A 359,270-nucleotide genomic window follows, 5' to 3' on the forward strand; every position below is an offset into this window, starting at 1 on the left:
GCGGATGACCGTCCCCGCCCCGACGCGGGAAGGTGCGCGGATGACCGTCCCCGCCCCGGCCCGAGGGGCACGCCGATGACCGGCATCGCCCTCGCCGCCGCGGGCGCCGCCGGGGCGGTGCTGCTCGCGGTCGGCTTCGTCCTCGGGCGGTTCACCGCCCGCCGCGGGGGGCGCTCCGCCGATCCCGGGCTCGGCACGCCGGTCGAGCGGGCCACCTTCCACACCCTGCACACGGCCTCGCTCGCCGCCCCGCCGCTGCGCGCCGGGCTCACCGAGGAGACCGCCCGCAAGGCGGCGAGCACGCTGCGCTCGCTGCTCGGTACCGAGGCGCTCTGCCTCACCGACCGGGGCGCGGTCCTCGCCTGGGACGGGCCGGGCGGTGACCACCACCGGGCGCACGTCCCGGCGCTGGCGGCCGACACCCTGGACACCGGCCGCAGCCGGTCCGCGCCCACCGACTGCGACGACCCGGGCTGCCCTCTGCGCTGGGCGGTGACCGCCCCCCTCACCGGTGAGGACGGGGTCCTCGGCGCGCTCGTGGCCTACGGGTCACGGGAGTCGGCCGTCCTGGTGCGGGCCGCGACCGAGGTGGCCCGCTGGGTCTCCGTCCAGCTGGAGCTGGCCGAGCTCGACCGCTCGCGGACCAGGATCGTGGAGGCGGAGATCAGGGCGCTGCGCGCGCAGATCTCGCCGCACTTCATCTTCAACTCCCTCGCCGCCATCGCCTCGTTCGTCCGCACCGACCCCGAGCGGGCCAGGGAACTCCTCCTGGAGTTCGCCGACTTCACCCGGTATTCCTTCCGCCGGCACGGCGACTTCGCCCAGCTCGCCGACGAACTGCGTTCGATCGAGCAGTACTTGGCCCTCGCGGGGGCGCGCTTCGGGAGCCGTCTGAAGGTGACGCTCCAGATCGCCCCCGAGGTGCTGCCGGTGACGCTGCCCTTCCTCTGCCTGCAGCCCCTCGTGGAGAACGCGGTGAAGCACGGTCTCCAGGAGCGCGAGCGGGGCTGCCGGGTGACGATCGCCGCCCGGGACGCGGGCGCCGAGGCCGTGGTGACCGTCGAGGACGACGGGGTCGGCATGGATCCGGAGCTGCTGCGGGCCGTCCTGCGCGGGGAGCACCCGGCGGGATCCGGCATCGGTCTCTCCAATGTGGACGAGCGGCTGCGCCAGGTCTACGGGGCGGAGCACGGTCTCGTCATCGAGACGGGGGTCGGCGCGGGGATGAAGGTGACGGTACGCATCCCCAAGTACCGCCCGGGTGTGCACCGTTCAGCATAGGTAGAGCGACAGGTGGGCGAGGGGCAGGCCCAGCTTCCAGGCGGGGAGCCAGACCTGGTCCTGCTCGTCGACCGTGACGGGAACCTCCGGAACCGCCCCGGAACCGCCGGTGGACGGGCCGTCCAGGTCGGCGGCGCGCACCCAGGTGTCGCGCAGCCGCTGCCACGCGGTCAGCGCGAGGGCCAGGTCGGGGCCCTCGCCCTCCGCCCTGCGGCGCTCTTCGAGCCGTTCCTCGACCCAGGACGTCCAGGGCCGGTCGTGCGCGGTACGGTGCAGCAGGGCCTCGATCCGTACGGGGGCGTCGCGGCCGCCGCCGGACCCCCCGGCCCCGTACGGCCTCCCGGCCCCGGCCCCGGCGCTGTCGGTGTGCTCCGACAGGTGGACCGTAAGGGCGAGGGCCTGGAGGCCGGCCCGGTACTCCAGCGAGCCGGGCGCCACCAGCGCGGCGGTCCTCAGCACCTCGTCGGCCAGGTACTCGGCGCACAGCCAGGCCATCGGGACGGCGAGTCCGCCGCCGCTCGTGCCGCCGGTGCCGTTCGTGCTCTCGGGCAGCAACGCTCCCACCTTCTTCTCCCGGACGTCGGGCCCCGGACGTCGGGGGCCCGGGGGAGAGCCTCCACCGTGAAGGGCCCCCGCGGGTCCCGCTTTGCTCAACTCGCCGGTGTGGATTCGGATACGTTTCCCGGCCGGATAGGTGCCGTTGGGATTCCTGTTGCCACAGGTGGCGAACGGGGGAGAAGTGGTGGGGGTGGGGCGGCCGGCTCAGCCGAGCAGCGCGTACACGGCGGTGGCGTGGGCGGCGATCTCCTCCGTGCCGTCGGCCGTCATCGTGATGTCGGCGAAGGCCATCCGCTTGCCCGACTTGGTCAGCCGGGCGCGGACGAGGACGTCGCTGCCGAGGACCGCCCGCTGGAAGGTGATGGACTGCTGGACGGTGGTCATCGGGACGAAGCCGCCGCGGGTCGCGGCGACGGCGATGACCGTCGCCGTGTCGGCCGCGGCCATCAGGGCCTGGCCCGAGAGGCCGCCGCCCTCCCGGGCGAGCCGGTCGGACCAGGGGAGCCGGAGCACGGCTTCGGAGCCGTCGACGGAGGCGACCGAGAGCCCCAGGTCGAGCACCCAGGGCGCGAAGTTGTCGGCGAGGATCTTTTCGGCGGCGGCGGGAGTGAGGGCCGCGGCGTCGGGAGTCAGCGTCACGGCGTCATTGTGGGGCCGCCGCGCGCGGCCGGGCAACGCCCGTGCGGTGCGGGCGGTAGCCGGGCAGGGACCTGCCGAGCTGCCGCAGGGCGTAGTGGGAGCGGGACTTGACGGTCCCGGCGGGGATGCCGAGGTCGACGGCGGCCTCGTTGACGGTCAGGCCGTGGAAGTAGATCCGGACGAGCACCTCCCGGTGCTCGGGGCTCAGTCCGCGGACGGCGGCCCGTACGTCGAGCGCGGCCTCGGCGGAGGCGGTGGCGTCGGCGGGGTCGGGCGTCACCGCGAGGACGCCGTCGCCGATCTCGGCGGGCCGGGCGAGGCGTGAGCGGCGGGCGTCGATGGCCAGCCGGCGGGCCACGGTGAAGAGCCAGGGCCGCATCGACTCGTAGGGCCCCTCGAAGGCCTCGGGGTGGAGCCAGGCGCGCACCAGGGTCTCCTGGGCGAGGTCCTCGGCGCGCTGCCGGTCCCCGTGGGTCAGCCCGAGCAGGAAGGAGAGCAGCGCCGGGCCGTGGTCCCGCTGCAGCTCCGCCAGGTTCCGTTCGTCGGTCGTCGCCGTCCTCATGCTCCGTGCCTCTCCCTCGGCTCCTCGTCCCGGCGGTATCCGAACGCATCCGGAAGAGCAGGGACAGGGAAGGGGCATCGGTGTGCGGCGAACGGTCGCACGGAGCGGTGAATGGTACGGCGAACGGTCAGGCGGAGCGCTTGCGTCCGTTTCGGTGCGGTTCATGCGCTTGTGCGGCCTTGACCCTTGACTGCGGCTTTCCGGCGCGATCAATTCTTCAGAACAGATGTTCATAACAAGAGTTGAGCGGAGTGCCGCAGATGACCTCACGCACCACACCGGCGGCAGTGGCCGTCGCCGCCCTTCTCGTCGCGGCGGCCACGGGCTGCGCCGGAGGCGGCGTCCCGGGCGGCGGCACCCCGACCCCCGGCACCCCGGCCGGGAACCCCGCCGCCGGGCGGAGCGCCGCACCGCCGTCCGCCGCCCCGGGCGGAGCCTCCGCACCGACCGGATTCACCCTCGTCGCCTCCGGCGACGTCCTCCCGCACGACTCGATCATCCGCCGAGCGGCCCAGGACGCCGGCGGCGACGGCTACGACTTCGGCCCCATGCTCGCCGGGGCCAAGAGCGTCGTCGCCCCGGCCGACCTGGCCATCTGCCACATGGAGACCGTGTACGGGAAGGAGGGTGGACCCTACACCGGCTACCCCGCCTTCAAGTCGCCGCCCGAGGTCGCCACCGCCCTCAGGGCCACCGGGTACGACTCCTGCTCCACCGCCTCCAACCACACCCTCGACGACGGCGCGGCCGGGCTCCGCCGCACCCTCGACGCCCTGGACGCGGCCGGCGTCCGGCACGCCGGCTCCGCCCGTACCGCCGAGGAGGCGGCGCGCCCCACGCTGATGAAGGCGGGCGGCGCCACGGTCGCCCAGCTCGCCTACACCTACGACACCAACGGCTACCCGCTCCCCGAGGGGCAGCCCTGGGCGGTCAACCTGCTCGACGAGTCCAAGGTCGTCGCCGACGCTCGCGCCGCCCGCGCGGCCGGCGCCGACGTCGTCGTGGTCAGCGTCCACTGGGGCACCGAGTGGCAGACCGGCGCCGACGCACGCCAGCTCTCCCTGGGCCGCGCGCTCACCGCCTCCACGAGCGGCGGCCGCCCCGACATCGACCTGATCATCGGCACGCACGCCCATGTCCCGCAGGCCTACGAGAAGGTCAACGGCACCTGGATCGTCTACGGGATGGGCGACCAGATCGCCGGAGACATGATCAACCACGAGGGGGCCTACGACCCCCGGGGCAACCAGGGCACCCTCGGCCGCTTCACCTTCGCCCCGCCCAAGGCGCCCGGGGCGCGCTGGGAGGTCACCAAGGCGGAGTTCGTCCCGCAGTGGTTCGACACCGGCCGGGGCCGGGTCGTCAACCTCGGCGCCGCGGACGACGGGGATCCGCGCCACACCTCGATCCGCGAGACGATCCGGCAGGTCGTGCTCGGCAGGGGAGCCGACAAGGACGGCCTGACCATGGGGAAGTAGGGAGGCCGGCTATCGGCTCATCGGGTGTTTTCGGCCGGGGTGCCGGTGTCGATGAGCCGGGTGGCCCTTCGCCCGGACGAACCATTGGTCATGAAAAAGGATCAGATGCCTCAAGGGCGTCGGGCGGTACTGCGTCTGGCCGCGGCGCTCGGCGCCACGGCCACCGTCGGGTACCTCGCGGCGGACCTGTTCGGCGAGCCCGCGCGGTCCACGGGCGCGGCCCCCGCACCCCAGGGGCCACCGGGCGCGGTGCCGCCCGGAACGGCCCCGGCCGCCGGTCCGCAGGCGGCGCGCACCGCCCGGCTGCGCCCCTCCGCGTACCGGCTCCAGCCGATGACCGCGTACGCGCCCCCGGCCTTCCGGCGCGCGGTGCCGCCCGTCCGGCAGCGGCCCTTCCTCAGCATGTCCGGGGTCGGCCGCTCGATGGTGCTGTCCTTCGACGACGGGCCCGACCCCCGCTACACCCCCGCCGTCCTGGAGACCCTGCGCCGGTACGAGTGCCGGGCGATGTTCTTCGTCTGCGGCGAGATGGCCGTCGAGCACCCGGACCTGCTGCGGGAGATGGCCGCCGACGGACACGTCGTCGGCAACCACTCGTGGTCCCACCCCCTCATCCCCAAGCTGCGGCCCTCCCTGATCCGCGACGAGCTCGGCTCCACCAGCGAGGTCGTCGAGCGGACCCTCGGCGCGGCGCCGCTCTGGTACCGCGCGCCCTACGGGGCCTGGAACCGGCACTCCTTCGAGATCGGCGCCGAGCTCGGCATGGAGCCGCTCGCCTGGACCGTCGACACCCTCGACTGGAAGGAGCCCGGCACGGGCACGATCGTCCGCCGCGTGCTCGACGGCGCCGCCCCCGGCGCCGTCGTCCTCTCCCACGACGCGGGCGGCGACCGCACCCAGAGCGTGGCCGCGCTCCGCCGCTATCTGCCCGAACTCCTCGACGCGGGCTACCACATCACCGTCCCGAGACGCTGACGAGGCCGTACGCGAAGGGCCCCGGCACCTGAGGGTGCCGGGGCCCTTCACGCGCCGCGAAGCTCAGCGGGAGCCCACCATGTGGGCGTACACGACGACGTTCCCGTCGTAGCCGTGCGCCCGTGTGTAGCCGCCTCCGCAGGTGATCACCCGGAGCTCGGGCTGCCCGGTGTCCGCGTAGACCTGGACGCCGGGGAAGTCGTTCTTGGAGTAGACCTCGACCCCGTAGATCTCGAAGACGGCGACCCGGCCGTCGTACCGCTCGACCTCGATGTGCTGTCCCTTCTCCAGCGAGCCGAGGCCGTAGAAGACCGCCGGGCCCTGCGCGTTGTCGACATGGCCGACGACGACCGAAGTCCCGCGCTGGCCGGGGGAGATGCCGTTCTGGTACCAGCCGGCGAGGTTGGCGTCCTGCGGGGGCGGAGCCGCCACCCAGCCGTCCGCGTCCAGGCCCACGTCCATGATCGGCGCGGCGACCCGGATCGCGGGGATCTTGATCCGTGAGGCCGGAGCGAAGGGCAGCGGCTCCAGACCGGCGGTCTCCTCCGCCGACGGCGGGACGACCGGTCGCGCCACGGGGCGTGCGGCCGCGGCGGGTTGGGGCGGTCCGAGGGCGACATCGACCCCGTTGCGCATCATGGCGAGCCCGGACAGCATGGCGAGGGCCAGGACGCCCCAGGGTTGGCGTCTCCTGCGGTTGAAGACGCGGAAGTCCTTCGGGGGCATGGTTCTCCCTTCGTGGCGTCGTCAGAACGGTAAGGGCGGCAGCGCGGTCCGTCGCCCCGGACGCGGCGAACGGGTGGGGGGCGCCGCCGGACGGGTGCCGGGGCGCGGGGAGCGGCCGGAGAACCGGCGGGCGCGGACCGCCGGGCGAGCTCCGGCGGCGGGCTTCCCAGGGGGACAGCCGGGTGACAAGGGGATGACCCATCCGAGTATTCGTCAGATAAGCACCCCGGAAAGCTGTGACCTGCGGTTCCATCCCGTGCGCGGGGTCGATTCCGGGCGTGTCGCCTCACTGGGGTGGACCAGTGCCGACGTGCACGGATCGCCCCGACTTGTGATGGTTCGTCATGGAAGCCGTACTCGTCGAATTTCCCGGAGCACCGCTTTGGGGCGTCTTCCACTGGAGGTTCAACCATGCGTGCTGCACGCACTCTGGCGGTGGCCGCCACCGCGTTCGCGGCGGTCGGGCTCGCCGCCCCTCTCGCCGCCGCCACCAACGAGCCGGCCAACGTCGTCACCGGTGGCTCCAACAACACCCCGAGGGACGTCACCGTCAGCCCCTTCGAGGTCCACCAGGGGTCGACGCTCACGATCACCGCCAGGGGCTGCAACCGTGGCGGCACGGTCACGTCCAACGCCTTCCCGGACGCCACCCTCTCGGGCGGCAACAACCTCAACACCGCCGTCGCCCGCGTCCACAACAACGCCACGCCCGGCAACTACAACCTGGCTGTCAGGTGCAACGGCGGCTCCAACGTGGTCACGGAGTCGTTCCGCGTCCTCCCGGGCCGCGGCGCGCAGGGCGGTATCGGCGGTTCCCTGGCACCCAGCTCCACCGAGATGGCCATCGGCGGCAGCCTGGTCGCCGCAGCCGCACTCGGCGGCGGACTCTTCATCATCCGTCGTCGCCGTATGACCGGCGCGGGAGTCTGACCGGCCGAACCTCCCGGTCCGGCCCGCTGTGCCCGTCGCCCCCGAGTCCTCGCCAGGACCCGGGGGCGACGGGCGTCCGGGGCCGCCGGTCCGCGCCGCACCCGGCCGCTCCCGTTCAGTGACGGCGGGAGGTGCCGGAGCGGCGCCGGACCACGTACACGACGCCGCCGGCGGCGGCGAGCACCAGGGCCGAACCGGTCGCGAGCATGACCGTGTCCACCTCGTCCACCGAGCCGCCGAGACCGCCCCGCACCCCGCGCGGGGGAGTGAGCAGCGTGGCGCTGATGGTCGGGGTGGCCGTGGGCGTACCGCTGATCGTCAGATCCACGGTGTCCTGCACGCCGCCGGTGCAGTTGAACGACACCGTGTACACCGCGCCGGGCCGGGCGTCGAAGTCCACGGTGGCGGTCGCCGCCGAGTTCGGGGCGATGACGACGGTGTCGAAGATGCCGGCCGAGGCCGTCGCCGTGCTGGCGCAGCCGGGGGCGCTCAGCGTCACCCGGCCGCCCGGGGCGACGAGCGAGGGCGACACGACGAAATCGCCCGGTGCCTTCGCTCCCGGTGCCCGCGGGTTGGTGGCGGGGGCACCCTCCGCCGCGAGGGCGACGGTGGCGGGGGCGGCCAGGGCGAGGGCGGCCGCCCCCAGCAGGGCAGTGGACGCGGCACGTATCGCGCGCATGGTGAATCCTCCGGGTCCCGAGGGGCAGCCGCGGAACGGGATTTCCGCGAGGGCTGCGTGCACCTCGATGCCCGAAACGCTAGGAGCGCACTATCACAGCCGCGATCCCAGACGTGCGAATGGGGCACGCTTGTCCCCCGTGCGGCCCATTGGCACGCCCTGACTCAGCCGGTGACCTGCGGGAACAGATCGGTGAACGGCGCGGCGGTGGCGGAGATGCCCCGGCCGAACGGCGCGTCGAAGTCCCAGATGAGGAAGAGCAGGAACGCGATCAGCACGCTGAACAGCCCGGCGAGCAGCAACTCCCGTCCCGTCCTGCGGATCTGGAGCGTGAAGATCAGGCCGACGGTCACCAGGGCGCCGATGATCAGGCCGAACCAGACCACCCCCGGCATCGTCGCCCCCGCGTTCTGCCCGCGCGCGCCCCGGGCGTCGTCGGCGGCGGCCACCTGGTCGACCAGCGGCTGGTAGGCCTGCCCCTCGAAGTCGTTGGCGGGCTGGTAGTCCGTGACGCTGCGGCGCACCTTCTCCAGGAGGGCGGTGCCCTCCTCGCTCAGTTCGCCGTTCTCGGACATGTACGTCCACTCCTCGTCGACCACGTACGAGACGTACGCGTCGACGTCGGCGCGGATCCTGGTGCGCACGTCCAGCGGGTAGACCTCGGCGCGGGCCGAGATCTCGTGCATCGCCTGGGCCTCCTGCCGCACGGTCTCCTGGGCGGACCCGCGCGCCTCCCAGACGCCGGCGATGGCGAGGCCGAGGACGATCGCGTAGATCACGCCGATCATCATCGTCATGTACTCGATGACGTCCGGGGTCTCGCTGGGGTCGTCGTCCTCCGGGATACGACGGTGGTTGATGACGACGATGGTCAGGACGACGGCGCAGGCGGCGGCCATCGCGAGGGTGAGCACGAGCCATTCGGACATGGAAGGACCTCAGGGGGAGTTCAGCGGGAGCGGGGGCGCAGGATCGCGGTCGCGAGCACTGCGGGGGCGATGATCACCAGCGTCATCGTGACGACGGACGTGCCGCCCTTCGGCTGCGGGCGCGCGGCCCGGCGGTAGTGGGGCAGCGCGACGGGCCCGGGGGCCGCGGGCCGGGGCCGCGCGGCGGGCGGGGGCGCCGGCGCGGGCGCCGGGGCGGCGGACGACGCCGGGGGCGCGGGCGCCGGGGCGCGCTCCGGCGGGACCGGGGTGGCCGGTGCCGGGGAGGCGGGCTCGGGGCGCGGTGCGGGGGTGGTCACCGGGGGAGGCGGCGGCGTCGTCCGTACGGGAGGCGGGGGTGGCGCCGGGACGGTCGGGGGCTGCGGCTGGGGCTGCGGCTTCGGCGTCGTGGGCCTCGGCGCCGGCTTCGTGGGCGGCGGAGGCGGAGCGGGGGTGGGTGAGCACGCGCCCGGCCCGATGACCGCCACCGAGGTGTGCGAACCGTCGGGGCCGGCCGTGGCGTAGGCGCAGGAGTCGGCGGCGGCGGGGACCGGTGCGGCGAGCAGCCACACCAGTCCGAGGGCCGCCACCGACCGCGCGAGGAGTGATCCGTACAGAGACACGCCGTCGAGCTTGATCACAGACGCGGCGAGCCGGGGCCGAATCGGCGGGGATTCGCCGGATGGTGGGGTTCTAGGGACGCGTGGTTTGACGTTTCGGCGCCCGGAGGTGGATTCGGCGCAATGACCGGGTGTCGCCGAGCCGATCGATTCGCCGGCCGCGCCGCTCTCCGCTTCGGTCGGACCTCGACCTGACTTAGTCGTGGTCCCGTCAGGACTCCGACGGCACTTCGGAGGACTCCCAGGGGGCCCGTGCGGCAGAAGTGTCCGGTTGTCGCCCTGCCGGGGGCGCCGGCCGGCCAGGCGTCCCGGGGCGTCGTCCGGGCCCCGCCGAAGGCAACGACCGAGGTGCGCCAAGGGCCTGGGCCCCCGTAAGGTGCGGCTGACACCGGCCGGGAAGTCGACGCACACTCATATGCACGTGAATTTGCACGGGCTGAAGGCGTGAACTCTGCGCTTCACGAGCATGTGCCAATGTCGTGTGACCAAGAACGGACCGCTAATTTCCGTTTCTACTCGCTCTCCCGGCGGGCGATCAGTAGCCTCACCTCGAACACCGGCCGCGAACACATGGCCGCATCCCCCATGGCGACTTGTTGGAGACATTGATGGAGCGTCCCGCCTGGGCTCCGCCGGGTATCGACATTTCGGTGCCGAGCGTGTCCCGTATGTACGACTTCTATCTGGGCGGCTCGCACAATTTCGAAGTGGACCGGGAAGCGGCGCGCAAGGCCATGGAGTTCATGCCGGGCCTCCCCAAGATCATGCAGGCGAACCGTGCCTTCATGCGCCGCGCCGTCCGCCATGCCGTCGACAACGACGTCACCCAGTTCCTCGACATCGGCTCCGGCATACCCACCTTCGGCAACGTGCACGAGGTCGCCCGGGCCGCCGACCCCGCCGCGCGGGTCGTCTACGTCGACCACGACCCGGTCGCCGTCGCCCACAGCCGGGCCGTCCTGGAGGGGGACGAGGCCGCCGCGGTCGTCGCCGCCGACCTGCGCAAGCCGGCCGACATCCTGCACAGCGCCGAGGTGACCCGGCTCCTCGACCTGGACCGGCCGGTGGCCCTGCTCCTCGTCGCCGTCCTCCACTTCCTGGAGGACGAGGACCGGCCCTACGAGGCCGTCGCCCAGCTCCTCGACGCCCTCGCGCCCGGCAGCCTCCTCGTCGTCACCCACGCCTCGTACGAGGGCATCCCGCTCTCGCAGGAGCTGGCGGGCGGCACCGTCGGCGTCTACCGGAACATCCGCAACCCCCTGGTGATGCGGTCCGGCGCCGAGATCACCCGCTTCTTCGACGGCACCGAGATGGTCGAGCCCGGCCTCGTCCCGATGCCCGCCTGGCGACCGGACAGTCCGGTCGAGGAGGAGGATCCCTACGCCTTCTCCGGCTTCGCAGGGGTGGGGCGCAAGGCGTGAAGGTCCCGTCGCAGCCCACCGCCGTCGCGGAGGCGGACGGTCCGGAGGACAGACTCAGGCGGTTCGTCACCATCTGGAGCCGCGCGATCTTCCCGGTGACGGCCACCTCGCTGACCCGCGCCGAGTTCGAGGGGCACCTGCTGCCGCTGGCCCGCACCCTGTGCGACGCGCTGCACGCCCGGCCCTTCGACACGGCCCCGGCCCAGGGAGCCGGCGCGGCCCTCGTCGCCGCCCACTGCACCGACCCCGACGCCCTCGGCCGCAGCCTCGGCGTCGTCGACTCGTACCTGGTCCTCTACTGCGGTACGGAGTCCGACCTCCCGGCCGAGGAGCTGCGCGCCCGCTGCGCCCGGCTCCAGCACGCCATGGCCACCGGCTACGCCCAGGCCCTGCGCGAGCGGACCCGCGCCGAGCAGGAGGCGATCGCCCGCTCCGCGCTCTCCGCGCGCAGCGCCGCCGAGATCGCCCTGCACGCCACCGAGAGCCGCTTCCGCGCGGTCTTCGACGGCGCGGCCATCGGCATCGGCATCGCCGACCTCGACGGCAACGTCCTGGAGGTGAACGAGACCCTCACCCGCATGTTCGGCGGGATGGAGGGCCCGCTGCGCAGCCGGAAGGTCAGCGAGTGGGTCCACCCGGAGGACGGCCCGCACGTCTGGAAGCTGTACGAGGAGCTCGTCCGCGGCGAACGCGAGTCCTACCGCGTGGAGAAGCCGTACTACCGGGGCGACGGAACGGTTCTGTGGACCAACCTCACCGTCTCGCTCCTCCGTGACGCCGACGGACGGCCCCAGTACCAGCTCGCCCTGATGGAGGACACCACCGAACGGCGGCTGCTCCACCTCCGCCTGCGGTACGAGGCCACCCACGACGCGCTCACCGGGCTGCCGAACCGGACCCTGTTCTTCGAACGCCTGGAGAAGGCGCTCGTCTCCGGCGACAACGCCCGCTTCGGCCTCTGCTACCTCGACCTCGACGGCTTCAAGGTCATCAACGACAGCCTCGGCCACTCCGCCGGCGACCGGCTGCTCGTCGAGGTCGCCGACCGGCTGCAGAGCTGCGTCACCGGCCCGGGCGAGATGGTCGCCCGGCTCGGCGGCGACGAGTTCGTCGCCCTCACCACCGGATGCGCCGGCGAGCGCGACGTCACCGCACTCGCCGACCGCATCCTGGGCGCCCTCGCCACGCCCCTGCGCATCGACGGCCGCGAACTCACCGTCCGCGGCAGCCTCGGTGTCGTCGAGGGCCCGGCGGGGGAGCGGACCCCGGCCGAGGTGCTGCGCAGCGCCGACATCACCATGTACCGGGCCAAGTCCGCCGGCGGCAACCGCTTCGAGCTCGCCGACCCCGAGGCCGACGCCCGCGCCATCACCCGGCACGGACTGACGACGGCGCTGCCCACGGCCCTGGAGCGCGGCGAGTTCTTCATCGAGTACCAGCCGCTCGTCCACCTCGGCGACGGCAGCGTGCACGGCGCGGAGGCGCTGGTCCGCTGGTGCCACCCGCAGCACGGCGTCCTCGGCCCCGACCGGTTCATCCCGCTCGCCGAGGACACCGGCCTCATCGTGCCGCTCGGCCGCTGGGTGCTCCAGGAGGCCGTGCGCCAGGCCCGCTTCTGGCAGGCGCGGCACTCGGACGGCGGCCCGCTGCGGATCAACGTCAACCTCTCCCCGACCCAGCTGCACCACCCGCGGCTGGTCGCCGACACCGTCGACGTCCTGGAGCGGTCGGGGCTCGAACCGGGCGCGCTCTGCCTGGAGGTGACCGAGTCGGCGCTGATCGGCGCCGATGAGGACCTGCTCAAGCCGCTGCGGCAACTCGCCGAGATGGGCGTGGACATCGCGCTCGACGACTTCGGCACCGGCTACTCCAACCTCGCCAACCTGCGCCGCCTGCCGGTGAGCGTCCTGAAGCTCGACCGCTCCTTCACCCGGGGCATGCAGCAGCACCCCGTGGACCCGGTCGACCTCAAGATCGTCGAGGGGATCGTCTCCCTGGCGCACAGCCTGGAGCTCGCCGTCACGGTCGAGGGCGTCGAGACCGGAGCCCAGGCCCGCCGGCTCCGCGACCTCGGCTGCGACACGGCGCAGGGCTGGTACTACGCCCGCCCCGGCGCCCCGGACCGCATCCACTCGCTGCTCCTGGCCGACGCGGTCTGAGACCCGGCGCGTACGAAACCGGCCTCCCCGCGCGGAGCGGGGAGGCCGGGAAGAGGTACGGGGGAGGAAAGCGGAGAGGCTATTTCAAGGAGTGAGTAGAAGGAAGCCTCTCCATGGCCTCGCCCCGGAACGACCGTAGCACTCAGCCGGGCAGCAGGTCGCGCAGATTTTCGGGGGTGAGTACGCGCGAGCCGGGAGCGAGTCCTTCGGGCCGCTCAAGGCCGATGTACGTGACCGGGCCCTCCGGCACCGACCGGCCGTCCCACACCGTGACCCGCGTCCCCGACTGCTCCATCAGGTCCACGAGATGGCGAACCGTCAGGTACGTGCGGCCGAGCAGACCCCGCAGCATGCCCGAGATCGTCACCCGGTGCCCCTCGACCTGGTTCGCCGAGGGCGCTCCCTTCAGGTACAGGTGCAGCCAGTGCGCGTGCCAGCGCCCCTCGTCGTCCCGCCGGAAGGCGAGCGGCAGCGACACCTTGCCGGTGCCCCGCAGGTCCGACTTCATCCGCACGGTACGCGGCTCGAACGGCCGGCCGCCCTGCTCGCCCTCGCGGAGCATGAAGCCGAAGAAGCCCTCCGCCACCTCGTCGAAGCGCTCGCCCGAGAAGACGTACACCTGCGGGACGACGAACGTGCCCCGCACCGCGCCGAGGCGCAGTTCGATGAACTCCGAGGCCCCGTCCGGGGCTTCGGTGACGTCGCCCGAGTGCCGGCCCTCGACGTCGGCCAGGGCCGTGAACGCGAGCCACGTCACCGTCGCGAAGTTCTCGTCCAGGACCAGCGCCGACAGGTCGAAGTCCGTCGTGCGCCGCGCCTGCCGCCAGTACGTGAAGAAGCGCAGCAGCTCTCCCTCGACCGGCGAGACCGAGCCGCGCGGCAGCACGCCGAGCCCCGCCGAGGCGGCCCGGCCGCTGAGCGGCAGCGCCACGTCCAGCATGTCCGGGTCGATCAACAGCCGCTCGGGGGAGGGGAGTCGGCGCCGGGTCTCGGCGTCGAGGACCGCGACGAGCCGCTCGCGGTCGGCGTCCTCCAGCGGCGGACGGGCGTCGTCGGTGATCCAGGCGGAGGCCTCCCGGTTCACGAACACCCGGCGCACGGCGCCGCTCCCGCCCGTGCGGTTCTCGATGTGCTCGCGCATCGACAGGACGACCCGGCCCGACACCTCCGGCGCGGCGCGCTCGACGGCCGCGAGGACCGCCTCCCGCTCCTTGCCCTCCGACGCGAGGCGCAGGAGCCGGTCCAGGGCGCGGAACAGGCGGCCCGGAGCGTGCGAGGCCAGCAGCTCCGCCGTGCCCGCGACGTCACCCCGGGCCAGCATCTCCTCCACACGGCTGTCGAAGGACCGGGCCTTCCGCTCGCCCCGCGCGACGGCGAACACGTCGGCGGCGTGCGGCCAGTGCGGGTACTCGTGGGGGTGCAGCCGCTCCCCGAGGCGCTTCCACGCCTCCGTGTGCGCGTTCACGTCCGACAGCTTGGCCGGCGACGCGGCCACGACGGCGTCGAGCCCCGCGAGCAGCGCGCGGCGGTACGGGCGGGACAGCGCGCGGAAGCGCGTGGGCTCGCGCAGCGTGACGTCGCCGTCCGCGAGGGCGCAGGCCAGCCGCAGGACGTCGGTCACCGTGTCGAGGAGCGGGGCCGCGCCGGCCCGCAGCCGGGCGCGGTTGACGACGGCGCGGCTCTCCCGGACCGGGATCTCCCCGGGCTGGGGGCCGTCGGCGGCGTGCTCGGCGAGCACGGCCAAGTCGTGCAGGTGCTCCTCGCCGAGCGGGGTCGTGCTCCCGGCCAGGGCCAGGTAGAGCGCGGTGACCTCGGTCTCCGCGTCCGCGCCGAGGTGCAGCACGGTCAGCCGGTCCCCGGCGGCCGCGATCAGCTCGTCGTGCGCGGCGATCATCTCCTCGTAGGTGTGCCGGTACCGGCCGTACGACGGGAGGGTCAGCAGGTCGAGGACGCCCGCGCTCAGCTGGTCGAGCGTCGCGTCGCGGGTGTCGGCGTCGGCGAGCGCCTCGGCGACGCAGGCCGCCCAGAAGTCCGGCGTGTCCGGCACGTTGGCCGGGAAGTCGACGAAGTAGACGTTGTGCCGGACGTGGTCGCCGACGAGCTCGCGGACCGTTACGAGGGTGCGGACGGCGGTCTCCACGACCGTCGGCTCGGCGAGCCCCGAGAGCCGCTCGATCACCTCGGCCGAGAGCTTGAACCCGACGGTCATCAGGGCCGCGTCGAACCGGTGCGCGGCGGCGGCCCCGTCCCCGGCCGGGCCGGTGGGGGAGGGGAGACGGCGGGTGTGCCGGACGACCAGGTGTTCGAGATCGTGGACCATACGCGCATGCTCGCAGCCGCCGCCCGCCACCCGCACGCGGATTTACGGGGCCGCGGCGGCCGTCACCCGGCCGCGCTCTCCCTCACGCGGCCGAGGTCTCCTCGGACGGGGCCGCGGTCAGACGGTCTCCGCCGTCCGGGCGGGGCCGCCCCGGCGGGAGGCGAGCAGCATGCGCTGGAGTTCCCGCGCCGCCCTCGGCGGTGCCACGTCGCTGCGGTGGGCCAGGGCGATCGTCCTGCGCAGCCCCGGCCGGGCGAGCGCGGTGACGCGGACGTCCCGGCCCGCGCGCGCCGCCACCATCGCGGGCACGACCGCCAGACCGAGCCCGGCCCGGACGAAGCCGAGGACCGCGTCCAGCTCGCCGCCCTCGACGGTGAACGTGGGCTCGAAGCCCTCCGCCCGGCAGGCCGCCACGGTCAGTTCCCGCAGGTCGTAGCCGTGCCGGAACATCACGAGGGGCTGGTCCTTGAGGTCCGTGATCCGCACCGGCCGGCGGGGGGCGGGCGCCGACGCCGAGGAGACCACGACCAGGTCCTCCCGGAGCAGCTCGACCGTCGTCAGGGCCGGCGACGGGGTCGGCAGCGGGAGCACCACGAGCGCCAGGTCGAGCGCACCGCGCGCCAGCTCCCGTACGAGATCGTGCGAGCCGCCCTCCTCGATGAGGAGCTCGATCCCCGGGTGCAGGTCGTGGAAGGCGCGCAGCACGTCCGGCAGGAGCCCCGTGCACAGGCTCGGGGTCGCGCCGAGCCGCACCCGGCCCCGCTTGAGCTGCGCCAGCTCCTGCACCTCCAGCCGGGCCGTCTCGGTGTCGGCGAGGATCCGGCGCGCGAGCGGCAGCAGTGCCTCGCCGGCGTCGGTGAGGGTGATGTTCCCCCTGGCCCGGCTGAACAGCTCCGCGCCCAGCTCCTGCTCCAGGGCCTTGATCTGCTGGGAGAGCGAGGGCTGCGAGACGTGGACGCGCTCGGCGGCCCGCGTGAAGTGGCGGGTCTCGGCGACGGCGACGAAGTAGAGGAGCTGCTGGAACTGCATGGCCCCAGCGTAGGCGACATGGATAGGTGATGCCTATCGAGATCAGCCGGACCATGTCTTGGACCTCTGGGGTCCTTCGGCCCTAGCGTCGTGGGCATGGCTCTGGCACCCACGAGGGACCGGACGACGGGCCGCCCGCCGTCCCCCACACCGTCACGCGGATTCCTGTCATCGACCCTCGGCAAGAAGACGGTCATGGCCGTCAGCGGGCTGCTCATGCTCGGTTATCTCGTCGCCCATGTCGCCGGAAACCTGAAGGTCTTCTTCGGCCCCGAGGAGTTCAACGCCTACGGCCACTGGCTGCGGGTGATGGGCGCCCCCGTCCTGCACCACGAGTGGGCCCTCTGGCTCGTCCGGATCGTGCTCCTCGCCGCCGTCGGCGCCCACGCCGTCTCCGCGTACCAGCTCAGCCGGCGCGATGTGAAGGCCCGCCCCACCGCGTACGTCCACCGCCGCAGGCGGGCCTCGTACGCCACCCGCACCATGCGCTGGGGCGGGGTCATCCTCGCCCTCTTCATCGTCTGGCACATCCTCGACCTCACCACCGGCACCGTCCACCCCGGCGGCTTCGAGGAGGGCAAGCCCTACCAGAACGTCGTCGACACCTTCTCCACCTGGTACGGCAACGTCATCTACATCGTCGCCATGCTCGCCGTCGGCCTCCACGTCCGCCACGGCTTCTGGAGCGCCGCCCAGACCCTGGGCGTCGGCAACGCCCGCCGCGAGCGCCTCCTCAGGGCCCTCGCCAACACCCTCGCGCTCGTCCTGACCGCGGGCTTCGTCTCCGTCCCCGTCGCCGTCATGACCGGAGTGGTGAGCTGACATGAACCCCACCGACTACGCGGACTACGCCACCGGTGCCCCGCTCACCGACACCACGGCCCCGGAGGGTCCGATCGCCGAGCGCTGGGACACCCGCCGCTTCCGGGCGAAGCTGGTCAACCCCGCCAACCGCCGCAAGCACCGCATCATCGTCGTCGGCACCGGCCTCGCCGGCGGCTCCGCCGGCGCCACCCTCGCCGAACAGGGCTACCAGGTCGTCCAGTTCTGCTTCCAGGACTCCCCGCGCCGCGCCCACTCGATCGCCGCCCAGGGCGGCATCAACGCCGCCAAGAACTACCGCAACGACGGCGATTCCGTCCACCGCCTCTTCTACGACACCGTCAAGGGCGGCGACTTCCGGGCCCGCGAGTCCAACGTCCACCGCCTCGCCCAGATCTCCGTCGAGATCATCGACCAGTGCGTCGCCCAGGGCGTGCCCTTCGCCCGCGAGTACGGCGGACTCCTCGACACCCGCTCCTTCGGCGGCGTCCAGGTCTCCCGTACCTTCTACGCCCGCGGCCAGACCGGTCAGCAGCTCCTCCTCGGCGCCTACCAGGCGCTGTCCCGGCAGATCGCCGCCGGGAACGTCGAGATGCACGCCCGTACGGAGATGCTCGACCTGATCGTGGTCGACGGGCGGGCCCGCGGCATCGTCGCCCGTGACCTGATCACCGGCGAGATCTCCACCCACTACGCGGACGCGGTCGTCCTCGCCAGCGGCGGCTACGGCAACGTCTTCTACCTGTCGACGAACGCGATGAACTCCAACGCCACCGCCGTCTGGCGGGCCCACCGGCGCGGCGCGTACTTCGCCAACCCCTGCTTCACCCAGATCCACCCCACCTGCATCCCGCGCACCGGCGACCACCAGTCCAAGCTGACCCTGATGAGCGAGTCGCTGCGCAACGACGGCCGCATCTGGGTCCCGAAGGCCAAGGGCGACACCCGTCCCGCCGCCGACATCCCCGAGGACGAGCGCGACTACTACCTGGAGCGGATCTACCCCTCCTTCGGCAACCTCGTCCCCCGCGACATCGCCTCCCGCGCCGCGAAGAACGTCTGTGACGAGGGCCGCGGCGTCGGCCCCGGCGGCCAGGGCGTCTACCTCGACTTCGCCGACGCCGTCCGCCGCATGGGCAGGGAGGCCGTCGAGGAGAAGTACGGCAACCTCTTCGACATGTACGAGCGGATCACCGCCGAGAACCCGTACGAGGTCCCCATGCGGATCTACCCGGCCGTGCACTACACGATGGGCGGCCTCTGGGTCGACTACGACCTGCAGACGACCGTCCCCGGCCTCTTCGCGATCGGCGAGGCGAACTTCTCCGACCACGGTGCCAACCGGCTCGGCGCCTCCGCCCTCATGCAGGGCCTCGCAGACGGCTACTTCGTCCTCCCCGCCACGATCAACGACTACCTCGCCCGCCACCCCCACGCCGAGCCCGTCACCGACGACCACCCGGCGGTGCGCGAGGTCCTCGCCGAGACCGAGGACCGGCTGAACCTCCTCCTCGCCGTCGACGGCGACCGCACCCCCGACTCCTTCCACCGTGAACTCGGCGAACTCATGTGGGAGTTCTGCGGCATGGCTCGCACGGAGACGGGCCTGCGCAAGGCCCTCGCCCGCATCCCCCGGATCCGGGAGGAGTTCTGGCGGCGCATCAAGGTCCCTGGCACGGGCCAGGAGTTCAACCAGTCCCTGGAGAAGGCCAACCGCATCGTCGACTACCTGGAGCTCGCCGAGCTCATGTGCCTCGACGCACTCCACCGGGCGGAGTCCTGCGGCGGCCACTTCCGCGAGGAGTCCCAGACGCCGGACGGCGAGGCCGCGCGCCACGACGAGGAGTTCGCGTACGTGGCGGCCTGGGAGTTCCGGGGGGCCGGAAGCCGTCCCCCGGGAGAACACGGCGCGGCGCTCGGTGCCTCACCCGTCCTCCACAAGGAGGACCTCACCTTCGAGTACGTCCACCCCACCCAGCGGAGCTACGCATGAAGCTCACCCTGCGCGTCTGGCGCCAGCGCAACGCCGACACCCCGGGCGCCATGTCCACCTACGACGTCGACGGCATCTCCGCCGACATGTCGTTCCTGGAGATGCTCGACACCCTCAACGAGGCCCTCATCCTGCGCGGCGAGGACCCCGTAGCCTTCGACCACGACTGCCGCGAGGGCATCTGCGGCGCGTGCAGCCTCGTCATCAACGGCGACGCGCACGGACCCGAGCGCACCACCACCTGCCAGCTCCACATGCGCTCCTTCCGCGACGGCGACACGATCGACATCGAGCCCTGGCGCGCGGCCGCCTTCCCCGTGGTCAAGGACCTCGTGGTCGACCGCTCCGCCTTCGACCGGGTCATCCGGTCCGGCGGCTACATCAGCGCCCCCACGGGCTCCGCGCCCGAGGCCCACGCGACCCCGGTCCCGAAGGCCGACGCCGACTCGGCCTTCGAGCACGCGGAGTGCATCGGCTGCGGGGCCTGCGTGGCGGCCTGCCCCAACGGCTCGGCGATGCTCTTCACCTCGGCGAAGATCAACCACCTCAACGTCCTGCCGCAGGGCTCGCCCGAGCGCGAGACCCGCGTCCTCGACATGGTGGCCCAGATGGACGCGGAGGGCTTCGGCGGCTGCACGCTGACGGGGGAGTGCGCGACGGCCTGCCCGAAGGGGATCCCGCTGCCGTCGATCGCGGCGATGAACAGGGAGTGGCTGCGGGCGCGGAGGAAGGTGAAGGGGTAGGGCCCGTCCGGCGGAGTCCGGATCCGGACAGCCTCGCGGCGTGGGCTCCGCCACACGGTGTGCCCCTGAGCGAAAGATCATTCACATAATGATCACTTTCTCCGTAAGATCTTTGCTCGGGGGCTCCGTCCGCCGGGTGGGCAGCAAGATCAACTCCGTTCAATTCTGTACATTTTGCGACGAGTTGTCCATTTCGAAGCCAACCGGTGTCCGGCGATTTCCGCCCCACGCCCACCCCCGGGTAGTCATGAGCACTGCCGGGGGCATATGACCAAACCCCCGGTCGCACAGACCATTTGGGGGTTTCATGTCCAGCATCACCCGACGCCGGGTTCTCGGCGTCGCGGCCGGGGCCGCAGGGGCCGCCGCGGGCCTCGCCCTGGCCGGCGCCGCCGTCGCCGACGCTCCCCGGGCCGCCGCTGCCGCGGCCGGCCCGGCCCCGGCGTCCTTCGACGAGGTGTACCAGGGCCGCCGCATCAAGGGCGGGCCCGCACACGCCGGAGGCCACCACGGGGGGCACCACGGAGGCGGCTACTCCGTGACGATCGACGGCGAGGAGCTGCACGTCATGCAGAACGCCGACGGCACCTGGATCAGCGTCATCAACCACTACGAGCCCGTCGCCACGCCCAGGTCGCTGGCCCGCGCGGCCGTCCGTGAACTCCAGGGCGCCCCGCTCGTACCCCTCACCCTCGGCTGATCGATCCAGGAACGGCACCCGTCATGACCGTACGCAAGAACCAGGCCTCCCTCACCGCCGACGAGAAGCGGCGTTTCGTCGCCGCCCTCCTGGAGCTCAAGCGCTCCGGGCGGTACGACACCTTCGTCACCACGCACAACGCCTTCATCATGAGCGACACCGACAACGGCGACCGCGTCGGCCACCGCTCGCCGTCGTTCCTGCCCTGGCACCGGCGCTTCCTCATCGAGTTCGAACAGGCGCTGCAGTCCGTCGACCCGACCGTCAACCTCCCCTACTGGGACTGGACGGCCGACCGCACCCCCCGCTCCTCGCTGTGGGCGCCCGACTTCCTCGGCGGCACCGGGCGGGCCCGCGACGGCCAGGTGACCGACGGCCCGTTCGCCCGCAGCGGCAACCGGTGGACGATCAACGTCCGCGTCGACGGCCGCGACTACCTCCGGCGCGACCTCGGCGCGGGCGGCCGCCAGCTCCCCACCCGCGCCGAGGTGGACTCCGTCCTCGCCATGGAGACCTACGACACGGCCCCGTGGAACAGCTCCTCGGACGGCTTCCGCAACCACCTCGAAGGGTGGCGCGGGGTGAACCTCCACAACCGCGTCCACGTCTGGGTCGGCGGCCAGATGGGCACCGGGGTCTCCCCGAACGACCCCGTGTTCTGGATGCACCACGCCTTCATCGACAAGCTGTGGGCCGACTGGCAGGCCCGCCACCCCAAGTCCCCGTACCTGCCGGCCGCGGGCACCGCGAACGTCGTCGACCTCCGCGACACCATGCGCCCGTGGAACGACGTCACCCCGGCGGACATGCTGGACCACACCCGCCACTACACCTTCGACACGGCGGCCTGACCCCGCCGGGCGGACATCCGGTCCGTCCGGCGGCTCCCCCGTCCCGGGGCCGGACCTCAGGTCCGTCCGGTCGGCCCCAGGGCCCGGAGGAGATACGGCGCGGTGCGGCTCTCCGCCGCCCGCGCCACCCGCTCCGGAGGGCCCGCGGCCACGATCCGGCCGCCCTCGTCGCCGCCGCCCGGGCCCAGGTCGAGGACCCAGTCGGCGGTGGCGACCACGTCCATGTCGTGCTCGACCACGACCACGGAGTGGCCCGCGTCCACGAGACCGTGGAGCTGACGCATGAGGACCTCGACGTCCGCAGGGTGCAGCCCCGTCGTCGGCTCGTCCAGCACGTACAGCGTCGCGGAGCGGCGCGGGCGCTGGAGCTCCGAGGCGAGCTTGATGCGCTGCGCCTCGCCGCCGGACAGCTCCGTCGCCGGCTGCCCGAGCCGGAGGTAGCCGAGGCCCACGTCCAGCAGGGTCCGCAGGCTGCGGGCGGCGGCGGGGGTGTCGTCGAAGAGCTCCGCGGCCGACTCGACGGTGAGGTCCAGGACCTCGCCGATGGTCAGACCGCGCCACCGCACTTGGAGCGTCTCCGGGTTGTACCGGGCGCCGTGGCAGTCGGGACAGGGCGCGTACGTGCTCGGCAGGAAGAGGAGCTCCACCGAGACGAAGCCCTCGCCCTGGCAGGTCTCACAGCGTCCGCCGGGGACGTTGAAGGAGAAGCGGCCCGCCTTGTAGCCCCGCTCCCTCGCCTCCGCCGTCTCGGTGAAGAGCTTCCGCACGACGTCGAACAGCCCCGTGTACGTCGCGAGGTTGGAGCGCGGGGTCCGGCCGATCGGACGCTGGTCCACCGTCACCATCCGCTCCACACCGGGGATTTCCTCGGACAGCGCGCCGACGAGCGTCGACTTCCCCGAACCCGACACACCCGTCACGGCGGTGAGGACCCCGAGGGGGAAGGCCGCCTCGACCGCCCGCAGGTTGTGCCGGGTCACCGGCCCCGTCCGCAGCCAGTCCACCGGGGTCCGTACCGACCGGGCGCGCGCCGGGTCCCGGTCGAAGAGGAAACGCCGGGTGGCCGAGGCCTCGACGTCCGCCAGCCCCTCCGGCGGGCCGCTGTGCAGGACGTGCCCGCCGTGCACCCCCGCACGCGGCCCGACGTCGACGAGCCAGTCCGCGTGGCGGACGACGTCGAGGTGGTGCTCGACGACGAAGACCGAGTTCCCGGCCGCCTTCAGCCGGTCCAAGACCACGAGGAGTGCCTCGGTGTCGGCCGGGTGCAGACCGGCGGACGGCTCGTCGAGCACGTACACGACCCCGAAGAGCCCCGAGCGCAGCTGGGTCGCGAGCCTCAGCCGCTGGAGCTCGCCGTTGGAGAGGGTGGGGGTCGCGCGGTCCAGGCTGAGGTAGCCCAGGCCGAGTTCGGTGACGGTCGCGATCCGGGCCACGAGATCCTCGGTGAGGACCCGGGCCGTCTCCGCGCCCTCCGCCGGCGTCGCCGAGAGCAGCCCGGCCAGGACCGTCAGCGGGAGCGCGGCCAGCTCGGCGATCGTCCGCCCCGCGAAGGTCACCGCGAGCGCCTCCGGGCGCAGCCGGCTGCCGCCGCACGCCGAACAGGGCGCACTCGTCAGGAACCGCTCCGCCTTCGCCCGCAGCGTCGCGCTCTTCGAGTCCGCGAAGGTGCGCAGCACGTACCGCCGGGCGCTCATGTACGTCCCCTGGTAAGGGCGTTGGATGCGGTCCGCCTCCCGCACCGGATGCACGGTGACGACCGGCTGCTCCTCGGTGAACAGGATCCACTCGCGGTCCTCCGCGGCCAGCTCGCGCCACGGCCGGTCGACGTCGTACCCGAGGGCGTCCAGGACGTCCCGCAGGTTCTTCCCCTGCCAGGCCCCCGGCCAGGCGGCGACAGCACCCTGACGGATGGACAGGTTCCGGTCGGGGACGAGGAGTTCCTCGCTCGTCTCGTGGATCCGGCCGATGCCGTGGCACGAAGGGCAGGCACCCGCGGCCGTGTTGGGGGAGAAGGCGTCGGAGTCGAGGCGCTCCGCGCCCTCCGGATGGCGGCCGGCCCGGGAGAACAGCATCCGCAGGGAGTTGGAGAGCGTCGTCACCGTCCCGACGGAGGAGCGGGCGTTCGGCGAGGACCGGCGCTGCTCCAGGGAGACCGCCGGGGGCAGCCCGCTGATCTCGCCGACCGCGGGCGCCCCCACCTGGTGGATCAGCCGCCGCGCGTACGGCGCGACCGACGCGAAGTAGCGCCGCTGCGCCTCCGCGTAGATCGTCCCGAAGGCGAGCGAGGACTTGCCCGAACCGGAGACCCCGGTGAAGGCGACGAGCGCGTCGCGCGGGATGTCGACGTCGACCCCGGCGAGGTTGTGCTCGCGGGCGCCGCGGACACGGACGTACGGATCCTGGGGGCTGTCGTGCATGCGACGATTTTAGCCACCGATTCCCGTTTGCCCCGGTCGGGTGGCCGGGCCGTGCGCGCCCCGCCGCGGACCGCTCCCGCGGGTCCCGTGGGGCGCGCGAAGCGTCCGCATGTCGGAGATCGAATGGCGAAATGTGGAGGGCGCCCACCACTTGACGGGTACGGGCACCGTCCGTCCCGCCCCCGCGCGGGCGGTTCCGCCGGACCGGGCCGCGCGGGCCCGGCACCGTCACCCACCTCGGCTCGCGCTCCGGCGCACCGCGCGGCGGACACCCGGACCGCACGGCCTCGGCGACTCCCGGACGGAGCCGGACGCGCCGCAGCGCACGGTCGAAGTTTGACCGGTTCTGGCAGGTCTCGGACGGACATCCTCCGGTGGATTCTGTAGCTCCCGCAATCCAGGCTCGTAGGAGGAAACGCATGCCCGTCATCTCCGCCACCCGCACCGACGCGATCGTCACCGCCTGGCTCCAGGGCGCCGAGACGGCCTTCGGCGCCGACAACCCGGCCGGACCGCTCTACGTGGGCGGGGCGGCCGGCGAGGCCGCGCTGACCGACGCCACCGAGGCGCTGCTCACCGGGTGCAGCAGCTGTACCGGTTCGTGGCACAGCTACTGCTGCTGACGCACCGGGGTACGGCACACAGCACCGCACGCGACACCCGGGGAGCCCGCACGGGCTCCCCGGCCCGCGTCACCACCGCAGACCGGAGCACGTGGACGAGGCGTCAGGAGAGGATGCAGCATGGGGGTACCGGTGGCAGCGGCCCGGCCGTCCGACGGAGCACCGCCCGAAGGATGGTTCGCGGCACCGGTGAACACCTTCGCGGGACCGCTGCTCGCGGAGCTGGCCGACCGGATCCCCGAGCTCGCCGGGCTGACCCCCGACGAACGGACGGTCCTGCACGAGGCGACGCGCGAGGCCCTCGGTCGCACCCTCCAGCTCCGCCTCAACCGGGTGCTCCTGCTGGAGCTGCGCGCCGCCGCCCTGACCGGCGCACTGCCCGGCGCCGACCCGGCCGCCCGCTGGGACGCCTTCCTCCGGCACGCCTCCGCCCCCGCCTTCACCGAGACCCTGCACCGGCGGTACCCGGCACTGCTCGACCGCGCCTTCGCCTCCGGGCGCCTCCTGATCGAGGGCGCACTCGAACTGGGCACCCGGCTCGCCACGGACCGGGAGGCCGTCGCCGGTCTGCTCGGCGACGACCCGGGCCCCCTGCGCGGCCTGGAGCTCGCCCGGGGGGACACCCACCACGGCGGGCGCGCCGTGGCCCGGGTGCTCTTCGACGCCGGCAGCGTCATGTACAAGCCCCGGCCGACGGAGGTGGACGCGGCGCTCCGCTCCTTCCTCGCCGCCGTCCCCGGCGCCGAGGACCTGGGCGTGCCGAGGGTTGCCGTCCGGGACGGCTACGGCTGGACCGAGCACCTCGGGCACCGGTACTGCCGGGACGAGGCGGAACTCGCCCGCTTCTACCGCGCCCTGGGCGGCTGGCTGGCCGTGATGCGGCTCCTCGGCGGGACGGACCTGCACGCCGAGAACCTGGTGGCCCACGGCCCGGTGCCCGCCGTCGTCGACGCCGAGGCCCTGTTCACACCCGACGTCGACGTCCCGCCGAGCGGCCGCGGCGACGCCGTCGACCGGGCCGCCCGGACCATCCGCAACACGGTCCTGCGCACCGGCATCCTGCCGCTCCGCACCGACGGCTACGCCCTCGCCGGGGTCGACCTCTCGGCCGCGGGCGGCCTGCCCGGCCAGCAGCCGCAGATCCGTGTCCCGCTCATCGTGGACGGCGGACTGGACACCGCCCGCATGGAGGTCGGCGTGGTCGACCTCCCGCCCGCCGGCAACCACCCCAGCCCCGAACCCGTCCTGATCCGCCACTGGGACCAGGTGCTCACCGGATTCGACACGCTCACCGCGGCACTCGCCGAACTCGACACCGCCGGTGAACTCGCCACGCTGATGCAGGTCTTCGACGGCTGCCAGGTCCGCAGGATCCGCCGGCCCACGCAGACGTACACGGACATCGGCCGGATGCTCTGGCACCCGGCCTCGCTCCACGACCCCGAGGCCGCCCTGGCCCGGGCCCGGGACATCCTCCACCGCAACGCCCTCGCCGCCCCCGGCGCGCCCCGCGAACCCGCCGTGATCGACGGGGAGATCGCGGACCTGCTGATCGGTGACGTCCCCGTGTTCGGCGAGCGGGTCGACGGACGCCGACTGGCCGCCTCCCTGACCGGATGGCGGCAGGCGGACCTCGCACGCGAGCGCGACACCATCCGCAGCGCTCTGGTCGGCGCCTATCTGAACGAACGTCAACTCCCCGACCGCGTCCGGACACCCGCCCTGTCCCCGAACGCCGAGGACCTGGACCGGCGCCGTCGCGCCCTGGCGGCCGCGGCCGTCGAGACGATCGGCGCGGCGGCCGTGCGCGGCACCGACGCCACCGCGACCTGGATCAGCCCGGTGCTCACGGACTACGGCTGGGCCGTCCGCCCGCTCGGCGCGGACCTCTACACCGGCCAGGGCGGCGTCGCCCTCGCCCTCGCGGAGTACCAGCGGGAGCAACGGGCGGGCCGGGCCGACCCGGTGGCCGGGCTGGGGTCCGTGCTGAACGGCACCCTGGAGGTGCTGGCCGCCACCGAGGACACCACGCCCACCCGCCAGCTCGGCGGGTTCACCGGGATCGCCTCCCAGGTGTGGACCTGGGCTGCCCTCCACCGGATCCTCGGGACCCCCGGACTCCTCGACCGCGCCCGCGCCAGGGCCGCGCTGCTGACCCCGGAGCTCATCGCCGAGGACCGGGCGCTCGACGTGCTCAGCGGCGCGGCCGGCGTGATCGTCCCCCTGCTCGGCCTCGCCGAACTCACCGGCGAGGACCGGTGGACGGCCGTCGCCGCCGAAGCCGGACGCCGCCTGGAACACACCGCCGTCGTCGACGACCGTGGAGCCCGCTGGTCCACCGCGATGTTCCCGGAGGGCATCGGCGGCTTCGCCCACGGCGCCACCGGCGCCGGCTGGGCGCTGACCAGGCTCGCCCTCTCCACCGCCGGAAACGCCGCCGACCGCCGCCGCTGGTACGAACTGGGCTCCCTGGCACTCGACTTCGAGGAGACCCTGTACGCGCCGGACGTACGGGCCTGGGCCGACGCGCGCGTCGGCGGAGTGGTGGACCACCCCACCGCCTGGTGCCACGGCAGCACCGGCATAGGCCTGGCCGCCGTCGACCTCCACGGGCGCACCGGCGACCCGCGCCACCTGGACACCGCGCTCCGCTCGGGACCGGCGGGCCTGCGCGAGGGCTTCGGCTGGAGCCACACCCTCTGCCACGGCGACCTCGGACTCCGGGAACTCCTCGGCCGCCTGAGCGGGCTGGAGGGGTACGAGGGACCGTCCGGCACGGAGGCCGACGCCGAACTGCTCACCGGCATCGAACAGCGCGGCCCGGTCGGCGGCCTCGCCAAGGAGGCGTTCGCACCGGGGCTGCTCCCGGGGCTGTCCGGGGTGGTCCACCAGCTGCTGCGGATGCACCCGGACGCCCGGTTGAGCTCTCCGCTCCTCCTGGCTCTCCCCGACGCCCGGGAGGGCGGGGCTCCTACGCTGGGTCCGTGACACGAGACAACCGGCCGCTGGCCGTCTTCGACCTGGACAACACCCTCGCCGCTACCGCCCATCGCCAGCACTTCCTGGAAGGGCGGCCCAAGGACTGGGACGGCTTCTTCAAGGCGGCCCCCGACGACCCGCCGCTGGAGGAGGGCGTCGCGCTGTGCCGGAAGGCGGCGGAGGAGTGCGAGGTGGTCTACCTGACGGGGCGGCCGGAGCGGTGCCGCCGGGCCACCGTGGCCTGGCTGGCCGCGCAGGGCCTGCCGGAGGGGCGGATCCACATGCGGAGCAACCGGGACTTCCGGCCGGCCCGCGTGACCAAGGTCGAGGTCCTGCGGCGGCTTTCGGCCGACCGGGAGGTCCGGATGCTCGTCGACGACGACGTGCTGGTGTGCGACGCGGCGCGGGCGGCCGGGTTCCGCGTCGTACGCGCCGACTGGGCCGTCCCGTCGGAGGCACTGACGGAGGCCCAGGAGAAGGAGGGCCGGACCTGATACCGCGCCGGACCCGGGCCTGACGCCACGCCGGACCCGGGTCTGATGCCGCGCCGGGCCCGGGCCTGAAGTCGCGCCGGGCCCGGCCGCCTGATCCCGGCCCGGGTCTGATGCCGCGCCGGGCCCGGACCTGATGGCGCACGGGGGCCGGGTCCGATGCCGCGCCGGGATCAGGCGCCTGATCCCGTGCCGGGTCCAGGCGCCTGATTCGGGTCCGGCCCTCGGTCAGGTCTCGTCCTCCAGGCGGAATCCGACCTTCAGCCCGACCTGGTAGTGCTCGATGGCGCCGTCGACGATGTGGCCGCGGACCTGGGTGACCTCGAACCAGTCGAGGCCCCGCAGCGTCTGGGAGGCGCGGTTGATGCCGTTGCGGATGGCTTCGTCGACGCCTTCGGTGGAGGTCCCGACGATCTCGGTGACGCGGTACGTGTGATTCGACATGGGGGCCGAACTCCTCTCGGTGCGTCCCTCCACCGTGCCCCAGGCCGCGTCGGCGCGCGACAGGACGACCGCCGTACGACTCCCCTCCGATTACCGAAGGTAAGAGCCGAGGCGGGGCCGAGGCGGGGCCGAGGCGGGATCGAGGCGGCGGGCCGGGCCTCCCGTCCGACGGTCGGAACGAGATGGTCCAGGACTTGACCACTCCGTTGGTCCAGACCAGAATCCAGGCCACATACCCGCGCGAACACCCCGTTCGGTCCCCCCACGTCGGGTCAGCCCACAATTCCGCACGAACCTGTGCAGAACCGCAGAAGGTGACCTACGTGAAGAACCGCCATCTCGCCTGCCCCTTGGCAGCCGCCACCGCGCTCGCGCTCGCCGGGTGCGGGATGCTGCCGGGCGGGGGCCAGACGAAGACCGTCAACATCTGGCTCATGCGGGACAGCGCCAGCGAGGACTTCCTCACACGTTTCACCGAGGCGTACGAGGAGGAGCACGAGGGGGTCGAGCTCAACATCACGATCCAGGACTGGACCGGCATCGGGAAGAAGGTCACCGAGGCCATCGAGGGCTCCGGCGGCCCCGACGTGATCGAGGTCGGCAACACCCAGGTCGCCCAGTACGCCGACACCGACAAGCTCTACGACCTCACCCTGGAGTCCGTCCGCGACCTCGGCAGCGAGGACTGGCTCCCCGGTCTCGCCCAGCCGGGCAGCATCGGCGGATCCCAGTACGGCATCCCCTGGTACGCGGCCAACCGCATCGTCATCTACAACAAGGACCTGTTCCGGGACGCCGGCATCGACAAGCCCCCGACCACCCAGGCCGAATGGCTCGAGGACACCGAGAAGCTCAACCGCGACGGCGCCCAGGGCATCTACCTCGCGGGCCAGGACTGGTACACCCTCTCCGGATTCATCTGGGAGGAGGGCGGCGAGCTCGCCGTCGACAAGGGCGGCGAGTGGACCGGCGCCCTCGGCAGTCCCGCGGCCCTGCGCGGCATGGACTTCTACAAGAAGCTCCAGTCCCTCGGCACCGGCCCCAAGAACGCCGACGAGCAGAACCCGCCGCAGGCCGAGGTCTTCGCCAAGGGCGACGTCGCCCAGATCATCGCCACGACCAGCGCCGTCGCGCCGATCCTCAAGGCCAACCCGGACCTCAAGGACAAGCTCGGCTACTTCGCGATACCCGGCAAGAAGGCCGAACAGCCCTGCGTCGTCTTCACCGGCGGCTCCGACCTCATCATCCCGGAGAACGCCCCCCGGCGCGGCGCCGCCCTCGAAGTCGTCAAGGCGCTCGCCGGCGAGAAGTGGCAGACCGAACTCGCCCGCGCCATGGGGTACGTGCCCAACAAGAAGGGGCTCGCCTCCGTCGTCTCCGGCCAGGAGGCGACCGCCGTCATGGCGGCGGCCGCCGCACGCGGCCGGGCCACCCCCAACTCCCCGCAGTGGGCGAACGTCGAGGGCGACAACCCCATCAAGCCGTACATGACGGCCGTCCTCCAGGGCGAGGACCCCAAGACGGCCGCCGAGAAGGCCTCGGCGGACATCTCGGACACGCTCGCCGAATAGCATTCAGCGTTCGCACATCCGCGAGCCCCCGGACGGTCATGTCGAATCCAGCCGGTGACGGAAGAAGTAAGGAGCCGGGCCACCGCGCACGCGGCCCGGTCCCGCCCCTTCCCCTTCCGTCCGCCGGAGGAGCCCGACATGACCGCACCGTCGCCCACGCTCGCCGCCCTCACCGGGACCGGGACCCTCACCGCGGGGTCCCGTACCGCCGCGCCCGTCCCCGCCGGGACGGTATCCGTCCCCGCCCAGCCACAGCCACAGGCCCAGCCGCAGCCACAGGCCCAGGCCCGGGCCGCGGAGCCCACGCCCCGGTACGTCGTCGGACTCGCCCGTGACCAGGAGGACGTACGGGCCGCCCAGAGGCTGCGCCACCAGGTCTTCGCCGGCGAACTGGGCGCCCGGCTCGACGGCCCGGAGCCCGGCCTCGACTCCGACGCCTTCGACGCGTACTGCGACCACCTGCTCGTACGGGACGAGGCCACCGGCGACGTCGTCGGCACCTACCGGATCCTGCCGCCCGAGCGGGCCGCCGTCGCGGGACGCCTCTACTCCGAGAGCGAGTTCGACCTCACCCGGCTCGCCCCCGTCCGCCACGACCTCGTGGAGGTCGGCCGGTCCTGCGTCCACCCCGCCCACCGCAACGGCGCCGTCATCTCCCTCATCTGGGCCGGACTCGCCCGCTACATGACCCGGACCGGCCACAACTGGCTCGCCGGCTGCTGCTCGATCCCCCTCGCCGACGGAGGCACCCTGGCCGCCTCCACCTGGGACACCGTCAAGGCGAAGCACCTCGCCCCCGAGGAGTACTGGGTCACCCCGCACCGGCTCTGGAACGCCGACGGCATCACCCGCCCCGAAGGACGCACCGAACTCCCGCCCCTGCTGCGCGGGTACCTCCGCCTCGGCGCCTGGGTCTGCGGCGCCCCCGCCCACGACCCCGACTTCGGCACCGCCGACCTGTACGTCCTGCTCTCCCTGCGCCGCACCAACCCGCGCTACCTCAACCACTTCCTGTCGCTCGCCCCCGCCCCGTGACCGGGACCACGGCACCCTCGCCGTGGCTCCCCACGGCGCCCTGTACCCCGGGCCGCTGCGCCGCCCACCCGGACCCGGCCGCCGGCCCCTCGGCGCACGCGGCGAGCACCGCCCTGGCCGTGGTGCGCCTGGCCGCCGGGATCGGCGCGGTCCTCCTCGGCGTCCTGTGCGTGCCGTCCGCCCGGCTCCTGCCGACGCCTGCGCGGCTGGCCCTCGTCCGGTACTGGGTCCGGGCCGTGGTCCGCGCCTTCGGCGTGCGGGTCCGCTTCACGGGCGGGCCCGCCCCGGCCGGCAGGCCGCTCCTCGTCGTCGCCAACCACGTCTCCTGGCTGGACATCCCGCTCCTCGCGGCCGTCCTCCCCGGCCGGATGGTCGCCAAGAGCGAGGTCCGGCGGTGGCCCGTCCTCGGCGCTCTCGCCGTGCTCGGCGGCACCCTCTTCATCGACCGGGACCGGCTCAGGGCGCTGCCCGGCACCGTGCGGGCGATGGCCGCGGTCCTCTCGGGCGGCGGCCGGGTGGTCGTCTTCCCCGAAGGGTCGACCTGGTGCGGACGGGCCGGCGGGCGCTTCCGGCCGGCCGCGTTCCAGGCGGCGCTGGACGGCGGGGCTGACGTCCAGCCCGTACGCATCGACTACCGGCCCACCGATGCCGCCGCCTACGTCGGGGACGACCCGCTGGGCTCCTCCCTGTGGCGGCTCGTCACCACCCGCGGGGTCACCGCCGACGTACGGACCCTCGAAACGCTCCCGCGCGCCCGCTACCCGGACCGCCGCTCCCTGGCCGCCGCGGCCGAGCGCGCCGTCGCTCGGCGTCCGGTCGCCCCGTGCGCGGTCGCCCCGTGCGCGGTCGTTCAGCGCGCGGTCGTTCAGCGCGCGGTCGCGAGCGACAGCGCGAACCTGCCCTTGTCGTCCGTCCACCAGCGGGACAGGTCGAGCCCCGCCTCCGCCAGCTCGTCCCGTACCCCCGCCTGACGGAACTTCGCCGACACCTCCGTCCGTACCTCCTCGCCCGCCGCGAAGGGCACCACGAGATCCAGTTCCGGGATCTTCACCGAGAGCGCGTGCCGCGCGCGCAGCCGCATCTCGATCCACTCGTGGTCCCGGTCCCAGACCGCCACGTGGTCGAAGTCGCCCGGATCCGCGTCGGCTCCGAGCTCCCGGTCGATCACGGACAGCACGTTCTTGTTGAACGCCGCCGTCACCCCGGCCGCGTCGTCGTACGCGGCGACGAGCGTCTCCTCGTCCTTCACCAGGTCCGTGCCGAGCAGCAGCGCGTCACCCGGGGTGAGCATCGCCCGCACCGAACGCAGGAAGGTCCGCCGCTCGGCGGGGAGCAGATTGCCGATCGTGCCGCCGAGGAAGGCCACCAGCCGCGGGCCGGGCGTCCCCGGAAGCGCGAGCCCCCGGGTGAAGTCGGCGAGCAGGGCGTGCACCCGCAGCTCCGGCCGGTCCGCGAGCAGGGACTCGGCCGCCCCGGTCAGCGCGGACTCGCTGACGTCCACGGGTACGTAGCTGTCCAGAGCGGGCAGGAGCGCGTCGATCAGGAACCGGGTCTTCTCGGAGGAGCCGGAGCCCAGCTCGACCAGGGTCCTGGCCCCGGTGGCCGCGGCGATCTCCGGCGCCCGGGCGATCAGGATCTCCCGCTCGGCGCGCGTCGGGTAGTACTCGGGCAGCCGGGTGATCTCCTCGAACAGATCGCTGCCCCGGGCGTCGTAGAACCACTTCGGCGGCAGCGTCTTGGGGGAGCGGGTCAGTCCCTGGAGGACGTCGGCGCGCAGATCGGCGCCCGCGGCGTCCGGGGCGAGGGTACGGGTCAGCTGGAACGGGCTCACGCGGACGGCTCCTTGAGCGGGGTGAGGGTGACGTCGCCGCGGCCGGCGGTCACGAGCGTGTGCTCGGGGACCTCGCGCCACCGCGGATCGTCGTCGTACGGTTCGGAGGCCACGACCACGCGGTCGGGGCCAGGCAGGTACCAGTGGCTGTTCCCCCAGGTCGTCGCCGTGACGGTGGTGCCGTCGGTGAGCAGCAGGTTCAGCGAGGAGCCGGGAGCCGCGGCGGCGACCTCCCGCACGGTGTCGGCCAGGGCCGTCCCCGGCGCGTCCCCGGCCCGCAGCCGGTGCAGCACGAACGCCCACAGGAGCGCCGAGTCGGTGCGCGCCTCAAGACGCAACAGCGCCTCGGCCGGCAGCGCCCCGGCCATGGCGGCGAGGGACCCGGGCCAGCCGGTGACGGCGCCGTTGTGGCTGAACAGCCAGGGGCCGGCGGTGAACGGGGCCGCCGCGGCCTCCCCGTCGGCGCCGGGCAGCGTGGCACCCCGCACCGCCGCGAGCAGCGCACGGGTGCGGACCACCCGGGCGAGGTCCGCGAACGAGAGGTCGCTCCAGATGGGCCCCGCCCGCCGGTACCGTGCGGGCACCGGATCGTCCTCCGCGTACCAGCCCACCCCGAAGCCGTCGGCGTTCACGACACCGCTCGTCTGGCGCCGCGGCTCCCAGGACTGGCGCAGCAGGGCGTGCTCCGGCCGGACCAGCAGTTCTGCCGGAGCCACCGGGCCGCCCACGTAAGCGAGGTGACGGCACATCAGTCGAGCTCCGCGGTCCGCGCCGTGCGGAAGCCCGAGAAGATCTGGCGCCGGACCGGCAGGTCCCAGTTGCGGAAGGTGCCCCGGCAGGCGACGGGGTCCACCGCGAACGAGCCGCCCCGCAGCACCTTGTGCTCGGGCCCGAAGAACACCTCCGAGTACTCCTTGTACGGGAAGGCCGTGAAACCCGGGTACGGCAGGAAGTCGCTCGCCGTCCACTCCCACACGTCACCGATCAGCTGCCTTACCCCGAGAGGGGAAGCGCCCTCCGGGTAGCTGCCCGCGGCCGCCGGGGCCAGGTGTCGCTGCCCGAGGTTCGCGTGCTCGGGACCGGGTCCGGCGTCGCCCCACGGATAGCGGCGCGAGCGCCCCGAGACCGGGTCGTGGCGGGCGGCCTTCTCCCACTCGGCCTCGGTGGGGAGCCGGCGCCCGGCCCAGCGCGCGTACGCGTCCGCCTCGTACCAGCTCACGTGCAGGACCGGCTCCTCGAGGGGTACGGGCTCGGTCACCCCGAAGCGGCGGCGCAGCCACTGCCCGCCGTCCCGGCGCCAGAACAGCGGTGCCCCGATGCCGTGCTCCCGGATCTGCGCCCAGCCCTCGGGCCGCCACCAGCGCCGGTCCGTGTAGCCGCCGTCCGCCATGAAGGCCAGATAGGCGCCGTTCGTGACGGGGGCCGTGTCGACGAAGAAGGCCGGGACGACCCGGACGTGGGCCGGGCGTTCGTTGTCGAGGGCCCACGGCTCGTCCGAGGTGCCCATGGTGAACGGGCCCTCCGGGACGAGGACTTCGGGAGGCAGCGGCCCGGACCGCAGGACCGGTGGCGGGGGCGCGGTGAGTGCGGCGGGACCCCGGCGCAGCTGATGGGTGATCAGCATGGTCTCGTCGTGCTGCTGTTCGTGCTGGGCGATCATGCCGAACGCGAAGCCGTCGTCGAGCAGCGGCCGGCCCTCCAGCGGGGCGCTCTCCAGCACGTCGAGGATGCGCAGGCGTACGTCAGCCGCGTAGGCGCGGGCCTCGGCCGGCGGGAGCAGCGGGAGCGACGGGCGGGCGGCGCGGGGGTGCTCGAAGGCGTCGTAGAGGGAGTCGATCTCCGGGCGCAGCGCGTCCCGTCCCGCGACGGCCCGCCACAGCCACTGCTCCTCCTGGTTGCCGATGTGCGCCAGGTCCCAGACCAGCGGCGACATCAAGGGCGAGTGCTGGGCGGTGAGTTCCTCGTCGTCGACGCAGGAGGTGAGGAGCGCCGTGCGCTCACGCGCGACGGTCAGGGCGTCCACGGCCCGCGCGCGCAGCGCCTCCGGATCGACGGTGCCGAGGGGATCGACCGGAGCGACGGTGCCGGCCCGATCGACGGTGCCGACCGGATCGACCGGATCGACGGGATCGGTTCCGCCGACGGTCTGCTCGCTCCCGCCGGCGGTCTGCTCGGTCCCGGTCATGACGTCACCACCTGAAGCTCGTCGGCCGGGCAGCCCCCGGGGATCACGTACCGCTCCTGGAAGGCGACGACCGCCCGCCGTACCCTCTCGCTCGCCCCGATCCGGGGCAGGGCGTCGAGCGCTGCGGAGAAGACCGCCCGGGCGGCGGTGTGCAGCCCGGGATCGGTGAGGCCGTCACGCGCCGCCGCGAGCCACAGCGGATTGCGCGGCGCGGGCCCGGGACCGGCCCGCTCCGCGAGCGGTTCGACCGCCCGGTACACGGCCTCCGCCGCCTCCGGGTCCTCGAAGACGGCCGTCGTCACCGCCACCGGCACCATCCAGCCGTCGGGGCCGGGCTGCGCGTCGATCATCCGCAGCTCCAGATGGCCGCGCGGCCGGACAGGCGGGAAGAGCGTCGTCACGTGGTAGCTCAGGTCGTCGAGGCCTGCGGGCCGGGGGAGACCGGTGCGCAGCCACTCGCGGAAGGTCAGCCCCTCCGGCACCGCCCACGGCCCCTCGTCGGCCCGTACGCACATCACCGGGGTGTCCAGCACGTGCGCGGTCCACTCGTCTCGGGGCTTCCCGTCCGCCAGGGGCGCGAGGGCCCGCCGGGGATCGAGGTCCGTCCACAGCGCCTGGCGCGTCGAGCGCCAGCCGGTCCGACGGCCGCCGTGCTGCGGGGAGTTGGCGAAGGCCGCCACGAGCACCGCGCCGAGGACGTGGGACAGCCGCCAGCGCCGTTGGTAGCCGAGCGGACCCGGCTCGTCGAGCCCGGCGTCGAGGCAGACCTGCACGGAGGCCGAGTCGCACATCATGGCCCGCCCGGCGGGACCCGTGCGGTCGAGCGCGATCTCCATGGCGTCGTACCGCGGCTCGTGGAGCACCCGCCCGCGCGGCGCGTGCCAGGGGTCCACCCCGTAACCGTTCAGGGTGAGGCCGAGCGGCCCGAGGGCCTCCCGCACCGCGCGCAGATCGGCGGCGAGCGAGTCGAGGCACTCCATGAGCGACCCGGCGGGACGCGAACTGAGCTCCAGCTGCCCGCCCGGTTCGAAGGTCAGCGACGAGACCAGCGGCAGGGACCGTACGGTGTCGAGCGCGGCGGCCAGTCTCGGCGGCCGTACGGGCAGACGCGGGTCGCGCAGATCATGGACGAGCCATTCCAGCTCGGCCCCGACCGTGCGGGGCGGACCTGTCTTGAAACAGATGCCGCGCAGCAGTTCCTCCGCCTCCGCCTCGGTGAGTGGGGGGCCGCCACGCGCTGTGCCGCTCGCTGCCATCCGTGCACCTCCTGATCCATCGGACAACGCCCGGAAGGGCCGGCCCCGGATGTCGCTGCTTCCACCTAAAGCCACTGCCGACCCGCGTGCAAGAGCGCCCCGCACCCACCGCACGCGCCCCCTGTGCCCCCATTGGCCCGAAACCTCCACCAGCGGCGGAAACCTGGGAAAATCCGTTGTCCCCACCCAGGGGAAACGATCATGCTGACGGTCATGAGTGCACGACTGCGCGAGATCGCGCGGCGGACCGAGGAGATCGTGGCCGCGGGCGGGTACGTGGCCCCCGACGGCCGGACCGTCTCCCTCGCGGAAGCCCTGGCCGCAGCCCTGGCCGGAACCCGCCTCCACGGCCCCGAACCCGTCCCCGTCACCCCCGGCACCGACCGCACCGCCACCCTGGACGTCACGGGGGAGAGCAGCCTGGCCGCCGCGCGCCGGATGGTCCGGGCCGACCCCGCACGCCCGGTCGCCGTCCTGAACTTCGCCTCCGCCCGCAACCCCGGCGGCGGCTACCTCAACGGCGCCCAGGCCCAGGAGGAGGCGCTCTGCCGGGCCTCCGCCCTCCACGCCACGCTGCTGCGCGCCCCCGACTACTACGCCCACCACCGCGCGGACCCGGACGTCTTCTACACCGACCGGGTCATCCACTCGCCCGGGGTCCCGGTCTTCCGCGACGAGCGCGGCGCGCTGCTCGACGAGCCGTTCGCGGTCGGCTTCCTCACCTCACCCGCACCCAACGCCGGCGTCGTCCGCCGCCGCACCCCCGAGCGGGCCGCCGAGCTCCCCTCGGCCCTCGCCGCCCGCGCCGAACGGGTCCTGGAGACGGCCGCCGCGGCCGGCTACCGACGGCTCGTGCTCGGGGCCTGGGGCTGCGGGGTCTTCCAGAACGACCCGGCCGTGGTCGCCGCCGCATTCAAGGCGCTGCTCACGGGCGACGGCCGGTTCGCCGGCCACTTCGAGGAGATCGTCTTCGCCGTCCTGGACCGCTCCTCGGGCGCCCGCACCCGAGCCGCCTTCGCCCGAATCCTCGGCAGCCCTGCCTGACATGCGGCTTTCGTCCCCCCGTGCAAGGCTGAGGGCATACGGACCAAGTCCGACACCCCTTCACGGGAGGCACGATCGTGGGCAAGAAACAGACCCGGACCAACCGAGGCGCCCGAACCGGCGGCCACGAACACCGCACCGAGGCGGCGGCGAAGGAGAAGACCGCGTCGACCCCCACGAGAGAGCCCCAGATGCCCCTCGTGGAACACGCGTCCCACCGCAAGGAACGCAAGTTCGGCCACAACTGAGGCCCGCACGGACCCGGCGCGCGCACCCGCAGCCGACGGACAAACGCGGCTGACGCCACGACGCGACCGAGCCCGGAACACGAGGCCGGGCCGGACACCGACCCGACGAGGCCGACGCCCGCCAGAGGCACGTCCCGCCCGAGAATCCAGACCTCCACCCGAGCCGACGGACCGCACGACCGGGCCCGGCGCCGTGACGGCGCCGGGCCCGGTCGTGCGGGTCGGCCCGATTTCTGTCGGCTACTCCGTGTCGCCGACCGTGATCTCCACGCTTTCCTCCGAACGCGGAGCCGCGGGGACGCCGCCGAGCTGTTCCGGGGCGCCCGGGTTCATCGTGGCGAGGAGCTGGCGGGCCAGGCCGAGGCCCGTTCCGCCCATGGTCAGGGCCTTGGCGAAGACGTCCGCCATTCCGTCGGCGCCGTTCAGCAGCACCATCTGGTCGACGTTCCCGAAGGCGGACGCTCCGGCCGACACGATCTCCGGCCACTTCTCCGCCAGCTGCTGGGCGACGACGGCCTCCTGGTTCTCGGCGAGCGCCGCCGCTCGGGCCTTGATCGACTCGGCCTCCGCCAGACCCTTCGCCCGCGTCGCCTCGGCGACGGCAAGCCCCTTCGCGTGCTGCGCCGCCGCCTCACCGGTGAGCCGGGTCGCCGTCGCCTTGGCCGCACTCGCCAGCTCGGTCTCCTTCGCGTCGGCCTCGGCCGCCGAGATCCGGGCGTCACGCTCGGCCGCGGCCAGCGTCCGGGTCTCGTACGCCATGGCGTCGGCCGGCTTGCGGACCTCCGCCTGGAGCTGCTGCTCCTTGCGGTGGCCCTCCAGCTCGGCCACCCGGGTCTCCTGGACGACGACCTCCTGGCGCGAGGCCGCCTCGGCGAGCGGGCCGGCCTGCCGGGCCCGGGCCGAGGCCTGGTCCCGTTCCGCCTGGTAGCCCGCCTGGAGGATCTCGCTGTCCCGGGTCGCCTCCGACATCCGCGCAGCGGCCTGCTGCTCGGCCTCGGTCGCCCGCCGGTTCGCCTCCGCCTGCGCGATCCGCGCGTCCCGCTGGACGGCGGCGGCGTGCGGGGCGGCCAGGTTCTTGATGTACCCGGTCGGGTCCTCGATCTCGTGGATCTGCAGCGAGTCGACGATCAGGCCGAGCTTCTCCATCTCCGTGCCACAGGCCGAACGCGCCTGCCCGGTCAGCTTCTCCCGGTCACGGATCATGTCCTCCACGGTCAACCCGCCGACGATGGCGCGGAGATGGCCGGCGAAGACGATGTGCACCCGCTCCGACATGAGCTTCTGCTGGTCGAGGAAGCGGCGGGCCGCGTTGGCGATCGACACGAAGTCGTCACCGACCTTGAAGATCACCACACCGCGGACCTTGAGCGGAATGCCCTGGTGGGTGACGCACTCGACGGACAGCTGCGTCTCGTTGAGGTCGAGCGAGAGTTTGCGCACGGCCTGGACGCCGGGCAGGACGAGGGTGCCGCGACCGGTGACGATCCGGAACCCCATCCCCGCGCCGAGACCCTCGTTCTTGTGGTTGGAACCGGAGATGATCAGCGCCTCGTTGGGTTCCGCGACGCGCCACATCATCTTGAAGACGATGACCAGAAGGACGAAGGCGCCGACGACGACGCCCGCCAGAATGCCGATGCCCATGGGCAGTTCCCCCTTCACCGGAGCCGTGCGGATCCGGTGAAGGGAGTGTGCGCCCCCGCCGGGCGGCACTCAACGGTCCGGTCAACTGTCGTACGCGGCTGTGACATAGACGGTGCGTGGAGGGAGATGTTCCATGACCATCACCACCGTCCCGGTCTCGATCCGCTCCTTCGGCGACGCGGGATAGGCGAGGAAGTGCTCGGCACCGCCCCGGATCCGGACGATCACCTCACCGACGAGGCCGGGCCCGATCACGCCGGTCACCCGGCCCAGCAGGCCCACCATCGAGGAGTCCATCGACGCTTCGTCCATGGATCAACGGTACGTCAGATCCCGTCGTGCGGCTCCAAGTGGGGCGACGCGTGCGGGGGTTGCCCGGCGGACCGGAGGCATCGGCGTCCCCCTGGTCCGACCGGACACCCCCGGACGGTACCGGCCGCAGGTCAGTGCACGCCGCGGATGGGGCGCACGGCCAGCGCACCGAGCACCGACAGCAGGGCCGCCACCAGGAACAGGACCGTGTATCCGCCGCCGCTCAGCGAGACGACGAGCGAGGCCACGAACGGGGCGATGATCTGGGGTCCGGCGTTCGCGACGTTGAGGACGCCCATGTCACGGGCCGCGTCCTCCGCCTTGGGCAGCACCATGGTCACCAGCGCGGTGTCGACGGCCATGTAGCAGCCGAAGCCGAGACCGTTGACGACCGAGAAGGCGAGCATCGCGGTCCAGCTGGTCGAGACGGCCGGGATGACCAGGGAGACGGCGGCGAGCACGGCCGAGGCGCCCACGAAGAGCTTGCGGCGGTCGAAGCGGTCGGAGAGCCAGCCGCCGAGGACGGTGGAGACCACCATGGCGACCGCGTTCAGCGGGGTGAGGACGGCCACGGCCTCCTCGGCGGAGAGCCCGGCGGGCAGCTCCGTGTGGTCCTTGAGGATGTACAGCTGGAATCCGGCCACCGCGAAGTACCCGAGGACCAGCAGGGCCCGGCCGATGAACGCCCAGCGGAAGTCGTGGTGCGTGAGGGCGCTGCCGAAGGCCGCGATCTGCTGCTTGACCGGCAGCGGGGCCTTCGGGGGCATGCGCTCCTCGCGGGCGCAGGCGGTGAACAGCACGGCCGTGGCGGCGACGATCGCGCCGAGGACGAGGTAGCCGGTGCGGTAGTCCTCGGAGAAGGCCGCACCGATGAGGGCGCCGATCGTCGAGCCGATCGGCAGGCCGAGCCCCACCGCCGCCGAGGCCTTGCCGCGCGCGTCCATCGGGACCCGGTCGGGGACCACGGAGGTGATGGCCGCCTGGTAGATGTTCATGACGGCCTGGCCGAGACACCACGCGATCGTGACCAGCAGGATCGTGTCGACGCTGCCGAGCAGCAGCATCACCGGGACGGCGAGCAGACCGCCGCCCAGGATCCAGGGGTTCCGCCGTCCGGACCGGTCGGAGAGCGCGCCCGCGACCGGGTTGAAGACGGTCGCGAAGATCGCGGATATACCGGCGACGAGACCGAAGTTCGCCACCTTGTTCACGGGGTCGATCTCCTCGATCTGGAGAGCGAGGAGCATCCCGGCGACGCCGATGTACAAGGCGTACATCGCCGAGTTCCCGGCGAGGAGCAGCGGCAGCAGGCCCCGCGTCGGCCGGCCGGTCTCGGGGGAGTCGGGGCCGGCGGTGCCGGATGCGGAGCCGGTGGGGCCGGTGCCGGGTGCGGAGCCGGTTCCGGAGGAGGAAAGGGCCACGGTGCCCTCCTGGGAGAGATCGCCCGATGAGGGGGCGAGGAGCGGAATGAGCGATACAGTTACACGTGTCAGTGACACGTGTGAGCACTGTGTAGCACTCAATTCCGGCCATCCGCCAGACCTCGTGCCGGATTGTTCTGGAAAGATGCCGGAGCGATGAGCCACTCAACCGAACAGACCCCCGAACGCCCCACCGGCCAAGCGGTCCCGACCAGTGCCGACGTCGCGCGCCTCGCGGGCGTCTCCCGGGCCACCGTCTCGTACGTGCTGAACAACACCTCGGCCGTCCGGATCAGCGAGCCCACCCGTCGCCGGGTGCGCGAGGCGGCCGAGGAGCTGGGGTACGTCCCCCACGCGGCGGCCCGCAGCCTGCGCGCCGGCCACAGCCGGATGGTGCTGCTGCCCAGCGCGCACATCCCGGTCGGACCGCTCTACAGCCAGTTCTTCAACGAACTCCAGTGGGAGCTGCGGCGCCTCGACTACACGGTGGTGCAGTACGGCTCCGTGGGCCTGAAGCCCGACGAGGCGGCCCGCGCCTGGGCCGAGCTGCGGCCGGTCGCCGTGGTCTCGCTCGGCGAGGTCGAGCTCACGGAGCAGTCGGTCGAGCTCCTCAAGCGCTCCGGTGCCCGCGCCGTGATCACGCTCGGCACGCAGGAGGTCCCGGGGACCCACTCGCTCGCCATGGACCAGGGGCGGATCGGCGAGGTCGCCGTCGCCCACCTCGTCGAGAGCGGCCGACGCCGGATCGGGGTCGTCGTCCCGGAGGAACCCGGCCTCGGGATGTTCTCGGGACCCCGCCTGGAAGGCGCCCGGCGCGCGGCCGGGAACGCCGGCGCCGGTGCCGGCGCCGCCGGCGTCACCGTCGTACCCCTGCCGCTGCGGTACGACGAGGGGTCCGCGGACGAACTGGCCGGGCGGTGGCGCGAGCTCGGGCTCGACGCCGTGTTCGCCTACAACGACGAGTACGCGATGCTCCTCATGCGGGCGCTCCAGGACGCCGGGATCTCCGTACCGGACGAGACCGCGGTCGTCGGCGCCGACGACCTGCTCCTCGGCCGGCTGCTGCGACCGCGGCTGAGCACCGTCCACATCGACATGGTCCTCGGCCGCGAGCTGGCCGAGCTGGTCGACCAGGCCGTGCGGGACGCGGACGCCCCGCCCCGCTCCCGGCGGCTCCTCGACTCGCGGGTCGTCCGGCGGGAGTCCAGCTGAGCGCTTAGCGTCGGGGCATGAGCACAGTTCCGAAGCGCTACGAGATCCTGCTGGTGCCCGCGCACGTCGAGGACCGCGGCGGCGCCTCCGTGGTGGACAGCGCCGTCCGGACGGCCGTCGTCGAGGCCACCGGGCGGCACGGCGCCTCCGGCTATCCGATCTACGAGGGACACGGCATCGTCGCCGACATCGACCCCGAGACGCGGACGGTCGAGGCCCTGCTCGTCGACGGCCGCGAACTCGACTACGGCCTCACGGCCCTCGTCCGCCCGGCGGCCCGCGGCTGACCCGCCGCCCCCGCACGCGACTACCCACCGTCCGCACGGCGCGCGGCCGACTCACGGCCCGCACGGCGCGCGGCCGACTCACGGCCCGCACGGCGCGCGGCCAACTCGCCGCCCCGCGCGGCGCACGGCCGACCCGCCGCCCCGCACGGCGCGCGCCTGACCGGAACCCGCCCACGGCCAGCCGCGCCCGCCGTCCACCCTCGCGGCCGACCTGACCTGGCACTCTCCCCGGCGGGCCGGTTCCGGTGCGGCGCGAAGAGGCCCGTTGACACCGTGCGGCGACGGGCACAGACTCGGCGGCGCACTCCGGAGACGAGAAGTCTCCGCACCAGGCGAACAGAGTCGTTCCGAAGGTCACGTGGGAGAGAACCGATGAGCATCCGCGACGTCTACATCGTCGACGCCGTCCGCACACCGATCGGGAAGTTCGGGGGCGCGCTCGCCGGCGTGCGCCCGGACGACCTCGCCGCCCACGTGGTGCGCGCCCTCGTCGACCGCTCGCCCGCGCTCGACCCGGCCCGCGTCGACGACGTCTACTTCGGCGACGCCAACGGCGCGGGCGAGGACAACCGCGACGTGGCCAGGATGGCCGTCCTCCTCGCCGGACTCCCCGTCAGCGTCCCCGGCGTCACCGTCAACCGCCTCTGCGGCTCCGGCATGGAGGCCGTCATCCAGGCGGCCCGCGCCGTCGCGCTGGGCGACGCGTCCGTCGCCATCGCCGGCGGCGTCGAGTCCATGTCCCGTGCCCCGTGGGTCCTGCAGAAGCCCGAGCGGGCCTTCCCCGCCGGCCACCAGCAGCTCCACTCCACGACCCTCGGCTGGCGCATGACGAACCCGAGGATGCCGGCCGAGTGGACGGTCTCCCTCGGCGAGGGCGCGGAACTCGTCGCCGACAAGCACGGCCTCACGCGCGAGCAGCAGGACGCCTTCGCGCTCGCCAGCCACCGCAAGGCCGCCGAGGCGTGGGCGAAGGGGCTGTACGACGACGAGGTCGTCCCGTACGCGGGCGTCGACCTGACCCGTGACGAGTGCATCCGCGACACCACCTCCATGGAGGCGCTCGCCAAGCTCAAGCCCTCCTTCCGCCCCACGGGCGGCACGGTCACGGCGGGCAACTCCTCGCCCCTCAACGACGGAGCGGCGGCCCTGCTCCTCGTGGACGAGGAAGGACTGCGCGAGACGGGCCGCGAGCCGCTCGCCCGCATCCGCACGTCGGCCGTGACGGGGATCGAGCCCCAGCTCTTCGGCCTCGGCCCGGTGGCGGCCGTCCGGCGGGCCCTGGAGAAGGCGGGTCGTTCCTTCGCCGACCTGACCACCTTCGAGCTCAACGAGGCCTTCGCGGCCCAGGCCCTCGGCTGCCTCGCCGAATGGCCGGAACTCGACCCCGAGATCGTGAACCCGCGCGGCGGCGCCGTCGCCATCGGCCACCCGCTGGGCGCCTCGGGCGCCCGGCTCGCCGGATCCGTGGCGCACCAGCTCGCCGCGGCCGGCTCGGGCACGGGCCTCGCGGCGCTCTGCATCGGGGTGGGCCAGGGCCTGGCGCTGGTCCTGGAGCGCTGACCCACGACCAGGGCCCGGCGCTGGTCCTGGAGCGCTGACCGACGACCAGGGCCCGGCGCTGGTCCTGGAACGCTGACCCGACGCACGTACGCGAGAGGGGTACGGGAGGTTCTCCCGCACCCCTCTCGCCCCGCCGTCACGGGGTCACTGCTGAGCCTGGGCGGCCTCCACGGACTTGCGGACCTCGTCCATGTCCAGCTTGCGGGCCTGCCCGATGACGTCCTCCAGGGCGGCCTCCGGCAGGGCGCCCGGCTGCGCGAAGACGGCCACGTTGTCGCGGACGATCATCAGCGTCGGGATCGAGCGGATCTCGAAGGCGGCGGCCAGCTCCTGCTGCGCCTCGGTGTCCACCTTCGCGAAGACCAGGTCCTGGTGCCGCTCGGACGCGGCCTCGAAGACCGGGGCGAACTGACGGCAGGGACCGCACCACGAAGCCCAGAAGTCGATCAGGACGAATTCGTTCCCGCTGACGATCTCGTCGAAGTTGTCCTTGGTGAGCTCTACGGTGCTCATGGTGCCTACCTTTCGGGGTCTCCTGGCGGTGTCCTCACGGTCCCCTGGGGACTCGCCCGGCACAACGGCGTATCGAGCCGCGCTATTCCGGACCCCTGCCAGCAGACTGGGATCATGACGCGAACGGTGGAAGAGAGCACGTACGACGTGGTGGTCCTGGGGGCCGGACCGGTGGGCGAGAACGTCGCCGACCGGGTGCGGGCGGCCGGGCTCACCGCCGCGATCGTCGAGGGCGAGCTGATCGGCGGCGAGTGCTCGTACTGGGCGTGCATGCCCAGCAAGGCGCTCCTGCGCCCCGCGATCGCCCGCTCCGACGCCCGCAAGGTCGCCGGGCTCCGCGAGTCGGTCTACGGTCCGCTCGACGCCCTGGAGGTCCTCCGGCACCGGGACACCGTCGTCGGCCACTGGAAGGACGACGGCCAGGTCGACTGGCTGGATTCGATCGGCGTACGGCTCTTCCGAGGCCACGGCCGCCTCGCCGGGCCCCGCCGGGTCGCCGTCACGGGGCCCGAGGGGGACGAGCACGTCCTGACCGCCCGGCAGGCGGTCGCCGTCTGCACCGGCAGCCGCGCCGTCCTCCCCGAACTCCCCGGCCTGCCGGGGGCCAGGCCCTGGACCAGCCGCGAGGCGACCAGCTCCGGGCGGGTGCCCGCGCGGCTGACCGTGGTCGGCGGGGGAGTCGTCGGCGTCGAGATGGCCACCGCCTGGCAGGCGCTCGGCGCGCAGGTCACCCTGCTGGTACGGGGCGGGGGCCTGCTGCCCCGGATGGAGCCGTTCGTCGGCGAGCGGGTCGCCGCGGCGCTCGCGATGCGCGGGGCGGACATCCGCACGTGTGTCGACGTCGCCGCGGTGGTGCGGGACGGGGGTACGGGACCGGTGACCGTGGTCCTGGAGGGCGGCGACCACGTCGAGGGCGACGAGGTGCTCTTCGCGACCGGCCGGGCCCCGCGCACCGAGGACATCGGCCTGGAGACGGTCGGTCTCGCGCCGGGCTCCTGGCTCGACGTCGACGACAGCCTCCGGGTCACCGGCAGCGACTGGCTCTACGCGGTCGGGGACGTCAACCACCGCGCGCTCCTGACCCACCAGGGCAAGTACCAGGCCCGGATCGCCGGCGCCGCCATCGCCGCCCGCGCGGAGGGCACCGAGCCGCCGGCCGACGCGAGCTGGAGCGCGCACACGGCCACCGCCGACCACGCGGCCGTGCCGCAGGTGGTGTTCTGCGACCCCGAGGCGGCGGCCGTCGGGCTCACCCTGGCCGAGGCCGAGCGGGCCGGCCGCCGGGTCCGGGCCGTCGACGTCGACCTGCGGCAGGTCGCCGGGGCCGGGCTCTACGCCCAGGGCTACCAGGGCCAGGCCCGGATGGTCGTCGACCTCGAACGGGAGGTCGTCCTCGGGGCCTCGTTCGTCGGCCCGGGGATCGGCGAGTTGCTCCACTCGGCGACGGTCGCCGTCGTCGGCGAGGTCCCCATCGCCCGGCTCTGGCACGCCGTACCGTCGTACCCGACCCTGAGCGAGGCGTGGCTGCGGCTCCTGGAGGCCTACCGGGGCTGAGGATCCGGGGACGACGTGTACTGACGCGTCGTCATGGTCCTTCCGTGCGGGGCGCTCAGGGTGCGTACGGGGTGATGAGCAGCCGTGCCGCCGAGCGCGCCGCCTCCAGGGCCGGGCGTGCGTCCCGGCCGGACTCCTGCCCCAGGACGACGCGGGTGCTCAACCCGTCGAGCAGGGCCAGGAGTTCGGAGGCCCGGGCGGTGGCGTCGAGCGGGGCGAAGCGCCGGCGGGCGACCCCCGCCGCGAGGAGCGCCTCCAGGTCCTCGTGCCAGCCCCGGTCCAGTGCGTCCTGGGCCTCGCGCAGCGCGGTGTTGCCGGGGGTGCGGGCCCAGAGCTCGATCCACAGGGTCCAGCGGGGGTCGCGGGGGCCGCGCGGGAGGTAGAGCCGCAGGAAGAGGTCGAGCTTGCGCTCGGCCGGGACGCGCCGGGCCAGCAGGGCCGCGCGCTCCCCGGCGAGCGCGGCCTCGCTCCAGCGGAGGGCGGCGAGCAGCAGCAGGTCCTTGCTGCCGAAGTAGTACAGGATGTGGCCGCCGCTCGTGCCGAGCCGCTCCGCGAGGGCCGACATGGTGAGCGAGGCGAGACCCTCCTCGGCGATCACCGCCATGGCCTCCTCCAGCATCCGCTCCTGGGTGACGTTCCCGTCCCGCCGTCGAGCCGCCCCTGCCACCGCCGCCGCCCCCGATCCCTGTCCCGATCGGCGTCCCGATCCGACCCGATCCGTGTCCCGTAGTCCCGCTCTCCGTCGTGTCGACCTTAACCGCATCGTGCGAAGCCCTTGACGTGGCCGGAATCCATCGCCCATCTTGAATGCCATTCAAAGACTTAGAACGACATTCAAGACAGGAGTGTGGTCGTGATCGGACACGAGAAGGCGCCCGTGACCACGGGGACCACGGCGACCACGGGCCGGGACGAGGTGTTCCAGGTCGAGGAGCACGGGATCGACCCCATCCCCGACGCCGAACGCCACGGCAGCGCCAAGGACGTCTTCTGGCTGTGGTTCGGCTCGAACCTCACCTTCACCTACGTCATCAACGGCGCCCTCGCCGTCGCCTTCGGGCTCTCCTTCTGGCAGGCCACCGCCGTCGTCGTGATCGGCGGCCTGTCCTTCCTCGCGATCGGCGCGGCCGGCCTCAGCGGCGTGCGCACCGGCACCGCGACCCTCGTGATCTCCCGGGCCGCCTTCGGCGTCCGCGGCAACTGGCCGGCCGGTCTGCTCAACTGGATCGTCAGCATCGGCTACACCGTCGTGAACACCGTGGTCGGCACCCTCGCCCTCGAAGCCTTCCTCGCCGACCTCGGCTGGCACGGCGGGCACCTCCCCAGGGCCTTCGCCCTCGCCGTCACCCTCACCCTGACCTTCGCCGTCGCCCTCTGGGGCCACGCCACCGTCCAGTTCGCCGAACGCTGGATGGCATACGTCCTCGCCGTCGGCTTCGCGGTGCTCCTCGCGCTCGTCCTGCCAGGCGCCGACACCTCCGCCCCCTCCGCCGCGCCCGGCGCCGCCGGCTGGAGCATCGCCTTCGTCGTCATGCTCGCCGGCCCCTTCTCGTACGTCCCCATGCCCGCCGACTACACCCGCTACCTGCCCCGCACCACCTCCCTCAAGGCCGTCACCCTCAGCGGCGCGCTCGGCGGCTTCCTCTCCTCCGTCGCCCTCGGCGTCGCCGGGGTGGCCGCCGCCACGCAGGCCGACATGACCGACGCGGTGGCGGGCACCGAGAGCCTGCTCCCCGGCTGGTTCCAGCCCCTGTTCCTGGCCCTCGTCCTCGGAGGCTCGGTCACCAACTCGATCATCACGCTCTACTCGTCGAGCCTGAACCTCCAGGTCCTCGGCATACCGTGGAGCCGCGCCCGCGCCATCGTCATCAGCGCCGTCGTGACCGCCGCCGGCTCGCTCGGCGCCCTCTTCCTCACCGACTTCACCACCTCGCTCCTCTCCTTCCTCTCCCTCCTGATCATCGTCTTCGCCCCCTGGGGAGGGGTCTTCCTCGCCGACATGGTGCTCCGCCGCTGCGCGTACGACTCCGAGGCCCTGCACCAGCGCGAGGGCGGCGCGTACTGGTACCGCTCCGGCTGGCACCCGGCCGGCACGACCGCGCTCCTCGCGGGTCTCCTCTTCTCCGCGCTCACCTGCGACTCGGAGCTCTGGACCGGCCCGCTCGTCGAGCCCCTCGGCGGCGCGGACCTCACGCTGCTCGGCGCGGTGGTCTCGGCCCTCGTGTACGTGCTCCTCGCCGGCAGGTCCGTCAGGCCGGCACGCGCCGTCTGAACCGCCGCCTGAGCCCCCGGCCGCACGCCCGCAGCCCCCCTCGGCACCCTTCCGCACCCCCAGCCCCCTTCCGCACCCCCGCAGACCCCTTCCGCGCACCCAGCGGTACGTACGTCACGGAGCCACCCCGCATGCCCGACACCACGCCCCTCCCCGCCGACCTCGTCCTCACCGGCGCCCGGATCCACACCGTCGACCCGGCGCTCCCCGAGGCGCAGGCCCTCGCCGTCCGCGCCGGCCGCATCGTCTGGATCGGCTCCGACGCCGGAGCGGGCGCCTGGACGGGCCCCGGCACCCGGGTCCTCGACGCCGGTGGCCGGCTCGTCCTGCCCGGCTTCGTCGACGCCCACAACCACGTCCGCCTCGGCTCCGACGACGCCTGCGTCCAACTCGCCGGCGCCCGCACCCTCGACGACGTCCACGCGCGCATCCGCACCTGGCGCGAGGCGCACCCCGACGCCGAGTGGATCGAGGCCGAGGCCTTCGACTACTCGGCCGTCCCCGACGGGCGCATGCCCACCGCGGCCGACCTCGACCCGGCCACCGGCGACACCCCCGCCCTCGTCCTCAGCTACGACGTGCACACCGCCTGGCTCAACACCGCCGCGCTGCGGAGGCTCGGTGTCGACCGCGACCACACCGACCTGCCCTTCGGCCGCGCCGTGACCGACCCCGGCACCGGCGAGCCCACCGGATTCGTCAAGGACTTCGCGATCAAGGGCCTCTCCCGCGAAGGCCACCGGGCGCTGCGCGAGCTCGGCCTGCCCTGGGCCTCGCCCGACCGCCAGTACGGCCGGCTCGCCAAGAGCCTGGACGATGCCATCGGCTACGGCATCACCACCGTCGTCGAGCCCCAGAACTCCCTCGACGACCTCGCGCTCTTCCAGCGCGCCCGCGCCGAGGGCCGGCTGCGCTCGCGGATCGTCGCCGCGCTCTTCCACCCGCGCGGCACGACCGAAGACGACCTGGACGACTTCGAGGCGGCGGCGAAGGAGTTCGCGGACGACCGGCTGAGGGTCGGCCCGCTGAAGCTGTACATCGACGACGTCGTCGAACCCCGCACGGCCGCCCTCCTGGAGCCGTACGCGGGCTGCTCCCACCACCGCGGCGACACCTTCTACCCGCCCGAGGAGTTCGCCGAGCTCCTCACCCGCCTGGACGCGCGCGGCTTCCAGTGCTTCGTCCACGCCACCGGGGACCGGGGCATCCGCACCGTCCTCGACGCCGTCGCCCGGGCCCGCGCCGTGAACGGTCCGCGCGACGCGCGCCACCAGATCGTCCACGTCGAGTGCCTCGACCCGGCCGACACCCCGCGCTTCGCCGAGCTCGGTGTCGTCGCCTGCATGCAGCCCCGGCACGCTGCCCCCGACATCGCGGGCCCCGGCAAGGACTGGGCCGATAACGTCGGCCCGGACCGCTGGCACAAGGCCTGGCCGCTCCGCAGCCTGCGCGACGCCCAGGCCGTCCTCGCGCTCTCCAGCGACTGGAACGTCGCCGAGATGGACCCCATGGTGGGCATCCACGCGGCCGTCACCCGCCGCCCGCCCGGCGGCGGGGAGAGCTGGACGGCGGGGGAGACGATCGACGTCGCCGCCGCCGTCGAGGGCTACACGATGGGCTCGGCCTACGCCAACTTCCTCGAGGAGGAGCGGGGCTCGCTGACGGTGGGCAAGCTCGCCGACTTCGTCGTCCTCTCCCGGGACATCCTCCGCGTCGTACCCGAGGAGATCCCGGGCACGGTGGCGGAGACGGTCGTCGTCGGCGGCGAGGTGGTCGTGGAGCGGCGCGCGGGCTGATGCCCGCGCGGGGTCAGTGGCCTTCCTTCCCGGAGGTCACCGTGACCCGCCGCTCGAAGGTCCGCCCGCCGTCGCGCGACTCGTACACCCCGTCCTGGGTGGCGACGAGCACCCGGCGGGCGTCCACGACGGTGAGCGCCTGAGGTGCCCCGCCGGGCACGGTGGCGACCCGGTCCCAGCGGAGACCGGAACCCTGAGCCGTCCCCGTCCCCGTCCCCGTCCCCGTGTCCGTACCGCGGAAGAGGACCCCGTTCCCGTCGATGCCGAAGAGGGCGTCGGGATCGCCCCAGGAGACGTACGAGAGGACCTGGCCCGAGCCGGGGGCGAAGGTCCTGCCGCCGTCCGTGCTGCGGGCCACGCCGGTCTCGGTGGTGGCGAGGACGGTGCCGGGGGCGGCGGGGGAGACGGCGAGGTCGAGCGCGCGCAGCGCGGCCCGGTCCTCCCAGGTGACGCCGTCGGGGCTGACCCGCAGGAGCCCGTTCGTGGCGTCGTACCCGTAGACCGTCGCGTCGGAGGCGGTGTCGAGGGAGTGGAAGTCCACCTCGCCGGCGAGGGACTTCTCGTGCCAGGTCCGTCCCGAGTCCGTCGACTCGACGAGGCCGAGGTCGGCGGGCCCGCCGGAGCCGGGGGCGGGGTGACCGCTCGCGAGGAAGACCCCCGAGGCGGTGACGGTGAACCCCATGAAGTCGTCCCTGCGGTCGCCGACGCGTGTCGGGCGGCCGTCGGCGTCCGGGCTGTGGACGCCGTCGTGGGTGGCGACGTAGAGCGTGTCGCCGCGGACGCCGAGTCCGTGGATGTGGCTGAGGGCGCCGCCGGGGGAGTCGTCGGCGGCCGGCTCCTGCGAGCAGGCGGTCAGGGTGAGGGTGAGGGTGAGCGTGAGGGCGAGGGCGGCGGTGGCAGCGGCCGAGGGCCCGGGGAAGTACTTCTTCATCGTTCTTTCGCCGGAGGAGAGGAAGGAATCAGGGCGCGGGCGCGGTGCGGCCGGCCCCGGTGGGAGACCGGCCGCGCCGTGCGGACCGGGGTCAGAGCCGGTCGAGGATCTTCCGCAGTTCGGCGATCTCGGCGGACTGGGTCCGGACGACGTCGTCGGCGAGCTTCTTCGCCGAGGCGTTCCGGCCGTTCTTCCGCTCGTCCTCCGCCATGGCGACGGCACCGTCGTGATGGGCGATCATCAGCTCGGCGAACTTGCGGTCGAAGGCCTCGCCCTCGACGGCCGCCAGGTCCTTCATGTCCTGCGCGGACATCATCCCGGCCATGCCGTGGCCGGCCCCGGCGGACTCGGGCTTGCCCCAGCCCTTCAGCCAGGCCTTCATCTTCTGGATCTCGGGGTCCTGCGCCCGCTCGATCGCGGCGACGAGCTTCTTGACCTCGGGGTCCTGGGCGCGGCCGTCGGCGAGCTTCGCCATCTCCAGGGCCTGCTCGTGGTGCGGGATCATCATCTGCGCGAACATGACGTCCGCGTCGTTGAACGCCCCGGGGGCGGCGGCGGAACCGGGGGCGGTCGCAGGGGCCGAAGGCGCGGCGGAGGCGGAGGCCGTGGCCGGCTTCGCCCCGTGATCCATCCCGCTCATGCCGTTGGTCCCGCCGTCCTCCGTCCCGCAGGCGGCGAGCAGGAGCGCGGTGGCGGTGACGGCGCCGGCGAGGGCGAGCTTCTTGGCGGTGGGACGCGTGAAGGTGCGCATGGGAGTGATACCTCGTGTGCTGTCTGTCCGTACGGAACGCAGGCCCGTACAGGTGGAAAAAGGCAGGGGGCGTACGCGGGCAGCGCGAGGCGCCCGCGGCGACAGGGCCTAGATCCGCAGGATCGACAGCTGGGCGAGGTCGGGAGGTCTGCGCGGCGGCGCGTGGGGTCCGAGGGCGGGGACGAGCCGCGCGAGGACGACGGCGAGCCAGTCGGGACGTCGGGCCAGGGCGGCCCGGACGAGCCCGGCGAGGAGCCAGGCACCGAGGACGGCCACGCACAGCGTGGTCATGTCCATCCCCGTACCGGAGTCGTGGCGCGCGTCGGAACCGCCGGCACCGTGCTCGGCGGCGGGCGCGCCGGCCCCGGGGGAGCCGTGGTGGGCGGAGGCGGAGGCCCCCGTACCGCCGGAGCCCTCGGGATGGCCGACGGCGTGCATCAGGAACACCCCGAGCGCGAGCACGACGACGAGCAGGAGGTGCGCGAGGGCACCTCCTGCTCGCATGCCGCGTGTCGCCCGACGTGTACGCAAGACCAGGACCTCCTGGTCCGACCATACCGTGCCGGGGTATCAGAACCGCGTCAGTACCGCGTCGGCGCGGGAGCCGTCCGGGGCGGCCGTCCCGAAGGCCGGTCCGGCCGTCCCCGAAGATCAGGCGGGGGTCTCGCCGGCCATCGCGGCGGCCATCCGCAGGTGCGGCGCGGCCTCGGCCGTACGCCCCTGGCGCTCCAGGGTGCGCCCGAGCATCAGCCGGGCGTAGTGCTCGACGGGGTCGCGGTCCAGGACGGCCCGCAGCTCGGTCTCGGCCCGGGAGAGCTGTGCGGAGTGGTAGTAGGCGCGGGCGAGGAGCAGCCGCTGGGCCGTCTGGTCCGGGTGCTCGGCGACGAGGCCGCGCAGGATCCGAACGGCGGTCGGGTACTCCTTCGCGTCGAAGAACAGCCGCGCGCGGTCCCAGCGTTCCCCGGCCGTTCCGAACTCGTAGTACGTGTCGCTCACTTGCTCTTCCCTTCCGGCTTGCCGGATCTGCCACCCTGTGTGACGGTCGACCAGGTCAACAAGCCTGGATGGTTGAACATTCCACTACGATTGGTTGTGCGTCATGAGCAATCTTGATCGTCAGGCCGCGTTGACGGTGTGCGGTGGCCGGGGCTTCGTCGTCGCCGAGCCCGTACGGGAGCTGCTCAGCCCCCGCCGCGTCCAGCTCGGGGAGTCGACCGAGGTTCGCCGCCTCCTGCCCAACCTGGGCCGGCGCATGGTCGGGGCCTGGGCCTTCGTCGACCACTACGGCCCCGACGACATCGCCGACGAGCCGGGCATGCAGGTCCCGCCCCACCCGCACATGGGGCTCCAGACGGTGAGCTGGCTCCACGAGGGCGAGGTCCTGCACCGCGACTCCACCGGCAGCCTCCAGACGGTCCGCCCGCGCGAGCTGGGCCTGATGACCTCGGGCCGGGCGATCTCCCACTCCGAGGAGAGCCCCAGGCCGCACGCCCGCCTCCTCCACGGCGCACAGCTCTGGGTCGCGCTCCCCGACGCCCACCGCCACGTGGAACCCCACTTCCAGCACCACGCCGACCTGCCCGTGGTCACGGCCCCCGGGCTCACGGCCACGGTCGTCCTCGGCGCCCTCGACGGCGCCGTCTCGCCCGGCACCACGTACTCCCCGCTCGTCGGCGCCGACCTCGCGCTGGCGGCGGGCACCGAGACGAACCTCCCGCTCGACCCCGACTTCGAGTACGCGGTCCTGTCCATGTCGGGCGAGGCCGACGTCGACGGCGTACCGGTCCTGCCCGGCTCCATGCTCTACCTGGGCTGCGGCCGCACCGAGCTCCCCCTCCGCGCGGTCTCGGACGCCGGCCTCATGCTCCTCGGCGGAGAGCCGTTCGAGGAGGAGATCGTCATGTGGTGGAACTTCGTGGGCCGCACGGACGACGAGATCCGCCAGGCCCGCGAGGACTGGATGACCACCGGCCGCTTCGGCGACGTCAAGGGCTACGACGGCGACCGCCTGGACGCCCCCGAACTCCCGGCGACCCAGCTGAAGGCCCGGGGCCGGGTGCGCTGACCCGGGGTGTTCATTCCCCCCGCCCGCTCGGGGCGGGGGTGTGTCCGGCCCTGCGGGCGGCCGTCGTCGACGGTCCCGGCGGGGCCGGGACGGCGGCGGCCAGGTGGTCGCGGAACCAGCGGTGCCCCGGGTCGGCCGAGTTGCGGGAGCACCGTGAGCCGCGTCTCAGCGGGCCCCGTCCGTCTTGCTATGCAACTCGTTGCATAGCAAGATCGGGCGCATGGCGCTCGATCACGCGATCCTCGTGTCCCTGCTCGAGAAGCCCGGGTCCGGCTACGAGCTGGCCCGGCGCTTCGAGCGGTCGATCGGATACTTCTGGACCGCCACCCACCAGCAGATCTACCGCGTGCTCAAGCGCATGGAGGGCGACGGCTGGGTGGACGTCCGGGACGTGCCGCAGCAGGGGCGCCCGGACAAGAAGGAGTACTCCGTCGCCAGGCCCGGACGGGTCGCGCTCTCCACGTGGCTGCACGAACCCATCGAGCCCGAGAGCGTGCGGCACGACCTCGCGGTGAAGATCCGGGGTGCCGCCTTCGACGATCCGGCCGCGCTGATCAGCGAGGTCCGGCGGCACCGGCAGGCCCACACGGAGCGCCTCGCCCACTACCTCGCTGGCGAGGCGCGGGACTTCGGGGAGCCGCCGGAGAGCGGACCGCTCGACGCCGAGCGGGAGCTCCAGCACGTCGTACTGCGCGGCGGCATCGCGTACGAGCGGATGATGATCGCCTGGCTCGACGACGTCCTCGCCACGCTCGGCCGGTTCCCCGCAGGACGGTGAACCGAGCCGTCCGGCCAGGTCCGTACGACCTCCCTCGCCCGACCGGGTCCGCGCGACCTCCCTCGCCTGACCGGGTCCGCGCGACCTCCTTCGTCCGACCGGGTCCGCGCGACCTCCCTCGTCCGACGGGGCCCGCATGACCTCGTACGACCGAATCCGCGCGACTTCCCTCGTGCGAGCGCCCCCAGTACGCACCACCACATCCAGCACCACCACCCTCATCCCGAGCCGGAAAGGCGCCGTCATGGCCGACCCGCTGCTGTTCAACCCGCACACCTACGACCCCGCGCACTTCGACCCGGAGACCCGCCGGCTCCTGCGCGCCACCGTCGACTGGTTCGAGGCGCGCGGCAAGCGCCGGATCATCGAGGACTACCGGACCCGGGCCTGGCTCGGCGACTTCCTCGCCTTCGCCGCCGAGGAAGGGCTCTTCGCGACCTTCCTGACGCCGTCCTCCTCCGCCGGCGAGCACGAGGCCGACAAGCGCTGGGACACCGCCCGCATCGCGGCCCTCAACGAGATCCTCGGTTTCTACGGCCTCGACTACTGGTACGCCTGGCAGGTCACCATCCTCGGTCTCGGCCCGGTCTGGCAGAGCGACAACGCCGCCGCCCGGGAGCGTGCCGCCGAACTCCTCTCCCAGGGCGAGGTGTTCGCCTTCGGGCTCTCCGAGAAGTCCCACGGCGCCGACATCTACTCCACCGACATGCTCCTGGAGCCGGACGGCCGGGGCGGCTTCCGCGCCACCGGCTCCAAGTACTACATCGGCAACGGCAACAAGGCCGGGCTCGTCTCCGTCTTCGGCCGCCGCACCGACGTCGAGGGCCCCGACGCCTACGTCTTCTTCGCCGCCGACAGCCGCCACCCGGCGTACCACCTCGTCAAGAACGTCGTCGACTCCTCGAAGTACGTCAGCGAGTTCCGCCTGGAGGAGTACCCGGTCGCCGCCGAGGACGTCCTGCACACCGGTCGCGCCGCCTTCGACGCGGCCCTCAACACCGTCAACGTCGGCAAGTTCAACCTGTGCACCGCCTCGATCGGCATCTGCGAGCACGCGATGTACGAGGCCGTCACCCACGCGCAGAACCGCATCCTGTACGGCCGGCCGGTCACCGCGTTCCCGCACGTGCGGCGCGAGTTGACCGACGCGTACGTCCGGCTCGTCGGCATGAAGCTGTTCAGCGACCGCGCCGTCGACTACTTCCGCACCGCGGGTCCCGACGACCGTCGCTACCTCCTCTTCAACCCGATGACGAAGATGAAGGTGACCACGGAGGGCGAGAAGGTCATCGACCTCATGTGGGACGTCATCGCCGCCAAGGGCTTCGAGAAGGACAACTACTTCGCCCAGGCCGCCGTGGAGATCCGCGGTCTGCCGAAGCTGGAGGGCACGGTCCACGTCAACCTGGCGCTGATCCTGAAGTTCATGCGCAACCACCTCCTCGACCCGGTCGCGTACGAGCCCGTCCCGACCCGTGTCGACGCGGCCGACGACACGTTCCTCTTCCGCCAGGGGCCGGCCCGCGGCCTCGGCTCGGTCCGCTTCCACGACTGGCGCGCGGCCTACGACGCGTACGCCCACCTGCCCAACGTGGCCCGCTTCCGCGAACAGGCCGACGCCCTCTGCGAGTTCGTTCTCAAGGCCGCCCCCGACGAGAAGCAGAGCCGCGACCTCGACCTCCTCCTCGCCGTCGGCCAGCTCTTCGCCCTCGTCGTCCACGGGCAGCTGGTCCTGGAGCAGGCCGCCCTCACCGGTCTCGACGAGGACGTGCTGGACGAGCTGCTCGCCGTCCTCGTCCGCGACTTCTCCGCGCACGCGGTCGAGCTGCACGGCAAGGACTCGGCGACCGAGCCGCAGCAGCTCTGGGCGCTCGGCGCCGTCCGGCGCCCCGTCGTCGACGAGGCGCGGTCGGAGCGTGTCTGGCAGCGCGTCGAGGCCCTGTCGGGCGCGTACGAGATGACGCCCTGAGTCCCCAGGCCCTGAAGGCCGTCTCCCGGGGCAGGTCCCTGCCCCGGGAGACGTGCCTTTTTGAACGGCCGGGCACGCGGACCGCGTGCTCACGGCCGGGTGAAGAATCCGGGAATGAGGTGTGAGGGGTTCGGGTCACCCTTCTTCATTTCCGTCGGGAATTTCCTCATGAGCCTGTGGAAAACGGCTCGACCTCTCGCTCGAACTCGCCGGTAACTCGTCACAGGGCCCGGTTTTCTCGCCCGTGCACCGTTTTGACCTGCTCAAACGCCGTGGCGCCGGGGCGCGGTGGCGGCTCGCGGGACGATTCATGTGGGGCGCGCGGGCGGGGGTATGGTCGACCCCGCTCGAATGCTCGGGCGCCGTCAGCGGATTTCCCGGCCGGGAGAAGCGGCGGGAATTCCGATACGGAGAGGGATACGGGGACACACTCGGACCCCGCGTACGCAGACGATCGAAAGCTGTTCGAGGCGAGGCGAACCGATGGATGCTCCGACCCCTACGTCCGCCGGTGGCGACGGCTGGTTCGGCGCGAGCCCGCAGCACCCCCACGACGGCCGGCACGAAGGGCACGAGGCCCCGGAGGACACGTCCGGCACAGGTCTCCTGCGGCGCACCATGGCCGAGATCGAGCCGATCGCCGACAAGGTCACCTCACACTTCTACTCCCTTCTCTTCCTCCGGCACCCCGACCTGCGGGAGCTCTTCCCCGCCGCGATGGACACCCAGCGCGACCGCCTCTTCAAGGCGCTGCTCACCGCCGCGACCCACGCGGACGACACCGCCACCCTGACCGCGTACCTCTCCGGTCTGGGCCGTGGACACCGGAAGTACGGCACCCTTCCCGAGCACTATCCTGCCGTCGGCGAATGCCTCATCGGCGCACTCGCCCGCTACGCCCCGCGGAGCTGGGGGCCCAGGACCGAGGCCGCCTGGGTGGCCGCCTACACCACGATCTCCCAGATCATGATCGACGCGGCGGCCGCGGACGCACTGCGCGCCCCCGCCTCCTGGCGGGCGGAGGTGGTCGCCCATGACATGCGTAGGCCCGACGTCGCGGTCGTGACGGTCCGGCCCGACCAGCCGTACCCCTTTCTCGCCGGGCAGTACACCACCCTGGAGACCCCCTGGTGGCCGCGCATCTGGCGGCACTACTCCTTCGCGGGCGCCCCCCGCTCCGACGGCCTGCTCTCCTTCCACGTCAAGGCCGTGCCGGCGGGCTGGGTCTCCAACGCCCTCGTGCACCGCGCCCGCCCCGGGCACGTCATCCGGCTCGGTCCCCCCGCGGGATCCATGACCGTGGACCACAGCACCGACAACGGGCTGCTGTGCCTCGGCGGCGGCACCGGCATCGCACCCATCAAGGCCCTGGTCGAGGACGTGGCCCAGCACGGCCGCCGACGCTCCGTCCAGGTGTTCTACGGAGCCCGCCGGGACCACGACCTGTACGACATCGAGACCATGCTCCGGATGCAGCAGTCGCACCCCTGGCTCTCCGTCCGGCCGGTCGTCGACGACGGCCCCGGCGGCGGCCTGGGCGCCCGGCTCCCGGAGGCCGTGTACGAGTACGGCCCGTGGCACACCTACGACGCGTACCTCTCGGGACCGCCCGGCATGATCCGCCGCGGTGTCGACACCCTGGTGGACGTCGGGATACCCGCCCACCGCATTCGGCACGACTCCATCGAGGAACTGGTCGGGGCGAGGAATTGAGCACATTCGAACGCGAACAGGCGGGGCTCCGGCAGGCGGCGCCGGTACGCACCACTCGCCCGGGGAGCGACGGCGAGCACCGGGTCCAGCAGCGCATGGGCACCACCGAGCGCGCCGACAGGTTCTACGCCGACCAGGTCCTCGACCGGCTCAACACCCGGATGCGGGAGTTCGCGGCACGGCAGGAGATGTTCTTCCTGGCGACCGCCGACCGGCACGGCGAGTGCGACAACACCTTCCGGGCCGGGCCGCCCGGTTTCCTCCACGTCCTGGGCGACCGGACCCTCGCCTACCCCGAGTACCGGGGCAACGGCGTCCAGGCCAGCCTCGGCAACATCGAGGAGAACCCCCACGTCGGCATCCTGATGATGGACTTCCTCCAGGACCGCATCGGACTCCATGTCAACGGCACGGCACGGGTCGTGGCCGACGACGAGATGCGGCGTGCGCACTTCGGTCTCGCGTACGACCCCGTGCCCGGCCGCCGCGCCACGGTCTGGGTGGAGGTCGCCGTCGAGGAGGCGTACATCCACTGCGCCAAGCACGTCCCCCACCTGCGGAAGACGCCCCCGCGCGAGGCCGGCCGCGCGTGGGGGACGGACGACTTCAGACGCAAGGGCGGCGACTTCTTCGGAGCCGCCGCCGAAGCGGTCGAGCGCGGCGCGTTCCTGCCGCCGCCCCGTGCGGACGCCGCCGGGTGGCGAGCGGAGGCCGAGAGGGTGCTGTCACGGGCCGAGCGGCGTGCGCCCGCGGCGGAGGAGGAGACGTTCAGCGGCTGGTTCAGCAGAGGCGCCTCCGCCTGAACGCATGCCCCGGCCGCCCCCCCCGTGCTCAGCCCCTCAGCGTCAGCGCCGCATCGTCCTCCCCGCCAGCCAGTTGCCCAGGAACTGGGCCACCTGCACCAGGACCACGATGGTGAGGACGGCGATCCAGGTGACCGTCCAGTTGAAGCGCTGGTAGCCGTAGGCGATGGCGAAGTTGCCGAGGCCTCCGCCGCCGACCGCGCCGGCGATCGCCGTCGCGTCGACGACCGAGACGAAGACGAAGGTGTAGCCGAGGATCAGGGGGCCCAGGGCTTCGGGGATGAGGAGCGTCGTGATGATGCGGGCCGGGCCGGCTCCCATGGACCGGGCCGCCTCGATCACCCCCGTGTCGACGGTGACCAGGTTCTGTTCGACGATGCGGGAGATGCCGAAAGTGGCGGCGACGATCAGGGGGAAGGTCGCGGCGGCGGTGCCGATGGTGGTGCCGACCACCTTCAGGGTCAGCGGACCCACGGCGGTGATGAAGATGATGAAGGGGATCGGCCTGACGAAATTGACCACCAGGTTGAGGGCCGTGTGGAGCGGGGTGTTCTCCAGCAGTCCGCCGCGGCGCGTCGTGTACAGCAGGATGCCGAGGAGCAGGCCGAGGAGCCCACCGACGAGAATGGTCGCGGCGACCATCCACAGGGTCTGCCCGATGGAGGCCGTGAACACCGGCCAGAGCGTGTTCCAGTCCGTGTTCACGCGAGCACCTCCACCGTGGCCACCGCGCGGAGCCGGGCCACCGTCGCCTCGATGTCCCGCTCCGCTCCGGACAGCGCGAACGTGACGTTGCCGAACGAGCGGCCCTGCAGCGTGTCGATCCCGCCGTGCACGATCTCCAAACCGAGGTCGTGGCCGCGCACGGCCTCCGTCAGTACCTGGCCGACGGCGGCCTCGCCGTCGACGGAGACGGAGACGAGCGCGCCTTCGTGCTGTTTCCGCAGCCGCGCGACGGTGTCCGCGTCGGGGCGGTCCCTCCGTACCGTTTCCACGAAACGGCGGCTGGTCTCGGTCCGGGGCGCGGAGAAGACGTCGAAGACCGTGCCGACCTCGACGAGCCTGCCCGCGTCCAGTACGGCGACCCGGTCGGCGATGCTCCGCACCACGTCCATCTCGTGGGTGACGACCACGACGGTCACGCCGAGTTCGGAGTTGACGCGTCGGAGCAGGCGCAGGACGTCCTGGGTGGTCTCGGGATCGAGCGCGCTCGTCGACTCGTCGGCCAGCAGGATCGCCGGGTTGCCGGCCAGCGCCCGTGCGATGCCGACCCGTTGCTTCTGCCCGCCGCTGAGCTGGTCGGGATAGGCCCACGCCTTGTCGGTCAGGCCGACGAAGGCGAGGAGCTCCGCGACCCGGGCCCGCTGCCGCTCCTTGGACCAGCCCGCGAGCTTCAGCGGGTAGGCGATGTTCCCGAACACCGTCCGGGAGCGGAAGAGGTTGAACTGCTGGAAGATCATGCCGATCCGCGCGCGGATCCGTCGGACGTCCTTCTCGCGCTGTCCGGTGATCACCACGCCGTCGACCGTCACCGTGCCCGAGGTGGCGTGTTCGAGCGCGTTGATCAGCCGCACCAGGGTGCTCTTCCCCGCCCCCGAGTGTCCGATGATCGCGAAGATCTCCCCGGCTTCGATCTCCAGGTCGATCGAGTCGAGAGCGGGGACGGCCGTAGCCGACCGCGAACTGAACGTCTTGCTGACGTTGTCGAGCGTTATCAGTGGTGGTGCCATGAGTCCCTGTCTCGGATCGGGCCTGGGGCGAAGGGTCGACGGGGTCGACGGGGCGATGGATCGACGGGGCGACGGGGCGTCCGTGGGGGACGCCCCGTCACGTGCTGCGGTCAGTGCGCCGCGCGCACCGTCTTCTCCAGGGAGGCGAGGATGCGTTCGAGGTCGGCACGCGGTCGCTCCACGGCCACCGCCGTTCCCTTCGAGGCGTCGATCGCCGCCTTCTTCACCGCCTCCTCGTGGTACAGCCCGGCGATCTTCAGGTAGGTGGGGTTGTCCTTGTCGGCCGCGCGGGCGGCGAAGACGTTGATGTACGGTTCGGCATCGGGCTTCGACGGGTCGTCGCCGTACAGGGCCTTCGAGGGATCGAGCCGGGCGTCCAGGGCGAAGTTGTTGTTGATCACCGCCGCGTCGACGGACGGCAGCGAGGCGACGGTCTGCGCGGCGTCCACGGGCGTGACCGTGACCTTCGACGCCGCGGTGTCCACGTCCGCGGGCGTCGCGAGCACGGACCCGCCGCCCTTCAGCTCCAGCAGGCCGGCCTGCTGGAGCACGAGCAGCGCCCGGGCCTGGTTGGTCGGGTCGTTGGGGATCGCCACCCGGCCGTGCTCCGGGATGTCCTGAAGCGCCTTGTGCTTCTTCGAGTAGAGGCTCAGGGGCACGACGACGGTCGATCCGACGGGCGTCAGGGTGTCCTTGTCGGCGACGTTGTGGTTCGCCAGGAACAGCAGGTGCTGGAAGAGGTTCAGGTCGATCTGCTTCTGCGACAGCGCGGGGTTGGCCTGCGTGTAGTCGGTGAAGTTGACCAGCTCGATGTCGATGCCCTCCTCGGCGGCGCGCCGGGTCAGGACGGGCCAGAAGTCCGAACTCTGGTCGGTCGTACCGATCTTCACGGTGACGCGTCCGGACGCGTCCGCCCGCGAGGAGCCACCCGTCAGCTGGGAGATCAGCAGGCCGACCGCCACGAGCACCGCCACGGCGGCGAGGGCGAGTCCGGTGATCAGACCGGCTCTCCTCTTCGCCGGCTTCTCGGGCAGCTCGGGGACGGCGTCGGGCTCGTTCGGCGTGTTCGTCATGAGGGTTCCTCTATTTCCGTGGGACGGGATCAGGCAGGTTGCGGAGGGCGGACGTCGGCGGGTGGATGGTGGTGGCGCGGGAACGCGCCCCGCAGTTCCCTGGTGTACGGCGCTGCGGGCGAGTCGAATCCATCAGGAGGTTCAGGACCAGTGCCTGGACCGGGACGTCCAGCGCAGACACCGGCTCGTCGGCGATGACCGGACGTGGCCGGAGGGCCAACGCCCGTGCGATGCAGATGCGTTGACGCTGGCCGCCGGAGAACTCGTGCGGGTCGCGGGGGAGGTGGTGCGCGGACAGACCCACCTGCTCCAGGAGCTCCGCCGCCCGCTTCCCGTGTGCGGCCCTGTTCAGGCCCGTGTGGATGCGCAGGGGCGCGCCGGGGTCCTCAGGAGGTGCTCGGTCGGGCCTTCTTCGGGTGCCTCGCCGTCGCGCATCACCAGCATGCGGCCGCAGAACGCGACGACGCAGAACGAGACGATCCCGACCCGGTCACGCCGGAACGCGTCCACCACCGATACCGCTGCCACGCGCCGTACTCCTGACTCGTTCGGGGCGCGCCGACTGTGGGGGAACGCCCTGGATCACCTCGGAGGCGGGGTCGCCGCTCCGGACATCATGCATTAGATCGAAAGATCGACGAGGGAGCAATCCATCAGATTCAAAGGTGAAGGCGCTGTATTGCCTTGGATGTCTGAAGTGTTGCGCTGTTCATGTCGCCGCAACAGGGATGAGGACGAATCGCCGCGAAACGCCCGGCGTACGAGATGGGCATCACAGTCCCCGTCCCGTCCCCGAGGACTCCCTCATCGCATTCCCAACGACCCGGCTCCCGGGCCGGGCATCGGAGGCGTGCCTGCCGCCGGCAGTGGCGGCCTGCTGTGATGCGGGCACGCGTCGGAACCGCCGGCTGTGAAGGTGGCGGCCCGGTTTGCTATCGCGGATTACCCGTCAGTCGAGCCGCGTGGTAGACCTGTTCGGGCTCATCGGTCTATGTCGACGGGGGATAGGAATCGTGGCTGTCACGGTGCCGGACTGGGCGGACACCCTGCTGGATCTGGTGGGGGTGAACTGGCCGAACGTCGACGAGGACGCGTACCGCGACATGGCGGACGCGTTGCGGGAGTTCGCGGACGACCTCGCCGACGACGGTCAGCTCGCCAACAATCACATGGAACGTCTGCTGTCGTCGGGTCACGGCGAGGCGATGGACGCGCTGAACGAGCACTGGACCAAGGTCAAGGGCAAGCACCTCAAGGACCTGGTGTCCGCCGCCCGTACGATCGCGGACGCACTCGACCTCGCGGCGGGCGCGATCGAGGGCATGAAGTGGAAGGCCGTCGCGGAGCTGGGGATCCTGGCCGGCCAGACCGGTCTCGCCATGGCCCTCATCCCCGTGACGGGCGGTCTGTCCGCCCTGCTCGGCGCCGGTGCGATCGCGTTCACGAAGAAGCAGCTGCTGAAGCTGATCACGAGCGCGATGGAGGAGGCGGTCGGCCACATCGTCTCGGTGATGACCGAGCCGGTCGTGGCGGCGCTGGAGAACATGGCGGCCGATCTGGTCGTGCAGGTGAGCATGGACGCGCTGGGCGTCCAGAACGGGGTGAACCTCGACCAGACGAAGCAGGCGGGCAAGGAGGGCTTCGACGAGGGTGTCCAGGGCGCGAAGGACGGTCTGAAGCTCGCCTCCGCCGGAGCCGGCGGCGGAGGCCGTGCGGGGGGCCCGGGCTTCCACATCGAGCACGACGAGCACGACCAGGCCGGGACCCGGCTGAACGGTGTCAGCGCCGGCATCCACGGCAAGACGGCCGGGAAGCTGACCCGGGCCAAGGGGCACCAGGGCCGCAACAAGGGCCGCGACGACATCGCCAACGCCCTCGACCCGGTCATCGAGAAGGCCATGGGCGCCCTCGTGAAGTCGGCCAAGACCATGGGCGACCACATCGGCGACACGCTCCCCAAGGCCGTCAAGCAGATCTCCAAGGACCACAAGAACAACGACGACGAGACCGCGCTCCGCATCGCCCGCCAGCGCAAGGGCGACCACGACGGCGGCGGCCCTTCCGGCCGCGACGGCGGCAAGGGCGGGCGCAGGACGCCCGACTCGTCCCGGGACGCCCTCGACGACCCGCGCGGCAAGGGCGTCAGCCTCGACAAGCGCCGCTGCAAGACCGACCCCGTCGACCTCGCCAGCGGCGAGATGGTGCTCCCGCAGACCGACCTGCGACTCCCCGGCACCCTGCCGCTCGTCCTGCGCCGCACCCATGTGTCGGGATACCACTACGGGCGCTGCTTCGGCGCCGAGTGGGCCTCCACGCTCGACGAGCGGCTGGAGATATCCGTCGACGCCTCGGGCACCGTGGCATGGGTGCGCGAGGACGGCTCCCTCCTCCTCTACCCCCGGCTCCCGGACGCCGACGAGACCTCGCTGCCCGTCACCGGGAACCGCACGGCCTCCCTGCGCCTCCGCTCCCGGGACGGCCTCGGGACCGTCACCTTCGCCGTCGACGAGCCGCACTCCGGCCGGACCCGCCTCTTCACGGGGAACCCCTACCACGGCGACCGCTTCTACTGGCTGACCCGTGTCGAGGACCGCAACGGCAACAGCGTCGGCATCCAGCGCGACGTCACCGGAACGCCCGTCGGCGTCGTCCACAGCGGCGGCTATCAGGTCGCCGTCGGCACCGACGAGCAGGGCCGCGTCACGGGACTCGCCCTGCGCACCGCCGAAGGCCCCAGGACCGTCAGCGAGTTCGCGTACGACTCCGAGGACCGGCTCGCCACCGTCTCCGACGCACGGGGCAGCGACGGAGAGCCCGCCGTCCTGCGCTTCACCTACGACGACGCGGGCCGGGTCACGTCGTGGACCGACCGGCTGGACTCCACCTACCGCTACGTCTACGACGCGGACGGCCGGGTCGTGGAGACCGTGGGCCCCGACGGCTTCCTCTCCTCCCGCTTCTCCTACGACGCCGCCGAGCGGGTCACCCGCTTCACCGACGCCACCGGAGCGGTCACCACCTCCCGCCTCAACGAACTCGGCCAGGTCGTCGCGGAGACCGACCCGCTCGGACACACCGTGTACCGCCGGTGGGACGCCCACGACAACCTGCTCTCGCGGACCGACCAGCTGGGCCGCACCGCGACGTTCACCTGGGACGAGCACGACAACCTGACCTCCGTCACCCGCCCCGACGGCACCAGGACCCTCACCACGTACAACGAGTTCCACCTGCCCGTCACCGTCACCGGCCCCGACGGCAGCGTCTGGCGGCGGGAGTACGACACCCGGGGCAACCTCACCGCCGTCATCGCCCCCGACGGCGCCACCACCCGCTCCACCTACGGCGAGCGGGGTGCCCTCACCTCGCGCACGGACGCGTCGGGTGCCACCCACCGCATGACCCACGACGCGGCGGGCCTCACGCTCAGCCACGCTGATCCGCTGGGCCACACCTACCACCTCACGCGTGACTCCTTCGGCCGCCCCGTCCGGGGCACCGACCCGCTGGGCGCGGAACACACGACGGAGTGGAGCACGGAGGGCTGGGCCACCCGCGCCACGCGTCCGGACGGCGGCGGCGAGTCCTGGACCTGGGACGCCGAGGGCAACCGCACCTCCCACACGGACCCGACGGGTGCGACCACGCGCTTCGAGTACACCCACTTCGGGAAGCTCGCCGCCCGGACGGGAGCGGACGGCGCGCGCTACGAGTTCCGCTACGACAAGGAGCTCAGGCTCACCGAGGTCACCGGCCCGCAGGGGCTGACCTGGACCTACACGTACGACGGGGCCGGCCGCCTGGTCGCGGAGAAGGACTTCGACGGCCGCACCGTGACGTACGAACTCGACGCCGCCGGGCGCACGACCGCCCGGACGACCCCGCTCGGCGAGCGCCTCACCACGGCCTACGACGCCATGGACCGCGTCGTCGAGCACCACAGCGCCGCGGGGACCACCCGGTACGCCTACGACCGGGCGGGCCGCCCGGTCTCGCTCACCTCCCCGACGTCGACCGTCGTCCTCGAACGGGACGTGACGGGGCTGCTCCTGGCCGAGACCGTCGACGGCCGCACCACCCGGTACGAGTACGACGCGGCCGGGGCCCTCACGGCCCGGACCACCCCCGGCGGAGCACGCTCCCGCTACGCGAACGACGCGGCAGGACGCCGCGCCCTGCTGTCCGCGGACGGCCACGACATGCTCGTCACCCGCGACGAACGCGGCCGCGAGGTGGCCCGCACCCTGGGCGAAGGCCCGGAGTCCGTCACCCTCGCCTCGGCCTGGGACCGCATGGGCCGGCTCTCCGCCCGCAGCGTCACCGCCGGGGACCGGGCCGTGCGTTCCCGGGGCTACGGCTACCGCGCGGACGGCCACCTCGAACGGATCACGGACCACCTCGCCGGCACCGACGTCACCTTCGAACTCGACCCGGTGGGACGGCCCCTGAGGGTCGCCGCCGAGGGCTGGAGCGAGACGTACGCGTACGACGCGGCCGGCAACCAGGCCCAGGCCGACTGGCCGGACCGCGCGCTCCGGGACGAGGCCCGCGGCGAACGCGCCTACGCGGGGAACCGGCTGCTCCGGGCCGGCCGGATCCGCTACGAGTACGACGAGGCCGGCCGCATGGTGCTCCGCCAGAAGACCCGTCTCTCCCGCAAGCCCGACACCTGGCACTACACCTGGGACGCGGAGAACCGGCTCGTCGCCTGCCGGACGCCCGACGGCGTCACCTGGCGCTACGCCTACGACCCCCTCGGCCGCCGCACCGCCAAGCACCGCATGGCGCCCGACGGCACGACCGTCGAGCAGTCCACGTACTTCACCTGGGACGGCACGCGGCTCGCCGAACAGACCGACACGGCCACCGCCACCACCCTCACCTGGGAGTACGACGCCCACGACCACCGCCCGCTGAGCCAGCTCGAACGACGCCCGCGGAACTCCGGTCAGGACGCGTACGACACACGGTTCTTCGCCATCGTCACCGACCTCGTCGGCGCGCCCACCGAACTCGTCGACGAGGACGGCGACGTGGCCTGGGAGTCCCGGAGGACGACCTGGGGAAGCACCCGCTGGAACCGTACGGCCACGGCGTACACCCCCCTCCGCCTCCCCGGTCAGTACGAGGACCCCGAGACCGGCCTGCACTACAACTACCTGCGCCACTACGACCCGGAGACGGCCCGGTACGCGAGCCCCGACCCGCTCGGCCTGGCACCCGCGGCCAACGCGGTCGCCTACGTGACCAACCCCTGGACCCTCACCGACCCCCTGGGCCTCATCGCCAAGGGCTGCACCGAGGACGGCGGCTGGTACGGCGGCATGACCCCGGCCAACCTCAAGGACGAGGACGGCGAGCCGAAGTACCCGGTCAAGATGGAGATCAACCACATACCGGCCAAGGCCTCCTACGCGCACCTCGACGAGGAGGGCTTCATCAACGACGCCGGCATGGGCCCGGCGATCCGCATGGAGAAGGCCGACCACCGGGACATGTCCTCGACCGGCTCCTGGGCGCACTCCGTGCAGTGGCGCGCCGACCAGCGTGCCCACATCGACGCCGGGCGCTGGGACCTGGCCATGAAGATGGACATCGACGAGGTGCGCGCCAAGTACGGCGACAAGTACGACCAGCACATCGCCGACATGATCACGAGCCTCAAGGAGAACAGAAAGTTCCAGGCGATGCTGGAGCGCCGGGGCTGGACGATCGACTACGACATACTGAAATGATCCCAACCGACCAGAAGGGCCCCCTCATGCAGTTCGTCCTCGACCCGCCGCGCGGCGTGGCTCCCGTTCACCTGGGGATGACGCTCGACGAAACGGTCGCCGCGGTGTCGGCCTGGGGCGCTCCGCGCGTGTACCCGGCCGACGCCGTGCGCGACTTCGACCTGGTCTCCGCCGAGTACGACGGCATCGGCTTCCAGGCCGCCCTCGAACGCGACCACCGGGTCACCGCGGTCACCGTCTGGGGACCCGACGAGGACGAGGACCCGGACGTGCAGGTGCTGCTCGACGGGATCGACGTCTTCCGCACCCCGGCCGAGGAGGTCTTCGCCCACGCGGCCCGGAAGGGCTGGCACGTCAACAACGACGACCCGCGGGCCCCGTACATCCCCGGTGTCACCCTGGCCTTCACCCGCGACACCTCCCAGGAGGTGCCGCGCGACGCGAACGGCCTGCCGGTCCACCTCACGTCGGTGCTCGTGGCCGACGCGAAGTACCGGGAGAAGTGACCGGCTGAAGCGGAGGGGCTGCCCGTTCCCCCGATGCGGGCACCCCCTCCGCTCGTCCCCGGACGGTTACGGCTTCTGGAAGCCGGCGTCCTGGAGGATCTTCTGGCCCTCGGGCGAGGACAGCCAGGCGACGAACGCGGCCGCGGCCTCCACGTTCTTCGAGTCCTTCAGGGTGGCCGCCGGGTACTGCGCGATCGCGTTCTGCCCGTCGGGGATCTCGACGGCGTCGACCTTGTCGGCCGCGCTCTCGGCGTCCGTCCTGTAGACGAGGCCGGCGTCGGCCTCGCCCAGCTCGACCTTGCTCAGCACGGCGCGGACGTTGGGCTCCTGGGAGACCGGCTTCACCGTGATCTTCTGGGCGTCCAGGATCTTCTTGCTGTACTTGCCCGCGGGCACCTCGGGGGCCGCGAGGACGACCTTCAGCTTGGTGTCGGCCAGGTCCTTCAGCTCGTCGACCTTGAAGGGGTTGCCCTCGCCGGTCGCGATCACCAGCCGGTTCTTCGCGATGACCGTCGGCGCGCCGGTTTCGGCCTTCACCTTGTCCATGCTCTTGGTGTCGGCCGTGACCAGGACATCGGCGGGCGAACCCTGCGACACCTGGGCGACGAGCTCCTGCGAGCCGGCGAACGAGAAGGTGATCTTCGTGCCCGGGTGGGACTTCTCGTACGCGGCCCCCGCCGTCTTGAAGACGTTGGTGAGCGAGGCGGCGGCGAGGACCGTCAGCTTCGCCTGAGGCGCCGCGCTCGCGGAGCCGGAGCCGGAGGCGTCGGACTTGCCGCTGTCCTTCTCGGAGTCGTCGCCCGGCGAGCAGGCCGCGAGGGGCACGAGCAGGGCGGCGGTCAGCACCGCGGCGGCAGCGCGACGTCCGGTGAGGGTGAGGGACATGAGGTCGGAACTCCTTGGGGGCGAGCGGAAAGGCGGGAGCGGGCCGGTCGCGCCGACGGCCGAGGCGTCCCGGTGCCACATGCGGGGTGGCATATGCGACACCGTAGGCCGCATTCATGCTCATCTGCAATAACGTCGTGGGAGTCTCCATGGCGGATGTGAGGCGCCTCGGATGAAGGGACGAGCGGAGCGCCCGGCGGTCTCAGCCCTCGGACGGCGGGGTTCCGGGCAGCCGGTGGGCACCGATCCAGATCCCGGTGACGGCGCTGACGTAGCGGGCGCCGCAGCGGTCGGACGGGACGACGAGCTGGGTACCGGCCGCGTCGAGGTCCTCGTCGTCCATGCGGGTCGCGAGCAGCACGGGGGTGTTGCCGAAGTCCGCGTCGATCTCCGCCCACGACAGGACGGCGTGGTGCCCGTCGCCGCCGCTCACGGAGACCAGGAAGCGGGAGCGCTCCTTGCGGCGGGCGGGGTCGAAGCCGGGGCGGGCCACGGCCATGACCTCGCGCAGCAGGGGCCCGGCGAACGTGTGGTGCTGCGGCCCCGCCGAGGCGCAGTCGAAGACGACCTCGGCCCGGTGCTGCCGCCACCCCTCGCGCAGGTCGGCGACGGTGAGGGTGGCCGGCCCGGCCACCTCCCCCCAGAGTGCGAAGGCCCCGGGGGGAACGGGCGCGGTGGCGGGTGTGGCGTGCGGTGCGGCGATCGGTCGGCTCATCGTCGGTCCCTTCGGGCAGGTCGGTACGGCGGCTGCGCGCAGTGATACCCGACCCGGGGAGCGGAGAACCATGTCTGCCACTCGCATTCGGCCCTCAGGCCTGTATTCGTGAGCTTGATACGAGACGAGAGCTCCTATCCTCCCGGTCTATCGACCGACCTCCCGTGCCCTCCGCCGGGGGAGACCGGGTCGAAGGGCTCGCGTTCGTGGAGCGGTCAGGGCAGGTCGACGTGCACGCTCGTCGACTTCACCCGGGCGGTCACGGTGACCCCGACGTCGAGCCCCAGCTCCTCGACGGCCTCACGGGTCACGAGCGACACCAGCCGGTGCGGACCCGACTGGACCTCCACCTGCGCGGCCACGTCGTCCACCCGCACGCCCGTGACGATCCCGACGAAGGAGTTCCGCACGGAGGTGGGCACATCGTCCTCGGGCACGGCATGGAATCCGGCTCCCCGCTCCCGCGCGAAGCGGGCCAGGGCCGCCCCCTCGATCACCCGCTTGCCGGAGCCGTCCCGCTCCATGCCCAGCCTGCCGCCGTCCGCCCACCGGCGAACGGTCTCCGAACTCACTCCGAGCAGCCGCGCTGCCTGCCCAATGCTGTATGACGGCACCACCGCACTCTAGGGCGTGTTGCGAAAGTCCCGCCTGCCCGACGGCGCCTGGCACGCACGCTCGCCGCGTTGTCGGGATCACCCCGATACATCCAGTATCGGGGCGACCCTCCGCCTTGCGATCGCACGCACCAGACGCCGTCGGGCCCGCCCTTCGGGCGGCCGGCGCTACTTTCGCAACACGCCCTAGGCCACGCCCGGAGACCCACGGCATTGGCCCGACCGGGTCCTCCGCAGGCCCGCCCCCGGTGTCGGCCGCCCGGGCGGCGGCGGGCCCGGTGAGGATCGGGCCATGGGCGTCGTCCTGCCGGTCCTCTTCTCGCTGTTCGCCGCGCTGAGCAACGCGCTGGCCACGGTGCTCCAGCGGCGTGCCGCCCTCACCGTCCCGCAGTCCGACTCCTTCCGGCCCGGACTGATCCTCGACCTGCTCCACCGGCCCCTGTGGCTGGCCGGCATCCTCGCCGTCATCGCCGCCGGCGTCGGACAGGCGGCGGCCCTCGCGACCGGCCCGCTGGCCCTCGTACAGCCCCTGTTCGTCCTCGAACTGCCCCTCGCCCTGCTGATCGCCACCCTCCTGACGCGCGAGCGGCTGCCCGCCCGGCTCTGGGCGGCCGTCGCGGGGGTCGTGGCCGGACTGGGGGTCGCGCTCGTGGCCGCCTCGCCCACCGGCAACCGCACCCGGGTGGAACTGGACCGCTGGGTGCCCGTCCTGGTGGTCTGCGCCGTCGCCGTGACGGTGCTCGCCGCCACCGGCCTGCGCCGGCCTCCGGGGCGCGCGAGGGCAGGTTGTCTCGGCGCGGCGACGGCGATCTGCTACGCCCTCACCGCCGCCCTGATGAAGACGTCCATGCACATCCTCGGCGACGACGGCGTCGGCGCGTTCCTGACGGCCTGGCAGACCTACGCCTTCTGCGCGGCGGGCATCGCGGCCGTCCTCCTCCTCGAACACGCCATGCAGGGCGGTCCGCTCGTCGCCTCGCAGCCCGCCCTGACCCTCGGCGACGCCACCGTCAGCCTGAGCCTGGGCGTCCTGCTGTACGAGGAGCACGTCCGGACCGGCTGGTGGCTGCTGCCCCAGCTGGCGGGCGTCGCCCTGATCGTCCTCGGGGTGTTCGCGCTGGCCCGCGGCGGTCAGCGGACCGGGTAGCCGTAGACGTGGCCCTGCTCCTTCAGCCGGGGAAGGAGCCGGCGCAGGGCCTCGACCGTCTGGGACCGGTCGCCGCCGGCGTCGTGGAAGAGGAGCGTCGGACCGTTGGGGAGCTCGCGCTCGACCGTGGCGACGATCGCGGCGGCGCCGGGGCGCTCGAAGTCCTTCGTGTCGACGTTCCAGCCGAGCGGGCGCATCCCGCGCGAGGCGGCGAGCTTGCGGCTGTAGGGGGTGAAGGCTCCGCCGGGCGCACGGTAGTAGACGGGGCGTACGCCTCCGGACGCCTTGGTGATCATGCGTTCGGCGTCGAGGATCTGCTGCTTCTGGTAGGCCTCGGAGGCCTTGTCCATGGCGGTGTCGTGCGAGACGGAGTGGTTGCACAGCCGGTGCCCGGCCGCCACGACCTTCTTGACGAGGTCGGGATGGGCCTCCGCCTGTGTCCCCACCATGCAGAACGTGGCCTTCACCCCGTACTCCCGCAGCACGTCCAGGACCTGCGGGGTCCACACCGGGTCGGGGCCGTCGTCGATGGTGATGTTGACGCCCCGCGCCCCGGCCTCCGAGGCGTGGGCGATGGATATCGCGACCGGCTTGACGGCCCGCGGCGCGGCCGGCTTGCTCGCCTTCGGCGGCACGTCGTTCGCCGGGCCCGCCTGCGCGGTCCAGACCGAGGCGCCGGCGGCCAGGACCGTCACCCCCAGTGCCGCCCCGACCAGCTTGCCGTACCAGTTCCGCCCAGCACCGTGCCGCGCCATGTCCGCCCCACCTCTCCCGCAGTCCCTCACCGGCTCCCGGTCGCGTGGCGACCACGTGTCAGGACGGTGGCGGGCGGCCGGGGGATGCGTCCGTTACCGAACGCGGACACTTCCGGGAGAGTTCACGGACAACTCCGCCTCGGGCGGACCTGCCGGAGGGGGACCGGGAGGTCCGATCGGCGCCGACGGGCAGGTTGGGGCGCCCGAACCTAGCGTGGAGGGTGGGAAACAGATCAGCCGGAGGGGCACGGACGGAGGGACCGCGGTCATGGGTGACGCGATGGACAAGGCCAAAGGCAGGATCAAGGAGATCACCGGAAAGATCACCGGTCACGAGCGCCTTGAGGCCGAGGGCAGGACGGACCAGATGAAGGCCAAGATCCACGAGAAGGTGACGAACGTACGGCACCGGGCCGAAGGCATCAGGGACTCCCTCAAACGCGACCGCTCGTAACGCGTCCTGGAGAACCGCTCAGGTGCACCGCCGCGAGTCGGACGGCGTCGAGCGGCCCGGCCGGGAGCGCCGCCAGGGCCCCGGCCGGGAGCGTCGCCAGGAGCACGGGCGGGAGCACGCCCGGGAGCGCGGCCGGTGGCGTGGGCCGATCGGGACCTGGACGGCCGTCGTCCTCGTGGTCGTCGTCCTCGTCGCGGCGAACCTGCTGCTGAACCGCTGGACCGGCCCGCTCCGCCTGCTGGCGGCCGTCGCCGTCAGCGCCCTGCTGCTCGGTGTGCTCCGCCGTGCGGGCGGCACCCTGGCGGACGCGGGGCTCGCGCCCGGGACACTGGGCCGCGGGGCGAGGTGGGCGCTGGTCCTGATGGGCCTGGTCGCGCTCGTGTTCGCCGCGGGCGCGCTGCTTCCGGACACCCGCTCGCTGTTCGAGGACCGGCGGTACGACGGGATGACGGCGGGCGAACTCGCGGTGCGCGTGCTCGTGGTGGTCCCCGTCGGCACCGTCCTGGTGGAGGAGATCGCCTTCCGCGGTGTGCTCTACGGGCTCGTGCGCCGGGCCCGGGGGACCGTCTGGGCGACCGCCGTGTCGAGCGTGCTGTTCGGCCTCTGGCACGTACTGCCGTCTCTGCACCTGGCGTCCGCGAAGCCCGCGCTGACCTCCGTCCTGGGGGACTCCGTGCTCGGCTCCGTCCTCGCGGTCGCGGGCGCCGTGCTGTTCACGGCGGCCTCGGGCGTCCTCTTCTGCGAACTGCGACGCCGCAGCGGCAGCCTGCTGGCCCCCATGGGACTGCACTGGGCGGTCAACGCCTTCGGGTACGTCACCGGATTCCTGCTGCGCTGAGCCCGCGGGGGTTCACTTCTCCGGCGGCTGGATGACGTCCCGCAGCCGGTCCAGGTCCTGCGGCGTGAAGCCCGAAGGCCGCATGACCGCGTTCCAGCCGTCGACGTACGCGGCCTTGTACGTGTGACCGTGGCCGTCCGGCACACCCGTGGAGAACGGCAGGTCCGCCGTGACCTGCCAGAAGGTCACGAACGGGATCCAGAACATGCCCTCCAGCACGTCGCCGCCGGGCGCCTCGCCGATCCAGTCGGGCTCGGACAGCGCCAGCGACGGGCTCCACCAGACGATCGGGTCGGACGGGTGCATCAGGTAGAGCACCCGGGTGCCGTCCCAGGGCGCGCCCTCCGGGGTGATCCCGGCGGTCGGGTCGTCGGTGAACCGCACGGTCCGCCCCTGCCGGTAGACGGGCTCGATCTCGGGACTCCCCGGGTCGCGGTGGTCGCTGAACTCGCGGAACAGGGTGTTGAAGTTCGGCGGACCGGCGAACAGGGTGCCGGCGGTGCGGTTGCGGAGGTCGTACTCGCCGCTGAAGGCCGCCTCGCCGCCGAACGACCCCAGGCTCTCGCCGGCGACGAAAAGCCGCGGGCGCTGGTCCTGGGGCAGCTTGGACCAGACGTCGTAGACCGCGTCGAAGAGCTCACGGCCGGCCTCGCGCGCCTTGGACTGGTCCACCAGGTAGGAGAGCCACGACGGCAGGTACGAGTACTGCAGGGCCACCGTGGCGACGTCGCCGTCGCCGAGGTACTCGAACGAGTCCACGGCGGCGGGGTCGACCCAGCCGCTGCCCGTGGTCGTCATGACGAGCAGGTTCGCCCGCTCGAAGCCACCGGCCCGCCGGAGGTCCGCGACGGCCCGCTCGGCGCGCGCCTCCGTGTCGTCGGCGGTCTCCAGCCCCGCGTACGCCCGGACGGGTTCCTGCGCCGGGCGGTGGGTGAAGGCACCGATGTCCCGGGCCGTCGGACCGGTGCCGGTGAAGGCCCGGCCCTGGTAGCCGAGCGTGTCCCACGGCACCAGTGAACCGGGTCCGCCCGAGCGCAGGGACGAGGTGGGCTGGTGCACGCCTTCCGGCGTCTCCGTGTCGCGCAGCGAGAACGCCTCGTTGGTCGCGTTCACGAAGCCGGCCAGCAGGACGCCGCTGATGACGGACCACGCCAGGGCCGCCACCACGACCCAGCCGACCACCCCGGCCGCGCGCGGCCCGATCCAGCGCCGGAGGTGACGGGCGAGCCACCGGTACAGGCGCCGCAGCCCGCGGCCCGCGAGCAGCAGGAGCCAGAAGACGAGCGCGGCCACGAACGGGCAGGCGACGGTGGTGAGGACGTCGTAGTCGGTGACCCCCATGAGCCAGCGGATCTCGTGCTGCCAGTACTGGCCGAACCCGAAGGCCAGGCCGAACAGCGCGACCGCGCAGATCCCGAAGACGCGCCACGAACGGCCCGAGGGGTCCCGCGGGTCCCGGTCGGCGAACGCGCGCCACACGTAGGCCGCGATCACACCGAGTCCGTAGCCGATGGCCGCGCTGATGCCGCAGATCAGTCCCTGGAGCACGCCGCCGCGGGGCAGCAGGGAGGGGGTGAAGGAGAGACAGGCGAGGAGGATCGCCCCCCAGCAGCCGGGGAGCGTGAGCCGGACCGACCGACGGACCCTGGTCGAGCCGCTCGCGTGCTCGGGCGCGAGGGCCTCGGCCTTGTCGGGGTCCTCGGTCTTCCCGGCGCCCCCGGCCTTCTCGGCACGCCCGGCATTCTCGTGACCCTCGGCTTTCCCGGGGTCCTCGGTCTTCTCGTCGTCCGTTGGGTCGTCCGGTGAGTCGTCGGGCGGGGACGGGTGCGCGTCAGGAGCCATGGCTGACCTCCGGGGAAAATGATCCCAAGGCCCGACCCGACGTGCCACCTGTGTCGGACCGGGCCCCGTCGGTCCTAGGCGGTCGCGGCCGTGCCCAGGGGTGCGCCCGCGGGCGGCTCCTCCGCCGACGGCACGTCGGGGTCCGGCTCCGGGTGGGGCACTTCGAGCTGGGTGCGTACGTAGTTCCAGACCACCGCGATCAGCGCGGCCACGGGGACGGCGAGCAGGCTGCCCACGATGCCCGCCACGCTGCCGCCGAACGTCACGGCCAGCAGGATGACCGCCGCGTGCAGACCCAGGCCGCGGCTCTGGATCATCGGCTGGAAGACGTTGCCCTCCAGCTGCTGGACGACCACGATCAGCGCGAGCACGATCAGCGCGTCGGTCGGGCCGTTCGACACGAGGGCGATGAGGACCGCGACCAGACCCGCGAACAGCGCGCCGATGATCGGCACGAACGCGGAGACGAACGTCAGCACGGCCAGCGGCAGCACCAGCGGCACGTCGAGGAACCACAGCCCGAGGCCGATGAGGACGGCGTCGATCAGGCCGACGAACGCCTGGGAGCGCACGAACGCGCCGAGGGTGTCCCAGGCGCGCTCGGCGACGACCGGGATGTCGGTGGCGAGCCGGCCGGGCAGCTGGCGCGTGAGCCACGGCAGGAACCGCGGCCCGTCCTTGAGGAAGAAGAACATCAGGAAGAGCGCGAGGAACGCGGTGACCACGCCGTTGAAGACGGTGCCGAGCCCGGTCGCCAGGGCGGTCACCATGCTGCCGATGCTGTCCTGGAGGCGGGCGACCGCGGTGTCGAGCGCTCCGGTGATCTGGGTGTCGTTGATGTTCAGCGGCGGGCCGGACGCCCACTCGCGCAGCCACCCGATCCCGTCGACCACACCGTCGGCGAGCTCACCGGACTGGGACGCCATCGGCACGGCGATCAGCGCGACGATACCGGCGACGGTCAGGAGGAACAGCACGGTCACCGTGACCGCGGCGAGGGCCGGCGGCCAGCCGTGCCGCCGCAGGAACCGGGCCGGCGGCCAGGTGAGCGTGGTGAGGAACAGGGCCGCGATCAACGGCCACACTATGGACCACATGCGGCCCACGAGCCACAGCGTCACCGCGGCCATCAACAGCACGAGGAGCGATTCGGCGGAGACACGTGCGGCCGTCCGGAGCGCGGCAGCGGATTTCGCGGAACTCAACATGGGGGACATCCAAGCACCTTCGCGTCGGCCCCTACGCGTCAGCGCCTCCCCGCCGCAGCCTCGGCCGCCTCCGCCGCCGACAGGTCGCACAGCGCCTCCCGGTCCTGGCGCGCGGTCTTGGTCAGCAGCGCCGCCACGTGCTTCTCCACCGTCCGGGGCGAGATGTAGAGACGCCCCGCGATCGCCTTGTTGCTCAAACGTTCCGCCAGCAGCTGGAAGACCTCGTACTCACGGACCGTCACCCCCAGCGTCCGCAGCGGCGCCGGAATGCGGTCCGCGCCGCTGCGCCGCTGCCGGACCGAGACCCCGAACTGGCGCAGCAGCGCCCGGCAGGCACCCGCCACGTGCGGAACCGAGGCGGCGTGGAAGTGCTCCTCCGCCCGCCGCAGCCATGTGGCCGGATCGCCCCAGCCGTTCTCCAGCGCCGCCTCCGCCGTCAGGCGCAGCCCGAGATGGAGCGCGGTCGGATACGGGGCGGCCAGCAGCTCCGCCTCGGCGACCGCCGACGCCGCCGACTCCGCCTCGCCCGACCGGCCCAGCAGCACCGCGTGGGCCAGCAGCACGAACTGCCGGTTCCAGCGCATCCGGCTCGCCGACGTGGCCGCCGTACGGTGGTAGTGGTCCCAGTCCGCCTCGCCGGCCAGCACGTCGAGCAGCAGCCGCAGCCCGTGCAGACCGCTCAGATGGAACGTCGTCGGACTGTCCGACTCCTGCGCGCGCGCCCGGTCCAGCTCACGGAGCGCCAGCGGCCGGTTCTCCTCCAGGAGCGCGCAGAAGGCCCGTGCCAGACCGATGCACAGCGGCTCCTCCTGAGAGCCCGCCCCGTCCCAGCCGGTGAACTCCCGCAGCGCCCCCTCCATCGCCGCCCGGTCGCCCTGGTGCGCCGCCAGCGTCGCCCGGGTCATCAGCGCGTACCGCGCCACCGGCGCGAGCCGCAGCCGGGCCGCCGTCGTCGATATCTCCTCGCCGAGCCGCGCGGCCTCCTCGAACCGGCCGCGGAGCACCGCCTGGAGGACGAGGATCGCGTCGATCGAGTAGGCGATGGTGACCGCGCCCAGCCGTAACGCCTCCTCGCGCGCCAGCTCCAGGGAGCGCGTCTCCCCGTCCGCCAGCCACTCGTTCCCGCCGACCCGCACCAGCGCGTACGCCCGCGGTATCGGCAGCCGGTGCTGCTCGGCGATCCGCCGCGCCCGCTCGAAGCACAGCCGCGCCTCGTCCAGATCGCGCTCCCGGGCCAGCACCCCGAGCAGCTCCCAGGCCTGACACGCCACCGCCGGCTGCGGCCCGGCCTCGGCCGCCGACACCGCGGCTCGGGCCAGCTTCTCGGCCGTCTCGGTACGGTCGGGGCCCGGTGTGTCCAGCGCCAGGTACGCGGCCACCACGTCGACGGCGGCCGACTGCGCCGGGTCCCGCACGGTCGTGAGCAATGCCCGGGCCTCGGCGATCTGCGCGTTGCCGTCGGCCCAACGGCCCGCCAGGTGGGCCACCTTGGCGAGCCGGGTGTGGAGCGCGGCGAGCCGGCCGGCCTCCACTCCCGCGCCGACCAGCTCGTGCAGGTCCTCCGCCAGCTCGAAGGCCCGGTCGAACTCCCCGCTCTCCGCGAGCGCCGGCAGCAGCGACTCCAGCACCTCGGCCCGTACCGACCAGTCCTGACGGTGCGCCAGCAGCTCGTCGGCGCCCAGCAGCAGCGACACCCCCGAACCCACGGCACCGTCCGCCAGCGCCCGCCGGCCGGCCTCCGTGAGCAGCCGCGCCGCCCCCACCCGGTCGCCGGCGTCCCGGCGCAGCGCCGCCACCAGCGGGCACCACTCGCCCGGCAGGCCGGGGTGGAGCTCCTCCACCACCTCGGCCGCCCGGCCGGACAGCTTCGCCCGGTCGGTGGGGGTGAGCTGGGCCAGGAGGGCCTCGGCGGTCAGCGGATGCCGGAACGCGTACCAGTCGGGAGCCGGCTCGTCCGGTACGACCAACTGGGCCGCCACGCCCGCGTGCAGATGGCTCAGCAGGCCGTGGTCGTCGATGCCGGACATCCGCTGGAGCACCGGCAGCGGGAAGCGGCGGCCGAGCACGGCGGCGGCCGACAGCAGCATCCGGCCCTGCGGCCCCAGCCGGTCGGTCCGGTGCGCGATGCCCCGCACCAGCGTGCTCGGCACCTCGGTGCGCAGCGAGCCGACGACCTCCCAGGAGACGCCCCGGTGGACCACCGAGCCGTTGCCGATCATGCCGTGGAGCAGCTCCTCGACGACGAACGGATTGCCGACGCTGGTGTCCCAGAGCCGCTCCACGACCTCCTGGGGCACCCGGTCCGCCTCGGTGTCCAGGCAGGAGGCGATCATCCGGGCGACCTCGGAGCGGTCCAGCGGCCCGAGGCCGAGCAGGACTCCGGACCGCCGCTGCGTCACCGAGTGCGCCAGGTCCAGGGCCGCGCACGGCTCCGCGCGGGTGGTGGCGAGCAGGACCACCGGCAGGTGCTCCAGGTTGTCCACCAGGTATTCGAGCACCACCAGCGTCTCGGTGTCGGCGTCGTGCAGGTCCTCCAGGACCACCAGGGCGCCGTGCTCCCTGGACACCACGGAGAGCAGCCGCAGCACGGCCTCGGCGAGCACCACCAGCGAGCCGCCGTTCTGCGCCTCGCCCGCCCAGTCGGGGACCAGCCGGCCCAGGACCGGCCGGTACGGGCCCAGTTCGGCCTCCTCCCACGGCTCGCCGCCGCGGAAGAGCGACATCAGGGCCTCGGTGAGCGGGCGGAACGGCACCATGGGGCCGATCGTGCTGCCCCGGCCGCGCAGCACCCGCATCCCGGCGGAGAACGCCAGGCCCGTCGCCTCGGCCGCGAGCCGTGATTTGCCGATGCCTCCGTCGCCGACCAGGAACACCGTGCTGCCGCGCCGCCCGCGAGCGGTGTCGAGGGCGCGGTCCAACTGGGCGATTTCCGCGTCACGTCCGACGAGGAGAGGGGCTCGGGGATGCATACCCGAGAATTTACCCGTTCATGCCAGGGCATAAGTGACGCTTCGATCAGGTGCCCGAACGCACGGCCCCGGCGGCCGCCTCCGCGGGGTTCGGAGGGCGGCCGCCGGGGACGGGAATGTCAGGTCGGGCCTGTCAGACCGGCAGGATCGGGAAGCTCACGGTGGTGTCGATGTCGTTGAGGATCGCCACGAGTCCGGTGCCGAGGGCGAGACCCGCGAGGGCCCGGGCGCGGGCCGTGGCCCGGTCGCGCCCGGAGAGCGCGATCCGCCCGGCCGGCTCCACCGCGCCGGTGGCGCCGGTTCCCTCGACGGTCGTGTCGGTGAGGGCGGTGGCGGTCTCGCGGGACGGCGTCTGCGGGTTCATGGGGATCCTTTCGAGGTGCGGTCGGATGGACGTGCCTGCGGTGCGTGTCGTGCGTGCGGTGCGAGTGGTCTGTCCCGTGCGTGTGGTGCGTGGAGTGCGTGCGGTGCGTTTCGTACGGGCCTCACGTAGGGGGCGGGTCACCGCTCCCCGGGAGTGGGGTCGAGGAGGAGCACGGAGGGTACGGTCTCGGCGAAGCCCAGCCGGAGCAGGGCGTAGCCGATACCGGACGATCCGGTGAGGAGCCCGGGGGAGGGCACCGTGTCGGGAGTGGCGCACCGGGGTCCGTACCCGTCCAGCGCCCCGAGTACCAGCCCGGCCCGATGGGTGAGCCGGCCCGCGGCCCCGGGGAGCCCGTGCGCGGCGGCGACGGCCAGGGCCTCCAGCGTGCCCGACTCCCCGTGACAGAGGCTGAGATCGCTCAGGGGCGGGCGGTCCCCGGCCAGTCGGTCCCACGCGGCCTCGGGCACTCCGGCGGCACCGGCCCCGGCCGCTCCGGCCACGGCGGCCAGGAGGGAGCCGGACAGCCCCGAGCACCAGCCGATGTCCGTGCCCGTGCCCGTGCCCGTTGCCGTGGGCGAGCCCGCGCCCGGCGACGCGGGGTCGAGCAGGACCCGGCCGGCGGACGCGGTCGCCCCCTCGGCCGAGGGGACGGCCGCGTCGTAGCGGCCCAGCGCCCAGTCCGCCCCCGCCCGCCCCCGCAGGAACCCGTCCGGGAGAGCGCCGGCCGCCGGGAGGAGCCGGCCGGCGAACTCCGCGGCGAGCGCGGCGGCTTCGGGCATCCCGGTCTCCCGGTGCACCGCGAGCAGCGCCGCGAGACCTCCCGCGAGCCCGGTGCCGACGTCCGCCGGGGGACCGGCCGGGTCGTGCGTACGGGCCGAGGCGGCCAGCGCCCGCAGCGCGAGCGGCAGGCAGTCGCCGAGCCGCTCGTCGCCGAGCAGGGTGGTCAGCCGGGCGAGCGCGTAGCAGAGCCCGCCCAGGCCGTGGAACCCGCCGGGCCCCACCGCACGGCTCAGCTCAGGGTCGGAGGCGAGCGCGTGGATGAGCCGGGGCAGCGGACGGACGGCCCGCGACGCCAGGTCCGTGTAGCGGCCGACACCGGTCAGCCGGCCCAACTGGGCGAGGAACAGGGCCACTCCGGTGTATCCGTCGGCGAGACCGGCGCCCATCGGGGTCACCGTCCAGTGCCTGCCGTCGACGAGTTCCAGGCCGATCCAGTTGGCCCGGGAGTCGTCGCGGACCGCACGCCCCACGATCTCGTCGGCGATGCCGCAGGCCGCGGCGAGGAGACGGCGCGGCTCCGGCACCGCGGCCGGCGCCGTGGGCAGGGCCGGCGCGTCGGCGCGGTGCGTGACAGGGCGGGCCCGGCGGGTGGACAGCGCGGCGGAGATGAGCCATTCCTGGTGGTGCCGGTCCACCTCGTCCAGGGCGGAGATCTTCTCCTCGGTGGCGACGAGCGCGGGCCCGGCCAGCAGGCCGGGCAGCCGGGCCCCGCGGGACGACCAGACGTCGGCGCTCCCGGGCCGGTGGGCGAAGACCGGGACGTCGCCGTCCCAGAGGTCCGCGATCTCGTGCTCCACCAGCCGCCGCCGCACCGGGTCGCCCGCGGACTCGGCGTACAGCAGGGAGAACAGCACGTCCCGGTCGACGGCGTCGCCGAGCACGTCGGGATGGGCCGACTCGTCCAGGAGCGTCCCGTACAGCCGGGTCGCCCGGGCCACGAAACGGGCCTGTGCGGATCCGAAGAGGGCCAACGGGCCATCGGGCGCGAGGAGTTCCGTCCGGTGCGCGACCAAGGTGTCGTAGCCCAGCCTGAATCCGGTGAGCAGCGCCGCCCCGTACGCCCCCGGGTCGATGTCCCGGCCGTCCAGCGAAGGACGGTTGGGGGTTCCGGAGTAGGGGACCCGCCGCCGCACCAGGTGCATCGTGTCGGTTCCGGCGTCCGCCCAGTCGACGGCGTCGGCGGGGGACAGTGCTGCCTGGCCGCCGCCGAGGGCCGAGATGTCCAGTGCCCCGTGCTCGCCGATCAGCAACTGGGGCAGCAGACAGGTGCGGTGCACGGAGGCGGCCAGGGCCAGTGCGGCCGGGTCGGGGCCCGCCGTGGTGGCCGCGGGCACCGAGGGGTGCAGCAGCGTCTCCACGTCGACCAGCACCGGCTGGTCCCCGCAGGCGATGAGGTTCTCGCAGTGCATGTCCGCGCCGTCCAGCGCGTACACCAGGGCGAGGAGCGCGCCCTGCCGGCGGTAGAACAGATCGGCCTCACCGACCGAACCGCAGGGGCGGTGGCCGACGAACTCCAGCCAGCCGTAGCCCTCGCGGCGCAGGAACGCCACCGTGCGCAGCCCCAGGCCGGGCAGCCGCTCGTCGAGCCAGGCCACCAGCCGGTCGAAGCCGGCGTGCTGGTCGAGCGGGCGGGGCTTGTACACGACCGTGCGGCCGTCGGCGAAGCGGAGCAGGGCCACCGAGCGGCCCTGCTGGTGGGTGTCCCCGTGACCGAGCTCCACGCCCGTCAGCGCGCCGGGGTCGACACCCCCGAGGAGCTCCGCCACGATCGCCGCCCGGTCGGCGACGAACCGGGCCAGCAGCTCGGCGGTGGCGGCGGTGGCGTGGACGCACTCGGTGCCCAGTAATCGGGCGAGCACCGGATAGCGGGCGAACAGCCCGGACAGCGGGTGGCGGGTGCCGAGCTCCTCGGCGAAGCCGGCGAACCGGCGCTCGGGCGTGGCCCCTTCGAGCCGTCCCTCGACGCGCGCGCGGTTCAGTTCCAGGACGAGGGTGCGCGCCGCCGGAGCCACCAGCCGGTGGCCGAGCTGCCGCTCGAACCCCGCCCGTACGGAGGCCTCGTCGATCCGGCCGGGCAGTGCGCCCGGCAGCGCCCGGAGCCGCTCGGCCAGCGTGCGGCCGGCCGCACGTGTCAGGGGCGCCAGTGAACCGGCGAACGCCCGCCGCCATGCGTCGCGCGGCGCGCCGGGGCCCTGCTCGTCGTCCGTCTGCGCCCACAGGGGCGCCGCGGCCACCGCGCGCTCCACGAACTCCGCCCACGCCGGCCGCGCCGTCCTGGCCGCCAGCCGCGCCGAGGGCTCCGCCGCCAGCGCGGCGACCGTCGGCACGTCGACGCCGAGCTCGGCCAGCCGCGCCAGGAACGCCTCGTCCTGGCCCAGGGCCGTCACCCGGTCCGCCAGCCGCTCCGCCGCCCGGCGGGAGAGCGCCCCGGTGGGAGACCCGGGGGCCGCGAGCCGCTCCCGCAGATGGAGGGCCGGAGCCCACCAGCCCGGGGCCAGGCCCGTCGTGGTGTCGTCCTGTGTGGAGGTGGTGATGGTCACGTGCGCAACGTTCGCAGGACATCCCCCGGTCCCACATGGGGGCATCGCCCCCATGTTTGCCCCACACCCCCCGCACCACCCCCGCACTCCTCCCCGGGGACCCGCCGCACCCGCCCCGTACCCGGCGCCGATTCCCGTACCCCCGCACGGCCGGGCACCACCCCGTACCGCCCCGATCGACCCCTCGCCGCACCGTGGACACACCCGCGAAACACTCGCGCGGAACCCCGGCCGGTCCGGCTCCCAAATCTGGGGGCGGCCGACCCATGCGGTGCGCGGCCGACCGTTCCGACCATGGGTGGCGCCAGGACACACCAAGGGAGGGGACCCATGACCACAGCCATCGGGACGGACCAGTTCGGCGGGCTGCTGCGCGACCACCGCCGGCGCAGCGGCATGACCCAGCAGCAGATGGCCGATCTGGCCACACTCAGCGTCAGGGCCATACGGGACCTGGAGAGCGGCCGCGCCCGCCGCCCCCGGCAGGAGACCGCCCGGCTGCTCGCCGACGTCCTCCGGCTCACCGGCGCGTCCCGCGAAGCGTTCCACGAGGCGGCGCGCAGCCGGCTCGCGCCCGAGACGCCCCGCACCGCGGGGCCCGAGACCTGCCCGCCGCCCGCACTGCTCGGCACGACCTTCGGGCGCCGGCACGAGATCCACTCCCTCGTCGAGCTCCTGACGGTGGATCACCAGAGGCTCGTGAGCGTCGTCGGCCTGGGCGGCGTCGGCAAGACCCGCATCGTCCGGGAGGCGGCAGGCGTCCTCCGGGACGGTCACGGCTGGCAGGTCCTGTGGGTCCAGGCCGCCGGACTCTCCTACGACCTCGGGGAGTTGCGCCACCTCGAAGCGGCCGTGAGCGGTACCCGGGGCGGTCGGGGGCAGGACGTGCTGCTCGTCCTGGACGGCCTCGCGCACCGCGCCGAAGGAACCCTGGTCCACCACCTCCTCGCCCGCGGGCCGGGCCTGCGCGTCGTCGTCACCGCACCCACCCCGGCGCGCCTGGCCGGCGAACAGGTCATGCCGATCGCGCCGTTACCCGTCCCCGGACGGGCGCTCGACCGCGACGCCGCCGCGCTCGACGAGTTCCCCTCCGTCCGGCTGTTCCTGTCCCACCTGCGGCGGCTGCGCCCCTACGCCCCACGCCCCGCCGCGACCCCCGCCGTCGCCGAGCTGTGCCGCGCGCTGGACGGCGTCCCGGGCGCGCTGGAGACCACGGCCGCCTGGGGACTCGTACACGCCCCGGAAGAGCTGCTGCACTCGCTCGCCCGGGACCCCGAGCACTTCTCGGCGCCGCCCGCCGCCTGGGGCCCCGGCCCCGCCTCGGCCGGCGGCCCCGGAGCCGTCGCCCGCAGTCTCGCCGTACTGGAACCAGCCCTGCGGGACAGGCTGTCCGCGCTGAGCGCGCTGCCCGGGAGCTGGACCCTGGACGAGGCGGCACCCCTCACCGGCACCTCCCTCGCCGACACCGCCGCCACCGTGTACGGCCTGCTCATCCACGGCCTGGTCCGCACCGCCGACGAGGACGGCCGGGACCGCTTCCGCGTCCTGCACCGGGTCCGGTCGGTCCTCGCCTGCCGTCACGCCCGGCATCCCGCCGGACACGCAACCCCCACCGGGCGCGCCGCCGGGGCGCCGTCCGTCTGCGCGGTGGCCTGAAGCCCTCCCCGCCGACACCCGTCCCACGGCCGATTCTGCCGGACACCTGCCGCTCGGACTTCCTTCCGGCCCCCGAAGCGGCCCCTACGGTGAAACCGCGCCCCGACCGGACATTCCCGCCGCCACCAGAAACAGGTGAGGAATACGGCGGGAATCGGAGACGACCACGAATTCGGTCACGTCCGGAGATTCGGTGACGACCGGAGATCCGGAGACGGGCAGGAATTCGGCGACGACCGGGAATCGCGGGCGAGAAGACGCCATCCGTCATGTCGAACGAAGGCAGGCTATGAAAGTGGGCACCCCGGTCACCCCGGTACAGACCCCGATTACGGAGGTACGGTCCGCATCCGGACTCAAGGTGATCGTCTCCAGCGTCGCGTCGGACGCGCACACCTGGAACCTCGTGTTTCTGCAACTGCTGCTGGAGGAGCTGGGCCACCGGGTCGCGAACCTCGGGGCCTGCGTGCCCGACGAGCTCCTCGTCGAGGAGTGCCGGCGCCGCCGCCCCGACCTCGTGGTGATCAGCAGCGTCAACGGCCACGGCGCCAACGACGGACGGCGGGTCATCCGGGAACTCCGCGGCCATCCCGAAACCGCCGCCATCCCCGTCGTGATCGGCGGCAAGCTCGGCATCGACGGCGCCGACAGCACCGACCACGCCGCTCTCCTCGAAGCCGGCTTCGACGCCGTCTTCGAAGAAGGCGCGGGCCTCGCGTCGTTCGGATCGTTCCTCAGATCCATCCCGGCGGGCGTGACGACATGACCGTACCCACCCGCCGCCCCGCACCCGCCACCCCCGCGGCCCTGCCCCGGCCCCTGCCCCCGGGCTCCTTCGGGGCCTTCGTCTCCGCCGCGCGGGCGGCCGGCCGCCTGGTCGTCCAGCCCCGCATGGGCATGAGCGACCCGCGGGCCATGCGGGCCGGACTCGCCGCCACCAGAGCCGCGGACGCCACCACCGTCGGCACCGTCACCATCGACAGCTACACCCGCGTCGGCGACCAGACCGCCGCCCGCCGCGCCCTCGCCGACGGCGTCCCCCTCAACGGCTACCCCCTCGTCACCTACGACACCGCCGTCACCCGCTCGGTCCTCGACGGCATCCAGGACCCCACCTTCCCCGTGCAGGTCCGCCACGGCTCCGCCGCCCCGCAGGACATCGTCGCCGCGCTCCTCCGCGCCGGACTCGACGCCACCGAGGGCGGCCCCGTCTCCTACTGCCTGCCCTACGGCCGTACGCCGCTGACCACCTCCGTCGACAACTGGGCCCGCACCTGCGAACTGCTCGCCCGCACCCGCGACCACGGGGCCGAACCCCACCTGGAGACCTTCGGCGGCTGCATGATGGGCCAGCTGTGCCCGCCGAGCCTGCTCGTCGCGCTCAGCGTCCTGGAAGCCCTCTTCTTCGCCCAGCACGGACTGCGCAGCGTCTCCCTCAGCTACGCCCAGGGCACCGACCCCGCCCAGGACGAGGAGGCCCTGCACGCCCTGCGGCGACTCGCGGACGTGCTCCTGCCCGACCTCGACCGGCACGTCGTCGTCTACACGTACATGGGCGTCTACCCGCGCACCCCCGACGGCGCCCGGCTCCTCCTGGAGGAGTCGGCCCGGCTCGCGGTCCGCACCGGCGCGGCCCGCCTCATCGTGAAGACCGCCGCCGAGGCCCACCGCATCCCGACCGTACGGGAGAACGCCGCCGCCCTGGAGGCCGCGGCGCGCGCCGCCGAGGCCGAGGCGGCCTCGCTGAGGGGCCTCGGCACGGGCACGGCCCCCGGCAGCGCCGTCGAGCCGGACACGGCCCCGGGGCGGACCTCCGCCGGGCGGGTCCCCGACACGGGCATCCACGCCGAGGCCTCCGCCCTCGTCCAGGCCGTCCTGGAGATCTCGCCCGACCTCGGCCGCGCCCTGCCGGTGGCCTTCGAACGCGGCTACCTCGACGTCCCCTACTGCCTCCACCCCGACAACGCCCAACGCACCCGCAGCTACCTCGACAGCGACGGACGGCTGCGCTGGTCGGCCATCGGCTCCATGCCGCTCGGCGGCATCGTCGAACTAGGCCACGAGCCCCGCCTCACCTCCAGCGGCCTCCTCAGCGCCCTCCGCCACGTGGAACAGCGCTTCGACGCCACGGCCCTCGACCCCTCGCCCGCCCACCGGCCCCTCGACGACGGGCACCGCCCGCCGACGAACCGCACGGCCCTCACCGAAGAAGGACGGTAGACACCCCATGCTGCACACCACGGACCCGGCGACCGGCCCCACCGCCACGGACCGCCTGCCCGAGGCGCCCGCACGGCACCTGACCGACCCGACGACCCGCGCCGTCGTCCGGCTCCAGAACGGCGTGCTCACGGCGGCCCGCGACTTCCTGCGCGGCCACGGGTTCACCGAGATGCTGCTGCCGATGATCGGCCCCGTCACCGACCCCGGCACCCGCGGCTCCAAGCAGGTCGACATCGACTACTACGGACACCGCTACAAGCTCATGACCAGCGCCATCCTCTACAAGCAGGCCTCGCTGCTCGCCTTCGACAAGATCTTCTCCATCGCGCCCTGCGTCCGCCTGGAACCGCTGGAGACCGCGAACACCAGCCGCCACCTGGCCGAGTTCCACCAGATCGACGTCGAGGTCGCCGGCGCCTCCCGCGAGGAGATCACCCGCCTCGGCGAGGACCTCGTGCGGCACATCGTCCGCGAGGTCAGCGAGCACCAGGCGGAGGAGTTCGAGATCCTCGGCCGCGACACCGGCGCCTTCGCCGAGCTCCTCGGTCAGTCCTTCGGGCACCGCACCCACGCCGAGGCCGTCGCCGAACTCCGCGACCTGGGACACGACCAGAGCGCCGACGCCGAGATCGACTGGGAGGGCGAGGCCCTGCTCTCCGCCAAGTCCGGCCGCCCCTTCTTCGTCACCGACTACCCCAAGGGCTCCCGCGGCTTCTACGACCGCGAGAGCCGCGACGAGCCCGGCACCCTCCGCAACTTCGACATCATCGCGCCCGAGGGCTACGGCGAACTGTGCAGCGGCAGCGAGCGCGAGTTCGAGTACGCCCGGATCGTCGCCCGCATGCGGGAGACCGGCGAGAACCCCGCCAAGTACGGCTGGTACCTCCAGATGGTCCGCGAGGGCATACCGGACAGCGCCGGGTTCGGCATCGGCCTGGAGCGCTTCACCCGCTACCTCGCCGGACTCGACGCGGTGTGGCAGGCCAGCGCCTACCCGAAGGTGCCGGGAGTGATCGCCCCGTGAACGGACGACTCACGGACGGGAGTCCCGGCACGGGCCTCGGAGCGGGCCACGAGGCGAGCGGCGCAAGGAACCAAGGGGCGAGCGGCGCCGCGGACCCCGGGACGGGCACCGAGGCTCGCCCCGGAGCGGGTCACGACGGCCCCGGCCTCAGGGCCGACACCTTCCCCGCCGACGCCGTGCGCGACCGGGCCCGTCGCGGCACCGCCGCCCTCTTCCCGCCCGTCGAGACCTACGGGGGGACCCTGTTCGGCGCCGCGAGGCCCCCGGCGCACGCCGTCGCGGACGCCGACCTCCTGGACGCGCTCCGCCTCGTGCCGCCGGTCTTCATGCCGCGGCGCCTGGAGAAGCTCATCGACCTCGCCCGCGAACCGATGCACCACGACGTGGACCTCACCACCGTCGTCGGCGCGCTCCGCTCCCCGCTCCCCGCCTACCTCTCCGCCTTCGGATCGACCCAGGTGGCCAGCGCCGACCTCGGCACGGCCGCCAGCCGGCAGGCCGGACGGCTCGGCCTCCCCATGGTGATCGGCGAGAACGTCGTCCCCGTCAACGGCTACGGCCGGCTCGGCGGCACCGCCCCCGCCGGGGAAGCCGAACGCTCCCTGCTCGGCCGCATCCGCGCCTACCTCGACGAACTCCCCGACGGCAGCGGCGGCGTCGCCGTGCAGCAGAGCACCGAGGACGCCGACGCCGAGGTGTGGAACCTCGTCTACAGCGATCCCTCCGCCCGCCCGCTGCTGGAATCCGGGCGACTCGCCTTCGAGCTGAAGGTGGGCCAGGGAGCCAAGCCCGGGCTCGGCGGCATGACCGTCCTGGACCGCGCGGCCGCCGCCCGCGTGGCGGAGCAGTACGCCGTCGACGACGTCCTCGGCGGCGAGGAGCGCGTCCTGCGGTGCAGCAGCCCCGGCACCTTCACCGAGGAGATCCTGCGCCAGCAGATCCGCCTGATGCGCAACAACTTCCCGCGCGCCCGCGTCTGGGTGAAGCTCCACCCCGGGCGGGACGTCCGGGAGGCCGCCGCGGTCGCCTGGTCGGCCGGCGCCGACGCGGTCACCGTCGACGGCGCGGAGGGCGGCACCGGCTGGGCCCCGCTCGGCTTCCTCGACGGGGTCGGACTGCCGCTCGGCGAGTGCCTTCGCCGCATCGGCCGCCCCGACGGCGGACTGCTCGTGTCCGGCCGGATGTGGGAGGGCACCCGCGCGGCCAAGGCGCTCGCCCTCGGCGCCACTGCCGTCGGGCTCGGCCGCGCGGCGCTCCTCGCGGTCGAGGAGGACCCCGAGCGGGGCCTCGAACGTCTCGTGGAGGCCCTGTCCCTGGAACTGCGCCTGCTGATCAGCGCGTTGGGCAAGTACGAGGCGGGCGCGCTGGCGTACGAGGACGTGTGGGCGGCCGGCACCGGCCTCCCGCACCAGGACCCCTCGCTCGCCGCACCCCTGGGCACCCAGCCGTGACCGGCTCCACGGCCACGGGCGCCGCGCCCGCCGGCACCCGGACCGGAGGCCCCGGTCTCACGGACGGCGGCTACCTCGGATTCGCCCTCGCCATGGGCCTGTCCGCGCTCGGCGACGCCGCCTGGTACGTGACGCTCGCCTGGTCGGTCACCTCCGACACCGGCCCGGCACGGGCGGGCGCCGTCCTCGCGCTCGCCTCCCTGCCGAGGCTGGTGACGCTCCTCGGCGCGGGTGCCGTCGTCGACAGCGTCGGCCCGCGCCGCGTCATGGTGGGCGCCGACCTGGCCCGCTGCGCGGTCATGGTCCTCGCGACGGCCGGGGCTCTCGCCCTGGGCCCCGGGGTACCGCTGCTCGTGGTGGCGGCGGCCGGACTCTCGCTGTTCGGCGCGTTCTTCATCCCGGCCTCCGGTGCGCTGCGGGCCGGGCTGCTGCCCCACAGCCACCTGGTCCGCGGCAACGCCCTCTACCTGGGCGCCCTCCGCGGCGGCCAGGCGGCGGGCGGTCCCCTCGGCGGGGTGCTGATGGCCCTCGGCGGCATCCCGCTCGTCGCGGCCGTCAACGCCGTGACGTTCGCGATCTCGGCCCTGGCCGTTCTCCGCGTACGGGCACGGGGCACGGTGGCGCCGAAGACGGCGACGCCGGCGAAGCCCGACGGTGCGGACGCGGACGCGGGTGCGGGTGCGGAGGTGGAGGCCGGCGCGTCGGCCTCGCCGGACGAGGGGAAGGGGCAAGCCGGTGCCGGTGCCGGTACCGGTGCCGTCGAGCCGCGGGCGTCCCTGGCCGCGCGCATCGGCGAAGGGCTCCGAGCCGTGGCCGCCACGCCACGGCTGCGGGCCGTCATCACCGTGATCGGACTGACCGAGTTCGCCGGCGCGGGACCCATCAACATCGGCGTGGCACTGATGGCGGACCGGAACGGCTCGGCCGCCGCCGGCGCCGGCCTCCTCCTGACCGCCTTCACCGTCGGCGCCGCCGCCGGGTTCCTGCTGTCCCTCGTGTGGCCGGCCCGCCGACGCGCGGGCCGCGTCCTGATCCTGGGCACCGTCGGGCAGACCCTGTGCCTGGCGGCGCTCGCGTGGGCGCCCTCCATGGTCGCCGCCCTCGCCCCGTACGTCGGCCTGGGCTTCGTCTCGGCCCTGGTCGGCACCGTGCTGGTGTCCTGCGTACAGCGCTGGGCCCCCGAATCCGTACGCGGCCGGGTCGTGTCGATCCAGGCGCTCCTCATCTTCGGCGCCGCCCCCCTCGGCAACCTCGTCATCGGCGTGCTCGTCGAGTGGGCCGGAATGACCTGGGCGCTGCTGCTGCACGCCCTGGTCGCGCTGATCGCCGTCGTCACGGTCGCCCTCACCCCGCTCCTGCGGGAGGCCCGCCTTGACTGACCGCCCCGCCACCGAGACCCGCCGGGCCGCCGCAGACTTCGGCCGCCCCGCCACCGAGACCCGCCCGGACGCCACCGCCTTCGGCCGTCCCGTCGCCGACTCCGGCCGCCCCGCCATCGAGACCGACCGGCCCGTCGCCGAGCTCGCGCGGCTGTTGCGCTCCTGCGCGCTCAGCGCCACCGAGCTGGTCAGCGCCTCCCTGGACCGGATCAGCGCCGTCGACCCGGTGGTCCGTGCCGTCCTCGCGGTCGACGCCACGGCCCTGGACCAGGCCCGTGCCGCCGACCGCCGGCACGCCGCGGGCCGCCCACGGAGCCCCCTGGACGGCATCCCGGTCCTCCTCAAGGACAACATCGACACCGCGGGCCTCGCCGGCACCGCGGGCTCCCGGCTGCTCGCCGGGACCCCGCCCGACCGCGACGCGGAGGTCGTCGCCCGGCTGCGCGCGGCCGGGGCCGTGGTCCTCGGCAAGACGAACCTCACGGAGTGGGGCAACTTCCGCTCCACGGCCAGCATCGAGGGCTGGTCGGCCGTCGGCGGCCAGACCCGCAACCCGCACGATCCCGAGCACAGCCCGTGGGGGTCCTCCGCCGGTTCGGCGGCCGCCGTGGCGGCCGGGATGACCCCGCTCGCCCTCGGCACGGAGACGGACGGCTCGCTCGTCTGCCCGGCAGGCGTCTGCGGGGTCGCCGCGATCAAACCCGCCCCCGGCACCCTCCCGGTGACCGGGGTCGTACCGATCTCCACCGTCCAGGACACCATCGGGCCGCTCGCCGCACGGCTGGAGGACGCGGCACTCTGCCTCGCGGTCCTGACCGGCCACCCGATGCCCACCGCACCGGCCCCGCCCGAGTCCGTACGGGTGGGCCTGTGGCACGTCAAGGGCATGGCACCCGAAGCCCAGGACGTCGCGGAACGCGCCGCCGAACGGCTGAGGGACGCGGGCGCCGTCGTCGTACCCGTCGAGCTCGCCCTGCCCAGGGACATGCTCGTCGACGGACTCGACGCGCTCTGCGCGGAGTTCCCCCCGTCCCTGGAGCAGTACCTGAGCGGCCGGCGCGGCGCGCCCGCCACCCTCGACGAGATCATCGCCGCGAACCGCCTGGACCCCGTCGAGCTCGCCCTCTTCGGCCAGGACCTCTTCGAGCGGTGCGCCGCGCTCACCGAAGCGGACCGGAGGCTCGCCCCCGACCGTCGCCGCCGCTCCCGGCGGCAGGCCCGGGACCTGCTCGCCGCAGCCCTGGCCGATCACGGCGTGGACGTCCTGATGGCCGCGACCAGCGGTCCGGCCTGGCGCATCGACGACGGCCCCGACCCCTTCACGCGGACCAGTTCCACCCTCCCCGCGCTGGCCGGACATCCCAACATCGCCGTGCCGGCCGGATTCTCCGGCGAACTGCCCATCGGCGTCTCACTGTTCGGCCCTGCCGACCTCCCGGAGCTCCTGCCGTACGCGCTCCTCGCCGAACGCTGCTGCGGCGAGCGCCGCACACCGGCAGTTCTGCGCGATCTTCCTCTCCGCTGAGCCGCGCGCCCATTTACTGCCGCCGCACAACTGCCGCCCAGCTGCCCGGGTTCCTGCCTTTCGGGAATTCACGGCGCCGATAGTTTTTCACTGCCCCCGAAGAACAAGAACTGCTTCTAGATCGGGAGAATTCCGATGACCACCAATCCCTTTGAGAACGCGGACGGCGCATACCTGGTCCTCGTCAACCACGAGAACCAGCACTCGCTGTGGCCGGCCGACATCGAGGTCCCGGAGGGCTGGACCGCCGTCCACGGAGCCACCTCCCGGCAGGCCTGCCTCGACTACGTCGACACCCACTGGACGGACATGCGCCCGGCGAGCCTCATCGCCGAGACCGCCGCCGGCTGACCGGCCCTCCTGCAGGACACACCCGCCCGCCCCGCCCCGACCGACAGCCCGAAGTGATGGAGTTGATGAAGGTGTCCATGGACTGCGTCCACGAGGTCTTCGAGGAGCAGGTGGCCCGGACCCCCGATGCCGCCGCCGTGGTCCTCGGGGAACGGGACACCACGTACGGCGAGTTGAACGCCCGGGCCAACCGGCTCGCCCGCCACCTCCTCGCCCTGGGCGTGCGGCGCGGCGACACCGTCGGTGTGCTCCTGGAGCGGGACACCGAGCTGGTCGTCGCCGTCCTCGCCGTCCTCAAGGCGGGCGCCGGATACACCCTCTTCGACCCCGTCCTCCCCGCCGAGCGCGTCCGCGCCGTCGCTTCCTCGGCCGGCGTCACCCGGGTCGTCACCCTCGCAGGCTTCGCCGACCGCTGGGACGGCACGGCGGTGCGACCGGTCTCCGTCGACGCGGAGGCGGGGGTGGTGGCCGGTCTGGACGGTGGTGATCTGGGTCGGATCGCGGGTCCTGAGGATGTGGCGTGTGTGATGTTCACGTCGGGTTCGACGGGTGTGCCGAAGGGTGTGGTGGCTCCGCATCGGGCGATGGCGGGGACGTTGGTGGGTCAGGAGTTCGTGTCCTTCGGGCCGGGCGAGGTGTGGTTGCAGTGCTCGCCGGTGTCGTGGGACGCGTTCGCGCTGGAGTTGTTCGGTGCGCTGTTGCACGGGGGGACGTGTGTCCTTCAGCCGGGTGTCCGGCCGGAGCCTTCGGTGATCGCCGGGCTGATCACGGCTCACGCGGTGTCGACGGTGCACGTCTCCGCGAGTCTCTTCAACTTCCTGTTGGACGAGTATCCGGGGTGTTTTGCCGGGGTGCGGCAGTTGATGACGGGTGGTGAGCCGTTGTCGGTGGCGCATGTCGCGAAGGCGTTGGGGGAGTATCCGGGGCTGCGGCTGGTGAACGGGTACTCGCCGGTGGAGTCGATGATCTTCACCTGCTGCCACGACATCACCCACCAGGACGCCGAAGGATCGGCCGTCCCCGTCGGATCCGCCGTCGCGGGCAAGCAGGTATACGTCCTCGACGAACGCCTCCGACACCTCCCGCCCGGCTCCGAGGGCGAGCTGTACATGGCCGGCGTCGGGCTGGCCCGGGGCTACGCGGGACAGGCCGGTCTCACGGCCGAGCGGTTCGTCGCCCACCCCTACGGCGCTCCCGGCGAGCGCCTCTACCGCACGGGTGACCTCGTGCGGATGAGGCCCGACGGCGTCGTGGAGTTCATCGGGCGCGCCGATGGTCAGGTGAAGATCCGGGGGTTCCGTGTCGAGCCGGGTGAGGTCCAGGCCGTCCTGATGCGGCACAGCGCGGTCCGGCAGGCGGCGGTCGTGGTCCGCGAGGACCGCCCGGGGGACAAGCGTCTGGTCGCCTACGTCGTCCTCGACGCCCTCGCGTCCCCCGGCGAGCTGCGCGCCCACGCCGCCGGCCTGCTCCCCGAGCATCTCGTCCCCTCCGCGGTCGTCGCCCTCGACGCCCTGCCGCTCACCCCGAACGGCAAGCTCGACCGCAACGCCCTGCCCGCCCCCGACCTCCGCACCGGACCCGTGGGCCGTGCCCCCGAGACGCCTGCCGAGCGCACCCTGTGCGTGCTGTTCGCCGACGTCCTCGGAGTGGACGAGGTCGGCGCGGACGAGAGCTTCCTGCTCCTCGGCGGCCACTCGCTGCTCGCCGCCCGCCTCATCAGCCGGATCCGCCGCACCTTCGGTGTCGAGATCGGCATCCGTGAACTGTTCCGGGACCCGACCGCCGCGGGCCTCGCCCGCGCCCTCGACGGCGCCGCGCAGGCCCCCGCGGCCCTGCGTCCCGCCGAGCGGCCCGCCGAACTCCCGCTGTCCCACGCCCAGCAGCGCATCTGGTTCCTCAACCAGACCGAGCGCTCCGGTTCCCCGGCGGGGGACGGCGGCGCCACGTACAACGTCCCGCTCGCCCTCCGCCTGCAGGGCACCCCCGACACCGACGCCCTCCGCATGGCCCTCGACGACGTCGTGGAGCGCCACGAGGCGCTGCGCACCCGCTACCCCGCGCCCGACGGGGATCCCCGCCAGCAGGTGCTGAGCCCCCGGGACGCCCGCGTGACCTGGACCCGTACTTCCCCGGGCGAGGCCGGCCTCGCCGAGGCCCTCGCCTCCGCGGCCCGGCAGGGATTCGACCTGGCCACGGATCTGCCCCTGCGGGCGCATCTGTTCGAGCCGGAGGGTGGTGGTGCGGGGGAGTACGTGCTGCTGCTGGTGGTTCATCACATCGCCTGTGACGGTTGGTCGTTGGCTCCGCTGGTGCGGGATCTGGCGACGGCGTACGGCGCTCGTCTGGGCGGTGGTGTGCCGCCGGAGTGGTCTGCACTGCCGGTTCAGTACGCGGACTACGCGTTGTGGCAGCGTGAGCTGCTCGGTGATCCGGAGGACGCCGACAGTCTCCTCGCCCGCCAGACCGCCCACTGGCGGCAGGCCCTCGCGGGACTCGGCGACGAGCTCGCGCTCCCCACCGACCGTCCCCGCCCGCTCCGGCCCTCCCACGAGGGCGGCGTCGTCCCCGTGGACCTGCCGGCCGAGCTGCACGGAGGACTGCTCGACCTCGCCCGTCGTGACGACAGCACCCTGTTCATGGTCGTGCAGGCGGGGCTCGCCGCCCTGCTGACCCGGCTCGGGGCCGGGACCGACGTCCCCCTCGGCACACCCGTCGCCGGCCGTTCGGACGAGGCCCTGGACGACCTCGTCGGCTTCTTCGCCAACACGCTGGTCCTGCGGACCGACACGTCCGGCGATCCGACGTTCCGGGAGCTCGTCGCCCGGGTCCGGGAGACGGACCTGGCCGCGTACGCCCACCAGGACGTGCCCTTCGAGCACCTCGTCGAGGAACTGAACCCCGTCCGCTCGGCGGCCCGGCACCCGCTCTTCCAGGTCGTGCTCGTCCTCCAGAACAACGCCGTCGCCACGCCGCTGCTGCCGGGCCTCGACCTCGTCCGGCAGGACGTCCTCTCCCTCGACGTCGCCAAATTCGACCTGACCTTCGACGTCACCGAGGCGTATGACGACACCGGTCGTCCCACCGGCATCCGCGGCTCCGCCCAGTACTCCGCGGACCTGTTCGACCGGGGCAGCGTCGAGGTGCTGGTGGCGCGGCTGGTGCGGCTGCTGGAGGCGGCGGTCGCGGATCCGGACGCCCGGATCGCCGACCTGGACGTCCTGGCGGTGGACGAGCGGCGACTGCTGCTGGGGGAGTGGAACACGACGGTGGGCACCTCGCCGTACGAGGTGTGCGTGCACGAGCTGTTCGAGGAGCGGGCCGAGCTCTCCCCGGGTTCGACGGCGCTCGTCTTCGGTGACGGTGATGTGCGGGTGTCGTACGGGGAGTTGGAGCGGGACGCGAACCGGCTCGCCCGGTACCTGGTGGGTCGTGGTGTGCGGCGTGGTGACACGGTGGGTGTGCTGCTGGAGCGTGAGCCGCGGCTGGTCGTGGCGGTGCTGGCAGTGCTGAAGGCCGGTGCCGCGTACACCCTGCTCGATCCGGGGTTCCCGGTGGAGCGGCTGCGGGATGTCGTGGGCCGTGCGGGTGTGTCCCTGGTGGTCACGTCCGGTGTCCTCGGTGACGGTCTCGGTTCGACGGCCGATCTCGTACGGCTGGACGGGGAGGTTGAAGCGGCCGGGGTCGCGGAGTGCGCGGACTCGGTGCTCGGGCGGACTTCGGGTCCCGAGGACGCGGCGTGCGTGATGTTCACGTCGGGGTCCACGGGTGTGCCGAAGGGTGTGGTGGCTCCGCATCGGGCCATGACGGGCACGCTGGTCGGCCAGGACTTCGTGTCCTTCGGACCCGACGAGGTCTGGCTGCAGTGCGCGCCCGTTTCCTGGGACGCGTTCGCGCTGGAGCTGTTCGGCGCGCTGCTCCACGGAGGCGCCTGTGTCCTCCAGCCCGGCGGCAAGCCGGAACCGGAGGTGATCGCCGAACTCATCGCCCGCCACCACGTCACCTCGGCCTACCTGTCGGCGAGCCTCCTCAACTTCCTGCTCGACGAGTACCCCGGCTGCTTCACCGGGATGCGCCAGATCATCGGCGGCGGCGAGGCCGCTTCCCCCGCCCACGCGGCGAAGGCGCTGGCCGAGTATCCCGGACTGCGACTGGTCAACGGGTACGGGCCGGTCGAGGCGATGATCTTCGTCTCGACCCACCACATCACCGAGGGGGACACCGGACGCCCCGCGATCCCGATCGGCCGGCCGATCGGCAACGAGCGGATGTACGCGCTCGACGAGCGGCTCCGCCCCGTTCCGGTGGGCGTCGTCGGAGACCTCTACCTGACCGGTGCCGGCCTGGCTCACGGATACCTGGGCCAGGCGGCCCTGACGGCCGAGCGTTTCGTCGCCCACCCCCACGGTGCCCCCGGCGAGCGGGTCTACCGCACGGGTGACCTGGTGCGGTGGCGTGCCGACGGTGTCCTGGAGTACGTCGGCCGCGCGGACGGTCAGGTGAAGATCCGGGGCTTCCGTGTCGAGCCGGGTGAGGTCCAGGCCGTCCTGATGCGGCACGGCGCCGTCCGGCAGGCGGCCGTCGTGGTCCGCGAGGACCGCCCCGGGGACAAGCGCCTCGCCGCCTACCTCGTCGCCGAGCCCGGCACCGTACTCGATCCCGCCGACGCCCGTGCCCACGCCACCGCGCACCTGCCCGAGCACCTGCGGCCCAGCAGCTTCACCGTCCTGGACACCCTGCCGCTCACCCCCAACGGCAAACTCGACCGCCAGGCGCTCCCCGCCCCCGACCTGACCTCCTCTCCCACCGGCCGGCCACCGCGCACCGCACGGGAGGAACTCCTCTGCGAGCTCCTCGCCGAGGTCCTCGGCGTCGAGCAGGTCGGCATCGACGACAACTTCTTCCACCTCGGCGGCCACTCCCTGCTCGCGGCCCGCCTGATCAGCCGGATCAGCACGGCCCTCGGCGTCCGCGTCGGAATCGCCGAGCTGTTCCACGCCCCCACGATGGCCGCGCTCGCCGAGCGCCTCGACAGCGCGGACACCGGAGCCGCCACCACCGGCACCAGCACCGTTACGGGCACGGGATCCGGATCGGGAACGGACGCGTCGAAGGGCGCCGAAGCCCCCCGTCCCGTCCTCCTTCCGGCAGCCGAGCGGCCGGACCATGTTCCCCTCTCCTTCGCCCAGCAGCGGCTCTGGTTCCTCGACCAGGTCGAGGAACCCAACGCCTCCTACAACGTGCCGCTCGCCCTGCGCCTGCGCGGACCACTCGACTGCGCCGCACTCCGCCGAGCCGTGACCGACGTGACGGCCCGCCACGAGGCCCTGCGCACGGTGTTCCCCACGACGGACGGCGAGCCCCGGCAGCACGTCCTCGCCGTGGACAGCGACAGCGAGAACGCCTTCGGCCGTGCCACCGGCGATGCCCCGGACGCCGTGGCCGCAACCGTGTGGCACACGGCCGACTGCCCCGAGGAGCACCTCCCCCAGGCCCTCCACGAAGCCTCCGTCCACCGCTTCGACCTTGCTGCCGAGCCTCCGCTGCGGGTCACCCTCCTCAGGGTCGCCGAGGACGACCACGCCCTCGTGTTCGTCCTCCACCACATAGCCGCCGACGGCTGGTCCCTCGCCCCGCTGACCCGGGACCTGACCACCGCCTACGTGGCCCGCTGCGCCGGCGTCGCGCCGGACTGGGCACCGCTGCCCGTCCAGTACGCCGACTACACCCTGTGGCAGCGCGAACTGCTGGGCGACGAGCGCGACCCGCACAGCCTGGCCCGCAGACAGCTGGACTTCTGGCGGGAGACCCTGGCAGGGGCACCCGACGCCCCGGCCCTGCCGACGGACCGGCCCCGGCCCGCCGTCGCGAGTCACCGGGGCGACAGCGTGCCCCTCACGCTCGACGCCGAACTGCACGGGCGGCTCCTCGACCTCGCCCGCAGCAACGACTCCACCCTGTTCATGGTGGTGCAGGCAGGCCTGACCGCGCTCCTCACGCGCCTCGGCGCCGGTACGGACGTCCCCCTCGGCACACCGGTCGCCGGACGGTTCGACGAGGCGCTCGACGACCTCATCGGCTTCTTCGTGAACACCCTGGTCCTGCGCACCGACGCCTCGGGCGACCCCACCTTCCGCGAGCTCCTCCTCCGCACCCGTGAGACCGACCTCGCCGCGTACTCCCACCAGGACGTGCCGTTCGAGCGGCTGGTCGAGGAGCTGAACCCGGTCCGGTCACTGGCGCGGCACCCCCTCTTCCAGATCATGCTGGCCCTCCAGGACGCCCCGCCGCCCCTGGCACTGCCCGGCTGCGAGGCCGCCGTCGAGCACCCCGCGCGCCACAGCGCCAAGTTCGACCTGACCTTCGTCGCCGAACAGCACCGCACCCGGGACGGCGCCCCCGCCGGGATCTCCGGCTTCCTGGAGTACGCCACCGACCTGTTCGACCGAGGCACGGCCGAGTCGCTTGCCGCGCGCCTGGTCCGTCTCCTGACCGCCGCCGTCGACCGCCCGGACCTGCCCATCGGCGCACTCGACGTGCTCGCGGCCGACGAACGCACCACGCTCCTCGTCGACTGGAACGCCACCACGCCCGGGACGGCCGCCGTCACCGACCTCCCGTGCGTACACGAGCTCTTCGAGCGGCAGGCGGCCCGCACCCCCGAGCGCACGGCCCTCGTGCTCCCGGACCGCGAGATCGGCTACGCCGAGCTGAACGCCTCCGCCAACCGCCTCGCCCGCCACCTCCGTGACCGCGGCGTGGGGCGCGGCGACACCGTCGCCCTGCTCCTCGGCCGGGACCTCGACCTCGTCGTCGCGGTCCTGGCCGTCCTCAAGGCGGGAGCCGGATTCACCCTCCTCGACACGGAGTTCCCCGTCGAGCGCCTCCGCTCCGTCGTCGCCACCGCCGGCGCCGGGCTGGTCGTGACGACCGGAGAGCCCGCCGACGGCTGGCGGGACAGCGCCGTCCCCTTCGTACGCCTGGACGCGGAGGCGGGGGTGGTGGCCGGTCTGGACGGTGGTGATCTGGGTCGGATCGCGGGTCCTGAGGATGTGGCGTGTGTGATGTTCACGTCGGGTTCGACGGGTGTGCCGAAGGGTGTGGTGGCTCCGCATCGGGCGATGGTGGGGACGTTGGTGGGTCAGGAGTTCGTGTCCTTCGGGCCGGGCGAGGTGTGGTTGCAGTGCTCGCCGGTGTCGTGGGACGCGTTCGCGCTGGAGTTGTTCGGTGCGCTGCTCCACGGAGGTGTCTGTGTCCTCCAGTCCGGCCTGCGGCCCGAGCCTTCGGTGATCGCCGGCCTGATCGCCGCTCGGGCGGTCACCAGCGTCCATGTGTCGTCGAGTCTCTTCAACTTCCTGTTGGACGAGTATCCGGGGTGTTTTGCCGGGGTGCGGCAGTTGATGACGGGTGGTGAGCCGTTGTCGGTGGCGCATGTCGCGAAGGCGTTGGGGGAGTATCCGGGGCTGCGGCTGGTGAACGGGTACTCGCCGGTGGAGTCGATGATCTTCACCTGCTGCCACACGGTGGAGGAGCGGGACGCGTCCGCTTCGTCGATCCCGGTGGGCCGGCCCGTGGCGGGCAAGCGGGTGTACGTGCTCGACGAGCGGCTGCGGCCGGTGCCGGTGGGTGTGGTCGGTGAGCTGTACATGGCGGGTGTGGGTCTGGCCCGGGGTTATGTGGGTCAGGCGGGTCTGACGTCCGAGCGTTTCGTGGCCCATCCGTACGGCGCTCCCGGTGAGCGGGTCTACCGGACCGGTGACCTGGTGCGGTGGCGCGCGGACGGTGTCCTGGAGTTCCTGGGCAGGGCCGATGGTCAGGTGAAGATCCGGGGGTTCCGTGTCGAGCCGGGTGAGGTCCAGGCCGTCCTGATGCGGCACGGCGCCGTCCGACAGGCGGCGGTCGTGGTCCGCGAGGACCGCCCCGGGGACAAGCGTCTGGTCGCCTACGTCGTCCTCGACGCCCCCGCGTCCCCCGGCGCCCCCGCGTCCCCCGGCGAGCTGCGCGCCCACGCCGCCGGTCTGCTCCCCGAGCACCTCGTCCCCTCCGCGGTCGTCGTCCTCGACGCCCTGCCGCTCACCCCGAACGGCAAGCTCGACCGCAACGCCCTGCCCGCCCCCGACCCCACGACGACATCCGGCGGCCGTGCCCCGCGCACCCCGCGTGAGGAGGTGCTCTGCGGCCTCTTCGCCGACGTCCTCGGGCTCCCCGAAACCGGTGTCGACGACGATTTCTTCCACCTCGGCGGCCACTCCCTGCTCGCCGCCCGCCTGATCGGCCGCATCCGCACCGCCCTCGGTGTCGAGGCCGGCATCCGCGACCTCTTCCAGGCGCCCACCGTCGCCGCGCTCGCCCGCCGCCTCGACGGCGCCGAGCAGGCCCGGCCGGCCCTGCGGCCCTTCGCCCGCCCCGAGCAGCTCCCGCTCTCATACGCCCAGCAGCGGCTCTGGTTCCTGGACGAGGCCCAGGGCGGCACCGGCGGCACCGCGTACAACCTCACCTTCGCCGCCCGCCTCCACGGCACCGTCGACCCGGAGGCACTCCAGGCCGCGCTCGGCGACCTCGTCGGCCGGCACGAGGCACTCCGCACCTGCTTCCCCGCCGTCGACGGCCTGCCCAGTCAGTCCGTCGTCCCGGCCGAGCGGGCCCGGCCCGCCCTCGCCGTCGACGACCGGCCCCGCACCCCCGAGGAGCTCACCGCCACCCTCCGGTCCGCCGCCGCCCACCGCTTCGACCTGGCAGCAGAACTTCCCCTCCGCGCGCACCTGTTCACTGCAGAAACGGCAGAAACGGCAGAAACGGCAGAGACGACGGACGCGGCGGGCACGGACGAGCAGGTCCTGCTCCTCGTGATGCACCACATCGCCGCCGACGGCTGGTCCATGAACCCGCTGCTCCGCGACCTCGCCACCGCCTACGCGGCCCGCGCCGCCGGCGACGAACCCCGCTGGACGCCCCTCCCGGCCCAGTACGCCGACTACACCCTCTGGCAGCGCGAGCTCCTCGGCGACGAATCCGACCCGGACGCCCTCCTCGCCCGCCAACTCGATCACTGGCGCCGGGCCCTGGCCGACCTGCCCGACCACCTGCCGCTGCCCACCGACCGGCCGCGCACCGCCGACGCGTGGGCCGACTCCCGCAACGAAGGCGCCCTGCTGCCCTTCCGGCTCGACGCCGAACTGCACCGGCGCCTTCGCGAACTGGCCCGGGACACCCACTCCACCCTGTTCATGGTCGTGCAGGCGGGCCTCGCCGCCCTGCTGACCCGCCTCGGAGCCGGGACCGACATCCCGCTCGGCACGGCCGTCGCCGGCCGTTCGGACGAGGCCCTGGACGACCTCGTCGGCTTCTTCGTCAACACGCTGGTCCTGCGGACCGACACGTCGGGCGATCCGACGTTCCGGGAGCTGGTCGCCCGGGTCCGGGAGACGGACCTGGCCGCGTACGCCCACCAGGACGTGCCCTTCGAGCGCCTCGTCGAGGAACTGAACCCCGTCCGCTCGCTCACCCGGCACCCCCTCTTCCAGGTGCTGCTCGTCCTCCAGAACACCGAGGAGACCGACGTACGCCTCGGCGACGCCACCGCGCGCCCCGAGCCCGTCCAGAACACCGACGCCAAGTTCGACCTCTCCCTCGCCCTCACCGAGACCCACGACGCCGACGGAGCGCCCGCAGGACTCGACGGAGGCCTGGAGTACGCCACCGGCCTCTTCGACACCGACACCGTACGGACGCTCCTCGCCCGCCTGGAGCGCCTCCTGCTCGCCGCCGTCGCCGACCCCGACCGCCCCCTCGGCACCCTCGACGTGCTCTCCGCCGAGGAACGCCACACCACCCTCACCACCTGGAACGACACCGCGGCCGACTACCCCCACGACCGCGGCCTGCACGAGCTGTTCGCCGCACAGGCCGCCCGCACCCCCCACGCCGTCGCCGTCGTCTCGGGCGACGAACGGATCGGCTACGGAGAGCTCGACGCCCGCGCCAACCGCCTCGCCCACCACCTCATCGACCTCGGCGTCACCCACGGCGACCTCGTCGGCGTCCTCGTCGACCGCGGCCCCGACCTCGTCACCGGCATCCTCGCCGCCCTCAAGTGCGGCGCCGCCTACGTACCCCTCGACCCCGGCCACCCCGAGGACCGGACCCGCTCCCTCGTCGCCGAGGCCGACGTCCGGACCGTCGTCACCCACACCCGGCTCGCAGACCGCCTGCCCGGAGACCTCACCGCCGTCCGGACCGACGCACCCCACGACCGCCGGCTCATCGACGGCCGCCCCGCCACCGCCCCCGACGTGCGGGTCCACGCCGACGACATCGCCTGCGTCCTGTTCACCTCCGGCTCCACCGGGCGCCCCAAGGGCGTCGCCTCCCCGCACCGCGCCACCGTCCGCACCTTCTTCGGCCAGGACTACATCGACTTCGGCCCCGACCAGGTCTTCCTCCAGTGCGCCCCCGTCTCGTGGGACGGCCTCACCCTGGAGATGTGGCCCGCCCTCCTGCACGGCGGCACCTGCGTCCTCGCCCCCGGCCAGAGCCCCGAACCCGCCGCGATCGCCGCCCTCGTCACCGCACACGACGTCACCACCGTCTGGCTGTCCGCGGGACTCTTCGCCGTCATGGCCGACACCCACCCGGAGGTCTTCCACACCCTCCGCCAGGTCATGACCGGCGGCGAGGCCCCCTCCGTGGCCCATCTCCTGCGCGTACGGAGGGACTTCCCGCACCTGCGGATCGTCCACGGCTACGGCCCCGTCGAATCCATGGTGTTCACCAACTGCCACCAGGTCACGGCGGACGACGAGGGACGCACGGTCGTCCCCGTCGGCACCCCCCTCGCCAACACCCAGGTGTACGTCCTCGACGAACACCTCCAGCCCGTCCCCGTCGGCGTCGTGGGCGAGTTGTACGTCTCCGGAGACGGCCTCGCCCACGGCTACCGCCACCGCCCCGACCTCACCGCCGAACGCTTCACCGCCCACCCCTACGGGCCGCCCGGCGCCCGGATGTACCGCACCGGCGACCTCGTCCGCTGGCGCGCCGACGGCGAGCTGGAGTTCGCCGGGCGGGCCGACGGCCAGGTCAAGGTGCGCGGCTTCCGGATCGAGCCCGGCGAGATCGAGGCCGTCGCCGCCCGCCACCCCGGCGTCGCGAACGTGGCCGTCGTCGTCCGCGAGGACCGGCCCGGAGACCGGCACGTCGTCGCCTACGTCGTCGGCACCGCCGATTCGGCCGAGCTGCGCGGCCACCTGGCGGCCACCCTGCCGACGCACATGGTGCCGTCCGCGGTCGTCCCCCTCGACGCCCTCCCGCTCACACCCAACGGCAAGCTCGACCGCCGCGCCCTGCCCGCACCCGACTTCGCGGCCGGCGCCACGCACCGAGCCCCGCGCACCCCCCGCGAGGAGATCCTCTGCGGGCTGTTCGCCGAACTCCTCGGGCTCCCGGACATCGGCATCGACGACGACTTCTTCGACCGTGGCGGCCACTCGCTCCTCGCCGCCCGACTGGCCGCCCGCGTCCGCGCCGCCCTCGGCGCGGAGATCACCCTCCGCGACCTCTTCGGCGCCCCGACCGTGGCGACGCTCGCCGAACGCCTCGACACCGCCGACCGGGCCCGCCCCGCACTGCTCCCCGCCGAGCGGCCCGCCGAACTCCCGCTGTCCTACGCCCAGCAGAGGCTGTGGTTCCTCGACCGGGCCGAGGACGGAGCCGCGTCCTACAACGTCGCCCACGCACTGCGCCTCGACGGCCCGCCCGACCGCAAGGCCCTCACCGCCGCGCTCTCCGACCTCGTCCACCGGCACGAGGCACTGCGCACCGTGTTCCCCGAGGAGCACGGCCGCGTGCGGCAGCTGGTCCTGCCGCCCGAGGAGGCACGCCCGGACCTCGCGGTGACGTCCGTGCCGACGGTCGAAGCGGCCGCCACGGCCGAGACGCTCGAAACGGCCGGCCTGTCGGCCGCCCTCTCCGCCGAAGCCGCGCGGACCTTCGACCTGGCCACGGATCTGCCCCTGCGGGCGCATCTGTTCGGGCCGGAGGGTGGTGGTGCGGGGGAGTACGTGCTGCTGCTGGTGGTTCATCACATCGCCTGTGACGGTTGGTCGTTGGCTCCGCTGGTGCGGGATCTGGCGACGGCGTACGGCGCTCGTCTGGGCGGTGGTGCGCCGCCGGAGTGGTCGCCGCTTCCCGTCCAGTACGCGGACTACGCGTTGTGGCAGCGTGAGCTGCTCGGTGATCCGGAGGACGCCGACAGTCTCCTCGCCCGCCAGACCGCCCACTGGAAGGCCGCGCTCGCCGGAGTCCCCGACACCCTCGGCCTGCCCACCGACCGGCCCCGGCCCGCCGTCGCGAGCCACCGCGGCGACACCGTGCCCGTCCACCTCGAAGCGCGCCTCCACCAGGACCTGCTGCACCTGGCCCGGAGCTCCGGCGGCACCCTGTTCATGGTCCTTCAGGCCGCACTGGCCACGCTGGCGACCCGGCTCGGGGCCGGGACCGACGTCCCCCTCGGTACACCCGTCGCCGGCCGTTCGGACGAGGCCCTGGACGACCTCGTCGGCTTCTTCGTCAACACGCTGGTCCTGCGGACCGACACGTCGGGCGATCCGACGTTCCGGGAGCTCGTCGCCCGGGTCCGGGAGACGGACCTGGCCGCGTACGCCCACCAGGACGTGCCCTTCGAGCACCTCGTCGAGGAGCTCAACCCGACGCGCTCGCTCGCCCGGCACCCGCTCTTCCAGGTCATGCTCGTCCTCCAGAACAACGCCGAAGCGGCACTCGAACTCCCCGGACTCGACGCCCGGATGGAGACCGTCCTCAACGGCACCGCCAAGTTCGACCTCACGGCCGCCTTCACCGAGACCCGCGACGGCGAAGGCAAGCCGTCCGGCATCACGGGCGCCCTCGAATACGCCGTCGATCTCTTCGACCGGGGCAGCGCCGAGGTGCTGGTGGCGCGGCTGGTGCGGCTGCTGGAGGCGGCGGTCGCGGAACCGGACGCCCGGATCGGTGACCTGGACGTCCTGGAACCCGGCGAACGGGACCTGCTGCTGCGCGACTGGAACGCCACAGCCGGCGACCCGGATGCCCACGAGATGTGCGTGCACGAACTGTTCGAGCGGCGCGCCGCTGCCTCGCACGACTCCACGGCGCTCGTCTTCGGTGACGGTGATGTGCGGGTTTCGTACGGGGAGTTGGAGCGGGACGCGAACCGGCTCGCCCGGTACCTGGTGGGTCGTGGTGTGCGGCGTGGTGACACGGTGGGTGTGCTGCTGGAGCGTGAGCCGCGGCTGGTCGTGGCGGTGCTGGCGGTGCTGAAGGCCGGTGCCGCGTACACCCTGCTCGATCCGGGGTTCCCGGTGGAGCGGCTGCGGGATGTCGTGGGCCGTGCGGGTGTGTCCCTGGTGGTCACGTCCGGTGTCCTCGGTGACGGTCTCGGTTCGACGGCCGATCTCGTACGGCTGGACGGGGAGGTTGAAGCGGCCGGGGTCGCGGAGTGCGCGGACTCGGTGCTCGGGCGGACTTCGGGTCCCGAGGACGCGGCGTGCGTGATGTTCACGTCGGGGTCCACGGGTGTGCCGAAGGGTGTGGTGGCTCCGCATCGGGCCATGACGGGCACGCTCGTCGGCCAGGACTTCGTGTCCTTCGGACCCGACGAGGTCTGGCTGCAGTGCGCGCCCGTTTCCTGGGACGCGTTCGCGCTGGAGCTGTTCGGCGCGCTGCTCCACGGAGGTGTCTGCGTCCTCCAGCCCGGCCTGCGGCCCGAGCCTTCGGTGATCGCCGGCCTGATCGCCGCTCGGGCGGTCACCAGCGTCCATGTGTCGTCGAGTCTCTTCAACTTCCTGTTGGACGAGTATCCGGGGTGTTTTGCCGGGGTGCGGCAGTTGATGACGGGTGGTGAGCCGTTGTCGGTGGCGCATGTCGCGAAGGCGTTGGGGGAGTATCCGGGGCTGCGGCTGGTGAACGGGTACTCGCCGGTGGAGTCGATGATCTTCACCTGCTGCCACACGGTGGAGGAGCGGGACGCGTCCGCTGCGTCGATCCCGGTGGGCCGGCCCGTGGCGGGCAAGCGGGTGTACGTGCTCGACGAGCGGCTGCGGCCGGTGCCGGTGGGTGTGGTCGGTGAGCTGTACATGGCGGGTGTGGGTCTGGCCCGGGGTTATGTGGGTCAGGCGGGTCTGACGTCCGAGCGTTTCGTGGCCCATCCGTACGGCGCTCCCGGTGAGCGGGTCTACCGGACCGGTGACCTGGTGCGGTGGCGCGCGGACGGTGTCCTGGAGTTCCTGGGCAGGGCCGATGGTCAGGTGAAGATCCGGGGGTTCCGTGTCGAGCCGGGTGAGGTCCAGGCCGTCCTGATGCGGCACGGCGCCGTCCGGCAGGCAGCCGTCGTGGTCCGCGAGGACCGCCCCGGCGACAAGCGCCTCGCCGCCTACCTCGTCGCCGAGCCCGGCACCGTACTCGATCCCGCCGACGCCCGTGCCCACGCCACCGCGCACCTGCCCGAGCACCTGCGGCCCAGCAGCTTCACCGTCCTGGACACCCTGCCGCTCACCCCCAACGGCAAACTCGACCGCCAGGCGCTCCCCGCCCCCGACCTGACCTCCTCTCCCACCGGCCGGCCACCGCGCACGGAGCAGGAGAAGCTCCTGTGCGATCTCTTCGCCGAGGTCCTCGGGATCCCGGACGTCGGAGTGGACGACGACTTCTTCCACCTCGGCGGCCACTCCCTGCTCGTCACCCGGCTCATCAGCCGCATTCGTGCGGTCTGCGACACCGAACTGTCCATCAAGACCGTGTTCGAGGCATCCACGCCGGCGGCTCTCGCCGAGCGACTGGTCGGTGCCGAGAAGGCCAGGCCCGCCCTGCGGCGCCGGTCCCGCTCCTGAGGAGAATCCATGATCCCGTTGTCGTACGCGCAGCAGCGGCTGTGGTTCCTCAGCCGCACGCAGCCGAACCCCAGCTACAACGTGCCGCTCGCCCTCCGTCTGGGCGGCACCCTGGACGCCGACTCCCTGCGCCTGGCACTCCTGGACGTCCTCGGCCGTCACGAGGCCCTGCGCACCCGCTTCCCCGAGGCCGAGACCGAGACCGGCGCCGAGGGCGAGGTCGAAGCCGGGTCCGAGCCGGAGACCGGGTCCGAGACCGCTTCCGGCCCCTGGCAGGACATCGTCCCCGTCGAAGACATCGACCTCCCCTGGGAGTCCGTCGCCACGAACCCCGACCGGCTGTCCGCCGACCTCGGCGACGCCGCCCGCCACGTCTTCGACCTGACCGCCGAACTCCCCCTCCGCGCGACCCTGTTCAAGGTCGCCGACGACGACCACGTCCTCCTTCTCGTCTGCCACCACATAGCCGCCGACGGCTGGTCCCTCGGCCCGCTCGTCCGGGACCTCGCCACCGCCTACACGACCCGGAGCGCTTCAGGACAGGCGCCGGAATGGCCCGAACTCCCCGTGCAGTACGCGGACTACACGCTGTGGCAGCAGGAGGTGCTGGGGCGTGTGGAGGATCCGGGGAGTGTGGCGTCGGGTCAGTTGCGGCACTGGAAGGAGGTGCTGGCGGGGCTGCCGGAGGAGTTGGCGCTTCCGGTGGACCGTGTGCGTCCGGCGGTGCCGAGCCATCGTGGTGACGCGGTGCCGGTGACGCTCGATGCCGGGGTGCACGGGCGGGTGGTGGAGTTGGCGCGGTCGTCGGGTGCGACGGTGTTCATGGTGTGTCAGGCGGCTCTGGCGGCTCTGTTCACCCGCCTCGGGGCGGGGACGGACATTCCGCTGGGGACGCCGGTGGCCGGTCGTACGGACGAGGCGCTGGACGAGCTGGTCGGCTTCTTTCTCAACACGTTGGTGCTGCGGACGGACACGTCGGGTGATCCGTCGTTCCGTGAGCTGCTGGCCCGGGTCCGGCATGCGGACCTGGAGGCGTTCGCGCATCAGGACCTGCCGTTCGAGCGGCTCGTGGAGGAGCTCAACCCGGCCCGTTCGCTGGCCCGCCACCCCCTCTTCCAGGTGATGCTCGTCCAGAAGGACGCGGGCGGCCCCGGGGGCCGCTCCGCCTCCTGGCCAGGCCTGGACGTCGAGACGCTCCCCATCGGCACCGGTTCGGCGAAGTTCGACCTGACGGTGGGGATCGAGGAGCGGTACGACTCCGAAGGCCGTCCGGCGGGTCTGGACTGGACGCTCGGATACGCCTCCGACCTCTTCGACCACCCCACCGTCGAGCTCCTCGGCCACCGGCTCTCGATCCTCCTCGCCGCCCTCGCCCAGGACCCCGACCAGGCCCTCGGCGCCGTCGACCTCCTCACCGACGAGGAACGGCGCCGGCTGCTCCCCGCACCGGGCGACGAACGGCCCGCAGTGACACCCGGCCGCGTCGACCGGGTCTTCGAGGCCCAGGCCGCCCGGACCCCCGACGCCACCGCTCTCCTCTTCGACGGCGAGACCGTCACGTACGGCGCGCTCGACGCCCAGGCCACCCGGCTCGCCGCCCGCCTCCACGCCGGCGGGGTGCGGGCCGGGGACATCGTCGCCGTACACCTGGAGCGCGGGCCCGACCTGGTGCGCGCCCTCCTCGCCGTACTCAAGGCGGGAGCGGCCTACACCCTCCTCGATCCGGACTTTCCCGCCGAGCGGCTGTCCGCCGTCCTCGACCGGACCCGGGCCACGGCCGTCGTCACCGCCCCCGACGTCCCCGAGTGGCTCGCGGCCACCGGCGTCCCGCCGGTCCACCCGGCCGCGCCCGACGACGCCCCCGAGCCCGCGTACCTCCTCCCCGCCGGTCCCGACAGCGCCGAGGCGCCCGCCTGCGTGATGTTCACGTCCGGTTCCACGGGCGTCCCGAAGGGCGTGGTCGCCCCGCACCGTGCCCTCACCGGCACCCTCACCGGCCAGGAGTACGCACCCTTCGGCGCAGGCGAGACCTGGCTGCAGAGCGCCCCCATGTCCTGGGACGCCTTCGCCACCGAACTCCTCGGCCCGCTCCTCAACGGCGGCCGTGTCGTGCTCCAGCCGGGGCAGCGCCCCGACCCGGCCACCATGGCCGCCCTGGTCACCCGGCACGGCGTCACCGTCCTCAAGGCCTCGGCGAGCCTCTTCAACCACCTGCTCGACGAGCACCCGGAGGCCTTCCAGGGCCTCCACGCCGCCATGACCGGCGGCGAGGCGGCCTCCGTCGCCCACACCGCCCAGGTGCTCGAACGGTTCCCCGGGGTCCGCGTCACCAACGGCTACGGCCCCGCCGAGAGCATGGGCTTCACCACCTCCCACACCATCACCGCCGCCGACCTCACCGGCTCGCCGATCCCCGTCGGGACACCCGTCCACGGCAAGTACGCGCACGTCCTCGACGACCGGCTCAGGCCGGTGCCCGACGGTGTGCCGGGCGAGCTGTACCTGTCCGGCGCCGGACTCGCGCTCGGCTACCTCCACCGCCCCGCGGCCACCTCGGAGCGCTTCGTGGCGCACCCGTACGGCGCACCGGGCGAGCGGGCGTACCGCACCGGCGACCTCGTGCGCCGCAGGGCCGACGGCGTCCTGGAGTACCTCGGCCGCGCCGACGACCAGGTCAAGATCCGCGGCTTCCGCGTCGAACCGGCCGAGATCGAGACCCACCTGACCGCGCACCCCGACGTCCGGCAGGCGGCCGTCGTCGTCCGCGAGGACCGGCCCGGCGACCGGCGCCTGGTCGCGTACGTCGTCCCCGTCCGCGCCGGCACGACTCCGGCCGGCCTGCGGGCCCACACCGCCGCACGCGTCCCCGACCACCTGGTGCCGTCCACGTTCGTCACCCTGGACGCCCTGCCCCTCACCCCGAACGGCAAGCTCGACCGCCGCGCCCTCCCCGCCCCCGAGATCAGCGCCGCACCCGGCGGACGGGCCCCGCGCACCCCGCGCGAGGAGATCCTCTGCGGGCTGTTCGCCGAACTCCTCGGCGTCGGCGCGGTCGGCGCCGACGACGGTTTCTTCGACCTCGGCGGCCACTCCCTGCTCGCCGCCCGGCTCATCACCCGGGTCCGTGCCGCACTCGGGGTGGAGATGACCGTCCGCGACCTGTTCCAGGCGCCGACGCCCGCCGGCCTCGCCGGCCGCCTCGACGCCGCCGTCCGGGCCCGCCCCGCCCTGCGCCCGGTCGCCCGCCCCGCGACACCGCCGCTCTCCTTCGCCCAGCAGCGGCTCTGGTTCTTCGGACGGGTCGACGACAGCCCGCTCTACAACGTGCCGTTCGCCCTCCGCCTGCGCGGCACCCTGGACCGCGAGGCCCTGCGGGCGGCGCTCGCCGACGCGGTCCGCCGCCACGAGTCGCTCCGCACCCGCTTCCCGGAGTCCGGGACCGGCCCCTGGCAGGACGTCGTCCCGGCCGAGGAGGCCCAGGACCTGGTTCCCTGGGAGTTCCACGCCACGGACCCCGCCCGCCTTGAGGCCGACCTCAGCGACGCCGCCCGCCGCCCCTTCGACCTGACCGGCGGAATGCCCCTGCGGGCCGCCCTGTTCACGGTCGCCGAGGACGACCACGTCCTGCTCCTCGTCCTCCACCACATCGTCTGCGACGGCTGGTCGATGGGGGCGCTCGCCCGGGAGGTCGCCGCCGGGTACACGGCCCACGCCGCCGGCCGGCCGTCCCCCGCGCGGCCGCTCCCCGTGCAGTACGCGGACTACACGCTGTGGCAGCAGGAGGTGCTGGGGCGTGTGGAGGATCCGGGGAGTGTGGCGGCGGGTCAGTTGCGGCACTGGAAGGAGGTGCTGGCGGGGCTGCCGGAGGAGTTGGCGCTGCCGGTGGACCGTGTGCGTCCGGCGGTGCCGAGCCATCGTGGTGACGCGGTGCCGGTGACGCTCGATGCCGGGGTGCACGGGCGGGTGGTGGAGTTGGCGCGGTCGTCGGGTGCGACGGTGTTCATGGTGTGTCAGGCGGCTCTGGCGGCTCTGTTCACCCGCCTCGGGGCGGGGACGGACATTCCGCTGGGCACGCCGGTGGCCGGTCGTACGGACGAGGCGCTGGACGAGCTGGTCGGCTTCTTCGTCAACACGTTGGTGCTGCGGACGGACACGTCGGGTGATCCGTCGTTCCGTGAGCTGCTGGCCCGGGTCCGGCATGCGGATCTGGAGGCGTTCGCGCATCAGGACCTGCCGTTCGAGCGGCTCGTGGAGGAGCTCAACCCGGCCCGTTCGCTGGCCCGCCACCCCCTCTTCCAGGTCCTCCTCGTGAAGAAGGACCCCACCGCCTCCGGCCAGGCCGAGTCCATGCCCGGCCTGCGCACCGAGGTCGTCCCGGTCGGCACGTGGGTCGCGAAGTTCGACCTGACGGTGGGGATCGAGGAGCGGTACGACTCCGAAGGCCGTCCGGCGGGTCTGGACTGGACGCTCGGATACGCCTCCGACCTCTTCGACCACCCCACCGTCGAGCTCCTCGGCCACCGGCTCTCGGTCCTGCTCTCCGCCCTCGCCCAGGACCCCGACCAGGCCCTCGGCGCCGTCGACCTCCTCACCGACGAGGAACACGACCAGGTCGCCCACCGGTGGAACGACACCACCGTCCCCGTCCCCGCGACCACCCTGCCCCGGCTCTTCGCCGAACAGGCCCGCCGCACTCCCGGGGCCACCGCCGTCCTCTTCGAGGACGAGCGCCTCGACTACGCCGCGCTCGACGCCCGCGCCGAGCACCTCGCCCGCCACCTCGTGGCCCACGGCGCCCGGCCCGAACGCGTCGTCGCCGTCGCCCTGCCCCGCTCCGTCGAGCTGATCGTCGCCCTGTACGCCGTGCACAGGGCCGGCGCCGCCTATCTGCCCGTCGACCCCGACTACCCCCGGGACCGCGTCGCCCACATGCTCCAAGACGCAGAGCCCGCCCTCGTCCTCACCCCCGAACTCCTCGGCGAACTCGAAGCCGCCCCCGCCCCCGGCGCCGTACGCGAACTGCCCGAGGCCCTGCCCGGACACCCCGCCTACGTCATCTACACCTCCGGGTCCACCGGCCGGCCCAAGGGCGTCGTCGTCACCCACGAGGCCATCGTCAACCGGCTCCTCTGGATGCAGCACACCTACGCACTCGAACCCGGCGAACGCGTCCTGCAGAAGACCCCGTCCAGCTTCGACGTCTCCGTCTGGGAGTTCTTCTGGCCCCTCGTCACCGGCGCCACCCTGGTCGTCGCCCGGCCCGAGGGCCACAAGGACCCCGACTACCTGTCCACCCTCATCCAGCGTCACTCCATCACCACCGCCCACTTCGTCCCCTCGATGCTGGAGGCGTTTCTCGGCGCCGCCGACGTCGCCGCCTGCCGCTCCCTGCGGCGCGTCATCTGCAGCGGCGAGGCCCTGCCCACCGTGCTCGCCGAACGCTTCGCCGCCGTCAGCGCCGCCGGACTCCACAACCTGTACGGCCCCACCGAGGCCGCCGTCGACGTCACCGCCCACCGCTTCGACCCGGCCCGCGACGGTGCCCCGTCCGGCGCGGCCGGCGTCCCCATCGGGCGGCCCGTCTGGAACACCGGCGTGCACGTCCTCGACGCCGGGCTGCGGCCGGTGCCGCCGGGAGTCACCGGCGAGCTCTACCTCTCCGGCGTCCAGCTCGCCCGGGGATACCTCGGCCGCCCCGCCCTCACCTCGGAACGCTTCACCGCCGCACCCTTCGGGCCGCCCGGCAGCCGGATGTACCGCACCGGCGACCTCGCCCGGTGGCGCGCCGACGGCGTGGTGGAGTTCCTCGGCCGCGCCGACGACCAGGTGAAGATCCGCGGCTTCCGCATCGAACTCGGCGAGATCACCGCCGTGCTCACCCGCCACCCGGGCGTCCGCCAGGCCGCCGTCGTGGTCCGCGAGGACCGGCCCGGCGACAAGCGCCTCGTCGCCTACGTCGTCGGCGAGACGGACGGGCTGCGCGACCACGCCGCCCGTGCCCTGCCCGCCCACATGGTGCCCGGACAGTTCGTCGGCCTCGCCGAACTGCCCCTGAGCCCCAGCGGCAAGCTCGACCGCCGTCGCCTGCCCCGGCCCGCCCGCGCGGACACCGCACCCGTCCGCGGGCCCCGGGACGGCCGGGAGGAGACCCTGTGCGGGCTGTTCGCGGAGACGCTCGGCGTGGAGACCGTCGGCATCGACGACGGCTTCTTCGACCTCGGCGGCCACTCCCTGCTCGCCACCCGCCTGATCGCCGGCATCCGCCGCGCCTTCGGCGTCGACCTCGGCATCCAGGCAGTCTTCGAAGCGCCCACCGTCGCGGGCCTCGCCGCCCGGCTCGCCGACGACGGCCCCACGACCGGCGACACCTTCGGGTCCCTCCTGCCGCTGCGCCCGCGCGGCGCCCTCGCCCACGCCGCACCGCTCTTCTGCGTCCACCCCGCGGCCGGCATCAGCTGGGTGTACGCGGGCCTGCTGCGCCACCTCGACCCCGAGCGGCCGCTGTACGGGCTCCAGGCCCGCGGCCTGACCCCGCCGGAGCTGCCGGCGGCCGGGCTGGACGCGATGGTCAAGGACTACCTGGCGCAGCTCCGCTCGGTGCAGCCCGAAGGGCCGTACCACCTCCTCGGCTGGTCCTTCGGCGGGCTCGTCGCCCACGCGCTGGCCACCCGGCTGCGCGCCGAGGGGCAGGAGGTGGCCCTGCTGGCCCTCATGGACGCCTACCCGCACCTCGTGACGGAGCCGTCCGGCACCCAGACCGACCCGCCTCCGTCCTGGGTCCCCGGCGGACCGCCGCCCGCCTCCTGCCCGCGGACGCTTGCCGCCCTGCTGGAGTCCCTGGGCCTCCCCGTCCCGGCCGGCACCCTGACCTTCGCGCGGTTCGCGGAGACCGTACGGGAGACCGACGGCCCGCTCGCCCGGTTCGACGGCCCCGCCCTCGCCGCCCTGGCCGAGGTGTTCTCCTCGAACGTCCGGCTGCGGCACGAGTTCGTCCCCGAACGCTTCGACGGCGACCTGCTGTTCTTCGCCGCCACCGAGGGCCGGACCGGCCGCCGCCCGCGGCCCGACGACTGGAGCCCGTACCTCACGGGCCGCCTCGACGTCCACGAACTTCCCTTCACGCACGGCGACATGACCCGGCCCGACGCGCTCGCGCAGCTGGCCGACGCGCTGATCGACCGGCTCACCCCGCCGGCGACCTGAGATCCCGACCCACCCGTCCCGCTCACCCCACCGCCCAGGAGACCCCGCATGCGGACCGACGACTCCACCACCACGGCCACCACGACCGCCACCTCCGCCGAGGCCGACGTACGCCGCTACTACGAGCTGGTCGACGCCGGCGACGTCCCCGGCCTGGTGGGCCTGTTCACCTCCGACGCCACCTACCACCGCCCGGGCTACGAACCCTTCGAGGGTCACGAGGGCCTGACCCGCTTCTACGGCGGCGCCCGCGTCATCCGCACGGGGCGGCACACCCTCACCAAGGTCCTCGTCGAGGGCTCCGACATCGCCGTGCACGGCGAGTTCAACGGCGAGCTCCACGACGGCACCACGGTCGGGCTGCGCTTCGCCGACTTCTTCCAGCTCACGGCGGACGGCCGCTTCGCCCGCCGCGACACCTTCTTCTTCGCGCCGCTCGTCTGACCGGCCCACCTCCGGCTCCGGCTCCGGCTCCGGCTCCGGCCAAAGCCCCGGCCCCGGCAGACAGGCACGCACGCACGCACCCACCGACCCGACCAGACCCGTAAGGAATCGTCATGACCATCACGTTCGACCAGAACTCCGCCGCCTCCGCCCCCCAGCCCGTCCGCTCCCCGGGCCACGGCGACGCGTTCACCGACCACATGTTCACCATGTCGTGGAACGAGACGGACGGCTGGCACAAGCCCGGCCTCTCCCGCCTGCACGACCTCACCCTGCACCCCGGGACGATAGGCCTCCACTACGCCCAGGTCATCTTCGAAGGCCTCAAGGCCCACCGGCAGACCGACGGCGGGATCGCCGTCTTCCGGCCCTGGGAGCACGCCCGCCGCTTCCAGCGCTCGGCCCGCCGGCTGGCCATGCCCGAGCTGCCCGAGGACGTCTTCGTCGACTCGATCGAGCAGCTGCTCCGCGCCGACCAGGGCCTGCTCTCCGACGACCCGAGCCACAGCATCTACCTCCGCCCGCTGATGTTCGGCGCGGACGCCAACCTCATGCTCCGCCCCTCCCACACCTACGAGTACCTGGTCATGGCGTTCGTCGCCGGCGGCTTCTTCGGCAAGGCGATGGAGACCGTGTCGGTCTGGGTCAGCCACGAGCACAGCCGTGCCATCCCCGGCGGCACCGGCAACGTCAAGTGCGCCGGAAACTACTCCGGTTCGTTCGTCGCCCAGCTCCAGGCCCAGGAGGCCGGCTGCCAGCAGGTCGTCTGGCTGGACCCGGTGGAGCGCACCTGGGTCGAGGAGATGGGCGGCATGAACATGTTCTTCGTCCGCGGCACCGGCCCCGGGGCCGAGATCGTGACCCCGTCCCTGAGCGGCTCGCTCCTGCCCGGCGTCACCCGTGACACCCTCCTCGGGCTCGCCGAGGGCATGGGCTACGTCCCCCGGGAGGAGAAGGTCTCCCTGGAGCAGTGGCGCCGCGAGTGCGCCGAGGGCCGCATCACCGAGGTGTTCGCCTCGGGCACCGCCGCCGTCGTCACCCCCGTCGGTCACGTCAAGGACCGCGACGGCGACTGGACGATCGGCGACGGCACCCCCGGCCCCGTCACCCTCGCCATGCGCGACGCCCTGGTCGGCCTGCACCACGGCACCACCCCCGACCCCAAGGGCTGGCTGCACCGCATCTCCTGACGGAACGGACCACCTCCTCCGGCCGCGGCCGGAGGTACCGGAAGCGGCCGATCGGCCCAGGCGCGGCGCGCCTCGGCCGCGCGGACGGCCGCCGGGGGAGCATCGGTGGGCGGGCGGCCCGGCACGGGCCGCCCGGCACCACCCCCCAGGCACGAAGAGGTCCGGTCATGGAACAGCACGGCGGTCGCTACGGCGAGGACGTCTTCCGCCCCGAGCAGGCGGGCGAGGGCGAGCGCATCGACTACGGAGCCCTCGCCTACGACGGCGTCACCATGGCCCGGCTCCGGGCCCTCGGCGCCGGTCCGGGATGGCGCTGCCTGGACGTCGGGGCCGGCACCGGCACGGTCTCCCGGCGGCTGCTCGCCGAGGCCGGGGTCACGAGCGTGCTCGCCGTCGACCGCGACGTACGCTTCCTGAGCGACCGGCCCCTGCCGGGGCTCGACGTGCTGGAGGCCGACGTCACCGCCCCGGACTTCGATCCCGGCCGGTTCCGCCTCGTGCACGCGCGCTTCGTGCTCATGCACCTGCCCGAGCACGAGCGCCTGATCCACCGGCTCGCCGAACTCGTCGAACCGGGCGGGGTGCTGGTGCTCGGCGACGCCGTCGACCTGACCAGCGGCCTGCCGGACTCCGTGGCACCCGGCACTCCGTACACCGCGGTCATGCGGGCGATGTGGCAGGGCCTGCGCGACACCATCGGCACCGACGTCGGCTGGGTGCCCTCGTACCCCCACCTGCTCCGCGGGGCCGGCCTCCGGCCCGTGGCCGCCGAGATCCACGTACCGCCGCTGTCACCCGGCAGCCCCATCAGCCGCTTCTGGGCGGACACCTGGCAGCGGAGCCGGGCGGCGATGCTCGCCACCGGGCTCGTCGACGACGCGGCCGTCGACGCGGCCGTCCGGTACCTGGACTCCGACGTGTGCGCCGCCCTGTCGGCCGGGATGCTCACCGCCTGGGGTCGGAAGCCCGGTGGGCCCGGCCAGGACGGTCAGGAGGCGACGGACCTCACCACGGGGTCGGTGAGCAGCGGGTAGTTCTCACCGCCCAGGCGTTCCGCCGCGTCGATGTAGCCGTTGAGGGCCTCACGGGACCGGGACAGCCGGTCCATCTGGCTGTCGAGCCGCCGCAGGCGCGAGCGCATCGCGGCCAGCAGCTCGGGACAGCCGACGAGCTCCGGGGCCTCGCCCACCGCGCAGGGCAGCAGGTACGCGATGTCCTCGGAGGACAGCCCGGCCCCGAGCAGGTGCCTGATCTGCTTCACCCGCAGCAGGGCGCTCTCGTCGTACTCGCGGTAGCCGTTCGTGCCCCGGTCCGCCACCAGCAGACCCTGGGCCTCGTAGTAGCGCAGCTGGTGGGCGTTGACGCCCGTCCGCCGACTCAGTTCCCCGATCCGCATCGAAACCTCGCTTGACCTTCACACCGGTATCAACGTTGACGATGCTGCCATGAACAACACACACCACGCGCCCGTGACGGTCATCGGACTCGGACTGATGGGCCAGGCCCTCGCCGGCGCGTTCCTGAGAGCCGGACACCCCACGACCGTGTGGAACCGCACGTCCGCCAAGGCCGCCCCGCTGGTGGCCGAGGGAGCCCGATCGGCACCGACCCTCCACGAGGCGCTCACCGCGAGCCCCCTGACGGTCGTCTGCCTCACCGACTACGACGCCGTGCACGAGCTGCTCGGCGCGCCCGGCGTCGAGCTGGGCGGCACGACACTGGTCAACCTGACCTCGGGAAGCTCCGCCCAGGCGCGCGCCGCCGCCGCATGGGCCGAGGAGCGCGGCGCCCGCTACCTGGACGGGGCCCTCATGGCCGTCCCGCCGGTGATCGGCACCGCCGAGGCGGTGATCCTCCACAGCGGACCCGAGGAGGTCTTCGCGGCGCACGAGCCGACGCTCGCCGCCCTCGGCACGGTCACCCACCTCGGAGCGGACCCCGGACTCGCGTCCCTGTACGACGTGGCCGGCCTGGCCATGATGTGGAGCGTCCTGAACGCCTGGCTCCAGGGCACCGCCCTCCTCGCCGCCGCCGGTGTCGACGCCGCGACGTACGCGCCGTTCGCCCGCCAGATCGCCGCCGGAGTGGCCGACTGGCTGCCCGGGTACGCCGAACAGATCGACAAGGGCTCCTTCCCGGCCGAGGTGGCCGCGCTGGAGACCGACGCGCGGGCGATGGAGCACCTGATCGAGGAGAGCGAGGCGATGGGGGTCAACGCCGAACTGCCCCGACTGATCAAGACGATGGCGGACCGGGCGATCGCCGCCGGGCACGGCGGGGAGCAGTACCCCGTGCTGATCGAGGAGTTCGGTAGGCCGTACGAAGGGCGAGCCGGGGCGCTCGGCGAAGGGTGAACCGGGAGGCCTGCGCGAGGCGGGTCGGGGAGGCCCTCCGAAAAGCGGGCCGGGGCCTAGGCCCTGTCGTCAAACTCCCGCCTGCCTGCGACGCCATGCACGCACTCTTGCCGCAGGGCCCGCCCTCCGGGCGGGCGACGGGAGTTTGACGACAGGACTTGGCCTCGCGCTTTCACGAAGCGGTCTGTCCGGCACGTGATCAAAGACGTGGGAAGTGCCTCTGAACAGCGAGGATGGAGATTGCTGAGGTTCTGGTCCCGTACGAGGCGGCGACACTTTTCAGGTGAGGCGGTGCATCGCCCCGGCAGTTGCTCGCCATCCTCGACGCCGAAGCCACGTCGCTCTGTGCCGGGCGGGCCGGACAACGCCCTGGCCGCACTCCACTCATTGCTCATACGATCCCGGCATGACGAATACGGCGTGGCGCGTCACTCTCGGCGTGGTGGCGTCCAGCGCGTTCTTCTGGGCAGTCGCCGGGGCCGTTGACCTGGGACTGGAGCGAACCCGTAAGGGCTACGCCCTCCCTGACGGCGGAGGATGGTACACACTCGCCCTGTTTGCCGGATTCATCGTCGCCTACTTCAGCGTGGCCTCCCTCACCGATACGACCGCCGGTCGGCACGCGGCCCTGGTCCCGGCGGCGGGTGCCTGCTTCGGTGTCGTCTCGTGCCTGCTCATGGGCCAGCAAACGCGGCACTGGGTCGCCGCCGTCGTCATGGCACTGATCGGATCTGCCCTGCCGCTCATTGCTCACCGACGGAACCGCACACGGCGCGCCCGGCTTGGTGCAGACGCACCGGCCTAGCCTCCCGCTATCGCACGCGCGGGAGGCCGAGGCCTGATCAGAAACGCGCCGAGTGCCCCTGAACAGCAACGATAGGACTTGGCTAGGGTCCAGGTCGGCGCGTGGAAAGAAGCACTCCTCAGGTGAAGAAGCGTATCGGGTTCTCTCCGCGTGTCCGGGTCGAGGGCGGCGGCCGGGCAGTGGTCTCCCAGGCCGGTGCCGTCCTGCTGGTCGAGACGGTTCGCAAGGCCGGGCGGGCTGGACACGTCGATATCGACGGCGCTTGCGCCGTGGCGGAAGGCTCGGGCGGTGCACGATCCGGGCAAGGTCCTGCTGGACATGGCCCTCGCGGTCGCCCTCGGCGGGGACTGCCTGGCCGACGTGGGGATGTTGCGGGCCGAGCCGGCCGTGTTCGGTCCGGTGGCCTCCGACCCGACCGTCTCGCGGCTCATCGACAGCCTCGCCGCGGCCGGACCGAAGGCCCTGACCGCGATTCGGTCCGCGCGGGCCGAAGTCCGCGAACACGTCTGGCGGTGTCCGCGTGCGGCAGCAGGTGTCCCAGCATCGGAAACATGGATCTTGGTGCTCAGGCCGCTGTGGGAGCGTCCGATCGCATGGTGGTCGGGCTCGTCTGCCGGATCCCCTTCTTACGGGCCCCCGCCGCGTTCTGGTGGGTGCGCACGATGGTCGAGTCGACCGAGACGACCCAGTCCAGATCACCCTCGCATCGGGATGGCGTCCCCCCATGGTGTAGCTGACCAAGGGCCGCGCTCACGGCGCGGTCACGCCCGATGTTCGAGGAACGGATGAGTTCGTAACCCTGTTCGACGGCAGATCCTGAGCGTCAAACTGACCACTCGGAGGGAAAGTTCAGAGATCGAGGAGACTGATGCGCTTACGGAAGTACGACCACCGCATGACGGCCGGCTGGATGGCACTGGGCCTGATCGTTCTGGCGGGATGCTCGCACCCGGATCCTGCCAAGGGGCCCCAGAACCCGGGAGGCTCCTCGGCCTCAGCGCCGCAGCCGACCAAGAGTGAGCCGGCTCCCGCCGCGGACCGCAGTCACGATCCGGTCACCGCGTTCAACGACGAGCACATCATCCTTCCCGACGGGGCGGTTGCGCTGGACGCCGGGACGGCATGGGTATCTGCCTGGGAAGGCCTGGTAGCCATCGAGATCGCCACCGAGAAGACCGTGGTCTCCAAGCTGAACGGTCAGCGTGCCACCAAGCAACCGGAACGGGGTTCCCCCGTCGTGGCCGACGTCGGAGGCACTCGACTGGTAACGACGGTTGCGGCACTCGAGATAGCAGGCAGCGGAACCCAGCGCACACAGTTCGCCATCGAACTGATCGCGGCCGACGCCGCGACGAAGGAGAAGGCATGGAGCACGAAAATCCCACTGGAAGAGGCTTTCGCCGAAAATGTCGATCTGAAGATCTGGGGCGTAGACCGGGGTATCGCGGTCATCGGGTACGGCAGCTCCCTTTGGGCAGTCGATCTCGCCACCCGCAAGACTCTGTGGGACAAGCCGAACATCAGTAAGGTGATCACCGTGGGCGACGGCGCCATCGTGGTTTCCTCGTCGACTGGGATCGGCGAGGAACAGTTGCTGGGGCTGAGCGTGCTGACCGGACAGCAGGTCTGGAACAAGGACTTCAAGACCGGCCTGCTGGAATCCAGCCCTACGTTCATCGCCGCGGGGCCACGGCATCTACTCATCGTTCGGGGCGAGGACCTGACCGTCTCCCGCATGGACTTCGTGGAGACTCGCACAGGGCGTCAGGTGACTGAAACCGGCGTCACCGTGGCCCCGGACGCCTGCTCCCACGACCGGGCGGAAACTATCGTCTGCGGCAAGTACAAGTACGGGTCATACGGCATGTTCGCACTGGACGCCAAAACCGGCGAGAAGCTTTGGTCACTGCCGACGAATGACCGGGATGCACCACGCTTCACCTCGGCGTGGCACGGCGTCGTGTACGGGTACCTCAGGGGCGAAGCCCTGATGCTGGATGCCCGCACCGGCAAAGACCGGCCAGGAACGCTGCAAGAGTCCCCCGACCTGGTCGACGGACTCGCCGGAATCTTCGTTGACCTCGGCAATCCAGGCCGCGCTGACGAACGCCGGGCCACAGCACGAGTCACCACCGGCTGAGCACGCCCGGAAGCCGGTCCGGAGCGTGGGCCCGAACCCGGCCCGAGCGGGAGCTGACTTCCTACCTGCGTCAGCAGCCGCCGTTGAGGTCTAGCAGAAACACGTCATCGCGTGGTGTAGCTGATCTTGGCTGGGAAGTGCGCCGTCGCGGTGTGCCCGCGTGCATCGGCGGTCGTTGAATGATCCCTGAGAACAGGCTGGCCACCGGGCAAATGTCCTTGGTGAAGGGTCAGTTCAACCAAAGGAGTGCACGGCGGCTTTGTCTCGGCATGACTTACTTCGCCTGCTGGAGTCACTACGCTCGGCAGACGGTCTTGAGCTCGTGCGTGAGGTTGCCGAGCGTCTGCTGCAGGAGCTGATCGAGGCCGAGGCCGCTGCGAGGACCGGTGCCGAGTGAGGCGGACGGACCGAGTCCCGCACCGGCTGGCGCAACGGACACGGGGACTCACCGATCCCGCCCGCGCCACCCAGCTCCTGCGAGCCCGCTCATTCTGACGAACCTCGAAGTGAACCAGTGATAGATCCATCCACCCCATAGACCCCGCCTGGAGCGCGGCCGCGGCCGAACGCTTCTGCGGTCACCGCCGGGTGCTAGGCGTGGAACGCCTGCAGAAATGCTGCCTGCGATGCAGTAGGCGTCACTTGCCAAACCTACGACGCAAGCCGCCCCACGACTGTCCTTCGTCCGACATCCGGGTCGGCGACTGGACCGTCGCCAACAACGTCGAGTTCGCCTACACGCCGACCAACGGCAGCGAGAGACGTGATCAGATGCTGCCGATGCCGCTTCAAGGCCACCGGCGCAACGGGTGGTGACCAGGCCTGCAGCAGATGCGGATCACTCAGCGCGAGTGTCGCGAGCTGGAGATGGCTGCCCCTGATGGCCTGCTCGTTGCTCGTGCGCGCCTGGCGGACCTGGAAGAGGAGCGAGAGAGCCACACCGGCCGAAGCGATGGCTGAGAGCACGACGGACACGGCCCCGTACGTCTGGCTGATGTCACTGAGCTTCCCCCAGTCCGTGCTCGCCGGAGCCACAGCGGCCAGCACGAACGGTGTGGAAACGATCAGCCCCAGCAGCCCGAGCCCGAGCAGGCCGTACGCCAAGGCCGCCCGAGGCATGCAATCCGGCCCCACATGATCGGCCGGACAGGTCCTAGGTGACCTGAGTCGGAAGTTCTTCGCCACATGGGCGGGCATCAGCCGGATGCCGCGCGGCCGCCAGATCCTGCCCGGCCTGCTGGAGTCCTGCCTCCGGCACATCAGGTCACTCGCGAGAACGACCGGAAAACCGAATCGGATCACTGACTCGAGGCACCGCTGCCCACCTCCTCGCACGCGGTGACGACATCGACGTACGCGGAGTCCCGCACGGTGTCGCCGGTCCTTTCCTCGAAGGTGCGCGCGTAGCCGTCGAGGGCGGTGGTCACGCCGGGGTTCTTGGTCCTGTCGGACGCGTCGCGGAGCCGCTTCGCCAGCCGGTGCGCCTCGCTTGTCACGGCCGGATCGCCGAGGCGGAGGCCTTCGGCGTACGAGGGGTTTGCCTCCTGGAACGCGCCGATGGCCCGGAAGGCGTCGTCGCAGGCGGCTCGGGGGTCGTCGGTGTTCCCGAAGGGCCAGACCGACCAGGCCGTCCACACCATCGCCGCGCCGCACAGCAGGAGCGCGAGGCCTCCGACGGCCCGCCGACGCGGCGCGGAAGAGCGGCGCGGCGGCCCGGTGGGCGCCGTCGCCGGGAGACCGGGGCGAGGCGCGGTGACGGTGAGCAGGTCTGGCAGACCCGGCCCGTCGGGCGCGTCCGGTATGCCTGGCGCCTCCGGCATACCGGGTGCGTCCGGCGCTTCCCGCGCGTCCGGGGCAGCCAGCGCCGCCAGCGCCTCCGGGACGGTCAGGCGGCGGTCCGGGTCCTTCTCCAGCAGACCCGCGAGGAGCGGTGCGAGCCGTCCGGCCCGGGTGGGCGGCGGGGCCTCCTCGAAGAGGACGGCGGAGAGGCAGCCGGTGGGGGTGCCGCGCCGGAACGGCGAGATTCCCTCGACCGCCTGATAGAGCGTCGTCCCGGCCGAGAACAGGTCGCTCGCCGCGAGTCCGTCGGTGCCCCGCGCCCGCTCGGGTGCCATGTACTCCATGGAGCCGATGACCGTCCCCGCGGCCGTCAGGGCGGTGTCGTTGTGGTGGACCGCGATACCGAAGTCGGCGAGGAGGACCTCTCCGGTCCCGGCGAGCATGACGTTGGCCGGCTTCACGTCGCGGTGCACGGTTCCCGCCTCGTGCGCCGCCCCGAGCGCCCCGAGCAGCTTCGCCGCGATCCCTGCGGTCTCCTCCACCGACAGCGGTCCGTGGGCGTCGAGCCGCTCCTGCAGGGAGCAGCCGTCGATCAGCTGCATGACGACCCAGGGGAGCCGGTTCTCGACGACGACATCGTGGACCCCGACGATGTTCGGATGGTCGCGCAGCCGGGCGGCGTTGCGGGCCTCGCGGGTCGCGCGGGCCAGCCGTTGGGCCCGCTCGTCCTCGGACATCATCGGGAACAGCCACAACTCCTTGACCGCGACGTCGATGCACAGGGTCTCGTCATAGGCCTTCCACACCCGCCCGAACCCTCCGGACCCAAGCTCGGAGACCAGCCGGTATCGGCCTCCGATCACTTGACCCGGTCGCGCCCCCTGCGTCACAGCCGCCCCCCGGACCTCGTCGCTGTCCTGCCCGTGTTCAGCCTAGTGACCTGAGTCGGAGATGTTCTGGTAGTTCTCGCGAGTGGCTTGATGTGCCAGAGGCCGGACTCCAGCAGGCCGGGCCGGAACCGTCGGCCGCGCGGCATCCGGTATCGCCCATCTGACGAAGACCTTCAGGGTTCTCCCTCCCCTCCCCGGACCACCCGGCGAGGGATGGACCTTGCCCCAGATCGCGGTGGCCCTACGCCAGGTGCGCGGTGGACCGGTCGAGGGCCTCGCGCGCCCTCGCGTGCTCCCGGGGGTGGTCCTCCGCTCCCGGGAGGGCGAGGGCGGTACGGAACTCCCGGCACGCCTCGGCATGGCGGCCCGCCGCCGCGTAGGTGCCGCCGAGGCGGATCCTGACCACCATCTCCAGCCAGGTGCTCGTGCGCCCGGTCAGCGTCGACAGCGCCTCGTGGTGGGTGTCGACGGCCGCACGCAGGTCTCCCCGGTCGTGCTCCGCCGCCGCGAGCTGCGACAGGCCGGCCGCGCGCAGCGGGACGTCCTCCGCCTCGCGGGCCAGTTCCGCCGCCCGCCGCAGCAGCTCCGCGGCCTCCGAATGCCGGCCGAGGGCCGCCAGGGCGTCGGCGGCGAAGCACAGGGTGCTGCCGATCGCCCGGGGGCGGCCGTTCTTCTCGGCGAGGGCCAGGGCGGTGGCGTAGTGGTCGAGCGCCGCCTCGTGGCGCCCGTGCCGGGAGTGGATCGCGCCGAGGTTGCAGTGCGCCGTCCCGGTCAGCCAGTCGTCGTCGAGACCGGCCGTCAGGGACAGCGCCTCGGTGAGGTGGCCCACGGCCTCCTCGGTCCGGCCCAGTGGCCAGCTCGCGACACCCAGGCCGCCGACCGCCCGGGCGCGGTCCCGCGGATCGCCCTGGCGGCGGGCGTACCGCAGCGCTTCGGTGAACCACGCGACCGCCTGCCGGAACCGTCCCTGGTACACGTCGACGATCCCCAGGCAGACGCGCAGGGACGAGGCCATGCGCGGGTCGGTCGCCAGGTCCACGTGGTCCAGGGCGTGTTCGAGCGCGGTACGGCACTCGTGGAAGTGGCCCTGGCGCGCCAGGTGGTCGACGAGGGCCTCGGCGATCCGGCAGGCGTGGTCGTACTCGCCGGCGGCGGTCGCGAAGGCCACCACGTCGACCAGGTCTCCGCCGGCCGCGTCCAGCCACGCGGAGGCCTCGGCCCATCCGGGGAAGGGCGCGGGGTCGGCGACGGCATCGCCGTGCACGGCGTCACCTTCGGTGACGGCGTGCCGGTCGGGGAAGGCCCCCGGGCCCCAGTCGCTCGCCGCGCGGCCCGCCGCCGTGAAGAGCCGCAGGACCGCGGTGCGGTCGGCGGTCGCCTCCAGCGGCGCTTCTGCGGCGAGTCGCCGCGCGTGCGCCCGTACGAGATCGTGCAGCCGGTAGCGGCCGGGGTGGGGCTCCTGGAGCAGGCTCGCGTCCACCAGGTCCTCCAGGACGGCCTCGGCCTCCTCGACGGACCCGCCCAGCATGGCGGCGAGCGTGAGCCCGTCGAAACGGGCGGTCGGTGCCGACCCCAAGGCCCGGAATCCGCGCCGTAGTTCGGGCGCGAGCTGCTCGTACGACATCCGGAAGGCGGCCTCCACGCTGCGGTCCCCGGCCCGGAGCTCGCCGAGGCCGCGCGTGTCGTCGGACATCCGGCCGGCCAGGAAGGCCAGCGTCCAGGACGGGCGGTTCTGCAGCCGGGCGCCGGCGATGCGCAGCGCCAGCGGGAGACCGCCGCAGCGCAGGGCGAGCTCGCGGGCGGCCTCGGGCTCGCGGTCCGCCCGGGACCCGCCGATCAGCTCGCGGAACAGGCCGACGGAGGCACCGGGACCGAGCGGCTCCACGGTGAGCCGGAGGTCGGCGTCGAGCCCCGGCAGGCGCTGCCGGCCCGCCACCAGGACCCGGCTGCCCGGGCCCGCGGGCAGCAGCGGCCGTACCTGCTCGGCGCTGCGGGCGTTGTCCACGACCAGCAGCAGCCGCAGGCCGCTCGTCGCCGCCCGCCAGGCCGAGACCAGCTCCGGCATATCGTCCAAGTCAGCTGACTCGTGCGGGAGTTCGTGACCGGAGGAGCGCACCGTGCGCAACAGGCGGCGCAGGGCCCGCTGTGGGCCGACGGCCTCGTGGGCGGCGCCGTAGGCGTGCAGGTCCACGAACAGGCAGCCGTCGGGGTAGGAGTCGCCCAGCGTCCAGGCGGCGCGCACCACCAGGGCCGTCTTGCCGACGCCCGCCGTGCCGTCGACCGTCGCCACGGACACCGCGCCGGGCGCCACGGGGGCGGTGAGCAGGGCCAGTTCGGCCTCACGGCCGACCAGCCGGGCGGTGTCGCCCGGCAGTTCGTTGCGGCGCGGACCGGGGTGCGCGGGGGGCCGGGGTGTGGGGTCGGCCGGATCCGTGGGGTGGTCGTGCCGCGGCGGTGAGCCCGGGTGCGGGTCCCCGCCCGCGCCCGGGCGCGGAGCCCGGCCGAGCAGCAGCCCGTCCTCCCGGCGCAGGACGGCCTGGTGGACACGGCGCAGCTCCTCGCCCGGCTCCACGCCCAGTTCGTCGCGGAGCAGCCGCCGCGTCTCCTGGTAGACGGCCAGGGCCTCGGCCTGCCGGCCGCTGCCGTACAGGGCGCGCATCCGCAGGGCCGCCAGCGGCTCGTCGTGGGGGCGGGCCGGCGGCGCCGCCATGAGGGAGTCCAGGGCGTCCTGGTACCGCCCGAGCAGCAGCAGGCACTCGGCGCGGTCCTGGTGCAGGGCCAGTCGCAGGCGGGCGAGGCGGAGCCGCTCGCTGTCGGCGAGCGGCCCGGGCAGACCGGGCAGGGGTTCGCCGCGGAGCAGCTCAAGGGCCCGGCCGCCGTGGTCGAGGGCGGCTTCGAGGTCGCCGGCGGCCTTCGCGCGCCGCGCGAGACCTGTGTGCTCGGCGAGGTCCGCGAGGTCGGTCCGGGCCGCGCCCGGCACGAAGCGGTAGCCGCCGCGGCCCCCTTCGATCACCGAGCGGGCCGGTCCGGCGCCCGGCACGTCGAGCGCCCTGCGGAGCCCGTACACATAGCTCGGCAGGACCCGGTGGCCCGTCCCCGGCGGTTCGCCGCCCCAGACGTCGTCGAGGAGCTGCCCGTACGTCACGAAGGCCGGTGCGCGCAGGACCAGGGCGGCGAGAACCGCCTGGCGCCGCAGCGGACCCAGACCGAACGACGTCTCGCCGCGCCGGGCGCGGACGGGCCCGAGCAGCTCGATCCGCAGCCGCCCGACCGTCCCGGCCGGACCCGGCCCCGCTGCCTCCACACCCACTCCGATGCCCCGTGTCCCCGTGTTCCCTGCCCGCACAGGCGCCCAGTCTCCTGCATCAGCGGGAATTCATCCGCGCTGCAGAGCCTCTCCCCAGTGTGGGACTCGTCATGTCGGGTGCCGAGGGGAGACCGATGCACCACCCGCCACAGCCCTGGTACCGGCCGCACCAGCCCCAGCAGCAGGTCCCGGACAACCCGTACGCCCCCGGGGGTTACACCCCGCAGGAGCCGCCGCCCCGCCGCAGACGCTTCCGCAGGGGGCCGCTGGTCGCGACGGTCGTCCTCCTGTCGCTCCTGGCGGCGAGCGGCTGGGTGTACGCCCTCGTCGACGGCCCATGGCACCGGTCCGCCGGGCCCGTGGCGGACAAGGCGCCGGGACCGTCCGCGAAGCCGACGCCGTCCCGGACGCCGGCCGTCCGCACTCCGGAGCCGCAGCGGATCCCGACGTCGGAGGAGCTCAACGCCGGGCGCGCGGCCGGTGACGCCACGGCGTGGATCGCCGACGACCGGACCGACCTGCCCCGGCGGTCCGTCAAGCTCTACCCCCTGTGGATCGTCGGCGACACCGTCGTCCAGGCCGCGTACGAGAAGGTCACCGCCCGCCGTCTCTCGGACTGCGCCGAGGTGTGGAGCGTGCCCCTGCCCGCCTCCGTCTGCGAGGCGCCGGCCAACCCGACCCCCGACGGCAAGATCGTCGTGGTGTACCGGAGCGACCGGAACTGGACCGGCAACAAGTGCAACCAGCTCCAGATGATCGACCTCAGGACCGGGAAGGCGGGGTGGCGCAAGAAGCTCACCGAGACGGGTTCCATGGACGGCACGATCATGGTGAACAGCGCCGTCAGCGGTGGCACCCTCGCGATCGTCCAGAGCATGAAGGCCGCCGCGTACCGCGTCGACACCGGGGCCAAGCTCTACGACATCCCGCTGGAGAACCCCGGGAAGTGCTACCCCGACGACGTCGCGGGCGGCCCCCGGCTCGTGGTGAGTTCCACGTGCGCGATCAACGTCGACCGCGGCAAGTCCTACCACCAGCTCCGTGAGCTGGACCCGCGTACCGGCAAGGTCCGCTGGCGCTACCGCACCCAGGCCGGCTGGTCGGTCGGGAAGATGCTCTCCGTGGACCCGGTCGTCTTCACCACCTACCACCACAAGAAACTCTTCGACGACTGGCGGGTCGTGGCCCTGAAGCCCGGCGGGAAGCCCCGCGTCACCATCGACGCCCGGCCCAAGGGCTTCGCGTACTGCGCCGACGCGGGGGACTCGGGAGGGAACATGCAGCTGTGCCCGGGGACCGCCGTCGGCAAGGACATCGTCTTCCTCGGCGGCACCGACCGGGTCGGCGGCTACAGCCTCGACACCGGGAAACTGGTCTGGGGCGTGAAGTCGTCGGCCGGCACCCTGCACCCCCTGCGCCCGGACGGCGGCTCGTCCGCGCTCGTCTACGAGGCGCCCACGGACGAGGAGCCAGGCAAGATCACCCGCTTCGGTCCGGGCGGCGTGGACACGAAGAAGGACGTGCTCCGGCACCCCGTGACCGCCCGTGCGACCGAACGCCGCATGCTCGCCGGACGCCTGGCCTACGCGAACGGCCGGATCGTGATCACACCGAGCGGGGTCTCCGGCGACGACGCGAACCACGAGGCCCGCATGCTCTCCTTCGCTCCCGGACCGTAGGGCCTGACTTCCGGTGCCCCGCCGACGCGGTGGGGCACCGGTTACCGGTCAGTGATCACACAGTGATACCGGCCCGGTTACGGTCGGTGTCGTTCAGTGAGTCGCTTGACGTCTTCAGGAGTTGTGATGGGCAAGTACGCCGGCAAGAAGGCCGTGGTCATCGGTGGGACGCACGGCATGGGCCTCGCCATGGTGCAGGGGCTGCTCGACGGCGGGGCCGAGGTCCTGCTGACGGGGCGCAACAAGGACAACATCGAGACCGCCCGCCGCGACCTGGACGGCAAGGCCGTACACGTCCTGCGGTCGGACGTCGCGAGCATGGACGACATCGCGGAGCTCGGCACGGAGGTCGAGAAGAAGCTCGGCGGCGTCGACGCCGTCTTCGTGAACGTCGGTTACGCCGCGCTCGAGCCGATCGCCCTCGTCACCGAGGAGACCTACGACCGGCAGTTCAACGTGAACACCAAGGGCGTGTTCTTCACGGTGCAGAAGCTCGCCCCGCTCCTGAACGACGGCGGGTCGATCGTCTTCACCACCTCCATCGCCAATGTGACCGGCACCCCCGGCATGGGCGTGTACTCCGGTGCGAAGGCGGCCGTGCGCTCCTTCGCGCAGGTCTTCGCCGCCGAGCTCCTGCCCCGCGGCATCCGGGTCAACTCCGTCAGCCCGGGCTTCATCCACACCCCGACCATGGGCATCGCGGACGCCACGGCCGAGGAGCGCGCCATCCTCAGCGCGGTGGGCGACGAGCTCACCCCGATGAAGCGCCACGGCACGCCGGAGGAGGTCGCCACGGCCGCGCTCTTCTTCGCCTTCGACGCGACCTTCACCACCGGTGTCGAGCTCGTCGTCGACGGTGGCCTCACCCAGCACATCCAGCCGGTTCCGCCGCAGCAGTGAGCGAAGGCCGGTGGCCCGCGGAGCGGCATCGCCGCCCCGCGGGCCACCGGCGTCTCAGGACGGCGAAGGTCCGAGGAGGACGGGCAGCGTGCGGTGACCGTTGGAGATGAACGACTCCAACGGCAGGATCCGCTCCGGCGGCTCCGCGAGCCTGATGCCGGGGAAACGCTCGAACACGGCGGGCAGGGCGATCGTCGCCTCCAGACGGGCCAGCGGCGCGCCCACGCAGTGGTGGACGCCGTGGCCGAAGGCCACGTGCTCGCGGCGCGTCGGGCGGGTGACGTCGAAGGCGTCGGCCGTCTCCCCGTGCGGACCGGGATCCCGGCCGGCCGCGCCGAAGGCGATCATCATCGCGTCGCCCTTCGGGATCACCAGGTCACCGAGGTCGATGTCCTCGATCGCGTACCGCATCGGCAGATTGGCGAACGGCGCCTCCAGACGCAGCGTCTCGTCGACCAGGTCGTCCCAGCCGGCCGTCCCGTCCCTGAGCAGCTCCAGCTGGTCGGGATGGGTCAGCAGCGCGTGCACGGCGTGGTCCAGGAGGTTCACCGTGGTCTCGTGGCCCGCGGTGAACATCAGCAGGATCGTGTCGATCAACTCCCTCTCGGTGAGCCCGGATCCACCGTCGTCCCGCACCGAGATCAGACCGCTCGTGAGGTCGTCCCCCGGCTCGCGCCGCTTGGCCGCCAGCAACTCTCCCATCAGCTCGTACAGTTCGCGCTCGGTGGCCTTCGCCTCCTCCAGGGAGGCCGAGGTCTGCAGGATCGCGTGGATCAGCCGGATCAGGTCCGGCCGCATCTCCACGGGAATGCCGAGCAGCTCCGAGATCACCTGCGTGGGCAGCGGATGGCAGAACTCGGCGCGGAAGTCGACGGGTTCACCCCCGTGGGACCCGGCTATCCGGTCGAGCAGTTCGGCGGCGATCTCCTCGACGCGCGGGCGCAGCGCGGCGGTCCGCCGGTAGGTGAACGCCTTGGCGACGAGCTTGCGGAGCCTGGTGTGCTCCGCCCCGTACGCCGTGATCATGTTGCGGTCCGAGACCCACATGGCGAGCGACCAGCTGTCGCCCAGCTCGCCGCTGGCCCAGGCCGGCCAGTGCTGGTGGGTGTCGCGGGACACCCGGGAGTCCGTGAGGAGCTCCTTGACCAGCTCGTAGTCGGTGACGGCCCAGACGACGACGCCACCGGGCAGCTCCACCCGGGTCGCGCGACCCCGGGCGCGCAGCAGCGCGCCCTCGCCGTGGATGTCACGGCCGGCCGGATCGATGACGTACGGATCGGTGACGTACGGATCGACTGCTTGCGGATCGGCGGCCTGCGGATCGGTGGCGCTCGGATCGGCGGCGTACGGACAGGACGTTCTGTTCATCCGGTTTCCCCCCTCCCGGCCCGTCAGGCGCTGACGCGCTGCGCAGCGAGCGCTCTCGGCGCCACGACCTGGGCCGCGGCCCGGCCGGACTCGATCGCCCCGTCGACGAAGCCGTTCCACACGCTCGCGAGGTCGCCGCCCGCGAACGCGATCCGGCCGTACGGCCGCTGGATGTCCGGGAGCTGACGCAGCAGCTGGCCGGGACGGCGGAGCGCCTGGGCGCCCTTGGCGTACGGGTCGGTGCCCCAGTCGTGCGAGCGCACGGAGACGACCTGGGCGGTCGGCAGGTACTCCCGGACCGCGGCCTGAACCTGCGAGAGGCTCGTCGGGTCGAAGGTCGGGTCGAAGGCGAAGCCGATCATGAGGTGGCTGCCGTCGGTCAGCTTGGCCGTCGGGAAGAGGCTCTCGATGCGCTGGCCCTCGTACCCCTGGCAGAGGGTGAGCGGCGTGACACCCCGGACCTGCATCCACAGCTTGATCGTGCGGCGCACGCCGATGCCCTCGACCGCCGCGTCGGCGTGCACCTTGGGCAGCCCCGGCGCGAAGCGGATGTCCTTCCACACGTTGGTGGGGACCGCCACGACGACGTGCGAGGCACGGAAGGTCCCGCGGTTGGCCGTGACGACCGAGACGCCGCTGCCGGTGTCCGCGATGGCGGTGACCGGGGTGTTGAGCTTGATGGTCAGCGGCTCCTCGTACAGCATCGCGCGGACGAGCCCGCTCATGCCGTTGAGGCCGACGCGCTGGGACATCAGGGAGAACCAGCCGTCCGCGTTCCAGCCGGTGTGCGCCCACCACTGGGCGAGCGAGGTGAGCGCGCCGTCCCTGCTGGAGCCGCCGGCGAAGCCCGCGACCTGCGAGCTCAGCCAACCCGCGTCCTGCGCCGAGAGGTTGAGCTGGGATATGCGGTCGTGCAGGGAGAGGGGGTCGACCGAGCGCAGCAGGTCGGCGCGGAACAGCGGGTCGCGTGGCCGCTCGAAGTACTGCTGGGAGCCCTCGAAGAGCTGGGCCAGCATCTCGCCGAGCCGGCCGAACACCTCGCCGGGCGCGAAGCTCGTCGGGCCGCTCGCGGTGGGGTAGATCGCCACCTCCGGCTGGATCTCGGTGGTGAGCGGGATGTTGTAGCGGTCGAGCTCCTCCATGGCGAAGGTCTGCGCCGGGTGGATCCACTGTCCGCCGAGCTCGATCTTCCGGCCGAGGTAGCTGTCGGTCCAGACCCGGCCGCCCACGCGGTTACGGGCTTCGAGGACCAGGACCTGGAGTCCGCGGGAGCGGAGCTCCCGGGCGGCGGCTGCGCCGGCGAAGCCCGCGCCGACGACGATGACGTCGTAGTTCGTCCGGGCGTCCTCGGTGACCCGGGCGGGGCCGGCGTGTGCCGTGCCGCCGAAGGCGAGCGAGCCGGCCGAGGCGGCGACCGCGGCAAGACCGGTGGCCTTGAGGGCGGTACGGCGGCCCACCGGGCGGTGAGCGCCGGAGCGCGGCGGCGTCCTGTCGGTGTTCACGATGTCTCCTCGATGTTTCTGCCGCGTACTGAGACGTACAGAGGCGTAATGAGATGTTCCGCTTTCGCCCCTGAGCCGTTCGGATTTGAACGATTCCCGGACGGCGAGCGAATGGATTGAGCCGAATGGCCGTGCCGGTGCGAAAGTAGCCGAGGAGTCGCCGAGTCCTGCCCAATGCCTGCTCACGGGCCGGTAATAGGAGAGGGGTGAGCGGGCGGAGAGGGGACGGTTTCCCGCCGGTGCTCGAACAGTGGGGATCTTCGACGACGGTGGAGGAGCACCGCGACGCCGACGACTCGGGGTCCGGGGGCGCCGTCGGGGGCTTCGGCCCAGGCACGGCGCGCGCGGGGCGTCCGGCGGCGGGGGGCCGCCGGCCCCGGTTCCCCGGCAAGCCTCTCAAGGAGAACGGCCCACCGATGTGAAATCATGGCAATCGGCGGTGAAATGCGCGGCCGTTATGTCCTGGATTTCCGACCAAACTCCAGGTGGCTGAATGTTTCAAGCCAAGAAACAGTAAAATCCAGCCAAGAACTAATGATGTCCGATTGCGGGGGAGCATGGCGACGCGCTGGCGGAAGAGAGTGATACGGCCGAGACGCCGACACGGGGACGTGAGTGGGGCCATGGGGACAATTGTTGGATCTTGCGCAGTCCAGGGGGACACATGCACATTCATATGTTGGGGCCGTTGGAGGTCGTTTCCGAGGGCGGGGGGACCGTCTCACTAGGGGGATCCCGTCAGCGGGCGACCCTCGGCTTCCTTCTGCTCAAAGCCAACAAGGTCGTCGCCACCAGTCAGCTGCTGAACGCCGTCTGGTCGGCCGACGACGCCCCGAGCTCGGCTCGGAAGATCCTGCAGAACGCGGTCTGGGGACTCCGCGGCATCCTGCACAACGGCGCGCAGGCCGGTCCCGGCAACCGGACCGTGCAGGCGCCCGCCCTGCTCACCCAGGCACCCGGCTACATGCTGCGCGTCGAACCGGAGCAGGTGGACCTCTTCCGCTTCGAGCGGCGCGCGACCCAGGGGCGGGCCGAACTGGAAGCGGGCCGGACCGAGTCCGCGGCACGACTCCTGAAGGAGGCGCTCGACCTCTGGCGCGGACCCGCGCTGACCGACCTGGTCGAGACCGGGATCTCCTGGCCCGAACTGTCGGCCGTCCAGGGCGCCCGCACCGACGCCATGGAGGACTTCTTCGAGGCGCAGCTCGCCCTCGGACGCCACCACTCCGTCCTCGGCGAGCTGGAGACGCTCGTCGAGCAGGAGCCCCTCCGCGAACGGGCCTGCAGCCAGCTCATGCTGGCGCTGTACCGCTGCGGACGTCAGGCGGACGCGCTCAACGTGTACGGCCGGATCCGTTCGGCCCTCGTCGAGAACCTGGGCCTGGAGCCCGGCCACGAACTCCGCACGCTCCAGCAGGCCATCCTCACCCACGACCCCGTCCTCACCCTGCAGGGCGGATCCACCTCGTACGAGTTCACCCAGGCCGCCGCCACGACCGAGCACGCGGTCGCGCTGCGCGGCGTCGCCGGAGCCCCCGCCTACCGGGCCGGCTCGGGCCCGTCGCCCGCCCCGGCCGAAGGGGCGGTCGCCGGTCCCGTGGAGGCGAGCCCGCCCGGAGCCCACCAGGCCGTGGTCTCCGAGCACCGCAAGGTCGGCGTCGTCCTCCTCAGGACCGAACTCCACGCCCACGCCTCCGAGACGGGCATCGAGGCGGACCGCCTGCTCCAGGGGACGGCCGCCGCGGTCCAGGAGGAGATCGAACGCCACGGCGGGACCGTCGCCGGTTCCGTCGGCCCGTTCTCGCTGGCCCTGTTCGGCGTGCACCGCGGTCGCGCGGACGACGCGGAACGCGCGGTCCGCGCGGCCCTCGCCATCCGCGACCGGCTCGCCCCCACCCAGCAGCTCGCCGTCAAGGCGGCCGTCGAGGTGGGGGAGGCGCTGGTGCGCTACCTCCCCGGCGACGAGGAGACCCCTCCGTCGGCCGTCGGCGCGCTCATGGACGAGTGTCACCGGCTTCTCGCCCTTGTGCCCCAGGGCGAGATCAGGGTGAGCGACAGCACCTTCCGGGAGACCGAGTCCGTCATCGCCTACGAGCCGGCCGAGGATCCGTCGAGCGGCTGGCGGGTCAGGTGCGCCGGCGAGGAACCGGCCGACCACCACGGCGTGCCGATCGTCGACCGCGAGATCGAACTCGAAGTGCTGCGCGGACTCCTGGAGCTCGCCCGGCACCGCGGCAACCCGCACCTCGTGACCCTCCTCGGTCAGGGCGGCGTGGGGAAGACCCGGTTCATCGTGGAGCTGGAGCACCGCATCACGGGACGCCCCCACGCGCCCCTGTTCCTGGCGACCCGGGCCACCCTCCTCTACGGCAACCACCCGCTCTCCGCGCAGATCGCGATACTCGCCTCCTGCTGCGGGATCCAGCAGGGAGACTCGGGCAAGTCCGCCCGGGCCAAACTGGCCAGCACGCTCCACCAGCTGGTCCAGTGCGAGGAGACGGCGGGCCGGCTGCTGCCGTACCTCAGCCCGCTGGTCGACCCCGAGGGCTCGGAGATACGTCAGCCGATGGTCTCGGAACTCCTCAACGCCTGGTACGAGTTCGTGGGCCTCGCCGCCGAGGAGCGGCCCCTCGTGATCGTCGTCGACGACCTCCACCGGGGTGACGACAGGCTGCTCGACTGCGTCGAACAGCTCCCGGAGAGGGTCGGCGCCGTGCCCCTCGTGGTGATCGCGGCCGCCCGCCCCGAACTGCTCGAACGCCGCCCCGACTGGGGCAGCGGCAGCCGCCAGGCCACCACCCTCACCCTCGAACCGCTCTCGGACGCGGCCGAACAGCGCCTCCAGGAACTCCTGTCCGCCGCCACGCCCGGGGACACGCAGGAGACGGCGGCCGGTGCGGTGGGCGCGATCACGGCCGGCGGGGGCAGGAGCCCCGGTGGTCGGCCGGGCCGGGCGGTGCTGCGCCTCGCGGAGCACCGCCATCCGGGGAAAGGCCCCGGCGCGCACGAACCGGTCGAACGGGTCCAGGGCGAGCGCCAGTACGGCTGACGACCGGCGGTGTGGCCCGTCCCGGACGGGACGGGCCACACCGCTCGCTTCAACAGGATCACCCGGACCGAGGAGTCTCACGCCCCTCGGAGGCCGTCACACGACCCCACCGGTGAGGCGCTTCTCGTCCTGGTCGCGCAGGACGGACGCCACCGCGCGCAGGGCGTCCGCGAGCCGCTCGATCTCCGCGTCCGTCAGATGGACCGACGGTGCGAACCGCAGCGTGTTCCCGGCGCTCGCCGTGGGGAACGTCCGCACCCGGTGCTCCCGCAGCAGATAGCCGGACAGGGTGTAGCCCAGCAGGCCGGACCTGGCCCCCTCCCGCACCACCTCGGAGGACGACTCCGACTGGTCGTGGAACTCCAGACCCAGCATCAGCCCCTTCCCGCGCACCTCCTTCACGACGTCCGGGAAGTCCGAGCGAACCCCTTCCAGGGCCTCGGCGAGCCGGGCGCCCCGCTCCCGCGCGAGCTCGTAGGCACGGCCGCCGTCCGCCTCCAGCATCTCCAGGACCTTGAGCGCGATCGGGGTCGAGAAGCCGTCCTTGGCGAAGGTCGAGCTGTGGACCAGCTCGAACTCGTTCCGGTACCGTCCGCTCCGCACGAGCATCGCCGCGGTCTTCGCCAGACCACCGCCCAGGCTCTTGGCCAGCACGTAGTAGTCGCCGCGCAGACCGATCAGGGAACTGGCGAGGAACGCGCCCGTGCGGCCCATCCCGCTCTGGATCTCGTCGATCACCACCGGGACGCCGGCGGCGTCGCACTCCCTGCGGACGGTCGCCGCGAACTCCCGGGTCAGCGGGACGATCCCGCCCTCGCCCTGGATCGGCTCCAGCAGGAACGCCGCGACGAGCGGGAAGGGCCGCTCGACCACGGTGACCACACCGTCACGCACCACGACGTCACGCAGCGCGGCACTCTCCTCGGCGATGATCTCGCCGACGGCGGCCGGGCGGTCGAGCGGAACGAACCGGGCCCGGTTCGCCAGCGCGGTGAACGGAGTCCGGTAGGCGGCGTTGTGCGTCAACTGGACACTGCCGACCAGCTTTCCGTGGAAGGAACCCTCCAGGGTCAGGAAGACCGGCGGCCTGGCGACGACCTCGTCGTTCGCTCGGGACACCTCCTCGGCCAGGGCCTCGAAGTCCTCGTTCCCGCCGCCCGGCAGGACCGCCTCGCCGGCCTCGACCGCCGCCCGCGCGGCGGCGGTGTGCTCCGCCACCTCCGCGAGAAGCTCCTGCACCTGGAGCACCCGGTCCAGCTCGGCGTGCTTGACGGCCGCCTCGATCGCCTCGGCGCCGCTGTTGGCGAAGATCGCCGCGTACGGCTCGGCCGAGCCCGTCTCCCGCCGGACGATGCCGCTGAGCAGCGCGGCCACCTTCTGGGCACCGGAGTTGCGCGAGAACTGGGCGTTGACCGGCGCACCCTCGTCGAGCAGCCGCCGCGCCCGCGCGACGAGCTCGGGGTGGTTGTGGCCGAAGATCAGCGAGCCGTAGCCGCCCGCCGCGTCCAGGACCGGGACCTCCTCCCCGTCCTCGCCGCGGAAGTACAGCGTATTCCCCTCGGCCCGCGTGTATTCGACATCGAGCCCGACAGAGGTGAGGAAACCGAGCAGATAAGGCTCGGAGATTCCCGGTTCAGCGGATACGGAGTTCATGACGCCCCCTCTTCTTGGATACGGGGGACCCTACCCACGGGGCGCCGGGACGGTGCCGTCACAGGGTCACGACGTGGTCACTGAACGGTTGTCACATGCGCTGAACTGCCCTGGTACAGACGTTACTTGAGGATGAACGGACGTCAGAATGCCTTCGGTTAGGTTGGTTCGGTGCTCTCACATCCGAATTCCGAAAGAGGCGGCATGAGTTTCCCATCCGAAGCGACGGGGATTCCCGAACCGGACAGCTCCGCCTGGTGGCGCGGCGTGGACGACAGGGAATCCGTCGGCCGGCTCTCCGCCGCCGACTGCCTGGAGCTGATATTCGCCCGCATCCCGGTCGGCGAGGGCTTCCGCACCTGGCCCTCCGCCGCGGCCCGCACGGCGGAGGTCTGAGATGTCTCCCGTCCAGCCCGTCGCCACCGAGGTGACCCCCGCGTCGCTGCGCGAGGTGATGTCCCGCTTCGCCACCGGCGTCGTCGTGCTCACCGTCGGCGGCGACAACCCCCACGGCATGACGGCCAACGCCTTCACGTCCGTCTCGCTCGAACCGCCGACCGTGCTCTGCTGCATCGGCCACAGCGCCGTCATGCACTCCGCGCTCACCCGGGCCGGACGCTTCGGCGTCTCCGTCATGGGCGCCGAACAGGAGAAGACCACAAGGTACTTCGCCGACAAGAAGCGCCCCCTCGGCCCCGCCCAGTTCGAGCGGATCGACTGGCTGCCCGGCCCCCGCACCGGAGCGCCCCTGCTCTCCGGAGCCCTGGCGTGGCTGGAGTGCGAGGTCACCGCCGCACACGAGGTCGGCGACCACTCCGTCTTCCTCGGCGAGGTCGTCAGCACGATGAACGGCGCCGCCGGCGACGCACTCCTCTTCCACGAAGGCCGTTTCCGGCACACCGGAACCACCCCCCGCCACTGAGCGGAAGCACCCGGACCGAACCCCTCACGCAGATGATCCCGGTGGCCGAAAAGCCACCGGGATCATCTGCATCGGCATGTGCGAAACGCCGACATGCGTGAACCCGGGGCCTCCCCGCCCCGGGTCCACGGCACTCCCTCCCTTACAGGAAGGGGGTCTCCGGGTCGAGACCGAGCAGCGCCCGGCCCTGCACCTCCAGGTTGCCGTTCAGCTGCGCCAGCGCGTGCAGCGAGAAGCCCTGGATGTCACGGTGGAAGCGCTGCAGCGGAACGCTCCGCTGGATCACCGAGCCGCCGCTCGCGTTGAACAGCACCTCGACGGCCTCCTTCGCGAGCTGCGCCGCGAACGCCGTCTGACCGCGCACGACGGCCTTCTCCTCCAGCGACAGCTGCTCGCCCGCGTCGGCCCGCCGCTGCATGAGCTCCAGCCACACGCCCGACAGGGCCTCCGCCGACGTGATCTTGTTGGCGGCCGTCGCCACCTGGATCTGGGTCAGCGGGTGCTGGGTCTGGTCCGTCCACGACGTGTACGTGATGCCACGTCCGGGCAGCCGCTCCAGGAACAGGTCGTACGCGCCCTTGGCGATGCCGATGAACACCGCGGCGGCCGCCGCCATGACCTCGCTCACGAAGCCGTACTCGCGGCCGTCCGCACCGCCGTTGGAGCGGTCACCGGTCGTGCTGAACAGCAGCTCCTCGAAGCGCCCGACCCGGTAGTCGGGCACGAACACGTCGTCGGCCGAGGACGTGGCGCTGCCCGTGCCGGAGCCGGCCGACACCTTCCAGTCGTCGACCACCGTCATGTCGGACATCGGCACCAGCGCCATGACCTCCTCGAGGGAGCCGTCCGCGTGCTCCAGCATCGCCGAGGCGAAGTTCCACTGGGCGCCCCGGCAACCGGAGTTGAAGCGCCAGCTGCCGGTCAGGCGGTAACCGCCCTCGACGGGCGTGAGCTTGCCCGTCGGCGCGAAGGCGCTGGAGATCCGGACCGAACCCTCGGCGAAGAGCTCCTCCTGCGCCCGGTCCGGGTAGAGCGTGGCCGACCACGCGCTGGTCGCCCAGACGAACGTCACCCAGCCGGTGGAGGGGCAGCCCTTCGCCACCTCGGCGATGACCTTGGACTGGTCGGCCAGGTCGAAGTCCAGACCCCCGAAGCGCTTCGGGACGGCTATCCGGAAGACGCCGGCCTTTTCCAGGAGCTCGATGTTCTCGTCGAGAATCCAGCCGCGGTTCTCCGACTCGATCCCGTTCTCCCTGAGCGTCGGCACGATGCTCCGGACGGATTCCAGTACGGATTCGAGTTCAGCGTTCATGCGATTCAAACTCCCTGCTCGATCGTCTCGTTCCGGCGTCGAGCGTACGGCGGGCCGTTCCCCGGGCGATCGGGCCGTGGTCACGAGGTGGTCACCGGGGCACTCCGGAATTCCCGATTACCGGTCAATTACCAGGCGATTCGCGGGCAGTGGACGAAAGCGGCCCGGCCGCCCTTCGATTCTCCGGGAGCCGCGCACGACTGTGGCAGCATGACTCGCATGTCTATCTCCTGGCCCGACCGCGTAGTTACCGCCGCCACCGACTGCACCGACATTCTGCAGAAGGCCGCCGATCAGGACTGGTCCGTCAAAGCCCGGGACAGCGACTGGTCCTGTCGCGAAGTCCTCGACCACACGGCCCTCGGCCTCATCGGCTATTCCGGGCTCCTCATCGCCCGGCCGACCGACCGCTTCACCGGCATGCTCGCCGGATTCAACGGGCACTCGATCCCCGTCTGCCTCGAAGGCGTCCGCATCTGCGCCACCATCCTGGCCTCGGCCGTGCGCGAGGCGGACCCGCAGGTCCGTGCCTTCCACCCCTGGGGCAACTCCGACGGCCCCGGCTTCGCCGCCATGGGCGTCCTCGAGATGGTCGTCCACACCTACGACGTGACCGAGGCGATGGGCCTCGGCTGGCTGCCCTCGGACGAGCTCTGCGCGCCCGTCGTCGAGCGCCTCTTCCCGGACGCCCCGACCGGGCACGCCCCCGCCGAGACCCTGCTCTGGTGCACCGGCCGCATCGACCTCCCCGGCCTGCCGCGGCGCCGCGACTGGGGCGGCTGGGACGGCAACGTCCGCTGATGAGGGGGGAAACGATGGACACAGCCTGGCTCCGGCGATTCGGCGGCGTGGGACAGAAGGCGCCGGCGGGAGGGGTCCGGCTGGTCTGCTTCCCGCACGCGGGCGGCGCCGCCACCTCCTACGTACAGCTCTCCCGCCTCCTGAGCCCGGCCGTCGACGTGCTGGCCGTCCAGTACCCGGGGCGGCAGGACCGGTACCGCGAGCAGCCGGTCGAGTCCGTCACCCGGCTCGCCGAACACGTCGCGGACGCCCTGGGCCCGGCCGACGGCCGGCCGTACGCCTTCTTCGGGCACAGCATGGGAGCCGTCGTCGCCTACGAGACGGCGCGCACGCTCGCCGCTCGCTCGGAGCCCGGCCCCCTGCGGCTGTTCCTCTCCGGACGGGCGGCGCCGGAGCCTCGGCCCCAGGCCGCCGACCGGATGAAGAGCGACGCCGACGTGATCGCCGCGATCCGGATGCTCGGCGGCACCGGCGCGGGCGTCCTCGACGACCCCGAGCTCATGGAGATGGCCCTGCCGGCCCTCCGTGCCGACTACCGGGCCATCGGCTCGTACGCCTGGGAGCCGGGCCCGAAGCTCGACTGCCCGATCACGGCGCTCGTCGGCGACGCGGACCCCGTGGCCCCCGTGGCCAGGGTCGCGGACTGGAGCGGCTTCACCGAGGCGGGCACCGACCTGCGGGTCTTCCCCGGCGGTCACTTCTACCTCGACGGCCGCTTCGAGGAGATCGGGGACGTGATCACCGCCGCGCTCGGTGTGAGCGTCTGACTGTACGGGAGAGAGACCGTACGACTGAGGAACCGTACTGAAGAGAAGGGCCCTGCTTCCGGTCGACCGGAAGCAGGGCCCTTCTCCGTTCCCCTCGGGCGTCAGCTGCCGTTCGGGTAGTCGATGGCGAAACGCCACTTGCCGTCCTCGCCGAGCCGCAGGACGTCGTTGCCCACACCCTCGTGGACCTCGGCGACGCCGTCGGCGCCCGTGACGTCGATCCGCCAGTCCACGACCAGGAGCGCGGCGTCGCCGGCCACGTAGGAGTGGCGGAGCGTGGCCGTCATCTTCGGGCCGAGGGAGAGGAACTCCGCGAGCGCGTCCTTGCGCGCCTGGCCGGTGAGCGGCTTGTCCGCCTCCCAGGCCGAGACCGCCGTCTCGGTGTAGAGCAGGTTGACCAGATCAGCGTCGCCCGAGTTGAAGGCCCGCACGTAGAGCTCGGTCTGCTTGGTCGCGTCGTCGGTCAGAGCGAAGTCGTCGATAATGCTCGTCATAGCGAATTCGTGCCCGCTTTCCATGTGAAGTGCACTGCTAATTCCACTGGCGCTCGAAGGCTATCTCCGGGGACCTCACGAGGGGTTCAGCGAGGAGTAACCGACCGCCCATGAGTGACCCGCCGATGAGCGAACAGACCCGCTCAGGGTGAGTTACCGAACATTTGCAGGACCTATTCCGCCCGTCTGTAAGGTCGTTGACGACCACAAAACCCGTGCTGATCCGCGGGGCGGAAAAGCGGCAGTAGTTGGGGAAGTCCGTTGGGGGATTCAGTGACGAAGAGGCGGCCAGGCGTGACGACGAACGACGGGATTGCCCGGGCGGCCGACGAGGCCCGTTCGTCCGGCGAGGCGATCCGTCCCATGAACGAGGCCATCGCCGTCGTCGGCATGTCCTGCCGTCTGCCGGGGGCCCCGGACCCGGCCGCCTTCTGGGAGCTCCTGCGGAACGGGAAGAGCGCGGTCACCGACGTGCCCTCCGGCCGGTGGGAGTCGGTGCTCGGGGGAGCGGACACCGAGAAGCCCGAGAAGCCCGAGAAGCCCAAGGAGTCCGGGGCGTACGAGGGGTCCGGGGCGTCCGGGGCGTCCGGGGCGTCCGAGGGGTCCGGCGTGCGCCGGGGCGGCTTCCTCGACTCCCTCGACCTCTTCGACGCGGCGTTCTTCGGGATCTCACCCCGCGAGGCCGCCGCCATGGACCCGCAGCAGCGACTGGTCCTCGAACTCGCCTGGGAGGCCCTGGAGGACGCCGGGATCGTCCCCGCCGCCCTCGCCGGCAGCCGCACCGCCGTCTTCGTCGGCACCCTCCGCGACGACTACACGAGCCTCCTCTACCAGCACGGCGAGCAGGCCATCACCCAGCACACCATGGCGGGCGTGAACCGGGGCGTCATCGCCAACCGCGTCTCGTACCACCTCGGCCTGCAGGGCCCGAGCCTCACCGTCGACACCGCGCAGTCGTCCTCGCTCGTCGCCGTCCACCTGGCCTGCGAGTCCCTGCGCGCGGGCGAGTCCACGACGGCGCTCGTCGCCGGCGTCAACCTCAACATCCTCGCCGAGAGCGCCGTGACAGAGGAGCGCTTCGGCGGCCTCTCCCCGGACGGCACCGCCTACACCTTCGACGCCCGGGCCAACGGCTTCGTCCGGGGCGAGGGCGGTGGAGTCGTCGTCCTCAAGCCCCTCGCCCGCGCCCTCGCCGACGGCGACCGCGTCCACGGCGTCATCCGGGGCAGCGCCGTCAACAACGACGGGGCCACCCCGGGCCTCACCGTGCCCAGCAGGGCCGCCCAGGAGAAGGTGCTGCGCGAGGCGTACCGCAAGGCGGACCTGGATCCGTCCGTCGTCCAGTACGTCGAACTGCACGGCACCGGCACCCCGGTCGGCGACCCCATCGAGGCGGCCGCGCTCGGCGCGGTCCTCGGCACGGAACGCCCGGCGGGCGAAGCCCTGGTCGTCGGCTCCGCCAAGACGAACGTCGGACACCTCGAAGGCGCCGCCGGCATCGTCGGTCTCATCAAGACGCTCCTCGCGCTCGGCCGCCGCCGCATCCCGGCCAGCCTCAACTTCCGCACGCCCCACCCGGACATCCCGCTCGACACCCTCGGGCTCGACGTGCCCGCCGGGCTGCGGGAGTGGCCGCACCCCGAGCGCGAACTCGTCGCCGGTGTCAGCTCGTTCGGCATGGGCGGCACCAACGCCCACGTCGTCGTCAGCGAGGGCCCCGCCCAGGACCGCGAGCGACCCGCCGCCGAGGACGAGGCCCCCGAGGCTGCCGCCGGAGACGGCGCCACGCTGCCCTTCGTCGTCACCGGCCGCGGCGGCGAAGCCCTGCGAGCCCAGGCCCGACGCCTGCACCAGGCCGTCGAGGCGGACCCGGAGCTCGCGCCCGCCGCCCTCGCCCGCTCGCTGGTCACCACCCGTACGGTCTTCACGCACCGCTCGGTCGTCCTCGCCCAGGACCGCGCCCGCCTCCTCGACGGCCTCCGCGCCCTCGCCGCCGGGACACCCGCGCCCGGCGTGGTCACCGGCAGTCCCGCCGCCGGTCGGCTCGCCGTCCTGTTCAGCGGCCAGGGCGCCCAACGTACGGGCATGGGAATGGAGTTGTACGCCGCCCACCCGGCCTTCGCGAAGGCCTTCGACGCCGTCGCCGCCGAGCTCGACCCGCTCCTCGACCGGCCCCTCGCCGAACTCGTCGCCGCGGGCGACACCCTCGACCGGACCGTCCACACGCAGCCCGCGCTCTTCGCCGTGGAGGTGGCCCTCCACCGCCTCGTCGAGTCCTGGGGCGTCACGCCCGCCCTGCTCGCCGGCCACTCCGTCGGCGAGATCAGCGCCGCGCACGTCGCCGGGGTCCTCTCGCTGCGCGACGCCGCACGCCTCGTCGCCGCGCGCGGCCGCCTCATGCAGGCGCTGCCCGAGGGCGGCGCGATGGTCGCCGTCGAGGCGAGCGAGGAGGAGGTGCTGCCGCACCTCGCGGGACGCGAGCGGGAGCTCTCCCTCGCGGCCGTGAACGGCCCGCGCGCGGTCGTCCTCGCGGGCGCCGAGCAGGCCGCCCTCGACGTCGCCGAGCTGCTGCGCGGACAGGGCCGCCGGACCAAGCGGCTCAGCGTCTCGCACGCCTTCCACTCGCCGCTCATGGAACCGATGCTCGACGACTTCCGCCGGGTCGTCGCCGGACTGGACTTCCAGGAGCCCCGCGTCGACGTCGTCTCCACCGTGACGGGCCTGCCCGTCACGGCGGGGCAGTGGACCGACCCCGAGTACTGGGTGGACCAGGTCCGCCGGCCCGTGCGCTTCCTCGACGCCGTACGCGCCCTGGAGGAGGCGGGCGCCGACACCTTCCTCGAACTCGGCCCCGACGGGGTCTGCTCCGCGATGGCGGCGGACTCCGTGCGCGACCAGGAGGCCGCCACGACCGTCTCCGCCCTGCGCAAGGGCCGCCCGGAGTCCCCGTCGCTGCTCGCCGCACTCGCCTCCGTCTTCGCCCGGGGCCACGACGTCGACTGGACCGCCGTTCACGGGAGCACCGGCACGGCAAGGGTGCCCCTGCCGACGTACGCCTTCCAGCGCGAGCGTCACTGGTTCACCGGGACCGCCCGGACGGCGGCGCCGCTCGCCGCGGGCCGACCGGCCACCGGCACCGAAACGTCTTCGGGGGCCGACGGCGGCAAGGGCGTGGGTGGCGGTGATCGGCTCGCCCGCCACGAGACGACCGAGCGCGTCCGCGCACACGTCGCCGCCGTCCTCGAGTACGACGACCCGAACCGAGTGGAACTCGGCCTGACCTTCAAGGAGTTGGGCTTCGACTCCCTGATGTCGGTCGAGCTGCGGAACGCCCTCGCCGATGCCACCGGACTGCGCCTGCCCAGCGGACTCCTCTTCGACCACCCCACCCCGCGCGCCCTCGCCGCCCACCTGGGCGACCTGCTCACCGGCGGGAGCGGCGACACCGGCGAGGCCGACGCAATCCCGCCCGCGACCCCGGCGGACACCACCGCCGAGCCCATCGCGATCATCGGCATGGCCTGCCGCTACCCCGGCGGAGTCACCTCCCCCGAGGACCTGTGGCAGCTCGTCTCCGAGGGACGCGACGCCGTCTCGGGACTGCCCACCGACCGCGGCTGGGACGAGGACCTCTTCGACGCCGACCCCGACCGCAGCGGCAAGAGCTCGGTCCGCGAGGGCGGATTCCTGCACGACGCCGCCCTCTTCGACGCGGGCTTCTTCGGGATCTCGCCCCGCGAGGCCCTCGGCATGGACCCGCAGCAGCGGCTGCTCCTGGAGACCGCCTGGGAGGCGGTGGAGCGCGCCGGGCTCGACCCCGAAGGCCTCAAGGGCAGTCGTACGGCCGTCTTCGTCGGCGCCACCGCCCTGGACTACGGCCCCCGCATGCACGAGGGCGCCGAAGGCGTCGAGGGCCACCTCCTGACCGGCACCACCCCCAGCGTCATGTCGGGCCGCATCGCCTACCAGCTCGGCCTCACCGGACCGGCGGTCACCGTCGACACGGCCTGCTCGTCCTCGCTCGTCGCGCTGCACCTCGCCGTCCGCTCACTGCGGCAGGGCGAGTCGAGCCTCGCGCTCGCCGGCGGCGCGACCGTCATGTCGACACCGGGCATGTTCGTGGAGTTCTCGCGCCAGCGCGGCCTGGCCGCCGACGGCCGCTCCAAGGCCTTCGCCGACTCCGCCGACGGCACCTCCTGGGCCGAGGGCGTCGGCCTCCTCCTCGTCGAGCGGCTCTCGGACGCCGAGCGCAACGGCCACCCCGTGCTCGCCGTCATCCGCGGCAGCGCGGTCAACCAGGACGGCGCCTCCAACGGCCTCACCGCCCCCAACGGCCCGTCCCAGCAGCGCGTCATCCGGCAGGCCCTGGCCGACGCCGGGCTCGCCCCCGCAGACGTCGACGCCGTCGAGGCGCACGGCACGGGCACCCGGCTCGGCGACCCCATCGAGGCCGAGGCCGTCCTCGGCACGTACGGCCGGGACCGCGGCGACAGCGCCCCGCTCCAGCTCGGCTCGCTGAAGTCCAACATCGGCCACACCCAGGCCGCCGCCGGCGTCGGCGGGCTCATCAAGATGGTCCTCGCCATGCGCCACGGAGTCCTGCCCAGGACCCTCCACGTGGACCGGCCCACCACCCGCGTCGACTGGGAGGCGGGCGGCGTCGAGCTCCTCACCGAGGAGCGGGCATGGCCGCGGACGGGCCGCCCGCGCCGCGCGGCGATCTCCTCCTTCGGGATCAGCGGCACCAACGCCCACGTCGTCGTCGAACAGGCCCCGGAGCCCGCGGACTCCACCTCCGTCACCACCCCCGCGCCCGGACGCGCCCCCGTCTTCGTCTCCGCGCGCGACGCCGTCGCCCTGCGCGCCCAGGCCGGCCGCCTGCGGACCTTCCTCGACGACAGGCCGGACGTCACCGTCGCCGACCTCGGACGGTCGCTGGCCGCCCGTACCGCCTTCGAGCACAGGGCCGCCCTCACCACCGTCACCAAGGACGAGCTGCTCGCCGCGCTCGACGCCCTCGGCCGCGGGGAGCAGGCCGCCGGCCTGGTCACCGGCGCCGCGGGCAGGGCCGGACGCACGGCCTTCCTCTTCACCGGCCAGGGAGCCCAGCGCGCCGCCATGGGCGAGGAACTCCGCGCCGCGCAGCCCGTGTTCGCCGACGCCCTCGACACCGTGTACGCGGCCCTCGACCGGCACCTCGACCGGCCGCTGCGGGAGACCGTCGCCACCGGGGAGGACCTGGACCTCACCGCGTACACCCAGCCCGCCCTCTTCGCCTTCGAGGTGGCGCTGTTCCGCCTCCTCGAACACCACGGACTCGTCCCCGACCTGCTCACCGGCCACTCCGTCGGCGAGATCGCCGCCGCGCACGTCGCCGGCGTCCTCTCCCTCGACGACGCCGCACGCCTCGTCACCGCCCGCGGCCGCCTCATGCAGTCGGCCCGCGAGGGCGGCGCGATGATCGCCGTACAGGCGGCCGAGGCCGAGGTCGTCGAGTCGCTGAAGGGCTACGAGGGCAGGGTCGCCGTCGCCGCCGTCAACGGGCCCACCGCCGTGGTCGTCTCCGGCGACGCCGACGCCGCCGAGGAGATCCGCGCCGAGTGGGCCGGACGAGGCCGCCGCACCCGCCGGCTGCGCGTCAGCCACGCCTTCCACTCCCCGCACATGGACGACGTCCTCGACGAGTTCCTCCGGGTCGCCGAGGACCTGACCTTCGAGGAGCCGCGGATCCCCGTCGTCTCCACGGTCACCGGCGCGCTCGTCACGTCCGGCGAGCTCACCTCGCCCGCGTACTGGGCCGACCAGATCCGGCGGCCGGTGCGCTTCCTGGACGCCGTCCGCACCCTCGCGGCCCAGGACGCGACCGTCTTCGTCGAGATCGGCCCCGACGCCGTCCTCACGGCACTCGCCGAGGAGGCACTCGCAACACGGCCGGCGGACGCCGAGGGCGCCACGGCGGCCACGGGCGGACCGGGTTCCACGGTCGTGCCGGACACCCGGGACGTGACCGTCGTCCCGCTGCTGCGCGCGGGACGCCCCGAGGCAGAGACCCTCGCCACCGGACTCGCGACCGCCCACGTCCACGGCGCGCCCCTGGACCGGGCGTCGCTATTCCCGGACGGGCGCCGCACGGACCTGCCCACGTACGCCTTCCGGCGCGCGCACTACTGGCTGACGCCCGAGGCCCGTACGGACGCCCGCGCCCTCGGCTTCGACCCGGCGCGGCACCCGCTGCTGACGACCACGGTCGAGGTCGCGGGCGGCGACGGCGTCCTGCTCACGGGCCGCCTCTCCCTCGCCGACCAGCCCTGGCTCGCCGACCACGAGGTCAACGGCACCGTCCTGCTGCCGGCCACCGCCTTCCTGGAGCTCGCCCTCGCGGCGGGCGAGCACGTCGGCGCCGCCCGCGTGGAGGAACTCACCCTCGAAGCCCCGCTCGTCCTGCCCGAGCGCGGTGCCGTCCGCATCCAGGTCGGCGTGAGCGGCGACGGCGATACGCCGTCCGGGCGCACCTTCGGCGTGTACAGCAGCCCCGACGCCGGCGCGGCGGACAGCGACGGCGCGCCCCGGGAGTGGACCCGCCACGTCTCCGGCGTACTCGGCGCGGGAGACCCGGCCACCCCGCCCGCCCGCCACGGCGCAGGCCGGGACGGCGCCGAGGCCTGGCCGCCCGCGGCGGCGACCGCCGAACCCCTCGACGGCGTCTACGACCGGCTCGCGGAGCTCGGTTACGGATACGGGCCCGCCTTCCAGGGCCTGACCGGGCTGTGGCGCGACGGCGCCGACACGCTCGCCGAGATCCGGCTGCCCGCGCCACAGCACGAGAGCGCGGGACTCTTCGGCGTACACCCGGCACTGCTCGACGCCGCGCTCCACCCGATCGTCCTGGAAGGCGGAAGCCCCGGCGCCGAGACCGGTGCCGAGACAGATGCCGAGACCGGCGCCGAAACCGGCGCCGCGCCCGCGGCCGACTCGGCCGACCGGATCCGGCTGCCGTTCGCGTGGGCCGGGGTGACCCTGCACGCCGAAGGCGCCACCGCACTCCGCGTACGGATCACCCCCACCGGCACGGACACGGTCACCCTCCGCCTCACCGACACCACCGGCGCGCCCGTGGCCACCGTGGAGTCCCTCACCCTGCGCGCGGTGGAGAAGAACCGTCTCGGCACGACCGCCGGACGCGTCGACGACGCCCTGTTCACGCTCGCGTGGACGGAGACCGGCACCCCGGAGCCGACAGGGCGCGGAGCGACGGAGATCGAGGACCTCGGGGACCTCGCCGGACTCGGGGACCTCGTGGACCTCGGCACGACGGACGTCGTCCTCCGCGCCGACCGCTGGACGGCCGACACAGACCCGTCGGCCGCCGCGCACGACGCCGTACGGCGCGCGCTCGGCATCGTCCAGGAGTTCCTGTCCGAGCCCCGCTTCGACGGCTCGCGACTGGTCTGCGTCACCCGGGGCGCGGTCGCCGCGCTCCCCGGGGAGGACGTCACGTCCCTCGCCACCGCGCCCCTGTGGGGCCTCGTCCGCTCCGCCCAGTCCGAGAACCCGGGCCGCCTGTTCCTCCTCGACCTGGGCGCCGGTGACAGCGCCGGCGAGGACGCGGGCGGCACGGGCGAGGACGGCGGAGCCGAGGCGCTGATCCGCGCGGCCGCCGCCGGCGACGAGCCGCAGCTCGCGGTACGGCACGGCCGGCTGCTCGCGCCGAGGCTGGCCCGCGCGGTCGCCCCGGCGAGCCCGGGGAGCCCTTCGGGCGAGGACTCCGCCCACGGTGCCGACCGCTTCGGCCCCGACGGCACCGTCCTCGTCACCGGCGGCACCGGCGGTCTCGGAGCGCTGCTCGCGCGCCACCTCGTCGAGCGTCACGGCGTACGCCGCCTGCTGCTGGTGAGCCGCCGCGGGGCCGACGCCCCGGGCGCGGTCGGCCTGGGCGAGGACCTCGCCGGGCTCGGCGCGGAGGTCGCGTTCGCCGCCGCCGACGTCGCCGACCGCGCGAGCCTGGCGCGGGTGATCGCCTCCGTGCCCGCCGAGCATCCGCTGACGGCCGTCGTCCACACGGCGGGTGTCGTCGACGACGCGACGGTCGAGGCACTCACGCCGGACCGGCTGGACGCCGTACTGCGCCCGAAGGTCGACGCCGCGTGGATCCTGCACGATCTGACCAAGGACCTCGGGCTCCACGCCTTCGTCCTCTTCTCCTCCGTCTCCGGCATCGTCGGCACCGCGGGCCAGGCCAACTACGCGGCGGCCAACACGGCCCTCGACGCCCTCGCGGCCCACCGCGCCGCCACGGGCCTCGCCGCCACCTCGCTGGCCTGGGGCCTCTGGGACGGCACGCACGGCATGGGCGGCACGCTCGGCGCCGGCGACCTCGCCCGCTGGAGCCGGGCCGGGATCACCGCGCTCACCCCGGAACAGGGCCTCGCGCTCTTCGACGCCGCGGTCTCCCGGGACGACGCCCTCCTCGTACCCGCCGGCCTCCGGCCCACCGCCCACCGGGGCACGGACGGACAGCCTCCGGCGCTGTGGCGCGGCCTCGTCCGCGCACGTCCGCGCCGCGCCGCGCGGGCGGCCGCCGAGTCGGCGGGCACGCCCGGCGGGTGGCTCGGCGAGCTCGCCGCACAGTCACCGGACGAGCGGCGCGGCACGGCCGTGGCCCTCGTGACGGCCGTCGTCGCGGACGTCCTCGGACACGCCGACGCCGCCGCCGTCGGGCCGGAGCGGTCCTTCAAGGACCTCGGCTTCGACTCCCTGGCGGGCGTCGAGCTCCGCAACCGTCTGAACGCCGCCACCGGTCTGCGGCTCCCCGCGACCACGGTCTTCGACCACCCCTCGCCGGCGGCGCTGGCGTCGCACCTCCTCTCCCGGGTCCCCGGGACGGAGAAGGGAGCCGGGGCCGCGGCGAACGCGCACGCGAACGCCGTGGCCGAACGCGGTACTTCTGCCGGTGGCGTGGCCGTCGCGGACGATCCGATCGCGATCGTGGGCATGGCGTGCCGTTATCCGGGTGGTGTGTCGTCGCCGCAGGACCTGTGGCGTCTGGTGGCGGAGGGGACGGACGCGATCAGCGAGTTCCCCGTGAACCGCGGCTGGGACCTGGAGGGCCTCTACGACCCGGATCCCGAGCGGATCGGCACGTCGTACGTCCGGCACGGCGGCTTCCTCCACGAGGCGGACCTGTTCGACGCGGACTTCTTCGGCATGTCGCCGCGCGAGGCGACCGCGACCGACCCGCAGCAGCGCCTCCTCCTGGAGACCGCGTGGGAGAGCTTCGAGAGCGCCGGCATCGACCCGGCGACCCTGCGCGGCACCAACACCGGTGTCTTCACCGGCGCGATGTACGACGACTACGCGTCGCGCCTCGCCGCCACCCCGGCGGAGTTCGAGGGCTTCGTCCTCGCGGGAACCCTGTCCAGCGTGGTCTCCGGCCGCCTGTCGTACACGTACGGCCTCGAAGGTCCGGCGGTGACCGTGGACACGGCGTGCTCGTCGTCGCTCGTGGCACTGCACCTGGCGGCGAACGCGCTGCGGCGCGGTGAGTGCGACCTCGCGCTCGCCGGCGGAGTCACCGTCATGGCCGGCCCGCACGTCTTCGTCGAGTTCTCGCGACAGCGCGGCCTCTCCGAGGACGGCCGCTGCCGCTCCTTCGGCGCCGGCGCGGGCGGCACGGGCTGGGCCGAGGGTGTGGGTCTGCTGCTGGTCGAGCGGCTGTCGGATGCGGTGCGGAACGGTCACCGGGTCCTGGCGGTGCTGCGGGGTTCCGCGGTGAACCAGGACGGTGCGTCCAACGGCCTGACCGCGCCGAACGGTCCGGCGCAGGAGCGGGTGATCCGTCAGGCGCTCGCGAACGCGGGTCTGTCTGCCTCCGACGTGGATGCGGTGGAGGCGCACGGTACGGGTACGCGGCTGGGTGACCCGATCGAGGCGCAGGCGCTGCTGGCCACCTATGGCCAGGACCGCTCGGAGGAACGGCCCCTGTATCTGGGCTCGTTGAAGTCGAACATCGGTCATGCGCAGGCCGCCGCGGGTGTCGGTGGTGTCATCAAGATGATCGAGTCCATGCGCCACGGTGTGCTGCCCAAGACCCTGCACGTGGACGAGCCGTCGCCGCACGTGGACTGGGAGGCGGGTGCGGTCTCGCTCCTCACCGAGGAGCGGGAGTGGCCGGAGGTCGGGCGTCCGCGCCGGGCCGCGGTCTCCTCCTTCGGGATCAGCGGCACCAACGCCCACGTGATCATCGAGCAGGCACCGCAGCCCGCACCCGTGGACAGCGAAGCGGCGGAGTCCTCCCTCCCGGCCGTGCCCTGGCTCCTCTCGGGACGCGACGAGCGGGCCGTGAACGCCCTGGCCGAGCGTCTGCGCGCGTACGCGATCGAGCACCCGGAGGCGAGCGCCGCCGACATCGGCCTCTCGCTCGCCACCGACCGCGCCCTCCTCGACCACCGGACCGCAGTCGTCGGCACCGACCGGGACGAACTCCTCGACGCACTGGCCGCCTTGGCGCGCGGCGAGGAGACCCCGGCCGTCGTCCGGGGCGGTGGCCCGGCCACGGGCCGGACGGCCGTCCTGTTCACGGGTCAGGGATCCCAGCGTCAGGGCATGGGGCGCGAACTGTACGACCGTTCCCCGGTGTTCGCCGCCTCGATCGACGAGATCTGCGCCCATCTCGACCCGCAGCTGCCCCATCCCCTCAAGGACGTCCTCTTCGCCCCCGAGGGGTCGGAGGACGCGTCCCTCATCGACCGCACGGTCTTCACACAGGCGGCACTGTTCGCCGTGGAGACCTCCCTGTTCCGGCTGTTCGAGGCCCACGGCCTCACCCCTGACTACCTCATCGGCCACTCCATCGGCGAGGTCACGGCGGCCCACCTGGCCGGGGTCCTCGACCTGGCGGACGCCTGCGTCCTGGTCGCCCACCGGGGCCGCCTGATGCAGTCGGCCCGGGCCGGCGGCGCGATGGCGGCCGTCCAGGCGAGCGAGGAGGAGGTCCGCGAGGCCCTCACGCCCTTCACCGACGCCGTCGCCGTCGCCGGGGTCAACGGCCCGAACGCCACCGTCGTCTCCGGCGACGAGGACGCGGTCGACCGACTGGTGGCGCAGTGGCGCGAGCAGGGCAGGCGCACCAAGCGGCTGCCGGTCAGCCACGCCTTCCACTCGCCGCACATGGACGAGATCGTCGACGAGTTCGTCACCGCGATCTCCGGGCTCACCTTCCGCGCCCCCAGGATCCCGGTCGTCTCCAACGTCACCGGAACCCTGGCCACCGCCGACCAGCTGACCTCGCCCGCGTACTGGGCGCGCCACATCCGCGAGGCCGTGCGCTTCGCCGACGGCGTGCGGTACCTGGAGGGCGAAGGCGTCACCGACTGGCTGGAGCTCGGCCCCGACGGCGTGCTCGTCGCGCTGGTCGAGGACTGCCTGGTGAAGGAGGCGGGATCGCTCGCCACCGCCCTGCGCAAGGGCGCGAGCGAGCCCCGTACCGTAGCCGCGGCCGTGGCCCGCACGGCCCTGCGCGGAGCCGGCCCCGACTGGGCGGCGGCGTTCCCCGGCGCACGACGGGTCGACCTCCCGACGTACGCCTTCCAGCACCGGCGCTACTGGCTGGAGGGCCGGGCGGAGGTACCGGGCGACGCCACGGCCCTCGGCCTGGCCGCGGCGGACCACCCGCTGCTCGGCGCGGAGGTCGCCATGGCGGACCGCGACGGGTACGTGTTCACGGGGCGCCTCTCGACGCGCACGCACCCGTGGCTCGCCGACCACGCGGTCGCCGGCTCGGTGCTCGTGCCCGGCACGGGCCTGCTCGAACTGGTCCTCGCCGCCGGCGAACAGGCCGGCGCGGGCCACGTCGAGGAACTCCTGCTCTCGGCGCCCCTGGTGCTGCCCGAGCGGGGCGGCGTACAGGTGCAGGTCGTGGTGGGCGGTGCGGAGGAGTCCTCGGGCCGTCGTGCGGTGGAGGTGTACGGGCGTCCGGACGGTGAGGGCTCGTGGGTCCTGCACGCGAGCGGTTCCGTGGTGCCCCGCGCGGCCGAGGCGACCGTGACCGGTGGCGGCCTGGCGGTCTGGCCGCCGGCCGGGGCGACCGAGGTCGAACTGGGCGGCGTGTACGACCGGTTGCTGGAGCGTGACTACGAATACGGTGCGACGTTCCAGGGGTTGAGGCGGCTGTGGAAGGGCGAGGGTGAACTCTTCGCCGAGGTCGCCCTGGAGGACGGGCAGCGGGCGGACGCCAGTCTGTACGCCTTGCATCCCGCGCTCCTCGACGCGGCCCTGCACTCGCTCCTCCCGGGCGTCGCCAGGGAGGAGGGCCCTTCGTGGCTGCCCTTCTCCTGGTCCGGCGTGGACGTCCACGCCACCGGCGCCTCGGTGCTCCGGGTACGGTTCGCCCTGACCAGCCCCGACCCGGACTCCCTCGTGGCGTCGCTCACCCTCGCGGACGGCGCGGGCGGTCCGGTGGGTTCGGTGGATGCGCTGGTGCTGCGGCCGTTGTCGCGGGAGGCGTTGCGTGCGGCGGGTTCGTCGCGGGACGGGCTGTTCCGGGTGGAGTGGCGGCCGGTTCCGGTGGCCGCCACGGAGGGTGCCGGCGCACCGGACGCGGTGTCGCTGGTACTGGCTCCGGGGACCGGGGCTGCCGGGAGCGGTCTCGCCGAGTCGGCTCGGGGTGCCGTGGCGGAGGTCTTGACGCAGGTCCAGGAGTTTCTGGCGGACGAGTCGTCGGCCGATTCGCGGCTGGTGGTCGTGACCCGGGGGGCTGTGGGTGTCGGCGGTGCGGGTGTTTCGGATCTTGTGCACGGGGGTGTGTGGGGTCTGGTGCGTTCGGTGCAGGCCGAGCACCCGGGTCGGGTGGTTCTGGCCGATACGGACGACGAGGCGGACGTCGCCGTCGGCCTGGTGCTGGCGTCGGGTGAGGACCAGGCGGCCGTGCGGGGCGGGCGGGTTCTCGTGCCGCGTCTGGTCCGTGCGGATGTCCCGCCTGCTGATGTCGTGCTCGCGGAGGGGTCGGTGGACTGGGGTCGTGGCACGGTCCTGATCACGGGCGCGACGGGTGCTCTGGGTGCGATCGCGGCCCGTCACGTCGTGCTGGAGCGGGGTGTGCGTCGGTTGGTTCTGGTGAGCCGGCGTGGTGGGGATGCTCCGGGTGCTGCGGAGTTGGCCGGGGAGTTGGCGGCTGCGGGTGCTGAGGTGGTGTTCGCGGCTGCGGATGTGGCCGACCGGGGCGCGCTTGCCGAGGTCATTGCTGGGATTCCGGCCGGGAGTCCTTTGTCGGCGGTGGTGCACACGGCGGGTGTGTCGGACGACGTGACGGTGGAGGCGCTGACGCCGGAGCGGTTGGATGCGGTGTTGCGTCCGAAGGTCGATGCCGTGTGGAACCTGCACGAGTTGACGAAGGACCTGTCGCTGGACGCGTTCGTCGTCTACTCGTCGCTTGCGGGTCTGCTGGGTACGGCGGGTCAGGCGAACTACGCGGCGGGTAACACGTTCCTCGATGCGTTGATGGAGCACCGTCGGGCTTCGGGTCTTGCGGGTGTGTCGTTGGCGTGGGGGTTGTGGGCGGAGTCGAGTGATCTGTCGGGGCATTTGGGTGAGGCGGATCTGAAGCGTCTGGCGCGTTCGGGTCTGCTGGCTCTGGAGTCGAAGGACGCGATGGAGCTCTTCGACGCGGCCACCTCGGCCGGGGCGAGGGATGCGGTGTTCGCGGTGACGCGGATGGACATGGCCGCTCTTCGGGCGCAGGGCAGTGAGTCGCTGTCGGCGATGCTGCGGGGGCTGGTGCCTCCGGCACCCCGCCGCGCCGCCACCGGCACCACCTCCGCGACCGGTGCCCCGGCTCTGCCGGAGCGCCTGGCCGGCCTCGGCCGGGCCGAGCGGGAGCGGATCCTGATCGACCTCGTACGCGAGCAGGTCGCGGGGGTGCTGGGTCATGCGGATCAGAGCGCGGTGGAGGCGGAGCGGGCGTTCCAGGAGCTGGGCTTCGACTCGCTGACGGCCGTGGAGCTCCGTAACCGTCTCAACGCGGCCACCGGGCTCCGTCTGCCCACGACGCTGGTCTTCGACCATCCCTCGCCCGCCGCCCTCGCCACCCACCTCCTCGACCTCCTCGCCCAGGACGAGGCCGCGCCGGAGGAGCCCGTCCTGGCCGAACTGGCCAGGCTCAAGGCGGCGATCGGGGCGGTGGCCACGGAAGGCACCGCGCACGAGCGGATCACCGCCAGGCTGCGGGAGCTCCTCGACGTCGCCGACGCGGCGGCCGGAGCACCCGAGGCCGAGGACGACGACCGGGACCAGGACCTCACGACCGCGAGCGACGAGGAGCTCTTCGCGCTCTTCGACGACCTGGAGTGACAGGCATGACGAGCGCAGCACAGCAGTCGACCAGCACAACACAACGGGGAGCTGAGAACACCATGGCGGGCGAGGACAAACTCCGCGACTACCTCAAGCGGGCGATCGCGGATGCCCGTGACGCGCGCAGGCGCCTGCGCGAGGTGGAGGACAAGGCCCAGGAGCCCATCGCGATCGTGGGCATGGCGTGCCGCTATCCCGGTGGCGTGTCGTCGCCGCAGGACCTGTGGCGACTGGTGGCCGCGGGGACGGACGCGATCAGCGAGTTCCCCGTGAACCGCGGCTGGGACCTCGACAACCTCTACGACCCCGACCCCGACCGGCCGGGCACGTCGTACGGTCGCGAAGGCGGCTTCCTCCACGAGGCCGACCGGTTCGACGCGGACTTCTTCGGGATGTCTCCGCGCGAGGCGCTCGCCACCGACCCGCAGCAGCGGCTCCTCCTCCAGACGGCGTGGGAGAGCTTCGAGAGCGCGGGCCTCGATCCGGAGGCGCTGCGCGGCAGCCGCACCGGTGTGTTCACGGGCGTCATGTACAACGACTACGGTTCCAGGCCCAACCTGCCCCCCGAGGGCTTCGAGGGCTACCTGTTCAGCGGCAGCGCGGGCAGCGTGGCCTCGGGCCGCCTGTCGTACACGTACGGCCTCGAAGGTCCGGCGGTGACCGTGGACACGGCGTGCTCGTCGTCGCTCGTGGCACTGCACCTGGCGGCGAACGCGCTGCGGCGCGGTGAGTGCGACCTCGCGCTCGCCGGCGGGGCGACGGTCATGTCGACCCCGGTCGCCTTCGTCGAGTTCTCCCGCCTGCGGGGCCTCGCGGCCGACGGCCGGTGCAAGGCGTTCGGCGCCGGTGCGGACGGCACGGGCTGGGCCGAGGGTGTGGGTCTGCTGCTGGTCGAGCGGCTGTCGGATGCGGTGCGGAACGGTCACCGGGTCCTGGCGGTGCTGCGGGGTTCCGCGGTGAACCAGGACGGTGCGTCCAACGGCCTGACCGCGCCGAACGGTCCGGCGCAGGAGCGGGTGATCCGTCAGGCGCTCGCGAACGCGGGTCTGTCTGCCTCCGACGTGGATGCGGTGGAGGCGCACGGTACGGGTACGCGGCTGGGTGACCCGATCGAGGCGCAGGCGCTGCTCGCTACCTATGGCCAGGACCGCTCGGAGGAACGGCCCCTGTATCTGGGCTCGTTGAAGTCGAACATCGGTCACGCGCAGGCCGCCGCGGGTGTCGGTGGTGTCATCAAGATGATCGAGTCCATGCGCCACGGTCTCCTGGCGAAGACTCTCCACGTGGACGAGCCGTCGCCGCACGTGGACTGGGAGGCGGGTGCGGTCTCGCTCCTCACGGAGGAGCGGGAGTGGCCGGAGGTCGGGCGTCCGCGCCGGGCCGCGGTCTCCTCCTTCGGATTCGGCGGAACCAACGCCCACGTCATCATCGAGCAGGCACCGCAGCCCGCACCCGTGGAGAGCGGAGCGGCGTTGTCCTCCCTCCCGGCCGTGCCCTGGCTGCTCTCCGGAAAGAGCGCCGACGCCCTGCGGGAGCAGGCGGCGCGCCTGGCCGCTCTCCTGGAGGCGGCCGGACCGGGCGCGACGCGTCCGCTCGACGTGGGCTACTCCCTCGCCGTGAGTCGCTCCGCGCTCGACCACCGGGCTATGGTGGCCGGCGAGGACCGCGAACAACTGCTCTCGGACATACGTCTGTTGGCGGCAGGTGAGACGGCTCCGGGCGCCGTGCGGGGCGTCCGGAGCAGTGGAAGGACCGCGTTCCTGTTCACGGGGCAGGGCGCGCAGCGGATCGGCATGGGCCAGGGACTCCACGAGTCGTTCCCTGCCTTCGCCCGGGCCTTCGACGCGGTGGCGGCGGAGCTGGACGCACACCTGGCGCGACCCCTGCGGGAGGTGATCGCGGCCGGTGACGAGCTCGACCTGACCGGGTACACCCAGCCCGCGCTGTTCGCCGTCGAGGTCGCGCTCTTCCGCCTGCTGGAGTCCTGGGGAGTGACCCCCGACTTCGTCGCGGGTCACTCCATCGGCGAGCTCGCAGCCGCCCACGTCGCCGGAGTCCTCTCCCTCAAGGACGCCTGCGCCCTGGTCGCCGAGCGCGGGCGCCTCATGCAGGCCCTGCCCGGCGGCGGCGCCATGACCGCCGTCCAGGCGAGCGAGGAGGAGGTCGTCGCGCTGCTCGCCGGACGCGAGAAGCGCGCGGCCATCGCCGCCCTCAACGGCCCCACGTCCGTCGTGATCTCGGGCGACGCCGACGTGGTGGCCGAGATCGCCGCGGAACTGGAGCAGCAGGGACGCAAGACCAAGCAGCTCACCGTCAGCCACGCCTTCCACTCGCCGCACATGGACGGCATGCTCGACGCCTTCGGCGAGGCCGCTTCGCGGCTCACCTTCGACGCGCCGCGGATCACCGTCGTCTCCACCCTGACCGGACAGCTCGCTTCCGGCGACGACCTGCGCACCGCCGCGTACTGGACGGACCAGGTCCGGGGCACCGTCCGCTTCGCCGACGCGGTCGCCACCCTCGTCGACGAGGGCGTCACCACCTTCGTCGAGCTGGGCCCCGACGGTGTGCTCACGGCCCTGGCCGGCGGCGTGATCGACGGACCGCGCAGCTCGAACGGGTCCGACACCTCCAACGGCTCCAACGGCTCCAGCGGCGGCAACGCTACGGATGGTTCTGTCGGCTTTGCCGGCTCCGACGCGGCGAACGGCAGGGCGAACGCCGTGGCCGAGGCCGTCACCGCCGTCCCGCTCCTGCGCCGTGACCGGCCCGAGGGCCGGACCCTGATCACCGCTCTCGGGCGGCTGCACGTCCGGGGCGTCGCCGTGGACTGGGACGCCTTCTACGAGGGAACCGGCGCCCGGCGGGTCGACCTGCCGACGTACGCCTTCCGGACCGACCGATACTGGCTGGAGCCCGGAACGGCCGCCACCGGCGCGGAGGCCCTGGGCCTCGGGTCGGTCGTGCACCCGCTGCTCGGCGCCGCCGTCACCGTGGCGGGGGCCGAGGAGACCCTGTTCACGAGCCGCGTCTCGCTGCGTACGCACCCGTGGCTCGCCGATCACGCCGTACTCGACAGCGTTCCCTTCCCCGGCACCGCCTTCGTGGAACTCGTCCTGGCGGCGGGGGAGCAGGTGGGCGTGGGCCAAGTCGAGGAGCTGACGCTGGCGGCTCCGCTGGTGCTGCCCGAGCGGGGCGGCGTACAGCTCCAGGTCGTGGTCGGCGGTGCGGAGGAGTCCTCGGGCCGTCGTGCGGTGGAGGTGTACGGGCGGCCCGAGGGCGAGGGCTCCTGGGTCCTGCACGCGAGCGGTTCCGTGGTGCCCCGCGCGGCCGGGTCGGTGGCGGGCGGCGCCGGTCTGTCCGTGTGGCCGCCGGCCGGTGCGACCGAGGTCGAACTGGACGGCGTGTACGACCGGTTGATGGAGCGCGGTTACGGGTACGGGCCTGCGTTCCAGGGGTTGAGGAGGCTGTGGAAGGGAGACGGCGAACTCTTCGCCGAGGTCGTCCTGGAGGAGGGGCAGCGGGCGGACGCGACTCTGTTCGCGGTGCATCCCGCGCTCCTCGACGCGGCGCTGCACTCGCTCCTCCCGGGTGTCGCCGATGAGACCGGACAGGAAGGGTTCCCGTTCTCCTGGTCCGGCGTGAACGTCGAGGCCACCGGGGCCTCCGTTCTGAGGGTCCGCCTCACGGCCAACGGACCCGACACCGTCTCCCTGACCCTCGCGGACGGCGCGGGCGGTCCGGTGGGTTCGGTGGATGCGCTGGTGCTGCGGCCGTTGTCGCGGGAGGCGTTGCGTGCGGCGGGTTCGTCGCGGGACGGGCTGTTCCGGGTGAAGTGGCGGCCGGTTCCGGTGGCCGCCGGGGAGGCGCGTGCGGACGATGTCCTGACCGTACGACTCGCACCGGGGACGGCCGGTACCGGGAGTGGTCTCGCCGAGTCGGCCCGGGGCGCCGTGGCGGATGTGCTGGTTCGGGTCCAGGAGTTCCTGGCGGACGAGTCGTCGGCCGATTCGCGGCTGGTGGTCGCGACCCAGGAGGCCGTGGGCTTCGGGGGCGTGGGAGTTTCGGATCTTGTGCACGCGGGTGTGTGGGGTCTGGTGCGTTCGGTGCAGGCCGAGCACCCGGGTCGGGTGGTGCTCGTGGACGTGGAGGACGAGGCGGATGTCGCCGTCGCCCTGGCGTCGGGTGAGGACCAGGTGGCCGTGCGGGGCGGGCGGGTGTTCGTGCCGCGTCTGGTCCGTGCGGATGTCCCGCCTGCTGATGTCGTGCTTGCGGAGGGGTCGGTGGACTGGGGTCGTGGCACGGTCCTGATCACGGGCGCGACGGGTGCTCTGGGTGCGATCGCGGCCCGTCACCTCGTGCTGGAGCGGGGTGTGCGTCGGTTGGTTCTGGTGAGCCGGCGTGGTGGGGATGCTCCGGGTGCTGCGGAGTTGGCCGGGGAGTTGGCGGCTGCGGGTGCTGAGGTGGTGTTCGCGGCTGCGGATGTGGCCGACCGGGGCGCGCTTGCTCAGGTCATTGCTGGGATTCCGGCCGGGAGTCCTTTGTCGGCGGTGGTGCACACGGCGGGTGTGTCGGACGACGTGACGGTGGAGGCGCTGACGCCGGAGCGGTTGGATGCGGTGTTGCGTCCGAAGGTCGATGCCGTGTGGAACCTGCACGAGTTGACGAAGGACCTGTCGCTGGACGCGTTCGTCGTCTACTCGTCGCTTGCGGGTCTGCTGGGTACGGCGGGTCAGGCGAACTACGCGGCGGGTAACACGTTCCTCGATGCGTTGATGGAGCACCGTCGGGCTTCGGGTCTTGCGGGTGTGTCGTTGGCGTGGGGGTTGTGGGCGGAGTCGAGTGATCTGTCGGGGCATTTGGGTGAGGCGGATCTGAAGCGTCTGGCGCGTTCGGGTCTGCTGGCTCTGGAGTCGAAGGACGCGATGGAGCTCTTCGACGCGGCCACCTCGGCAGCGGCGAAGGATGCGGTGTTCGCGGTGACGCGGATGGACATGGCCGCTCTTCGGGCGCAGGGCAGTGAGTCGCTGTCGGCGATGCTGCGGGGGCTGGTGCCTCCGGCACCCCGCCGCGCCGCCACCGGCACCGTCTCGGCCGCCGGTTCCTCGGGCGTGGCCGACCGTCTGGCCGGACTGGACCGGGCCGAGCGGCTGGGCGTGCTCCTGGACCTGGTGCGGGGTGTCGTCGCCGGCGTCCTCGGTCATGCGGATCAGAGCGCGGTGGAGGCGGAGCGGGCGTTCCAGGAGCTGGGCTTCGACTCGCTGACGGCCGTGGAGCTCCGTAACCGTCTCAACGCGGCCACCGGGCTCCGTCTGCCCACGACGCTGGTCTTCGACCATCCCTCGCCCGCCGCCCTCGCCACCCACCTCCTCGGAGAGTTCTCCGACGCCGAGGACAAGGTGAACGCCGTGGCCGAACGCGGTACTTCTGCCGGCGGCGTGGCCGTCGCGGACGATCCGATCGCGATCGTGGGCATGGCGTGCCGCTATCCGGGTGGTGTGTCGTCGCCGCAGGACCTGTGGCGTCTGGTGGCGGAGGGGACGGACGCGATCAGCGAGTTCCCCGTGAACCGCGGCTGGGACCTGGAGAGCCTCTACGACCCGGATCCCGAGCGGATCGGCACGTCGTACGTCCGGCACGGCGGCTTCCTCCACGAGGCGGACCTGTTCGACGCGGACTTCTTCGGCATGTCGCCGCGCGAGGCGCTCGCCACCGACCCGCAGCAGCGCCTCCTCCTGGAGACCGCGTGGGAGGCCGTGGAGAACGCGGGCATCGTGCCCGCGACCCTGCGCGGCAGCCGCACCGGTGTGTTCGCGGGTGTGATGTACCACGACTACGGCGTCGGCGCGCAGGACATCCCGGACGACCTGGAGGGCTACCTCGCGGCCGGCATCGCGGGCAGCGTGGCCTCCGGCCGCGTCTCGTACGCGCTCGGCCTCGAAGGGCCCGCGATCACCGTCGACACGGCCTGCTCGTCGTCGCTGGTGGCGCTCCACACGGCGGCGCACGCGCTGCGGCGCGGCGAGTGCGACCTCGCGCTCGCCGGTGGTGTCACCGTCATGTCCTCGCCCCTCACGTTCGTCGAGTTCTCGCGGCAGCGCGGTCTCTCGACCGACGGCCGCTGCAAGCCCTTCGCGGCCGCGGCCGACGGGACGGGCTGGGGAGAGGGCGTCGGTCTGCTCCTCGTGGAGCGGCTGTCGGATGCGGAGCGGAACGGGCACCGGGTCCTCGCGGTGCTGCGGGGCTCTGCCGTGAACCAGGACGGCGCCTCCAACGGCCTGACCGCCCCGAACGGCCCCGCGCAGGAACGTGTCATCCGCCAGGCCCTCGCGAACGCCGGCCTGTCGAGCTCCGACATCGACGCGGTCGAAGCTCACGGCACGGGTACGCGGCTGGGTGACCCGATCGAGGCGCAGGCGCTGCTGGCTACCTATGGCCAGGACCGCTCGGAGGAACGGCCTCTGTATCTGGGCTCGTTGAAGTCGAACATCGGTCATGCGCAGGCCGCCGCGGGTGTCGGTGGTGTCATCAAGATGATCGAGTCGATGCGCCACGGTGTGCTGCCCAAGACCCTGCACGTGGACGAGCCGTCGCCGCACGTGGACTGGGAGGCGGGTGCGGTCTCGCTCCTCACGGAGGAGCGGGAGTGGCCGGAGGTCGGGCGTCCGCGCCGGGCCGCGGTCTCCTCCTTCGGGATCAGCGGCACCAACGCCCACGTCATCATCGAGCAGGCACCGCAGCCCGCACCCGTGGACAGCGAAGCGGCGGAGTCCTCCCTCCCGGCCGTGCCCTGGCTCCTCTCCGGGAAGACGGGCGACGCCCTGGAGGCGCAGGCGGCCGGTCTCGCCGCCTTCGCCGAGTCCGACACGACGCCCGTGGAGCACGTCGGCCGGTCGCTCGTGACCAGCCGCTCGTCGTTCGAGCACCGGGCCGTGGTCGTCGGCGGTGACCGGGAGACGGTCGTCGCCGGTCTGCGGGCCCTCGCGGCCGGCACGGAGGGCCCCGGCGTCGTACGCGGTACCGCGAAGGAGTCCGTCCGCACCGGCTTCGTCTTCACGGGGCAGGGCGCGCAGCGGGTCGGGATGGGGCAGGAGCTGTACGCCTCCTTCCCCGCCTTCGCGCGGGCCTTCGACGCGGTGGCGGCGGAGCTGGACGGGCATGTGGCGCGACCGCTGCGGGAGGTGATCGCGGCCGGGGACGAGCTCGACCTGACCGGGTACACCCAGCCCGCGCTGTTCGCCGTCGAGGTCGCGCTCTTCCGCCTGCTGGAGTCCTGGGGCGTCACGCCGGACTACGTCGCCGGTCACTCGATCGGTGAGCTCGCCGCCGCCCACGTCTCCGGGGTGCTCTCCCTTGAGGACGCCTGTGTCCTCGTGGCCTCCAGGGCCCGGCTCATGCAGGCCCTGCCCGGGGGCGGCGCGATGCTCGCGGTACGCGCCGACGAGGACGAGGTCGCCGGGCTGCTCGCGGGGCGCGAGCACCAGGTGGCGATCGCGGCGGTCAACGGCCCCGCGTCCGTCGTGATCTCGGGTGACGCCGACGCGGTGGCCGAGGTCGCCGCACGGCTGGAGGAACTCGGCCACCGGCCCCGTTCGCTGACGGTCAGTCATGCCTTCCACTCGCCGCACATGGACGGGATGCTCGACGCCTTCCAGCAGATCGCGGAAGGCCTCACGTACGGCGAACCGCGCATCCCGGTGGTGTCCACGCTGACCGGCCGGCTCGCCACCGGGGAGGACCTGCGGACCGCCGCGTACTGGACGAACCAGGTGCGGGGCGCGGTCCGGTACGGCGACGCCGTGGCGACCCTCGCCGGTCTGGGTGTCACCACGCTGCTGGAGCTGGGGCCGGACGGCGCCCTCACCGCGATGACCGACGGCGTACGGCCGAAGGACTCCGCGGCGGCGATGACGGCGGTGCCCGCACTGCGTCGGGGGCGGCCCGAGGCCGAGACGCTGCTCGCCGCGCTGGGGCTGCTCCACACCCGTGGTGTACGGGTGGACTGGGCTGCGTACTACGGGGACGGCGGCGGCCACCACCAGCACGTCGACCTGCCCACGTACTCCTTCCGTCACCGGCGTCACTGGCTGGAGTCCGGACCGGTCAGGTCCGGGGCCCGGGGCCCGGGGGCGACCGGTGCCGGGACCGCAGGCTCCGAGCCTGCCATGGGCGGTCACCCGTTCCTCGGTGCGCCCGTCGTGCTGGCGGGCTCCGGGGAGACCGTGTTCAGCGGCCGGGTCTCGCTCGTCACCCACCCCTGGCTGGCCGGGCACGCGGTGCGGGACACCGTCGTCCTGTCCGCCTCCACGCTCGTCGACATGGCCGTGCGGGCGGGTGACGCGGCCGGCGCGACCGCTCTGGACGAGCTGTCACTGCGAGTCCCGCTCGCGATACCTCGCGAGGGTGCCGTCGAGACGCAGGTGAGGGTGGGGGCCCCGGACGGGTCCGGTCGGCGTTCCCTGGCCGTCCACGCGCGCCTCGACCGTCGCGGTGCGGGCTGGACCCTCCACGCCGAGGGGTTCCTCGCCACGGCGGGGGCCGACGGGGACGAGGAGCACGCGTACGCGTCGCCGGACTCCGGTGGCGAGGAGACCGTCCGGAGCGCGACCGAGGTCCGGGTGCCCGACGAACTCCTCCCGGACGTGGCGCGGTTCGGGCTGCATCCGGCCCTCCTCGACGCCGCCGTCCTCGGGCACTCCTTCCCGGCCCGTGCCGGGTCCGTGCTCGTACCGGCCGAGTGGCGGGGTGTACGCCTCCACGCCACCGGCGCGGCCACCGCCCGGGTCCTCCTCACGGAGAGCGGGGAGCTGACCGCCGCCGTCCGGCTCACGGACACGGCAGGACGTCCGGTGATCACGGTCGACTCGCTCGGCTACCGGGAGGTGCCGCTGGAGGAGTTCGCTCCGGTGGACCTGCCGGCAGGGGAGGGGGCGACGGCCGGGACCGGGGCCGGTACTCCGGCCGGACCGGTCCGCCGCGTCGTCGAGACCGCCGCCGGTGGGACCGAAGCCGACGAGGCGGCCACCGGGAGCGCCGATTCCGAAGTCTCCGGAGCCGCCGAGCCGTTCGCCGACGTCCTCGCGGCCATGCCGCGGGTAGCCCGGCGTGAGGCGCTGCTCGACCTCGTACGGGGTGAAGTCGCCGCGGTTCTCGGTCACTTCGACGCGCTCTCCGTCGAGCCCGAGCGGGCGTTCCAGGACCTCGGCTTCGACTCGCTGATCGCCGTCGACCTGCGCAACCGGCTCGGCAGGGCGATCGGCTCCGAACTCCCCGCGACGCTGGTCTTCGACCACCCGACGCCCGACGCGCTCACCGACCACCTGCTCGTCCACCTCGCGGCCGTACGGGAGGAGGCGAACGTCCGCTCGACCCTGGCCGGCCTCGACCACCTGGAATCGGCGCTGCCGGACATGGCCGGCGACGGGGCGCTCCGCGCGACCGTCGCGGCCCGGCTCCAGGGGCTTCTGGGCCTGCTCACCGGAGAGGTCCGGCCCGGCGGCACGCCCGACCCGGCCTCGCTCGCCGGCCTGCCGGAGGAGGACGAGGACGACCTCGCCGCACGGCTCGCGGACGCGACCACCGACGACCTCTTCGCCCTCATCGACGGCGAGCTGGACCCGTCGACCGACTGAACAGGCCGATCGAACAGGTTGACCGCACCGGCCGATCGAAACAGGCCGACCGAACCGGACGGCCGAACCGGCGCGCCCCCTCGACCGCCTCTCCGACGACCCCACTGATCTGGGAGACCGCAAGACCATGAACAACGAAGACAAGCTCGTCGACTACCTCAAACGCGTCACCGTGGACCTGCAGAAGACCCGCCGGCGGCTCGCCGAGCTGGAGTCCGCGGCGTCCGAGCCCGTCGCCGTCGTCGGGATGGCCTGCCGCTACCCCGGCGGCGTCGCCTCCCCGGACGACCTGTGGAACCTCGTGGCCGAGGGCCGCGACGCCATCACCGAATGGCCCGCCGACCGCGGCTGGGACGTCGACGCCCTGTACGACCCCGAGCCCGGACTGCCCGGCCGGACGTACACCAAGGAAGGCGGCTTCCTGGAGGGCGCGACCCGCTTCGACGCGGGCTTCTTCGGGATCTCGCCGCGCGAGGCCCTCGCCATGGACCCGCAGCACCGGGTGCTCCTGGAGACGGCCTGGGAGCTCTTCGAGGACGCGGGCATCGACCCGACGGCCCTCCGGGGCAGCAGCACCGGTGTCTTCGCCGGCATCGTCGAGCAGAGCTACCTCGACCTCGACGGACCGGAGGAGTTCGAGGGGTACCTCATGACGAGCAAGCTGGGCAGTGTGGCCTCCGGCCGCGTCGCCTACTCGTTCGGCCTCGAAGGCCCGGCCGTCTCGCTCGACACCGCCTGCTCCTCCTCGCTGGTGGCGCTGCACCTCGCCGTGCAGTCCGTCCGCTCGGGCGAGTCGGCGCTCGCCGTCGCCGGCGGTGTGACGGTCAACGGCCATCCCGGCGGCTTCGTCGACTTCTCGCGCCAGAACGGGCTCTCGGCCGACGGCCGTTGCCGCTCGTTCGCCGCCTCGGCCGCCGGCACCGGCTGGTCCGAGGGCGTCGGCCTGGTCCTGGTGGAGAAGCTGTCCGACGCACGCCGGAACGGACACCGCGTCCTCGCCGTGATCCGTGGCTCCGCAGTCAACCAGGACGGCGCGTCCAACGGCCTCACCGCCCCCAACGGTCCTTCCCAGGAACGGGTCATCAAGGGCGCGCTGGCCGACGCCGGACTGACCACGGCCGACGTCGACATCGTCGAGGCGCACGGCACCGCGACCCGGCTCGGCGACCCGATCGAGGCACAGGCGCTCCTCGCCACGTACGGACAGGGCCGCCCCGCCGACCGTCCACTGCGGCTCGGCTCGCTCAAGTCCAACATCGGGCACACCGTCGCCGCGGCCGGCGTCGGCGGCGTCATCAAGATGATCCAGGCCATGCGCCACGGCACCATGCCGAGGACGCTCCACGTCGACGAGCCCACGCCCGTGGTCGACTGGCGCGCGGGCGCCGTCGAACTCCTCACCGAGGAGCGGGCCTGGCCCGAGCTCGACCGGCCGCGCCGCGCCGCGGTCTCGTCCTTCGGCGTCAGCGGAACCAACGCCCACGTCATCCTCGAAGAGGTCCCGGAAGAGACCGCCGGTCCGGACGAGAACGCCGTCCCGGCGGCCACGACGGGTGCACAGGCCGCTCCCTGGGTGCTGTCCGCCAAGTCCCGACCCGCGCTCCGCGCGCAGGCGCGCCGCCTCGCGGCACACCTCGCCGAACGGCCCGAACTCGCCGACCAGGACGTGGCGTTCTCCCTCGCGACGACCCGGGCCGCACTCCCCGAGCGGGCCTCGGTCGTCGGCGCCGACCGGGAGACCCGACTGGCCCGGCTCCAGGCCCTCGCCGACGGCGAACCCGCCGCGGGACTGGTGACCGGCAGCGCGGGCCGGTCCGGCAAGACCGTGTTCCTCTTCCCCGGGCAGGGCTCGCAGTGGGCCGACATGGCCGTCGAACTCATGGACACCTCACCGGCGTTCGCCGAGCGGATCGACGACTGCGCCGAGGCGCTGTCCGAGTTCACCGACTGGTCGCTCCGGGACGTCCTGCGCGGCGCCGACGGAGCACCAGGCCTGGACCGCGTCGACGTCGTCCAGCCCGTGCTGTGGGCCGTGATGGTGTCCCTCGCCGAGCTGTGGCGCTCCCAGGGCGTGCGTCCCGAGGCCGTGGCCGGACACTCGCAGGGCGAGATCGCCGCGGCCACCGTCGCCGGGGTCCTCACCCTCCAGGACGGCGCCCGTGTGGTGGCGCTGCGCAGCCAGGCGATCGGACGCGTCCTCGCCGGCCTCGGCGGCATGGTGTCCGTGGCCCTGCCGGCCGAGCAGGTCCGCGAGAGGATCGTGCCGTGGGAGGGCAGGATCCAGCTCGCCGCCGTCAACGGCCCGCGCTCGGTGGTCGTCTCCGGTGAGAACGAGGCGCTCGACGAGTTCCTCGCGGAGGCCCGGACCGACGGGATGCGCGCGCGTCGCGTCCCCGTCGACTACGCCTCCCACTCGGCGTACGTGGAGCTGCTCCAGGACGAACTGTCCACCCTGCTCGCCGAGGTGACGCCCCGCCAGGCCGAGATCCCGATGCTGTCCACCGTGACCGGGGAATGGGTCGACGGTCCCGAGCTGGACGCCGGCTACTGGTACCGCAACCTCCGGCAGACCGTCGAGCTGGAGCGGGCCGTCCGCTCCCTCCTCGGCCAGGGCTTCGGCACCTTCGTGGAGGCGAGCGCCCATCCGGTCCTCGTGACCGGGGTCCAGGACATCGCTGAGGACGCCGGACGCGCCGCCACCGTGGTCGGCACCCTGCGGCGCGACGAGGGCGGCCAGGAGCGGTTCTGGACTTCTGCGGGCGAGGCGTACGTGCGGGGTGCCGCCCCCGACTGGGGCACCGTCTTCGAGGGCTCCGGGGCGCGCCGGGTCGGCCTGCCGACGTACGCCTTCCAGCAGGAGCGCTACTGGTACGAGCCGGCCGCGGCCGCCACGGACGCCGTGGGCCTCGGTCTGGACTCCGTCGGCCACCCGCTGCTCGGCGCGGCCGTCACCGTCGCGGGACCGCACGGCGACGAGGTGCTCTTCACCAGCCGGATCACCCGGCACTCCCACCCCTGGCTGACCGGCCACGTCGTGGACGGGGCGACCGTCCTGCCGCCCGCCGTGCTGGTGGAACTGGTGGTGCGGGCCGGCGACGAGTTCGGCGCCACGGTCCTCGACGAGTTCTCCGTGGAGGCGCTGCCGAGGCTGGACGCCGGAGCCGGGCTGCGGGTGCAGGTCGGCGTGGGCGCGGCGGACGAGCGGGGACGGCGTACCGTCACCGTCCACACCCGGCCCGAGGCCGGCGACGTCACCTGGTCCCTCGCCGGGCGCGGGCGGATCGGCGTGGAGGCCTCCGAGCCCGACTTCGAGCCGGCGAGCTGGCCGCCGGAGGGCGCGACCGCGCTCGACCTGGACGGTGCCTACGAACGGCTCGCCGACGAGGGGCAGGCCTACGGGCCCGGATTCCGCGGCGTGAAGATGGCATGGCGGCTCGGCGACGACCTGTACGCCGAGGTCAGCCTGCCGGAGGAGGGCCGGAACCGCGCCCTGCCCGGCGACTTCGGCCTGCACCCCGCCCTCCTCGACGCGGCCCTGCACGCGGCTCCGCTCACGGCCACGGCGCCGCCGGCGGCCGCCCCGACGACCGCGCCTGACGGCCCGGACGAGGGCGCCGCGGAGACCGCCACGGAGGCCCCCGCCGGGACTTCGGCCGGGACCTCTGCCGGGGCCGGAACCGAGGCGGAGGCGGGAAACGAGACCGAGACCGAGACCGAGGCCGGAACCACGGCCGGAACCACGGCCGGAACCACGGCCGGAGCCGCGGCCGCGACCGGAACCGGGGCCGGAACCGCGACCGAGGCCGGAACCGGCGCCGTCGAGGCTGCCGGTTCCCCGTCCGGGCGGCTCGTCGTCTCGTGGCGCGGCCTGCGGCTGCACGCCTCCGGTGCCTCGCTCGTCCGCGTACGCCTGACGCCCGCCGGTGACGGCACCCTCGCCGCGTACCTCGCCGACGCCACGGGCCGGCCCGTCGCGACGATCGCCTCGCTCGCCTTCGGCTCCGCCGAGGCCCGAGTGGCCGCCGGCGCGCGCGAGCACGACGCCCTCTTCGAGGTCGCCTGGGCACCCGTCGGCCTCGCCGGGGCCCAGGACGCGACCGCTGCCTGCGGCGTGCTCGGCTCCCGTACGCCCCAGCTCGACGCCCTGTTGCCGGGAGCCCGGCGCCTGCCCGACGTCCCGGCCGCGGCGGAGGCCGCCGGTCGCGGTGACGGGCGGCCCCTCCTCGCTGTGCTGGCCCCGGCAGGCGGTGCACAGGGCGGGATCCTGCCCGGCTCCGTCCATCGGGCCGCCGGCCACGCGCTGGCCCTGGTCCAGGAGTGGCTGGCCGACGACCGGCTCGCCGGGACCCGGCTCGTGGTGCTCACCCGGGGCGCGGTCGCGACGCGCGCCGAGGACGTGACCGACCTCGCGGCGACCGCCGTCTGGGGCCTGGTGCGCTCGGCCCAGTCCGAGCACCCCGGACGCCTCGTGCTGGTCGACACCGACGGTTCCCCCGCCTCCGACGCCCTGCTTCCGCTGCTGGCGGGCGCGGGCGTCGGGGAGGCGCAGCTGGCGCTCCGCGACGGCCGGGTCCTCCGGCCCCGGATGCGCCGGGTGGCGGCCGCGGCGGACGCCCGTCCGTCGGGGGTCTGGAACCCGGACGGCACGGTCCTGATCACCGGTGGCACCGGTTCGCTCGGTGCGCTCTTCGCGCGCCACCTGGTGACCCGGCACGGGGTGAGGGACCTCCTCCTCACCAGCCGGCGCGGCGAACAGGCAGACGGTGCGGGGGAGTTGGCCGAGGAGCTGAGGCGGCTCGGCGCCCGGGTGACGATCGCCGCAGCCGACGCCGGCGACCGGGAGGCGCTCGCGCGGGTCCTCGCCGACGTCCCGGCGGACCGCCCGCTGACCGGCGTCGTCCACATGGCGGGTGTCCTGGACGACGGACTGATCGCGGACCAGACGCCGGAGCGGCTGGACGCGGTGCTGCGGCCGAAGGCCGACGCCGCGTGGAACCTGCACGAGCTGACCCGGGGCCTCGACCTCTCGGCCTTCGTCCTGTTCTCCTCCCTCGCGGGCGTGATCGGCGGCGCCGGCCAGGCCCCGTACGCCGCGGCCAACGCCTTCCTCGACGGCCTCGCCGAGCACCGCGCGGCCCGCGGCCTCCCGGCGACGTCCGTAGCCTGGGGCCTGTGGGAGCAGGCCGGCGGCATGACCGGGGACCTCGACGAGGCCGACCTCCGGCGCATCGCCCGCGCCGGCTTCCGGCCCGTCACCGCCGAGCTCGGACCGGCGATCCTCGACGCCGCCCTCGCGCAGGGGCTGCCGGCGCTCGTCGGCACCCCGCTGGACGTGGCCGCCCTGCGGGAGAACCCCGGCCGGGCGCCGCTTCTGCTGTCCGCGCTCGCCGGCGCCCCCACCCGTGGCACCGCCCGGAACGCCACCGACCCCGGTGCCGCCTCCGGCCGGGACCTGGCCGGGATGACCGGGGCCGAGCAGCTCGCGTACCTCCTGGGGGTCGTCCGCGCCGAGATCGGTGCCGTGCTCGGCCACCCCGACCCGGCGGGCATCGCCGGCGACCAGCCGTTCCCGACGCTCGGCTTCGACTCGCTGACCGCCGTGGAACTCCGCAACCGGCTCGACGACGTCGCGGGCGTCAGGCTGCCCGCCACCCTGGTCTTCGACCACCCGACACCGTCGGCGCTCGCGGAGTACCTCCGTACCGTCCTGCTGGAGGGTTCGACGGGCGGGGCCGCGGCCAAGGGCGAGAGCGGGGCGCGGGCCGTGGACTTCGCGGCCGAGACCGTACTCCCCGAGGACGTACGGCCCGACGGGGTCGTCACCCGCGTCGCCACGGAACCCGCCAGGGTGTTCCTGACCGGGGCCACCGGCTTCCTGGGTGCCTTCGTCCTGCGCGACCTGCTCCGGACCACGACCGCGCGCGTACGGGTCCTCGTCCGGGGTGCGGACCAGAAGGACGCGCAGGAGCGACTGCGCGCCAACCTGGAGTGGTACCGCATCGCGGAGGAGATCGACGAGAGCCGGATCGACGTCGTCGTCGGCGATCTCGCGGAGCCCCGTCTCGGCCTCGACGAGGGGGAGTTCGACCGGCTCAGCCGCGAGACCGACGTGGTCTACCACGTCGGCGCCTCGGTCAACTGGCTCCACCCGTACGAGGACCTGAAGGCCGCCAACGTCTCCGGCACGATCGAGGTCCTGCGGCTCGCGGCCCGGCACCGCTCGGTCCCCGTCCACTACGTGTCGACGACCGGGGTCTTCTCGGGCGCCGACAGCGGCGGCGCCGCCCTCGCGCCGGACGCGCCGACGGGGCCGGCGGAGTCACTCCCGACCGGGTACGTCCAGAGCAAATGGGTCTGCGAGCAGCTCATCGGAACGGCCCGGGAGCGAGGCCTGCCGGTCTCGGTCTACCGCGTCGACGTGATCGCCGGTGACCAGCGCAACGGAGCCTGCCAGACGAGGGACTTCGTCTGGCTGAGCCTCAAGGGCATCCTGCAGGCCGGCGCGGTCCCGAAGGGGATGGTCGGGCCCGTCCACCTGATGCCCGTCGACTACGTCAGCGCGGCGATCCTCGCGATGTCGGGCCGGGAGGGCGCGGTGGGCCGGACGTTCCACCTCTACAACCCGAGCGAGCTGACGTTCGCCGAAGCCGCCGACCACCTGCGGTCGTTCGGATACCCGCTGGGCGAACTGGACCGGGACGACTGGCTGGAGCTCGTGCGCTCCGACCGGGGCAACGCGCTCGTGCCGCTGCTCGACGCCTTCGAGCTGCTCACCGCCGACAGTTCCGGCTTCTACCCGCCGATGGACATCACCGACACCCTCGAGGTGCTCGCGGGCAGCGACGTCCACTGCCCGCCCGTCACCAAGCAACTGTTCGGCAGGTACGTCGACTTCTTCACCGAGGTCGGCTACTTCCCGGCGCCACCGATGACCGAGGGGTGATCCGCGCCGAGTCGGCGATTACCCCACGGTGGATGGGGGGTGGGGCGCCGCCGCATACGGTCGGCGTGCCGTCGCACCCCCGTCACCGCCGGCACGAACCGAAGCGCTCCGGGCACGACCCGGAGCGCGCCGGAGACGACCGGAACGACAGAGAAAGCACCAACGAACAGGGAGCAGTCATCACCATGACCACCACCGATCTCGCCAACCTGGTCCTCACCGACGACGTGGAGCAGCAGAACCAGGCGTTCATCGACGCCTTCAACTCCGGCGACGGCGCCATCTTCGACACGCTCTACCGCGACGACGCGATCTCGAACCTCTCGGGCGCCCCGCTGACGGGCGCGGAGCGCCGGCAGGGCATCATCGACCTGCTGAAGACCGGCCCCAAGCTCGACTCGAAGGTCGTGCAGAACTACGTCGCCGGTGACGTCTCGCTGGTGATCGTCGAGTTCCGCCTCGACGTCGCCGACGGGGAGGGCGGACGTCAGATCATCACGGGCACCTGCACCGACGTCATGCGCCGCACCGGTGACAACCGCTGGATCATGGCGATCGACCGCCCGCTCGCGGACGAGCTCCCCACCAAGTAGCAGCCCGCGGGATCCACAGACCCCCACCCACGTGGCCCCGGCCCCGAATCCCCCGCGGGGCCGGAATCAGGAGAGCCCTCCGTCCGCAAGGACGGGGGGCTCTCCGTGCGCTTGCCGCACCCCGTGTCACGGGCGCGGGCCGGCTGAGCCCTTCTGTTCCTGATCCCGATCCGGATCCGCTGGATCGGGATCGGGATCGGGGAGGGGCCGGGCCGCGACGCTCTGGGCCGGTTCCTGGTGGCCGCCCGACGCGAGCACGCGGACCTCGCCGCGGTCGCTGATCTCCGCCCGGATGATGCCGGTCGGGTCGGAGTACACAGGATGACCGCCGGGCCCTTTGGAGAGGGTGCGCTCCACGGTGACGACGTCACGGGCCGCGCCCGCGCCGTCGGAGAACACCAGCTCGTACCGGAGTGTGTTCATTCGCCCTAGTTTACGCCGCATGTGCGGCGGACACCGCGCCGACCCCGCCCCCGCCGCCGAGAAACCGCTGGTTAGAGTGGTGACCGGTTGCGCCGCCGCACCAGGACCACGCGCATGACCGGGCCGACTGTCGACCACAGGGTCCCGTACGACCGTCACCCCCGACTCCTGCCCTGCCCTGTCCTGCGCGGCCCCGGCCGCCCGCCCGGAAACGCCGCATCACATGAGCACCGACACCGCAAGCCGTACCGCAGGCCGTACCGCGACCGACGGGGTAGCGACCGCTTCCGCGGCCGAAGCCGGATCCGGGGCCGCCACGGCCCCCGAGCCCTCCGCCGCCCCCGGCGCCGCCTCCTCCGGCCCCCGCCGGCCGAGGATCGTCGGCCGGGCGCCGGCCCGGCCCGCGCCGGCGGCCGCCTTCCACAGCGTCACCGCGGCGACGGCCGCCCTGCTGGGGCTCGTCGCGATCGGTGCCGCCATCCACGAGCCGGTGCTGATACCGCCGCTGGCCGCGAGCGCCGCCCTGGTGCACTGCGCGCCCACCCTTCCCCTGGCCCAGCCCCGCAGCGTGGTCGTCGGCCACCTGCTCGGGGCCGCGGCCGGGTACGCGGTCGCGGCGACGGCGGGCGGCAGCACCTGGGCCGCGGCGATCGCCGCCGGCGTCGCCCTCGCGCTGACGACCCTGGCCCGGACCCCGCACTCCCCGGCCTGTGCGACCGCGGTCGTCATCGTGCTCCAGTCGCCCGCGCCGGGCCGGTTCGTGCCGCTGCTCCTCGGCGCCACGGTCCTGCTCGTCCTGACCGCGTTCACCGCGTCGCGCATCCGCAGGGGCGCTCCGAGGTATCCCGCCTACTGGTGGTGAGCCCACCTCCCGTCAGATGTCCTTCCAGGGCCGCTCCCAGGCCCGTCTTACCCCGCTGTCCGGCCGCTCCCGGGCCGTTGTCAGTGGGCGGGGATAGGTTCGTTCCTGTCGCGCCGCTCCGGCGTGAACATCCCCTTTGACGTGCATGGGAGAGGTGTCTTGACGGTCTGGGAGACGTCGAGCGTGGCGCGGGTCGTACCGCCCGCACGACCGCGGAAGCTCGCCAAGGTGCCGTTCGTCGAGCTGGCCGACGGACGGTTGCAGGGTGTCGTGTCCAGCGGGTCCGACATAGGGCGCGTGTACGTGTCCTCCATCGCCGCCGGGACGTACGCGTTCGCGTGCAGCACCAACAACAACCGCCCCTGCGGCGGTGCGCGCGGCTCGTTCTGCAACCACATCCGCGCGCTCGTCGGCGAGGCCGTCCTGCAGTACGGCGCCGAGCGCGTCGCCCGCTACCTGAAGGCCGAGACGCCGGGTCAGGAGCCCGACACCACCGGGCTCGTCTCGGCGATGACGGCCACGCGCCCCGCGCAGGGCGACACCTCGGCGGCCGCCCCGGTGTTCAGCCGCTTCCTGCGGCACCTGGCCTATCTCGAACGGGAGCCGGTGACCGTGCCGTTGCCCGAGATGCAGTGGTTCCCGCCGACGAGGGCGGTGGCCTGATGCGTACGGACCTCCTCTCCGACCCCGTGGACGGGCTCGACGAGGCCCTCGCGGCCGTCGACGCCTTCGACCGGGTGCTCGTCGCCGGACTGCTCCGCCCGCAGCCCGCGCAGGCCGACGGCCTCGCCGCGCTCACGGACGCCGTCGCCGGGACACCGCTGGCCGCGCGGGTCGCCGAGGCCGCCGAGAAGACCGCGGCCGGCGCGGCGGGCGAGGAGCACTTCGTCGCCCTCGCCGCCGCCCGCACCGCCCTGATGGGCTCCGCGCACGACGCCCTCGTCGCCCGCATCGGCGACGTCACGGGCCGGCCGCGCGCGGAGGCGACCGCTCCGACGGCGGACGGGGAGCGTGCCGCCGCCAACGTGCTGGCGGCCGCCCGCGCCTGGCTGTGCGACATCGCCCGCGCCGGCTGGCAGGGCATCGACCACGAACTGGTCGCCGGTGCGGCGCCCGTCGTCTCCGCGATGCTGCCGGACCCGCTGCTGAGGCGTCAGGCCGCCCTGCTCGACGGCTTCGCGGCCGAACTGGCCGCCTCCTGCCCCGGGGCCACCCTGGAGCGCGTCCCGGTGCGGCGCTGGGCCGACCTGTGGTCCCGCGCGCTGATCCTGACCCTGCCCGGCGCGACCGGTGGCGCCGCCGGACCCGCGACGTCCCCCGCGACCGGCCGGCTGCTGCCGCTCGGCGTCGACGTCCAGGAGCACGCGACCGCCGTACAGGCCCAGGTCCACGCGGTGTTCGAGCCCGCCGACGGCACCGCCCCGCGCCTGGTGCGGGCCGCGGTCTCCGCGCCCAAGCCGGACACCGTCGTCGGCGCCGGACTCTGGCAGCTCCTCCGCCCGCGGATGTCACTCCTGGCCGCCGTGAGCGAGGGCCGCTCCATGGAGCTCGACGCCATGCCCCTCACGGACGAGGGCGACCTCGTCTGGGACGACGAGCGCGCCCGTGCGGGCGAGCCCGCCGACCCCTTCGCCACCGCCCGGGTGATCCTGTCCACCGCCGCCGACCCGGTGACCGCCCCGCTCGACCGCCACCCGGTCCGGATCGCCGTCCCGGTACTCGTCGAGGGGTACGCGGTGGAGCGCGAGGACGACGGGCCGACGGTGTTCGCGGTCCCCGGGCACCGGCTGGCCGTCGACACCGACCGCGTCCCGGCGGCCGGTCCGCTCGCCCCGGAGACCGTCGCCGCGTCCGGCGCGTGCCTCGGACTGCTCCGGTGGGACGCCGGCGCGTTCGTCCTCCAGCCGCTCGCCGTCGAGACGACCGTGCGGAAGAAGACCGTCGCCGTCCACGCGGGAGCCTGGGCCGGAGGCACCACCGACAAGGCGGGCGTCCGCGCGGAGAAGGCGGCCACGGACTCCGTCGCCGTCCTGCGTGAACGAGCCGGAAGGCTGCTGCGGAAATGACCGACCGCACCGACACCGACCGCACCGACACCGACCGCACCGACACCGACACCATCGACACCGACACCACCGGCCCCATCACTCCCGCCGACCTCGCCGACTCCGACGACAACCGCCGTCAGGTCCTCTACTGGCGTCTCCTCGCCCGGCTCTTCGACCACGAGGAGCAGGCCTCCCTGGAGGCCGCGAGCCTCGCCGTCGTCGAGGACATCGGCCTCCCGTCGGCGCTGCTCGACCCGGGGGCGTCCGTCGACTCCGTCGTCCAGCGCCATCCGGAACTGGCCGAGGAGTTCGACGGCCTGATGACGCCGGAGCCCGAAGCGGACGACGCCCGCGACCGGGCCGCGGAGGTGCGGCGCGCCGCACTCGCCTCGAAGGTCCTGCTGAACGTCTTCTCCACCGGCTCCGGCACGGTCTCCGCCGGCCAGCTGGCGCGCTGGCAGTCGGACGCCGGCTGGCTGGAGCGCGCGCTCGGCTGCCCGCCCGGGGGCCTGCGCGGCGGGCGCGCGGCCGGAGCAGGCCTCACCGGCGGCGGCCTCGGAGCCGAGCTCGGCTCGCTCGAGGCCGACCTGGTCCAGCGCATGCACCTGCGCGAGGTGCTGGCCGATCCCGCGCTCGCCGCCAGGCTCACCCCGAGCATGTCCCTCATCGAGCAGCTCCTGCGCGACAAGGGCAACCTCTCCGGCATCGCCCTGGCCAACGCCAAGTCCCTCATCCGGCGTTACGTCGACGAGGTCGCCGAGGTGCTGCGCACCCAGGTGGAGAAGGCGACCGTCGGCGAGCTCGACCGCTCGGTCCCGCCCAAGCGGGTCTTCCGCAACCTCGACGTCGACCGCACCATCTGGAAGAACCTCACCAACTGGAGCCCGGAGGAGGAGCGGCTCTACGTCGACCGCCTCTACTACCGGCACACCGTCCGCAGGACCACGCCCCAGCGGCTCGTCGTCGTCGTGGACCAGTCCGGCTCCATGGTCGACTCGATGGTGAACTGCACCATCCTCGCCTCGATCTTCGCCGGTCTGCCGAAGGTGGACGTCCACCTCATCGCCTACGACACCCGCGCGATCGACCTCACCCCCTGGGTGCACGACCCGTTCGACGTGCTGCTCCGCACCAACCTCGGCGGCGGCAACGACGGACCGGTCGCCATGGCGATGGCCCGGCCGAAGATCGCCGAGCCCAAGAACACCGTCATGGTGTGGATCTCCGACTTCTACGAGTTCGACCGCTCCCAGCCGCTCTTCGAGGGCATCGAGGCGGTCCACCGGTCCGGCGTGCGGTTCATCCCCGTCGGCTCGGTGACCAGCTCCGGACGCCAGGAGGTCAACCCCTGGTTCCGCGAGCGGTTCAAGGCGCTCGGCACCCCGGTGGTCTCCGGCCACATCGACAAGCTCGTCCACGAACTCAAGACCTTCCTCACCTGAGAGGCCCTTCACATGTCCGACCTGCTCCGTGCCCCCGCCGAGATCAAGTACGCCGAGGAACTCGACTGGCTGGAATCGATCGACGACAACCCCAAGCCGTTCTCCTGGCGGCTCTCCCCGAAGATGGTGCGCCTCTTCGTCCTCGGCTCCGAGCGCGCCGACGGCCTCGACCGGGAGGTGGCCCAGAAGTGGTTCGGCGACCGCAGCATCGTCGAGCGCTCCATCGTCACCCTCGCCTCCGACCGCGGCCTGCTCCTCATCGGTGACCCCGGCACCGGGAAGAGCTGGCTCGCCGAGCTCCTCGCGGCCGCCATCAGCCGGAACTCCACCCTCGTCGTGCAGGGCACCGCGGGCACCACCGAGGACCACATCAAGTACTCCTGGAACGTGTCCATGGTCATCGCCAAGGGCCAGTCGCGGGAGTCGATGATCCCCTCGCCGATCATGACCGCGATGGAGGCCGGCACCATCGGCCGATTCGAGGAGCTGACCCGCTCCACCAGCGACGTCCAGGACGCGCTCATCTCGATCCTCTCGGAGAAGTACGTCTCCGTGCCCGAGCTGGAGAGCGACGGCGGCGGCGACAACATCGTCTTCGCCAAGCCAGGCTTCTCGATCATCGCCACGGCCAACAGCCGCGACCGGGGCGTCAACGACCTGTCGTCCGCGCTCAAGCGCCGCTTCAACTTCGTCCGGATCCCGGTCGTGACGAACAAGAAGAGCGAGGCCGAGATCGTCCGCTTCCGCACCGAGGAACTGCTCCGCCGCCACCAGATCGAGCTGGACGTGCCGCCCACCCTGCTCGACGTCCTCCTCCAGAGCTTCGCCGATCTCCGCGCCTCCGCCGCGGCGGCCGGCAGCGACGAGAAGCTGGAGTCGGCGCTGTCCACCGCCGAGCAGATCGGCGTGCTGGAGGACGCCGTCCTGCACAGCAACTTCTTCGGCGAGCGCGCCCTGACCGCCCGTACCCTCGCCGCCTCGCTCGTCGGCTCCCTCGCCCGCCGCGAGCCCGAGGACCTGGCCATCCTCAACAAGTACCTCCACGGCGTCGTCGAGCCGCGCGGCAAGGAGGAGGGCGGCTCCTGGCCCGAGTTCCTGGAGGGCGGCCGCGAAGCGATCGCCAAGCTGGCATGAGCGCGGCCACCGAGACCCCGTTCGCCGCGCTGCGGGGCCAACTCCACGAAGCGGCGGCGGAGTTCTCCGGAGGAGGGGATGCTCTGGAAGGCATCCTCCTCGGCATGGTCGACGACGTCGACCGGGCGGCCGGCGAACCCCTGGAGATCTTCCCCGTCTGTCACCACTCGCCCGCGTCGGCGCTCGCCATGGCCCGCAGGCTCCGCGAGAAGCAGCCGAAGGTCGTGTACCTGGAGCTGTGCGAGGACATGACGCCGCTCCTCACCGAGCTGCGCAACTGCCGGCTGCCGGTCGCCGTGCAGGCGTTCGCCAGCGAGATCGACGGCTTCCCGGCCGACTGGGCCCCGCTGTCCGTCGTCGCGCCGATCACCGAGGCCTCCGCCGAGTACCAGGCCATCGCGTACGCCCTGGACACCCCCGGGGTGGAACTCGTCCTCGTCGACCGGTCCTCCGACCACGTCTTCCAGTGGGACACCCGGCACGACCGTACCGGGGACCCGGACCGGCCGGACGAGGACACGGCCGCTCCGGCGGCGAAGGCCGCCGAGACCGAGGCCGAGGCCGCGCTGCACGGCGAGGCCGTCGGCGTCGAGATCGGCGACCTGCGGCCGCGCTTCGCCGAGCTGGAGGAGCACCTGCTGCGGCACGGCAAGGTCCGCCACTGGTCGGAGTGGTGGCACCAGTACGTCGAGGTGCCGCTCGGCGACAGCGATCACGACACCTACCGCCAGGTCATGTTCCTCATCGGCAGCCTGTTCCGGCGGCTCGCCCCCGGCGACGGCGACCGGGTCCGCGTGGACGAGGACCGCGAGCGGTACATGTGGACCAGGATGCGCGAGCACCTCGCCGCGACCGGCACCGACCCGGCGGACTGCCTGTACGTGTGCGGCGCCTTCCACGCGGCGAGCCGCGTCGACGAGTTCGGCGTGGACGGCACCACCGGCACCACCGGCACCACGGGCGCCGACGGCACCCCCGCCTTCACGATCTCCCCGCGGACCGCCACCACCTGGCAGTACGGGCTGATCCCGTCCAGCCACACCGCGATCGAGGCCCAGTTCGGCCTCGCCTCCGGATCGGTGTCGATCGCCGCGACGCAGTGGGCGAAGAACCTCAAGCGCACCGGGGTGAAGCCGTACCGGCTCGCGGGCCAGGCCGGCACGAAGAAGCCGGCCGCGAGGAAGACGGCCGCGAAGGCGGCGGCCCCCGTCGTGCCCGTGGGCGCGGAGGACCGGCTCTCCGGCTTCCTGCGCCGGCCGCCGGTCGTCGACGGCCTCGACGAGGCCGAGCTGCTCGGCTGGTCCGTGGACATCGTCCGCGCGGCCCGCCGCAGCGGCTACCTCGCCTCGACCGCCGACGCCATCGCCGTCTTCGAGACGTCGATCCTGCTCGCCGGCATGCGGGACCGGGCCAAGCCGACGCCGTACGACTTCCAGGACGCGGCCGTCACCTGCATCGAGAAGGACTCGGTGCCGGGGCGCCGGGACGTGCGCCGCCTCGTCGAGATCATGATGGGCGGCGACCGAATCGGCCAGGTCGGCTACGACGCGCTGCCGCCCCTCGCACGCGACGTGCACGACCGGCTGGCACCGCTGGGGATCGACCTCCAGAAGCGCGGCGTGCGACGCGCCCTCCTCGACATGGCCTCCGCACCCGGACTCCAGGCCTGCTCCGACGTCCTGTGGATGCTGCGTCGGCTCATGCCGCCGGGCGCGGCGCGCCCGATCATGGGCGAGCGGCGGCTCGGCGAGCGCTCGATCCAGGAGTCGTGGGACCTCTCCCTCGGCACCCACCAGCGCGCGCTCATCGAGCTCGGCTACGAGGGCGTCAGCCTCGAACAGGTCCTGGAGCAGCGGCTGCGGCGCACCGCGTACGGGCCGCAGGCCACGACCGCGCAGGTCCTGGCGGCGGTCGAGGACGCGACGCTGTACCTCGGCGGCCGGCGCCTCGCCGAGGAGCTGGGCACCCGGGCCCTGGAGGTCCTGGCCGCCGAGCGGACGGTGGACGGGGCGCCGGAGGTGCTGCGCCGGGTCCGCGGCCTCCTCGCCTACTACCGGACGAGCGAAGCGGTGCTGCCGTCCTGGATCGAGTCGTTCGTCAGAACCGGATACGCGCACTACTGCACCCTGCTGCCGACCGCCTTCCGGGACGAGGACGCGACGACCGGGCAGGTGGCGGCCATGCTGGGCTTCCTGTTCAGCATGGAGAGCCTGGCGCTCTCCCTGGGCTGCGACCGCACCCAGCTCGAACTCTCGGTCGCGCAGTCCCATCCGCAGGACCCGGCGAAGACGGCCCTGCTGTGGGCGGCGCAGGTGCAGCTCGGCACGCTCTCCAGGGCGGAGCTGCGGGCCCGCTGCGACGAGCTCCTCGGCAACCCCCTGGTGGTGCCCTCCTACCCGCGCTACCTGAGCGGCTTCGTCCACGCCCTCGAACCGGTGCCGGGACTCGCCGACGTCGTGGTGGAGGCCGTCTCGAACGCCTTCGGGCGCCTGCCGGACGCCGTACTGCTGCCGTGGCTGCCGGTGCTCATCACCACGCTCCGGTCGAGCGCGGCGGAGCTGGCCCCCCTGCTCGTCCGGGAGGCCGGCCGCGTCTTCCCAGCCCGGCTCGCCGCCCTGGACACCTGGGTCCCGCCGTGGCGGCAGCAGCCGGCCGCGCTCGCCCCCGCCCGCACCCGTCCGGGCTCCGCGGCCCCACGGGGCGCGGCGCTGCTCCCGGCCCACCCGGAGACCTGCGACGCGCTCGCGGAGCTGCTGGGCTGCGAGGACGGCTGGACGGAGACGGGATCCAGGCCCCGCGTCCCGTCCTTGACGGACCGCCACCCCGGGACGGCCCTCGCGGTGGCGGCCCTCCTCGGGGGCTCGTGAGGCGCCCGGGGCCGCCGGTGCCGAGGTGATGTGCGTCACTGTCCGGGCCGCCCGGTCCGGACACACGCGATCATGATCGGATGGACGTCCGGTTCCTCTCCATCGCCGAAGTGGTCGAAGTGCCCTCCGTGGCCGTCGTCGTCGATGTGATGCGCGCCTACACGGTGGCCGCCTGGGCCTTCGCCCGAGGGGCGGAGAGGATCGTTCTCGCCGGGTCGCCGGACGAGGCCCTGGCGCTCAAGTCCCGCCACCCGGACTGGGTCGCCCTCAAGGACGGCCCGCCCGCGCCCGGCTTCGACGCCGTCAACTCCCCGGGCCTGCTGCGCTCGGCCGACCTCGCCGGGCGGACGGTCGTCCAGAAGACCACGGCGGGGACGGTCGGCGCCCTCGCGGTCAAGGACGCCTCGCTCGTGCTGTGCGCCGGCTTCGTGGTGGCGGAGGCGACGGCCGGGGTCCTGCGGGCCCGGGGGAGCGAGGCCGTCACCTTCGTGGTCACCGGCGAGTGCGGGCGCGCCGACGAGGACCTGGCGTGCGCCCAGTACATCGCCCGAAGAATCACCGATGCGGAGACCGGCAAGGAGGCCGGCGCGGCGGAGTTCCTCCGCCGCGCCGAGGCGTCACGCGCCGCCGCCGAGCTGCGGTCGGGCGTGCGTCAGGGCGCCCACCCCGACGACGTCGCGCTCTGCCTGGAGCTCGACCGCTTCCCCTTCGCCATGGTGGCGACGGTGGAGGACTCGCTCATGGTCCTCCGACCGTGTCCGGTGCCTCCGGCGCCCGGCCGAGGGAACGGACGGCCGGAACGCACAGCATGACCCCGAGGAGCACGACCCCCGTCACGGCCGAGAACAGCAGCACGCGGTCGGCGCCGAAGGACTCGGCGGCCGGACCGGCCAGGGCCCGGCCCAGCGGGATCACCATGATGGAGCCGGCGATGTCGTAGGCCGAGACCCGGCTGAGGACGGCCAGCGGGATGTGGGACTGCACGCTGGTCGCCCACATCACCCCCCAGAACGCGAAGCCGCAGCCGGCCACGACACCGGTGACCGCCGTGAGGGTGAACGACCAGCCGAGGGCCGGGGCCAGCGGGTTGAGCGAGAAGAACAGCATGGCGAGGACCCCCGCGACGAGCGGCCGGCGCGGCTTCACGCGCATGCCGAGCAGCCCGCCCACGATCGTGCCGGCCCCGTCCGCGGAGGCGATCCAGCCGTAGCCGCTCGCCCCGTGCTGCTCGGTGAGCAGCGCCGCGCCCAGCGGCAGCGCCGGGCCGAAGACGAACAGACCGTAGACCGCCCAGACGGCGATGACGCCCCACAGCCAGGACCGCGACCGGAACTCGTGCCATCCCGTGGCCAGCCGCTGCCACAGCGGGTCGGCGCTGTCGTCCTTCGCGGTGCTCAGCTTGCGCAGCGGCGCGAGGCCCAGCGCGCTGAGCGCGTACGCCGCCGCGATGACGAGGAAGGAGCCCGCCACGTCCCAGTGGGCGACGAGGAGCCCGGCGAGGCCCGGGCCGAGCAGGGTGCAGATCGCCTCGGATATCCGCAGCAGCGCGTTGGCCCGCTGGATGTCCTCGGCGACCTGGGGGACCATGCTCGCCAGGCCCGGCTGGAACATGGCCGTCGCGGCGCCGCTGACCGCGAGCAGCGCCATCATGTGCCAGAGCTTCATCCCGCCCGCCGCCAGCAGGGCCGCGAGCGCGAGCATGGCCACCAGGCGCACCGCGTCGGCGCCGACCATCATCACCTGCGGGGTGAACCGGTCCGCCAGGACGCCGCCGACCAGGACCAGCAGGACGATCGGCGCCATCCACGCGGCCAGCGCGTAGCCGACGCCGCTGGCCCCGTACCCGGCGCCGAGGACGGCGGTCGTCAGCGAGACCATCAGCATGCCGTCGGCGAGGAGCGAGGCGCTGCGGGCGGTGAAGAACAGTCGGAAGCGGCTCGACCGCCACGGGCTGGGAAGGGGGTCCGGCCTCCGCCGGACGGTCACACCATCGGTATCCGTCGTCATGTCACATCCGCCGGTCGCGGCCGGTCCCTTCCGAGAGAATCTGCTGCCGGGCCCAGGCGCCGTCCGGGGCGGCCTCCGCCGGCGGGTCCTGGACGATCACGTACCGGCGGGGAGCGAGGAGTCCGGGACGGCCGGGGAGGGCGTCCATGAAAGCGGCGTGTGCCGTGGCCGGAGTCAGCGGGCCGCCCCCGGAGGCGATGTACGCCGTGAGGCCCCGCTCGGCGTCCCCTTCCGCCGCACCGCCGTCGTGCGCGGGATCCGCGGTGACGTGGACGGGTACGCCGTCGAGGACCTGGCTCAGGGCGTCCGCCACGGCCGGCGGCGAGACCCAGGACCCGTCCACGCGCTCCCACTCCGGGCCGCGCTCGACCGGCCGGACCCCCGTCACCTCGGTGAGCGAGTCCAGCGGTACGTCCCCGGTGGCGGCCGCCTCCAGCAGACGCACCAGGCCGACGACGAAGCCCTCGGCCTGTTCCCGGGTGAACACCGCGGGATCCGCCCACACGGCGAGGCGCAGCAGCGGGTCCGTCTCGTGGACGAAGGTCAGGACGCGCGTCGGCAGCAGCTGCTCCTCGCCCCAGGTGAGCTCCAGCTCGGGGCCGGGCGGCGGGGTGAGCGGCGCGGCCGGCGGGGCGGCGGCGGGGCCGGCGGGGCGGGCGGTGGGCAGGGTGCTCACGTCGTTGAAGGCGACGTCGCGTGCGAACCGGCTGCCGCGCTCGAAGGTCGTCCTGTCGATCATCTCCCACAGGCTCACGGAGTCGAACCGGCTGTGCCGGTAGGCGTTGAGCGCCGCCCCCCAGGCCTTGCCGAGGAGCACGTCGAAGGACGGGACCCGGACGTCGAGGCAGAGCAGGGCGTCCTGGGACAGGGTGTTCACCGAGCGGGTCAGCCGGGGCTCGTAGCGGTTGGAGGTCGGGACGGCGGTCACACACGCGGGCTGGCCCGTGCGGTGCGCGAGCAGCGCGCACCAGGCCGTGAGCAGCACCGTCGCGGGGAGGCCACCGGTCCGCTCCGCCACCTGTGCCAGGGCGCGGGCGCCCCGCCGGGACCGGAGGGTGAGTCGCGGCGCGCCGATCTCGGTGCCCTCGGCGCCCGGTTCCGCGAACATGGCCTGCGGTCCCGTACGGATGATCCGCTCCCAGTACGCCAGCGAGGCGGCGGACTTGCGGACGCCGGCCGGGGCGGCCTCCTCGGCGGCGAGGCCGAGGGGCGTGAGGGCCGAAAGGGGAGGCAGCGTCCCGCCGGACAGCAGCGTGAGCCATTCCTCCCTGAGGACGCCGAGGGCGCTGAAGTCGGTGGCGGCGTGGCTGGCGGCCACGGCGGCGAACACCGGAGCGCCGTCGACGGCGACCAGGGTCACCCGCAGGGGGAAGTCACGGTCCAGACGGAAGCGCCCGTCACGGGCCTCGCGCGCCAACGCCTCGGCGTAGGCGGCGGGGTCGCCGGGGAGCTCGTCGTGGTCCAGGACGGTGACGGTGAACGTACCGGCGGCGGCGACGACCTGCTCGCGGGGAGCGGTCCCCGGGGGGTGCGGGAACGTGGTGCGCAGCGCCTCGTGGCGTACCGCGAGGGTGCGCAGGGCGTCGACGGCGGCCTCCGTGCGCGTCCCGGCGGGCGCCGGCCACACGTCGTGGATGTTGATGTGCTCGGGCTCGTCCCGCAGGACGCAGCGGATCATGTTGGCCTGCCCCATCGTGACGGGGCCCCGGCGCTCCTCGCCGCCCTCGTACGCGACGCTCAGGGTGGCGGCGCGGGCGCTCGGAGGGGTGTCCTGGAGCCGCGAGGGGTCTCGCTCACTCACCATGTGATGCCTTTCACGGACTTCGTGGAGCGGATCAGGGGGTCCCAGGCGTCGATCAGGAGGGCGAAGTCCTCCATGTCGGTCCGGGCCTCGTCGAGGAGCCGCTCGCGTTCGGCGGCGAGGACCTCGGCGGCCTCGGCGTAGCGGCCGCCGAGCTTGCGGTACGAGCGGTCGACCACGTCGAGGCGTTCCCGGTTCCCGGCGGGGTCCAGGCGGGTGCTGTCCCTGACGAACCCGGCGACGGCGGCCGCGCGGACCCGGCCCCCGTCGTCGAGCAGCTCCGCCCCGGCGGCGGCCGTCCGCCCGTACACGGCCTCGAAGTACGGCGTGGACAGGAAGTACTTGGCGAGCCGCCGGTGGTAGGCGAGGAACCCCGCGTCGGAACGGCGCTCGTCCGTGTGGAAGTTGACGATGTGGCGGTTGTGCAGGACGCCGGGCAGCCGGGCGCCTTGGACCACGTGGACGAGGAAGTAGTCGCTGCCGATGGTGTCGGTGGCGGGAGGCAGCGGCACCCGGCCGTAGACCTCGCGGGTGAAGGCGATGTTGCACATGTCCACGCGGGTCGGGCTGACGTGGGTGAGCGTCGAGAGGTCGCGGGTGAAGGGGGTGGTCCCGGCGCCCCGGAAGGCCTCGGCGATGAGGTTCCTGCGCCAGATCTCCGGATAGCCGTCGGGGACCGACAGGCCGATGACGTCCTCGTAGACGGCGGGGTCGAGCCGGTGGATCTCCGCGACGTCCACGGACATCTCGCCGACGAAGGAGCCGCCGACCATGGCCACCGGCCGGTCCGCGCACGCGGGGTCGAGCCGGCTCCGCGACACGAGCCCGACGAGATCGGCGGGCAGCCGCCCCAGGGACGTGAGCTCGTGGTGGATCGGGAAGACCGGTGCGCCGACCTCGTCCGGAGCGCCTGCGAGTCCCGACTTCCCCGAGTTCCCCGAGTTCCCCGAGTTCTCCGTGCTTCCCGTGGTTCCCGTGCTCTCCGCGCTCCCCGTGCGGGACTGGTAGCGGCTGTCGGAGTCCCGGCGGTGCACCGAGTCGCAGCCGAGGGCCTCGGCCAACAGGAACGCGCGGTCGGTGCAGGCGCCGTAGGAGACGCGGGACGGCAGCAGCAGGTCGAGGACCCGGTCGGGACCGGCGACGCCCGACCGGGCGACCACCTCCCGCAGGAAGGCCCGCTGCTCGGCCTCGTCGAGGTGGTGGACGACCACGCCCGGCACCGGCGGCAGGCCGGCCACCGCGTCACGGTGCCCGGCGAGCACATGGCCCTCGGAGGAGTCCAGGACCAGCAGGTGCACCTCGACGCCGAAGTTCCGGGCGCCGTAGGCGGCCTCCTCGGCGACGGCCCTGATCGTCTCGGCGCAGGCCCGGTTGGTGGGGAGGGTCAGACAGACGCGGCGCACGCCGGTTCTCCGTCCCCGCTCCGGCCGTCGGCCGCAGAGGCCCCGGCCGTCCCGTCCGTCCCTGCGGTCCCGTCGGTGCGAGCGGCCTCGTCGGTCTCGTGCCACGAGGTGAGCCCGAGGAGTCGGCGGCCGAGCCCGGTCAGTTCGGCGGTGGGGTAGCGCTTGGACTCGTGGAGCACCGGATCGCCGACGAGGGTGCGGTTCCAGCGGGGGGTGCGCAGATGCCGCCAGGACTCGACGCGGGACCGCCGCAGCCGCTCGTGCTCCTCCAGCGCCGGCATCATCGACAGGTACTGGACCGCCCGCACCCCGTTCTCGGAGGTGTTGCGCGCCACCCCGTGGGCGAGGAGGCCGTTCCAGATCAGCAGGTCGCCGGGGTGGAGCTCGGGCCGTACGACCGGGAACTCGGCCCGGTCCACGGCGGGCCGCAGGGGGTCACGGCCGGCCGGCTGGGCGATCTTCCACTCCTCGAACCGCCGGAACAGCTCCGGGTCGCACTGGAAGCCGCCGGTCTCGGGCCGGGTGTCGTTGAGCGCGATGATCCCCTGCACCCGCTGCGGCGGGACGCCGAGCGTGGTGTCGATGTCCCAGTGCAGCTCGATGTCGAAGCCCCGGTCGGTGGGCTCGATCAGCGCACGGTCGCGGTTCCCGACGTTGGGCGGATTGAGGTTGAGCCGGTCCAGAGTGACCCACAGCTCCTCGCAGTCCCACACGTCGACGAAGGCGTCGTACACGCGCTGCGACTGGCGGCTGTTCCACAGCAGTTGGTGGTGGTACGCCTCCACGAACCCGTACACGTGCAGCTGCTGGTCCAGCTCGGAGCGGAACGGCCGGTCCTCGTACCAGCTCTCCGGCCGGTCCGGGTCCAGGCCCTGGAACTCCCAGGTGAAGTCCAGGAGCCGCCGTGCGTCCTCGGCCGGTACGGCCTCCCGGACGACGACGTATCCGTACGTCTGCCAGTGGGCGAAGTCCTCCTCGGACAGCACCCGCAGGGGGCGGGTCTTCCGCAGCTCCCGCAAGGTGGTCTGGGCGAGGTAGGACTCGCCGTCCGCGCTGAAGTACGGAAGGTCCGACGCCGCTCTGTGCAGCCGGGGGCGGCGCGAGCGGCCGTGGGGAGCGGGGGTCGTCATGTGGTCCCTCCAGGACGGGAGTCAGGGCCGGGGACGGTCGCTGCCGGATTACGCAGCAGCATTGGTTTAGACCATAGCTGCTGTCAAGTGTCGGCCGGATATGTGCAATTGACGTGTCCGGAAGATCGAAACGAACACTCGGAGACCCGTGCCGACTCGCCATGTGTGGTCTAGACAAGGCCTGACGGGCTGGCCTAGGGTCCATGGCGCGGCTCCGATCCCTGGGGCCCCTTCCCAGGCCCGTGGCCCCGGCGGGGCACCGGCCGGAAGCACCGCCGCGCCCGGTCGAAGGCGACCACGTCCCCGGACCCTCGGACGGCCCTGACCCCACCGAGCCGAGCCCGTCCGGGTCACCACCCCACGCGCGCCGCGGACCGTCGTCCTGCCCACCCGCCCACGCCCCCGACCTGTTCGCACACGCTGAGAGGGAGCGGTTCCCGATGAGTACGACCAGCAGTACGGCCCTGCCGGCCGGCGGCCTGAAGAGCCCCGGACCGGGACTGCTCACGCTCGACCCGGTCCACACCGCCCTCCTGCACGGCCTCGACGCCCTGCTGACCGGCCTGGCCGCCCGCCTCGCCGCCCCCGAAGTGGTCGGACCGCCCCTGCTCTCCGTCGAGGGCCTGGCCCGGCTGGACTACTTCCGCAACTTCCCCCATCTCGGCGTCTCCGCCGGGCGGTTCACCCCCGAGGCACTCGACGGCCTCGCGGCCGGCGAGGACCCGGCGGAGCTGCCGCTGCGCCCCACCGGCCACCTGCTCCCCTCGGCCACCTGCTACGGACTGCTGCTCTCGCTGGAGGGCACGGACGTCGGCGAGGACGGCCTGCGGCTCTCCGCGACCGGCCGCTGCTTCCGCAACGAGACCCACTACGACGGCCTGCGACGCCTGTGGGGCTTCCACATGCGTGAGGTCCTCTACCTCGGCACCAAGCAGGGAGCGGTCGAACACCTCGAGAACGGCTCCGAGTTCGTCCGCGGACTCGCCGCGCTCCTGGGCCTCGAACTGACCCGGGCCACGGCCGACGACCCGTTCTACGACCGTGGCGGCTCCCGGGCCCGCCTCATGGCGCTCGACCCGGTCAAGCACGAGTTCAGCGCGCCCGACGGCACGGCCATCGCCTCCGTGAACCGGCACCGCAACTTCTTCGGCGAGCGCCTGGACATCCGGGCCGGCGACGCGGGCCCCGCGTACAGCGCCTGCGTCGCCTTCGGCGTCGAACGCTGGGTGCACGCCATGATCCTCGCCCACGGCACCCCCGAACAGGCCCTCGCGCACCTCCGGTCCGCGCGGCCCTGAGCCCCGCCCGGCCCCGAACCACCCCCGACCCGCGCAGCGACCCCGCACGGCAACAAGGAGTGACCCGCACCATGGAACGCATCGCCGAGTGGCTCCACGAGAAGAACCCCGGCCTCGACGGACCGATCGACGTGGACGAGGACCTCATCGAGGCCCGGCTCATCGACTCGATGGACTTCCTGGAGTTCATCGACCTCCTGGAGGAGATCTCCGGCGACTCCATCGACCTCCAGGACGTCACCATCGACGACTTCCGCACGCTCAGCCGCGTGGAGCGACGCTTCCTGACCCCCTCAGGAGCGGCCGCCGCCCCCGGTACGAACGCCGCCGGCTGACCGGCGCACCCATGACGTGCGACGGCCGTACGGCGCTGGCGGCCGTCGCGACCACCGGCGAGGTCCTGGCCCACCCCCGGCTGCACGAGGGACTGCTCGCGCCGTGGGAGCTGCGACGGCTCGCCGCGATCCGCGTGCCGAGCCGCCGGGACGACGTCCTCGCCGCTCGGCTGCTCGTGCGGCTCTGCGTCGCCCGGTTCACGGGCAGGTCACCCGAGGAGTCGGCCCCGGCCCAGCACTGCGCCGCGTGCGACCGGCCCGGCCACGGCCGCCCCTACCTCCCCGGCCGGCCCGGCGTCGGCGTCAGCCTGAGCCACGCCGACGGCCTCGTCGCGGCGGCCGCCGGCCCCGGAGCGGTGGGCGTCGACGTGGAACCCGTCACCCGCAGACCGGGCCCCGTGTCCGCGATGGCACGGCTCCTCCCCGAGTCCGCCGTCCGCGAGGCCGCCGGCGCCCCGGACCCGCGCGCGGCCCTGCTCCGCCTGTGGGTCGGCGAGGAAGCACGCCTGAAGGCCGGTGCCGACGGTCTCCGCCTCCTCGAATGGACGGACCCGCACCGCTCGGCCGTGGCGGCGGTCGCCTCCGCCGCCCCCGTCACGGTCATCTCCCTCGGACCCGACGCCCGTCCCGCCGGTCAGGGGGCCGCCGGGCCCCACGCCGTGGTCAGGCCGTCCAGCCACGCGGGCGGCAGCTCGGCCGCGTCCCACTCCTCGTGGAGCGCCTCCGGCGCGGCGGCGAGCCGCTCCAGCACGGCGACGCTCGTGGGGGAGTGGACCAGCGAGTAACGGCCGTGGATCGCGATGGCGCTGCCGGGACCGTACTCCGCGTACAGCCGCTCCAGGCGCGCGTGATGCGTCGCGGCGAACTCCGTCAGCCGCCCCGGGTACCCCGCGCGCTGCCGGGGGCTCATCGTGCCGAGGACGGCGGTGAGCACCTGCTCGGTCGCGTCCGGGTCGAGATCGGAGACGGCGGTGTACGACAGGTAGAGCGGTGTGATCGCGACCTTCGCCCGTTCCATCTCCGCCCGGCCGACGGGAGAGCGGTCGTCCGGCGAGGCCGCCGTCGGATCGGGGGTGAGGGCGTGGCGCAGGGTGCGTTCCGCGATGTCCGCGAGCTCGTCGGCGACCGCACGGGTACCGTCGCGCCAGCCGGCCTCGTAGTCCCCGTCGCTCCCCTCCGGCGCGCTCCGGCCGCCCTCGGCGATCTCGGTGTGGGCGAGCGCGAGGGCGCCGGCCTCCACGAGCCCGATCAGCTCCTCGGCGTCCCCCGACCAGACCCCGGCTCTGGCCAGGAGCTGGAGGAGGGTCCTCTTCGCGTTGAGGACGCTCGCCGCGTCCAGCTGCTGCCGTCCGTCGTCCGCGGCGTTCATGGGCTCCTCCTCACCCGGCGCGGGACCACCCGCCCCGTACCGGACACTAGCAGCGGACGATCACCCGAACACGGGACCCGACGAGCTCCGTGACGAGCCATGGGCGCCCCCGGGTCCGCCCCCGGCTGACCGGGCGAATGTCGGGCCGGCGGCGTGGCCCGGAGCGCCCCCGGTGGTACCTCGTCGCCATGCAGCCAGGCACAGCACCGCCGGTGACCCCGCTCCTCCGCACGGCCGCCGCGTACGCGTGGCGGCTGCTGATCGTCGGCCTGCTCGTCTACAGCCTGTTCGCCGTCCTCGGCCGCTTCCACGAGATCGGCGTCGCCGTCTTCCTCGGCCTGGTGATCACCGCGCTGCTGCGCCCGGTCGCCGACATCGTCGCCAAGGGCTTGCCCCGGCCCCTGGCCGTCGCCCTCACCCTGCTCGGCGGCATCGCGCTCGTCCTCGGGGTGCTCACGCTGGTCGGCGAGGCCGTCGCGGGGGAGCGGACGACCCTGGTGCGCGAGTTCAGGGACGGGATCGACCGGATCGAGGACTGGCTGGAACGGCCGCCGTTCCGGCTGCACCCGGAGGCCCTCACCGATGTGCAGTCGAGGATCGGCCAGTTCCTGTCCAGCCACCGGTCCGCCCTGGTCAGCGAGGCGGTGAGCGGCGCCGGCCATGTGGTGGCCGTCTTCACGACCCTGGCCCTGGCGGTGTTCTCCGCGGTGTTCTTCATCCACGCCGGGGACCGGCAGTGGGCCTGGTTCCTGGGCCAGCTGCCCGAGTCGGTACGGGGGCGCGTCGGGATCGCGGGACGCGCGGCCTGGCGCACCTTCACCGGCTACACCCACGGGATCGTGCTGGTGGCCGCCCTGAACGCGATCCTGGTCGGCCTCGCGCTCTGGCTCCTCGGGGTCCCGCTGGCGGTCCCGCTCGCCCTCCTGGAGTTCGTCGCCGCCTTCGTCCCCCTGATCGGCTCGCCCGTCGCCCTCGCCGTCGCCGCCGTGGTGGCCCTCGCCTCGCAGGGCCCCCTGGTGGCGGCGATCGTCGTCGCGCTGATCGTCGTGATGGGGCAGATCGAGGGGCACGTGCTGCACCCGCTCGTCATGAGCTGGGCGGTACGGCTCCACCCCCTGGTGGTGGCCGTCTCGGTCATCGCGGGCTCGATCGCGGCCGGCATCGTGGGCGCGGTGGTCGCCGTGCCGCTGGTGTCGGTGGTCTGGTCCGTCCACACGGCCCTGCGCGAGGCGCGCGGGGCCGCGCGCGGCGGGGCCGCGGAGGCGGTGTGACGGGCTTGCCGGGGGCCTCTCCGACGCGAAAATCGAAGAGGTTCCGTGTCAAAGAGCCTTCCGCGGCATTCCGTGATACAGTAGTTATCAGTTGCAGTTGTGGTTCCCATAGACTTCAAGTGCTTAGGTGGGTTTTATTCCCGCCAGAGCACTTTTTGTGTTTTCGGTGCTTTTTCCGGACGGGGCAATCATCGCGGCGACGCCGGGATTCACGCAGTGTGAATTCCGGGTAATGCCTCGAAGGAGATATCGCATGGCTACCGGCACCGTTAAGTGGTTCAACTCGGAAAAGGGCTTCGGCTTCATCGAGCAGGAGGGTGGCGGCCCGGACGTCTTCGCCCACTACTCGAACATCGCCACCTCCGGCTTCCGTGAGCTGCAGGAGGGCCAGAAGGTGAACTTCGACGTCACGCAGGGCCAGAAGGGCCCGCAGGCGGAGAACATCACCCCCGCCTAAGCTTGACGCGCTTCACGTAGCCGGTGCCCCCCACCCCCAGGGTGGGGGGCACCGGCCGTCGCCGTTTTACCGGGCCTCGCCCCGCGGGCCGCACGCCGTCCGCCGGGTCCCCCGGCATTCCCTCACCGGATGCCGTCGACATGAGTACCGCACCGCACGGATGCGCCCGGATCCGTACAGGTACTGTTCTCGGCCCGTTCCTGCAATTCCACCGGCGCGTTCACGCCGTGGATTCCTTGATACGCGCCGCATCTCAGCATCGCCGCATCGAGGAAGGCACCCCGCATGAACCGCCCGGACAAGAACCGCCCGGACACCACCGGCTCGGACGCACGCAGCTCGGACCGTACGGACGGCACCCGCCGTCCCGCCCCCTCCAAGGGCGAGTTCGCGCCGCCGGTCACCGTCACCCCGGCCCTGCCCCCGGCGGACACCTTCGGCGCCATGGAGCTCCCCGCCGAGGTCCTGCGGACCCTGACCGACCTCGGCGTCACCACGCCGTTCCCCATCCAGGCCGCCACCCTGCCGAACGCCCTCGCCGGACGCGACGTCCTCGGCCGCGCCCGCACCGGATCCGGCAAGACGCTCGCCTTCGGGCTCGCGCTCCTCAGCCGCCTCGCCGGTCGGCGCGCCGACGCCAAGAAGCCCCTGGCCCTGGTCCTCGTCCCCACGCGCGAGCTGGCCCAGCAGGTCGGCGACGCCCTCGATCCGTACGCCAAGGCCCTGAAGCTGCGGACCGCCACCGTCTTCGGCGGCGTGTCGATCAACCGCCAGGTCGCCGCGCTCGGCGCGGGCGTCGAGGTCCTCATCGCCACCCCGGGCCGCCTCACGGACCTCGTCGAGCGCCGCGACTGCCGCCTCGACCAGGTGACGATCACCGTCCTCGACGAGGCCGACCAGATGGCCGACCTCGGCTTCATGCCCCAGGTCACCGAGCTGCTCGACCAGATGCGGCCCGGCGGACAGCACCTGCTCTTCTCGGCCACCCTCGACCACAACGTCGACCTGCTCGTCCGTACCTACCTCAGCGACCCGGTGGTCCACTCCGTCGACCCCTCGGCCGGCGCCGTCACCACGATGGAGCACCACGTCCTCCAGGTCCACGGACCCGACAAGTACGCCACCGCCACCGAGATCGCCGCCCGCGACGGCCGCGTGCTGATGTTCCTCGACACCAAGCACGCCGTCGACCGGTTCACCCGCCACCTCCTCGGCAGCGGCGTCCGCGCGGCGGCGCTGCACGGAGGCAAGTCGCAGCCGCAGCGCACGCACACCCTCGAACGGTTCAGGACCGGCGCCGTCACCGTCCTCGTCGCGACGAACGTCGCCGCCCGCGGCATCCACATCGAGGACCTCGACCTCGTCGTCAACGTCGACCCGCCCGCCGACCACAAGGACTACCTGCACCGCGGCGGGCGCACCGCGCGGGCAGGCGAGTCCGGCCGCGTCGTCACCCTGGTCACGCAGGACCAGCGCAAGGACGTCGCGCGCCTCATGACGGACGCGGGCATCCGGCCGAAGATCACCCAGGTCCGCTCGGGCGAGGCCGAACTGAGCCGGATCACCGGCGCCAAGGCTCCCTCCGGCGTCGCCATCGGAGGCAACGCGCCCGTCACCCCGGCACCCTCCCAGCGCGGTGCGGCCTTCCGGGGTATCGGCACCGTCCCCGGCAAGCCCGGCCGGGCCAAGAGCGAGTCCCGCCGCTCCGCCGAGGCGCGGAAGCAGGCCGAGGCCCGGCAGGCCGCCCGGATCCGCCGCGGAGCCTAGGGTTCCACCGACGGTCGCGCCGCGCGCCGGAGGCCGGGAGGGCCACGGCGCGCCCAACGGGCCCCGCACCGACGGTTCCTGACTTTCGGACCGGTCTTGATTCCGCGCCTGAGTCGTGATCGTATGTCCCGTCTGTTTCATGATCATGAATATGGGGGGAAACGAATGACCGGGAACATGGACCGACGGTCGCTCATACGCGGAATGGCCACGGCCGGCGCCGGCGCGGCGGGCGTCGTGGCGCTGGGCGGAAGCCCGGCGTACGCGGCCGGCGGCGGCGACGACCCGTACAGCGTCGACGTGATCAGCAAGGGCGCGGACCCGACGGGTGCCACCGCCAGCGACGCCGCCTTCCGCGCCGCCGCCGCCGAGGTGCTCGCCTCCTTCCAGCCGGACCCGATCTCGGGCGCCGTCCCGAAGAAGGTCCTGGTCATCCCGCCGGGCACCTACCTGCTGACCCAGCCCGACTCGCTCCTGCCCAACGTCAACGGCGAGGGCGGCGGCGGCATCGTCGACGGCATCTCGATCACCGGCTACGGCAAGCGCCTCTCCCGCATCGTGTACGCGCCGACCGCGGACGACACCACGCTGTGGACCAACTACCAGCGCTACAAGAACATCCGGATCTCCGGGCTGACCTTCACCAGCGAGAACGCCACGTCGAGCTTCTGCTACGCCTACTCCTCGGCCGCCTACGGCGTCCAGGACACCTGGTACACCGACGTCGAGTGGCGTGGTGCCTGGAAGCGCGGCATCGGCCTCGACGGCCCGGCCACCACCTCCAACCTGAACAGCGAGATGGGCTGGGACCGTTGCCAGGTCGGCGGCTCCTACTCCGACGCGTTCCTCGTCATGGGGATGAACCCGGCCGCGACCCAGCAGGACCAGTTCCTCAACTACTGGTTCCGCGACTGCAAGGTCGAGTACCAGTCCGGCGTGTTCGTGAAGAACAACCGCGGCGGCTCGATGAACTTCGTCGGCGGTTCCTACATCCTCACGGACGCCGCCTCCGACGGCACCTTCTTCCAGCTCGGTTCCGACGCCCCCACCCGGGCCGACTCCACGATGCGCCTCTACGCCGAGGGCATCCGCTTCGAGCTGCGCGGCCTCGGCCACAAGGTGATCGACTCCCGCTGGTACAAGGGCAGCATCAGCTTCGTGTCCTGCGACGACACCGCGCTGAGCTTCAAGTCCTGGGCGCCGGACGCCGTGACGCACACCTACGCCTTCAACGCCAACGGCGACCGCGGCCCGACGGTCCGCTACACCGACTGCGCGCTGATGGGCTCGCACCAGGTCGCCACCGGCAGCGCCGCCACCACCGCCGGGAAGCTGATCTACGACGGATGCCGATTCATCGACATGACGTCCGCGACCGGCGCCACCGGCTTCCTCCGGTGGACCGGCTCGGCAGCGCCCCGCTACACCGTCCGCGACTGCCTCGGCGGCGCGACCTACGTCGCGGACGTGAAGAACCCGGCCTGACGGTCCGGTCCCGCCACCATCCCGTGATCACCCCGTACGCGGAGGGAACAGCATGATCGGCGAGCTCGTGCCCGGATCGGTCGCCACGGCCTGGCGTCTCGACGACTCCGAACCGGTCACGCTCTTCCCCGAGGAGACGGCGCTCGTCGTCAACTCGGTCGAACGGCGGCAGCAGGAGTTCGCCACCGTCCGGCTCTGCGCACGGCGCGCGCTGGCCCGGTTCGGGGTGCCCGAGGGACCCCTGACACCGGGCCCGCGCGGGGAGCCCCGGTGGCCCGCGGGGATCACGGGAAGCATGACCCACTGCGAGGGCTACCGGGCCGCCGCGGTGGCGAGCACGGCGGACGTCGTGTCGCTCGGCATAGACGCCGAGCCGGCCGGACCTCTGCCGGACGGCGTCCTCGCGGTGGTCTCACTGCCCGAGGAGCGCCGTCACCTGGCCGCGCTGGAGGCCCGGAGGCCGGGGATCGCCTGGGAGAAGCTCCTCTTCAGCGCCAAGGAGAGCGTCTTCAAGACCTGGTACCCGCTGACCGGGCGCGAGCTGGACTTCGACGAGGCGGTGCTCGAGTTCACCCCGGACGACGGGGAAGGACAGGCAGGTTCGTTCGACGCCCGGCTGCTCGTGCCCGGTCCGACGGTCGACGGCGTCCCGCGCGGGCACTTCACCGGGCGCTGGATCGCCCGGGGCGGACTGGTGATCACGGCGATCGTCCTCACCCGGTGAGCGACTGACACCCCCTGGCGCCCGCCCGGTTCATCGGGAATTCACGGGCGTCGGGGATCGTGGCCCTCCCATCCTTCCGGACAAGGGGGAGCGTCATGCCGTACGGGGACGGGGAGGCACCGGGGACCGGTGCGGGGCCGGACGCGACGGGCGAGGCGGAGCGGACCGTCGCCGCGCTGCGGGAGGCGGCGTCCGCCGACCCCGCCCGCAGGCCCGAACTCGCCCACGCCCTCCTGGTGCTGGGATCCCTCCTCGCGGGCGACCCGGACCGCCACGAGGAGTCGATCGGCGTCCTCGGCGAGTCGGCCCGGCTCTACCGCGGAACGGCCGGCGACGGAACGGACGGCCCGCTCGTCGGCCTCGCCGTCGCCACGCACCGGCAGGCCCTCGCCCTCGGCCTCGTCGGACGGCGCGAGGAGGCACGTGCGCCGGCGCGCGAAGCCGTCGGGCTCTGGCACCGGATCGTGGAGCGCGGCGTCGAGGGCGCCCGCGCCGAACTCGCCGCCGCCCTGGTGAACCTCGGCAACCAGCTCGCCGAGACCGGACGCCACCACGAGGCCCTCGACCGGATCACCGAAGCCGTGGAGATTCGGCGCTCGCTCGTCGACCCGGCGAGCGGAGCGGGCCGCCGGGAGCTCGCCTCCGCCCTCGGGGACCTCGGCATCAAGCTGGGGGAGATGGGCCGCCGGACCGAGGCCCTCGACGCGCTGCGGGCGGCGGTCGGCACGTACCGCGAGAGCGGGGCGTCCGGCCGTGGTACCCGGACGGGCACGGGGGAGCTCGCCGAGCACGCGTCGGTCTCCTTCGCTGCCGCCCGCACCCTCACCGGCCTCGGGCGCACCGAGGAGGCCCGGCCCTACTTCGCGGAAGTGGCCGGGCTCCGCGCCGAGATCACCGCGCGCGAGCCCAGGGCCGTGGCCTTCCTCGACCACCTGATCGCGGGCCACGGCTACCGGGTCACCCGGGACGGCGCGGTCCGGCCGGCCGGAGCCGAGGGAACCGATCCGCTCGACGAGATCGACCGGCTGAACGCCCACGGCCTGGCCCTGGCGGACTCCGGCCGGCCGGACCTCGCCGCGGACGCCCTCACCGAAGCCGCCGCACTCGCCCGCCCGGCGGCCGCCGCCGGTGGCACCGCGAGCGTCGTCGCCCTGGCCCGGACGCTGCACAACCTCGGGCTCGCCCGTGCCTGGGCCGGCCGGCGGGCCGAGGCGCTGGAGGCCGCCGACGAGGCCGTCCACCTCTGCCGGCGCCACCTCTTCGCCGCACCTGACACCCTTCGGCCCCTGCTCGCCGAGGCCGCGGACAGCCTGGGCAGCCGGCTCGCGGTCCTCGGGCGTCACCGCGACGCCGTCGCGCCCGCCACGGAGGCCGTGGCGCTCTACCGGCAGCTCGCCCACACCGACCCGGAGGCGTACGAGGGGGAGCTGGCCCGGGCCTCGAACAACCTGGGCATCCGGCTCACCGACAGCGACCGGCACGAGGAGGCGCTCGCCGTCACGGAACAGGCGGTCGACCTCCACCGGCGCCTGCACCGGCGCGCCCCGGAGGCGCACGTCGACGGCCTCGTCCACGCCCTGTCCAACCTCGCGCTGCGGCTGGCCCGCGTCGAGCGGTCCGACGAGGTCGCGCGCCCCACGGCGGAGGCCGTCCGGCTGCTGCGGTCCCTGGACGGGATCCACCCGAGCAACGACGTCGCCGCGCTCGCCGAGTCCCTGGCCTGGCTCGCCTGGTACCTGCGGAAGCGGGGCCACGGCGAGGCCGCCCGGGACACGGGGCGGGCGGCCGAGGACCTGCGCCGCCGCGCCCCGAAGCCGGGAAGGTGACGGAGGAGGAACCGTGGGGCGCCGCTCCGCGTCCGTACCCGACATGAGCGACGGGGGACGGCCGGAGAGGGCCGGGGCCGAGTGGCCCGAAGGGGACGGCGAGCCGGACGAGGGCAGCGAACGGAGTGGGGACGGCGAACAGGGCGAGGACAGCGAGAAGAGTGCGGACGCCGAACAGGGCGAGCTGTTGCTGAGCAGCGTCGGCTGTGTGCTCGCCCTCGCCGGAGTCGTGGCCGCGGCGGCCTTCGCCCTGCCCCGCGCCGAGTACAGCTACCAGGGCGGCTTCGAGGGGCAGGACACCGACTGGAGCGTGGTCCTCGTCGACGTGCCGCTGATCCTCCTCGGCGGCTTCGCCCTCCCGCCCCTGACCTGGGCGGCGGCCACCCGGCACCTGCGCCCGTGGGCCGCGGCACTCGTCTGCCTCGCCGTCGCCGCGCTCGCGCTCCGGGGTCTCGACGCGGTCTGGCACCCGAAGCAGGGCCCCGATCCGGGGTACGGGCCGGGACTCTGAGCGAAGCACGGCCGTCCGCGGCCGAGGGGGAGTACGCTCTTGATCATGTACGGACGAACGTCCCCCGGCGAGGAGTGAGGCAGCGCATGGCAGAGGAACAGGGCACCCCGGCGACGGTCGTCGCGTACCCCGTGGGCCACGTCGTCGGCGGCCGGGAAGAGGTGCGCGACGACGAGTGGGGCGACGTCGAGTCGGTGGTCCGGCTGGACGCGGAGGCCTTCGGCCCCGAGGCGCTGGCCGGGCTCGACGCCTTCTCGCACCTGGAGGTCGTCTACCACTTCGACCGGGTGCGGCCCGAGGCCGTGCAGACCGGCGCCCGCCACCCGCGCGGCAACACGGAATGGCCGCTGGTCGGGATCTTCGCCCAGCGCGGCAAGAACCGCCCCAACCGCCTCGGCGTCTCGCGCTGCCGGCTCATCCGCACCGACGGCCTCGACCTCCACGTGCGCGGCCTGGACGCCGTCCACGGCACGCCCGTCCTCGACATCAAGCCGTACATGGCCGAGTTCGGCCCCCAGGGACCGACCACCCAGCCGGCGTGGGCCGACGAGATCATGCGCCGCTACTACTGAGCGCGGGCCGCCCGCCGCCTCGCGGCCGCCCACGGGTGAACCGACGAACGGAACCCGAACTAGGGTTTCCCCGTGCGTGTACTTCTGGTGGAAGACGACGAACCGATCGCGGAGTCCCTGCGGCGCGGGTTGCTGCGCTACGGGTTCGAGGTGGAGTGGGTGACCACGGGAGCCGCGGGGCTCGCCGTCACCACCCCCTACGACCTCGTCCTCCTCGATCTCGGACTGCCCGACACCGACGGGCTGGACGTCTGCCGGGCGTTGCGGCTCCGGGGCGACGTGCCGATCATCGTGATCAGCGCCCGCAGTGACGAGACGGACCGGGTCGTCGGCCTGGAGATCGGTGCCGACGACTACGTGTCCAAGCCCTTCGGGGTCCGCGAGGTGATCGCCCGGATCCGCGCCGTGCTGCGGCGCGCCCGACCCGAGAACCGGCCGTCGGGGCCCCAGAGTTACGGAGCCCGGCTCAGCCTCGACCGCAAGGCCGGCCGGGTGCGGCTGGACGGCGCCGAGGTGGCGCTCACCCCGAAGGAGTACGACCTGCTGGCGTTCCTCACGGAGGAGCCGGGCGCGCTGATGTCGCGCGAGCAGATCATGGAGGCCGTCTGGGACGCCAACTGGTTCGGGCCGACCAAGACACTGGACGTCCATGTGGCGTCGCTGCGACGGAAGTTGGCCGGTGCCGTGACCGTCGAGGCGGTGCGCGGCGTGGGGTTCCGGCTCGTCGTCGCACCGGACGCGCCGGCCGACGGGCCCGCGACCCCGGAGGACGGCACGTGATCAGACGGCTGATCGTCAGCTACGTCGCACTCGTCGGCGTGGCGCTCGCCGCCTTCACCGTGCCCGTCGCCTTCACGCTCACCGCCCAACTCCGCGGAGACACCGAGGAGTCCGTACGGCGCGAGGCGACCACCATGGCGCTGCTCCTCGGCGACGGCGACGAGCCCGCCCGGCAGGCACTGGCCAGGATGGCGGGGGCGTACGCGGACGAGACACCGGGCACGGTGGAGGTCGTTGCGGCCGACGGCAGGAGCGCGGTGCCACCGCTGCCGCTGCCGGAGAACCCGGCCGACGACCGGGCGATCGGCGAGGCCCTCCGGCGCGGGGTGACCACCGTCGACTGGGGCTCCCGGCTCGTCTGGGGCCCCGAGCTGGTGCTCACCGTGCCCGTGTACGAGGGCCGGCCCGCGGTGCGGGGACCGACGGGCGAGGAGGAACGGATCGTCGGCGCCGTGCGCATCCGCTACGCGACCGCCGACCTCTCCGACCGGCTCTGGCGCATCTGGGGCTTCCGGGCGATCCTCGCGATCGGCGTCCTCGCGGTCGCGGCCGGCCTCGGCGCCGTCGTGGCCCGGCTGCTCACCAAACCGCTGCGCCAACTCAACGACATGGCGGCCCGGTTCGGCGACGGCGACCTGACGGCCCGCTCGCCCGTCACGGGGCCGAGCGAGACGCGGACCCTGGCCCGGACCCTCAACCAGGGTGCCGAACGCCTCGACACCCTGGTCGCCGCGCAGCGCATCTTCGTCGCGGACGCCTCGCACCAGCTGCGTACCCCGCTCACCGCGCTGCGGCTCGCGCTCGACAACATCGCGGACGGCGTCGACGACGACTTCGTACGGGAGGACGTGGACCAGGCGACCGCCGAGGTCGTCCGGATGAGCCGGCTGGTGAGCGGCCTGCTGGTGCTGGCCAGGGCCGAGGCCAAGGTGGCCGCGCCCGAGCCGCTCGCGCTGCGCGAGCTCGTCGAGGACCGGCTGAACGTGTGGCGGCCCGCCGCCGACGAGCGGGGGGTGAGGATCGCCCTCACCGGGACGGCCGAGGAAGGGCCCCGGGTGCTCGCCGGGCCCGGCAACCTGGACCAGGTCCTCGACAACGTCCTCTCCAACGCCCTGGAGGTCTCCCCGGACCGGGGGACGATCACCGTACGGGTGGAGACGCGCGGCCCGGAGGAGGCGGTCCTGGAGGTCCTCGACCAGGGCCCCGGCATGTCCCCCGCCGAACAGGCCCGCGCCTTCGACCGGTTCTGGCGCGGGCAGGGCCTGACCGGCCGTACGGGCTCCGGTCTCGGCCTGGCCATCGTCAAGCGGCTGGTGACGGACGACGGCGGCCGGGTCGCCCTGCGGGACGCGCCCGGCGGCGGCCTGTGCGTGCGGATAGGGCTGCGGACGGCGCCCGAGGGGCCCCGGCGGATCAGCTCTCGGCCGGGACCACCGAGGAGTGGTGGTTGACGATCAGCCACCGGCCGTCGCGCTTCTCGTACTGGTAGGTGTAGCGGGCGTCGACCGCCTTGGTCACACCGGTCCGCGGGTCGGTGAGGTGGAAGCGGTAGAGCCCGGCGTCGAGCGCCGAGTTCCGGTCCAGGACGTGTATCACGGAGCGCAGCTTCTCGCCCCGCGGCTTCTTCTGGAGGAAGTGCGCGAAGTAGTCGGTGATCCCTTCCTGGTCGGTGCGGATCCGGGAGGAGGCGGTCGGCAGCAGCACGGCGTCCTCGGCGTACCGGGCGGCCACCTTCTCCGGGTCGCCGGTCAGGAGCGCCGCGTTCCACCCGTCGAAGAGCGCGGCGATCTCCCGCTCGCCGGCCCGGCCGTGCTGCCTGCCGTCCTCCTCCTCCCCGGCCACGCCGACCCCGGCGGCGAAGGTGCCGAGTGTCGCCACGGCGAGCGAGGCGGCGAGGGCGGCGCGGATACGGGGCGTGGGCGTCATCAGGGCTCCTGCGGGGAGTGGACGTGACCCGAACGCGGACCGGTTCGGGTGGTGTCACTCTCGCGTCGGCCCGCCCAACCCCCGTACAGGGGACGGCAAGAGCCCGGACAAGACTCGGGAAAAATCGCACCGGGGAGGCGCGGGACCGATCAGGGGGCGGGGCGGACCGGCGGGAAGGGGATCTCCGCGAGGAGCGGCAGCAGCATCTCCTCCTCGTAGGCGAGATGGGTCGAGAGCTCGGTCGACATCCGCTCCAGCTCGGCCCGGAACGCGCCGGGGTCCGCGCCGGCGATGTCGCCGAGGTGCCCGCCCAGCTCCCGCTGGAGGCGGGCGACGGTGCGGTGTTCGGTACGGAGCCGCTCGAAGACCTCGGCGAGGTGAGGGTGATGGGCCTCGATCCCGGGGAACAGATGGGCGTCCTCGGTGGTGTGGTGGAACTCCAGCGACTGGCAGAAGGCGAGGCACCGCTGCCGGATCTGAAGGCCGAGCCCGGGCGACGGCGGCTCGCCCGGCCCCTGGTGCGCCGCCCGCGCGGCGAAGTGCGCGTCGACCTCCTCCCGTACCCGGCCCAGCTGTACGCGGAGCCAGACGTGGACCTCCATGAGCTTGTCGGCGAGGTTCGTGACCTCGGCGAGGCCTTCGTCAGCGGAGGTCGTGTCGGGTTCCAGGACCACGACCGGCAGGATTCGCGCGGTGTTGCGCTGGTACTCGCCGTAGCCGGGCTCGGCGCTCACGACGTGCGCGAACAGCCGGTCCCGGCGGGCGCCTTCGGCCGGGACGGCGAGCGCCTCGAACTCCTCGGCGCCGAGCTCCACCCGGACCTGCGGGTGGGCCATCAGGTTGTGGAACCAGTCGGGGTGCCGGTCGGACCCGAGGTTCGAGCCGACGACCATCAGCAGGTCGCCGTGGCGGACGTACCCGAGGGGGACGGTGCGCGGGACTCCGGAGTGCGCGCCGGTGGTGGTGAGGAGCAGCAGGTCGCTGCCCTCGAAGTAGCCGCCGACCTTCCCGCTGTTCGCGCGGAACTCGTCGATGACGGACTGGTTGAAGGATGTGGGCATGATGAGGCGATCTCCGTGAGGGCGTGACGGCCCTGGGTGTGCCGTGAGGGGGCGCGCCGGAGGCGGCCGGTCACGGTGTGCGTGAAAGGACGGATGCCTCACGCGGGAATGCCTCGCGTGAGTGCACCGGGTCAGGTGGTCGCCCGACTGCCGGCCGGCCCACTGCTCTTTGGCCGACGCCACGCGCCACGGTCCGATTAAAGCACAGCCCGTCAGGAGGGCGGGGGGCCGTCGACGATGCCCCGGACGGCGCCGAGGGCGAGGAGGTCCCGCGGGCGCAGCCGGAGCCGGTCGGCGGTGGTGTCCGCTTCCTCGGGGGTCCGCTTGAGGATCGCCGCGGCGAGCTCCGGGGCGATGACGGAGAAGTAGCTGTCCGGGGTCGCCCAGGTGTTGCCGGGGGCGGCGAGGGCGAGGGCGCCGCCCGAACCGCCTTCGCCGACGAGGAGGGTCGTCAGCGGGACCCCGGCCGTGGCGACGGCCTCGAAGAGGCCGGCGATGGCGGGGCCCGCGCCGTCCCGCTCGGCCTGGGGGTCGTTGGCGGCGCCGGGCGTGTCGACGAGGGTGAGGACCGGGATGCCGAGGCGGTCGGCGAGGCGGACGAGCCGGGTCGCGGTACGGAAGCCGGCGGGCCGGGTGGCGGTGCCGCACTGGGCGGCGTAGGCGACGGTCCGGCCGTCGGGGCCCTGCCCGAAGCCGCACCGCATGCCGGGGTCGGTGCCTCCGCAGCGGTCGCCGGAGATCTCGGCGCGGTGCGTGAAGTGGGCGTCGAGGTAGGCGGGTGCCCGGGGGCGGTCGGGGTGCCGGGCGCGGGCCACGGCCTCCCGGCCGGACCCGACGGGCGAAACGGTGCGGGTGTCGGTGCCGGGGTGTGTGCCGGTGCCGGTGCCGGTGCGGTGGCCGACGCCGGGCCCGAGGGCGTACGGGGGCGGGACCGGGCCCTCGGCCGGGCGCGTGAGGAGCGTCAGCCAGCGGCCGAGCACGGCGCGCAGCTCGCCCGGCGGGACGACGGCGTCGAGGTGACCGTGGGCGAGCTGGGCCTCCGCCGTGTAGGCGGCGGGGTCGGCGTCCGCCGGGCGCACCCGCGAGCCCGCGAAGCCGACCTGGGCGCCCGGCAGGGCGAGCACGACGTCGGAGCCCGCGCCGAGGGTGGCCCAGCCGCCGCCGGTCGTCGGGTCCCGCAGGACCGCGACCTGGGGCAGGCCTGCCGCCCGGGTGAGAGCCGACTCCTGGGCGATCACCTGGAGTTGGAGGAGGGCGCGCATGCCCTCGTGCATCCGGCTCCCCCCGGTGGCGGGGAGCACGACCACGGGCAGCCGCCGCTCGCGCGCGAGCCGGTGCGCGGCGGCGGCCCGCGCCCCGGTCCGCTCGCCGATGGAGCCGCCGAGGAAGCGGAACTCGAAGGACAGCAGCACCACCGGGACGCCGCCGATCACGCCCGTACCGCAGATCACCGACTCGGTCTCGCCGGAGCGCTCCGCGGCACGGCCGTGCGCGGCGGAGTAGCCCGGCCAGCCGATCGGCCCGTCTCCGGCCAAGGGCCCCTCGGAGAAGGGGAGTTCGGTGAAGTCGTCGGTGACGAGCGCGATCGCCTCGCGTGCCGTCATCGGGTCGGTCATGCGTGCCTCGCCGCTCGTCGCCGGTCCGTCCGTACGGGTGGGTCGGTGGTGCCCCTCCACCGTACCGTCGGCCGGTGGAGGGGCGCCGGAGCCGCCCGTACTGCCAGGTCAGGCGACGGGCCCCGGCTCCGGCGCGGGTCCGGCCATGGCCCCGGCGCTCGCCGCCGTGTCCTTCCCGGCCGCCTCCGCCTCGGCCCGCGCCTCCCGTCGGCTCCGGCGCCAGGAGCGGCGCCGGGGACGGTCGGGCAGCCAGCCGAAGGCGAGCGAGCTGCCGACGAGACCCAGCAGCATGCCGATGACGAACCCGCCCAGATTGGAGGTCACCCAGCTGCCCAGGGAGGCCAGGACGCCGACGACCGAGTAGAAGAGCCGCTGGCGCGGGTTGAGGACGACGAGCACTCCGCAGATCACCATGAGGACGGGCAGGACGTAGCCCACCAGGCTGTCCGCCCCCGCCGTGAGGATCACCGTGATGCTCGCCCGCTGGGACACCAGGATCTCCGTGCCGCCCAGGGCGAGCGTGAGACCGGCGCCGAACGGCCGGCGGTACCGCCAGAGCCGGAAGGCCCGCCAGGCGCGGCGGGGGCGGCCGGACGCCACGCTCAGCAGCCCTTCGAGCTGAAGCGCATCTTCAGGTCGGGCAGGGTGAACCGGACGGCGGTCGTGGCGTAGTTGGTCTGCCGCAGGTCCTTGATCCTGACGGTGTCGGCCTGCTGGCCGAAGACGCCCAGCGGCCCCTTGACCGGGGGCTTGTCGAAGGTGCTCGCGTCGCCGCCGATCTCGATGTTGTCGAAGTCGGCGACCTTGCCGGAGATCTCCGTGGAGTCGGTGGTGAGCCCGGAAGCCTTGACGGGGGTGCCCTTCGCGCCCGCCGTGATGTGCAGGAAGGTGCCGCCCAGCTCCACGCTCTGGCAGAGGTTGGTGAGTTCGGCCTCGCGGATCGCGGTGACGATCACCAGGATCTGGCCTCCGGTCTCGCCGGCGTTCGGGCTGCCCTCGGGCATGTTGTCGAGGCCGCCGAACTGCCCGAAGCCCCGGCCCTCCAGGCTGTCGGCGGTGACCGTGAACGGCATGCCCGAGATGGCGAACTGGGCGGCGAGGGCGCCCTGTGCGGTCAGCACCACGAGCGTGGCGGCGGCGGCCAGGGCGGGGCCGCCCATCAGGGCCGCGCGGCGGAACCGGACCCGGCCGCGTCTGCCGGACCGGTCGTCGGGTAACGGGGAGTGGGTGGTGTCCTGGGTGTTTTCGGACATGGCCATGAGGCGCTCCTGACATGGGTGAGGAAACGGACCTGCGCGGCGGCGTCCTGGCGCGGACGGTTCCCCGAGCTGCCCGGGTCTTCCTCACGTGCGGAGGCAGACGTGCCGCAGGGAACCTACCGGACAGTAAGGCTTGCGGTTACCCGGGGTCAACTACCGTGCATGTCCTGCCCGTTGAGCTCTCCGCGATCGATCATTCGGTGCCGAACGGGGCCACCACGACATGCACCAGCGTGTCGAGCAGCGGAGGAAGATCGGTGAACCGCCCCTCGTCGACCGCGCGGTGCACCGCCGCGTGGACGGCGCCCACCACCATGTCCACCAGCTCGGCCCGCGCCACCCACGGCGGCCCCGCCGGCGCGTCCGCGAAGAACCGTCGAAAACTGGCCAGAAGTTCCGCACGGGCCCCGCGCCCCGCGGGCCCCACCGACTCGATCTCGACCACCATCGCGGCGAAGGCCGGGTTCTCGGTGAGCAGGGTGAGGAGCACCCGCAGCCCGGCCCGTACCGAGGCCGGCCAGTCCGCCGCGCCGCCCGCCTCCTCGTACGCCCGCCCCATGGCCCGCACCACCAGCTCCGTACCGCCCCGGTAGGCGGCGACGACGGCGTCCTCCTTGCCGGAGAACAGCTCGTAGAAGACCGGTCGGGTCACCCCGGCCTCCCGGCAGATGTCGCTGATGCGCGCACCCGCGTAGCCGTTCTCCGCGACCGTCCGGGCCACCCCGTCGAGCAGCCGCTCCCGCTGCCGGGAGGCCACCTGCTCGGGGCTCAGCCGGCGCGGCCCGGGGCGCAGGGACCGCCCCGGTTCACGGCCCGAGCGGGACCCCGGCAGGACGAGCCCCTCCTCCGCCTCGCGGGCACTCGTCATCGGCCACAGCCTTCCGGGCTTGTTGACGTCACATACTCGGCAGGATTACAACCCTCGTGGGTTTTCCTCTCGGTGCGCCGAGTGTCATCGGGTGTTCTCAGGTGTTCGGTGGAGCCGCTCCCCGAGGGACGGGACGCGTCCCCACCGCGCACGGCACCGAGTATCACGCTCCCCGCACCGCTCCAGCACCCCACTTCAGAAGCTGTCCCCAGCACCGCTCTCCCCACACCGCTGCCGGACGTCATCCGTGGCGCCGGACCGTTCCGGCAGCGCCCGCACCTCGCTCCGTACGCACCGCCGTCCCCACCCACCTCCGTACGGAAGGAAGCATCCCCATGCGCAAGCACGCTCTCCTCGCCGCCGTCGGCCTCGCCGTCTCGGCCACGCTCGCCGCGACCACCCAGGCCGGCGCCCTCGGAGCCACCGCCGGCAACGTCCTCACCACCGGCTCCGCCGCGGGCACCGCCGTCGCGGTCGGCGACGTCCTGTCCGCCTCGCTCTCCACCGGCACCAAGGCCCGGATCGCCACCACTCAGGGCGGCAGCTCCGGCATCACCTGCAACACCTCGGCGTTCACCGCCACCGTCACCGGCAACCCCACCGCTCCCGGCACCGCCACCGAGACCGTCACGGCCCACACGCTCAGCAGCTGCACCACCAACATCGTCGGGGCGACGGGCGTCCAGAGCATCACCGTCAACAACCTGCCGTACAGCACGGCCGTCGTCTCCGGCGGCTCGCTCACCGTCACGGCGGGCGCCGCGGGCCCGATCCAGACCACCCTGAAGATCAACAGCATCCTCGGCCTGATGACCTGCGTCTACCGGGCCGGCAGCCTCACGGCCACCCCCTCCAACACCGACAACTCGCTGACCTTCACCGACCAGCTGTTCACCAAGGCCAGCGGCCCCGGCACCTGTCCGGCCAGCGGCTGGTTCACGGCGAAGTACGGCCCCGTCCAGGACGTCAGCCAGGCCGGGAGCCCCTCCGTCTTCGTGAACTGACCCCGATCCGACCGTGGGCCCCGCCCGCCGCCGCACGGCGAAGGGCGGGGCTCACACGAGGGCGGGGCTCACGGCCCACGGCCCCGGCTCATGGCTCACGGCTCACGGCTCACGCGAAGATGCCGCTGCCGTGCGGGGCGTACAGGTCCAGGAGCCGGACCCGGGTCACGTTCAGGCGATGGGCCAGGATCGACCCCACCCAGAAGACGACCGAGGCACCGAACTCCGTGTCCGCCCGGCACATCGACCGAACGGCCGCGGCGTCGAACTCGTACGCCCGCACCGGCGTCATCGCCTCGGCCCCCGACTGGCACAGGTACGGCGGGAACATCCAGGACAGGCCGACCAGCTCGCCGTGGCGCAGGGTCTCGATCACCGGCGCCCCCCGGCCCGGCACCTTGGCGTCGAGCGTCACGGCGCCCGTCTTCACGATCCAGAACCGGTCGGCGTGCTGCTGCTCCTCGAACAGCCGGTGACCGGACTCGAAGTACACGTTCTCGGCGAAGGCCATCAGCCGCTCCCGGTGCTCCGGCGGCAACGTGCTGACCTTGGGCGCGGCACTGGTCATGGCGGACCCTCCTCCGACGCTCGGCTCCCACCCCCAGTGTCCGACAGGCCGGGCCGACGCGCGCCCGACCGGACGTGCGGAGCCACCACCGCGCACGTAGCGTGGCCGCGGGGAGACGGGGCGGGACCAGGGGGCGGGAACCATCCCTCGTACAGATCGGGACCGAAACCCATGGCAGACAAGCCCGCGATCGTCCTCGTCCACGGATTCTGGGGCGGCGCCGCCCACTGGTCGAAGGTGATCGTCGAACTCCACCGACGCGGTCACGACCGGCTCCATGCCGTCGAGAACCCGCTCACCTCGCTCGCCGACGACGCCGAGCGCACCCGGAAGATGGTCGGGCAGGTCGACGGCCCCGTGGTGCTCGTCGGCCACTCGTACGGCGGCGCCGTCATCACCGAGGCGGGCGATCTGCCGAACGTCACCGGCCTCGTCTACATCGCCGCGTTCGCCCCCGACGCGGGGGAGAGCCCCGGACAGATCAGCCAGGAACATCCGCCCGCCGCCTTCGAGAACATCGCCCCCGACTCCGACGGCTACCTCTGGATCAAGCAGGACACGTTCCACGACAGCTTCGCCCAGGACCTGACGCGGGAAGAGGCCCTGGTCATGGCCGTCACCCAGAAGGCGCCGCTCGCGTCCACCTTCGGCGACAACGTCACCGCCCCGGCCTGGCGGGCCAAGCCCACCTATTACCAGGTCTCCGCCGAGGACCGCATGATCCACCCGGACAACGAGCGCCGCATGGCCGCGCGGATGAACCCGCGCAAGACCATCGAGCTCGACGCGAGTCACGCCTCCCTCGCTTCCCGGCCCATCGAGGTCTGCGACCTCATCGAGCTGGCGGTGCGCGAGACCGGCGCCTGACGGCCCGGCCCGGCCGCCGCTCTCCGTGTGACCCCCGACCCCCGGCCGGGGGTCACACGGCGGTGCGCCCGCTCACCCTCCGTGCACCCCCTCCGGCGTGCGCGGGCCCGGCGGAGGGCGGAGCATGAACGTGAAGGGGAGACGGCGAGCGGGGGGCGTGACCCTGGAGGGTGCCATGCCCGTCCCGGAAGGCGGCGACGCGCTCGTCGTGCTGCGCGAGGTGGACAAGTACTTCGGCGCCCTGCACGTCCTCCAGTCCATCGACCTGACGATCCACCGGGGCGAGGTGGTCGTCGTCATCGGGCCGTCCGGCTCGGGGAAGTCGACGCTCTGCCGGGCGATCAACCGCCTGGAGACCATCGACGCGGGCGAGATCGTCATCGACGGCCGTCCGCTCCCGGCCGAGGGCCGCGAACTGGCGGCCCTGCGGGCCGACGTCGGCATGGTCTTCCAGTCCTTCAACCTCTTCGCCCACAAGACGGTGCTCGACAACGTCACCCTGGGCCAGATCAAGGTCCGCAAGAAGGACCGGAAGGCCGCCGAGCAGCGGGCCCGCACGCTGCTCGAACGCGTCGGGGTCGCCTCCCAGGCGGACAAGTACCCGGCGCAGCTCTCCGGCGGTCAGCAGCAGCGCGTGGCGATCGCCCGCGCCCTCGCCATGGAACCGAAGGTGATGCTCTTCGACGAGCCGACCTCCGCACTCGACCCCGAGATGATCAACGAGGTCCTGGAGGTCATGCAGCAACTCGCCCGGGACGGCATGACGATGGTGGTCGTCACCCACGAGATGGGCTTCGCCCGCTCCGCCGCCAACCGGGTCGTCTTCATGTCCGACGGAAAGATCGTCGAGGAGACGACCCCGGACGAGTTCTTCAGCAATCCGCGCAGCGAACGGGCCAAGGACTTCCTGTCCAAGATCCTCCACCACTGAGCCCGGACGCCGCCCGATCAGCAGCCCCCAGGGGTGATCCACATGAACGTCCACAGGACCGGCAGGACCACCGTGGCCGTCGCAGCGGCCGTCGTCCTCTCCTTCACATCGGCGGGACTGGCCTCCGGAGCGTCCGGCGACGTCTCCCGCGGCCACGGCGAGGACGAGATCACCATCGGCATCAAGTACGACCAGCCCGGCATCGGCCTCAAGACCCCGGACGGCACCTATACGGGCCTCGACGTCGACGTGGCGACGTACATCGCCAAGGAACTCGGCCACGAACCGGGCGACATCGTGTGGAAGGAGGCCAAGAGCGCCGACCGGGAGACGCTGCTCCAGCGCGGTGACGTGGACTTCATCGCGGCCTCGTACTCGATCAACGACGAGCGCGCGGAGAAGGTCGACTTCGCCGGCCCCTACCTCCTGGCCCACCAGGACGTACTGATCCGCGCCGACGACGACTCGATCAAGCAGCCTTCCGACCTGAACAACAAGAAGCTCTGCTCGGTCACCGGCTCGACCTCCGCGCAGAACGTCAAGGACGAGATCGCCCCCGACGCCCAGCTCCAGGAGTACGGCGGCTACTCCGAATGCCTGACCGGCCTGGAGAACGGGGTGATCGACGCCGTCACCACCGACGACTCGATCCTCGCCGGGTACGCGTCACAGCCCGAGTTCAAGGGCAAGTTCAAGCTCGGCGGCTTCAAGATGAGCAACGAGAACTACGGCATCGGCGTCCAGAAGGGCAGCGAACTCAAGGCCGAGATCAACGCCGCTCTGGAGAAGATGGTCGCCGACGGCGCCTGGGAGGCCGCGGTGAAGAAGAACCTCGGGCCTGCCGGCTACCAGAACGAACCCGCGCCGAAGATCGGCGTCATCGTCGAGTGAGCGGGCCGTCGTGTTCGACTTCCTCCAGGGGTACGACCTGCTCGGAGCCTTCTGGGTGACGGTGCAGCTCACCGTCTACTCCGCCATCGGCTCCCTGATCTGGGGGACCCTGCTGGCCGCCATGCGCGTCAGCCCGGTCCCCCTGATGCGGGGCTTCGGCACCGTCTACGTCAACGTGGTGCGGAACATCCCCCTCACCGTCATCATCGTCTTCACCTCGCTCGGCCTCTTCCAGACACTCGGGGTGAGCCTCGGCGCGGACAGGTTCACCACGATCAACTTCCGGCTCGCCGTCCTCGGCCTCACCGCCTACACGAGCGCCTTCGTCTGCGAGGCCCTCCGCTCCGGCATCAACACCGTCCCCCTCGGCCAGGTCGAGGCGGCCCGCGCCATCGGACTCAGCTTTCCGCAGGTCCTGCGCATCATCGTGCTCCCGCAGGCCTTCCGCTCCGTCGTCGGCCCGCTCGCCAACGTCCTCATCGCCCTCACCAAGAACACCACCGTGGCCGCCGCGATCGGCGTCGCCGAAGCAGCCCTGCTCATGCGCGAGATGATCGAGAACGAGGCCCAGCTCATCCTCATCTCCGTGATCTTCGCCGTCGGCTTCCTCTGCCTCACCCTGCCCACCGGGCTGTTCCTCGGCTGGGTGGCCAAGAAGGTGGCGGTGAAGCGATGAAGACCAAGCCCACGGTCCTCTACGACGTCCCCGGACCGCGCGCCCGCCGGCGCAACCTCCTCTGGACGCTGCTGTTCCTGGTCGCGCTCGCCGCCGTGGTGTGGTGGGTGGTGGCGAGCCTCGCCGAGAAGAACCAGCTCGAATGGGACAAGTGGGCGCCCTTCTTCACCGACGCCCGCGTCTGGGAGACGTACATCCTGCCCGCCCTGAAGAACACCGTGATCGCCGCGGCCCTCGCCATGGTGATCGCGCTGCCGCTCGGCGCCTTCCTCGGCATCCTGCGGCTCTCCGACCACCGCTGGGTGCGCGGCGCGGCCGGCACGGTCGTCGAGTTCTTCCGGGCCATCCCCGTCCTGATCCTCATGCTCTTCGCCAACGCCGCGTACGCCGAGTTCACCGACATCAGCCCGGACACCCGCCCCCTGTACGCGGTCGTCACCGGCCTCGTCCTCTACAACGCCTCCGTGCTGGCCGAGGTCGTCCGCGCCGGCATCCTCGCCCTGCCGAGCGGGCAGACCGACGCGGCGAAGGCGATCGGCATGCGCAAGGGCCAGACCATGGCGTACGTACTGCTCCCACAGGCGGTCACCGCCATGCTGCCCGCCCTGGTCAGCCAGCTCGTCGTCATCGTCAAGGACACCGCGCTCGGCGGCGCGATGCTCGGCTTCTCCGAACTCCTCGCCTCCGTACGTCCGATGAGTGCGAACTACGGTGCCAACACGATCGCCTGCTTCACCGTCGTCGCCGTGATCTTCGTCGTCCTCAACTTCGCGCTCACCACCTTCGCCTCCTGGCTCGAGGCCCGGCTGCGGCGCGGCAAGAGGTCCACGGGCGCGATCGTCGAGGCCGGAGCGGTGGAGGAACTGGCCACGCCGGGCGAACACATGGGTCCGACCGACGGGACGAAGTGACCTCAGGGCGCCGGGTCCGTCAGGTAGCGCTGCACGGTCGGCCCGAGCCAGGCGACGACCTCGTCCCTGGACATCTCCACCGCGGGCGGCAGCCGGAGCACGTAGCGGGCGAGTGCCATCCCGAGGATCTGCGAGGCGACGAGCGCCGCCCGGCGGGGCGCTTCCGCGGGGTCGGGGCAGACTCCGCGGGCGACGGGTCCGAGCTGCGCGGCGAAGACGGCGCGCATCCGCTCGGCGCCGGCGCTGTTGGTGACGCCCACCCTCAGCATGCCGGTGAGCACGTCGTCGCGTTCCCACCGGTCGAGGAAGTGCGTGACGAGGACGGGGCCGATGTGCCGGGACGGCAGGGCGCCGAGCTCGGGAAGGGCCAGGTCGATCTCGGAGGCGGCGGCGAACAGCCCTTCCTTGTTGCCGTAGTAGCGCATCACCATCGAGGGGTCGATGGCGGCGTCGCGGGCGATGGCCCGGATGGTGGCGCGCTCGTACCCGTCCGAGGCGAAGCGTTCGCGGGCGGCTTCGAGGATCGCGGCGCGGGTGGCGTCGGAGCGGCGTGCGGTCGTCATGCCAACAACCGTATGCCAACACCTGTTGACAGTCCAATGCGGGCGGGGCTACATTTGCCCACAAGCGTTGGCCCACAGGTGTTGGCCAACGATCGTGGGTACGACGGACGGGCAGGGGAGAATCATGAACAACCTGGACACGGATGTCATCGTCGTGGGTGCCGGACCCACCGGAATGCTGCTCGCCGGCGACCTCGCCGCCGCCGGCCTGCGCGTCACCCTCGTCGAGCGCCGCCCGCACGGCATCAGCAACATGACCCGCGCCTTCGGAGTCCATGCCCGCACCCTGGAGCAGCTCGACGCCCGCGGGCTCGCCGACGAGCTGGTCGCCACCGGGACGCCCATCACCGAACTGCGGCTCTTCCGCCGCCTCAGCCTCGACCTCGGCCGGCTCCGCTCCCGCTTCCCGTACCTGCTCATCACCCCCCAGTACGAGGTCGAGCGGCTCCTCGAAGAGCGCGCGGAGGCCGCGGGCGTGGACTTCCGGTACGGAACGGAACTGCGGGGACTGAGCCAGGACGCCGAGCACGCCGTCGCGGAGCTCACCGGCCCCGACGGCACCCCCACCACCCTCCGCGCCCGCTACCTCGTCGGCACCGACGGCGTGCGCAGCGCCGTGCGGACGGCCCTCGGGCTGCCCTTCCCCGGGGACTCGGTGATCCGGTCCATCGTCCTCGCGGACGTCCGGCTCGCCGAGAAGCCCGAAGGGCTGCTCACGGTCAACGGCACGGGGGACGCCTTCGCCTTCGTCGCCCCCTTCGGGGACGGCTGGTACCGCGTGATGGGCTGGGACCGCACCCACCAGGTCCCCGACAGCGAGCCCGTCGACCTCGACGAGGTCCGCGCCATCGCGCGCCGCGCACTCGGCAGCGACTACGGGATGCACGACGCCCGCTGGATCTCCCGCTTCCACAGCGACGAGCGCCAGGTCCCGGCCTACCGCGCCGGCCGTGTCTTCCTGGCCGGAGACGCCGCCCACGTCCACTCCCCGGCCGGCGGTCAGGGCATGAACACCGGTCTCCAGGACGCGGCGAACCTCTCCTGGAAGCTCGTCGCCGTCCTGCGCGGCGACGCCCCCGACCCCGAGGCCCTCCTCGACAGCTACCACTCCGAGCGCCACCCCGTCGGCGCCATGGTGCTCCGCAGCAGCGGAGCCATCGTCCGCCTCGCCATGGCCCACAGCTCGCTCCAGCGCGCCGTCCGGTCGCTCGCCGCGCGGGCCCTCTCAGCCGTTCCCGCCGCCTCGGCCAAGGCGATGGGCATGATCAGCGGGCTCGGCATCTCCTACGGCCGGAACACCCGCCGCGTCCCCGATCTGAAGCTCCGCGAGGGAAGGCTGTACGAGCTGCTGCGCGAGGGCGAGTTCGTCCTGGTCGCCCCCGAGGGCGCGCGACCCGACCCCGCGACCGCCCCGACCACTCCGGCCCGCGTCATACGGGCCACCTGGACCGACCCGGCAGTACGCTCCGCCCTCCTCGTACGCCCCGACGGGTACGCGTTCCGACCGCACCGCCGGTGAAGGCCGCCACCGTGGGTGAGGGCCGCCACCGCCGGTGACGGCCCTCACCCACGGTGGCCGCCCGGCGTTCGGCTCAGCGGCGGGGGACGTGCAGGTCGCCGAGCTCCTCGTTCAACGCGTCCAGGAACCGCACGGCCGCGGCGAGCTCCTCCGCGTCGAACCGCAGCCGGGCTCGCTCCGCCGCCTGAGCCAGCGGCATGAAGTAGCTGCGCGCGGCGGCCCGCGCACCTTCCACGTAGTGCACGTGCACGACCCTGCGGTCGGCGCTCTCCCGGGAACGGCGGATGTGCCCCGCCCGCTCCAGCCGATCGAGACAGGCCGTGACCGCGCCCGAGGTCAGCCCCAGGTGCTCCCTCAGCCGGCCCGGCGTCAGCGGATCCGGGCTGTCCAGGACGACCGAGAGCGCCTGGACGTCCGTGGGGTGCAGTCCCTGCGCGGCCGCGAAGCCGTGGACCAGCCGGTTGATCTCGCCGTTCGCCCGCCGCAGGGCGCGGGCGAAACTCTGTGCGTCACCCGGCGCGCCCCCGGGCGCCGCTCCACCGGTCTCGGTTTCCTCTGTACTGGCCACACGATCAGCCTATAGAAGGGGGCCGGTCCGGCAGCTCCACGGGTGGCGCCGAAGCCACCGCACAGCCGTCCCCCTTCCAGGTGAACCGGCCCATCCGCAGCGCCGCCGATGCCGAATGGAGGAGCATGACCCTCTCCGAGCCACCACCCGAGCCGACCCGCACGGACCGACTCCTCGCCGCCGTCGGCGGCCTGCTCGCCGGATACGTCTCGCTGGCCGTGGCGGACATCGCCGCCCACTGGGTACGGCCCGGGGCGAGCCCCGTCCCCGCCGTCGGCGGCGCCGTCGTCGACCGGACCCCGGCGGCCGTCAAGGAGTGGGCCATCCGCGTCTTCGGCGAGAGCGACAAGGCCGTCCTCCAGCTCGGCATCCTGGTGATCCTCGGGCTCCTCGCCGTCGGCATCGGCCTCCTCGCCCTGCGCCACCGCCTGCTCGGCTCGGCGGCGGTCGGCGCCTTCGGCGTCCTCGGCGCCCTGGCCGCCGTCAGCCGCCCCGACTCGGACTCCGCCCTCGACGCCGTGCCCTCGCTGGTGGGTGCCGTCGCGGGCGCGATCCTGCTCTACGGCCTGATCGGCCTCCTCTTCGCCCGGCGGGCCCACGGCGATTCGGCGGGCGCCCGCGCCGACCGACGGAACTTCCTGGTCGTGGCCGCGTCCTCCGGGCTTGCCGCGACCGGCGCCGCCGCGCTCGGCAGGGCCGTCGGTTCACCCGCCGAGGAGGGCGCGACCGCCTCCCGGGCCGCGCTCCGCCTGCCCCCACCCGCGTCCCCCGCCCCGACCGTGCCCGCCGGCGTCCAGCTCCGGGTCCCCGGCATCGGCCCCTTCTTCACCCCCAACCGCGACTTCTACCGCGTCGACACCGCGCTCGTCGTCCCCAGGATCGACGCCGACGGGTGGCGCCTGCGCCTCCACGGCAGCGGCGTGCGCGAGGAACGCGCGCTCACCCTGCGGGAGCTCATGGCCCGGCGGGTCGTGGAGCGGGACATCACCCTCGCCTGCGTCTCCAACGAGGTCGGCGGCCCCTACGTCGGCAACGCCCGCTGGCTCGGCGTGTCCCTCGCCGACCTGCTCCGCGAGGCGGGCGTCCGGCCACCGTCCGAGGGCGGTCCCGCCGACCAGCTCGTCGCCCGCTCCGTCGACGGCATGACCCTCGGCACCCCCGTCGAGGCCGTCATGGACGGCCGGGACGCCCTCCTCGCCTTCGGGATGAACGGCGAACCCCTGCCCTTCACCCACGGCTTCCCCGTTCGCATGCTCGTCCCCGGCCTGTACGGGTACGTCTCCGCCTGCAAGTGGATCACCTCGATCGAGCTCACCACCTTCGACGCCTACGACGCCTACTGGGTGCCGCGCGGCTGGGCCGCCGAGGCACCCGTCAAGACCCAGTCCCGCATCGACACCCCACGCCCCCTCGCCCGGCCCGCCGCCGGCACCGTCATGATCGCGGGAGTGGCCTGGGCACAGCACCGCGGCATCGCCCGCGTCGAGGTACGGATCGACGAGGGCCCCTGGCGGGACGCCCGGCTCGCCGCCGAGGACAGCCCCGACACCTGGCGCCAGTGGACGTACCCCTGGGCGGCCACCCCCGGCCGCCACACCCTCACCGTCCGCGCCACCGACGGCACCGGCGCCACCCAGCCCGAGCGGCGCACCGACACGATGCCCGACGGGGCCCAGGGATGGCACTCGGTGGAGGTGACGGTGAAATGAGGGCGGAACGACGGTGGACCGGTGCGGAACGACCGGGTGTGACCGGGGATGACGGCCGACTGTCGGATAAGATGCGTAACGAAGCGGCTCAGCGGGTCCGTTCGAGCCCGACATGAGGGACACTGCTTCCGTGCGTGGACATCTTCCGGACGAGAACCCTGGGTTCGTGGGGCGCCGCACGGAACTGGGCCGAATATCCGCCGCGTTGGCGGAGCACCGCCTCGTCACCGTGACCGGCGTCGGCGGCGTCGGCAAGACCCGGCTCGCGCTGCGCTCCGCGCACCGCGTCGCCGACCGGTTCCCGGACGGCGCCTGGTGGACCGACCTGACCCCCCTCGACGGCGACCGGCTCCTCGTCGCGCTCGTCGCCGACTCCGTCGACCTCTCCGACCACACCCCCGGCATGGCGAGCACCGCACTCTGCCGCAGGCTCGCCGAGGACCGCCTGCTCCTCGTCCTCGACTCCTGCGAACACCTCGCCGAACCCTGCGCCCGGCTCGTCGCCGACCTGCTCGCCGCCGCCCCCGGACTCACCGTCCTCGCCACCAGCCGCCGCCCCCTCGGCGTCGAGGGCGAACGGATCATCGCCCTCGACCCGCTGCCGCCCGCGGGCCGGGACGCCCTGGAGCTGCTCCGACGGGCCGCCGGGGAGGACTTCCCCGCCGCTGGACCCGCCGGGGAGATCTGCGTACGCCTCGAAGGCATCCCCCTCGCCCTGGAGCTGGCCGCCGCACAGATCCGCCTCCAGGGCGCCGAGGCCGTCCGCGACCAGCTCGGCACCCGCCTCGACACCCCGCCGGGAGCCCGCTTCGACCTGCTCGCCCACACCGAGCGGGTGTGGCCGAGCCGGCACCAGACCCTGCGCGCCGCCATCGGCTGGAGCCACGAGCTGTGCGCCCCGCTCGAACGCCTCCTCTGGGCCCGCCTCTCCGTCTTCCGCGGCCCCTTCGACCTCGCGTCCGCCCTCGCCGTGTGCTCCGGCGGCCCGCTGACCCCCGCGACCCTGCCCGAGGCCCTCGACGGACTCGTCCGCTCCTCCGTGGTCCGCCCGCCCGACGCCGCCGGCCGCCACCGCATGCTCGACACCCTCCGCGCGTACGGGGCGACCTGGCTGGAGAGGACCGGGGAGACCGGGGCCGTCGCCGACCGGCACGCCGCCCACTTCCGCGGCCTCGCCCGCCGCGCGGACACCGAATGGCTCGGCACCCGCCAGCTCCGCTGGTACCGCAGCGTCGACGCCCACCACACCGACCTCCGCACCGCCCTCGACCGGCTGCTGCGCACCGACCCCGACGCGGCCCTCGACCTCGTCGGCTCCGTCGCCTTCGCCTGGTCCTGCCGCGGCCGCCTCCGGGAGGCCCGCGACGGCCTCGAACAGGCCCTGCTCCTCAGCGGCTCGCGCGGCCGCGCCCGGGCCCGCGCCCTCTGGGCGCTCGGCGTGACCCTCGTCCTCCAGGGCGAGTTCGGCCCGGCCCAGGAGGTCAGCGAACGCTGCGCCCGGGAGGCCCGCCACACGGAGTACGAGGAGGCCCTGGAGGCGGAGCGGGCCGAGACGCCCGGCCCGGACGCCCGCCCCGATCCGTACGCCGAGGCCCGGCCCCGGCCGGGCGACCTCACCCTGGACGCCGCCGCCCTCGCCGGGCTCCTCGCCCTGACGACCGGCCGCCCCATGGCCGCCTTCGTCGTCGTGGACCACGTCCTCGCCGCCGTGCCCGGCGGACCGGCCGACTCCGCCGCCCGGCTCCGCTGCGGGCTCGTCCGGGTCTTCGCCCTCACCGGCCTCGGCCGGATCGCCGAGGCCCGCGAGCGGGCCCTGGAGCTGCGGGCTCTGTGCGAGCAGCTCGACGAGCACTGGATCCGTACCGTCCTGGAGTACCAGTTCGCCCTCACCGGCCTCCTGCAGGGCGAGCCGGCGGCCGCCGCCGGACACGCCCGCGCCATGCTCGAAGGCACCCGCAGGCTCGGCGCGAGCCTGGGCGTCGCGCTCGGCCTCGACGTCCTCGCCACGGCCCTCGCGGCCGCGGGCGAAGGCGAGCGGGCGGCCGACGTCTCCGGCACGGGGGAGGCGTACTGGCGCTCCACCGGCCAGCCCCGGCGCGGCCTGCCCGGGCTGCGCGCGCTCCACGAGAAGTACACCGACACGGCCCGCGCCACGATCGGCGAGCCCGCCTACGAGGAGATCTTCCTGCGCGCCCTCACGGGCCTCCCGCAGGACGGCCTCGACCGAGCGCTCCGAGGCTCGTCACAGACCTGACGGGGGCCCGGCGGCCGACTCCCGGCGGCCGGACGTCGGCCCGCCGGCCCCGCCTGCGTCGGCCTCGCCTCCGCCGGCCCCGCCTCAGGCGGGCCGGGCGGAAGGGCCGGGCGGAAGCGGTGCCTGCCCGCCACCCCGGCCCCGCCCCGCCCCGCCCCCACCGACAGGACACGCCCCGGCCGTCCGGCGCACCATGAGGACATGGACGGATCCCCGAGCGCACCGGCCGGCGTCAGCGGGCCCGGCCGGATCGCGGGCCCCGAGGAGGGCATCTCCGCACAGGAGCTCGCCCTCGCCGCCCGCAACCACGGGCTGCCACTGGAAGCGCTGCGGTACGACGTGACCCCGCCCGGCCTCCACTACGTCCTCGTGCACTACGACATCCCCGCCACGGACCCCGACGGCTGGCGGCTCACCGTCGGCGGCCGGGTCCTCCGGCCGCTCGCCCTGGACCTCGACGCGCTGCGCGCCAGGCCCTCCGTCACCCGCCGCGTGACCCTGGAGTGCGCCGGGAACGGCCGCGCCCGCCTCACCCCCCGGCCCGTCAGCCAGCCCTGGCTCGTCGAGGCCGTCGGCACCGCCGAGTGGACGGGCGTCCCGCTTGCCGCGCTCCTCGCCGAGGCCGGGACCGCCGAGGACGCCGTCGAGGCCGTGTTCACCGGCGCCGACCACGGCGTGGAGCGGGGCGTCGAGCAGGACTACCGGCGCAGCCTGCCGCTGCCGGTCGCCGCGGACCCGGCACGGGACGTCCTCGTCGCGTACGCGATGAACGGGGCGCCCCTGCCCCCGCAGCACGGCAGCCCGCTCCGGCTCGTCGTGCCCGGCTGGTACGGCATGGCCCATGTGAAGTGGCTCCGCGACATCACCGTCACCGCCACCCCGTACACCGGCTTCCAGCAGAGCGTGGCCTACCGCATCCGGACGGCCGCGGAGGGGGACGACCCCGGGGAGCCCGTCACCCTCATCGCGCCCCGCGCCCTGATGATCCCGCCCGGATTCCCGGACTTCATGTCCCGCGCGCGGGTCGTCCGCCCCGGGGTCGTCCCGCTCGCCGGGCGCGCCTGGTCCGGCCACGGAGCGGTCACACGGGTCGAGATCGGCGTGACCGACGTGACCGGCGTGACGGACGTGACGGACGTGACGGACGCGAACGGCGGGGACGGCGGGGACGGACGGGAGGGCGATGGTGGCGGTGACGACGGCGGTACGGTCTGGGCCGACGCCGTGCTCGACCGCGACCCCGCGCACCCCTGGGCCTGGTCGTCCTGGCGTGCGACCTGGACGGCGACACCGGGCCACCACCGCCTCACGGCGCGCGCCACCGACGCCGAGGGGCACGTCCAGCCGCTCGCCGCCCCGTGGAACCGCGGCGGCTTCGCCAACAACCTCGTCCAGCGCGTCGACGTGTTCTGCGCGCCCGAAGCGCCCGAAGCGCCCGAAGCCCCCGGCGCCCGCGAAGCGCCCGCCTCCTGACCCGAGGGGAAGGACGGCCGGGGCCGGGCGACACCCCGCACCCCCGGTGCGTAGAGTCGACCCCGGTACCCAGCAGCCCGCCCCGACGAGGAGAACCCCGTGACCGACCCGGCGTCCACCGCCCTCCAGCAGCAGATCGCCCGGGACCTCGAGGTGTCCGACACCTTCGACCCGGCCGTGGAGATCGAGCGCCGAGTGGCCTTCCTCGCCGAGCGCCTCACCTCCACCGGGCTGCGCTCCCTCGTCCTCGGCATCAGCGGCGGCGTCGACTCGACCACCGCCGGCCGGCTCTGCCAGCTCGCCGTCGAGCGGGTCCGGGCCGCCGGCCACGACGCGACCTTCTACGCCATGCGCCTGCCGTACGGCGTCCAGGCCGACGAGAGCGACGCGCAGACCGCCCTCGGCTTCATCCGCGCCGACCAGGTCCTCACCGTGGACGTGAAGGCCGCCAGCGACGCGGCCCTGGCGGCCGCCCTCGCGGGCGGGGTCGCCTTCCGCGACGCCCACCACCAGGACTTCGTCCAGGGCAACATCAAGGCCCGCCAGCGGATGATCGCCCAGTACGCGGTCGCCGGCGCCCACGACGGTCTCGTCGTCGGCACCGACCACGCCGCCGAGGCCGTCTCCGGCTTCTTCACCAAGTTCGGCGACGGCGCCGCCGACGTCGTCCCGCTCACCGGCCTCACCAAGCGGCGCGTCCGCGCGGTCGCCGCCGAGCTCGGTGCCCCGGCCGAGCTGGTGTGGAAGGTCCCGACGGCCGACCTGGAGACGCTGGACCCGGGCAAGCCCGACGAGGACGCGCTCGGTGTCACGTACGACGACATCGACGACTTCCTGGAGGGGAAGCCCGTCGCGGAGGCCGCCTTCGCCACGATCGTCCGCCGCTACGAGCTCACCGAGCACAAGCGGCAGCTGCCGATCGCCCCCTGACCGGGACATCCGGGCGCCCCTGAGCGCTTCGCGGCCCGTCGGCGGATCCTGGAAGGGGCGCTCGGAAGAGTTCCCCGGAAGGGAGCACGTCATGTTCGGCGAGACCACGGCCTTCAGCGGATTCTCGGTCGACGACCTCGACGCCGCCCGCCGGTTCTACGGCGAGACCCTCGGCCTGAAGGTGCAGGAGGAGGGCGAGGGCGATATGCGCATGCTCTTCCTCACCTTGGCCGGCGGGACGCGGATCTTCATCTATCCCAAGGACAACCACACCCCCGCCTCGTACACGATCCTCAACTTCGAGGTCGACGACATCGACCGCGCCGTCGACGAGCTGACGGGACGCGGGATCACGCTGGAGCGCTACCCCGACTTCGAGGCCGACGAGAAGGGCATCGTGCGGGACGCGGACGGCGGCCTGGCCATCGCCTGGTTCACGGACCCGGCGGGCAACGTCCTCTCCGTCCTCCACGGGCACCCCTGACCGGGGAGGCGGACGCGCCCGCCCCCGAACGGCCCGGTCGGAGGTGCGCCGGGGCCGTGCGCCGTCTCGAATGGGAAGGTGACCGCGCCGCCCGACGACTGCCTCGCCCGCAACGACTGGATCTGCGGCGCCTACGTGTCCACGCGCGACGAGATCCTCACGGACGCGGTCGTCCAGCACCTCCAGCTGACCGGCGCCTCGGTCGCCCTCGCCGTGCTGCTCGCGCTGCCCCTCGCGGTCCTCGCGCGCCGTTGGCGCTGGGCGGCCGGGCCCGTCCTCGGGATCACCACGGTCCTGTACACGATCCCGGCCCTCGCGATGTTCTCGCTGCTCCTGCCCGTGTACGGCCTCTCCGCCGCCCTGGTCGTGGCCGGGCTCGTCCTGTACTCCCTCACCCTTCTCGTACGGAACGTCCTCGCCGGACTCCGCGCGGTCCCCGAGGAGACCCGGCAGGCCGCGCGCGGCCTCGGCTACGGGCCGGTCCGCCTGCTCCTCACCGTCGAACTGCCCCTCGCGCTGCCCGCGGCCATGGCCGGACTGCGCATCGCCACCGTCTCCGCCGTCTCCCTCGTCACCATCGGCGCGATCGTCGGCCACGGCGGCCTCGGCAACCTGATCTACGCGGGGATGAACACCTACTTCAAGGCCCAGGTCCTCACCGCCTCCGTCCTCTGCGTTGTCATCGCCGTCGTCGCCGACCTGCTCCTCCTCGGCGCGCAGCGGCTCCTCACGCCGTGGACCCGCAGGCAGGCCGCGTGACCACGCTGACCGAGGCCTGGTCCTGGCTCACCACCTCCGCGCACTGGTCCGGCGAGAACGGCGTCCTGCACCGGCTCGCCGAGCACCTGTTCCTCACCGTCGTCTGCCTCGCGCTCGGCTGTCTTGTCGCCCTGCCCGTCGCCCTCGTCCTCGGCCACCTCGGCAAGGGCGGCGGGCTCGCCGTGAACCTCGCCAACGCGGGCCGCGCCGTGCCCACCTTCGCCGTCCTCGTGCTTCTGCTCCTCGGCCCCCTCGGCCCGTACGGTGAGTGGCCGACGATCATCGCGCTCGTCCTCTTCGCCGTGCCTCCGCTGCTCACCAACGCGTACGTCGGGATGCGCGGCGTCGACGCCGACGTCGTCCGGGCCGCCCGGGGCATGGGCATGACCGGTGGTCAGACCCTCGCCCGGGTCGAGCTGCCGCTCGCGCTGCCGATGGTCCTCACCGGCGTACGGATCGCCGCCGTCCAGCTCGTCGCCACCGCCACCGTGGCCGCGCTCGCGGGCGGCGGCGGCCTCGGCCGGATCATCACGGCGGGGTTCAACCTCGCCTCCACCCCGCAGGTCGTCGCCGGGGCCCTGCTCGTGGCGGCCCTCGCGCTCCTGGTGGAGGGCGTCTTCGAGGGCGTCCAGCGTCTCGCGCCCGCCGGGGCGCGGGGGAGCGGCGGATGAGGCCGCCCCGTGGAGGGCCGCTGCTCGGAGCCGTGGTCTCCCTCGCCCTCGCGCTCTCCGGCTGTGCCGAGGGACCGAGTCTGGAGGAGCAGGGCGAGGTCACGGGGCGGCCCGGCGCGGGCGACCGCCTGGTCGTCGGCTCGGCCGGATTCACCGAGAGCGACCTGCTGGCCCAGATGTACGCACTGCTCCTGGAACAGGCCGGCTACCGCACGAAGATCCTCTCCGTCACCAACCGCGAGCTGTACGAACCCGCGCTGGAGAACGGGCAGATCGACGTCGTGCCGGAGTACGCCGCGACCTTCGCCGACTGGCTGAACGCCAAGGCCAACGGCGCGGCCGCGCCGACGGTCGGCTCGCCCGACCTCGCCGCGACCATGACGGCCCTCCGCGCGCTCGCCGGCCCGCGCGGGCTCACCGTCCTCGACCCCGGCCGCGCCGTCGACCAGAACGCCTTCGCCGTCACCGCGGCCTTCGCCGCCGAACACCGCCTGAGGACGCTGAGCGAGCTCGGCGCCGCCCGGCTCCCCGTCCGGCTCGCGGCCGGGGACGAGTGCGTCCAGCGGCCCTACTGCGCCCCCGGTCTGACGAAGGTGTACGGGATCGAGGTGACCGCCGTCGACCCCAAGGGCGTCGGGACGACCCAGGCGAAGCAGTCCGTCCGGAGCGGCCGGAACGAGCTGATGCTCACGACGACCACCGACGCCACGCTCGACGACTTCGGGCTCGTCCTGCTCGCCGACGACAGGAACCTCCAGAACGCCGACCACATCGTGCCCGTGGTCAACCGGGCCCGCGCCGGGAGCGCGGACGTCACGGGGGCGCTCGACCGCCTCAACACCGTGCTGACCACGGCCGATCTGGCGCAGCTCAACGAACGGGTGGACAGCTGGCGCCGTCTCCCGGAGGACGTGGCGCGCGACTACCTCGCGGACAAGGGCCTGGTCCCGCGCTGACAGGCGGAGGCCGGAGAGTCAGCCTGCTGAACAGCGTCTCTTGTCATGACCCTTGCGGGTCACGCGCGAGCCCTGCTATTCATTCGTTAGGAAGGTTTCCTTCCAGTCTGCTCGTGTCCCGTACCTCGCTCTTCGTTCCCCGTTCCCCCCATCGTTCCGGGAGACCCCCATGACTTCGGCACGATCCATACGCCCCCGCACCGGACTCCGCCGCCTCGGCGTCGCCGCCACCGCGCTGGGCACCCTGCTCCTCGGCCTCGCCGCCGCACCGCCCACCGTGAGCGCGGCCCCCGCCGGCGCCACCGCGGCCACGCCCGCCTCGATCAACGGCCAGCTCGCCGTCTGCGGCACCAAGCTCTGCAACAAGCACGGCAACCCGATCCAGCTGCGCGGCATGTCCAGCCACGGCACCCAGTGGTACGCCAAGTGCCTGACGGGCGGCTCCCTCGACGCCCTCGCCAAGGACTGGAACGCCGACGTCCTGCGCGTCTCCACGTACGTCCAGGAGGGCGGCTACGAGACCGACCCCCGCAAGTACACCGACCTGGCCCACTCGCTCATCGAGCAGGCCACCGCGCGCGGCATGTACGTGATCGTCGACTGGCACATGCTCGACCCGGGCGACCCCCACCACAACCTCGCCCGGGCCAAGACCTTCTTCACCGAGATCGCCCAGCGCCACGGCTCCAAGACCAACCTGCTCTACGAGATCGCCAACGAGCCGAGCGGAGTCTCCTGGTCGCGGATCAAGAGCTACGCCGAGCAGCTCATCCCGGTCGTCCGCGCCAAGGACGCCGAGACCCCGGTCCTCGTCGGCACGCGCGCCTGGTCCTCGTTCGGGGTCTCGGAGGGCGCGAACGAGTCCGAGGTCGTGTCCAACCCGGTGAACGCGGCCAACATCATGTACACCTTCCACTTCTACGCGTACTCCCACCGGGAGGAGTACCTGAACACCCTCTCCCGCGCCGCCGACAAGCTGCCCGTCTTCGTCACCGAGTTCGGCACGCAGAACTACGCGGGCGAGGGCGCGAACGACTTCACGATGACGAAGAAGTACCTCGACCTGATGGCCGCGAAGAAGATCAGCTGGGTCAACTGGAACTTCTCCGACGACCAGCGCAGCGGCGCCGTCTTCAAGCAGGGCACCTGTGCCGCCGGCGGCAGCTGGACCGGCACCGGCTCCCTCAAGCCCGCGGGTGTCTGGATCCGCGACCGCATCAGGACGGCGGACTCCTTCCCCACCACCTGAACCAGGAAGCCGATCCGGCCTCCTGACTCCGGCTACGGCCCCTGACGCCGCTCCGGTCCGCCGACCGCGCCCGAACCGGTACGCCCCCGCCGTGTGATCCACTGTCCCGGCGGGGGCGTACCGACCAGGATCAGGAGCAGCAGCACGTTGACCACTTACCGCCAGCCCGGACTCGTCCTCACCGACCACTGCTTCCCCGTCCCCCTCGACCACACCCGCCCCGACGGCGAGCGGATCGAGATCTACGGCCGCGAGCTCGTCGCGAGCGGGGCGGCCGCCGAGGACCGGGAGCGGCTCCCCTGGCTGGTCTACCTGGAGGGCGGGCCCGGCTTCGGCGCCCGCCGCTTCATCGGCCCGCAGGCCTGGCTCGGCCGGGCCGTGCGCGAGTACCGCGTCCTCCTCCTCGACCAGCGGGGCACCGGCCGCTCCACCCCCGCCAACCGCCAGACCCTGCCCCTGCGCGGCACCCCGGCCGAACAGGCGGGCTACCTCGCCCACTTCCGCGCCGACTCCATCGTCAAGGACTGCGAACTGATCCGGCGGCGCCTCACCGGCGGTGCCCCCTGGACCGTCCTCGGCCAGAGCTTCGGCGGCTTCTGCGCGACCCACTACCTCTCCACCGCCCCCGAGGGCCTGGACACGGTCCTCGTCACCGGCGGTCTGCCCTCCCTGTACGCCACGGCCGACGAGGTCTACCGCGCCGCCTACCCCCGGATCCGGCGCAAGAACGAGGCTCATTTCGCCCGCTACCCGCAGGACGCCGAACGCGCCCGGGCGATCGCCACTCACCTCCTCGACCACGAGGTCACCCTCCCCGGCGGCGGGCTCCTGACCGTCGAGGCCTTCCAGTCCCTCGGCATCCTCCTCGGCTCCGGCGACGGCACCCACCAGCTCCATCTGCTCCTGGAGCACGCCTTCGTCCCGGCCCCCGGCGGACCCGTGCTCGCCGACGCCTTCCTCGAACAGGTCCAGGCCCACCTCTCGTACGCCGGACACCCGCTCTACGCCGTCCTCCACGAGGCCATCTACGCCCAGGGCCAGGGCCCCACCGACTGGGCCGCCGAGCGGGTCCGGGGCGACTTCCCCGAGTTCGACGCCGCGGCGGCGCTCTCGGCGGGCGAGCCCTTCCTCTTCACCGGCGAGACCGTCCACCCCTGGCACTTCCGCACCGACCCCGCCCTGCGACCGCTCCGCGAGACCGCCGAACTCCTCGCCGCACGCGCCGACTGGGCCCCGCTGTACGACCCCGAGCGCCTCGCCGCCAACGAGGTCCCGGTCGCCGCCGCCGTCTACCACGACGACATGTACGTGCACACCGCCCACTCCCTCGAGACGGCCCGCGCCGTGCGCGGCCTGCGGACCTGGGTGACCGACGAGTTCGAGCACGACGGGCTGCGGGCCGGCGGCCCGCGCGTCCTCGACCGGCTGCTCGCCCTCGCCCGGGACGAGAAGTGACCGGCGACGGGGGCGAGAGGTGACCGGCGACGGGGACGAGAGGTGACCGGCCGGGCATAGGATTCGGCGCGCAATCGATCAGCACCCGGGACGCAGCACTCGGTACCGGGTGCGCCGGCGCAGGGAACCGGGCGGGCGACCCGCCCGCAGGAGGGGGCCCGGATGGCGGGACGGCGGGAGACACCGGCGTCCGGCCGGGAACTGAAGTTCCGGGCCCTCATGGCCGAGCTGCGGCGCGGCATCCTCGACGGCACCTGGCCGCCCGGCAGCAAACTCCCCACCGAGCGCGCCCTCGCCACCGAGACCGGCCTGTCCGTGACGACCGTCCGCCGCGCCTACGAGGACCTCGTCGCCCTCGGCCTCGTCGAGCGCCGCCAGGGCGCGGGCACCTTCGCGGCCCACCGCCCCGAGCGGGGCGGCGCCGCGCGCCGGATCGTCGGCGTCCTCGTCCCCGACACCACGTTCTACTACCCGCGCGTCCTCCAGGGCATCGAGAAGGAACTCGCGGCGGACGGCGCGCGGCTCGTCCTGGCCTGCTCCCACTACGACCCGGACGAGGAGGACGCGGCCGTCGAACGCCTCCTCTCCGACGGGGTCCACGGGCTCCTCCTCGTCCCGAGCCTGCACACCGCCACCGATCCCGGCCGCCGCGCCGAGGAACTCCTCGCCCTGCCCGTCCCCGCCGTCCTCGTCGAGCGCCGGCTCGCCGCCCACGGACCCGGCGACGCCACCGAACACGTCTGCACCGACCACGAGGGCGGCGCCTACGACGCCGTACGCCATCTGCACGGCCTCGGCCACGAGCGGATCGGGCTCGTCACCCGCACCGACGCGCCCACCACCGCGCCCATCGAGTCCGGCTTCGCCCGGGCGCTCGCCGACCTCGGCCTGCCCGCGCCGCCGCCCCACGAGCGCGACGTCATGGCCCGCTGGGACCCGGACCGTGCCGACGGGGCCCTCGCCGCGCTGCGTGCCGCGGGCGTCACCGCCGCGCTCTGCTTCGGCGACCGGGAGGCCGCGCTGATGCTCGGGGCGGCCCGCCGCGCCGGGCTCCGGGTGCCCGAGGACCTGGCCATGATCAGCTACGACAACGAGTTCGCGGACGTCGCGGAGACCCCGCTGACGGCCGTCTCGCCGCCCAAGTACCAGCTCGGACGGCTCGCCGCGCAGATCCTCCTGCGGCGGCTCGCCGAGGGTGATGCCGCGCCGCTCCACCAGGTGCAGCTGCGGCCCCGGCTCGTCGTCCGCGCCTCCTGCGGGCAAAAGTCCAAGCAGTGAGTCCCCCATGCTCATGGTGTGCTCTTGACCGGTGCCGGTAGAACTCGGTCCGACTCCACGGGGGAGTCTGCAAGAGAGGACCGGACCATGAGCACCCACGTCACCGCGGAGATCGCCGGCCAGCCCGACTGCTGGCGCCGTGCCGCCGAGACCGCCGACCGCGAGGCCACCCGGCTGCCGCGCCGGGGCGAGCGCGTCGCCGTCGTCGGCTGCGGCACCTCGTACTTCATCGCCCGTGCCTACGCGGCGCTGCGCGAGTCCCTCGGCGCGGGCGAGACCGACGCCTTCCCCGCGTCCGACCCGACCCCCCTCGGCCGGGGGTACGACCGGATCGTCGCCCTCACCCGCTCCGGGACGACCACCGAGGTCGTGAACCTGCTCGCCGGTGCCGCCGGCCGCATCCCGAGCCTCGTGCTCACCGGCGTCCCCGACAGCCCGGCGGGGCAGCTCGCGGACGAGACCGTCGACCTCGCCTTCGCCGACGAACGCTCCGTCGTCCAGACCCGGTTCGCCACCACCGCCCTCCAACTCCTGCGCGCCGGACTCGGGGTGGACCTCGGGCCGGCCATCGCCGACGCCGAACTCGTCCTGTACGAGCGGCTCCCCGTCGACTGGGAGCGGCGCGTCCAGTTCACCTTCCTCGGCACCGGCTGGACCGTGGGACTCGCCGACGAGGCGGCCCTCAAGCTCCGCGAGGTGGCCCGCGTCTGGACGGAGTCGTACGCGGCGATGGAGTACCGGCACGGCCCGATCAGCATCAGCGACCGGACCAGCCTGGTCTGCTGCCTCGGGCCCGCGCCCTCGGGCCTCCGGGACGAAGTGGAGTCCACCGGTGCCCTGTTCACGGCCGACGCGATCGACCCGGTCGCCGCGCTCGTGCGCGCCCAGCGGCTTGCCGTCGCCCTCGCGGACCGGCGCGGCCTCAACCCCGACCGCCCGCGGCACATTTCACGCTCGGTGATCCTCGCCGGAGCGTTCCGCCCTGACGTCCGGGACGCGGCCCGTATCCTGCGCTCATGATCGAGAACGCCGCCACGGATCTCCTGGACATGCCCCGCGACTGGCAGCGGGCCCTCGCGGTCGTCGCCCACCCCGACGACCTGGAGTACGGCTGCGCCGCCGCCGTCGCCGACTGGACGGACGAGGGGAAGGAGGTCGTCTACGTCCTCGCCACGCGCGGCGAGGCCGGCATCGACACCCTCGCCCCGGACGTCTGCGGCCCGCTGCGCGAGCGCGAGCAGCGGGACAGCGCCGCCGTCGTCGGCGTCGGCACCGTCGAGTTCCTCAACCACCGCGACGGCGTCGTCGAGTACGGGCTCGGGCTGCGCCGCGACATCGCCGCGGCGATCCGCCGCCACCGCCCGGAGCTCGTCATCACCCTCAACCACCGCGACACCTGGGGCGGCGGCCCGGGCGCCCCCTGGAACACCCCCGACCACCTGGCCGTCGGCCGCGCCACGCTCGACGCGGCGGCCGACGCCGGAAACCGCTGGATCTTCCCCGAGCTGACCGAACAGGGCCTGGAGCCCTGGAACGGCGTCCGCTGGGTCGCGGTCGCCGCCTCCAGCACCCCGACCCACGCGGTCGACGCGACCCCCGGCCTGGACCGCGCCGTCCGCTCCCTCCTCTGCCACCGCGCCTACATCGAGGCCCTGACGGACGAGGACCCGGAGGAGTACGTCCGCTCCTTCCTCACCGAGGCGACCGCCCGGTCCGCCCCCCGCTTCGGCGACCGCCCGGCGGTGACCTTCGAACTCTTCGGCCGCTAGGGCGTGTTGCGAAAGTAGCGTCGGCCGCCGTCGGGCAGGCGGGACTTTCGCAACACGCCCTAGGGTCGGTTCGAGACGTAGGTGTTCTCCGGGGAGAACCGGGCGAGACCGTGCTGAGCGCCTATGCCGTCCGTCCTCCGACGGCGGACGGCCGACCGACCGCAACGACTTCGACCGGTTCGAGCTGCGGGTGACCGACCGGAGCCTCCAGCTGTGGGACGGGTCCGTCCGGCTCTGGCGCCACCCTCGGTCCGAGGTCCGCCTCACGACGGTCGAGCGCAGTCTGCTCCTCGTCCACCACGGGGACCGGGAGATCGCCGAGCTGCTGCCCATGGCGGAGGCGAACGGCTGGGACGCCCTGACCCTCGGCGCCCGGCGGCTCCGTGCGGCCTCGGGCGGATCGTGCTGAGCCCTGGTCCGCTCACCCCATCGGCGCCGGCTTCAGTACCGCGAACGGGGCGCCGAAGGGGTCGGCGAGCCAGGCGATGCGGCCCACGTCGGGGATGTCGGCCGCCGGCATGAGGACCGAGCCGCCGTTGCCCTGGGTCGTCCGTGCCGTCGCGTCGGCGTCCTCGACCGCGAAGTACGGGATCCAGTGCGGCGTCTTGCCCTGGAGCTCGGCGACTCCGCCGAAGGAGGCGTCCTCCTGGTCGCCCTCGGCGGTGGAGATCACCCGGTAGGTCATGCCGGGCGCATCCATCTCCGCCCAGCGCCAGCCGAACAGCGTCCGGTAGAAGGCGAGGACGGACTCCGGTTCGGCGACGTGGAGTTCCGCCCAGACCAGGGTGTTGGTCGAGGAGGTCCGTTCCAGGCCCTGGACGGAGCCCGGCTGCCAGACGGCGAACTCGGCGCCGCCCGGGTCCGTGAGGGCCGCCATGCGGCCCGCGTCCATGACGTCGAACGCCGCGACGCGCACGGTGCCGCCGGCGGACTCGGCCGCCTTCTGCGCGGCGTCCGCGTCCGGCGTCTGGAAGTACACCGTCCAGGCGCTGCTCGCGCCCTTCTCGGTGAGCGGGCCGAGCGCGCCGACCGTCAGGCCGTCCTGCCGGAAGAACCCGTAGCCGCCGGCGTCCGGACCCGCCGAGCGGAACTCCCAGCCGAGGACCGCGCCGTAGAACGCGGCGGCGGCCTCGGTGTCGGGGCTGCCGAGATCGATCCAACTGGGGGAACCCGTCGTGAACTGCGTTCCGAGCATGGGAGGTGTCCTGTCCTTCCGTCGTCCGAGACCGTCGGCCGGCCGGTCCCGGTCCCACCGGTCTCCGGCCACCATGACCGATCCTCGCCGCTGCGTCGCGGCGGCGCAGCCGCAGCGGCACCGGTTCATCCGCGCGGCCGACCGGCCACCGCGTCCTCCAGGTCGCCGAGCAGCAGCTCGTTGTTGATCGTCACGCCGGCCCGGTGGCCCAGCGCGACCGCGTCGACCACCTGCTCGCGCGGGCCCGTCACGTTCCCGGCGGCCCAGACGCCCGGGACGCTCGTGCGGCCCGTCCCGTCCACCGTCACGAACGTGCCGAACGGCGTCTCGCCCAGCTCGGCCCCCAGCTGTCGCAGGACCCCGTCCCGGGGCGCGAGGCGGTCGGCCCCGACGAAGACCACGGACCGGTCGACCACCCGGCCGTCGGCGAGCCGCACCCCGGTCAGCCGGTCGTCCTCGACCACCAGCCCCGCCACCTCGCCCGCCACCACCGTGACCCCGGCCGCGGCGAGCAGCGCCTCGTCCCGGGCGGAGAGCCCCTCGGCCGTGTGCAGGAACAGCGTCACGTCCTTCGACCAGTGGGAGACCATCAGCGCCTGGTGCGCCGGCATCGCCGGGTGCGCGATCACCCCGAAGGCCTGGTCACGGACCTCCCAGCCGTGGCAGTACGGGCAGTGCAGCACGTCGCGCCCCCACCGTTCCGCGACTCCGTCGAGGTGCGGCAGCTCGTCCACGAGCCCGGTCGTCACGACCAGCCGCCGCGCGCCCACGGCCGTACCGTCCGCCAGGGACACCGTGAACCCGCCCCGCCCGTCCGCCGCCGCGCCCGTCACCCGGCCGGCCCGCCACTCCACCCCGTATGCGGCGATCTCGCGCCGCCCGGCCTCCAGGTAGGCGGCGGGGCTCTCCCCGTCCCGGGACAGGACTCCGTGCATGTGCTCCGCCGGGGCGTTGCGGGGCTCGCCCGCGTCCACCACCAGGGTGCGCCGCCGCGACCGCCCCAGGACCAGCGCCGCGCTGAGACCGGCCGCTCCACCGCCGACCACCACGACCTCGTACCGCTCCGTCAGGTCCTCCGTCCGGTCCCGCGTCAGTTCCTCCGTGTGCGTCATGTCCGTGCTCCTCACGTTCGTGCCCATGCCCCGAGAGTGGCCCCGCATCGGACAGACCGGCAATTCTTCTTGCCATTTCTGCAAGACTGGGCGCATGACCGAAGACGACGACCGCATCGACGCCGTACTCAACGAGGTGGGCCCCCGGCTCCGCCGCGTCCGCCGCGACCGGGGGGTGACCCTGGCCGAACTCTCCGCCGCCACGGGCATCTCCGTGAGCACGCTCTCCCGGCTGGAGTCCGGGCAGCGCAAGCCCAGCCTCGAACTGCTCCTCCCGCTCGCCCGCGCCCATCAGGTCCCCCTCGACGAGCTGGTCGGCGCGCCCGCCGTCGGCGACCCCCGGGTCAAGGCGCGGCCCATCGTGCGCCACGGCCGCACGATGTACCCGCTGACCCGGCAGCCCGGGGGGCTCCAGGCGTACAAGGTGATCCAGGAGAAGCCCACCGAGGCCCCGGAGCCCCGCGTCCACGAGGGGTACGAGTGGCTGTACGTGCTCTCCGGGAGGCTGCGGCTCGTCCTCGGCGAGCACGACGTCGTCCTCACCGCCGGGGAGGCGGCGGAGTTCGACACCCGGGTCCCGCACTGGTTCGGTCCGACGGCCGACGGGCCCGTGGAGTTCCTGAGCCTGTTCGGGCCGCAGGGGGAGCGCATGCACGTCAGGGCGCGCCCCAAGAAGTCGGGCTGAGCCGTTCCCCCGGAGGCAAGCGACCGCTTAGTATGCAGCCGACCGCTCGGTACGGAGGAGGCTTCCGGATGCAGGCATGGCGTGTGTACGAGAACGGCGAACCGGGCGCGGTGATGCGCCGCGAGGAGGTGGAGCCGCCCACGCCCGCCGACGGGCAGGTCCTCCTCAGGGTCCGCGCCGCGAACGTCAACTTCCCCGACGCGCTGCTCTGCCGCGGCCACTACCAGATCCGGCCCCCGCTGCCCTTCACCCCCGGCGTCGAGGTCTGCGCCGAGACGGAGGACGGGCGCCGGGTCATCACGACCGCCGCCCTCCCGCACGGCGGCTTCGCCGAGTACACCCTCGCCGACGCCGCCGGACTGCTCCCCGCCCCCGAGAGCCTCGACGACGCCGAGGCCGCCGCGCTGCACATCGGCTACCAGACCGGCTGGTTCGGCCTGCACCGCCGCGCCGCCCTCCAGGAGGGCGAGACCCTCCTCGTCCACGCTGCGGCCGGCGGCGTCGGCAGCGCCGCCGTCCAGCTCGGCAAGGCCGCGGGAGCCACCGTCATCGGGGTCGTCGGCGGACCGGAGAAGGCGGCCGTCGCCCGCGCCCTCGGCTGCGACCTGGTGATCGACCGCCGCTCCGAGGACGTCGTCGCCGCCGTCAAGGCCGCGACCGGCGGCCGCGGCGCCGACGTGATCTACGACCCCGTCGGCGGCGAGGCCTACCAGCAGTCCGCCAAGTGCGTCGCCTTCGAGGGCCGGATCGTGATCGTCGGCTTCGCGAGCGGCACCGTCCCCGCCCCCGCGCTCAACCACGCCCTCGTGAAGAACTACTCGGTCCTCGGCCTCCACTGGGGTCTGTACGCGACGAAGGACCCGGCCTCCATCGGCCGCTGCCACGAGACGCTGACCGCCTACGCGGCGAAGGGGCTGATCAAGCCGCTCATCGGCGAACGGGTCCCCTTCGCGGGCGCGGCCGAGGCCGTCCAGCGGGTCGCCGACGGCACCACGACCGGCCGCCTCGTCGTCCTCCCGGAAGGAGCCTCCGCATGACCGACACCCAAGGCGTCACCGACACCCAAGGCGTCACCGACCCCCAAGGCGTCACCGACCCCCAAGGCGTCACCGACCCCCAAGGCGTCACGGACGCCGGACGCGGCACCGACGCCGAGCGCGTGCCGGACGCCGAGGGGCTCCGGGCCCGCACCCGGAAGCTGCTCTCGGACCACCCGCCCGCCACCACCGACCGCACCGAGTTCCTGCGCGCCCGCTTCGACGCGGGCCTCGCCTGGGTGCACTACCCCGTGGGACTCGGCGGCCTCGCCGCGCCCCGCGCCCTCCAGGCCGTCGTCGACTCCGAGCTCGCCGCCGCGGGCGCCCCCGACAACGACCCGCGCCGCATCGGCATCGGCCTCGGCATGGCCGCCCCCACCCTCCTCGCCTACGGCTCCGAGGAGGTCAAGCGCCGCTTCCTCCGGCCCCTGTGGGTCGGCGAGGAGGTCTGGTGCCAGCTCTTCAGCGAGCCCGGCGCCGGCTCCGACCTCGCCGCGCTCGGCACCCGCGCCGTCCGCGACGGCGGGGGAGACTGGGTGGTCGACGGCCAGAAGGTGTGGACCTCCAGCGCCCACGTCGCCCGCTGGGCCATCCTCATCGCCCGCACCGACCCGGACGTCCCCAAGCACCGGGGCATCACCTACTTCGTGTGCGACATGACCGACCCCGGCGTCGAGGTCCGGCCGCTGCGCCAGATCACCGGCGAGGCCGAGTTCAACGAGGTCTTCCTCACCGGCGTCCGGATCCCCGACGCCCACCGCCTCGGCGAGCCCGGCGACGGCTGGCGGGTCGCGCAGACCACCCTCATGAACGAGCGGGTCTCCATCGGCGGCGCCCGCATCCCGCGCGAGGGCGGCATGATCGGGAAGGCGGCCGCCACCTGGCGCGAACGCCCCGAGCTGCGCAGCCACGACCTGCACCGGCGCCTCCTCGACCTCTGGGTCGACGCCGAGGTGGCCCGGCTCACCGGGGAACGGCTCCGCCAGCAGCTCGTGGCCGGCCAGCCCGGCCCCGAGGGCAGCGCCACGAAGCTCGGCTTCGCCCGGCTCAACCAGGCCATCAGCGGCCTCGAAGTGGAGCTCCTCGGCGAGGAGGGCCTCCTCTACGGCGAGTGGGAGATGCGCCGTCCCGACCTGGTCGACTTCACCGGCCGCGACGCCGGCTACCGCTACCTGCGCTCCAAGGGCAACTCGATCGAGGGCGGCACGACCGAGGTCCTGCTCAACATCGTCGCCGAACGGGTCCTCGGCCTGCCCCCCGAGCCCCGCAACGACAAGGACCTCGCATGGAAGGACCTCGCCCGATGACCGAAGCGACGGAACGGACCGGTCGGACGGAGCAGCTCGACCTCCTCTACACCGAGACCGAGGACGACCTGCGGGCCGCCGCCCGCTCCCTGCTCGCCGACCGGGCCGGCCACCAGGAGCTGCTCGGACGGATCGAGACCGGCAGCCCGTACGTCCCCGGCCTCTGGAAGGCGCTCGCGGCGGACATGGGAGCCGCCGGACTCCTCGTACCCGAGAAGCTCGGCGGGCAGGGTGCGAGCCACCGCGAGGCCGCCGTCGTCCTGGAGGAGCTGGGCCGCGCGGTGACCCCGGTGCCGTACCTGACGAGCGCAGTCGTGGCCACCGAGACGCTGCTCGGCCTCGCCGGGGAGTCCGCCCCGGCCGCCGAGCTCCTCGCGGAGCTCGCGGGCGGCCGCGCGGTCGCCGTCCTCGCCCTCCCGCTCACCGCGAGCCCGCACGCGAAGCCCGCGTCCGCCCCGTCCACCGTCACCGGCGTCGCGGACGCCGTCGCCGCCGACGTCCTCCTCGTCCCCCGCGCCGACGGCCTGTACGCCGTCCCGGCCGCCGAGGCGACCGTCGAGCCGCAGACCCCGCTCGACCTCACCCGTCCCCTCGCGAAGGTGACCACCGAGGCCGGGAGCGGAACCCGGCTCGCCGGGCCGGACGAGGCCGCCGCCGCCGTCCGGCGCGGGCTGCTCGCCGGCGCCGGACTGCTCGCCTCCGAGCAGCTGGGCCTGGCCGAGTGGTGTCTGGAGGAGACCGTCCGGCACACCCGCGAGCGGCACCAGTTCAACCGGCCGGTCGGCTCCTTCCAGGCGCTCAAGCACCGCATGGCCCAGCTCTGGCTGGACGTCATCGGCGCCCGGGCGGCGGCCCGCGCCGCCGCCGACGCCCTCGCGACCGGCAGCCCGGACGCCCCGCTCACGGCGGCGGTCGCCCAGGCCTACTGCTCCAAGGTGGCCGTCCGGGCCGCCGAGGAGTGCGTCCAGCTGCACGGCGGGATCGGCATGACCTGGGAGCACCCCGCCCACCTGGCGCTCAAGCGGGCCAAGTCCGACCAGCTCGCCCTGGGCTCGGCCGGCCGCCACCAGGACGCGATCGCCGCCCTGGTGGACCTCCCGGCGCCCGGGACGGAGGCGGCCGGCGCCTGACGAACGGAGGCCGTCGCGGCCAGGCCGACGGAGGCCGCCGGAGCCCGGTAAGGGGCCAGTGTGTCCACACCCCGTTACATGCTGTTTAATTGCATGCTGTTCGCAATAACAGTTGATCTCCAAAAAGGGGTGTGGACACGATGACCGCCCGATCCATCCGCGGCACGGCCACCGCGATACTCGCGGGGACCGTGGCACTCACCGCGGCGGCCTGCACGAACCCCGGCTCCACCGCCGGGGCCTCCGGCGGCCCCAAGGATTCCGCGGTCGTCGGCATCGCCTACGAGCCCGAGACGCTCAGCCCGCTCCTCGGCTACGGCAAGGACGGCAACTCCAAGATCTTCGACGGGCTCCTCGCCTTCGACGCCGACATGAAGCTGCGCCCGGCCCTCGCCGCGAAGCTGCCGCACGTCACCGCGGACGGACTGACGTACACGTACACCCTCCGCGAGGGCGTGACCTTCAGCGACGGAGCACCCTTCACCGCGAAGGACGTCGTCTTCACCTACCGGACGATCCTCGACCCGAAGACGAACAACGCCTCCCGCACCGAGCTCGACGCGATCAAGAAGGTCGAGGCCGTCGGCGACGACACCGTCGTCTTCACCCTGAAGTACCCCTACGCGCCCTTCGCCGAGCGCACCGTCCAGGCCATCGCGCCCGAGCACGTCGCAGCGAAGCAGGACGTCAACACCGGCGCCTTCACCACGCAGCCGATCGGCACCGGACCGTACGTCCTCACCGGCTGGTCCAAGGGCGAGAAGCTCTCCTTCAAGGCCAACCCCACCTACTGGGACGGCGCTCCCGCGGTGAAGAAGTTCACCATGGCCGTCGTCAAGGACGACGACGTCCGCGCGACCCGGCTGCGCGCCGGCGACCTCGACGGCGCCATCCTGCCCCCCAACCTCGCCGAGGGCTTCAAGAACGGCCAGGGGAAGAAGACGTACGCGGCGAAGACCTACGACTACCGCACCGTCACCCTCCCCACCCACCACAAGGTCACCGGCGACACCGCCGTCCGCCGTGCCCTCGACATCGCCGTCGACCGGCAGGCCATGGTCGACAAGATCCTCGAAGGGGCCGGAAAGCCCGCCTACGGCCCCGTCCCCACCGACAGCCCCTGGTTCGCCAAGGGCACCGAGCGCCGCCACGACCTCGCCGGCGCGCAGAAGATCCTCGACGAGGCCGGCTGGAAGCCCGGCCCGGACGGCGTCCGCGTCAGGAACGGCGTCCGCGCCGAGTTCCCGCTCTGGTACCTCTCCGGCGACAAGCTGCGCCAGGACCACGCCCTCGCCTACGCCTCCGACGCCAAGAAGGCCGGCATCGACATCAAGACCCAGGCCGGCACCTGGGAGGTCATCGAGCCCCGCATGAAGACCGACGCCGTCCTCGCCGGCGGCGGCTCGCCCGGCGACCCCGACTTCGACCAGTACCTGCTCCTGAAGTCCTCCCTCGCCGGCGACGGCTTCAACAACATGGCCTGGTACGACAACAAGACCGTCGACAAGGCCCTCGACGACGGCCGCCGGACGAACGACCCGGCGCAGCGGAAGACCGCCTACGACACCGTCCAGCGCGAACTGGTGAAGAACCCCGGCTACACCTTCCTCACCCACATCGACCACCTCTACGTCGTCGACGACGACTGGGACGGGCTCGACACCCAGATCGAGCCGCACGACCACGGCCTCGCCTCCGGCCCCTGGTGGCACGTCGAGGGCTGGAAGCCGAAGGCCACGGGGGACAAGGGCAAGTGAAGCGCCGCCTCCCCTGGGGGGCCATGGCGCGGATGACGGGACGGCGCGCCCTGGCCGCCGTCCCCGTCCTCCTCGCCGTCACCTTCGCGGTGTTCGCCGTCGCCGCCGCCTCCCCCTTCGACCCCGTCAAGGCCTACGCGGGCACCGCGGGTCTCACCGCCTCGCAGGAGAACCTCGACCAGCTCCGCGCCAACCTCGGCGCCGACCAGCCGCTGCTCACCCGCTGGTGGGAGTGGCTCACCGCCGCCGTCACCGGCGACCTCGGCGACTCCGCCGTCATGCGCCGGCCCGTCGCCGAGGTCATCACCGAGCGCCTCGGCTGGTCCGTCCTCCTCGCCGTCACCGCCTTCCTGATCGCCATCGTCCTCGGCACCCTCCTCGGCGTCCTCGCGGGCCGCCGCCGCGGCGGCCTCCTCGACCGGGCCGTCAGCTCCGCCGCGTACACCCTGGAAGCCGCACCCGCCTTCTGGCTCGGCCTCCTCGCGATCTGGTTCTTCGCCCTGAAGCTCGGCGTCCTGCCGGCCGGCGGGCTCACCGACACCGCCAGCGACACCGTCACCGCCGACCAGGTCGCCCGCCACCTCGTGCTGCCCGCGCTCGTCCTCGGGATCTCCCAGCTGCCCTGGTTCTTCCTGTACGTCCGCCAGGGCGTCGGCGACGCCCTCGACGAGGACCCGGTACGCGGCGCCCGCGCCCGCGGCCTCAGCCGCAGCACCGTCCTCACCGGCCACGCCCTGCGCTCCGGGATGCTGCCCATGCTGACCCTCGTCGGCTCCCGCGTCCCCGAACTCATCACCGGCGCGCTGCTCGTCGAGACCGTCTTCAGCTGGCCCGGCATCGCCGCCGCCACCGTGCAGGCCGCGACCTCCGTCGACTTCCCACTGCTCGCCGCGCTCACCGTCCTCGCCACCGCGGCCGTCCTCCTCGGCAACCTCCTCTCGGACCTGCTGTACGGACTGGCCGACCCGAGGGTGGGCTTCGATGGCTGACCGCCGCACCCACCGCCTGCGGCTGTGGACCTCCGCCGCGACCGTCGGCCTCGTCCTCCTCGCGGTGCTCCTCGTGCCCCCGCTCGTCCAGCTCGACGAGCAGGCCGTCGACCTCTCGCGCAAGCTGCTCCCACCCTCCTGGGACCACCCCTTCGGCACCGACGACCTCGGCCGCGACCTGCTCCTGCGCTGCGTCTACGGGCTGCGGATCTCGCTCCTCGTCGGGCTCGTCGCCGCGCTCGTCGCCACCGTCGTCGGCACGGCCGTCGGGGCCGCGGCCGGAGCGCTCGGCGGCTGGACCGACCGCTGCCTCATGCGGCTCGTCGACGCCTTCTCGTCCGTGCCGCACCTGCTGCTCGGCATCTTCGTCGTGGCCCTCTTCCGGCCCGGAGTCTGGCCGGTCATCGCCTCCGTCGCCGTCACCCACTGGCTCTCCACCGCCCGGATCGTCCGCTCCGAGGTCCTCTCGCTGCGCACCCGGCCCTTCGTGGACGCCGCCGTGTCCGGCGGTGCCTCGCGGTGGCGGGTCACCGTCCGGCACCTCCTGCCCGCCGTCCTGCCGCAGGCCGGACTCGCCGCCGTGCTCATGGTCCCGCACGCCATGTGGCACGAGTCGGCGCTCTCCTTCCTCGGCCTGGGCCTCCCCAGCCACCAGGCGAGCCTCGGCAACCTCGTGCAGAACGCCCGCTCCTCGCTCCTCGCCGGAGACTGGTGGCCGACCCTCTTCCCCGGCCTCCTCCTCATCGTGCCGACCCTCGCCATCGCGGGACTCGCAGGCGTCTGGCGCGACCGGCTCAACCCGCGCCGCCGATCGGAGCTCATGCTGTGAACGCCGCCGACCGCACGGTCCTGCGCGCTTTGGAGGCCGTCACCGCCGAGAGGGCCGAGGACGCCGTCCTCAGCGTCCGCGGCCTGACCGTCCGCTTCCGGCTGCGGGGCGGGCGGAGCGTCGCCGCCGTCAGCGACGCCGACTTCGACCTCGGCCCGGGGGAGTGCCTCGCCCTCGTCGGCGAGAGCGGCTGCGGCAAGTCCGTCCTCGCCTCCGCCCTCCTCGGCCTGCTCCCCGGCAACGCCGAGACCTCCGGTACGGCCCTGCTGGCCGGCGCCGACGGAGCCGGGCCCACGGACCTGCTCGCCGCCGACGAGAAGACCCTGGCCCGCACGGTACGCGGCCGCCGCGTCGGCCTCGTACCGCAGAGCCCCGCCGCCCACCTCACCCCCGTCCGGACCGTACGGTCCCAGCTGGAGGAGACCGTACGGGCCCTCACCGGCACCCCGCGCCGGGCACGGCGCAAGGCCGCCGAGGACGCCGCCGAGCGGGCCGCCTTCCCGGCCGGGCACCTCGACCGGTACCCGCACGAACTGTCCGGGGGCCTCGCCCAGCGGGCCGCCACCGCGCTCGCGCTCATCGGCGACGCCCGCCTCCTCCTCGCCGACGAACCGACCACCGGCCTCGACCGGGAGCTCGTCGACCGCACCGTCGACGAACTGCGCCGCCACGTCGACGAGGGCCGGGGCCTGCTCCTCATCACCCACGACCTCGCCGCCGCCGAGCGCGTCGCCGACCGCGTCGCCGTCATGTACGCCGGCCGGATCGTCGAAGTCGCCCCCGCGCAACGCTTCTTCGGCCCCACCGGACCCGCCCACCCCTACGCCCGCGGCCTCCTCGACGCCCTGCCCGACCGGGCGTTCACCCCCGTCCCCGGCATGCCCCCGGAGCTCTCCGCACTGCCCGAGGGCTGCGCCTTCGCCCCGCGCTGCCCCCTGGCCACCGACCTCTGCGCCGCCCGCCCCGAGCCGCGCGCGGGAGTGGCCTGCCACCACCCGGAGCAGCCCCGTGCTTGAACTCGACAGCGTCACCGCCGGCTACGAGCGCCGCGCCCCCGTCTTCCGGGGCGCCTCGCTCACCGTCGCCCCCGGTGAGTCCGTCGGCCTCCTCGGCCCCAGCGGCTGCGGCAAGTCCACCCTCGCCCGGGTCGCCGCCCTCCTCCACCGGCCCGACGCGGGCCGCCTCGTCCTCGACGGCACCGAGGTCCGCGCCTGGCGCCACCGAGCGCCCCGCGAACTCCGCACCGCCGTCGGTGTCGTGTTCCAGCAGCCCCGCACCGCCGCCGACCCCCGGCTCACCCTCGCCGAGATCATCGCCGAACCCCTCCGCGCCACCGGCCGCCGCACCGAGGCCGACGGCCGCGTCGCCGAACTCGCCCCCGCCGTCGGCCTCACCGCCGACCTGCTCACCCGCCGCCCCCACGCGGTCAGCGACGGTCAGCTCCAACGCGCCTGTCTGGCACGAGCGTTGACCCTCCGCCCACGCTGGCTGATCTGCGACGAGATGACCGCGATGCTCGACGCCTCGACCACGGCCGCGCTCGTCGCCGCGGTCGAGACCTATCGGACGGAGAGCGGCGCGGGCCTCCTCGCCGTCGGTCACGACCGCGTCCTGCTGAGCCGCTGGTGCGACCGTACGGTGGACTGGCAGGACTGCCTGCCCGCGGAGGACCACCGATGACGAGCCCATGGCCCCGCACCGCCGAGGACGACCCCCTCGGCGGCTGAGGCCGTCCCGATCCGGCCCAGATCCACCCGTATGGCCGCCCCGCCATACGCCCGGACGGACGGGTCATTCCGCCACACTGTCCGCCGAACGCCGCAATTCCGGTGCGGCGACGGAGGGACGTGAAGGCGATGGCCGTTTCCATTTCTGTCGTGGTGCTCCTGCTGGTGCTGGCCGTGATCTTCCTGCGCAGCGGCGGGCTCAAGGTCACCCACGCGCTCACCTGCGCCCTGCTCGGCTTCTTCCTCGCGGGCACCAGCGTGGCGCCCACGATCCACAACGGGGTCGCCGCCACCGCCAACGTGGTCTCCAGCCTGAAACCGTGATCGTTTCGGCGCCGTGAACTGCCTGTGAAACGCGGGGCGGTTGCATGTACATCTCACGGACTCGGGCCTAACGTCGGCGGCCGGCGCGACAGACTGTCAGCAACCCGAGGAGCCGCAGTGACCATGCATCCGCCCCGAAGACGAGCACGCGCGCTCGTGCTGATCGCCGCGCTGAGCGCGACCCTTCTGGCGGGCGCCGCCCCCGTCGCCCAGGCCGAGGAGATCCCCCTCGCCATCGGCCACCGCCTCGTCGACCACTACGACGGCGCCCCCGTCACCGCCCGGCCCGTGCCGGGCAAGGCCCCCGCCCAGCATCCGTACCTCGCCCCCAACGGACGCAGCGGCATGCACGCCGACGGCGCGGGCAGCGGCACCCACCCGTACTCCGGCCCCCTCGGCCGCGATCCGCGGGTCGACAGCGAGAAGATCGCCCCGATCGGCGGCGAGTGCGCCACCGTCACCTTCGACTCCGGCGGCCGCCTCGTCACCGTCTGCGGCACCTTCAGCGGCTTCCTCCTGAAACTGCTCGACCCGCGCACGCTGGACACCCTCGCCGAGTACAAGCTGCCGCAGCGCTCCTCCACCGTCGAGGCCATCACCCGGCTCGACTTCGAGAAGATCTTCAAGGACACCTCGGGCGGCGCCTACTTCTACCTCGACGACCGGGACCGGGTCGTCCTCGCCGACTCCCGCCAGCACGTCCTGCGCATCGCCCACCGTCAGAAGGCCGACGGAGCCTGGGAGTTCGTCGTCGAGGACGACTGGGACCTCACCTCTCTCGTTCCGCACGACTGCGTCACCTGGACCAACCTCTTCCCCAGCGGCGTCTGCGACCCCGTCACCTCCGTCATGCCCGACTGGGACGGTCGCATCTGGTGGGTCACCCGGCTCGGCCGCGTCGGCACCGTCGACCCGGCGACGGGCGCGCTGCGCGCGATCAGGCTCGCCGGGGAGGAGATCCAGAACTCCTTCTCCGTCGCCGAGGACGGCGTCTCCATCGTCACCGACCACGCCCTGTACGGCTTCCGCGCCGATGCCGACGGCACCCCGCGCGTCGAGTGGCGCGAGACGTACGACCGGGGGACCGGCACCAAGCCCGGTTCCGTGAACCAGGGTTCGGGCACCACCCCGGACCTCTTCGGCGACCGCGACCAGTACGTCGCCATCACCGACAACGCCGACGACCGGATGAACGTCCTCGTCTACCGGCGCGGAGCGGGCGTTCCCGCCGCCGAGCGGCTCGTCTGCAAGGTCCCGGTCTTCCGCTCCGGAGCCTCCACCACCGACAACTCCCTGATCAGCTGGGGCAACAGCCTCGTGGTCGAGAACAACTACGGGTACGAGAACCCGAGTTCGCTCACCCTCGGCCGCAGTGTCGTCGGCGGCGCGACCCGGATCGACGTCCGCGCCGACGGCAGCGGCTGCGACACCGTCTGGGAGAGCGACGTCCGCTCGCCCTCCACCGTCCCCAAGCTCTCGACCGCCAACGGGCTCCTCTACTTCTACGAGAAGCGCCCCCACTCCTTCGGCATCGACGCCTGGTACCTCACGGCCGTCGACTTCCGCACCGGACGGCGGGCCTTCTCCCGCTTCACCGGAACCGGCCTCGCCTACGACAACAACTGGGCGCCGATCACCATCGGCCCGGACGGCACCGCGTACATCGGTGTCTTCAACGGCATCGTCGCCGTCCGCGACGGCGCCTGACGCACGGCGGCGCGGCGCCCCGTGGCGCCGCGCCGACCGTCCCGGTGGTCCGGTGGTTCAGATCATCTCGGGCACGTCACCGACCGTGGTCTTCAGGTCGATGACCGCGAAGGGGGCGCCCTGCGGGTCCAGGATCACCGCGAACCGGCCGAACGGGCTGTCCATCGGCCCGAAGGCCTTCTTGCCCTTGAGGCGCTCGGCCGCCTCGACGGCCTTGTCGCAGTTGTCGACGGCGAAGTAGATCTGGATGTACGGGGGGATCTCCGGCGGGAAGTCCTCGTCCGTCATCTTCATCCGCCCCAGGACCGGCATCTCGCCGCCCAGGTCGAAGATCTTGTAGTCGACGTGCTCGTCCTGCATCTTCTTCGCGTTGTAGCCGAAGACGGTGGTGAAGAAGTCGTCGGACTTGGCCGGATCCCGGGTGAAGACCTCGGCCCAGGCGTACGAGCCGGTCTCACCCTCCAGTTCGAATCCCTCGTGGTCTCCGGGCTGCCAGATGCCGAACGTCGCGCCCGTCGGGTCCTTCGCGATGCACATCGACCCGAACGTGCCGACGTCCATCGGCTCCATGAGGACCGTGCCGCCCGCCGACCGGATCTTCTCCGCCGTCGCGCGGACGTCCGGCGAGGAGAAGTACAGACACCAGGCCGACTGCGCCTCTCCGTCCTGCCCCGGCATCGGCGGGACGACGGCCGCGACCGCCTTGCCGTTCTTGTACGCCTGTGTGTAGTTGCCGTATTCGGAGGAGGACTCGCCGAAGGTCCAGCCGAGCACGTCGCCGTAGAACACCTTGGCGCCCTCGACGTCGGTGAACATCGCGTCGGTCCAGACCGGCGTGCCTTCAGGTCGTGCGGCCATGACGGTGACTCTCTCTCTTGCGATCGATGTCGTGTTCCAGGAGCCACGCTAACCACGCCCGGCGCACATCGCGCGGTGACGCAAGGTGACGGCGCGTCCCGGCTGCGATCATGCACCCATGAAGACGAGCGCGGAGCAGGAGTTCATCGCCGTCCCGGCGGGGCGGGTCACGCTGTCCGACCGGCGCACCGAGCGGAGGTGGACGGTCGACCTCGACGCGTACGGCCTGGCCGCCGCCCCCGTCACACAGGAGCTGTACGAGCACGTCACGGGGGAGCGGCCGAGCAGCGCGCACGGGGGCCGGCTCCCGGTGGAGGGCGTCTCCTGGGGCGAAGCCGTCCGCTTCTGCAACGCGCTCTCCGTACTGGAGGGGCTCACGCCCGCGTACCGGATCCCGGCAGGCGGTCCGGAGGGCGAGCCGGGCGGGGCCGAGTGGGATCGCGCGGCCGACGGCTACCGGCTGCCCACCGAGGCCGAATGGGAGCACGCCTGCCGCGCGGGCACGACGGAGGCGCGCTACGGGCCGCTCGACGAGATCGCCTGGCACCGGGGGAACTCCGGGGAGCGGCTGCACGAGACCGGCGGGCGCCGCCCCAACGCCTGGGGGCTCCACGACATGCTCGGCAACGTCTGGGAGTGGTGCTGGGACGTCTACGACGCCGAGGTGTACGGCGGCTACCGGGTGCTGCGCGGCGGCGGCTGGTTCGACGAGCGGTGGAGCTGCCGCGCCTCGGTGCGCCGCCGCAGCCACCCCACGCTCCGCATCGACGACGTGGGCTTCCGCCTCGCCCGCACTCTGACGGGTTGAGCACGAGCCCACACCGGCCGGACACGGGCGAGCGCGGGCCGGACACGGGCGAGCGCGGGCCGGACACGGGCACGGGTCGCCGCCGGCCGGGGCGCCGGTCTCAGCCGGGCAGGCGGCTCATCGCGTACCGGTGGAACGGGCCGTCGGGAACGGAGAGTTCGGGGCGCCACATCCTCAGGACCTGGCCAGAGGGCACGAACAGCTCCGTCGGCAGGTGCTCCGGGTCCGTCCACTCCCAGCGGGCGATGTTGTCCGGCTCGGTGACGGCCGGCGCGCCGCGGAACACGCGCACCACCGTGGCCACGGTCATCCGGGTCAGCTCGGCCGAGGTGACCGAGTCCAGGATCAGCCCCAGCACCTCCACGTCGGAGGCGTCCGCGACGAGGGAGGTCTCCTCGGCGAGCTCGCGCACCGCGGCCTGCTCCACGGACTCGCCCGGCTCGACCTTGCCGCCCGGCAGCTCCCACACCCCGGAACGGTGCAGTCCGAGGAGGACCCGGCCGGACGCGTCGGTCACGACGACGCCGGCGCCGAGCGAGGCCTGGGCGGCGGGCGGCCGGATGTTGCGGAGAGCTTCGGGGGCCCGGTCGGGCTCGGGGACGGACATGATCCTTTTGTAGCAGGTGACAAAAACCCCAGAACCCCTTGAATCGGGCGAAAAAAGGAGGAAACTCGTGCTTACACCGGACAACCGGAGAGAGCCGCACCCGCCGACGGAGACGTCCGAAGGCCCGCGTGACCCTTGACTCGGCTCTGGCCAGGCCCCCGGCGGGGCCGGTCGGGCACGGAGCCGTCGGCGACGGCCGACGACCGCGCGAACCGACCCGGACCGCCGGGGACTGTCATGTCCCGGAGCCCCCGGCCGGCGGGACCACTGCGACCGGACAGTGCGCGTGATGCAGCACCGCGTGGGCCACCGAGCCGATGAGCAGTGAGCCGATCCGGTGCCGGTGGTGCCGTCCCACGACCACCAGCGCGGCGTCCCGCGAGCCCTCCACGAGCCGCCCCGCCGCGTCCCCCGGCACGACCGAGGGGACCAGTCGGACAGCGGGCCACCGCTCCGCGAAGGGCTGCAGCCGCTCCTCCTGCTCCCGCCCCGCCTCCCGCAGCAGCTCGGCCGAGTCGTCGGCCTCCGGCAGCGGCGGCGGCACCTGGAGCGCCGGGGAAGGCGCCGCGAGCAGCGCGCCGGGCTGCGGGGGCAGCCGGAAGGCGGTCACGACCTCCAGCGGTACGCCGTGCAGCCGGGCCCAGTCGAAGGCGAAGGCGATCACCTCGTCCGGGGTCTCCTCGGGGTGCAGGCCCAGCAGGACCCGTCCCTTGCCCGGGCCGCCCGTCGGCTCGGCCGTCCGCTCCTCGTGCGGCACGACCACGAGCGGACAGGGCGCGGTCGTCGCCAGCGTGCGGCTGGTCGAACCGACCAGCAGCGACACGAAGCCGCCGTGCCCCCGGGACCCCGTCACCAGCAGCCGCCCGCCCCGGGCCGCCGCCGGCAGCGCGTCGGTCACAGCCCCGTCGAGGGAGGCGTACCGGACGGGAACGGTGTGCCCGCGCTCCTCCGCCACGGCCCTGACCGCTTTCAGCACGGTGTCCGGAAGCTCGGGTTCCTGGCCGAGGGAGGCGATCCGGGCGGCCCCGAGCTGGAGCGCGTCGGAGCGGACATGGGCGACGACCACGGGGGCGCCGAGGCCCTCCCCGGCGCTCAGGGCCCACTCCAGCGCGCGGAGACTGTGGTCGGACCCGTCCACGCCGACGACGACCGGGGGCTCGGAGGCGGTGCTCGTGTCACTCATGGGGAGATGCCTCCCGCGCAGGCCCGGACGCCACACCGGCCCGTACCGAATCGCTTCGGTACGGGCCGGCGGACAAGCCGGGGGCGTCAGGCGCCCTGCGCGCGGCGCGCCCGCTCGGCGTCCCGCGCCTTGATGCGGACGGTCTCCGCGCGGACCTCCGACTGGGTGGCCCGCTCCTTGCGCAGCCACGAGGGGAACTCTTCCTTGATCGCCTCGATCTGCTCGGTGGTGAGCGGCTCGGTGATCCCGCCGCGGGCGAGACCGGCGATGGAGACGCCGAGCTTGTTGGCGACGACCGGGCGGGGGTGCGGGCCGTTCTCGCGCAGCTCCTTGAGCCAGGCCGGCGGGTTGGCCTGGAGCTCGGTCAGCTCGGCGCGCGAGACGACACCCTCCTGGAACTCGGCGGGGGTGGCTTCGAGGTACACACCCAGCTTCTTCGCCGCGGTCGCGGGCTTCATCGTCTGGGCGTTCTGGTGCGACGTCATGGTGTCAAGGGTATCGAGCATGCGGACGACCTCCGACCACGTCCGCTACCGGTAGCCTTGCGGGGTGACAGGCTCGGACGTTCCCCCCGCGGAATCCCCTTCGGATTCCCCCGCCCCCTCCCCTTCTACCCCCGCCTTCCGGCTCGCGTACGTGCCGGGCGTGACGCCCGCGAAGTGGGTACGGATCTGGAACGAGCGCCTGCCCGACGTACCGCTGACCCTCCTGGCCGTGACGCCCTCCGAGGCCTTCGGCGCGCTCCGGGACGGGGACGCGGACGCGGGCCTCGTCCGGCTCCCCGTCGACGGTGACGACCTCAGCGCCATCCCGCTCTACACGGAGACCACGGTCGTCGTCGTCCCCAAGGACCACCTCTTCGCGGAGGTCGAGGAGATCTGGGCGTCGGACCTCGCCGAGGAGCTCGTCCTGCACCCCCTCGACGACACCCTGGGCTGGGAGCGGCCGCCGGGCCGCGCCGCGAACGAGCGCCCCGAGACGACCGCCGACGCGGTCGACCTCGTCGCCGCGGGCGTCGGCCTGCTCGCCGTCCCGCAGTCCCTCGCCCGGCTCCACCACCGCAAGGACCTCACCTACCGGACGCTCAACGACGTCCCGCAGTCGCGCGTGGCCCTGTCGTGGCCGGCGGCCGAGGAGGCCCCCGACCTGGTGGAGGAGTTCATCGGGATCGTGCGCGGCCGGACGGTGAACAGCACCCGCGGCCGCCGCGCCGAGGCGCTGAAGGGCCAGAAGCAGCCGAGGAAGGACCAGAAGCCCGGCAGGCCGGGCGGCGGCTCCCGCACCGGCGCGAAGCCCGCGGCGTCCCGCAAGGGCGGTGGCGCGGCCGGCTCGGCCCGCGGCAAGACCGGCGGCAAGACCGGCGGCAAGACCGGCGGCAAGCCCGGTGGCAATACGGGCGGCAAGACCGGTGGCAAGACCGGTGGCAAGCCGGGGAAGCCCCGCCGCCGCCCCTGACGGCCTTGCGGTGACGGCCCGACGGTCACGGCCCGGGGAACCGGGCCGCACGGCACGGCGTCACCCGTGGAGCAGGCAAGATCGACTCCACGGAGGACTCGCGTATGACCGGCACGGCCGACCGCTATCTGTACCTCACCCGGCACGGCGAGGCCTCGCCGGACGAGAGCGCGCTGACGGAGGCGGGCCGTCGTCAGGCCGCCCTCCTCGGGGAGCGCCTGCGGGGGGTTCCGCTGACGGCGGTCCATCACGGACCGCTGGCCCGGGCCACGGAGACCGCGCGGCTGCTCGGCGAGCGCCTCGACGGCGTCCCCCTGCGGGTCACCGACGCGGCCGGCGACTACGTCCCCTACATGCCGGCGCGCGAGGAGCTCCCGGCGGAGACCGCCGACGCCATGCTGGGCTTCCTGGAGCAGGTCCCGGCCGAGGAGCGCGAGCAGGGCCCCGGCCTCGCGGCGGCGGCGGTCGCCGAGTTCACCGGCCCCGTCCTCGGCGACGAGCCGCGGCACGAACTCGTCGTCACCCACAACTTCCTCGTCGGCTGGCTCGTCCGTGCCGCCCTCGACGCCCCGAAGTGGCGCTGGATGGGCATCAACCACGCCAACGCGGCACTCACCGTCATCCGCTACGCGCCCGGCCGCCCCCCGGCCGTGCTCCTCTTCAACGACACCGGCCACCTCCCCGCCGAACTCCGCTGGACGGGCTTCCCGCCGGAGCTCCACATCTGACGCCGGCGCGTGCGCGGCCCGCTCCACGGCGCGCTCCACGGCGCGGCCTGTCCGCACGGCGGACGGGCCGCGCCGGGGGACCGGGGCCTCGGCATACTGACCCCTCCTGATCAACGAGAGCATGCAGGAGGAGCTTTGGCCGCCAGTTTCAGGACCGTCGTCGAGGTGGGGCCCGACCACCTCGAACGGGCCCGGTCCATCGACCGGGTGTTCCAGGAGGCGATCGCGCCCGCGACCGTCAACTTCGACTTCGAGGCGATACGGGCGGCGGCCGCCGCCGTCCCCGACACCACCGTCGTGCGGCAGGTCCGGGGCTGGGGGCTCCAGGAGCACGCCCCCGTCCTCGTCATGGTCCTCTCCTTGAAGGAGGCCGTCCGGCAGGCCCTGCCCCCGGAGTACGCGGAGGCGGGCTTCTGGGAGACCGTCGAGCGCGAGCTCGTCGAGGCGTTCACCGGACTCGCCGGGCAGGAGGGACAGCCCGGACTCTCCTTCTACGAGGAGTCCGAGCAGCGCACCCGCTTCTACCGCGACCTGTTCTTCGCCCTTCAGGACGAGAAGACCGGGGACGACATCTACGCCCTCGCCTTCTGCGTCGACGTGACCGTCGAGCTGCCGAAGGCCGAGGCCGTCACCCTGGAGCTGACGGACGTCGTCCCCTTCGCCCTCGGCCTCAACGCGATCCTGGTCCGCCAGGCGCCGACCGCCGGCGTCTGAGCCGTACCGGCCCGCCGTCCCGGGCCGGACACAGCGGCCGACGGACCGTACCGCCCGAGGCGGCTCAGACCGGGCGGCGCCACCGTCCCGCCCGTGCCGCCGCGACGAGTTCCGGGACCGTCGCCAGTTTCACCCGGGGACGCCCCGCCTCCCGGCCCCGTGCCCGCTCCGTGCGGTCGATGGCCGCGAGACCGCGCGCGTCGACGAGCCCGGTGCTGCGGCTCCGTACCAGCTTGCGGAAGGCCTGCGGCGTGCCCGTGGGAGTGGGCAGCGCGCCCGCGACCGCGTCCGCGAGCAGGGTCCCGACGGTCTCCTCCGCGCACGCCCGGTTGGCCCCGATGCCTCCGGAGGGTCCCCGCTTGATCCAGCCGACGACGTAGCCGCCGGGCAGTCCGGTCACCCGTCCGGCCTCGTGGGGCACGGTGCCGGTGGCCTCGTCGAACGGCAGGCCCGCCAGGCGGACGCCCCGGTAGCCGATGGCCCGGACCAGCAGGCCCGCCCCGATCTCCGTGGCCGTCGGCGAGCCGTCCTCCGTCACCCGGACCGCCCGCACCCGCTCCACACCGACCGCCTCGACCGGTGCCGAGTGGAAGCGCAGCACGATCCGGCGCCGGTCCGCCGCGGGCTCCCGCGTCCAGTCGACCGTCTCGCGGGGCACGTCCCGCAGGAGCGCGGCCTTGTCGCCTGGCGCGGCCGTGTCGACGGCCTCGCCGGTGCGCGGATCCCGGTCGTCGACGAGCAGTTCGACCCCCGGGAGGTGCTTCAGGGCGCGCAGTTCGGACGCGGTGTACGCCGCGTGCTCGGGGCCCCGGCGGCCGAGGAGCACCACCTCGCGCACCCGCGTGCCGCGCAGCGCGGCGAGGGCGTGGTCGGCGATGTCGGTGGCGGCGAGGGAGCCGGGGTCCGTGACGAGGACGCGGGCGACGTCGAGGGCGACGTTGCCGTTGCCGACGACCACGACCCGACCGGCCGGGGGTGCGACCGCGTCCGCGCCGGTCTCCGGGTGGGCGTTGTACCAGGAGACGACGGAGGTCGCGGAGACGCTGCCCGGCAGTTCCTCGCCGGGGATGCCGAGCCGCCGGTCGGCGGGCGCGCCCACCGCGTAGATCACCGCGTCGTGGTGCGCGGCGAGTTCCTCGGCGGTGACGTCCCGGCCGATCTCCACGCCCAGCCGCAGCCGGACCCGGGGGTGGGCGTGGAAGCGGGCGAGGGTCTCCCCGGCGCCCTTGGTCGCCGGGTGGTCCGGGGCCACGCCGTAGCGGACGAGGCCGCCGGCCACCGGCAGCCGGTCGATCAGGGTCACCTCGGCGTTGGTGTGCAGGAGCAGGTCCTCGGCGGCGTACATGCCCGCGGGCCCCGTGCCGACGACGGCGATCCGCAGCGGGGCGAAGTCGGCGGGCAGGGAGCGGTGGAAGGAGGGCTCGCCCCAGGCGTGGAACGTGGGGGACGCCTTGGCCGGCGGGGGCGTGCGGTCGGCGTAGTACTCCGCGTTGATCGCCTCGTACTCCCGAAGGCGTCCGGTGAGGCGGTCCGCGGGGAAGATCGCGTCGACCGGGCAGGCGTCGGCGCAGGCGCCGCAGTCGATGCAGGACTTCGGGTCGATGTAGAGCATCTCCGTGGTCCCGAAGTCCGGTTCCTCCGGCGTCGGGTGGATGCAGTTGACCGGGCAGACGGCGATGCAGGTCGCGTCGTTGCAGCAGGTCTGGGTGATGGCGTAGGTCATGTCGTCGGCTCGACTCTGGTCCGGGAGACGGGGCGGGGTCAGATGAGGTGGGCGCGCCGGTAGAAGAAGAGCGCGGGCCGGGTGAGCATCCCGACGTCGGCCAGGAACTCCATGAGGCCGGAGCAACTGGCGCGCAGCTGCGCCTTGTAGTGCTCGTTGGCGGCCGCTTCCCGGCGGGCCCGCTCGGGGTCGAGCCCGGCCCTCACGTACACCTCCGGGTTCACCAGGCTGGTGATGATGTAGTACGCCGCGATGGCCACCACGAGGGCCTGGAAGTGGCGGCGCGCCCGGCTCGCGCGGGCGAGGTGGCGGCGCGTCTCGTCCCGGGCGAACTTCATGTGCCGGGATTCCTCGACGACATGGATGTTGTTGATGGTGCGGACGAAGGGGACGACCCGCTCGTCGCGCATCCAGTCGCGCTGCATGACGTCGAGGACCTCCTCGGCGACGAGGATGCCGGCGTACGCGGCCTCTCCGAAGCCGACGGTCTTCATGAAGCGTCCGAGTTCCAGCACGGCGCGCTTGGGCCGGTACGCGGGTGCGCCGAGCTTCTGGGAGCCCCGGGCGAACATGATCGAGTGCCGGCACTCGTCGGCGATCTCGGTGAGGGCCCACTGGAAGCGGGGGTCCGTGTGGTCCATGAGGTAGATGTCGCGAAGCACCATCTGCTGGAGGATCATCTCGAACCAGATGCCGGTGCTGGCGACCGAGGCGGACTCCTGCCGGGTCAGCTCCTTGCGCTGCTCCTCGGTCATCTCGTGCCAGTAGGCGGTGCCGTAGAGGGAGTTCCACTCGGGGCTCTGTCCGTGGAAGTCCTTGTCGAGGGGCGTGTCCCAGTCCACCTCGACGGCGGGGTCGTACGACAGCTTCGCGGCGGACACGAGCAGTCGCGCGGCGATGTCGTGGCCTTCGTTGTCCGGGCGGACGGTGCTGCTTGCCATGGGGCGGCTCCTCGGTTCACGCGAGCGGCTCGGGCGCTTGTTAGACATCGCGTCTAGCAAGCTTGTTAGACGGAACGTATAGCAAGCGCCCCGGGCGGGCCTACCCCTTGGTGCGGACTTTCTTCCCCTGGGGTTACCGCGGGTACGCGAACGGGGCCGGAGCCGCTGGTCGGCTCCGGCCCCGTTCCCCGGGTCGGGACGTGCTAGAAGGTCAGGTTCCAGGCGTCGATCTTGCCCGTGTCCTGGCTCGCGTTGTCGTTCACGCGGAGCTTCCAGACGCCGTTGGCGACCTCCGCCGAGGCGTTGACCGTGTACGTCTGGGCGATGTTGTCCGTACCGCTGCCGGTCCGGTTGTGGAGCGTGTACACCGTGCCGTCCGGGGCGACCAGGTCGACCTTCAGGTCACCGATGTACGTGTGCTTGACGTCCACGCCGACCTTGAGGGTCGCCGGGGCGTTGCCCGTCACTCCGCTGACCGTGATCGAGCTCTCGACCGTCGCGTTGTCGACGATCGTGACGTCCGCCAGGTTCTCGAAGTACGCGCCGGGCGGCGGGGTGGAGCCGCCGACGGCCTTCAGGGCGTCGACCGCGCCTTCGCCGAAGAAGCCGTTCTTCGTCGAGGTGCCGGTACAGCGCGCGTCCGAGGGGCAGGCCCGGTCCGTCGCCTGGACCCCGAGCTGGTCCCGGATCTGTGCCGGGGTGAACGTCGGGTTGACGCTCGCGATGAGCGCCGCGACGCCCGCCACGTGCGGGGAGGCCATCGACGTGCCGTTCATGTTGCCGTACTTGCCGCCCGGGAGCGTCGAGTAGACACCGGAGGAGCCGTCGCCGCCGGGAGCGGCGATGTCGATGATGCCGTTGCCGAAGTTCGAGTACGAGGCCTTGGCGCCGCCGTTGCCCTGTGCGGCGACGGTGACGACGCCCGGGAGCTCGGTCGGGATGTCGATGCAGGCGTTGGTGATCGTACGGGTGACCGGCGTCGAGTCGTTGGGGGACTCGGTGTCGGTCGTCTTGTTCGCCAGGTCGTAGTTGGAGTTGCCGGCGGCGGCCACCTGGAGCGAGCCCTTGCCCTCGGCGTACGCCTGGGCGCGCCGGACGCCCTCGATGATCGCGGCCTGGTCCACGTTGTCCGGGCAGTTGAACGCCCACGGGTCCGTGTAGTAGCTGTTGTTGGTGACCTTGAAGCCGTGGTCACCGGCCCACATGAAGCCGCAGATCGTGTTCTCCGCGAAGAACAGGCTGCTGGTCGGCTCGGCGATGCGGACCGAGGAGATCTTCACGCCCGGCGCGACGCCGATGACGCCCTTGCCGTTCTTCGCCGCGGCGATCGTGCCCGCGACGTGCGTGCCGTGGGTGCCGACGTCACGCCAGGCGCCGGCGCGGGTGTCCGCCTTGCCGTAGGCGCAGGAGGCCGAGTCGGCGGCGTTGAAGTTGGGCGCGATGTCCTGGTGCTGGTCGTCCACACCGGTGTCGAGGACGCCGACCTTCACCGAGGCCGAACCGGTCGTGACGGCCCAGGCCTGGTCGGCCTTGATCTGCGTCATGTCCCAGCGGTTGGACTCGTTCAGCGTCGTCGCGGACTGCGAAGGGTTCGCCGGGAGCGCCGGGTTGTAGGCGTCGGCCGGGACGTCGGACGTCCGGGTCGCGCCGACCTGCTGGACGCCGGAGACCGTGCGCATCGACGAGGCGAACGACGTGGACGTCGAGTGCGCCACGATCACGCCGATCGCGTCGTAGGTCGCGAAGACCGAACCGCCCTTGGTCGCCACGGCGCCGCTGACGGCGGAGGTGCCGCCCGGCGCGGTGATCACCAGGTAGGCGCGGGTGCCCGCGGCCCAGGCCGCCGGTGCCGCGGCGGCCTTGCTGACGTTCGTGCTGGTGGTGGCCTGGTTCGCCCCCGCCGGAGCGCCCGCGACGGGCGCGGTGTCCGACGTTGCTGCCTGGGCGAATCCGGCGGGAGCGGCGAGCGCCACGGTCGTACCGAGCGCCGCCACGGCGACGGCCGAGACTCTCAGCCGGCTGGATATCTGGGAAAACAATGCGTCCTCCGATGACCCGGTGGCGCGGGTGGCGCCGACCGGGCCCTGTGATGTGTGGGGTGGACGCAAGATCCCAGACTCCGGGAACGGAAGGAAGCATTCTGTCCGAGAAGCCTGTTCGCGTTACGCACTGTTGACCTATCGGCGCCGGGAAGAGGCATGAATCCACCGTCCTGTCCTGTTCGTTCTCCGGAGCTCCCCGTCCGTTCTTCGGTGCTCTCTGGAGCCGTACGGGGCGGGCGGCGCTGCCCGCCCCGTACGGGGTGCTTGACCCGGGTGGTCCCTACTTCAGGTACGGGCCCGGGGCGCCGATCCTGCCGGTGCCGTTCAGGACGTACACCCGCAGGTTGCCCTTGCCCGGCGCGCCGACCGAGAGCGTTCCGTCGGTGACGGTCCTGACGTCACCCGTGACGGCGTCGGCGTACGTGCCGTTGGGGATGCCCGTGTAGGTGGCGCCGCCCGAGACCGTGACGAGGGCGAAGCTGTCCGTCGTGCCGCTGGTCCAGCGGCGCTTGAAGGCCATGCCGCCCTGGATGCCTTCGGTGGAGTACTGGCCCATCTGGAGCGCGGGGATCGCCCGGCGGATCTGGTTGAGCCGCTGCACGTGCTGGGCCAGGGGCTGCTGGAGCGTCGTGGCCACGGCTCCGGAGGCCGAGGAGACCTGGGAGAAGTCGGAGGCCGTGACCGAGCCGGCGACGTGGTCGCCGAAGTAGGCGCGGCCGGTGGTGGCGAGCGGGCAGGACGGCCCGCAGTCGATCTTCTTCCCCTTCTGGAACTCGATCTCCGAGCCGTAGTACAGCGTCGGGATGCCGCGGAAGGTCCACATCAGCGACATGTTCTCGGCCCACGCGTCGGTGCCGCCCGTGTACCGCTCGCTCGACTTGTTGGGGCCGTAGTCGTGGCTGTCGACGTAGACGACGTTGTAGGTGGCGTCGTTGTAACTGTCGTCCGAGTCCTTGCCGTTGGAGAAGGCGTTGTGCGCGTCACCGAAGTTCATGTACATGCGCATGTCGATGACGTTCATGCCGGAGAAGCGGCTGTGGTCGGGGGCGTGGTAGGTGTTCCCGTTCAGGAAGGCGTTGGTGGAGGTGGGCTGGCTGCCCGTGCCCTGCTGCTGCTCGTGGTCGTACATCTCCAGGGCGGCCTTGGTGTCGTCGGCGTCGTACTCCTTGCGCTCCTTCCAGGTGTAGAACTGCGCCGAGTGGTTCACCGAGCCGCGGTTCCACTTGTCGTTGACGAAGGCGGCGACCTCGCCGAAGACGAAGAAGTTCTTCGCCGCCTCCGCGCCGTGACGCTGTGTCACCCGTTCCTGGATCGCGGGCAGGAAGCGGCGGTTCCAGGTGGTGCGGGGGATGTGCACGGCGGTGTCGACGCGGAATCCGTCGACGCCCATGTCGATGTACTTGTCGTAGGCGCCGATCAGGTAGTTCTGCACGGCCGGCGATTCGGTGTTGAAGTCGGCCAGGTCCTCGTGCAGCCAGCAGGAACGCGATTCCTCACCCTCCCAGTTGCCGATCCAGCACTGGTGGAAGAGGTCCTTCGGGAACATGCCGGACGTGGGGCTCGGCCACTGGCAGTTGTAGACGGTGTAGCCCTCGGCGCTCTTCCCGCCGGTGGGCTTGCCCCAGTTCAGGCAGGTGTTGCCGGTGGGCTCGGCCGTCGACCACAGGTCGCCGTTGTAGTACGACTTCCCGGACTTGGCGTCGACCGTCAGGCCGTCGTACTCGAAGCCGGGCTGCCTCTCGTCGTAGTACCAGCTCCACTGGCTGTCCCTGACGCCGTACACGGTGGGCGTGAACAGGCCCTTGGCGCCCCAGCGGGAGGAGTGGTTGTAGACGACGTCCTGGTAGATCTTCATGCCCTTGGCGTGGGCGGCGTCGATCAGGTCCTGGTAGGAGGCTCCGGCGGACTCCAGACGGGGGTCGACCTTGTAGAAGTCGTAGCCGTGGTAGCCGTGGTAGTCGTAGTCCGAGCGGTTGAGGACGACCGGGGTGACCCATATCGCGGAGAATCCGAGGCCCTTGACGTAGTCCAGCTTCTGGATGAGGCCCTTGAAGTCGCCCCGGAACATGGGGTCGTCGTTGGCCGCGTTGCCGGACTTGGCGTGCTGGCTGCCGCCGCGGTTGTTCGACGGGTCGCCGTCGTTGAAGCGGGCGGTGAGGACGAAGTAGATCGGGTCCTTCCGCGGATCGGTGCCGAGCGGCTTCCCGCCGGCGGGGGTCTGCGGCTTGTCTCCCGTGGTCGCGGTCGCGGCGGCCGATGCGGCGGAGACGTTCCCGGCGGCGTCCACGGCCTTCACCGTGTAGCTGTACGCGGTCCGCTCGGCGAGTCCCGTGTCGGAGAAGACGGTGGAGCCCACGTCGGTCACGACCGTGCCGCCGCTGCCACCGACCCGGGTGACCTGGTACTTCGTCACCCCGCGGTCGTCCGTGGCGGGATCCCAGGTGAGCAGGACGGAGACGCCGTCGGCGGCGGCGGTGACCCGGGCGGGCGCCGTGGGGGCCTGGGTGTCGGGCACGGCGGCGGCACAGGGGTCGGAGGCGTTCGCCGTCACCACGTTGTTCCGTACGGTGCTGACGCCCGTGCCGATCGTGTAGTCGGCGCCCCGGTTGTTGTCCCAGGTGCCGTTGCCGTTGTTGAAGGCGGCCTTGAGGGAGGCGGCCGACCCGAGCTCGACCTCCCGCTTCCACCACCCCGTGCACGCGGCCTGCATGCCGACGCCGGGGACGGTCGTCCAGGCGCCGCCCGCGGGCTGGTGGTGGAGGTTGACGGTGGACCAGCCGAGCGCCTCGGTGGAGTAGTAGACCGTGGCCTTGGCCGCGGGCGTCGGCGGGGGTGTCGGCGTCGGCTCCGTGCCGGCGCAGGGGTCGGAGTGGGCGACGACCCCGTCCTTGACCGTGATCGAGCCGGTCCCCAGGGCGTAGTTCCTGCCGCCGTTGTTGTCCCAGGTGCCGCTGCCGTTGTTGAACGTGGCCTGCAGGCCCGTGGCCGTGCCGAGGGCGACGGTCTTCTTCACCCAGTCCGTACAGGCGGCTTCCATGGCGACGCCGGGGACCGTCGTCCAGGAGCCTCCGTCGGGGGCGTAATGGAGGTTGTGGAGCGTCCAGTTCTTGGTCTTCGTCCAGTAGAAGACCGTGGCCGTGTTCTCGGCGGCGGCCGCGACCGGTGCGGTGCGGGGGGAGGCCTCGCCGGGTGGCGTGGCGACCACCAGGCCGAGGACGCCGGCGGCGGCCGCCAGCGCGGCGACCGGGCGGGCCGGCAGCCGTCTGCGGGTGCGTGTCATCTGAATCTCCAGGCAGGGGGCAGCCGCGTCGCCGTGGGGAGCCGGCGCCGGGCGGACGGCGCGGGATCCTTGGAAACGCAGTCGGAAACTTTCAGAAACATCTTGCGTGGCCGGAAGTTACCGCTGCGCCCCCCGCCCGTAAAGGGATCCGACAGAAAGCGGGGCCCGCGGCCGGGATCGGCCGCGGGCCCCGCGGGGGTGGGTGTCGGGAGCGGACGCCCCGTCAGGGGCGGGGCCAGGGGCGGCCCTCCAGGCGCTCGATGTCCCGGTTGAAGCGTTCGAGGAGGCCCGCGAAACGGGCCACGTCCTCGGGCGACCAGTGCTCCATGACCCGCTCCAGGCCCTCGATGTTCGAGGCCCGGTCGGCGTCGAGGCGGTGCTCGCCCTCCTCCGTGATGCGGAACTTGCGGGCGATGCCGCCCTCGGGGTCGGGGATCCGCTCGACGACCCCGGTGCGGAGCATGGCGGCGGTCTGCCGGTTGAGGGTGGAGGCGTCGAGGCCGAAGGCGTCGCTGAGCTGCCCGATGGACATCGGCCCGTGCATGCGGATGCGGCTCAGCAGGACGTAGGCGCTGCGGTCGAGGTGGCCGCCGCCGGCGCGGGAGCGGGGCGCGTACAGGTGGGCGTGCCGGCCGAGCAGCATGGTCTCGAACTCGACCAGGTGGGTGGGCTTGTCCACGGGCTTGTCCATGGAGGCATTCTCCCTCGTGGCAGAAGCATGTGCATCATGCATGACTTGTGCATGAAACAAGTCTTGTGCATGATGCATATCGGTAAGTCGAACGTGAACCGTGGATCGTGGAAACACCGAGGGAGAACCCGTGGACGGCCCCCAGCCCGAAGCCCGCACCGGAGGCGTCGTCGGCGTCCTCGCACTCGCGGGCATCGTGGCCGCACTCATGCAGACCCTGGTGGTGCCGCTCATCGGCGACCTGCCGAAGCTCCTCGGCACCAGCCCGTCCGACGCCTCCTGGGTGATCACCGCCACCCTGCTCGCCGCGGCCGTCGCCACCCCCGTCGCCGGACGCCTCGGCGACACCCTGGGCAAGCGCCGGGTCCTCCTCGCCTCGGTCGTCCCCCTGATCGCCGGCTCCGTCGTCTGCGCGCTCGCCTCCTCCGTCGTCCCGATGATCGTCGGACGCGGCCTCCAGGGCCTCGGCATGGGCGTCGTCCCCGTCGGCATCAGCCTCCTGAGGGACCTCCTGCCGCCCGAGCGCCTCGGAGGCTCCATCGCCCTGATGAGCGCCTCCATGGGCGTCGGCGGCGCCCTCGGCCTGCCCTTCTCGGCCGCCGTCGCCGAGAACGCCAGCTGGCGCGTCCTCTTCTGGGTCGCCGCCGCCCTCAGCGCCCTCGTCGGCCTCCTGATCCGGCAGGTCGTGCCCGCCGGACCCCGCAACCCCGCCCCCGGCCGCTTCGACGTACCGGGCGCGCTCGGACTCGGCGCCGGCCTCGTCGCCCTGCTGCTCGCCGTCTCCAAGGGTGCGACCTGGGGCTGGGGCAGCGCCACCACCCTCGGCCTCTTCGCCGGCTCGGCCGTCGTCCTGCTCGCCTGGGGCGCGTGGGAGCTGCGGACCCGGGACCCGCTCGTCGACCTGCGGGTCACCGCCCGCCCCGTCGTCCTCCTCACCAACGCGGCCTCGGTCCTCGTCGGCTTCGCCATGTACGCGCAGTCGCTGGTCGTCCCGCAGCTGCTCCAGCTTCCCGAGGCCACCGGCTACGGCCTCGGCCAGTCGATGATGGCGATGGGCCTCTGGATGGCCCCGGCGGGCCTGATGATGATGGCCCTGGCCCCGCTCGGCGCCAAGCTGTCGGCCGCCCGCGGCCCCAAGGTCACCCTCTCCGTCGGCGCCCTGGTCATCTCCGCCGGCTACGCCTCCTCCCTCGCGCTGATGGGCTCCACCTGGGGGCTGCTCGTCGTGACGCTCGTCTGCAACACCGGAGTGGGCCTCGCCTACGGAGCGATGCCCGCGCTCATCATGGGCGCGGTCCCGCAGGCGGAGACGGCCTCGGCCAACAGCTTCAACACACTGATGCGCTCCATCGGCACCTCCGCCTCGGCCGCCGTCATCGGCGTCGTCCTCGCCCAGATGACCACCACGCTCGGCGGCCACGCCCTGCCCTCCGAGGACGGCTTCCGCACCGCCATGCTCATCGGCGCCGGGGTCGGCCTCGTGGCCGCGGTCGTCGCCGCGCTCATCCCGGCGAAGGCCCCGTCGGGCGCCCCGGACGGCCAGGGCGGCCCGGTCGTCACCGACGCGGGCTCCGAGGCCGCCGCCCTGCGGTAGCCCCGCGAACCGACGGGGAACGGACACGCAGCCGGGGCTCCGGCGGTCTTTCGGCCCTGACCACCGGGGCTCCGGCGGTCTTTCGGCCCTGACCACCGGAGTTCCGGCGGTCTTTCGGCCCTGACCACCGGCGCTCCGACGGCCGGTCGGCCCTGACCACGGGAGCCCCGGCGGACGGTCGGTCGGGAGGGTCCGGCAGGCCCCCGGCGGACGGTCGGGAGGGTCCGGCAGGTCCCCGACGGTCCGTCAGCCGTCCCCGCCGGGGACCTCGGAGGCGTCCTCACCCGTCAGCGGGTCCAGCGTGAACAGCGCGCCGTCCGGGTCCCGCACCACCACGCGGTGCTCGTCGGCGCCCTCCGGGGCGCGCACCCCGCCCCACTCGCCGCCCGGCACCACGGAGCCGCCGTGCTTCACGACCGCGGCCGTCGCCGCCTCCAGATCGGGCACCCGGAACCGTACGAGCCAGCGCGGACGCATCTGCGGACTCGGCGAGGCGGACTCGACGGGGCCGCTGTTCAGCCGGGCGACGGCCTCGCCGTGCCAGCGAAGGACCACCCGGTCACCCTCGTACGAGACCTCGCAGCCGGACGGGCTCCCGTCCGCCCAGCCCAGCACCCCGCCGTAGAAGACGGCCGCGTCGAACGCGTCCCGCGTGTGCAGCTCCAGCCAGGCCGGCGCCGTCCGCTCGTCCACGCGCCAGCGCGAGATCAGCCGCCCCTCCCACACGGCGAACGCGGCACCCTCCCGGTCCGTGGCGAGCGCCGCGCGACCCCGGGGCGGGAAGGCCACCGGGCCCACGCCGACCGTGCCGCCGCGCTCCCGGATCCGCGCCACCGCCGCGTCGGCGTCGTCCACCGCGAAGAACGCCGTCCAGGCCACCGGCACCGCCATCGCGGAGGCCACGGCCGCGATACCGGCCACCGGCACCCCGTCCCGCTCACCGACCGCGAACTCCTCGCCGAGAGCGCCCCGGCGGAACGTCCAGCCCAGCACCGCCCCGTAGAAGCGCTCCGCCGCGTCGAGATCCCGCGCCGCCAGACTCAGCCAGCACGGCGCGCCCATAGCCTCCGCGCTCACCGCCACCCTCACCATCTCCTCGGTCCACCGTCCACAGCGGGTCGCCCGAGGCCGGACGCCGCCCCGCGCCCCTTCCCCGTCCGGCGGCCCCGCATGCGTGCGTTCACCCGTGTGCCACCGATCACCCCACGCGCGACACGCGGGAGGCGTAGGCGCGGACGTCCGCGTCGGGATCGTCCGCGGCCCCGGCGAGCTCGGTGCGGGCCGCCGGCTCGGCGCCGTGGGGAAGCAGGGAGAGGACGGCGGCCTTGCGGACGTCCGCGTTCGCGTCGCCGAGGGCACCGGCGAGCGCGGGGACCGCCAGCGCGGGCGGCGCCGCCCGCAGCGCGGTCGCCGCACCGGCCCTGACCTGCCAGGCGCCGTCGGCCAGCGCCGCCACCGCGGTCGCCGCGTACTCCGGCGGGCAGCCCGTGCCCGCGAGGGCGGCCAGCGCGGCCCCCCTGACCAGCGGATCGGCATCGTCGAGCAGCGGGTCCAGCGGCTTCGGAGCGGGGGTGCGCACGGCGGCGAGACCACGGGCCACCGCGACCCGCACCTCACGCGCCGGGTCGGCGGCAGCCCCCGCGAGCTCCTCCACCGCGTCCACCGACACCAGGGCCCGGACCGCCTGGATGCGGACCTCGACACCGGTGTCCGCGAGCGAGGCCGCGTACAGGGCGGCGTCACCGAGCCGCAGCGCCCGCAGGACGTCCAGCGCCGCCCCGCGCACCGCCGGGTCGGGCACGGCGAGCGCCTCCCGCAGCCCGGCCGCGAGCGGCGGCTCGGCGGGCAGGACCTCGACCAGCTCGCGCAGCGCCGCCGCGGCGGCGGCCCGCACGCGCGGATCCGCGTCCCCGAGGCGCGCCGCGAGCTCCGGCCCCGTGCCGGCCGGGGCCGTCTCGCCGAGCGCGGTGACGGCCGCGGCCCGCACCGCCGGGTCGGTGTCGTCGAGGTAGGGCCGGAGCGCCGCCAGGTCGGGGGACTCCTCGACGAGCGCGAGGAGCCGCAGCAGACGGAGACGGGGCGCGGGGGAGGGGGAGGCACCCGCCGGACAGCCTCCCGCGACGTCCGGCACCCCCGTCTCCGTGTCGGACGCCGGCACCGACCCCGGCTCCGTCTCCGCCGTCCGGCGGGCCGTCGGCGCCCCGTCCCGGGGGCCGGCGGTCGCCACCGGGACGAGCTCGACCTCCCCGAGCGGCCGCTCGGGACCCGCCGGCGGTGCGAACTCCGCCACCGGCACCACGTACGGCTCGACCGGCCGCGCCGTGAACTCCATCGCCCCGGAAGGGGACTTGCGCAGGTCGAGGTGGTGCAGCCAGCCCTGGTCGTCCCGCTCCGGATGGTCGAGACGCTCGTGGTAGAGACCCCACCGCGACTCCGTCCTCGCCAGCGACGCGCGCGCCGCCATCTCGGCGCAGTCCCGGATGAAGCTCACCTCCGCGCACCGCATCAGCTCGTGCGCCGTACGCGCCCCCATACCGGCGATCTCGTCCGACATCCGGGTGAACGCCTCCACCGCCAGGGAGAGTTTCGCCCCCGTCTTCGGCGGCGCCACGTAGTCGTTCACGAACCTCCGCAGCTTGTACTCGACCTGGGGCTGCGGCGGCCCCTCCGGGTTCCGCAGCGGCCGGTAGACGAGCTCGTGCGCGGCGGCCACCTGGTCCGCCGGGAGCTCCCCTTCGTAGGCCCGGTACCCCGCCGCGTCCTCGCCCGCCAGATCCCCGTAGACGAAGGCGCCGATCATGTAGTTGTGGGGTACGCAGGCCAGGTCGCCGGCCGCGTACAGCCGGGGGACCGTCGTGCGGGCGTGGGCGTCCACCCGTACCCCCGAGGCCGAATGGCCGCCGCACAGACCGATCTCCGAGATGTGCATCTCGACGTCGTGGGTGCGGTAGTCGTGCCCCCGCCCCTCGTGGAAGGTGCCCCGCGTCGGCCGCTCCGTGGTGTGCAGGATCGACTCCACCGCGCCGATGGTCTCCTCCGGCAGATGGCTCATCTTGAGGTACACCGGCCCCCGGTCGGAGGCGAGTTCGGTCGCGAACTCGGCCATCATCTGCCCCGACCAGTAGTCCGACTCCACGAACCGCTCGCCGTGCCGGTTCACCTGGTACCCGCCGAAGGGATTGGCGACGTAGGCGCAGGCCGGGCCGTTGTAGTCCTTGATCAGCGGGTTGATCTGGAAGCACTCGATGCCGGTGAGCGCCGCTCCCGCGTGGTACGCCATCGCGTAGCCGTCGCCCGCGTTGGTCGGGTTCTCGTACGTCCCGTACAGATACCCGGAGGCGGGCAGCCCCAGCCGGCCGCAGGGCCCGGTGGCGAGGATCACCGCACCGGCCCGGACCGTGACGAACTCCCCCGTACGCGTGTGGAACCCGGCGACGCCGACGGCCCGGCCGTCGTCCGGGTGGGTGAGCACCCGGACCGGCATGACCCGGTTCTCGATCCGGATCCGCTCCCGCATCTCCCGGCGCCGCAACTGCCGGTAGAGCACCTTCTTGACGTCCTTGCCCTCCGGCATCGGCAGCACGTACGAGCCGGACCGGTGCACCTGCCGGACCGCGTACTCGCCGTGCTCGTCCTTCTCGAACTTCACCCCGTACGACTCCAGCCGCTGGACCATCGCGAAGCCGCGGGTCGCCGTCTGCCGGACGGTGGACTGGTCGACCAGACCGTCGTTGGCACGGGTGATCTCGGCGACGTAGTCGTCGGGTTCGGCCCGCCCCGGGACGACCGCGTTGTTGACCCCGTCCATGCCCATGGCCAGCGCACCCGAGTGCCGGACGTGCGCCTTCTCCAGGAGCAGGACGTTCGCACCGCGCTCGGCGGCGGTCAGCGCGGCCATGGTGCCGGCGGTGCCGCCACCGACGACGAGCACGTCGCAGGAGAGCTCCGTCGCGTCGGCGAGGGACGGGACGGCGAGGGACGGGACGGCGAGGGACGGCGCTTCGGGGGCCGGGGCGGCCGAGGGGGTGCTCACGGGATGCCTTTCGGAGGGACTGAGGGGCTGTCAGAGGGAGTCGAGGACGCGACGGCGCAGCGCGGCCGTGGCCGGCGCGTCGCGGGCGTCCCGCGACCGCGGGTGCGGCACGTCCAGGACCTCGCCGGACGCGAACAGGACCACCCGGTCGCCCAGATGGAGGGCCTCGTCCACGTCGTGCGTGACGAAGACGACGGTCGCGCCCGTGCCGCGGAGGATCTCCACGAGCAGGTCCTGCATCCCGGCGCGCGTGTGCGCGTCGAGCGCGCCGAACGGCTCGTCCATCAGGACCGCGCGGGGCCGGCCGGCCAGCGCGCGCGCCAGCTGCACGCGCTGCCGCTGCCCGCCGGACAGCTGGTGCGGCAGCTTCCCCGCGTGCGCGGCGAGTCCGACCCGCTCCAGCCACTCCTCCGCCGCGCGCCGCCGCTCGGGGCGGGGGACCCGGCGGATCGCCAGCGGCAGCTCCACATTGGCGCGGACGGTGCGCCACGGCAGCAGGGCGTCGTGCTGGAAGACCAGGGCCCGGTCCGCGCCCGGCCGGACGATCGGCTCCCCGTCCTGGGTGACCCGCCCGGCGAGCGGGGGCAGCAGCCCGGCGAGGGTGCGCAGCAGCGTCGTCTTCCCGCAGCCGGAGGGGCCGACCACGGTCAGCAGCTCACCGGGCGGGATCCGCAGCCCGGCGGGCCCGGAAACCGGCACCCCGCCCGGGTGACCCAGCCGCACGCCGCCGTGCAGGGCGAGTTCGGCACCTGCGGACGGGTCCGTACCGCCGAGCGGCTTCGCGCAGGTGTCGGTCGACGGGCTCGCGGCGCTCATGACACCGGCTCCTTCGGGGCTGCGGGGGTACGACGGAAGGCCGCGGCGGCGGAGGCGGCGCCGCGCGGGGTGCGGCCGGGACCGGCCGGCCCGCGCGCGGCGGGGCGTGGCAGCCAGGCGGTGACGCGGCGGCCGAGCACCTCGACGGCGGTGGAGGTGAGCCAGCCGAGGACGCCGATGGTGGCCATGCCGACGAACACCCCCGGGTAGTCGACGACCGTGTAGTCCTGCCAGGTGCGGTAGCCCACCCCGTACTCGCCGGAGATCATCTCCGCCGAGATCACACAGATCCACGAGACGCCGATGCCCACCGACAGACCGCCGAAGATCCCGGGGAGGGAACCCGGCAGAACCACCGAGAACAGCACCCGGAGCCGGCCGCCGCCCATCGTGAGCACGGCCTCCTCCCACACCGGGCCGAGCGCGGACACCGCGTGCCGTGTCGAGACGAGCACGGGGAAGAACGCGGCGGTGAAGGTGATGAAGACGATGCCCTGTTCGGTGGTCGGCAGGAGCAGGATCGCCACCGGCACCAGCGCGATGGCCGGCACCGGCCGGACCACCTCCACCAGCGGGCCGAGCAGGTCGGCGGCCCACCGGGACCGGGCGACGGCCGCCCCGGCCGCCACCCCCAGCACCGCGGCGAGCAGGAAGCCCACCACGATCCGGCGCAGGCTGCTGCCGAGGTCCTGCCAGTACACGTCCGTGCCGAGCCGGTCGGCGAGCGCCGAGGCCACCTCGCCGACCGTGGGGAACTGCTCGAACCGCAGCCACAGCGTGACGTCCAGCGCGGTCAGCAGCTGCCACACCCCGAGGGCCGCGGCGAGCGAGGCGACCCGCAGCAGCCGGCGGCCCGCACTCACGAAGCCGCCTTCAGCGCGTCCGCGTACCCGACGATCCGGGCACCGGGGTGAGCGGAGACGTACCGCTCGGCGCCCGAGCGGGTGACGAAGGCGCGCGGTCCGGAACCGTCCGTCACCCACACCGCCCGGTCGGCGAACCACAGCGTCCCGGTCACCGCGTCCGGCACGTACGCCGCCCGCACCCGGTCACCGCCGCCCGCCGCCCCGACCGCCTTGAGGAGCTCCCCGGGCGTCGCGAACGACCGGGTCGTGCCCTGCCCCTTCAGCCACAGCTCGGACCTGGCGGCGTCCGCCTCGGGGTACGCGGCGTCCTTCACCGCCCGCCGCAGCGGAGCCGGGTCGACGAAGGCGTCCACGTCGACGTCCTTCACCAGACCGGCGTCCTTGAGGACCGCCACGTCGTCCTTCAGCGCCGCGATCAGCTCCGGGCGGAGGGCCGGGTCGAAGGTGGCGATGCCCTCGGCGCCGTTGTAGAGGTAGACCACCTCGGCGGGCAGCCCGGTCTCCTTCGCCACCGACTCGGCCGCGGCGACGGGCCGCGCCCGCAGCTCGTCCGTGGCCCGCCGCTGGGCCCGCAGGAAGGCGTCGAGGACCTCGGGCCGCCGCTGCGCGAAGCCCTCTCGGACGGTCACGCCGTGGAAGGTCGGCAGGTTCAGCTCGGCCCCGTCGTACAGGGCTGTGGCCTTGCCCTGGAAGGCGAGGAGGCCCGGCCAGGCGACGAACTGCGACAGGGCGTCGACACTGCCCGCGGTCAGCGCCGAAGCACCCACGCTGGGCTGCTGGTTGAGCTTCTCCACGTCCTCGGCCGGGTCGATCCCCGCCCGCCGGAGGGCGCGGACGAGGGTGCCGTCGGCCGCCGAGCCGACACTGGTGGACACCTTCCTGTCCCGCAGGTCGCCGAGCGAGCGGAGCGGCGAACCGGGCGCCGTCACCACGGTGTTGAGCCCGCCCCGCGGGTTGTAGCCGGTCACCGCGACCAGCCGGGTCCGCTCCTTGAGCTCGACCCCCCGTGCCGCGTTGATCAGCAGCGGGAAGTCGCCCATCGAGCCGATGTCGATCTTCCCGGCCGTCATCTGCGCGGTGATCGGGGCCCCGGTCGCGTAGTCCTGCCAGGCCACCCGGTAGGTGACCCCGTCCCGCTTCCCGCGCGCCGCGAGCTCCTCCTCGAAGTAGCCGAGGGAGCGCAGCAGCGTGCCGGCGGTGACGGTGTTGATGGTCTTCGACTGGTAGCCGACGGTCACGGTGACCGTCTTCCCGTCGCCCTCGCCGTCCGCGCCGGCGGAACCGCCGCAGGCGGTGGCCAGCGGCAGCAGGAGCGCGAGGGGAAGGGAGAGCGGGAGGAGGGAGCGGGATCTCTTGCCGTTCATGGGAATGGGGCCTTTCACCGGAGCAGGTAGGGCATGTTGACGGTCACCGCGCCGGTGGGACACCGCGCGGCGCACGGGCCGCAGTACCAGCACTCGTCCACGTGCATGTACGCCTTGCCGTTGTCCTCGCGGATAGCGAGCGAGTCGAGCGGACACATGTCGACGCAGAGCGTGCAGCCGTCGACGCACTTCGACTCGTCGATGGTCACGGGCACGTCGGCGCGCTGGGGGACGAGAGGCACGGCTGTCTCCAGGAAGGGGATACGGAAAGGGGAAGGGGATACGGAAAGGGGATACGGAAAGGGGGTACGGGAGTGGGGGAGGTCGGGGGCACGGGTGGGCGGGAGGCGGAGTCACGCGGCGGAAGCCCGGGCACGGGCGCGTGCGCGGGTCAGGGGGAGCGGCGCAGGACGCCGCTCATGGTGATGCGGTCACCGCGGAACCGGATGAACTCCAGGTCCACCGGCCGCCCGTCGGGAAGATGGGTGAGCCGCTCCAGCATCAGGACGGCCGCCCCGCGCGGGGCCTGGAGCACCGCCGCCGAATGGGCGTCGGCGTTGACGGCCTCAAGGGTGATCTCGGCGTGCCCCAGCGGCCCGCCCGTCAGCTGCTCCAGGAGCCGGAACACGTCCGTGTTCTCCAGGTCGCAGCCCAGCAGTTCACCGCCGATGTCCATCGGCAGGTAGGACAGGTCCAGGGAGAGCGGCAGCCCGTTCAGCCGGCGCAGCCGCTCGACGCAGAGCACGTCGGCGTGCTCGGGGAGACCCAGCCGGTGGGCCACCGGCCCCGGAGCCGCGACCGGCCCGACGGTGCGGACCTCGTTGGTGACCCTGCCGTGCTCGTGCAGGGTCTCGGCGAGACCCTGGAGCCGCTCCAGGCCGTGCGGGAACTTCTCGCACACCACCACCGTGCCGACCCCCGGCTGCCGGGCGACGATCTGCTCGCCGCGCAGCAGGTCCAGGGCCTGCCGCACGGTGTTCCTGCTGGCCCTGAAGTCGGCGGCGAGCGCGTCCTCCAGCGGCAGCACCCCGTCGGGGAAGCCGCCCGCCAGGATCTGGTGGCGCAGCAGGTCGGCGAGCTGCCGTGCCCGGTCCGCCCGCAGGCGCCGACGGCGGGCGGCGGCGAGCGGGAGAGCGGCGGAGGCGGGTTCGGCTGGCATGCGACGGAACGTAGCGGGGGTCCGGCCCGGGTGGTGTTGCCGCAGTATTGCGCCACCTGACGGTCCTTCCGTACGCCTCTGACCTGCGGCGACGGCGGAAGCCCGGCGAGATCCGCCACTTGGCCGCCCAGCTCGTGGACAGCGAGAGCCCACGATGTGGGAAGGATCGTCAGCCGGTCCGGGCCTCGACCTCGGCGCACAGCGCGACGGAGAGATGGTGGTGGAGGGCGCCGAGGACCGGTTCGCCCGGGGCGAAGAGACCGCCGGCGAGCTTCCAGTAGCGCTGGATCACGGGACCGCTGTGGCGCGCGAGCAGGCCGACGAGCCGACGGCGGAAGACCGGGGTGTCCCGGACGCCGCTCGCGTGGGCGTAGGCGGCGACGAAGCAGTCCAGCGCCCCGCCGTCCCCCGGTCGCCGGCCGGCGTGCTCCTGGGCGGACGCCAGGGTGTACGCCTCGGCCAGCCCCTCGTACAGCACCTCCGGCCGGTACTCCCCGTCCGGCAGCGGGGGCGCCGGACGGAACTCCGGCCGGCGGAGGCGCGGATCGGTGACCAGCTCGTGCAGCCGGGCGAAGGCCAGCACCTGCGCGGGGCTCGGCTCCCGGGGAGGCCGCGGCACCACCGAGTCGAGGACCGTCGCCACGGTCCGGGCCGGCAGCCGCACCGGCAGCGTCCGCCGCCAGAACCGTGCCAGGGCGGTCGTGTCGGGCGGCGAGGCCACGGCGCCCACCAGCCGCAGCCGCTCGGCGCGCTCCCCGGGCGGGCAGTCCCTGAGCAGCAAGAGGGACGCCTCGCGCCAGCGCAGCGCGGTGAGTTGGGACTCCACCTCGCGCAACTGCCCAGAGACGGCGTCCTCCAGGACCCCGTCCCGGTCGAGAACCCGCTCCACCTCAGGCACCGGCAGGCCGAGCGCGCGCAGCGAACGGATGAGCCGCAGCCGGTCGAACGCCTCCGGACCGTAGCGCCGGTGCCCGCCGGAGCTGCGCCCCGCCTCGGGCAGCAGTCCGCGGTCGGAGTAGAAACGCACGGTCTTCACGGTGGCCCCCGCCCGCTCGGCGAGTTCCCCGATGCTCCACAACCCGTCGTCGTACGGCACGAGTCGCACCCTATGCCGGTGGCGGCGCGAGGGGCGCGCCGCGGGCTTCCCTTGAATCTCCCCCGAGGGGAGTTCCTAGCGTGGCCCGTGACGCACCGCCCGGGAGTCGCAAGGGAGACGATCATGACGGCGTTCGTGCTGGTGTCCGGCCCCTTCACCGGGGGCTGGGTGTGGGAGGAGACGGCCCGCGCGCTCCGCGCGGCGGGCGCGGAGGCGTACCCGGTGACGCTCACCGGCATGGGCGACCGGCACGAGGAGGCCGGCCCCGGCACGGATCTGGGGACGCACGTGGCGGACCTGGTGCGGATCGTCGACGGGATCGCCGGGCCCGGCGCGACCGGCAAGACCAGCGCGGCCGCGAGGGCCGCCGAGGCCGCCCGGACCAGCGCGACCGCCACGACCGCCGACACCAGCGCGGCCGCCACGACTGCTGACGCCGCCGGGACTGCCGACGCCGCGGAGACCAGCGCGACCGCCACGACCGCCGTGCCCGACATCGTCCTCGTCGGGCACGGCTACGGCCTCCATCCGGTGTTCGGCGCCGCAGACCTGCGGCCCGGGCGCGTGGCGCGGATCGTCGCTCTCGACACGCCGCTCCCGCGGGACGGGGAGGCCGCCGTGCGGTCCGTACCCGACCCGGAGGTCCGGGCCTCGCTGGCCGGTGCGGCCGGGCCCGGCGGGTCCGTGCCGCCGCCGGCGCGCGGCTCCTGGCCGCGCTGGGGCAGCACCGAGGGCGTGCCCGCCGAGGCGCTGGACCGCCTGGAACGGCTCGCCGTCCCCCAGCCGCGCGGCACGCTCACCCGCCCGCTGCGCCTGACCGGCGCGGCCTCCGCCCTGCCGGTCACGGGCGTCCTGTGCACCCGCAACGGATCGAGCATCGACCTGGTCCAGATGCTGGTGGAGTCGGGCCCGCCGCAGTTCCGGGCGCTCGCCGACGCCGGGGTGAGCTTCCTCGAACTGGCCACCGGGCACTGGCCGATGCTCGCCGACCCCGAGGAGCTCGCGGCGACGCTGCTGCGCGCGGCGGCGGGCGAGGGACACCGCGTGAAGGTCTCCCGGCCCGCCCACGCCCACGACGCCCACGCCCACGACGCCCACGCCCACGACGCCCACGCCCACGACGCCCACGCCCACGACGCCCACGCCCCCGAGGTCCCGACGCACCTCCTGCCCTTCCTCCTCGACCTCCCCGAGGCGCCGCGCGAACGGCGGGGACGGATCGACCTGCACCTGCCCGAGGCCGGTGCCGCCGACGGCCGCCCCCTGCCCGCCGTGGTCTTCGTCCACGGCGGACCGGTCGCCCCCGACCAGCGGCCCACCCCGCGCGACACACCGTTCTTCCTCGGATACGGCCGCTTCGCGGCGGCCCACGGCGTCGTCGGCGTGACCCTGGACCACCGGCTGCACGGCCTCGCCGACTACCCGCGGGCCGCGGCGGACCTCGCCGAGGCCGTCGAACTCGTCCGCGCCGACCCGCGGGTGGACGGCGACCGCGTCGCCCTCTGGTTCTTCTCCACCGGCGGGCTGCTCGCGGCGGACTGGCTCGCCGCGCCCCCGCCGTGGCTCCGGTGCGTGGCCGCGAACTACCCCGCCTTCGCGCCGCTGCCCGGCTGGGCCGGGGTGGAGGCCCGCTTCCGCCCCGTCGAGGTCCTCGGCCCGGACTCGGGCGCGGTGCCCGTCGTCCTCACCCGGGCCGGACGCGAACACCCCGCCTTCGCGGCGACCGTCCAGGACTTCCTGGACGCCGCCGCGGAGCACGGGGTGGAGGTCGACCTCGTCGACGTACCGCTGGGTCACCACAGCTTCGAGCTGACCGACCCGACCGACGCCTCCCGGGTGGCCGTGGACCGGGCGATGCGCGCCGTCCTGCGGCGGCTGCGGGCCTGACCCCCCGACCGGGCCCGCGGCCGACAGGTCAGGGCGCCGCCGCGAAACCGCCGCGCCGCGGCACCGAGTCCAGCAGGAGCCGGGTGTACGGGTGCTCCGGGGACCCCAGGACGCGCGAGGTCGGGCCGGACTCCACGACCTGACCGGACTTGAGGACCATCACCTCGTCCGCGATGTGCCGCACCACGGCCAGGTCGTGCGTGACGAAGAGGTAGCCGATGTCCGAGTCGCGGCGGATCGTGCCGAGGAGTTCGAGGATCTGCGCCTGGATCGACACGTCGAGCGCGGCGACCGCCTCGTCGAGGACGAGGACCCGGGGCTGCACGGCGAGGGCCCGGGCGATCGCGACGCGCTGCCGCTGCCCGCCGGAGAGCCCGCGGGGCAGCGTCGAGGCCTCGCGGCTGCCGAGGCCGACCTGGTCCAGGAGCTCCGAGACCCGCGCGGCCCTGGCGGCACCGTCGAGCCCGGTGTGGAGGCGGAGGACCTCGTCCAGGCAGCCGGAGACGGTGATCCGGGGGTCGAGCGAGAGGTACGGGTCCTGGAAGACCATCTGGATCTCGCGCGCCCTGGCGAGCCGTTCGGCCCGGCCCCGGGGGCGGGCCGAACGGTCCCGGCCGTCCAGCCGGACGGTGCCGCCGTCCGGCCGCTCCAGACCGACGAGCATCCGGACCGTGGTGGTCTTGCCGCTGCCGGACTCGCCGACGATCGCCAGCGAGGAGCCGGGCGCCAGGGCGAAGGACACGCCGTCGACGGCCGTGTGGTCGCCGTACTGCTTCCGCAGGCCCTCGACGACGAGGCCCGCGACGGCCGGTGCCTTCGCTGCGGGGGCGGAGACGGTCACAGTAGGATCCCTTCGTCGGCGCGGTGGCAGGCGGCGAGTCCGTCGCCGTGCCGGGCGAGGACCGGCTTCTCCTGGGAGCAGCGCGGTACGGCGTGGGCGCAGCGGGCGGCGAAGGCGCAGCCCGGCGGCGTCTCGGCCAGGGAGACGGGCCGGCCCGGGATGGGCCGGGGCGCGGGTGCGCCCGGTTCGATGCTCGGCGTGCAGCCGAGCAGGCCCGCCGTGTACGGGTGCCGGGGCCGGTCGAAGAGCTCGTCCGTGCCCCGTGTCTCCACGATCCGGCCCGCGTACATCACGTACACGCGGTCGCAGACGGCGGCGGCGAGTTCCAGGTCGTGGGTGACGAAGAGCATGCCGGTGCCGCGCTCGGCGCGCAGGCGGGTCAGGATCCGGATGATCTCCGCCTGGGTGGTGACGTCCAGGGCGGTCGTCGGCTCGTCGGCGACGATCAGCTCGGGTTCGGAGGCGAGCGCCGCGGCGATGACCACGCGCTGGAGCATGCCGCCGGAGAACTCGTGCGGCCGGCGGCGCAGGGCGCCCTTCGGGTCGCGGATGCCGACCGCTTCGAGCAGCTCCAGGGCCCGCGCGGTGGCCACCGCGGGCGGCGTGCCGACCGCGCGCAGGCCCTCGGTGAGGAAGTCGCCGACGCGGCGGAGCGGGTTGACGGAGGCCCGGGGGTCCTGGAAGACCATGGAGACCTGCCGGGCGCGCAGCGCGGTCAGCTCCGTGCGGTTCATGCCGAGCACGTCCCGCCCGGCGACCCGGACCTCGCCGGTGGTGCGGGCGCCCCCGGGCAGCAGCCCGAGGACGCTGCGGCAGGCCACCGACTTGCCGGAGCCGGACTCGCCGACCAGGCCGACGCTCTCCCCGGCCCCGACGCGCAGGCTGACGCCGTCGAGGATCGGCCGGCCGGCCCGGCCCTCGGGGAGCCGGACGTCGAGGCCGTCGATCTCCAGGACCGGGGCCGTGCCGCCGTGGCGGCTCGTACCGCTGTGTTCGTTCATGCCGTTCACCGCTCACGCTTCGCGATCCGGTCGGCGAGTCCCTCGCCGACGATGCCGAACGCCACCACGGCGAGCACGATGCACGCGGAGGGCGCGAGGGCGGGCAGCATCGCCCCCTGCTGGACGGCCGACTGGCCTTCGTTGATCATGGCGCCCCAGTCGGCGGTCGGCGGCTGCACGCCGAAACCGAGGAAGGAGAGCGCCGCGAGGTCCATCAGCGCGTACCCGAAGTTCATCGCGGACTGGGCGAAGACCGTCGGGGCGATGTTCGGCAGCAGGTGGCGCACGCAGACGGTCCAGCCGGACCAGCCCTGCACCCGGTACGCCTCGATGTACGGGCGGGCCTTCTCCTGGCGCGCGATGCCGCGTACCAGCCGGCCCACGTACGGGGTGTACGCGACGGCCATGGCGATCACCGGCGCGGTCATCCCGGGGCCGACGACGGTCACGAGCAGGATGGCGAGGAGCAGCCCGGGGATGGCGAAGACCATGTCCATCGAGCGGGACAGGAACGTGTCCGCCCAGCCGCCGCGCCAGGCCGCGACGACGCCGACGAGGGTGCCGAGGAGGGTGGAGACGGCGACGACGAGCAGCGGTCCGAGGAGGCCGGTGCGCGCGCCGTGGAGCAGCCGGGACAGGACGTCCCGCCCGGACTGGTCGGTGCCGAGGAGGTGGTCGGCGCCGGTCCCGACGAGGCTCGACGAGAGGTCGAGGGCCTCCGGGTCGTACGGGGCGAGCACGGGGGCGAGCAGCGCGACCAGGACGAGGGCGACGAGCACCGCGACCGAGACGGTGAAGAGGGGGCCCTGGCCGAGGACGCGCAGCCGGCGGAGGCCGGGCCTGCGGTACGGCACCGTGGAGGTGGTGGTGGTCATGAGGAGCCTTCCCCGTGGAGCGACAGCCGGGGGTCGATGAGGGGTGCGAGCAGGTCGACGAGGAGGTTCACCAGGACGAAGGCGGCCACGCTGAGCAGGGTGATCGCCTGCACGACGGCGAAGTCCTGGGCCGTCACCGACGAGACGAGCAGGGAGCCGAGGCCGGGTACGTCGAAGGCCGTCTCGACGATCGAGGTGCTGATGAGGAGGCCGGCGAGCATGGTGCCGCCGACGGTGACGACCGGGCCGAGGGCGTTGCGCAGGACGTGCCGGCGGACCACGGCCCGGCCGGCGACGCCGCGGGCCCGGGCCACCTCGACGTGCTCCCTGCCGAGCTCGTCGAGCATCGCCGAGCGGGTGACCCGGGCGAGCAGTCCCGCGAAGGTCAGTGCGAGGGCGAAGGCCGGCAAGGTGAGGTGGTGGAGCTGCTGGGAGAGGCCCACCGGGGTGCCGCCGGGGCCGGGGAACCAGCCCAGCTGCACCGAGAACAGCGACACGAGCGCGATCGCCGTCACGAAGGACGGGGTCGCGGTGGCGACGCCGGTGCCGATGAGCACGGTCCGGTCCAGCGGGCCGGGCCTCAGCGCGGCGAGGATGCCGGAGCCGATGCCGATGAGGGCGACGAGCAGCGCCGCGTACGCGACGAGCAGGGCGGTGCCGGGGAGCCGGGAGGCGATGAGGTCGGCCACGTCCTGGTGGAACTGGGCGGAGGTGCCGAAGTCGCCGGTGAGGACGCCGCCGAGCCACTTCGCGTACTGGACGGCGAGCGGGTCGTCCAGGTGGTGCTCGGTGCGCAGGGCCGCCACGGCCTCGGGCGTCGCGGGGCGGCCGTGGAGCAGGAAGGTCACCGGGTCGCCGGGGGCCAGATGGATGGCGCCGAAGACCACGAGAGAGGTCACGAACAGCACCGCCACCAGCCCGAGGAGCCGGCCGACGAGGTATCGGGTCATTACTTCGCGGCCCCGATCGTCGCGGCCCACGGGTAGTACAGCTGGGCGATCCCGGTGGGGGCGCCGGTGATCCGCTCGCCGAGGAAGACCGAGTAGGGCGCCTCGTACACGGGGATGATCGGCAGCTCGCGCATCGCGATCTTCTGGAGCTCGGCGGTCTTCTCGGCGCGCTTGGCCGGGTCGGTCTCCGAGTTGGCGCGGTCGAAGGCGACGTCGTACTCGGCGTTCGACCAGTTGCCGTAGTTCCCGAAGTCCCCGGTGCGGAGGTACTGGTAGAACTCCAGCGGGTCGGGGGTGTTGTCGTACCCGCTGGTGATGACCAGGTCGAGCCCGGTGCGGGCGTTGGGGTCGACGAAGATGCTGCTGTAGGCCTCGGGCGCGACGGACTTGAGCTTCACGTCGAGGCCGATCTGCCGGCCGGCGGCCTGTACGGCGTTGGCGACGACGCTGATCTCGGGGGCGAGCGTGCTGGTGACCAGGGTGACGGTGCGGCCGGTGGCCCCGGCCTCCTGGACGAGCTTCTTCGCCGCGTCGACGTCGAAGGCGGGCTCGGGCAGCGTGTCATAGAGCGCGGCGGTCTTCTCCGGGGCCAGGGCCCAGGCGCCGCGTGCGGCGGGGGCCTTCGCGGGGACGCCGACGCCGCCGGCCGCGGCCTTGATGATGTTCTTCCGGTCGAGGGCCATGGAGAGGGCCTGGCGCACCTTGAGGTTGCCGAGGGGACCGTGGAAGTCGAGGACGGCGAGGTTCGAGGCGCCGGTGTTGGGGCCGAAGAGGAGCGAGCCCTTGCCGCTGCTCCGCAGCTGCTCGAAGGAGGACGAGGGCACCATGTAGCCGCCGTCGGCGGTGCCGGACTTGAAGGCGTTGGAGCGGGCCGCCGGGTCCTCGACGAAGGTGAACTTCACGGAGGCCGACTTGGGGGCGAGCTTGGCGTCCCAGTAGGCGGCGTGCTTCTTGAGGGTGATGCCGGAGCCCTGGTCCCAGGATTCGAGGGCGAAGGGACCGGTGCAGTTCACGCCGCCCTTGGGGGTGCCGTAGTCCTTGCCGGCCTTGGCCAGGTAGGCGGCGCTCTCGATGGTGCCGGGGGAGGCGGCCATCAGCTCGTGGAGCAGGACGTCGGCCTTGCCGAGGCGGAGGGTCACCTCCAGCGGGCCGGTCTTCTCGATGGTGTCGACGTTCTTGAACACCGAGCCCCAGGGCGAGCCGGTCTTCGGGTCCATCTGGCGCTTGAGGGAGGCCACGACGTCGTCGGCGGTGAGGGTCGTGCCGTCGTGGAACTTCACCCCGGAGCGGATCGTGTAGACCAGCGTGCGGGGATCGGGCTGCTCGTACTTGACCGCCAGGCCGGGCTCGATCCTCATGTCGGGCGTGACCCGGAACAGCTGCTCGCAGACGTTGGCGAGCACGGTGTTCGGCGGGTAGTCGTACGCCAGGGCGTAGTCGAGCGTGTACGGCTCCGCGTACAGGGACCAGGTGAACGAGTCCAGGTCGCCCTTGGCGGGCGGCGAGGTCGGGTTGACCTCGTAGCCGGCCCCGCCGCCGGGAGAGGCCTGGGGCTTGGTGGCGCCGGAGCAGGCGGCGGTGGTGGCCGCGAGGGCGGCGGTACAGGTGAGGAGCGCGATGGTTCTCGGCATGCGCATGCAGACCCACCCCTTTACGGGTGTAGTGACGGGCGCTGGGGGGTTGGAGCGAGTATTAATGCGGGAACGTTCCCGCACAAGGTCCTGCGGGAACGGTTTTGCAAAGGTCAGGAGGGTGGCACCATCCCTCCATGACCCATGGATCACGGCACGGCGGGCAGCCCTCTTCACCCACCCCGCGCGTCCGCCTCGTCGACGTCGCCCGCGAGGCGGGCCTGTCCAAGACGACCGTCTCGGCGGCTCTCAACGACACCGGAAGGCTCTCCCCCGCCGTACGGGAGAAAGCCCGCGAGACCGCGCGCAGAATGGGCTATCGGCCCAATGCCACCGCGCGCCAACTACGCGCGGGACGAGCCAAGTTGATCGGATATGTGGTCGGGGAGTCGGTCGACGCCCGCTCGGTCTTCCTGGAGTCGCCCTACTTCGCCCGGCTGACCGGAGCCACGGCGGCGACCGCGCTGCGACGCGGTTACGCCATGGTCCTGCTGCCCGCCGGATCGCTGCAGAGCGAGTGGGCCGATCTGCCGCTCGACGCCGTCGTCGTGACCGACCCAGACGCCGACGACCGGATCGTCGACGACGTGCTCGCCGCCGGGATCCCGGTCTTCAGCGACCGCTCCGTCGAGGGACGGCCCGGGGCGTACTGGGTGGACGTCGACACCGAGGCCGCCGTGCGCTCCGCCCTGGACCACTTCCACGAGCAGGGCGCCCGCAGGCCCGTCCTCGTCGTGCCCGACAGCACCACCCGCTTCCACACCGAGGTCTTCGCCGCCCACCGGGAGTGGTGCGCGGAGCACGGCCTGCCGGAGCGGGCGGTACGGGTCGCGGAGGCCGGCAACGGACCGGTGGTCCGCGCCGTCGAGACCGCCCTCGCGGGCGGCCCGGCGGACGACCGGCCGGACGCCCTCCTCGTCGTCGCCGAGGCGAGCCCGCCCCTCGTGCTGGAGGCGGCCCGGCGCCACGGCTACGACGTACCCGGCGACCTGCTCCTCGCCTGTGTGAGCGAGGACGTCACGGCCGAGCACACCGAACCGGCCGTGACCACCGTCAGCCTGCGGCCCGAGGCGATCGCGGAGGCGGGCATCGAGCACCTGGTGCGGGTCCTGGAGCAGGGCCGCCGGGAGGCGGCCGGGACGCTCGTCCCGACCCGCCTCGACGTGCGGGCCTCCTCGGTGCGGCGGCACGGCTGACCGGATCCGGTCAGCTCGCGTGCACGAGCTTGCCGCCGACGTAGGTCCGCTCCACCCGGGCCTGCCCGATCTCCTCCGGCGGGGCCGTGAGGATGTCGCGGTCCAGGACCACCAGGTCGGCGAGGTTCCCGACGCGCAGGCTGCCCGCGTCGTCGTGCCCGTTCACATGGGCGGTGCCGGCGGTGTACGCGGCCAGCGCGGTCGGGAGGTCGAGCCGCTGCTCGGGGTAGAAGACCGGGCCGTCGGCGGACGCCGGGTCCCGGCGGTTCACGGCCACGTGGATGCCCTCGATCGGGTCGGGGCTGCTCACGGGCCAGTCGCTGCCGGCGGCGAGCGTCGCACCGGCGCGGACGAGATCGCCGAACGGGTACTGCCAGGCGGCGCGCTCCGCGCCGAGGAACGGGATCGTCAGCTCGTCCATCTGCGGCTCGTGGGCCGCCCACAGCGGCTGGATGTTCGCGATGGCGCCGAGCGCCGCGAAGCGGGCCAGGTCGTCGGGGTGCACGACCTGGAGGTGGGCGAGGTGGTGGCGGTTGCCCCGGCGGCCGTTGGCCGCCACCGCGGCCTCCACCGCGTCGAGGGCCTCGCGCACCGCACGGTCGCCCAGGGCGTGGAAGTGCACCTGGAAGCCCAGGGCGTCGAGCTCGGTCACGTAGCCGCGCAGCGCCAGCGGGTCGACGAAGCTCAGCCCCGAGTTGGCGGTGGCGCAGCCGCAGCCGTCCAGGTACGGGCTGGTCATGGCGGCGGTGAAGTTCTCCGCGACACCGTCCTGCATGATCTTGACCGACGTCGCGCGGAACCGGCCGGCGTTCAGCTTCTCGCGCCGCGCCACCAGCTCGGGGATCTGCTCGGCGCCGCGCTCGCGGTCCCACCAGAGCGCCCCGGTCACCCGTGCGGTGAGCGTGCCGTCCAGCGCGGCGGTCATGTAGGCGGCGGACGGGTCGGGCTGGCCGTGGAACTCGCCGAGCATCGCGTCCTGCCAGCCCGTCACGCCGAGCGAGTGCAGCAGCGTCTGGGCGCGGTGCAGCCCCGCGAGGCGGTCCGCGTCCGTGCTCGGCGGCACCAGGTGGCCGACGAGACCCGTGGCACCCTCCTGGAGGCAGCCGCTGGGCGTGCCGTCGGGCTCGCGCTCGATGCGGCCGTCCGCGGGGTCGGGGGTGTCGGCGGTGATCCCGGCCAGTTCGAGCGCCCGCGTGTTGGCCCAGGCGCCGTGGTGGTCGCGGTTCGACAGCAGCACGGGCCGGTCGGGGACGATCGCGTCGAGCAGCTGGCGGGTGGGCAGGCCGCCCTCGAAGCTCTCCATCGACCAGCCGCCGCCGGTGATCCACTCCCGGTCGGGGTGCGCGTCGGCGTAGGCGCGGACCCGCTCCAGGTAGTCGGTGACGCTGACGGTGTCCGTCAGATCGCACTGGGCCAGCTCCGCCCCGGCGAACACCGCGTGGACGTGGGCGTCCTGGAAGCCCGGGATCAGCAGCTTCCCCGTCAGGTCGACGACCTCGGTGTCCGGGCCGATGAGCTCGCGCACCTCGTCGTGGCCGACGGCGGCGATGCGGTCGCCGACGACGGCGAGCGAGGTCGCCCGGGTACGGGCCGGGTCCACCGTGAAGACGGGACCGCGGGTGAAGACCAGATCGGCCTTGGCCATGCGAATGCTCCAGAACGTGAGGCGGCGGGTGGCTGGCGCTATGGAAGCGGCAAGGCTGTTTACACGTCAATGGTGTTGACGTAAGGTCCCGGCCATGTCCGAAAGAGTGGTCCCCGAAGGCAGCCGGCAGCGTCGCCGCCCCACCAAGCAGGGCGCTGTCCTCTCGGAGCAGGTCATCGTCGAGACGGCGCTGCGTCTCGTCGCCCAGCACGGCGCCGACGCCCTGTCGGTGCGCAGGCTCGGAGCCGCGCTCGGCGCCGACCCCAGCGCGCTGTACCGCTACTTCCGCAACACCGACGCCCTCCTCCTCGCGATCGCCGACGAGCTCATCGGGCGGGCGCAGGACGGCTGGACGGCGACGGGCGACTGGCGGACGGACCTCCGCTCGATGGGGCTGCGGATCCACGCCTGCTACCTCTCCCATCCGCAGGCCGCCGTCCTCGGCGCGTACCGCACCACCGGCCGCCCCCACGAGACCCGGGCCGTCGAGCGGATCCTCGGCATCCTCCGCTCCGCGGCCTTCCCGGACGCCCTCGCGGTGCGGATCTACCACGCCTTCGTCGACCAGGCCCTCGCCTTCGCCGCCCAGGACGCCGCGGCGAAGGCCCTCCCGGCCGCGGCCCGGGAGGGGGACGAACAGGTCTGGCAGTCGGTCTACAGCCGACTGTCCCCGGACACCCACCCGAACATCGCCGCGACCTTCCCGCTCCTCGCGGCCGACATGCGGGACAGCGGGTACCCCTTCGCCCTGGAACTCATGCTGAACGCGGTCGGCGCGCTCCTGCCCCGGGGGAAGGACGGGACGACACCCTGACGGCCTCCCCGCCGGGCGTCCGGCAGGGCGGGCGCGGGGCCGCCCGGCGGGGGGCGTCCGTCAGGGGCGGCTCATCAGGGGTGGGAGAAGACGCCGACCATGCGCGTGCCCGGATTGCTGCTCAGGCCGACGATCGCGCCCCCGTCGGCCCGGTTCGCCCGGGCGTGCGTCCCGGCGTAGCCGTCGTCGGTCAGGAAGACCCCCAGGACCGCGATCCAGTCCTCGACTGCCCCCGTCGCCGGGTCGTAGACGGGCTCGGCGCGCGGGACGACCCGCTCCTGCGCCACATAGCCGCCGTGCTCGACCGCGACGTCCAGGGCCGCCCGCCACTCGGCCTCCGTGCTCTCCCAGCCGACGAAGGTGTCCAGACCGCCGTACCCGGCACCGGGCTTGAGGATCAGCTCCTCGCGCCGCTCCCGGCAGAGGTCCACGATCTCCGCGATCCCGGCCGGACCCGTGCCGCTCACCGTCCGGCTCCACGGCAGCAGCCGCTCGACCAGCGCCCGCTCCTCCGCGTCGAACGCGGAGCTCCACCGCGGGTCGGTGAGCAGCGAGAGCGCGCTCTTGTTCCCGTAGAAGCCGCTCTCCAGGGTCGTGAACAGCACCGTTCTGCCCGCCTCGTGGGCGCGGAAGAAGGGCTCCGCCACCTCCGGCCCCGCCGGATCCTCCAGGAGCTGGCTGGGCGCGAAGTTCCGCACGACCAGGTCGAGCGGGGTCCCGTCCAGGGTCAGCTTGCCGTCGGCCCCGGTGCGGACGTCCCCGACCTCGCCGATCCGCAGGTCCAGACCGTGCGCGGCCATCGCCTCCTGCGTCGCGACCATCATCCGGCCGTACGCGGCGACCCCGCCGCGCCCCTCGATCAGGCCGACGACCGGCTCCGCCCCGCCAGAGAGCGCGGGCTTCGCCCGCTCGCGGAACACCGCCGCCATCCGGGCCCCGATGTCGACGTGCCCGAGCCCGTGCTCGCGGGCGAACGCGCCGAACTCCGGCACACCGAGCATCCCCTGGTTGAACACGGCCAGCTCCAGACCGCCCACCTCGCTGCCGAGGTTGAACTCCAGGAGCTTGTACGAGGTGCCGTCGTGGTACGCGTCGGCCCGGCCCAGCCGGTCGGGCACCCCGGAGCCGCCCCGGCGCAGCAGCGACACGAGCCGGGGGTCGATCCCGATGGCCGCCCCGTACCGCTCCATGTCCCCGTCGAAGAGCCGCCGCGGCAGCGAGACCAGGAGGTCGAAGAGACCGCCCAGGTCCCGCGCGAAGGCCTCGGTCTCCGCGCCGTCCACGAACCAGGGCCGGTGCAGCAGGTGCGACCGCCAGGCCTTCTCGAAGCCCGGGGGGAAATCGGCCCGCGCGACGGCCTCGCCGAGGCCGCCGTCCCCGCGCAGGCACTCGTCCACGAATATCCGGCTCAGTTCGGTCATCTGTATCGCTCGCCTCACGAAGTGATCGGTCACGTGTTCCGAAAGGCGGACAGGGTAACCCGCTCAGTAGCCCACGCGGACCCCCGTGATCACATGACGGTTCGTCAGGCTGCCGGTCGCGCCGCTGAATCCGACCAGCACGTTCCGCGGCAGCGTCACCGCCACGTCGATGACCTGCACGCCGTCGACGAGCACGAGGAGCCGCCCGGCGGCCGTCACGTTCACGTCGATCACATGACTGCCCGTACGGAGCGCGGGGACGGCGGTCGAGGTCGCCGCGTACCGCAGGGTCGACGCCGAGCCGCTCGTGGCCACGCCGACGAAGTTCGACGACGGCTCGCCCGGATTGCGGTAGGTGTCCAGCGCGACGGCCACCCCGGGCAGCCCGCTGTAGCCGAGCCCGCCGCCCCCGAATCCCAGCGCCGTCGGAGTGGCCCGGGTCGCGTCGAGGAGCAGCAGGGCGAGCCCGTCGGCGCCCGTGCCGCCCGAGAGCGTGGCCGTGAACCGGGCCCGCAGCCGGGCCGACGGCACCGCGGTGGCCTGGACAGCCGAGCCCTTCACGTACGCCTGGGCCGGGTTGAGGACGAGGCTCGTGCCGGACAGCGCGGCACTGCCGTTGTACGTCCAGCCGTTCGGGCCCGGCGGCGGCAGCGCGTACGAGGGGGACGTGATCGCCGCGCCGCGCACGGCGTGGATGTCGGTCTGGCCCCCGGTCGCCCCCGTGAAGGCGAGCAGGGCCGCCGGGGGCAGCGAGGCCACCGTCGTCCGCAGCCGCTCGGTGCCGTCGACGGAGACCGTGACGGTCTTCCCGGTGACCGAGACGGCGACCGCGTGCGTGCCCGCGCGCAGGTTCGGGACGCTCGTCGTCGTCGACGCGTACGTGAGGGCCGAGCCGGTGCCGCCCGTCGCGACACCGACGAAGTTGGCCGCGGGATCCCCGGTGTTGCGGTAGGTGTCGAAGGCGACGGCGACGCCCGGGAGCCCGGCGTAGCCGAGGCCGCCGCCGACCTCCCCGAGCGCGGCGGGCGTCGTCCTGGCCGGGTCGAGGAGGGCGAACGTGAGGCCGTCCGCGCCGCTGCCGCCGCCGATCACCGTCGTGAAGGAGGCCTTCAGGCCGTCGGTCAGCACGGGGACGGGCCAGACCGCCGAACCCCGCTGGGACGCGCTCGCCTGCGTGAGCTGGAGGTCGTTGCCGGAGATCCCGGCGGCGCCGTTGAGCCGCCAGCCGCCCGCCCCCGGCGAGGGCACGGTCACCCCGGTGCCCGCCACCCCCGTCCCGGACAGCGCCTCGTTGCGTGGGCCCCGGCCGTCGTCCGAGGTCAGCTCGTACGCGGCCGTCACCGCCCCGATCGAGGTCGGCGAGAACGTCACCGCCTGGTGGACGACGTCCTCCGGACCGAGGACCTGGCCCTCGCTGATCGGGTTCGTGACGTGGAAGGGAGCGGCAGGCGGCTTCGCCTTGGTGATGGTGAGCGGGATGTTGCCGGTGTTGCTGATGTCGAAGGTCCTGGTCACCGACTGACCGACCTTCACCTCGCCGAAGGCCGTCGAGGTCGGCGTGACCGTGAGCTCCGCCCGCCCGGTCACCGCCGTGCCGGTCACGGCCACGGACGACGTCCCGTTCGCACCGCCCACGGCCAGCGTGCCCGTGTGCTCGCCCGCGACGGTCGGGGCGTACGCCACCTGCACGGTGACGGACTGCCGGGGCCGCACGACCGTGCCGACGGCCGGCGGATCCGCCGCGCCGAAGGGCGCCCCGGGGACGGAGACCGCGGAGATCGTCTCGTCGGACGTCCCCGTGTTCGTGAACGTCACGCCGAGCGTCTTGCTCATGGTGGTCGGCAGCGTCCCGAAGTCGAGCGCGCCCGGCGAGGCCAGGAGCCCCGGCCGTGTGCCGTACCCCGTCAGCCCGAGCGCGCTGTCGCCCAGGTCGGTGGCGAAGGTCAGCGCCGAGGTGTCCGGTCCCGGCGCCGTGGGGGAGAACGTCACCCGCGCCGTGTGCGTCTCGCCCGCCCGCAGCGTGCGCGGCAGCCCGGCCGAGGTCGCGGTGAACGGGCCGCCCGCCGGGGTGCTCACCCCGGTGATCGTCACGTCCCGGGTCGCCCTGACCGTTGCCGTCACGGACCCCGCCGCCCCGACCGCCACCTCGCCCGCGTCCACCGGCTCACCGGTCAGCGCGGTGTTGGCCGGACGCCCGAAGGCCAGCACGTGCCCGTCCCGCGTCCCCACGTAGATCCGCCCGCCGTCGGTGGCAGGCACGGCGAACTTCGACGCCACCCCGATCGGCGCCGACCAGCGCAGCCGCAGCGCCCCGTTCACCGGCACCGCGTCGTACGCCCGCAGCTGCCCGTTCGCGCCGCTCGCCCCGTCCGAGGCGATCGCCCACACGAGCGCCGACCCCGGATTCGTCCCCGTCGAGGTCACCACCGGGGAGCCCGAGGTGTACCCGAAGCGCTGGGCGCTGCTCCCCGTGTTGGAGAGGACCGGCATCCCCGAGCCGCTCAGCCCGTACGCGAAGGCCCGCAGCGGGCCGCCGCTGCCGATCGTGTACACGTAGCCGCCCTGCCCGCCGTACACCGCGGGATGCCCCCAGACGCCCTCGTACGGACCGAAGGCGCCGAGCACCTTGTCGGTGCCGCCCGGCCCCTGGCTCCGGCCCCCGAGGTCGTCCCGGTCGAGCAGGAACAGCCGCCCGTCCTTGCCGATCTGGACGAGCAGCCGCGGATGCCGGCTGGTGCCGAAGACCGGATCCGGCAGCGCCACCGGACCGCCCGAGCCCAGGTCGGTGTCGTTCAGATCGAGCTGGGAGGCGTTGGCGGGGCTGAAGAAGTCCTGCGCCGACATCGTCCCGTCGCTGTTCACCCCGAGCCGGACCACCGACTCCGCGAGCTGACCCGGCGGCAGGCTCCCCGGGCCCGGCGCCGGCGAGACCCCGTTGCCCGTCGAGAAGAGGATCCGGCCCGGCCCGTCCGAGACCAGGCCCCCGCCGCTCATCCAGATGCCCGCCATGCCGTTGGCGGAGGAGTCCTCCGTGGCCCACAGCGTCGTCCGGCGCGTCGTGGTGCTGACGCCCAAGACGTACCCCACGTACGGCCCCCGGTCGCAGTGCGAGGCGAAGGACGCGTAGACGGAACCGCCCATGAGCAGCAGGCCCGGCCGCTGCCCCGCCGTGTACGGGTTGAACGCCCGCCCCGGATCGTTCACCGGGGCGCCCGCCACCTTCACCGGCCAGCCCGCGCGCTCGGCACCGGTCACCGGGTCCAGCGCGTGCACGTACCAGTTGGGGTGCTGGACGTCCGGCCCGTCGTTCACCTTCGACGTCAGGTACACGGCGTTGCTCGCCGGGTCGTACACCGGAGTGGCCGTCACCCCGATGTTCGGCACCAGGTCCCCGCAGCTGATCGCCGAGGCCGGCCAGGGCGCGCCGAGGTCCTTGGTCCAGCCGATCGCCCCGGTGGCCGCGTCGATCCCGTACACCTTGTTGTTCTCGGTGGCCGCGACGAGCGTGCGCCCCACGACCAGCGGCTGCGCGTACACCTGCCCGTCGACGGTGGTGGAGAACTGCAGGCCGAAGTCCGAGCTGGACACCTGGTCGGGGGCGAGCCCGGGCTCGTCCTGGTCCCAGCCGGTCCGCAGGTCGTCGTGGGAGATCGTCGTCTGGTCGGCGGGGAGCGCGCCGCGCACCTCCGGGGTCCAGGCGCCGGCCGTGCCCACCACCAGGCACATCGTCAGCAGTCGGGCGATCGCCCTGCGTCGGCCGGCCATCTGTCCCCCTTCACCTGGTCGAACGGGCACGGAGACCGGGGCGCTCCGCCGGGGCCATAGTGAACCGCCGGCGGAGGGGGAGCGGGGCACCGCCCGCCCCCGCCCGCCGAGGTCCACCCGATCGGCCTCCGGCGGCGGCGCGAGGGGCGGGGCGGCGGTGGGCGGCGCGTGGACGGGTCGCCGGCCGGCGCACGGGGGATGCCGCCGGTGCCCCGGCCCCGGGTCTCGCCGCCGGGTCCTCAGCCCCTCGACAGCTCGCCGAGCAGCTTCCAGGTGCGGACCCGGTCCGCCTCGCCGCCCAGGTGCGTCGCCGTGAACACCACCTCCGTCGCCCCCGCCTCGCGGTAGCGCCGCACCGCGGCGGCGACGGTCTCCTCGTCGCCGATCACCGCCAGGTCGGCGGCCCGCGTGCCGCCGGACCGCTCGATGACGCGCTGGTAGGAGGGGATCCGCTCGTAGAGCGCGAGGCCCTCGGCGGCCTTCTCCCGGACGCCCTCGGGGTCTGCGGTGACCACGCCGGGGACGATGGCCACGATCCGGGGCGCCGGCCTGCCCGCCGCCTCCGCGGCGGCGGTGACGGTGGGGACGATGTCCTCGGCGAGCGCGCGCGGTCCGGCCAGGAACGGCAGGATGCCGTCCGCCAGTTCACCGCTGACCCGCAGCGTCTGCGGCCCCATCGCCGCGACGAGGATCGGCACCGGCGGCTCGGCGCCGGGCACGGACGCCGGCCACGGCGTCGTGGCCGTGAGCAGCTCGCCGTGGAAGTCCGCGGAGCCCGTCTCCACCAGCGGGCGCAGGGCGGTGAGGAACTCCCGGAGCAGCCCGACGGGCCGCTCGTACGGGATGCCGAACCCGTCCTCGGTCAGGTGCTTCGTGCCGAGGGCGATCCCGAGGTGGTAGCGCCCGCCGGTGGCGGCCTGCGCGGTCTGCGCCTGACTGGAGACGATCAGGGGGTGGCGGCCGAAGACCGGGATCGCGGAGGTCCCGACCTGGAGTCCGGGCACCTCGCGCCCGACGATCGCGGCGAGCGAGGGGGAGTCGTACGCGAAGGACTGGCCGAACCACGCCGAGTGCAGCCCGGCGTCGTGGGCCTCCCGCGCGAGGAGCACCGTGTCGTCGATCGGGAGCTGGCGGGTGGTCGTGCTGAGCACTACTCCGAGAGTCATGTCACGGCCAACGGGCCTGTGGCGCAAGGGGATTCCCTCCCCGCACGACAATCGTGTGTCCGGTCCGTATCGGCTTCATGAACGGTGTGAACGGCAGGCCACGGTGCGATCGGCGTGAGCCGCGTACGGGAGCGAAGGAGCCCGGCGGACCGGGGGTCGATGGTGGGAGTCGGTGGGACGGATGGCATGAACGGGGCGCCCGTGCGCGGGAAGCACGGGCCAGAAAGCGCTTGCAGTGGGACGCTAGAGGCCCGCCGTGGATGCGTCAATAGATGTGTATGTGATTCCTGTTCATTCACCTGAACATCGGTCAAGGTCCTGGTGGGGGCTGCCCGGTGGCGCCGCTCGGCGAAGCCGTCCGAAGGTCCCCGAACCCGCCGATGGTCTGGACCTATCGGGTCCCGGGCGTCAAGCTCTGCTCATGGACTTGGAGTTGAGGCACCTCAAGGCGATCCGGGCCATCGCGGACGCGGGCAGTCTCACGCGTGCCGCCACCGCCCTCGGTCTCGCGCAGCCCGCGCTCAGTGCACAGCTCAAGCGGATCGAACGGGCCCTGGGCGGAGCCCTGTTCGAGCGCGGCCGGGAGGGCGTGCGGACCACCGCCCTCGGGGACCTCGTCCTCGACCGCGCCCGCGTCGTCCTGCCCGCCGTGTGCGAACTGCAGGAGGAGGCCGTGCGGTTCGCCCGGGAGGGCGCGGGCGGCTACCGGCTCGGCGGCACCCACGGCCCGCTCCTCGGCGGGCTCGTCGACCGACTCGCCCGCACCGAGCCCGGCACGCCGGTCACCACGTACACCTCCTGGTCGGAGCGGGAGATCGCCCGAGGGGTCGCCGCCGGCCGGCTGGACTTCGCCCTCGTCGGCGTCTGCGGCGAGAGCGCGCCCCCCGAGGCGGGACGCCTCGCCTGGACGGAGGTGGCCCGCGACCCCGTGTACGTGATGCTGGCCGCCGACCACCCCCTGGCCTCCCGCACCGAACTCGAACTCGCCGAACTGGCGGTGGAGGCCTGGACCGACGTCCCGGGCGACGGCTGCTTCGGCGACTGCTTCGCCGCCGCGTGCGTCCGCGCCGGCTTCACCCCGGCCTGCGTGTACGAGACGGACACCGCCTCGTGCGTGCACCTCGTCCAGGTGGGGCGGGCCGTCGGCCTCTGCCGGGCCACCTTCCCCCCGACACCGGGCCTCGTGACCCGCCCCCTGACCGGTGCCCCGCTGGTCTGGCGCCACCTCCTCGGCTGGCACCCCGAGGGCCGGGCCGCCGGGCGGGCCGCGGCCGTCCTCCACCACACCCGGGCCGCCCACGCGGCGGCGCTCGCCCACAGCGCCGGCCGGCTCGGCGCCCCGGGGCATAACGCCGTGGCAGGGGCCGACTGACAGCTCCCGCCGCCCCGTTGGGGATCCCTACGGTTTCGGCAGATCCCCCACCGAACCGAGGAGACACCCCATGCTCCGACGACACGCCCGCGCGGCGTGTACCGCGCTGGTCGCCGCCGGAATGGCGCTGGCCGGCCTCCAGGCCGGAACCGCCACCGCGGCCCCGGACGGGAACCCGGCCGCGAAGACCGCCGCACAGACCCTCGCCGCCTCCGCCGCCCAGCCCGAACTTCTCTCCGCCATGCAGCGCGACCTGGGACTCACCCGCCCCCAGGCCCTGACCCGGCTGGCCAACGAGGCCGAGGCCGGCGCCACCGCCGCCCGGCTCCGCCAGGGCCTCGGCCCCGCCTTCGCCGGTGCCTGGGTCGACGGGGCCGAGTCCGGCACCCTGACCGTGGCCACCACCCGCGCCGCCGACGCCGCCGCGATACGCGCCACGGGCGCGAACGCCCGGCTCGTCCCGCACAGCCTGACCGCGCTGGAGCGGGCCAAGCAGGCCCTGGACCGGGGCGCCACGGCCGAGGCGCCCGTCCGCTACGTCGACGTCCGCGCCAACGTCCTCGTCGTCGAGGAGACCCGCGCCGGCGCCGGGGCGCGGCTCGCCGAGGCCGCCGGGGTCCCGCGCGAGCTGGTGCGCGTCGTCCGGACCGACCGGGCGCCCCGGCCGCTGTACGACATCCGGGGCGGCGACGCGTACTACATGGGCGGCGGCGGGCGCTGCTCCGTCGGCTTCGCGGTGACCCGCGGGACGACCCAGGGCTTCGCCACGGCCGGCCACTGCGGCCGCGTGGGCACCACGACCAGCGGCTTCAACCAGGTGGCCCAGGGCAGCTTCCAGGGCTCGACCTTCCCCGGCAACGACATGGCCTGGGTGGCGGCCAACACCAACTGGACCTCCACCCCGTACGTCAAGGGCTCCGGCGGCGCGAACGTCCAGGTGACCGGCTCGGTCCTGCAGCCCGTCGGCGCCTCCGTCTGCCGCTCCGGCTCCACCACCGGCTGGCACTGCGGCACCATCCAGCAGCACAACACCAGCGTCACCTACCCGGAGGGCACCATCTCCGGCGTGACCCGCACGACGGTCTGCGCCGAGCCCGGCGACTCCGGCGGCTCGTACATCTCCGGCAGCCAGGCCCAGGGCGTCACCTCGGGCGGCTCGGGCAACTGCTCCAGCGGCGGCACGACCTTCTTCCAGCCGCTCAACCCGCTGCTGCAGAACTACGGCCTGACCCTGAAGACCACCGGGACCGACCCCGGCCCCGGGCCGGGCGAACCCCAGCCGGGCGGCACCTGGGCCGCCGGCAAGGTCTACGCGGCCGGCGCCACCGTCACCTACGGCGGCTCGACCTACCGCTGCCTCCAGGGCCACCAGGCCCAGGCCGGCTGGGAGCCGCCGAACGTCCCCGCCCTGTGGCAGCGACAGTGACCTCCTCCGCGCGGTGAACCGGGGGTGCCGCGGCCCCGAGGGGGGTGCCACGGCACCCCCCTCGGGGCTCCCGGCCCCGCCTTCAGCCCGCGAGGCCTCCGAGGCCCCCGAGGTCGTCGAGGCCTTCGACCCCGCCGCGGGCGATCACGTCCGCGTACCACCGGGCGCTGTCCTTGAGCGTCCGACGCTGCGTGGCGAAGTCCACGTGCACGATGCCGAACCGCTTGCTGTAGCCGTACGCCCACTCGAAGTTGTCGAGCAGTGACCACAGGAAGTAGCCCCGCACGTCCGCCCCGTCCGCCAGGGCCCGGTGCACCGCCGCCAGATGCGCGTGGAGATAGGCCACCCGCTCCGGGTCCTTCACGTTCCCCGACGGGTCCGCGTAGTCGTCGTACGCCGCTCCGTTCTCCGTCACCACCAGCGGGACGCCCGGCAGTTCGTCACGCAGCCGGACGAGGAGCTCGTACAGCCCGTTCGCGTCCACCGGCCAGTCCATCGCGGTGCGCGGCCCCGGAGCGGGCTCGAACCGTACGTGCCGCTCGGCGCCCGCCCACGGCGAGGGGGACTCCGAGCTGCCGGCCGCGACGACCGAGGGGGAGTAGTAGTTGATCCCCAGCGAGTCGATCGGTGCGGCCGCCGTCGCCAGGTCGCCGTCCTCGACGAAGGACCAGTCCGTGATCCCCGCCGTGTCACGGACCAGGTCCTCGGGGAGCCGCCCGTGGAAGACCGGGTCGAGGAAGATCCGATTGCCGACGGCGTCGATGCGGCGGGCCGCGTCCCGGTCCTCGGGCGACTCCGAAAGAGCCCTCACCGCATGCAGGTTGAGCGTCAGGGACACCTCGGCCGAGGCCGGCAGCGCCCCGCGCAGCACCCGCGCCGCGAGACCGTGGGCCAGGTTGAGGTGGTGCGCGGCACGCAGCGAGGCGAGGGCGTCCGTGCGGCCCGGGGCGTGCACGCCGTTGCCGTAGCCGAGGAAGGCCGCGCACCAGGGCTCGTTGAGCGTCGTCCAGGTCGCGACCCGGTCGCCGAGGGCGTCCGCCATGACCCCGGCGTACTCGGCGAAGCGGTACGCGGTCTCCCGCCGCGCCCAGCCGCCGCCGGCGGGCGAGCCGGCGGTCTCGGACTCCAGCTCCTGGGGCAGGTCCCAGTGGTAGAGCGTCGCCACGGGCCGGATGCCGGCCTCGAGCAGTCCGTCGACGAGCCGCCGGTAGAAGTCGAGCCCCTTGGCGTTGGCCGGACCGCTGCCGGTGGGTACCACCCGTGGCCAGGCGATCGAGAAGCGGTAGTCGGTGACGCCGAGCCGCCGCATCAGGGCGATGTCCTCGTCGAGCCGGTGGTAGTGGTCGGCGGCGATGTCACCGGTGTCGCCGTTGCGCACCTTGCCCGGGGTGCGGCTGAAGGTGTCCCAGACGGACGGCGTGCGGCCGTCCTCGGCTGCGGCACCCTCGATCTGGTACGCCGCCGTGGCGGTGCCCCAGCGGAAGCCTTCCGGGAACCGGAGCACGGTCGGGCTGTCGGGGCGAGCGTCGAGCGCGGTCATGAGAAGGGAACTCCCCGTGGTGAGAGGTCTGTTGACGAAAGGACGTGATGGCGGGGCGGCGCGTCAGCCCTTGACCGCGCCCTGCATGATGCCGCCGACGATCTGCCGGCCGAGCAGGCCGAAGACCAGCAGCACCGGCAGGGTGCCGAGCAGCGTGCCCGCCATGATCACGGACTGGTCGTGGACGTAGCCGCCTCCCAGCTGGCGCAGGGCGACCTGGACGGTCGGCTCGGAGGAGGTCAGGGCGACGATCGGCCAGAAGAAGTCGTTCCAGGCGGCCATGAAGGTCAGCAGCCCGAGCACCGCCATGCCGGGCCGGGCGATCGGCACGACGATCGACCAGAAGATCCGGGCGGTGGACGCGCCGTCGACCCTGGCCGCCTCGATCAGCTCGTCCGGCAGGGTCTGGACGAGGTACTGCCGCATGAAGAACACGCCGAAGGCGGAGACGAGGCCCGGCAGGATCACCGACTGGAGCTGGTTCACCCAGCCGAGCTCGGCGATCATCATGAACAGCGGGATCACGCCGAGCTGCGGCGGGATCATCATGGTGCCCACGGTGAGCGCGAGCAGCGCGCCCCGGCCCCGGAAGCGGAGCTTGGCGAAGGCGAAGCCCGCGAGCGTGCAGCACAGCACGGTGCCGAGGGTGATCGAACCGGAGACGATCAGGGAGTTGAGCAGGGCCTTGCCGATGTCCGCCTCTTCGAGGACGGCCTCGAAGTTGCGGATCAGGTTCGGGCCGGGCAGCAGCGACGGCGGGACCTGCGCGAGCTCGGCGTTGGAGCGGCTCGCCGCGACGAGGGTCCAGTAGAAGGGGAAGGCCGAGACCAGGACGGCGACGATCAGGATCGCGTAGGCCACGGGACCCGCGTGCAGGGTGCGGCCCGCCCGGGAGGAGCGGCCGCGCCGGGCGGGGGGCACGGGGGCGGGGGTGGCGGTCCGCGCCGCAGGACGCGGGACCTCGGTGGTGATCGGCGCGGTCATCGGCCGGCCTCCTTGCGCGAACGGCGGCGCACGATCAGGGCGTTGACCCCGACGACCACCACGATGAGCAGGAACATGACCCAGGCGATGGCGGCGGCCCGGCCCAGGTGGAAGAAGCCCCAGCCCTGCTCGTACAGGTAGAGGCCGAGCGTCTGGTACTGGTGCGAGATGCCGCCCGAGATCGAGCCTTCGAGCAGCAGGGGCTCCCCGAAGAGCTGGGTGGCGCCGATGGTGGAGACGATGACCGTGAAGACGATCGTGGGGCGCAGTCCGGGCAGCGTCACATGGAAGAACTGCCGCCAGCGGGAGGCCCCGTCCATCGCGGCCGCCTCGTACAGCTCGTCGGGGATCGACTGCATGCCGGCCAGGTAGATCAGCGCGTTGTAGCCGGTCCAGCGCCAGACGACGACCGTCGAGACCGCGATCTGCGAGGCGAGCGTGCCGTTCTGCCAGTCGACGGGCCCGATACCGACCACCCCGAGCACGTAGTTGATCAGCCCGAAGTCCCGTCCGAAGAGCTGCGCGAAGACGAGGGTGGCGGCGGCCACCGAGGTCGCGTACGGCAGCAGGACCGCCGTCCGCAGGAAAGTGCGGCCGCGCATCCGGTAGTTGAGCAGATGGGCGAGCCCGAGGGCCATCACCAGCTGCGGCACGGTGGACAGGACGCCGATGGTGAAGGTGTTGCCCAGCGAGTTCCAGAAGAACTCGTCGCCGAGCAGCGCGGTGTAGTTGCCGAGGCCCCGCCACTCCATGTCGCCGGGCGTCTGGAGCTCGACCCGGTACAGCGAGACGTAGGCCGTGTAGATCAGCGGGAAGAGTCCGAAGGCGGCGAACAGGGTGAAGAAGGGGGCGATGTAGGCGTACGGCGAGGCCTTCCGCCAGGTCCTGCGGACGGACGACTCCCGCCGGGGCGCGGACGGGGCCATCGGCGGTTTCGCGGGTGCGGTGAGGGTCACGGTGCGGCCCTTCGGGGGAGGAGGCGGGGCGGGGGTACGGCGGGACGTGCGGCCCGGCGGGGCGGCCGAGCACCGGCAGGGGCGGCGAGGCCCCGCGCGGTGCGGTGCCGGGCGGCGTGGGGCGTGGTGGTGCGGTGCCGGACGGGCGTACGCGGGGGAGCGGGCCGCCCGTCCGGCACCGGGATCAGCCGAGGGTGTTCGCGACACCCTTCCGCGCGTTCTCCCACGCCTTCTCGGGCGCGGTGCCCTTGCGCTCGACCTCGCTCAGCGCGTTGGTGATCTGCTGGGCGATGTTCTGGTCGTGCACGCCGAGCACCTGCACCGGGGCCGCCTTCGCCGCGTCACCGAAAATCTTGCCGATCGGCGCGTCCGAGAAGTACGGGTCCGTGGCGGCGGCGACCTTCTCGATCGCTCCGGTCGAGGAGGGGAAGTTGCCCTGCTTCTCGAAGAGCCTGGCCTGCTGCTCGGGCGCGGTGAGCCACTTGATCAGCTCGTACGCCTCCTTCTTGTGCTGCGCGGCCCTCGGCACGGCGAGGTAGGAGCCGCCCCAGTTGCCGGCGCCGCCGGGGAGCGCCGCGACGTCCCAGTTGCCCTTGCCGGACTCGCCGGCCTGGCCCTTGATGTAGCCGAGCATCCATGCGGGGCAGGGCATCGTGGCGAAGGAGCCGGCGGAGAAGGCCTGGTTCCACTGCGGCGACCACTGGTCGAGCTTGGCGCTGAGCCCGTCCCCTGCGGCCTTCACGGAGTGGTCCCAGGCGGCGCGCAGGGCGGGGTTCTCCTCCCAGATCAGCTTGCCCGAGGCGTCGTAGTACCGCTCCTTCTGCTGCCCGATCATGATCGAGTAGAGGCTGCCGACGCTGTCGAGCCAGGCGCTCTTGGCGGGCGCCTTCGCCTTGTACCGCTTCCCGAGCGACAGGTAGCCGTCCCAGTCGGCCCACTCCTTGGCGAGCGCCTCGCGGTCGGTCGGCAGCCCGGCCTTGGCGAAGAGGTCCTTGCGGTAGCACATCGCCTCGGGGCCGACGTCCGTGCCGAGCCCGAGGACCTCGCCGTTCTTCCCGGTGGCCGCCGCCCACTTCGCCTCGGCGAACTGCGCCTTGAGGTCCTCCGCCCCGTACTTCTTCAGGTCCTCGAACTTGTCGGCCTGCTGCTGGGTGACGGAGGCGATCCGGCCCACCTCGATGCCCTGGACGTCCGCGAGACCGCCGCCGCCGGCGAGCCGGGTCTGCAGCGACTTCCAGTAGTCGGCCTCGTCCTCGGTGTCCGTCTGCTTGATCGTGACGCCCGGGTGGAGCTTCTCGTACTCGGCGTAGAGCCCGGCCTCCTTGTAGCCGAAGGAGCCGAAGAGGTCCACGGTGACCGTGACCTTCCCGCCCGCCTTGTCCGTGGCTGCCCCGTCCGACGATCCTCCGCAGGCGGCGAGCAGCGCCCCGCTGAGGACGACCGCCCCGAGCCGGACGGCGAGGGTGGTGGGTCTGACGGCTCGGTCGATGGGCATGGGGGCCTCCCTGGGCTCCGGAGCGAGCGAGAGAACTGATTGAGAGCGCTCTCAAGAATGCGGTTGGAGCGTGCCCGCGGATCGGGTGTCCCGTCAAGACTTGAAGGCGTAACGGCTTGGACTCGGGCGGCGCTCTCCCCTAACTCCCCTCCGTGTCCCCTCCCTTGACACCCACGTTTCGAGAGTTTTACGTTTTCGGCCATCCGGAGCGCTTGAGAGCGCTCTCGGGAGGAGTTTCCGACTCCGTACGCATGCCGCACCACCCCCATCCCCCGTCCGTGCTCGATCCGTCGTGACGACATGAGGTGCCGTTCATGCCCGCCCCCCGCACTCGTACAGCCCTGCGTGCCCGACCGGGTCCGCGCACCCGACCGGTAGCCGTCATGGCCCTGGTCTCCGCCCTCGCCGCCCTGGGCCTCGGCCCCGCAGCCGCCCCGGCGGCCGCCGCCACCGTCCCCGTGGGCGCCGGAAGCTACTCCGACACCCGCCCCGCCGGCACCTCCGGCCCCACCACCAACACCGGCGCCCCGGTCACCCCCAAGGTCACCGCCGCCGCCCAGGGCAAGCCGGTGCCCACCAACGACTGGTGGTCCTCCCTCGCCTTCCAGCGCTACGGGGACAACCCGTACTCCACCCCCATGTACGGCCACCCGCTCACCTACCAGGCCACGGCCGGCGGCCTCGACATCGGCTACCCGACCAGCGCCGCCGTCGTCGGCGACGGCCGCCAGTACGAGTACGCCCACAAGCGCGACCTGACCCTCGGCCTCACCGGCCTCAACGCGCCCGACACCAAGGTCGACGCCTGGTCCGACTGGACCGTCACCCCCCACTGGTCCGACGGCGCGCGCACCCTGCGCACCACCATCGGCCACGGCATGCCCTTCGTGTACGCCAAGGGCACGGGCGGCGACGCCCGGATCACCACCGCCACGGCGCCCACCGTCTTCGCCGACCAGGGCAACGTCCTCGGCATCACCGTCGCCGGCCACCACTACGCCCTCTTCGCCCCGAGCGGCACCGACTGGAACGTCTCCGGCTCGACGCTCACCGCGGGACTCGGCGGCAAGGACTACTTCTCCGTCGCCGTGCTGCCCTCCACCGACGCGCTCGCCACCTACCGGAAGTACGCGTACAGCTTCGTCACCGGGTCCACGGTGAACTGGAGCTACGACGCGGGAACGGTCCGCGCCACCTACGGCCTCACCACCGAGGCCAAGGAGGGCACCGAGCGCGGCACCCTCCAGGCGCTCTACCGGCACCAGTGGCTGCACACCACCGACCCGCTCACCCCGTACACGTACGTCTCGCCCCGCGGCACCATGAAGGTCCGGGAGTCGGCCTCCTTCACCACCACCCAGCGGGCGGCCGCCACCCTGCCCGGCCTCCCGGGCGGCGCCGGTGTCGACACGGCCCGGCTGCGCGGCTACCTGAACGAGGTCGCGAACTCCTCCGACCCCTTCTCCGGAGCCGTCGACACCTACTGGACCGGCAAGGCCCTCGGCAAGCTCGCCCAACTGGTCCCGCTCGCCGACCAGATCGGCGAGGGAGCCATCCGCGACAAGCTCCTCGGCCTGATCAAGGGCCGGCTCCAGGAGTGGTTCACGGCAGGCGGCGCCACCGAGTTCTCGTACGACAACGCCTGGAAGACCCTCACCGGCTACCCGGCCTCCTACGGCAGCGACACCGAACTCAACGACCACCACTTCCACTACGGCTACTACGTCTACGCGGCCGCGATCGTCGCGCAGTACGACCAGGCCTGGGCCGCCGACTCCGCCTGGGGCGCCATGGTGAAGACCCTGGTCCGCGACACCGCCAACCCCAGCCGCACCGACGGCGCCTTCCCCTTCCTCCGCGGCTTCGACGTCTACGCCGGACACAGCTGGGCCAGCGGCCACCAGGGCTTCGCGGCCGGCAACAACCAGGAGTCGTCCTCGGAGTCGACCAACCTCAGCGCCGCGCTCGTCCTGTGGGGCTCGGCCACCGGTGACACCGCCCTGCGCGACCTCGGCACCTACCTCCTCACCACGGAGGGCGAGGCCATCGCCCAGTACTGGTTCGACGCCGACCAGCAGGTCTTCCCCGCCGGCTTCCAGCACGACACGGCCGGCATGGTCTGGGGCAGCGGCGCCGCCTACTCCACCTGGTGGACCGCCAACCCCGAGGAGATCCACGGCATCAACGTCCTCCCGGTGACCGGCGGTTCACTCCACCTCGGCGGCCACAAGGACGCCGTCCGGCGCAACATCGCCGAACTGGAGCGGGAGAACGGCGGACCCGCCGTCGAATGGCGCGACATCCTCTGGGAGTTCCAGTCCTTCGCCGACCCCGCCGCCGCGAAGGCGAAGTGGGACGCGGGCCACGCCGGGTACACCCCGGAAGCCGGCGAGTCGAAGGCCCACACCTACCACTGGCTCACCACCCTCGACGCGCTCGGCGCCCCCGACGCCTCCGTCACCGGGTCGATCCCGACCTCGGCCGTCCTCACGAAGGGGACGACGCGGACGTACGTGGCCCACAACCACGGCTCGACCGCCCGCACGGTCACCTTCTCCGACGGCAAGTCCCTTTCGGTGCCCGCGCGTTCCACCGCGACGGGCAACGGCACGGGGAGCCCGGACCCCGACCCCGACCCGGAGCCGTCCACCGGGAACACCTTCCAGCTCCGCACCGGCGGCACGCTCACCACGGCGACCGGCGGCACGGCGGGCAGCGACACCGTCCTCTCGGCGCAGGGCGCGAACCACGACGGGACCCCGAACCGTCCGCTCGTCTACGAGGTCAAGGGCGTCAACGGCACCCTCCGGGCGGGCGGTTCCACCGCCTTCCGCCTCCAGGTCGACGCCGGTACGGCCGTCGGACTCGGCCAGCAGGCCCGGATCAGCTACGACCTCACCGGCGACGGCACCTTCGAACGGACGGAGACGTACCACTACTTCGCGACCGACCCGGTCACCGGCTGGGAGGAGTACGCCCAGTCGCGCGGCCTCAGGTCCGCCACCGGAACCCTCGGCAACCTCAACGGCGGGACGGTGAGGCTGGAGGTGTGGAGCGCGATCGGCAACGCGGACTCGCGCGTCCAGACCGGCACGGACCGGTCCGTGGTGGTCATCCCGTTCGACTGACCTGACATCCCCTCGGAATCCGAGGCGGGGAACAGGGGGGGCCCCGGGCCCCCCCCCCCCCCCCGCCGCCCCCCCCCCCCCCCCCCGCGGCCCCCCCCCCCCCCCCCCCCCGGCGGCCCCGGAGAGATCCTCCGGTGCCGCCGCCCCTCCTTCGCGTCAGGCCGAGTCGCGGCGCACCAGCGACGTCGGGGTGATCACGGAGCCGGGAGCCGCGCCGTCGGTCCCGTCGAGCAGCCGCATCAGCAGCTTGACCATCAGCCGGCCCATGCCCTCGATGTCCTGGCGGACCGTGGTCAGCGCCGGGGAGGTCCGGTCGATCACCGAGGCCATGTCGTCGAAGCCGACCACCGCCACGTCCTCGGGGACCCGCACCCCGCGCTCCCGCAGGGTGCGCAGCGCGCCCGTCGCCATCAGGTCGTTCGCGACGAAGACGGCGTCGACGTCCGGCCGCCGGTCGAGGAGCTCGGCCATGGCGCGGGCGCCGCTCTCCTCGGTGAAGGCGCCCTGGCACAACAGCTCCGGATCGGCGTCGGGCAGGACGTCGTGGTAGCCGTGGAGCCGGTCGACGGCGGACGTCTGGTCGCGGGGCCCGGCGATGTGGGCGACGGCCCGGCGCCCCAGGCCCACCAGGTGCCCCACGGCCTCCCGGGCGCCGCCGCGGTTGTCGCAGTCGACGAACGGCACGGCCGGGTCGGTGCCCGGAGCCGGGCGCCCGCCGAACACCACCGGGATCCGGGCCCGGTCGATGAGGGCGGGCAGCGCGTCGTCGCTGTGCAGCGAGAACGCGAGCGCCCCGTCGACGTGCCCGCCGCCCAGGTAGCGCGCGATCCGCTCGTGGTCGCCCGGACCCTCCACCCACAGCAGCACCAGCTGGGAGTCGTGCGCCGTCAGCTCCCGGCTGATGCCGCGCACCTGCTGCTCGAAGAAGGGATCGGAGAAGATCCGGAACTCCGGCTCCTCGATGATCACGGCCACGGCGCCGTTGCGCCGGGTGACCAGGGTGCGCGCCGCGTGGTTCGGGACGTAGCCGAGCTCCTCGACCGCCCTGTTCACCTTCTCGACCAGCGGGGCGCGGACGCCCGCACCCCCGTTGACGACGCGGGAGGCCGTGGCGCGGGACACCCCGGCGCGTGCGGCGACGGCTTCCAGCGTGGGGCGGGACCCCGTGGTCTGATCGGGCAAGGCGGTCGCTCCTCGTCTGCGTCTGCTGAGCTGCGGTCCGACGCCGACCAGGATATCCGCAGCCCCCACCTCTTGAGAGCGCTCCCAGGCAGACAAGGGGGATGTCAGGCGAGGAACTCGCCGTCGCGGGCCACCACGGCTCCGCCGTGCACGACCATGTCCCGCCGGGGCATGTCGACGACGACCTGCGGCAGGCATTCGGCCCGTACGAGGACGAAGTCGGCCGGGGCTCCGGGCGCGAGGTCGGCGTGGGCGAGGCCCATGACGTCCGCGCCGCCGTGGGCGGCCACGCGGTAGCAGTCCTCCAGCTCCTCGTCGAGGCGCACGTCCCGGACCCAGCCGAGGAGCTGCGCGCGGTGCAGCATGTCCGCGTTCCCGAACGGGCTCCACGAGTCACGGACGCCGTCCGAGCCGAGCCCGACCCGCACCCCGTGTTCGCGCAGCCGCGCGATCGGCAGGACCAGCGAGTCGGAGGGGGCCACGGTCGTGAGGGCGATGTCCTGGGCGCCCAGGTCGGCGGCGAGGGCGCCGAGTTCGCGGTCCGCCAGGCCCGGCAGGCAGAACACATGGCTGACGGTGACCTTGCCGGCGAGCGACAGGGCCCGTGTGCGGTCGATGATGCCCCGCATCGCCTTGAGGCCCTTCTCGCCGCGGTCGTGGAGGTGGATGTCCACACCGACGCCGTGGCGGTCCGCGATGCCGAAGACGGCGTCGAGCTGCTCGTCGAGCGCCTGGTCGAAGCCGATCGGGTCGATGCCGCCGATCATGTCGATCGTGCCCTCGCGCGCCGCCCGCTCCAGGAGCGCGACCGTGCCCGGCGTACGGATCACGCCGTGCTGCGGGAAGGCCACGATCTGGATGTCGAGCGCGTGGCGAAGCCGCTCCCTGGCCTCCGCGAGGCCCTCGACCCCGGCCAGGCCGTAGGCCGGGGCGACGTCGGCGTGGGCGCGCATCGCCCGGGTGCCCCGGGTGACGGCGTGGGTCATCAGCCCGTACGCGCGTTCCGCGACGGGGCGGCGCTGGGCCCGGAACAGCTCGACGTCCTGGGCGACGTAGTCGGCGATGGTGCTCGCCGGGCGCCGCGAGACCCAGGAGCCGCCCCAGGTCGTCTTGTCGGGGTGGATGTGCGCGTCCACGAGCGAGGGCAGGGCGATCCGGCCGCCGCCCTCGACGACCTTCGCGCCGCGCGGCGCGGGGCCGTTCGCGATGCGGCCGTCGACGACCACGAGGTCGGTGGGCCTCACCGCGCCGAAGGGGCGGACGTTCCGGAAGACGACGGCCTTGGCGCGGCGGCCCGCGGCGCCGGACACGGCGGCCTCGGGGTGGGCGGGGGCCGCGGCCCGGGCGGAGGTCGCGGTGGCGGCCATGGCGGCCGTCGTGCCGGCGAGGGCGGCGGCCCCGGCGAGCATCGTGCGACGCGAGAGGGCGGGGGACGGCGAGGAGGGGGAGGCCGTGGAGGAGGGCATGGCGGAGGACGGGGAGGGTTGCATGGGGACTCCTTGGGGAGGGGCCGAGGGCTCCCCGTTTTTGTATACCAAGCTCTCGGCGCCGGACAAGGGTGTGATCGCGAGCCCACGAAATCCGCACTTCACGACGTCTGTGCACGTCGAGGGGGTGATGTGGGGAGGGTTTTGGTATACAAATACTCTCAGGCGTCGCCGAAGAGGGAGCGCAGCGCCACGGACCTGCTGTCCCGCACGTGCAGCAGCGTGCTGGCCGCTGCGGCCTCCGCGTCCCCGGCGGCGATGTGCCGGAACATCTCCGCGTGCTGGGCCCGCATGTGCGCCGGCTCCTCGCGAAGGCCGAACAGCAGCCGCAGCTGCCAGCTCAGCTGCCCCATGGTGCGGGCGAGCAGCGGGTTGCCCGCCAACTCCACGACGCCCTCGTGGAAGGCCGTGTGGGCGGCCACCTCCCGCGTCCCCTCGCCCGCCGCGGCCGCCGACTCGGCCTGCCGCAGGGCCGCCTCCAGCGAGGCGAGCCCCTCGGTGCCGCCGGCGGCCAGGGCCCGCGCCGCGAGCCGCGACGCCTGGACGGCGAGGGGCTCCCACACCTCGTACAGATGCTCCACGTCGGCCCGTTCGAGCCGGCGGACGCGCACCCCGCTGTGCGGGAGCAGTTCGAGCAGCCCCTCGGCGACGAGCGCGCGCAGCGCCTCGCGCACCGGGACCCGGGACATGCCGAGCTCCTCGGCGACCTCGCGCTCGACGAGCCGGGCGCCCTGCGCGTACCGCCGGTCGACGATGCGCTGCAGCACGGCCTCACGGGCCTGCGCGCTGAGCGAGGCCGCCCCGGTCCTCCCGGTCTCCGTCACGGGCCGTGTCCCTTCCGTTCCGATTCCGGGGCCTTACGAGGCCGCAGGGCCTGTCGAGGCGCGGATGACGAGCTCCGGGTCGAAGAGGAGCTCGCCCGTGGGGACCTCGCGGTTGCTGACCAGGGCCAGGACGCTGCGGCCCACCTCCAGGGCGAGCCGGTCGGCGGGCTGGCGGACCGTCGTCAGCGCCGGGTCGGTGAACTCGGTGACCGTCGAACCGTCGTAGCCCACCACCGACACGTCGCCGGGCACGGACAGGCCCTGGCGGCGGACCCCGCGCACGGCGCCCAGGGCCATGAAGTCGCTGGCCGCGATGATCGCGGTGGCGCCGAGGCCGACCAGTGCCGAGGCCGCGGCCTGCCCGCCCTCCACGCTGTACGACTGGCGGACGACGTACTCCTTGGCGTCGTCGATGCCCCGCCGGCCCATGGCCTCGACGAAACCCCGCACGCGCCGGTCGGCAGGCCGGTTCCCCGCCGGGCCCGACGCCATGCCGATGCGCCGGTGCCCGAGCCGGTGCAGATGGTCCACGGCCAGCTCGGCCGCGAGCGTGTCGTCGGTGGAGAAGACCGGGGCCGGCACCCCGTCCGCGAACTCGCCGTTGATCCCGACGTACGGGACGCGGCGCTGCCGCAGCAGCTCGTAGCTGTCCGTGTCCGCGCCCTCCACGGTGTTGGACGCGGAGAGGAAGACGACGGCCGCGACGCCCTTGTCGACGAGGGAGGTGAGGAAGTCCAACTCCTGGACCCCGCCGGGGAACACCGGGCACAGCACCGTCTTGAGGCCGTGCGGGGCGAGCGCCGACTCGATCCGCTCGGCGACGTCGGCGAAGAACGGGTTGGAGACGAACTCCGTCACCACCGCGACGAGTTGCCCCTGCGTGACCCGCTCGTAGCCGAGCTCGGCCATCGCCTGCTCGACCGCCTCGCGGGTCTTCTTCGACACCCCCTGGCGCCGGTTGATCACCCGGCTGACCGTGGCCTCGCTGACCTGTGCGTGGGCTGCGACGTCGGTGATTCCGACCTTCATCGCGGTCCTTCCGTGAGTACGAGCGACACCAGACCGCCACGCGGGACGGCCAGGGGGCGGGGCCCTTCCGGCAGGAGCGTCAGCGGATCATTCATCATACGGCCGTCCGGTCCGTGGACGCGGGCGGCCACCCGGCCGCCGCCCCCGGTGACGTCCACCATCACCCGGTCCCGGTCCGAGCCGTTGACCAGGTGGACACGGCGGTACGCGGCGAAGTCCAGCTCCACCACCCGGTCGCCGTGCACGCTCACCAGACACTCCTCGCCCCGCGCCGCCACCACCAGTGGGTACAGCTCGTCCGGGCGGCCCGGCTCCACGACTCCGTCGAGCAGCAGCTCCCGGTGCAGGTGCCAGCGCCCGAGCCAGAACCGTACGGCGGCCAGGTGCTCCGGCGGTGCCTCGTCCAGGCGCACGGAGAGCTGCGGGACCGCGTGGAGCGCGCCGATCAGCTGGCGGGCCACCGCCTCGACCGGTGCGGAGCGGGACCACATCAGCATGTCGGAGTGGACGGCCCCGCCCACGGCGAGCAGCGAGGTGTCGAGCGTCCGCACCCGGTTGGCGGTCGCGTCCGCCGGGCAGTCGAAGGACCTCAGCATGTTCCCGAAGGGCGCCATGCCCGGGCCGACGTACGGCTGACGCAGTTCGAGCAGCAGCCCGGGCCGTACGGCCTCCAGGGCCCGGCGCACCTCGGTGAGCAGCCCGGTCATCGCCAGGCCGACGTCCCCGCCGCCGTCGCCCGCGTACACCGCGGCCTCGTCGAGGAAGTCCAGCTTGAGCCCGTCGACGCCGTGCTCGCGGACCAGCGAGACGCACAGCTCGACGACGTGCCGGCGTACGCCGGGGAGGCGCGGGTCGAGCACGTGGCCGCCCGGCACGGTGGCCCGCGCGGGCGCCGAGGACGCCCAGCGCTCGTGGCAGTCGGCCTCGGGACCGAGCAGCAGCGGCGCCACCCACAGCAGATATCTCAGCCCCCGCTCGCGGACCCGCGCCACGTGACCGGCCAGGTCGGGGAACTTGGCGACATCCGGCTGCCAGTCGCCGCAGCCGGCGTAGCCCCGGCCGCTGCCGAAGCGCTGCCAGCCGTCGTCCAGGATGAGCACCCCGCAGCCCAGCTCGGCGGCCGGCCCCGCCTGCGCCTCGACGGCCTCGGCGGTGACGTCCTGGTTGAAGGCGTACCAGGTGGAGTACACGGGGAGACGGGCCGTGTCCGGCACCGGCATCGGCGGGAAGGCGGCGGCGAACCACTCGCGCAGCGGCCGCACGGCGGCGGCGACGGAGGGCGCGCGCGGGACGAGCAGCAGGCGGTGCGGTCCGTCGGAGGGGGGCAGCGTCAGATGGACGACGTGGGTGTCGTTCTCCTCCGAGACGCCGAAGCGGACCGTGGCCTCGGGGACCGGGTCGGCGGCGGCGAAGGTGAGGAGGGTGGCCCCGGAGTGCTCGTACAGGCAGCCGACGGCGGGCCCGTCGACCAGGCAGACCCGGCTGAGGCCCTCCCAGTCGGCCACGAGGGTGCGCCGCCAGCCGCCCTTCGGGTGCCAGTAGCCCGCCGCGTCGCCGAGCGGCACCGAGAGCCGGATCTCGACGGGGAACCCGTCGGCCCGGACGGACAGGATCCGCGGCCCGTCCGGCGGGGACGTCAGCTCCCACCGGGGGCGGACCTCCGGGTGGCCGGGGGCGAGGACGGCGATCGACACCTCGTCGAGCAGCGGCTCGGCGGGTGCGGGGGCCGCGTGCGCGGTGGTCACGGTGTCGTTCACGAGGGTGCTCATTCCTTCACCGCGCCCGCGAGGAGCCCGGAAACGAAGTGGCGCTGGAGGGCGAGGAAGACGATCGCCATCGGTACGGCCGCGACGGCGGTGCCGGCCAGGATGGCGCCGTAGTCGGTCTCGTCCAGACCCTGGAGCGAGGCGAGGGCCACCGGGATGGTGAACGTGCTGTCGTCGCGCAGCACGATCAGCGGCCAGACGAAGTCGTTCCACTGGTACAGGAAGAGGAACAGCGCGAGGGCCGCGAGCGCCGGGCGCAGCGGGGGCAGGGCGACCCGCAGGAAGAGCCGGAACTCCCCGCAGCCGTCCACCCGGCCCGAGTCGAGCAGCTCCTTCGGCAGCGCCGCCATCGACTGGCGCATCAGGAAGATGCCGAAGGGAAGGGCCAGGTTGGGGGCGATGACGGCCTGGTAGGTGTTGAGCCAGTGCAGCTCGGCCATCATCTTGAAGAGCGGTACGAGGGTGATCTGCGCGGGCACGACCAGGCCGAGCATGAGGAGCCCGAACAGCGCCTCGCGGCCGCGGAAGCGGTACGTGGCGAAGCCGTATCCGGCGAGGGTGCACACGGCGCCCGCGAGCAGGGTGTAGACGCTCGCGATGCCGAGGGAGTTGAGCACGACCCGGCCGAAGTCCGCGGTCTCCTGGAGGGTGGCGAGGTTCTCCGCGAGGTGACCGCCGGGCAGGAGCGGCGGCGGGCTGTCGAAGATGTCCCGCGAGCTGTGCGTGGCGCCGACGGCGAGCCAGTAGAAGGGGACCGCGACGGCGGCCAGGGCGATGGCGAGCCCGGAGGTGAGCAGGATGCTCCGGCCGGGGTGGCGGGTGCGGTCGGTGGTCACGACTTCTCCCCGAGGAGACGGAACTGGATCAGGCCGAGGACTCCGACGAGGACCGTGAGGGCGTACGCGACGGCGGAGGCGTAGCCGAAGTCGACGTACTTGAAGGCGTTCTGGTAGAGGTACACGCCGATGGTCAGGGTCGCGTTGTCGGGCCCGCCGCCGGTGAGGACGTACGGCTCGTCGAAGAGCTGGAGCGTGCCGATGGTGGAGAGGACCGTCGTGAGCAGCAGCGCGGGCCGCAGCCCGGGCAGCGTGACGTGCCGGAAGGCGCCGAGCGCGCCCGCCCCGTCGACGGCGGCCGCGTCGTACAGCTCGCGGGGGATCGTCTGGAGCCGGGCGAGCAGGATCACGGCGTTGTAGCCGGTGTAGTGCCAGGTCAGCGCGAGACCCAGGGAGATCCGGGCCCACAGCCCCTCGGTCAGCCAGGGCACCGGGTCGATGCCGACGAGGCCGAGCAGCCAGTTGACCAGCCCGTACTCCTCGTTGAGGAGCACGGAGAAGACGATGCCGTACGCGACGAGGCCGGTCACCATCGGCAGGAAGAAGCCGAGCCGGAAGACGGGCCGGCCACGCAGCAGCGTCGAGTCGAGGGCGACGGCGAGGCCGGTCGCGAGCGCCAGCATCAGCGGCACCTGCACGAGGAGGATCACCCCGGTGTTGCGCAGCGCGGTCCAGAACAGCGGGTCGTCGACGAGCCGCAGGTAGTTGTCGGCGCCCACGAAGGTCTCGGTGCCGCCCACCGTGCTGTGCAGGCTGAGGAGGAACGACCACGCGATGGGGTAGAGCTTGAACCCGGCGAAGAGCAGCACCGCGGGCAGGACGAAGAGGTACGGGGCCGCGGTGCCCCGCCGCCCGCGCCGCCGCTCGGAGGGGCGGGGCGCGGAGCGGCGGGACACGGCCGCGGCGGGCGCGCTCGGTGTCATCGCGCGTTCTTCCGGCCGGTCTGGCGGGCCAGCTCGCTCGCCGCCTCGCCGAGGGCCTTCGCCGGGTCGGCGCCCTTGAGCAGCACCTTCGACTGCGCGTCGGTGACGAGCTTCAGGGCGCGGGCGTAGTCGGCCGTGTAGTTCACGGCGGAGCCGGGCGCCTTGAGGGCACCGAGGAAGATCTCGCCCTTGCGCTGCCCGCTGAAGAAGGGCGACGGCTCGTGGAAGACCGAGTCGTCGTACGCCTTGAGGAGCGCGGGCGCGATGCCCTTGCCCCGGTAGATCCGTACCTGGGAGGCGGGGCGGGTGAGCGCGAACTCGACGAAGGACCAGGCCGCCGCCTGCTGCTTGCTGCTCCCGGCGATCGCGAGGTGAGTGGAGTTCACGGTGGCCGCGGTGGGGCCGCCGCGGCGGACGGCCGGGGGAAGCCGGACCTTCCACTTGCCGGTCTCCTCGGGCACCTGCTCCTCGATGATCCCGCCGAACCAGGTGGGCCAGGGCAGGACGGCGGCCGTGCCCTTCTTCAGGGAGCTCATCAGGGCGTTCCAGCCGCCGGCGAGATTGCTGACGAGTCCGGCGTCGTTCATGGTCTTGATGAGCGTCATCGCCCGGACCGCCTCCGGCGAGTCCAGGGTGATGCGGCCCTCCAGGTCGAAGTAGAAGGCGCCCTGGAGCTGGAGCAGCATCTGGAAGAAGTTCGCCGCGTCGGGCTGCGAGGCCGGCTTGTCGATGCCGAGGAGATGGACGCCGGTGCGTGCCTTGAGCTGCTTGCCGGCCTCGATGGTCTCGTCCCAGGTCCGGAGCGCGCCGACGTCCACCCCGGCACGCTCGAAGAGGTCGTGCCGGTAGTAGAAGCCCGCCGAATTGGCCTCCCACGGAAGGGCATTGACCCGCTTGCCGTCGGGGGCAACGGTCTGCCAGAGGCCGGCGGCGAAGGCGTCCTTGTGGGCGGTGGCGCCCAGCGGGGCGAGGTCGGCGAGGCCGCCGGGGAAGCGTTCGACGTACCCCGGGAGGTAGTCGACGCCGATGTGCAGGACGTCGGCGAGGCCCTGGCCGCCCGCGGCGAGACCGGCGGTGATCTTGTCCCAGATCGCGGGATTGCCGATGTCCTCGACGGTCACCCGGATGTCCGGGTACGTCTTGTTGAACTCAGGTATCAGGGCTTTGAGCTCCGCCGCCGGACCCTGCCAGGACCAGACCGTGATCCTGCCCCTGCGCGCGTCCCCGGCGGCGCCCGAGCCGCCCGCACCGGTGTCGCCGCTGCCGGAACAGCCGGTGAGCGCCGTCAGACCGGTGAGGCCGAGCCCGCCGAGTCCTGCCGCCGCCAGGGCGCCGCCTCCGCGCAGTACCTGCCTGCGTCCCGGCTGTCTTCCACTGTGCTGGTCCGTCATGTCGGATCCCCTCGCTCGCTTCTTCGCGGTCTGGACGGGGCCGGACACTACAAGGGTGATCGGCAGACTTGCAATTCTTCAATGAAAACTTTCAGTTCGATTGGCTGTCCAGTCATGACGTGACCATTGCAATCCTTCGTCGAGTGTTGCTAGCGTGCCGCGCGCCCCGCCCCGACCCGATCCGGGAGAGAACCCCCATGACGCGTTCCCGTCTGTCGCTGCTGTCCGCCGTCGCCCTGGTCGCCTCGCTCGCCGCGGCCGGCGCCCCGGCGATGGCCGCCCCGCCCGCCACCGGCGCCTCACCCGCCCCCGCCGTGCTGGCCGTGGCCGACCCCGGGTTCGAACAGGGCGGCACCGGCTGGGAGTTCACCTCCGGCACGGGTGTCGGGAGCAACTACCCGCACGCCGGGAGCCGCCAGGCCTACCTCGACGCAGGCAGCGGCATGAAGGTCTCCCAGACCGTCACCGCCACCGGCCACGGCGGCTACCTCGTCTCCGCGTGGATCGCCACCGGAGGACCCGGCGGCCGGTACGTCCTCCGGGTCAACGGCGCCACCCTCGCCGAACGGACCCTGCCCGCCGCCGCCGACTACCGCCGCCACACGCTCGGCAGGATCGCCCTCACCCCCGGCGACCGGCTGGAGATCGCCTTCGAGTCCGGGCAGGGCTGGGTCAACGTCGACGACGTGATGGTCTCCCCGGCCGCCCCCGCCGACCCCCGCGTCACCTCCAGCGACCCCGAGATCGTCGAGATGTTCGACTGGGCCAAGGGCAAGGCCAACAGCTGGGTGCACCTCCCCGGCACCCGGGGCCCGCTCGACGCCGACGAACGCCGGACCGGCGGCACCGGCACCGGCGTCTACGCCCCCTCCTACTGGGCGGGCTACGCCAACCGCAGCGGCTACTACTCCCGCGACATGGCCCACCAGCTCTCCGGCGCGGGAGTCCTGGGCCTGCACACCGAGAACCGGGAGATGCTCCGCGCCTTCGCCGCCTCCGCGACCGCCGAGCACGCCTACTACCCGGTGTGGGCCCTCAACTTCGACAACCGCTCCTACCTCTCCATCGACTACCGCGACCCGAACCTCTTCGTCCGCGAGGTGCCCGCCCCCTTCGAACTGGTCCAGAAGGCCGAGGAGGCCTACCGCTGGAGCGGCGACCCCGCCTACCTCGACGACCCCGCCCTGTGGGAGTTCTACCGCCACGCCACCGACGAGTTCGTCACCCTCCACGACGGGCAGAAGGACAACGGCCGGGTGAGCGTGGCCGAGGGCACGGGCAAGGGCGTCTTCCGGGGCGTCGCGAGCTACAACGAGCAGAGCGACGAACCGCTCGCCGAGGCCGGCGACGCCATCGGCTCCCAGTACCAGGCCTACCGCGCGATGGCCTCCCTCGCCCGCGCCAAGGGCGACCACCCCCTCGCGGCCCGCTTCGAGCGCAAGGCCCGTGAGCTCAAGACCTACTTCAACTCCACCTGGAGCGGCACAGGTTCGGGCGCCGACATGGTCCGCGGCTACACCACCGACGGGCGCGCCCTGACCGGCTGGGGCAAGGAGAACAGCTGGTTCATGCCGATGAAGCAGATCGTCGCCCCCGGCGAGCGGCGCGAGGCGTACCTCGACTACATCGACCGGCAGTCCGAAGGCGAAGGCCGCCCCGACAACATCGAGGCCCTGACCTATCTTCCCGACACCTTCCTCACCAACAACCGCGCCGACACCGCCTGGAAGTGGATGCGCCACATCTACGCCCAGAAGGACGTCCAGCACGTCAACGCCCGCCAGGGAACCAACGGCGACTACCCCGAGGTCTCCTTCACCCTCGTCGGCCAGACCGTCCAGGGCCTGATGGGCGTCGCCCCGGACGCCCCCGCCCGCACCCTCGCCACCCAGTCGCGCCTGCCCTCCGGCATGGACTGGCTCAGCGTCGAGGACCTGCGCGTCGGCGACTCCGCCTTCACCCTCCGCCACGACACGGACCGCCGCTCGACCCTCACCCACACCTCCGGCACCGCCCCGTACACCTGGGTGGCCCGCTTCCCGGGCGCCCACGCCGCCGTCGCCGTCGACGGAGTGGTCAGGGAGGGGCGCACCGAGGTGATCGACGGGACCGCCTACACCGTCGTCCGCACCCGCGTGGCCCCCGGGCGCACCGTCACCGTCGAGGTCCGATGACCACCTCCGGCGGCGCGGTCAGGGACGTACCGGCCCTCCAGGCCGGTGAGTTCCCGGGCGGGCAGGAGCTGTTCCGGCTCGACCCGACGGTGGCCCACCTCAACCACGGCTCCTTCGGCGCCGTGCCCCTGCCCGTCGCCGAGGCCAGCCGGCGACTGACCGAGGAGGCCATGGCCGACCCCGACGCCTTCTTCGTCGGCGTCCCCGACCGCATCGCCGAGGCCCGGGGGCGCGTCGCGGCCCACCTGGGCGCCGACCCCGACGGGATCGCCTTCGTCGCCAACGCCACCGAGGCCGCCAACCTCGCCCTCGACGCCCTGCGGCTGAACCCCGGCGACGAGATCCTGGTCACCGACCACGGCTACGGCACGGTCATGGCGGCGGCCGCCCGCCGCGCCCGGACGGCCGTCGTCGGCCTCGACCCCGACCTGCCGGACGAGGAAGCCGTGAGCGAGGCGGTGATCGCCGCGCTCACCCCGCGCACGCGCGTGGCCCTGCTCGACCACATCAGCTCGCCCACCGCCCGGCCGCTCGCCACGCCCCGGCTCCTCGCCCGGCTCCGCGAGCGCGGGATCACCACCGTCGTCGACGGCGCCCACGCACCGGGCATGCTCGCCGAACCCCTCGCGGGAGAACCAGACTTCTGGTTCGGCAACCTCCACAAGTGGGCCTACGCGCCGCCCGGCAGCGCCGTCCTCGCGGTGGCACCCGCCCACCGGGGCAGGGTCCCCGCGCCCGTGCCCTCCTGGGAGGACGACCGGGGCTTCCCGCGCGCGGTCGAGTTCCGTGCCACCGTCGACTACACCGGCTGGCTCGCCGCACCCGAGGGTCTCGACCTGATCGCCCGGCTCGGCGCCGACCGGGTCCGCGCCCACAACGCGGAACTGGTCCGCCACGGAGCGGAGTTGCTCCGGGGAATCCCGGGGGTGACACCCCTTCCGTACGGAGAGGGCCTGGCGATGCGGTCGCTGCGCCTGCCCACCGGTCTGGCCCGCACGAAGCAGGAGGCGGCCGCGTTGCGCGAGGAGATCGCCGCGCGGCTCGGCTGCCGGGTGCTCGTCTGGGACCGGCCCGGCGGCGGAGGCATCCGGATCTCCGGGCAGATCTACAACCGGCCCGAGGAGTACGAACGCCTCACCGCCGGCCTGCGCGGGCTGCTGGCCCGCGGCTGACCCGAGCAGCGCACGAGGGCGGGGCACGGCGGGCCGGGCGGCGCGTTCAGCGCCTGGCTCGCCGTCGCATGGAGAGGAACATGCCGAGGAGGATGCCCACGAGCAGCGTGACCGTGAGCACGACCCACAGGGGCAGGGTGACAGTGGGGATCCACAGCCGGATGCTGACCGACCCGGTGTTGACCGCGATGAACCAGATGGCGAGACCCGCGAGCACGAGGAAACCGAGAGTACGCAGGCGCATGTCCCGGCCCTTGACGGTCAGCGTCGGCGGGTCGTGCCGTGGAGGTGCGTTCCGTGCCATGTCCTCCATTGTCTGCCCAAAGCTCCCGGCGCTCGACCGGAGGAGACCGCGAGACCGTCTCCGCGGGCCGCCGCAGGGGCCACGCAACGTCCGCCGACGCGCCTCGTTGATCACGCCATGAACCACACCACCGCCCCGCGCGGGCTCCGCGTCCTCACCACCGCCCTCGCCGCCCTGACCCTGGCGATCGCGGGCACGCAGAGCACGCACGCGAGCCCCGGCGAGCAGAGCTGCCCCAGCACCGCGGAGCTCTTCGCCACCGACAACACCGCGATCATCACGGACCCGGACGACCCCCGCCTCGACACCCGGCTGACGCGCTTCCGGCACGAGGTGCGCGCGATCATCCGGGCCCACGGCGCCCGGCCCGGGGCCTCGGAGCTCCTCGACGGCGTCTTCTGGTCCACCGACCTGAAGCAGGCCACGTTCGAGCGGTCGCGCGAGTTCGAGGTGAACCGGGTCGGGCGCGACGGGCTCCGCCACCTCGCGGGCGTCGTCGCCAAGCAGTACGACCAGGAGGCCGTGCTCACCTTCCGCTGTCTGCCGCGGACCTCGCCGGAGACCGACGCCGTCGAGATCGAGGTCCCGGGCGTCACCCCAAGGGATCTGCGCGCTGCTCTTCTCGCGGACGCCGAGGCCCGCGAGAAGCTCGGGGGCGGCTCCGTCACCCTCGACGGCCGGCTGATCCTCATCGCCCCGGTGGCCGACCTGCCGCTGGCCCGGAAGTTCACGGTCGCGCTCGGCGCCGACTGGAACGATGCCCAGGTGCGGTACGGCGACCGGGAGTTCGTGAGCTGAGCCGGCCGCACGGAGCAGCCCGCCGGGCCCTGGTGGACCGGGGCCCGGCGGGCGTCGGGACGGCGCCGCTATCCGGCGTACGTCTCGAACTCGGCCACCTGGGGCGTGCCCGAGGCGCCGGTGACTTCGAAGGTGATCTTGCTCAGGGTTGCCCGGGCGAAGGTGACGGTCCCCGCGCCGCTCCCGGAGGAGAGGACGGCGCCGGTGCCGCCGTCGAGGAGCCGCCAGGAACCGATCCGGCCGGTGGCGCCGGCCGTCTCCTTGACGACGACCCTGGACACGGCGGTGGGGGAGCCCCACTTGACCGAGACGTGGCCGGTGGTTCCGGCGGGCGACCAGTAGGTGGCCGGGTCACCGTCCCGCACGTTGCCGTAGCTGGTCCCGTCGGCCTTGCTCGATCCGTCGGAACCGGCCCCGATGCTGAGGTTCGTCCCGCCGGGCGCGGAGGTCGACGGAGCCGGGGTCGTCGGAGGGGGAGTGGTCGGGGCCGGGGTCGTCGGAACGGGGGTCGTCGGGGCCGGGGTGGTCGGGGTAGGGGTCTGGGGCGAGCAGGCGCCGTCCGAGACCTGGAGGCCCTTGCCGGCGCCCGCCGTTCGGCTCACGACGCCCGGGACGCAGCTCGATGCGTCGAGGGTGTAGGCGTACGGAATGCTCACCGTGGTGTTGGACTGCGGGTCGGGTCCCGCAGGGTTGTTGTCGGTGCCGGGGCTCGACCACGTCACGTTGTCGAAGGTGTTGCCGCTGACCTGCCAGTACCCGGCCGCGTCCGTGTAGAAGGTGCCGAGGACGTCCTTGGAGTCCTCGAAGTAGTTGCTGTCGACCTTGGCGCGGGCCCCGGCACGGGAGTTGATGCCGGACTCGTTGATCCGCAGGTAGTGGTTGTTGTAGATGTGCGCGGTTCCGCCGCGCAGCAGGGGGACGCGCGAGTCGAGGTTCTCGTACAGGTTGTGGTGGTATGTGATGAAGCCGTTGGAGAGCTCGGTCTCGCTGGAGCCGACGAGTCCGCCGCGGCCGGAGTTGCGCAGGACGCTGTAGGACAGGGTCACATACCGGGTGTTGTCCTTCATGTCGAACAGGCCGTCGAAGCCCTCCGACTCGCCGCCCGAGGCCTCCAGCGTGACATGGTCGACCCAGACGTTCCGGACGTTGCTCTCCATGCCGATGGCGTCACCGCCGTTGGACGTGGGCGAGCCCGACTTCTTGACGTTCCGCACGGTCACGTTCTGGATGACGATGTTGCTCGACTCGCGTATGTGGATGCCCAGTTGGTCGAAGACGGCTCCGGAGCCGACGCCGACGAGCGTGACGTTGCTGATCTGCTTGAGCTCGATCACGCCCGCGGCGGTGTTGCAGCTCCCGCCCGACACCTTGGCGGTGTTGCCGTGGTCGATCGTTCCCTCGACCTCGATGGTGATCGGGGTGCTGCTGGTGGCCCGGCCGCACAGGGCCGCGTGGATCGCGGTCCCCGTGGTGGCCCGCACGGTCTGCCCGCCGGCGCCGCCGGTGGTGCCGCCGTTCTGCGTCGCATAGCCGGTGGCGCCACCGGTCGCGGCGGAGGCCGAGGGTGCCGTGAGGACGGCCCCTGTCGCGGCCGCGAGGGCCAGTGTGGCCAGTGCCGCCTGGAGTCGCCGTGCGACTCGTCGCTTCATGGTCGTCGCCTTCCCTGCCTGTCGTCGGTGCTCGGAGGCCGGTCCCGCATACCGGTCCCCGAAACATGGAAAGCGCTTTCTGTCCGGCGAGGATAGGGCCGGGCCGCAGCCCTGACAAGGCTCCGCGCACGGGGAGACGCCGGGAGGTCCCGCGGCGGACCCTGTACGGGGACATGTCGCCCCGCACCCGGCCTGTCCGTCCCGTACGACACCCTGGCCGTATGCCGACACCGACTCCGCGCGCACTGCGCTCCCAGGACCCCGAGGCCGTGGCCGTCACCGAGGCGATCCGCTCGGGCGACCTCGACACGCTGCGCCGCCTGCTCGCGGAGCATCCCTGTCTCGCCACGGCCCGGGTCGTCGAGGAGCGGGAGGGGTGCGGCCCCGGTGGGCGCAGCCTGCTGCACCTGGCCGCCGACTGGCCGGGGCACGTGCCCCGCGGGCCCGAGACCGTCGCCGTCCTCGTCGCGGCGGGCGCCGATCCGGACGCCCGGTTCGTCGGGGCGCACCGCGAGACGCCCCTCCACTGGGCGGCGAGCAACGACGACGTCCCGATGATCGACGCCCTCGTCGCCGCGGGCGCCGACATCGAGGCGGACGGAGCCGTCATCGCGGGCGGGACGCCGCTCGCCGACGCCCGGGCCTTCGGCCAGTGGCGGGCGGCCGGCCGCCTGCTCGAACTCGGCGCCCGGCCCACCTTCCAGGACGCCTCGACGCTGGGCCTCGACGAGGTGGTGGAGGCCGGTCTGCGGGCCGTGCCGCCGCCCTCCCCGCAGGAGGTCGACGAGGCGTTCTGGGGCGCCTGCCAGGGCGGCCGGCTCTCCACGGCCGTCCTGCTCCGCGCCGCCGGGGCGGACGTGGACCGGATCGGCTGGGGCGGCCTCACCCCGCTGGACATCGCCCGCGCCGGGGACACCGGGCGGAACGCGGAGGTCGCCGCCTGGCTCACGGCGGCCGGCGCCCGCACCCACGCCGAGGCGACCGGCCCGGCCGGGCCCTGACCGCGGCGGGCGACGACTCAGACAGTCCCGGAGCACCGGCTCGCCGCCCCCCCGACCGCGGCGGGCGACGACTCAGACAGTCCCGGAGCACCGGCTCGCCGCCCCCCCCGACCGGGGCGGGCGGCGACTCAGGCAGGCCCCGAGCGCCGGTTCGCCGCCCCGGCCTCGACCAGGGCGGGCGACGACTCAGGTACGCCCCCGAGCACCGGCTCGCCGCTCCGTCCCCCGGGGCCGACGGGCCGGACGCCTCAGTACACGTCGCGCACGTACCGCTTGTCGGCCGCGAGCTGTTTCACGTACGCGGCCGCCGACTCCTCGTCGTGGCCTCCGTGCGTCACGGCGATGTCCCGCAGCGCCCGGTCGACGTCCTTCGCCATCCGGGTCGCGTCGCCGCACACGTAGAAGTGCGCGCCGGAGCGGAGCCACGACCACAGTTGCGGGCCGTGCTCCCGCATCCGGTCCTGGACGTAGACCTTGGCGCGCTGGTCGCGGGAGAAGGCGGTGTCCAGGCGGTCCAGGGTGCCCCCGGCGAGGTGGGCGGCGAGCTCGTCCTCGTAGAAGAAGTCGGTCGCGCGGTGCTGCTCGCCGAAGAAGAGCCAGTTCGGGGCGCGGTGCCCGAGCGCGCGGCGCTCGTCCAGGAAGCCGACGAAGGGGGCCACCCCCGTGCCGGGGCCGACCATCACCATCGGCGTCGTGGGGTCCGCGGGGGGCCGGAAGTGCGGCGCGCGCTGCACGAAGACCGGGACGGTGGCGCCCGGTTCGGCATCGGCGAGGAACGGCGAGCAGACACCCTTGCGGGGGCGGCCGAGCCGGTTCTCGTACCGCACGACGGAGACCGTCAGCGAGACCTGGTGGGGGTCGGTGAGCGGGCTGGACGAGATCGAGTACAGCCGGGGCCTGAGGCGGCCCAGGACGTCGGCCCACTCCTGGGCGCCGGCGCGGACGGGGTGCTCGGCGATGACGTCGACGGCCTGCCGGCCCCAGGCCCACTGGGCGAGCCCGTCCTTGTTGTCGGGGCGCAGGAGCCGCTTCAGCTCCCGGTCGCCGGTCCGTTCCGTGACGAAGCCCAGGAACGCGGACGGGGTGCGGGTGATGTCCAGGTGGCGGTGGAGCGCCTCGCCGAAGGAGACGCCGCCGGTCCCGGGCAGCTCCACGGGGGTGTCCGCGTCGAGGCCGGTGACGGCCAGCCATTCGGCGACCAGCTCCGGGCAGTTGACGGGCCGCACGCCGAGCGCGTCCCCCGCCTCGTAGCCGAGCGGGGCCCCGCCGTCGCGCGTGTCGAAGGTGAAGCGCCGCACCTCCTTCCCCGCCCCGGGCAGGGAGAGGAGCCGGTTGCCGACGAGCCGCGCGGGCGTGGTGGCGGGACCCGGCCGGCGCGCGGGCGCCGACGCCGGTCCGACCGGCGTGGCGGGGGACGGCGAAGGCGCCGTCGGTGTCCGCAGGCCCTCGGACAGGCCCGCGAGGACCTGGTCCAGCCAGGCGAGGGCGGACGGCTCGAAGTCGGGCTCGCAGTCGGCGCGGGGGGCCAGGCGTACGGCCCCGAGCTCGTCCAGCCGGTCGTCCAGGCGCCGTCCGTGCCCGCAGAAGTCGCCGTACGAGGAGTCCCCGAGGGCCAGGACGGCGTAGCGGCGGCCGTCGAGCCGTGGGGTGTCGGGCGCGGTGAGCGCGTCCCAGAAGCCGGAGCCGTTGTCGGGCGCGTCCCCGTCCCCGAACGTGCTGGTGATCAGCAGCAGATCGGCGGTGGGCGACAGGGCCCCGAGGTCCGTCGCGTCCATGCCGGTGAGGGCGGGGCGGTGGCCCGCCGCGAGGAGCCGCTCGGCGGTGGCGGCCGCGAACTCCTCGGCGTTGCCGGTCTGCGAGGCCCACAGCACGACGACCTCGCGGCCCGGCGCGGCCTCGTCCGCCCCGGAGTCCCGAGACGTTCCGGAGTCCCGCGGCGTCCCCGGGTCCCGGGGCGTCCCCGAGCCTTCCGGTGTACGGGAGTACAGCCCGGCGAGCACACCGTTCACCCAGTGCGCGTGCTCCGCGCGGAAGGGCGCGCCGGACGGCAGGACGGGCACGCCGGGCACCCCCGACTCCAGGCCCGCGAGGAAGCCGACGAGGTACTGCCGTTCCTCGGCGCTGAGCACGGGCGGCGGTGCCGGTGCGAGACCGAAGGCGGCGGCGGGCCCGGCCGGCACGACCCCGCTCGGGATCACCACGCGCGGGGCCACGACGCCCGACGGCGCCGCCGTGTCCCCCGGGGGCGCGCCCGCCGTCTTGGTCAGCGCGACCGCGCACACCTTCAGCTCGGGCTGGAAGGAGAGGGGGTCGACGGCGTCGTTGGTGACGGCGTTGACGCAGAGGTCCTCGCCGAACAGGTCGTTCCAGTGGAAGGGCGCGAAGCAGGAGCCCGGTCTGACCCGGTCGGTGACCACCGCGGGGAGCACGACCCGGCCGCGCCGCGAGGCGACCTCCACGGCGTCGCCCTCCGCGACACCGAGCCGGAGGGCGTCGTCGGGGTGCACCTCGACGAACGGCGCAGGGTTGAGCTTGTTGAGCTTGGCGACCTTCCCCGTCTTGGTGAGGGTGTGCCACTGGTGCTGGAGGCGGCCGGTGTTGAGGACGAACGGATGCTCGTCGTCGGGCATCTCGGCGGCGTCGAGGTGCGGCCGCGCGTGGAAGACCGCCCGTCCGCTCGCCGTCGGGAAGACGGGACCGGGGCCGTCGCCGTCCACGTAGCGGATCGGGTTGCGGTCGGGGCCGCCGGGAGCGGCCGGCCATTGGACGGGCGTCTCGCGCAGCCGCTCGTACGTCACCCCGCTCACGTCGTAGCCGGTCGCCGGGTTCGCGGCGCGCCTGATCTCCTCGAAGACCTCCTCGGCGCTCTCGTACGCGAAGGCCTTCCCGTACCCCATGCCCTGGGCGACGCGGGCGATGATCATCCAGTCGGGGAGCGCCTCGCCGGGCGGGTCGGCCGCCGGCCGGGCGAGGGTGAGCGTCCGCTCGCTGTTGATCAGTACGCCCTCGGTCTCGGTCCACAGCGCGGCGGGCAGGACGACGTCGGCGTACGCGTTGGTCTCGGTGTCGGCGAACGCGTCCTGGGTGACGACGAGTTCGGCGGCCCGCAGCCCCGCGACGACGGTGGCGCGGTTGGCGACGGAGGCGACCGGGTTGGTGCAGATGATCCAGCACGCCTTGATCTCGCCGTCCGCCATGCGGCGGAAGAGGTCGACGGTGCCGGTGCCGGAGCCGTCCTCGCGGAGGGTGCCCGGCGGGAGCTCCCAGAGCTCCTCGGTGAAGGCCCGGTCCGCGGCGGAGAGGACCGAGCGCTGGCCGGGGAGGCCGGGGCCCATGTAGCCCATCTCGCGTCCGCCCATGGCGTTGGGCTGGCCGGTGAGGGAGAAGGGGCCGGAGCCGGGGCGGCAGATCGCGCCGGTGGCCAGGTGGAGGTTGATCAGGGCGTTGGTGTTCCAGGTGCCGTGGGTGGACTGGTTGAGGCCCATGGTCCAGCAGCTGGTCCACTCCTTCGCCGTGCCGATCCACTCGGCGGCGGTGCGGACGTCCTGCTCGGGTATGCCGGTGAGCGCGGCGACGGCCGCGGGCGGGTAGTCGGCGAGGAACGGCGGCATCGCCTCCCAGCCCTCGGTGTGCGCGGCGATGAAGCCGGGGTCGGTGTGGCCCCCGTCGTGCAGCAGGCGCAGCAGGCCGTTGAGGAGCGCGAGGTCCGTACCGGGCCTGATCTGGAGGAACAGGTCGGCCTTCTCGGCGGTGGCGGTGCGCCGGGGGTCGACGACGATCAGCTTCGCCCCGGCCTTGACCCGCTCCATCATGCGGAGGAAGAGGATGGGGTGGCAGTCGGCCATGTTGGAGCCGATGACGAGGAAGACGTCGGCCTTGTCGAGGTCGTCGTAGGAGCCGGGCGGGCCGTCGGCGCCCAGGGAGAGCTTGTAGCCGGTGCCTGCGCTCGCCATGCAGAGCCGGGAGTTCGACTCGATCCGGTTCGTGCCGACGAAGCCCTTGGCGAGCTTGTTGGCGAGGTACTGCGCCTCCAGGCTCATCTGGCCCGAGACGTAGAGCGCGAAGGCGTCGGGGCCGTGCTCGTCGACGACGGCCCGCAGCCGGCGGGCGGTCTCGACGACGGCCCGGTCGGTGTCCGTGGGGACGGGCTCGGCGGCCCGGTCCTCCCGGACGAGGGCGGTGGTCAGGCGACCGGGGGCGGCGAGCATGTCGGCCGTGGTGGCGCCCTTGGTGCACAGGCGCCCGCGGTTGGCGGGGTGGTCCTTGTCGCCCGTCGCCTTGAGGACCGTACGGCGGCCGTCGGCCCCCAGGCCGACGTCGAGGAGCATGCCGCAGCCGACACCGCAGTACGAGCAGACGGTCCGCACCTGCGTGGTGGCGTCGGCCCGTGGGTCCTGCGTGTCGTGTGGGGTCACGGGGGCGCCTCTCTGTGGAACCGTTCGAGCCCCGACCGTACGGAATGCCCGTTACGCCTGTGTCAACCGCGCCGATCATGGTCCGTAACGCCGGTCACACAGCGGCCGGGGGCGCGCTGTGAGGGTGCCGTCCTCGTGGGTCCACCGAGTCGGGCCCCGCCTGTGGTACTGCCTTACGGATACATCGTCACGTTTTTCCGTATTGCAGTGAAAGGTGACCTCTGTGCCGCAGGAAGACGAGAGGCCGGACGGGCGTCGGACCGGCGCCGAACGGGGAGGCCGGGAAGGGCTGCCGGTCACGGCCGACCTCCCCGGCCGTCCCGACCACCACCATCGCGCGCGGACCGACCGGATCGTGTTCGGGGTCACCGCCGGCCTCACCCTGGCGTTCGTCGTCTGGGGCGCCACGGCCACCGACAGCCTGGAGAGCGTCTCCAGCGACCTCCTCGACGGACTGATCCGCAACGGCGGCTGGGCGTTCATGCTCGCCGCGTCCGGCTTCGTCGTCTTCGCGCTGTGGCTCGCCATCAGCCGCTACGGCCGGATCACCCTCGGCCAGGAGAGCGAGGGCCCCGAGTTCCGGACCGTGTCGTGGATCGCCATGATGTTCAGCGCCGGCATGGGCATCGGCCTGATGTTCTACGGGGTGAGCGAACCCCTCGCCCACTACGGCACCCCGCCGCCCGGCACGCACCCCGTCGACTCGGCCGAGCGCATGCAGACGGCCATGGCCACCACGCTCTTCCACTGGACGCTCCACCCGTGGGCGATCTACGCCGTCGTCGGCCTCGCCATCGCCTACTCCACCTTCCGGCGCCGCCGCCGCCAGACCATCAGCGCCGTCTTCGTCCCGCTGATCGGCGAACGGCGGGCGTACGGCGGTCCCGGCCGTGTCATCGACATCCTCGCCATCTTCGCCACGCTCTTCGGCTCCGCCGCCTCGCTCGGCCTCGGCGCGCTCCAGATCGGCAGCGGCATGGAGGAACTGGGCTGGCTGGAGAAGACCGGCACCGGGCTGCTCGTCGGCATCATCGCCGTCCTCACCGTGGCCTTCGTCCTCTCCGCCGTCTCCGGCGTGGAGAAGGGCGTCCAGTGGCTCTCCAACACCAACATGGTGCTCGCGGTCGTGCTCGCCGTCTTCGTCTTCGTGGCGGGCCCCACGATCATCGTGCTCGACCTGCTGCCCACCTCCATCGCCGCCTACATCGACGACCTGCCGCAGCTCGCCGGCCGCACCGAGGCCACCAGCGGCGCGGACATCCACGACTGGCTCGGCAGCTGGACCGTCTTCTACTGGGCGTGGTGGATCTCCTGGACGCCCTTCGTCGGCATGTTCATCGCCCGCATCAGCCGGGGCCGGACCATCCGCCAGTTCGTCGGCGGCGTCATCCTCGTGCCCAGCACCGTCAGCCTCGTCTGGTTCGCGATCTTCGGAGGTACGGCGATGAAGCTCAGCGAGGAGGGCCGGCTGGCCGAGGAGACCACCCCCGAGGGGCAGCTCTTCGGCCTGCTCCAGGAGTTCCCCCTCACCGGGGTCATGAGCCTGCTCGTGATGGTCCTCGTCGGGATCTTCTTCGTGTCCGGGGCGGACGCCGCCTCCCTCGTCATGGGCACGCTCTCCCAGCGCGGCGCCTTCGAACCGACCCGCCCCGTCGTGGTCTTCTGGGGCGTGCTGACCGGAGCGGTCGCGGCCGTCATGCTCCTCGTCGGCGACGGCCAGGGCGACGCGCTCGCGGGACTCCAGAACCTCACCATCCTCGTCGCCGCGCCCTTCGTGCTCGTCATGATCGGCATGTGCGTGGCGCTCATGAGGGACCTGCGCAAGGACCCCCTGATCGTCCGTGGCGAGGTCGGGGTGGAGGTCGTCGAACTCGCCGTGATCGCGGGCCACGAGCGGTACGACGGCGACTTCGAGCTGCGGATCGGCCCCGGCGCGACGGATCTCGACGGGCCGTAGGGTGCGGGCGCGCCAGCGCCCGCACGCTCGCGCCGGACGCGCTCACTCCTCCTGGCTGGTGTAGCGGACGCGCACCCACAGCGGGAGGGCGAACCAGCAGAGGAGGTACCAGGCGAGGACCCCGGCGACGAGCCACGGTACGTACGTGTCGTCCGTGGCCACGCGCAGGATCAGGAGGAGCGCCGAGGTCAGGGTGGCGAGGAGGAGGACGATGCCGATGAACGTGAGCCGGGAGGCCCAGACGACGGCCTGGGGCTTGATCCGCCGCCCCGACACGATCCGGTGGAAGGCCACCGGGCCGATGAGCGCGCCGGTCGCCAGGGAGCCGAGGACGACCGTGACGATGTAGATCGTCTTGTCGGTCTGCGACAGCCCCTGGAAGAGCGGGGTGAAGACGACCGTGAGGAGGAAGCCGAGGAGGATCTGCACGCCGGTCTGCACGACCCGGATCTCCTGGATGACCTCCTGCCAGCGCCGGTCGGCGCGCTCCATCTCGGTCTCGCTCCGGCGGTCGTCGCGCGCTCCTTGCGGGTCGGTGTCCATCGGTGCTCCTCCGGTGGCTCAGGCCCGCCCCGCGGCCTTCTGGCTCCTGCGGGACAGGGAGTCGACGACCACGGCGGCCAGCAGCACCGAACCCGTGATCATGAACTGGACGGCGTTGCTCACACCCATGATGTTCATGCCCGACTGGATCGACCCGATCACCAGCGCGCCGAGCAGCGCCGACCAGACCGAACCGCGCCCGCCGAACAGGCTCGTGCCGCCGATGACCGCCGCCGCGATGACGTTCATCAGCAGGTTGCCGCCGCCGGAGGTCTGGCTCGCGGACTGGATCTGCCCGGCGAGGAAGAGGCCGCCGATCGCCGCCATGGCCCCGGCGATCGAGAAGACGCTCATCCGGACGAACGGCACGCTGATGCCCGCCCGGCGCGCGCCCTCGATGTTGCCGCCCACCGCGAAGATCCGCCGGCCGTACGTCGTGCGCCGCAGGACGAAGTCCAGCAGCACGAGCACGATCAGGAACACCAGCAGTGCCAGCGGGAGCCCCTGGTACTGGTTGAGGATGTAGGCGGTGACGAACGCGATCGCGGCGATCACGACCGTACGCAGCACGATCTCGGCGACCGGCCGGGACGGCACCCGGGCCGCCCGGCGCCGTTTCGCGTCGAGGAGCGAGGCGGCCAGGAAAAGCCCCACCCCGACGGCCGCCGTCACGTAGGCGGCGGCCGGGCTGTGGTAGATCGTCGAGTAGAGCTCGGAGACGATGCTCTCGCTCGGGATGTTGACCGTGCCGCTGGTGCCGAGCACCTGGAGCATCAGGCCGTTCCACGCGAGGTTGCCGGCCAGCGTGACGACGAAGGCCGGGACGCCGACCTCGGCGAAGAAGAACCCCTGGATGAGCCCGACGGCCGCCCCGCCCGCGATGGCGATCAGCAGCGCCAGCCACTCGTTCATCCCGTTCAGGACGTTGAGCACGGCGAAGATCGCGGCGCACAGGCCGCTGACCGAACCGACGGAGAGGTCGATCTCGCCCAGCAGCAGGACGAAGACGATACCGACGGCGATCATGCCGGTGCCGACGATCTGCTGGCTGAGGTCGGAGAGGTTCTGGGCCGAGAGGAAGGTGCTGTCGAGACTGCCGAACACCGTCCAGATGATGATCACGGCCAGGATCACGGGCAGGGAGCCGAGCTCCCCGCTGCGGAGCTTGCGGCGGAACTCGCCGAGGTACCCCTTGATGCCCTCCTCGCGGACCAGCAGGCGCGTGTCCACGGCCGGTACGGCACCTTGTGCCGGTTCCTGGGTGCCGGCGTCGCCGGAGCCCCCGGAGCCGCCCGCGCGGTCTCGGTCGCGGATCATCGCTCCTCCTCCCGCTTGCGGGCCTGCCGGCGGGTGACGGCGCTGTCGGTGGCTCCGGTGATCGCGGAGATGATCTCCTCGGTGGTCGTGGAGCGCCTGTCGAAGAAGCCGTTGTTCCGGCCGAGCCGCATCACGGCGATCCGGTCGGCCACCGCCATCACGTCCACCATGTTGTGGCTGATCAGGATGGTCCCGAGACCCTGCTCGCGGAGCCGCTCGACCAGGTCGAGCACCTGAGCGGTCTGCTCCACGCCCAGGGCGGCCGTGGGTTCGTCGAGGATGACGACCTTCGGCGCGCCGATCAGCGAGCGGGCGATCGCCACCGTCTGGCGCTGACCGCCGGAGAGGGAGGCCACCGGGATCCGGACGCTCGGGATGCGGATCGACAGGGTGTCGAGCAGCTCCCGGGCCCGCTGGTCCATGCGGACCTCGTCGAGCACGCCGAAGCGGCGCAGCTCCCGGCCCAGGAAGAGGTTGGCGACGACGTCGAGGTTGTCGCACAGGGCCAGGTCCTGGTAGACGGTGGCGATGCCGAGGTTCTGGGCGTCGTGGGGCCGGTTGATGGAGACCGGGCGGCCCTCCCACTCGATGACGCCCTCGTCGGGCGGGTTCACCCCGGCGATCGTCTTGACGGCGGTGGACTTGCCGGCGCCGTTGTCGCCGACGAGGGCGACGACCTCGCCGGCATGGACCTCCAGGTCGAAGCCCTTCAGGGCCTGGACCGCGCCGAACCGTTTGGAGATCCCCCGCAGTGTGAGCACGGCTGACTCGGGCAACCGAACCGCCTCCTCCGCTCGCCCGCTCGCACGGGCCGCTCCGCCCCACCGGGATGAAACGCCTCGCGGCTGCTGGAGGCGCTACTTCAGACCGGCCTCCTCGCAGGCGGCGGCGTAGGTCGGGGTGCAGATCTCGTCGACCGTGTAGAGGCCGTCCTTGACGACGGTGTCGTTGATGTTGGTCTTGTCGACGACGACCGGCGTCAGCAGGTTGGCCGGGACCTTCTGGCCACTGCCGCTGGTGACGGTGGTGGGCACCAGATCGGCCGGGAGCTCCTTGCCCTCGGCGAGGTCGACGGCCATCGTGGCGGCGATGTCGGCCTCCGGCTTGTACGGCTTCTCGACCGTGATGGTCTGGGTGCCGGCGAGGATCCGCTGGATCGCGTCGAGCTGGGCGTCCTGGCCGGTCAGCGGCACGTTCATGCCGGCCGCCGCGAGGGCGGTGGCGATGCCCGCGGCCAGTCCGTCGTTGGCCGAGTAGACGCCGACGATCTTGTCCTTGCCGAGCGAGCTGATCGCACCGGACATCTGCTGGTTGGCGTTGTTCGGGTCCCAGTTCGGCGTGTCGTACTCCTTGCCGATCTTCACCTTGCCGTCCAGGACGGAGTGCGCGCCGGCCTTGAACTCGGCCGCGTTCGGGTCGGTCGGCGACCCGTTGTGCATCACGATCTCGCCCGTCCCGGCCTTGTCGCCGAGCGCGTCGAGGAGCGCCTGGCCCTGAAGCTCGCCCACCTTGCGGTTGTCGTACGAGACGTACGCGTCCACGGGCCCCTGTGCGAGGCGGTCGTACGCCACGACCTTGACGCCCGCGTCATGGGCCTTCTGCACGGAGGACTGGATCGACTTGGCGTCCACGGCGTCCAGGATGAGGACCTTGTCGCCCTTGGCGAGCGCGGTGTTGACCTGCTGCTGCTGGGTCGTGGCGCTCTCGGCGGCGTTGTAGTAGTCGATCTGCGCCCCCGGCGCCAGCTCCTTGATCTTGGCCTCGATGTACGGCCGGTCGAACTTCTCGTACCGCGTGGTCTTGCTCTCCGGCAGGAGCAGTCCGATCCGCACGTCCTGTCGTGCGTCGGACTCCGAGCCCGGTTGGGCCGCTCCGCTCACGGACACCGCACCCAGGGCCAGTGCCGCGGCTCCGGCCAGGGCGATCGCGCTCCGCAATGTTCGGGACATGGAAGGCTCCTCTCGCACGTCCCGTCCCCTCGCCTCGTGAGCAAGGGAACAGAGATGCACTTATGGCCTATATATCGACACTAGCGGCAAGCTGGGGACCGGCAAGCGGGTGAACCGGCCGGTAACCTGGCGGCTGAGCGTCCGGCTCCCTGATCAGAAAGAGGTCGACGATGACCAATCTGGCTCTCAACCTGGCCCGTACTGCGGAGGCGCAGCCGGACGGCATCGCGATCCAGCTGGACGACCAGGCCCTGGACTACCGGTCGCTGGACGACCGCAGCGCCCGGGTGGCCGGCTGGCTGGAGAGCAAGGGCGTCGGACCGGGGGACCGGGTCGCGATCCTCCTGCCGAACATCCCGCACTTCGCCGTCGCCTACTACGGCGTGCTGCGCGCCGGCGCGGTCGCCGTGCCGATGAACCCGCTGCTCAAGTCGGGCGAGATCGGCTACGCCGTCGGCGACTGCGGGGCCCGGCTGATCCTGGCCTGGGGCGCGGCGATGGGCGAGGCCGGAGCCGCGGCGGCGGAGCTGGGCATCGAGTGCGCCGACGTGACGGACCCGGGCTTCGGCGCGGAGCTGGCCGCCGTCGAGCCGCGCGCGGGGGTCGAGGACCGGGGCGCCGCCGACCTCGCCGTCCTGCTCTACACCTCGGGCACCACCGGCCGCCCCAAGGGCGCCCGGCTCACCCACGGGAACCTGGGTTCCAACACGGAGGCCGTGGCCCGGGTGCTCGGCATGTCGGGGGCGGACACCGTCTTCGGCGGCCTGCCGTTCTTCCACGTCTTCGGCCAGACCTGCGGGCTGAACGCCGCCGTCCTCACCGGCGCCCGCGTCACCCTGCTGCCGCGCTTCGACGCCGCGAAGGCGCTGGAGATCCTCTCCCGGGACCGCGTCACGGTGATGGAGGGCGTGCCCACCATGTTCCTGGGCCTGCTCGCCGCCGCCGACGCGGCCGGCTCGACGGGTCTCGTCGACGGCGACGGCGGTCTGCGGCTGTGCGTGACCGGCGGCTCCGCGATGCCGGTGGAGGTGCTGCACCGCTTCGAGGCCGTCTTCGGCTGCGCCGTCGTCGAGGGCTACGGCCTGTCCGAGACCTCCCCGGTGGTCACCTTCGGGTCGCTCGACGGCCCGCGCAAGCCCGGGTCGATCGGCACCCCGATCGACGGCGTGCGGGTCCGGCTCGTCGACGACGAGGGCAAGGACGTCCCGGACGGCGACGTCGGCGAGATCGCCGTGCAGGGCCCGAACGTCATGGCCGGGTACTGGAACCGGCCCGAGGCCGACGCGGCCGCGTTCACCGACGGCTGGTTCCGCACCGGCGACCTCGCGCGGTGCGACGGGGACGGCTTCTACTTCATCGTGGACCGCAAGAAGGACCTGGTCATCCGCGGCGGGTACAACGTCTACCCGCGCGAGATCGAGGAGGTCTTCTACGAGCACCCGGCCGTGGCCGAGGCGGCCGTGGTGGGCGTCCCGCACGAGGTGCACGGCGAGGAGGTCGCGGCCGTCGTCACCCTGCGGCCCGGCGCCGAGGCCACGGCGGACGAACTGCGCGAGTTCGTGAAGGCCCGTGTGGCCCCGTACAAGTACCCCAGGATCGTCCGGCTGTCGCCGGGTCTGCCCAAGGGCCCCACCGGCAAGATCCTCAAGCGGGAGATCACGGTCGAGGGCTGATGCCCCCGGCCTCAGCGTCCGCCGTCGAGCCAGCCCCGGAGCAGCCGGCTGACCGCCGGCATCGCCGCGTAGGTCATGAGGACGTTGAAGACGCACGCCATCACCGCACTGCTGAGCACCAGCGGCAGTGCGGTGAGGTGCGGGGTCAGGAAGTAGCCGCCCAGCAGGGAGATGGGGTAGATCGCGAGGGTCGCGCTGATCGCCATCTTCCAGCGGGGCGGCGCCGGCCTCGTCGAGCCGGGTTTGGCGAACCACGTCTCCATGCCCGTCAGTTGCCGTCGCGCCACCTCGGTGTGGTGGTGACCCGTGCAGTCGGCGAACCACGCGGCCCGCTCCGGCGACTCCTGCCACGCCTGACACGCGGCGGCGTCACGGAAGCGGTGGACCAGGAACCAGGGGGCGTCGCCCCCGGAGGAGCGGAAGAGCCCGTAGCCGAGATGGCCGGGGAAGCGGGCGGCGCTCTCGAGGATGCCCTTCGCCCACAGCTCGAAGGCGGCCTCGTGGCCGGGCTCGACCCGGCGGGCTATCAGCAGCGTCACCTCGCCGGAGTCGGCGGGGACGTGCGTGTGCTCAAGGCTCACCGCGGTCATCGTTCTCCTCGTGATCACAGCGCGCCCGCGCACACTCTACGCGGCGGCCGCCCGGGCGGCCGCGGCCGGGCCGCGCGTCACCAGCCGAAGCGGCGGTCCACCACGGCGGCGAACTCCTCGAAGGTCAGGACCTTGTCGCCGTTCTGGTCGGCGGCGTCGAAGAGGGCCGCCGAGTCCTCGTCGCCCCCCACGCCCCAGACGGGGATGACCCCCTGCGCGACGAGCGTCGGACCCTTCGACCGGATGGCGCCGACGACCTCGGCCAGGGTGAGCGTGCCGTCGTGGTCGAGGTCGAGCGCGTCGAAGAGTGTGCGGGCCTTGTCGCTCATCGCGTGTCCTGTTCCCTGATCCCGGTGGCGAGGGGCGTCGTACCGGCCGACGCCGTTCGCCCGGAAGGACGCGCAATCCGCGCGCCGGGTTGCCTCCGGACGCTCACCCGTGCCCGGTCGAGCACCCCCGTGAGGCGGTGTCGCCTCAGGAGACGCGTACGGCGGACCAGCGGGTCACCGCGGTGAGATCGGCGCTGATCGCGGCCGCCGTCGCGAGGAGGTGGGGGAGCAGCTGGGCGAGGCTCTCCTCCGGTGCGCCGCGGCCCGCGTGCAGCGCCACGTTCACGGCGGCGACCACCCGGCCCCGGCCGTCCGTCACCGGCGCCGCGAGCGAGCGCAGCCCCTCCTCCAGCTCCTGCTCCACCCATCCGTAGCCGCGCCGCGCCGTCTCGGCGACCGCCTCGGCCAGCGCCTCGGGCGTCGCGACCGTGCGGGGCGTGAGCGCCTCGGGCCGCACGTTCGCCAGGGCCGCCGCGCGCTCCTCCTCGGGCAGGGCGCCGAGCAGGACCCGGCCCATCGAGGTCGCGTAGGCGGGCAGGCGGGTGCCGACCCTGATGTCGATGTGCATGATCCGGGAACTCGCCACCCGGGCGACGTACCGGATGTCCTCCCCGTCGAGCACCGCGACGGACGCCGACTCGTGGACGCGGAGCACCAGTTCGGCGAGGTGCGGGGTGGCGATCTCGACGAGCGTGAGGCCCGAGACGCGGGCGTGGCCGAGCTCCAGGACGCGGGGGAGCACACGGAAACCGTCCTCGTCCTCCCGCACGTAACCGAGGTGGCGGAGGGTGATCAGCGACCGCCGGGCGGTGGCGCGGGGGAGGCCCGTCAGCCGGGCGAGCTCGGACAGCCTGACCGGGCCGCGGACCGCGCCGAACGCGCACAGGACGTCCAGTCCGCGCGCGAGCGACTGCAGGAACCCCGAGCCCAGTTCCTCCTTGAGCTCCGCCGCACCGGGCCCGGCGGGCGGCTCGCCCCGCTCCGCCGAGGCGGCCCCGGCGAGGGCCGCCTCCATGGCCGCGACGGCCCCGCGGAGCGGCGCCAGGGCGGCATCGGCGAGGGACCCGATGTCGTGCCGGCTCGTGTGGCTGACCACGCTGACCGCGCAGACGACGGCCCCGGACCGGTCGTGCACGGGCAGGGCCACGGCGATCAGACCGGCCTCGATGAGCTGGTCGTCGGCCGCCCAGCCGTCCGTACGGCTCCGGTGCGCGCGGTCGCGGAAGCCGGCCTCGACGGCGTCCGTCGACCCGTCGGTTCCGGAGGGCGTACGGGGCGGGACTGCCGGGAACGCGGAGTCCAGCGGGTCCTCCCCGTGCCGCGCCCGCCAGGCCTCCCACTCCTCCTCCGTCCAGTCGGCGGCGAACAGCGCCCCGGGCGCGCAGCGTTCGGCCGGGAGGACGTCCCCCGCGCGGAACGAGATGGCCATGGCGCGCCGCCGCGCCGCCTGCGCCACGAAGCGCACGCCGTCCCCGTCGGGGACCGCCACGGACACCGACTCGTCGAGCGCGTCGGCGAGGGCGACGGCATGCGGCCCGACGGCCTCCGGCAGCCCCGTCGAGGACAGATAGGCGTTGCCCAGCTCGGCCGCGCGGGGCGCGAGCAGCAGGTCGCGCTCCTCGGCGCGGACGTACCCGAGCCGCAGCAGCGTCGTGGCTACCCGGTCGACGGTCGACCGGGCGAGCCCGGTGGCGCGGGCGAGATCGCCGGGGCGGTGACGGCTGCCCGGTCCGGCGGCCACCGCGCGCAGCACGGCGAGTCCGCGCCCCAGCGGCCCGACGAGCTCCTCCGGGGGCTCGTCCGGCTCCGTGCGCTGAGCCATCGTCTGGTCTCCTCCTGCTGGTCGCGAGCCGGTCACGATGCGGAAACCGTACCCGGCGCCGTTGACACGGCCCGCAGCGTGGGCCGACACTCACCCCGCGCTCGTTGATGAACATAAGTTCACCAGGCGAACGCATGCGCCGTCAATCCTCAGTGAAACGGGTCGTGAACATGGACAAAGTGGTGACATCCGCCGCCGAAGCGGTGGCGGACATCGGAGACGGCGCCTCGCTCGCCGTCGGAGGCTTCGGACTGAGCGGGGTGCCGGACGTCCTCATCCGGGCCCTGCACGCCCAGGGCGCCGGCCGGCTGAGCGTCGTGTCGAACAACTGCGGCGTCGACGGCGGCGGCCTCGGCGTCCTCCTCGCCGACGGCCGCATCGTCCGCGTGACGGGCTCCTACATCGGCGACAACAAGGAGTTCGCCCGCCGCTACCTCGGCGGCGAACTGGAGCTGGAGCTCACCCCGCAGGGCACCCTCGCCGAGCGGCTCCGCGCCGGCGGCTGCGGCATCCCCGCCTTCTTCACCCCCGCCGGCGTCGGCACCCAGGCCGCCGACGGAGGCCTCCCCTGGCGGTACGCCCCCGACGGCGGCGTCGCGGTCGCCTCCCCGCCGAAGGAGGTCCGCGAGTACGACGGCCGCCCCCACGTCCTCGAACACGGCATCACCACCGACTTCGCCCTGGTCCGCGCCGCCCGCGGCGACCGCCACGGCAACCTCGTCTTCCGCCGCTCCGCCCGGAACTTCAACCCGCTCGCCGCCATGGCCGGCCGCATCACGGTCGCCGAGGTCGAGGAGCTCGTGGAGCCCGGCGGACTGGACCCCGACGCGATCCACCTGCCCGGCGTGTTCGTGCAGCGCGTCGTGGCACTGACCCCCGAAGAGGCCGCCGCCAAGGGCATCGAGCGAAGGACGGTACGCACGCGATGAGCTGGACCAGGGACGAGATGGCGGCCCGCGCCGCCCGCGAGCTCACCGACGGCTCGTACGTCAACCTCGGGATCGGACTGCCGACCCGGGTCCCGGGCTTCCTCCCCGAGGGCGTCGACGTCGTCCTCCAGTCGGAGAACGGCCTCCTCGGCGTCGGCCCGTACCCCTACGCGGACGAGGTCGACCCCGACCTGATCAACGCCGGCAAGGAGACCGTCACCGTCCTGCCCGGCTCCTCCTTCTTCGACTCCTCGCTCTCCTTCGGGATGATCCGCGGCGGCCACATCGACACCGCCGTCCTCGGCGCCATGCAGGTCTCCGCCCGCGGCGACCTCGCCAACTGGGCCGTCCCCGGCCGGATGGTCAAGGGCATGGGCGGCGCCATGGACCTCGTCCACGGCGTCCGGCGGGTCATCGTCCTCACCGAGCACACCGCCAAGGACGGCTCCCCGAAGATCGTCGACACCTGCACGCTGCCGCTCACCGGCCGCGCCTGCGTCCACCGGATCATCACCGACCTCGGCGTCCTCGACGTCGCCGAGGACGGCCTGGTCCTCGTGGAGACCGCGCCCGGCGTGAGCGTCGACGAGATCCTCCGCCGGACCGGCGCACCCGTCTCCGTACCCGCGGCACTCGCCGCGACCGTCACCGTGGAGGAGACCCCGTGACCAAGGACGTCTACATCGTCGACGCCGTGCGGACCCCGGTCGGCCGCTACGGCGGAGCGCTCGCCGCGGTCCGCCCGGACGACCTCGCCGCCCACGTCCTGCGCGCCCTGCTCGACCGCACGCCCGCGCTCGACCCGGCCCGCATCGACGACGTGTTCCTCGGCAACGCCAACGGCGCCGGCGAGGAGAACCGCGACGTCGCCCGCATGGCCGCGCTCCTCGCCGGAGTGCCCGTCACCGTCCCCGGCGTCACCGTGAACCGCCTCTGCGGCTCCGGCCTGGAGGCCGTGATCCAGGCCTACCGCGCCGTCGCCGTCGGCGACGCCTCCGTCGTCCTCGCCGGTGGCGTCGAGTCGATGAGCCGCGCCCCCTGGGTGCTGCCCAAGCCCGACCGCGCCTACCCCGCCGGCCACCAGGAGCTCCACTCCACCACCCTCGGCTGGCGCATGGTCAACCCGCGCATGCCCGCCGAGTGGACCGTCTCCCTCGGCGAGGGGGCCGAACTCGTCGCCGAGAAGCACGCCGTCGGCCGCGAGGCGCAGGACGCCTACGCCCTCGCCAGCCACGCCAAGGCCGCCGAGGCCTGGGCCACCGGCGCCTTCGACGCCGAGGTCGTCCCCGTCGACGGCACCGGCCTCGCACGCGACGAGTCCGTCCGCGAGGACGGTTCCCTCGCCGCCCTCGCCCGTCTGAGGCCCGTCTTCCGTGAGGGCGGCACCGTCACCGCGGGCAACGCCTCCCCCCTCAACGACGGCGCCTCCGTCCTCCTGATCACCGACGAGGCCGGCCTGCGCGCCACCGGCCGCGAGCCCCTCGCCCGGATCACCGCCTCGGGCGTCAGCGGCATCGAACCGCAGTACTTCGGCCTCGGCCCCGTCGAAGCCGCCCGGCGCGCACTGGACCGGGCCGGCCGCGACTTCGCCGACCTCGCCGTCCTGGAGCTCAACGAGGCCTTCGCCGCCCAGGCCCTCGGCTGCCTCGCGGAGTGGCCCGAGCTCGACCCCGCCGTCGTCAACCCCCGCGGCGGAGCCATCGCGCTCGGACACCCCCTCGGCTCCTCCGGAGCCCGGCTCGCCGGAACCGTGGCCCACCAGCTCGCCGCCCTCGGCTCCGGCACCGGCCTCGCCACCCTCTGCATCGGCGTCGGCCAGGGACTCGCCCTCGTACTGGAAAGGTGACAGGACGTCATGACACTGACACAGCAGGACATCTCGCGCGAGATCGAGGGCGAGCGGAAGGACTACCTCGCCGCCGGCGTGGTCCGCCACCATCCCGCCCGGGACTACGCCCCCTACCGGAGCAGCGCCCTGCGCCACCCCCTCCGGCCGCCGGTCACCGTCCGCGACCCCGAGGCCGTCGAACTCTCCGGGCCCGTCTTCGGCGTCACCGACGTCACCGAGACCGACGCCGACCTGACCCTGGGCCACCCGGGGGAGCCGCTCGGCGAGCGGATCACCGTCACCGGGCGCGTCCTCGACCGCGCCGGACGCCCCGTCCGCGGCCAGCTCGTCGAGCTGTGGCAGGCCAACGCCGCCGGCCGCTACGCCCACCTCCGCGACCAGCACCCGGCTCCGCTCGACCCGAACTTCACGGGCTTCGGACGCTGCCTGACCGACGACCACGGCGCGTACACCTTCACCACCGTCAAGCCCGGCGCCTACCCCTGGCGCAACCACGACAACGCCTGGCGCCCCGCGCACCTCCACTTCTCGCTCTTCGGCACCGCCTTCACCCAGCGGCTCGTCACCCAGATGTACTTCCCCGGCGACCCGCTCTTCGCCTACGACCCGATCCTCCAGTCCGTCACCGACGACGCGGCGCGCGAGAGGCTCGTCGCCGGCTACGACCACGACCTGTCCACCCCCGAGCGGTCGCTCGGCTACCGCTGGGACATCGTCCTCGACGGCCCCGCCGCGACCTGGATCGAGGAAGGCCGATGAGCCCCGACCCGCAGACCCTCCCGCCCACGCCCTCGCAGACCGTCGGGCCCTTCTACGGCTACGCCCTGCCCTTCCCCGGCGGCCCCGACATCGCGCCCGCCGGACACCCCGACACCCTCACCGTCCACGGACACGTGTACGACGGAGCCGGCGCCCCGGTCCCCGACGCGATCGTCGAGATCTGGCAGCCCGGCCCCGACGGCGACCGCACCGGAGCCCCCGGCTCCCTCCGCCGCGACCCCGTCACCGGCGGGTACGCGGGCCGCGACGGCGTCACCTTCACCGGCTTCGGACGGATCGCCACCGACGCCGACGGACACTGGGCCGTCAGGACCCTCCCGCCGGGCGGCGTCCCGTACCTCTCCGTCTGCGTCTTCGCCCGGGGCCTGCTCCACCACCTGTACACCCGGATCTACCTGCCGGGCCCGGCCACCGACGCCGACCCGCTGCTCGCGGACCTCGCGCCCGAGCGGCGCGCGACCCTCCTCGCCACGCAGGAGAGGCCGGGCGTCCACCGCTTCGACATCCGCCTCCAGGGCGCCGAAGAGACGGTGTTCCTTGACTTCCGCTGAGCCCCTCCGCACAGGAGCAGGGGGCGACAAGGGCCCCGGCACCGACGCGTACGACACGAGCCCCGGCACCGACGCGTCCGGCACAGGCCTTGCCGCCGACGCGTACGGCACAGGCCTCGCCGCCGACGCGTACGACACGGGCCTCCTCGCCCCCGTCAGCGCGGGCACCGCCGCCGAGCGCACCACCGGCGACCAGGCCTTCCTTCAGGCGATGCTCGACGCCGAGGCCGCCCTGACCCGGGCGCAGGCCGCCCTCGGCCACGCCCCCGGCCCGGCTGCCGAGGCCGTGACCGAGGCGGCCCGCGCCGAGCGGTTCGGCACGCGGGGCCTCGCGCTGCGGGCCCGTGCCGGCGGCAACCCGGTCATCCCGCTCGTCACCGCGCTCACGGCCGCAGTCCCCCCGGCCGCCGCGCCCTACGTCCACCGGGGCGCGACCAGCCAGGACGTCCTGGACACCGCCACGATGCTGGTCGCGGCCCGCACCGTCCCGCTGATCACCGCCGAACTGCACCGGGCCGCCGAGGCGTTCGGGCGGCTCGCCGCCGCCCACCGGGACACCCCCATGGCCGGCCGCACCCTCGGCCAGCACGCCGTGCCCACCACCTTCGGGCTCAAGGCCGCCGGCTGGCGCCACCTCGTCCTCGACGCGGCCGAGCGGCTGAGCGCCCTGCGCCTCCCCGCGCAACTCGGCGGCGCCGCGGGCACCCTGGCGGCCTTCGAGTACCTGGCGGGCGCGCCCGGCAGCGGCCCGGAGCTCGCCGAGCGGTACGCGGCCGAACTCGGACTCGCCGCACCCGTCCTGCCCTGGCACACCCTCCGCACCCCGGTCGCCGACCTCGCGACGGCGCTCGCCTTCACCGCCGCGGCCCTCGGCAAGCCCGCCGGGGACGTCCTCCTGCTCGCCCGCACCGAGACCGCCGAACTCGCCGAGGGCAGCGGCGGCGGCTCCTCCGCCATGCCGCACAAGAGCAACCCCGTCCGCGCCACCCTCGTCGCCTCCGCCGCCCGCCAGGCCCCCGCGCTCGCCGCCGTACTCCTCGGCTCGCTCGCCGCCGAGGACGAGCGGCCCGCCGGCGCCTGGCACGCCGAGTGGCAGCCGCTGCGGGAACTGCTCAGGCTCGCGGGTTCCGCCGCACACCACACCGCCGAACTCGCCGAGGGCCTCCGCGTCCGCCCCGACCGGATGAGGGAGAACCTCCACCGCACCCGCGGCCTCGTCACCAGCGAGCGCCTCGCCGCCGCCCTGGCGGACGTCCTCGGCCGGGCCGAGGCCCGCGCCCTCCTCGACCGGCTGTCCCGGCGGGCGGCCGAGGAGGACCGCGAGCTCGCCGAACTCCTCGTCGCCGCCCCCGAGCTGACCGGCCGGATCACCGCCGAGCGGCTCCGTACCCTCGCGGACCCGGCCGGAGCCACCGGCGCGGCCCCCCTGCTCGTCGACCACGCCCTGCGGAGGCAGTCCTCCGCCGCACCGGAAGGCCGCCCGTGACCAGCGTTCTCCACCACCGGACCGACGGCCCCGCCCACGCGCCCGTCCTGATCCTCGGCCCCTCCCTCGGCACCTCGCTCGCCGTCTGGGACGCCCAGGTCCCCGCCCTCGCCCGCCGCCACCGGGTCGTCCGCTACGACCTGCCCGGCCACGGCGGCACCCCCGGCGGAGCGCCGGCCGACACCACCCCCGGCGCCACCCGCGTGGCCGACCTGGCGGCCCTCGTCCTCGACCTCGCCGACCACCTCGGCGCCGAGCAGTTCGCCTACGCCGGGATCTCCCTCGGCGGCGCCGTCGGCGCCCATCTCGCCGCCCACCACCCGGAGCGGGTCACCCGGCTCGCCCTCGTCTGCTCCTCGGCCCGCTTCGGCGAGCCCGCCGACTGGCACGAGCGGGCCGCCCTCGTCCGCGAGAAAGGCACCGACACCCTCGCGCCCGGCGCCCCCGGGCGCTGGTTCACCCCCGACTTCGCGGGCACGCACACCGCCGACCGCCTCGTCGACGACCTGTGCGCCGCCGACGCCGAGGGGTACGCGGCCTGCTGCGACGCCCTCGCCACGTACGACCTCCGAGCCGAGCTGCCCCGCATCACCGCGCCCACCCTCGTCCTCGCCGGGCGCGCCGACCCGGCCACACCCCCCGCCCACGCCCGCGAGCTCGCCGACGGCATCCCCGACGCGAGCCTCCTCGAACTGGCCGGCGCCGCCCACCTCGCCCCCGCCGAACGCCCCGAGGCGGTCCTCTCCGCACTCCTCGGCCACTTCGGCACCCCCGACTCCGACGACAACCGCCACGCCGAGGGCATGGCGGTCCGCCGGGCCGTCCTCGGCGACGCGCACGTCGACCGGGCCGTCGCCCGCACCACCGACTTCACCGCCGACTTCCAGGACTACATCACCCGCTGCGCCTGGGGCGAGATCTGGACCCGGCCCGGCCTCGACCGCCGGACCCGCAGCTGCCTCACCCTCACCGCCCTGATCGCCCACGGCCACCAGGAGGAGCTGGCGATGCACGTCCGCGCCGCGATCCGCAACGGGCTCACCCCCGAGGACATCAAGGAGGTGCTGCTGCACTCCGCCGTCTACTGCGGGGTGCCCGCGGCCAACTCCGCCTTCGCCACCGCACAGCGCGTCCTCACCGAGGACGGCACCCCGCTCACCCTCTGACGCGCCCGGCCCCCTCCGCCTCGCCCTCCCTCTCACGCTCACGGAGACCACCCATGCCCCGCACCACCGTCGGCATCATCGGAGCCGGACCGGCCGGCCTCCTCCTCTCGCACCTGCTGCACCGGCAGGGCATCGACAACGTCGTCCTCGAACTCCGCGACCGGGCCTACGTCGAGCGGCGCCAGCGCGCCGGCATCCTCGAACAGGACACCGTCGACGTCCTGCGCCTCTCCGGCGCCGGCGCACGCATGGACCGCCAGGGCCTGGAGCACCACGGCATCGAGCTCCGCTTCGACCGGCGCTCCCACCGCATCGACTTCCCCTCCCTCACCGGCGGCCGCTCGGTCATGGTCTACGCCCAGACCGAGGTCGTGAAGGACCTCATCGCCCTGCGGGAGGAGGCCGGCGGCACGGTCCTCTTCGAGGCCGAGGCCCTCTCCGTCGACGGCGTCGAGACCGACCGCCCCAGCGTCCGCTACCGCCACGACGGAGCCGAGCACACCCTCGACTGCGACTTCGTCGTCGCCTGCGACGGCTTCCACGGCATCGGCCGGCGCACCCTGCCCGAGGACGTCCTCACCGTCACCGAGCGCACCTACCCCTTCTCCTGGCTCGGGATCCTCGCCGACGTCGCCCCCTCCTGCGACGAGCTGATCTACGCCCACCACGAGCGCGGCTTCGCCCTGCACAGCATGCGTTCGCCCGAGGTGAGCCGCCTCTACCTCCAGGTCGACCCGGACGACTCCACGGACAACTGGCCGGACGAGCGGATCTGGGACGAGCTGGAGGCCCGCTTCGCCGTCGACGGGGACTGGGAGCTGAAGCGCGGGCCCATCACCGAGAAGAGCATCACCCCGATGCGCAGCTTCGTCGCCGAGCCCCTGCGCCACGGGCGCCTCTTCCTGGCCGGGGACGCCGCCCACATCGTGCCGCCCACCGGGGCCAAGGGCCTCAACCTCGCCGTCGCCGACGTGACCCTGCTCGCCCGGGCCCTCACCCGTCACCACGCCCGGGGCGACGAGTCGCTGCTCGACGCCTACTCGGAGACCGCCCTGCGCCGGGTGTGGCGGGCCGAGCACTTCTCGTACACGATGACGACCCTCCTGCACAGCAGCCCGGACGACACCGATTTCGACCGCGCTCTGCGCCTCTCGCACCTGCGCTACCTCGCGAACTCGGGCGCGGCCTCGGCCTCGCTCGCGGAGAACTACGTCGGCTTCAGCGACAACTGACACTACGTCACCACCCTTCCGGCAGGGCGGCCGCGCACGCGGCCGCCCTCTGCGCGCCGCCCCGCCGACCTCGGGGAACGCCGATCCCGAGGCCTTACGTCAACACCATTGACCTTGAATCGTCCGGAGAGGTCTCATGGCGGCACCTCGCAGGCCCGCACCCCACCTCCGCGATCTCAAGGAGCCCGCCGTCATGGATCCCCTCGTTTCGCTCCGGGACGCCGACCCGACCCCGTTCTGGCTCGACAGCCCCGAGAAGCCGCAGTCCGAGCCCGCCCTCGTCGGCGCGACCACCTGCGACCTCCTCGTGGTCGGCGGCGGCTACACCGGACTCTGGACGGCCCTCGTCGCCAAGGAGCGGGACCCCTCGCTCGACGTGCTCCTCGTCGAGGCCGACGAGGCCGGCGGCGCCGCCTCCGGGCGCAACGGCGGCTTCGTCGAGTCCAGCCTCACCCACGGCCTGCACAACGGCCTCTCCCGCTGGCCCGACGAGATCGGCCTCCTGGAGCGCCTCGGCCGCGAGAACCTCCAGGCCATGGAGGACACGCTCGTCCGCCACGACATCGACTGCGACTGGGAGCGCACCGGCCTCCTCGCCGTCGCCACCGAGCCCTACCAGGTCGCCCTCCTCCAGGAGGAGGCCGAGACCGTCGCCCGGTACGGCGGCGCGTCCGAGTACCTCGACGCCGAAGCCGTACGCGCCGAGATCGACTCCCCGACCTTCCTCGCCGGCCTGTGGAATAAGCGCGACGTGGCCATGGTCAACCCGGCCCGCCTCGCCTGGGGCCTCAAGCGGGCCTGCCTGAAGCTCGGCGTCCGCCTCCACGAGCACACCCCCGCCCTCTCGCTCGACGAGCAGGGCCACACGATGGCCGTCCGCACGCCCTACGGCCGGATCACCGCCCGCAAGGTGGCCCTCGCCACCAACGCGTACCCCTCCCTGCTCCGCCGCCACCGGCCGTACACCGTCCCCGTCTACGACTACGCGCTCATGACGGAACCGCTCACCGAGGACCGACTCGCCTCCGTGGGCTGGCGGAACCGGCAGGGCTTCGCGGACATGAACAACCACTTCCACTACGTCCGGCTCTCCGCCGACAACCGCATCCTGTGGGGCGGTTACGACGCCGTCTACCGCTACAACGGACGCGTACGCCCCGAGTACGACCAGCGGCACGAGACCTTCGCGACCCTCGCGCGCCACTTCTTCACCGCCTTCCCCCAGCTGGAAGGCGTGCGCTTCAGCCACACCTGGGGCGGCGCGATCGACATGAGCACCCGCTTCTGCGTCTTCTTCGACACCAGCCACCGGGGCAAGGTCGCCTACGCCGCCGGCTTCACCGGACTCGGGGTCGGAGCGACCCGCTTCGGCGCGGAGGTCGTGCTGGACCTGCTCGAAGGAGCCCGCACCGAACGCACCTCGCTGGAACTGGTCCGACGCAAGCCGCTGCCGTTCCCGCCCGAGCCGGTCCGCTCCGTGGGCATCGGCATCACCCAGTGGTCCATGACCCGCGCGGACCGCTCGGAAGGCCGCCGCAACCTCTGGCTGCGCACCCTGGACCGCCTGGGCCTGGGCTTCGACAGCTGATCCCGTCCGGCTGCGCGGGCGCCGAGGTGCGCGGCCGGGCCCCGGGGAGCCCGGCCCCGGCCTCACGGTAGAGTTGCCCGTTCCCTTCTCCCGCCTCCCGCCACCCCTGCGCACGAGCGCGACGCGGGGCCGCACGTCCCCGCCCGCGCACGGCGGGTGTGCCCGAGCACGACAGGTTCCCGTTCCCGTGTCCTCCTCCGTATCCGTCGTGTCCCCGCTCGCGCGCCTGCGCGGCCTGAAGCCGGAGTGGGTGGGCGACCCCAGGGTCTGGCGCACCGAGGTGCTCGGCGGCCTGGTCGTCGCGCTGGCGCTGATACCCGAGGCGATCTCGTTCTCGATCATCGCCGGAGTGGACCCGGCGGTCGGACTCTTCGCCTCCTTCACCATGGCCGTGGTGATCTCCGCCGTCGGCGGCCGGCGGGCCATGATCTCCGCGGCGACCGGCGCCGTCGCCCTCGTCATCGCGCCCCTGAACCGCGAGCACGGGCTCGGCTACCTGATCGCCGCCGTCATCCTCGCCGGTGCCTTCCAGATCGTCCTCGGAGCGCTCGGAGTGGCGAAGCTCCTGCGGTTCGTCCCGCGCTCCGTGATGTCCGGATTCGTGAACTCCCTCGCGATCCTGGTCTTCATGGCCCAGGTCAAGGAGCTGTTCGACGTGCCCTGGGCCGTCTGGCCGCTGTTCGCCGCCGGGATCGCCCTGATGGTGTTCTTCCCCCGGGTGACCACGGCCGTCCCGGCCCCGCTGGTCTCGATCGCCGTACTCACCGTGATCACCGTCGCCGCCGGGATCGCGGTCCCGACGGTCGGCGACAAGGGCGACCTGCCGTCCGCCCTGCCCGTCCCCGGACTGCCCGACGTGCCGTACACGCTCGACACACTCACGCTGATCGCCCCGTACGCGCTCGCGATGGCGCTGGTCGGCCTGATGGAGTCGCTGATGACGGCCAGGCTGGTCGACGAGATCACCGACACCCGCTCCAGCAAGACCCGCGAGTCGATCGGCCAGGGCATCGCCAACATCGTGACCGGCTTCTTCGGCGGCATGGGCGGCTGCGCGATGATCGGCCAGACGATGATCAACGTCAAGGTCTCCGGCGCCCGCACCCGCCTGTCGACCTTCCTGTCCGGCGCGTTCCTGATGGTGCTGTGCATCGTCTTCGGCCCGGTCGTCTCCGACATCCCCATGGCCGCCCTCGTCGCCGTCATGGTGATGGTGTGCTTCGCCCAGTTCGACTGGCACTCCTGCGCCCCGAGCACCCTGCGGCGACTGCCCGCCGGGGAGATCGCCGTCATGGTGATCACCGTGGTCTGCGTGGTGGCCACGCACAACCTCGCCGTCGGGGTCGTCTGCGGCTCGGTCACCGCCATCGTGATCTTCGCCCGGCGCGTCGCCCACCTCGCCGACGTCACGTCCGTCACCGGTCCCGACGGGAGCACGGTCGTCTACCGCGTCACCGGCGCGCTGTTCTTCGCCTCCTCCAACGACCTCGTCGGCCGCTTCGCGTACGCCTCCGACCCCGGCAGGGTCGTCGTCGACCTGTCCGCCGCGCACATCTGGGACGCCTCCTCCGTCGCCGCGCTCGACGCCGTCGAGACCCGGTACGCCCAGCGCGGCAAGACCGTGGAGATCATCGGCCTCAACGGCCCCAGCGCCGCCCTGCACAAGCGGCTCAGCGGCGGACTCCTCCCGGCCGAGTGAGGGCCACCGGCCCGGCGACCCCGTACCGGCCCGGCGACCCGGTACAGGGCCGGTGACCCTCGCCCCCGCCGTCAGCCCGTGTGGACCTTCAGTGCCGTACGGACCGCGGACTCCAGGGCGCCCTCGATCCACGCGGGCTTGATCGACGTGTGGCACCCCGCGAAGTGGAGCGGCCCCTCGGAGGTGGGGACGTCCGGGAACAGCTCGGTGTGCTGCCCCGGGAAGAGCACCGAGGCCTCCCCGTACGCGTAGGGATCACGCATCCACGACTGGGTCCTGCACCTGTTGGTGAAGAAGACCTCACAGCGTCGGCCGAAGACGGCCTGCACACCGGCGAGCGCCCGCAGGTACCGCTCCTCGTCGGCGAACGCGTCCCACTTCAGGGCGTCGTCGGCCCAGCTGTAGGAGGCCAGCATGATGCCGCCGGCGCTGCCCTCCACGGGGGTCGCGTGCTCGAAGTACATGAAGCGGTTGGCGTTGTCGCCGACCGCCCCGCCGCCCCGAACGTGCGCGGCCTCCGGGTCCCGGCCGGCGCCGGGCCGGAAGACGGAGAAGTACTCCTTGAGACCGTCCGGGACCGTCACCCCCAGGTCCTTCACGGACCGGTGCGCGCCGAGGTACTCGGCGTGCCCGACCCGGCCCGCCCGGTACCGCTCGTACAGCCCGTCCTCGACGGAGTCCAGCGCCTCCTTCCACTCCGCCTCGGTGAACTCCCACCAGCGCCGGGAGAACTCCAGCAGCACCTTGGTCGCCGCGTCGTAGTGCAGCTCCGTGACCGCCCGGCGCTTGCCGTAGGACAGCGGGGGGTCGAACGTCACGTGCCGCAGCCCGGAGAAGGGGACGGTGACGATCGCCTCGTCGCCCTCGAAGACCTCCGTGACCCCTGCCTCGCCGGTCGGGACGGACTCGGAGACGGTGTGCACCCTGACCTTGCCGCCGCGCCGCTCGATGCGTACGGCGCGCCGGTCGAGCCGCACCTGTCCCTTCACCGGCTCGTACAGCGCGTCGGCGAGGATCGCGGTGCCGCCCTTGAGCTCCCAGAACCTCGTCCGGGGGTCGATCAGCGCCGCGGAAAGGAAGCTGTGCATGAAGGAGAGGTGCAGCCGCGAGGTGAGGTTCTGGATCGTGCCGACGAGGTCGACGGTGCGGACGTCCAGCCCGGCGACCTCGGTGAGGTACCGGTACATGGACCAGTGGCCGTACCGCCGCAGGATCTCGGCCCAGCCCTCGACGAGGGCCGTCCCCTCCTTGTCGCGGACGAGCCGGCGCGCGGGTTCGAGGGCGTCCGCGAGGATCGCGGCGGCGGTCCTCGTGCGGTGGTCGCCGGTGACGCCGAAGGTGTCGTTGATCCGCGTGGGGTCCTTCTCGTAGTCGGCCCGGCGCTCATGGACGCCGTTGACGTGGATCCAGGTGCGGTCGGCCTTCTCCGAAGGGTTCCCGACCTCCACGTCCACCAGGTGGAACTCCTGGCGCGGGAGGGCGCACTTCTCGATCAGCGCCATGAGGAGCGGGTGGCTCTCGGGCAGCCGCATCGCGCCGGCCTCGGCGTACTGGAGGGGGTCGGCGAAGGGCTGCGCCCCGTTCTCGTGGCCGCCCTTGCGGAAGGTCTTGATGCGGCCGCCGACGCGGTTGCCGTTGGCCTCGATCACCACGACGTCGTGGCCGGCCCGCTTGAGCAGGTCGGCGGCGAGGAGCCCGGCCGGTCCGGCGCCGACGACCAGGACCCGCTTCGTGGCCTTCGCCGGGCGGGCGGGCAGGCCGTTCTCGACGATCCTCAGATAGCGCGGGACGAGCGGCTCGTCGTGCCCGTCGTAGACGGCGATGGCGCGGGCGACGGTGGCGTACGCCCGCGGGTCGGTGCCGGGCGGCGCGGCGGCGGGCGCCGTGACGGGCGCGGTGGCCGGGCTCCACGCGGTCGCGGGCGCGGCGGTCGCGGCGGCCAGCCCGGCGGCGAGCACCGAGGCACCGGTCGCCGTGACGACGGAGCGCCGTGAGGGAGAGCCGAGGTCCTGAGCGGGGGTGTCATGTGTATTCATCGCGCACACACTCGACGCACGGGCGTGCCAGGGCCAGCACCTTCACACGGACGGGAAGGTAAACCACTCGTCCTGCTATATGACGAGCTCCTGCGGGGGAATTGCCTGGTCAACACCCCGATCGGCCGCCCGCCGTCCGGGTGGGCGGCGGCGGTGCGGGCTGACGGCGGGCGGGCGGCACCAGAGTGCCGCCCGCCCCTTTCAGGCACCCGTCAGGAGCTCGTGAGGACGACCAGCTGCCGGGTCGCCCGGGTCATGGCGACGTACCGGTCGACCGCTCCCTCGATGCCCTCGCCGTACGTCTCCGGGTCGACCAGCACGACCAGGTCGAACTCCAGCCCCTTCGACAGCTGCGGCGTCAGCGACCGCACGCGGGCCGTCGCGGGGAACGAGGGGTCGCCGATGACGCAGGCGATCCCGTCGGGGTTCTCCGCGAGCCAGGTGCCGAGGACCGTGTCGAGCTCCGCGACGGAGCCGTGGACGACGGGGATGCCGCTGCTGCGGATCGAGCTCGGCACGTTGGCGTCGGGGAGGGCGGCCCGGATCACCGGCTCCGCCTCCGCCATGACCTCCTCGGGCGTCCGGTAGTTGACGCCGAGCGAGGCCACCTCGATCCGGTCGAGCCCGACCCGCTCCAGCCGCTCCCGCCATGACTCGGTGAAGCCGTGCCGGGCCTGCGCGCGGTCACCGACGACGGTGAAGCTCCGCGACGGGCAGCGCAGCAGCAGCATCTGCCACTCCGCGTCGGTCAGTTCCTGCGCCTCGTCCACCACGACGTGCGCGAACGGGCCGGCCAGCGGGTCCACGTCGGCGCCCGGCAGCGCGGACTCGTCGATCAGGCTGTCCTGGAGGTCCCGGCCGCGCAGCATGGTCACCGCGCCCTCGCCGTCGGCATCGGCCTCGACGATGTCGCTGATGACGCCCGCCATGCGCGCGCGCTCGGCGGCGACGCCGGCGTCGTGCCGCCGCTTGCGCAGCGAGGCCTTCGGGTCGCCGAGCCGCTGCCGTGCCGCGTCCAGGAGCGGCAGGTCGGAGACCGTCCAGGCGTGCGGGTCCTCGCGCCGCAGCGTCCGGACCTCGTCGCGGTCGAGCCAGGGGGCGCACATCCGCAGATAGGCGGGGACCGTCCACAGGTCACCGACGACGTCGGCCGCTTCGAGGATCGGCCAGGCCTGATGGAGCGCGCCGACCAGCTCCCTGTCGTGCCGGAGCGCCCCGCGGAACTGCTCGGGCGACACGGAGTCCCCGTCCCCGTCCTCGGATCCGTCCCCCTCCCCGTATCCGGCCGCGTCGAACTTGTCCCACAGGATCGTGGCCAGTTCCTCCCAGACGAGGTCGCGTGCCTCGTTGTGCGGGGTGCTCGGCCCCGGCGCCTCGAACGCCTCGACCCACTCCTCCGCGCTCAGCCGGATGTCGGCCCAGGGCGTGCTGACCGTCATGGCCTCCGTGGGCGGGTCCTCGTAGAACCGGACGGCCTTCTCGATCGCCTTCACCATGCCGGCGGACGACTTCAGGCGGGCGACCTCCGGGTCGGCCTCGACCGGTGCCGACGCCCCTTCGGGCACGAGGTCCCGCAGGGTGCAGGTCCGCACGCCCTCCTCGCCGAGGCTCGGGAGGACGTCGGCGACGTAGGCGAGGTACGGATCGTGGGGGCCGACGAAGAGCACGCCGCCCCGACGGTGGCCGAGACGGGGGTCGGAGTAGAGGAGGTAGGCGGAGCGGTGGAGCGCCACGACGGTCTTGCCGGTGCCGGGGCCGCCGTCGACGACGAGGGCGCCGCGGGACCCCGCGCGGATGACGGCGTCCTGGTCGGCCTGGATCGTGCCGAGGACGTCACGCATCCGGGCCGAGCGGTTGTTGCCGAGGCTCGCGATGAACGCCGACTGGTCGTCGAGCGCGGCGTGCCCGGCGAAGGCGTCCCGGGTGAACACCTCGTCCCAGTAGTCGCTGATCCGGCCGGCGGTCCAGCGGTACCGGCGGCGGCTCGCGAGACCCATGGGGTTGCCGTGGGTCGCGCCGAAGAAGGGCTCGGCCGCGGGGGAGCGCCAGTCGACGAGCAGCCGGCGCCCCGAGCTGTCGGTGAGGCCGAGCCGCCCGACGTACAGAGGCTCGGAGCCGTCCGCGGGAACCATGTGCCCGAGACAGAGGTCCAGGCCGAAGCGGCGCAGCGCGCGCAGGCGGGCGGTCAGCCGGTGGACCTCGATGTCCCGCTCCATCGCCTCACGGCCGACGCCGCCGGGGGCCCGGAGCTCGGCTTCGAGACGCTCGGACAGTTCGGCGATCACCTGGTCGAGGCTCTCCGCGACGGCCGCGAAGTGCTTCTCGTCGCCGGCGATCAGGGCCGGGTCGGCCTTGGCGGAGAGACGGTCGGGCAGGTCGAACGCGCGGGTGGTGAGGGTGGTCATGTCGTCAGATCCGTTCCGAGGCGGCAACGATCTCCCGTTTCTGCAGGTCTGGGGCTTGGATGAGAGATTCTGCGGTACGACCGGGGCCTTGCCGCAAGCCCCCCTGTGTGCTATAAGTTGTAAGTGGCGAGGAGTGTGTACGTCCTCCGGCCGCCCCCACTTCTCCCTCCTCCCCACCCTTCTCGGTCGGCGCCTGACCTCCGCCCCGCCGATGAGGGGTCTTGCCCGCGGGACGGTCCGGATGGAGGATCGCACCGTGATCGACAAGGGTGGGGACACGAGGGGAAGGGCCGTCGCGCCGTGGGGTCGATGATCAAGGGAGACAACAGCTTCGTACCGTCCGTCGCGCTGCGGATCGCCGTGCGGGGCGGGGTGGACGCCATGGCGCTGCTGCTCACGGACGGCGGGGCGGTCGGAGGCGACGGAGACGTCGTCTTCCACGGAGCTCCGACGCATCCGTCCGGAATCGTCCGGCTGACGGACGTGGGCGACGGAACGGCGTGGCTGGACGCCGCCCTCCCGACGGTCGAGGAGCGGATCACCCGCCTCCTGGTGGTCGGCTCGACGGACGACGGCAGAACGATGCGGGACGTCGCGGGCCTGTCGGTGGAGGCGTTCGCCCCTGACGGCACGTCGGTCGCGCGGTACGACGTGACGGACGGTGGTCCGGAGACGGCGATGGTGCTGGCGGAACTGTACCGGCGGGCAGGCGGCTGGAAGTTCCGGGCGGTGGGCCAGGGATACGCGAACGGCCTCGCGGGCCTGGCCACGGACCACGGGGTCGACGTGGCGCGACCGACGGCGGCGCAGACACCACAGCCGGTGCCGGTGCGGGTACCCGCGTCGGCGCCGGTGCATGTGGCCGCGCCGCAGCCGGTGCCGTTCCAGGTACCCGCGTCGCAGCCGGTGCCGTTCCAGGCACCCCCGTCGCAGCCGGCGCCGGTGGCGGAGCCCGCCCCGGCCTTCGCGCCGCCGTCGGAGCCGCAGGCCTCCCCGTACGGACCCGTCTGGTCGTACGGGCCGGTCTTCCCGCCGTACGTCCAGAGCGGCCGGGACAACGACGTGATCTCCGTGGGCGGGCTCCCGCCGGGCCCGGTCGTCGTGCACCTGGAGGTGCGGGGCGACGGGTACACGGGCCTGACGGTCCTCGACTGGAAGAACAAGGAGAAGGACTACCTCGTCAACAGCACCGAGGAGGACTTCCGGGGCCGGGTGCTCACCACGGTGCCGAGCAAGGGGAACCTGCGCCTCAGGCTGGAGGCGGAGGGGCCGTGGCGGGTGGAGGTGTCGCCGCTGGCGGCGGCCTGCGTGCTCACGGAGCACGAGCAGGAGTTCCGGGGTCCCGACGTGCTGCTGCACACAGGAGGAGTGGCCGACCTCACCATCCAGTACGGCGGCGACGACAACCTGATCGTGAACGTGTACGAACTCGCCCGCCACGACGACCACACGGCCCTGCCCCGGGACGAGAACCTCGTCAACGAGATCGGCGCGCGGCGCGAGACCGTGCCGCTGCCGGAAGGGCCGCTCGTGGTGCAGTTCGAGGCGGCCGACGGCCCGTGGCGGGCGAGGCTGAGGCGGGTGTAGCGGGGGAGGGTGCCCCCGTTCGGAGGCGGGACCGGGCGCGCCCGTGTCCGTCGGCACCTCGCTCCGTTGTGAGGGTATGACCTCGACACGACGTATCTCCTCGGTCCTCGCCGTCGCCGCGGCCTTCTCGTGCCTCGGCGCGTCGGCGGCGCAGGCCGTCTCCGTCGCCACCCCGCTCGGCCCGCCGATCAACCCGGTGAGCGAGCTCGACGCGGTCGCGACGACCGGCATCCCCGAGGAGTCCCGCGCGCAGTTCCCCGGCATCGAGAGCCAGCTGGGCGGCCTCGGGCGGCTGAACGAACTGCGCCAGCTCCACCAGCTCACCGACCAGGCGGCCCCGGTCACGGGCCTGCTCCCCGAGATCTCCACCTGACCGACCCCGCCCGACCCACGAGGCGCGCGTGACGCCCCGGACCGCGCGCCTCCCCTCCGGCACCGTGCAGCAGGACAGGCACGGTGCCGGAGGGCTGTCCGGCTCCGTTCAGGGCGTGGGGAGGCCGCCGGTGCGGCGGGGCGGTGGGCCGAACTCGACCGGGACACCGGGGGAGTACAGGACGCTCACGGGCGCGCCGACCGGGTGGGGCAGGCCGGCCGCCGCCACGAGGTTCTCCTCGCAGGCGAGCAGTTCCGCCCGGTGCAGCGGCCAGCGCGGGTGCGCGTTCGGGAGGTAGAGCGGGCGTCCGAAGAAGGCGGTGTGCATGCCCCAGCGGGCCGTCAGGAAGTGTTCGAGCTCGTTGGGGGACTCCACGCGCTCCCCGACCCGCAGCACGATCCGGCTGTGCGCGCCGCGCGGCCCCGGCAGGCGCCGGCTGCTGGAGTACGTGACGGTGGCGCCGTCCTGGCGGACGGCCATCCTCGACCAGACGTACGGCAGGCGGAACAGGGCGCGGCCGAAGGCGACGGGAACGAGCCGCGACGCGTCGAGCGAACGGAACACCACACCGCGCCTGCCCTGCGCGTCCACCGAGTAGAGGCGCACGTTGGTCTCGGGGAAGCTGCCCAGGTAGGGCACGCCGGGAAGGCGGAACCATCCGACCCGGTGCATCCGGAAGGCGACGAGCCCGACGTACGTCACACCGTGCAGGGTGTCCGGCACGGTCCCGGACGGGAGCAGCGGGGCGACCACGGCGGGGTCGACGGGCCAGTGGAGGAAGGCCAGGTCGAGCCAGGACTGGGTCAGGAGGGGACTCGGTGGGGCATGGGGCGGGTCGGGCGTTACGGGTTCCGGGGCGGGCGGCGCGAGCGTCACGCCGACCAGGATCGCAGAGCCCCCGCCGCACGCGGCGGGCCCTTGCCCTTGTTCCAGGAACCGTCGAAGGAGGACTCCTGCACCTGGACGTTCCTGGCGCTCTCGGTCACGACGGCGTGGAAGCCGGTCATCCGCGTCGCGACCCGCCGGATCCGGACGTCGGCGGCCCACTTGAGGACGCTGCCGTGCTGCGCGTACTCGGGGGCGATGTTCCCGAAGTTCGCCTCGGCGTCGGCCGGGGTGACGTCGTACGCGCCCCCGCCGGGCTTCGGCATGCCGTCGAGTTCCTGGGTGAGGGCGAGGTCCTCGATGCCGACGCCCTGGACGACCTTCAGCGGCGTCACACGGCTCGGGTGGACGGTGCCGCCGATCGCGGCCGAACCGTCGGAGGTCGAGTCGACCGGCAGGTCGTACTCAAGCGGCTTGTCGAGGGTGAGGTTCTCGCCGGCGGTGTCGACGGCGGCGATCCGGAAGATCTGCTGCCGCGTATGCAGGTTCACGTACCTGGACGGGTCGTCGATCGTCTGCTGCCGGTAGAACTTCGCGGTGTTCGCGGCACCGACCCAGAGAGGTGGGCAGGCCGCGTCCGGGTGGGCCTCGGCCGCGCCGGGGAGCGGGGCGCCGCCCCGGTATCCGGGCCTGCTCCGGTCGGGCAGCCCGGGGATCGGGGCGCGGCGGTTGGTGCTGGTGAGGTCAGAGCGGAGTGGTCGGTGTCGATGAGGCCGGGGCGTCCGTGGCACAGGGCGTCCTCGGGGGGCGAATGGATAGGAGTCTTCCTGACCATTGGCCGGGAGGTCAGGGAGAGTTCGGAGGGCGCCGCGCAAGACTCCTGACGAGATCCGTATATCTGACTGGCATTCAGGTCTGTGGTCGAAGAGGGGTGCCGTCCGTGGAACGGGTCGCTTCGCCGCGCCCTGCCCGGGGGAGCGGGGCGCGGCGAAGCGACCCGACGTCTTGGGTCCGTGCGGGTGCGAGGCTCAGGCGGCGTCGGACGGCGGCTGCGTGGACCGCATGGCCTCCTGGGCCCGCTTCGCCATCTCCTCCTCGGGGACGTCCTCCACGTGCGTCGCGAGGTTCCAGCGGTGGCCGAAGGGGTCTTCGAGCTGCCCGGTGCGGTCGCCGTAGAACTCGTCCTTGACCGGCTGGAGCTCTTTCGCGCCCCGTGCGAGGGCCTTGGCGAAGACCGCGTCGACGTCCTCCACGTACAGGTGCAGGGTGACGGGAGTGCCGCCGACCACCTTGGGCGAGCGGAAGTCCAGGCCGGGGAACTCGTCCGCGAGCATGACCACCGAGTTGCCGAAGGCCAGCTCGGCGTGGCCGATGATCCCTCCGGGTGCGGGCATCCGCATGCGCTCGACCGCGCCCAGCACGGACACGTAGAAGTCGATCGCGTCCGCTGCTCCGTCGACGCAGAGGTACGGCGTGAGGCACGGGTATCCCTCGGGAACGGGCTGGACGGCCACGGGGCTCCCACCTTTCCGGTCTCCCGGACAGTGACGGTCACGGCGACCGTCGGCTCCGGCCATGGATAGCCCGAACCCGGGAGGCGCGGGCCGGCGCCGCGCGACGCCCCTCGGCGGGTTCCCCCGAAGGGCGGCGGTTCGCCGTGTCCGAACTCTTGCCGAGGAGACCTCGTCTCTCTAATGTGAACCTTCAAATTCCGGGAAGATCATGCTGATGGCATCTTGAGGAACAGATTTTGAACGATCAAATCCATCCACGGGCATCCGAGACGGCCGCCGGTCCGGCGACCGCCCCGGCCGCCGCCCGTGGTCCGCGAGCGGGCTACCTCGACCACGCCAGAGTCGGCCCGCTCTCCCCGACGGCCGCCGCCGCGTTCGCCGCCGCGACGGGCCTGGCCACCCGCGCGGACCCCGCCGACCTCGATCGGCTCTTCGCCCTCGGCGACGCCGCGCGGAGCTCCGCGGCCCGGCTCCTCGAAGCCCGTCCCCACGAGATCGCCCTCGCACCCTCCACCAGCAACGGCCTGTTCACCGTGGCCGCCGCCCTCCAGGGGCCCGGCACGGTCCTGGTGCCGCGCGCCGAGTTCCCCGCCAACGTCTACCCCTGGCTCCGCTTCGCCGGCCGCGGCGGCCCGGCCGTCCGCCTCGTCGACCCGGACGGCCGGCGCCACATCACCCCCGACCTGCTGCGCCGGAACCTCACCCCCGACGTCACCGCGCTCACGGTGAGCGCCGTCGACTCCCTCACCGGCCACGTCGCACCGCTCGCCGCGCTCAAGGAGGTCCTCGGGCCGGACCGTCTCCTCGTCGTCGACGCCATCCAGGGACTGGGGGCCGTCCCCCTCGAAGCGGACGCCGCCGACATCCTGGTCAGCGGCGGCCAGAAGTGGCTGCGGGCGGGCTGGGGCGCCGCCCTGCTGCTGATCCGCGACCGGTGCGCCGAGCGCCTGGCCCCCGGGCTCGGCGGCTGGGCCGGTGTCACGGAGCCCTTCGCGGCCCGGCATCCGGCGCCACCCCTGCCCGGGGCCGCCGCCCACCTCGCCACCAACCCGGACTTCCCGGCCGCCGCGGCCCTCGGCGCCGCCGTCGACGAGCTGCTCGCCGAGGGCGGCCCGGCCGCCACGGGCGCCCGCATCCGGGTCACCCTCGCCGAGCTGCTCGACCGGGCCCGGCAGGCGGGCGCCGAGATCCTGCTGGACGGGATCGGCCACCGGGAACGCGCCGGCATCGGCGCGTTCCGTCTCCCCGGTCACGACCCCGTGACCGTCCACCGCACTCTCGAAGCGGCCGGTGTGATCACCACGCGCCGCGACGAGTGGATCCGCCTCTCTCCGCACACGTCCACGCCGGCCGCCGCCGTGGAGCTGTTCGCCGAGGCGCTGCACACCCTCACCGCCGGCGGCACCCGTACCGGCGCGAGCCGCACCGCCGGCAGTGCCCGTATCGACCCCCTCACCGCCGGCGGCACCCCTGCCGACGGCACCCTCACCCTCCAGGAGCCGACATGTCCCACCACCTGAGCCGCAGACACCTCCTCCAGCTCGCCACCGCCTCCGCCGCCGGACTCGGTCTGACCGCCTGCGGCGGCAGTGGCAGCGGAGGGGCGGGCGGGGCCGCCGGCGGCGCCGACGGCGACAGCGGCAAGATCACCGTGTGGAGCTGGACCACCGCCGCCGAGGCCCTGCGCGGCGTCGTGCCCACCTTCGAGCGGGACAACCCCGGCATCACGGTCGACGTCCAGGACCTCGGCAACCCCGCCATCTGGGACAAGATCACCGTCGGTCTCGCCTCGGGCGGCAAGGGACTCGCCGACGTCCTCCACATCGGTGTCGACTACCTTCCCGGCTACCTGCAGAAGTTCCCCCAGGGCCTCGCCGACCTGTCCAAGCTCGGCGCGGACCGGCACAAGGACGCCTTCGTCGAGGGTCTCTGGCCGACCGTCACGGGCAAGGACGAGGCCGTCCACGCCCTGCCGTGGGAGGTGAACCCGCTCGGGCTGTTCTACCGCCACGACTACTTCGAGAAGGCCGACGTCGACCCGGCCTCCCTCACCAGCTGGGACGACCTGATCGCCGCGGGACCGAAGATCCGCGCCGCCACCGGCGCCCAGCTCCTCGGGCTCGACAAGCCCGGCACCGTCCAGGACATGGACTTCTTCCAGAACCTGATGCAGCTCCAGGGCGCCTTCTACTTCGACGCCGAGGGCCGGGTCACCCTCGCCTCCGACGAGGCGGTCCAGGCCCTCACCGTCATCAAGCGGCTCAACGACGCCGGTCTGCTCGCCGACACCGCCGGCCAGGGCACCTGGAAGCGCCTCGTCGGCCAGGGCAAGCTCGCCACCGCCCCGTACCCCGCCTGGGCCATCGAGTACCTCGCCACCAAGTTCCCGGCCCAGAGCGGCAAGTGGCGCGTCATGCAGCCGCCCGCCGCCGTCCCCGGCGGCGGCCGCAGCGCGATAGTCAACTCCACCTTCCTGACCGTCTCCGCCACCAGCAAGCGCCGCAAGGCCGCCTGGCGCTTCGTCGAGTACGCGCTGACCAAGCCGGCCGAGATCAACCGGATGTTCGCCTCGGGCGGCGTCTTCCCCGCGCTCGAAGCCGCCTACTCCGACCCGAAGTTCAGCGCGCCCCACCCTTTCTACGGCGGCCAGAAGGTCCTGAAGTCCTTCGTCGACTCGCTCAGCGCCGGAGCCGGTGCGACCAACTTCACCGGTGACTACAGCCGCGCCCTCAAGCTCGCCAGCGACGCCCAGAGCCAGGTGCTGATCAAGGGCGCCGACCCCGCCGGGGCGCTCAAGGCCGCGGCCGAGCAGCTCGCCCAGCAGACCGGCCGGCAGCAGGCGGCCTGACCATGTCCCTCGCCCCGTCCGAACGCGCGCCCGCCACCGGTGCCGCGAACCCCACCGTGACCGGCACCCCCGCCGGTCACGGCACCCCGAGGCGCTCCCGCCGCACCCACCAGGACCGGCGCCGCCTGCTGACCCGGGAATCCGTCCCGTACCTGCTGATCATGCCCGCCGTCCTGGGCTTCGCGGTCTTCAAGGCGTACCCGATCGCCGCCTCGTTCTGGATCAGCCTCACCACCGGAAACGGCGAGGAGCGGCGCTTCAGCGGGCTCGCCAACTACCGGCGCCTCCTCGACGACCCGCTGTTCTGGACGGCGCTGAAGAACACCGCGCTGATCCTCGTCGTGCAGGTGCCGCTGATGCTCGGCCTCGCCCTGCTCGTGGCGCTCGGCCTCAACTCCACCAAGGTGCGGCTGCGCCCGCTGTGGCGCCTCGGCGTCTTCGTCCCCTCGCTGACCGGGCTGGTCGCCGCCGGTGTCATGTTCTCGGTCATCCTCAACCGTGACGCGGGACTGCTGAACTGGGTGCTCTCCCTCTTCGGCGTCGACCGGGTCAACTGGCTCGGCAGCCCCGTCTGGGCCCGCGTCGGCGTCGTCCTCGTCATCACCTGGCACTACACCGGCTACAACGCGGTGATGTACCTCGCCGGCCTCCAGGGCGTCCCCAAGGAGCTGTACGAGGCCGCGATGGTCGACGGCGCCGGACCGGTCCGCCGCTTCTTCTCCATCACCCTGCCCCAGCTGCGGCCGATCCTCCTCCTCACCGTGGTCCTCTCCACCATCGGCACCCTCCAGCTCTTCGACGAGCCGTACGTCCTCACCGGCGGCGGCCCCGACAACGCCACCCTCACGGTCACCATGTACCTCTACAACAACGGCTTCAAGTACTTCGACTTCGGCTACGCCTCGGCCCTCGCCTACGCGCTCGCGCTGATCGTCTCCCTCCTCGGCATCCTCCAGGTCCGCCTGATGGGAGAGCGCCGATGAAGCTCCGCGGCACCCTCCTCACCGTGCTCCTCGCCGGCGCCTTCGGTCTCTGCGTCGGACCGTTCTACTGGCTCGCCATGGCCGCGACCCAGGACAACAAGGACGTGTTCTCCTGGCCGCCGAAACTGCTCCCCGGCGGCCACCTCATGGAGAACCTCCAGGGCCTCCAGGAGTCCATCGGCCTCACCCGCGTCCTCCTCAACACCCTCCTGGTCGCCGGCCTCCAGACGATCGGGGCGGTCGTCGTCTCCGTCCTCGCCGGCTACGCCTTCGCGAAGTTCGACTTCCGCGGCCGCAACCTGTTCTTCGTCCTGCTCCTCAGCACCCTCGTCATCCCCGACACGGTGATGCTGATCCCGGTCTTCCAGATGATGATGGACCTGGGGCTGATCGACTCGTACGAGTCCGTCGTCCTGCCCGGTCTGGTCACCCCGTTCGGCATCTTCCTGATGCGGCAGGCACTGCGCTCCATGCCCGACGAGCTCCTCGACGCCGCCCGCGTCGACGGCGCCGGCGAACTGCGGGTCCTGTGGCGGATCGTCATCCCGGTCAACCGGCCCATCATCGCGGCGCTCGCGCTGTTCGTCTTCCTCGGCGGCTGGAACCAGTTCGTCTGGCCGCTGATCGCGCTGCGCAGCCCCGAGATGTACACGCTGCCCGTCGCCACCGCCACCCTCCAGGGCCTGGCGACCACCAACTATGCGCAGGTCCTGTTGGCCGGCGCCATCGCCGCCGTCCCCGTGATGGCTCTCTTCCTCGTCCTGCAACGCCAGTTCATCTCCGGCCTGCTGGCCGGGGCCACCAAGGAGTGACCACCGTGACCACCGCTCCGCAGCCGCCCGTCCCCGCCTGGCGCCCGAACGCGGCGGCCGGCGACCCGCCCGGCACCGTCGTCCACCGGCAGGTCGTCACCGGCCTCCGCCACGCCACCGGGGACCCGCTCACCGTCCACCTCACCGGACTCGGCGGCGACGCGTTCGAGTCCACCGTCACCCCGGACGACGAGGGCGTCGTCCTGATCGAGGTCACGGCGACGGAACCCGTCACCCTCCGCGCCGAATGGCGGGTCCCCTGCGTCGGGGCCACCGCCTACTGGACCCCCGACACCAACGCCTCCCGCTGGCTGCCGCCGTCCTGGACCGCACCGCGGACCGTCTCGCTCGCCCTGGGCGCCCCCGTCGCCTCCCTCGTCGGCACCCACGACCGCGCCCTGTGCACCGCCGCGGCCGGGGAGACCGCCGCACCCGTGCGCGTCGGCGCCGGTGTCGTGGAGGAGAGCGGGGAGTTCGCGTTCACCGTGGAGCAGGAGCTCACGCCCGGCGGGCCGCCCGCCCGCCTGCGGATCGACCTCAGCGGCCGCCACTTCGCCACCACCCTGCGGGCCGTCACCGACTGGTGGGCCGAGGGGACGCACCACCCCGGTGTCCCCCGCGCGGCGCGGATGCCCGCGTACTCCACCTGGTACAGCCTCCACCAGAACGTCGACGAGGACGTCGTCGAACGCCAGGCGGCCCTCGCCGCCGGACTGGGCTGCGAGAGCATCATCGTCGACGACGGCTGGCAGACCGCCGACCGGACCCGCGGCTACGGCCACTGCGGCGACTGGGAGCCCAACACCGAGGCCTTCCCCGACCTCGCCGCCCACGTCGCCGAGGTCCACCGGACCGGCCTCGCCTACCTCCTCTGGTACGCGCTGCCGTTCATCGGCCGGCACAACGACGCCTGGGACCGCTTCAAGGGCATGATCCTGCGCGAGGAGCCGCACCTGGACGCGGCCGTGCTCGACCCCCGCCACCCCGAGGTCCGCGCCTACCTGACCGAGAAGATCGCCCGCGCCGTCGAGGAGTGGGGCATGGACGGCGTGAAGCTCGACTTCATCGACCGCTTCGCCGTCGCCGACCCGCCGCCCTCCCCCGCCGGCGCGGACCACGCCACCGTGCACGAAGGGGTACGCAGGCTCCTCGCCGACCTCGACACCCGGCTGCGCCGCACCCGGCCCGACGTGATCGTCGAGCACCGTCAGCCGTACGTCAGCCCCGGCCTCTGGCCGTACGCCACCATGGTCCGCACCGTCGACTGCCCGCTCAGTCCCGCCGAGAACCGCCAGCGGATCGTCGACTGCCGGCTCACCGCCGGGCCGCTCGCCGTGCACGCCGACATGATCATGTGGAACTCCGCCGAGACACCCGAGTCCGTGGCCGTCCACCTCGTCAACGCCCTGTTCTCGGTGCCGCAGATCTCCGTCGACCTCGCCGCCCAGAGCTCCGACCAGCTCGCCGTCCTCGGCTTCTGGCTCGACGTCTTCCGCCGCCACGCCGACGTCCTCCAGCTCGGCACCCTGGAACCCGCCCGCCCGGACCTCGGCTACCCCCAGGTCCGCGCCGGCGACGACCGCACCACCATCGTCGCCCGGTACGCGCCGCTCCCCGTCGCCCTCCCGGAACGGGACGCCGCCGGCGGCCCGGGGACCCTGCTCGTGGCCAACGCGGACGGCGACCCCGAGGTCCTGCTGACGGCGGTCCGGCCGGAACGGGCCCTCGCCCGCGTACAGGACTGCCGTGGTGAGATCCTGTCCGAGACCGTGCTCGACCTCGTCGCCGGGGTGAACCCGGTGACCGTGCCGACCGGCGGCCTGCTCACGCTGACCCGAGAGCACTGACCACCGGCGGGCTGGGGGCGGCCGCTCGCCGCCCGCAGCCCGCCGACCACCGCACACAGAGGAACGATGACCGCTCGACAGGTGACCATCGAGGACGTCGCCCGCACGGCCGGCGTCTCCCGCCAGACCGTCTCGAACGCCCTCAACGCCCCCCACCGGCTCCGCGCCACCACCCTCGCCCGGGTCACCGCCGCCATCGACGAACTCGGCTACCAGCCCGACCAGTCCGCCCGCAGCCTGCGCACCGGCACCCGCAAGGTCATCGGCTATCCCGCACCCGCCGACAACCCCGCCGACCCCAACCCCCTGATGGGCGGCTTCCTCCAGGCGCTCGTCAGCGCCGCCGACGCCGTCGGCCACCGCATCCTGCTCTTCCGCTGCGACCCCGAGCACGGCGCCGAAGCGGTCGCCAAGTCCTTCAACGGGCTGATCGCGGCCCGCCAGGTCGACGGGTTCATCCTCTCCGACGTCATCCACGACGACCCCCGCGTCGACGTCCTCGCCGAGGCCGGCTTCCCGTTCGCCGCCTTCGGCCGCACCGCCCCCGGCCGCCCGCAGAACTGGGTGGACATCGACTCCGCCGCCGCCACCGCCGCCCTCGTCGGCCGCCTCCTCGACCAGGGCCACCGCCGGATCTGCTACGTCAACTCCGCCGCCTCCCTGCCCTGGCTCGCCGACCGCCGGGCCGGTCTCCTCCAGGGCGCGGCCGCCGCGCCCGACGGGGCCTTCGAGGTCGGGGTCCCCGACGACGACCCGGCCGCGCTCACCCACGCCGTCCGGCGCCTGCTCGTCGGCCCCGACCGGCCCACGGCCCTCGTCTGCGCGACCGACTGGCTCGCCCTCACCGCCTACCAGGCCGTGCGCGCCGCCGGCCTCACGGTCGGCGCAGACGTCGCCGTCACCGGCTTCAACGACCTGCCGCTCTGCACGGTCCTGCAGCCCGGACTCACCAGCGTGCGGCTGCCGCTGTCCGGCATCGCCCACGCCCTCGTCGACCGGCTGATCACCGCCGTCGAGGACCCGGCCGCCGCCCCGACGAGCGGCCTGCTGCTCCCGGCAGAGCCGGTCGTACGCGACAGCACGCCCTAGGGCGTGTTGCGAAGGTCCCGCCTGCCCGACGGCGCCTGGCACGCACGCTCGCCGCGTTGTCGGGATCACCCCGATACATCCAGTATCGGGGCGACCCTCCGCCTTGCGATCGCACGCACCAGACGCCGTCGGGCCCGCCCTTCGGGCGGCCGGCGCTACTTTCGCAACACGCCCTAGGGGGTGTCCGCCGCGGGGAGCCGGTAGAACGCGGCGGCGTTGTCCCACAGCACCGCGTCGAGGTGCTCCTCGCCGACCGTCCGGGCGACGAGGGCGAGGTCGTCGTCGGCGAACGGGCGGCGGGCCCGGGTCGACGGCAGGTCGGTGCCCACCATGAGGGCGGTGGGATCGGTCCTCAGGACGGCCGTCATGGCCTCGGCGGGGTCCAGGTCGACCCGCCCGAACCCCGTGGCCTTGACCTTGACGCCCCGCTCGACCAGGGCCAGCAGCTGGGGGAGACCGTCGCGGTGCAGCCCCAGGTGGTCGATGCCGACGGCCGGCAGCGCGGTCAGCACGGCGGCCAGGTCAGGCAGGTCACGGGCGTCGATGTAGAGCTCCGTGTGCCAGCCGGCGACGTCGTGGACGCGGCGGGCGAGGCGGTCCAGCTGGTCGAGCGTGGCCGATCCGCCACGGCGGACGTTGAAGCGGACCGCCCGCACCCCCGCCGCGTCGAGCCCGGCGATCTCCTCGTCGGTCACGCTCGCCGGGAGCTGCGTGACCCCGACGAAGGAGGGCCCGAGCGCGGCCAGGGCGGCGCGGAGGTACTCCTGGTCGAAGCCCTGGAAGGAACCGGAGACGACCGCGCCGCCGAGGACGCCGAGCCCGGAGACCCGCTCGCGGTACTGCCCGACGGTGAAGGCCGGCGGCAGGTAGCCCTCGTTCGGGATCAGGGGGAAGCGCGGGTCGACGATGTGGAGATGGGCGTCGAAGACGCGGCGCCCCGGGCCGGCGGCCCGTTCGTGGATCGGTGGCATGCGGTGCTCCGTCCTCGCCTCGTACCTGTCTCCTAGGGCGTGTTGCGAAAGTAGCGCCGGTCGCCCGAAGGGCGGGCCCGACGGCGTCTGGTGCGTGCGATCGCAAGGCGGAGGGTCACCCCGATACTGGATGTATCGGGGTGATCCCGACAACGC

265 protein-coding genes and 2 pseudogenes are annotated in these 359,270 nt (G+C 73.3%); 149 read left to right on the forward strand and 118 right to left on the reverse strand.

What is annotated here, in order from left to right; all coding sequences use genetic code 11:
• Positions 1-75: 75 nt before the first annotated feature.
• Positions 76-1,281: a histidine kinase gene (locus tag ACF08F_RS07255; protein ID WP_392297501.1), complete on the forward strand. Its 1,206-nt coding sequence runs from the start codon at positions 76-78 to the stop codon at positions 1,279-1,281.
• Here ACF08F_RS07255 and ACF08F_RS07260 read toward each other — a convergent pair.
• The 3 genes from ACF08F_RS07260 to ACF08F_RS07270 form a co-directional block, all read right to left on the reverse strand.
• Positions 1,273-1,836 (reverse strand): hypothetical protein, encoded by a 564-nt coding sequence (locus ACF08F_RS07260; protein ID WP_392297502.1) that lies wholly within the window; start codon positions 1,834-1,836, stop codon positions 1,273-1,275. The two genes, ACF08F_RS07255 and ACF08F_RS07260, sit on opposite strands and share 9 nt — an antisense overlap.
• A 207-nt stretch (positions 1,837-2,043) precedes the next feature.
• Positions 2,044-2,478 (reverse strand): PaaI family thioesterase, encoded by a 435-nt coding sequence (locus tag ACF08F_RS07265; RefSeq protein ID WP_392297503.1) that lies wholly within the window; start codon positions 2,476-2,478, stop codon positions 2,044-2,046.
• A gap of 4 nt (positions 2,479-2,482) precedes the next feature.
• Positions 2,483-3,040: a sigma-70 family RNA polymerase sigma factor gene (locus ACF08F_RS07270; RefSeq protein ID WP_392297504.1), complete on the reverse strand. Its 558-nt coding sequence runs from the start codon at positions 3,038-3,040 to the stop codon at positions 2,483-2,485.
• A gap of 260 nt (positions 3,041-3,300) precedes the next feature.
• Between ACF08F_RS07270 and ACF08F_RS07275 the strand changes: the two genes are divergently transcribed.
• On the forward strand, positions 3,301-4,518 hold the full coding sequence (locus tag ACF08F_RS07275) for a CapA family protein (RefSeq protein WP_392297505.1): 1,218 nt from the start codon (positions 3,301-3,303) through the stop codon (positions 4,516-4,518).
• Positions 4,519-4,608: 90 nt separating this feature from the next.
• The gene (locus ACF08F_RS07280) at positions 4,609-5,493 is read left to right on the forward strand and encodes a polysaccharide deacetylase family protein (RefSeq protein ID WP_392297506.1); all 885 of its coding nucleotides are present in this window, start codon (positions 4,609-4,611) and stop codon (positions 5,491-5,493) included.
• A gap of 63 nt (positions 5,494-5,556) precedes the next feature.
• Here ACF08F_RS07280 and ACF08F_RS07285 read toward each other — a convergent pair whose 3' ends face one another.
• Positions 5,557-6,219, reverse strand: a complete 663-nt coding sequence (locus ACF08F_RS07285; RefSeq protein ID WP_392297507.1) for a class F sortase — start codon at positions 6,217-6,219, stop codon at positions 5,557-5,559.
• A gap of 411 nt (positions 6,220-6,630) precedes the next feature.
• Between ACF08F_RS07285 and ACF08F_RS07290 the strand changes: the two genes are divergently transcribed.
• The gene (locus ACF08F_RS07290; protein ID WP_392297508.1) at positions 6,631-7,149 is read left to right on the forward strand and encodes a hypothetical protein; all 519 of its coding nucleotides are present in this window, start codon (positions 6,631-6,633) and stop codon (positions 7,147-7,149) included.
• A gap of 115 nt (positions 7,150-7,264) precedes the next feature.
• Here the strand turns inward: ACF08F_RS07290 and ACF08F_RS07295 are convergent, their stop codons facing one another.
• The 3 genes from ACF08F_RS07295 to ACF08F_RS07305 form a co-directional block, all read right to left on the reverse strand.
• Entirely contained in the window at positions 7,265-7,828 is a 564-nt protein-coding gene (locus ACF08F_RS07295; RefSeq protein ID WP_392297509.1) for a hypothetical protein, read from the reverse strand.
• Positions 7,829-7,992: 164 nt separating this feature from the next.
• Complete coding sequence (locus tag ACF08F_RS07300) at positions 7,993-8,757, reverse strand: hypothetical protein (protein WP_392297510.1); 765 nt, start codon at positions 8,755-8,757, stop codon at positions 7,993-7,995.
• A 20-nt stretch (positions 8,758-8,777) separates the two neighbouring features.
• Positions 8,778-9,377 (reverse strand): hypothetical protein, encoded by a 600-nt coding sequence (locus ACF08F_RS07305; RefSeq protein ID WP_392297511.1) that lies wholly within the window; start codon positions 9,375-9,377, stop codon positions 8,778-8,780.
• 605 nt (positions 9,378-9,982) lie between these two features.
• Here ACF08F_RS07305 and ACF08F_RS07310 point away from each other — a divergent pair.
• The gene (locus ACF08F_RS07310; RefSeq protein ID WP_392297512.1) at positions 9,983-10,795 is read left to right on the forward strand and encodes an SAM-dependent methyltransferase; all 813 of its coding nucleotides are present in this window, start codon (positions 9,983-9,985) and stop codon (positions 10,793-10,795) included.
• Positions 10,792-12,954 carry a putative bifunctional diguanylate cyclase/phosphodiesterase gene (locus tag ACF08F_RS07315; RefSeq protein WP_392297513.1) on the forward strand — a complete coding sequence of 721 codons (2,163 nt, stop codon included), beginning with the start codon at positions 10,792-10,794 and terminating at the stop codon, positions 12,952-12,954. Before ACF08F_RS07310 ends, ACF08F_RS07315 begins: the two co-directional genes overlap by 4 nt.
• A 142-nt stretch (positions 12,955-13,096) precedes the next feature.
• Here the strand turns inward: ACF08F_RS07315 and ACF08F_RS07320 are convergent, their stop codons facing one another.
• Positions 13,097-15,274, reverse strand: coding sequence for a hypothetical protein (locus ACF08F_RS07320; RefSeq protein WP_392297514.1), 2,178 nt, complete (start codon positions 15,272-15,274; stop codon positions 13,097-13,099).
• Between the two features lie 117 nt (positions 15,275-15,391).
• On the reverse strand, positions 15,392-16,303 hold the full coding sequence (locus ACF08F_RS07325) for a LysR family transcriptional regulator (protein WP_392297515.1): 912 nt from the start codon (positions 16,301-16,303) through the stop codon (positions 15,392-15,394).
• Positions 16,304-16,399: 96 nt separating this feature from the next.
• Here ACF08F_RS07325 and ACF08F_RS07330 point away from each other — a divergent pair, with 96 nt between their 5' ends.
• The 5 genes from ACF08F_RS07330 (at position 16,400) to ACF08F_RS07350 (ending at position 21,412) form a co-directional block, all read left to right on the forward strand.
• Complete coding sequence (locus tag ACF08F_RS07330; protein WP_392297516.1) at positions 16,400-17,125, forward strand: succinate dehydrogenase; 726 nt, start codon at positions 16,400-16,402, stop codon at positions 17,123-17,125.
• Position 17,126: 1 nt separating this feature from the next.
• Positions 17,127-19,118 (forward strand): fumarate reductase/succinate dehydrogenase flavoprotein subunit, encoded by a 1,992-nt coding sequence (locus ACF08F_RS07335; protein ID WP_392297517.1) that lies wholly within the window; start codon positions 17,127-17,129, stop codon positions 19,116-19,118.
• Positions 19,115-19,861, forward strand: a complete 747-nt coding sequence (locus ACF08F_RS07340) for a succinate dehydrogenase/fumarate reductase iron-sulfur subunit (protein WP_392297518.1) — start codon at positions 19,115-19,117, stop codon at positions 19,859-19,861. Before ACF08F_RS07335 ends, ACF08F_RS07340 begins: the two co-directional genes overlap by 4 nt.
• 307 nt (positions 19,862-20,168) lie before the next feature.
• Positions 20,169-20,561, forward strand: a complete 393-nt coding sequence (locus ACF08F_RS07345; protein WP_392297519.1) for a tyrosinase cofactor — start codon at positions 20,169-20,171, stop codon at positions 20,559-20,561.
• A gap of 23 nt (positions 20,562-20,584) precedes the next feature.
• On the forward strand, positions 20,585-21,412 hold the full coding sequence (locus ACF08F_RS07350) for a tyrosinase family protein (RefSeq protein WP_392297520.1): 828 nt from the start codon (positions 20,585-20,587) through the stop codon (positions 21,410-21,412).
• A gap of 56 nt (positions 21,413-21,468) precedes the next feature.
• Here ACF08F_RS07350 and ACF08F_RS07355 read toward each other — a convergent pair whose 3' ends face one another.
• Positions 21,469-23,829 (reverse strand): ATP-binding cassette domain-containing protein, encoded by a 2,361-nt coding sequence (locus ACF08F_RS07355; RefSeq protein WP_392297521.1) that lies wholly within the window; start codon positions 23,827-23,829, stop codon positions 21,469-21,471.
• A gap of 419 nt (positions 23,830-24,248) precedes the next feature.
• On the opposite strand from ACF08F_RS07355, the gene ACF08F_RS07360 reads away from it, so the two are divergent.
• The 3 genes from ACF08F_RS07360 to ACF08F_RS07370 all read left to right on the forward strand — a co-directional run bounded on the left by ACF08F_RS07360 (position 24,249) and on the right by ACF08F_RS07370 (position 27,925).
• Complete coding sequence (locus tag ACF08F_RS07360) at positions 24,249-24,452, forward strand: DUF6229 family protein (RefSeq protein WP_055639995.1); 204 nt, start codon at positions 24,249-24,251, stop codon at positions 24,450-24,452.
• 120 nt (positions 24,453-24,572) lie between these two features.
• Entirely contained in the window at positions 24,573-27,440 is a 2,868-nt protein-coding gene (locus ACF08F_RS07365) for a type 2 lanthipeptide synthetase LanM family protein (RefSeq protein ID WP_392297522.1), read from the forward strand.
• Positions 27,437-27,925: an HAD family acid phosphatase gene (locus tag ACF08F_RS07370; RefSeq protein WP_392297523.1), complete on the forward strand. Its 489-nt coding sequence runs from the start codon at positions 27,437-27,439 to the stop codon at positions 27,923-27,925. The genes ACF08F_RS07365 and ACF08F_RS07370 overlap by 4 nt, the downstream gene beginning before the upstream one ends.
• 225 nt (positions 27,926-28,150) lie before the next feature.
• On the opposite strand, the gene ACF08F_RS07375 is transcribed toward ACF08F_RS07370, so the two are convergent.
• Entirely contained in the window at positions 28,151-28,366 is a 216-nt protein-coding gene (locus ACF08F_RS07375; RefSeq protein WP_392297524.1) for a dodecin, read from the reverse strand.
• A 323-nt stretch (positions 28,367-28,689) separates the two neighbouring features.
• Between ACF08F_RS07375 and ACF08F_RS07380 the strand changes: the two genes are divergently transcribed.
• The 3 genes from ACF08F_RS07380 to ACF08F_RS07390 all read left to right on the forward strand — a co-directional run bounded on the left by ACF08F_RS07380 (position 28,690) and on the right by ACF08F_RS07390 (position 31,943).
• A complete protein-coding gene (locus ACF08F_RS07380; protein WP_392297525.1) occupies positions 28,690-29,937 on the forward strand; it encodes an extracellular solute-binding protein in 1,248 nt (415 codons plus the stop codon).
• Positions 29,938-30,075: 138 nt separating this feature from the next.
• Positions 30,076-30,972: a GNAT family N-acetyltransferase gene (locus ACF08F_RS07385; RefSeq protein WP_392297526.1), complete on the forward strand. Its 897-nt coding sequence runs from the start codon at positions 30,076-30,078 to the stop codon at positions 30,970-30,972.
• Positions 30,969-31,943 carry a lysophospholipid acyltransferase family protein gene (locus tag ACF08F_RS07390; RefSeq protein WP_392297527.1) on the forward strand — a complete coding sequence of 325 codons (975 nt, stop codon included), beginning with the start codon at positions 30,969-30,971 and terminating at the stop codon, positions 31,941-31,943. The genes ACF08F_RS07385 and ACF08F_RS07390 overlap by 4 nt, the downstream gene beginning before the upstream one ends.
• Here the strand turns inward: ACF08F_RS07390 and egtD are convergent.
• From egtD to egtA, 4 genes are read right to left on the reverse strand one after another with little or no spacing between them, the layout of a single operon-like run.
• Positions 31,838-32,803, reverse strand: a complete 966-nt coding sequence (gene egtD / locus ACF08F_RS07395) for an L-histidine N(alpha)-methyltransferase (RefSeq protein WP_392297528.1) — start codon at positions 32,801-32,803, stop codon at positions 31,838-31,840. The genes ACF08F_RS07390 and egtD overlap by 106 nt on opposite strands.
• Positions 32,800-33,552: an ergothioneine biosynthesis protein EgtC gene (gene egtC / locus ACF08F_RS07400; protein ID WP_392297529.1), complete on the reverse strand. Its 753-nt coding sequence runs from the start codon at positions 33,550-33,552 to the stop codon at positions 32,800-32,802. Before egtC ends, egtD begins: the two co-directional genes overlap by 4 nt.
• Entirely contained in the window at positions 33,552-34,988 is a 1,437-nt protein-coding gene (egtB, locus tag ACF08F_RS07405; protein ID WP_392297530.1) for an ergothioneine biosynthesis protein EgtB, read from the reverse strand. Before egtB ends, egtC begins: the two co-directional genes overlap by 1 nt.
• Positions 34,985-36,244: an ergothioneine biosynthesis glutamate--cysteine ligase EgtA gene (gene egtA, locus ACF08F_RS07410; RefSeq protein ID WP_392297531.1), complete on the reverse strand. Its 1,260-nt coding sequence runs from the start codon at positions 36,242-36,244 to the stop codon at positions 34,985-34,987. Before egtA ends, egtB begins: the two co-directional genes overlap by 4 nt.
• 213 nt (positions 36,245-36,457) lie before the next feature.
• Here egtA and ACF08F_RS07415 point away from each other — a divergent pair, with 213 nt between their 5' ends.
• Positions 36,458-37,288, forward strand: coding sequence for a TIGR02452 family protein (locus ACF08F_RS07415; protein ID WP_392297532.1), 831 nt, complete (start codon positions 36,458-36,460; stop codon positions 37,286-37,288).
• A gap of 77 nt (positions 37,289-37,365) precedes the next feature.
• Positions 37,366-37,536: a hypothetical protein gene (locus ACF08F_RS07420; protein ID WP_392297533.1), complete on the forward strand. Its 171-nt coding sequence runs from the start codon at positions 37,366-37,368 to the stop codon at positions 37,534-37,536.
• Positions 37,537-37,776: 240 nt separating this feature from the next.
• On the opposite strand, the gene ACF08F_RS07425 is transcribed toward ACF08F_RS07420, so the two are convergent.
• From ACF08F_RS07425 to ACF08F_RS07435, 3 genes are all read right to left on the reverse strand, one after another.
• The gene (locus ACF08F_RS07425; protein WP_392297534.1) at positions 37,777-39,180 is read right to left on the reverse strand and encodes a flotillin family protein; all 1,404 of its coding nucleotides are present in this window, start codon (positions 39,178-39,180) and stop codon (positions 37,777-37,779) included.
• An 81-nt stretch (positions 39,181-39,261) separates the two neighbouring features.
• Positions 39,262-39,492 carry a hypothetical protein gene (locus ACF08F_RS07430; protein ID WP_141294039.1) on the reverse strand — a complete coding sequence of 77 codons (231 nt, stop codon included), beginning with the start codon at positions 39,490-39,492 and terminating at the stop codon, positions 39,262-39,264.
• Positions 39,493-39,623: 131 nt separating this feature from the next.
• Positions 39,624-40,913 carry an MFS transporter gene (locus ACF08F_RS07435; RefSeq protein WP_392297535.1) on the reverse strand — a complete coding sequence of 430 codons (1,290 nt, stop codon included), beginning with the start codon at positions 40,911-40,913 and terminating at the stop codon, positions 39,624-39,626.
• 156 nt (positions 40,914-41,069) lie between these two features.
• Between ACF08F_RS07435 and ACF08F_RS07440 the strand changes: the two genes are divergently transcribed.
• The 3 genes from ACF08F_RS07440 (at position 41,070) to ACF08F_RS07450 (ending at position 43,972) form a co-directional block, all read left to right on the forward strand.
• Positions 41,070-42,125 carry a LacI family DNA-binding transcriptional regulator gene (locus ACF08F_RS07440; protein WP_392297536.1) on the forward strand — a complete coding sequence of 352 codons (1,056 nt, stop codon included), beginning with the start codon at positions 41,070-41,072 and terminating at the stop codon, positions 42,123-42,125.
• Positions 42,126-42,142: 17 nt separating this feature from the next.
• Entirely contained in the window at positions 42,143-42,412 is a 270-nt protein-coding gene (locus ACF08F_RS07445; protein WP_392297537.1) for a hypothetical protein, read from the forward strand.
• Between the two features lie 372 nt (positions 42,413-42,784).
• Entirely contained in the window at positions 42,785-43,972 is a 1,188-nt protein-coding gene (locus ACF08F_RS07450) for a thiolase family protein (protein WP_392297538.1), read from the forward strand.
• A 144-nt stretch (positions 43,973-44,116) separates the two neighbouring features.
• Here ACF08F_RS07450 and trxA read toward each other — a convergent pair whose 3' ends face one another.
• On the reverse strand, positions 44,117-44,485 hold the full coding sequence (gene trxA / locus ACF08F_RS07455; protein WP_392297539.1) for a thioredoxin: 369 nt from the start codon (positions 44,483-44,485) through the stop codon (positions 44,117-44,119).
• Between the two features lie 114 nt (positions 44,486-44,599).
• Between trxA and ACF08F_RS07460 the strand changes: the two genes are divergently transcribed.
• Positions 44,600-46,039 (forward strand): dihydrolipoyl dehydrogenase family protein, encoded by a 1,440-nt coding sequence (locus tag ACF08F_RS07460; RefSeq protein WP_392297540.1) that lies wholly within the window; start codon positions 44,600-44,602, stop codon positions 46,037-46,039.
• A gap of 55 nt (positions 46,040-46,094) precedes the next feature.
• Here the strand turns inward: ACF08F_RS07460 and ACF08F_RS07465 are convergent, their stop codons facing one another.
• Entirely contained in the window at positions 46,095-46,706 is a 612-nt protein-coding gene (locus ACF08F_RS07465; protein ID WP_392297541.1) for a TetR/AcrR family transcriptional regulator, read from the reverse strand.
• A gap of 186 nt (positions 46,707-46,892) precedes the next feature.
• Between ACF08F_RS07465 and ACF08F_RS07470 the strand changes: the two genes are divergently transcribed.
• A complete protein-coding gene (locus tag ACF08F_RS07470; protein WP_392297542.1) occupies positions 46,893-48,311 on the forward strand; it encodes a purine-cytosine permease family protein in 1,419 nt (472 codons plus the stop codon).
• Positions 48,312-48,442: 131 nt separating this feature from the next.
• Entirely contained in the window at positions 48,443-50,107 is a 1,665-nt protein-coding gene (locus ACF08F_RS07475) for an amidohydrolase (RefSeq protein WP_392297543.1), read from the forward strand.
• A gap of 13 nt (positions 50,108-50,120) precedes the next feature.
• Here ACF08F_RS07475 and ACF08F_RS07480 read toward each other — a convergent pair whose 3' ends face one another.
• The 4 genes from ACF08F_RS07480 to ACF08F_RS07495 form a co-directional block, all read right to left on the reverse strand.
• Positions 50,121-51,038, reverse strand: a complete 918-nt coding sequence (locus ACF08F_RS07480; RefSeq protein WP_392297544.1) for a F510_1955 family glycosylhydrolase — start codon at positions 51,036-51,038, stop codon at positions 50,121-50,123.
• Positions 51,039-51,129: 91 nt separating this feature from the next.
• Complete coding sequence (locus ACF08F_RS07485) at positions 51,130-51,789, reverse strand: DUF305 domain-containing protein (RefSeq protein WP_392297545.1); 660 nt, start codon at positions 51,787-51,789, stop codon at positions 51,130-51,132.
• A 108-nt stretch (positions 51,790-51,897) separates the two neighbouring features.
• Positions 51,898-52,293, reverse strand: a complete 396-nt coding sequence (locus ACF08F_RS07490; RefSeq protein WP_392297546.1) for a DUF6153 family protein — start codon at positions 52,291-52,293, stop codon at positions 51,898-51,900.
• Positions 52,294-52,440: 147 nt separating this feature from the next.
• On the reverse strand, positions 52,441-52,812 hold the full coding sequence (locus ACF08F_RS07495) for a tetratricopeptide repeat protein (RefSeq protein WP_392297760.1): 372 nt from the start codon (positions 52,810-52,812) through the stop codon (positions 52,441-52,443).
• Between the two features lie 76 nt (positions 52,813-52,888).
• Between ACF08F_RS07495 and ACF08F_RS07500 the strand changes: the two genes are divergently transcribed.
• From ACF08F_RS07500 to ACF08F_RS07520, 5 genes are all read left to right on the forward strand, one after another.
• On the forward strand, positions 52,889-53,854 hold the full coding sequence (locus tag ACF08F_RS07500; RefSeq protein ID WP_392297547.1) for a pirin family protein: 966 nt from the start codon (positions 52,889-52,891) through the stop codon (positions 53,852-53,854).
• Positions 53,855-54,074: 220 nt separating this feature from the next.
• Entirely contained in the window at positions 54,075-54,632 is a 558-nt protein-coding gene (locus tag ACF08F_RS07505; protein WP_392297548.1) for a PadR family transcriptional regulator, read from the forward strand.
• 244 nt (positions 54,633-54,876) lie between these two features.
• Positions 54,877-56,601, forward strand: coding sequence for an acyl-CoA dehydrogenase family protein (locus ACF08F_RS07510; RefSeq protein ID WP_392297549.1), 1,725 nt, complete (start codon positions 54,877-54,879; stop codon positions 56,599-56,601).
• A gap of 483 nt (positions 56,602-57,084) precedes the next feature.
• Entirely contained in the window at positions 57,085-58,314 is a 1,230-nt protein-coding gene (locus tag ACF08F_RS07515; protein WP_392297550.1) for a globin domain-containing protein, read from the forward strand.
• A 95-nt stretch (positions 58,315-58,409) separates the two neighbouring features.
• Positions 58,410-59,117, forward strand: a complete 708-nt coding sequence (locus ACF08F_RS07520) for a pyridoxamine 5'-phosphate oxidase family protein (RefSeq protein WP_392297761.1) — start codon at positions 58,410-58,412, stop codon at positions 59,115-59,117.
• Between the two features lie 42 nt (positions 59,118-59,159).
• On the opposite strand, the gene ACF08F_RS07525 is transcribed toward ACF08F_RS07520, so the two are convergent.
• From ACF08F_RS07525 to ACF08F_RS07545, 5 genes are all read right to left on the reverse strand, one after another.
• Entirely contained in the window at positions 59,160-59,822 is a 663-nt protein-coding gene (locus ACF08F_RS07525; RefSeq protein WP_392297551.1) for a methionine ABC transporter permease, read from the reverse strand.
• Positions 59,819-60,847 carry a methionine ABC transporter ATP-binding protein gene (locus ACF08F_RS07530; protein ID WP_392297552.1) on the reverse strand — a complete coding sequence of 343 codons (1,029 nt, stop codon included), beginning with the start codon at positions 60,845-60,847 and terminating at the stop codon, positions 59,819-59,821. The genes ACF08F_RS07525 and ACF08F_RS07530 overlap by 4 nt, the downstream gene beginning before the upstream one ends.
• Positions 60,848-60,957: 110 nt before the next feature.
• Complete coding sequence (locus ACF08F_RS07535) at positions 60,958-61,920, reverse strand: MetQ/NlpA family ABC transporter substrate-binding protein (protein WP_392297553.1); 963 nt, start codon at positions 61,918-61,920, stop codon at positions 60,958-60,960.
• A gap of 10 nt (positions 61,921-61,930) precedes the next feature.
• Positions 61,931-62,290: an ATP-binding cassette domain-containing protein gene (locus ACF08F_RS07540; protein WP_392297762.1), complete on the reverse strand. Its 360-nt coding sequence runs from the start codon at positions 62,288-62,290 to the stop codon at positions 61,931-61,933.
• Positions 62,269-62,448, reverse strand: a complete 180-nt coding sequence (locus ACF08F_RS07545; RefSeq protein WP_392297554.1) for a hypothetical protein — start codon at positions 62,446-62,448, stop codon at positions 62,269-62,271. The genes ACF08F_RS07540 and ACF08F_RS07545 overlap by 22 nt, the downstream gene beginning before the upstream one ends.
• Before the next feature lie 485 nt (positions 62,449-62,933).
• Here ACF08F_RS07545 and ACF08F_RS07550 point away from each other — a divergent pair, with 485 nt between their 5' ends.
• Together ACF08F_RS07550 and ACF08F_RS07555 are read left to right on the forward strand one after the other, a co-directional pair.
• On the forward strand, positions 62,934-67,655 hold the full coding sequence (locus ACF08F_RS07550; protein WP_392297555.1) for a DUF6531 domain-containing protein: 4,722 nt from the start codon (positions 62,934-62,936) through the stop codon (positions 67,653-67,655).
• A complete protein-coding gene (locus ACF08F_RS07555) occupies positions 67,652-68,161 on the forward strand; it encodes a hypothetical protein (protein WP_392297556.1) in 510 nt (169 codons plus the stop codon). Before ACF08F_RS07550 ends, ACF08F_RS07555 begins: the two co-directional genes overlap by 4 nt.
• A 66-nt stretch (positions 68,162-68,227) precedes the next feature.
• Here ACF08F_RS07555 and modA read toward each other — a convergent pair whose 3' ends face one another.
• The 3 genes from modA to ACF08F_RS07570 form a co-directional block, all read right to left on the reverse strand.
• Complete coding sequence (modA, locus tag ACF08F_RS07560; protein ID WP_392297557.1) at positions 68,228-69,046, reverse strand: molybdate ABC transporter substrate-binding protein; 819 nt, start codon at positions 69,044-69,046, stop codon at positions 68,228-68,230.
• A gap of 202 nt (positions 69,047-69,248) precedes the next feature.
• A complete protein-coding gene (locus ACF08F_RS07565; RefSeq protein ID WP_392297558.1) occupies positions 69,249-69,761 on the reverse strand; it encodes a molybdopterin-dependent oxidoreductase in 513 nt (170 codons plus the stop codon).
• Positions 69,762-69,976: 215 nt separating this feature from the next.
• Complete coding sequence (locus tag ACF08F_RS07570; RefSeq protein ID WP_392297559.1) at positions 69,977-70,375, reverse strand: molybdopterin-binding protein; 399 nt, start codon at positions 70,373-70,375, stop codon at positions 69,977-69,979.
• Positions 70,376-70,667: 292 nt separating this feature from the next.
• Here ACF08F_RS07570 and ACF08F_RS07575 point away from each other — a divergent pair, with 292 nt between their 5' ends.
• On the forward strand, positions 70,668-71,522 hold the full coding sequence (locus ACF08F_RS07575) for a DMT family transporter (protein WP_392297560.1): 855 nt from the start codon (positions 70,668-70,670) through the stop codon (positions 71,520-71,522).
• On the opposite strand, the gene ACF08F_RS07580 is transcribed toward ACF08F_RS07575, so the two are convergent.
• Positions 71,507-72,277: a polysaccharide deacetylase family protein gene (locus ACF08F_RS07580; RefSeq protein ID WP_392297561.1), complete on the reverse strand. Its 771-nt coding sequence runs from the start codon at positions 72,275-72,277 to the stop codon at positions 71,507-71,509. The two genes, ACF08F_RS07575 and ACF08F_RS07580, sit on opposite strands and share 16 nt — an antisense overlap.
• Before the next feature lie 268 nt (positions 72,278-72,545).
• Here ACF08F_RS07580 and ACF08F_RS07585 point away from each other — a divergent pair, with 268 nt between their 5' ends.
• Positions 72,546-72,731, forward strand: a complete 186-nt coding sequence (locus ACF08F_RS07585) for a CsbD family protein (protein ID WP_392297562.1) — start codon at positions 72,546-72,548, stop codon at positions 72,729-72,731.
• A 22-nt stretch (positions 72,732-72,753) separates the two neighbouring features.
• Complete coding sequence (locus ACF08F_RS07590) at positions 72,754-73,569, forward strand: CPBP family intramembrane glutamic endopeptidase (RefSeq protein ID WP_392297563.1); 816 nt, start codon at positions 72,754-72,756, stop codon at positions 73,567-73,569.
• A gap of 12 nt (positions 73,570-73,581) precedes the next feature.
• Here the strand turns inward: ACF08F_RS07590 and ACF08F_RS07595 are convergent, their stop codons facing one another.
• The 5 genes from ACF08F_RS07595 to ACF08F_RS07615 all read right to left on the reverse strand — a co-directional run bounded on the left by ACF08F_RS07595 (position 73,582) and on the right by ACF08F_RS07615 (position 83,272).
• Positions 73,582-75,411 carry an alpha/beta hydrolase gene (locus ACF08F_RS07595; protein WP_392297564.1) on the reverse strand — a complete coding sequence of 610 codons (1,830 nt, stop codon included), beginning with the start codon at positions 75,409-75,411 and terminating at the stop codon, positions 73,582-73,584.
• Between the two features lie 74 nt (positions 75,412-75,485).
• Positions 75,486-76,628, reverse strand: a complete 1,143-nt coding sequence (locus tag ACF08F_RS07600) for an AI-2E family transporter (RefSeq protein WP_392297565.1) — start codon at positions 76,626-76,628, stop codon at positions 75,486-75,488.
• Positions 76,629-76,657: 29 nt separating this feature from the next.
• Positions 76,658-79,588, reverse strand: coding sequence for a helix-turn-helix transcriptional regulator (locus ACF08F_RS07605; RefSeq protein ID WP_392297566.1), 2,931 nt, complete (start codon positions 79,586-79,588; stop codon positions 76,658-76,660).
• 133 nt (positions 79,589-79,721) lie between these two features.
• On the reverse strand, positions 79,722-79,952 hold the full coding sequence (locus ACF08F_RS07610; RefSeq protein WP_392297567.1) for a hypothetical protein: 231 nt from the start codon (positions 79,950-79,952) through the stop codon (positions 79,722-79,724).
• A gap of 137 nt (positions 79,953-80,089) precedes the next feature.
• Positions 80,090-83,272 carry a type 2 lanthipeptide synthetase LanM family protein gene (locus ACF08F_RS07615; RefSeq protein WP_392297568.1) on the reverse strand — a complete coding sequence of 1,061 codons (3,183 nt, stop codon included), beginning with the start codon at positions 83,270-83,272 and terminating at the stop codon, positions 80,090-80,092.
• Positions 83,273-83,602: 330 nt separating this feature from the next.
• On the opposite strand from ACF08F_RS07615, the gene ACF08F_RS07620 reads away from it, so the two are divergent.
• From ACF08F_RS07620 to ACF08F_RS07680, 13 genes are all read left to right on the forward strand, one after another.
• Positions 83,603-84,928 carry a helix-turn-helix domain-containing protein gene (locus ACF08F_RS07620; protein WP_392297569.1) on the forward strand — a complete coding sequence of 442 codons (1,326 nt, stop codon included), beginning with the start codon at positions 83,603-83,605 and terminating at the stop codon, positions 84,926-84,928.
• Between the two features lie 193 nt (positions 84,929-85,121).
• Complete coding sequence (locus ACF08F_RS07625; protein ID WP_392297570.1) at positions 85,122-85,694, forward strand: cobalamin B12-binding domain-containing protein; 573 nt, start codon at positions 85,122-85,124, stop codon at positions 85,692-85,694.
• Positions 85,691-87,148, forward strand: a complete 1,458-nt coding sequence (locus ACF08F_RS07630) for a methylaspartate mutase (RefSeq protein ID WP_392297571.1) — start codon at positions 85,691-85,693, stop codon at positions 87,146-87,148. The genes ACF08F_RS07625 and ACF08F_RS07630 overlap by 4 nt, the downstream gene beginning before the upstream one ends.
• Positions 87,149-87,158: 10 nt before the next feature.
• Positions 87,159-88,175 carry an asparagine synthetase A gene (locus ACF08F_RS07635; RefSeq protein WP_392297763.1) on the forward strand — a complete coding sequence of 339 codons (1,017 nt, stop codon included), beginning with the start codon at positions 87,159-87,161 and terminating at the stop codon, positions 88,173-88,175.
• A 176-nt stretch (positions 88,176-88,351) separates the two neighbouring features.
• A complete protein-coding gene (locus ACF08F_RS07640; protein ID WP_392297764.1) occupies positions 88,352-89,626 on the forward strand; it encodes a glutamate synthase-related protein in 1,275 nt (424 codons plus the stop codon).
• Positions 89,623-91,005 carry an MFS transporter gene (locus ACF08F_RS07645; RefSeq protein ID WP_392297572.1) on the forward strand — a complete coding sequence of 461 codons (1,383 nt, stop codon included), beginning with the start codon at positions 89,623-89,625 and terminating at the stop codon, positions 91,003-91,005. The genes ACF08F_RS07640 and ACF08F_RS07645 overlap by 4 nt, the downstream gene beginning before the upstream one ends.
• Positions 90,998-92,530, forward strand: coding sequence for an amidase family protein (locus ACF08F_RS07650; protein WP_392297573.1), 1,533 nt, complete (start codon positions 90,998-91,000; stop codon positions 92,528-92,530). Before ACF08F_RS07645 ends, ACF08F_RS07650 begins: the two co-directional genes overlap by 8 nt.
• A gap of 135 nt (positions 92,531-92,665) precedes the next feature.
• Positions 92,666-92,881, forward strand: a complete 216-nt coding sequence (locus tag ACF08F_RS07655; RefSeq protein WP_392297574.1) for an MbtH family protein — start codon at positions 92,666-92,668, stop codon at positions 92,879-92,881.
• A gap of 56 nt (positions 92,882-92,937) precedes the next feature.
• The gene (locus ACF08F_RS07660; protein WP_392297575.1) at positions 92,938-107,763 is read left to right on the forward strand and encodes an amino acid adenylation domain-containing protein; all 14,826 of its coding nucleotides are present in this window, start codon (positions 92,938-92,940) and stop codon (positions 107,761-107,763) included.
• A gap of 9 nt (positions 107,764-107,772) precedes the next feature.
• Positions 107,773-114,966 carry an amino acid adenylation domain-containing protein gene (locus tag ACF08F_RS07665; protein ID WP_392297576.1) on the forward strand — a complete coding sequence of 2,398 codons (7,194 nt, stop codon included), beginning with the start codon at positions 107,773-107,775 and terminating at the stop codon, positions 114,964-114,966.
• A 48-nt stretch (positions 114,967-115,014) separates the two neighbouring features.
• On the forward strand, positions 115,015-115,410 hold the full coding sequence (locus ACF08F_RS07670) for a nuclear transport factor 2 family protein (RefSeq protein WP_392297577.1): 396 nt from the start codon (positions 115,015-115,017) through the stop codon (positions 115,408-115,410).
• 113 nt (positions 115,411-115,523) lie between these two features.
• On the forward strand, positions 115,524-116,600 hold the full coding sequence (locus ACF08F_RS07675; RefSeq protein WP_392297578.1) for a branched-chain amino acid aminotransferase: 1,077 nt from the start codon (positions 115,524-115,526) through the stop codon (positions 116,598-116,600).
• Between the two features lie 167 nt (positions 116,601-116,767).
• A complete protein-coding gene (locus tag ACF08F_RS07680; RefSeq protein ID WP_392297579.1) occupies positions 116,768-117,634 on the forward strand; it encodes a class I SAM-dependent methyltransferase in 867 nt (288 codons plus the stop codon).
• Here the strand turns inward: ACF08F_RS07680 and ACF08F_RS07685 are convergent.
• Positions 117,589-117,996, reverse strand: coding sequence for a MerR family transcriptional regulator (locus ACF08F_RS07685; protein ID WP_392297580.1), 408 nt, complete (start codon positions 117,994-117,996; stop codon positions 117,589-117,591). The genes ACF08F_RS07680 and ACF08F_RS07685 overlap by 46 nt on opposite strands.
• A 49-nt stretch (positions 117,997-118,045) precedes the next feature.
• On the opposite strand from ACF08F_RS07685, the gene ACF08F_RS07690 reads away from it, so the two are divergent.
• The 4 genes and pseudogenes from ACF08F_RS07690 to ACF08F_RS07705 all read left to right on the forward strand — a co-directional run bounded on the left by ACF08F_RS07690 (position 118,046) and on the right by ACF08F_RS07705 (position 121,899).
• Complete coding sequence (locus ACF08F_RS07690; RefSeq protein ID WP_392297581.1) at positions 118,046-118,954, forward strand: NAD(P)-dependent oxidoreductase; 909 nt, start codon at positions 118,046-118,048, stop codon at positions 118,952-118,954.
• A gap of 406 nt (positions 118,955-119,360) precedes the next feature.
• On the forward strand, positions 119,361-119,759 hold the full coding sequence (locus ACF08F_RS07695; RefSeq protein ID WP_392297582.1) for a hypothetical protein: 399 nt from the start codon (positions 119,361-119,363) through the stop codon (positions 119,757-119,759).
• Between the two features lie 122 nt (positions 119,760-119,881).
• Positions 119,882-120,311 (forward strand): annotated as a pseudogene (locus ACF08F_RS07700) (transposase); the annotation flags it as partial.
• A 343-nt stretch (positions 120,312-120,654) separates the two neighbouring features.
• On the forward strand, positions 120,655-121,899 hold the full coding sequence (locus tag ACF08F_RS07705; RefSeq protein WP_392297583.1) for a PQQ-binding-like beta-propeller repeat protein: 1,245 nt from the start codon (positions 120,655-120,657) through the stop codon (positions 121,897-121,899).
• Between the two features lie 651 nt (positions 121,900-122,550).
• Here the strand turns inward: ACF08F_RS07705 and ACF08F_RS07710 are convergent.
• The 3 genes from ACF08F_RS07710 to ACF08F_RS07720 all read right to left on the reverse strand — a co-directional run bounded on the left by ACF08F_RS07710 (position 122,551) and on the right by ACF08F_RS07720 (position 127,878).
• Positions 122,551-123,003 carry a DUF6082 family protein gene (locus ACF08F_RS07710; protein WP_392297584.1) on the reverse strand — a complete coding sequence of 151 codons (453 nt, stop codon included), beginning with the start codon at positions 123,001-123,003 and terminating at the stop codon, positions 122,551-122,553.
• 194 nt (positions 123,004-123,197) lie between these two features.
• Positions 123,198-124,568: a serine/threonine-protein kinase gene (locus ACF08F_RS07715; RefSeq protein WP_392297585.1), complete on the reverse strand. Its 1,371-nt coding sequence runs from the start codon at positions 124,566-124,568 to the stop codon at positions 123,198-123,200.
• A 241-nt stretch (positions 124,569-124,809) separates the two neighbouring features.
• Positions 124,810-127,878, reverse strand: a complete 3,069-nt coding sequence (locus ACF08F_RS07720; RefSeq protein WP_392297586.1) for a BTAD domain-containing putative transcriptional regulator — start codon at positions 127,876-127,878, stop codon at positions 124,810-124,812.
• Between the two features lie 131 nt (positions 127,879-128,009).
• On the opposite strand from ACF08F_RS07720, the gene ACF08F_RS07725 reads away from it, so the two are divergent.
• Both ACF08F_RS07725 and ACF08F_RS07730 read left to right on the forward strand, forming a co-directional pair.
• Positions 128,010-129,554 carry a PQQ-binding-like beta-propeller repeat protein gene (locus ACF08F_RS07725; RefSeq protein ID WP_392297587.1) on the forward strand — a complete coding sequence of 515 codons (1,545 nt, stop codon included), beginning with the start codon at positions 128,010-128,012 and terminating at the stop codon, positions 129,552-129,554.
• A gap of 126 nt (positions 129,555-129,680) precedes the next feature.
• Positions 129,681-130,454, forward strand: a complete 774-nt coding sequence (locus ACF08F_RS07730) for an SDR family oxidoreductase (RefSeq protein ID WP_392297588.1) — start codon at positions 129,681-129,683, stop codon at positions 130,452-130,454.
• A 54-nt stretch (positions 130,455-130,508) separates the two neighbouring features.
• Here the strand turns inward: ACF08F_RS07730 and ACF08F_RS07735 are convergent, their stop codons facing one another.
• The gene (locus ACF08F_RS07735) at positions 130,509-131,822 is read right to left on the reverse strand and encodes a cytochrome P450 (protein ID WP_392297589.1); all 1,314 of its coding nucleotides are present in this window, start codon (positions 131,820-131,822) and stop codon (positions 130,509-130,511) included.
• Between the two features lie 23 nt (positions 131,823-131,845).
• Positions 131,846-133,324 carry a flavin monoamine oxidase family protein gene (locus ACF08F_RS07740; protein ID WP_392297590.1) on the reverse strand — a complete coding sequence of 493 codons (1,479 nt, stop codon included), beginning with the start codon at positions 133,322-133,324 and terminating at the stop codon, positions 131,846-131,848.
• A 688-nt stretch (positions 133,325-134,012) separates the two neighbouring features.
• Between ACF08F_RS07740 and ACF08F_RS07745 the strand changes: the two genes are divergently transcribed.
• The gene (locus ACF08F_RS07745; protein ID WP_392297591.1) at positions 134,013-136,373 is read left to right on the forward strand and encodes a BTAD domain-containing putative transcriptional regulator; all 2,361 of its coding nucleotides are present in this window, start codon (positions 134,013-134,015) and stop codon (positions 136,371-136,373) included.
• 96 nt (positions 136,374-136,469) lie between these two features.
• Here the strand turns inward: ACF08F_RS07745 and ACF08F_RS07750 are convergent, their stop codons facing one another.
• Positions 136,470-138,026: an aspartate aminotransferase family protein gene (locus ACF08F_RS07750; RefSeq protein WP_392297592.1), complete on the reverse strand. Its 1,557-nt coding sequence runs from the start codon at positions 138,024-138,026 to the stop codon at positions 136,470-136,472.
• Between the two features lie 204 nt (positions 138,027-138,230).
• On the opposite strand from ACF08F_RS07750, the gene ACF08F_RS07755 reads away from it, so the two are divergent.
• Positions 138,231-138,422 (forward strand): hypothetical protein, encoded by a 192-nt coding sequence (locus ACF08F_RS07755; protein WP_392297593.1) that lies wholly within the window; start codon positions 138,231-138,233, stop codon positions 138,420-138,422.
• A gap of 1 nt (position 138,423) precedes the next feature.
• Complete coding sequence (locus ACF08F_RS07760; protein ID WP_392297594.1) at positions 138,424-138,948, forward strand: flavin reductase family protein; 525 nt, start codon at positions 138,424-138,426, stop codon at positions 138,946-138,948.
• Between the two features lie 142 nt (positions 138,949-139,090).
• Here the strand turns inward: ACF08F_RS07760 and ACF08F_RS07765 are convergent, their stop codons facing one another.
• Entirely contained in the window at positions 139,091-140,260 is a 1,170-nt protein-coding gene (locus ACF08F_RS07765) for an acyl-CoA dehydrogenase family protein (RefSeq protein ID WP_392297595.1), read from the reverse strand.
• 219 nt (positions 140,261-140,479) lie between these two features.
• Here ACF08F_RS07765 and ACF08F_RS07770 point away from each other — a divergent pair, with 219 nt between their 5' ends.
• Positions 140,480-141,061 carry a maleylpyruvate isomerase N-terminal domain-containing protein gene (locus ACF08F_RS07770; protein ID WP_392297596.1) on the forward strand — a complete coding sequence of 194 codons (582 nt, stop codon included), beginning with the start codon at positions 140,480-140,482 and terminating at the stop codon, positions 141,059-141,061.
• Positions 141,062-141,075: 14 nt separating this feature from the next.
• The gene (locus ACF08F_RS07775) at positions 141,076-141,828 is read left to right on the forward strand and encodes a thioesterase II family protein (protein ID WP_392297597.1); all 753 of its coding nucleotides are present in this window, start codon (positions 141,076-141,078) and stop codon (positions 141,826-141,828) included.
• A gap of 101 nt (positions 141,829-141,929) precedes the next feature.
• Here ACF08F_RS07775 and ACF08F_RS07780 read toward each other — a convergent pair whose 3' ends face one another.
• A complete protein-coding gene (locus tag ACF08F_RS07780) occupies positions 141,930-142,322 on the reverse strand; it encodes a YybH family protein (RefSeq protein ID WP_392297598.1) in 393 nt (130 codons plus the stop codon).
• A gap of 363 nt (positions 142,323-142,685) precedes the next feature.
• Here ACF08F_RS07780 and ACF08F_RS07785 point away from each other — a divergent pair, with 363 nt between their 5' ends.
• The 4 genes and pseudogenes from ACF08F_RS07785 to ACF08F_RS07800 all read left to right on the forward strand — a co-directional run bounded on the left by ACF08F_RS07785 (position 142,686) and on the right by ACF08F_RS07800 (position 173,836).
• Positions 142,686-156,665 (forward strand): type I polyketide synthase, encoded by a 13,980-nt coding sequence (locus ACF08F_RS07785; protein ID WP_392297765.1) that lies wholly within the window; start codon positions 142,686-142,688, stop codon positions 156,663-156,665.
• Complete coding sequence (locus ACF08F_RS07790) at positions 156,662-166,300, forward strand: type I polyketide synthase (protein WP_392297599.1); 9,639 nt, start codon at positions 156,662-156,664, stop codon at positions 166,298-166,300. Before ACF08F_RS07785 ends, ACF08F_RS07790 begins: the two co-directional genes overlap by 4 nt.
• 127 nt (positions 166,301-166,427) lie before the next feature.
• A pseudogene (locus tag ACF08F_RS07795) lies at positions 166,428-173,150 on the forward strand (type I polyketide synthase); the annotation flags it as partial.
• Positions 173,151-173,428: 278 nt separating this feature from the next.
• On the forward strand, positions 173,429-173,836 hold the full coding sequence (locus ACF08F_RS07800) for a YybH family protein (RefSeq protein WP_392297600.1): 408 nt from the start codon (positions 173,429-173,431) through the stop codon (positions 173,834-173,836).
• 126 nt (positions 173,837-173,962) lie between these two features.
• Here ACF08F_RS07800 and ACF08F_RS07805 read toward each other — a convergent pair whose 3' ends face one another.
• Positions 173,963-174,259: a DUF6296 family protein gene (locus ACF08F_RS07805; RefSeq protein WP_392297601.1), complete on the reverse strand. Its 297-nt coding sequence runs from the start codon at positions 174,257-174,259 to the stop codon at positions 173,963-173,965.
• A 223-nt stretch (positions 174,260-174,482) separates the two neighbouring features.
• Between ACF08F_RS07805 and ACF08F_RS07810 the strand changes: the two genes are divergently transcribed.
• The 7 genes from ACF08F_RS07810 to ACF08F_RS07840 all read left to right on the forward strand — a co-directional run bounded on the left by ACF08F_RS07810 (position 174,483) and on the right by ACF08F_RS07840 (position 183,424).
• On the forward strand, positions 174,483-175,121 hold the full coding sequence (locus tag ACF08F_RS07810; protein ID WP_392297602.1) for an HPP family protein: 639 nt from the start codon (positions 174,483-174,485) through the stop codon (positions 175,119-175,121).
• Between the two features lie 159 nt (positions 175,122-175,280).
• The gene (locus tag ACF08F_RS07815; protein WP_392297603.1) at positions 175,281-175,784 is read left to right on the forward strand and encodes a hypothetical protein; all 504 of its coding nucleotides are present in this window, start codon (positions 175,281-175,283) and stop codon (positions 175,782-175,784) included.
• On the forward strand, positions 175,754-177,187 hold the full coding sequence (locus ACF08F_RS07820; protein ID WP_392297604.1) for a hypothetical protein: 1,434 nt from the start codon (positions 175,754-175,756) through the stop codon (positions 177,185-177,187). Before ACF08F_RS07815 ends, ACF08F_RS07820 begins: the two co-directional genes overlap by 31 nt.
• Positions 177,184-178,611 (forward strand): VWA domain-containing protein, encoded by a 1,428-nt coding sequence (locus ACF08F_RS07825; protein WP_392297605.1) that lies wholly within the window; start codon positions 177,184-177,186, stop codon positions 178,609-178,611. Before ACF08F_RS07820 ends, ACF08F_RS07825 begins: the two co-directional genes overlap by 4 nt.
• A gap of 12 nt (positions 178,612-178,623) precedes the next feature.
• On the forward strand, positions 178,624-179,745 hold the full coding sequence (locus ACF08F_RS07830; protein ID WP_392297606.1) for an AAA family ATPase: 1,122 nt from the start codon (positions 178,624-178,626) through the stop codon (positions 179,743-179,745).
• The gene (locus ACF08F_RS07835) at positions 179,742-182,612 is read left to right on the forward strand and encodes a hypothetical protein (protein ID WP_392297607.1); all 2,871 of its coding nucleotides are present in this window, start codon (positions 179,742-179,744) and stop codon (positions 182,610-182,612) included. The genes ACF08F_RS07830 and ACF08F_RS07835 overlap by 4 nt, the downstream gene beginning before the upstream one ends.
• Before the next feature lie 80 nt (positions 182,613-182,692).
• Positions 182,693-183,424, forward strand: a complete 732-nt coding sequence (locus ACF08F_RS07840; RefSeq protein ID WP_392297608.1) for a 2-phosphosulfolactate phosphatase — start codon at positions 182,693-182,695, stop codon at positions 183,422-183,424.
• Here the strand turns inward: ACF08F_RS07840 and ACF08F_RS07845 are convergent.
• The 4 genes from ACF08F_RS07845 to ACF08F_RS07860 are packed head-to-tail and all read right to left on the reverse strand — an operon-like array spanning position 183,351 to position 188,953.
• On the reverse strand, positions 183,351-184,619 hold the full coding sequence (locus ACF08F_RS07845) for an MFS transporter (protein ID WP_392297609.1): 1,269 nt from the start codon (positions 184,617-184,619) through the stop codon (positions 183,351-183,353). The genes ACF08F_RS07840 and ACF08F_RS07845 overlap by 74 nt on opposite strands.
• 1 nt (position 184,620) lies before the next feature.
• Positions 184,621-186,423, reverse strand: coding sequence for a condensation domain-containing protein (locus tag ACF08F_RS07850; RefSeq protein WP_392297610.1), 1,803 nt, complete (start codon positions 186,421-186,423; stop codon positions 184,621-184,623).
• The gene (locus ACF08F_RS07855) at positions 186,417-187,823 is read right to left on the reverse strand and encodes a DUF6271 family protein (RefSeq protein ID WP_392297611.1); all 1,407 of its coding nucleotides are present in this window, start codon (positions 187,821-187,823) and stop codon (positions 186,417-186,419) included. The genes ACF08F_RS07850 and ACF08F_RS07855 overlap by 7 nt, the downstream gene beginning before the upstream one ends.
• Positions 187,805-188,953: a phytanoyl-CoA dioxygenase family protein gene (locus tag ACF08F_RS07860; RefSeq protein WP_392297612.1), complete on the reverse strand. Its 1,149-nt coding sequence runs from the start codon at positions 188,951-188,953 to the stop codon at positions 187,805-187,807. Before ACF08F_RS07860 ends, ACF08F_RS07855 begins: the two co-directional genes overlap by 19 nt.
• A 440-nt stretch (positions 188,954-189,393) precedes the next feature.
• Between ACF08F_RS07860 and ACF08F_RS07865 the strand changes: the two genes are divergently transcribed.
• Positions 189,394-190,251, forward strand: coding sequence for a hypothetical protein (locus ACF08F_RS07865; RefSeq protein ID WP_392297613.1), 858 nt, complete (start codon positions 189,394-189,396; stop codon positions 190,249-190,251).
• Positions 190,252-190,322: 71 nt separating this feature from the next.
• Positions 190,323-190,586 (forward strand): acyl carrier protein, encoded by a 264-nt coding sequence (locus ACF08F_RS07870; RefSeq protein WP_392297614.1) that lies wholly within the window; start codon positions 190,323-190,325, stop codon positions 190,584-190,586.
• 634 nt (positions 190,587-191,220) lie between these two features.
• On the opposite strand, the gene ACF08F_RS07875 is transcribed toward ACF08F_RS07870, so the two are convergent.
• Positions 191,221-191,955, reverse strand: a complete 735-nt coding sequence (locus ACF08F_RS07875; RefSeq protein WP_392297615.1) for a hypothetical protein — start codon at positions 191,953-191,955, stop codon at positions 191,221-191,223.
• 188 nt (positions 191,956-192,143) lie between these two features.
• Between ACF08F_RS07875 and ACF08F_RS07880 the strand changes: the two genes are divergently transcribed.
• The 10 genes from ACF08F_RS07880 (at position 192,144) to ACF08F_RS07925 (ending at position 202,799) form a co-directional block, all read left to right on the forward strand.
• Entirely contained in the window at positions 192,144-193,226 is a 1,083-nt protein-coding gene (locus tag ACF08F_RS07880) for an AI-2E family transporter (RefSeq protein WP_392297616.1), read from the forward strand.
• Between the two features lie 253 nt (positions 193,227-193,479).
• Positions 193,480-193,683 carry a cold-shock protein gene (locus tag ACF08F_RS07885; protein ID WP_392297617.1) on the forward strand — a complete coding sequence of 68 codons (204 nt, stop codon included), beginning with the start codon at positions 193,480-193,482 and terminating at the stop codon, positions 193,681-193,683.
• A 285-nt stretch (positions 193,684-193,968) separates the two neighbouring features.
• Positions 193,969-195,450, forward strand: coding sequence for a DEAD/DEAH box helicase (locus ACF08F_RS07890; RefSeq protein WP_392297618.1), 1,482 nt, complete (start codon positions 193,969-193,971; stop codon positions 195,448-195,450).
• A 204-nt stretch (positions 195,451-195,654) separates the two neighbouring features.
• Positions 195,655-196,935 carry a hypothetical protein gene (locus tag ACF08F_RS07895; protein WP_392297619.1) on the forward strand — a complete coding sequence of 427 codons (1,281 nt, stop codon included), beginning with the start codon at positions 195,655-195,657 and terminating at the stop codon, positions 196,933-196,935.
• Between the two features lie 52 nt (positions 196,936-196,987).
• The gene (locus tag ACF08F_RS07900) at positions 196,988-197,659 is read left to right on the forward strand and encodes a 4'-phosphopantetheinyl transferase (protein WP_392297620.1); all 672 of its coding nucleotides are present in this window, start codon (positions 196,988-196,990) and stop codon (positions 197,657-197,659) included.
• Positions 197,660-197,754: 95 nt separating this feature from the next.
• Positions 197,755-199,485: a tetratricopeptide repeat protein gene (locus tag ACF08F_RS07905; RefSeq protein WP_392297621.1), complete on the forward strand. Its 1,731-nt coding sequence runs from the start codon at positions 197,755-197,757 to the stop codon at positions 199,483-199,485.
• Positions 199,486-199,498: 13 nt separating this feature from the next.
• The gene (locus tag ACF08F_RS07910) at positions 199,499-199,996 is read left to right on the forward strand and encodes a hypothetical protein (protein ID WP_392297622.1); all 498 of its coding nucleotides are present in this window, start codon (positions 199,499-199,501) and stop codon (positions 199,994-199,996) included.
• An 86-nt stretch (positions 199,997-200,082) separates the two neighbouring features.
• The gene (locus ACF08F_RS07915) at positions 200,083-200,568 is read left to right on the forward strand and encodes an SAM-dependent methyltransferase (RefSeq protein WP_392297623.1); all 486 of its coding nucleotides are present in this window, start codon (positions 200,083-200,085) and stop codon (positions 200,566-200,568) included.
• Positions 200,569-200,640: 72 nt separating this feature from the next.
• The gene (locus ACF08F_RS07920) at positions 200,641-201,348 is read left to right on the forward strand and encodes a response regulator transcription factor (protein ID WP_392297624.1); all 708 of its coding nucleotides are present in this window, start codon (positions 200,641-200,643) and stop codon (positions 201,346-201,348) included.
• Positions 201,345-202,799, forward strand: a complete 1,455-nt coding sequence (locus ACF08F_RS07925; RefSeq protein ID WP_392297625.1) for an ATP-binding protein — start codon at positions 201,345-201,347, stop codon at positions 202,797-202,799. Before ACF08F_RS07920 ends, ACF08F_RS07925 begins: the two co-directional genes overlap by 4 nt.
• Here ACF08F_RS07925 and ACF08F_RS07930 read toward each other — a convergent pair.
• The 6 genes from ACF08F_RS07930 to ACF08F_RS07955 all read right to left on the reverse strand — a co-directional run bounded on the left by ACF08F_RS07930 (position 202,762) and on the right by ACF08F_RS07955 (position 208,078).
• Positions 202,762-203,274 carry an SgcJ/EcaC family oxidoreductase gene (locus ACF08F_RS07930; protein WP_392297626.1) on the reverse strand — a complete coding sequence of 171 codons (513 nt, stop codon included), beginning with the start codon at positions 203,272-203,274 and terminating at the stop codon, positions 202,762-202,764. The two genes, ACF08F_RS07925 and ACF08F_RS07930, sit on opposite strands and share 38 nt — an antisense overlap.
• A 149-nt stretch (positions 203,275-203,423) precedes the next feature.
• Entirely contained in the window at positions 203,424-204,335 is a 912-nt protein-coding gene (locus tag ACF08F_RS07935; protein WP_392297627.1) for a nitroreductase/quinone reductase family protein, read from the reverse strand.
• Positions 204,336-204,547: 212 nt separating this feature from the next.
• The gene (locus ACF08F_RS07940; protein ID WP_392297628.1) at positions 204,548-205,951 is read right to left on the reverse strand and encodes a carboxyl transferase domain-containing protein; all 1,404 of its coding nucleotides are present in this window, start codon (positions 205,949-205,951) and stop codon (positions 204,548-204,550) included.
• 108 nt (positions 205,952-206,059) lie between these two features.
• Positions 206,060-206,551: a DUF6114 domain-containing protein gene (locus tag ACF08F_RS07945; RefSeq protein WP_392297629.1), complete on the reverse strand. Its 492-nt coding sequence runs from the start codon at positions 206,549-206,551 to the stop codon at positions 206,060-206,062.
• Positions 206,552-206,553: 2 nt separating this feature from the next.
• Entirely contained in the window at positions 206,554-207,210 is a 657-nt protein-coding gene (locus ACF08F_RS07950) for a DUF6230 family protein (RefSeq protein WP_392297630.1), read from the reverse strand.
• Between the two features lie 193 nt (positions 207,211-207,403).
• Positions 207,404-208,078 (reverse strand): TetR/AcrR family transcriptional regulator, encoded by a 675-nt coding sequence (locus ACF08F_RS07955; protein ID WP_392297631.1) that lies wholly within the window; start codon positions 208,076-208,078, stop codon positions 207,404-207,406.
• Between the two features lie 335 nt (positions 208,079-208,413).
• On the opposite strand from ACF08F_RS07955, the gene ACF08F_RS07960 reads away from it, so the two are divergent.
• A complete protein-coding gene (locus ACF08F_RS07960) occupies positions 208,414-209,082 on the forward strand; it encodes a Tat pathway signal sequence domain protein (protein WP_392297632.1) in 669 nt (222 codons plus the stop codon).
• 109 nt (positions 209,083-209,191) lie between these two features.
• Here ACF08F_RS07960 and ACF08F_RS07965 read toward each other — a convergent pair whose 3' ends face one another.
• Positions 209,192-209,650 carry a Crp/Fnr family transcriptional regulator gene (locus ACF08F_RS07965; RefSeq protein ID WP_392297633.1) on the reverse strand — a complete coding sequence of 153 codons (459 nt, stop codon included), beginning with the start codon at positions 209,648-209,650 and terminating at the stop codon, positions 209,192-209,194.
• Between the two features lie 171 nt (positions 209,651-209,821).
• Between ACF08F_RS07965 and ACF08F_RS07970 the strand changes: the two genes are divergently transcribed.
• The 5 genes from ACF08F_RS07970 to ACF08F_RS07990 all read left to right on the forward strand — a co-directional run bounded on the left by ACF08F_RS07970 (position 209,822) and on the right by ACF08F_RS07990 (position 213,926).
• Complete coding sequence (locus ACF08F_RS07970; RefSeq protein WP_392297634.1) at positions 209,822-210,517, forward strand: alpha/beta hydrolase; 696 nt, start codon at positions 209,822-209,824, stop codon at positions 210,515-210,517.
• Positions 210,518-210,692: 175 nt separating this feature from the next.
• Entirely contained in the window at positions 210,693-211,448 is a 756-nt protein-coding gene (locus ACF08F_RS07975; RefSeq protein WP_392297635.1) for an amino acid ABC transporter ATP-binding protein, read from the forward strand.
• Positions 211,449-211,490: 42 nt separating this feature from the next.
• Positions 211,491-212,339: a glutamate ABC transporter substrate-binding protein gene (locus tag ACF08F_RS07980; protein WP_392297636.1), complete on the forward strand. Its 849-nt coding sequence runs from the start codon at positions 211,491-211,493 to the stop codon at positions 212,337-212,339.
• A gap of 10 nt (positions 212,340-212,349) precedes the next feature.
• On the forward strand, positions 212,350-213,015 hold the full coding sequence (locus ACF08F_RS07985; RefSeq protein ID WP_392297637.1) for an amino acid ABC transporter permease: 666 nt from the start codon (positions 212,350-212,352) through the stop codon (positions 213,013-213,015).
• Positions 213,012-213,926: an amino acid ABC transporter permease gene (locus tag ACF08F_RS07990; RefSeq protein WP_392297638.1), complete on the forward strand. Its 915-nt coding sequence runs from the start codon at positions 213,012-213,014 to the stop codon at positions 213,924-213,926. The genes ACF08F_RS07985 and ACF08F_RS07990 overlap by 4 nt, the downstream gene beginning before the upstream one ends.
• Positions 213,927-213,928: 2 nt before the next feature.
• On the opposite strand, the gene ACF08F_RS07995 is transcribed toward ACF08F_RS07990, so the two are convergent.
• Positions 213,929-214,489, reverse strand: a complete 561-nt coding sequence (locus ACF08F_RS07995; RefSeq protein WP_392297639.1) for a TetR family transcriptional regulator — start codon at positions 214,487-214,489, stop codon at positions 213,929-213,931.
• A gap of 124 nt (positions 214,490-214,613) precedes the next feature.
• Here ACF08F_RS07995 and ACF08F_RS08000 point away from each other — a divergent pair, with 124 nt between their 5' ends.
• The gene (locus tag ACF08F_RS08000) at positions 214,614-216,008 is read left to right on the forward strand and encodes an FAD-dependent monooxygenase (protein ID WP_392297640.1); all 1,395 of its coding nucleotides are present in this window, start codon (positions 214,614-214,616) and stop codon (positions 216,006-216,008) included.
• Between the two features lie 73 nt (positions 216,009-216,081).
• Here the strand turns inward: ACF08F_RS08000 and ACF08F_RS08005 are convergent, their stop codons facing one another.
• Positions 216,082-216,576, reverse strand: a complete 495-nt coding sequence (locus ACF08F_RS08005; protein ID WP_392297641.1) for a MarR family winged helix-turn-helix transcriptional regulator — start codon at positions 216,574-216,576, stop codon at positions 216,082-216,084.
• 125 nt (positions 216,577-216,701) lie between these two features.
• On the opposite strand from ACF08F_RS08005, the gene ACF08F_RS08010 reads away from it, so the two are divergent.
• The 14 genes from ACF08F_RS08010 to ACF08F_RS08075 all read left to right on the forward strand — a co-directional run bounded on the left by ACF08F_RS08010 (position 216,702) and on the right by ACF08F_RS08075 (position 231,972).
• Positions 216,702-218,285: a molybdopterin-dependent oxidoreductase gene (locus ACF08F_RS08010; protein WP_392297642.1), complete on the forward strand. Its 1,584-nt coding sequence runs from the start codon at positions 216,702-216,704 to the stop codon at positions 218,283-218,285.
• Positions 218,286-218,397: 112 nt separating this feature from the next.
• A complete protein-coding gene (locus tag ACF08F_RS08015; RefSeq protein ID WP_392297643.1) occupies positions 218,398-220,539 on the forward strand; it encodes an ATP-binding protein in 2,142 nt (713 codons plus the stop codon).
• A 201-nt stretch (positions 220,540-220,740) separates the two neighbouring features.
• A complete protein-coding gene (locus tag ACF08F_RS08020) occupies positions 220,741-222,012 on the forward strand; it encodes a sulfite oxidase (RefSeq protein ID WP_392297644.1) in 1,272 nt (423 codons plus the stop codon).
• A gap of 99 nt (positions 222,013-222,111) precedes the next feature.
• On the forward strand, positions 222,112-222,942 hold the full coding sequence (gene nadE / locus ACF08F_RS08025; protein WP_392297645.1) for an ammonia-dependent NAD(+) synthetase: 831 nt from the start codon (positions 222,112-222,114) through the stop codon (positions 222,940-222,942).
• A 91-nt stretch (positions 222,943-223,033) separates the two neighbouring features.
• Complete coding sequence (locus tag ACF08F_RS08030; protein WP_392297646.1) at positions 223,034-223,426, forward strand: VOC family protein; 393 nt, start codon at positions 223,034-223,036, stop codon at positions 223,424-223,426.
• Positions 223,427-223,504: 78 nt separating this feature from the next.
• Positions 223,505-224,185, forward strand: coding sequence for an ABC transporter permease (locus ACF08F_RS08035; protein WP_392297647.1), 681 nt, complete (start codon positions 223,505-223,507; stop codon positions 224,183-224,185).
• Positions 224,182-224,856, forward strand: coding sequence for an ABC transporter permease (locus ACF08F_RS08040; RefSeq protein WP_392297648.1), 675 nt, complete (start codon positions 224,182-224,184; stop codon positions 224,854-224,856). Before ACF08F_RS08035 ends, ACF08F_RS08040 begins: the two co-directional genes overlap by 4 nt.
• Positions 224,853-225,812: an ABC transporter substrate-binding protein gene (locus ACF08F_RS08045; protein ID WP_392297649.1), complete on the forward strand. Its 960-nt coding sequence runs from the start codon at positions 224,853-224,855 to the stop codon at positions 225,810-225,812. Before ACF08F_RS08040 ends, ACF08F_RS08045 begins: the two co-directional genes overlap by 4 nt.
• Before the next feature lie 169 nt (positions 225,813-225,981).
• On the forward strand, positions 225,982-227,061 hold the full coding sequence (locus ACF08F_RS08050; RefSeq protein ID WP_392297650.1) for a glycoside hydrolase family 5 protein: 1,080 nt from the start codon (positions 225,982-225,984) through the stop codon (positions 227,059-227,061).
• 147 nt (positions 227,062-227,208) lie between these two features.
• Positions 227,209-228,516, forward strand: a complete 1,308-nt coding sequence (locus ACF08F_RS08055; protein WP_392297651.1) for an alpha/beta fold hydrolase — start codon at positions 227,209-227,211, stop codon at positions 228,514-228,516.
• Between the two features lie 162 nt (positions 228,517-228,678).
• A complete protein-coding gene (locus tag ACF08F_RS08060) occupies positions 228,679-229,794 on the forward strand; it encodes a substrate-binding domain-containing protein (protein WP_392297652.1) in 1,116 nt (371 codons plus the stop codon).
• Positions 229,795-229,881: 87 nt separating this feature from the next.
• Entirely contained in the window at positions 229,882-230,814 is a 933-nt protein-coding gene (locus ACF08F_RS08065; RefSeq protein ID WP_392297653.1) for an SIS domain-containing protein, read from the forward strand.
• Complete coding sequence (locus tag ACF08F_RS08070; RefSeq protein WP_392297654.1) at positions 230,811-231,563, forward strand: PIG-L deacetylase family protein; 753 nt, start codon at positions 230,811-230,813, stop codon at positions 231,561-231,563. Before ACF08F_RS08065 ends, ACF08F_RS08070 begins: the two co-directional genes overlap by 4 nt.
• A 190-nt stretch (positions 231,564-231,753) precedes the next feature.
• Positions 231,754-231,972, forward strand: coding sequence for a hypothetical protein (locus ACF08F_RS08075; protein WP_392297655.1), 219 nt, complete (start codon positions 231,754-231,756; stop codon positions 231,970-231,972).
• Positions 231,973-231,984: 12 nt separating this feature from the next.
• On the opposite strand, the gene ACF08F_RS08080 is transcribed toward ACF08F_RS08075, so the two are convergent.
• Together ACF08F_RS08080 and ACF08F_RS08085 are read right to left on the reverse strand one after the other, a co-directional pair.
• Positions 231,985-232,758, reverse strand: coding sequence for a VOC family protein (locus tag ACF08F_RS08080; RefSeq protein ID WP_392297656.1), 774 nt, complete (start codon positions 232,756-232,758; stop codon positions 231,985-231,987).
• Between the two features lie 125 nt (positions 232,759-232,883).
• On the reverse strand, positions 232,884-233,870 hold the full coding sequence (locus ACF08F_RS08085; protein ID WP_392297657.1) for an NAD(P)/FAD-dependent oxidoreductase: 987 nt from the start codon (positions 233,868-233,870) through the stop codon (positions 232,884-232,886).
• Between the two features lie 94 nt (positions 233,871-233,964).
• On the opposite strand from ACF08F_RS08085, the gene ACF08F_RS08090 reads away from it, so the two are divergent.
• The 11 genes from ACF08F_RS08090 (at position 233,965) to ACF08F_RS08140 (ending at position 245,362) form a co-directional block, all read left to right on the forward strand.
• Positions 233,965-234,555 carry a helix-turn-helix domain-containing protein gene (locus ACF08F_RS08090; RefSeq protein WP_392297658.1) on the forward strand — a complete coding sequence of 197 codons (591 nt, stop codon included), beginning with the start codon at positions 233,965-233,967 and terminating at the stop codon, positions 234,553-234,555.
• Between the two features lie 68 nt (positions 234,556-234,623).
• A complete protein-coding gene (locus ACF08F_RS08095) occupies positions 234,624-235,592 on the forward strand; it encodes an NADPH:quinone oxidoreductase family protein (protein WP_392297659.1) in 969 nt (322 codons plus the stop codon).
• 122 nt (positions 235,593-235,714) lie between these two features.
• A complete protein-coding gene (locus tag ACF08F_RS08100) occupies positions 235,715-236,899 on the forward strand; it encodes an acyl-CoA dehydrogenase family protein (RefSeq protein ID WP_392297766.1) in 1,185 nt (394 codons plus the stop codon).
• Positions 236,896-238,029, forward strand: a complete 1,134-nt coding sequence (locus ACF08F_RS08105) for an acyl-CoA dehydrogenase family protein (RefSeq protein ID WP_392297660.1) — start codon at positions 236,896-236,898, stop codon at positions 238,027-238,029. Before ACF08F_RS08100 ends, ACF08F_RS08105 begins: the two co-directional genes overlap by 4 nt.
• A 140-nt stretch (positions 238,030-238,169) precedes the next feature.
• The gene (locus ACF08F_RS08110) at positions 238,170-239,786 is read left to right on the forward strand and encodes an ABC transporter substrate-binding protein (protein WP_392297661.1); all 1,617 of its coding nucleotides are present in this window, start codon (positions 238,170-238,172) and stop codon (positions 239,784-239,786) included.
• Positions 239,783-240,775 (forward strand): ABC transporter permease, encoded by a 993-nt coding sequence (locus ACF08F_RS08115; protein ID WP_392297662.1) that lies wholly within the window; start codon positions 239,783-239,785, stop codon positions 240,773-240,775. Before ACF08F_RS08110 ends, ACF08F_RS08115 begins: the two co-directional genes overlap by 4 nt.
• Complete coding sequence (locus tag ACF08F_RS08120) at positions 240,768-241,604, forward strand: ABC transporter permease (protein WP_392297663.1); 837 nt, start codon at positions 240,768-240,770, stop codon at positions 241,602-241,604. Before ACF08F_RS08115 ends, ACF08F_RS08120 begins: the two co-directional genes overlap by 8 nt.
• A gap of 20 nt (positions 241,605-241,624) precedes the next feature.
• Positions 241,625-242,620: an ABC transporter ATP-binding protein gene (locus tag ACF08F_RS08125; RefSeq protein WP_392297767.1), complete on the forward strand. Its 996-nt coding sequence runs from the start codon at positions 241,625-241,627 to the stop codon at positions 242,618-242,620.
• Positions 242,613-243,284 (forward strand): ABC transporter ATP-binding protein, encoded by a 672-nt coding sequence (locus ACF08F_RS08130; RefSeq protein WP_392297664.1) that lies wholly within the window; start codon positions 242,613-242,615, stop codon positions 243,282-243,284. The genes ACF08F_RS08125 and ACF08F_RS08130 overlap by 8 nt, the downstream gene beginning before the upstream one ends.
• 176 nt (positions 243,285-243,460) lie before the next feature.
• A complete protein-coding gene (locus ACF08F_RS08135) occupies positions 243,461-243,655 on the forward strand; it encodes a hypothetical protein (RefSeq protein ID WP_141297606.1) in 195 nt (64 codons plus the stop codon).
• Between the two features lie 123 nt (positions 243,656-243,778).
• Positions 243,779-245,362: a hypothetical protein gene (locus ACF08F_RS08140; RefSeq protein WP_392297768.1), complete on the forward strand. Its 1,584-nt coding sequence runs from the start codon at positions 243,779-243,781 to the stop codon at positions 245,360-245,362.
• A gap of 57 nt (positions 245,363-245,419) precedes the next feature.
• Here ACF08F_RS08140 and ACF08F_RS08145 read toward each other — a convergent pair whose 3' ends face one another.
• Complete coding sequence (locus ACF08F_RS08145) at positions 245,420-246,220, reverse strand: VOC family protein (RefSeq protein WP_392297665.1); 801 nt, start codon at positions 246,218-246,220, stop codon at positions 245,420-245,422.
• Between the two features lie 118 nt (positions 246,221-246,338).
• On the opposite strand from ACF08F_RS08145, the gene ACF08F_RS08150 reads away from it, so the two are divergent.
• Complete coding sequence (locus tag ACF08F_RS08150) at positions 246,339-247,028, forward strand: formylglycine-generating enzyme family protein (protein ID WP_392297666.1); 690 nt, start codon at positions 246,339-246,341, stop codon at positions 247,026-247,028.
• Positions 247,029-247,128: 100 nt separating this feature from the next.
• Here ACF08F_RS08150 and ACF08F_RS08155 read toward each other — a convergent pair whose 3' ends face one another.
• The 3 genes from ACF08F_RS08155 to ACF08F_RS08165 all read right to left on the reverse strand — a co-directional run bounded on the left by ACF08F_RS08155 (position 247,129) and on the right by ACF08F_RS08165 (position 249,303).
• Positions 247,129-247,635, reverse strand: coding sequence for an NUDIX hydrolase (locus ACF08F_RS08155; RefSeq protein WP_392297667.1), 507 nt, complete (start codon positions 247,633-247,635; stop codon positions 247,129-247,131).
• 235 nt (positions 247,636-247,870) lie between these two features.
• Entirely contained in the window at positions 247,871-248,818 is a 948-nt protein-coding gene (locus tag ACF08F_RS08160) for a universal stress protein (RefSeq protein ID WP_392297668.1), read from the reverse strand.
• Positions 248,819-248,904: 86 nt separating this feature from the next.
• Positions 248,905-249,303: a DUF5997 family protein gene (locus tag ACF08F_RS08165; RefSeq protein WP_392297669.1), complete on the reverse strand. Its 399-nt coding sequence runs from the start codon at positions 249,301-249,303 to the stop codon at positions 248,905-248,907.
• A gap of 64 nt (positions 249,304-249,367) precedes the next feature.
• Here ACF08F_RS08165 and ACF08F_RS08170 point away from each other — a divergent pair, with 64 nt between their 5' ends.
• The 3 genes from ACF08F_RS08170 (at position 249,368) to ACF08F_RS08180 (ending at position 251,715) form a co-directional block, all read left to right on the forward strand.
• Entirely contained in the window at positions 249,368-250,273 is a 906-nt protein-coding gene (locus ACF08F_RS08170; protein ID WP_392297670.1) for a LysR family substrate-binding domain-containing protein, read from the forward strand.
• 104 nt (positions 250,274-250,377) lie between these two features.
• Positions 250,378-251,001 (forward strand): histidine phosphatase family protein, encoded by a 624-nt coding sequence (locus ACF08F_RS08175; RefSeq protein WP_392297671.1) that lies wholly within the window; start codon positions 250,378-250,380, stop codon positions 250,999-251,001.
• A 135-nt stretch (positions 251,002-251,136) separates the two neighbouring features.
• Complete coding sequence (locus tag ACF08F_RS08180; RefSeq protein ID WP_392297672.1) at positions 251,137-251,715, forward strand: Type-2Aa cytolytic delta-endotoxin; 579 nt, start codon at positions 251,137-251,139, stop codon at positions 251,713-251,715.
• A gap of 64 nt (positions 251,716-251,779) precedes the next feature.
• Here the strand turns inward: ACF08F_RS08180 and ACF08F_RS08185 are convergent, their stop codons facing one another.
• From ACF08F_RS08185 to ACF08F_RS08205, 5 genes are all read right to left on the reverse strand, one after another.
• Complete coding sequence (locus ACF08F_RS08185) at positions 251,780-253,438, reverse strand: FAD-dependent oxidoreductase (protein WP_392297673.1); 1,659 nt, start codon at positions 253,436-253,438, stop codon at positions 251,780-251,782.
• A 38-nt stretch (positions 253,439-253,476) separates the two neighbouring features.
• Positions 253,477-254,379, reverse strand: coding sequence for a diiron oxygenase (locus tag ACF08F_RS08190; protein ID WP_392297674.1), 903 nt, complete (start codon positions 254,377-254,379; stop codon positions 253,477-253,479).
• 203 nt (positions 254,380-254,582) lie between these two features.
• Positions 254,583-256,418: a S8 family serine peptidase gene (locus ACF08F_RS08195; RefSeq protein ID WP_392297675.1), complete on the reverse strand. Its 1,836-nt coding sequence runs from the start codon at positions 256,416-256,418 to the stop codon at positions 254,583-254,585.
• A gap of 283 nt (positions 256,419-256,701) precedes the next feature.
• Positions 256,702-259,701, reverse strand: coding sequence for a carbohydrate binding domain-containing protein (locus tag ACF08F_RS08200; RefSeq protein ID WP_392297676.1), 3,000 nt, complete (start codon positions 259,699-259,701; stop codon positions 256,702-256,704).
• Positions 259,702-259,924: 223 nt separating this feature from the next.
• Positions 259,925-260,392: a MarR family winged helix-turn-helix transcriptional regulator gene (locus ACF08F_RS08205; protein ID WP_392297677.1), complete on the reverse strand. Its 468-nt coding sequence runs from the start codon at positions 260,390-260,392 to the stop codon at positions 259,925-259,927.
• 130 nt (positions 260,393-260,522) lie between these two features.
• Here ACF08F_RS08205 and ACF08F_RS08210 point away from each other — a divergent pair, with 130 nt between their 5' ends.
• Positions 260,523-261,986: an MFS transporter gene (locus ACF08F_RS08210; protein ID WP_392297678.1), complete on the forward strand. Its 1,464-nt coding sequence runs from the start codon at positions 260,523-260,525 to the stop codon at positions 261,984-261,986.
• A gap of 246 nt (positions 261,987-262,232) precedes the next feature.
• On the opposite strand, the gene ACF08F_RS08215 is transcribed toward ACF08F_RS08210, so the two are convergent.
• From ACF08F_RS08215 to ACF08F_RS08250, 8 genes are all read right to left on the reverse strand, one after another.
• Positions 262,233-263,078 carry a VOC family protein gene (locus ACF08F_RS08215; RefSeq protein WP_392297679.1) on the reverse strand — a complete coding sequence of 282 codons (846 nt, stop codon included), beginning with the start codon at positions 263,076-263,078 and terminating at the stop codon, positions 262,233-262,235.
• Between the two features lie 106 nt (positions 263,079-263,184).
• Positions 263,185-266,019 carry a fumarate reductase/succinate dehydrogenase flavoprotein subunit gene (locus tag ACF08F_RS08220; protein WP_392297680.1) on the reverse strand — a complete coding sequence of 945 codons (2,835 nt, stop codon included), beginning with the start codon at positions 266,017-266,019 and terminating at the stop codon, positions 263,185-263,187.
• A 30-nt stretch (positions 266,020-266,049) separates the two neighbouring features.
• On the reverse strand, positions 266,050-266,835 hold the full coding sequence (locus tag ACF08F_RS08225; protein ID WP_392297681.1) for an ABC transporter ATP-binding protein: 786 nt from the start codon (positions 266,833-266,835) through the stop codon (positions 266,050-266,052).
• Positions 266,832-267,698 carry an ABC transporter permease gene (locus tag ACF08F_RS08230; protein ID WP_392297682.1) on the reverse strand — a complete coding sequence of 289 codons (867 nt, stop codon included), beginning with the start codon at positions 267,696-267,698 and terminating at the stop codon, positions 266,832-266,834. Before ACF08F_RS08230 ends, ACF08F_RS08225 begins: the two co-directional genes overlap by 4 nt.
• The gene (locus tag ACF08F_RS08235) at positions 267,695-269,065 is read right to left on the reverse strand and encodes an ABC transporter substrate-binding protein (RefSeq protein WP_392297683.1); all 1,371 of its coding nucleotides are present in this window, start codon (positions 269,063-269,065) and stop codon (positions 267,695-267,697) included. The genes ACF08F_RS08230 and ACF08F_RS08235 overlap by 4 nt, the downstream gene beginning before the upstream one ends.
• Before the next feature lie 14 nt (positions 269,066-269,079).
• Positions 269,080-269,307 carry a ferredoxin family protein gene (locus tag ACF08F_RS08240; RefSeq protein ID WP_141297029.1) on the reverse strand — a complete coding sequence of 76 codons (228 nt, stop codon included), beginning with the start codon at positions 269,305-269,307 and terminating at the stop codon, positions 269,080-269,082.
• A gap of 149 nt (positions 269,308-269,456) precedes the next feature.
• Positions 269,457-270,224, reverse strand: a complete 768-nt coding sequence (locus tag ACF08F_RS08245) for a GntR family transcriptional regulator (protein WP_392297684.1) — start codon at positions 270,222-270,224, stop codon at positions 269,457-269,459.
• A 169-nt stretch (positions 270,225-270,393) separates the two neighbouring features.
• Complete coding sequence (locus ACF08F_RS08250; RefSeq protein ID WP_392297685.1) at positions 270,394-271,320, reverse strand: MerR family transcriptional regulator; 927 nt, start codon at positions 271,318-271,320, stop codon at positions 270,394-270,396.
• Positions 271,321-271,443: 123 nt separating this feature from the next.
• Here ACF08F_RS08250 and ACF08F_RS08255 point away from each other — a divergent pair, with 123 nt between their 5' ends.
• Positions 271,444-273,207, forward strand: coding sequence for an alpha/beta hydrolase (locus tag ACF08F_RS08255; RefSeq protein WP_392297686.1), 1,764 nt, complete (start codon positions 271,444-271,446; stop codon positions 273,205-273,207).
• A 28-nt stretch (positions 273,208-273,235) separates the two neighbouring features.
• Here the strand turns inward: ACF08F_RS08255 and ACF08F_RS08260 are convergent, their stop codons facing one another.
• From ACF08F_RS08260 to ACF08F_RS08280, 5 genes are read right to left on the reverse strand one after another with little or no spacing between them, the layout of a single operon-like run.
• Entirely contained in the window at positions 273,236-274,048 is an 813-nt protein-coding gene (locus ACF08F_RS08260; RefSeq protein WP_392297687.1) for an ABC transporter ATP-binding protein, read from the reverse strand.
• Complete coding sequence (locus ACF08F_RS08265; protein WP_392297688.1) at positions 274,045-275,049, reverse strand: ABC transporter ATP-binding protein; 1,005 nt, start codon at positions 275,047-275,049, stop codon at positions 274,045-274,047. Before ACF08F_RS08265 ends, ACF08F_RS08260 begins: the two co-directional genes overlap by 4 nt.
• Positions 275,050-275,054: 5 nt before the next feature.
• Positions 275,055-275,924, reverse strand: a complete 870-nt coding sequence (locus tag ACF08F_RS08270; RefSeq protein ID WP_392297689.1) for an ABC transporter permease — start codon at positions 275,922-275,924, stop codon at positions 275,055-275,057.
• Positions 275,921-276,874 carry an ABC transporter permease gene (locus ACF08F_RS08275; RefSeq protein ID WP_392297690.1) on the reverse strand — a complete coding sequence of 318 codons (954 nt, stop codon included), beginning with the start codon at positions 276,872-276,874 and terminating at the stop codon, positions 275,921-275,923. The genes ACF08F_RS08270 and ACF08F_RS08275 overlap by 4 nt, the downstream gene beginning before the upstream one ends.
• On the reverse strand, positions 276,874-278,511 hold the full coding sequence (locus tag ACF08F_RS08280) for an ABC transporter substrate-binding protein (RefSeq protein ID WP_392297691.1): 1,638 nt from the start codon (positions 278,509-278,511) through the stop codon (positions 276,874-276,876). Before ACF08F_RS08280 ends, ACF08F_RS08275 begins: the two co-directional genes overlap by 1 nt.
• Positions 278,512-278,642: 131 nt before the next feature.
• On the opposite strand from ACF08F_RS08280, the gene ACF08F_RS08285 reads away from it, so the two are divergent.
• Entirely contained in the window at positions 278,643-279,701 is a 1,059-nt protein-coding gene (locus tag ACF08F_RS08285; RefSeq protein WP_392297692.1) for a LacI family DNA-binding transcriptional regulator, read from the forward strand.
• Positions 279,702-279,711: 10 nt separating this feature from the next.
• Here the strand turns inward: ACF08F_RS08285 and ACF08F_RS08290 are convergent, their stop codons facing one another.
• Positions 279,712-281,346, reverse strand: a complete 1,635-nt coding sequence (locus ACF08F_RS08290; protein WP_392297693.1) for an amidohydrolase — start codon at positions 281,344-281,346, stop codon at positions 279,712-279,714.
• A gap of 94 nt (positions 281,347-281,440) precedes the next feature.
• On the opposite strand from ACF08F_RS08290, the gene ACF08F_RS08295 reads away from it, so the two are divergent.
• Entirely contained in the window at positions 281,441-282,160 is a 720-nt protein-coding gene (locus tag ACF08F_RS08295) for a TetR/AcrR family transcriptional regulator (RefSeq protein WP_392297694.1), read from the forward strand.
• Positions 282,161-282,234: 74 nt separating this feature from the next.
• Here the strand turns inward: ACF08F_RS08295 and ACF08F_RS08300 are convergent, their stop codons facing one another.
• The 3 genes from ACF08F_RS08300 to ACF08F_RS08310 form a co-directional block, all read right to left on the reverse strand.
• The gene (locus tag ACF08F_RS08300) at positions 282,235-283,581 is read right to left on the reverse strand and encodes a hypothetical protein (RefSeq protein WP_392297695.1); all 1,347 of its coding nucleotides are present in this window, start codon (positions 283,579-283,581) and stop codon (positions 282,235-282,237) included.
• A gap of 63 nt (positions 283,582-283,644) precedes the next feature.
• Positions 283,645-287,346 carry a choice-of-anchor D domain-containing protein gene (locus ACF08F_RS08305; RefSeq protein ID WP_392297696.1) on the reverse strand — a complete coding sequence of 1,234 codons (3,702 nt, stop codon included), beginning with the start codon at positions 287,344-287,346 and terminating at the stop codon, positions 283,645-283,647.
• 239 nt (positions 287,347-287,585) lie between these two features.
• Positions 287,586-288,512, reverse strand: a complete 927-nt coding sequence (locus ACF08F_RS08310; protein ID WP_392297697.1) for an LLM class F420-dependent oxidoreductase — start codon at positions 288,510-288,512, stop codon at positions 287,586-287,588.
• A gap of 421 nt (positions 288,513-288,933) precedes the next feature.
• Between ACF08F_RS08310 and ACF08F_RS08315 the strand changes: the two genes are divergently transcribed.
• A complete protein-coding gene (locus ACF08F_RS08315; protein WP_392297698.1) occupies positions 288,934-289,884 on the forward strand; it encodes a LysR family transcriptional regulator in 951 nt (316 codons plus the stop codon).
• 70 nt (positions 289,885-289,954) lie between these two features.
• Positions 289,955-291,310: a carbohydrate-binding protein gene (locus ACF08F_RS08320; protein ID WP_392297699.1), complete on the forward strand. Its 1,356-nt coding sequence runs from the start codon at positions 289,955-289,957 to the stop codon at positions 291,308-291,310.
• Between the two features lie 82 nt (positions 291,311-291,392).
• Here ACF08F_RS08320 and ACF08F_RS08325 read toward each other — a convergent pair whose 3' ends face one another.
• The 4 genes from ACF08F_RS08325 to ACF08F_RS08340 all read right to left on the reverse strand — a co-directional run bounded on the left by ACF08F_RS08325 (position 291,393) and on the right by ACF08F_RS08340 (position 296,285).
• Complete coding sequence (locus tag ACF08F_RS08325) at positions 291,393-292,850, reverse strand: GH1 family beta-glucosidase (protein ID WP_392297700.1); 1,458 nt, start codon at positions 292,848-292,850, stop codon at positions 291,393-291,395.
• A gap of 63 nt (positions 292,851-292,913) precedes the next feature.
• On the reverse strand, positions 292,914-293,834 hold the full coding sequence (locus ACF08F_RS08330; RefSeq protein WP_392297701.1) for a carbohydrate ABC transporter permease: 921 nt from the start codon (positions 293,832-293,834) through the stop codon (positions 292,914-292,916).
• Positions 293,831-294,790, reverse strand: coding sequence for a carbohydrate ABC transporter permease (locus ACF08F_RS08335; RefSeq protein ID WP_392297702.1), 960 nt, complete (start codon positions 294,788-294,790; stop codon positions 293,831-293,833). The genes ACF08F_RS08330 and ACF08F_RS08335 overlap by 4 nt, the downstream gene beginning before the upstream one ends.
• Positions 294,791-294,974: 184 nt before the next feature.
• A complete protein-coding gene (locus ACF08F_RS08340; RefSeq protein ID WP_392297703.1) occupies positions 294,975-296,285 on the reverse strand; it encodes an ABC transporter substrate-binding protein in 1,311 nt (436 codons plus the stop codon).
• A gap of 383 nt (positions 296,286-296,668) precedes the next feature.
• Here ACF08F_RS08340 and ACF08F_RS08345 point away from each other — a divergent pair, with 383 nt between their 5' ends.
• Positions 296,669-299,413: a glycosyl hydrolase gene (locus ACF08F_RS08345; RefSeq protein ID WP_392297704.1), complete on the forward strand. Its 2,745-nt coding sequence runs from the start codon at positions 296,669-296,671 to the stop codon at positions 299,411-299,413.
• A gap of 156 nt (positions 299,414-299,569) precedes the next feature.
• Here the strand turns inward: ACF08F_RS08345 and ACF08F_RS08350 are convergent, their stop codons facing one another.
• The 8 genes from ACF08F_RS08350 to ACF08F_RS08385 all read right to left on the reverse strand — a co-directional run bounded on the left by ACF08F_RS08350 (position 299,570) and on the right by ACF08F_RS08385 (position 308,851).
• Positions 299,570-300,595, reverse strand: coding sequence for a LacI family DNA-binding transcriptional regulator (locus tag ACF08F_RS08350; RefSeq protein WP_392297705.1), 1,026 nt, complete (start codon positions 300,593-300,595; stop codon positions 299,570-299,572).
• Between the two features lie 104 nt (positions 300,596-300,699).
• Positions 300,700-302,085 (reverse strand): amidohydrolase family protein, encoded by a 1,386-nt coding sequence (locus tag ACF08F_RS08355; RefSeq protein WP_392297706.1) that lies wholly within the window; start codon positions 302,083-302,085, stop codon positions 300,700-300,702.
• 158 nt (positions 302,086-302,243) lie between these two features.
• The gene (locus ACF08F_RS08360) at positions 302,244-302,906 is read right to left on the reverse strand and encodes a GntR family transcriptional regulator (protein WP_392297707.1); all 663 of its coding nucleotides are present in this window, start codon (positions 302,904-302,906) and stop codon (positions 302,244-302,246) included.
• Positions 302,907-302,939: 33 nt separating this feature from the next.
• Complete coding sequence (locus tag ACF08F_RS08365; RefSeq protein WP_392297708.1) at positions 302,940-303,935, reverse strand: LacI family DNA-binding transcriptional regulator; 996 nt, start codon at positions 303,933-303,935, stop codon at positions 302,940-302,942.
• Entirely contained in the window at positions 303,932-305,704 is a 1,773-nt protein-coding gene (locus ACF08F_RS08370) for a glycoside hydrolase family 36 protein (RefSeq protein ID WP_392297709.1), read from the reverse strand. Before ACF08F_RS08370 ends, ACF08F_RS08365 begins: the two co-directional genes overlap by 4 nt.
• Positions 305,701-306,537, reverse strand: coding sequence for a carbohydrate ABC transporter permease (locus ACF08F_RS08375; protein ID WP_392297710.1), 837 nt, complete (start codon positions 306,535-306,537; stop codon positions 305,701-305,703). The genes ACF08F_RS08370 and ACF08F_RS08375 overlap by 4 nt, the downstream gene beginning before the upstream one ends.
• Positions 306,534-307,460 (reverse strand): carbohydrate ABC transporter permease, encoded by a 927-nt coding sequence (locus tag ACF08F_RS08380; RefSeq protein WP_392297711.1) that lies wholly within the window; start codon positions 307,458-307,460, stop codon positions 306,534-306,536. The genes ACF08F_RS08375 and ACF08F_RS08380 overlap by 4 nt, the downstream gene beginning before the upstream one ends.
• Entirely contained in the window at positions 307,457-308,851 is a 1,395-nt protein-coding gene (locus ACF08F_RS08385) for an ABC transporter substrate-binding protein (RefSeq protein WP_392297712.1), read from the reverse strand. Before ACF08F_RS08385 ends, ACF08F_RS08380 begins: the two co-directional genes overlap by 4 nt.
• 197 nt (positions 308,852-309,048) lie before the next feature.
• Between ACF08F_RS08385 and ACF08F_RS08390 the strand changes: the two genes are divergently transcribed.
• Both ACF08F_RS08390 and ACF08F_RS08395 read left to right on the forward strand, forming a co-directional pair.
• On the forward strand, positions 309,049-311,025 hold the full coding sequence (locus ACF08F_RS08390; RefSeq protein ID WP_392297713.1) for a hypothetical protein: 1,977 nt from the start codon (positions 309,049-309,051) through the stop codon (positions 311,023-311,025).
• On the forward strand, positions 311,022-312,197 hold the full coding sequence (locus ACF08F_RS08395) for an aminotransferase class V-fold PLP-dependent enzyme (RefSeq protein ID WP_392297714.1): 1,176 nt from the start codon (positions 311,022-311,024) through the stop codon (positions 312,195-312,197). Before ACF08F_RS08390 ends, ACF08F_RS08395 begins: the two co-directional genes overlap by 4 nt.
• Before the next feature lie 46 nt (positions 312,198-312,243).
• On the opposite strand, the gene ACF08F_RS08400 is transcribed toward ACF08F_RS08395, so the two are convergent.
• Positions 312,244-312,501 carry a LapA family protein gene (locus tag ACF08F_RS08400; RefSeq protein WP_392297715.1) on the reverse strand — a complete coding sequence of 86 codons (258 nt, stop codon included), beginning with the start codon at positions 312,499-312,501 and terminating at the stop codon, positions 312,244-312,246.
• A 117-nt stretch (positions 312,502-312,618) separates the two neighbouring features.
• On the opposite strand from ACF08F_RS08400, the gene ACF08F_RS08405 reads away from it, so the two are divergent.
• Positions 312,619-313,299, forward strand: coding sequence for a hypothetical protein (locus ACF08F_RS08405; RefSeq protein WP_392297716.1), 681 nt, complete (start codon positions 312,619-312,621; stop codon positions 313,297-313,299).
• 68 nt (positions 313,300-313,367) lie between these two features.
• Here the strand turns inward: ACF08F_RS08405 and ACF08F_RS08410 are convergent, their stop codons facing one another.
• Positions 313,368-314,948, reverse strand: coding sequence for a polysaccharide lyase family 1 protein (locus ACF08F_RS08410; protein WP_392297717.1), 1,581 nt, complete (start codon positions 314,946-314,948; stop codon positions 313,368-313,370).
• A gap of 221 nt (positions 314,949-315,169) precedes the next feature.
• On the opposite strand from ACF08F_RS08410, the gene ACF08F_RS08415 reads away from it, so the two are divergent.
• A complete protein-coding gene (locus ACF08F_RS08415; RefSeq protein ID WP_392297718.1) occupies positions 315,170-315,949 on the forward strand; it encodes an ankyrin repeat domain-containing protein in 780 nt (259 codons plus the stop codon).
• Positions 315,950-316,197: 248 nt separating this feature from the next.
• On the opposite strand, the gene ACF08F_RS08420 is transcribed toward ACF08F_RS08415, so the two are convergent.
• Positions 316,198-320,277 (reverse strand): molybdopterin-dependent oxidoreductase, encoded by a 4,080-nt coding sequence (locus ACF08F_RS08420; protein WP_392297769.1) that lies wholly within the window; start codon positions 320,275-320,277, stop codon positions 316,198-316,200.
• A gap of 376 nt (positions 320,278-320,653) precedes the next feature.
• Between ACF08F_RS08420 and ACF08F_RS08425 the strand changes: the two genes are divergently transcribed.
• Positions 320,654-322,321 (forward strand): BCCT family transporter, encoded by a 1,668-nt coding sequence (locus tag ACF08F_RS08425; RefSeq protein WP_392297770.1) that lies wholly within the window; start codon positions 320,654-320,656, stop codon positions 322,319-322,321.
• A gap of 42 nt (positions 322,322-322,363) precedes the next feature.
• Here ACF08F_RS08425 and ACF08F_RS08430 read toward each other — a convergent pair whose 3' ends face one another.
• The 4 genes from ACF08F_RS08430 to ACF08F_RS08445 form a co-directional block, all read right to left on the reverse strand.
• Positions 322,364-322,864, reverse strand: coding sequence for a DUF6328 family protein (locus ACF08F_RS08430; protein WP_392297719.1), 501 nt, complete (start codon positions 322,862-322,864; stop codon positions 322,364-322,366).
• Between the two features lie 18 nt (positions 322,865-322,882).
• On the reverse strand, positions 322,883-324,181 hold the full coding sequence (locus ACF08F_RS08435) for a sugar ABC transporter permease (protein WP_392297720.1): 1,299 nt from the start codon (positions 324,179-324,181) through the stop codon (positions 322,883-322,885).
• A complete protein-coding gene (locus ACF08F_RS08440) occupies positions 324,178-324,942 on the reverse strand; it encodes an ATP-binding cassette domain-containing protein (protein ID WP_392297771.1) in 765 nt (254 codons plus the stop codon). The genes ACF08F_RS08435 and ACF08F_RS08440 overlap by 4 nt, the downstream gene beginning before the upstream one ends.
• A gap of 96 nt (positions 324,943-325,038) precedes the next feature.
• Positions 325,039-326,130, reverse strand: coding sequence for a substrate-binding domain-containing protein (locus ACF08F_RS08445; protein ID WP_392297721.1), 1,092 nt, complete (start codon positions 326,128-326,130; stop codon positions 325,039-325,041).
• Between the two features lie 170 nt (positions 326,131-326,300).
• Between ACF08F_RS08445 and ACF08F_RS08450 the strand changes: the two genes are divergently transcribed.
• Entirely contained in the window at positions 326,301-327,803 is a 1,503-nt protein-coding gene (locus ACF08F_RS08450; RefSeq protein WP_392297722.1) for a long-chain fatty acid--CoA ligase, read from the forward strand.
• Between the two features lie 11 nt (positions 327,804-327,814).
• Here ACF08F_RS08450 and ACF08F_RS08455 read toward each other — a convergent pair whose 3' ends face one another.
• From ACF08F_RS08455 to ACF08F_RS08465, 3 genes are all read right to left on the reverse strand, one after another.
• Positions 327,815-328,393, reverse strand: coding sequence for an antibiotic biosynthesis monooxygenase (locus tag ACF08F_RS08455; protein ID WP_392297723.1), 579 nt, complete (start codon positions 328,391-328,393; stop codon positions 327,815-327,817).
• A 77-nt stretch (positions 328,394-328,470) separates the two neighbouring features.
• Positions 328,471-328,722: an EF-hand domain-containing protein gene (locus ACF08F_RS08460; protein WP_392297724.1), complete on the reverse strand. Its 252-nt coding sequence runs from the start codon at positions 328,720-328,722 to the stop codon at positions 328,471-328,473.
• Positions 328,723-328,867: 145 nt separating this feature from the next.
• A complete protein-coding gene (locus ACF08F_RS08465; protein WP_392297725.1) occupies positions 328,868-330,544 on the reverse strand; it encodes an IclR family transcriptional regulator C-terminal domain-containing protein in 1,677 nt (558 codons plus the stop codon).
• Between the two features lie 170 nt (positions 330,545-330,714).
• Between ACF08F_RS08465 and ACF08F_RS08470 the strand changes: the two genes are divergently transcribed.
• The 10 genes from ACF08F_RS08470 to ACF08F_RS08515 all read left to right on the forward strand — a co-directional run bounded on the left by ACF08F_RS08470 (position 330,715) and on the right by ACF08F_RS08515 (position 341,824).
• The gene (locus tag ACF08F_RS08470) at positions 330,715-331,473 is read left to right on the forward strand and encodes a CoA transferase subunit A (RefSeq protein WP_392297772.1); all 759 of its coding nucleotides are present in this window, start codon (positions 330,715-330,717) and stop codon (positions 331,471-331,473) included.
• Positions 331,470-332,141, forward strand: a complete 672-nt coding sequence (locus tag ACF08F_RS08475; RefSeq protein WP_392297726.1) for a 3-oxoacid CoA-transferase subunit B — start codon at positions 331,470-331,472, stop codon at positions 332,139-332,141. Before ACF08F_RS08470 ends, ACF08F_RS08475 begins: the two co-directional genes overlap by 4 nt.
• Positions 332,138-333,319 (forward strand): thiolase family protein, encoded by a 1,182-nt coding sequence (locus tag ACF08F_RS08480; protein ID WP_392297727.1) that lies wholly within the window; start codon positions 332,138-332,140, stop codon positions 333,317-333,319. The genes ACF08F_RS08475 and ACF08F_RS08480 overlap by 4 nt, the downstream gene beginning before the upstream one ends.
• A gap of 9 nt (positions 333,320-333,328) precedes the next feature.
• Positions 333,329-334,081, forward strand: coding sequence for a protocatechuate 3,4-dioxygenase subunit beta (gene pcaH / locus ACF08F_RS08485; protein WP_392297728.1), 753 nt, complete (start codon positions 333,329-333,331; stop codon positions 334,079-334,081).
• Positions 334,078-334,653: a protocatechuate 3,4-dioxygenase subunit alpha gene (gene pcaG, locus ACF08F_RS08490; protein WP_392297729.1), complete on the forward strand. Its 576-nt coding sequence runs from the start codon at positions 334,078-334,080 to the stop codon at positions 334,651-334,653. Before pcaH ends, pcaG begins: the two co-directional genes overlap by 4 nt.
• Positions 334,640-336,139, forward strand: a complete 1,500-nt coding sequence (gene pcaB, locus ACF08F_RS08495) for a 3-carboxy-cis,cis-muconate cycloisomerase (protein ID WP_392297730.1) — start codon at positions 334,640-334,642, stop codon at positions 336,137-336,139. The genes pcaG and pcaB overlap by 14 nt, the downstream gene beginning before the upstream one ends.
• Entirely contained in the window at positions 336,136-337,305 is a 1,170-nt protein-coding gene (pcaD, locus tag ACF08F_RS08500; RefSeq protein ID WP_392297731.1) for a 3-oxoadipate enol-lactonase, read from the forward strand. The genes pcaB and pcaD overlap by 4 nt, the downstream gene beginning before the upstream one ends.
• Before the next feature lie 53 nt (positions 337,306-337,358).
• Positions 337,359-338,537 (forward strand): 4-hydroxybenzoate 3-monooxygenase, encoded by a 1,179-nt coding sequence (locus ACF08F_RS08505; protein WP_392297732.1) that lies wholly within the window; start codon positions 337,359-337,361, stop codon positions 338,535-338,537.
• 193 nt (positions 338,538-338,730) lie between these two features.
• Entirely contained in the window at positions 338,731-340,125 is a 1,395-nt protein-coding gene (locus ACF08F_RS08510; RefSeq protein ID WP_392297733.1) for an NAD(P)/FAD-dependent oxidoreductase, read from the forward strand.
• 187 nt (positions 340,126-340,312) lie between these two features.
• Complete coding sequence (locus tag ACF08F_RS08515) at positions 340,313-341,824, forward strand: SulP family inorganic anion transporter (RefSeq protein ID WP_392297734.1); 1,512 nt, start codon at positions 340,313-340,315, stop codon at positions 341,822-341,824.
• A gap of 71 nt (positions 341,825-341,895) precedes the next feature.
• Here the strand turns inward: ACF08F_RS08515 and ACF08F_RS08520 are convergent, their stop codons facing one another.
• Together ACF08F_RS08520 and helR are read right to left on the reverse strand one after the other, a co-directional pair.
• Positions 341,896-343,860: a flavin monoamine oxidase family protein gene (locus ACF08F_RS08520; RefSeq protein ID WP_392297735.1), complete on the reverse strand. Its 1,965-nt coding sequence runs from the start codon at positions 343,858-343,860 to the stop codon at positions 341,896-341,898.
• Between the two features lie 212 nt (positions 343,861-344,072).
• Positions 344,073-346,265 carry an RNA polymerase recycling motor ATPase HelR gene (helR, locus tag ACF08F_RS08525; protein WP_392297736.1) on the reverse strand — a complete coding sequence of 731 codons (2,193 nt, stop codon included), beginning with the start codon at positions 346,263-346,265 and terminating at the stop codon, positions 344,073-344,075.
• Between the two features lie 309 nt (positions 346,266-346,574).
• On the opposite strand from helR, the gene ACF08F_RS08530 reads away from it, so the two are divergent.
• Positions 346,575-347,852, forward strand: coding sequence for a TerD family protein (locus ACF08F_RS08530; protein ID WP_392297737.1), 1,278 nt, complete (start codon positions 346,575-346,577; stop codon positions 347,850-347,852).
• Between the two features lie 76 nt (positions 347,853-347,928).
• A complete protein-coding gene (locus tag ACF08F_RS08535) occupies positions 347,929-348,225 on the forward strand; it encodes a hypothetical protein (RefSeq protein ID WP_392297738.1) in 297 nt (98 codons plus the stop codon).
• A 108-nt stretch (positions 348,226-348,333) separates the two neighbouring features.
• Here ACF08F_RS08535 and ACF08F_RS08540 read toward each other — a convergent pair whose 3' ends face one another.
• From ACF08F_RS08540 to ACF08F_RS08550, 3 genes are all read right to left on the reverse strand, one after another.
• Positions 348,334-349,101, reverse strand: coding sequence for a YqjF family protein (locus ACF08F_RS08540; RefSeq protein WP_392297739.1), 768 nt, complete (start codon positions 349,099-349,101; stop codon positions 348,334-348,336).
• Positions 349,098-349,841, reverse strand: a complete 744-nt coding sequence (locus ACF08F_RS08545; RefSeq protein WP_392297740.1) for a hypothetical protein — start codon at positions 349,839-349,841, stop codon at positions 349,098-349,100. Before ACF08F_RS08545 ends, ACF08F_RS08540 begins: the two co-directional genes overlap by 4 nt.
• A 237-nt stretch (positions 349,842-350,078) precedes the next feature.
• Complete coding sequence (locus ACF08F_RS08550) at positions 350,079-350,564, reverse strand: VOC family protein (protein WP_392297741.1); 486 nt, start codon at positions 350,562-350,564, stop codon at positions 350,079-350,081.
• Between the two features lie 236 nt (positions 350,565-350,800).
• Here ACF08F_RS08550 and ACF08F_RS08555 point away from each other — a divergent pair, with 236 nt between their 5' ends.
• The 6 genes from ACF08F_RS08555 to ACF08F_RS08580 all read left to right on the forward strand — a co-directional run bounded on the left by ACF08F_RS08555 (position 350,801) and on the right by ACF08F_RS08580 (position 358,143).
• Entirely contained in the window at positions 350,801-352,084 is a 1,284-nt protein-coding gene (locus ACF08F_RS08555; RefSeq protein WP_392297742.1) for an aminotransferase class V-fold PLP-dependent enzyme, read from the forward strand.
• Positions 352,069-353,412: an ABC transporter substrate-binding protein gene (locus tag ACF08F_RS08560; RefSeq protein WP_392297743.1), complete on the forward strand. Its 1,344-nt coding sequence runs from the start codon at positions 352,069-352,071 to the stop codon at positions 353,410-353,412. Before ACF08F_RS08555 ends, ACF08F_RS08560 begins: the two co-directional genes overlap by 16 nt.
• 2 nt (positions 353,413-353,414) lie before the next feature.
• Positions 353,415-354,395, forward strand: a complete 981-nt coding sequence (locus ACF08F_RS08565; protein ID WP_392297744.1) for a carbohydrate ABC transporter permease — start codon at positions 353,415-353,417, stop codon at positions 354,393-354,395.
• A complete protein-coding gene (locus ACF08F_RS08570) occupies positions 354,392-355,207 on the forward strand; it encodes a carbohydrate ABC transporter permease (RefSeq protein WP_392297745.1) in 816 nt (271 codons plus the stop codon). The genes ACF08F_RS08565 and ACF08F_RS08570 overlap by 4 nt, the downstream gene beginning before the upstream one ends.
• 5 nt (positions 355,208-355,212) lie before the next feature.
• Positions 355,213-357,054: a glycoside hydrolase family 36 protein gene (locus ACF08F_RS08575; protein WP_392297746.1), complete on the forward strand. Its 1,842-nt coding sequence runs from the start codon at positions 355,213-355,215 to the stop codon at positions 357,052-357,054.
• A 66-nt stretch (positions 357,055-357,120) separates the two neighbouring features.
• On the forward strand, positions 357,121-358,143 hold the full coding sequence (locus ACF08F_RS08580; protein WP_392297747.1) for a LacI family DNA-binding transcriptional regulator: 1,023 nt from the start codon (positions 357,121-357,123) through the stop codon (positions 358,141-358,143).
• A 173-nt stretch (positions 358,144-358,316) separates the two neighbouring features.
• Here ACF08F_RS08580 and ACF08F_RS08585 read toward each other — a convergent pair whose 3' ends face one another.
• Positions 358,317-359,114: an amidohydrolase family protein gene (locus tag ACF08F_RS08585; RefSeq protein ID WP_392297748.1), complete on the reverse strand. Its 798-nt coding sequence runs from the start codon at positions 359,112-359,114 to the stop codon at positions 358,317-358,319.
• Positions 359,115-359,270 lie beyond the last annotated feature (156 nt).

Source organism: Streptomyces sp. NPDC015130 (assembly GCF_043080005.1).
GTDB lineage: Bacteria > Actinomycetota > Actinomycetes > Streptomycetales > Streptomycetaceae > Streptomyces.

Bases quoted from the DNA above. Each gene is read 5' to 3' on its own strand.
- ACF08F_RS08535 (WP_392297738.1), top strand. From the start codon at position 347,929: ATGACCTCGACACGACGTATCTCCTCGGTCCTCGCCGTCGCCGCGGCC.
- ACF08F_RS07535 (WP_392297553.1), bottom strand. From the start codon at position 61,920: ATGACGAACACGCCGAACGAGCCCGACGCCGTCCCCGAGCTGCCCGAG.
- ACF08F_RS08145 (WP_392297665.1), bottom strand. From the start codon at position 246,220: ATGGCCGCACGACCTGAAGGCACGCCGGTCTGGACCGACGCGATGTTC.
- ACF08F_RS08300 (WP_392297695.1), bottom strand. From the start codon at position 283,581: ATGACCGAACTGAGCCGGATATTCGTGGACGAGTGCCTGCGCGGGGAC.
- ACF08F_RS07445 (WP_392297537.1), top strand. From the start codon at position 42,143: ATGAGCACAGTTCCGAAGCGCTACGAGATCCTGCTGGTGCCCGCGCAC.
- ACF08F_RS08450 (WP_392297722.1), top strand. From the start codon at position 326,301: ATGACCAATCTGGCTCTCAACCTGGCCCGTACTGCGGAGGCGCAGCCG.
- ACF08F_RS07930 (WP_392297626.1), bottom strand. From the start codon at position 203,274: ATGACGCCCACGCCCCGTATCCGCGCCGCCCTCGCCGCCTCGCTCGCC.
- ACF08F_RS08475 (WP_392297726.1), top strand. From the start codon at position 331,470: ATGAGCTGGACCAGGGACGAGATGGCGGCCCGCGCCGCCCGCGAGCTC.
- ACF08F_RS08580 (WP_392297747.1), top strand. From the start codon at position 357,121: ATGACCGCTCGACAGGTGACCATCGAGGACGTCGCCCGCACGGCCGGC.
- ACF08F_RS07940 (WP_392297628.1), bottom strand. From the start codon at position 205,951: ATGACCGACCCGATGACGGCACGCGAGGCGATCGCGCTCGTCACCGAC.
- ACF08F_RS07755 (WP_392297593.1), top strand. From the start codon at position 138,231: ATGAGTTTCCCATCCGAAGCGACGGGGATTCCCGAACCGGACAGCTCC.
- ACF08F_RS08020 (WP_392297644.1), top strand. From the start codon at position 220,741: ATGGACGGATCCCCGAGCGCACCGGCCGGCGTCAGCGGGCCCGGCCGG.
- ACF08F_RS08285 (WP_392297692.1), top strand. From the start codon at position 278,643: ATGACCCATGGATCACGGCACGGCGGGCAGCCCTCTTCACCCACCCCG.
- ACF08F_RS07595 (WP_392297564.1), bottom strand. From the start codon at position 75,411: ATGGCTCCTGACGCGCACCCGTCCCCGCCCGACGACTCACCGGACGAC.
- ACF08F_RS07355 (WP_392297521.1), bottom strand. From the start codon at position 23,829: ATGCACGACAGCCCCCAGGATCCGTACGTCCGTGTCCGCGGCGCCCGC.
- ACF08F_RS07865 (WP_392297613.1), top strand. From the start codon at position 189,394: ATGAGTACGACCAGCAGTACGGCCCTGCCGGCCGGCGGCCTGAAGAGC.
- ACF08F_RS07295 (WP_392297509.1), bottom strand. From the start codon at position 7,828: ATGCGCGCGATACGTGCCGCGTCCACTGCCCTGCTGGGGGCGGCCGCC.
- ACF08F_RS08560 (WP_392297743.1), top strand. From the start codon at position 352,069: ATGTCCCACCACCTGAGCCGCAGACACCTCCTCCAGCTCGCCACCGCC.
- ACF08F_RS07285 (WP_392297507.1), bottom strand. From the start codon at position 6,219: ATGCCCCCGAAGGACTTCCGCGTCTTCAACCGCAGGAGACGCCAACCC.
- ACF08F_RS07675 (WP_392297578.1), top strand. From the start codon at position 115,524: ATGACCATCACGTTCGACCAGAACTCCGCCGCCTCCGCCCCCCAGCCC.
- ACF08F_RS07915 (WP_392297623.1), top strand. From the start codon at position 200,083: ATGGCAGAGGAACAGGGCACCCCGGCGACGGTCGTCGCGTACCCCGTG.
- ACF08F_RS07340 (WP_392297518.1), top strand. From the start codon at position 19,115: ATGAAGCTCACCCTGCGCGTCTGGCGCCAGCGCAACGCCGACACCCCG.
- ACF08F_RS08185 (WP_392297673.1), bottom strand. From the start codon at position 253,438: ATGACCTACGCCATCACCCAGACCTGCTGCAACGACGCGACCTGCATC.
- ACF08F_RS08265 (WP_392297688.1), bottom strand. From the start codon at position 275,049: ATGAACGAACACAGCGGTACGAGCCGCCACGGCGGCACGGCCCCGGTC.
- ACF08F_RS08065 (WP_392297653.1), top strand. From the start codon at position 229,882: ATGAGCACCCACGTCACCGCGGAGATCGCCGGCCAGCCCGACTGCTGG.
- egtB (WP_392297530.1), bottom strand. From the start codon at position 34,988: ATGACCGGGACCGAGCAGACCGCCGGCGGGAGCGAGCAGACCGTCGGC.
- ACF08F_RS07610 (WP_392297567.1), bottom strand. From the start codon at position 79,952: ATGAACCCGCAGACGCCGTCCCGCGAGACCGCCACCGCCCTCACCGAC.
- ACF08F_RS07995 (WP_392297639.1), bottom strand. From the start codon at position 214,489: ATGACGACCGCACGCCGCTCCGACGCCACCCGCGCCGCGATCCTCGAA.
- ACF08F_RS08150 (WP_392297666.1), top strand. From the start codon at position 246,339: ATGAAGACGAGCGCGGAGCAGGAGTTCATCGCCGTCCCGGCGGGGCGG.
- ACF08F_RS08455 (WP_392297723.1), bottom strand. From the start codon at position 328,393: ATGACCGCGGTGAGCCTTGAGCACACGCACGTCCCCGCCGACTCCGGC.
- ACF08F_RS07950 (WP_392297630.1), bottom strand. From the start codon at position 207,210: ATGGCCATGTCCGAAAACACCCAGGACACCACCCACTCCCCGTTACCC.
- ACF08F_RS08385 (WP_392297712.1), bottom strand. From the start codon at position 308,851: ATGACGGACCAGCACAGTGGAAGACAGCCGGGACGCAGGCAGGTACTG.
- ACF08F_RS08205 (WP_392297677.1), bottom strand. From the start codon at position 260,392: ATGGACAAGCCCGTGGACAAGCCCACCCACCTGGTCGAGTTCGAGACC.
- ACF08F_RS08155 (WP_392297667.1), bottom strand. From the start codon at position 247,635: ATGTCCGTCCCCGAGCCCGACCGGGCCCCCGAAGCTCTCCGCAACATC.
- ACF08F_RS08390 (WP_392297713.1), top strand. From the start codon at position 309,049: ATGACGCGTTCCCGTCTGTCGCTGCTGTCCGCCGTCGCCCTGGTCGCC.
- ACF08F_RS08585 (WP_392297748.1), bottom strand. From the start codon at position 359,114: ATGCCACCGATCCACGAACGGGCCGCCGGCCCGGGGCGCCGCGTCTTC.
- ACF08F_RS07890 (WP_392297618.1), top strand. From the start codon at position 193,969: ATGAACCGCCCGGACAAGAACCGCCCGGACACCACCGGCTCGGACGCA.
- ACF08F_RS07440 (WP_392297536.1), top strand. From the start codon at position 41,070: ATGAGCCACTCAACCGAACAGACCCCCGAACGCCCCACCGGCCAAGCG.
- ACF08F_RS08530 (WP_392297737.1), top strand. From the start codon at position 346,575: ATGATCAAGGGAGACAACAGCTTCGTACCGTCCGTCGCGCTGCGGATC.
- modA (WP_392297557.1), bottom strand. From the start codon at position 69,046: ATGTCCCTCACCCTCACCGGACGTCGCGCTGCCGCCGCGGTGCTGACC.
- egtC (WP_392297529.1), bottom strand. From the start codon at position 33,552: ATGTGCCGTCACCTCGCTTACGTGGGCGGCCCGGTGGCTCCGGCAGAA.
- ACF08F_RS08135 (WP_141297606.1), top strand. From the start codon at position 243,461: ATGGCCGTTTCCATTTCTGTCGTGGTGCTCCTGCTGGTGCTGGCCGTG.
- ACF08F_RS07960 (WP_392297632.1), top strand. From the start codon at position 208,414: ATGCGCAAGCACGCTCTCCTCGCCGCCGTCGGCCTCGCCGTCTCGGCC.
- ACF08F_RS07900 (WP_392297620.1), top strand. From the start codon at position 196,988: ATGATCGGCGAGCTCGTGCCCGGATCGGTCGCCACGGCCTGGCGTCTC.
- ACF08F_RS08510 (WP_392297733.1), top strand. From the start codon at position 338,731: ATGGATCCCCTCGTTTCGCTCCGGGACGCCGACCCGACCCCGTTCTGG.
- ACF08F_RS08435 (WP_392297720.1), bottom strand. From the start codon at position 324,181: ATGATCCGCGACCGAGACCGCGCGGGCGGCTCCGGGGGCTCCGGCGAC.
- ACF08F_RS08345 (WP_392297704.1), top strand. From the start codon at position 296,669: ATGGCCCTGGTCTCCGCCCTCGCCGCCCTGGGCCTCGGCCCCGCAGCC.
- ACF08F_RS07520 (WP_392297761.1), top strand. From the start codon at position 58,410: ATGGGCACCACCGAGCGCGCCGACAGGTTCTACGCCGACCAGGTCCTC.
- ACF08F_RS08325 (WP_392297700.1), bottom strand. From the start codon at position 292,850: ATGACCGCGCTCGACGCTCGCCCCGACAGCCCGACCGTGCTCCGGTTC.
- ACF08F_RS08400 (WP_392297715.1), bottom strand. From the start codon at position 312,501: ATGGCACGGAACGCACCTCCACGGCACGACCCGCCGACGCTGACCGTC.
- ACF08F_RS07800 (WP_392297600.1), top strand. From the start codon at position 173,429: ATGACCACCACCGATCTCGCCAACCTGGTCCTCACCGACGACGTGGAG.
- ACF08F_RS07460 (WP_392297540.1), top strand. From the start codon at position 44,600: ATGACGCGAACGGTGGAAGAGAGCACGTACGACGTGGTGGTCCTGGGG.
- ACF08F_RS07980 (WP_392297636.1), top strand. From the start codon at position 211,491: ATGAACGTCCACAGGACCGGCAGGACCACCGTGGCCGTCGCAGCGGCC.
- ACF08F_RS07300 (WP_392297510.1), bottom strand. From the start codon at position 8,757: ATGTCCGAATGGCTCGTGCTCACCCTCGCGATGGCCGCCGCCTGCGCC.
- ACF08F_RS07770 (WP_392297596.1), top strand. From the start codon at position 140,480: ATGTCTATCTCCTGGCCCGACCGCGTAGTTACCGCCGCCACCGACTGC.
- ACF08F_RS07485 (WP_392297545.1), bottom strand. From the start codon at position 51,789: ATGCGCACCTTCACGCGTCCCACCGCCAAGAAGCTCGCCCTCGCCGGC.
- ACF08F_RS07695 (WP_392297582.1), top strand. From the start codon at position 119,361: ATGACGAATACGGCGTGGCGCGTCACTCTCGGCGTGGTGGCGTCCAGC.
- ACF08F_RS07330 (WP_392297516.1), top strand. From the start codon at position 16,400: ATGGCTCTGGCACCCACGAGGGACCGGACGACGGGCCGCCCGCCGTCC.
- ACF08F_RS08000 (WP_392297640.1), top strand. From the start codon at position 214,614: ATGAACAACCTGGACACGGATGTCATCGTCGTGGGTGCCGGACCCACC.
- ACF08F_RS08280 (WP_392297691.1), bottom strand. From the start codon at position 278,511: ATGCGCATGCCGAGAACCATCGCGCTCCTCACCTGTACCGCCGCCCTC.
- ACF08F_RS08465 (WP_392297725.1), bottom strand. From the start codon at position 330,544: ATGGCTCAGCGCACGGAGCCGGACGAGCCCCCGGAGGAGCTCGTCGGG.
- ACF08F_RS07845 (WP_392297609.1), bottom strand. From the start codon at position 184,619: ATGACGACGGATACCGATGGTGTGACCGTCCGGCGGAGGCCGGACCCC.
- ACF08F_RS08050 (WP_392297650.1), top strand. From the start codon at position 225,982: ATGACTTCGGCACGATCCATACGCCCCCGCACCGGACTCCGCCGCCTC.
- ACF08F_RS07280 (WP_392297506.1), top strand. From the start codon at position 4,609: ATGAAAAAGGATCAGATGCCTCAAGGGCGTCGGGCGGTACTGCGTCTG.
- ACF08F_RS08520 (WP_392297735.1), bottom strand. From the start codon at position 343,860: ATGAATACACATGACACCCCCGCTCAGGACCTCGGCTCTCCCTCACGG.
- ACF08F_RS08085 (WP_392297657.1), bottom strand. From the start codon at position 233,870: ATGACGCACACGGAGGAACTGACGCGGGACCGGACGGAGGACCTGACG.
- ACF08F_RS07555 (WP_392297556.1), top strand. From the start codon at position 67,652: ATGATCCCAACCGACCAGAAGGGCCCCCTCATGCAGTTCGTCCTCGAC.
- ACF08F_RS07975 (WP_392297635.1), top strand. From the start codon at position 210,693: ATGCCCGTCCCGGAAGGCGGCGACGCGCTCGTCGTGCTGCGCGAGGTG.
- ACF08F_RS08460 (WP_392297724.1), bottom strand. From the start codon at position 328,722: ATGAGCGACAAGGCCCGCACACTCTTCGACGCGCTCGACCTCGACCAC.
- ACF08F_RS08275 (WP_392297690.1), bottom strand. From the start codon at position 276,874: ATGACCCGATACCTCGTCGGCCGGCTCCTCGGGCTGGTGGCGGTGCTG.
- helR (WP_392297736.1), bottom strand. From the start codon at position 346,265: ATGACCACCCTCACCACCCGCGCGTTCGACCTGCCCGACCGTCTCTCC.
- ACF08F_RS08565 (WP_392297744.1), top strand. From the start codon at position 353,415: ATGTCCCTCGCCCCGTCCGAACGCGCGCCCGCCACCGGTGCCGCGAAC.
- ACF08F_RS07785 (WP_392297765.1), top strand. From the start codon at position 142,686: ATGAACGAGGCCATCGCCGTCGTCGGCATGTCCTGCCGTCTGCCGGGG.
- ACF08F_RS07450 (WP_392297538.1), top strand. From the start codon at position 42,785: ATGAGCATCCGCGACGTCTACATCGTCGACGCCGTCCGCACACCGATC.
- ACF08F_RS07290 (WP_392297508.1), top strand. From the start codon at position 6,631: ATGCGTGCTGCACGCACTCTGGCGGTGGCCGCCACCGCGTTCGCGGCG.
- ACF08F_RS07565 (WP_392297558.1), bottom strand. From the start codon at position 69,761: ATGAGCCGACCGATCGCCGCACCGCACGCCACACCCGCCACCGCGCCC.
- ACF08F_RS08270 (WP_392297689.1), bottom strand. From the start codon at position 275,924: ATGACCACCACCACCTCCACGGTGCCGTACCGCAGGCCCGGCCTCCGC.
- ACF08F_RS07810 (WP_392297602.1), top strand. From the start codon at position 174,483: ATGAGCACCGACACCGCAAGCCGTACCGCAGGCCGTACCGCGACCGAC.
- ACF08F_RS08105 (WP_392297660.1), top strand. From the start codon at position 236,896: ATGACCGAAGCGACGGAACGGACCGGTCGGACGGAGCAGCTCGACCTC.
- ACF08F_RS08365 (WP_392297708.1), bottom strand. From the start codon at position 303,935: ATGAAGGTCGGAATCACCGACGTCGCAGCCCACGCACAGGTCAGCGAG.
- ACF08F_RS07655 (WP_392297574.1), top strand. From the start codon at position 92,666: ATGACCACCAATCCCTTTGAGAACGCGGACGGCGCATACCTGGTCCTC.
- ACF08F_RS07905 (WP_392297621.1), top strand. From the start codon at position 197,755: ATGCCGTACGGGGACGGGGAGGCACCGGGGACCGGTGCGGGGCCGGAC.
- ACF08F_RS07275 (WP_392297505.1), top strand. From the start codon at position 3,301: ATGACCTCACGCACCACACCGGCGGCAGTGGCCGTCGCCGCCCTTCTC.
- ACF08F_RS07870 (WP_392297614.1), top strand. From the start codon at position 190,323: ATGGAACGCATCGCCGAGTGGCTCCACGAGAAGAACCCCGGCCTCGAC.
- ACF08F_RS08175 (WP_392297671.1), top strand. From the start codon at position 250,378: ATGACCGGCACGGCCGACCGCTATCTGTACCTCACCCGGCACGGCGAG.
- ACF08F_RS07580 (WP_392297561.1), bottom strand. From the start codon at position 72,277: ATGGCGCGGCACGGTGCTGGGCGGAACTGGTACGGCAAGCTGGTCGGG.
- ACF08F_RS07430 (WP_141294039.1), bottom strand. From the start codon at position 39,492: ATGGACGAAGCGTCGATGGACTCCTCGATGGTGGGCCTGCTGGGCCGG.
- ACF08F_RS07895 (WP_392297619.1), top strand. From the start codon at position 195,655: ATGGCCACGGCCGGCGCCGGCGCGGCGGGCGTCGTGGCGCTGGGCGGA.
- ACF08F_RS08165 (WP_392297669.1), bottom strand. From the start codon at position 249,303: ATGACGTCGCACCAGAACGCCCAGACGATGAAGCCCGCGACCGCGGCG.
- ACF08F_RS07685 (WP_392297580.1), bottom strand. From the start codon at position 117,996: ATGCGGATCGGGGAACTGAGTCGGCGGACGGGCGTCAACGCCCACCAG.
- ACF08F_RS07320 (WP_392297514.1), bottom strand. From the start codon at position 15,274: ATGGTCCACGATCTCGAACACCTGGTCGTCCGGCACACCCGCCGTCTC.
- ACF08F_RS08305 (WP_392297696.1), bottom strand. From the start codon at position 287,346: ATGGCCGGCCGACGCAGGGCGATCGCCCGACTGCTGACGATGTGCCTG.
- ACF08F_RS07830 (WP_392297606.1), top strand. From the start codon at position 178,624: ATGTCCGACCTGCTCCGTGCCCCCGCCGAGATCAAGTACGCCGAGGAA.
- ACF08F_RS07880 (WP_392297616.1), top strand. From the start codon at position 192,144: ATGCAGCCAGGCACAGCACCGCCGGTGACCCCGCTCCTCCGCACGGCC.
- ACF08F_RS07365 (WP_392297522.1), top strand. From the start codon at position 24,573: ATGGGGGTACCGGTGGCAGCGGCCCGGCCGTCCGACGGAGCACCGCCC.
- ACF08F_RS07680 (WP_392297579.1), top strand. From the start codon at position 116,768: ATGGAACAGCACGGCGGTCGCTACGGCGAGGACGTCTTCCGCCCCGAG.
- ACF08F_RS07670 (WP_392297577.1), top strand. From the start codon at position 115,015: ATGCGGACCGACGACTCCACCACCACGGCCACCACGACCGCCACCTCC.
- ACF08F_RS08330 (WP_392297701.1), bottom strand. From the start codon at position 293,834: ATGACCGCGCCGATCACCACCGAGGTCCCGCGTCCTGCGGCGCGGACC.
- ACF08F_RS07620 (WP_392297569.1), top strand. From the start codon at position 83,603: ATGACCACAGCCATCGGGACGGACCAGTTCGGCGGGCTGCTGCGCGAC.
- ACF08F_RS08470 (WP_392297772.1), top strand. From the start codon at position 330,715: ATGGACAAAGTGGTGACATCCGCCGCCGAAGCGGTGGCGGACATCGGA.
- ACF08F_RS07600 (WP_392297565.1), bottom strand. From the start codon at position 76,628: ATGTCCCCCATGTTGAGTTCCGCGAAATCCGCTGCCGCGCTCCGGACG.
- ACF08F_RS08445 (WP_392297721.1), bottom strand. From the start codon at position 326,130: ATGTCCCGAACATTGCGGAGCGCGATCGCCCTGGCCGGAGCCGCGGCA.
- ACF08F_RS07255 (WP_392297501.1), top strand. From the start codon at position 76: ATGACCGGCATCGCCCTCGCCGCCGCGGGCGCCGCCGGGGCGGTGCTG.
- ACF08F_RS08080 (WP_392297656.1), bottom strand. From the start codon at position 232,758: ATGCTCGGAACGCAGTTCACGACGGGTTCCCCCAGTTGGATCGATCTC.
- ACF08F_RS07530 (WP_392297552.1), bottom strand. From the start codon at position 60,847: ATGGCACCACCACTGATAACGCTCGACAACGTCAGCAAGACGTTCAGT.
- ACF08F_RS08225 (WP_392297681.1), bottom strand. From the start codon at position 266,835: ATGAGCGCCGCGAGCCCGTCGACCGACACCTGCGCGAAGCCGCTCGGC.
- ACF08F_RS08340 (WP_392297703.1), bottom strand. From the start codon at position 296,285: ATGCCCATCGACCGAGCCGTCAGACCCACCACCCTCGCCGTCCGGCTC.
- ACF08F_RS07955 (WP_392297631.1), bottom strand. From the start codon at position 208,078: ATGACGAGTGCCCGCGAGGCGGAGGAGGGGCTCGTCCTGCCGGGGTCC.
- ACF08F_RS08395 (WP_392297714.1), top strand. From the start codon at position 311,022: ATGACCACCTCCGGCGGCGCGGTCAGGGACGTACCGGCCCTCCAGGCC.
- ACF08F_RS08090 (WP_392297658.1), top strand. From the start codon at position 233,965: ATGACCGAAGACGACGACCGCATCGACGCCGTACTCAACGAGGTGGGC.
- ACF08F_RS08320 (WP_392297699.1), top strand. From the start codon at position 289,955: ATGCTCCGACGACACGCCCGCGCGGCGTGTACCGCGCTGGTCGCCGCC.
- pcaG (WP_392297729.1), top strand. From the start codon at position 334,078: ATGAGCCCCGACCCGCAGACCCTCCCGCCCACGCCCTCGCAGACCGTC.
- ACF08F_RS08380 (WP_392297711.1), bottom strand. From the start codon at position 307,460: ATGACACCGAGCGCGCCCGCCGCGGCCGTGTCCCGCCGCTCCGCGCCC.
- ACF08F_RS08505 (WP_392297732.1), top strand. From the start codon at position 337,359: ATGCCCCGCACCACCGTCGGCATCATCGGAGCCGGACCGGCCGGCCTC.
- egtA (WP_392297531.1), bottom strand. From the start codon at position 36,244: ATGGCAGCGAGCGGCACAGCGCGTGGCGGCCCCCCACTCACCGAGGCG.
- ACF08F_RS07510 (WP_392297549.1), top strand. From the start codon at position 54,877: ATGGCCGACCCGCTGCTGTTCAACCCGCACACCTACGACCCCGCGCAC.
- ACF08F_RS07360 (WP_055639995.1), top strand. From the start codon at position 24,249: ATGCCCGTCATCTCCGCCACCCGCACCGACGCGATCGTCACCGCCTGG.
- ACF08F_RS07480 (WP_392297544.1), bottom strand. From the start codon at position 51,038: ATGAAGAAGTACTTCCCCGGGCCCTCGGCCGCTGCCACCGCCGCCCTC.
- ACF08F_RS07500 (WP_392297547.1), top strand. From the start codon at position 52,889: ATGAGCAATCTTGATCGTCAGGCCGCGTTGACGGTGTGCGGTGGCCGG.
- ACF08F_RS07630 (WP_392297571.1), top strand. From the start codon at position 85,691: ATGACCGTACCCACCCGCCGCCCCGCACCCGCCACCCCCGCGGCCCTG.
- ACF08F_RS07780 (WP_392297598.1), bottom strand. From the start codon at position 142,322: ATGACGAGCATTATCGACGACTTCGCTCTGACCGACGACGCGACCAAG.
- ACF08F_RS07990 (WP_392297638.1), top strand. From the start codon at position 213,012: ATGAAGACCAAGCCCACGGTCCTCTACGACGTCCCCGGACCGCGCGCC.
- ACF08F_RS07425 (WP_392297534.1), bottom strand. From the start codon at position 39,180: ATGGGCATCGGCATTCTGGCGGGCGTCGTCGTCGGCGCCTTCGTCCTT.
- ACF08F_RS08095 (WP_392297659.1), top strand. From the start codon at position 234,624: ATGCAGGCATGGCGTGTGTACGAGAACGGCGAACCGGGCGCGGTGATG.
- ACF08F_RS08120 (WP_392297663.1), top strand. From the start codon at position 240,768: ATGGCTGACCGCCGCACCCACCGCCTGCGGCTGTGGACCTCCGCCGCG.
- ACF08F_RS07660 (WP_392297575.1), top strand. From the start codon at position 92,938: ATGGAGTTGATGAAGGTGTCCATGGACTGCGTCCACGAGGTCTTCGAG.
- ACF08F_RS07515 (WP_392297550.1), top strand. From the start codon at position 57,085: ATGGATGCTCCGACCCCTACGTCCGCCGGTGGCGACGGCTGGTTCGGC.
- ACF08F_RS07335 (WP_392297517.1), top strand. From the start codon at position 17,127: ATGAACCCCACCGACTACGCGGACTACGCCACCGGTGCCCCGCTCACC.
- ACF08F_RS08420 (WP_392297769.1), bottom strand. From the start codon at position 320,277: ATGCTCCTCGACGTCGGCCTGGGGGCCGACGGCCGCCGTACGGTCCTC.
- ACF08F_RS07860 (WP_392297612.1), bottom strand. From the start codon at position 188,953: ATGACGACCCCCGCTCCCCACGGCCGCTCGCGCCGCCCCCGGCTGCAC.
- ACF08F_RS08190 (WP_392297674.1), bottom strand. From the start codon at position 254,379: ATGGCAAGCAGCACCGTCCGCCCGGACAACGAAGGCCACGACATCGCC.
- ACF08F_RS08430 (WP_392297719.1), bottom strand. From the start codon at position 322,864: ATGGACACCGACCCGCAAGGAGCGCGCGACGACCGCCGGAGCGAGACC.
- ACF08F_RS07840 (WP_392297608.1), top strand. From the start codon at position 182,693: ATGGACGTCCGGTTCCTCTCCATCGCCGAAGTGGTCGAAGTGCCCTCC.
- ACF08F_RS08030 (WP_392297646.1), top strand. From the start codon at position 223,034: ATGTTCGGCGAGACCACGGCCTTCAGCGGATTCTCGGTCGACGACCTC.
- ACF08F_RS08405 (WP_392297716.1), top strand. From the start codon at position 312,619: ATGAACCACACCACCGCCCCGCGCGGGCTCCGCGTCCTCACCACCGCC.
- ACF08F_RS08140 (WP_392297768.1), top strand. From the start codon at position 243,779: ATGCATCCGCCCCGAAGACGAGCACGCGCGCTCGTGCTGATCGCCGCG.
- ACF08F_RS07575 (WP_392297560.1), top strand. From the start codon at position 70,668: ATGGGCGTCGTCCTGCCGGTCCTCTTCTCGCTGTTCGCCGCGCTGAGC.
- ACF08F_RS07765 (WP_392297595.1), bottom strand. From the start codon at position 140,260: ATGAACGCTGAACTCGAATCCGTACTGGAATCCGTCCGGAGCATCGTG.
- ACF08F_RS07345 (WP_392297519.1), top strand. From the start codon at position 20,169: ATGTCCAGCATCACCCGACGCCGGGTTCTCGGCGTCGCGGCCGGGGCC.
- ACF08F_RS07705 (WP_392297583.1), top strand. From the start codon at position 120,655: ATGACGGCCGGCTGGATGGCACTGGGCCTGATCGTTCTGGCGGGATGC.
- ACF08F_RS07970 (WP_392297634.1), top strand. From the start codon at position 209,822: ATGGCAGACAAGCCCGCGATCGTCCTCGTCCACGGATTCTGGGGCGGC.
- ACF08F_RS08245 (WP_392297684.1), bottom strand. From the start codon at position 270,224: ATGCCAGCCGAACCCGCCTCCGCCGCTCTCCCGCTCGCCGCCGCCCGC.
- ACF08F_RS07490 (WP_392297546.1), bottom strand. From the start codon at position 52,293: ATGCGAGCAGGAGGTGCCCTCGCGCACCTCCTGCTCGTCGTCGTGCTC.
- ACF08F_RS08570 (WP_392297745.1), top strand. From the start codon at position 354,392: ATGAAGCTCCGCGGCACCCTCCTCACCGTGCTCCTCGCCGGCGCCTTC.
- ACF08F_RS07825 (WP_392297605.1), top strand. From the start codon at position 177,184: ATGACCGACCGCACCGACACCGACCGCACCGACACCGACCGCACCGAC.
- ACF08F_RS07835 (WP_392297607.1), top strand. From the start codon at position 179,742: ATGAGCGCGGCCACCGAGACCCCGTTCGCCGCGCTGCGGGGCCAACTC.
- ACF08F_RS08060 (WP_392297652.1), top strand. From the start codon at position 228,679: ATGGCGGGACGGCGGGAGACACCGGCGTCCGGCCGGGAACTGAAGTTC.
- ACF08F_RS07965 (WP_392297633.1), bottom strand. From the start codon at position 209,650: ATGACCAGTGCCGCGCCCAAGGTCAGCACGTTGCCGCCGGAGCACCGG.
- ACF08F_RS08415 (WP_392297718.1), top strand. From the start codon at position 315,170: ATGCCGACACCGACTCCGCGCGCACTGCGCTCCCAGGACCCCGAGGCC.
- ACF08F_RS08370 (WP_392297709.1), bottom strand. From the start codon at position 305,704: ATGAGCACCCTCGTGAACGACACCGTGACCACCGCGCACGCGGCCCCC.
- ACF08F_RS07415 (WP_392297532.1), top strand. From the start codon at position 36,458: ATGAGTGCACGACTGCGCGAGATCGCGCGGCGGACCGAGGAGATCGTG.
- ACF08F_RS07310 (WP_392297512.1), top strand. From the start codon at position 9,983: ATGGAGCGTCCCGCCTGGGCTCCGCCGGGTATCGACATTTCGGTGCCG.
- ACF08F_RS07605 (WP_392297566.1), bottom strand. From the start codon at position 79,588: ATGCATCCCCGAGCCCCTCTCCTCGTCGGACGTGACGCGGAAATCGCC.
- ACF08F_RS07935 (WP_392297627.1), bottom strand. From the start codon at position 204,335: ATGCCCACATCCTTCAACCAGTCCGTCATCGACGAGTTCCGCGCGAAC.
- ACF08F_RS08410 (WP_392297717.1), bottom strand. From the start codon at position 314,948: ATGAAGCGACGAGTCGCACGGCGACTCCAGGCGGCACTGGCCACACTG.
- ACF08F_RS08295 (WP_392297694.1), top strand. From the start codon at position 281,441: ATGTCCGAAAGAGTGGTCCCCGAAGGCAGCCGGCAGCGTCGCCGCCCC.
- ACF08F_RS08215 (WP_392297679.1), bottom strand. From the start codon at position 263,078: ATGGTGAGGGTGGCGGTGAGCGCGGAGGCTATGGGCGCGCCGTGCTGG.
- ACF08F_RS07875 (WP_392297615.1), bottom strand. From the start codon at position 191,955: ATGAACGCCGCGGACGACGGACGGCAGCAGCTGGACGCGGCGAGCGTC.
- ACF08F_RS07475 (WP_392297543.1), top strand. From the start codon at position 48,443: ATGCCCGACACCACGCCCCTCCCCGCCGACCTCGTCCTCACCGGCGCC.
- ACF08F_RS08310 (WP_392297697.1), bottom strand. From the start codon at position 288,512: ATGACTCTCGGAGTAGTGCTCAGCACGACCACCCGCCAGCTCCCGATC.
- ACF08F_RS08235 (WP_392297683.1), bottom strand. From the start codon at position 269,065: ATGAACGGCAAGAGATCCCGCTCCCTCCTCCCGCTCTCCCTTCCCCTC.
- ACF08F_RS08110 (WP_392297661.1), top strand. From the start codon at position 238,170: ATGACCGCCCGATCCATCCGCGGCACGGCCACCGCGATACTCGCGGGG.
- ACF08F_RS08015 (WP_392297643.1), top strand. From the start codon at position 218,398: ATGAGGGACACTGCTTCCGTGCGTGGACATCTTCCGGACGAGAACCCT.
- ACF08F_RS07585 (WP_392297562.1), top strand. From the start codon at position 72,546: ATGGGTGACGCGATGGACAAGGCCAAAGGCAGGATCAAGGAGATCACC.
- ACF08F_RS07805 (WP_392297601.1), bottom strand. From the start codon at position 174,259: ATGAACACACTCCGGTACGAGCTGGTGTTCTCCGACGGCGCGGGCGCG.
- ACF08F_RS07690 (WP_392297581.1), top strand. From the start codon at position 118,046: ATGAACAACACACACCACGCGCCCGTGACGGTCATCGGACTCGGACTG.
- ACF08F_RS08290 (WP_392297693.1), bottom strand. From the start codon at position 281,346: ATGGCCAAGGCCGATCTGGTCTTCACCCGCGGTCCCGTCTTCACGGTG.
- ACF08F_RS07885 (WP_392297617.1), top strand. From the start codon at position 193,480: ATGGCTACCGGCACCGTTAAGTGGTTCAACTCGGAAAAGGGCTTCGGC.
- ACF08F_RS07385 (WP_392297526.1), top strand. From the start codon at position 30,076: ATGACCGCACCGTCGCCCACGCTCGCCGCCCTCACCGGGACCGGGACC.
- ACF08F_RS07760 (WP_392297594.1), top strand. From the start codon at position 138,424: ATGTCTCCCGTCCAGCCCGTCGCCACCGAGGTGACCCCCGCGTCGCTG.
- ACF08F_RS08160 (WP_392297668.1), bottom strand. From the start codon at position 248,818: ATGAGTGACACGAGCACCGCCTCCGAGCCCCCGGTCGTCGTCGGCGTG.
- ACF08F_RS07775 (WP_392297597.1), top strand. From the start codon at position 141,076: ATGGACACAGCCTGGCTCCGGCGATTCGGCGGCGTGGGACAGAAGGCG.
- ACF08F_RS07725 (WP_392297587.1), top strand. From the start codon at position 128,010: ATGCACCACCCGCCACAGCCCTGGTACCGGCCGCACCAGCCCCAGCAG.
- ACF08F_RS07270 (WP_392297504.1), bottom strand. From the start codon at position 3,040: ATGAGGACGGCGACGACCGACGAACGGAACCTGGCGGAGCTGCAGCGG.
- ACF08F_RS08070 (WP_392297654.1), top strand. From the start codon at position 230,811: ATGATCGAGAACGCCGCCACGGATCTCCTGGACATGCCCCGCGACTGG.
- ACF08F_RS08315 (WP_392297698.1), top strand. From the start codon at position 288,934: ATGGACTTGGAGTTGAGGCACCTCAAGGCGATCCGGGCCATCGCGGAC.
- pcaH (WP_392297728.1), top strand. From the start codon at position 333,329: ATGACACTGACACAGCAGGACATCTCGCGCGAGATCGAGGGCGAGCGG.
- ACF08F_RS08010 (WP_392297642.1), top strand. From the start codon at position 216,702: ATGACCCTCTCCGAGCCACCACCCGAGCCGACCCGCACGGACCGACTC.
- ACF08F_RS08255 (WP_392297686.1), top strand. From the start codon at position 271,444: ATGACGGCGTTCGTGCTGGTGTCCGGCCCCTTCACCGGGGGCTGGGTG.
- ACF08F_RS07665 (WP_392297576.1), top strand. From the start codon at position 107,773: ATGATCCCGTTGTCGTACGCGCAGCAGCGGCTGTGGTTCCTCAGCCGC.
- ACF08F_RS07325 (WP_392297515.1), bottom strand. From the start codon at position 16,303: ATGCAGTTCCAGCAGCTCCTCTACTTCGTCGCCGTCGCCGAGACCCGC.
- ACF08F_RS08045 (WP_392297649.1), top strand. From the start codon at position 224,853: ATGAGGCCGCCCCGTGGAGGGCCGCTGCTCGGAGCCGTGGTCTCCCTC.
- ACF08F_RS07505 (WP_392297548.1), top strand. From the start codon at position 54,075: ATGGCGCTCGATCACGCGATCCTCGTGTCCCTGCTCGAGAAGCCCGGG.
- ACF08F_RS07730 (WP_392297588.1), top strand. From the start codon at position 129,681: ATGGGCAAGTACGCCGGCAAGAAGGCCGTGGTCATCGGTGGGACGCAC.
- trxA (WP_392297539.1), bottom strand. From the start codon at position 44,485: ATGAGCACCGTAGAGCTCACCAAGGACAACTTCGACGAGATCGTCAGC.
- ACF08F_RS07750 (WP_392297592.1), bottom strand. From the start codon at position 138,026: ATGAACTCCGTATCCGCTGAACCGGGAATCTCCGAGCCTTATCTGCTC.
- ACF08F_RS08200 (WP_392297676.1), bottom strand. From the start codon at position 259,701: ATGACACGCACCCGCAGACGGCTGCCGGCCCGCCCGGTCGCCGCGCTG.
- ACF08F_RS07850 (WP_392297610.1), bottom strand. From the start codon at position 186,423: ATGGTGAGTGAGCGAGACCCCTCGCGGCTCCAGGACACCCCTCCGAGC.
- ACF08F_RS07350 (WP_392297520.1), top strand. From the start codon at position 20,585: ATGACCGTACGCAAGAACCAGGCCTCCCTCACCGCCGACGAGAAGCGG.
- ACF08F_RS07375 (WP_392297524.1), bottom strand. From the start codon at position 28,366: ATGTCGAATCACACGTACCGCGTCACCGAGATCGTCGGGACCTCCACC.
- ACF08F_RS07735 (WP_392297589.1), bottom strand. From the start codon at position 131,822: ATGAACAGAACGTCCTGTCCGTACGCCGCCGATCCGAGCGCCACCGAT.
- ACF08F_RS08355 (WP_392297706.1), bottom strand. From the start codon at position 302,085: ATGCAACCCTCCCCGTCCTCCGCCATGCCCTCCTCCACGGCCTCCCCC.